This is a genomic window from Sphingobium sp. B7D2B (assembly GCF_025961895.1).
Taxonomy (GTDB): Bacteria; Pseudomonadota; Alphaproteobacteria; order Sphingomonadales; family Sphingomonadaceae; genus Sphingobium.
In genome coordinates, this window is the sequence record NZ_JAOQOM010000001.1 from 170945 (window position 1) to 632317 (window position 461373).

The window sequence follows — 461373 nt, forward strand, 5'->3', positions numbered from 1 at the left end:
CCGATCGGATCGCCAACGACGGCCCAGAGGTTGGGGCCGATACCATTGGCGCCGCCCTGATTGACCGTGTGGCAGGCCACGCACTTGGCGAAGACCTTCTCACCGGCTGCCACGTCCGCCGAGGCGAGCAGCGTGTTCAGCGAAGGACCGGATGCACCGCCCTCACCTTCCGCCTCAACGCCCTCGATCGCGTAGCCCATCGGCTCGGGACGCTCGGCGTGAAACAGCTTGCTGCTCACAATGCCGCTGCCAAGCGCAATGATGCCGCCAAACAGTGCCCAGCCTGCAATGGTATTGAAACGATCGCTCATGCGCCCTCAATCTCCAGAAATCTACCCGACGCGCGACCTCCTCAATCGCGGCGCTGCCGGTGCCCGTCGGCGCTCCCCTTAATGACTGCATTGCGCGGGTGCAAGCCTGTCGGAAGGCCTGTGTCGCGACACATGTGCCGGCGCCTTGCGCGGCAAGGCCCAAAGCCCTAAGCGCAGCGGCCATCATGGACACTTACCCGCTCCCCGCGCAGCGCCTTGTCGCCGAGATGACGGACGCCGCCGCGCGCGCGCCTGAGCGTGCGATCAGCTTTCAGGGCGCGCCGGGCGCCAATTCGCATCTGGCGGTGATGGATTTTGCGCCGGACGGCCTGCCCCTGCCCTGCTTCAGCTTCGAAGACGCGCTGGATGCCGTGCGCGATGGCCGTGCCGACCGCGCGATGATTCCCATCGAGAATTCGCTGCATGGGCGGGTTGCGGACATGCACTTTCTGCTGCCCGAATCCGGCCTGTCGATCATCGACGAATATTTCCTCCCAATCCACCACAGCCTGATGAGCGCCGACGATACGCCGCCGGTCAGCGCACTCAGTCATGTGCAGGCGCTGGGGCAGTGCCGGAAATATCTGCGCAGACGTGGCATACGCCCGATCGTCTATGCCGACACCGCCGGCGCGGCCGCGCTGGTCGCCGAGGTCCGCGAGCCCGGCGCAGCGGCGATCGCGCCCTCGCTCGCCGCGCGACTCTATGGTCTCACGATCCATGATGAGAAGATCGAGGACAGCAGCGACAACATGACGCGCTTCGTCGTGCTGGGCCGCGATGCGATCATGCCCTCGCGCGACGGGCCGGTGATGACGAGCTTCCTCTTCGAGGTGAAGAACATCCCCGCCGCACTTTACAAGGCAATGGGCGGGTTTGCGACCAACGGGGTGAATATGACCAAGCTGGAGAGCTATCAGCGCGGCGCCAGCTTCTCGGCGACGGAGTTCTACGCCGATATCGAGGGGATGCCCGGCGATCCCGCCGTCGACCGCGCGCTGGAAGAACTGGCGTTCCACAGCAAATGGGTCCGTCTGCTGGGCAGTTATCCGCAGGGCCGCTCCCGCTCGATCTGACGTCGCGGGGCGTCGGGGCCCTATCTAGCTTTTAATCGCGAACGCTCTGTGCGTACTTTTTAAGCAGTGGCCACACATGCCGCCTCAATTTGAGGCAATCGCCTCAACGAGGCCCGACTGCCGACCGCTTTAACGCCTCGTTTATGATTTGGCACAGCTCTTGCATGGCATTCCGCTGCAACCAATGGGGGCGCAAGAGATGAAACTCATTATGGCAATCATCAAGCCGTTCAAGCTGGACGAGGTGCGTGAAGCTCTCTCTGCGCTGGGCGTGGCTGGTATGACAGTAAGTGAAGTGAAGGGTTTTGGCCGCCAGAAGGGCCAGACCGAAATCTACCGCGGTGCGGAATATTCCACCAACATGGTCCCGAAGATCAAGGTCGAGGTCGTCTGTGACGATGCCCTCGCGCCGCGTGTCGTGGAAGCCGTGCAGCAGGCCGCCAACAGCGGCGCCATCGGCGATGGCAAGATCTTCGTCCTCGACGTGGGACAAGCCATCCGCATCCGCACCGGCGAAACCGGCGAAACCGCGCTGTAAGTTAAAGGGGGTAACGCATGACACCTTTCAAGACATTCTGCGGCGCGGCGGGGGCTCTGGGCCTTTCGCTCTTCGCCGCCTTGCCCGCATGGGCGCAGGAGGCCGCAGCGGAAGCTGCGCCTGCCGTTCCCAATCCGGGTAACAACGCATGGATGATGACGGCCACCGTCCTCGTTCTCCTCATGATCCTGCCTGGCCTTGCCCTGTTCTACGGCGGCCTGACACGTTCCAAAAACATGATCGCCACCATGACTCAGATCGGCGCCGTTGCGGCGCTCGCGATGCTCATCTGGGTGATGTACGGCTACGGCCTCGCCTTCGGCCCCGAAGGCAATCAGTTCATCAGCTGGGGCAAGTTCTTCCTTGCTGGCATCACGCCGGATTCGACGGCCGCGACCTTCACGTCTGAAGTGATCTCGGAATATGTGTTCGTCAGCTTCCAGATGACCTTCGCCGCGATCACCATCGCCCTCGTGCTTGGCGGCATCGTCGAGCGCATGAAGTTCTCGGCCATCATGGTCTTTGCCATCGTCTGGCTGACCATCGTCTACTTCCCGGTCGCCCACATGGTCTGGGAAGCGCGCGGCGTATTCTTCGCCATGGGTGCTCTGGACTTCGCCGGCGGTACGGTGGTGCACATCAATGCGGGCGTGTCCGCGCTGGTCGCCGCCCTGATCCTCGGCAAGCGCAAGGGCTTCCCCAGCGAGCCGATGCCCCCGCACAGCCTGACGCTGACCATGGTCGGCACCGGCCTGCTGTGGGTCGGCTGGTTCGGCTTCAACGCCGGTTCGGCGCTTGAGGCCAATGGCTCGGCGGCTCTCGCCATGATCAACACCTTCGTCGCCACCGCCTCGGCCGGTCTCTTCTGGATGCTCACCGAGCGCGTGATGGGTCACAAGGGTTCGGCACTCGGCTTCTGCTCGGGCATCATCGCCGGCCTCGTCGCCGTGACACCCGCTGCGGGCAACTCCGGTCCGTTCGGTGCCATCGTTCTCGGTGCCGTTGCCTCCATCGTCTGCTACTTCTTCGTCGCGAAGGTGAAGCCGGCGCTGGGTTATGACGACTCGCTGGACGCCTTCGGCATCCACGGCGTGGGCGGCATCATCGGCGCCATCGGCACCGCAGTGGTCTATTCGCCCTCGCTCGGCGGCCCTGGTGGCGCCGACTATGCGATGGGCGACCAGCTGGTCACCCAGATCACGGCCGTGCTTGCCACGATCGTCATCGCCGCCGTCGGCACCGTCATCGCCATGTTCATCGCCAAGGCCCTCACTGGCCTGCGGGTGAGCACCGAAGTCGAGCAGGAAGGCCTCGACCTCGGCGAGCACGGCGAGCGCGCCTACAACTGATCCGAATTCGGCGGGGGCGAAAGGTCCCCGCCGTCCGTTGTTCCTCCTGCGAACATCCCTGGGCCGGCGTGAAAGCGCCGGCCTTTTTTTGGGCGGCCGCAGCTGACGATTTGCAGTCCCGGACACGGCAATTTCATTTCGCGCCTGACCGTCCTATTCCTCGTCCGGCGAAAGACGCCCGATGAGGAGACTGAACGATGCCGATTGAACTGATCATTCTGGCCTGGGGCTGCCTGCTTGCCCTCGTTCACATCTTCGCTGCCGTGCGGGCGAAGACCGCGCAATATGGCACCGCGTGGAATGTGGGGGCGCGCGATCAGTCGCTGCCCGAGCCCAGACCGCTCGTCGGGCGGCTGGCGCGGGCGCAGGCAAATTATTTCGAGACCTTTCCGATCGTCGCCATCGCCATCCTCATCGATGCGCAGCTTGGCCTGTTCGATCGATGGACGGCCATCGGCGCCGCGCTCTGGCTCGGTGCGCGCATCGTCTATCTGCCGCTTTATGCTGCAGGGGTTCCGGTGGTGCGGACGATGGTGTTCGGCATCAGCATGATCGGCGTGCTGATGCTGCTCTGGCCGGCGCTGCGCCTCGCGTTCTGAACAGGAGCGCTGGCGGGGTCAGTCACCCCTTCTCGCTGGCCAGTGCGTGCATCATCTCGCGAATCGGCGAGAGATCATAGCCCGCCGCCGCCGCCTGCTCGGCCAGGACATGGGGCGAGTCGCCGGCCCGTGCCCTTGCCAAAGCCCAAAGCAGCGTGCTGCGGGTGCCGGAGCGGCAATAACAGAGCGCCTTGCCCTCGCCATTCTTCGCGAGTGCCTCATCCAGCGCATCGAGCTGCCAGGGCGCAAAGCCGCTATGCGAGACGGGAATGGCGACATAATCGAGCCCCGCCGCCCGCGCCGCCGCCTCGATCGTGTCGCCGGAGGTCTGGTCTGCGGACTCACCCTCGGGTCGGTTGTTCACGATGAGCGAGATGCCCATCGCCGCAGCCTGCGCCACGACATCCGCATCGATCTGCGGGGCGACGAATAGGGATGGGGTCAGTTGCCGCAACATGGCGCGTCTCCGATAAGGGCCTTGCCCGTCCCTAGGCCCGGCAGTCCCCTGCGCGCAAGAGAGGGGTTGCCGGTACCGATTTGCGAAGCGGTCAAAGCGGCTTCTGGTAGATCACATAGCTGCGGTTGATGCGGCTCTCGATCGCCTCGGCAATGGCTTTCATGCCCTGATTATCATCGAGGATCCAGCCGATCTCCCCACGCGTCGCGCCATAATGGGTGATGGCATCGCGGCGGATATATTCGATCATCATGAACGCCAGCTGGCTCGCCATGCGCGAGGATTGGAGCCGCTGGACCACGCCCATCAGCGGCACGCGCATGGTGCGGACCTTGGGCTTGCGCAGCCACCAGAGCAGCTTTGCCCAGCCGAAGGGGAAGAGCGTGCCGTTGAGGCGGGCAAGCGCTTCGTTCATGTCCGGCAGCGTCATCATGAAGGCCACCGGCTCGCCATCCAGCTCGGCAATGCGAATCAGGTCCTCGAACACCAGCGGCTTGAGCGCCTTGCCGAAATGCGCGACCTCATGATCGGTGATCGGCACGAAACCCCAGTTGCGGCCCCAGGCATCGTTGAGAATATGCAGGATGATCGCTGCATCCCGGTCGAACTCGCTCTTGTCGACATGGCGAATGCGAATGCGCTCGTTGCGCTCGCCGGATTGGACGATCCGTTGGATCAGCGGCGGAAATTCCTGCGTGATGTCGAGCTCGTAAGTATCGAGCTGCTTGGCATGGGCATAGCCGGCCGATTCGATCCACGCGCGATATTCCGGCCTGTTATGGCCCATCATCACCGTAGGTGAATGGTCGAAGCCCTTCACGAGAAGGCCTGGCTCCTCCCAGATGGAGAGCGAGATCGGGCCGAGCACCCGGGTCATCCCCCGCTCGCCCAGCCAGCCTTCCGCCGTCGCGATCAGCGCGTGCGCGGTCGCTTCATCCATAGCCTCGAACATGCCGAAATTGCCCGTTCCCGGCCCCATGCCCTGCTCGGCGGGCATGGAAATGGCGAGATGATCGATATGCGCGCTGACGCGTCCCACGACCTTGCCGCCGCGCCGGGCGAGGAAATATTGATGCTCGGCATGTTCGTGAAACGGGTTCTTCCCCGGTGTCAGCAGGCTCCGCACTTCGCTCTTCAGCGGCGGCACCCAATGGGGATCATCGGCATAGATGGTCCATGCCAAATCGATGAACGCCGCCATGTCGGCCTTGCCGGAGACGGGAGTGATCACTAAATCGGCTGACGTCACGGCGATACCCCTGTCCCGCGCTTCGACGATGAGGCGCTGCTGAGAGGGCACAGCACTGCGGAACTGGCGGCGGATTTGTCAAGCCGCGCGCCGTGGCGGCAGAACAAAATCACATTGCTGCCATGATCTGTGCTCATTCGACCGATAGGACCCCTCTGCATGACCGCAATCGACCAGAGACTGGACGCCGCGCCGTCCGCGCCAGCCGGCAAGGCCCCCGCCGCAGCGGGCCCTCCGCTGGCAACCACGCCCGATGACATGGCGATGCTCCGTGCCGCCGTGGATTTGACGCGCGATCTGGCAACCGCGCGGCCGGGCATTTACTGGCCTGATTTTCTGGTCTCCGCGCTGGTCGGCTATGCTGCCATGGCGCTGGCCATGCTGGCCTCGCAGGGTTGGGTGGTGGCCCTCGCTGGCTTGATTTCCGCTCTGGCACTGTATCGCGCGACGAGCTTCATTCACGAACTGACGCATATCCGGGCGGGTGCGCTGCCGGGCTTTCGTTTCACGTGGAACCTGCTGATCGGCATTCCCTTGCTGTTCCCCTCCTTCCTCTATGAAGGCGTGCACACCCAGCATCATGCCAAGACGCGCTATGGCACCATTGATGATCCCGAATATCTGCCGCTTGCGCTGATGAAGCCGTGGAGCCTGCCGCTGTTCATCCTCGTGGCCGCTCTAGCCCCGGTGGCGTTCATCGTCCGCTTCGGCGTGCTGGCACCGCTCAGCCTCGTCATCCCGCCGCTGCGCCGGTTCATCGTGGAGCGCTACTCGGCCCTCTCCATCAATCCCGATTATCGGCGCCGCGCGCCGGAGGGTGACTTTGCGCGGATGTGGGCTTGGCAGGAAGCCGGGACCAGCCTCTGGTCGATGGCACTCATCGCCAGCGTGCCGCTGCTCGGCTGGCGTCCGCTGCTCACCTATCTTGCAATCCTCTCGGTAGCGATGGTCGCCAATCAGCTTCGCACGCTGGTCGCCCATCTCTGGGAGAATGAAGGCGAGACGATGACGGTGACCGGCCAGTTCCTCGATTCCGTCAATGTGCCGCCACCCGCCCCACTGGCCGCGCTCTGGGCACCGGTCGGTCTGCGCTATCACGCGCTTCACCATTTGCTGCCGAGCATGCCCTATCATGCGCTGGGCGAGGCCCATCGCCGGATCGCGCAGCATCTGGGCGCGGGGTCGACCTATGATCGGGCCAACTATCCCGGCATGGTCCCACTGGTCGTTCGGATCGCGCGGAGCACGATGGTCGCGCGATAGTCACCACCGGTGAAAATCACGCTCCCGAGCGGCGTATTTTCCCCATCGCCTTCCCACGGCGAACCTGCCATTTGGGCTTCATGCCCACGATCGCGCTGCTGCTCGCCTCCAACATCCTGATGACCACGGCCTGGTACTGGCATCTCAAGGGCGGCATGAGCAAACCGCTCGCACTGGTCATCCTGATCAGCTGGGGCATCGCCTTTTTCGAATATTGCTTTGCGGTGCCGGCCAATCGCATCGGCTATGCCAGCGGCTGGAGCGCCGGCCAGCTCAAGATCACGCAGGAAGTCATCGCGCTAACCGTTTTCGGCGTCTTCATGGTCACCTTTCTGGGTGAACCGCTCCACTGGCGCCATTTCGGTGCCCTGGCCTGCCTCATCGGCGCGGTGGCGTTCCTCTTCTGGGGCAAGGCCTGACGCTGGCAGCAGCGAGGCGCGCGTCAGAAATCGTAGACCAGCGTCGCGCGCGTAATCGTATCCGTCATCTCCGAGCCTGCGGGCGGCGACGTCTCATGGCGCACCGCATAGGAGAGGCGCGCGGAGAGCGAACCGTTGAGCTTGCCGGTGAGGCCAGTGGTGTTCGCATAGCTGCTATTGCCGGAGCTCCACACCGCCTGGGCATTGTTCTTGAGCTCGAAGGCGCGTGAAATCTGCCAGCGCAGATCGGCGGCGGCGAGCGTGTTCAGTTCAGTCGTATCGGGCTCGTCGATCCCGACGGTGTGCCGCCAAGCCGGTCCGCCCTTGATGTCCAGACTGAAATCGGCCTGCCGCACCAGCCGCACACCGACGCCGCCCGAGGCCGTGGTGCGGTCCGAAAAACCCTGGAACCGGTCTTTCTCGTATGTCGCGAGCCCATAAGCGTAGATCGCGTCGTTCAGGGTGAAGTTGGGCTCATAACTTGCCAGCCACTGGTTGCGCGTCGTGACGCCATCGCTGCGCTGATAGTCGACATTGGCGCGGAACTTGTGCAGCCAATCGATCCCACGCCGTTCAAGCGAGAGACCTGCGCTGATGCCGGAGCTTTCGGTATTGCCGGTGGTGATAAAGCCACCCAGTTCGCCACTGCCTGACCAGGCGTGAAAGAAGCTCGCCTGCCTCAGCCGGGCTTCCCGCTCGGCATCAATGGCGGCCTTGTGCGCCTGCATCTTCTCGTCGATCTCCGCGGCATTGTCGGGATGCGTCTGCTTGGCAAAGCGCGCGACGGTGGCGAGCGCCCCGGCATCCCCGCTTGCGATGGCGGCATCCAGCATGGCCTTGACCGATGGCGGCAGTTCGGCCGCTGCGGGTGCAGCCACAACGCCGCTCGCGATCATCGCCATTGCGCCAAGCCTGAGGGCCGACTTCATGCCCAACTCCTTCTAAAACGACCGGACGACCATCCCGCACGGGGACCGCTTCCTGACCTCACTCGCCTCGCTCGAGCCGCCGACTGGCGCGAAGATGCGCATGGGTGATGGCGACGGCAAGTGCATCTGCTGCATCAGGGCCGACCACGCTCGTTCCCGGCAGCAATCGCATCACCATGGCGTGGATCTGATCCTTGCTCGCATTACCCACGCCCACAATGGCTTTTTTGACGAGCCGGGCTGCATATTCGCCGACCGGTATGCCGGTGCGCGCGGCGCCGAGCAAAATGACGCCCCGCGCCTGCCCCAGCTTGAGAGTGGATTGCGGGTTGGTGTTGATGAACACCTCTTCGACCGCCGCTTCCGCCGGCCGATGTTCCGCGATCAGTGTCGCCAGCGCCGCATCGAGCGCCACCAGCCGGGCGGGCAAGGCATCGCTCGCTGCCGTGCGGATCTGGCCATTGGCAATATGAGACAGGCGATTGCCCTGCGCACGGATCAGGCCCCAGCCCGTGGTGCCGAGGCCCGGGTCGAGACCCAGAATGATCATGGCCGCAAGATGCGGGCGATCACCCCAGCTTTTCCATCACGTCGTCGGGAACCTCGTAATTGCCCCAGACGGTCTGCACGTCGTCGTCATCGTCCAGCGCGTCGACCAGCTTGAGCAGCGTGCCGGCATTGCTCTCGTCCAGTTCCACGGTGGTCTGCGGCTTCCACGCGAGGTTGGCGCTTGCTGCGGCGCCGAGCTTGTCTTCCAGTGCCTTGGCAACCTCGTGCAGGGCATCCATGGCCGTCCAGATCTCATGTTCATCGTCGTTCGACGATACATCGTCCGCGCCCGCTTCCAGCGCAGCCTCGAAGATCGCGTCCGGATCGCCGACGGAGGCCGGATAGGTGATCAGGCCCATGCGATCGAACCCGTGGCTCACCGCGCCGGACGCGCCCAGATTGCCACCATTTTTGGAGAAAGCCGTGCGGACGTTGGTCGCGGTGCGATTGCGGTTGTCGGTCAGCGCCTCGACGATGATCGCCACGCCACCCGGGCCGTAGCCCTCATAGCGCACTTCTTCATAATTCTCCGCGTCACCCTTGCTCGCCTTGTCGATCGCGCGCTGGATGTTGTCCTTGGGCATGGACTGCGCCTTGGCCGCGTTGATCGCCAGCCGCAGACGCGGATTCATGTCCGGGTCCGGCGCGCCCATCTTGGCCGCGACGGTGATCTCGCGCGAGAGCTTAGAGAACATGGCCGAGCGCTTCTTGTCCTGCGCGCCCTTGCGGTGCATGATGTTCTTGAATTTGCTATGGCCTGCCACGGCCGGCTCCTTCGATTATGTGATCCGGATTTTTCTTGGGGGCCTCCTATCGCGGCAAGTCCAATCAGGCAACGGGCGCGAGGGCAGGAGGCAAAATGAGCGCCATCGTCCTGTCACGAAGATGCGCCAGCACGACGCGTAGGCTCGTGCCCGTCCTGACTCTCGCGATGGAGGTGGAATGTTGACCCGAAGGGATGCGATCGGCTTGGGCGTCGCGGCGTTGGCGACACCCGCTATCGGCAGGGAAGCCGGCCGCGCTCAGACGCTCGACGGCAAGGCGCCCCTCGTGTTCGCCCACCGTGGTGCGAGCGCCATGCGGCCCGAGCATACGCTGGAATCTTATGGCCGGGCGATTGCGGACGGCGCGGATTTCATCGAGCCGGACCTGGTGATGACCCGCGACGGCGTGCTCGTTGCGCGACATGAAAACGAGATCGGCGGCACCACTGATGTGGCAAAGCGCCCAGAATTTGCAGACCGCCGGACCACGAAGCAAATCGATGGCGAGGCGGTCACCGGCTGGTTCACCGAGGATTTTTCGCTCGCGGAACTCAAGACCCTGCGTGCCTTCGAGCGATTGGGTGCCATCCGCCCGGAAAGCCAAAGCTACGACGGCCAGTTCCCCATCCCGACGCTGGACGAGATCATCGCCTTCGTCGCGGCGCAAGCGGAAATGCAAGGCAGAACGATCGGCCTGATTCCGGAAATCAAGCACTCCACATACTTCGCCAGCATCGGCCTGCCGCCTGAAGACGTCCTGCTCAGTGCGCTGGCCGGCCACGATTATACGCGCCGCTGCCCGATCGTGATTCAGTCCTTCGAAACCACCAATCTGCGCGCCATTCGGCAGAAAATCGGCCGGGCGGCGAATATCCAGCTGCTCCAGTTGTTTGAAACCTTTGACCGCCAGCCCGCCGATGCCGCCCTCGCCGGGCTGAAGACGACCTATGGCGACATGGCATCCCCAGCCGGGCTCGCAGCCATTGCCGACTATGCCGACGCCATCGGCCCCTCCTCGCGCTCGGTCATGCCGCTGGACACCAATGGCCACCTCGGCAAGCCGACCACCCTTGTGGCCGATGCCCATGCCGCCGGCGTGCGCGTCTATCTGTACACCTTCCGCCCCGAGAACCACTTCTTGCCCAGCGAGCTGCGTGGTCCCGGTGGCGAGAATGCCCGGCATGAGGCGGGCTCGGTGGCAGAGATCCGGCGCTATCTGTCGCTTGGGGTGGATGGCTTCTTCACCGATGACCCGGCTCTGGGGCGCCTCGCCGTGGATGGAGCCTGATCGGCGCTGGCCTCCCGCCCGTGGCCGCGCTATCCCGCTTCACATGGCTTCCCGCAATCATCTCTATCTCGTCGATGGCTCGAGTTACATCTTTCGCGCCTATCACCAGCTTCCACCGCTCACCAACCGTCATGGCACGCCCGCCGGCGCGGTATATGGTTATACGGCGATGCTCTGGAAGCTCGCCGACGCGCTGGACAAGGAGGAGGGGCCGACCCATCTCGCGGTGATCCTGGACAAGGGCTCGCACACTTTCCGCAACGATCTCTACGATCAGTACAAGGCCCACCGGCCGCCCCCCCCGGAAGACCTGATCCCGCAGTTTCCGCTGATCCGCGAGGCGACCCGCGCCTTTTCGCTGCCCTGCATCGAGGAAGCCGGATTCGAGGCCGACGATATCATCGCCACCTACACCTGCCAGGCGGTGGCGCAGGGCTGGGACGTGACGATCGTCTCCTCCGACAAGGATCTGGCCCAGCTCATCCAGCCGGGCGTGGACATGCTCGACACGATGAAGAACGAGCGACGCGGGCCGGATTATGTGCAGGACAAGTTCGGCGTCGCGCCCGAGCAGTTGCGCGATGTGCTGGCCCTGATGGGCGACAGCGTCGACAATGTCCCCGGCGTGCCCGGCGTCGGCGCGAAGACCGCTGCGAAGCTCATCGGGGAATATGGCGACCTGGATGCGGTGCTGGCCGCAGCGCCGGATATGAAGCCATCCAAGCTCAAGGAGCGGCTGATCGAGCATGCAGAGCTCGCCCGCCTCTCGCGCGAGCTGGTGACGCTCCATTGCGAAGTCCCGCTGCCGCACGCGCTTGATGATCTCAAGCTGGATGGCATCCCCGCCGAGCCGCTGCGCGCCTTTCTTGAGGATCAGGGCTTCAAGGCGCTGCTGGCCCGCATGGCCAGCCATGCGCCGGGGAGGCAGACGGCCGATCCCGTCGCCGAGGCGGTCGTGGACGCCGCGCTCGACCCGACGACGCCGGATTTCGTCCCCCTGCCCCCGATCAACTGCGAGAGCTACGAAACGGTGACGACGCTGGAGCGGCTGGATGCGTGGATCGCGCAGTCCTACGCCAGCGGCATCATCGCCATCGATACGGAGACGGATTCCCTCGACAGCATGGCTGCCAATCTGGGGGGCATCTGCCTCGCCACCGCCCCCGGCACGGCCTGTTATATCCCTCTAGGCCACCGCAGCGGCGACGACATGTTCGCCGAAGCGCCGCCACAGATTCCCATTGCGGACGCCATCGCCCGCCTCCGCCCGTTGTTTGCCGATGCGAGCGTGCTGAAGATCGGCCACAACATCAAATATGATCTCAACGTGCTGGCCCGGCATGGGCTGTCTGTCACGCCCTTCGATGACACGCTGGTGATGAGCTTCGATCTCGATGCCGGGCAGTCCCTTGCCGGCCACGGCATGGATGAGGTTGCGCACGCGGTGCTTGAGCATACGTGCATCAGCTTCAAGGACGTCACCGGCACCGGCAAGAAGGCGATCAGCTTTGCGCAGGTGCCGCTCGATGCCGCCACACGCTATGGCGGCGAGGATGCAGACGTGACCTGGCGGCTGTGGACGCGGTTCAAGCCCCGCCTCGCCCAAGAAGGCGCGACCCGGGTCTATGAGCTGGTGGACCGCCCACTCATTCCGGTGGTCGCCGGCATGGAGCGTAGAGGCATCAAGGTGGACCGCGATCATCTCTCCCGGCTCTCCGGCCGGTTCGCGCAGGAAATGGCGCGACTGGAAGAAGAGATTCACGCTGAGGCCGGCCAGCCCTTTGCCATCGGATCGACCCAGCAGCTGGGTGCGATCCTATTCGAGAAAATGGGTCTTAAGGGCGGCAAAAAGGGCAAGTCCGGCGCTTATTCCACGGATGTGACCGTGCTCGAGCGGATGAAGGCGGATGGCGTCAAGATCGCCGGCCTGGTGCTGGACTGGCGCCAGCTTTCGAAGCTCAAATCGACGTACACCGACGCCCTGCAGGCCCAGATCAACCGCGATACCGGTCGCGTCCACACCAGCTACTCGCTGACCGGCGCGCAGACCGGCCGCCTCTCCTCGACCGACCCAAACCTGCAAAACATCCCCATCCGCACCGAAACCGGTCGCCAGATTCGCGATGCCTTCATTGCCGAACAGGGCAATGTGATCCTGGCTGCGGACTATAGCCAGATCGAGCTTCGCCTCGCGGCCCACATGGCCGATGTGCCGCAGTTGCGGGACGCCTTCCTGCGCGGCGAGGATATTCACGCGGCGACTGCCCAGGAGCTGTTCGGCGAGATGAACCGCGAGACGCGTGCGCGGGCCAAGACCATCAACTTCGCCATTCTCTATGGCATCTCTCGCTGGGGGTTGGCGGCCCGTCTGGAGATCGACGCGGACGAAGCGCAGGCCATGATCAGCCGCTATTTCGACCGCTTCCCCGGCATCTCGGCCTATATCAACGAGACGCTGGAGAAGGTGCGTTCCACGGGGCACACGACCACGCTGTTCGGCCGCAAGACCTGGTTCAACCAGATCAAGTCGCCGGTGCAGCACGTCCGTCAGGGTGCGGAGCGCGCCGCGATCAACGCCCCTATTCAGGGAACCAGCGCGGACATCATCAAGCGCGCAATGGTGCGGATGGGTCCGGCTCTTCGCGATGCCGGGCTGGACCGGGTGAAGATGTTGCTGCAGGTCCATGACGAGCTGGTGTTTGAGCTGCCGGAAGACGATGTGGCGGCCGCCACGCCGATCATCCGTTCTGTCATGGCCAGCGCCGCAGAGCCACTCGTTACGCTCACCGTGCCGCTTGGCGTGGAAATTGGGACCGGATCGAGCTGGGGGGCTGCCCATTAGGGGCATCCATATGCGGAAATCGACCTGATGCCCCACATGCTGATCTTTGGACTGGGTTACACCGCCACACGGCTCGCCGAGGCGCTCCGATCGCGCGGTTGGACGGTCGAGGCGACCGGGCGTGCCGGCACGATCGCATTCGATGACGACTCGGCGGTCACGAACGCCATGCGCCGGGCGACCCACATCCTGTCCTCTGTTCCTCCGACGGATGAAGGCGATCCAGTGCTGCAGCGCTACGGTGCCTTGCTGGAAGAAGCGCCTGCCGGTTGGATCGGCTATCTGTCCTCGACCGGAGTCTACGGGGATACCGGCGGCGCATGGGTGGATGAAAGTGCAACCGTCGGCAAAGGCCGGCGCAATGCTCGAGCCGCTGCTGATCTAGCCTGGCAGAATCTTGGCGCGCGCCTTCGGGTGTTTCGGTTGCCCGGGATTTATGGCCCGGGGCGCAGTGCCCTGGATCGGATTCGCGAAGGCCGGGCCCGCAACATCGATCTACCGGACCAGATATTTAGTCGAATCCACGTGGAGGATATCGTCTCAGGCGTGCTGGCGGGTATGGCTGGGCCTTCCGGCATCTATAATCTCGCCGACGACATGCCCTGTTCTCAGAATGACGTCATCGCGTTCGGTTGCGCACTTCTCGACCGGCCGGCGCCGCCCCTTCAATCCATAGAAGCCGCAGGCCTGTCTCCGGCCGCACGGGCTTTCTACAGCGAGAACCGGCGTGTCGCGAATGGCAAGGCCAAACGGCTTCTCGGATGGCAGCCCCGGTTTCCAGATTATCGCAGTGGCCTCGCCGCCTGTCTGGCGGAAGAATAAGCGAGCGGCGCCGACAACGCCGGCCGCCCCCGCTGCTCGGGCTTTGCGGGACCGCTTCGGGCGGCTATGCGGGGTCCATGACAGAGATTGCCCCTCACAGCGTCACCATCGGCCCGCTGCGCATCGCCAATGGCCGCCCGCTTGCCCTGATTGCCGGCCCCTGCGCGATGGAATCACGCGCGCATGCGCTGGAGACGGCGCAGGCCCTTGTCGAGATAACCAGCGCAATCGGGATGCCGCTCATCTACAAGAGCAGCTTCGATAAGGCGAACCGCACCTCTGTCGATGCGTCGCGCGGCATTGGCCTCGCGCAGGCGCTGGATGTCTTTGCAGATGTGAAAGCGCAGTTCGGCTGCCCGGTGATCACTGATGTGCATGACGCAGCCCAATGCGCGCCGGTCGCTGAGGTCGTGGACGTCCTGCAGATTCCGGCCTTCCTCTGCCGCCAGACCGATCTCTTGCTGGCTGCTGCCGCAACAGGCCGCGTCGTCAACGTCAAGAAAGGGCAGTTTCTGGCCCCTTGGGACATGGCGAATGTCGTGCGCAAGCTGCGCAGCGCCGGGAACGATCAGGTCATGCTGACCGAACGCGGCGCGAGCTTTGGCTATAACACATTGGTCAGCGACATGCGGGCCCTCCCGATTCTGGCGGAGACGGGCTGCCCGGTCGTTTTCGACGCCACCCACAGCGTCCAGCAGCCGGGCGGACGTGGAGAAAGCTCAGGCGGCGAACGGCGGTTCGTGCCCGTGCTGGCCCGCGCTGCAGTCGCGATCGGCGTCGCGGCCATATTCATCGAGACGCATGAAGACCCTGACCGCGCACCGAGCGACGGACCGAACATGGTGCCGTTGCGCGACCTGCCAGCGCTTCTGCGCGACCTTCAGGCTTTCGACGCGCTGGCCAAGCGGCGCTGACGCCCGAAGGAAGCGATTAGAAGCCGCCGCCGGTCAGCTTCTGGCAGATCATGTCCAGCTGTTCGAGGCTGGAATATTGCAGGGTCAGCGAGCCTTTCCCGCCCTCATGATTGATGCCGACGCGAAGGCCGAGCAGATCCGACAGGTGCTGTTCCATGGCGATCAGATCGGGATCGCGGCCCAATGCGGGTCGCGCCTCAGCACGTGCCGTGGATTTTCCTTCACGTGCCAAGCGAACCAAACGCTCTGTTTCGCGAACAGACAGGCCCTTGGAGGCGACATCTTTCGCCAGTTCCGCGCAATCGGCGGAGCCGATAAGGGCGCGCCCGTGACCCATGGATAGGGCCCCTGTCATCACCAGCTCCTGAACAGGCTCCGGCAAATCCAGCAGCCTGATCAGGTTCGCAATATGACTGCGTGATTTGCCGACGATCCGGGCCAGCGCTTCCTGCGTGTGGTGAAACTGATTGATCAGGCGCTGATAGGCTTGCGCCTCCTCAATCGGGTTCAGCTCCTCCCGCTGGATGTTCTCAACCAGCGCAATCTCGAGCGTCTCCGCCTCGGTGAAGTCGCGGACGATCGCGGGGATCTGGTGAAGCTGCGCCTTCTGCGCGGCCCGCCAGCGCCGCTCACCCGCGACGATCTGATAGCGATCATTCCCAAGCGGTCGCACAACGATGGGCTGGATGATTCCCCGCTCGCGGATGCTGTCTGCGAGTTCAGAGAGCGCACCTTCATCAAAATGTCGCCGCGGCTGATCGGGATGAGGCGACACGCGCACGATTTCAAGGAAGCGCACGGCCTTGGGCCGGTCCGCATCGCCTGCCCCGCTTTCCGCCCCAGCCCGGCCCTCTTCGGACACCGATACGTCGCGTTCGACTTCACCGAGCAGGGCAGAAAGACCGCGCCCCAAACGGCGCGGCTTGCCGGATACATCTGCGTCGCTCATGCCGCTACGGTCTCCTCGGGAAGCTTCTCGATCAGTTCGCGCGCGAGCGCCATATAGGCTTCCGATCCAGCGCAGCGCATGTCGTAGATGAGGGCGGGCAGCCCGTGGCTGGGGGCCTCCGAGAGGCGGACGTTGCGCGGGATGACCGTCTTGAACACGAGGTCACCGAGACAAGCCCGCACATCGTCCGCGACCTGATCGGTCAGCCGATTTCGGCGATCATACATCGTCAGCGCCACGCCGAGGATTGACAGGTCCGGATTGAACCGCGCCCGAATGCGCTCGAAGGTCTGCAGCAGCTGCGACAGGCCCTCAAGGGCAAAGAACTCGCATTGCAGCGGCACAAGGATCGATTGCACCGCGACCATGGCATTGACCGTTAGCAACCCGAGCGACGGCGGGCAGTCGATCAGGCAGACTTCCCAACGACCGGCTTCCGCATTGTTCAGAGCGTTGGCGAGACGATGGGTCCTTTGCTCGACATCGATCAGTTCGATCTCAGCCCCGGAGAGATCCTGCGTGGCAGGAATGAGGTCTAGGCCCGGCACGACCGTACGAATCACCGCATCGTCAAGCTCACAGTCCCCCATCAGCAAATCGTAGCTCGACCGCGCGCGATCCTTCGTCGTGACCCCCATCCCCGTGGAGGCATTTCCCTGCGGATCAAGATCGATCAGCAGGGTGCGGTGACCAGTGGCAGCCAAGCCAGTAGCGAGATTGATCGCCGTGGTGGTTTTGCCAACGCCGCCTTTCTGGTTCGCGATTGCAATGCTGATCATGACTGTCCTTTCGGCCCCGCAGACGTCGCCGCTTTGCGCCTATTGCCATTCCGTCTCGAACTGCTCGGCTTTTTATCGGTCGCTCTGATCGTGACACGTTTTTTCAGCTGGCGGACTGTTAGAATGGCGCTTTCGGCGTCCGTGACGCTTTGTTCCACGTGAAACATAGCTTGCCAGCGCGGCCGGACAATTTCCAGTTCCTTCTCACTGCTCCGGCCCTTGGGGAGCAGCCAGATGGTGTTTTCGTCCGCCAAATGATGCGCTGTGGTGAGCAGTCGATCCAAAGGCGCATAAGCACGGGCGCTGATAATGGCAGCGGGCCGATCGAATCGGGCCGATTCCACCCTGGATTGGACGACCTCCACGTGATCGAGGCCGAGAGAGTCGCCGCAGCGTTTGAGGAAAGCGACTCGTAACGGACGGACCTCTACGAGCCGAATCGGCGCCTCGCGCAAGCAGCCGATGACCAGGCCCGGAAACCCAGCGCCGGTTCCGAGGTCCAGCCACAATCCATCGGCGGGCGTTTGAGCGGATACCGCATGAGTTAGCAACTGGGCGGAGTCTACAACATGCCGCGCCCAAATGGATGCCTTGGTCCCAACTGAAATGAGGTTCTGCCGGTCGGCCTCTTCCAGTACGAGGGCCACAAAAGTCCGCAGCCTATCCCCGGTTGGACCATCCCACCAGCCTTGATCGGAGAGCCACGCTTGCGCCTCTTCCTCCGTCATGCGGCGCGGCCCGTCCGCGCTGCGACGAGCAGCGCGGCCAAAGCTGCCGGCGTAATTCCCCTGATCCGGGCGGCACCACCAAGCGTCTCGGGGCGCGCAAGGGTCAACCGTTCGACCATCTCTGTGCTCAAACCGCCGACCGCAGAAAAATCGAGGTCGGCGGGCAGCGCGATGGCATCATTGGCGCGGAGGGCCCTCACTTCCGCGTCCTGCCTTTCGACGTAAGGCGCATAGATCGCGTCCTGCAAAAGCTCTTCGACAAGGCCGTCTTCCGCCGTTTCGAGGGCCGGCGCATATTTGGCAAGATGCCCGCGCGCCACTGCCGGGAAACGAGCCCACTCGGCGAGAGATCTGCGGACACCGTCGTCGCGAACATCTGCCCCAGCTGCGCGTAAATCAGTGCCGGACACCAGCTTCTCCAACACGACAGCGAGCGCCACGCGTGCTTCTTCTCGCTCGTGCCACCAGGTCGTTCGGGCTGAGCTTGCCAAGCCAAGCCGAACAGCCGTCGGCGTCAGTCGCGTTGCAGCGTTGTCCGCACGCAATCGCAGCCGGAATTCGGCGCGCGCGGTCAGCATTCGGTAGGGTTCGGTGATCCCCTGCAGGCAGAGATCGTCGATAAGAACGCCAATATAGCTTTCTGCCCGGTCGAGCAGCAAAGGATCAAGACCCAAGGCATGAGCGGCAGCGTTCGCTCCAGCCACAAGCCCCTGTGCCGCAGCCTCCTCATAGCCGGTGGTGCCATTGATCTGACCGGCCAGAAAGAGCGCAGGCATGGCACGGAGCGAAAGGGTCCGGTCCAAGGCGCGCGGGTCGATATGGTCATACTCGACTGCGTAGCCGGGAACGGCGACCTCGACTTGCTCCAACCCTTCCATGGACCGGAGGAACGCCACTTGCACGTCCGTCGGGAGGGACGAACTCAGGCCATTGGGATAGACAAGATGATCATCCAGACCCTCGGGCTCGAGGAAGACCTGATGGCCCTCCCGGTCTCCGAAGCGGACAATCTTGTCCTCGATTGAGGGACAATAGCGTGGTCCCCTCCCCTCAATATCGCCAGAGAACAAGGGTGAGAGGCCGAGGTTATCGCGAATGATGCGATGCGTTTCGCCGTTGGTCCGGGTGATGGCGCAGCGAAGTTGCGGCAGCTGTTCGCGTTCAACCAGACCTAAATAGGACATCGACCAGGCGTCGAGATCTGACGGCTGCTCCTCCAAACGGGCCCAATCTATGGTGCGTCCATCCAGACGGGCCGGTGTGCCCGTCTTGAGGCGGCCCATTGGTAGATCGAGGTCTCGCAACTGCTGAGCCAAGGCACTCGCGGCATGCTCACCGATTCGCCCACCCACAGCTCGCTCCGCGCCCCTAAACATCAGGCCGCCCAGAAATGTTCCGGTCGTGAGGACAACGGCCTGTCCGCCCAGCTTCTGTCCATCCGCGAGCACAACCCCGCTCAAAGCCCCGGCAGGACCGACCTCCAAAGCCGCCACTTCACCGCCAATGACCGAGAGGGCCGGTTGCGCCGCGATCATACTCTGAATGGCTGCGCGGTATTTCCGGCGGTCGGCCTGGACACGCGGGCCGCGAACAGCGGCGCCCTTGCTGGCATTGAGCATTCGGCGATGGATCGCGGCGCTGTCTGCGGCGCGCGCCATCAACCCATCCAATGCATCCACTTCACGTACGAGGTGGCCCTTGCCCAACCCGCCGATGGAAGGATTACAGGACATTTCCCCGATGCGGATCGGATCGGCCGTTACCAAAGCGACACGCGCGCTGCGGCGCGCGGCAGCGGCCGCAGCTTCCGTGCCGGCATGGCCGCCGCCGACAACGATGACATCGAACGTGGCTTGCGCGTGCTTGCTCATGTCCCAGCCCCTAGCGGCCACATCAAAGAGCGTCAAAGCATTGCGGGGCAGGCCGACGTTCCACGTGGAACAAACCCGCTCTATTTGCCGATGCAGAAGCCGCGAAACACCTCGTCCAAGACCAGCTCAGTCGTGGTACGTCCGGTCAATTCATCCAAAGCGGCCAGCGCCTGACGAAGATTTTCTGCAACCAGGATTTCGTCTGACTCACCAGTGCAGGCATCCAAAGAATCACCCGCTCGTTGTATGACAGATCGTTGGCGCTGTGACAGTGCATAGTCGCCGGGAGCCGGCAACATGCTGCCGGCCAGCGCGCACAGTTCCTCAATGAGAGAATCAATCCCCTCACCCGTTACACTCGACACGTGCAGGCGCGACGCCTCGCGATCCGCGAGAGCGAGATCGGCTTTCGCGGTGACCTGCACCAACGCCCCCTGACCTGAGGGCGCGTCTTCAGGCCGCCCTAGCCACAGCACGATGTCAGCCTCGGCCAAAAGAGCTTCCGCGCGTCCGATGCCGATCTGCTCGATCTCGTCACCGGCTTCGCGCAGTCCCGCCGAGTCAGATAACACGAATGCAATGCCATTGAGGGCGACTGACGCCTCGATCACATCTCGGGTCGTTCCCGCATGCGGAGAGACAATCGCAGCATCGCGTCCCACCAGCTGGTTGAACAGGGACGACTTGCCCGCATTGGGCGGACCGCCGATGGCGACGCGAATGCCATCGCGTAATCGGTCCGCCGGGGGACGCTGCAGTTCCTTACGCATCTCTGCGCTGATCTCAATCGCTGTTTTTGTGATGCGCGCGAGGTCCGCGCCCGAGACGTCCCCTTCATCGGAAAAATCGAGCTGAGCCTCGATCTGTGCCGCGAGCAGTCGAAGGTCTGTCGTCCATGATTCGATCTTGCGGGAGAACGCTCCGCCCATCATCGCCATGGCAGCGCGACGTTGCAGCGCCGTCTCTGCCGCGATCAAATCGCCTAAGCCTTCGATCCCGGCGAGATCCATCTTGCCGCTCAGAAAGGCGCGCCGGGTAAACTCGCCCGCCTCTGCCCGCCGAAAGCCCGGCATGGCGACCAGAGCGGCTTCCAACGCCCGCACCACCGCATGGGAGCCATGGCATTGGAATTCGGCCATGTCTTCGCCGGTCTCTGTATTTGGCCCGGGAAAGCAAATCAGCAAACCCTCATCGATCAAGTCGCCATTCGCCGGATCGAAAAACCGCCGCAACGCCGCTTGCCGAGCCGCTGGGGCATCCCGACCTGTTATGACGCGAGCAGCCTCAAGCGCGAGAGGTCCAGATACCCGGAGGATCGCAATGGCGGCGGGCAGTTGCCCGCTGGAGAGCGCAAAAATCGTATCCCGATCCGTCATCGATCGTCAAACCACGTGGAAAACTCAGCCGTCATTCTTGGATTTTGCAGGAGAGCCCCCGCCCGCCGCGCCCATGCCAATATCCATGAGGCTGGAAAACAGCTTCATGCCTGCATCACCCAGCGGCGACATGCTGCGGAACATCCGCTCCATCTGCTCAAGATTGGTCTGGCCGCTCATCGTATCGAGCACCGCCTGAATATAAAGATCATGGATCGGCTTCAGATCAGGCAGACCGAGAAACGACCGTGCCTCTTCCGGGGTGCACTCAACATCGACCTTGAACTTCATGATGGCAGGGCTCCGCGCGAGATAGGGTGGGTCTGACATGCCGCATCGGAGCTCATTTCGCTAGCAAATTGCCCTCGGCCGGCGATATCTCCCGGCAACGGTCAGCCAGAAACAAGGAAACCGGCAGCGCTCCTTTCCTGAGCGCTGCCGGTTCCTGCTTAGTGATTTGCCTCTCGGCTCAGGTGAAGAGCTGGAGCAGCCCGATATCCTTGTCAGTAATGCCGGTGTAGATCATGGTCGCGGCCACGTAGAGAATGACCAGCAAGCCGATCCAGGCAATCCAGCGATAGCGCTCGATATATTTGGCGATGATATTCGCAGCGATGCCCATCAGAGCGACCGCAAAGACCAGGCCGATCATCAGAATGCCGGGATGCTCGCGGGCTGCACCGGCCACCGCCAGCACATTGTCGAGGCTCATGGAGACGTCTGCCACCGCCACAGCCCAGGCCGCGCCGATGAAGCTCTTCGCGGGACGAAGCCCGGAATGCTCGTCACCCTCCACCTCAGGCGAGCCGGCATTGTGCCCTGCCCCCTGCACGATCTCGCGGTACATTTTCCAGGAGACCCACAGGAGCAGGATGCCGCCGGCAAAAATCAGCCCGATGATCTGCATGAGCTGCGTGACCACGAGCGCAAAAGCGATGCGCAGCACCAGCGCGGCAATGATGCCGATGAAGATGACCATCCGGCGCTGGTGCGCCGGCAATCCCGCCGCGAGCGCGCCGATGACAATGGCGTTGTCCCCGGCCAGGACGACGTCGATCAACAGAACTTTGACGAACGCGGACCAGGCGCTGATATCGCCCGAGAACAGCGTGGAGACGTCCGAGACGATATGAGACCAGATTTCAGCCATGGCAGCGCGTAACCTCTGTTGAAATGCGTTACTGGTTCATCGTGGCGAAGAAATCTTCGTTGGTCTTGGAATCCTTCATCTTGTCGAGCAGGAATTCCATCGCGTCGATCGTGCCCATCTGCATGAGAATACGACGCAGCACCCACATCTTGGAGAGCTTGTCCTTCTCGACCAGCAGCTCTTCCTTACGGGTGCCGGATTTGCCGACATCCAGCGCCGGGAAGATGCGCTTGTCCGAGACCTTGCGATCCAGGACGATTTCCGAGTTACCGGTGCCCTTGAACTCCTCGAAGATCACTTCGTCCATGCGGCTCCCCGTATCGATGAGCGCCGTGGCGATGATCGACAACGAGCCACCCTCCTCGATGTTCCGCGCCGCGCCGAAAAAGCGCTTCGGGCGCTGCAGGGCGTTGGCATCGACACCGCCGGTCAGCACCTTGCCGGAGCTGGGCACGACGGTGTTGTAGGCGCGGCCCAATCGCGTGATGGAATCAAGCAGGATGACGACATCCTTCTTGTGCTCGACAAGGCGCTTGGCCTTTTCGATCACCATTTCGGCGACCTGGACGTGGCGCGTCGCGGGCTCGTCGAAAGTGGAGGAAACCACCTCGCCCTTCACGCTGCGCTGCATGTCCGTGACTTCCTCCGGTCGCTCGTCGATGAGCAGCACCAGCAGGAAGACCTCGGGATGATTGTCGGTGATCGCCTTGGCGATGTTCTGCAGCAGCACGGTCTTGCCGGTCCGCGGCGGCGCCACGATGAGCGCGCGCTGGCCCTTGCCCTGCGGCGCGATAATGTCGATGACACGGGCCGACTTGTCCTTGATCGTGGGATCGAGCGTGTCGAGCCGCAGCTTCTCGTCGGGATAAAGCGGCGTCAGATTGTCGAAATTGACGCGGTGACGGACCACATCGGGATCGTCGAAATTGACCGAGACGAGCTTGGTCAGCGCGAAATAGCGCTCGCCATCCTTGGGTGCGCGGATCTCGCCTTCCACCGTGTCACCGGTGCGCAGACCGAATTTGCGGACCTGATTGGGCGAGACGTAGATGTCGTCCGGGCCGGCCAGATAGTTCGCCTCAGGGCTGCGCAGGAAGCCGAAGCCATCGGCCAGCACCTCGATCGTACCCAGACCCATGATCTGCTCGCCATTTTCCGCCTGCTCCTTGAGGATGGCGAACATAAGGTCCTGCTTGCGCAGCGTCGACGCGCCCTCGACGCCGAGTTCCTCGGCCATGGCGACCAGCTCGGCCGGGGCTTTGCGCTTCAAATCTTTAAGATGCATGGATTGGGTCCGACGGCGGGAGTGAAAATAAAGGGAATGTGACTGTGCCGGAATGCCTGGAGAGGGCAATCAGGCGCATAGGTCAGCGCCTGTAAAGGGAACGCCCCGAATTACGCACTGGCCGATTCCAAGTCAAGCGCAGAGCGATGGCGCCCTACCGCTCAGAAACGCACGGCTCAGAACGGACGGGCGATCACCAGAATGACGATCAGGGTCACGAGCAGCGCCGGCACCTCGTTGATCATGCGCAGGCGCTTTTCCGGCCAGGGGCGCAGGCCGCGCGCGAGCTTCTTGGAATAGCCCACGATCCAGCCGTGAAAGCCCGACAGGATGATCACCAGCAGCAGCTTGGCGTGGAACCAGCCCTCGCTCCAGGCCCCGGTCTGAAAGGCCAGCAGCAGGCCCAGCACCCAGACCAGCACGATCGAGGGGTTCATGATGATGCGCTTCATCCGCGTCTCACGCTCGATCCACGCCTGATCCTCGGCCGAGCCGGGCTCGGTCTGATGATGGTAGATGAAGTAGCGCGGAATCATGAACAGGCTGGCCATCAGGAAGATGACGAAGATCACATGTGCGGCAAGAACCCACGGATAAGCAGCGCCGAGAAAGCCGATGCCGGGCAGGATGGACATGGAGACTGAACCTCTTCGTCGTGCTTCAACAACCGCGCGCGATCGCCAAGCCTTCTAGGCCAGCCGACCAGGAATTGAAACGGGGTGCGAGGCGCTGGCTTGCGTTTTCCAAGAGCCGCCGATCACCCGCGAACGCGCGCCACCAGTTGCTCGACATGGGCAATCGGCGTGTCTGGCAAGATGCCATGACCCAGGTTGAAGATGTGCGGCCGGCCGTACAGAGCCTCGAGAATGGCGTCCACCGCCCGATCCAGCGTCTCCCCGCCCGCGATCAGCGCCAGCGGATCGAGATTGCCTTGCAGCGGCAGATGGGCGGGCAATTCACGCGCCGCCCAGGCCGGATCGAGCGTCTCATCGAGACCCAGCGCATCGACGCCGGTTTCCTGGGCATAGGCGACGAGTTTGGCCCCTGCCCCCTTTGGAAAGCCGATGATCGGCGTATCGGGATGGCGCAGCTTCAAGGCTTTGACGATGCGCGCGTTGGGCGCGATCACCCATTGGCGGAACTGTGCCGGGCTAAGCGAACCGGCCCAGCTATCGAAAAGCTGCACGGCATCCACGCCGGCCGCGATCTGGGCCGAGAGATAATCGACCGTCGTTTCGATAATGGCATCGATGATCGCGCCGAACTTCGCCGGCTGCTGATAGGCCATGCGACGGGCGGCCGCGTGATCCTTGCTGCCCTGCCCGGCGACCATATAGGTCGCCACCGTCCAGGGACTGCCGGCAAAGCCCAGAAACGTCGTTTGCGGGGCCAGCGCGGCCCTCACGCGCCGGACCGTGTCGATCACCGGCGCCAGCCGCTGTGGCGCTGGCACGAGGCTTGTCAGCTCGCCCTCGACCAGCGGCGGGGCAAGGCGCGGTCCTTCGCCGGCCTCAAACCAGAGATCCTGACCCAGAGCATGGGGGACCACCAGAATATCGGAAAACAGGATCGCGCCATCGAACCCGAAGCGGCGAATGGGCTGCAAGGTGACCTCTGCCGCGGACTCACTATCATAGCAAAGATCGAGGAAACCGCCCTTCTCGGCGCGCAAAGCCCGATATTCCGGCAGATATCGCCCGGCCTGACGCATCAGCCACAGGGGCGGACGCGCCGGAACAGCGCCGCGCAGGACGCTCAGCAGCGGTGCCGTCACACCGGTATCGATCACGGACGAGTCATGCACAGACCAATATCCTATTTATATAAAAGAGAAGGTTGTTGGATTCTGTTGGGGAGTGGACAACGGGCATTATTCGCTCATCACCCTTTTGCCAACAGCTTGACCTGAAGGGATCCATGAAGGTGCGACGAGTCACCAGGCTCATCCCCATGATTCACAGCCTGTGGGCAAGCCGGTGGGCCTGTGGATAGATGATCGGGTTCCGACAGGGTGAGTGCGCATGAAATGAGGAGGGGCGGTTATCCACAGTTCTGTCCCTTGTGTTATCCCGCAATGTTCCACATGAACGGTGGATATGGACCGCCTGAACCTGCATCTGCTTTCGGATTCCACCGGCGAAACGCTCGAGCATATCGGCAAGGCGGCACTCGCCCAGTTCGAGAATGTCGAGACGATCCGCCATTTCTGGCCGATGGTGCGCTCCGAGCAGCATCTTGAGCGCATCTTGGAAGAAGTGGCGCGCAATCCGGGCATGGTGCTGTTCACCCTGGCCAACCCCACCTTGCGTCGCCGACTGGAAAATGGCTGCCGGGCCATCGGCATTCCCTATGTCGCGCCGCTCGATCCGGTGACCGATGCCATGTCCAATCTGCTGGGCCAAGAAATGCGCAATCGTCCCGGTCGCAAGCATGTGCTGGACGAAGCCTATTTCGCGCGAATTGACGCCATCCAGTTCACCATCGCCCATGATGATGGGGTCGGCTGGGAGAATTGGGAAGAGGCGGATATCGTCCTTGCCGGCGTCTCCCGCACGTCGAAGACGCCGACCAGCATTTATCTCGCCAATCGCGGCTACAAGACGGCCAATATCCCGCTGGTGCTGGAATCCCCGCCTCCCCCAAGCCTGTTCAAATTGCGGCATCCGATGGTCGTCGGCCTGACCGCCGGCGCCGAGCGGTTGGTGCAGGTGCGGCGCAATCGGCTGCTCTCGCTCAATCAGGCGCCGGAAACCGCCTATGTGGATCTCGAACGCGTGAATGGCGAGGTGGCGCACGCCCGCCGCATGTTTGCCGATCAGGGTTGGCCGGTCATCGATGTCACGCGCCGTTCCATCGAAGAAACCGCCGCAGCCATCGTCAACCTGTATCAGGAACGACTGAAAAGCAGCAGCGGCTTGCCGGGGCTTGGGCCGGTATGAGCACACCGCCTCTTCTGCTCGCCTCGCAGAGCGAAAGCCGCCGGCGCTTGCTCGCCGACGCTGCCGTGCCCTTTGAGACGGTTCCAGCCGGTGTCGACGAGGATGCGATCAAGGCCAGTCTGGTCGCCGAGGGCCTGAACGCCCGCGATCTGGCCGACGCGCTGGCGGAATGGAAATGCCGTCGCCCGTCGATGCGGCACCCGGACGCGTTCGTGCTGGGCTGCGACCAGACGCTGGAGCTGGATGACGGCAGCCTGATCGACAAGGTGGAGACACGGGAAGCCGCGGCCGATCTGCTCGCGCGAATGAGTGGCCGGGCGCACAAGCTCCATAGCGCGGCCGTGATCGCGCAGGCCGGGCAGGCGCAATGGCGCCAGATCGAGAGCGTCACGCTCCAGATGCGTCCGCTCAGCACGGCCTTCATCGACCATTATCTGGATCTCGACTGGGAGCAGTGCCGCTGGTGCGTTGGCTGCTACCGGATCGAGGGACCGGGCGCCCAGCTGTTTTCGCGCGTTTCCGGCAGCCTCTTTGCCGTGCAGGGCCTGCCCCTGCTTCCTTTGCTCGACTATTTGCGCGTGCGCTCTATCTTGCCGGCATGAGTCAGGGAAAACCATATGCCGAAGTGATCGGCGACCCCATCGCGCACAGCAAGTCGCCGGTCATCCACAATTTCTGGCTGGAAGAGCTCGGTATCGATGCGGAGTATCGCAAGACCCGCGTCGCGCCGGAGGACCTGGCCGGCTATTTCCTCAGGCGCCGGGCCGATCCGGACTGGCTGGGCTGCAATATCACCATTCCGCACAAGATCGCGGCGCTGGATTATGTCGATGATCCCGGCGGGGTGCGTGATCGCATCGGCGCCATCAACACGGTGGCCTGCGAAACCGGCGGGCCGCTGATCGGCACCAACACCGACGCCGGCGGCTTTCTCCAACCGCTGCTGGCACGGGGCTGGAGCGGCACCAGCGCGATTCTCGCCGGCACCGGCGGTGCGGCGCAGGCAATCGGGTTCGCCTTGAGATCCGTGGGTGTGACCGACCTGACGATCGTCGCGCGTGATGCCGCCAAGGGGCAGGCTTTGCTGGACCGGCTGGGTCTGGCCGGCCGGGTGCAGGGCTTCGATGCGGCACTGCCGGCAGCTGATCTGCTGGCCAATTCCACCTCGCTCGGCATGGTCGGGCAGCCGGCATGGACGCCCGATCTGTCACCGTTGCCGGACAAGGCTATGGTCTACGACATCGTCTATGCCCCGTTGGAAACACCGCTGCTGGCGGCGGCGCGCAAGCGCGACCTCATGTGCATTGACGGGCTGGAGATGCTGATCGGCCAGGCCGCGCTCGCCTTTGACATCTTCTTCGATGCCCAGCCGCCGCGCGAGCTGGATGCGCAGTTGCGCGAACGCCTGCTCGTGCCTGCCTGACCGCCGCTTGTCGGGTCTGCGCGTGAGACATCGTCCATTCCGCATCGGACTGACCGGATCGATCGGCATGGGCAAATCGACCGCAGCCGCCATGTTTCGCGCAGCGGGCGTGCCGGTGTTCGATGCCGATGCCGCAGTCCATCATTTGCAGGGGCCCGGCGGCGCCTTGCTCGGCGCGATTGAAGCGCGCTTTCCCGGCACCACCAGCGCTGCCGGCGTCGATCGCCGGATGCTTGGTGCCCGGGTGATCGGCCAGCCAGAGGAAATGCGGGCGTTGGAGCGGATCGTGCATCCCGCCGTTGCCGGGTCGCGCGCAGCGTTTCTGCGTCGTCACCGCAGCCGGCCGATGGTCGTTCTCGATATCCCGCTGCTGTTCGAAACGCGGGGCGAGCGGCACATGGACTTGGTCGTCGTCGTTTCCGCTGCGCCGTCTCTCCAGCGGCGGCGCGTGCTTCGCCGGCCCGGCATGACCGCAAAGCGGTTTGAAGCCATCAAGGCCAGTCAGCTTCCCGATCACCTCAAGCGACGCCATGCCGACCTGGTGCTGGATACAGCACAGCCAAAATGGCGGATGAGAGCGCGGATTTTTCGTCTCGTTGCTTGCCTTCGCACGGCGCTGGTCCGATAATGCCTCCCCAACGAGTGAAATGCCACGATGCGTGAAATCGTCTTCGATACTGAAACCACCGGCTTTGATCCGCTCAGCGGTGACCGTCTTGTCGAAATCGGCTGTGTCGAGCTGATCAATCGCATCCCGACCGGCGAAACCTACCACGCCTATTTCAATCCCCAGCGCGATATGCCCGCCTCGGCCGAGGCGGTTCACGGGCTGTCCGCGCGCTTTCTCTCCGACAAGCCTTTGTTCGGCAGCAAGGCCGCAGAGTTGCTCGAGTTTCTCGGCGATTCCATGCTGGTCGCGCACAATGCGCGGTTCGATTTCGGCTTTCTCAACGCCGAGCTGGAGCGGTGCGGCCATCCCACCGTCGACATGGGGCGGATGATCGACAGCCTGACGATTGCGCGGACCCTTCACCCCGGTGCCAAGCACAGTCTTGATGCCCTGTGCAGTCGCTACGGGATCGACCGCAGCCACCGCATCAAGCATGGCGCGTTGCTGGACGCGGAATTGCTCGCGCAGCTCTATATCGAACTGACCGGCGGGCGTCAGATCGGCCTCACCTTGATGGCGGAAGAACAGATCACCGTCACCGTGACGACCACACAATCCATGGCCATTCCGGCTGCCCGCCCGTTCCGCCCGGCCCGTCTGTTTTCGCCGAGCGCGCAGGAACTGGCGCGTCATGCCGCGTTTCTGGAAAAGATCGATCACCCTTTGTGGCTCGATCGCCCGGCCTGAGGATTATCCTCACTAGGCGGCGCGCCACGTTCATAGACCATCAGGTCCAACAAGAAGGAGAAATCAGATGGAAATCCGCGTATCGGGTCATCAGGTCGACACCGGCGAGGCGCTTCAGGCGCATGTTGCCGAGCGGATGCAGGCGATCGCCGACAAGTATTTCTCGCGCACCATCTCCTCCAGCGTGACGTTCAGCAACGCGCCTCATGGCGCCTTTCGCTGCGACATCGTCTGCCATGTGATGGCAGGGCTGATCCTCAAGGGCGCGGGCGAGGCCCATGATGCCCATGTCTGCTTCGATCAGGCCGCGGAACGCATCGAAAAGCAGCTGCGCCGCTACATGCGGCGGCTGAAAGATCGCCACAGCCAGGCGCTCGCCGCCGAAGCCCAACGCGATGCGCCCGGCATCGACGATGCCAATTATGTCGTCTTCCAGTCCAGCGAAGCGGAAGAGGAAGTGGACGTCGATGCACCGGTGGTGATCGCGGAGATGCGCGTGGATATTCCGCGCGCCAGCGTATCCGATGCGGTGATGATGCTCGATCTGCGCAATACCAATGCGCTCATGTTCCTCAACAGCAGCACGGCCACCTTCAACATGGTCTATCGTCGCACTGACGGAACCATCGGCTGGGTGGAGCCGCCCCGCGCCTGAACGCGCTCGAGGGCTGCGCGCGATGCGCAGCCCTCCCTCCCCTGACCCCGTCCCCGGCAACCGGTTGACCCGAATGGCCTTTGCGCCTATCAGCCGGCCAAGTTTTCTCCAGGCGGCCATGATGGGTGGACTTCACCCCGGCGCAGAAATCCCCAGGTCGGCCGCAGGACACGGGTTGAACATGGATAATTTCAGCGACTTGCTCGCGGCGAACGCTGTTTCGTCCGCGGTGGCCCTTCCTAACAAGAAACAGCTTTTCCTGAAGCTGGGTCAGTTGGCGGCCGATGCCTATGGGCTCGATGCTGCCGAGGTTGTCGAGCGCATCACCGAGCGGGAACGCCTTGGCTCGACGGGCTTTGGTGGCGGAATCGCGATTCCCCACGCCAAGCTGGAAGGCCTTGAGAGCGTCCATGGCGCCGTGGTGCTGCTGGCCGAGCCGATCCCGTTCGATGCGATCGATGATGTGCCGGTGGATGTCGTGTTCATGCTGCTCTCCCCGCAGGATAGCGGCGCCGAGCATCTCAAGACGCTGGCCCGCGTCTCGCGCCTGCTGCGTAACGAGCGCCATCTTGCGCGCATTCGTGGCGTTGGCTCGGACGCCGCGCTCTATGCCCTGCTCGCCGGCGGCGAGTCGCGTGACGCAGCCTGACGGCACGCCGCCATCCGGCGAGGCCGCGCATTTCCGGGCGCTTGAGCGGCTCTATGCCTCGGCGCCGATCAACGGATTATTCCCCTCAAGGCTGGATATCTCGGCCCCCGGCGAGGCGCGCATCGTCATCGACGTGACGCCGGACTATTTCCATGCCGCCGGCGCCACCCATGGCACGCTGTATTTCAAGATGCTGGACGATGCGGCTTTTTATGCCGCCAACAGCCTCGTCACGGATCGCTTCCTCCTCACCACCGCATTCAACCTGCTGTTCACCCGCCCGCTCAAGGCTGGGCCGATCGTGGCGGAAGGGAAATGGTTGAGCGGCAAGCGGCGCGTTTTTGTCGCCGAGGCGCGCCTTGTCGATGCCGAGGGTGAGGAAGTCGGTCGCGGTACTGGCACGTTCATGCGCTCCACCATCCCGCTGGTTGGCCTGCCGGGTTATGTGCGCCCGGAAGCAGGAGACCGGTGACCGCGCGCCTGACGAGTCAGATCCTCATCGGGGTTCTGTTGCGCCGTGTCCAAGCGCAGGGGGGGCATGGCACCGTGCTTCACAAAGGGGAGCCGTTGAGTGGAACCATCGTCGTGCAGGCAGTGGATCGCGGCCGGACAATCGGGCTTTTTGAGCGTGTTACGTCCCTTGACGGGACTCTTTCTTTCACGCCCTGCGGGCCTCGGGATTTAACCCAAGACTCTGAAATATCACAATATATAGACAGAAGAACCCGAGTGGACCCCGATATCTGGTTCGTGGAACTGGATGTCGCAGACGCGGAACGGCTCGCCGCCGAGATACTGTGCACGAGTTGACAGTTCCCGGCTGAGCGGCCAAAGGCCCCACCAACTCGCGCAGGTTGCGTGTGGCCGTCATGGGGACAGGTCATCGCAAACACGCAGACGGGGGGCGGACCGGAGCGCTGAGCGTTGCACGATAGATGCGACCTGCATTCCGATCTCCGACCCACCGCACAGTACTGAGAATGAATGCCCAATCGTGTCGTGGTCGCCATCGTGGCGACCGTTGGACTTCTCTCGTCCACAATCGCTCTGGCTGCTGCTCCTGAGGGGACAGCCCGCCAAGGTTTCTCGACCATGCTCGAGGTTCCCGCCGTCGTCGCTGCAAGCCTGACGACTCCCGCAACGGTTGAACCCGATGCCGAGACGGCTCCGAACGAAGCCGCTTCTGCCGACTCTGTCGATTCGCTGGCCGAGTTGGTCCAGCAGGCCAATGTCGAAGAGATTTCCGACGCTGACGCGAAATGTCTCGCCACCACCATTTATTATGAAGCGCGCAGCGAGAGCCTGACCGGCCAGCTCGCCGTCGCCAATGTCGTGCTCGAGCGGGCGCGGTCCGGGCGTTTCCCCACCAGCCTGTGCGGCGTCGTTACGCAGCCGGGTCAGTTCAGTTTCGTTCGTCAGGGCCAGTTGCCCACGCCGACCCATGCCGGTCAGTGGCGCACGGCGCGCGCAATCGCCCAGATCGCTCTTGATGGAAGCTGGGACAATCCGGTGGAAGGCGCCCTGTTCTTCCATTCCGCGCGCGTCTCGCCGAACTGGAAGCATGATCGCCTCACGCGCATTGGCGGTCACATCTTCTACCGCTGAACCAACCAATCATCACAAGCCGGGCCGGGTCAGCAGAGCGCTGGGCCGGCCCGTCTCGTTTGAGCTTGGCTTGCAGTTGTTCTTATTGTGTTCTAATCCCTCCCCATGGCCTCACATCCTGAACCTGCGCCTGAACCTGTGATCGCCTGCGATCCTGCATTGACCGATGGAACGGCGCTGGCCGTCACGCGCGGAGTGCTGCGTCTCTTTGCGCGCCACGATATTTTCGGCATTTCCGAAGTGCCGCTCCCCAATGGTCGCCGGCTGGACATCATGGCCGTGGATGCCCGCGGCCAGATCATTGCCGTGGAAATCAAATGCAGCCGCGCCGATCTGCTCGGAGACGGCAAATGGCCGGACTATTTCGATTATTGCGATCGCTACTTCTGGGCCGTGCCTGCAGGCTTTGATCTGACCCTGTTCGAGTCCGAGGCGCTGTGGCCGGGCCGCACGGGACTTATCGTTGCCGACCAATATGATGCCGAGATCCTTCGCCCCGCGCCCAGCGAGCCTCTGGCGCCCGCGCGGCGCAAGGTCGAAGTGCAGCGGCTTGCGCGGCGGGCAGCGCGCCGGCTGACCCAGATCACCGATCCGGACGGCCAGTTGCTGTGGAGCAACGACGCCTGAGACTGGGCGCCTGCTTCTTGGACCGGCATTCCGTGCCACCCGCGATGGACTTGGCATGGCCGGCAAAACGGCTAAGGTTGGCGCATAACAGTCTTTGGAGAAGTGCGTGAGTCAGCCCCTCTACCCTGTGCCTGCGAATTGGCGCGAGCGCGCCTATGTGACCGGTGATGATTATTCACGCCTTTATACGCAATCGATTGCAGAGCCGGACAGCTTCTGGCGCAAGGAGGCGGCGCGGCTCGACTGGATCAAGGACTTCACCCAGGTCAAGGACGCCAGCTTCCATGAAGCCGATTTTGGTACCAAATGGTTTGCGGACGGCACGCTCAACATCGCGGCCAATTGCCTCGACCGGCATCTGACGGAGCGTGGCGATGTCCCGGCGATCCTCTGGGCTGGTGACAATCCCGATGAGAGCCGCACGATCACCTATCGCGAATTGCACGGGGAAGTTTGCCGCTTTGCAAATGTGCTGAAGGCGCAAGGCGTCCGCAAGGGCGACCGGGTCACCATCTACATGCCGATGATCCCGGAAGCGGCGATGGCGATGCTCGCCTGTGCCCGCATCGGCGCCATCCACTCGGTGGTGTTCGGTGGCTTCTCACCCGACAGTCTGGCCGGGCGTATCACCGATTGCGATTCCACGGTTGTGATCACGGCCGACGAGGGCGTGCGGGGGGGCAAGACCATCCCGCTCAAGGCCAATGTGGATGAAGCGCTGGACGACTGCACCTGCGTGGAATCCGTGATTGTGGTGCGCCGGACCGGCAATGCCGTTGCGATGACAGACGGCCGCGATCATTGGTATGACGTGCTGCGCGACAGCGTCTCGGACGATTGCCCGGCCGAGGAAATCGGTGCCGAGGATCCGCTGTTCATCCTCTACACCTCAGGCTCCACCGGCAAGCCTAAGGGCGTGCTGCATACCAGCGCAGGCTATCTGCTCTGGGCGGCGATGACGCATCATTATGTGTTCGATTACCGCCCCGGCGATATCTATTGGTGCGCCGCCGATATCGGCTGGGTCACCGGCCACAGCTATATCGTCTACGGCCCGCTCGCCAACGGCGCGACGACGGTGATGTTCGAGGGCGTGCCGCATTATCCCGATTTCAGCCGGTTCTGGCAGGTGGTCGATCAGTTCAACGTCAGCACCTTCTATGCCGCGCCGACCGCGATCCGCGCCCTGATGCGCGAGGGCGATACCTGGGTGGAGAAGACCAGCCGCAAGAGCCTGCGCATTCTCGGTTCGGTCGGCGAGCCGATCAATCCCGAGGCGTGGGACTGGTATCACCGCGTCGTGGGTGACGGGCGCTGCCCGATCATGGACACCTGGTGGCAGACCGAAACCGGCGGCCACATGATCACGCCCCTTCCCGGCGCGATCGATCTCAAGCCCGGCAGTGCCACCAAGCCGTTCTTCGGCGTGGTGCCGCAGATCGTCGATACCGAAGGCAAGGTCCTCGAAGGCCCGTGCGAGGGCAATCTGGTGATTGCCGAGAGCTGGCCGGGCCAGATGCGCACCGTGTGGGGCGATCATGAGCGCTTCTTCCAAACCTATTTCAGCACCTATCCCGGCAAATATTTCACCGGCGATGGCTGCCGGCGCGATGAGGATGGCTATTACTGGATCACCGGCCGGGTCGATGACGTCATCAACGTCTCCGGCCACCGCATGGGCACGGCCGAGGTCGAATCGGCACTGGTTGCGCATGCCAAGGTGGCCGAGGCGGCCGTGGTAGGCATGCCGCATGACATCAAGGGACAGGGCATCTACGCCTATGTCACGCTGAATGTCGGCATTGAGGGCGATGACGACCTGCGCAAGGCGCTGGTGCAATGGGTGCGCCACGAGATCGGCCCGATCGCCACGCCCGATGCGATCCAGTTCGCCCCTGCCCTACCTAAGACCCGCTCGGGCAAGATCATGCGCCGGATTCTTCGCAAGATCGCCGAGGACGCGGTGGATCAGCTTGGCGACACCTCCACGCTAGCGGACCCCGCCGTCGTGGATCATCTCGTCGCCAACCGGCAGCGACCGGCGCGCTAAGGCACGCAGCGGCGTGGATTAATGGAATATTAGGCAAGATCCTTCACTCCCGGAGTCGACCTGTTCGGTTCCGGGGGACCTGCCTGAATGTCGAATTCCGCCCATTCCGTTGATGTGGCCATCATTGGTGCTGGCCCGGCCGGGCTGACCGCCGCTTATCTGCTGACCAAGGCCGGGCTGCGCGTGACGGTGATCGAGAAGGATTCCGCGCAGGTCGGTGGCATCAGCCGCACGGTCGAGCACGAGGGGTTCCGCTTCGATATCGGCGGCCACCGCTTCTTCTCGAAGTCGCAGGAAGTGGTCGATCTGTGGAACGAGATCCTGCCCCATGATTTCATCGAGCGGCCAAGAATGAGTCGCATCTATTATCAGGGCCGATTCTACAGCTATCCGCTGCGTGCCTTCGAGGCGCTGCGCAATCTCGGCATCATCCGCTCGACCCTGTGCATGCTGAGCTACGCCAAGGCCAAGATCGCGCCGATCAAGCCGGTGCGCAGCTTCGAGGACTGGGTGGTCAACCAGTTCGGCCGCAAGCTCTATTCCATCTTCTTCAAGACCTACACCGAGAAGGTGTGGGGGATACCGTGCGATACCATGTCCGCCGACTGGGCGGCCCAGCGCATCAAGGGCTTGAGCCTGGGCAAGGCGGTGCTGGATGGCCTCAAGCGCAGCCTTGGCCTCAACAAAAAGCCAAACAACGGTATGGGCGCCAAGACCCTGCTCGAGAATTTCCGCTACCCGCGCCTCGGGCCGGGGATGATGTGGGATGCCGCGCGCGACCGCGTGGTCGAAGGTGGCAATCATGTGCTGATGGGCCACGCCCTCAAGCAGATTCACCGCGATCAGGTGACAGGCCGGTGGCGCGTTACCGCGACGCGGGCGGCCGGCGATACGGTCGCGATCAGTGCTGACCATGTGATCAGCTCCGCGCCGATGCGGGAGCTGGCCAGCCGTATCCATCCGGTGCCCAAGACGCTCGGGCACGCGCTGGCGCTCAACTATCGCGATTTTCTGACAGTCGCGCTGATGATCCGCTCCGAAGACCTGTTTCCGGACAATTGGATCTACATCCACGATCCGCGCGTGAAGGTGGGCCGGGTGCAGAATTTCCGCAGCTGGTCACCCGAAATGGTGCCCGATCCCGACATCGCCTGCGTGGGCCTCGAATATTTCTGCTTTGAGGGCGACGGGCTCTGGTCATCCAGCGATGAGGAACTGATCGCGCTGGCGACCGAGGAGATGGTGCTGATGGGCCTCATCCGCGCGGATCAGGTGGTCGGCGGCGCCGTGGTGCGTCAGGAGAAAGCCTACCCCGTCTATGATGAGGCTTATGCGGCGAATGTCGCGGCCATTCGCGCCGAGCTGGAAAACAAATATCCCACACTGCATCTGATCGGGCGGAACGGCATGCACCGCTACAACAATCAGGATCATGCAATGATGACGGCCATGCTGACTGTGCGCAACATCATTGCCGGCAAGCGGGTGTTCGATATTTGGGGCGTCAACGAGGATGCCGAATATCATGAAGCGGGCCATGAGGGCGCCCTGAGCGCGGGAGAGCGTGCGGCGCTGGAGAGCCAGCGCGCCGTGCCCGCCGGGCGCCGCATGGTGGCATGATCGGGTTATGGGCGCGTTCCTGGCCGGGCTGCTCGGCCACACCTATCTGCGTTATGGTCTTGCCAGCCTCGTGGCGCTGGCTGGCGACGTGGGGCTGTTCATGGCTGGCCTGCACCTGGGCATGGCCCCTGCCGCCGCAGCGGCTTTTGGCTATATGGCCGGCATCCTCATGCACTGGCTGATCTCCTCGCGTCTGGTCTTCGCGCAAGGCGTCGCTGCGAGCGGCGCGGATCGCGTTCGTCAGAAGGCGCTGTTCGTGGGGTCTGCGCTGATCGGTCTGGCGCTGACGACCGGCATCGTCGCGCTTGGCGCGATGCTCGGGGTGATGCCCCTGCTCGCTAAGGCGCTGGCGGTCGCTGTCAGTTTCCAGGCAACCTATATGCTGCGCAAGGCGATCGTTTTCGTATGACTGCCGGGGATGTTTCGGGCCAGCGCCTCGGGCACACTGAGCCCTTTTACCGCTACGTGCCGCTCATCTGGCTCTTCGCCATGGCCCTTCTCGCCATACCCAATTGGACCGAGACGAGGGCGGGTTCGCTCGGCGATCCGGACAATTACATGCGCATGGTCCAGGTCCGCGACTGGCTGAATGGCCAGGCGTGGAGTGACGTCACGCAATATCGCATGAATCTGCCGACCGGTGGGGACCTGCACTGGTCCCGGCTGGTGGACCTGCCGATCGCTTTTATGATCGTGCTGCTTCGGCCCCTTGTCGGCCAGCCCATGGCCGAAGTCGTCGCATTGGTGGCGGTGCCGGCCCTGCTCTGTCTCGCCCTGATGCTCGTCATGGGCCGGCTGCTCCGGGATATCGCCGGGCGGGAGGTCGCGTTGCTGATGCTCGCCCTGTTGCCCGCCTGCCTCATGGTCGGGCTGCAGTTCGCGCCGATGCGGGTCGATCATCATGGCTGGCAATTGCTGATGGCGGCGTGCGCCCTGCTGGCGTGGACCCGGCCCGGCCGCTGGCCTGCGGTCGGATGCGCGCTGGCTTGTGCGGTCTGGATGCATGTGTCGATCGAGGGCCTGCCTTATGCGGCGCTGTTCGCCGGCCTCTATGCCCTGGCGTTCGTGCGCACCGGCGATCGGCGCATCCAACTCTTCATGGCGACGCTGATTGGCGCGAGCCTGTTGCTGATTCTCGGCACGCGCGGCGCTGGCCTGATTGTGAAGAGCCATTGCGACGCGATCTCCGCGCCCTACATCGCCGCGCTGTTCATTGCGGGCGCAATGCTCTTCCTAGTCGACCGCCTGCTTCGTCCTGCCAATCCAACGATGCGCCTCGCCCCGCTCATTGTCGGTGGGGCCGGGGCTGCCGCTGCGGTCGCGCTGATCGCGCCCGCTTGTCTCGCGGGGCCATTTGCCGGGCTGGACCCTCTGGTGCGCGATTACTGGTATTATAGCGTCCGCGAGGGCCTGCCCTTTTGGCGACAGGGCGGCGCGTTCGCGACCTTGATGATTCTGGCCCCTCTCCCCGGCGTCATCGCCGCTATGTGGCGAGCCTGGGTTTGTCGCAGGTCGTCCGATGCGATGATGTGGCTGGGCTTGGCGTTGGCGGCCGCCTTTGCCTGGCTGCTCGGCATGGCCGTGATGCGGGCGACAGCGGTGGCAGAGCTCTATGCCCTGCCCGGCATGGCCGCCGCCATTATGCTGCTCGCCGGCCAGCGCCATCGTTTTCGGCCGCGAATCGGCTGGAGCCTCACGATGGCGGGCACCCTCCTCCTCTCGACGGCACTCCCGGCCTATGGGCTCGGCCAGATGCTGTTCCCGCCGGATAAAGGCAGCACCGACGCGCGGACGGATGGCGACTGCCCGACCGCCATCGCCAGCCCCAAGTTCAAGTCTCTGGGATCCGGCCAGATCTTCGCGCCGATCGATATGGGGCCGTTGATTCTCTATCGCACCGATCTCTCGATCGTCGCAGCGGGCTATCATCGGAACAGTGCCGCGATGGCGACGGTCATTCGCGCCTTCACGGCCAAGCCGGACGAGGCGCGCGCGATCGTCCTGGCGACTCCCGCCCAATATCTGCTGCTCTGCCCGACCGCACCGGAAGCGCGCAATTATCTCAAGGCCGCGCCTCACGGTCTTGCTGCCAGTCTGACGGATGGACAGGTGCCGCCTTGGCTGGTCTCCGATGACCGCCTGCAGCAGCCGGGCGCGCGTTTGTACCGCATTTTGCACTGACGCCACGCCTTCCGGCGCATCCGGGCCCGGCCTGTCCCTCCCGACTTGCATCGCAGGGCGACCCCTGCTAACCGCCCCCCCGTGTCAAGGGGGGTGCAGCCGTACCTCCCCTTTTCTGGCGCGATTCAATTCGGACAAGAGGCAAGGCGCGCGTGGAGCATTCCAGCGGTATTCAGGCTAGCTTGGCGGGGCGTTATGCGCTCGCGCTTTTTGAGCTGGCGCGGGACAAGGGGGCGCTCGATTCGGTGGCGGCAAGCCTTGAGACTCTCAAGGCCGCGCTGGCCGAATCGAACGATCTCAAAGCGTTGACGCAGAGCCCGTTGGTCGGCCGCGACAATGCCGCCAAGGCGATCAAGGCCGTGGCGCAGAGCCTCGGGCTCGATTCGCTGACGGAGCGGACGCTGGGCGTACTGGCGCAGAATCGCCGCCTCTCGCAGATTCCTGCCGTGATTCGGGCATTCTCCACGCTGCTCTCTGCCCATCGTGGCGAGACGCGTGCAGAAGTGACCTCCGCCTTCCCGCTGACCCAGGACCAGCAGAACGCGCTGGCCAGGCAGCTCAAGGCGCGCACGGGCCGCGACATGGCTCTTGATCTTACCGTCGATCCCGAAATCATGGGTGGCCTCGTCGTCAAGATGGGCAGCCAGATGATCGACAGCTCGCTCCGTACCCGACTGAACAAGCTCGCCCAGGCGATGCGCGGCTAACGCGCCAAAGAATCCGATGAAAGGCTGAACATGGATATCAACGCCGCAGAAATCTCCAAGGTCATCAAGGACCAGATCGCCAACTTCGGCGCCGAAGCGGAAGTCAGCGAAGTCGGCACCGTGCTCAGCGTCGGTGACGGCATCGCGCGCATCCACGGCCTCGACAAGGTTCAGGCCGGTGAGATGGTCGAGTTCTCCAACGGCGTGCAGGGCATGGCCCTCAACCTGGAAGCCGACAATGTCGGCGTCGTGATCTTCGGTTCGGACGCCGAGATCAAGGAAGGTGACGTCGTCAAGCGGACCGGCACCATCGTGGACGTTCCGGTCGGCAAGGGTCTGCTCGGCCGCGTGGTCGACGGCCTCGGCAACCCCATTGACGGCAAGGGCCCGATCCAGTCGGACCTGCGTTCGCGCGTCGAGGTGAAGGCGCCGGGCATCATTCCCCGCAAGTCGGTGCATGAGCCGGTGCAGACCGGCCTCAAGGCCATTGACGCGCTGGTGCCGATCGGCCGTGGTCAGCGCGAGCTGATCATTGGTGACCGTCAGACCGGCAAGACCGCCGTCGCGATCGATACCTTCATCAATCAGAAGGGCCCGAACGCCGGCACCGACGAGAGCAAGAAGCTCTACTGCATCTACGTCGCCGTCGGCCAGAAGCGCTCGACCGTTGCGCAGATCGTCCGTCAGCTCGAAGAGAATGGCGCGATGGAATATTCCATCGTCATCGCGGCGACCGCTTCCGAGCCGGCGCCGCTGCAGTTCCTCGCGCCCTATACCGGCGCTGCGATGGGCGAGTATTTCCGCGACAATGGCATGCACGCCGTGATCGTGTTCGACGACCTTTCCAAGCAGGCCGTCGCCTATCGCCAGATGTCGCTGCTGCTGCGTCGTCCTCCGGGCCGTGAAGCCTATCCGGGCGACGTGTTCTATCTGCACAGCCGTCTGCTCGAGCGCGCCGCCAAGATGAACGACGCCAATGGCGCCGGTTCGCTGACCGCGCTGCCGATCATCGAGACGCAGGCCGGCGACGTGTCCGCCTACATTCCGACCAACGTGATCTCGATCACTGACGGTCAGATCTTCCTCGAAACGAACCTGTTCTATCAGGGCATCCGTCCCGCCATTAACGTGGGTCTCTCGGTGTCCCGCGTGGGTTCGGCGGCGCAGACCAAGGCGATGAAGAAGGTGTCCGGCTCGATCAAGCTGGAGCTGGCCCAGTATCGCGAAATGGCGGCGTTCGCCCAGTTCGGCTCGGACCTCGACGCCTCGACGCAGAAGCTGCTGAATCGCGGCGCGCGCCTGACGGAGCTGCTCAAGCAGCCGCAGTTCTCGCCGCTGCCTTTCGAGGAGCAGACCGTGTCGATCTTCGCCGGCACCAATGGCTATCTCGATGGCATCGCGACCAGCGACGTCACCCGCTACGAAGCAGCGATGCTGGCCCATATGCGCGCCCACCATGCCGATATCCTGACCGCGATTCGCGACAGCCGTGACCTCGGCGACGATGTGAAGGCCAAGGTCAAGGACGTGCTGGACGCGTTCGGCAAGACGTTCGCCTGAGATGGTTCGCATCCCCATCGGCCTAGCCGGTGGGGACCTGATGCCGGCATGACCGGCACGACGATGAAAAGGTAGGTTGAGCCAGTGGCTTCGCTCAAGGAACTCAAGGGTCGGATCGCCTCGGTCAAGTCGACCCAGAAGATCACCAAGGCCAAGCAGATGGTCGCTGCGGCCAAGCTGCGCAAGGCGCAGGCGGCGGCCGAAGCCGGGCGCCCCTATGCCCAGCGGCTCGAGAAGGTCGTTGCCAGTCTTGCTGGCAAGGTGACCGGCGACAGCGCACCGCGCCTGCTTGCGGGCACGGGCAAGGACGACGTGCATCTGCTCATCGTGGCCAATGGCGACAAGGGTCTGGCGGGTGCTTTCAACGCCAACATCGTCAAGGCGGCTGTCGCCAAGGCGCGGGTGCTGATCGCACAGGGCAAGACGGTGAAGTTCTACCTCATCGGCCGCAAAGGTCGCGCGGTGATCGCGCGCACCTTCCCCGGCCTCATCGCCGGTCAGTTCGATACGACGGACGTGCGCACGCCCGGTTTCGACGAGGCCCAGGCCGTCGCGCAGGACATCTCCGAGCGCTTCTTCGCCGGCGAGTTCGACGTGGCCCATCTCTTCTATGCCGCGTTCCGCTCGCCGCTGGTGCAGACGCCGACCGAGCAGCAGATCATTCCGGTCGCTGTGCCGGCGGACGCGCCTGCCTCTTCGGGCGCCGCAGTCGAATATGAGCCGGATGAGGAAGCGATTCTTGCGGATCTTCTGCCGCGCAATATTACCATCCAGATCTTCAAGGCGTTGCTGGAGAATATGGCCAGCGAGCAGGGCGCATCGATGACCGCGATGGACAATGCGACGCGGAACGCTGGCGATCTCATCAATCGTCTGACGATCGAGTACAACCGCAGCCGTCAGGCCGCGATCACCACCGAGCTGGTGGAAATCATTTCGGGCGCAGAAGCGCTTTAACGGACAAGCAGGCAAGGAAGCAGAGACATGGCAGCCACCAACAATGTCGGCAAGATCAGCCAGGTGATCGGCGCCGTCGTCGACGTGATCTTCGAGGATCGGCTCCCGGCGATTCTCTCGGCGCTCGAGACGGACAATAACGGCCAGCGGCTGGTGCTCGAAGTGGCGCAGCATCTTGGTGAGAACACCGTGCGCACCATTGCCATGGACGCGACCGACGGTCTGACCCGCGGTCAGGACGTGAGGGATACCGGCGCGCAGATCTCGGTGCCGGTCGGCCCGATGACGCTCGGCCGCATTCTCAACGTGATCGGCGAGCCGATCGACGAGCGTGGTCCGGTCAATGCCGCGACCACCGCGCCGATCCACGCCAAGGCACCGGACTTTATCGATCAGTCGACCGAGACCAGCATTCTGGCGACGGGCATCAAGGTCATCGATCTGCTCGCACCTTATGCCAAGGGCGGCAAGATCGGCCTGTTTGGCGGCGCCGGCGTGGGCAAGACCGTGCTCATCCAGGAGCTGATCAACAACATCGCCAAGGGCCATGGCGGCACCTCGGTGTTCGCCGGCGTTGGCGAGCGCACGCGCGAAGGCAACGATCTCTATCACGAGTTCCTCGATGCCGGCGTTATCGCCAAGGATGCCGACGGCAACCCGACGCCGGAAGGTTCCAAGGTGGCGCTGGTGTTCGGCCAGATGAACGAGCCGCCGGGCGCCCGTGCGCGCGTCGCGCTCTCGGGCCTGACGATCGCCGAATATTTCCGCGACCAGGAAGGGCAGGACGTGCTCTTCTTCGTCGACAACATCTTCCGCTTCACGCAGGCTGGTTCGGAAGTGTCCGCTCTGCTCGGACGTATTCCTTCGGCCGTGGGCTATCAGCCGACGCTCGCGACCGACATGGGCGCGCTGCAGGAGCGGATCACCTCCACCAACAAGGGATCGATCACCTCGGTGCAGGCCATTTACGTGCCGGCAGACGACTTGACCGACCCGGCGCCGGCCACCAGCTTCGCGCACCTTGACGCCACGACCGTGCTCAACCGCGCGATCTCGGAGCTCGGCATCTACCCGGCCGTCGACCCGCTGGACTCCACCAGCCGCGTGCTGACCGCCGCCGTCGTGGGCCAGGAGCATTACGACACGGCCCGCCGCGTTCAGGAGACGCTGCAGAAGTACAAGTCGCTGCAGGACATCATCGCGATTCTGGGCATGGACGAGCTGTCCGAAGAGGATAAGCTCACCGTCGCCCGTGCGCGCAAGATCCAGCGCTTCCTCTCGCAGCCGTTCCACGTCGCCGAGGTTTTCACCGGCATTCCGGGCAAGTTCGTCCAGATCGAAGACACGGTGAAGAGTTTCAAGGCCGTCGTCGATGGTGAATACGACCATCTGCCCGAGGCTGCCTTCTACATGGTCGGCGGCATCGACGAAGCCATCGAGAAGGGCAAGAAGCTGGCAGCGGAAGCAGCCTGATCTGACGGCTTGAAGCGCCTTTCGCCGATGGCGGGAGGCGCCGACGCCCTTTCGCGGGGCGCAATCGAAACAGGGTCGGCGCCGGGCATGTTCAGCCGGCGCGACCATTCCACCCTTTACCCCTCCGATGTGAGGGGGGAGAGAAGACCATGGCACTGCACTTCGAACTCGTGACCCCTGAGAAGCTCGTCCTCTCGCAGGACGTCCACATGGTCGTCGTGCCCGGCACCGAGGGCGAATTCGGCGTGCTGGAAGGCCACGCGCCCTTCATGTCCACCGTCAAGGACGGCGCCCTGAAAGTCTACGACCGCGACGGCGCCGAGCCGCGCGTGATCATGGTCGAAGGCGGCTTTGCTGAGGTGAGCGAGGCTGGGTTGACGGTGCTGGCTGAGAAGGCTGGTTGAGGGCCGAGGAGCCTTCGGAAAATAGCCTTTATAGAATCTCAACGCCTGGCCTTTATGTGCGGCTCCAGATTGGAAGGGGCAGCAGATGGTTGGCGAACACGCGATCGAGATAGGGTCAGTCGCTCTATCGGTAGTCGTACCCTGCTACAATGAGGAAGGCGGAATAGAGGAGCTGGTCCGGCGGGTGGCGGTTGTCTGCGAGGCCGCGTTTGAGACTAGCTATGAGATCATCCTAGTTAACGACGGATCGACCGACGCCACGTGGTCACAAATCATGAAAGCGGTCAATGTGGGACGGGGTGTCACCGGTGTGAATTTGGCGCGAAACCACGGCCATCAACTTGCGCTAACAGCCGGGTTACACCAGAGTCGAGGTGAGTTGATCTTCATTCTGGACGCAGACCTACAGGATCCGCCTGAACTCCTCCCAGATATGCTCAAACGGATAAGGGATGGTTATGATGTCGTCTACGGCCAGCGGGTGGCGCGTCATGGTGAGGGCGTATTCAAAAGGGCAACGGCCAGCATTTTCTACCGTTTGATGGGTAAAATCGTTGAAGTTGACATCCCGGCCGACACTGGCGATTTCAGGTTGATGACACGGCGGGTACTTGCCCACCTCAATGCAATGCCAGAACGCTATAGGTTTGTTCGCGGAATGGTGAGCTGGCTTGGCTACAATCAATGTGCGCTCCCATATGAACGTGACCCGCGATTCGCTGGGTCTACCCACTACCCCCTGCGAAAGATGATTGCGTTTGCCCTTGACGCTGCGACGAGCTTCTCCGTGTTGCCCCTCCGTTTTGCTTCGTACTTGGGCCTGTTATTTGCTCTCGCCGGCGTGCTTGCGCTCGGCTGGGTGGGTTATGCTTATGTTGTGTCAGGAACGGTCGCGGGCTGGACAAGTCTCGCCGCTCTGATCCTAGTGCTCGGAAGCATTCAGCTCCTTATTTTAGGAGTGTTCGGAGAATATCTGGGCAGAATGTACATGGAAACCAAGCGCCGTCCCCTCTTTCTTATCAAAGAGATAGTCGCTTTGCCGGTGCAGTCGGCTAATCCGGTGCACAATCTTGACCAAGGTTTGCGGGCCCGCCTCTCGGACGTAGCATGAGTGAACTCCTTTCGTCCGCTGCTCGGTTTGGAACCGTGGGCGCCGTTAACACTGCGCTCAGTCTCCTGATTATCGCGGCTATGCTCGCGGCAGGTTATAGCGACCTGACAGCGAACGTCGTGGGTTATGCAGGCGGCCTTTCATTCTCGTTTTTTGCTAACCGTGTTTGGACGTTTCGTCGGACGGGGGAAGCTGCGCTGCAGGAGGGGCTTCGCTTCCTATTCGCGTTCGCAGTCGCATACAGCACGAACGTCTGCGTTCTACTATCCCTGCGCGCGGCTGGCCAGTATAATGGCATTATACTGCAAATACCTGGCATGGTGTTATACACGACGGTATTTTTCATCATGTCACGCTTATACGTATTCCGCGAAAAATTTGATTTCTCGGCAGTAAAATATACGATGCGCTCTTGGTGGCCGGAAATCACCATTTTCTTTGCAGGTGCCATAACTGCAATTGTCCTCACAACAATTCCCCTGACCCATGACGTTGTGTGGCAGATCTGGATCGCCCGGCGAATTATCCAAGGGGCGGTGCTTTACAAGGATATCTGGGAGCTAAATCCCCCGATTTGGTTCTGGTCTGCCATCCCCATCGTACAGTTCGCAGATATAATTGGCGTTGCCCCACGCTACCTGCTCGTGGCCACCGTTATTGCTATGGGAACGGCATCTGCGCTTGCGATCGGTGCTCTCGGCGACTTCGGAACCGCCGCGCGACGCTGTGCGGTAATGCTTTTTTGCTACTGGTTCATGGTCGCGTTGCCGCTGTTCGATTTCGGACAACGCGAGCAACTCGCTTTGATCTGCGCGCTGCCCTATGCTGCTCTGATATCTAGACGACGGTCGGGGCACGAAGTTGTGCCATGTTTGGCGGTCGCTATTGGGTTGGCGGCCTCCTACGGCTTCGCGTTAAAGCACTATTTCCTGGCTATTCCAGTTCTTTTGGAGGCTTGGCTCTTCCTTTCATTGCGCCGCCGGTGGTCACCCGTGCGACCCGAAACGGCAGTGCTAGCGGTCATGGCAGGGCTCTACGCTGCGGCGGTCATCGTGCTGGCGCCTGACTTCCTGACGCGCATGGTGCCAATGGTACGGGCTGCCTATCACGGCTACGAAGTTCCATTCTTGCTAATGATAGATGAGCCTGCGCAAATCGTGTGGCTGATCGGTGGGCTGGCTTTCGTGATGAACAGAAGGCTTGTCGACCCCGATAAACCAATAGACACAGCATTTGCTCTCGTTGCCATAGGATTCGGTTTCGCCTATTTCGCACAACTCAAAGGATGGCAGTATCATGCTCTGCCGGTTACTGGCGCTTTGCTTGCTGCAGTAGCCGTTCGCATTACGTCTCAAGGCATTCGGGCAGTCCCTCGTTATCCACTCGGCGCGGCTGTTATCGGGTTTGCTGTCTATATCGGGATTGCGCAGGGGCCTTATCAAAACTGGTTGGAACGAGAGACGGGCGCGCTGCTTGGCAGTGTTCCAAAAGGACAACCAGTGGCGGTTTTGGCCGCCGACCCAATGTTCCAATGGCCTGCAATTGAGCGGCTAGGGTTGGAGTGGCCGCTTCACCTCTATTCTTATTGGATGCTCCCTGCGATCGGGAATGTCGCGGTACATCCGTCTGATCCTGGGCTGATCCGTTCTTTGGCCGCCACGATATTGCTTCAAACCGATCGCGATTTGCGCTGTCGTCCGCCAGCGTTAATCCTCGTCGAGCGAATGGAACACAGCTACGGGGTTCCCAGACGGTACTTCAACGTCCAGTCCTTCTTTGCATCTGACCAATCCATCGCCGCCTTTCTCAGGGCTCATTATCGAGAGGAGGCAGGCACCCGCCTGTTTGCTGCTTACCGTCGGATAGGCGAAGTGCCTCGGCGATGTTCCGACTTTAATCTTTCGCAACCTATGGCGGCTAAGTGGTTGCGGTGATTCTACGCAATTCTGTGGTTCGATGATGAACGCATTTGGACGAAAGAACGGTTTGGGCGGCAAGCCATCCTTCGGGGTGGCGCGGCCGATGCATGGACCGGGAGCAGCCCCGACAAGTCCATCTCCAGCAGCGGAGCCTATTGCCCCCGATCTTCCGGCCAACCCCACCCCCGATCGTCACGCCGATGCGCTCGGGCGCCTCAATGAGCGGATGAATTCCGAGCATGCGCAGACCGATCATTCGCAGGGGTTCGAGGCCAACGTCCATCGCATTAAGGAGCAGGTGCTGCCGCGCTTGCTGGAGCGGGTGGACCCGGAGGCGGCCGCGACGCTGACCAAGGATGAGCTGGCCGAGGAATTCCGGCCGATCATCATGGAAGTGCTGGCGCAGCTCAAGCTCACCCTCAACCGGCGCGAGCAGTTTGCACTGGAGAAGGTGCTGGTTGATGAGCTGCTCGGGTTCGGGCCGCTCGAGGAGTTGCTGGCCGACCCGGATATCAGCGACATCATGGTCAACGGCCCGGCCCAGACCTACATCGAGAAGAAGGGCAAGCTGCAGCTCGCGCAGATTCATTTCCGCGATGAGGAGCATCTGTTCCAGATCGCCCAGCGCATCGTGAATCAGGTCGGCCGCCGGGTCGATCAGACCACGCCGCTGGCCGACGCCCGCCTGCCGGATGGCAGCCGCGTCAACGTGATCGTGCCGCCGCTCTCGTTGCGCGGCACGGCGATCTCGATTCGTAAGTTCGCCGCCAAGCCGATCACGCTGGACATCATGGCGCGGGGCGACTCGATGTCCGACAAGATGGCGACGGCGCTCAAGATCGCCGGGGCCTGCCGGTTCAACATCGTGATCTCGGGCGGTACCGGCTCGGGCAAGACGACGATGCTGAATGCCCTTTCCAAGATGATCGATCCGGGCGAGCGCGTGATCACCATCGAGGACGCGGCGGAACTGCGTCTCCAGCAGCCGCATTGGCTGCCACTGGAAACCCGCCCGCCGAACCTGGAAGGGCAGGGGGCGATCACCATCGGCGATCTCGTCAAGAACGCCCTGCGTATGCGGCCGGACCGCATCATCCTGGGCGAAATTCGTGGCGCGGAATGCTTCGATCTGCTCGCGGCCATGAATACCGGCCATGACGGCTCCATGTGTACGCTCCACTCCAACAGCCCACGCGAATGCCTGGGCCGTATGGAGAACATGATCCTTATGGGCGACATCAAAATCCCCAAGGAAGCCATTTCCAAGCAGATCGCCGATTCGGTGGACCTGATCGTGCAGGTGAAGCGCCTGCGCGATGGCTCGCGGCGCGTCACGAACGTCACCGAGGTGATCGGCATGGAGGGCGACGTGATCGTCACCCAGGAGCTGTTCAAGTTCGAATATCTGGATGAAGATGCGGACGGGCGGATCATCGGTGAGTATCGCTCGATGGGCCTGCGCCCCTATACGCTGGAGAAGGCGCGCGGCTTCGGCTTCGATCAGGCGCTGCTGGAAGCCTGCCTCTAAGGGCAGCGCGTTCGTCCCTCATTGGGTTGCGCTCCGTCGGGGCTTGCGACATCTTGCCACATAACGCCCCCTCACGGAGAGACACGCCATGCCTTTCAGGACATCCCTCATGCTCGCCCGTGCGTTTCTGCTCGCTGGTGGTGCCGTCGCCACTGCTCCGGCTCTAGCGGCCACTGAAGCAGCCGTCACCATCAAGCCGGACATCGCCGCAGCCGTGGCTGCGCCGACCCGCACGGCCAGCAATGTTGCACGCGACACATATCGCCACCCGGCCGAGACGCTGAGCTTCTTCGGCGTGAGCGGTAATCAGACCGTCGTTGAATATTTCCCCTCCGGTGGCTGGTATCTTGAGATTCTTGTGCCTCTGGCGGCCAAGGGCGGCGGCACCTATTATGGCGTCCAGCCCGGCGGGCAGGGGCGCCAGTCCACAGAGAAGCTGATCGAGTCCAACCCCGCGCTCTATGGCGGAGTGAAGTTGGTCGAACTGGCCGAAGTGCCGGATGGCGCGGCGGATACTGTGCTCACCTTCCGCAACGTCCACAATATGGTCATGCGCGGCAATGGCGGCGAGATTTTCGGCCAGTTCTTCCGGATGCTCAAGCCCGGTGGCGTGCTTGGGGTGGTCGATCATCGCCTGCCCGAAGACCGCGACACCGCGGCCGAAAAGACGAGCGGCTATCTGAAAGTCTCGACGGTGCGCAAGCTGGCGGAGGATGCCGGCTTCGTGCTGGAGGCAAGCTCTGACGTGAACGCCAACCCGCGTGACACGGCGGACTGGGCCACCGGCGTCTGGACGCTGCCGCCGACCCTGCGCAATGGCGCGGTCGATCGGGACAAATATCTGGCGGTGGGCGAAAGCGACCGCATGACGTTGCGGTTCCGCAAGCCCGGCTAAGCGGCGCGGCCCCGCGCAGCCCCATCTTTTACGCGGGGGCGGGCGGGTTGCCGTCTGATGGGGCCTGTGCGGCGATCTGCCGCAACGCCTGCTCATAGGCTTCCGCGGGCTGCGCGCCGGAGATCAGGTAGCGACCGTCGATGATCGCTGCCGGCACGCCTGTCACGCCGCGGGTCTGCCAGAGATATGCGGCCTGACGCACGTCATTGGCATATTCATCCGAGTCGAGCACCGCACTTGCTGAATCCCGGTCCAGCCCGGCTTGCTCGGCGGCGTCGAGGAGCACGTCAGCGGTCGCGATATTCTCGTTGCGGCTGTGATAAGCCTCGAACAAGGCGCGCGCGAGGGCCGGCTGCCGGCCCTGCAGCCCTGCCCAATGCATCAGGCGATGGGCATTGAAGCTGTTGTAGACGCGCGTCTCCAGCGAGGTCTTCATGTCGAAGCCCAAAGCGGCGGCGCGATCGCTCACCATGGCGCGGCGCTGGAGGATCTCGTCGGGCGTCGATCCATAAGCCTGCGCAAGATGATCGACGACAGTGCGTCCCTCCGGCGCCATATCTGGGCTGAGCTCGAACGGTTGGAAATGCAGGTCGACATCCACGTCACCCGCCAGGCGATCGATCGCCTCTTCAAGCCCGAGCAGGCCCAGCACGCACCAGGGACAGGCGATATCGGATATGAAGTCTATTCTGAGCGTGCGGGTCATGGTCTCTCCTGATCGCGACGAGTGTAGCGGAGGGGAGGGGGAGCACAACCCCGGCGAAGGCCGTCCAACAGTCGCCGGTCGGACATGAAGAAGGGGCGACAGACCATCGTCCATCGCCCCTTTCTCGATGTCGATCGGGTCAGCGTGCCCGGTCCCTTGAACCTCAGGCCGCCAGCTTGCGCAGCACGTAGGGCAGGATGCCACCGTTGAGGAAGTAATCCAGCTCGTTCACCGTATCGATGCGGCACAGCGCCTCGAAGGTGAAGCTGGTGCCGTCCGCGCGACGCGCTTCCACCGTCACCGTCTGGCGCGGCTTGAGGCCGGCGACGTTGCGGATGGTGAAGCTCTCGTCGCCCGTGAGGCCCAGCGTCTCGCGGTTCGTGCCCTCGGGGAACTGCAGCGGCAGCACGCCCATGCCGACGAGGTTGGAGCGGTGGATGCGCTCGAAGCTCTCGGCCACGACCGCACGCACGCCGAGCAGGCGCGTACCCTTGGCCGCCCAGTCGCGCGAGGAGCCGGTGCCATATTCCTTGCCGGCGATGACGACGAGCGGCGTGCCGTCGGCCTCATGCTTCATGGCTGCGTCATAGATCGGCATTACTTCGCCGGCATAGCTGGTCATGCCGCCTTCCACGCCGTCCAGCATCAGGTTCTTGATGCGGATGTTGGCGAAGGTGCCGCGCATCATCACTTCATGATGGCCGCGACGCGAGCCGTAGCTGTTGAAATCGGCGGGCGCGACCTGCCGCTCCTGCAGCCACTGGCCGGCCGGGCTGGCCGCCTTGATCGAGCCGGCCGGAGAGATGTGGTCGGTGGTGATCGAATCGCCGAAGATGGCGAGCGGCTTGGCGTCGATGATGTCGGCGACCGGCGCGGGCGTCATCTCCATGCCCTCGAAATAGGGCGGGTTGGCGACATAGGTGCTGCCGGCGCGCCACGCATAGGTATCCGAGCCGGTCACGTCGATCGCCTGCCAGCGCTCATCGCCGGTGAAGACGGCGGCATAGCGGCTCTGGAACATGTCGCGCGTGAGCGCGCCTTCCATCACCGAGCGGACTTCCTCGTTCGAGGGCCAGATGTCCTTGAGATAGACGTCTGTGCCATCGCTGCCCTGGCCGATCGGCGTCTCGACGAAATCGGTCGTGACCGTGCCCTTGAGCGCATAGGCAACCACGAGGGGCGGGGAGGCGAGGAAGTTGGCGCGCACATCCGGGCTCACGCGGCCTTCGAAGTTGCGGTTGCCCGAGAGGACTGACGCCGCGACGATGTCGTTGCCGTTGATCGCCTTGCTGATCGGATCGGCGAGCGGGCCGCTGTTGCCGATGCAGGTCGTGCAGCCATAGCCGACGAGATTGAAGCCGACGGCATCCAGATAGGTCTGGAGGCCCGCCTTCTCGAGATAGTCGGTGACCACCTGCGAGCCGGGTGCGAGGCTGGTCTTCACCCACGGCTTGGGCTTGAGGCCCTTTTCGGTGGCCTTCTTGGCGACCAGACCGGCGGCGACGAGGACGCTCGGGTTGGAGGTGTTGGTGCAACTGGTGATCGCGGCGATCACAACGTCGCCGTCACCAATGTCATGCGCCGCGCCCTCGACGGGCACGCGCACGGCGGCATCCTTCTTGTAGACCTTGGCGAGGTCGGCGTTGAAGACCTCGTCCACCTGCGTGAGGATCACCTTGTCCTGCGGGCGCTTGGGGCCGGCGAGGCTGGGCACGACCGAGCCCATGTCCAGCTCCAGCGTGTCGGTGAAGATGGGGTCGGCAGCTTCGGGGTCGAGCCAGAAGCCCTGCACCTTGGCATAGGCCTCGACCAGCGCGATCTGGTCCTCGTCACGGCCGGTGAGGCGCATGTAATCGAGCGTCTTGCCGTCGATCGGGAAGAAGCCGCAGGTCGCGCCATATTCCGGCGCCATGTTGGCGATGGTCGCACGGTCGGCGAGACTGAGCGCCGAAACGCCGGGACCGTAGAACTCGACGAAGCGGCCCACCACGCCCTTGGCGCGAAGCATCTGCGTAACCGTGAGCACGAGGTCGGTGGCGGTGATGCCCTCGGCCAGCGTGCCGGTCAGCTTGAAGCCGACGACCTCGGGAATGAGCATGGAAACCGGCTGGCCGAGCATCGCTGCTTCGGCCTCAATGCCGCCGACGCCCCAGCCGAGCACGCCAAGGCCATTGATCATCGTCGTATGGCTGTCCGTGCCGACGCAGGTGTCCGGATAGGCCACCGTTTCGCCATTGGCGTCGACCGAGGTCCACACGGCCTGTGCGACATGCTCCAGATTGACCTGGTGGCAGATGCCGGTGCCGGGAGGAACGACCTTGAAGTTGTCGAGGCTCTTCGAGCCCCATTTGAGGAAGTCATAGCGCTCGGCGTTGCGCTGATATTCCAGCGCGACATTGTCCTCGAACGCCTTGGGCGTGCCGAACTCGTCGACCATCACCGAGTGATCGATGACGAGGTGGACAGGCACCTGCGGGTTGATCTTGCTGGCGTCCGCGCCGAGCGCGTTCATCGCGTCGCGCATCGCGGCGAGGTCGACCACGCAGGGCACGCCGGTGAAATCCTGCATCAGCACGCGCGCGGGGCGATACTGGATCTCGTTGCTGGAGGCCGTGGGGTTCTTGAGCCAGTCGATGACCGCCTGCGCATCGCTGTTGGTGACGGTGACGCCATCCTCGAAGCGGAGCATGTTCTCCAACAGGACCTTCATCGAGAAGGGAAGGCGCGAGCAATCGCCGAGCTTCGCGGCGGCCTTCGCCAGCGAGTAATAGCCATAGCGCTTGCCACCGACATCCAGTGTGTCGCGCGTGCCAAGCGTATCCTGTCCGATCGCGGTCATCAGCGGGTCTCCTCGAAAAATATCAGTGGCTGGCACTCCGCATGGTTCTAGCCGTTCAGTGCGGTCGCAGCGCAGGGCGTTTTGATCGGTTGGGCCATAACGGTTCAATGCGACCTGTCAACGGGAGCGCGAGCGCGGGCCGGGCCAATCAGAGCGCGGACGTGGCGCCCCGGCTCGGTGCCGATATGACTGGATTGGTGGCGGGACAGCCAATTCATCCAAAATGGAACAAAACTGGTTCAAAAGGTTAATCGAATGGCGCATATTGGCGCCAGATCATGCAATTGAGGCTCCAAATGTTAACAGGCTTCGATGACAACCCGCGTTATGATGCAAGCTTTGCCCCCCGGCTCGACCAGATGCTGTCCGAAGCGTTGGAGCAGCCCACGATTCTGGTGGGAGGGGATCGCCCGGCAAGTAACTTTTTTGCGCGGGCTGCGGAGCGCGCGGGACTGCAATGCATCGGGTCTACAAGCCTCACGGCCCTTCTTTGGTCGGCGGTCTCGACCGTGCCTGACCTGCTCCTGCTCGATCTAAGGGGTGAGGAGGCCCACGACTGGCTGGAGCATCCCTTGGCGCCACAAGTCATGCTGAAGGGGCGCCGGGTCTGTGTGCTCGTCGATCTGGCTTCCCTCGAGCGCGCTTTTGCGCTTCTCGAAGGCGTCGAGGCCGAGGTCTTGTGCGATCCCAGCCTTGCGGACATCGTCACGATGCTCGTCTCCGCCGGGCTGCGCCCGATGACGTCCGGGCCTGCGACGATGCGCGATATCGCCGGGGACGGGGAGGGCGTTCGGCTGGAGAGACTGAGCGAGGAAGTCCGCCGGCTCGCCCAGACGCTCGAGCGACTGTCCGGCAGCGCCAAGCCTGCCTCGTCGCTGGCGGGGTCGACATCGCAAAGCGGACAGGCGCTTTCCCCGCCGCCCTCCACACAAAAGTCTCAGGCGGCAGCGGTCCCGGCCCAGCCGGCCATGGCGGAGCGGTCGCCGATCGAAAGCCGCGCCAGTGCCGCGGAGATCCGCGCCCTCATTCGGGCGCGGCGGCTCCGCGACGAGTTTCTGCCCGCGGACCTGTTCGCCGATCCCGCCTGGGACATGCTGTTGGACCTGCTGGCGGCCCGCCTTGCCGGCCAGCGCGTTTCGGTTTCGAGCCTCTGCATTGCCGCTGCCGTTCCGCCGACCACGGCGCTGCGCTGGATCACGCAGCTGACCGAACGCAAAATCCTGGTCCGGCTTGCTGATCCCACCGATGGACGGCGGGTATTCATCGACCTGACCGATGAGACGGCGGACGCGGCCCTGCAATGGGTCGACAAGGTGCGCCGCAGGGGCGGGCTTTTGGCGCCGCAGCGTTGAAGCACAGCTTGACCCGCCCCCATAGCGACCGATAAGGGGCGCCTGTGACGGGCGAACCGTCACGATGCTGCTGGGGCGATTAGCTCAGTTGGTAGAGCGTCTCGTTTACACCGAGAATGTCGGCGGTTCGAGCCCGTCATCGCCCACCAGCATCCTGTCCGGTGATCACACGGGCGTGCCAAAGCGCCCGCTGTTGAAATCATCGATCGCCGCGTGGATTTCCGCTTCGCTGTTCATCACGAAGGGCCCGTAGCCGACAATCGGTTCGTCGATCGGTTCGCCGGTGAGGACGAGCAGGCTCGACTCGCCCGCGGCCTGGATTTGAACATCCTTGCCGTCTTGGCTCAGCAGCAGAACCTCGGCCTCCTCAAGCGGCTGGGTGCCATTGATCGTGAGCCGGCCAGTCAGCGCGACGATCAGGGCAATGTGTCCCTCAGGCAGAGCGAGCGTCGTGTCCGCGCCTACGGTCAGCCGTACATCCCACACGTTGATGGGCGTGAAGGTACGGGCCGGCCCCTGAGCGTCGCCAAGGGCGCCCGCGATGATGCGTGCGATACCCGTAGCAGCACCGAGGTCGACGGTGGGAATGTCTTCGGCCGAAATCGCCTGATAACCCGCCGGCCCCATCTTGTCCTTGCCGGGCAGGTTCACCCAGAGCTGCACGATCCGGAACGGACCACCGGCGCGCGCGAAGGCGGGCGAATGGAACTCCTCGTGCAGAATGCCGCCGGCGGCCGTCATCCATTGCACGTCGCCAGGGCCGATGATGCCACCGTTGCCTGTGGAATCGCGATGCTCCACTTCGCCGTCATACACGATGGTGACCGTCTCGAATCCACGATGGGGATGCTGTCCCACACCCCGCCGGGCCTGCGTCGGTTCGAACGCGTGCGGCCCGGCATAATCGAGCAGCAGGAACGGGCTGATCTGTTGCCCAAGGTCATGATAGGAAAAGAGCGAGCGAACCGGGAAGCCATCGCCGACCCAGTGGCCCTGATTGTTGCCGTAACGGCCGAGAATTGCCTTGCGCACGAACGATCTCCGCAGGCGGGCACGCGCCAGCCTTTCCCCTCAGATAGGGTGAGAGACTCAGGAAATGAAGGACGGCGCAGCTCGCCGAGCGCCCGCCCGCCGCCACTTAGCGCGGTGGCAGCGGGGGCCGCATGGCGTTGCGACGCGGGCGGGTGAAGAGGCGTCCGCGCTCGGCCAGCAGGATGAAGACGAGCGCGACCAGCCCGGTGGCCATGAAGCCTTCCGCCAGTGGCTGGGTGGTGCCATCGAACCGTTGTCCGGTCGCCGCCCCGATCAGCGTGGCAATCGCCATGCGCGCAAAGCTCTGGAAGCTGGCGGCCGATCCGGCGATGTGACCGAAGGGCTCCATGGCGATCGAGCCGAAGTTCGATCCGGTAAAACCGACCATGCCCATGTTGAGCGCGATCAGCACCATGAACAGTAGCAGCGGCTCGGGATGCATCTGGCTGGCCAGCAGCTGCGCGACGCTGACGACGATGAAGAAGATGAGCGCGAGGTGCGAGACCCTACGGGCGCCGAAGCGCTCGACAATGCGGCTGTTCGAAAAGTTCGCCACCGCCATCGACCCCGCCACGCAGGCGAAGGCGAGCGGGAAGAAAGCCCCGGCATCGAACACGTCGAAGAAGATTTGCTGCGCGCTGTTCAGGAAGCCGAACATGCCGCCCATCATGATCCCCGCGCCGAGCATATAGCCCAGGCCCTGACGATCCTTGACGACCGCCGCCCAGTTGCGGGCGATGACCGGCAGGGAAATGCGCTGGCGCTGATCTTCATCGAGCGTCTCCGGCAGCCGGCGCCATGTCCAGACCAGTACGATGCTGGCATAAGCTGCGAGGACGAGGAAGATCTCGCGCCAGGATGCCACGGTCAGCACCAGTTGACCCACGGAGGGAGCGATGACCGGCACCAGCATGAAGATGATGAAGATCACGCTCATCAGCCGCGCCATGGTGTCGCCCGAGTAGCGATCGCGGATCACGGATACGGCGAGCACGCCCAGGCCAGCGGCAAAGAAGCCGTGCACCGCGCGCATCGTGAGTAGCATCTCGTAGGTCGGCGCCAGTGCGCTCGCGAGGCCGCCTAGGGCCGAAAAGGTAATGCTGAGCAGCAGCATTGGCCGGCGACCGAACCGGTCGGCCAGCGGACCGGCGACCAGCGATCCGACGGCGTTGGCCAGCATATAGGCCGTGATCATATATTGCAGCGAATTGGGGTCGGCCACGTTCAGCGACGCGCGAATCGCGGGGAAGGCCGGCAGCATCGCGTCGATGGCGAGCGCATTGAGCGCCATGATCGACGCCATCAGGCCGACAAATTCACGTTCGTTCATGGGAAAGGGCTTGGCCGCAGCAGTCATGTCGTCGTTTCGCTGTTCTGTTCGTGGCACGCCCTATGCACCGCCTGTTGCCATCTGGCCACCCCGTTGTTGCACTGCAGCATAATTCGGAAGGGTGGTGTGGCGCCCATCAGGCATGCAGCAGGAAGACGGCGTGTTCGGCGAACAGATTGGCATTGGCTGATCCCGTCGTGCGGCCATGGTTAAGGAACCATTGGGCATCGATGGTCCAGCCGCGCTCACGCACCAGCGCCCGAAAATCGTCGATGGTGAGGTGATGGATGTTGGGCGTGTCGTACCAGCGCTCGGGCAACAGCGGCGTCACCGGCATCCGCCCGCCCCACATCAGAGAGAGGCGCCCGCGCCAATGCGCGAAATTGGGAAAGGAGACAAAGGCCTGTTTGCCGATGCGCAGCAGTTGCTCGATCACCTTGTCCGGCCGCCGCGTCGTCTGGAGCGTCTGACTGAGGATCGCGAAATCGAAGCTCTTGTCGGGATAATAGCCAAGGTCGGTGTCGGCATCGCCCTGAACGACCGGCAGGCCGCGCCCGACGGCCGCGGCAACATTGGCCGGATCGATCTCCAGCCCGCGCACATCCGCGTGTGCTCCGTCGCGCATCGCCGCCATGAGCGCGCCATCGCCGCACCCCACGTCCAGCACCCGAGAGCCCGTGGTGACGTGGCGCGCGATCAGCGCAAGATCCGGACGCAGGCCGTCAGTCATGTGGCGAAGTCTCTTCGCCATTCAGCAGTGTGTCGAAGGCGGGGTCGAGCCGTTCCATGTAGCGGTCCGGCTTTCGCGGGCTGCGGAAACCGAGTGGGGCATAGACGCCATGCGCATCGAGCGTGGTGAGTCCGATACGCCGGATGCCCTGGAAATCAGGATGATCGAGAAACCACTGGACCATGCGGCGTGCCAGCCCGGCCCCGCGCGCGGCCTCGTCGACCCACACGTCGCTCAGCCAGGCAAAGGTGGCATGGTCGGTGATCATGCGGGCGAAGCCGACTTGGGTGCCGTTGCGATAGGCGCCGAGGCAGTGCGATCCATCAATGGCCCGGTCCACCAGCGCGCGGGCGATGCCGGGCGACCAGTAGCTCGAGGCTAGCCAGCCATGAATGCGCGCGCGGTCCAACCGGACCGGATCGTCGCTCAAAGTGATATCAGCGTGCATCCCGGTCACGCGCCGCCTCTCAGGAAGCCGTCGAGCACGCGATTCATCTCCGGCGCATCGAGCAGGAAGCTGTCATGCCCGAAGGGGCTCGAAAGCTCGACGAAGGTTGCGGCCCGACCGGCGGCATGGAGCGCGTGGACGATGTTGCGCGACTCTGTCGTCGGGTAGAGCCAGTCGGTATCGAAGCTGATGATGCAGAACCGCGCCTGCGTCCGCGCGAACGCATTGGCCAGACTGCCGCCATGATCCTCCGCCAGATCGAAATAATCCGTCGCCCGGGTGATATAGAGATAGCTGTTGGCGTCGAACCGCTCGACGAAGCTGATGCCCTGGTGGCGCAAATAGCTCTCGACCTGGAAGTCGGCATCGAAGCCGAAGGTCTTCGCCTCCCGCGCCTGCAGCTTGCGGCCGAACTTTTCGGTCAGCCCGGCTTCGGAGAGATAGGTGATGTGCGCGGCCATGCGCGCCACCGCCAGACCCGCCGCCGGGGGCTCGCCGCTGGCATAATAGTCGCCGCCGCGCCAGCGCGGGTCGGCCATGATCGCCTGGCGCCCAACTTCGTGAAAGGCGATGTTTTGCGCGCTGTGACGGGCGGTGGTGGCAATCGCCAGCACGGCGCGCACGCGCTCGGGATAGAGGGTCGGCCACGCCAGCGCCTGCATCCCGCCCATCGAGCCGCCGACCACGGCGGCAAGCTGGGCCACGCCCAGATGATCGAGCAGCATCGCCTGGGCGCGGACCATGTCGGCGATGGTGATGACGGGAAAGCGCATCGCAAAAGGCGCACCGGTGGCAGGATCGATGCTGGCCGGGCCGGAAGAGCCGAGGCAACTGCCCAACACATTGGCGCAGATGACGAAATGTCGCTCGGGGTCGATCGGCTTGCCGGGCCCCACGGCGCGCGTCCACCAGCCGGGCTTGCCGGTCACCGGATGCTCCGACGCCACGAACTGATCGCCGGTCAGCGCATGGCAGATCAGCACGGCATTGCTGCCCTGCGCGTTCAATGTGCCATAGGTTTCGTAAGCGATCTCAACGGGCGTCAGGCTAGCGCCGCTATCGAGCCGGAGCGGCCCTGCCAGCCGGATGGACCGCCGCAGGCCGAAGCGCTGGTCTGTGGAAGCGATGGCACTCTCCATGGACATGATCCAGCGCTTGAGCCGAAGAACGGGCATTGTCAATCGGGCCGGCGGGGCGGGGCGGTGGAGCGCATCATCGCGGAGCTTTGGGCGAATCGCACAGGCCTTTGCCAATTGCGCACAGCGGGGCTAAAGCGCCACGCCATGACAGACGATCTGCAAAAGCCCGCCGCGCCCGTCGCCAAAGACTGGATCATGGCCATCGCGCCTTATGTGCCGGGCAAGTCGAAGGCGGATGATGGCCGCGAGGTCGTGAAGCTTTCGTCCAATGAAAATCCCTTCGGCACAGCCGAGCCGGTGCGCGCGGCATTCCGCTCCGCTGCCGACTGCCTGGAGCGCTATCCCGACTCCGCTGCGGTGGAACTGCGCGAGGCGATTGCGCAGCGGCATGGGCTCGATCCGGCCCGGATCATCTACGGCACCGGGTCGGATGAAGTGCTGCACATGGCTGCCGGCACCTTTGCAGGCGCGGGCGACGAGATCATTTTCATGCGCTATGGCTTCTCCGTATACCCGATCGCGACGCGTCGCGTCGGCGCGGTGCCCGTCGAGGTGGCGGACAAGGATTATGCGACGGATGTCGATGCCATCCTGGCCCATGTCACGGACCGCACCCGGCTGGTGTTCCTCGCCAATCCGAACAACCCGACCGGCACGTTCACGCCTCGCGCGGAGATCGCCCGCCTGCATGCCGGACTGCCGCCACATGTTCTGCTGGTGCTGGATCAGGCCTATAGCGAATATCTCGACGCCGAGGATGACGATGGCGGGCTGGAGCTCGCCCGCACCGCACCCAATGTGCTGGTCACGCGCACCTTCTCCAAGATCTTCGGCCTTGCTGCCGGCCGGGTCGGCTGGGGCTATGCCAGTGCGGAGGTGATCGACGCGATGCATCGTATCCGCCAGCCCTTCTCCTTCCCGATCGCCTCGTCCCGCGCGGCGGTCGCGGCGCTGGAGGCGCAGGACTTTGTGGAGAAGAGCCGCGCGCACAACAGCGAATGGCGCGCCTGGTTCGAGACGGAGATCGGGGCGCTTAGCAACAAGGGGCTGCGCGCCGTGCCGTCCAAGGCCAATTTCAGCCTCGTACTGTTCGAGGGCGAGACGAGCGCCGAGACGGCCTATAAGGACCTGATGGACGCGGGCTATATCGTGCGCTGGCTGCCGGGTCAGGATCTGCCCAATGCCCTGCGCATCACCATCGGCACGCCGGAAGACATGAAGGGGCTCGTCGCTGCACTCCGTCGGATCGTCGGCGCCTGATGCTGCCCTTTTCGCGCGTTGCCATCATCGGGCTGGGCCTGATCGGCTCGTCGCTGGCGCGCGCCCTGCGGGCCTATGCGCCGACCGTGCGGGTGGTCGGGCATGATGCCAATCCGGACGTGCGAGAGACCGCGCGGCGGATCGACCTATGCGATGATGTGACGGACACGCCCGGCGCGGCGGTGATCGATGCCGATCTGGTGGTGCTGTGCGTGCCGCCGGGTGCGATGGCGCCGGTTGCCGAGGCGATCCGCGACGATCTGGCGGCCGATGTCATCCTCTCGGAGGTGGCCTCCTCCCAAGCCAGCATCATCGCCGAAATCCACAGGGTCCTGCCCGATGTGACGCTGGTGCCGGCACATCCGGTTGCCGGCACGGAGAATAGCGGCCCGGAGGCAGGCTTTGCGACGCTGTTCCGCAACCGCTGGTGCATCCTGACGCCGCCGGCCGGGACCGATCCGGTCGCGGTCACGCGGGTCGAGGCGCTGTGGCAGCGACTGGGCGCCAATGTCGAGATCATGGATGCCGCGCATCATGATCTGGTGCTGGCCGTCACAAGCCATTTGCCGCACCTCATCGCCTATACGATCGTCGGCACGGCCAATGATCTGGAGAGCGTGACGCGCAGCGAAGTCATCAAATATTCGGCCGGCGGCTTTCGCGACTTCACCCGCATCGCCGCGTCCGATCCCACCATGTGGCGCGATGTCTTCCTCACCAACAAGGACGCGGTGCTGGAGATGCTTCAGCGCTTCTCGGAGGATCTCTCGCAACTGCAACGGGCCATTCGCTGGGGCGATGGCGACGCGCTGTTCGAGCATTTCAGCAAGACGCGGGCGATCCGTCGCTCGATCATCGAGCAAGGGCAGGACGACGCCGCGCCTGACTTCGGCCGGCAGCACGAATAATCGGCCGCCGAAACACAGCGATCGCTTCCGCGGCGTATATCCCTGACAGGATATGACGCCTGTACCCGGCTCGGGCATGAGCGCGCCCTCATGACATTTGGGGGGAAAGCAAAATGCCTATCAAGATGAAGACCTGTCTCGCACTGAGCACCGCCACGCTTCTGGCGGTGTCGCCCGCCTTCGCAGAAGATGCGCGCTACTCGGTTGGCGTCACCGCCGGCACGCTCGGCGCCGGGCCGGAAGTGGGGATGAGGATCAATGAGACGTTTGGCGTACGAGCCAGCGCGTCCTTCTTCGATTTCAGCCACGACATCGACGTCAACGACCTGACCTATGAGGGCAAGCTGAAGCTCGAATCCTATGGCGCCGTCGCGGACGTCTATCCGTTCGGCGGCGGGTTCCGGCTTTCCGGTGGTTTCCGCATCGCCAAGAACCGGGTCAGCGCTACGGCGACGCCGACCGAGCCTGTCACCATCGGCGATGTTACTTATATCCCGAGCGAGATCGGCACGCTCTCCGGCACGATTCGCGCCAAGGACTTCGCCCCGCTGCTGACCGTGGGTTATGGGGGTGGCCTGACGCGCGGCATCAAGTTCGGCGTGGACGCCGGCGCCATGTTCCAAGGCACGCCGCGCGTGGATGCGCTACGCGCCACCGGCAGCCTCGCCACCAACGCGGCTTTCCAGGAGCAGTTGCTCAAGGAACAGGCGGACGTCGACGACGAGGTCAACAAGTACAAGGTTTACCCTGTGCTGCAGTTTTCGTTGTTCTACGCCTTTTGACCTGACAGCGCAGGAATGAACGACGGGGCGCGCCTAGATGGAGCGCCCCTTTATCCAATGTCCCGCGCGATCAGCGGCGTTTGACCGGCCCCTTGCGGCGCGCGGTGTGCCGGATGTTCGGCGGGCGTCCGGTGCGGCGGACGGGCGCACTGCCGGGACGGCGACGGTCCTTGCGTTCGGGCATGTGGCTGGCGCCGTGCGGAATCTCGAAGCGCAGCGCGCCGCTCACCGGGTCGGATTCGGCGATGCGCAGGTCGATGCGGTCGCCCATGGCATAGCGGTCGCCGCTATCCTCGCCGATCAGCGCCTGATGCACCTCGTCATAGCGAAAATATTCGCCACCGAGCGTTGAGACGGGCACGAGTCCATCGCCGCCCAGCTCGACGACGGTGGCAAAGAAGCCGAAGCTCTGCACGCCGGTGATGCGGCAGGCCATGATTTCGCCGACATGCTGCGCCAGAAACGCGGCGACATAGCGGTCGACCGTTTCGCGTTCCGCTTCCATCGCCCGACGCTCATATTGGCTGATCCGCTCGCCGATGGGTGCGAGATCGGCCACGTCTTCCGAAGAGAGCCGCGTGTCGCGCGGGAGCGACTTGTCCGCCGGGGCGGGCATTTCCAGCCCATAGGCGCCGACCAGCGAGCGATGCACCAAAAGGTCCGAATAGCGCCGGATCGGTGAGGTGAAGTGCGCATAGGAGCCGAGCGACAGGCCGAAATGGCCGAGATTGCGCGGGCCGTAATAGGCCTGCGTCTGGCTGCGCAGGATCTGCTCCATGATCTGCGGGCGCGCGGCGGCATCATCCGGAATCTGCTCGATCAGCCGGTTGAAGGTCTTGGTGGTGATCACCTGCCCGAGCGCCAGGCTGATGCCGTAGGTTTCAAGATACTCCTTAAGCGTCGTCAGCTTCTCCCGGCTGGGCGGCTCATGGACGCGGTACATGACCGGCGCCTTCTTGGCTTCCAGCGCCTTGGCGGCAGCGACATTGGCGGTGACCATGAAATCTTCGATCAGCCGGTGCGCATCCAGCCGTTCGCGGATGGCGATGCTGACGATGCGGCCTTCCTCGTCGAGCACGACCCGGCGCTCGGGCAGGTCGAGATCGAGCGGACCACGGGCATCGCGCGCCTTGGCGAGCGCCCGCCAGCAAGCCCAGAGCGGCACCAGCGCCTCGTCGATCAGCCCATCGCCTTTGAGGCGATCGATCAGGCCCGTGTCGAGCCGGGTGTCGGAGAAGGTTCGCTCGGGCTTGCCTTCGACGCGGTCGATGGCGGCCTGCGCCATCTCATAGGGAATGTTGGCGGCGACACGGATGATCGCGCGGGTAAAGCGCCAGGATTTGAGCGCACCGCCCGGTCCGATGACGAGGTGGCAGGCCAGTACGGCGCGATCCTCGCCGGCCTTGAGCGAGCACATGTCCGACGAGAGCGCGTGCGGCAGCATCGGCACGACACGGTCGGGGAAATAGACGCTGTTGCCGCGCTTGCGCGCCGAGCGATCCAGCGCCGAGCCGGGGCGCACATAATAAGAGACGTCTGCAATGGCGACGATGGCCTTGAAGCCGCCTTCATTGGCCGGATCATCGTCGGGCGCGGCCCACACGGCATCGTCGAAATCGCGGGCATCGACCGGATCGATCGCCACGATGGGCAGGGCGCGCAGGTCCTCGCGCGCATCGGCGTGGAGGGGCAGGTCGTGGACCTTCGCGGCTTCGGCCTCGGCCTCCTCGGGAAACACGTCGGGGATGCCATATTTGTGAATGGCGATGAGGCTGAAGCTGCGCGGCTGGAAGGGGTCGCCGAGCACATCCGTCACCCGCGCGGTGATGCGCGGGGGTCGGCCACTTTTCTCGGCCAGCACGAGATCGCCCGGCTGCGCATCGCCCTGGTCGCTGATCGGCGTCTCATAGCGGATGCGCTTGTCAACGGGACGCAGGATCAGCTTGCCGCGCTCGTCCTTGGCCACCACGCCGAGCATCTGCTCGGTCGCGCCGGCCAGCTTCTTCATGGGATGGGCGACCCAGCCATGACCGGCCTGCTCGGTGCGTGCCAGAATCCGGTCGCCAACGCCCAGTGCACCGCGCTTGCCGCGCTCGATGACGCGCAGCTTGGGAATAGGGTGGCCCTCGGCTTCCCAGCGCTCCGGTACGGCGATGACCTGACCGCCATCGGACTCGACCACGCGCAGCACGGTGACCTTGGGGACGCCGCCCATCAGGTTGAAGGCCCGCGCCTTGCCGGTTTCGAGCAGGCCTTCATCGGCCATGTCGCGCAGCAGGGCCTTGAGCGCGATCTTCTCGTTGCCGCGCAGGCCAAAGGCCTTGGCGATCTCGCGCTTGCCTGCCGGCTGATCGGCATTGCTGATGAAATCGAGGATCTGTTCGCGCGTCGGCAGGCCGGCGGGCTGGGGAAGGGTGGGCTTTCTGGGTGGTGCCATAGCGTCGATATAGGCACGTGCCGGCGCCGGCGCTAATCAATTGCAACGCGGCCCGTTCGGCGCATTTCGGGACTCGGCGAGGAGCGCGAGTCGACGGATGGGATTTGCGCCGGCAAGCGAGCCTGCTATTTGCGGGGAGATTTCCTCAGCCCCGCAGACGTCCGGGAGGTCGGACGGACGCCGGGCCGAGCGACGGATCTAGAGAATGTTTTTTGGATAGGAAGCCGATTGTGCCGATGCCGGCAGACCAGTCCAACCCAGCGGCCGCTCGGCCTTCCCGCACGAATCTGCTCCTGTCCGCGACTATTGAGGCGGAGGGGATCGCCGCTCCGGTGCGCATCCGCAATCTCTCCGAGCACGGCGCGTTGCTGGAAGGCGCCGCGCTGCCGCCGGTCGGCGCGGGCCTCGTCTTGCGGCGCTTGCAGCTGGAGATGGGCGCCACGGTCATCTGGGTGGACAAGAATCGCTGCGGCGTGCGCTTTGAGGGCACGATTTCGGTGTCCGGCTGGCGGGAGGGCAATTGGATCGCTGCCGCAAGTCAGATCGGGCTGCCCCGCGCCGATGCGCCTCTGCCGTCATCACGGCCCGCTGCGGCTGGGACGGCGCCCCGCGCCTCGGCCCCGACTGCGGAGCTGGATCGGCGAATCGCCGAGGAACTGGATGTGCTGCGGCATCTGATCGAAGACCTCGGCACGCAACTGGTCGAAACGGTGGATGTCACGAGCCGGGCGACCGCCTTGCAGCAGTTCGATCTTGCCGCGCAGACGCTTGGCTATCTGGCCGAGGTGCTCAAGGCGCCCGACCGGGCAGCCGCCATTGACGCCATCGGCATGGAACGCCTCCGCCAGCGCCTGCTCGGCGGCGGCTGAGGGCTTGATCGACTTAGGGCCTAAGTGCCCTTGATCGCACGCGGTGTGGCGCCTAAATTTTCCTTGCGGCGACCACGTTCCCGCCTCTGACGTCAAGACCGGGACGGCCCGGCGCTTTCAGGAGGCTGTCATGGCGTGGATTGCGCTTTTTATCGCGGGTTTGTTCGAGGTCGTCTGGGCAACGGCCATGAAGCAGTCGGATGGCTTCACCCGGCTATGGCCCACCCTCGTCATGATCGCGGCGATGCTGCTCAGCTTTGCCTGCCTGGCCTGGTCGCTGAAGGTTTTGCCACTCGGCACGGCCTATACGATCTGGACGGGCATCGGCGCGCTCGGCGCATTCGCTGTCGGCATCGCGTTTTTTGGGGAGGCGCTTACAGTGCTGCGGCTGACCGCTGCTGCGCTGATCGTTTCGGGCCTCGTCCTCATGAAGATTTCAACGCCGGTCTAGATCGTCTGGCGCAGCCAGCGGCCCGCACAATCCGGCCGCTGGTTTGACTTCATGCCTAAAGGCAGGCAGGTTGGCCGCCCAATTTGAGATAAAACAGGAGCTTATCGCCGGCCCCCTCGCGGTCGCGCCCATTGTCATGATTGATTCTATTCCCTCGGCAACCGACCCTTCCTTTTCCATTCCCCTTTTCGATCGGTGGTTCGCCGGTCTGCCGGCCTGGGCTGAAAGCCTCGCCGGGCTGGCAATCCTGATCGCGGTCGCGGCGCTCGCGAACTTCATCTTCAAGTCGATCCTGCTGCGCATGGCGCTGCGCGTCCTGCCGCACGATACGCCTGCACTTGGCCGCGCGGTGGCCCGGCTGACCAATATCGTCCCGGCTATGGTCGTCGCGCGCGGGATCGCCGCCGTACCTCATCTGCCGCCATCGCTGGTGACGGTGGTGCAGAATGTGGCCGGCGCGTTCGTGATCCTCACCATCGTGCTGGCGCTCAGCCATGCACTGACCTTCGTCAACGATCTCTACCAGCGGCGGCCGCACGCCGTGAACCGGCCGATCAAGGGCTATATCCAGGTTCTCAAGATCGTGCTGTTCGCGGCGGCGGCGATCCTGATGATCGCCCAGCTGATGGATAAGTCGCCGCTGCTGCTGCTTTCGGGCCTTGGCGCCATGGCGGCAGTCGTCATGCTGGTGTTCAAGGATACGATCCTGTCGCTGGTGGCGTCCGTCCAGCTGACCTCCAACGACATGCTGCGCGTGGGTGACTGGATCGAGATGCCGCAGCTCAATGCTGATGGCGACGTGATCGACATCGCGCTGCACACGGTGAAGGTGCAGAACTGGGACAAGACGATCACCACCATCCCGACTCACCGGCTGATCGAGGAGAGCTTCAAGAACTGGCGCGGCATGTCCGAATCCGGCGGGCGGCGGATCAAGCGCTCGCTGATGATCGACCAGACCAGCGTGCGGTTTCTGTCCGATCAGGAAGAGCAGAGCCTGCGCCGCTTTGCGCTGCTGGGCGACTATTTGGTGGAAAAGCAGGCGGAGCTGGAGCGATGGAACAGCCGCATCGCCCATGACGGCCTCGATCCGGTGAACAGCCGGCGGGTCACCAATTTCGGGACATTCCGGGCTTATATGGCCGCCTATCTGCGGGCCAATGCGCGCATCTCGAAGGAGATGACGCTGCTGGTGCGGCAATTGGACCCGACGCCGCAGGGCATTCCGCTGGAAATCTACTGCTTCACTACCACCACGGCTTGGGCGGCCTATGAGGCGATCCAGGCCGACATCTTCGACCATATGCTGGCCGTGCTAGACTCTTTCGATCTGCGGGTGTTCCAGGAGCCGAGCGGACGGGATCTGCGCCAACTCAAAGCCGCCTGAGATGGGAAAAGGCGGGGCGAGGTCGGGCCCCGCCCCCTTTCCCGATCAGTCGCGCAGCAGGTCGTTGATGCCCGTCTTGGAGCGGGTCTGTGCGTCGACGGTCTTGACGATGACAGCGCAATAGAGGCTCGGGCCGGGCGTGCCGTCCGGCAGCGGCTTGCCGGGGAGCGAGCCGGGCACAACCACCGAATAGGGCGGCACCTCGCCCATATAGACCTTGCCGGTGGCGCGATCGACGATCTTGGTCGACTGGCCAATGAAGACGCCCATCGACAGTACCGAGCCCTGGCCGATGCGCACGCCCTCGACGACTTCCGAGCGCGCGCCGATGAAGCAATCATCCTCGATGATCACCGGGTCGGCCTGCAGCGGCTCCAGCACGCCGCCAATGCCGACGCCGCCAGAGAGGTGGACGTTCTTGCCGATCTGCGCGCAGCTGCCGACCGTCACCCAGGTGTCGACCATCGTGCCGTCACCCACGAACGCACCGATATTGGTGAAGCTGGGCATCAGGATGACGTTCTTGCCGACATAGCTACCGGCGCGAACGATGGAACCGGGTACAGCGCGGAAGCCGGCGGCGCGGAATTCCGCTTCACCCCAGTTTGCGAATTTGGAGGGCACCTTGTCCCACCAGTGGCCGGCGCCGGGGCCATTGTCGATCAACGCATTGTCGTTGAGGCGGAAGGAGAGCAGCACGGCCTTCTTGAGCCATTGGTTGACCTGCCAGCCATTAACGCTGGGCTCGGCCACCCGCGCTTCGCCGCTATCCAGCAGCGCCAGCGCCTTCTCCACCGCCGCACGGACGTCACCCGTGGTGGACAGGCCGATATTGGCGCGGTCCTCCCACGCGGCATCGATGGTGGCGATCAGCTTGGTATCGGTCATGACGTCCCTCGTATTTCATCGCGAGTGCGGAGTGTGGGCCGCCCCTTAATGCGTTTTGGCGCGATGCTGAACCGCTTTGTGACCGGGGCGTTGGCATTTCGGCAGTTGCTGTGACCGATGTCCTGTCGCCAGCAAGGCGTTGCGCTTCGCGGCTGATTCGACGCGGACTTTGCTGGTCTCGACTGAACGGGCCGGCTATGTCCCCGCACAGCCAAATCCCGATGATCGCACGTGAGCGGAAGGAACAGATTTATGAGCCGGATCAGTTTGCAACAGGCCAATGCGGTTATCGAGGGCGTCTTCGCGCAAGGGCAGGCCGCAGGGTTCAAGCCGCTGAGCGCCGCCGTCGTGGATGCTGGCGGGCATTTGATCGCCTTTCAGCGCGGCGATGGCGCTTCTTTCGCGCGCGCGCAGGTGGCGACGGGCAAGGCGGCCGGGGCGCTCGCCATGGGCGTTTCGTCACGCAAGCTGGGGGATATGGCGCAGGAGCGCCCCTGGTTCATCGGGGCTTTTGCGGCCTCCGCGCCGCATGCGGTGATCCCGGCGGCCGGTGGCGTCATCATCGTCGACGATGAGGGCGTGGCGATCGGCGCGGTCGGGGTGACCGGCGACACATCGGACAATGACGAAGCGGCCGCGCTGGCCGGGCTGGCAGCGGCTGGCCTCAAGGCGCAGGGCTGAACGGCGGGGATGCAAGGCATGACGAACAAGGTGGACCGCGCCGGGCTCTCGGTGGCGCAGGAACTGGCCGACTTCATCGAGCAGCGCGCGCTGCCGGGTACGGGGCTGACTGCGCAAGACTTTTGGGCCAGGACGGCAGCGATCTTTGCCGATTTTGCGCCGCGCAATCGTGCGCTGCTGACGAAGCGCGACGATCTTCAGGCGCAGATCGACGCCTGGCATGAGGCGCGGGCCGGCCAGCCGATCGATCAGCAGGCCTATGAGGCTTTCCTACGCGAGATTGGCTATCTGGTTCCAGAGCCGGCGCCCTTCACCATCGATCCGCAAAAGGTCGATGCCGAGCTCGCAACGCTGGCCGGGCCGCAACTGGTGGTGCCGGTGCTCAACGCCCGCTTCCTGCTCAACGCGGCCAATGCGCGCTGGGGTAGCCTGTACGATGCGCTCTACGGCACGGATGCCTTGCCGGGAACGGCCAAGCCGGGCGGCTACGATTCCGAGCGCGGCGCGCAGGTCATCGCCTGGGCCAAGGCCTTTCTCGACAGGGCCGTGCCGCTGGTGTCCGGGAGCTGGGCGGACATGGGCGATCCCGCCAAGGGCTTCGCCATCGCGGACGGCACCCAATATGTCGGCCAGACGCCCAAGGGCCGCCTGTTCCGCAAGAATGGCCTGCATATCGAGGTGGTGTTCGACCGCAATCACCCCATCGGCAAGAATGACCCCTCGGGCATCGCTGACGTGGTGATCGAATCGGCGCTCTCGACCATTGTCGATCTGGAGGATTCGGTCGCGGCCGTGGATGCGCAGGACAAGGTGGCGGCCTATGCCAACTGGCTCGGGCTGATGCAGGGTGACCTCTCCGCGACGTTCGAGAAAGGCGGTAAGACGCAGACGCGCAGGCTCAATCAGGACCGGGTTTTCAAGGATCGCGAGGGGTCGGAATGGTCGCTCAAGGGACGCAGCCTCCTGCTCGTCCGCAATGTCGGCCATCTGATGACCACGCCGGCGATTGTGCTGCCCGATGGCGCCGAGGCGCCCGAGGGCATTCTCGATGGTATCGTGACCAGCCTGATCGGCCTGCACGATCTCAATGGCGCCGGGCCGGTGCGCAACAGTCTCGCCGGCAGCGTCTACATCGTGAAGCCCAAGATGCACGGGCCGGAGGAATGCGCCTTCACCAACGATCTGTTCGATGCGATCGAGGATATGCTGGGCATGGACCGGCACACCATCAAGGTCGGCGTAATGGACGAGGAGCGGAGGACGTCTGCCAACCTCATGGCCTGCATCGCGGCGGTCAAGGATCGGGTGGTGTTCATCAACACCGGCTTCCTCGACCGGACGGGCGATGAGATTCACACATCGATGCGAGCCGGGGCGATGATCCGCAAGGGCGACATGAAGAGCGCCGCCTGGATCAAGGCCTATGAGGATCGCAACGTGCAGATCGGTCTGGCCTGCGGATTCTCTGGCCGGGCGCAGATCGGCAAGGGCATGTGGGCGGCGCCGGACCGGATGGCCGACATGCTTGAGCAGAAGATCGCGCATCCCATGAGCGGGGCGAACACGGCCTGGGTACCCTCACCGACGGCGGCGACGCTGCACGCGACGCACTATCACACCGTCGATGTGGCGGCGCGCCAGCAAGAGCGCGGGCGCGAGCTGGTGGCGCCGCTTTCGGGCCTGCTCACCGTGCCGCTCTCACCTGGCACCAACTGGTCCGAGCAGGAGATCGTCGAGGAGCTGGAGAATAATGCGCAGGGGATTCTCGGCTATGTCGTCCGCTGGATCGATCAGGGGGTTGGCTGTTCCAAGGTGCCGGACATCAACGACATCGGCCTGATGGAAGATCGCGCGACGCTGCGCATTTCTTCCCAGCATATCGCCAACTGGCTGCTTCATGGCGTGTGTACGCCGGCGCAGGTCGATTCGGCCTTCGAGAAGATGGCGGCCAAGGTCGACGCACAGAATGCCGGCGATCCGCTCTATCGACCGATGGCAGGCCATCCGGAGAGCCTTGCGCTGAAAGCCGCACGGGCCTTGGTGTTCGAGGGCGTCGCGCAACCAAACGGCTATACCGAGCCCCTGCTTCATGCGTGGCGATTGCGGGTGAAGGCGCAGGACAACCGGGCATGAAAATGGGCGGCTCCGCAGGGAGCCGCCCAAGTCGTTTCAGCGTTGTGCGCGCCGCGTCTTAGGGATTCGCGGTGGCCGGCTGCTGTGTCGCCATGTCGGCCGAGGCCAGTTCCTGAATCTTCTTTACGAGATCCGGATTGGTCCGGGTCGCCTGGGCAATCTCGTTGTAGCGCGCCGGCGTCAGGCCATTGGACTGCACTGCGGCGAGCATCTGCTCCTGCTTGGCGTCGGCAGCGACCGTTGCGTCCTTCTGGATCTTGTCCGCCTGGATAGCGGCCTTTGCAAAGCCGACCAGCTCCGCGTCCGTAAAGCTCGTGGGAGCCGCTGCCGTGGCCGGTGCGGCCGGCGTGGCAGGAGAAGCCGGCGCTGCGGGCGAGGCGGGCGACGCGGGCTGTGCAGTGGCTGGCGCTGCGGTGTCCTGCGCCATGGCTGGCACAGCAATGCCGCCGCTCAGCAGCAACGCAGCGGTGTAAAGCAGTGATGACTTCATGACGGATACCTTTCAGATGTTTTGAACCGTGCTTGAAAGGTAGGGAGCGATGGGGAGGGGGCAAATAAACGTCGATTACACGTTTGCTCACCGGGGTGAGGTGTGTCTGCAGCGCCACTCATGCACCGTAAGTCGATGATTTCTCGTGGCCCGCAACCAGCCGTTACAGGCTGGCTCTGCGTTCTTCACAGCAAATGGGGGAAAATGGTGCTGCCGGCGAGGATTGAACTCGCGACCTCAGCCTTACCAAGGATGCGCTCTACCACTGAGCTACGGCAGCACTGCCGTTCGCAGGGGTACCCCGCGTCAGCAAGGCCGCGCCTATGGCCTTACCGTCTGGCCTTGTCAAGGCGACTTGCAGCGCAAAAGCCGGATTCGTAAAGCAAGAGGATGAGCACCCCGCCCTCCGACCGCCAACGCCGGCTCGCCGAAGCGTTGCGGGCCAATCTGCGCCGCCGCAAGGGGCAGGCCCGTGCCAAGAGGGATGCGCCGGATTCAAAGGCCAAGCTGGATCAACCTGTCGAGGGGCGCGAAGAGGAGGCTCCTACGGATCGCTAGGGCGTCGCAGCGGTTCAACCTAGCCTTCCCGACGGTTACTCTCGCCATTTGACATTGTTCGTTCGATCGAACAAATATCCTTCATGCGGTCTCCATCGTCATTGTGCTGCTCATCGTTGAACGCCGCTCGACGAAGGATCTCGAGATCGAGCGGTTCAGGGACGTGCCACCAGCACGTCCGCCACGCCACGACGGGCAAAGAAAATGCATGAGGCCGTAACCCGCATGCGCAAGAAAGCGCTCGCAACGGATATCGAGGCCGCATCCGTGGACACAGAAAGCCCGGCGCGAAGCGATCTTCCGTTGCAGATTATCGAGGCGGCTCTCGAGCAATTCGGCCGCTTCGGCTTCGATGGGGCCAGCACGCGAGAGATTGCCCGCGCCAGCGGGACGGCGATGTCCTCGATCACCTATCATTTCGGCTCCAAGGAAGGGCTCTACCTCGCCTGCGCCGACCATATCGCCTCGGTCGTCGGCAGTATCTACGCGCCGCTGATCGCCATCATCGAGAAGCAGCCACCGCAGACGCCCGCGCAGGCCCGCACACAGATGCTGGCGCTGCTGGAGACGCTGGCGCGCTTCCTGCTCTCGTCGCGCTCGGCGACCTTTGCGCAGTTCGTGGCCCGCGAGCAGCAGCACCCGACCGAGGCCTTCGCGCGCCTCTACGATGGATTGATAGGGCCACTGGTGGAGACCGCGATTCTTCTCTCCGCGGTCGCACGGCCCTCGCTCGCCGAAGCGGAGCGCCGCCCGCTGATCCTCCATATCATGGGCATGGCGCTGATTTTGCGCCTCGGCCGCGCCTGCGTGGTGCGGACCATGCAAGTGCCCGATCTCGATTCCGCCACGGGCGAGGCGCTGGTCGCCAGCCTGCTCAAGTCCGCCGAAACCCTGCTCACCGAGGAATGACGCCATGACCCGCCAGCGCCTGATCGTGCTCATCATCGTCGCCGTGCTGCTGATCGCTGCCGTGAGCACGCGCGGCTTCGGGCTGCTGGGGCGGGATGACGGGCCTCTGACGCTCTATGGCAATGTCGACATTCGGGAAGTGGATCTCGGCTTCCGGGTCGGCGGGCGGATCGCGCAGATCCCGGTGGAGGAAGGCCAGCGGGTCAAGCAGGGCATGCTGCTGGCCGAGCTGGACCGAGCCTCCATCGATAGCGCCGTCGCCCAGTCCGATGCACGCGTGGCGCAGGCGCGCGCGGAACTGCTCAAGCTTCAGCGCGGCAGTCGGCCGGAAGATGTCACTCAGGCGCAGGCCCGCCTTGCGGCAGCGCAGGCGGCGGCGCGCGATGCCCAGCGCGACTATGAACGTCGGCAGCCGCTGGTCGCCCCGGGCGCAATCAGCCGCGATGTGTGGGAAGCCACCGTCGCCATGCGCGATCGCGCTAATGCCCAGCTCGCCGAGGCGCAGGCGGCGCTGACCCTGGTGCGCACCGGCGCGCGGCGCGAAGACGTCGAGGCGGCGCGCGCGGCGCTGCAGGCCGCAGAGGCTGCGCGCAAGGGCGTTGGCACCGATCTCGACGACGCCCGCCTGCTCGCGAGCGTGGATGGTGTGGTGGTGACGCGCGCGCGCGAACCCGGCGCAATCGTGGCGCCGGGCGAAACCGTCTTCACGCTGGCCATCGATCGCCCGGTGCGCGTGCGAGCCTATGTGGCGGAGAACCAGCTCGGCCGGATCGCGCCGGGTATGACAGTGACGATCACGGCGGACGGCAACCCCAAATCTTATTCAGGCATCATCGGCTATATTTCGCCGCGCGCGGAATTCACCCCCAAGACGGTGGAGACGAGCGATCTGCGCACCGACTTGGTCTATCGCTTGCGGATCGTCGTGGATCATCCGGACGGCAAGCTGCGGCAGGGCCAGCCGGTGAGCGTCTCCATCGCCGATGCCGCTCCTGTAGCGAAGCGCTGACCATGCGCGGGACGTCGCCATCGCGACGGAATAACGGCGGTAGGCCGATATGAGTGACCTCGCGCCAGTCGCTGGCGATGGCCAGCCGGTTGCGACGGCCACGGGGATCGTGAAAGCGTTCGGCGACACGCGCGCGCTCGGCGGGGTCGATTTGGTTGTGGTGCCGGGCAAGGTTACCGGGCTGGTGGGGCCGGATGGTGCCGGCAAGACAACGTTGATTCGCGTGCTGGCCGGGTTGATGCGGGCGGATGAAGGCACCGTTTCCATTCTCGGCGCGCCGCCTGCCGATCGCCTTGATTCGATCGGCTACATGCCGCAGCGCTTCGGCCTCTATGAAGACCTGACCGTGCGCGAGAATCTCGTCCTTTATGCCGAGATGCGGGGTCTGCCGCGCGATGCGCAGGAGAGCGTCTTCAAGCGCCTCCTCGAATTCACCGACCTTGCCCGCTTTCAGGCGCGCCCGGCCGGCAAGCTCTCGGGTGGCATGAAGCAGAAGCTGGGCTTGGCCTGCGCGCTGGTGAGCACGCCGCCATTGTTGTTGCTCGACGAGCCGGGCGTGGGCGTCGATCCGATCAGCCGCCGCGAGTTGTGGGCCATGGTTGCCGAGCTGACCAAGGAGGGCATCGGCGTGCTCTGGTCCACCGCCTATCTCGATGAGGCCGAGCTGTGCGACACGGTGTACCTGCTGAGCGAGGGACGGACGCTGTTCACCGGCCCGCCGGCCACGCTGACCGATGCGATCAGCGACCGCGTGATTCGGGTCACCGGCTTTGCGGAGCGTCGGCGGCAGGCGCTCACCCGCGCACTCGACCGGCTGGACGTGATCGACGGCACCTTGCAGGGCCGCGCGATCCGCCTGCTCATCGGCGAAGGCCATGCGGTGCCTGATGCCGATGCACTCGATATGGGGCCGGAAACGCAGGTGTCTCGGGCACCCGCGCGCTTCGAGGATGGGTTCATCGAGCGGCTGGGGGGCGGGCCGGAAGGGACCAGCGCGCTGGCGGCGGCCTATCGCGAGATTCCCGCCAGCGATGCACCGGCCATCGAAGCCAGGGGGCTGACCAAAAGATTCGGCGACTTCACGGCGGCGCGCGATGTGAGCTTCACTGTTCCGCGTGGCCGAATTTTCGGCCTGCTGGGGCCAAATGGTGCTGGCAAATCGACCACGTTCAAGATGCTGTGTGGCCTGCTCACGCCGAGTGAGGGCAGCGGATCGGTCGCCGGGCACGATTTGCGCCGGGCCGCCGCACAGGCCCGCGGATCGCTGGGCTATATGGCCCAGAAATTCTCGCTCTATGGCGATCTGTCGGTCGCCCAGAATCTCGATTTCTTCGCCGGCGCTTATGATCTGTCCGGCGGGCAGGCGCGCGCGGCGATCGAGCGGGTGACGGACATTTTCGAGCTCGGCGGTAACCTCAAGCGCAATGCCGGGACGCTGCCGCTCGGCTTCAAGCAGCGCCTCGCTCTGGCCTGCGCGGTGATGCACGAGCCGCCGGTGCTGTTCCTGGATGAGCCGACATCCGGTGTCGATCCGGTGATGCGTCGCGAGTTCTGGACGCATATCAACGGACTCGTCCGGCGCGGCGTCACGGTACTGGTCACCACCCATTTCATGGACGAGGCCGAATATTGCGACGATGTGACGCTCATCTATCGCGCGCAGCAGATCGCTAGCGGTCCGCCGGATTCGCTCAAGGCGAAAGCTGGCGAACTGACCGGCAAGGATGATCCGACGATGGAGGATGCGTTCATCGCCCTCATTGAGGCGTCCGACGCCGACAGGGACGCGGAGGCAGCGGCATGAGCAGGGCCGATCCCGATCCGACGCTGGCGCAGGTGGAGGCAAGTGCCGGCGCCATGGGAGGCGCTTCGCGCCGCCGGCTGCTGGCGCTGATCGTCAAGGAATATGCCCAGATCCGGCGCGATCCTTCGACCTTCCTCATCGCCTTTGCGATGCCGCTGCTGCTGCTCTTCCTCTTCGGCTATGCGATTTCTCTCGATCCGCGCGACACCAAGATCGCTTTGGTCGTGCAGGATGACAGCGCGCCGGCCGCGCGGCTGGCGCAGGCCTATGCCCATTCGCCCTATTTCCAGGTCACCCCGCTCAATGCCGTGCTGCCTGCCCGCGCGCTGATGCAGCAGGGGGCTATTCGCGGCTTCGTCGTCATTCCGCCCGATTTCGGCCGAGCCATGGCGCAGGGCACGCCGCAACCAATCCAGATCGTCACCGATGGCACTCAGCCCAATCAGGCGAACTTCGTCGCCAGCTATGCCGAGGGGGTGCGCCAGACATGGATGGCCGACGAGCAGGGGATGCGCCTCGGGCGCCGGGCTGCGCCGCCCATCGATGTCTCCCAGCGCATGTGGTTCAATCCGGGCCTGCAGAGCCGCTATTTCCTCGTGCCCGGCGCCATCGCCATCGTGATGACGATGATCGGGACGCTGCTCACTGCACTGGTCGTCGCGCGTGAATGGGAGCGCGGCACCATGGAGGCGCTGCTGGCCACGCCGATGCGGATGACCGAGTTCATCCTCTCCAAGGTGCTGCCCTATTTCCTGCTCGGCATGGTCTCCATGGCGCTGTGCACGGTGATTGCCGTGACCGCCTTCGGGCTGCCCTTCCACGGGTCGATCTTTGCCCTGTTCGCCATCGCTGCCGCCTTTCTGCTGCCGGCGCTGGGGCTGGGGCTGTTCATCTCGGCAACGACGCGCAACCAGTTCGTGGCCAGCCAGGTGGCGTTGCTCGCCTCCTTCCTCCCGACCTTCCTGCTCTCCGGCTTTATCTTCGAGATCGGGTCGATGCCCTGGCCGATCCAGGCGCTGACCTATGCCGTGCCGGCGCGCTACCTCATTCCCGCGCTGCAAACCGTGTTCATGGCCGGCGACATCTGGGCGATCATCCTGCCCAACATCCTCATCATGCTGGGCTTTGGCCTGCTGTTCTTCATCCTCTGCTTCCGCGCGACGCGGCGGAGCCTTGACTGATGGCCGCCCGCTTCACCCGCCTGCGCGCGATGATCGTCAAGGAAATCTGGGCGCTGCTGCGCGATCCCAAGTCGCGCATCGTGCTCGTGCTGCCGCCGCTGATTCAGTTGCTGATCTTCACCTTCGCCACCACGCTGGACGTCAAGAATGTCGACATCGGCCTCGTCGATCGCTCCGGCGGCGCCCATGCGCAGGAATTGCTCCAGCGCATTGAGGGCAGTCCGCGCTTTCGGGACGTCATCCTACTGCCCTCCATGGCGGCGATGGAAGAGGCGATCGACGAGCAGAAGGTGCTGGCGGCGCTCGTCATCCAGGAGGATTTCGATCAGCGCCTTGCGCGTGGGCAAAGCGCGACGCTGGGCCTGGTGCTGGATGGCCGCCGGTCCAATGCTGCGCAGATCGTCGCGGGCTATGTGAGCCAGATCGCGGCGGGCTATGGGGCGGAACTGGCGCCGATCAGTGCGCGCATGGCCAGCGGCAGCGCGGTGACGCATTGGTATAATCCCAGCCTCGATTATATGTGGTTCACCCTGCCGGGGCTGGTGGCGCTGATCATCTCCATCGCCGGCATTGCCATCACCTCGCAGGCTGTGGCGCGGGAGCGGGAACTTGGGACGTTCGATCAGCTGATGGTCTCGCCCATGCGGGTGCATGAGATTCTCATCGGCATGATGGTGCCGCCGCTCTTGGTCGGCATGGTCAATGGCGTGTTGTTTCTGGTGGTGGCGCAGGTTGCCTTCGGGGTGCCTTTCACCGGCTCCTTCCTGCTCTTCCTCATCGCGATGCTCTTTTACCAGCTTGCCCTCATCGGCCTGGGTCTGCTCGTCTCGGCTATGTCGATGACGCAGCAGCAGGCGTTTCTCGGCTCGTTCATCGTCACCGTGCCGCTCATCCTGCTCTCCGGCTATGCCGCGCCGATCGAGAATATGCCGGACTGGTTGCAGATCATTACGCACGCCGATCCGGTCCGCTATTTCCTCATCATCGTGCAGGGCCTGTTCTTGAAGGCCATGCCCGCCGCCGTCGTGTTCCATCAGCTCTGGCCGCTTGGCGTCATAGCCCTCGTCTCTCTGAGTGCGGCGGCCTGGCTGTTCCGTGCCCGAATGGAGTGAAGTCCATGCGTGTTACCCCTCTCCCTCCGCTCGCCGGCGCTGCGCTGGCACCGCTGCTGCTCTCCGCCTGTGCGCTCGGTCCCGCCTATGCGCCGCCGCAGACCCAACTGGCGGATCGCTGGCTGGGCGAGGCTGGGACAGGCGCCGTGAAGGCCGAGCGGTGGTGGGAGCAGTTGCACGATCCCATGCTAAACGGACTGGTCGAGCAGATGCTGGCCGGCAATCCCGATCTGCGCGAGGCACAGGCGCGGGTCGCGGAGGCGCGGGCGAATCGTGATGCCGCGCGCGGCGGGCGCCTGCCGCAGGTGACGACGAGTGCGAGCGGCAATCAGGTGGTGCTGAGCGAGAATGGCCAGATGCCGCTGGGCCAGATTCCCGGTTTCGCGCGGGACTTCCCGCTGTTCGATGTCGGCTTCGACGCCAGCTGGGAGCTTGATCTGTGGGGCAGGCAGGCGCGCCAGAGTGAGGCCGCGCAGGCGCGTAGCGAGGCGGCGGCGCTTTCGGCGCAGGCGGTGCGGATGCAATTGATCGCCGAACTGGCGCGGGCTTATGTTGGTCTGCGGCAGGCGCAGGCGGATCTTGCGGTCGGGCAGGAGATGCTTGCCGCGCGCACGCAGCTCGCCGATCTGGCAGGGCTGCTGGAGCGTGCTGGCGAAACCAATGCCATCGATGCCGGCCGCGCGCGGGGCGAGGCCGAGACTGCCCGGCTCGCGGTGACGCAGGCGCAAGCCGGCGTGCGGAGCGCAGCGGTGCAGGTGGCGCGGCTGGTCGGCAAGGAACCCGCCGCGCTGGTCCCGCAACTGGAGCGGCCGGGCGCCATTCCTGCGCCGCCGCCGGCCATTGCGGCGGGCCTGCCGTCCGAGCTGTTGCGGCGTCGGCCGGATATTCTCGGCGCCGAGCGGGAGCTGGCGGCAGCCACGGCCGACATCGGCGCGGCGCGGGCCGATCTGTTCCCGCGCCTGTCGCTCAGCCTGGCTGTCGGCCAGCAGGCCCGCGCGATCGGCGATCTGGTGAGCGGGGACAGCACCCGGCTGCAGGGCGGGGGCGGTCTGTTCTGGCCGCTGTTTAACGGCGGGCGGGCGCGGGCGATGGTGCGTGCGGCCGATGCGCGCGCGCAGGCAGCGGCGGCCCGCTATGATGGCGCCGTGGTCGGCGCGCTGGCGGACAGTGAAGACGCGATCAATCGATTCGACCGCAGCGTGGAGGGGCTCACCGCTGCACGCGAGACGCTGGCGCGGGAAGAGGCTGCCTATGCGCTGGTGTCCCGCCGCCAGGCCGCTGGCGAGGACGACCGGCTCGCCCTGGCGCGGGCCGATCTGGCGCGTCAGTCCGCGATGCAGCAGCTGAACCGTGCGCAGGCGGGTGCGGTTCAGGCGGCGATTGCACTCCACAAGGCATTGGGCGGTGGCTGGACGTCCGAGTCGCAGGCCTCGATGCAACCCGACGGAGCGCGCTGAGCGAGCCGTGTGAGAACAAGAAGAGGACAAGCGCAAATGGTGTCCGAACGGTTAAACTTTCGGGGCGCAGGAGCGCCGTGACCTGATCTTCGGAATCCCAACGATTCGCAGCGGGCGCAGCAAATTCCGGCCTCTCAAGGCTGGAAAAACGTGCTATATATCAGTGCCTTATCTGTTTAACCGTCCTTCCGGTCGGGATTCCGTGGTCAAGCATTTTATTTCAGATTTTTGACAGAGGGCGTGCTTGATCGGGGGGGCGAGCACTGCCACAACTTGCCCTCGGCGGGGCTCGAATCGTAGCCTCGTCATACAGCGGTCTGAGTTGAACACTGGACGTGGGAGGGGCACTCCCGCGAGGGATTTTCGCGTCCAGCGTCTGACAGCAGATCACCTGCGAGGAGTAGGACGATCGGGGATCGGGAAGACATGGGGCAACACGTGAATCAGCAACATTTCAGCAGCGTTGCCGACGACATCGGGCCAGCCGACATCGGCGAGCAGCCCGAGCGCGCGGCGCTGGAACAGGCATGGATGGAGATCCGCGCGGGGCTGCGCAGGGCCGTCGGGGTTCGCCTGTTCGATCAATGGATTCGGCCGTTGCGGCTGGGCAGCTTCTGCGCCCAGTCCGGCACGCTCGATATCGAGGCGCCGTCGGAATTCGCGGCGAGCTACGTCTCCAGCAATTTCGCCACGCGCATCGCACTGGCCTGGCGCACGACGCCCGTCGGCGTGCATGATCTGCGCATCGTTCGCGCCAGCGAGGCGCCTGAAACGGTGCCGGTCACCCCGCGCGGCTTCCGCCCACAGGAGAGCGCGGCGCGTCCGAGCCAGTCGACGCGGGCGCTTGCCTCCTCGCAAGACGCATCGACCAACCGGGAGTCGGCCGGGCGGCGCGCTGCGCAACGCTTCGAGCCGCGTCACGATTTCGCCGGCTTCATGACGGACGAGAGCAATGTGCTGGCGGCGTCGGCTGCCAAGGCCATGGCCGGCGCGACCCGCCCGGCCTTCAATCCGCTGTTCATCCACGGCCCGACCGGCTTTGGCAAAACGCACCTCCTCCACGCCATTGCGCAGGCCTATGGCGAGACGCTTGGCGGCAGCACCGGTGCGCCGCCGAGGGAGGGGGCGATCCTCTATATGTCGGCCGAGCGGTTCATGAACGAGTTCGTGGCGGCGATTCGCGCCAACGACACCTTCTCGTTCAAGGCCCGGCTGCGCGAAGCACGGATGCTGCTGGTCGACGACATCCAGTTCATCGCCGGCAAGGGGCCGACACAGGAGGAATTCCTCCATACGCTCAACGATCTCATCGATGCCGGTGCGCGGATCGCGATCGCCGCCGATCGGCCGCCCCAGCAGCTTGGCTCGGTCGATCCGCGCATCCTGTCCCGCCTCGCCGGCGGGCTGGTCGCCGACATCCAGCCTGCAGGCCTCGAGCTGCGCATGAAAATTCTGGAAGCGCGGCGCGAAGCAGTGGCGGACATTGCGGTGCCGGACGACGTCATCGCCCTGCTCGCCGGGGCCATCCGCACCAGCATTCGGGAGCTGGAGGGCGCCTTTAATAAGCTGGTGGCTTATGCCCAGCTCGTCGACAAGGCGATCACCACCGAACTGGCACAGTCGATGTTGGCCGAATCGCTGCGAGCCAGCCACCGGCGCATCACCATCGACGAGATCCAGAAGCTGTGCGCGGCTCATTACCGGATCGACCAGTCCGAAATGCGCTCACAGCGTCGCGCGCGTGCGGTTGCACGTCCGCGTCAGGTGGCGATGTATCTGGCCAAGAAGCTCACGCCGCGCTCGCTGCCGGAAATCGGCCGCGTGTTCGGTGGACGGGACCACAGCACGGTGATCCACGCCGTGAAGACCATCGAGGCGATGCGTCTCGATAATCCCGAGATGGATGCGGATATCCGCACGCTGCAGAAGCAGCTCGAGGGATGAAGGGGTGAAGAGGCGGGCTGGGTGCGGTGTACATCCGGCTCGGCTGGTCACGGGCCGCCGCCAGCCGAGATAATCATGTCCCGCGTCGGCCCGTTTGAGGCGATCAAATGCTCTCCACCCACCCACTACATGCTCCTGCGAAGGCAGGAGCCCAGGGCGGTTTAGGCGGTCCCATGCGCCCTAGGCTCCTGCCTTCGCAGGAGCACGGGGTGGTCAGGTCGTGGGGTTTTCTTCCCCAACGTGCGGCCATCGAAAGGCACGATGCACCGCACGGGACTTGGCAAATGAGGGCTCTTCCCCTATTTTCCGATCTATCGAAGCCTCCGTGGGGACGGGATGCGGGGCGCGTTGCAATCATCGATTGATCGAAAAGAGCCGTCATGTCCGTTGTGCATCGCCGTCAGTTTCTTACGCTCGCTGGAGCCGCCGCATCGGCTGCTCTGGTGCCTGCCAGTGTGCGCGCCGCCGTGCGCACGCCACCGCAATGGGCCAAGCTCGTTGCCAAGGCGGAAGCGGCCATGGACCAGTATAGCATCAAGTTGCGCGACCGGTTCGTCGTGGTGGACTTCTCGCTGCCCTCGGCCGCCGCGCGGATGTTGCTGGTCGATCGCGAGAGCGGCCTCCACCGGCTGCTGACCGTCGCGCACGGGCGTGGGTCCGATCCGGCGCATAGCGGCTTCCTGCACAGCTTCAGCAATGCGCCCGGCTCCAACGCCAGCTCGCGCGGGGCCTATCTCACCGGCGCTCATTATACTGGCCAGCATGGACGCTCGCAGCGGCTGATCGGGCTGGAGACGAGCAACGACAATGCCGAATCGCGCGCCATCGTGATTCACGGCGCCTGGTACAGCAATGACGACATGGTGAAGCGCCTCGGCAAGCTGGGGCGCAGCGAGGGCTGCTTTGCCGTGAGCGAAACGCAGATCAACCCTCTGCTCGACTGGCTCGGCCCCGGACGGATGCTCTACGCCGACAAGGTGTAAGGCGCCGCCACTGACGAGCGTGTTACGGGGCGCCTAGCCAGCCAGACATCCCATGCTGGAGAGTTGCCGGGTCGCTGCGAGGTTGCCGGCGCCGAGGGCTGCGGCAATGTCGCCATCCAGCCCGTAGACATCATCGAACCTGTTGAGCCGGCCTTTCGCATCGGCACGCGCGGTCATGTAGACGATGTAGACCGGAATCGGTGCGGACAGCTTGGCCGTCACGGTGGTGCCGGCGGCGACTGCAGCGTCGATCCGCGCTCGCGTCCAGTCCGTACCGGTGAGCATCGCCACGGCGAGGTCGAACGGTTGGTCCGTGCGCACACAGCCGTGGCTGAAGGTGCGCTCTTCCTTCTCGAACAGGCTCTTGCTCGGCGTATCGTGCAGGAAGATGGCGAGCGGATTGGGCATGTCGATCTTCATCTGCCCGAGTGCATTGCCGGGGCCTGGTTGCTGCACGACCTGCAGGCTGCCGCCCTGCTGGGTCCAGCTATAGCCCCGCGCGCGGGCCGTGGCCGGGCGCGTGCGGATCAACGCGCCGACGCTCTCGCGCACGATCGACTGTGGCACGGTCCACGTCGGGTTGAGGATGACCCCTGTAGCGGTGGTGGCGAATTGCAGCGTCGGCGTGCCGGGTTTGCCCACGATCACCCGGTGGGTGGCTAGCACCGCACCGCGATCGACCAGTTGCGCCACATATTCCGGCACGTTCACGATCAGATAGCGCGGCCCCATGTTGCGGGGCAGCCAGCGCCAGCGTTCGAGATTGGCGCGCAGCCGGGCGCGGTCCGCCACGGCATCGGCCGGCAGGCTCAGCAGCGCGGCCCGAAGCCTGCGATAATCGGCATGGGCGGGGGCCAGCCGGTCCAGCTCGGCAGCGATATCGCCGCTGCTCAGCGCGCGGTCGATCAGGGCGAGCACCGCGTCCGGGCTGAGATTGGGGGTGCGGAAATAGGAGAGGCGGCGCTGGTCGACAGGCACCCGGCCGTTGGCGAGGTCGCGGGCCATCAGGGCAAAGCTGCGGGTGGCGGCGATGTCCAGGCCGCGCTGGTCTCCAGCGCCAAGTGCAGTGGTGAGCCGGTCCAGCTCATAATCGCGCGGATCGAGGCCGTGCGAGTCGATCTTCCGGCCATAATCGAGCAGCGTGGTTGCCGCCGGTCGGGACCAGGGCGTGCTGGCCTGCGCGGGCATCGCGATGAGAAAACATAGAAGAGCGAGCAAGATACGAGGCATGGGCCGTCCTCCCAAGATGATCGGTCCCTCCTAGGCCGGCACCGCAACCCCGCCATGATATGCATCAATCTCCGTCGTCAGGCTGCGCATGGCGGGATGGATCGGCCGTCCGTTCGGGATGTTCAGCCACAGGCGCAACAGCAGGCGGCGCGCATCGGGCGTGTCGTGGAATTGCTGGCGCGAGTGCAGCACGAGGAAATTGTGCCAGAAGAACATCTCGCCGGGCTGCAGCACGAAATCGGCGCGGACATCGGGCCGCAGCGCGATCTCGTCGAACAGGGCGAGCGCCTCGCGGAATGCAGCAGGCAGCTTCTCCGGCTCGCGGCCATGGCGCAGGAACACGCGGTTGTTGAACCCACTGGTCTTGCCATCCAGTGTCCAGAAGAAGGGCAGCGCCTCTTCATGAGGCTGCGGCCGCTGGGGCCAGTCGATATAATGGCCCTCGTAGAGACGGGCGAGAAGATCGGGTCGCTCGCGGGCCATGATGTTGTGGATGGCGAGCAGGCTGACAGCACCACTCTCGCCGCCCTGCGCCGAGGCACGAAGGCCGTAGAGCGAGAGCACTTCGTGAAAATCGGTATGGGAGCGCAGTTCCAGATCGGACGTGTAGCCGCGCGGCGGCCCGCCCTCTTCCTTCTGGACATGGGCGATATGGTCGCCACGCGGGCTTTGCACGACGCCGGCGCCGATATGGGTGCCGAGCCCCCAATAGAGCCGCTCGTGATCTGCCAGATCATAACGGCCCGCATCGATCCCGGAGAGAATGACCGCGCCGCAGCCATGGAAAAGCTGCCAGCGTGCTGCCTTCATGAGCGCGTCGATTTCAGGGCAGGAGAAATCCTCGCGCCGGAGGTCATGCGCGACTCGGCCGCGCACGCGGAGCACGGCGCGATCGATAGCGTCGCGTTGCGCAGGGGAAAGCCGATGGGTGAAGCCTTCGCGTCCACCGATTTCGGCACTGGTCCAGACAGCGGGATCGTCGACCGGCACGGGATGCAATGGCATGGGCGGTCGATCCTCTCCGTTGATGGCCCGGTCTTCGCCGGTTGGGTCGTCAGCCGTTCAGAGGCTGGCGCCGGACGAAATGTCTGGCTTGTTCACGATGTCCGGGGTGTCGGCCGGGCCGCCGGCAAGGACGAAGCGCCGGTCGCAATAGCCGCAGTCGACATAGCCATGCTCGTCGATCTCCAGGAAGATGCGCGGATGCCCCAGCGCAGCGGGGATGCCGTGGCCCGAGCCATCGCAGGAGACTCGGCGAGCATGAACGTGAATGATTTCAGGCGGCGTGTGCATGAGGTTGGCGGTTAGCACCCCCGCCGCCAGCGGGCAATATGGAGGATGCTGTTGATCCCGCGCAAAGCCCGGCGACGATGGCTAACCTATCCTGCGCACATGTTGAAAGACGAGCGGCAGACGATGGGCAACCCATCAGAGCAACAGGACCGCGCGATCGCCGCACGGCTCGCTTATGCCGCTGCACTGGCCTGCGCGTCGCTCGCCCTTGCCTATGTCTGTGGGCAACTCCTCGAATGGCTTGGCCTACTGGGCTCTGCCGGCGGCCCGAATGCTGCCAGCGCCCCGCGCGGGCTGGCGCTGCTGCTCACGCCGTCGCTGTTGCTCGGCCCAGCCTTCGTGATCCTCATGGCCGCCCTGCATCGGCTCGCGCCGCCGGGGCGTCGGGCCTTCAGTCAAAGCGCGTTTGGCTTCGCGATCATGTATGCCACGCTCACGGGCCTCGTCTATTTCGTTCAGCTCACCTTCGTCGCGCCGAGACTGGCCAGCGGCGATACGGCAGGCATCGAGCCTTTTCTCTTCCTGCCCTATCGTAGCTTCCTCTTCGCGGTGGATCTGCTGGGCTACGCTCTGATGAGTCTCGCTACCTTGCTGGCTGCCTTCGCGCTGCCGGGTGGGCGTGGCGGTCGCGCGGCCCATGCAGCCTTGCTCGCCAACGGCCTCCTCATGCCGGCGCTGGCGCTGCAGATGTTCTGGCCGTGGCTGATCTGGGTGGGCGCCTTGTGGGCGCTCAGCTTTCCCGCCGCGATGCTTCTCGTCGCGCGCTTGGTGCGGCGGATTTGATTCCGCGCACGATCGCGCCTACATCGCCCCTTCAACGCCAGCAGGAGCACATCATCATGGACAAGGCACCGGACATCCGCCCGATTGTTCCTTCGTCACAGGTGTTCCATGCCCGGCCCAAATCCCGCTCTTCTCACCCTCGATCACGTCACGCTCGCCCGGCCTGACGGGACGGCGCTTTTCTCTGACCTGACTCTGGCCATCGGGCGGGAGCGGGTCGGCCTTGTCGGGCGCAACGGCGCCGGCAAGTCGAGCCTGCTCGCCATGATCGCCGAGGGCGGCGCGCCGCAGGCGGGGACGATCCACCGGACCGGGCGCATCGGCACCTTACGACAGATCCAGCCGGATGCCGGCAGCGTTGCACAAGCGCTCGGCCTTTCCGATGCGCTGGAGAGACTCGCGCGCCTGGACGGGGGCGAGGGATCGCCGGAGGATGCGGCAGAAGCGGACTGGACTCTGCCCGAGCGCCTTGAGCGAGCGCTGGCCGATGTCGGGTTGACCGGCACGGCTTTGGATCGCGATTGCGCGACGCTGTCGGGCGGGGAACGCACCCGCGTCGGGCTGGCGGCGATGCTGCTTGCCGAGCCCGAACTGCTGCTGCTCGATGAACCCACCAACAATCTCGACGACGCCGGCCGGGCCGCGGTGGGGGAGTTGCTGGCCTGCTGGCCGGGCGGCGCACTCGTCGCCAGCCATGATCGCGCGCTGCTGGAAGGCATGGACCGGATCGTCCAGCTCTCGCCGGTCGGGGCCTTCAGCGTCGGCGGGGGTTGGAGCGCCTTTGTGGCGAGTCGTGACGCGATGCGCGCACGGGCCGAGGACGAGCTGGATCGCAGCCAGCGCACACTCGCCCGGCAGCAGCGGGATGCCCAGGCTCAGGCCGAGCGAAAGGCCCGGCGGGACAAGGCCGGGCGCACTGCCCGGGCGCGGGGGGATCGGCCGCGCATTCTGCTCGGCAAGCGGGCGGAGCAAGCCGAGCAAAGCGGGGCGCGCGAGCGTCATCAGGCTGAGCGCCAGATCGACGCGGCAAGCGAGTCGCTGGAGGCTGCCCGCGCGCAGGTTGAGGTTCTGACGCCGCTGGAAATTCGTCTGCCAGCGGCCCGTCTCCCGCATAATCGCACGGTGTTGCGGTTTGAGGATGTGGTGCTGGCACGGGGCGGGCGCCGGCTGTTCGGCCCGCTGTCCTTTGCTATGACCGGGCCGGAGCGCGTCGCGATCACGGGCCCGAACGGCAGTGGCAAGACCAGCCTTCTGGCCCTGGCGGTCGGCCTGGCCGAGCCGAGCGCGGGGACCATCCATCGCGGGCCGGGCCGGATCGCGCTGCTCGACCAGCATGCCGACCTTCTGAGGCCCGGCCAGACCCTGCAAGCAGCGATGCTGGCCGCGCATCCCGGTATGACCCCGCACATGGCGCATGAGGCGCTGGCTCGCTTCGCCTTTCGCAACCGCGATGCCCTGAAGGATGTCGCGGTGCTGAGCGGCGGCGAGCGGCTGCGCGCCGCCCTGTGCGTGGTCACAAGCGGGCCGGTGCCGCCGCAGCTTTTAATCCTCGATGAGCCGACCAATCATTTCGACATTGAGAGTATTGAGCTGCTCGAGCAGGCACTCGCCGACTATGATGGCGCCTTGCTCGTCGTGAGCCACGATGCTGCGTTTCTGGACCGGATCGGCATCGCGCGGCGGCTCGCACTGGGCGTGGACGGCGCTGGCACGCGACGCTGAATGCCGCCGATCAGTCGAACAGCTCTTCGAGGAACGACTTCTTCCGCTTGGGATAGCCTTTATGCGAGCGGTAGCCGCCGTCTCGATAGCCCTGCTCGCGATATCGCTCGTCGCGGTACGGCTGCTGGATCTGAGGTTGGGGCGGATAAGGCTCGGCGCGGGTCTGCGGCGGGGCGGCAGGCGCCAATTCGGCACTGGCGCGCTCGATAATCTTGTCCAGCTCGCCCCGGTCCAGCCACACGCCACGGCATTGGGGGCAATAATCGATTTCGACGCCTTGGCGCTCGCTCATCACGAGCGGCACGTGGCAAACCGGGCAGGGCATGGATTGGGCTGATGTCATGAAAAACCTCCGATGGAACGATTGTCGATCGGGTGGCTGATGCAGGTGTTCAATAAGTCTGGACCCGGCACCGAGCGCACTCGATGCGGTCCGACATCACGATCCATAGGGGATCGCCAGAGGGGCCCGGCCCGCAGACCCAAAGTAGGTGAGCCCTGTCGTAGGTCAAGCCTTCGCGCGTGAAGCTATGCGCGCTGCGCCCATAATGCGCCTAAAAGAAAAGGGCCGCCCTGAAGAGCAGCCCTTGTTCCGGTCCCGGACGGGATATTCTGAACCTTCTGCGCGTCCGCGGAGCCGGACCATGGTCTGCTCCGCGAAACGACGTCGACGTTCTTAGCGCTTCGAGAACTGGAAGCTGCGGCGAGCCTTGGCGCGGCCGTACTTCTTGCGCTCGACGACGCGCGGATCGCGCGTGAGGAAGCCTTCTGTCTTCACGGCGGCGCGCAGCGTGGGCTCATACTTGCTGAGCGCCTGCGCGATGCCATGCTTCACGGCGCCGGCCTGACCGGAGAGACCGCCACCCTTCACGGTGCAGATCACGTCATACTGGCCGGTGCGGTCGGTGACCGTGAAGGGCTGGTTGATGACGAGACGCAGCGTGGGACGTGCGAAATAGGTTTCCTGATCGCGGCCGTTGACCGTGATCTTGCCGGTGCCGGGCTTCACCCACACGCGGGCGACGGCATCCTTACGACGGCCGGTGGCGTAGGCGCGGCCCTGCTTGTCCAGCTCCTGCTGGCGCAGCGGCGCGTTCGACACCTTCACCGGTGCCTGCACGGCGTCGGTGGCGGCGGGCGCATCGGCGTTACCCTGGGTGAGGTCCTGCAGATCGGACAGCGAGTTGACGGTATCGGACATCAGGCACCAACCTTGTTCTTGCGGTTCATCGCCGCAACATCGAGCACTTCGGGGTTCTGGGCTTCATGCGGATGTTCGCTGCCCGCGAAGACGCGCAGGTTGCGCATCTGCTGACGACCGAGGGGACCGCGCGGAATCATGCGCTCCACGGCCTTCTCCAGCACGCGCTCAGGGAAACGACCCTCGAGCAGCTTCTGCGGAGAGGTCTCCTTGATGCCGCCGGCATAGCCGGTGTGCTTGTAATAGCGCTTGTCGGTCAGCTTGTTGCCGGTGAACTTCACCTTGTCGGCATTGATCACGATGACATTGTCACCGCAGTCGACATGCGGGGTGAAGCTGGGCTTGTGCTTGCCGCGCAGGATGTTCGCGATGATGCTCGCGACGCGACCAACGACGAGACCCTCGGCGTCGATCAGCAACCATTTCTTCTCGACCGTGGCCGGGGTTGCCGGCTTGGTGGTCTTCATGAGCGCCTTCATGGCCTCTTGCCTCCAGGAATGAGTATCCAGAAAATAACAACAGCGGCGCCCCGGAAAAGGCACCGCCCGCGCGGCCCCAATGGCGATGAGGGGGCGGAGAGTCAAGAAAAAGCACGCCCTTGCTGACGGGTATCAGGATACCCTATCAGTCCAGACGGGCGTCGGGCCGGGTTTTTTCGTGCACCCAGGCCGCATAGGCCGGGGTGGTCTGCGCGGGCCAGGTGAGGATCGCGGGGAGATCATAGGCATGGGCCTGCGCAATGGCGGTCATGAGCGCCGCGCAGCGGTCCGGCGCGGCCTTGAACAGCACCACCGTTTCGGCGCTCTGCTCGATGACGCCATCCCACGGATAGATCGAGCAGCCTTCGCCGAGCACATTGGCGCAGGCGGCCAGTCGCTCTTGCACCATCTGGTGGCCCGCCGCTTCAGCCTCCGCGCGCGAACCATAAGGCACGTAGACCAGAGCGATCTCGCTCATGCGCGTGCGGGCGTGAGATCCGATTCGCGATCCCGCTGGCCGAGTCGATGCGCGCCGGCCACGGCGATGGCGAGGAGCAGCGCGCCGATAACCTGATGCGTGACGGCAATGTGCAGCGACACACCGGTCAGCACCGTGCCGATGCCGAGCATCACCTGCACCAGCGTGGCGCCGGTCAGCGCAAAAGAGAGGCGAAGCGCGCCCTGGGCGTGAAGGCGCCCGGCCATCCACAGCATGGCGCCCGCCGCGACCATGGCCCACCAGCGGTGGAGGAAATGGACGAGGAACGGGTCACTGGTCAGCGTCATCCACAAAGATCCCCACCACGCGATGCCGTCAGGCACGAAACGGTCGTTCATCATCGGCCATGTGTTGGAGACATAGCCGGCGCGCAGGCCGGCGGTGAGCGCACCGAGAAGCAACTGGATGAAGAGGATGAGCACGGGGATGGCGCCCGCCCATGTCGGCACGGCCCGTCGCGGCGCGGGGACCGCGGACGTGGTGGGGCTGGCGGGATTGGCGGCATCGTGCCGGGCGAGCCGCAGGAAGTCGCAGGCGGTCCACACCACCGCGCCGAGCAGGATCAGCGCCATGCCCAAATGCGCGGCGAGCATCGCCGGCTGCACGTTCACCCGGTCGACAAGGCCGCTCTTCACCATCAGCCAGCCGACGGCGCCCTGCGCGCCGCCGAGCGCCAGCAGCACCAGCAAGCGGACACCGAAGCCGCGCGGCACGGCGCGACGGAGCGCGAACCAGGCCAGCGGCACGGCATAGGCAAGGCCGATGATGCGGCCGACCAGACGGTGGAAATATTCCCAGAAATAGATGTGTTTGAACGCTTCGAGCGTCATGCCCTTGTTCATCAGCGCATATTGCGAACTGGTGCGATACTGGTCGAACTCTTCCTGCCACTGCGCCTCGTTCATGGGCGGCAGGGTGCCGGTCACCGGCTTCCACTCGGTGATGGAGAGGCCCGATTCGGTCAGGCGGGTGATGCCACCCACCGCCACCATGAAGAGAATCAGGCCCGCGACGACGAACAGCCAGCGTGCCAGCGTGGCGGGACGGCCAAGATGGCGCCCGCCGACCGCGGGCGCACTGGGCGAGGACGAGTGCGCAAGTTCAGCCATCCGGTCCCCATGCGCCGCGGGATCGGCGGAAGCAAGCCCCCCGCATAAAGGCCTCACCCGGAGGCAAAGGATATGTTGTATCTTCCCGCGAGGGGGCGTATGGCCCTTGCAATGAGAACGCTCACCGCACCCCGGATGTGGACAATGCCACAGCTCGACCGGCTGGCCATCGGCCTGTCCGGCCTGTGCGCCGTGCATTGCCTGACGACGGCCATTGCCGTGGGCGTGCTGTCTTCGGTTGCGGGCATTTTCGAGGCGGAGATCATCCATGAGGCCGGCCTGATGATCGCCATGGTGCTGGGCGCGGTGGCGCTCGGCCACGGCGCGCTCAAGCATGGCATGGCGCTGCCGGTCGCAGTCGGCGCGCTCGGCCTCGGCATCATGGCCGGGGCGCTCAGCCTGCCGCATGGCTGGGCCGGCGAGACGCCCTATACGCTGCTCGGCGTCGCCCTGCTTGCCTTCGGTCACGAGCTTAATCGCCGCGCCTTCTGGTGACCCCCTAGCGCCAGGGGCGCTGCGATGACGACCCCCCGCGCGATCAACATCCCCTGCTTGATCAAGGTCAATGTCTGCCCGGCGCGGCGAGCGCAGTGACGGATCCAGTCCTGAAGCAGGAGCATGGATCAATGGGTGCGATCGAAACGATCGAGGCGGGAACGACCGCCAAACGAATCATTCCCGGTACGCCGGTCTTCGACGGTGATGCGGCGGCGCGCGGTTTCGCGCTGAACGCCATGTGCTTTTCGTTCAACGATGCTGCCAATCGCGCCGCCTATCAGGCGGACGAGGAAGCCTATTTCGAGCGCTTCCATCTGAGCGAGGAGCAGCGCGAGGCGGTCCGCGCCCGCAACGTCCTCCAGATGATCGAGGCGGGCGGCAACATCTATTATCTCGCCAAGCTGGCCGGCATCTACGGCCTCAACGTGCAGGATGTGGGGGCGCAGCAGACCGGCATGAGTGTCGAGGCTTTCCGTCAAATGCTGCTTGACGCAGCCCATCAGCAAGAGGAGGCCTGAGCCATGGCGCATATTCTCGGCGGTATCTTTACCAGCCACGTGCCGGCAATCGGCGGCGCCATTGCGCGCGGTCAGGAGCAGGACCCTTATTGGAGCCCGTTCTTCGACGGGTTCAAGCCGATCCATCGCTGGCTTGCGACAGCCAGACCGGACGTTGCGGTGGTCTTCTACAATGACCACGGGCTCAACTTCTTCCTCGACAAGATGCCGACCTTCGCGGTGGGCGCGGCGGACAGCTACCACAATGCCGATGAGGGCTGGGGCCTGCCGGTGCAGAACGGATTCAAGGGCGACGCTGCCCTCTCCTGGCACATCATCGAGGGACTGGTGGAGGACGAATTCGACGTCACGACCTGCCAGTCGATGCTCGTGGATCACGCGCTGGTCGTGCCGTTCCAGCTGTCCTGGCCCGGCGGCGGCCAGTGGCCGGTGCGCATCGTGCCCATCGCCATCAACACCGTGCAGCATCCGCTGCCGAGCCCCAAGCGCTGCCTTGCGCTCGGTCGCGCGGTCGGCAAGGCGCTGCGCAGCTGGCAGGGCGACGAGCGGATCGTGGTGTTCGGCACCGGCGGGCTCTCCCACCAGCTGGATGGGGAACGCGCCGGCTTCATCAACCAGCGCTACGATCAGTTCTGCATGGACAATCTGGGCCCCGATCCGGATGCGCTGACGAAAATCAGCGCGCTGGATATCGTTGAGGAAGCCGGCAGCCAGGGCATCGAAATCGTTAACTGGATCGCGGCGCGCGGGGCCTTGGGCGAGGATGTGGCCGAGGTCAGCCGGAATTATCACATCCCCATTTCCAACACGGCGGCGGCGACGATGTTGCTCGAAAGCGGTTCGACCGCCCTTGAACAGGCGGCCTGACGGGGAGGCTGAATCTCCCCTCCTGTTGAGAGGAGGGGCTGGGGGTGGTGGCGATGCGCCAGCATCGCATAGCCGGCGAATGACTGCGCGGGGGTAACACCACCCCAACCCCTCCTCTGGGCCGCAGGCGAGCGAAGCTCAACAGGAGGGGCTAAGGTTGTTCGCTTACGCCCGCTTGTCGAGCAAATGCGGCCCGGCGTCCGCTACGCGGGCGCAGCCGGTTAGCGCGAGGCCGGAGCGCAGTTCGAGCGCATATTGCGCGAGCATGCGGGAGACGGCGGCTTGTCCCCCGGCGGCGAGGGCGAAGGCCCAGGGGCGGCCGATCATGACGCCCTTGGCACCCAGCGCCAGCATGCGCAGCACATCGAGGCCGTTGCGGATGCCGCCATCGATCAGCACGGTCAGGCGATCACCCACCGCTGCCACGATATCCGGCAGCGCCTGCGCGGTGCCGACCGTGGCATCGAGCTGGCGGCCGCCATGGTTGGAGACGACGATGCCATCGGCACCGATCTCCGCCGCGCGGACTGCGTCGGCCGGGTCCATGATGCCCTTGAGCACCAGCGTGCCGGACCAATGCTCGCGGATGAAGGCCAGATCCTTCCAGGTGACGGACGGATCGAAGTTCTGGCCGCTCCAGCGCAGAAAATCGCCCATGCGCACCTTGCCGTTCATGATCGGCACCAGATTGCCGAGCGTATGCGGGCGGCCATGGAGCCCCACATCCCAGGCCCAGCCGGGATGGGCGAGGATCTCACGCCAGCGCCGGGCCTGACCGCGCAGGCCGGGCGGTCCCGAGAGGCCCGAGCGCTGGTCGCGCCAGCGCGGGCCGGGCAGGGGCAGGTCGACGGTCATGAACAGCGTGTTGCAGCCCAGAGCCTTCACCCGGGCCAGCAGATCGGCGATGAACGCGCGATCCTTCGCCATGTAGAGCTGGAACCAGAAGGGCAGGCCGGTGCCGGCGATTTCTTCGGCTGAGCAGACCGTCACGGTCGAGGCGACCATCGGCACGCCGTTGGCATGGGCGGCGCGGATGGCCTGCGCCTCGCCGCGCCGCGCCAGCAATCCACCCATGCCGATCGGCGCGAGCATCAGGGGCATGGCGAGCTTTTGCCCGAACAGCGTGGTCGAAAGATCGGATGCCGAGACGTCGTTCAGCACTTGCTGCCGCAAGGTGACAGCGCGGACGGCGGCGCTGTTCCGCGCCAAGGCCAGCTCATCGATGCTCCCGCCATCGACATAATCGAACAGGAAGCGCGGTAACCGGCGGCGGGCGGCGTCACGAAGATCGGTGAAGCTGTGCGGCCAGACCATTCAGCGCCGTGCCTCGCGGGCCTTGGCGGGCGCGTTCGACGCCGCCTTCGTCATCCTCATCATCCGGCTCTCCTCACGGGGTGTGCCCCCATTCTATTCGCGCCGGGGAGCGTAGAGCGGATGGCGCGCAAACAAAATAGCGTGCTCTCGATATGGCTGGCGGTGCGCGATGGTGAATTTCGCCAACTATCTGAACGAATAACCAACCAGTGGGAGAGGACTTTTGAAGGCGCTGAGCCTCATGATTTCCAAATTACTGAAAAGACGTGTTTTTATTATTTGGCACGCAAAGTGCAATGCCTTGTGTGTCAGTCACTCGGGACTGAAAAAATTCAGTAGGGAGAACCAACATGTCGAGCAAATTTCATCTGATCGCCGCCGCTGCCGCTATCGCCATCCTGCCGCTGGCCCAGCCGGCGCTGGCCGCGCCTGCCGCGGAGACCACCTATCAGATCCCGGCGAAGGTGCTGAAGCGCGGTGGCCAGACCTTTTATTGCTTCAAGCAGCAGGCGACGACCGGCACGCGCATGTCCCGCCGGGTTTGCGTGACCGAGAAGGAGCTGAGCTATGCCGGCGCGCGGATCGAAGGCGCGGGTGACTCGGTGCAGATCAGCAAGGGCGGCGAAACCCGGATCGCGAGCCAGCGCTGATCGTTCCAGGGCTACAGGCCGGGGGGAGCGTGGGAGCGTGACCCCTCGGCAGCCGGCCGATGGTTAGAAGATTTCAATCCCGGTCCGGCGCGCCAAGCGGGAAATAGTGTCGATAGGGCCTTGCGCCCTCGATGCAGCGGGCAACCGACGGGCGTGCGTTCAGCCGCCCGCGATAGGCACGCAATTCCAGATAGCGCTCGCCGATCGGGTGGACCCAATCGGCATAGAACAGAGCCGGCGCGGCGGCGCAATCCGCCATGCTGAACCCTTGCGGCGAGGCCCAGAGATGCCCGGTCAGCCGCGTTTCCAGCCAGCCATAAATGGTCTCGAGCGCATCGCGCGCGCGCTGGGTGCGCACCGGATCGCTCGCGCCGATGAGGTGGGGCAGGGCCTCGGTCACCGCCGCCTGAACCGGCGTCATCACATGATTGTCGAACACGCGGTCCATGAAGCGCACATCCAGCGCATCATGGGCAGTGGCGGGAATCAAGGGCGCGCGCTCATAGTGGCGCAGGTCGAGATATTCGATGATCGTCGTCGCCTCGATCACCGGTGTGTCCTCATCCACCAGCACCGGGAACTTGCCGAGCGGCCACTGGTCGCGCAGCGCGTCCATCACGCCTTCGTCTTCGACATTGCGCAGCGTGTAGGGCAGTTCCTTCTCGTGCAGTGCGATCATCGCCTTCCAGCTGTAGCTGGAAAAGGGATGGGCGTAGAGGATGTAACTCACGGGGTCAGTCTCCGGAAAAGGCGGTTTCGAGCGTGGCGATGTCGATCTTGTGCATGGTCATGAGCGCGCTGCTCATGCGGCGGACGGCGTCTGCGTCATCGCTGGCCTGCATCTCCAGCGCCCGGCGCGGCACGACCTGCCAGGAGACGCCGAAGCGATCCTTGCACCAGCCGCACATGCTTTCCGCGCCGCCATCCGCGATGAGTGCGGCCCAGACGCGGTCCAGCTCGGCCTGATCATCCACGGGGATGACGAACGACACGGCTTCGGTCTGCGGAAACATCGGCCCGCCGTTCAATGCGGAGAAGGGACGGCCGCTCAGCGTGAACAGCACGAGCATGGCCGTGCCGGCCGGGAAATTGGGCGGGAAGGGCGAGTCATCGACATAGCGGACGATCCGGTCGATCCGGGAATCCGGGAAGAGCGAGACGTAGAAGGTCGCGGCCTCCTCGGCGGTGCCGTCCATCCAGATGCAGGGCGTGATTGCGCTGGTCATGCTCGCTCCTCCTTATCGACCGCCCACAAGCGCAAAACGCGCGCCCTGTGGATCGGTGCCCATGACGACCCAGTCACCGCCGGGAACCTCATGGGGGCCTGTGGTGATGGTGCCGCCATACGCCGCCACCGCCTCCACCGCGGCGCGGATGGACGGCACGCGGAAATAGAAGCGCCATTCGGCCGGCTGGTCCTTCTGTTCTACACTGGCGCCGATGGGCAGATCGCCGACGGACAGGAAGCGATAGTCGCCCATCGGCCCCATCGGCATGGCGGAGGGATTGGTCCAGCCGAACAGGCTTGTATAGAAGGCGAGCGCTGCCGATTGGTCCGGCGAGGATAGTTCGTTCCAGCTGCAATGGCCCACCGCCTGCGGGGAGAAGGCGCGGCTGACGCCGCCCTCGACGCTGCCGCGCATGATGTAGAAGGGCGCGCCGTGCGGGTCGACGGCCATGGCGAAGCGGCCGACACCGGGGATGTCCTGCGGCTGTACGTAGAGGCGACCGCCCATGGCCGGGATCGCCGCCGCTGTCGCATCGACATCATCGACGCCGATATAGCCGAGCCAGATCGGGCGCCCGCCGCCGGCGATCATCTCGGCATCCAGCGCCATCATGCCCCCGACCTCGCCATCGGCGGCGCGGATCATGCGATAGTCCATGCCCGGCATGTCGCTGCGGTCCGCGATGCGCCAGCCGACCACCGCCCCGTAGAAGGCGCGGGCGGCCTCCAGATCGGTGGTCATCAGCTCGTACCAGATGAATTCGCCATGCCTGTTGGTCATGGGACCGCCTCCTCCCGCCAATGTTATTTTCGCTCGTCCAGAATCACGGTGAAGCCGCCGTAGATCATGCGCGGGCCGGCCATTGGATTGTCCTCCGGGGCGTGCGCCATGCGCTCGTCGGCCATCAGCTTCTGCCAGCCGGAATCGCGGGTCGCCTTGTCCGGCCACTCGATCCAGGAGAAGACGACATCCTCGCCCTCTTCCGCCAGGACGGCGGTGCGCAGATCGTTGGTCTTGCCGGGCTGCACATCGTCATTCCAGCCCTCCACCACGCGCAGCGCGCCATATTCGATGAAGAGTGGATCGACCCGGCGGGCGATCTCCAGATAGTCTGCCTTGCGGCCGGGTTTCACCGGCACGAGGATGCCATCGATATAGGTCATGCGGATACTCCTTCTGATTGGACCGCATCATCGGAGATGAAGTCGGCCATTTGCGCCGCCATGGCGGCCTTGAATGCGGGACGCGCCTCGCCGCGCGCGACATAGGCGGTCAGCACGTCCGGTATGGCGAGGCGATCCGGCGAGAGATTGCGCAGCGCCTCGACCATCAGAAGGTCGCCGACCGTGAAGCGCTCTTCCAGCCAGGGTTTGTCGCCCAGCGCTGCGGCAAGCCGGTCGAGGCGGCCTTCCACCTGCTTGACGGCATCCGGGCGGCGCAGCCTCGCCCACTCCTGCCCGGCGCAGAACAGGTCGATATCGGCCAGATGCATGATGCCCGGCTCGATGCTGTTGAGTGCGGCGACGGCCCATGTGATCGCCCGCGCCCGCCCGACGGGATCGCGCGGCATCAGCCGCTCGTCCTTCTCGGCGATGTGGAGGACGATGGCGCCACTCTCGAACAGGGCGACATCCCCTTCCCGATAATGCGGCACCTGGCCGAAGGGCTGCTCGCGATAATAGTCCGCCGGCCGGTCGATGGCGCTGATCAGGCGGGTGCGATAATCGAGGCCTGCCTCCTCCAGCGCCCAGCGCACCCGCAGATCGCGGACATGGCCGCGCGCGAACGGCGGCACCCATGAAAATGCAGTGACCTCGATGGAGGCGCTATCCCTCTGAGACATGTATCACTCCTCTCTATGCGGTCTGAATGCCGCAGGGGCTCAGTCGCCTTCCTTGCGCGTACCCTTGAGCAGGGCGTAGACTGCCATCGCGTGACCCTGACCGAGATCGAAATCGCGCTTGAGACTGGCGACCAGCGTCGCCGCCTTCACCTCCGGGCGCAGCTTCTTCTCGTCGTCGAGAAAGCCTTGAAAGGCGGCGTAAGCGCGCAAGTCGTCCGGCGACTGGCCGGTTTTTGCCTTGATCGTGTCCAGATAGGCCTGGAAGGACATGGTCGCATCTCCTGCCGAAGCGCTCAGGCCGGTTGCGGGACGGCGCTCATGTCCATCCACGCGGTTTCCCAGATGTGGCCATCGGGATCGGCGAAGCTGCGGCCATACATGAAGCCGTGGTCCTGCAGCGGATTGGGATCGGGCGTGCCGCCCGCGGCAGCCGCGCGCTCCGTGATCGCATCCACGGACGCACGGCTCTCCTCGCTGAGTGCGAGCAGCACTTGCGCACATTCATGCGCATCGGGAATTTTTCGCGGCGTGAAACTGGCAAAGCGCTCGCGGGTGAGCAGCATAACGCAGATCGTCTCGGAAAAGCGCATCATCGCGGCGCTCTCGTCGGTGAATTGCGGATCGTTGACTGCTCCGATCGCCTCATAGAAGCGCATCGACTGTGCCAGATCCGTGACTGGCAAATTGACGAAAATCATCCGTTCCATGGCAGCTACCCGTCCTCTCCCAAACCCTCTCGCCGTATCGACCCATCCGAATCACCGACCTTGACGATCCTGACGGAAGAAATTAGATGTTGCAACTATGGAGTTAGAAAAAATAACTCGCGAGCCGAAGCCGCCGCAGAAGCGCCGGTTTGACGATGCCTGCGGCCTTGCGCACGGGCTCGATCTGGTCGGGGAGCGCTGGGCGCTGCTTGTCGTCCGAGAATTGCTGCTTGGGCCGCGTCGCTTTTCCGATCTGCGCGCCGCCTTGCCGGGGCTGAGCGCCAATGTGCTCACCCAGCGCCTGACCGAGCTGGAGGAGCGCCACATTGTCGAGCGTCTGCGCCTGCCGCCGCCCGCCAATGTGCAGGTCTATGGCCTGACGCCGTGGGGCAAGGAGGCCGAGCCGATGGTGCTGGCGATGGCACAATGGGCCTATCGCTCGCCGACGCATGACCGGATGCTGCCGCTCAACGGCACGGCGATGATGCTCTCCTTCAAGATCAATCTGGATCGCGCAGCGGCGGCGGACATGGTGCTGCGGATCGGCTTTCGCATCGACGGAACGCCCTATCGGGCCAGTCTGGATCGCGGCGTTTATCATGTCGAAGCCGGCGAGGTTTCGGCGCCGGACCTCGCCTATGAGGGCAGCGCGCGCGGCCTTGCCAAGCGCTTCTATGGCAAGATGCCCGTAGACCAGCTTGCCGAGACGGGCGAACTCAGCGTGCACGGCGATGCGGCGCTGGAGGCGCACTTCGCGGCGCTGTTCAACTTGCCGGCTCGATACCAGCCCAACGAAAGCGGCTCGACTTTGCCCCTCTGACCCGACATAGACAGGGAGGGGAACAAAGAGGGGGCAAGCTTGGTGGCGACGGTGGAAACGGTGGCGTTTCTCGGGCTGGAGGCCCGGCCTGTCGAGGTGCAGTGCCAGCTTGTCTCCGGCTTGCCGAACTTCATCGTTGTCGGGCTGGCCGACAAGGCCGTGGCGGAAAGCCGCGAGCGCGTGCGCAATGCCATCGCCGCCATTGGCCTCTCGCTGCCGCCCAAGCGCATCACGGTCAATCTCTCGCCCGCGGACCTGCCCAAGGAAGGCTCGCATTACGATCTGCCGATTGCGCTCGCCTTGCTGGGGGCGATGGGCGTCGTCGATGCCGAGCAACTGGCCGATCATCTCGTCGTCGGTGAGCTGGGGTTGGACGGGCGCATCGCGCCGGTGCCGGGTGTGCTGCTGGCCGCGCTCCATGCGGCGCAGGCGGACAAGACGCTGATCTGCCCGGCGGCGCAGGGGTCGGAGGCTGCCTGGGCAGGTTCGGAAGGCGTGCTGGCTGCGCCGGATCTGCTCGGTCTCATCAATCATCTCAAGGGCGCGACGGTGCTGCCGCGCCCGGCACCCGGCACTGTCGAACCGCCTGTGCCGGGGCCGGATCTGCGGCAAGTGAAGGGCCAGGAGGTCGCCAAGCGGGCGCTGGAGATTGCGGCGGCTGGCGGGCATAATCTGGTGATGGTCGGGCCGCCGGGCGCGGGCAAATCCCTGATGGCGAGTTGCCTGCCCGGCATATTGCCGCCGCTCACGCCGGCCGAAGCGCTGGAAGTCTCCATGGTCGCCTCCGTGGCCGGTACGCTCTCGGGCGGGCGGATCAGCCAGAACCGGCCCTATCGCGCGCCGCATCACAGCGCGTCCATGGCGGCGCTGGTCGGCGGCGGGCTGCGGGTGAAGCCGGGGGAAGTCAGCCTCGCGCATCTGGGGGTGCTGTTTCTGGACGAACTGCCTGAATTTCAGCGCGCGGTGCTGGATAGTCTGCGGCAGCCGCTGGAGACGGGCGAGGTCAGCGTGGCGCGCGCCAATGCGCATGTGACCTTCCCGGCGCGGGTTCAGCTGATTGCCGCGATGAACCCCTGCCGCTGCGGGCATCTCGCCGATCCCGCTTTGGCCTGCTCGCGGGCGCCACGCTGTGCGGGCGATTATCAGGCGAAGGTTTCGGGGCCGCTGCTGGACCGGATCGATCTGCATGTGGAGGTCGGCGCAGTTTCCGCGGCGGATGTCAAACACGCAAGTATACCAGAATATCGGAAGTTAGCTGGAATGAAACGGGCTCGCTCACGAGCCCGAGTTCTATCCAAGAATCTAATTAATAACGATAAATTTCAGAATGTGCGAGCTGAGGTGCTGGTTTCCGCGGGAGTGCTAAGGGGGCGGTTTAGCGCCCTTTGAGTTGCCGATTTTGTCATATGATCCTGGCGGCGATCGCCGCGGGTCGCGAAGGTTCCATTCGAAGCGGCAGCTGGCCGCCTTCCATCAGAATACGCGATCACACCGGCCGAGCCGTCCGACTGCATTCGCTGCGAAGAGCATTTAGGTTTGCCTCGTCAGCCATCACTGGCTTTTTCCCAACCGCCGATGCTTCGATAAATTCGATCCCGGAGATCCTTAACTTCCGAGTTCAGACTCGTGAGAGCGACGGGTGAAAGGCCGGTCGTCTCAAACATTCGCTCGGCAAGGCACCCGGTTCTCGGACACAACGCTGCGCCGTCGCCGGTCAACGTGCTGCCACAAGCGCGGCCGTCGTTTTGCAGTTGGGATAGCCAGAGCACGCCAAGAACGGTTGATATGCGCCGCTTGAGCGAACGACCATGGTCCCCGCACTACAGGTTGGGCAGATGTCCCCGGCTGCGATCGGCTGAGTAACTCTCACGCGATTCGATACTGGTTTGCCGTCCCCGCGTTCACCCGGCAGGTTGCGTTTGAAATCGCAGCGTGGATGCGTGCTACAAACTTCAAACGGACCATATTGCCCGTCTTGCCGCCTCATCGTCCCCTCGCGGCATTTCGGGCAGGCGGTCAGCACCCCGTCCTGGGTCTCAACCTCGATCGCGCCTGACCGGGCAAGTTCGCTCAAAAAGCGAGAGGGCGAATCGGTCTGGGTGTAGATGCGGACTTGGCGGCGAGCACGGGTAAGCCCGACATAGAACAGGCGCCTCTCCTCGGCCAAAGGATATGGGTCGGGTTCGGGCATGGCGATTTGAAGTACGGGATCGTCCGTGATCTGACTGGGAAAGCCCATCATGCCCTCGACCACATTCAGCAGCATTACATAGTCGGCCTCCAGGCCCTTGGAGGAATGGACCGTGCGATATTCGATGTGGAGGAAATCGGCGAAGCGACGTTGCCACAGCCGCCAGCCTCGGGGTTCATCGTTGTTATAGCGCCCGAGCATCATCACGCTGATACGGTCGCCACCGTCCGCGCTGAGCTTTCCCTCGCGCGCGAAATCATACATGCTCTGCAGATCCTGCTCCAAACGCTCCAACGCCAGAGGCTGAGTTTCGGCAGCGAAGGCGTGCAGCGCTTTCTTCGCGTACAGGTTGGTCGTCTCAACCGTCTTCTTGATCTGCCGGGGATTGGCCTGAATAAAGGCGCTGGACGCCTCGCAGAGCTGGGTCGGGCAGCGAAAGGTCGTATTGAGCATGAGCCGCGTCGAGTGATCGAATACCGTTTCAAACTCGGTCATGACCGAGATATCGGCCCCGGCAAATCGGTTGATGCCTTGCCAGTCGTCGCCGACCACGCACAGATGGGCTTCGTCCCCGGCGTTCTTCAGCAACGCCTTGAGCAGGCGGACCTTTGCTCGAGAGGTGTCCTGAAACTCGTCTGCTAGGATCATGCGATAGGGGCTAGTGAAGCGCCCGCTCTCAATGTGATCGGTCGCCATCAGGAGCATATCGTCGAAGTCGATGCAGTCGGCCTCGCGCAGGCGCCGTTCCCATTCGTTCGCGATTCGCTCAAAAAGGGCCAGGAAACGAGCCAGTCGGTCCGCATGGCCACGCGCGTCCTTCGCCGCGGTTTCCAGGAGTTGCGACTGTGATAGCCCGTTGCTTTTGACGTGCTGCTGAAAAATGCGAATGGTTGCTGCGAGCTGCTCGGTGGTGACTGGCCGCTGCCCCTTGGTCGGGCGATCGGGATCATATTGGAGTTCGATCCCGCGACGTTTCAATTCTCCAGCCAGGCTCGCAAAGCCATCAGCGTGCCTGATGCAATGGGAGGTAGTCTCAAAGAACTGGGTGCCTTTTTCGGCGTGGAGCGCGCGCTTCCAACGCACGCCGCTGACATAATCCCCCTCGAAGTGAGCGGGCGCTTGCCCCTTGTCATCCAGCGCGAAATGCTCGTGATAAAGATCGATATCGGGGTAGTAGAAATCTGGCCGATACTGGCTGTGATGCTCAGTGGCGGTATCGTGTTCATAGGGTCGTTCGTACCGATAGCGGACGCCATGATAGAACAGCCAATCTGCGATCATTCGCTCCTCTTCGCTTTTGACGATCTCGCCATTGGCGGTGAGGATGCCCCGTCGGCCATCACGATAGGCATTTGGCTGGGCAGGTTCGTTCCATGAACCGATGTCCCGGCCGAAAACGGTACGGAAGATATCCCAGTCGTGCCGAAACCTGTCATCTCTCGTGCGCAGATCGCCGATGATCTCTACGATCATCGCGCCATCGCGGCCAGGCTCGGCCCATTCCGCCAAGGTCGGTTTACGCCCGGTCGCCTTGCCGATCACGCTGAGACCAAAGGCATTGAAGGTTTTGACGGTAACAGTGTCGATTCCCTCGACCCCGTCAAGTCGAGCGTCGATCCTGGTTCGCAGTTCAGCGGCAACCGCCCGATTGAAGGCGAGGACGAGGATCTGCTCGGGTGCCACCAGCCCTTCGTGAAGGGCGTAGCCAACGCGCGCTACCATTGTCGAGGTTTTGCCCGATCCGGCGGCCGCGACGATCTGCACCGCATCGTCCATGCAGATGCAGCCATCCATCTGATCGTCGGTGAGCGGGTTTTTCTCGACCGTATCGAAGAAGGGCTTCAGCCGCTCTTTCTGGTTGGCCAGATAGGCGACGTTGTGAGCGGCAAACTCGGCGAGCAACTCCTTCTCGAGACGATCTCCTCCCATCCAGGAAAATGACATCCCCGATCGCTTGGGTGGCGGAAAGCGCGCAACGATGCGCGACGCCATGCTCTTGGGTATCCAGCGGGAGCGGTCCACCACTGGCTCCCAGTCTGCGCGCCATTTCGCGACCTCCGCTGGAAAGTCTTGTCTTTTGGCCGGCGTCGAAGTGCTGGCGCGCTTAGCTGTGCCAGCACCGAAGAGACCGACAAGCGCGGCGCCGATGATCCATTCGATCATGCCGGCCCCCTCGTGTGTTGCGCGAAGGTGGGAAAGCGCGCGGCCGTCTCATCGCACGCTACGGTCGAGACGGCCGGAGCGGCGATTCGGTTAGGGTCCATGTCAGTCAAAGCTCGCACAAACTCATATAATCATAGCAGACTTCCAAAGTCCTTATGTCCCACCGCTTCCTTCATCATGGGAGGCTTGGGCGGCATCACCCATGGGTAGCCCGTCGATCGCAGCGACCGCATCCATGAGCTGTCGCCTGAGCCCCGCCAATCCCACTGCCACGACGAGATCATGGCGATCAGCGAGGGTGAGAACCGTGCGCAGGATGAGATCCGAATTGCGCATCAGAATGACCAGATTCTCGGCGCTTGGGCTGTTCTTTCCGTCAAACCAGTTACGCACTGCGCGCTCGTTCGAGCGGGTCAGGCGCGCGATCGTTTTGACCGCCGATGGGGTGTTGCCAAACTCCTCTTTCAGTGCCGCTGCGATGGCGATCGCCAGAGGCTCGGTCGTGATCGGGACCGGAAAAGTTTTTCCGTTTTTGGACTGAAGTTTTCGGTCTTTCTTGGAAAACGACATTCGCTCGCACTCCCAATAGAATTGGTGGGAAGTCGAACCTGTCCGCTTGAGGTCAACGAAAGCAGCAGATGCAATGAACTTGTCGGAGCCGACCCCTGCTGAGACTGTGCCGCGCGATCCAATCCGCGCCGCGCAATATGTCCGCATGTCGACCGAGCATCAGAAATACTCGACCGAGAACCAGGCGGAGATCATTGCCCAATACGCCGCGCGTCGCGGGTTTCAGATCGTCAAAACCTATGAGGACTCGGGCAAAAGCGGTTTGCGCCTCGATGGCCGGCTCTCGCTCCAGCAACTGATCGCCGACGTGCGCAGCGGCCAGACCGACTTCAAGGCAATCCTCGTCTATGACGTCAGCCGCTGGGGTCGCTTTCAGGATGCCGATGAGAGCGCCTATTATGAGTTTATCTGCCGCGAGGCCGGGATCACCGTTCAGTATTGCGCGGAGCAATTCGAGAATGATGGCAGCCTGAGCGCCACGATCATCAAGAGCATGAAGCGGGCGATGGCGGGCGAATATAGCCGCGAGCTATCGGTCAAGGTCTTCACCGGGCAGTGTCGACTGATCCGGCTCGGCTTCCGCCAGGGCGGCGCTGCGGGGTTCGGCTTGCGGCGCTATCTCGTCGACGAGCATCGACAGACCAAGGCGGTGCTCAATCATGGCGAGCAGAAGAGCCTGCAGACCGACCGGGTCATCTTGAAGCCCGGGCCGCCTGAAGAGGTCGAGGTGGTTCGCCGGCTCTACCGGATGTTCGTGGTACAGCAACGGACCGAAACCGAAATCGCCAAGGTGCTGAACGAGGAAGGCATCCTCACCGACCTTGGTCGCCCCTGGACGCGCGGGACCGTCCATCAGGTGCTGACCAACGAGAAGTATATCGGGAACAACGTCTATAACCGCGCCTCCTTCAAGCTGAAGGCCAAGCGTGTCGTGAACACGCCCGATATGTGGGTGCGTGGCGATGGTGCGTTCGAAGCGATCGTCGAGCGCGACTTCTTCGAAGCCGCCCAGCGCATCATCCAGGAGCGCAGCCGGCGTTTTACCGATGAGGAGTTGCTGAGCCGCCTGTCTGCCTTGCTGGCCGACAAGGGATGGCTGTCAGGGCTCGTCATCGACGAGATCGAGGACATGCCCTCCAGCTCTACGTTCCGGCATCGCTTCGGGAGCCTCGTGCGAGCCTATCAGCTCGTCGGATATGCGCCGTCGCGAGACTATCGCTACATCGAGACCAACCGCGCCTTGCGGGCGCTTCACCCCGATGTCGTGGCCCAGGTGGTCGAAGACATTGGCGAGGCTGGCGGATCGGTGCGCCGCGATCCTGTCAGCGACCTTTTGCATATCAATGAGGAGTTCACGGCCTCGCTCGTGATTGCCCGCTGCCATTTGACCGCCGCTGGTGGGTCGCGCTGGAAGGTTCGCTTCGACAGCGGCCTGCGCCCCAGCATCACGATCGTTGCGCGCATGAGCGAAGACAACCGCGCCATCCGGGACTATTATCTGCTGCCCTGGCTCGATTTCGGGGCCGCTGCCAATCTGAAGCTCGCGCCAGAAAATGGCATCCTGCTTGACGCCTATCGGTTCGATACCCTGGAGGCGCTTTTTGATCTGACGCGCCGCGCGCCGCTCAAGGTGGCGGCATGAGCGAGCAGCCCCCTGAAATCCGCTCGGTTCCAATCGACCTGATCACGATCCTGAACCCGCGCGTCCGCAACAAGCGCATCTTTCAGGAGCTGGTGAACAGCATCGCCCATTTGGGCCTGAAGAAGCCTATCACGGTAAGTCAGCGCCCGGGCAAGGCGCGGTTCGATCTGGTCTGCGGTCAGGGCCGGCTCGAAGCCTTCATCGCACTTGGCCAGGCCGAGATCCCGGCGATCGTGATCGATGCGGTCGAGGAAGACTGTTTCGTGATGAGCCTGGTCGAGAATCTGGCGCGGCGTCAGCACAGCCCGCTCGAACTCGTCCATGCGATCGGCGCGCTGCACGCGCGCGGCTACTCCTATTCCGAGATCGCCGGGAAGGTCGATTTCTCGGTCGAGTATGTGAGCGCCATCTGTCTGCTGCTCGACAATGGCGAGGAGAAGCTCATCGCCGCCGTCGAGCGCGGGGTGATCCCCCACACGATCGCGATGGAGATCGCCCGCGCAAAGGACGGCGAGGTCCAGCGTGCGCTTGCCGAGGCCTATGAGGAGAAGACTATCCCCGGCAATCAGGTGTTGGCGATCCGCAAGATCATCGACCAGCGCAACACAAGCGGCAAGCAACTGCACAAGCGAGGATCACGCCACGGCCGCGTCCAAAAGCCCGTCACCTCGGAAGGCCTGATCCGCGCCTATCAGCGCGAGACCGAACGGCAGAAGCTGCTCATCAAGCGCGCCTCGCTCGCCCGCAGTCGGCTGCTGTTTGTCGCCAATGCGATGCGCCGGCTTCTGACCGATGAGCATTTCGTGACGCTGCTGCGCGCCGAAGGGCTCAGCACACTCCCGCGTGCGCTCGCCGAGCGCATCGAGCCAGCGTAGGTGTCTCATGGCTGATCTCGTCAAGATCGCTTTCGAACGCAAGGTCGTCATGCAGCCGATCGCTGACCTGCTGCCCACCAAAGCCTTGCCGGCAGGCGTGCGCGAAACGGTCAAATATCGGCGGATCGCGGCCTCGGTGGCGGAGGTCGGTTTGATCGAGCCCCTGTCGATCGCCCGCCAGAAGGGCGGCGGCTATTTGCTGCTCGACGGGCATATGCGGCTCGATGCGCTTCGTTTTCTGGACGCGACCGAAGCGCCCTGTGTCGTGGCCGACGATGATGAATCCTTCACCTACAATAAGCGGGTGAACCGTCTCGCCACGATCCAGGAGCATTATATGATCGTGAGGGCACTCGATCGCGGAGTGCCCGAAGAGAAGCTCGCACGCGCACTCAATGTCGATGTGAAGGTGATCCGGCAGCGACGGCACCTCCTGGCAGGGATCAGCCCGGACGTCGCCGAACTGCTCAAGGACAAGCCGGTCGGGCACCACGCCTTCCAGAAGCTGCGCAAGATGAAGCCAATCCGGCAGCTCGAGGTGGCCGAGCTCATGGTTTCGGCGAACAATTACACGGTCAGCTATGCCAAGGCGCTGCTCGCCACATCGAAGCCCGGCGATCTCCACAAGCCCGATGAGCTGAAGAAGGCGACCGGGCTGTCGGCCGAGCAGATGGCCCGGCTCGAGCGCGAGATGGCATCGGTGAGCGAGGACTATAAGGAACTCGAAGCCTCCTATGGTGACGACATGCTCGTCCTGGTGGTCGCCTCTGGCTTCATCGAGCGGCTCCTCTCCAAGCCAGAGATCGAGGGCTTTCTGGAGCGCCGTCACCCTGAGTTTCTGGAGAATTTCCATTCCATCGTGCAGGCGACATCGCTCGATCAGTCAATGTCGACCTGACACCGCACTTGGGGACCGGGACCCAAAAGCGCCGGGACCGTCGGAGAAGCCGTCGTGTCGGGCGGATCAAGGGCGGTGGCGGGGATGGCGGCGAACCCGCTCGGAGCCCGCTAGGCCAGCCGTCATAGGGCTGGCTGCATGCCGTCTATCGGCATGATGGTCCAAGGAGCGCGCCGGTCCAAGGCGTCGATCGGCGCGCTCCACTCTCCTTCGCCTGGAATTATCGCGCATGTGAAATGCGAGATAATCCTTGCCTTCCGCATGAGAACAAGGGAATTATCACGCATCTGAGATGCGGGATAATCCTATGGCGATCCATCTGGTGGGCGAGACAATCGATGCAAAACGCGCGCATCAACGTGCGCAGGCAGGCGAGCTCATCCAGCTCGTGCGGGGCATTTACGTCGACCAGGACGTCGATGCCGAGGCCGCCATCCTCAGCCATGCAGTCCGCATAGCACATTATCTCTATCCCAAGGCCTATCTCTCGTCTGCGAGCGCAGCGCTGCTTGCACCCACGCCGGACGGTCGGCTGTTCATCAGCGGGCGCCGGAACCAGCGAACCCGGCTGCGTGGCCTGGAGATCGTCCAGAACGAAGCACCGCCACATCCCTCCACGGCGGCGGCGGTGGTCGGCGATGACCTGGGCGAACTGCGGATCGACGCCTCTTCGCCGCGACAGCGTTTCCTCGAAGCCTTTCGGCTGCGCAGCGAGCATGCCAGCGCGATCACAGCGGAGATGCGCGTGCAGATGGCTGCACGTCTCGTCGAGGAGCATGGCACGCCCAAAGAGGCCGCCGATGCAGTCTGGGCACTGGCGCGCGAGAATGGCTGGTATCGTGAAGGTGAAGGCGCCGAGCGCTTCCTTCTTACACAACCGGGAACAGCCAAGGCTCCCGCCAACAAGGCGGCACTCGATCTGCTGGTCGCGTGGCATGGCGAACCACTCGGGCGGCTGAGCCATGATGGTTTTGAATGGCGCTGGAAGCCTGCGAGGCGCTCGGGGCCGGCGCTGGTTCGCGAGACCACACCAGGCAAACTCCCGGCCTTCGTCGAATCGCTTTTACCGGAAGGTTGGCTGGCCCAGGTGCTCCACGAGCGCGATGATCGCGAGGCGCTCAAGCGTGGGCGGCGCTATATGTCCAATGTTACCGTGGTCGAGGCCCGCGATGAGCTGGCGGCCCTCCCGGCGGATATACTGACAACGCAGTTGAAAGGATTCACGGAAGGCGGTCGCTTCACGGGCCGTTATGACGGGCCGACACGCGGCGCGATCGAAGAAAGTTTCGAGCAGAATCTCGCGCGGATCTTCGCCCGCGCCGAGACGCCGCGCCTGTCAGGCGTCCAGATCAAAGCACCGATGCACCTAACAGCGGACGGCGCTCTTCTACCGGCCATCGACCTGCCGTTCACCCATATCCTGAAGCCTGCCGGGACGGCGGGCTTCGAGATGCTGCCGATCGTCGAATGGCTCTGCCTGGAGCTCGGCTGTGCCGCCGGCTTTGCCGCGCCTGATATCGCGCTGACCCCGATGCCGGACGGCATGTCGCCCGCCCTCATCGTCGAGCGTTTCGATATTCGCCATGGCACAGACGATCAGCGCAGGCTCGCGCTGGAGGACTTCTGTTCGGTCCTCGATCTCCCGGCATCGGCGAAATATGAGGGCACGATTGAACGCATGGCGCGCGGGCTGCGGCCGCTTTCTACAGATCCCGCAGCAGACCTCGACATTCTGTTTCGCCGCGCGGTGTTCGCCTGGCTGATTGCCGATGGCGATATGCACCTCAAGAATCTCGCGCTCCTGAAGATCGCCGAACCGGAGGCCAAGGCCTTCACGTCGGTTCGGTTCGCGCCCCTCTACGATGCGGTCACGACACGGGTCTTCCCAGGCCTTGGCGGCGACCGCATGGCGCTCAAGCTCAACGGCAAGGATGATCGGTTGGCGCGGAGCGATTTCCAGGCAGCGGCGCGCACCATTGGCCTGACGGAGGGAGAGGCAGATAGGGCAATGGCCGAGCTCGCTGAGCGTGTCGCGGCAGCTGCCCCAATTCTGCGCCTTCCGGCATTTGCAGCCGAACTGAAAGGCGCTCGGGCCGTCCAGGACAAGATGGTGCCTCTCATTGCAGAACGCTGCGCTGCGCTGGCGGCAGCGCGATAGGCTAATTCCTTTTTCCGTAATGGCGACGCTGCGCCATTACGGAAAAGCGCTTCTCCTGCGAGACGTAGACGAGGGTCGGCGCATCTACTCAAAAACGGCCATCTCCTCCTCGAAGTCGTCGCTGCGCTGGGCCTGTCCGCGTGCATCGACGGCCCGCTCGATCAGACGCTTCTTGAGCTGCGCGCTGATCGCGGCCGCTCGGGCATAAAGAAACTTCTCGAAATCATTGTCCGTGATGCCGAAGCGATCGAGATCGCCGATCAAGTGCGATTTCATCGATTTTTCGAGGTTCGGATTGGCTTTCCTAAAGGCCTTCATGTAAACTGATGGCGCCTTCGCGCCAATCTCGCGCTTGTTCAGATAATCATCAACGATCGTGATATTGACGATATTGTTGATGCGCCACTCTTCCTCTTTCTTTTTGGCGAGATAAGCCCTCGGGAAAAAATGGTGGTAGTTTTTGCTGTTCGCCTGCTTCAGCCAGTAATTGCTGATGTTTACGACGGCGTCGTCGCTGAACGATTTGGGCTGCTGATAAGCATAAAGACAGAGAATCGCTTTGATCGAACTGCGGCCGGCGTTGAACCAGCCGTTCTCGATCAGAAACTCCGGCGAAATGTCGATGCTCCAATCATAGTCGGGGGAGCGGCCCTTCAGAATCCGATCGATGCGACGGATATCCTGCGCGAGCTTGCTCTCGACGGATGAGGAATAGCGTGCGCCTAATCCGCAGCGCCAGAAAAAGTCCTCGAGTTGGCCGCGCTGTTCTGCATCAGGCTTGTCGGGATGGTGGTAGAAAAAATACGCGAACGGTACGAGCAGCGTGTTGTAGGGCAGAAGCTTGGAGACCGGAATCCGGTAGGTGTGACGGAAATATTCCACCGCTCGCTCGAAGGCATCAATCACCTTCGGCCATTTTTCGATAAACTCGCTCTTTTTCAGCTTCAGGATCGTCTGCTTTTTGCAATCCTTGGCGATGATCAGGGAGATGAGCTGGAGCAGGATCGCGTCGGATACCGTCTCATAGTTGACCGTTGTGAGGCGCTCGATCAGCCCTTCATACTCGGCGGAAAGATCAAAATCCTTCTCTTCATCGAACGTCTTTGCGACCATGATCTCAAAGACGCTCAGCGCCTTTCCGCCGACGTTGATCCGCGTGAAAATCTCCGTGGCGACATCGATCGCGACGTCCCGGACCTGAATGATCGAGAAATCGTAGCTCTCGATGCGACGACGATAATCCGAAATCTTGCTGTGGTACTGCGCCGGGAAGGCTGCCAGCTCGGCGAAAGAACCGTGTAGAAGGTCTTTCAGGCGGATGAAGGTGTTGGCTGCCAAGCCTTCAATGTCAGTCGTGACAATCTGATCGTCCTCGCCCGCTTCAAGGTTCACAAACATATCGGAGAAATCGTCGCTGTGCCCCGAGCTGCGCATGACCGTGATGCCGCGGATGGCGGCGTACAGGCTCGTCAAGCGCTGCTGGCCGTCTAGGACGAAGGCCACAGTTTCGCCCTGCTTTGGGCTAGGCAATGGGGCATTGCCCAGCTCGCGCACGCTCCTCAAGCGATCCTTCGTCGACCAGAAAATGAAGGTGCCGACCGGATATCCCTTGATGACACTATCTAGCAGCGCGGCGGACTTTTGGAGCGTCCAAACGAACTCGCGCTGGAACTGGGGGATTTTGACCTGCCCGCGTTCGATATCGGTCAGCAACGAGGAATAATTGGCATGGGTAGGACTGGGAAGCGACATGGATTATCCAATCTGTGCGGCTGGTTCTTCTACCATTGCTCAGCAAAATGGCCGGAAAGGCGGTCGATGGAGGAAGGTTTGTCACCTATCGCGCACAAGCCCAGATAGGTGGCTGCGCGCGTTGCCCCCACATAGAGATATCGCTCGAACAAGGTGGGCTCGCTTTCAGCGAGCTTGTCGATGCCAACGAAGAACACCGCTTCAAACTCGAGCCCCTTGATGTGCCGCACATCGAAGACCCTGATCTCATCGTCTCGACCGATGATCTTGCCATCGACACAGGCGACGGCATGGAGATTCTGCTCCTCGATAACCTCATTTAGCGCATCGGTGAGAGGGCGAACGGCTGCCTCGTCATGAACGAGGATCGCGATAGACGGCAATGCGCGTGGGGAGACGGAACGCTCGATCTCCGACAGCCGCTTTGCCAGCCAGTGGGCGATCTCGCCGTAATCATGCAGGCCTGCAACAATCACCGGCGGAACCGCATCATTATTGACGTCGTCGGGCAAGCCGGCGTCCGCCGTCGATCCAGAAGCGGGATCAGCCAGTGCCTTGGCCAGGTCATGTAACTGTCGGCTTTGCCTGTAGGCGATCGAAACCCGTTCGATCGACAGGCCGGGTTCGACCCATTTGAGGCTGTCCTCGGTACGGCTGCCCCATTCCGTGATGCGCTGATTGAAATCGCCGCAGGCGAAGAACGATCCGATCGGCTCGACTGCCAAGGCGCGCATGCAAGCAAGCTGCACAGGCGAAAAGTCGGGGGCCTCGTCCACGAGAATTTGATTGCGCTGGATATCGTGCAGAGCACGCAGTGGCTCATAGGCAGCCTGCTCAATGTTCCGACGCACGCGGTTATCCGCAAGCAAGGCATTGCCAGCGCGCAGCATCGCCAAAATCACGAGATCCGCTTCCAGCGGGTGCAGATCGCGGCCCGGGTTCGTATCGGGATACCAGCGCTCTCCGCGCTCACCTCTCCTGAACTGCCTGTATCGGGCGGGGATCTTGCTCAGATAGTGCCGAACAGGCGCGCTGAAGCGATTGAGGGACAACTGCCATCCCAACCGCTCGGCCAGCCCGCTCGCCTCGGCTTCGGTCAGGCCTCGATCCGCGACCCAGTCGAGCACGAGAGCGCTTCGGGAGCTCGTTGAACGGCGACGTGTCTTGGCGCGCGCCTGAAGCCGCAGGGCAGCATAATAGGCGCGTTGGGCAGCGGCCGGCTTGTTCGTCGGCCGGTCTTCTTCTTCGTCCTCTTCGTCATCGAGATCATCGTCGCCGTGATCGGCCTGATCATCCAAGGTGTCGAGATAGGCGATCAGCTGCTCGAAAAAGTTCTGACCTTGGGTTCGTGCGCCAGCCTGAGCGCGCGCAAGTGCGGCTTTGAGCACGCTGTCGACATCAGCTCGTACACGCCCGAGAATGCGGCGGACGTCTTCACTTAGCGAGACAAGGGCGTAGATGCCGCTTGCCGGAGTGGACGTCCGTGCGCTTTGAATAGCTGTGCTGAGGCGTCCACCCAGCTTTGCGATTTCCGCGTCCGTGGCGGCCGTAAGGATGGCTGCAGCGCTCTCGAGACCCGACCAGAAATCGCTGTCTTGCTTGGCTTGAAACTGCTCGAACCAGTCGATCGGCGTTTCTACGGCCTCGGCGGTTATGGTGGCCGCAGCATCCTTCAGAACGAACGGCCCACCGCCGTTTGCGGTGCGCAAGATCGAAAGGTGGTTCCGCGCGAGTTCCTTGCGATGCCCGATCCACGTTTTGATCCGCAGATCGGACGCTGGCACATTGTTTCTATTGAATGCCTCTTTCAGATACTGCCCGAGTAGATCGGTCGGCGTGAACATGATCCAGCTCTGGCCGTGTGCCAGCGACGAGGGGGAAGCATCGACCAGGCTTTGCTCATCCTCGCTCAAGCCATGGGGATCGAGCTTTTGCCCCAGACGGCGAATGAGCGTCGTTGTCTTGCCCGTTCCTGGCGGACCCAGGATCAGAAGCTGCGAATCCAGCGACAATCGGAAGATGGCATCTTGATACTCGTCCAGCACCGCCTGATCGCGCAGCTGCATCTTGTCGATGATACCGCGCTTGCGCCCGATGGTGACATTGTCATCCACCTCGGCCGCTTTCAGCATGCGCTCGATCTCATCCAGCGCATCTGCAGGGGCATCACGCTTGGAAAGCAAGCGCAGCAATGAGGCGATGGTGAGGGTTTTCTGCCCTTCCGCCTCGAAAATAGTATCCCGCGAATCCCAGCCGTCGGGGAGAGCCTCGGCGTGAAATAGGGTTCGCTCCACGACCTCAAGCGAGCCGCCCGGCACATCAATGTATCCACCCGGGCGCAACGATGCCAACCGACCGACAGGCGCGTTGTAACTGGCGAACCGAACCCCGGCATCGAGCAACCCGGAAGGCGCGAACCGCGAGATGTAGAAGGTGGTATGCTTGTCCGCCTCGTCCGCCGCGATCACCCTGGCAATAGCGGGTTCGCGGGACAGGATTTGGTGGCCATTGAGCATTTCCCGGCCGATCTCGTTGAGCTTCGCGACGGCTTTTTCGGTCGTCAGCGTATTCAGCGGAGCGAGGCTCTCCGCCGACGGCCCCTTGAAACGGGCGAGTTCTGCCCTGGCGCCGGCCGCTACGCGATCGAAGATGGTCAATGCTTCTCGTGCAATATCACCGTTATGTTCGTCGCGATTCAGGCTCAAAGCTGTTCCCCCCATGAGCCCCCATACTTGCAAGGAGGCAGCTCAAAATCCACCACAACTCTCTCAGGACGCGCTATTAATTCTCGCGTCTGCGTATGTCGCGCGCCGCTTCAAGGCAGCGGGACTCAAGCACTGGCTTGAACCTCGATTGTCTGCCCAGAAGTCACCATGACAATCAGCCCGCGTTCGGTGCTGGTCATATCGAGATAGGCGCGAACCTGCGCACGATAGTGCTCGATCGTCGCCGCAGTCGGCTGCACGTCGCTTTTCCAGTCGATCACGACAGCAGGCTTGCCGTCACTGTCGAAACTGGTCGCATCGGCAATGCCAACCGTCGCCTGCTCAACCCCTTCTACGTCTACCGCCGCATAGACGGTCAGTTCAGGCACGAGACTGGGCCGCAGTTCGACGATTTCCGGCAGGTTGAGGGTCCGCACCACGCAGCCGGCGAGTTCGCCGGGGCTCAGGCCTTGGGCAGGATCGTCCATCACCGGCTTGCCGATTTCCAGGATCAGTGCGCGAGCCCGATCGGCCAACGCCGCCTCACCAGGATCGGTCTCGCCGGTCAGCACCTCTTCAAGCAGCTTATGGAGGATGAGCCCGCGCTCGCGCCCACCCTGAACGCTCAGCGCCGGCCCTTCGTTATCGGGCTGCCCGTCATCGCCAGCCGCCCAGACCTCCACGGCTTCAGGCGTCAGTACCGGGCCGGCATGGCTTTCATCGCGGCTCGGCGCGAGCCAGACCAGACGCTGGCGCTTATCGAGGATCGCGGCGGCTTCGGCGGCAAAGCTATCGCGGGTCTGGGCGTTGACTGCTTGTGCCGCTGCTGCGCCCATCCCTTCGGGCAGATGCGAAAGATCGAGCGCCGGCAGTTCGGCCAGCGACAGATCGACCAGCGAAATCCAGGCGGACTTGGACTGTGCCGCATCAAGGCGCGGCAGCACCAGCAATTCGCGGGCACGGGTCGCCGCGACATACCAGAGACGGATGCGTTCGCGGTCGAGTTCCGCTTTTTCGGCGTCGAGCACCGCTTCATAGCCGGCCGGTTTCACGCCGAAGACCGGGCAATAGAAGGTGTCGCTGTCGCGGTCGGTTACGGCGCTATCGGGCGCCTTGATCCCCGTCATCGTGTTGATGGGGACGACGATCGGCCATTCGAGCCCTTTGGCAGCGTGCATGGTGTAAAGCGCAACCGCTTCTTCCTGCGCGTCCGGCCGCCCTTCGACGGCGCGTGCCTCGTCGGTCCAGGCGGCCGTCATCGTCTCGGCGAAGGCGCGCAGTCCGCGCACCGCAAAAGCCGAGGTCAAGCTCAGATAGAGATCGACATTGGAAAGCGCGCGCTCGGCCTGACCGCGGTGACGCGCCAAGAGGATTGGCCGCACCCGCAACGCATCGATCGCCTGAGACAGGAGCTCATGCGGCGTAGTGCTGTTGCACTGACGCTGGAGCGCCTGGAGTTTCTCGATCGTCGCCCGAGCCAGCGGATGTGCGATGTCGGCCGGATCGACGCCAAGGTCGAAACGCGGAAGTTTGTCGGGTGCGTCCTCAGCGCGCGGGAGCGCCCAGATGATGTCGAGGAGTTGCTCTTCGGTCAGGCCGACGAGCGGCCCACGCAACAGCGCGCCCAGCGCGAGTGTATCGCGGCGATCGGCCAAGACGCGGGTGAGCGCGATCAGGTCCTGAACTTCCTGACGGCGGAACAGCCCTTTGCCGGCCTGCGTCGCGACCGGGATACCATAGCGTTCCAGGGCTTCCTCATAGCGCCACAGGTCGCTGCCGGTGGGCGCGAGCAAAGCGATGTCGCCCGGGCGACACAAGCGTCCCGTGCCAGTGCGCCGATCGAGGATCATTTCGCTGCCGATGAGCCGGGCGCACATTTGCGCGACGGCTTCGGCCTCGCCATCGCGCTGTTGCTCGGCCGACGCTTTGCCGTCCTCGCCTGCGACCACGACATCAAGTGCGGCAATACATAGCGCTTCCCCGCGATCGGCATGAAAGGGGGCGAGCGCGGTGAAGCCGGGTTGACCGTCGCTAGAGAGCGGCCCCTCGAACCGTTCGTTCACAAAGGTCAGAATCGGCGCGCAGGACCGGAAGTTGGTCGAGATCGACAGGACGCTGTCCTCGTCCTGGGCGACGAAGGCATCGCGGGCACGGACATAGGCCGACACATCGGCGCCTCGAAAACGGTAGATCGCCTGCTTGGGATCCCCCACCAGGAAAAGGGCACCGGGGCGGATGACGAAGCTGGCCCAATCACTCGCATCTCCAGCCTCCGCAGGCTCACCGCACAGGCGCCAGAAGATTTCGGTCTGGAGCGGATCGGTGTCTTGGAACTCGTCGACCAGTACTTTGGAGAAGCGGCCGGCGAGCGCGCGGCGGACATCGTCATGATCGCGCAGGAGATCGCGCGCAGCGAAGATCAGGTCGTCGAAATCGAGCAGCGCGGCGGACCGCTTATAGTCGCGGAAATGATCGAGCACGGGGCGCACTTCGCTGATCAGGTCGGCGAGGACGCAGCTCGCAACATTCTGGGTGAGCGTTTGCCATGCCGCACCGCATGCCGAATAGGCCGCTTCCGCTGCGAGATTGAGCCGCTCGCCATCTGCTTTGGCGAGACCTTCGCGTTTGGCCGCCTCAACCCATTTGCCCTTCTTCTTGAAGGCCAGGAACGTGCCGGCCTTGGTGCAGAGGTCGGGATGCGGCGGGAAGGTCAGCAGCCGCACGAGCCCGGCAGGCGTATCGATGGCGGGTCCGCCCTCAAGGCCATCCGCCATCTCCGCGAAGCGCTCGGCAGAGACCGCTGTCTCTTCCTCGACGGCCGGCGCGGTGCGGATGAACTCCGCGAAAGCCGCTGCCGCCGCTCGAAACGCGGCGAGATGCGGAGCAAGCGGGTCTGCGGCGGGAGCGGCAACGGTACGCCGCTTGCGCAGATTATCGACGATCCGGTGGATGAGGCCGACTGTCTCGCTTGGGCTGTAGAGCACCATCTCGGCGATGAGGCCACCCTCTGCACCGGAGAGCCGTTCGCGCAGCCACGCATCGACGATCTCGATGAAGGCGAGGTCGGCCTGGTTGCGATCCATGACACTCGCGCCGGGATCGATATCGGCCTCGACCGGATAGGGTTTGATCAAGCGCTGGCAAAAGCCGTGAATGGTCGAGCAGGTGATCTCATCGATATGCGCGGCAGCCTCAGCCAGATGCGCCTTGTGCTGTTCGGAGAGCCCATCGGGGAACGCGATCTTGAGTTCGGTCGGGATCGTTCCGGCAACAAGCTCGCTGACGAAATCGCGGACGCGCACAAGAAGCTCGCTCGCGGCCAGTTCGGTGAACGTCACCGCCGCGATCGATTTGGGCACAGCGCCTTGCGCCAGCATGGCCGCGATCCGGCCTGCCATGACGGCGGTCTTGCCCGATCCGGCGCCGGCTTCCACGAGGAGCGACTGGTCATGGCTGCTGATCGCAGTGCGGCGCGCAGCGTCGTCGCGCAGGATTTTCAGAGCGGCGGTCATCACTGGGCCTCCCAGACCAGAGCAGCGTCACCGAGGAGCTCGGTGGCGGTGGGCGATTTGCGTTTGCAGTAGGTCGCGCCGGCATTGGCAGGCAGCGCGAAGGCGAGATCGTCATATGTCCCGCCGGTGTCCGGCCCGATCAGCGCGTGGCCAGCGCTCAGGCTTGCGCTCGCGGACTGGAGATAGCCGGTGAGCTCGCCGAGCGTCGCTTCGGGGTCGGCGAGCTGAAGGTCGGTCTCGGTACGCGGATACAGCAGCGAGGCGCTGATCGATACGTCGGTTCCCAGTAGGGCCTTCACCGCGAACGCATAGAGGCAGCGCTGCAACTCGCGGCCACCATCGATGCTGATATCGTCCTTGGGCGGTCGGCCGGTCTTATAGTCCCGGACGAGCGCGCGCGTGCCATCACCCGAAAGATCGAGCCGGTCGATATAGCCTTTGATGGCAAAGCCGGTTTCGGGGATCGCGACCGGGGTCGCCGAATCCCATGGGCTGCCGGCGCCGGTCTTGGGCGGGGCGCCACCAAAGGCCACCTCCCCGTAGGAACGAGCCTCATCGAGATGTTCGCCCCGATAGGTGAGAGCGCGTTCTGCAAGGGCGCGGGCATCGTCGAGCGTGCGCCGCCAGATGACCGGTGGCGGGACTGCCCGCTCGCTTTCCCAGACGCCAGCGACGCTTCCTGCCGCAGCTTCGATCGCAGCGGATATCTGGGCATCGTCTGCATTGGCGAGGCCACCATTCGCTTCGAGATCCTGAAGCGCGAGGTCGAGGGTCATGTGGACGAGATCGCCCATCGCCAGTGCGTCAAGCACCAGCGGGTCGGTGCCGCTTTCAGGCAGCCTCAGGCGCATGCCATAGCGCCAGACGAAGCCCAGTGGACTACGCAGGAGCAGCTTCAACGAGCTGGCCGATTGGACCTGCGCGAGGATATCGAGCAGCAGCGGATGGTCCGCACGAACCAATCCGTCGTGCGGGGTAATCTCCTTGCGATGCCAATTGCGCCAGGTGGTGAGCGCGCTGGCGGCTTGAGTGTCGCCGGCGAACTCATCCGGCCGCGCCATCAAGCGGTCAGTCTCGCTGAAAGCATGAGGGGGTACGGCGTTACGACCGATGTAGATTTCGTCCGTAACCGGGCCGAGCAGCGCGCTCCGGCCAAGGAGCCGCCCCTCGCTGTCGCGCCGCGCCCGCGACAGTGTGACCTCGATCTCGGTCGTCGCCAGGATGGTCTCGAAATCGCGCCTGTCCGCAGCGCCGATCGGCAGCGGGTCGAGTTCGGCAGTGGGGATGATATGGTCGGAGACGAGCCGGTCCTCGGAAATTCCGCGCGGCCAGCGCGAGGAATTGAGACCGATGAGGCGCACATGGCGGCGCGGCGATGCCGCAAGCGCGCTGGCGGGCATCCATGCCGGCGACACGCAGGCCTCAAGGCCGTCATCCTGCTTCAGGTTCTCGAGCGTCGTATCGAGCGACACGGACGAGCCAGCAAGGAGTGCTTTGCGCCAGATCGCGAGCGCACGACCGGTCAGGAAGGCAGCGCCGACCTCGTCGGCTGCCGCATGCCCCTTGGCAAGCAGATCGACAATCGCGCGCAAGGTCGCCGTGTGATCCTGCTCATCGGGCCAGTCCGCAGCCGTAAGACGAGAGAGCAACCGATCCCAGGCGCTGAGAGATGCAAGCGGGGCGTCGGCGGGCAGAACGCGCAGCCAGCCTTGCGGCAATGTCTGGAACGGGCCGGTCTCCGATCCGCAAAGCGCCGCGAGACGGCGCATGCGCGTCTGTGAGAACCCGCGAATCAGAATATCGGCAAGCGCTGCAGCAGCCTGCCCCTCGCGGGTGGTGGTGACTTTGATGCCGTGGACGAAATGAAGGTCGAGGTTGGCGTCCGCACGCAAGGCGAGGAAGTGATCGTCATAGTCGGCAGTCGAAGCGGCGGCGATGGCGATGTCGGAGGGATCGACGCCGTCTGACACCATGAGCGCTCGCACCCAGCGGATCGCCTCGACCGCTTCGTGATAGCCAGTTGCCGCGCTGACCATGTGCTGCTCTGGAGTCCGTGCGTCCGAGCGACGTACCTCGATGTCGATCGCGGCGAGCCATTCCGGGACGGGACGCGGTCCTGCAATCCATGCGACAGGCACATGCGCCGCAAGCGCCGCGAGAAGCGGACGCCAGCTTGGCGAAAGCTCGGTGATGCCGACGATCTCCACGGAGCCGAGCACCGCCGGAGCGTTGGCCAGGCGCTTCAGCGCCGCCGATACGAGATCGGCGGGCCGCATCATTCCAGGCGGCAGCTGATCCTGAACGGCCGCTTCGAGGCGGGCAATCGACTCGAGGCGTGGATGTTCATGGGCGCGCGCGGTCAAATCGATCCCCGAGCGCCAGACCTTGTGGAGCGTATCAGCAGCGGCATCGACCATGCCCGGCAAGAGCTTGATGCCATCCAGCTCGCCCAAAGGCGTCTCCGGCAAGACCGTTTGGATCGCGCTGCGCAGGCTTTCGTCGTCGATGGGCCGCATGAAACCTCCGGCCAGGCGGACGGCGAGCTGCTCGAACGAGAGAATCTGCAAACCGTGAAGCCGCCGCCGGGCAGCATCAAGGCGCAACTCGCGCATCGCCAAACGGCCGTGCGCGACGATCGTGCGCCGATTAGGATTGGTGCTCATCGCCAACTTCCTCCTACTGTCTCGCCGGTTCCGCTTGACGCGACTCCACCGCATGGATAAAAACTATACGGGCATTGCAGATATGTCCATATAGTTTTTATACCCTCGCGACGTAAAGGAACCAAACCAGATGACCAGCGAGGGGCCAGCGTTGAAATGGGGCGTCGAACGCCGCCTCGAATTCATCGAGTTCCGGCTATTCTGGGAAGGCGGCGTCAACCGATCGGACATCATCGATACGTTTGATGTGTCCGTGCCACAGGCATCGAAGGATTTGACGCTCTATCAGGAGCGCGCTCCGCACAATGCGCTCTATGACAAGAGTGCCCGTCGCTATGTGGCAGGCCCGGATTTCGAGCCGATTTTCCTGAAGCCTGACCCTTACGGCTATTTGTCACGCCTGCGGTCAGTCGCGGAGGGACTGATCGAACTGGGCGAGTCCTGGATCACTCAAGTACCCGATACTGATATCGCGCTGACACCCCGCCGCGACATTAATGCCGAGGTGCTGCGCACCATATTGGGCGCAGTGCGAGACGTGCGATCAGTCGATATCCACTATCAGTCGATGAGCAAGGATCGGCCCGATCCGATCTGGCGCCGCATTACGCCGCATGCCTTCGGCTATGATGGCTTTCGCTGGCATGTGCGTGGCTACTGCCACATCACCGACAAGTTCAAAGACTTTCTGCTGCCACGTATCCTCCATGTAGGCGAGCTTGGAGACGCTGGTGCTTCGGCCGATCAGGATGCCCTGTGGCAGGAGCGCTTTGCCATTGAGGTAGGTCCGCACCCTGACCTCACCGAGAGCCAGAAGGCGGTGGTCGCCAAAGACTATGGGATGGCGGACGGGTCGGCCGTGCTGATCGTTCGCTACGCGATGCTGTTCTATGTGCTCAAGCGCCTCGGGCTCTTGGGCGACGCCGCCCAGCTACCCGCTCGCAGTCAACATATCGTCGTCGTCAACAGAGCCGATACCGTCGCGGCGCTCGAGAAGGCGGAGTTCGCGCTGTGAATTCTGGCGATAGCGTAAAGCATCCAAAATACCGGATGTCGTTCAGTGTGGGCGGGTTGATGCTCAATGAGAGCCTGGCGATCGCCCAGGCCTACCAGCCCGGTGAAGCCTGGGCTTGCGCTCGCGAGCGCTTGCTCGCGCAAAGCGCATCTTCCTTGCCCAAATTGGCCTCGCAAACCCGCGCGCTGCGCGAGGTGTACGACCGTATAGGCCATCTCTCCGACGCTGAACGCCATTACCTGTCGGCGGAGGCGGATCGCGCCGGGCAGCAGGCCGTGATGTGGGTGGCGATCTGTCGGACCTATCGCTTCGTTCGCGAATTCGCGGTCGAGGTGATCAACGAGCGCTACCAATCCTGGCGGCTTGATCTCGGCCATGAGGTGTTTGATCGCTTTCTCGCGGATAAAGCGGAATGTGATCCGAGCCTCGCTGCACTCTCCTCATCAACGGTCGCCAAATTGCGCCAGGTCCTGTTCCGGATCTTGCGTGAAGCGGGATTGAGGAGCGCGGAAGGCAGAATCCAGCCGATCTGGCTGTCAGGACACATGAAGCGGCTGATCGAGGAGAGTAATCCGGCGGATTTGCGGATCTTTCCCGGGAATGGGGGATAAGTGTGGGTACGAGACCTGATCGGCGCTTTCGTGCCGAGCATCTGTTCAGGGTAATCTCCAGCGAAAGATTCTTGCACAAGCAAGGGTTGGGCAACGAGGTTCCCTTCTTCATCTGCGCTTTCGATGCCGAAGATGGCCTAAGCCTGGGTAAGGATCGCGAAGATCTGATCGCCCGGCTGGGGCATGCCGGTGTGCGCGTCCTTGATATCGACCTCTATGACCTTTCGATCAAAATCCTCGAGGACCGAGGGATCTTTGCGCAAATCCTTGAGGTCGAGGCCGAGACGGACAAGGCCGAGCTCAAGGAGCTGCTACAAGGGGTGCTCGACCCGCAGAGCCATCTCATTCCGGCGATTGCGCGGTGCATGGAAGAAACCCCGCACGATGTGATCTTCCTTTCAGGCATAGGCGAGGTCTACCCATATCTGAGATCGCACAACGTGCTCAACAACCTGCAGAGCACTGCGAAAGATCGTCCTACGGTCATGTTTTTTCCAGGGAAATATACCCATGCATTGGCGACCGGCGCCTCGCTGGAATTGTTCGGCTTGCTGCATGACGACAAATACTACCGCGCCTTCAATATCATGAATTACGAGGTCTGATCGATGGCTACTGTGCTACGTGATATCTTCGCCAAGCCGGTCGACCGCTCGATCGATGGGGTGATTAAGGCTGATGACAAGGCCAGCCTTCTGACCGAGCTCGATGAGTATGTCATCACCAACGAGATCGGCGCCCGGCTCGAGCAATTCCTCGACGCTTATAACAACTATGAAACCGCGAACGGGGTGTGGATTTCCGGCTTCTTTGGTTCGGGTAAATCTCACCTTCTGAAGATGCTCGCTCTTCTGCTAGAAAACGACGAGGTTGAAGGGCAGCGCGCTTTTGAAATCTTCGAGCGCAAGCTGGCCGGCAACCCGATGCTGGCAGGCGCCTTCCGCAAAGCGGTGTCGATCCCGTCCCGGTCGGTATTGTTCAATATCGATCAGAAAGCGGATGTGATCGCGAAGACCGATGTCGACGCCCTTCTGGCCGTCTTCCAGAAAGTCTTTGACGAGATGTGCGGCTATTATGGCAAGCTTCCGCACATCGCGCAGTTCGAGCGTGATCTGGATAGTCGCGGCAAACTCGAGGCCTACACGGCGGCCTTCATGCAGTCGTCCGGCAAGGCCTGGGAGCGAGGGCGTGAGCAGGCGCTGATGGAGGGCAGGCATATTGCCGCAGCCTTCGCGGAGGTCACGGGCGACGAGGTCAAGGATGTTCTTGGCCAGTATCGCAAGGATACTAAGATCTCGATCGAGGATTTTGCCAACAATGTGAAATCGTGGATCGATGCGCAGGGGCCGAAGTTCCGGCTGAACTTTTTTGTCGATGAGGTAGGGCAATATATCGCTGACAACGTCAAACTGATGACGAACCTGCAGACCATTGCCGAAAGCCTGAATACGAAGTGCAAGGGCCAAGCCTGGATAGTGGTCACGGCCCAGCAGGATATGGGCTCGGTCATCGGCGATCTGACGGCACAGCAAGAGAATGATTTCTCGAAGATCCAGGCACGCTTTGCCAACCGGATGCCGCTGAACTCCCAAGACGTCGCGGAAGTCATTCAACGCCGCCTCCTGGCCAAGACCGAGGCTGGCCAGATCACCCTTGGCAATCTTTACGATGCCGAGGAAAACAATCTGCGCACTCTGTTCGATTTCGGCGACAATTCCTTCAAGTTCAGGAATTTTTCCGGAAAAGAACAGTTCGTCGCAAGCTATCCATTCCCAAATTATCAGTATGATCTGTTCCAACGCGCGATCATGGGGCTCTCCCAGCATAATGCGTTCGAGGGCAAGCACAGCTCGGTCGGCGAGCGCTCAATGCTTGGGGTGTTTCAGGAGGTGGCCAAGAAGCTGGCGGATACGCCGGTCGGCGGGCTAGCGACCTTCGATCTGATGTTTGAGGGAATCCGGACCGCGCTCAAATCATCCGTCCAGCAATCGATCCAGCTGGCCGAAAAGAACCTCGGCGACGATTTCGCGGTGCGAGTGCTGAAGGTCCTTTTTCTTGTCAAATACGTGAAGGAGTTCAAACCAACCGCTCGCAATATCGCCATCCTCCTACTGTCCCGGTTCGAGGCGGATCAGACCGAGCAGCGGCGCAATATCGAAGAAGCTCTATCGCTTCTCGAGCGTCAGACGCTGATCCAGCGCAATGGCGAGATCTACGAATTCCTCACCAATGAGGAGAAGGATGTCGAAGCTGAGATCAAGGCGATTGCGGTCGATCCCGCCGAAATCGAGCGTCAGCTCGACGAATTGGCCTTCGGTGCGATCCTGCGTCACGGCAAGATCAAGCATGCCGGCACAAGTGTCGACTATGCTTTCACCCGCAAGCTGGACGGGCACAACCTGAACCGGGAGCAAGAGCTTTCGGTGAATATCATCTCGCCCTTCAGCGACGATTCCGATGAACCGGATGTTGTGCGTTCGAACAGCATGGCCAGCGATGAGATGGTCGTCCTGTTGGGGCGGGATGTGCGCTTTACGCGCGATCTGGTCCTTTGGCTCCAGACGGTAAAATTTGCCCGGCAAGTGACGAGCGGTGAGGTCCAGCCTGGTCGCGATCGTATCATCGCGGAAAAACGCGATCAGAACACGCGCCGTGAAAAGGAACTGGTCCAGCGGCTGCGCAGCCTGATCGCTGACGCGCGGCTCTTCGTGCGAGGCACTGAGCTGGAAATTGGCGGGGAGGATCCGCAAGAGCGACTGATCAGAGGCTTCCAGGTTCTGGTGGACAAGGTCTACACGAGCTTGCCGGTCCTGCGCGGCGCGACCTACACGGAAGCCGAGCTTGGCCGCGCAGGCCGCGTCGATGGCGGGCTGTTTGGTGGCGAAGGGAGCGGACTGACCGAAGCCGAACAGGACGTACTGAACCATGCTCAGGCACAGATGCGTCTCGGTACTCGGGTCTCGGCCAAGGCTTTGGTCGAGAAGTTCGGGGCCAAGCCTTATGGCTGGCCCACCATCGCGGTCCTGTGCCTGACCGCGAGCCTTGTCGCACGCGGCAAGCTAGAGGCCCGCGCGGACAGCACTGTGCTGGAAGGCGACGCCCTGATTCAGGGGCTGCGCAATAGCCATGCGCTTGGCAACATTCTCCTTTCGCCGCAGATCGAATTCACTGCCGCCCAGATCCGTAAATCGCGCGAGCTGTTTCAGGCGCTGTTCGATCTGCCTGCCTCGGGCAATGACGCCCGCAGTCTGGGGACGGAGTGGCAGGCCCAGTTGCGCAAGCTGACCGGCGAACTGGAGGGTCTTGCCAGGCAATTGACGGGCTACCCCTTCATTGCGGCTCTAGATCCCCTGCGGACCCAGCTCGACACTATGCGCGATCAGCCGGCCACCTGGTTCATTACCGGCCCGGTCGGCCAGGAAGATCAGCTGCTAGATGCGAAGGAGGACATCCTCGACAAGGTCCGCCGCTTTATGTCCGGGCCGCAGAAGGGCATCTATGATGAGGTGCGCTCCTTCCTGACCGTGCAGGACCAGAACTTGACGTTTGCCGAAGATTCTGCCGCCGAAATGCTGCGCCAAGTTCTTGGCGATCCGCAGTGCTTCAAGGGCTCGGCGATTCAAGAACTGAAGGCGGATTTCTACGCCGTGAAGGAGCGCATCGAACAAACGGTTCTGGCCGAGCGCAACGCGGTCATCGCGGCGATCGACGAGGTGGCGGAGAAGATCGCCCTGACCTCGGAGTTCCGTGCACTGCCCCCAGAGCAGCAGACGCGTATCCGTGACGAGCTTGCCGCGCAGAAAGCCGGCCTTGCTCCGCAAACCCTGATCCCGGCCTTGCGCCATCGGGCAACGGAGGTCCGATCAAACCTTCTGGCAGATACGCTCACCCGGATCGCTGAACTGACGCCAACACCCGCGCCGGCTCCCACGCCCCAGCCACAACCTGCCGGGGGCGGCGCCGCAGTCCCGCCGGCACCACCTGTGCCGCCTGCACCGGCAAGGCCCCAATATGTCAAGGCGCAGTCGATCACCGTCCCCTTCGCGAAAACCTATCTTGAAGATGAAGACGATGTGACCCGGTACCTTGATGAGATGAAAAAGACCCTGCTGGCCGAGATCGGCGCGGGCAAGAAAGTGATTGTCTGATGGATACCAACGCCCTGAAGAAATTTGCGCAAAGCGCACGCAACCTGCTGATCGCTCAGGTCACCGCCCGACTGGACATGGTGCTGGCCGAAGGCGCCGCCGCGCGCCGCGAACATCCCGCGGCCATTGCAAGGCTAGAAGCCGCCGCAAGCGGCAACCGTGGTCAGGTGATCGAGCAGGCCGCTTACACATGGTTCAATCGCTTTACCGCGCTGCGCTTCATGGATGTGACGGGCCTGACAAATTCGCGCGTCGTATCGCCTGCCGATGGCGCCACCCGGCCCGAGATACTGGCCGAGGCGATGGCCGGCAATCTTCCGGATCGCGCCCGACCCGAGATCGCCGAATATCTGAACGGCACCCGCCCGGCCCATGACGGGCAGGCGGAGGCCTATCGGTTGCTGCTGATCCATGCCTGCAACGAATGGCATCACGCGATGCCTTATATGTTCGAGCGCGCCGATATGCTCGACCGGGCGGAGGATTATACCGAACTTCTTATACCCGACGATCTCCTGTCTCCGGACAGCATACTTGCCCGCCTGCGCGAGGTGATGACTGACGAGGCCTGCCAGGATGTCGAGATCATCGGCTGGCTCTACCAGTTCTATATCTCGGAAAAGAAGGACCAGGTTTTTGCGGGCTTGAAGAAGAACCAGAAGATCACGGCGGAGAATATCCCGGCGGCGACGCAGCTGTTCACGCCGCATTGGATCGTCCGCTATCTGGTTGAAAACTCGCTGGGGCGGCTGTGGCTCTTAAACCGCCCGCAATCTGGCCTGGCTGCGAAGATGGACTACTACATCGCGCCGGAAGAGCCCGAGACGGATTTTCTACGCATTCAACGGGCAGAGGAGATTCGCATCTGTGATCCCGCCTGCGGGTCGGGCCATATGCTAACTTATGCGTTTGATCTGCTGTATGAAATTTATGCAGAGGAAGGTCATGACGCGGACGAAATCCCCGGCCTGATCCTGCAGCATAACCTGACCGGTATCGAAATTGACGATCGTGCCGGCGCCTTGGCGGCCTTTGCGCTGTCGATGAAGGCGGCGGCAAAGCTGGGGCGGCGGCGGTTTCTGCGAATGGAGGCAAAGCCCGACATCGTGGTGCTGCAAAATGTCTGTTTCACACCTGCCGAGATGCAGGACGTATCCGCAGTAGTGGGCAAGGATCTTTTCACCGACGAACTGCGCGAGACGCTCGGGCAGTTCGAGCAGGCCAAGAACTTCGGTTCGCTGATCGTGCCGAAGCTGCGCGACCCGGCCGAGGCGCTGCGGGTGGTCGATGCGCGGGATTTCGGGTCTGATCTGATGCTGCACGAAGTGCGGGAGCGGGTCGTAGCTGTGCTGCGCATGGCCGAACTGCTGGCGCCGAAGTATCACGTTGTCGTGGCCAATCCGCCGTATATGGGCGGGAAGGGAATGCATGAAAGCACCTCCTCATTCCTCCGCAAAAACTACGAAGAATACAAAGCTGATTTGTTCTCGGCCTTTATGGTCCGTATCCAGAAGCTCGCGCGACGCGATGCCTGCATCGGCCTGATGACGCCATTCGTTTGGATGTTCATATCAACGTTCGAGAAACTTAGGGATTTTCTGCTGACAAATCAGACGATGTCTTCACTTGTCCGGCCGGAATACCACGCATTTTTTGACTCTGCTTATGTGCCGATATGTGCGTTTGTCCTAACGAACGGAAGGCATCCTGAACGAAGAGCCGATTTTTTTGATTTAAGCGAATTCTATGGCGCAGAATTACAGCCTAAGAAACTCTTAGAGGCTATTAATAACGGCACCGCCTCATGGCGACATCGCTTAAAAGCCTCAGCGCTTGAGAACGTTCCTGGTGAGCCATTTTGTTTCTGGCTATCGGAGGCCCATCTTGCGGGATTTGCTGACACCAAATTTCTTGGTGATGTTTCTGTAGCGAAGAAAGGTCTCACCACGGGCGATAATAGTCGCTTCCTGCGTCTTTTTTGGGAGGTCGCTTCAGCCAGCGTGTCCTTCATCAATGCGGATCGGAGGCGCTTCGTCCCTCACCTCAAAGGCGGAGACTCTAGAAAGTGGTACGGCAATAAGGAATTCCTTCTCGCGTACGGGGAGGCCGATCTTGCCGCCATGGCCGAAGCAAAAGGACATCGTCGTGATGGCGTTGATTTTTTCTTCCGGGCCGGCATCACTTGGTCGGATGTATCTTCGAGCCATACAGTCTTCCGGACATCAGATGATAACTCATCTTTTAACAACGTTGCGCCAACGGCATTTTTCGAGAGTGAACAAGAGCGGCTTTTTGCTTTTCGAGCCCTGAACTCGGTCGCAATGCGTGACTTCGTGCATGCGCTCAATCCAACCCTTCACTTTAATCCTGGTGATTTCCGTAATCTGCCATTTCCCAAGGCTGCCCGCCCCTCGGATGCAGATGAGCAGTTTGCTGCAGAGGTGATCTTTCTCGCTAAATCCGACTGGGATGCCTACGAAACCTCTTGGGATTTCACATCGCTCCCACTGCTCTTGCCCGACCACCGCGCCGGTACGATGGAGGACTCCTACGTCAACCTCCGCGCCCATTGGCAGGGCATGACGGACGGGATGCAAGCGCTGGAGGAAGAGAATAACCGTATCTTCATCGACGCCTATGGCTTGGCGGACGAACTGACCCCCGACGTGCCGATTGAGGAGATCACCCTCACCTGCAACCCGGCCTATCGCTATGGTGTGAAGGGCTCCGAAGAGGACCGCGAGACGCGTTTGCGCGAGGATACGGTGGCCGAATTCCTCCACTATGCCGTGGGCTGCATGTTCGGGCGCTACAGCCTCGACGCGCCCGGGCTGATCCTCGCCAATCAGGGCGAGGGGATCGAGGACTATCTGGCCCGCGTGTCGGAACCCAGCTTTGCTCCCGACCGGGATAACGTCATTCCGGTGCTGGACACCGACTGGTTTGCTGATGACATCGTCACCCGCGCACGCGATTTCCTGCGAGTCACCTTTGGCGAGGCAAAGTTCCGCGAGAACCTCGCTTTTGTGGAAGCTGCCCTCGGCAAGGATCTGCGCAAGTGGTTCACGAAGGATTTCTTCGACTATCACGTCCGCCGCTACAAGAAACGACCGATCTACTGGATGTTCTCAAGCCCCAAAGGCAGCTTCAACGCATTGATCTATATGCACCGCTATCGGCCGGATACGGTCTCGGTGGTGCTGAACCAATATGTGCGCGAGTTCATCCATAAGCTGGAGGTTGAGCGTGCGCGGCTGGAGAAGCTGGCTCTCGATCCTACGGCTACACCCGCCCAGCAAACAAAGGCGCAGAAGGAAACTGCCACGGTCATCAAGCAGATCGCCGAGCTGACCGAATGGGAGCGCGATGTTGTCTATCCCATGGCGCAGCAGAAGATCGCCATCGATTTGGATGACGGCGTAAAGCGCAACTATCCGCTGTTCGCAGGCGCGCTGAAGCCGATCAAAGGGTTGGAGGCTACGGATGACTGACCGCATCACCGCCGGGCTGATGCGACTCTATGACGACCAAGGGCACCGCATCGTCTTCTGGTACGACGCGGCTCGCGATCTGCGCGAGGCGTACGATGCTGTGGAACTGCCTGGCGTGACCAAGGTGGAGATCGCCAATAACGAGTTCGGGCTGAAATATCGCTTGCTGCGGCAGGAACCGGCGGCGCGGTTCCTGCTGTACAAGGATGGTCCCGAACCGCCGATGGTTGAAAACTGGCTTCTGGATGTGCAATTGGCCGCGGCGGTGTTTCGCGCCGATCAGGCAGCGATCTGGGTGGCCGATCTGGGCATCCCAGCGAAATATGAAGCCGCCGTGCGCGACCACCCCGAATTCTACCGCTCGAGTAAGCGCTTGGAATCGCTGCGCGCTGTTGAGCGCGAGCGCCCATCGCAGAGCGCCAACGATGTCCGCCGCAAGATGTTGGCGGTCTGCGCCGGTGCGGATGGCGATCTCGATACGGTGATCGAAGCGTTGTTAGCTGAGCTCGCCGAAGACCGCGACGATGGGATACGAATGCTGGATCGGGTTGGGCTCTCCGCGTTTTTCTGGAGGGAAGTTTCGGCACGCTATGGCTATGCGGTTGCCGATCCGGATTTTCAGGATTTCGCCATCACGCTGTTTTCAAGCGCCTGGGCACGGGCGATGGGGGAGGCGGCAACCCTCAATACTGATGCCGCTCTGATGTTCCGCCGTTGGAGCGCCTCGCGCCGATGGGGCGAGGTATTCGAGAAGCTCTCGGGCGACTATCAGAACGTGCTCAAGATCAGGGATGATCTGGCGTCACGCGATTTTAGAGGCCTGATCCAGCATGACCATTTCGAGGAAGTGGACCGGCGGATCGTCATCGCCATCGTCGAGGGGCTGGCTCAGCAGAGCCTGGCGGCCACAGATGTGCTCAAATGGGTGCGCGTTCGCCGTCAGAGTCATTGGTATGACCGATATGCTGACGTCTATCAGGCTATCGGCTATGCGACAGAATTCCAGCAGGCTCTGGCCGAGGCCGACCTCGTCATGACCAGCCTGTCCGATGGCGTGACGCGCTATTCCGCAAGCTGGTTTCGGCTGGATCAGCTATACCGCAAGTTCATCTATCATCTGCAGAAAAGCGGGCAGTCTGGGTTGCTCTCCGCACTCTATGAGGCGGTCGAGAACCGCTACACTACCAATTTCGTGCTGAAGCTGAACGACGCCTGGCAGGATCAGGTCGCGCGCCTGACCGACTGGTCGATTTCGGGCATTCCGCGTCAGGTCGATTTCTATCAGGAACAGGCCGCTGAGTACCGGCGCAAAGATCAGAAGGTCGTCGTCATCATCTCGGACGCTCTGCGCTATGAGGTGGCCGAAGAGGCGCTGCGCGAGATTCGCAAGCTCAACCGGTTCGATGCTGAACTGACACCGATGGTTGGCGTCTTGCCGAGCTATACCCAGCTCGGCATGGCCGCGCTCTTGCCGCACCGACAACTGGCGATCCGCGATGACAATGATCTGGTGATGCTGGACGGCGAAAGCACCATGGGCGCGGCCGCCCGCGAAAAGGCGTTGGCGGCAGGTAGGGCAGGGGACCGGGTAAAGGCACTGGCGGCAAAGGACTTTATGAATCTGGGATCGTCCGAGGGCAGGGATCTCTTCCGGGATCACGATGTCCTTTACCTGTACCACAACCAGATTGATGCGATTGGCGACAAACTTGCCACCGAAGAAAATGTGCCAGCGGCGGCGGAGGCGGCCATTGAGGATCTGGTGAAGCTGGTCCGCAAGCTAACCTCGGCCAACTTCTCGAACATTCTGATCACCGCAGATCATGGGTTTCTGTGGCAGCACAGAGCTTTGGAAGAAAGCGGCTTTGCTCTCAGCGAACCGGAAGGCGAGGTGGTGACACGCAATCGTCGCTTCGTGATCGGACGTGGCCTCAGCAGCACGGGCGGCATGAAGAAATTTACGGCCGCCGAGCTTGGCTTGGGCGGAGATCAGGACATCCTGATTCCCAATTCCATCAACCGACTACGCGTGAAAGGTTCAGGTAGCCGCTTTGTCCATGGCGGAGCAAGCTTGCAGGAAATCGTCCTGCCGGTCCTGCGCGTTGGCAAGCAGCGTAAGGAAGATGTCGGGCAGGTGTCGGTGCAAATCATCCCGCCGGCCCGTGCCCAGATCACTACAGGGCAGATCCAGATGACATTTTATCAAGCGGAGCCGGTAACCGATAAGCAGCAACCCCGGCAGGTCCATGCGGCGATCTTTGCCGGGGATGGCACCCTCATCTCGGACGAAGTTGAGTTGGATTTCGATTTTGTGTTCGAGAACCCGCGCGAGCGGGAGCTTTCACGCAATTTCCTGCTATCCCGGGCGGCGGACGCCCATAACAATCAGACTGTCTTCCTGAAGTTGCGCACGCGCATCGGCAAGACCAGCCGTTTTGAAGATCACGCCTCCCAGCCCTTGCTGCTGAAACGCGGGATCAGCACAGATTTCGATTTCTGAGGTGCCGATGTCGATTCTTGATGACAAGATTAACGAGCATTTTGCCGGATTCGTGGTCCGCAAGGACCTGGTGAAGGCCGTGAAGGGGAACGCCATCGTTCCCACCTATGTGCTCGAATATCTGCTGGGCCAATATTGCGCGACCGACGACGAAGCCTCGATCGCGACAGGTATCGAGACGGTCAAGGACATCCTGCGCAAGCATTACGTCCATCGTTCGGAAGCGGGCCTAGTCCAGTCGACGATCAAGGAGCGCGGCCGTTACAAGGTCATCGATCAGGTCAGCGTGGCGCTGAACGAAAAGACTGATGCCTATGAGGCGGTTTTCGAGAATCTCGGGATCAAGCGAGTCGCGATCGACAGCGCCACGGTCAAGGCGCATCCAAAGCTGCTGGTGACGGGCATCTGGTGCATCGCCGATGTGCAATATGAGTTCTCGGAAGACAGCCGGATTTCCCCCTGGATCATCGACACGCTGAAACCGATCCAGATCGCCCGCGTCGATTATGCTGGTTATCGCGAAACGCGCGGCAAATTCACCACCGAGGAGTGGATCGACCTGCTGATGCAGAGCATCGGCTTTGATCCGTCCATGTTCGGGCGCAGGTCAAAGCTTTTGCAGCTGTTGCGTCTGATTCCGTTTGTCGAACGAAACTACAACCTCATCGAGCTTGGGCCGAAAGGTACGGGCAAGTCGCATATCTATTCCGAATTCTCACCCCATGGCCAGCTGATCTCGGGCGGCGAAGTCACGGTTCCCAAGCTCTTCGTGAACAACTCCAACGGGCGAATTGGTCTGGTTGGTTATTGGGATGTCGTCGCCTTTGACGAATTCGCTGGACGCGAGAAAACGGCCAACAAGGCGCTTGTCGACATTATGAAGAATTACATGGCGAACAGGCAGTTCTCGCGCGGGGTGAACCCGATGGGAGCCGAAGCCAGCTTCGCCTTCGTCGGCAACACCGACCATAATGTCCCGTGGATGCTGAAGAATACCGACTTGTTCGAAGCCCTGCCGCCGCAGTTCCACGACAGCGCCTTCATCGATCGATTGCATGCCTATCTACCTGGATGGGAGATCGATATCATCCGCGGTCAGATGTTCACATCCGGCTACGGGTTCATCGTCGACTACCTCGCCGAGATCCTGCGCCACTTGCGGGCTGAGGACTTCTCGCATCGGCCGGATCGCTTCTTTACCGTTCCGGTCCAGACCCATATCCGGGACCGCGCAGCAATCAACAAGACCATGTCGGGCCTGCTCAAACTGATCTTCCCGAATGGCGACGAGACCGAAGCCGAAGTCGAAGAGTTGCTGCGGTTTGCAATTGAATGCCGCAAACGGGTGAAAGACCAGCTGTTGCGGATCGACAGCACCTTCGAGGCGGCTGATTTCCACTATGTGGCGCCGGACGGATCGAAGCGTGCTGTTACGACCCTTGAGGAAGAGGAGTTTCCTCAGTTCTATCATCGCCGCTCCACCGGCGATGTAGATGAAGATGTGCGTCAATCCGAGACCGCGCCAATTCCAGCACCGCAGGCATCAACGCCTGCCGCTTCTGCTGCGTGTGACGTTGACCATGCCGTTGTTCCGCAGCCGGGACATGTCGTGTTCACTGAAAACCGCAAGGGTATCAGTTTCGACAAGATTTTCGGCCCTTGGACTGATGGAGCGGCACGGATCATCGTCACCGATCCCTACATCCGGAAGTTCCATCAGGCTCGCAATGTGATGGAACTGGTTGAGATGCTGATCCGGCGCAAGCAGCCCGAAGATCAGGTGGCGGTGCATCTCGTCACGGCTCCGGACGATGGGAACATTCAGGAGCAGCGAGAATGCCTGGACGGAATTGCCGAGGCCTGCACGGGTACGGGCGTAGATTTCACCTGGGCCTTTGATGGTTCCGGAACACTTCATGCACGCGACATTACCACGGACACGGGCTGGAAGATGGTTTTGGATCGCGGGTTGGATATCTTCCAACCGACGCCTCGCAAGATGAACGGTTTCTCATTGGGAGAGCGAATGCAGGAGCATCGTATGCTCCGGAGCTTTTATGTCACTTACGTGGAGTTCCCCTCATCCTGACGCGGTTGCAGGGTAGTCACAGCGTCCTTCAGCAATCCCTGCACTGTTCTCCTAGAACTGCCCGGCTGCGATCTTGCCGCATCGCATATCAAATCGCGCGAGAAAATCGCTGTCCGCTAGAGCTAACACTCTTGCTTTGGCCTCTTGGCGACGATCCTGCGGCAGCTTAGCGATGAGGCCATCCGGCTTTTGGCCGAAGCTATGTGCGGGCGCGTCCATCATCCGATCTGCATACGCACTTGCGGCCCGAGTGGCATCGCTCAAAAGTCTCTTCATACCCTCCCAGAAACTGGCCTGAGCATAGAATTCTCCGGAATGACGACGATCGTGTCGAGCTGCCCATGCGTGGAGCGCGCAAGATATTCATGCCAATCGCCCCTTTCACCTCCGTAGAACTGAAAGTCGCCGTGAAATTCCAGATCGCGCCAGCGGTTAATGGCTTTGAATGAGCCCAGCATCGGAAATTTGGAAATGGGCCTCTCCTCCAACGGCAGCTCTTCCCAATCGTGATCTTCTATCATCAAGCGTCCATCGGCCCGGATTAGGATGGCGCCCTCAAACTGTCGAAATCCTTGGTCTGGAATTCTCCGACAAAGCCGTCCGGTAGCTGCACCTCACAGCGGACATAATCGAACATTCCCATTGCACCTAAACCACGAAATTCAGCGGTGTTGTGGAAGGACGAACGGAGAGCGATTTTCCCCAATCGAACGTGAGAAAATCCTGTTCAATGCCATCAGCGAAGATCACGCCGCCATCATTCATATGGGATGTGATCTGGAGGGCTCTGTCAGCTAGCGTCCCCCACCGCATGCTGGTGCCCGTTGAGACGCTTGGAAAGGGCTCGCGCACGAAAAAGGCGAGCGCACGTTCATCTGGCCTAATTTTTATCGGGTGGTTGATCGCTTCCATGATCGACCGGGCCCAACCGGTCGCACCAGTGCCTGTCGCAACGATGATTCCGCTAGAGCTCTGCTCCTCTTCGGCCTCGCCGTTCGTAATAAAGTAGCGGGCCGATTGGTGACTGCGATGGCCCACAAATAGCTCATTGAGCGCGCAGAGCTTTTCTCCGGTGTCCAACACGCCCTCGACCATTGTTCGGGCTTCGATCGAGACGTCCCGCTTCACGACCTGCTCAAGAAGGCCAGGAAGCTGCTTGACCTGATGACGCACTAACACGCCGTCATAACGATCGGGCGCCGGGTTGATCCCGACAACCGGCTGGCCTGAGAGATATTTGGCGACATTGGGGATGAGCCCATCCTGGCCCACCGCAACGACGATATCTTCTGCGGCGAACGTGAATCGATCGAGATCGGCCCGGCGAACGAGAGTCTGGCGCCAGTCCGTCGGCACCGCGCTTCTCGCTGCGGCAATCACATTGCCGAAAGACGCGTGCCGTGCCTCCAGTTCGGCGAGATCCTGCCCCCGTGTCTTGAGGTAGAAGCGCGCCTGTTCGAGCGTAGCATGGCGAGCGAGCAGCAGCTCGAGTTCGGTTTCCCGTGTGACGAAGACCACGCGTGGTGCCAGCGTCGCCATGCCTTGCTCCTTACTTCGCTTCGATTGCAGCGACAGGTTTCGCTGCGAACTCTCGCATCACCGCAGCCAGGATATCGGGTGTGATATTGAGATGCTCGATGGTGTCGAGCTTCCCGGCCAGCTCTCGCGCCGCCAGCCCCATCAGCACGCCGGCGGGCAAATCGCGATAGACCGCGATATGCGCTTGCTCGGCTTCCGCCTTGGCGCTCTCGACAGTCCGAATGCGATTGGCTTCGGCTTCCGCCTCGACCTTCTCCGCTTCGGCAAGGCCGGTCGCACGGTTGCGCGCATTCTCGGCTTCTTCCGAGATCAGCTGCTTTTCGCGCTTGGCAAGCTCGACCTTGTTGGCGAGTTCGTTCTCGGCAATGGCACGTTCCTTATCGACGGCGAGGGCACGGCGCTCGAACATCGCCTCGTCCGCCTTCTGCTGCAGCGCTTCGAAAGTTGGGGTTTGCAGAGCCCGTTCGAGCTCGCTGCTCGGCGCCAGATTGTTGAGGCGCACAGAGACAATTGCCAGACCCAGATCCGCCAGCGCGGGTTCGGCCGCCAGCGTCTTTTCGAGACGCTGGCGCAAAGGCTCGATGCCCGCGTCCAGCAGTTCGCGGACAGGTGCCGCGGCCAGATAGTCGAGCGCGGCCTGGTTCACGAGGCCAGTGAGGCGTGCCTCGATCCGCTCAACGGGCTGGCGGACATGCTGGCCGTTCAGCAGATCGATCGTGAAGTCGATGCGCTCGGCCAGCTTCTCCGGCTCGGCCACGCGCCAGCCCAGCGCGCCCTGGACGTTCACGTCCTGGAAGTCGGCGCTCCGGCCCTTCACGAACAACGTCATCTCACGGTCGTCCATGGGCAGCTCAGCAATGCTCGCGACGTCCGGGCGGAACCAGAAGACGAGACCGCGGCCGCTCTGGCGGAGCTGACCATTCTTGTAGCGTATGATGTGGTGGCTCGCGTCGGCCCGGAGGCGCGCTACGACGGGGAATTTGCTGATGACAGCCATGGTCTTCTCCTCCTTCAATTCTTGAGTTTGTAGAGTTCAGCCGGTCGGAACGAGGCGCCGGTCTCGCGTTCGCCCGTTCCTTCGATCCAGCCCTTGTCCAGGATGCGCCGGCGGAAAGCCGGCTTGTGAAAGCGCGTGCCGAGGACCGCTTCATGAACGCCCTGAAGCTCTCGCAGAGTGAACAGCTCATCGAGCAGCGCAAAGCCGATCGGCGTATAGTCGAGCTTTCCGCGCAGGCGTTTCACCGCTTGGCCAAGGATTTCAGCATGATCGAACGCAAGAGGCAGCTCTGTGCCATCTTCGCTGCAGGCCATGACCGGTCCGCCGGTTTCGCCTTCCCAGGGAACATTGAGTTCGGCGAGAACCAGGCCGTCGGCATGCTTCAAGGCCGGCGAGAAATACAGCATCGGCATCAACGAAATGTAGGCGACCGAGATAACGCGGGTGCGCGGATCGCGGTTGAGGCTGCCGAAGGTATAGAGCTGTTCGAGATAGCCCATATCCAGGTGGGCCTTCGCCGACCGGACCCGGCTTGCAGCCTCATCAAGATCTTCGTCTATGCCGACGAAGCCGCCCGGCAAGGCCCAGCAATCCTTGAACGGATGTTCCCGGCGCTGCTGGAGGAGAACCGCCAGCTGCCCTTCGACAACCGTCAGCAGTACGAGATCGACCGTAACCGACGGGCGCTCGTAGTCGCTCGGATCATAGCTTTCCAGAAACTCCGACTCACTCATTGCAACCTCTTATGCTCGATATGAGCATTACTTATGATCTATATAGTTATATGTCAATCGAGAATAAGGGCCGATCCTGTTGCGGCTTTGCCCCCCTTGTCATGCGACCCATGTGATCGGAGCGGGATGGCTGCCGAGTTATGGGGCTCACAGATCAGAGCAATTGGGGGACATGATCGCGAGGCAAAGCTGCTCGCTATCAGCATAGGCGAGCGCTTCTGTCGGTGGGTCGATGACCTCGAGGATTAGCAGCGCCTCTTCGACCAGATCGATCGGATAGAAGCCTTCTGCCAGGCCCTGAATGTGGTGGTTGCAGTCCAGGCCGACCCGATCGAGCAGTTTTCGGTATTCGATCAATTGATCGAAGGACGCGAAATCCGATGCGCAATTGCTGTGCGCCATGGCTCTGGCGATGGCGTGGATGATTTTCGCCCCACGCTCGCCAGTCTCGAGCTTCTTCGCGATAATGCGTTTTCGCTCTTGCCACATACCGCCCGTCTCATGGAGCGTGTAGGTCCAGCCCTCATTGGCTTCAATTGGGTGAACCACGCGGGGAAAGGTCAGTACGAGGCAACAATCGTTGGGCATCAATGGCGCCGGCACAGCACTGCTGGTCCAGTCCGCCAGTAGACTCGGGCCGAAGTCCGGCCAGCCTTGCACTTCGAGTTCCTCCGATGGCGTGAACCAGTGAAGTGGGATGTCTCGGAGATGAAGTTGTTGAGTGGGCAGCGCTTGCGGCTTGCTCGGCGTGGCTCCGCCAATGATCTGGTTCATCCTTGTTCCTTTCGCTATCGAATCGGAACATAAAGAGAACAAAATAAACATTTTGAGTCAATATAAAGCATATATCCCATTTTGGAACGATGAGTTTCAGGATAGGAATTTCTCATCCTGAAACTCATCGTGAGAAGATCATGACTGCAAATTCATATGATTATGTATTGAGTATGGAAACATAATATCAATTATATATTGATTCGGTGAATGGTGATGATCGTGAAGCTAATCACGCAACTAACTTAGAATGTCAGCACAACAACATGTATCTTCACTTGCAGGCGATCCTTCCACGCCTATCTGTAGATGTGACCCATTTACCAGAATGGAACTATGGCTGGGCATGAGGAGGCATGACTTCCCGTTCCTATATGATCGAGGCTTTCGCCAGTTCGCAGGATACACTCGAGATTGTTGGTGTCGGAGGTGTGCGCAGGCCCTTTGGGAATGCGCAGGAAGCAGAGGTGGCAGTTGTTGTTGCCCGGTACATCGAGTCGCCTGATTTTGACCCACAGGAAGATACGAAGGTTGTTTGGATAGGCTGCGGACAACTTGATCTGCTTCAGGTCGGATCTCGTTGGGAGCGAGGAGAGTCCCGTGGCTTCGCTCCATCCCAAATTGTGCGAGCTGGATTTGTGTTTTTTCGTGGCGAGGATCTGGGCGTCGGCGAGTTCCCTCCGCCTGTCGGTTTACGTCCCTTCCCGAGCGAGGTCATAGGGGGGACCAACGGCTTCTTGTTGAAGCGGATAGCATCCTCAGGGAAATCTGACGCGAAAGCAGGCGCGGCCGATCCAGAGCTGCTTCTCCTGCCTCAAATTGAGCTGTTACGCGCCCTTTTCGGCGTAGGAAGTGATATCCTCCTCGAGCTGTTCGATGGTATCAGAAGCCCGATTGTCTCAGTCGACCGTGGGCTGATCGATCGAGCTCGGTCGTATTTCCGCGATGATGGAACGGCTGTTCTGTGGCTTCGAAGGAAGGTGCCTGAGGTGCAGGCATTGATTGCGGCGGCGATAGCGGTCGACCCAGCCGTGCGGTGGTTGCATGATTCTGTTTTCCAGCAGCTAAGCTCGCAACGTGAATGGGTGGCCGGCCATCCGGTGCCAATCAATATAGACTGGCCGTGGCGAACGCCTGTGCAAATGGAACTCGAAGGGCGATGGATCGAGCGGATCGGTGGTCATCGTCGTTTCATTGTCACGCGTTTGCTTTCCATCGAGTTGCCTGTGACCTTCGACAAGGTCGAAGTTCATTATCCGGGGGCAGAGACATCCGAAGACGAGTATCTGCCCCCACGGGAAGGGCGTGTCAGGCGAGCCAATGCGAGGGTGATCGTCTTGACGACGGGCCGAGCAGGCTCAATTTCGCGCCGTCCGGCAGAAATTGGATCAAGTGAAACCGGCGTTTCCAACCGGAAACAGTTTAAGTTTAGCTGGGTCGCTCACGGGAACAACGCACGGGGCCACATAGGCACCATTGGCGAGGATCCCCGCGATGCGGGGCCGTTTTCCACAGGCAGCCGGCAAGCGGGTGCAGATCCAGCCGTAGGCTTTGCTCGGATCAGGCGCGGGGAAACGAACTCACTTCACGAGCCACAGCGAGAGCAGAAAGAGGCCTTGGATCGAACGTGGAAGGCGCTGTTCCGTGCCTGTAGAGACGAGGGCTGGTCTCTCGACGCACTACCAATTGATGGCATCGCCGCTCGTCAGCATCTGCATGGGGGCTTGAACTTCAACAAGGAGCCCTTGGTCGCGTGCGTGTCGGTGGGAGCACGGCGTGCCATAATCATCGATATGGGTTCGCCAGCGGGGGATGAACGCACGCTGGGAATCCTGGTGTCTCGAAATCCGGAGAAGAGCGATCGGGCCCTTGCGGCCGAAGCCCGCAAACTTTGTCGCAGCGTCGAAGGCCGATGGCGATCAAGGCACCTGAAGGTCCCACCAGGCATTGAAATTTTTGCAGTTAACCGCGCGCCTCAGGTTTGGACGAATTCCGACATCTATGCCGCCATGTTGCGTCGTAAAATCAGGTCGGCGTTAAAGTTGTAAGGATGCCATCGCCTCGATCCGCCATCGGGAGGGTTGTTTCTGTTTTCGCTCATAGTCCATATGTCGGTAGATGGCGGCGCGGCTTTCGCCGCAGATCGAGCGCAGATCGCGATAGGTCGCCTTGCCTCTTGTGCGTCTTAGCCAGTCGGCTGCCGCAGCGACCTCTTCCTCTGAAGACCGATAAGGGGCTGCGTCCAGAAATGTTCTCACCACCTTTTCATAGGCGAACGGTGGGTTCGGCATATCCTTGATCGCATGAGAACGGCATATGCCAGCTTCAAGGCATGAGTGAACGAAGCGAAATGGCCAACCGCGCATGACGTGCTCGATCATGTCGAACAAGCGGTGCCGATCGGATATTTCAAGATACTCGAACGGCTGCCGGCTCGTTGATTTTGGGTATGGTGCTGGATCTCCGCCCCAGTCGCGCGCGATGACGGCACGAAAAGCACCCGCGCGTTTGCCGTTCACCAGAAGCGTCGCAATCTGACGAATGATTGCAAATGCGCTGGTAGAAGGCAGATCATCGTCGCCCAATGGCGTCCATCCTCGCATCAGCGAAAATTCCAGCAGACGCTGCCATTCGCGATGAGCATGTTCTGTGTGGCCGGTCGTTTGTTCGCAAATGCTCTTCCCGCATTTGAAGCAATGTCGCGCGGAGAGAGCAACATGCGGATGCACCGGTGAGGAGCAATGCGGGCAGCGATCGCGAAGCATTGTTCCATGCTCAGTGCATGAGGTCACGAAAGCCAATCGCCATCGACGCCTGAAATATGGTGTAGTGTCGGTGATAAGGCACGTAGGGCAAAATTGTAGCCCGGCGCGGTGGCGCAGATTGTTGTCGATCGTAGTCGGCAGAAGCCAAGGATTGCGTCCCGCCTTGTTGTGGGAAGGGATCAACAGCCCCGCATAGGCTCTCAGGGTGCAGGCCGAAATCTCTTCGGGAGAACGGGAAACCCCAAAAGCGATCCGATCGATAAAATGCTCGGGCGCGAAATTGTCCAGATCTTGGCTGAGCAGATTCTTCGTCGATCCAAAGACAGCATTGAGAAAGCTGATGGGCTTGAGGCCCATGCCGGTTGCCAGGCGCCGGACATAGGACGACAGAAGCTCGTCTGGCATCGGGCGTGGCTGATACGGCCATGGCTGCCTGATGGCTTGGGTCGCGGGCGAGGCCCCAGCATTTCAGTCTGCATCTACTGAAGCCTCCGCCCTACCGACATGATGCTGCGGCCCTGGATGCGCTCAAGCGTGGCGGCGGTTATTCTCTCTTCACCGCTTTCAATTGCGAGCTGACATGCGTCGTGAAGCAGGACGTTGAGGCGTCCGATATAGCCCTGAGTGAGCGTGAAAGCGGCTTGGATCAGTGCCTCATCATATCGAAAATCCGACTTCAGGCGCAGGGGCAGGACGCGTTCGAAGCTCAGCAGCACTTTCACAAACTCTGCCAGCGTGAACGGCTTGAGCTTGAGAACTTTATCCAGGCGCCCGGCCATCTGATCATCGCTCGCGATCATGTCGAGAGCAGTTTCGGTGCCACCCACAACGAACGGTCGGCCCACTTCGTTGATCAGGTTCTTGAGAAATAGCAGGAAATCACTGATCTTCGCGTTCATTCGGCCATCACGCTGAATGTCGCTAATTTCGTCGATGATAACTGTTCCGACGCGGCAGGCTTTCAGCATCATCGCTGTGTGATTGCGGAGATCTCCGAAGGTCGGATTATAAGTGAGGGGATGACCGAGTTCGTTCAGTATTTTCTTCAGGACGAGAGTCGGGTCGGGATCGTTGGGTGCAATCAGATAGATGACGGGGCGTACAGCATACTCGCTCTCTGGATTCCGTTGCGGCGGGTGCAGATCCCGAAACGCCTCCATCGTTCGGCTTTTGCCAGTGTCGGCAGCGCCGGTGATGATCAGTCCGCGAGGCTTGGTGGAAGGCGCTGCCCTCATGCAGTCCTTCAACTCCAGGAACGTGCTCTTGGTGGAAGGGGTCGGCACCCATACGCGGTCCCAGCAGCTGTAAAGGCGGTCTCGTCCTTCGATGCCCAGAAATTCCTGTAGCTCTGGGCGCAGACTGGTATTTTCGAGGTGGTGGTTCATTCGAAAGTGGCCTCCACATCGTCATCCGTGATGCTGGCAAGAATCGCCGTCAGGTTCGTTGCATCCGTCAGGGACGCCTGATTATCGGCCGCATCTAATTTGGCGGTCGGAGATGCAGCGGGCTTTGGCGGCTGAACGGGATCAGCCGGCCCTTCGGCTCTCATCCTGTCATGATGTGCCTTGCGTGCAGCCGCACGCCGAGCTCGCTTGGTCTTTTCGGTGGCCTCGTCGATGCTCCGGTATTGTTCGCTGATGATCTTGGCCAGATTTTCAGGTGTCGGTTTGCGTTTACGTTGCAGAACCTCGCGCCTTGCCGCTTGCAGCTCGAAGATGCTCGCAATCGGGAAGTTAAGCTGTCTTACGTGGACCGGCATCCAGGCATCTTCGGTGGATGCCGGATCCTCAGCCTTTCTGTTTGGGTGTTTGACATAGATTACGCGGACATCAAAAGGATGCCGTCGCACCTCGACAGATCCATAATTTTTTCGATTCCGCACCAGCCATTTCAGAGACTCGCTGTAGTAATCGAGAAAGTCGATCCGAATGCCGTATCGTTGGATTGTCCTCGTCTCCAAGGGAAACCAGTGAAGCCGAAAGTTCAGACTATCCACGTAAAGCGGCGGGAGATGGCGCTTCGGACCTTTGGGCCCGAAATAGTAACTGTTATGCCTCTCTAGGGGCGTCATGCCGATGCCGGTATGAGGGTCATTATGATACTCATCGACCATGAGCCAGACATGACGAGTAATGTCCTCGAGTGTGAAGGCAGCCGTCAATTCGGGACGTAGTTGCTTTTTCTCGTCCGACGTTGAACCCGTTGCGCCGGGCAAGTCTTTGAAGCGTTGCGCGAGATTGCCATTCAGTCGTTCGATATGCCCGCCATATTGAGGCTGGCCCAGCGGTCGCCATTTGAGGACAATGGCGAAATGTTCGCATGAGGCTTGGGCGGAGTTACCTCTGAACTCTCCGGCGTTATCGGCTTCGATGCGCTCGGGTTTGCCTGCGATCGGGTTGTCCCAGGTAAAGCCGTATTTTTCAGCGATATAATCCTTGCGGGTCATGCCGTTGATCATGGCCAAGCCGAATGTCGTCGTGCTCGGCGGGTCGATGCCGACGTGCATGCCGAAGATCATGCGTGAGTAGATGTCGATTGCCAGTGTGATCCAGACGCGGCCGATCACTTGCAGACGGTCATCGGAGACAATTTCGATGTCCGCTTTCCAGTGATCGATCTGGATCGCCTCGAGTGGGCGATGCACGACGGGATAATGGTCTTTGAGTGGATCGTGCGTCTTACGCGTCTCGTTGTACCCCTTGCGGCTCTTGGTCCAACGATGCTCAGGTATGTTTGTGAGCCTGTCCGCCAGGGTGCTTTGACTGACATGAAAGCCAGCTTGCTGGAGCTTGTGTCGCGCCTTGCGATAGAATGTGCGGGGCTTGGTCCCACCACGCTTGAGCACAGTCTGCTCCAGGACATCCTGGATAATTTTCTCGGCCTTTGGATCTAGCCGAGATTTTCCGCGCCCACCTGGTCGAGTCCGGGGCGGCAGTTCATCGACAGAGCCCGTCTCTCTGAAGCGCTTGAGGGCTTCATATACAGCAGATACGCGGATCCCGAGTTTGCGCCCTGCTTGTTCGACTTCAGCCTTTGTATGTCGTTCTCTCGTTAGAAGGTGACCCAACGCATCGCGATACGGGCCTACTTTGGCGGCCCGAATGGCGTCATCAACTATGAGTGGACCGGGCTGACCTGCTGCTTCAGCCTCGAGGTCTTTAATCGAAGCATAAAAATATTCCCCATCAGGGCTTATAAGAAGCAGCGTGTTCAAATCGCTCGATGCAACGACGCGCATAGCCACACCGCCATATGTGACTTTGCTTCCCTTCTTTCTTTCGATCAGCTTCATCCGCCCTCACTAGGGAGGAGGTGGTTAATGCATAGCTACAGGCTCTACTCTGATTCCAGACTAGCCTCTCGAAGCGAGCGAAGTATTGGGTCTTCTTCGATGGTCGGGAAAGCGCCTGGCGGTCGAACGTGGAGCAGCGAGTTGTCATCGAACGGAAGAGTAAGGTCGCAGTTCAAGAATCGACAGGCCACTGCTTCTTCTATTCCGGCCCGGGCATCGGGTTCAGCCAACCCTTCCTTGGCCAGGAATGAAAGCGCCTGATCGACAGTGAGGTGCTGCTCGGGAAGCTTTTTTTGGAGAATATCTACCACGTTGGAGGTCGGATCCTGCTCGGTGTAGCGACGGAGCAGTCGCGTGTTTTGGAGGTAGGGTGTGCGGATGCGCTTCTCGTCCATGACGCAAAAGACGCCGCCCATATGATCAGCCGCAGCTCGTGCGGCTCCGAATTTGATCGCATATTTCGAAGCATTTGCGCGGAGATCAGCACGACGTTTGACTTCGATGAGAAAGCGGAAAGGTCTCTCTGGCCGGAGCGCGCAGTTAAGCTGAACCGCTATATCCGACGCATACTGTCTCGGCTTGTCTCCCACTGCGTAATGGATGATCGGCTGAGTGATCAGGTCATAGACCCACAAGGAGAATGCGAGTTGCTCCAACAACTCAGCTTCTAATGCGGATTCGACCCATTGTGGCCCGGAAGGAGTGGAGAGAGGCACTTTGCCCCGAAAAGAGCTCGACCTTGTCCCGATCGTACGCTGTGAAAAATGCTCTCTAAGGATCATACGACCGAACTTACTGTAGGTTATCGCGGCCTGGCTATGCGGAAGGGTTCTCATAAACTTTCTCGTTTTAGATAACTGGTCGTTCTAGCTTCCAAGAGAATCCGGTTAACTTAGGCGGATACCGTGGGAGGCGTTGCGGAGAGTCTGGCATGCTTGAGTGTTTGACACCGGACCTGCTGCTCCCGCCCCCGGTCGAGGGATCGGCGGAGGTCGCCGCCCGCGTTGCGCAGGCCCGCGCTCGCCAGACGGCGCGCGCGGCATCAAGCGGCGGCGCGCGGACCAATGCGGAACTCACTGGCGATGCGCTGGATGCCTACGCCGCGCCGGATGCGCCGGGCCGCGATCTTCTCGCGCAGGCTGCCGCTGTGATGAAGCTCAGCGCGCGGGGCTATACCCGCGTGCTCAGGGTCGCCCGCACCATTGCCGATCTGGCAGGCGCGGAGACCGTGGGGCGGGCGCATGTGGCGGAAGCGCTGAGTTACAGGCGGCGCGCGCCTGTGAATTGAGGGGGTGAATTGAGGGGATGGCTTAGCCCTTCGGCGCGGCGTCCATCGCCTCGCGCGTGCCGGTGGCGGGTGGTTCGTCCTTCAGGGAGGCGGCGACCTTCTCGGCCTGTTCCATGACGCGCAGGATGTTGCCGCCGGCCAGCTTGGCGATATTGGCATCGCTCCAGCCGCGTTTCATCAGCTCCAGCAGCAGTGGCGGATAGCTTTCCACGCCGGTCATGCCGTCCGGCAGGGCCGGCAGCCCATCATAATCGCCCCCAAGGCCGACATGATCATAGCCGGCGACCTTGGCGATATGATCGATATGGTCGGCGACCATCTGCACCGTCACGCGCGGCTCGGGATTGGCGGCGAGCCAGGCCTCCATGGCGGCCTTCGCGCGGTCCGGCTGGCCGATATAGAGGCCGTTGAGCGGCGGCTGGTTGTAGAGCGCGCGCTGGGCGCCCTGCTGCACCCCCCACACCCGGCGCGGCTCGGAGATATAATTGGGCGCGAAGGCGACCATGACGATGCCGCCGGTGCGCGCGACTTCCTTGAGCACCTTGTCCGAGACGTTGCGGGGATGATCGCACAGCGCCCGTGCGCTGGAATGGGAGAAGATGACCGGCGCGCGGCTGGCGGCGATCGCGTCCAGCATCGTATCCTCATTCACATGGCTGAGATCGACCAGCATGTTCAGCCGGTTCATCTCGCGCACCACCGCCACGCCGAACGGAGTGAGCCCGCCATGGGCCGGGTCGTCGGTGGCGCTGTCCGCCCAGGCGATGGTGCGGCTGTGCGTCAGGGTGAGATAGCCCACGCCCAGCTCGGCATAAGCGCGCAGGACCGAGAAGCTCTCGTCGATCTGGCCGCCGCCTTCCGCCCCGATCAGCGAGGCGATGCGCCCGGCCTTGTGCGCGGCCCGGACCTGCGCGGCGGTGCGCGCGAGCGTGAACTCGGCCGGGTAGCGGCGTACGATGGATTTCACGAGGTCGATCTGTTCCAGCGTCTTCTTGACCTGTTCCAGCGGCGGCAGCGTCGCGGGGACATAGACGGACCAGAATTGTCCGCCGACCATGCCCTGCCGCAGCCGGGTGATGTCGGTATCGAAATCCTCTGTGTTCAGCCGGGTGAGGTCCACCGACCAGCGCGCATCGCCATCATGGCCGGCGATGGCGCCGGGCCAGTCATTATGCCCGTCGATCAGCGGCGTGGCGGCGAGCACTTTCTTGAGGCGCGGCAGATTGGGATCGGCGGGGTCGGCCGGTTCGGCCAGCGCGGTTGTCGCGGAGAAAGCCAGAGCGGCGGTGAGCAGGCGCGTGAGCATCGACATGGCTGCATTTCAGCATGTCCGCGGGCTGGTGGGAAGAGCCCGGCGCGGGGCTTGAGGGGGGAGAAATGTCGTACGGCGGGCGGCGGCGCTATGGCTCAGCGCCAGCCTGCGTCCCCCTGTGCGGCGAAGAAGCGCACGCCTGATTGGGCGCTGCGGAGGTTGAAGGGCGCCTTGGTGGTCGCCTTCTCGCCATCGACGAGCAGGTCCAGCGTCTTGCCGGCGCTTTCTATCTCCAGATGATCGGCGGCGGCGAGCGATTCGGAGGGCCCATTGCGGAAATCGCCCGAGAGCCAGGCCCAGCCATGCGCGAACAGCTCGCCGGCATTGCGGGCGAGGACGCCATAGGCATGCAAGCCCTGCTTGGCCGGCTCGACGAAGATCGCCGGATAATCGCGCGGATCGCCGGCGAGGGAGACGGCCGGGGCCTCGAAGGTGGCTGTGATGGCCTCCGGCACCTTTTCCGCCAGCGCAGCGAGATCATGATTGCGCAGCGCCTCGCGCACATTGCCCCATGCGGCCGTGGGGCCGACGATGATGCCGGTATAGGCGGTGATCTCGTCTGCCTCGATCACCGGCACGGCCATCACGGTCCCCTTGTTCGCCAGATAGGCCTTGGCGATGGCGAGCGGATCGAGATTGCCGTGGAGCCGGTGAGCCAGCAGGTTCATCGTGCCGCCGGGCAGCGCGAGCAGGGTGCCATCCCAGCCGGCGAGCGCCTGCGCGGTGGAGGCAAGAGAGCCATCCCCGCCGAGAATGATGACGAGGCCAATGCCGCGCTCGACTGCCTGCGCGGCGTCTGGCAGCGGGCCGTCGTCGATGGGCCGGGAGGTGCCGATGGGGCGGCCCGCCTGCGCGAACGCGGCCTGGATCGCGGACACCAGCGCAGGATCGCATGTGCCGCTGCGCTCATTATAGATGAAGAGGGAGTCGCTCATTGTGACCGTCATGCTCGCCGGAAACGTCTGGCGGGGTGTTTGGATGCAGGATGGCGGCGGTTACAAGCAATTTCGCTTGGCCTCCGCTCGGTGCTTGAGCCGCGCGGACACACGCGCTAGGACGCCGCATTGCTTTTATTGCGGCGCGGCATCAAGCGCCCGATCAGCCAGCAGGCGGCAGGAAACAGACGATGGCCGAATTCTCCCTCCCCGCAAACAGCGTCGTTCGCAAGAACGGGACCGTGCACAAGGCGCAGGACGGCGCCACGAACGTCAAGAAGTTCAAGGTCTATCGCTACGATCCGGATAGCGGCGAGAACCCCCGCTACGACACGTTCGAGATCGATCTCGATAAATGCGGGCCGATGGTGCTCGACGCGCTCATCAAGATGAAGGGCGAGCAGGATTCGTCGCTGACTTTCCGCCGCTCCTGCCGCGAGGGCATTTGCGGCTCCTGCTCGATGAACATCAACGGCAAGAACGGCCTCGCCTGCACGACCGCGATCGAGGACTGCAAGGGCGAGGTCCGCATCACGCCGCTGCCGCATATGGACGTGATCAAGGACCTGGTGCCGGACTTCACGCATTTCTATGCGCAATACAGCTCGATCAAGCCCTGGCTGCAGACCGTCACCCCGCCGCCGAGCGGCAAGGAGCGGCTGCAGAGCCCTGAGGATCGCGAGAAGCTGGATGGGCTCTACGAGTGCATCCTGTGCGCCTGCTGCTCCTCCAGCTGCCCGAGCTATTGGTGGAATTCCGATCGCTTCCTTGGCCCGGCGATCCTGCTCCAAGCCTATCGCTGGCTGGCCGACTCGCGCGACGAGATGACCGGTGAGCGCCTCGATGATCTGGAAGATCCCTTCCGCCTCTATCGCTGCCACACCATCATGAACTGCGCCAATGTGTGCCCCAAGGGGCTGTCGCCCGCCAAGGCCATTGCCGAGACGCGAAAGATGATGGTCGAACGCGCGATTTGACGTCACAGTCGACCGAGACAACGACAATTCGGAGATCGGCGATGGTGAAGGAAGGCGAGGTTCTCGACGGTGGCTGCTTGTGCGGAGAACTGCGCTATAAGCTGACTGGCCCCACACTCTGGGTCTCCCAATGCTGCTGCAAGGATTGCCAGAAGGCGACCGGCACCGGCCACACCACGATCATCGGCATCCATAACAGCCAGCTCGCCATCGAGGGCACGCCCAAGACCTATACCAACCATGGCGATACCGGCGGGGATGTGACGCGGCATTTCTGCGGAACATGCGGCGGACGGATTTTCACCTCCGGCACGCTGCCGGGCGAGTTCATCATGGTGCAGGCCGGGTCTCTCGACGAGCCCGACCGCGTCTCGCCGCAAAGCGTCATCTACATGAAGGATGCCGTGGCCTGGGACTATTTTGACCCGGCGCTGCCCAAATATGAGATCATGCAACCGCGCGTGCAGCACAGCGCCCCGGCGGAGGCCTCCCCGCGCGACGCATGAGTGGCTTGCTCTCCTGTTATGACGACCTTATCGCCGCTGGAGAGCTGAAACCCGATCCGGATCAGCGGGCTGCCGCGATCCGGCTCGACCGGCTGCAGCAGGAGCTGGAAGCCGCGCCGAAGAAAGGCTCGGTGCTCTGGCGGATGCTCCGCAAGGCGCCCGAGCCGATCCGCGGCGTGTACCTCTGGGGTGGCGTCGGGCGCGGCAAGTCCATGCTGATGGACCTGATGCGCGATTGCCTGGATGGCCCGGCCAAGCGCCGCATCCACTTCCACGAGTTCATGCTCGATGTGCATGCGCGGCTGCGGGCGGTGCGCGAGAGCGAGAGCGGCGACCCGATTGCGCCCGTCGCCGCGCAACTCGCGGCCGAGGCCAAGGTGCTGCTGTTCGATGAAATGGTGGTCAACAATATGGCGGATGCCGCCATCATGTCCCGCTTGTTTACCGCCCTGTTCGATGCTGGGGTGACGCTGGTCGCCACCTCCAACCGCGCGCCGGACGATCTCTACAAGGATGGGCTCAACCGCGAGCTGTTCCTGCCCTTTATCGATCTGCTCAAGGCGCGGCTCGACGTGGTGCCGCTCAACGGGCCAACCGATTATCGGCTGGATCGGCTGGGCGGCATGGACATCTGGCATGTCCCCAATGGCGATGAGACCACTGCCAAGCTGCGCGAAATCTTCTTCCGCCTGACGGACTATCCGCCTGAAGACAGCGCCAATGTGCCGAGCGAGGAACTGAGCGTGGGCGGCGGGCGCAGCCTGCATGTGCCCAAGAGCCTCAAGGGCGTGGCGGTGTTTTCCTTCAAGCGCCTGTGCGGAGAAGCGCGGGGCGCGGCGGATTATCTCGCCATTGCGCGGCGCTTCCACAGCGTCATCATCGTCGGCATTCCGGTTCTCGGGCCGGAAAATCGCAACGAGGCCGCGCGTTTCGTCACGCTGATCGACGCCCTGTACGAGCATAAGGTCAAGCTGATCGGCGGTGCGGACGCCCTGCCACAGCATCTCTATCCGCAGGGGGATGGCAAGTTCGAGTTCGAGCGGACGGTCTCCCGCCTGATGGAAATGCAGTCGCTGGAGTATCTCGCGCTCGGCCATGGCGCGCACGCCAGTTGACGTAAAATTAGGCTGCCGGTGCTAGCGGCTGGCTGAGTGATGATCTGATATGCGGGCCGGTGGGCCTGTGGGACGTGGGGAATCAATGAGGCAGGGGTCCAGCGGTGCAGGACGGCTTTGGCTTGCGGCCACGCCCGTCCTCGTGATTTTTGCCATCGCGGCAGTCCTCTTCGCGCGCCTCCAGAATATCTGGATCGACGAGACGACCCAGCTTTCCGGCGTCACCCTCGCGCCGGGCACGCTGCTCTGCTGGTTGGCCGGCGGATATGATGCGGGGTTCGGCGTGCCGGACGACCGGATGCCGCCGCTCAGCTACTTCATCGATATGATCGGCTGGCACCTGTGGGGCGCCAATGAGCTGGCGTTTCGGCTTTATCATGCCGCGATCACCGCCGGCGGCATCCTGATCCTGATGCGCGCGCTGGCGTCTCGCTATAGCCTGCGTGCGGCCCTGATTGCCGGGCTGCTGCTGGTGCTTTCCCCCCGGCTGGTCTCCATGGCCGTCGAAATCCGCGCCTATCCCATCCTTCTCGCGATCAGCTGTGCGCAGGCGGCGATGGTGATTCGCGGCGATGTGGCGCAAAGCGTGCGGCGGCTGGGCCTGTTCGTGCTGCTCGGTGTGCTGAGCGGCTACACGCATTTCTTCGGCATCGTTGCGACATCGGCCTATACGCTGGCCATCTTCATCGATGCGCGGACTGTGCGCGCCGCCGTGCGGGTGGTGCTGGCCTATGCGCTGCTGTTGCTGCTGTGGGCAGGACTGGCGCCCTTCATTCTGGGAGCGGCCAATCTGAGTTCGCCGGCACCCGGCTCCGCCGCGCCGGCCGGCGGGGTCGGTCTGGGCGACATCGCGGCCTTTCTGGCGCAGATGCTGGTGAGTGGCGCGACCTTGGTGGATCTGCCGGTGGCTGCCTTGTGCTTTGCGGGGGGCGCCATCCTTCTGCTCGTCGCGGCAGTCGGCCTTGGCGGACAGGCCGCGAGACGCGGAACAGCCATTCGGCATGATCCGGTCATCGGCCTGATCCTGGCGCTGGCCGCGGGCATGATCGTGACCATCGCGGCCGCGCTGTTGGTCTCGCAATTCGATGCGCTCGCGCCGCGCTATAATATCTGGATGCTGGCGCCGCTCGCGGTGATCCTCGCGCTCGCCGCTGATGGGGCCATCGCGAGGCGCGGCCGGATCGCCGACTGGGTTCGCCACGCGGGCACCGCCCTGCTGGTCATTGGCAGTGCGGCGGCGCTGGTCATGTTCCTCGTGCGGGCCGACTGGTTCATCCACGGGCCTTCGCGCACGCTGGAGGCCATGGTGGCCAAGGCGGAGAAGCCGCTCGCTGTGCTGCATGTTGGCGATGCCTGGGCATGGGCCTATTTCCCGCTCTATCGCACCCATCGCGACGATCTGCCGCAATGGCTGCTGACGGCGGGCGGGCAATCCGCGATTCGGATCACGCGCGGCGGCGATCCGGGTGGGCCGCCGCAGCCGCTGACCGCGCTGGCCGACCGCGCCACGTTGCTGGTCAGCCATGTCGAACTCAAAAGCCACAACGATCTGCGCGCCTTGGCGCGGGGTGAGACGCCCGCGCCGGCGAGGGATCTGGTCCCCGCCCTGACGGCGGCCGGATGGCGCCCGGCGGAAACAATCGATCGTCCCGGTAATTTCGCCTTCACCGGTACGCTGTACCATCATCCCGACCCTGCATCAGCGCCGACCCGTCAGCCCGCCGCGCCAGCCATTGAGGACCTTTCCGAGTGACCATCCAGACCATGACAGACGCTCCGGTCGCGACGCAGATGCTTCCGGCCGAGCTTGCGATCGTTGTTCCGACCTTCAACGAGGCGCAGAATGTGGCCTTGCTCGCCGATCTGGTCGACAAGGCCCTGCCCGGCGTCGCCTGGGAACTGGTGTTCGTGGATGATAATTCGCCCGACGATACCTCCGGCAAGGTGCGGGCGCTGGCTCAGCGCGATCCGCGTGTGCGCATTCTCCATCGCTTCGGGCGGCGTGGCCTGTCGAGCGCCTGTGTCGAGGGCATTCTTGCGACGTCCGCCCCTTATGTGGCGATCATGGACGCCGATCTTCAGCATGACGAATCCGTGCTCAAGACCATGTTCGAACGGATCAGGGCGGACGATGTCGATCTGGTGGTCGGCAGCCGCTATGTCGAGGGTGGCGGCATGGGCGACTGGAGCGAGAGCCGCCAGCGGATGAGCCAGTTCGCCACCAAGCTGGCGCTCAAGCTCACCAAGACGCCGATTTCCGATCCGATGAGCGGCTTCATGATGATGCGGCGCGATGCCTTCATGCGCTCGCTGCCCAATCTCTCCACGGTGGGCTTCAAGATCCTGTTGGATATCGCGGCCAGCGCGCCGACGCCGCTGCGCGTCGCGGAAGTGCCCTACACCTTCCGCACGCGCCAGTTCGGCGAGAGCAAGCTCGATAGCCTGGTGCTGTGGGAATATGTGCAGCTGCTCATGGACAAGGCGGTGGGCCATATCGTGCCCGTCCGCTTCCTGAGCTTCGCCATGGTCGGCGGCACGGGTGTGGTCGTCCACTTTGCGGTGCTGACGCTGCTGTTCGTGGCGCTGGGCATGAGCTTCGCGGTGGCGCAGACCGCAGCGACGCTCGTCGCCATCACCAGCAACTTCCTGCTCAACAACATGTTCACCTACCGCGACCAGCGCCTGCAGGGCTGGGGATTGCTGCGCGGCTGGATCACCTTCAACCTCGTCTGTGCCTTTGGCGCGGCGGCGAATGTCGGCGTGGCGGACTGGCTGTTCGTGAACAATGGCTATTGGGCCCTGTCCGCTCTGGCAGGCATTCTGGTCAGCGTGGTGTGGAACTACGTGATGTCCGCCTTCTTCACCTGGAAGAAGAAGGGCTGAACGCAGCAGGTCATTCGAACCTAACGAAGCGGTGGTAAGCCTCGGTCCGGTCGTCCCGGACCGGGCTAATTCGCGCTAACCGGGGAACCATGGCGCTCCAAGCCTCGCCCAAATCGGAATCGAACGGCGGACGCTGTTCAAAAACCAGGATCGTTGGCGGACACTTGTTGATGGCATCGGCACACAGCCTAAGCTGACTGGCAATTGCGACTTCATCTGCCTCCGGGCTTCTCCGGCTAAGCACATGCCAAGTCGAGGCAGGGAGTCGGTAAGCGGCGAGCTCGCGCGTGAGCTGCTCATCATAATAGACGGTCGCGCCGCGCCAGCCTGAAGCCTTAGCGGCAATCGCCTCTCCGGGGTTGGGCAGGCGCTGTGCAGGGTAGTCAGGCAGAAGCGCCCAGATATGAGCGATCGCGAGGAGGAGAAGCACGAGCGGGCGCAAGCTGCGCGGCAGGCTCATCACGGAAAAAGCGAGCAAAATCGGCAACGTCACAAGAGCGCCCATGAACGATCGTGCGAGGTAGATAGGCTTGAAGACGCCGACAAAGGCGAAGAGAAGTGGCCCCAGCACCAGAAAGGTCATCATGACGATGAACAGCCGCGGGGATTGCTTCCACAGTTGCAGGGCCCCGAAGACATACAGACTTACAACAACGATCTTGGCGAGCGCCGGAAAGGCGATGGCCGTCATCGTCTGTTCGTAGAAAACCTTCACGTCTGTGGGTGCGATCCAGCTGTTGCGGACCGCACCTTCCGTCATCGCGTAGCCCAGAAAATGGACCGACTGTGGAATGCACAGCAAGGCCGCGACGGCGATGCAGGCACTCAGCAGCCAAAACAGTCGCCAGTCGCGATCGTAAAGCAGCAGCAGAAGCGTTGCTGCGCCAAAGAGGACCATGAAGAGCAGCGAGACATATTGGAGGTAAAATGTAAGGGCGAGGAAGAGTGTAAAGCCAATGGCGCATCGCCACTGTCTCTTCCTCGGCATGTCGCGCTGTCGGAGCAACTCGAGATAGAAGTAGGTCGCCCACAGCATTGCGAAGGCGATGACGCCGTAAAAGCGGATTTCCCGAGTGTAATGAACATTCAGCGGGTGAAAAACGAAAAACAGTCCGGCGAGGATCGCTACCGGCAGGCCGAGCCAGTTCCGCGCAATCAGGAAGAGTGCGGGCACAGAAAGAGCACCGATGAACGCTGGTAGCGCCCGCATCGCAGTGCGGCTGTCACCGAATACGGATATCCAGGCCTTGAGCAGGACGGTAAAGGTCGGCGGATGTACATCGGTGGTGCGATGAAGCGAGAAGTGGTGGGCGTAAGTTTCGCGGGTATAGAGCCAGGTGAAGATCTCATCCTGCCAAAGAACCGGATGCTCTATCCAGAACAGCCGGACCACGGCCGCGAGAGAAACCAGAAAGGCCAGAAGACCCGCCTGTCGATAGGTCCGATCCCCAATCCATGCAGCAAAACTTGACATATCGTCCCCCCACCCGGCTGCTGCATATCCACATTCCAGCAAGCCGCAAAGAATAACCCTTGTTCAGTGAGCGCCCTGTGAGCGTGTTCGCCGGGGCCTTATGTATCTGACGGGAACGTGCATCGGGCAGGAAGATGCGCTAGCGAAGCGGCAAAGGAGCCGCCAACGTGCTGAGTCTTGTGAAAACTGTCTGGAAAATCATGATGGGGGTGAAGGACGCGCTGGTCCTGCTCTTCCTCATCCTCTTCTTCGCGCTGCTCTACGCCGGCCTCAAGGCCGCGCGGATGGAAGAGAGCTTTCCGGCAAGCGGCGCGCTCTATCTGGCGCTGGACAGGCCGATCGTCGAGCAGCCGCGGCCGATCGATCAATATGCGATGGTCGCGGGCACCGGCGGGTCGGGCGAGTATCGCCTGCGCGACGTGGTGCGCGCCATCGAGGCAGCGGCGGGCGACAGCGCGATCAAGGCCGTGGTGCTCGATCTCGATGGCTTTGGCGGCGGCGGTCAGGTCGCCATGCAGCGTGTGGGCGAGGCGCTCGACAAGGTGCGCGCCGCGGGCAAACCGGTGCTCACCCGCGCCTCTTATTATGACGATGCCAGCTACGTGCTGGCCGCCCATGCCAGCGAGGTGTGGCTCGATCCGCTCGGCATGGTCGGGGTGACCGGGCCGGGCGGGAGCAATCTCTACTTCAAGGGCCTGATCGACCGGCTGGGGGTGAAGGCGCATGTCTACCGTGTCGGCAGCTTCAAGAGCGCGGTGGAGCCCTATACGCAGGCCGAACAGTCGCCCGAGGCGCGCGCCGCCAATGAGGCGCTGGTGACGGCGATCTGGTCCGACTGGCTGGAGCATGTCGGCAAGGCGCGTCCGGCGGCGCGGGTGCGCGATTATCTGGCCGATCCGCTGGCGCTGCTGCGCGCCAATGGCGGCGATACCGCCAAGGCGGCGCAGGCGGCGGGGCTGGTCGACAAGCTCGGCGATCCGGTCACGTTCGGCAATCATGTTGCCGAAATCGTCGGGGAGGCGAGCGATCCGCGGCCGGGCGATTATGCCGCCATCCCGTTCGAGGGCTATTTGCGCAAGCATAAGGAAGGCAGCGGCGGACAGGTCGGCGTCGTCACCGTCGCGGGAGAAATCGTGGATGGCGAAGCGGCGCCTGGGCAAGCCGGCGGGACCAGCGTCGCCAGCCTCATCAACGATGCGGTGGCCGAGGATTCGGTGAAGGCGCTGGTGCTGCGCGTCGATTCGCCGGGCGGATCGGCGGCGGCGGCCGAGGAAATCCGCCTCGCCCTGGCGCAGGCGCGGGCCAAGGGCCTGCCAATCGTCGTCTCCATGGGCAATGTCGCGGCCAGCGGCGGCTATTGGGTCAGCACGGCCAGCGACATGATCTTCGCCGAGCCGGCGACGATCACCGGGTCGATCGGCGTGTTCGGCATATTGCCGAGCTTCGAGGATGCGCTCGCCAAGGTCGGCATCACCAGCGACGCCGTGAAGGCGACGCCGCTCTCCGGCGAGCCGGACGTCATCGGTGGGGTGAGCCCGGAGTTCAACGCGCTGGCGCAAGCGAGCGTGGAGGACATCTACGGCAAGTTCATCGGTCTGGTTGCCAGCAACCGCAAGATGACGCCGCAGCGCGTCGACGAGATCGCGCAGGGCCGGGTGTGGGCCGGCGGCATGGCGCATCAGCTCAAGCTGGTCGACCGCTTCGGCGGGCTGGAAGAGGCCGTGGCGGAAGCCGCGCGGCGCGCCAAGCTGAGCGGTGACGCCGCAAGCGCGCGCTATTTCGACCCCGAGCCGGATTCGCTGGCGCAGTTTCTCGGCATGTTCATGAGCGGGGAAGCTAGAGCGCCCGCCATCACCGCGCCGCGCGATCTGCTGAGCTATGCGGCGCGGCAGCAGCGGCAGATTGCCGTGCGCATCATGCGTGATCTGAAGGGGCTGGTCGAGGGGCCGTCCATCCGCGCGGACTGCCTGGAATGCCGCGCCTTTACGCCCGCCAGCGCCATGACGTCGGGCGAGCAGGCAGGCTGGCTCGGCATCCTGCTTGGTGCTGCCCAGCGGCCGCTCTGAGAATGGCGGACGCGATCACCGGCGGTTGCCTGTGCGGTGCCTGCCGCTATGCGACCGATGCGGCGCCGATCAACATTCGCGCCTGCCATTGCCGGCTCTGCCAAAAGGCGACGGGCGCGCCGCTCTATGCACGGGTGCTGGTGCCGCTCGATGCCGTCCGCATCGAAGGTCCGGTGGGGTGGCATCACAGCTCGGCGGCGTTGCGGCGGGGCTTCTGCACCGCGTGCGGCACCACCTTGTTCTCGGAGCGCGCCTCAGCCAATGTGATCGGTCTTGCCATTGGCAGTCTGGATGAACCGGAGCGCTACCCGCCGACCGAGCATATCTGGACCTCAAGCGCGCTGAGCTGGCTGACATCGGCCGATGATCTGCCGCATTATCCCGAGGGCCCACCTGCCTGATCCGGGCTGATGCCGGTGCGATAATGCGGGAGCGCGAGGCCGCGCACGATGGCGACGGCGCGCAGGATGAAGCCGGCGATCACCGCCAGCACGGCGGCCCAAGGGGCTGCCATGCCGATGCTGGCGAGCAGCGCATAGAGGCCTGCCGACAGGGCGGCGGCGGTCACATAGATTTCCGGGCGCAGCACGATGGAGGGGTGGCCGGCCAGCAGATCGCGGATGATGCCGCCGACGCAGGCCGTGATGATGCCCATCAGCGCGCTGATGAAGGGCGGGATGTCCAGGCTCATGGCCTTGGCGGTGCCGAACACGGCGAAGGCGACCAGCCCCACGGCGTCCAGCCAGTCGAGCGCGCGCTCGCTCCACCAGCGCTCGGGCGTCATCCACACCACCAGCGATGCGCCGAGGCAGATGAGCGCCGGGCGCACATCGTGAATCCAGAAGACCGGCGCGCCGATCAGCAGATCGCGCACCGTGCCGCCGCCAACGCCGGTAGCGATGGCGAAGAAGGCGAAGGTGACGAGGGTCTGGCCGAGGCGCGCCGCCGCCAGCGCGCCCGAGGCCGCAAAGACGAAGATGCCCACCAGCCCCATGGCGGAGAGCAGCGCGTCGACGGGCACGGGCAGATCCTGCGGTGTCATGCGCCTTCCTTAGCGCAGATCGGCGGGCTTTCCATCTCTGCTGCCCCCTCTGCTGATACGGCGTTTCGCCAGTCGCGCAGGATGGGACAGGCTGCTAGGCTCGCGCCGACATTGCCACGGAGCCTGACAATATGAGCCTTTCGCTTCTCGTCTTCTATGGATCCTATCGGGAGGCGCGCGCCGGCATCAGGCTTGCGGACTATTGCGTGCGCACGCTCTCCGAACGGGGCCATAAAGTGGAACTGATCGATGCGCGGGCGGTCGGCCTGCCGATGCTGGACAAGCGCCTCTCCGATTATGCGCCCGGTACTGCCCCTGCCGAGATGACGGCGCTGGCCGACAAGATCGGCGCGGCCGATGGCTTCGTGTTCGTCACCGGCGAGTATAATTCCGGTCTGCAGCCGGGCCTCAAGAACCTCATCGACCATTATTATCAGGAATGGCGGCGGCGGCCGGCCGGCATCGTCAGCTATTCGGCGGGGCGGATGGCCGGCGCGCGCTCCAGCTATGCCTGGCATCCGACGCTGACGACGCTGGGGATCGCCGTGATTCCCGCCAGCGTGGCGGTCGGCGCAATCACGGACAGTCTCGATGCGGCCGGTGAACCCAGCGGGGAGGGTGGCGCGGCGCTGGTGCGCAGCTTCACCGGCTTTGCGGACGAGCTGGAATGGTGGGCCGGCGCGGTGAAGGCGCAGCGCAGGCCCGGCTGACGTCAGATGGCGTCGCGGGTGCCGAACAACGCGGTGCCCACGCGCACATGGGTGGCGCCAAGCATCACCGCCGTCTCATAATCGCCGGACATGCCCATGGAGCGGCCCGGCAATCCATGATCGCGGGCCAGCTTGTCGAGCAGCGCGAAATAGGGGGCCGCTTCCACCTCGGCGGGGGGCACGCACATCAGCCCGACGACCGGCAGGTCCGCCGCGCGCGCCTGCTCTAGCAAGGCAGGCACATCGGCGATGGCGCAGCCGCCCTTTTGCTCTTCCTCGCCGATATTGACCTGCAGGAAGCAGTCCGGCCGGCGGCCCGCCTTGTCCATGGCCTTGGCCAGCGCCGCGATCAGCGAGGCGCGGTCGACGCCATGAATGGCATCGAACAGGGCCACGGCATCCTCCGCCTTGTTGGACTGAAGCTGGCCGACAAGGTGGAGGCGGATATCGGGATAAGCCTCGCGCAGCGCCGGCCATTTGGCCAGCGCTTCCTGCACGCGGTTTTCGCCGAACACGCACTGCCCGGCCTCGATGAGCGGGCGCACCGCCTCAGCCGGATGCGTCTTGCTGACGGCGATCAGCGTCACCGAACCCGCGGGACGACTTGCGACACGCTCGACCCTGCTGATCGCATCCCGCACATGTGCCAACCGGCTCTCGGCCGTGCCGTCGACGCTCGTCTGATTATTTTGCCCATTCATCGGCGCCGCTATAAAAGGCGCGATGCACGCAGGCCAAGGCAAATCGCGCACTCCGCTCCCGACCGTGTGGCTGATGAGCGACGAGCGCGTGGCGACGGACGATCTGGTGCGCGCGGTCGCACGGCTGCCGCGACAGTCGGCCGTCATCTTGCGCCATTATCGCCTCGACCCCATCGCACGGCGGGCCTTGTTCAATCGCGTGCGGCGGGCGGCGCGCAAGCGCCATTGCCGCATTCTGCTGGCGGGCGATGCGAGGACGGCCATGCAATGGGGGGCAGATGGCCATCATGGTCCGGCGCGGGGGCCGCGCGACTCGTGCTGGCTGCATAGCGCGCCGGCGCACAGCCATAGGGAAGCGTTGGCCGCGCAGGGCGCCGGTGCGGACGTTGTGCTGCTCTCGCCGCTGTTTCGCACGCGTTCGCACCCCGGCGCGCGACCACTCGGCCCTGCACGCTTTGCGGCGCTCGCGCGGCTTGCGACCCTGCCGGTGATCGCGCTTGGTGGGGTCCACCCGCGCCATACCGCCTTGGTGCGGCGCCTTGGGGCTGTGGGTTATGCGGCCATCGACGGGTTGACGCCCGGACGTGGCCCGCGCGGTGGCGCTATTTGAACAGCGAGAGGTCGATGGACGCGGCCAGCGCCTCATAACCCGCATCGGTGCCGTGCAGGAAGTCGCCCATATGATAGCCGGGCCGCATCTGTTGCGGATTGGCGGGGTCCGCAAAGGCGGCGTCGAAATCCAGCCAGGCATCGAAGATCGTGCCGGAGCGGATGGCGGCATTGATGCCCTGCCGCACGGTCTCGGCCTCCGGCGTCCAATAGGTCGCGCCTTTATAGGGGGCGATTGTCGCGCCGACCGCCGTGATACCGCGCGCCCGCGCCCGCGCGGCGATCTGGCGATAGCCCGCCAGCATCGTCTCCAGCGTTACCTTGGTGCCATCTGCAAGGACATTGGGCCGGCCGGCCTGCTGGGCCATGCGCTCGGCGCCAAAGGCGATGCCAAGATCGTTCACGCCCTCGAACACGATCAGATAGCGGATGCCGGGCAGGGCGAGGATGTCGCGGTCCAGCCGGGCCAGGGCGCTATCGCCAAAGCCATCGCTGAGCACGCGATTGCCGCTGATGCCCTGATTGGCGATGCCCCACTTGCCGGGATTCGCCGCCAGCAGACGGGCGGCGAGGAAGTCCGGCCAGCGCCGGTTCGCGCCGGGCGTGGAGCCGATGCCGTCGGTGATCGAATCGGCTAGCATGGCAATCGTCCCGGCACCGTCCTGCGCATCGACCTCCACGGCGGCGAGGAAGGGGCGATGCGGACCTTGCTGCACAGGCTCGAAGGGCTTGCCGAGATAATTGCCGGGGGGTGAGACGCGCAGTGTATCCAGCCCGCTTTCATGGCAGGTGCAGGGGCCGGTATCGCCCGGCACATAGATCTGCACGGAGAGGCGGGCGAGGTCCGGCACGGGCATGTCGACCGTGTCGCTCAGCAATGGCGCGCGCGCCGGGATGCGGGCTGTCGCCGCGCCGCCGAAGCGCAGCATCCGGGCCGAGCCCGGTACTTCGGCGCCTTGCGGATCGAGCAGGGCGATGCGCACCCCGCCGATCTCCAGCGGCTTCTCGCCATAGGCATTGGTGAGGCGCAGCCGCAGTGCCTTGCCACCGGCCGCGATGCGGAGCGTCTGCACCAGCGTCTGATTATTATAGCTTCTCGGCGCCATGAGCGGGCCAAGGTCCGTGCGGGGGCGGACCGGCGCGGCGGACCAGCTGGTGATCCAGTCCGCCCGCGCGGGGGCTGCCGAGAGAAGCAGGCCCAGCGCTATCGCGGCGATGCCCGTCGTGCGTCCGATCCGGCTTTTCCCGGCGTGATCGCGACGATGATGGGCGATCTGATTTATGCGCATAGTCCCTCTCCCCGTTGCGGCGCCGTTCGGCGGCCCGCATTGCGGTGCTGCCTTGTGGGGCGCTGCTGTGTCAATCATCGAGGCGGAAGAACGCAGCGCTTGGGGGCGCGACTCAGCGCGCTCGCAAACCAAAGGTCAGCGCACAAGCGGGCTTAGAACTTGAAGGTGGTCCCGACGTAGACGGCCTGGCTGTCCTGCGCCTGATCCGTGACGGTCGGCGCAAGCCGGTTGTTCGGCCCGGCATAGCGCACGCCAGCCTTCAGGTTCAGGTTGCGGGTCAGCGAGTAGCTGCTCGACAGATCGACGGCATAGCTGGGCTCGGCGCCGAGCGTGGCCGGCGTATCTTCCGCCGGGGAGGCGGCAGCGACTTCGCGATGCTCAAGCTGGACATTCGCCGAGAAGCGATCCTGCTTCGGGCGCAGCGTGAAGCTGGCAACCGGCTCGCTGATCGACTTCTCGATGATCGGGTCGAGCCTGGAGGATTCGATGCGGGTGCCCGGCGTGAACCGCGCGAGACCCTTGGTCACGCCCAGCCGGTATGCGACAGGCGCGACGCCGAGATTGGGCAGAACCCGCTCGGACCGGCCATCCAGCGCGGAGGCCATGGCGTTGGGCGTGCGGACGAGAATGGTCAGCGAGCGATTGCCGGCCGCCGAACCACTGGTCGGCGTGAAGCGGAAGCCCTTGCTCTGCGATTCGCGTGCGGCCTGGGCATAGGCCTTGGCCAGCTTCTCATCATGGGTGACCGGCGTGAACGAACCGATGCTTCCTAGCATCTTCAGCGACACGCCGCTTTGATCCAGGCCCTTCGATTCTGCACCGAGAACAGCGGAAAGCGCCGGGGTGAGGGCGAGCGAAAGGGCGGCTGTCAAAGCCCCCGCCAACGCGATCTTTCCCGTCTTCACCGTCACCGTTCGCTCCCTGCGCCGACTCCATTTTGAGGGCCGGTCTGTGTTCTTATATCATGAGGGGATAGCGCGGACCAGAAGCAGAGACGATTCGCTGGAAAGCGTGACCGATTCTCCACAGTGGCCACCGGCGAGCCGGTTATCCCCTTATAATCCCTTTGTGAAACGACCATTGTTCAACACGGTTGCAAAAATCAACCCATCGCAACTGAAATTGCGCCGGGCCGATGCCGGCAGCGGCGCGAGCGGCAGAGCCCGCGCAATCCGCCACTTGTGCCGCCGCCCTGCCTCACTATAGAGGCTGATCGACAGGGAGCCCGGTCACCACCGGACATCACGGGATAGGCAACGCATGGTTCTGAGCGGACACAAGACTTTGAAGGGCGGCCTGCTGCTGGCGCTTTCCTGCGGGCTGCTGGCAGGCTGCGGTGGCGGGAAGGATCGCCCCAAGGCCGATCTGGCCGCCTCGCGCGTGACCAGCATCGGCATCAACGGCTATCTCTGGCGCGCCAGCCTCGAGACGCTGTCCTTCATGCCCCTGCTCCAGACCGATTCCAACGGCGGCGTGATCCTGACCGACTGGTACATCAATCCCGCCGCGACGAACGAGCGCATGAAGCTGACGGTGACGATCCTCGACCAGGATCTGCGCGCCGATGCCCTGCGCGTGGCGGCCAGCCGCCAGATGCTGCAGAACGGCCAGTGGATCGACGCCCCCGTGCAGGCGGCGACGACCCAGAAGCTTGAAGAAATCATCCTGACGCGTGCCCGCGACCTGCGGCGCCGCGCGATCAGCGGCTGACAAAGCCCGGCCTCGGCGCCCGTCACGGGGCCGGACCGGCCCTATTGATGAACGAGGCGAGAGTGAGCGACAGACGCTTCAACCCTGCGCAGGCTGACGCCCGCTGGCAGGCCGTGTGGGACGACAGGGAGAGCTTCAAGGCCGGCACCCGCCAGGGCGCGCCGAGAAGCTATGTGCTGGAGATGTTCCCCTACCCCTCCGGGCGCATCCACATCGGCCATGTGCGCAACTATTCCATGGGTGACGTGCTGGCCCGCTTCCGCCGGATGCAGGGCCATGATGTGCTGCACCCGATGGGCTGGGACGCCTTCGGCATGCCCGCCGAAAATGCCGCGATGGAAAAGAAGATCCATCCGGGCAGCTGGACGCGCGACAACATCGCCTCGATGAAGGCCCAATTGAAGCGCCTCGGCTTCGCGCTCGACTGGAGCCGCGAGCTGGCGACCTGCGAGCCGGATTATTACGGCCAGGAACAGGCGCTGTTCATCGACCTGTATGAAGCCGGCCTCGTCTACCGCAAGGAAAGCGCGGTGAACTGGGACCCGGTCGATATGACCGTGCTCGCCAATGAGCAGGTGATCGACGGACGCGGCTGGCGCTCGGGCGCGCTGGTCGAGAAGCGCAAGCTCAACCAGTGGTTCCTGCGCATCACCGACTTCGCCGACGATCTGCTCGCCGGCCTCGGCACGCTGGACAAGTGGCCCGAGAAGGTTCGCCTGATGCAGGAGAACTGGATCGGCAAGTCGCAGGGTATGCAGTTCCGGTTCCGGCTGGCGACGCCGGTTGGCGGGATTGAGGAGCTGGAGGTCTTCTCCACCCGGCCGGACACGCTGTTCGGCGCGAGCTTCGCAGCGATTGCCGCCGATCATCCGATTGCGCTGGCGCTGGCTCAGGACAATGCCGATCTCGCGGCGTTCGCCGAGGAATGCCGCCGGTCGGGCACCGCCGCGGCTGACCTGGAGACGCAGGAGAAGAAGGGCTTCGATACGGGCCTGAGCGTCGTCCATCCGCTCGATCCGGACTGGAAGCTGCCCCTGTTCGTCGCCAATTTCGTGCTGATGGATTATGGCACCGGCGCCGTCTTCGGCTGCCCGGCGCATGACCAGCGCGACCTCGACTTCGCGCGCAAATATATGCTGCCGGTGGAGCGCGTCGTCGCGCCGCAGGGCGAGGAGCAGGCGCCGATCCACGACGAGGCCTATACCGGCCCCGGTCGCCTCGTGAACTCGCGCTTCCTCGACGGCATGGCGGTGGAAGAGGCCAAGGCCGAAGTCATCCGCCGCGCCGAGGCCGAGGGCTGGGGCAAGGGCACGACCGTGTGGCGCCTGCGCGACTGGGGCGTCTCGCGCCAGCGCTACTGGGGCACGCCGATCCCGTTCATCCACTGCTCGGATTGCGGCGTCGTGCCCGTCCCCAAGGCGCAGTTGCCGGTGGTGCTGCCCGAGGATGTGAGCTTCGACGTGCCCGGCAATCCGCTCGACCGGCACCCGACGTGGAAGCACGTCGATTGCCCCAAATGCGGCAAGGCTGCCGTGCGCGAGACCGACACGCTCGATACCTTCGTGGACTCGAGCTGGTACTTCATCCGCTTCGCCAGCCAGCCCGATGACCAGCCGTTCGACCGCGCCGAGGCCGAGAGCTGGCTGCCGGTCGGCCAGTATATCGGCGGTATCGAACATGCGATCCTGCATCTGCTCTATGCCCGCTTCTGGACGCGGGCGCTGGCCCATATCGGCAAGATCAGCGTCGCCGAGCCGTTCGAGAGCCTGTTCACGCAGGGCATGGTCACGCATGAGACCTATGCCCGCAAGCAGGGCGAAGGCCTGCCACCGCTCTACTACGCACCGAGCGAAGTGACGCGCACCGCCGAGGGCGCGACGCTGCTGGCCGATGGCGCGCCGGTCGAAATCGGCCGCGTCATCAAGATGTCCAAGTCCAAGAAGAATGTCGTGGACCCGGACGAGATCATCGAGCGCTATGGCGCGGATGCGGTGCGCTGGTTCATGCTCTCGGACTCGCCGCCAGAACGCGACCTGCCGTGGAGCGAGGCTGGCATCGAGGGCTCATGGCGCTTCGTCAATCGCTTGTGGCGGATTTTCGGGCAGGTCGGCGAAACCGGCGACGGCAGCGAGGACTTGGGCCTCAAGCGCAAGCTGCACCAGACTGTCGATGGCGTCGCCAGGGACATCGAGGCGCTGGCGTTCAACAAGGGCGTCGCCAAGATCTACGAGTTGGCCAATGCCATCGAGAAGGCGGCGCCGTCCGCCACCCGCGCCGAGGCGATTCGCGCGCTGACGCTGCTTGTGGCGCCGATGACGCCCCACATCGCCGAGGAAGCCTGGGCCGAGATGGGCCATGAGGGCCTGATCGCCGACGCCATGTGGCCGTCTGTCGATCCGGCCTTGCTGGTCGATGACGAAGTGACCATCGCCATTCAGGTGATGGGCAAGCTGCGCGATACGATCACCGTTGCCAAGGGCACGGACAAGGCCACGCTGGAGAGCCTTGCGCTCGCGGCGCCCAATGTCGCGCGGCAGCTGGAAGGCCGGGCGCCGAAGAAAGTGATTGTGGTTCCGGATCGTCTGGTCAATCTGGTCATCTGATGACCAGCGCTTTCTCCCGCCTCGTTCTGGGCCGCCTCGTTTTGGGCCTCGCCCTTGCCGCCAGCCTCTCGGCCTGCGGATTGAAGCCCATGTATGCCGGCGGGCGCAGCGGGGCTGCGGCGCAGGCGCTGGCGAGCGTGCAGGTGGAACCGATCCCCGGCAAGAGCGGCTGGCTGATGCGCAATGCGCTCAACGACCGGCTGGCGGCGATGGGCGATGCTGCCCCGCGTTTTCTGCTCAAGGTGCAGCTCGATGATCGCATCGAGGGTCTGGGTGTGCGCGCGGATGACACGGTGACGCGCGAACGCCGGACCCTGCGCGCGCGCTACCAGCTGGTTGACACGCAGAGCGGCAAGACCGTGCTGGACGAGACATCGAGCTGGGATGCCGGCATCGATGTCGCCTCCAGCGAATATGCCACGGTTGCGGCCGAGGATAGCGCGCTGGAGCGGCTGACCGAGATCGTCGCCGACCGCGTGCTGGCCAGCGTGGCGCTCGCCGCGCGCGAATGAGCCTGCGGGCGGACAATCAGGCCGCGCTCAAGGCGCTGGACGATCCCGCGCCGAACATCCGCCTCTATCTGCTGTACGGGCCGGATGAAGCCGGCAGCGAAGCGCTGTCGGCGCGCGTCGGCAAGGCCATGGGGGCGGGCGCCGAGCGGATCGACCTGGATGGGGCGGTGCTGCGCAGTGACCCGGCCCGCCTACCGGACGAGGCCGCCGCCATCTCCATGTTCGGCGACAAGCGCTGGGTGCGCGTGCAACCGGCGGGCGAGGAAGTCGTGCCGGCGGTCGAAGCGCTGTTGCAGGCCCCGGCGACCGGCAATCCGGTGGTGATGATCGCGGGTAATCTGCGCAAGACGAGCAAGCTGCTCAAGCTGTGCGAAGGCGATAAGGCGGTGATGGCCATCGTCAGCTATGCGCCGGAGGGTCGCAATGCCGATGCGCTGGCGGTCAGCATGGCGCGCGAACTCGGGCTGGAACTGCCGGGCGATCTGGCCCGTCGGCTAGTTGCGCTGACCGGCGCGGAGCGCGGGCTGCTGGCCGGCGAGATCGAAAAGCTGGCGCTGTATCTGGATGCCTCGCCCGAGGAGCCCAAGGCCGCCACGCCTGAGGCGCTGGATGCGCTGGGCGCCGAGGGGGGCGACCAGCAGCTCTTCAAGGCGGCGATGGTCGTGCTCTCGGGCAATGTCCGCGCCACCGAGCATGAGATGGCCCGGCTGCGTCAGAGTGGCGGCTCGCTGGCCGGGCTTGCCCGCCTCACCCTGCAACGCGCGATCGGCTTTGCGCAGGCGCAGGGCGGACAGGCGCCGCGCTTTGGCGGGCGTGGCGACGAGGAGGTGGCGCGCCGCTGGAGTGCCGAGGCGCTCGACAAGGCCATCCACCGGTTGGCCGAAGCGGAGCGGACCAGCCGCCTCTCGCATCAGATCGGCGAGACGGTGCTGGCGCAGGAGTTGATCAACGTCGCACGGCTCGGCGCACGCGGGCGCTAGGGCCAATCGACATTCAGCCCTGACGGCCTGCACATGGCGGCCTTCCGTGCTTCCGGTGCTCACGTACCTGCAGTACGCTGCGCTCCGGGTCACGGAAAACCGCCATTTCGTCACGTCATCATCTGAATGTCGGTTGGCCCCAGGGGGCGTAGACAGTTCCGAGGCGATGGCGGCGGACCCTATCTCGTCATTAGCGACGTCATCCCGGACTTGATCCGGAATCCCGCTTCTTCCGGTCTCTAAGTCTCTCTGACCGGCGGTTTCCAAGGTAGCGGGATCCCGGATCAAGTCCGGGATGACGAAAAAGAAGGGCTCAAAGGGGGCCTTCTGCTTTCCGCAAATTCGGCGATTTTGTCCGCGCCTCCCGAACGGCCGCCATTGACGCGCTGGGTCAGGCACCCGATATTCTCGCCATGGACAAGATGAACCTCAGCGATGCCGAGTGGCGCGAGCGCCTGACCCCCGAGCAATATCATGTGCTGCGCGAGCATGGCACCGAGCGCGCCTTTGCGGGTGCCTATGACAAGCTCAAGGATGCCGGCATCTATCATTGCGCCGGTTGTGGCCTGCCGCTGTTCGACAGTGGCCATAAATATGACAGCGGCTCGGGCTGGCCGAGCTTCACCGCGCCGCTGGAAGACGAGGCAGTCAGCGAATATACCGACACGAGCCACGGCATGCGCCGGGTCGAGGTGCGCTGCGCGCGCTGCGACGGGCATCTGGGCCATGTCTTTCCGGACGGGCCGGGGCCGGAAGGCCTGCGCTACTGCATGAACAGCGTCGCGCTGGACTTCGAGCCGCAGGGCACCGCACAGGACGATTGATATCCTATTCAGCGCTTGTAAAGGCGCTGGACGCTTGTAGCGTCCTGCACAGTAGCAGCACGCAGCGGTTCGGAGCGGTACAAGGCAAGGCATGGCCAAGGCAAAATCGGGGAGCTCGATCAGGCTCTGGACCATCCGGCTGATCAAGGTCGGCATCGCACTCGCCATCGGCGGACTGATCGCGCTGGTGATTGCGGTCGTCATCGCGATGCAGTCACTGCCGAGCTTCGACTCGCTCAAAAGCTCGCCCAATGGGCAGATGATCCGCGTCCATGCCGCGGATGGCTCCGTGCTCGTCTCGCTCGGCCCGAGCTATGGGCGCTGGCTCAACCATTCACAGATTCCCGAGGTGATGACCCGCGCTTTGGTCTCGGTGGAAGACAAGCGCTTCTACATGCACCCCGGTGTCGATCCGATCGGCGTCGCCCGTGCGGCCTGGGTGGGCTATGTCCGCCGTGGCGAGGGCCGGCGGTTGCAGGGCGCGTCGACCATCACCCAGCAGCTGGCGCGCAACATCTTCCTCAACAACAGCTATTCCGCCGGCCGAAAGCTGCGCGAGATGATCCTGGCGCTGGCGATGGAGCGCAAGTTCAGCAAGTCCCAGATTCTGGAGCTTTACCTCAACAAGGTCTATTTCGGCGGTGGCGCCTATGGCGTGGATGCCGCGAGCCGCAAATTCTTCAATCACCCGGCGACGACGCTCAGCCTCGAGGAAGCGGCGATCATCGCCGGGCTGGTGAAGGCGCCCTCGCATTATTCGCCGACGGCCGACGCCGATGCTGCCGCAGGCCGCGCCAGCGTGGTGCTGGACGTGATGGCGGCCAATGGCGACCTTACCAGCGCCGAGCGGGCCGCTGCCGATCTCGACAGCGTGCGGTTGGTGCCCGAGAAGGCGCAGGACAGCGTGCGCTACTTCACCGACTGGGTGCTGCCGCAGCTCGATACGCTGATCGACGAGCGCGAGCAGCCACTCGACGTCTACACCACGCTCGATCCCCGGATGCAGCGGGCCGCCGTCGCGGCGCTCAAGGGCAATGTGCCGGGCGGCGCGCAGGGTGCGCTGGTCAGCCTCGACCGCGATGGCGCGGTGCGGGCGCTGGTCGGCGGGCTGGATTATGTCAGCTCCAACTATAACCGCGCGACCGTCGCCCAGCGGCAGCCGGGCTCGGCCTTCAAGCTGTTCGTCTATCTCTCGGCGCTGGAAGCCGGCTACACGCCCGAGACGCGGGTGGTGGACAGTCCGGTGACGATCAACGGCTGGTCGCCGCGCAATGACAATCGTCGCAATGTCGGCGAGATCGACGTGCGCACCGCCTTTGCCTATTCGATCAACACCATTGCCGCCAAGCTGGGCATGGAAGTGGGCTTCTCGACTGTCGCCGACATGGCGCGGCGGTTCGGCATTTCCACCACGATCAACACGCACCCCTCGATGGTGCTCGGCACGTCCGAGGTTCACCTCATCGACATGACGCAGGCCTTTGCCTCCGTTGCCCGCAAGGGCGTGGCGGTGCGGCCCTATGGCATCCTCAAGGTGACCACGGCCGATGGCACCACGCTGTATGAGCATGAGGATGATACCAGCCGCGTGCTGGTGGCGCCCTGGGTCGCGGCGGGGATGACCGACCTGATGCAGACGGCGGTGAACACCGGCACGGGCCGCGCGGCCCAGATCGGCCGGCCGGTGGCGGGCAAGACCGGCACGACCACCAGCAACAAGGATGGCTGGTTCGTCGGCTTCTCCAGCGGCATCACCACCGGCGTGTGGATGGGCCGCGACGATAGTCGTAGAGTGGGTGGCTTGGCCGGCGGTCGCGCGCCAGCGCGGGCCTTTGCGGCCTTTATGCGCACCGCCGTGGCCAATCGCCCGGTCGAGAATTTCGAGACTGAGGTGGTGCTGCCCGAATGGCAGCTCGAACCGGACGAAGAGGCCTATGGCTCGCCCGACAATGGCATGATGGTCGACGAGAACGGCTTGCCGCTGCCGCCTGCCGAGGGCCAGAGCAGCGGTGCCGAAGGCGCAACGCCGGGCGACACCAGCGGCACCGAAGCGCCGCGCCGGATCGACCAGCGCTGGATCGACGAAGTGCTCGGCCGTGACGAACGTCCCGCGCGCCCCGCACCCGCCCAGCCGGGCCAGCAACGGCCGCCGCAGCAGCAGCGTCAGGCACCGCCCGCGCAGCCCCAGCCGCAGCGGGAATCGCCGTCGATCCTGCCATCGGGGATGCAGTAGGGGGCTGGTTCAGCCGCGGAAGGCTCGTCAGCGCAGCGCCAGACGTGCGCGAATCTTCCGCCAGCATTCAGCCTCGCTGGCGAACAAGCTTACACGCGGGCAAAGGGGAAGCTCCTGACCGGACAAGCCGGTCAGGACGCCAATTCACATGTGGATGGGCTTACCGAGTACCGCCATCGCGGCTTCCTTCACCGACTCATTGTGCGTCGGGTGGGCGTGGCAGGTGTAGGCGATGTCCTCTGACGTCGCGCCGAACTCCATGGCCTGCGCGGCCTGGGCGATCATCGTGCCGGCGGGATCGGCGACGATCCACACGCCGAGCACCCGGTCGGTCTCGGCATCGGCGATGACCTTTACGAACCCGTCGGTGGCGCTGATCGCCTTGGCGCGGCTGTTCGCCATCATCGGGAACTTGCCGACCTTGACCTCGCCCTTCTCGCGGGCGGCTTCCTCGGTGAGGCCGACACCGGCGATCTCCGGGCTGGTATAGACGACGCTGGGGATGACGTCATGATTGACGATGCCGGTCATGCCGGCGATGTTCTCGGCGACGGCAATGCCTTCATCCTCGGCCTTGTGCGCGAGCATGGGGCCGGGAATCACGTCGCCCACGGCCCACACGCCATCGACCTTGGTGGAGAAATCGGGACCGGTCTCGATCTGGCCGCGGTGGTTCAGCTCCAGCCCGATCTTGTCGAGGCCGAGGCCCTGCGTATTCGGGCGGCGGCCGATGGCGACCAGCACCGTATCGGCCTCGATCGTCTCGGCGGTGCCACCGGCAGCCGGCTCGACCGTCACGCTGGCCTTGCCGCCCTTGACGGCGACGCCGGTCACCTTGGTGCCGGTACGGATATCGAAACCCTGCTTGGCGAACAGCTTGGCGGCTTCCTTGCGCACCTCGCCATCCATGCCGGGCAGGATCTGGTCGAGATATTCAATCACGGTGACCTTGGCGCCCAGGCGACCCCAGACCGACCCCAGTTCGAGGCCGATGACGCCGCCGCCGATCACCACCAGATGATCCGGCACCTGCTTGAGCGCCAGCGCGCCGGTGGAATCGACCACCACGCCCTTGTCATTGTCGATCTCGACACCGGGCAGCGGCGTCACGCTGGAGCCGGTGGCGATGACGATGTTCTTGGCGGTCACGGTCTTGCCGGCCACCTCGACGCTGTGCGCGTCCTTGAAGCTGGCGAGCCCCTTGAGCCATTCAACCTTGTTCTTCTTGAACAGGAACTCGATGCCGCCGGTGAGGCCCTTCACCGCCGCGTCCTTGTCCGCCAGCATCGCGGGCAGATCGAGCGACACGGAGCCCAGCTTGATGCCGTGCTTGGCCAGCACGCCGTCCTTGGCTTCATGGAACAGGTGCGAGGCGTGCAGCAGCGTCTTGGAAGGAATGCAGCCGACATTGAGGCAGGTGCCGCCCAGCGTCTCCCGGCTTTCCGCGCAGGCGGTCTTCAGCCCAAGCTGCGCGGCGCGGATCGCCGCCACATAACCGCCCGGCCCGGCGCCGATTACGAGAACGTCATAGTCGAACTGGTCTGCCATTACTCGCTCCATTGACCGGTCACCGCTTTGTGTTCCTGCGAAGGCAGGAACCCATGGCTAGGTCGCAATCACCGACCACAGATCGCGCCATTCGGGATTGTTCTCCCTGATCAGGCGGACTTTCCAGGCCCGTTTCCATTTCTTCATTTGCAGTTCGCGCAGCCGCGCTTCCTGCAGATCGTCATATACTGCGTACCAAACAAGGAGCCGGCAACCATAGCGTTTGCTGAACCCTTCGACATGGCCCTCGCGATGTTGATGGCATCGCGCGACAAGGTCGCTCGTGACTCCGAGGTACAGCGTTCCGTTCGGCTTGCTGGCCATCAGATACACGAAGCCAGATTTCGTCGTTTCTTCTCCGTCGATGGGCTCCTGCCTTCGCAGGAGCACGCGTCAATCTGCTATTTTTCCCTGCCTCACAAATCGATCAGCAGCCGGGTCGGGTCCTCGATGGCGTTTTTGAGGGCGACGAGGAAGGTCACGGCCTCGCGGCCATCGACCATGCGGTGATCGTAGCTGAGGGCCAGATACATCATCGGGCGCGCGACGATCTGGCCGTCGACCACCACGGCGCGCTCCTCGATGCGGTGCAGGCCGAGCACGCCGGACTGGGGCGGGTTGATGATCGGCGTCGACATGAGCGAGCCGAACACGCCGCCGTTGGAGATGGTGAAGGTGCCGCCGGCCATGTCCGCCATCGACAGCGTGCCTTCCTTGGCGCGCTTGCCGAAATCGGCGATGGTCTTTTCGATCTCGGCGATGCTCATCGTCTCGGCATTGCGGATGACCGGCACCACGAGGCCATTGGGCGCCGACACCGCGACCGAGATGTCGCAGAAATCATTGTAGACGATCTCGTCGCCCTCGATCTGCGCATTGACGCCCGGAATATCCTTGAGCGCCATGCATGCGGCCTTCACGAAGAAGCCCATGAAGCCCAGACGCACGCCGTGCTTCTTCTCGAACAGATCTTTGTACTTGGCGCGCGCCGCGATGACGGCGCTCATGTCCACATCGTTGAACGTGGTCAGGATGGCGGCGTTGTTCTGCGCTTCCTTGAGGCGCCGCGCGACAGTCTGACGCAGGCGCGTCATCTTCACGCGCTCCTGATGGCGCGACGGGCCGGAGCTGCCGGTCGCCGGTGCCGGCGCGGCGGTGGTCACGGCAGACTCGCTCGCGACGGCGCTGCCATCGGCGATGGCGGCCATCACGTCGTCCTTGGTCAGGCGCCCGTCCTTGCCCGTGCCCTTGATCTTGCTGGGGTCGAGGCCATGCTCGAGCACCAGCCGGCGTACGGCAGGCGAGAGGGTGATGGCGCCGAGGGTGCTGTCCCCCTCATGCGCGGCCTGCGCGGGCGCGGGGGTGGGCGTCGGCGTCGGTGCAGGGACTGCCTCGGTCTTGGCCGGGGCCGGCGCAGCGGCTTCCGCCTTGGCCGGTGCGGGCTTGCTGGCCGCAGCCGCACCTTCCTGCACGGTGGCGATGACGGCGCCGACATTCACGGTGTCGCCTTCCTTCACCAGCAGCTCGCCCAGCACGCCGGCAACCGGCGCGGGGACTTCCACCGCAACCTTGTCGGTCTCCAGGCTGGCGATCGGCTCATCGGCCTTCACCGCGTCGCCGGGCTTCTTCAGCCACTGGCCCACCGTCGCTTCCGTGACGGATTCACCCAGAGTCGGCACTTTCACTTCAGTGGCCATGTCTTTCCTCCTGCCCGGCGCGGCCTGCGCGGACTATGCTTTCTTCTGGCGCTTGATCTCGGTGCGCACATTGTGACCGAGCGCGTCCGCAATGAGCGCACCCTGCTCGGCCTGGTGACGGCGGGCAAGGCCGGTGGCAGGCGAGGCCGAAGCCTTGCGACCTGCGTAGCGGGCGCGCATCGGCGCCTTGCCGGCCTGATCGAGCGCCTCCTCGATATAGGGCTCCACGAAGAACCACGCACCATTGTTGCGCGGCTCCTCCTGACACCACACCACTTCCTCCAGCGCGGTCATGCGCTTGAGGCGCGTGGCGAGCGCCTCGGTCGGGAAGGGATAGAGCTGCTCGATGCGGACGATCTGCACGTCCTTGTCTCCGGCTGCGTCGCGCGCTTCCATGAGGTCGTAGGCGACCTTGCCAGAGCACAGCACCAGGCGGCGCGTCTGCTCGTCCGCCGCCGGTGTGGGGTCGGAGAGGATGCGCATGAAGTGGCGATCGCCCTGGAAATCCTCGGCCTTGCTGACCGCCAGCTTGTGCCGCAGCAGCGACTTGGGCGTGAAGATGATGAGCGGCTTGCGGAACGGGCGCAGCATCTGCCGGCGCAGGATGTGGAAATAGTTGGCCGGCGTGGTGCAGTTGGCGATCTGGATATTGCCTTCCGCGCAGAGCTGCAGGAAGCGCTCGAGCCGTGCGGAGCTGTGCTCGGGCCCTTGCCCCTCATAGCCATGCGGCAGCAGCAGCACGAGGCCATTGGCCCGCAGCCACTTGGACTCGGACGAGGCGATATACTGATCGATGATGATCTGCGCGCCATTGGCGAAATCGCCGAACTGCGCTTCCCACAGCACCAGGCTCTTGGGGTCCGCCATGGCATAGCCATATTCGAAGCCCAGCACGCCATATTCGGAGAGCGGGCTGTCATAGACCTCGAAATGGCCGTGCGGCACGGTGGAGAGCGGGATGTACTTCTTCTCGCTGTCCTGATCGACCCAGACGGCGTGACGCTGGCTGAACGTGCCGCGTCCCGAATCCTGGCCCGACAGGCGCACGCCATAGCCTTCCGACAGCAGCGAGCCGAAGGCCAGCGCCTCGCCCGTCGCCCAGTCGAAATTCTCGCCGGTCTTGAACATCTCCGCCTTGGCATCGAGCACGCGGCGCAGGGTGCGGTGGACGTTCACGCCCTCGGGCACCGTCGTCAGCGTGCGGCCCAGGCTCTCGAACAGCTTGGGCGACACCGCAGTTTCGACATTCTTGCGCGCGGTTTCGATGTCGGCGGGCTGATGCAGGCCCGACCAGCGACCGGCGAACCAGTCGGCATGATTGGCCTTGTAGGTCTTGGCCGATTCAAACTCTTCCTCGAGATGATCGACAAAGCCCTCGACCTGCGCTGACAGGAACGAATCGTCCACCACGCCCTCTTCGCGCAGGCGCGAGGCATAGACCTCGCTCACCGGCGGATGCTGCTTGATGCGCGCATACATGAGCGGCTGGGTGAAGCTCGGCTCGTCGCCCTCATTGTGGCCGAAGCGGCGATAGCACCACATATCGATCACGATGTCGCGATGGAAGGTCTGGCGATATTCGATCGCCAGCTTGCAGGCGAAGGTCACCGCCTCGGGATCATCGCCGTTCACATGGATGATCGGCGCCTGCACGCCCTTGGCGACATCGCTCGGATAGGGCGAGCCGCGCGAGAATTGCGGGCTGGTGGTGAAGCCGATCTGGTTGTTGACGACGAAGTGGATGCAGCCGCCGGTATTGTAGCCGCGCACGCCGGAAAAGCCGAAGCATTCCCAGACGATGCCCTGACCGGCAAAGGCCGCGTCGCCATGGATGAGCACGGGCAGCACCTGCTTGTGCTTGCCGGGGCCGATATCGTCGCGGAACAGCTGCTGCGCGCGCACCTTGCCGAGCACGATCGGGTCGACCGTCTCCAGGTGCGACGGGTTGGGCACCAGCGACATGTGGACATTAATGCCGTCGAAATCGCGGTCGGTCGATGTGCCGAGATGGTATTTCACATCGCCGGAGCCGCCGACATCCTCGGGATTGGCGGTGCCGCCCGAGAACTCGTGGAAGATCACGCGGAAGCCCTTGGCCATCACATTGGCCAGCACATTGAGGCGGCCACGATGCGCCATGCCGTACACGATCTCGCGCACGCCCAATTGGCCGCCATATTTGATCACGGCTTCAAGCGCCGGAATCATGGACTCGCCGCCATCGAGGCCGAAGCGCTTGGTGCCGACATATTTGCGGCCCAGGAACTTCTCATATTGCTCGGCCTGGATGACCTTGGCGAGGATCGCCTTCTTGCCCTCGGGCGTGAAGATGATTTCCTTGTCCTTGCCTTCCATGCGGTCCTGCAGGAAGCGGCGCTCCTCCACATCGGAGATGTGCATATATTCGAGGCCGACATTGCCGCAGTAATTGGCGCGCAGAATGTCCACCAGCTCGCGGATCGTCGTCCACTCAAGACCGAGCGCGCCGCCGACATAGACCTTGCGGTCCTGCTCCGCGCCGGAGAAGCCATGATATTCCGGCGTGAGATCGGCCGGCAGGTCGCGCTGGCTCAGGCCGAGCGGATCGAGATTGGCGGCGAGATGGCCGCGCACCCGATAGGTGCGGATGAGCATCATCGCGCGGATCGAATCGGCGGCCGCCTTGGCGACATCGGCCTGCGAGGCGGGCGCACCGCTCTTGGCTGCGGCGGCCTTGATCGCCACCTGCATCTGCGTGGGGTCGAGCGCGGCGGTCAGGTCGTCCGTGCTGTCGAGTGGCCAGCCCTTGCGCGCCCAGCTCGGCCCTTGTTCGGCCTCTTGCGCGCCGCTGAATTCCTGATTCTCGTAACCCATCGGTTCGATCCTTGCCTCTCTCCGCCGGGCGGAAGACGCCTGTGCCGCCATCCCGGACCGGCCTTTTAAGCCGTCCCGGGTGAAGCGGCTGTTAACCACCTACGCCTTGAGCACCTCAAGCAGCGTCGTGCCCAGCTCCGAAGGGCTGGCCGCGACCTTGATGCCCGCTGCTTCCATCGCCGCGATCTTGCTTTCCGCATCGCCCTTGCCGCCGGAGACGATCGCACCGGCATGGCCCATGCGACGGCCCGGAGGCGCCGTGCGGCCCGCGATGAAGCCGGCCATCGGCTTCTTGCGGCCCTTCTTGGCCTCGTCGATCAGGAACTGCGCGGCCTGCTCCTCGGCATCGCCGCCGATTTCGCCGATCATGATGATGCTCTGCGTTGCCTCGTCGGCGAGGAACAGCTCCAGCACGTCGATGAAGTTGGTGCCGTTGACCGGGTCGCCGCCGATGCCGACGGCAGTCGTCTGGCCAAGGCCGGCATTGGAGGTCTGGAACACCGCCTCATAGGTGAGCGTGCCCGAGCGCGAGACCACGCCGACGCTACCCTTGCGGAAGATGGAGCCGGGCATGATGCCGATCTTGCACTCGTCCGGCGTCAGCACGCCGGGGCAGTTCGGGCCGATGAGGCGCGACTTGCTGCCCGAGAGCGCGCGCTTCACGCGCACCATGTCGAGCACCGGAATGCCTTCCGTGATCGTGACGATCAGCGGCACTTCCGCATCGATCGCTTCCAGGATCGAGTCTGCGGCGAATGGCGGTGGCACGTAGATGACGCTCGCGGTGGCGCCGGTCTTGGCCACGGCTTCTTCCACCGTGTCGAACACCGGCAGGCCGATGTGGCTGGTGCCGCCCTTGCCCGGCGTCACGCCACCGACCATCTGCGTGCCATAGGCCAGCGCCTGTTCGGTGTGGAAGGTGCCGGTCGCGCCGGTCATGCCCTGCGTGATGACCTTGGTGTTCTTGTCGACGAGGATGCTCATGGGCTCGCTTCGCTTCCTTGTTCCCCGGCGAAGGCCGGGGTCCAGTTCTGACAGATGGACTCGAACAGATCGTTCCAGTCCGGGTTTATCTCTTCAATGAGGCGCAGTTTCCACTGACGCTTCCATTCCTTGATCCGCAGTTCGCGCTGCCGCGCGTTCTGAAGATCGTCATGGGCTTCGTACCAAACCAGCAGCTTGCAGCCATATTTGGTGGTGAAGCCCTTGATCTCTCCTGTCCGATGCTGCGTGACCCGTCTCACCAGATCACTCGTCACACCGGTATAAATCGTCCCGTTCCGCCGACTTGCCATGATGTAGACATAGCCGGCGCAGGTCATTGCATCACGGCCGCTGCTGGGCCCCGGCAGTCGCCGGGGAACAGGAAGAGCAAGCGATGCGCTTCATCGCTTATGCCAGGCTCGGATCGATGCCCTTGCAGGCCACCAGCAGTTCCTTGACTGCATCGACGCTGACCTGGAGATTGCCCTTGGCTTCGTCATCCAGCGCGATCTCGACGATCTGCTCGACGCCGTCCTTGCCGATGATCACCGGCACGCCGACATACAGGCCGTCGACGCCGTACTTGCCCTCGACATAGGCGGCGCAGGGCAGCAGGCGCTTCTGATCGCCCAGATAGGCCTCCGCCATGGCGATGCCGCTGGTTGCGGGCGCATAATAAGCCGAGCCGGTCTTGAGCAGGCCGACGATCTCGCCGCCGCCCGAACGGGTGCGCTGCACGATGGCATCGACGCGCTCCTTGGTGGAGCGGCCCTGCTTGATGAGGTCCGGCACGGGAATGCCGGCGACGGTCGAATATTGCACGACCGGCACCATGGTATCGCCATGGCCGCCGAGCACGAAGGTCGTGACGTCCTTGGCGGACACTTCGAACTCTTCGGCGATGAAGTGGCTGAACCGGGCCGAATCGAGCACGCCGGCCATGCCGACGACCTTGTTGTGCGGCAGGCCGGAGAATTCTCGCAGCGCCCAGACCATCGCGTCGAGCGGGTTGGTGATGCAGATCACGAACGCGTCGGGCGCATTGTCGCGAATGCCCTCGCCGACGGCCTTCATGACCTTGAGGTTGATGCCGAGCAGATCGTCACGGCTCATGCCCGGCTTGCGGGCGACGCCGGCGGTGACGATGATGACGTCGGCCCCGGCAATGTCCGCATAGTCGTTGGTGCCGGTGATCTTGGCGTCGAAGCCTTCGACCGGACCGCACTGCGAGAGATCGAGCGCCTTGCCCTGGGGAATCCCTTCGACCACGTCGAACAGGACGATATCGCCAAGCCCTTTGAGAGCCGCGAGGTGAGCAAGCGTGCCGCCGATATTGCCGGCACCAATAAGCGCGATCTTCTTCCGGGCCATGCGCGTCTCCTTCTTTGCGCGGTGGTCGATGAGGCGCCCATAGGCCCAATTTCCTTACCGTTCAATGACGATCGGGCCAGATTTCGGCTTTTCTTTGAGATTAGTTCGCAATATCATTTAGGGGCGTTCAGCCGGTCCTTGGGGCGGATGAGTGACCGTCATCGATGGATCGCGACGCCTTCGACGCGATACCGTCCAACGGCCGAGAACGCCGAACGGTCCACCGCGCGGGCGAAAGATCGAATAGTTTTTTGGTGCACCGCGCCTTGACGCGGCGTTGAACCGAACCATATGGCGGCCGTTAGCACTCACTCGCTGACAGTGCTAACACAGTGTTTCACAGGCGGGGTGCCGGAGTCGGTATCCGGGGGGCGCACAGGCTTCGGCGAGGGCCGGCCGGGCGATCCATCGGAGAGCGACAGCGCCCGCCGCTATGGAAAGGACTTGGATAATGGGATTTCGTCCGCTGCACGATCGCGTGCTCGTTCGCCGCATCGAAGCCGATGAGAAGACTGCCGGTGGCATCATCATTCCCGACAGCGCCAAGGAAAAGCCGCAGGAAGGCGAGATCGTCTCCGTGGGCACGGGCGCCAAGGCGGAAGACGGCAAGGTGACGCCGCTCGACGTCAAGGCCGGTGACCGCGTGCTGTTCGGCAAGTGGTCCGGCACCGAGGTCAAGGTCGACGGTGAAGACCTGCTCATCATGAAGGAAAGCGACATTCTGGGCGTCATCGCCTGATTTTCGCACTCCGTTGAATTCAAGGAAGGACTAGCAACATGGCAGCCAAGGACGTCAAATTTTCCCGCGATGCCCGTGAGCGCATCCTGCGCGGCGTGGACATTCTCGCCGATGCAGTGAAGGTCACCCTCGGTCCCAAGGGCCGTAACGTCGTGATCGACAAGAGCTTCGGCGCCCCCCGCATCACCAAGGACGGTGTGTCGGTCGCCAAGGAAATCGAGCTCAAGGACAAGTTCGAGAACATGGGCGCCCAGATGGTGCGCGAAGTGGCCTCGAAGACCAACGACATTGCCGGTGACGGCACCACCACCGCGACCGTTCTCGCCCAGGCGATCGTGCGCGAGGGCATGAAGTCGGTTGCGGCCGGCATGAACCCGATGGACCTCAAGCGCGGCATCGACCTCGCGGTGACCAAGGTGGTCGAGGACCTCAAGGCCCGCTCCAAGGCCGTTTCCGGCAACAAGGAAATCGCCCAGGTCGGCATCATCTCGGCCAATGGCGACACCGAAGTCGGCGAGAAGATCGCCGAGGCCATGGAAAAGGTCGGCAAGGAAGGCGTGATCACGGTCGAGGAAGCCAAGGGCCTCGATTTCGAGCTGGACGTCGTGGAAGGCATGCAGTTCGACCGCGGCTACCTCTCGCCCTACTTCATCACGAACCCCGAGAAGATGCAGGTCGAGCTGGCTGACCCCTACATCCTCATCCACGAGAAGAAGCTCTCCTCGCTGCAGGCGCTGCTTCCTATCCTGGAGGCCGTGGTGCAGTCGGGCCGTCCGCTGCTCATCATCGCCGAGGACATCGAGGGTGAGGCTCTGGCCACGCTCGTCGTCAACAAGCTGCGTGGTGGCCTGAAGGTCGCTGCCGTGAAGGCACCGGGCTTCGGTGACCGTCGCAAGGCCATGCTGGAAGACATCGCCGTCCTCACCAAGGGCGAGGTGATCTCCGAAGATCTCGGCATCAAGCTCGAGAACGTCACGGTTGGCATGCTCGGCACCGCCAAGCGCGTCACCATCGACAAGGACAACACCACCATCGTCGATGGTGCTGGCGATGCGGATGCCATCAAGGGCCGCACCGAGCAGATCCGCGCGCAGATCGAGACGACCACGTCCGACTACGACCGCGAGAAGCTGCAGGAGCGTCTGGCCAAGCTGGCTGGCGGCGTGGCCGTCATCAAGGTTGGCGGTGCGTCCGAGGTCGAGGTGAAGGAGCGCAAGGATCGCGTTGACGATGCGCTGCACGCCACCCGTGCAGCTGTCGAGGAAGGCATTGTCCCCGGCGGTGGTACGGCTCTGCTGTACGCCACCAAGGCGCTGGCCGGCCTCAAGGGCGTCAATGACGATCAGACCCGCGGCATCGACATCATCCGCAAGGCCATCGAAGCGCCGCTGCGTCAGATCGCTCAGAATGCGGGCTTCGACGGTGCCGTCGTCGCTGGCAACCTGCTGCGCGAAAATGACGAGACCCGGGGCTTCAACGCTTCGACCGACGTCTATGAGAACCTGGTGGAAGCCGGCGTGATCGACCCGACCAAGGTTGTGCGCGCGGCTCTGCAGGACGCAGCTTCGGTTGCCGGTCTGCTCATCACCACCGAGGCGACCATTGCCGAGCTGCCCGAGGACAAGTCCTCGGCTCCGGCTGGCATGCCCGGCGGCATGGGTGGCATGGGCGGCATGGACTTCTAAGAAGTTCACCGTTTTGGTATCAGGGAAGGCCGTCGGGAAACCGGCGGCCTTTTCCTTTGGGCAACGGCGGGCCGTGCGGGCGCCGCCCGTTTCGCACAAGCATCTTCCCATCGGCGCGCAATGCCGACACAGTAGGGCATCGCAACCTGGCGCTGCCTGTTCCGCGGCGCCCGATCAGGATGACCGCATGACCGACCTTTCCCGCCGCGAAGCCGTGGCCGCCGCCGCCATTGCCGGCCTCGCGCTGGCGCCCGCGTCGCTTGCCGCGCAAACCGCCTCCAACCGGGATCTCACCTGGGATCTCAGCGCGCTTTATGCCGATGATGCCGCGTGGGACACCGCCCGCCGGTCCGCGCTCGAGGCGGTCAAGGGCATGGCGGCCTATCAGGGGCGGCTTGGCGAAAGTGCCGAGACGCTCGCCGCGGCCTTCACCATGCAGTCCGACCTCTACCGGCAGATCCTGCGCGTCTATGTCTATGCCAGCCTGCGTGCCGACGAGGATGTGCGCGTCTCTGCGAACCAGGAGAAGCAGGGGCAGGCGGTTGACCTGTTCACCGCGTTCAGCGAGGCCAGCGCCTGGATCGCGCCGGAAGTGCTCAGCATTGGCGAGGCGAAGATCAAGCAGTTCATTGCCGGAAATGCCGTGTTGCGCGATCGGTTCGATCATGCACTGGCCGACATGCTGCGTCGCGCGCCGCACACCCTCTCGCCGGAAGGGGAAGGGCTGTTGGCGAGCGCCACATCCGTGCTTTCGGCGCCGGGCGACATTTCCGACCAGCTGCGCAGCTCGGACATTCCCTGGCCCAGCATCACCCTGTCCACCGGCGAGAAAGTGAAGCTCGACAATCAGGGCTATACCGTCCACCGCGCGGCACCCGAGCGGGCGGATCGCAAGGCGGTGTTCGATGCCTTCTGGAAGACCTATGGGGAGTTCCGCAACAGCTTCGGTGCGACCTATCTGGCGCAGGTCCGCGGCAATATCTTCGATGCAAAGGCGCGCAAATATCCCACCGCGCTGGCGTCGGCCCTCGCCGGATCGAATGTGCCGGAGGGTGTGTATCGCACCCTGGTGGCGGAAACCAACAAGGGCCTGCCCCAGCTTCACCGCTATTTCGAGCTGCGCCGCCGGATGCTCAAGCTGCCGGACCTCTATTATTACGATATCTACCCGCCGCTGGTGGAAACGGGGCGCCGCTTTTCGCTCGATGAGATGCGGCGACTGACGCTCGCGGCGGTGCAGCCGCTGGGGCGCGATTATGCCGCCTCCCTCTCACGCGCGACGGCCGCGCGGTGGATGGACCCGTGGCCACGGACCGGCAAACGGCCGGGCGCCTATATGCAGTCCAGCGCCTATGATGTGCATCCCTATCTGCTGCTCAACCTGAGCGACGAATATGAGAGCCTGAGCACCTATGCGCATGAGTGGGGCCATGCCATGCACAGTCTGCTCGCCAATGCCGCGCAGCCCTTTGAGAAAGCGGATTATCCGATCTTCACCGCCGAGATCGCCTCGACGCTGAACGAGCTGCTGCTGCTCGATTATATGGAGTCGCAGGCCAAGACGCGCGAGGAGAAGCTCTTCTATCTCGGCCAGCGGATGGAGAATATTCGCGGCACCTTCTTCCGCCAGACGATGTTCGCCGAGTTCGAACTGGTGGCGCATGACCGGGCCGAGGCGGGCGATGGTCTGTCGGGTGGCGCCTTCACCACGCTCTACACCGATCTGCTGGCGCGCTACCATGGGCCGAAGGTCGGCATGGAGCCGGCCTATGGCAATGAATGGGCCTATATTCCGCACTTCTACAACAGCTTCTACGTCTACCAATATGCCACCTGCTTCTCCGCCGCTGTCTATTTCGCGGGTGAGATCAAGCGCGGCGGGGCGAAGGCGCGGGACAATTATCTGGCCGTGCTCAAGGCCGGCGGCTCGGATTATCCGGTTGAGATTCTCAAGCGCGCGGGGCTGAACATGGCGGGGCCGGAGCCCTATCGCGCCGTCGTCCAGCTCCTGTCGGATACGCTGGATGAGGCCGAGGCGCTGATGGCCTGAGCGAAGGCCGGGGCGCGGGGTTTTCACCGCGCGCGACTCATGAAAATGGGGGCCGGCATCGCTACCGGCCCCCACGATGCCATCGCCTTCCAGCCCGTCTCCGGGACATCCAGCGTCTGGCACGACGCTCTCGATCGTCAGATCGTGCGCCTCACGTCCTGTTCCTTGCGGAAGTCCGACGTGCTGATCCGGCTGCGGCAGGCCGCCTTCGGATCGACCGCGCGAGGCTCGCCCGAAGGGCAAGCCGTGCCGGCCTTTGCGGATGTGGGATCATGCCTAGACGGCAGAGCCTGCATCCTTCCCGCTGCCTCGCGATCCTGTTCCCGGGGGAAGCGTGATCCTGCGGTTGGCGGCGGGCCGAACCAATCCGCCGAGCACGTTGCCGCGCGCAGGTCTTGGTCCGTAAGATCGACTCAACATCCTGATTTAACAGAACATTTCTGTCTCTCTATGGCTTGATGGTCTCACGAGAATCGAGTCGTGCAAAGCATTATCCGCCGCTGCAATGCGGGGAGCGAGATCAAAACTGTGGATGAGTGTGGATAAGTCCGGGGATAATCCGCGCCGGACCGATCATTGTTCCGCGCTGTAGGGAAGCGGCCGCAGATTCGCCAGCAAAATGGCGCACAAAAAAGGCGACGCCTTGCAGCGTCGCCTTTTTGATTTGCAGCTGGGCGACCTCAGTGGGTCGCGCCGTGCCTCAGCTGCTTACAGACCGCCGAACGGAACGCTCATGGCAGCGGCAGAGATGTAGGCAGCAAAAATCTTCTTGAGAATGGTCATGTCGTGGCTCCCGGAATTGATCGGGCGTAGCGCCCGGGTCTCTGGAGGCCATTTGTGTTGCAACGCAGCAAAGTTCAATTGCAAAGGCCGGGCCGCGAATGCAAAAACTGCAATCGTTGTGGCCTGCGCATTCAATCGGGAATGATTATTGCTCCGATAAATCAACGATCCTCTGGAATTCCTCGTCGCTCACCGCCGACACGGACAGGCGCGATTGTCGCACCAAAGCCATGTTCGCAAATGCAGGATCGGCCTTGATCTGCTTGAGCGTGACCGGCTTGGCGAGTTTGCGCACCGGCGCGACTTCCACCGCGAACCACTTGCCGGTCTCGTCCGTGCTGTCCTGCTCGGCCCCGCGCACGATCTCCATGATGCCGACGCATTCGACGCCGATATTGCTGTGATAAAACAGCGCCTGGTCACCGACCTCCATCGCCTTCATGTTCAGCTTGGCGGCATGGTTGCGCACCCCGTCCCACTCGGCGCGACCCTTCTCGACCAGATCGTCCCAGGAGAACACATCGGGCTCCGATTTCATCAGCCAGTAGCGCATGGGCGATCGATCCTCCTTTGCCAGCCTGCCCGGGCGCCATTCCATGCCGGTACGCGGCGTGCAAGGGCCTTCCGCCTGCCAGGCCCGGCGTGACAGCCGCGCCGCGAACGCCTAGTCAGGCATCATCATTTCACGTTCGAGTGAGACCGTCATGACGTCATCCGATCCGCTGGGGCATGTCCCCACTCTCTCGCTCGCGCGCCTCTCGCCGCAGGATTTCGCCGACGCGATCGGCAGCAGCTTCCGCGAATATGGCTTCGCCATCGTCACCGATCATGGGATGGACCCGGACCTCGTGGCGCGGGGCTGGACGCTGGCAAAGGCGTTCTTCGCGCTGCCCGATCCGGTCAAGCGCGCCTATCTGGTGCCCGGCGGCGCGGGACAGCGGGGCTATACGGCGTTCGGGACAGAGGTCGCCAAGGGTGCCAGCGAGAATGACCTCAAGGAATTCTGGCATGTCGGCCGCGCCCTGCCGGCCGGTCATCCCCTCGCCGAGGATATGCCGCCCAACATCTGGCCTGACGAGATCGCGGGGTTCGAGGAGACTTTTACAGCGCTGTTCGCGGCGTTCGATGCCGTGGGTGCGCGCATCCTCTCCGGCGTCGCGCGCCATCTCGGCCTCGCGCCCGACTGGTTCGACGCCAAGATCGACGAGGGCAATTCCATCCTGCGGCTGCTGCATTATCCGCCCGTCTCCGCGCAGGCGCCCGGCATTCGCGCGGGCGCACATGAGGACATCAACCTCATCACCCTGCTGCTCGGCGCCGAGGAAGGCGGGCTGCAGCTGCTGACGCGCGAGGGTGAGTGGATTCCGGCCACACCGCCCGCCGGCGCGCTGGTCATCAATGTCGGCGATATGCTGCAGCGGCTGACCAATCATGTGCTGCCCTCGACCAGCCACCGCGTCGTCAATCCGCAGCCCGAGCGCCGCCACATTCCGCGCTATTCCATGCCCTTCTTCTTGCACCTGGAGCCGGACGTGATGATCGAGGCGCTGCCGCAATGCGTGAGCGCGGAAAATCCGCTGCGTGAACCGCCGATCAGCGCGCATGATTATCTGCACGAGCGGCTGCGGGAGATTGGGCTGAAGAAGGGTTAGACGTCAGAGACTGACATTCCCGTTCGTGTCGAGCGAAGTCGAGACACGCCAGCGCGGTGCGAAGTGTCTCGACTTCGCTCGACACGAACGGATGGCTGGGATTTACGATACGCCAGCGTTTTGCGGACCCTATTTCCGCCAGCGGGAGAGGGTGATGCCGATCTTTTCGTTCCGCTCGGAGAGGGCCAGCTTGACGATCTTCACCGTCACGTGGCGCGCCTTGCGGTCCTGCAGGAAGATGGTGTCGATGATGTGATCGGCCACGGCCTCGACCAGCATGAAGTGCTGGCCGCGCGTGATCGCCGTGGTCGCCGCATGCTTGAGGTCCATATAGTTTTTGGACGTGCTGAGCGGCGTATTCGGCTCGTAATGGCTGCGATGCTCGAGCAGGGCGCGAATGCTGATTCGCAGCGGCTGCGGCAGATGGGTTTCCTCGGAATAGATGCCGGTCAGCACATCCACCTCAAGATCCTCGATCTCGAGCAGCAGCATGTCATCCATGGGATTCACGCCGTTTGCCGGATTGGCGCTGTGCCCTCCCGTTCCTGGCATTCCCGCCTCGCGTCCCGCCATCATAGCCTCGAATAACCCTTTTCATTTGGGCGTGAAGCGCTAAAGGCCGCCGCCTCGGGCGCTATTGCCCGCTTGGAAGGCGGACGGCAAGCGGTGACACGGATCGGCGAGCTGGCAGGAACCGGAGACGCGGCCATCACCGCGCTGCTCGATGCGGCATTTGGCCCGGCGCGCCACGGCCGCACGGCCTATCGCATCCGCCTGGGCATGGCCTGGTTCACGGACCTCTCCTTCGCCGCCTTCGATTCGGACGGGCAATTGATCGGCACGCTGCAGAGCTGGCCAGTGGCGCTGCACGGCCCGGACGGTCGCGAGACACCGCTGATCATGGTCGGGCCGGTCGCGGTGGTCCCCGCGATGCAGCGCCATGGCACCGGCCGTGCGCTTATGGACCGGCTGATCGAAACCGTCGATCTGCATCCGGGCGATCCGCTGGTGATGATCGGCGATCCTGAATATTACGGCCGCTTCTGGGGCTTTACGGCCGATGTAACGGGGGATTGGGCGGTGCCCGGTCCGGTCGAGCGGCACCGCTTGCTGACCCGCGCGGCGCCCGGCGTGGCGCTGCCCTCCGCTGGCAGTCTTGGCCCGCGCGGCACTGCCCTGGTGGCGGGGGCGACGGCCACGCCGGCGGTCTGAGCGCGCTGATCCGGGCCGACGCCGCGTGGCACCGGTGCGAGACGCCCTTTGCCAAGCCGGCTGGCCTTGCCTATCTGCAGCGCATGGTTGCGCCTCTCGATCCCGGTTCCGATCTGCCCATTGCCGGCGTCCCGCAGGATGCCGATCCGGCGCGGCCCTATCCGGTCATGGACTGGTCGCCCACGCGCTGCGGGCCCAGCGCTATGCGAATCGATGCGCAGGGCCGCTGGTTTCATGAAGAGCGCGAAATCCGCCGCCCCGAACTGGTGAGCCTGTTCGCGCGCCTGTTGCGGCGCGAGCCGGACGGGCGGCATGTGCTGGTGACCCCGGTCGAGATGCTCGACATCGAGGTCGAGGACGCGCCTTTGTTCGCGGTGGAAATGGCGAGCGACGGGGAAGGGCAGGCGCGCACGCTGCGGTTCCGCATTGGGGCGACCGGGCAGTGGATCACGGCTGACGGCGCCCATCCGCTGGGGATGGAAGAGAATGCGGCGGGGCCGCGTCCTGCGCTCGGGCTGGAGGCAGGGCTGCGGGCCCGGCTGATCCGCCCGGTCTATTATGCGCTGGCCGATCTTGCCATTGCGGAGGGGCACGATCCTCTGGGCCTGTGGAGCGGCGGCATCTTTCACGCGCTGGAGACGACGGCATGAGCTGGCGGGACCGGCTGACCGCCTCGCTGCGGCCGGAATTCGACTCGGCGCATACGCATGATTTCTTCCTGTATCGCAACCGGCCCGAGCCGGAGGGGCCGTTCACGCCGGCAGCGGTGCTGATCGCGGTCACGGACCGTCCCGATCCGGGCATGATCTTCACCCTGCGCCACGCGGGGCTGCGCGCCCATGCCGGGCAGGTCGCCTTTCCCGGTGGCCGGCTGGACCCGGGTGATCGCGACGCGGTGGAGGCGGCGCTGCGCGAGGCGCATGAGGAAATCGCGCTGCCGCCCGAGGCGGTGGAGGTGATGGGCCGCTCGGATCGCTTCCGCACCGGCACGGGGTTCGAGATCGAGCCGATTGTCGGCATCGTCCCGCCCGATCTGGCGTTGCGGCCTTCCGAGGCGGAGGTTGACGCCATCTTCGAGGTGCCGCTCGATTTTCTGCTCGATCCGACCAACCGGGCGTTGCGCACCGTGGACTGGGAAGGCGGCACGCGCAGCTATTACGAGTTTCTGTGGCAGGAGCACCGCATCTGGGGCGTGACGGCAGCGATGCTGGTCAACCTTGCCCGGCGCATCGAGGCGGCCGCATGAGCGCGCCCCTCCCCGAGCGGCTCCCCGATGCCGAATGGCGGGCCTGGCCGGGCCTGCTGGCGCTCTGCGAGGCGCTGGGCGCAGACCAAGGCGAAGCCCGCTTCGTCGGCGGCGCGGTGCGGGACGCGCTGCTGGGCATCGCGGTCAAGGATATCGACATCGCGACCGTCCATCTGCCGGAGGAGGTGGTCCGCCGGGTGAAGGCCGCTGGCCTGCGCGCCGTGCCGACCGGCATTGTGCATGGCACGATCACTGCCATTCTCGATCATCGCCCGATTGAGATCACCACATTGCGCCGGGATGTTTCCACCGACGGGCGCCGGGCCACGGTCGCCTTCGGCACGGATTGGCGAGATGACGCGGCCCGCCGCGACTTCACGATGAACGCGCTTTATGCCGATCCCGCCAGTGGCGCCTTGTCCGATTATTTCGACGGGCGCGCCGATCTGCTGGCTCGCCGCGTGCGCTTCATCGGCGATCCCAATCAGCGAATCGCCGAGGATCATCTGCGCATCCTGCGCTATTTCCGCTTTACGGCCCGGTTCGGCACGCTGGATCGCGACACGCCGGATTATCGCGCCTGCGTGGCGCACGCGACCAGCCTCATGGCGCTCTCTCGCGAGCGCGTCGCGGACGAGATGCTCAAGCTGCTCGGTCTGCCCGACCCGGCGGACGTGATCGCGGCGATGGTGGGCGATGGGGTGTTGGCATCCGTGCTGCCGGAGATCGATGCCCATGGCGTAGCCGCCTTGCGCGCGCTGATCGCCGCCGAGCAGGCGACGGGCATCGCGCCGGCTGGCTTGCGTCGTCTGGCGGCGCTGCTTCCGCCCGATGGCGCGCTGGCCGATCAGGTCGGCGCGCGTCTGCGCCTCTCCAACAAGGCGCGGCAGCGTTTGCGTGCGGCGGCCACGCCGACCTCGGCGGCCACTCCGCACGCGCTGGCCTATGCGCTGGGCGAGGACAGCGCGGTCGATCACATCCTGCTGGGCCGGGCCTTTTCGCCCGACTGCGCGCCCGCGCTGATCGGCTGGCAGGCGCCGCGCCTGCCGCTTTCGGGCGGCGATCTGATTGCGATGGGGCTGACGGCCGGCCCGCTGGTGGCGCGGACGCTTCAGGCGCTGGAGAGAGCGTGGATCGACCGGGGCTTTCCCGCGCCGGATGAGACGCGCGAGATGGCGCGTCAGATGGTGGGGGCGGCGCTGCGCTCCAGCCAGTAGTGGAAGGCCTCCTGCGGCGGCAGGGGGCGCGCGAAGTGATAGCCCTGGCCGAAATGGCAGCCGAGCTTGCGCAGGGCATCGGCCATGTCCGGCGTCTCGATGCCTTCCGCCGTGGTTTCCATGCCGAGCGCGCCGGCGAGGCTGACGATGGCGCGGACGATGGCGATCTTGTCGGCGTCGCCGATCATGTCTGTCACGAAGCTGCGGTCGATCTTGAGCACGTCAATGGGGAGCGACTGGAGGCTGGCGAGGTTGGAAAAGCCGGTGCCGAAATCGTCCATCGCCACCGTGACGTCCATCGCCTGCAGCGCGCCCAGCAACTGCCGGGTCTTATCCGGGTCGGCGATGAGCGCGCTTTCGGTCAGCTCGATGATCAGGCGGTTGCCGGCAATGCCGGCATAGCGCAGCGCTTCCTCCACCGCGCGGGGCACATTGTCGCGCACCATCTGCACCGGTGAGAGGTTGACGTTCATGGTGATCGGCAGGGTTTCCCCGAACCGCCTGTCCCAGTCCGCGAGGGTCTGCACGCATTCGCACATCGCCCAGCGCCCGAGCGGCACGATCAGCCCCGATTCCTCGGCGACCGGGATGAACTCATTGGGAGAGACCTGCCCCAGCACCGAATCTTCCCAGCGCGTGAGTGCCTCGAAGCCCTTCACCGCGCCGGTCTGCAGGTTGATGAGCGGCTGGAACACCATGGTCAGCTCGCCATTGTCGATCGCCTCGCGCAGGCGGTTCTCCAGCGTGAAGCGCTTGAGCGCCTCGCGGAGGACGTTGGCGCGGTAGACCTCCAGCGCGCCGGATTTCTTGGCGCGCTTCACCGCCGCCTGCGCCTGGCGGAGCAGCCGCTCGATATCGTCGCTGTCTTCCTGCGCCAGCGCGCAGCCCAACGCGACCTCGACGTTGATGAGATAGGTGGAGAGGCGGATTGGTGCCTCGAATGCCTTGCGCACCCGCTCGGCGATCTGGAGCACTTCGGACAGGCCGTGGCCGACATGGGCGAAGATGGCGAACTCGTTGCCGCCGATTCGGGCCAGCACGTCGCCCGCCCGCAGCACGGATTTGACGCGCCGCGCGACGGTGATGATCAGCTCGTCACCTGCCATGGCGCCCAGCGATTCGTTGATGCGGCTGAACCGCACGAGATCGAAGCCGATGATCGCATAGGTCGCCTTGCTCGCGGCCGGGCGGCCGTTTTCGGCGAGGCCTTCGATCTGCTCCACAAAGCCGATGCGGTTGGGCAGCGAGGTCAGGCTGTCCGTCATCAGCTCCTTGCGCAATGTGCTTTCCGCGTTGCGCTCGCTGGTGCGGTCCGTGGCGGTGAAGAGCACCAGCCGGGCGGGCTGCGCATCGTCTTCCTCCACCCAGGTCAGCGAGCAGCTGTAGGCGCGCAGCCCGAGCCGGTCATGAAATTCCAGCTCGAAGCGGTCGGAGCGGCGCTGCGAATCGAACATCGCCTGCGCGCGGTGCCGCCAGTTGCGCTGCCTGCGCTGGCTGTCCTCGCAGTCGAGCAATTCGTTGGCGGCCTGATCCTCGACGAAGCTGAAAAACTCCGCATTGCCGACCAGAACGTGCAGGCCTGAGGGGGACTGGGTCAACAGTGCGGCCGGGTAGGGCAGCGCCTTGAGGAAGGCGGTATAGCCGCGCAGGTCCTCAACCGCCGGCAAGGGCGCTGTCATGGAGGCGTCAAAGGGCGAAGGCCGCGGGCGTGCCGCTTCCTCTACATGGTCCGCCTCGCGTTTTGCGCTTGCCGTCATGGATCGCCGGCTTAACGGCCCATGGTAAATTAAGGCTGAAAGTCTGGCGCAAGCCGCTATTTTTGTTGATGCTGCAACAGTCCCCCTCGTCCCGTGACGGGAAAAGGAGGATTTGTGCGCTGATGGGTCAGTCGAATCGGTTGTCGCGGGGGAAGCCGTTGGGCGGCATGCGCCCGGCAGCGCCGCGGGCCGCGCGCCAGGAGAGCAGGTCGGTTTCGGTGCGAGTCCGGCCGCTGTCCCCGCCCATCGTCCAGCAGAGGCCCTGCGCCAGCGTAAGCGTCATCGCGTCGGAGAGGCCGCCATCCTTGTAGCGCTGCAGGGTGACGCCCTGTCCGCGCGCCATTTCCGGCAGTTCGGCGAGCGAGAAGATGACCAGCTTGCGATTCTCGCCGATGACGGCGACCGAATCGGCCCCCGGTGCCACCGGCCGCACGACCTTGAGCTGGGCGCCGGCCTTGAGGTTCACCACCTGCCGGCCCTTGCGGGTCTCAGCGATGATCTCGCTCATCGCGGCGATGAAGCCGCGCCCGTCGCTGGCGGCGAGCAGCAGTTTGCCGTCCGCCTTGGCCGGCAACAGCGCGACGATGTCGGTCTCGTTGGCGAGGTCGATCATCAGCCGCACCGGCTCGCCAAACCCGCGCCCGCCCGGCAGCTTGTCAGCGCCCAGCGTGTAGAAGCGCCCATCCGATCCGGCGAGCAGCAGCTTGTCGGTGGTCTGCGCGTGGAAGGCATAGGCCGGGCCGTCGCCTTCCTTGAACTTGAGCGCATCGGTGGCGGTGAGATCGGCATGGCCCTTCATCGCGCGAATCCATCCGCGTTGGGACATGATGACGGTGATCGGCTCGCGCTCGATCATCGCCTCCAGCGGAATTTCGCGCGCCGGCCCGGCCTGCTCCAGCCCGGTTCGTCGTGCGCCGATGCCCTTTTCCGGCGTGTAGCGCTTGCGCAGATCGGCAAGGTCGCGCTTGAGGCGGGTGCGCTGGCGGGCGGGCGATTCGACGAGCTTGTGCAGATCTTCGCGTTCGGCGGCGAGGTCGTCGCGCTCGCGCCGCAGCTCCATCTCCTCCAGCTTGCGCAGCGAGCGCAGCCGCATGTTGAGGATCGCCTCGGCCTGCCGGTCGGTCAGCTGGAACTCCGCCATCATCACCGGCTTGGGCTCATCCTCGCTGCGGATGATCTCGATCACCCGGTCGAGGTTGAGATAGGCGATGATATAGCCGTCGAGCAGCTCCAGCCGGTTGTCGATCTGCTCGATGCGGTGCCGGGCGCGGCGGACCAGCACCTCGATCTGGTGCTTGAGCCATTCGGTCAGCAGATCGCGCAGGCCCATGACGCGCGGCGTGTGGCTGGCATCCAGCACGTTCATGTTGAGCGGGAAGCGGCTTTCCAGATCGGTGAGACGGAACAGGCTGTCCATCAGCACGTCCTGGTCCACCGTGCGGGCGCGGGGCTCCAGCACGATGCGCAGAACCTCATCCGACTCGTCGCGCACGTCGGCGAGGATCGGCAGCTTCTTGTCGGCGATGAGCTGGGCGATCTGCTCGATCAGCTTGCCCTTGGCGACGCCATAGGGAATCTCGTCGATCACCGCGATCCAGGTGCCGCGCCCTTCATCCTCGCGGTGCCAGCGGGCGCGCAGGCGCATGCTGCCCCGGCCGGTCGCATAGGCGTCCGAAATCACCGAGGGCGGATCGACGAGCACGCCGCCGGTCGGGAAATCCGGCCCTCTCATATACTGCATGAGCTGGGCGTGATCGGCCTCCGGCTGGTCGATCAGCAGGGTGGCCGCATCGATCACCTCGGCGACGTTGTGCGGCGGAATGCTGGTCGCCATGCCCACCGCGATGCCGCTGGCGCCATTGGCGAGCAGATTGGGGAACAGGCCGGGGAAGACCTCGGGCTCTTCCTCCTCGCCATTATAGGTCGGGCGGAAATCGACGGTGCCATGGTCGAGGCCGGCCATCAGATCGGCAGCGGCCTGCGTCAGCCGCGCCTCGGTGTAGCGCATGGCGGCGGCGTTATCGCCATCGATATTGCCGAAATTGCCCTGCCCGTCGACCAGCGGGGTGCGCAGGGAGAAGTCCTGCGCCAGCCGGACCATCGCGTCATAGACAGAGGCGTCGCCATGCGGGTGATATTTGCCGATGACGTCGCCCACGACGCGGGCGCATTTCTTGTAGCTGGTGGTGTTCCGCTCGGGATTGGCGACCAGAATATCCGGCGCCGGCCCGCTCGGTTCGAGCCGCAAGAGGCGCATTGCCCACAGCAGGCGGCGGTGGACCGGCTTCAAGCCGTCGCGCAGATCGGGCAGCGAGCGCGCGGTGATCGTGGAGAGCGCATAGACCAGATATCGCTCGGACAGGGCTGAATCGAAGGGGTGGTCCTTGATGCTGTCCAGCGGATCGCGAAAATCTGTCATGCCGCGCGATTAGCAAGCGCAGCGGCGCTTGGGTAGGGGAGCTATGCGCCTTCGGTGGCGTCGCCTGCATTCTCCGAACCATTGGCCTCCATGATCGCGGAGGCGGCGTCGGCCAATCGGCGAGCGGCGAGGATATCGTTGGCCATGTTGGCGCGCAGCAGCGGCGCCAGTCGCTCGGCTTCCGACATGAGTTGCGCGCAGAGCCAGGTGAAGCGGTCGGCCAGCGCCACGAGATCGTCCGCCGCCTGCGCTTTCTCGCCATCCGGGCGGGCGCGGACGAGGCGTGGAAAGCCGACGGCGTCCGCCTTGGCGGCGGCCAGCGCGCGATCCTGGAGGGCGCACAGCCGCGCCGCCGAATCGTGCAGGGCGGGGTCGACGGGGGGATGGTGGAGGCTCACCGCGATCGCCTTGCGCAGGCAGGCAATGCCCATCGCCAGCGCACAGGCTGCAGCCGTGCCGGAGCCGGACGAGAGGTCGCCCGAGGCGATCTCCTCCAGAACATCCTCAAATGGTGCGCGCGCCAGCATGCGCCTTAAGCGGGCCTGCGCGGATTCGGTTCCCGTGGCTCGATCCGCTCAGGCCGGCAGCGGGACGGGGCGCCCGGCGGGCGGCATATGCTGGTCGACAATGAAGGAGGCTGCCGAGACGAGAATGGCGCCGACCGCCAGAACTGCGAAGAAGGGGATGACGCTGCCATTGCCCAGCTCCAGCAGCGCGCCGCCGAATGCACTGGCCGACACCGCGCCAACCCGGCTCATGAAGATGCCGAAGCCGATTCCCGACGAGCGGCAGGAGGGCGGATAGCCATGGGTCATGATGACATACATGGTCGCGATGCCGCCGCTGAACGCCGCCGCCGAGGCGCCGATCAGGCTGACCACGATCAGCCGCTCGGTCTCGGTCGGCACGGGCGAGAGCGTCTCGACGAAAAAGCCGAGCGCGACGATGCAGAGGAACAGCGCGATGCTGATGCCGCTCATCACCGTGCGGGTGCCCAGCCGCCGGCTGAGGAAACCGGCGGCAATCGCTGCGATCATGGAGGTGATGCCTGCCACCGAGACGGCATTGCCCGCCTGGGGCAGGGTGAAGCCGGCGGCGGTCAGGAATGTGGTGGACCAGTTGAGGATGCCATAGGCGACGAGGGCGCAGGCGGTGAAGGAGGTGCAGACGCCGATGTTCATCCGCAGGTTGCTGCGATGGAGCACACCGATGGCAACGCCGGCGCCATCATCCGCGCGATGGCGCTCCGGCATGAGGTCGATGTCTTCATCCAGCACGCGGCGGGCAACGGCCTGCGCCTCCGCCTTGCGGCCGCGCGCGATGAGGAAGGAGGGGCTGTCGCGCAGCACGGCGATAATCAGCACGATGAGGAAAAGCGTCGCGATGCCGAAGACCATGAAGGTCCAGCGCCAGCTATAAAGATCCGACAGGGCCGGGGCGACCCAGCCGACCACGGCGCCGCCAATCGGGGTGCCGACCGAGAGCGAGCTGACCGTAATCGGCCGCAGCCGGTCCGGCAGCCACTCGCTGGCCATGGTCAGCGCGTTGGAATAGGCCGCGCCAAAGCCGATGCCGCTGACCAGCCGCCACAGGGCCATGCTGGTCACGCTGCCGGCCTGGCCTGCCGCGATGGTGCCGAGGCCGAAGATGATCGCGGCGAAGGCGAGGGCGTAGCGCCGCCCGATCCTGTCGCCCAGCATCCCGCCCAGCCAGCCGCCGAGACCGAAGCCGATCAGCGCCGCGCTCATCGCAATGCCGAATGTGCCGCGATCCACGCCGAAATCGGCGATCACCAGGGGTGCGACGATGCCGAGCAGCTGCATGTCGATGCCATCGCTGACGAGGATGAGCAGGCAGATGCCGACCGTGATCCACTGAAACCTGCGCACGGGCCTGCTGGCCAGCGCGGCGCTGAATGTGGTGGCGGCGGTGGATGCCATGCCTGCCTCTCCCTTGGATCTGTTGTTGGCCGGATATCGGCCGTTTGCGACGGCGTAACGGATTGAATATCATTTGTCGAAGGAATGAACGTGGATGGGCGCGCCCCACCGTCTCTCAAGGGCGAGCGGCGCCGCAGCCATTGATCGGGGCGCGCGAGAGGCCTATTCCGCCGGCATGACGCACGCTGCCTATCCCGAGCTTCGCCTTCGCCGCACTCGCGCTGCCGCCTGGAGCCGCCGCCTTCATGCCGAGCATCGCCTGACGCCGGCCGATTTCATCTGGCCGCTGTTCATCACGGCGGGGCGCGGGGTCGAGGAGCCGGTCGGCTCGCTGCCGGGCGTCTCGCGCTGGTCGGTCGATCTGGCCGTGGCGCGCGCGCGGGAGGCTGCGGCGGCGGGCATTCCCTGCCTCGCCCTGTTCCCCAACACCCCGCATGATTTGCGCAGTGACGATGGCACGGAGGCGCTCAATCCAGATAATCTGATGTGCGAGGCGATCCGCGCGATCAAGGATGCCGTGCCACAGATCGGCCTGCTGACCGACGTGGCGCTCGACCCCTATACCGCGCACGGCCAGGACGGCCTGCTCGATGAAGCCGGCTATGTCGTGAACGACGCTACGGTGGAGATGCTGATCGGCCAGGCGCTCAATCAGGCCGCTGCCGGGGCGGACATCATCGCGCCGAGCGACATGATGGACGGGCGCATCGGCGCGATCCGCGAGGCGCTGGAAGCCGATGGCCACGCCAATGTGCAGATCATGGCCTATGCCGCCAAATATGCGAGCGCCTTCTACGGCCCGTTCCGCGATGCGGTGGGCTCGGGCGGGCTGCTCAAGGGCGACAAGAAGAGCTACCAGATGGACCCGGCCAATGGCGCCGAGGCGCTGCGCGAAGTGGCGATGGACATTGCCGAGGGCGCGGACAGCGTGATGGTCAAGCCCGGTCTGCCCTATCTCGATATCGTCGCGCGGGTGAAGGATGCCTTCAACATCCCGGTGTTCGCCTATCAGGTGAGCGGCGAATATGCGATGATCGAGGCTGCCGTGACCGTCGGCGCAGGCGAGCGCGACGCGCTGGTGATGGAAACGCTGATGAGCTTCAAGCGCGCCGGCTGTACGGGCGTGCTGACCTATCATGCGCTGCACGCCGCCCGGCTGCTCGGCGGCTGAGCGGGCCGGTGAGGGAACGCCATGGCCAGAATGATCGCTGAAACCGAGCGGCTGATCCTGCGGACCGAGCGGCCAGGCGATCAGGCGGTCTGGCTTGCCCATATGAACACGCCGGAAGTGCGGGCCTATCTGGGCGGCCCCAGACCGGCGGAGGCCATTGCGGACAATTTCGCGCGGATCGCGGCCGATTGGGAAATCAAGGGCATCTCGCTGGCGATGATCGAGCGCAAGGCCGACGGGCTGCTGCTCGGCGATTGCGGGCTTGGCGTCATCGATTCGCCGGAAGCCCCGGCCGCGCTGGCCGGGCAGTGGGAGATCGGCTGGATCATCCGGCACGATTGCTGGCGCAACGGCTATGCGCAGGAGGCTGCGCGCGCGATGTTGGCGCGGGCGTTCGGGTCGTGGGATCTGCCGGCGGTCTTCGCGCAGACCTCGCTCAGCAATCCGCCCTCCTGGGGCCTGATGGAAAAGCTTGGGATGCGGCGCCGTGCCGATCTGGACTATGTCGACAGCCGTTATCCGGCGGCCGACAACCCCACGATCATCTATGAGATGCGGCGCGCGGACTGGACGGCGCTGAGCGAGGACAAGTCATGACCAGGCCTCTTATTCTTCCCTTCAACGGCAAGGCGCCGAAGATTCACGAGACCGCCTTTGTGGCGCCGGGCTGCGTCATCATCGGCGACGTCGAGATCGGCCCGCAGGCCAGCGTTTGGTATAATTGCGTGCTGCGGGCGGACATCAACGCCATTCGGGTCGGCGCGCGCTCGAACATTCAGGATGGCAGCACCGTGCATGTCGAGAGCGATTTCGGCGATGGCGGCCATCCGGCGATCATCGGCGACGATGTGCTGATCGGGCATATGGCGATCATCCATGGCTGCACGCTGGAGAACCGCGCTTTCGTCGGCATGGGGGCCATCGTGATGGACGGCTGCGTGGTCGAGGGGGATGCGATGCTCGCGGCGGGCGCGATGCTCACGCCCGGCAAGCGCATGCCCTCAGGCCAGCTGTGGAGCGGGCGACCGGCCAAATATATGCGCGATCTCGGCGAGGCCGACCTGCACGGAATGCGGCGCGGCGTGGAGGCCTATGTCGAGGAGGCGGCGCTGCACACCGCCGCACTCAAGGCTGCGGAAGCTGGCGCCTGAGGGCATCGAGCGCATCATTCTGCGCGTCGACCATCGCGAGCACGCGCAGGCGGGCCGGATCGATGACGGCAAGGTCTGCGGCGACGCGGGCGGCATCCTCCGCGTCCTGCCGCTCGACAAACAGCGTATCGAGCGCGGCGAGCGCGGCGACGCTTTCATAACGGGCACTGTCGAGCGCGCTGATCGCCGTCTGGGCGGTCACCCAGGACTCGCTGTTGGGCGCAGCGCCTGCGCCTGTTGCCACGCTGGCGCGACTGCCGGCGAGCAGGCTCTGAAAGGCCGTGTCGGCGCTGCCCGCATCGCGGGTGAAGCGATCCACCTGCGTGGCGAGCGCCGGGTCCGTCGCGGCGGGCTTGATCGCCGGGGCCGGCGGCACCGTCCGGTCGCGGCTTTCGACCGGACGCTTGGCCAGCGACGGGAAGGCGCGCGGATCGGCCTGCGCGTTGACGGCAGAGCCCAGGATCATCAGGGCGAAAAAGGCGGTGAGTCGGCGCAGCATGATGCCTTTCATTTAGGGTGGCGGGAGAAGCGCTTCAACCATGGCGCGCAGGCGGTGCCTGTTGTCGGTTTGACGGCGCTGCGCGTGAGGTTGCGCGGCGAAAATCCGAGTCTTTCCGTTGACAGGTCCGGCGACCCTCACTAAGGGGCCACATTCCCGCGCGGACAGCTCCAAATGGCTGTGCCATGCCGTTCGCGCCAAGCATTTGATTGATGGAAGTTAAGCCCATGTTCGCTGTCGTGCGTACGGGCGGCAAGCAATATCGCGTCGCCGCCGGAGACAAGATCGTCGTCGAGAAGATCGCTGGTGAAGCCGGCGAAACCGTCACGCTGGACGATGTCCTGCTCGCGGGTGACGGCTCGGAAATCAAGGACAGCAAGGGCCTCACGGTCTCGGCTGAGATCATTGCCCAAGCCAAGGGCGAGAAGGTGATCGTCTTCAAGAAGCGTCGCCGGCACAATTACCGTCGTCGCAACGGCCATCGCCAGCAGCACACGATCCTCAAGATCGTGGCGATCGGCGGCGAAGCGCCGAAGAAGAAGGCCGCCGCCAAGAAGGCCGACGCCGCTCCGGCAGCCGCCGAAGCCTGAGCCTGAATTTGGTTGATTGAGCATTTTCGGACGCAAAACCGGTTTCCACTTTTGCTGAAAATGCTCTGAAAGTTTCGAGGAGTTTAGACCATGGCACATAAAAAAGCTGGCGGTTCATCGCGCAACGGTCGCGATTCAGAATCGAAGCGCCTTGGCGTGAAGAAGTTCGGCGGCCAGAGCGTGCTCGGCGGCAATATTCTCGTCCGTCAGCGCGGCACGAAGTTCTACCCGGGCCGCAATGTCGGCATCGGCAAGGACCACACCCTGTTTGCGCTCACCGAAGGTCGCGTGGTGTTCCACGACGGCAAGCTCGGTCGCAAATTTGTGTCCGTGGACGTGATGGCGGAAGCCGCCGAATAATCGGACGATTCATAACGGGGATCGTCCAGCGGGACGATCCCTTGGTGAGCCGGTGCCGGTTCATCTGAAACCAAGGGAGAAGGGATCGCCCCTCCTCCCTTTTTTCTTGTTCTCCCTGGACCCTCGATAGACCTCGGCGCGTCAGGAGCACGGTTGCTCGCAGCGTTCGCAAGGCTGTCTCACAGGCGTCATCTGTCTGCGGCAGAGCGCCCCGGAACCGGAGACAAGACCATGTTTGCACGTACCCCCCGTTTTCTGCTGCGGCCCGGCTGGCCGGAAGATGCGCAGGCGCTCTATGCCGCCATCGCGGATGAAGCGATCGTGCGGAATCTTGCCCGCGCACCCTGGCCCTATACGCTGGACGATGCGGTCGATTTCCTCGCCGGCGATCACGATCCGCTGCAGCCCAAGTTCCTGGTGATGAAGCGCACGCAGGGAGTACCGCGTCTCATCGGCTCCTGCGGCATCCATACGCAAGACGATGGCGCGCTGGAACTGGGCTACTGGATCGCGCGCCCTTACTGGGGCCTGGGTTTCGCGACCGAAGCGGCTTCGGCCGTGATGCAGATCGCCCGCGCGACGGGCGTGCGCAACATTCGCGCCAGCCATTTCACCGACAATCCGGCGTCCGGCCGGGTGTTGCGCAAGCTCGGATTCCGGCCGGCGGGCCGCCCCGAGCCGCGCCACAGCCGTGGCCGCAATCGCGCCGATCTGTGCCAATTCTATGAAGAGGGCGGCGAAGGCGACATGCGCGAGGACGTGGCGGTGGAAATTTATGCGGATCGCGAGCCCGTCGCGGCCTAGGCCAATCGACATTCAGTCCTGACGGCCTGCAAATGGCGGCTTCCCGCGCTTCCGGTGCTCACGTACTAGAAGTACGCTGCGTCCGGGGCGCAGAAATCCACCATTTTGCCCTCCGGTCGTCTTCGACTCCGCCACGTCATCTTCTGAATATCGATCGGCCGGCTGGTCGCGCGACGGCGATGGGTTTGGCGGTCCGTGACCGTGCTCATCCCGAGTGCGGCCACGGGCCGATCACAGCCAGCCCAGCTTGCGGAAGCGCCGATATAGGAGTGCGCAGATGATCGCGATGCCGCCCAGCACGATGAAATAGCCGTAGCGCCACTGCAATTCGGGCATGTTGCTGAAGTTCATGCCGTAGATGCCGGCAATGGCAGTGGGCACGGCCAGGATCGCGGCCCAGGCGGCGAGCATCCGGGTGATGTCGCCCTGTCGGCGCTGTTCGAGCAGGCTGCTCGTTTCCGCGACGGAGGTCAGATAGTCGCGCAGCCCGGCGACGCGATATTCGACCCGCCGGACATGATCCAGCACGTCGCGGAAATAGGGCAGCATGTTCTCGTCGATATTCGGCTGGACATGATTGACCATGCGCCCGGCAACATCGCTCATCACCCCGAGGATGCGCTGGAAGCGGACGATCTCCCGGCGGGTCGCGAAAATCTGGCGGATCTGGTCTGAGTCGAGGAAGGCCTCGCCGGCGGCGGCTTCCATCGCCAGCACCTGCTCCTCCAGCGCATCGACGACCGGGAAATAGCCATCCACGATGAAGTCCATGATCGCGTGCAACACATAATCCGGGCCGTGGGCCAGGGCGGCTGGTGCGCTTTCCAGCCGCGCGCGCAGCTCCGAATGCGCCCGCGCCGAACCGTGGCGCACGGTGACGATGAAGTCCGCGCCGAGGAAGACGGAGGTCTCCCCATAGCCGATGAGATCGCCTTCCAGATGCGCCGTGCGCAGGATCAGGAAGAGCTGGTCGCCATACAGCTCCAGCTTGGGCAATTGCTTGCCCTTGCGCGCGTCTTCCTGCGCGAGCGGGTGCAGGCCGAAACAGGTGCCGACCTGAGCCAGTTCTTCGGCATCCGGCTCATGCAGGCCGATCCAGACGAACTCGCCCGCCGGCAGCCGGTCATGGCGGGGGCAGTGGATGTCGACATCCCCCACAACCTCGCCATTGCGATATCGCCGTGCTGCTATGACGGTCACGCGCGTGCCTTTCACCAGTCGAACCCGGCTGAGGTAACGCCTCGCCGGAGAAATGGAAGCATGGGAAGGCGGGCCCGTATGAGGCTGCGCTTCACCTTTGCGGGCAAAGGCCTTATGGGCGGCCGATGCATTTCCTAGATCAGGCCAAGATTTTCATTCGCTCGGGTGCGGGCGGGCCGGGAGCGGTCAGCTTCCGGCGCGAGAAATATATTCAATATGGCGGCCCCAATGGCGGCAATGGCGGCAAGGGCGGCGACATCATCTTCGAGGCGGTGCCCGGCCTCAACACGCTCATCGACTTCCGCTACACCCAGCATTTCAAGGCGCCGCGCGGCGGCCATGGCGAGGGTGGCGACCGCACCGGCGCGGGTGGGGACGATCTCGTCATCAAGGTGCCAGTGGGCACGCAGGTCATCTCCGAGCCAGATGAGGAAGGCTATAGCGAAGTGCTGGCCGACTTTACCGAGCCCGGCCAGCGCATCGTCCTGCTGCGCGGCGGCGATGGTGGCCGCGGCAATGCCAGCTTCAAGACCAGCACGAATCGCGCGCCGCGCCAGCATGGCACTGGCTGGCCGGGCGAGGAGCGCTGGGTGTGGCTGCGCCTCAAGCTGCTGGCCGATGTGGGGCTGGTCGGACTGCCCAATGCCGGCAAGTCGACCTTCATCAATCAGGTGACGAATACCAAGGCCAAGGTCGGCGCCTATCCGTTCACGACGACCAAGCCGCAGCTCGGCGTGGTGCTGCACAAGGGGCGCGAATTCGTGCTGGCCGATATTCCGGGGCTGATCGAGGGCGCCTCGGAAGGCGCAGGCATCGGCGACCGGTTCCTCGGGCATATCGAGCGCTGCCGGGTGCTCATCCACCTCATCGACGCGACCGGGGACGATCCGGTCGAGGCCTGGCGCATCGTGCAGACCGAGCTGGAGAATTATGGCGAGGGGCTGGAGGACAAGCCGCAGCTTCTCGCGCTCAACAAGGGCGATCTGCTTGGGCAGGAGCTGATGGAAGATGTCGCCAAGGACCTGAAGAAGGCCGGCGCAGGCAAGGCGTTCATCATCTCCGGCGCGACCGGCGAGGGCATGGAGGCGCTGCTCGACGCCGTGCTGCCCATGCTGGGCGAGGTGCATCGCGCCGAGGCCGAGGAGAAAGCCGCGCAGGAAGGTGAGGTGGAGGACAAGCCATGGTCCCCCATTTGAGGATGTATCTCCCCTCCTCTTTAGAGGAGGGGGCGGGGGTGGTGATGCGCCGGTGTCGTGTGCGCGGCGCTCACGCCCCATCGTTCAGCACCACCCCAACCCCTCCTCTGAAGAGGAGGGGCTTTTCCCCTGTCCCCCGCGCCGTTCGTGTCGAGCGAAGTCGAGACACGGCTGGCACTGTCCTCGCGTGTCTCGACTTCGCTCGACACGAACGGTGGGTTTGTTCTGGGCATGAGAGAAGAGTGCGTGGGGGATGCCGCTCATCATGACTGACGCCCTCACCGGTTTCCCGCCCGCCGCCATTCGGCGCATCGTCATCAAGGTCGGCTCGGCGCTGCTCGTCGCCCCGGACGGCTCCGTGCGGCGCGACTGGCTCACCAGCCTTGTCGACGAGATCGCGGCCCGCCGCGCGGATGGGCAGGAGATCATCGTGGTCTCCTCCGGCGCCATCGCGCTCGGCGCGCGCCGTCTGGGCCTCGCCAAGGGCGGTCGTGCGACGCTGGAGGATGCGCAGGCTGCGGCCGCCGTCGGCCAGATCGCGCTCAGTCAGGTCTGGGCCGACCTGCTTGCCGGGCACGATATTCCCGCCGCGCAGATGCTGGTGACGCTGGGCGACCTTGAGGATCGCCGCCGCTATCTCAATGCCTCAGCCACGCTGGACCGGCTCGCGGGCCTCGGCGTGGTGCCGGTGGTCAATGAGAATGACAGCGTCGCCACCGAGGAAATCCGCTTTGGCGACAATGACCGGCTGGCCGCGCGCATCGGCCAGGCGGCAGGCGCGGATGCGGTGGTGTTGCTCTCCGATATCGACGGGCTCTACACGGCGAACCCCCACAGCAATCCCGATGCCACATTGATCCCGCTGGTGGAGAAGATCGACGCCGCCGTGCTGGCCATGGGCGATGGCAACAGCGCCTCGGGCATGGGATCGGGCGGCATGATTTCCAAGCTGCAGGCCGCGCAGATCGCGACCGGCGCGGGTGCGCATCTGGCGATCATCTCCGGCCGCGTCGATGCGCCGCTCGGCCATTGGCAGAGCAGCGGACGCGGCACATTGTTCCGGGCCTCGGCCAAACGCGGCGGGCGCAAGGGCTGGCTGGCCGGGCGCCTCACCGTCAAGGGCAAGCTCAGCGTCGATGCCGGCGCGACCGAAGCCCTGCGCAAGGGCCGCAGCCTGCTGCCGGCCGGTGTCACCGGGACGAGCGGCGTCTATGCGCGCGGCGACGTGATCGACATCGCCGGGCCGGATGGCGCGGTAATCGCGCGCGGCCTCGCGCAATATGACAGCCAGGATGCCGAGCGGATCATCGGCAAGCGCAGCGCTGAGGTCGCCGGCCTGCTCGGCGGCACCCCGCGCGCCGCGATGGTCCATCGCAGCTATATGGTGCTGCTCTGAGCACGCTGGCCCTCACCGGCGCCACCGGCTTTGTCGGCAAGGCGACGGTGGAGAAGGCGCTGGCCGCCGGCCATGCCGTGCGCGCGCTGACTCGCCGTCCCCAACCGCCGCGCGAGGGCGTAAGCTGGATTTCCGGCTCGCTGGAGGATGCCGCCGCGCTCGATGCGCTGGTCGCCGGCGCGGATGCCGTCATGCACATTGCCGGCGTAGTCAATGCACCGACCCGTGCCGGGTTCGAGGCGGGCAATGCCACCGGCACCGCTGCCGTTATCGCCGCTATGCAGCGTGCGGGCGTGGTGCGGCTCGTGCATGTCTCCAGCCTCGCGGCGCGCGAGCCGGGGCTCTCCGATTACGGATGGTCGAAGGCGGAAGCGGAGCGGCATGTGCAGGCAAGCGGGCTCCACTGGACGATGATCCGCCCGCCCGCGATCTACGGCCCGGGTGATGCCGAACTGCTGGAGCTGTTCCAGATGGCGACGCGTGGCTTTGTGCTGCTCCCGCCCGGTGGGCGCCTCTCAGCCATCCATGTCGATGATCTGGCCAATCTGCTGGTGCGGCTGGGCACGCGGCAGGGCGGCGAGACGCAGGGCAAGATCTATGAGGTGGACGATGGCACGCCCGAGGGCTGGAGCCATGTCGATTTCGCTCGTGCCATTGGCCGCGCCGTGGGGCGTGCCTCGGTGCGGACCATTTCCATGCCGTCCGCCCTGGTTCGCCTCGGCGCCTGCATCGACCGGCTGCTGCGCGGCGACAAGGCGCGGCTGACGCCCGACCGCGCCGCTTATTTCTGCCATGCCGACTGGGTGTCGAAGGCAGCACTGCATCCGCCAGCGGATCTCTGGCGCCCGGCCATTGCGACCGAGGCGGGTCTTGCCATGACCGCGCAGGCCTATCGCGACAAGGGCCTGCTGCCGCGCTGATGCCCGAATCCCGCCTTATTCGCTTGCCATAGGCAGGGCGAAGCGGGCATTCGGCTCGCAACAGGGCCTTATTGGGCTATTACGGAAAGAAAGTCGCAGCCATGTCGGACCGTCAGGACGTCTACGCGCAGATTGCAGCGCAGATCGAACCCTTCAACAAGAAGGGCGTCGCCTTGAGCGACAGCACCACCTTCGCCGGCGACCTGGAGTGGGACAGCCTCACCGTCATGGATTTCGTCGCCGCCATCGAGGACGAGTTCGAGATCATCATCACCATGAACATGCAGGCGGAGATCGAGACGGTCGGCCAGCTCGTCGATGCGGTGATGAAGCTAAAGGCGGAGGGCTGAAGCCATGGCGAGCGTGATCGACGGGGCGGAAACCACCATGCGCGTGGCGGAGGCCGACAAGGACCTGTTCTCCAAGTTCGATCCCCTGATCGCCGAGCGCGAGGCGCTGCTGGCGACCGGCGTGCGCGATCCCTTCGCCATCGTGATGGACGAAGTGAAGTCGCCCACGCTTGCGGTGATCAAGGGCAAGGAGACGATCCTGCTCGGCACCTATAATTATATGGGCATGACCTTCGACCCGGACGTGGTCGCGGCGGGCAAGAAGGCGCTGGACGAGTTCGGATCGGGCACCACCGGCAGCCGCGTGCTCAACGGGACCTACCAGACCCACAAGGCCTGCGAGGATGCGCTCAAGGACTTCTATGGCACCAAGCATGCCATGGTGTTCTCGACCGGCTATCAGGCCAATCTCGGCATGATCTCCACGCTGGCGGGCAAGGGCGATTACATCGTGCTCGATGCCGACAGCCATGCCAGCATCTATGATGGCTGCGCGCTCGGCAATGCCGAGATCGTGCGCTTCCGCCACAACAGCGTGGAGGATCTGGACAAGCGCCTCGGGCGCCTGCCGGCCGATGCGCTCAAGCTGGTCGTGCTGGAGGGCGTCTATTCGATGCTCGGCGACGTGGCGCCGCTGCCGGACATGGTCGCCGCGATCCGCAAGCACCCCAATTGCATGATCCTCGTCGATGAGGCGCATGGCATGGGCTTCTTCGGCCCCAATGGCCGTGGCGTCTATGAGGAGCAGGGCGTCGAGAAGGAGATCGATTTCGTCGTCGGCACCTTCTCCAAGTCGGTCGGCACGGTCGGCGGCTTTTGCGTCTCGGACCATCCCAAGTTCGATGTGATGCGCCTCGTTTGCCGGCCTTATGTGTTCACCGCTTCGCTGCCGCCGAGCGTCGTCGCCACCGCCGCGACCTCGATCCGGAAGCTGATGCACGCCGGCGAGAAGCGCGCGCATCTGTGGGAGAACAGCCGCCGCCTGCACAAGGGGCTCATCGATCTCGGCTTCACGCTCGGCACCAAGACGCCGCAGTCCGCCATTATTGCGGTGATCCTTACGGACCAGACGCAGGCCGTGGCGATGTGGCAGGCGCTGCTGGAGCTGGGGCTCTATGTGAACATGGCCCGTCCGCCCGCGACACCGGCCGGCACCTTCCTGCTGCGCTGTTCGCTCTGTGCCGAGCATTCGAGCGAGCAGGTCGGCCAGATTCTCGAGATGTTCGCCACGGCGGGCCGGATGACGGGCACCATCGCTGGCTGATCGACCGGCCGGGCCTGTCACAGCCCGGTCAAGCCGCCCGTTGGTCGCACGACCGGGCGCCTTCCCGGCTCCGGCTGACGCGCGGCGCTATGATCTTGCGGGGGTTCACACACTCTAAGGTTGCGGCGCGGGCGCATCCCGCTTACGGCCTTGCCGTGTCCGGACCTTCCGGCCGGGCCACCTGAACCGGCTCAAGGAACCTGCGGACTCTCATGCTGACCGCTCTGGACCGCTACATGGCGAGGCTGATCGCGGTCCCGCTTTTCGCAAGCCTCATCGTTGCGGCGATGCTTCTGGTGCTGGACCGGATGCAGCGGCTGTTCGTCTTCGTCGCGACCGAGGGCGGTCCGGTGAGCGTGGTGTGGCGGATGCTCGCCAATCTCCTGCCCGAATATCTCGGCCTTGGCATTCCCATCGGCCTCATGCTCGGCATCCTGCTCGCCTTCCGCAAGCTGGCTCTGTCCTCGGAGCTCGATATTCTGCGCGGCGTCGGCCTCTCCTATACGAAACTGCTCAAAGTGCCGTATATGTATGCCATTGCGCTGGCGATCTTGAACCTGACCATTGTCGGCTTCATCCAGCCGGACAGCAAATATGCCTATGAGCGGCTGAGGTTCGAGTTGCGCTCGGGCGCGCTGGGCGCATCTATCAAGGTCGGCGAGTTCACCAAGCTGGGCGATGGCATCACCATCCGCATCGAGGAGAGCGAGGACGAAGGCAAGAAGCTGAGCGGCATCTTCGCGCGCATGGACAGTGACGGCGGCCAGTCGCTGGCGGTCACGGCGGCGCGCGGGCAGTTCCTGGCGACCGACGATCCCGATACGATCATCATGCGCCTTACCGATGGCGTGCTGGTGCATAATTCGCCCAGCTTCACCGAGCCGCGCATCCTCTCCTTCTCCAACCATGATCTGCCGATCTCGCTACCGAAGATCGAGGAGTTCCGTACGCGCGGCGATGGCGATGTGGAGCTGAGCCTGCCGGAGCTGTTCCGCGCCGGCCTCACCCGCGATACGGCGCTCGGCCGGGCGCAGGCTTGGTCGAACTTCAATTTCCGCGTGGTGGAAGTGGCGATGATGATGTTGCTGCCGCTCGCGGCGATTGCCTTCGCCATCCCGCCGAAACGCTCGACGTCCGCGCTCGGCGTCTTCTTGTCGATCGTCTTCATCGTCACCTATCACAAGATCAACCAGACGATGCAGTCGCTGGGCGCACTGGGCCGGATCGATCCGTTCCTCGGCCTGTGGGGACCGTTTCTCATTTTCGCCGGGATCATCGCCTGGCTCTATTATCAGACCGCCTATGTGCCCGGCGGCCAGCCCATCGGCGCGCTGGATCGTCAGTTCGCCAAGCTGCTCGGCCTGTTCAAGTCGCTGCTCAAATGGTTTGGCGACCGGCGTTACCGCAAGGCACATCGGGGATAGGCCATGCTGCTCAACTTCTTCCCTTCCCGCGCGCTGGCGCTGTATCTGGGCAAGACCTTCCTGCTGCGTTGCCTGGCGATGCTGGCGATGCTGGTGCTGATCCTGCAGATGCTCGATCTGCTGAGCGAGGCCGGCAAGGTGCTGGCCTATCCCGGCAATGGCGATGCGCAGCTATGGCAATATGTCAGCCTGCGCGCGCCGCAGATCATCTCCCGCTTTCTGCCCTTTTCGGTGCTGCTCGGCACGCTGATCACGCTGGCGACGCTCAATGCCAATAGCGAGGTGGTGGCGATGAAGTCCGGCGGGCTCTCGGCCCACCAGATTCTCGCGCCGCTCATATTGGCCAGTCTTGCTGTCGCGGCGATCAGCTATGTGTTCAACGAACGCGTGGTCGTGCGCGCCACCGCGACGCTCACTGCCTGGGAGGCCGCCAAGTTCGGCCCCATTCCCTCCGATCCCGGCGTGAAGGGCAATGTCTGGGTTCGGCACGAGGATGACCTCATCCGGGCCGGGACGATCACCGGCCGGGGCAATGCCGTGCGGCTGCAGGACGTGAACGTCTATGACCGGCATAACAATGCCCTGATCTCCATCGTCTACGCCAAGCATGGGCGCTTTACCCCGGATGGCTGGCTGCTTGAGGATATCCGCGTGTTCGATGTCGTGCGCGGGGTCAGCCGTCATGTCGACCGGATGATGGTCGGCAAGGGGGTCACGCCGGACCAGTTCACGCTGTCTTCGGTGGACCCGGATGCCATGTCCTTCTCCGACCTAAGCGAGGCGATCGATACCTTGCGCGAGGCGGGGCGCCCGGTGGCATCGCTCGAAGGGTCGCTCTGGCACAAGATCAGCGGGCCTTTGTCGGCATTGCTCATGCCGTTGCTGGGCTCCGTCGCCGCCTTCGGCATCGCGCGATCGGGCAAGCTGTTCGTGCGCGCGGTGATCGGCATGGCGTTGGGCTTCGCCTTCTTCGTGGCCGATAATTTTGCGCTCTCCATGGGCAATCTGGGGGTGTACCCCCCGATGCTGGCGGCCTGGGCGCCGTTCCTGCTCTTTCTGGTGGTCGGCGAAGCGGTGTTGATTACCACGGAGGAATAGCGCTCTGCCCGGGTGGGCGGGGCGGTCCTTCGATACGCCGCTTCGACAGCTCAGCAGCTACTCAGGACGAACGGAAGTGGATCCTTGGCACTCCACGTGCTGGATCGGAGCGGAACCGCCACTGTTTTCCCAAGCTCGGAATTTTGTCCACGCCGCCTAACCTTCCGACGTCGTGCGTAACGCTTCTCGACTTCGCTCGAAGCGAACGGAGGGGTAGTGCAATGGAAGGGATCATGGCTGGCCGCTCTCCTTCTGGCCTGCCCCTTACACCTCCGCATACGCATCTGCCTGACGGCTCACTCAGGTGGCTGTTCGATCAGGCCCCTGGATCATCCGCCAGGGGCCGGCGTCCCGCTCCCCACATTAGAAGAAACCCTCCGCCCGGGGGAGCGAAGGGTTTCCATATTCCCTGTTGGGGATGCTGACCCCCGGCACGATGGGGACTCTATGGTGCCGGGGGTCAACCGGGCCGGCGAGTGTGGACCAGTACCCTCGCCGTCCGATCTTAGGTGCTGCCCTTAGCGGAGCAGGCTGAGCACGCCCTGCTGGCTCTGGTTCGCCTGAGCGAGCATCGCCGTGGAGGCCTGGCTGAGGATCTGGTTCTTGGCGAGCGCCGTCGATTCCTCGGAGAAGTCGGCGTCTTCGATCCGCGAACGGGCGTCGGACAGGTTGGTGATCGTGGTGGTCAGGTTGCTGGCAGCCGATTCGAGACGGCTCTGCGTGGCACCGAGATTGGCACGGCCGGTAGCAACCGCTTCGATCGCCGTGTCGATGGCGGTCATCGCTGCACCGATCGTCGTGCCGGCGCCGCCGATGTTCGGTGCGGCGGTGGCGAGCGCGGTGAGCGCGGTCGTCACGGTCGAGGTGTCAACCGAGACAGTGTCGGTCGAGCCGGTGCCGACCTGGATCGAGGTGGCCGTCGCGCTGAACAGCGCCACGCCGTTGAACTCCTGGCCCTGCACCTTGGCGATCTGGTCGGTCAGTGCCGTGACTTCCGCCTGCAGATTGTCACGAGCGGCCGTGTCGTTGGTGCCGTTCTTCGCCTGCACAGCCAGTTCCTTCATGCGGACCAGCATGTTGGAGATGTCGCCCAGCGCGCCTTCAGCGGTCTGCGCGAGCGAGAGGCCATCATTGGCGTTGCGGCGTGCGGCAGCGAGGCCACGGACTTCGGCGGTCATCTTGGTGGCGATGGCGAGGCCGGCGGCGTCGTCCTTCGCGGTGTTGATGCGCTTGCCGGAGGACAGGCGCTCCATGGCCTGCGACAGGCCCTGATTCGCAGCGGCCGAGGCATTCTGGGCCCGAATCGCGGACACGTTGGATGCAATAACAGTCATGTGGTTTCCTTTCCCGCTTCACTGAGGGTCGCTGCCCTTTGGCGGTGGCGGCCTCGAAACCACAGAACGGATAAGGCCTCAGGAGCTTTAGGTGACCGTCTCAAATTTCCCGAAATCACCAATTAATATAATGAAATAAAACGATATATTTTGCAACAAAGCGCGGCTGGCCGGGTTCGTCAAGGGGGGAGCGGAGGCTCTACATGTCATGCGCGGCATGTTTTTCGCGCCTTCAGACGGTCGGCAAAATCCTGCCGCACTGCGGCAATGGCTCGCCGTCGTTAACCGAATGCTAAGCATTTTTTATCACTTTTAACGGGCAAGACGGGGGTGGCTCGCAAGAGCCCGGACTGGACCAAAACGGGGGCTTACGCATGTTGCATGTCGACATGAGTCAGCGCGTACAGCGGCTGTTGCCGGATCTGGACGTGTGGCTCGATACTGCCTGCTTTTCTGTACGAACGGTGGGCGCGGACACGCCGCGTGGTAAATCGATCCAGCGCATTCTCCTCGCCGAGGAAATTGCCGATGCCACGTGTCGCGACCTGCTGATCGAGTGGCGCGAGGGTGCGCCGCGCTTCATGCCGGCCTCCAATGGCTTCCCCGCCCGCATTGCCTTCGGTGCGCAGGACAAGGCGATGGCCTTTGCCCTGATCGCCGAACTGCTCCGCCCCGCGCGGATGCCGGCAGTGGGAGACGAGAGCAGCGCCATGCTGATGCGCCTCGCCCAGCGGATCGCCGCCAGCGATGCGACGGTGCTCGTCCAGGGCGAGACCGGCACGGGCAAGGAAGGTATTGCACGCTTCCTTCATGATATGAGCCCGCGCGCCGACAAGGATTTCATCGCCGTCAATTGCGCGGCGCTGCCGGAAACCATGATGGAAGCCATGCTCTTCGGTCACAAGAAGGGCAGCTTTACCGGTGCTGGCGCGTCGTCCGACGGCCTGTTCCTCGCCGCCAATGGCGGCACGCTGTTCCTCGACGAGATCGCCGAACTGCCGCTGGCTTTGCAGGCCAAGCTGCTGCGCGCGCTGCAGGAAGGCGAAGTGCTTCCCGTCGGCGCGACGCATCCGGTGCCGGTCGATGTGCGCGTCGTCGCCGCCTGCAACCGCGATCTTTCGGCGGAGGCCGATGCCGGTCGGTTCCGTGCGGACCTTTACTGGCGGCTCAATGTGATGCCGCTGCACCTGAGCGCGCTCGCAAGCCGTCCGGGTGACATTCCGGCGATCACCGCTTCGTTTCTGCTGCGCCATCAGAGCGGCCAGTCCGGCTTTGCCTGGCCGACGCCCGCTGCCCTGGCGCATCTTGGCGCGCACAGCTGGCCGGGCAATGCCCGTGAGCTGGGCAATGTCCTGCAGCGGGCCATCGTGCTGCGGGAAGGCGACCAGATCGACGTGAGCGATCTCAGCCTTGCCGGCAACGCCATGCCCGTGCCCGTTCCGGCCGAGCCCGCACCGCTGCCGGCCCGCGCTCGTCTTCAGGATGTTGCCCGCGCCTCCGCCATGGACGCCATTCGCCTCGCTCTGCGCGATACCGGCGGGCATCGCGCCCGCGCGGCGCGCATCCTTGGCATTTCCGAACGTACCCTGCGCTACCGTCTCGCTGAAATGCGTGACCTCGCGCTGGCCAGCTAAGCGCAGGAGGCATCATCATGTCGGGACTTTCCGTCGATAGCGTGCTGGCGCTGCGCCAGAGCATTCTCCAGCGTAACTCCGCGATCCAGGACGCCGCGAAAAGCGCCGCCGGTGCCGCGACCGGCGGCGCGCCCGCCAGCAGCCCTGCGGGTGGCGCCGATTTCGCGGACGCCATGCGCAGCGCCATCGAGGGCGTGAACAAGCTGCAGACCCAGTCGAGCGACGCGACCGCTGCCTATGAGCGCGGTGAGACCACGGACATCGCGGCCGTGATGCTGACCCGCCAGCAGGCGTCGGTGGGCTTCGAGACGACCCTGCAGGTCCGCAACAAACTCCTGTCCGCCTACAAGGACATCATGAGCATGCCGGTGTAATGAGATGAGCGACGCGAACATCACCACCACCACTGGCAACCAGGCAGCGATGCAGCCCGGCTTGCCTGCCCTCTCCGGGTCTGGCGCGGGCTTTGCTGCCGGCGCGCAGGGCATGAAGCTGCGCCTCACCGGCCTGCTTCAGCAACCCGCCGTGCAGCGCAGCCTGCCGATGATCGGGCTCATCACCGTTGCCGCGCTCGCCGCGCTGGCCTGGCTGGCACTGCGCGAGCCGCCGCAGCGCGACCTGTTCCGGGGCTTGCCGGAGGCCGATCAGGCCGCCGTGGCCGAGGCACTGGGCAAGAGCGGCATCGCCTATAATTTCGATCAGACGAGCGGTGCGATCACCGTCGCCGAGACCGATTATTTCAACGCCAAGATGAAGCTCGCCGCCGAGGGCCTGCCCCGCAGCGCGCCGACCGGCGACACTTTGATCGACTCCATGCCGATGGGCGCGAGTCGCGCCGTCGAGGGCGAGAAGCTGCGCAGCGCGCGCGAGATGGATCTGGCCCGCACCATCGAGGCGATCGACGCGGTCACCAAGGCGCGGGTCCACCTCGCGGTCGAGGCGCCGAGCATCTTCCTGCGCGAACGCTCGCGCCCGACGGCATCCGTGATGCTGCAGCTGGCTAATGGTCGCTCGCTGTCCGAAGGGCAGGTCGAGGCCATCGTGCATCTGGTCGCCTCCTCCGTGGGCGATATGGCGCCGGAATCGGTGTCGGTCGTCGATCAGAATGGCCGCCTGCTCAGTAATGCGACCGGGGCGGGCGCGGAGACGGATCGGCAGATCCAGATCCAGAGCCGCATCGAAGATCGCTACCGTCAGGCTGTGACCGCGCTGCTCACACCGATCATCGGTGCCGGCAAGTTCTCGACCGAGGTGCATGCCGAGGTGAACTTCGCCGAGCGGCAGGCCACGCGCGAAACCTATCCGCAGGACGAAGCCCGTCTGCGCGCCGAAACCGGCAGCTGGAACACGGATGCGCAGGGCAATGCCAATGCCACGCCGGGCGGCATCCCCGGCGCGCTGCAGCCCAATCCGCCGGTCAATCCCGCCGATCCGGGCGGCCCGCCGCCGACGCAGGCCCAGGCCAACGCCATGCAAACGCCGCCCGCACCCGGCATGCCGCCGTTCAAGACGACCGAGACCTTCAACCGCAGCTTCGAACTGGGCCGCGAAGTCTCCGTGACGCGGGACGCCGTGGGCACCGTGCAGCGCTTGTCGATCGCCGTCGCGCTGGATCAGGGCACCGATGGCAAGCCGCGCACGCCGCAGGAGATTGCCGCGCTCGAGGCGCTGGTCAAAGGCGCAATCGGCTTCGATCAGGCCCGCGGCGACGTGGTGGCGATTTCCTCCCGCAAGTTCGCCGAAGCCGCCGGGGACGCCGCCACCGATGCGACGCCCTGGTATCAGGAAGCCTGGGTGGCAATGCTCGCCCGTAACGTCTCGGCCCTGCTCGTCGCGCTGCTGCTGCTGGTCGGCATCGGCCGTCCGCTGCTCAAGCGCTGGTCCGCCGCGCAGGCCGAGCGCCAAGTGCTCGATGCACAAATCGGCCAGCAGATCGGCACGGAAATCCAGGCCGAGATCGGCCGGGCCTCGGCGGCGGTGCATGATCCCGCTCAGCCGGTGACCCTCGATATGATCAGCGCCACGCATGACTATAGCGACCGTGCCACGCTGATCCGCAACTTTGTGAAGCAGGACCCTGATCGCGCGGCGCTCGTCGTCCGCGATCTCCTCAAGGATGGAGTGAAGGCCGATGGCTGAGGTCGAAGCCGCCCGCCCGCTCACCGGCAGCGCCGCTGCCGCCGTGCTGCTGATGCTCTTCGAGGAAGACGAAGCCGCGCAGATCCTCTCCCGGCTGGAGCCGGACGAGGTGCGCCAGCTCGGCTACGCCATGTATGACGTCGCCGATGTCGAGGTGGACGAGGTGAATGCCGCGCTCGACCAGTTCGTCTCCAAGGCGCGCGGTCGCACCACCATCGGCTACGGGGCGACGCAGCATATCCGCGGCGCCATGCACAAGGCGCTCGGGCCCGACCGCGCGGACAATATGCTCGCGCGGATCACGCCGCCGACGCGCTCGACCAAGCTCTCGATGCTCAAATGGATGGAGCCGGCTGAGATCGCCGCGATCATCGAGCCCGAGCATCCGCAGATCATGGCCATCGTGCTGGCCCATCTGGACCCGGCCGTGGCCGCCGCGACGCTGCAGCTGCTGCCCGCCGAGGCGCAGGACGATGTCGTCTATCGCGTCGCCACGCTCGGCCCGGTAAGCACCGAGGCGCTGGACGAGTTGGAGCAGCTCATCGCATCGCGCCCGGCGCAGGGCCGCTCGTCCGCCGGTACCACCAAGCGCGGTGGCACCAGCGAGGCCGCCGCGATCATGAACAACATCCGCAAGGATCATGAGCAGCGCATCATCAAGGCGCTGAACAAGCGCGACCGCAATGTCGCCCAGCTCATCGAGGATGAGATGTTCGTCTTCGAGAATCTGCAGGTCCTGTCGGACAAGGATTTGGGCACGCTCATGCGGGCAGTGGACAACGCCATTCTCGTCGTCGCGCTCAAGGGGGCGAGCGACACGCTGCGCACCCGCATCCTGGGCTGCATGTCGCAGCGCGCCGCCCAGTCCATTCAGGACGAGATGGACGAGCGCGGCCCGATGCGCCTTGCCGAAGTGATGGAAGCGCAGAAGGCGATCATCGCCGAGGCGCGCCGCATGGGCGAGGAAGGGGCGATCATGCTGGGCGGAAAGGGCGACGACTATGTCTAGGATCTGGTCGGCCGACTCCGTCAGTGGCGCCGCGCCGCTGGAGAGCTGGGGCAATTTCGGCAGCGTCGGGCGCGATGGCAGGGGCTTTCGCCACCTCTATACCGAGGAGCAGGGCCATCGGGCCTGGAACGTCACCTTCCCCGGCGGAAGCGGGCCCGGCGGCGGCTATGATGAGACGCTGGCCGCTCAGGCGCCGATCGACCCCATCGAGGAAGCCGCGCGCGATGCCTTCGTGCAGGGCTTTCAGGAAGGCGAGCGCATCACACGCGAAGCCGCCGAGCAGGACGATGCGGCGCGGCGGGAGCTGGCTGCCGCTGTTCTGGCGCTCGGAAAAGTGGATGAAGGCGCCTTCGCCACGCTGCTCTCCCAGGCGGTCATCCGTCTGGTCGGGCAGATTGTGGGTGAAGTGCCGATCGATGCCGATGTGCTCCGGGCGCGCTGCGAGGCAGTCGCCGCCTGCATCGACACCGAGGATGCCAAGGCCCGGCTGGAGGTCAACCCCGAGGATCTGCCGCTGTTGCAGGCCGAGCCGCTGCGCTTCTCGCTGGCGGCCAGCGCCGATGTGCCGCGCGGATCGGTCCGTCTCGCTACGGCGGATGGCTGGATCGAGGATGGCCCGGACGTGCGCCTCGCGCGCCTCAAGGCGCTGATGGACGATATGGAGGGCCGGCTGTGATCCAGGCGGAACTCGCCCGCGCTACGCGGCTGCTCGATCATATGCAGGTGCCCAATCAGGCGCCGCGCCATGTCGGCCGGCTGGTCGGCCATGATGGCGGGATGCTCGAAGTGACCGGCTTTTCGCGCCCCATCGGGGCCGGCGCGCGCATTCGTGCGGCCGATGGCACGTCGGTGCGGGCCGAGGTCGTCGGCTTCCGGGGCAGTCGCGCCGTACTGGTGCCGCTCGATCAGGATGCGCCGCTGGAAAATGGCGCGCGCGTCGAGCCGGACAGCGCCGCCAACATGGTGCAGGTCGGCGAGGGGCTGATCGGCCGCGTCATCGATGCCATGGGACAGCCGCTCGATCGCAAGGGGCCGGTGCTTGCCAATGGCCAGTGGCCGCTCGCCGGCGTGCGCGGCAATGTGCTGGATCGCGGCAGGGTGCTGGAACGCTTCGATCTCGGTGTGCGCGCGGTGAATGCGTTGCTGACCGCCGGGCGCGGCCAGCGTATCGCCATCATGGCCGGTTCGGGCGTCGGTAAATCGGTGCTGATGGGCCAGATGATTGCTGGCGCCGAGGCGGACGTGATCGTCACCGGCCTGATCGGCGAGCGCGGGCGTGAGGTCAGCGACTTTCTCGAGACCAAGATCGGCGGCGCGCTGATGCAGAAGAGCGTTGTGGTTGCCGTGCCGGCCGATCATCCGCCGGTGCTGCGCCTGCGCGCGGCTGCCCGCGCGACCGCCATCGCCGAATATTTCCGCGCGCGGGGCAAGCAGGTGCTGCTGCTCATCGACAGTCTCACCCGCTGCGCCCATGCCCAGCGCGAGATCGGCCTGTCGCTGGGCGAGCCGCCGGCGATGAAGGGCTATCCGCCCTCGGCGCTGTCGCTCATCCCCCGCCTTGTCGAGCGGGCCGGCGTGGACAGCCGCTCGGGCGGGTCGATCACCGCGATCTACACTGTGCTGGCCGATGGCGACGATACCGACGATCCCATCGTCGATACCGCCCGCGCCATTGTCGACGGGCATATCGTGCTCTCGCGGCATCTTTCAGAGCAGAGCATCTTCCCGGCCATCGACGTGGGGCGCTCGCTCTCGCGCGTGATGGCGGACATCGTCGATGACGAGCATCTGCGCGCCGCCGCCAATTATCGGCGGCTGTGGGCGGCCTATGAGGAAAATCGCGACCTCATCCTGATGGGCGCCTATCGCCCCGGCAACGATCCGACCATCGATGAGGCCGTGGAACGCCGGCAGCAGTTGTTGGGCTTCCTGCGCCAGAGCAGCAAGTCCACGATTGACGTCGATACTAGCGCCGCGGCGCTGATCGCGGAGTTCGGCGCGTGAGCCGCATGGTCGCCGCGCGCAAGCGCCTCGTCCGGGTGCGGGACGTGCAGCACAATCAGGCCGTCGCCGCGCTCACGCTTGCGCAGGATGAGGCGAGCCAGATCGCCAGCAATGCCCGCCGCATCGCGCAGGTGCGCGAAGAGCTGTGCGGCCAGAGCGGGCAGCAGATCGGCGGACTCTTCGCTGCGCGGCGCGAACTCGCCAGCCGCCTGGAGCGCGCCGGGCGACAGCTCGATGGCGCGCTGTTCGATGCCAATCGGCGGATCGACGCGCGCGATGCGGAACGGGTGGTGGCGGATCGTGAACGCGAAATTGCCGAGCGCCTCAAGGACAAGGCCAAAGCGGCACGGGAAGCGCAGCGCGACGCCCGGCTGGCCGCGCAGCCGCGCGTCCGGCGAATGCAGAACAGGGGACTGGAAGAATGATCAACATCACGTCGCTCTTCAGCATGATGACCGGGCGCACGCCTGCTGCCGATGCGAAGGCCGGGGAACCGGGTCTCGCCACCGGCGGGCAGTTCGCTGCCCTTGTCGAGTTGGCTGCGCTGAATGGCAACGCTCCGGTGGCCGGGGGCGCGGACCTCAGCCTTGTCGTCGACAATGACGGGACCGCGACGACCGGCCCGGCCGGGGCACCCGACGAAGGCTCCAGCGCCGACATCCTCGCGCTGGTCGGCGGTGAAAAGCTGGCTCTGACGGCGCCCGATCGGTTCGCGAGCCAGCCCCAGCAGGCTGTTACCGTCGCGGCTCAGCTGCAGGCGCAGCAGGCCCAGCAGGGCGCTGCGACAGCGCAGGCCCCTCAGGATGCCGCCCTGGCGTTGAGGGAGGGCGAGCCGAATGCAGACGCCGAGGCCGGTGACACGGCCGCAACGGATGATGGCGCCACCAACGCTGTGGCGCCCGCGCAGCCCCTGCAGGCGCAGGTCATTCCCTTCCCGCTCCCGCCCGGGATGCCGGCCATGGCTGCCCATGTTGCCGCCGGCACCGGGTCCAAAGGAGGTCGCGCCGCCGCTGTAGCGCAGGATGGCGCGGCGGCAGCCGCCGGCGTGGCAGCGCTCGCTGCCCCCAAGGCCGATGGCGCGGACTCTCCAAAGGCGGAGAGTGCCAGCCTGGCAGGTGCTCTGGCGGCGCAGGGCGCGACGACCGGTAAGGCCGCGGCGCCGGCTCCAGACACGGCCCAGCGCTTCGTCATCGACTTGCCCGTCGGCATCTCGACCGAGAGCGGCGCTATCAGCAGCACTGGCGGCGCAGGCCAGGCGGCGCCTTCGGCAGCCTCGGCGCTGGGCGCGCAGGTTATCGACATGGGCGTCTCGGGCCAGTGGATCGATCGGCTGGCGCGGGAAATCGCCGGGCTGGCGGAAGGCGGCGGGCATAGCCGCTTCTCGCTCAATCCGCCGCATCTGGGCCGGCTTGAGGTCGATGTGTTCCAGGGCGCCGGCGCCATGGACATCCGCCTGACGGCCGAAACGGATGAGGCCGCACGGCGCCTCAACGAAGGGCGCGGCACGCTGCAGGCCGATGCACGTCTTGCCACCCTGCACCTCGGGCAGATCACGGTCGAGAAGGCCGGCGCCTCCTCGGATGCCGCGCGCGATCAGGGGCAGGCGCAAAGCCAGGCCCAAAATCAGGCGCAAAATCAGGCCCAGGGCCAGGCCCAGCGCGATCTGGCGAGCCAGATGCAGCAGCAGGGTCGCGGACAGGATGGCGATCGCGGGACATCGTTCCCGCGCGTCGCCGGGGAACAATCTCGCCAGCCCGATGAGAGCAGGGTCGCCGCGCGCGACAGTGCCGACGGGCATGTGCGCTTTGCTTAAGGGGATCGATCGATGAGTGACGCACCGGACGCCGGCGCCGCCAAGAAAAAGGGCGGCGGCAAGAAGAAGCTAATCATCATCCTGGGCGCCGTGGCGCTGCTGGGTGGCGGTGGCGCGGCGGCGGGGTTCTTCGCCGCTGGCTCCATGCACAAGGAAAGCGGGCCGGCGGAAGATGCCTTTCGCCCGCAGCTGGTGCTGACCGGCGAGAAGCCCGAGGAGGTCGCCAAGACCTGGGCCGCCAAGGCCGCCGAGCAGCACGCGCCGGAGCGCGAGGGCAAGGGCGTGGATCTGCCCCGCCCGGCCAATGCCTCGGCCTATCAGGCGACCTATTTCCAGATCCCGGCGCCGTTCACCTCCAACCTCGCGGACAGTGACTCCTTCGCGCAGGTCTCGATCGCCGTGTCGACCTATTACGACCAGCGCGTGATCGAGGCGGTGCAGGCGCATGAGCTGCCGATCCGCTCGGCCATCCTGATGATGATGGCTCAAGAGCAGGAGCTCGACCTCTCAACCCCGCAGGGCAAGGAGAAGCTCCAGGCGAAACTTCTGACTGTTATTAACGATGTTTTGAAGGAAAAGACGGGCTACGGCGGCATTGATAACGTTTATTTTACCAATTTCGTTATTCAGTAGCGCCGTGTCCGACGGGGGTCGGACGGGGACAATGAACGATGAATGACGTGCAGCCTTTCGCGCTCGGGCGACAGACCAGTGAGCCGGTCGCCGCGATCAGCGGACTGGAAAAACTCGGCGAGCGGGTGAGCCGCCGGTTGCGCGCGATCATCGAGCCCTATGGGGGCGCGCGTCCGCTGGTCACCGCGCTGCCGCTCGAAGAAACCATGTTCATGATGTGGGATGCGAGCGCGCCGGAGTTCGCCAGCCTCTCGCTCTATCGCCTGCACCCCATCAAGGGGCCGGTGGTGCTGCGCATCGACGCGCCGCTGGTCTCGCTGCTGGTCGATCGCTTCTATGGCGGCAAGGGCGACCGCGCGAGCAGCGACAAGCGCGAGTTCACGCCCACGGAAACCCGGCTCGGTGCCCGGCTTGCCGATGGCATCATCGCGGCGCTGGTCGAATGCTGGGCCGAGATCGCCCCACTGGAACCAGTGCTCATCAACCGCGAGACCAATCCGGCCCATGCCCAGCTGATGTCCGGCGAGACGGCCATCGTGGTGCAGGGGTTCGAGGTCGACATGGGCGATCATCGCCCGCGCATCATCGAGTTCATTTATCCCAAGGCCGGCTTTGGCGGGCTGGAGATCGTCGGATCGCCCAAGGCGGGGGACGAGGCCCGGCCGGCCGACCCGGTCTGGCGGACCCGTCTCGCCACCCGGCTGGACGATGTGCGCTTCCCCGTCCGCACGGTGCTTGCGCGGCCCAATCTCAAAATGGCGGAGCTGATGTCGCTGAAGCCTGGCGACGTCATCCCCATCCACATCGCGCGGCAATTGCCGCTGCTCGTCGGGGACCGCGTGTTCGCGCAGGGCACCGTGGGCGAACAGGACGGCAGCGCCGCCTTCATGATCGAAAAACTGGCCTGAGGACCAACATAATGAGCGAGATGAGCGAAACACTCCGGGCTGAGGCCGCCGCACCGGTGGACATGGGTCTGGGCCGCAACATGGCCCTGCTGGCCGATATCCCCGTCCGCATGTCCGTCGAGGTCGGCGCCACCCAGCTGCGTCTGGCCGAGATCATGAATCTGGGCGAGGGCAGCGTCGTGCAGCTCGATCGTCAGGCCGACGATCTGCTGGACATCATGGTCAACGGCACGCTGGTCGCCCGGGGCGAGGTGGTGACGGTGAACGGCCGCTATGGCGTGCGCATCGTCGAGATCGCCTCCACCGAGGCGCGCCTCGCCGGGCTCGAGCGCCGCGCATGAGCGCGCTCGCCTGGTATTTCCTCAAGCTGCTCATCATGCTGCCGCTGGTCGGCGGCATGGCTTATGGCGCGCTGTGGCTGTGGCGCAAATATCAGCCCGGCATGCTGGGCGCCGGCCAGCGCGACCGGATGGTCAAGCTGGTCGATGTGCTGCCCATGGGGACGCTCGGCAAGCTCGCGGTCGTGGAGTTCGAGGGCAAGCGCCTCCTGCTCTCCGTTTCGCGCGGCAAGGTCGAGAAGATCGCGGAGAGCGAAACCCGTCATGGTTGACCCTATTCTGGCGCCCACCCAAATGCTCCTGCGCAGGCAGGAGCCCAGGGCGCAGTCGCCGTTCCTCGCCGCCCTGGGCTCCTGCCTGCGCAGGAGCACGGGTTTGCTGATCCTCCTTTGCGCTCTGCTCTTTGGCGCGCTGAGCCTCACGCAGCCCGCCTTCGCGCAGACTGCCCCGGCTGCACCCGCCGCAGCGTCCGCGCCGCAAGTGCAGGCGCCGGCGACCGGTGCGCTGCCGCAAGGTGCCGCCGCCGCCTCAGGCGGGCTGACCCGCGCGCTCGACGATGTTTCGGGCGATGGCCGCCCGCTCTCCATCTCGTTGCAGATCCTCGTCCTCATGAGCCTGCTGACGGTGCTGCCGTCGCTGGTGCTGATGATGACCAGCTTCACGCGCATCATCATCGTGCTGTCGCTGCTCCGTCAGGCGCTCGGCCTCGCGCAGACGCCGCCGAACCAGGTGCTTGTCGGCCTCGCGCTGTTCCTCTCGCTGTTCGTGATGCGCCCGGCGATCGACCAGATCACCGCCAGCGCCTACACGCCTTATGGTGAGGGTCAGATCAGCATCGAGGAAGCGGTGAGCCGCTCAGGCAAGGTGCTCCATGGCTTCATGGCCAAGCAGACGCGCCAGAACGACCTCGCTCTGTTCCAGAACCTCGCCAACGTGCCGGCCTTCCGCTCGCCCGAGGAGATTCCCTTCTCGATCATGCTGCCGGCCTTCATCACCAGCGAGTTGAAGACCGCGTTCCAGATCGGCTTCATGATCTTCCTGCCCTTCCTCATCATCGATCTCGTTGTCGCCTCCACGCTGATGGCGCTCGGTATGATGATGCTCTCGCCGACCATCATCTCCATGCCGTTCAAGCTGCTGTTATTCGTGCTGGTGGATGGCTGGGCGCTGACCATGGGCTCCCTCGCCGGCTCGTTCGCGACCTGAGCGGGCAGGAAAGGGACGCATCATGGAAAATGGCGATTTCTTCGTCGGCCTCGCCCAGCAGGCGCTCTGGGTTGCCGCGCTCGCGACCGGGCCGATCCTGATCCCGGCCCTGCTGGCGGGCGTCATCATCGGCATGATCCAGGCCGCGACCTCGATCAACGAGGCGACGCTTTCCTTCGTGCCCAAGCTCATCATCGTCGCGGTGACGCTGGCGCTGTTCGGCGGGGCGATCCTGATGCTCATCGCCGATTTCACGCGCGAGATCTTCGAGCGGATTCCGGACCTGCTCAGATGATCGCACCGGCATTTGCGGGCCTTGAGGCGCAACTGTGGCTGTGGATGCTGGCGATGATCCGGCCCGGCGCCGCGCTGCTGGCCGCGCCGATCTTCGGTGCCGCCGCCGTGCCGGTGCAGCTGCGCATCATCCTCAGCCTCGCGATCGGCATAGCCGCGCTCAACAGCGCGCCCTTTGCGCTGCCCGAACAAGGGCTGGCGAGCATCGCCGGCATCGCGCTCGTGGCAGCGGAAGTGATCGCCGGCCTCAGTCTCGGCTTCGCCTTGCAGATCGGCTATTCGGCGGCGTTCATCGCCGGCGAGACGATCGCCAATGCCATGGGCCTCGGCTTTGCCTCCATGGTCGATCCGCTCTCCGGCCAGCCGACGCCGGTCGTCGGCCGTTTTCTCTCGATCATTGCCACCTTCCTGCTGCTCGCCATGGATGGGCATCTGCTGCTAATCCAATATGTGGTGATGAGCTACAAGGCGCTCCCCCCGGGCAATCTCATGCCGGCGAGCGCGTTCGAGAGCATCGCGCAGTTCGGCGGCACCATGTTTGCCTCGGGCGTCATCATCGCCCTGCCGGTCACCTTCACGCTCATTCTCGTCCAGCTTGTCATGGGGATGCTCGCGCGCACCGCGCCGTCGCTCAATCTCTTCGCGGTCGGCCTGCCGGCGACGCTGCTCGCCGGCCTCGTGCTGCTCGCCATCGCCGCGCCGGTCATGGGGGAAGCGATCAGCGACGCCTTGCGCCAAGGGCTCGACATGAGCCGCTTGCTGGCGGGCGGCTGAACCATGGCGCAGGAGGCCTCCGGCGGCGGCGAAAAGACCGAGAAGCCAACAGCCAAGCGTCTGACGGACGCGGCCAGCAAGGGCGACATTCTCCAGTCCCGCGAACTCTCCACCGCCATGGTGGTGATGGCTGGCGTCGGCTGGCTCGCGATCGCCGGGCCGGCGTTGATCGACGCCATCCGCCTGATGCTCGCCGAAGCCCTGCGGTTCGATCAGGGTGATATTGCGGGCTTCGCGCCGGAGCAGCGCGCCTATCATCTGCTCGCCATCATCGCGCTGCCGCTGGCCGGCGTGCTGCTGGCAACGGTCGTCGCGGCGATTGCCGCGCCTGCCGTGCTTGGCTCGCTCGGCTTCCGCACCGGCGCGCTCGTGCCCAAGCCGGAGCGGATGAACCCGATCAACGGGCTCAAGCGCATCTTCGGCATGCAGGGCATCATCGAGCTGATCAAATCGCTCGCCAAGGTGGTGCTGCTCGGCAGCATCGGCGGCGTGCTGCTGTGGCGGCAGTTCGATGCGATTCACGGCATGGCCAAGACCGGGGTGATGCCGGCGATGAGCGAGATGGGCCACATCTTCGTGGTCGTCACGCTCGCGCTCGCGGCGGCCCTGTTCCTCATCGCGGGCATCGACGTGCCGGCGCAGATCTTCCAGCGCATGAAGCGGCTCAACATGAGCAAGCAGGAAGTGAAACAGGAGCACAAGGAGACGGAAGGCTCGCCCGAGCTCAAGGGCGCGATCCGCCGGCGGCAATATGAGACGCTTAACGGCTCTGTGCGCAAGGCGGTGGAAGAGGCCACGGTGGTGCTCACCAACCCGACGCACTTCGCCGTCGCGCTGCGCTATCATCCGGGGCGTGATGCCGCGCCTGTCGTGGTGGCGCGCGGTTCCGATGAAATCGCCGCGGCGATCCGCACGCTCGCGGCCGATCAGGGCCGGCCGGTGCTGCAATATCCCGAGCTTGCCCGCGCCATCTACTTCACCTCGCGCGCGGGGCAGGAAGTGGACGAGCGGCTGTTCATGGCCGTCGCTGCCATCCTGGCTTTCGTCTACCGGATCGAGCACGCCATGGCGACCGAGATGGACCGTCCGCACATCGATCTGCCCGATGCGATGCGATTCGATGCGGACGGGCGCAATATCGTGAATTAAAGCTTAGCCGAACTCGTCCGTCTTTTGTTGATGGGGACACATTAGAAGGCAATGTGTCATGAACGAGTTCTTGCCCCGCGCCGGGGCTGTCACCCCGGCGACCAGCGCAACGGAGCGCAGCCCCTTGGCCGTGCCTGCCGTTTCCCAATCCCGCGCCATGCATGGCGGGGCGGAGGGCGAGACCTCCCGCGCCGCCTTGCTGCGGGATCGCGAACGCTCCGCCGCCGCTGCCGATTATGCCCGCATCCATGCTGAGATCGCCGATGTGCTGGCGCATATCCAGCCTTCCGCGCGCAATGCTGAATCCAGCGTCGAACTGGCCGACCGGGCCATCGTCGCATTGATGCCGAGCCCCGTCGTCATGCTCCCCATGCCGCCGACCGACGAGCAGATGGTCACCTTCGTCGCCAATGTGGCGCAGGCGGTGGCGCGGCAGGCCGGGCTGGCCCAGGCGGCGCAGGCATCGGTCACCTCGCTCATGGTGGAAGCCGCCTCGCACTGAGGGTTCCGGCGCCAAGCGCGCCGCTGTTCGACGACTGAATGCGCCTGCCCTGATTCTTTGCCCATGGCACTAAAGCCGCGCGCGCCGCTGCCGTTCTGAAGCCTTGAAAGGACGACGGATATGGCGACGGATATTGCGAGCGCACTGGGCATCGGCTCCGGGATCAACATCACCCAGATGGTGTCCGATCTCACCAATGCCTCGTTCCAGCCGCGCCAGAGTGCCGTCCAGTCCCGCCTGGATACCGCCAGCGCCCGCGTGTCGGCGCTGGCCTCCGCCAAAAGCTCGCTCGAGACCTTCTCCAAGGCCCTGACCGACCTGCTGCAGGGCACCGGCTATCGTGGCAATCCGGTCTCCAATGATCCGACCATCGCGGCGGTCTCGCTCATTCCGGGCGGCGTGCCCAAGGGCCTGCCGGCGCAGCTTGAGGTGCGCCAGCTTGCCGCCGGACAGGTGCTGCAGTCCGCCGCGCTGGCCGACAGCGCCGCCGTCGCCGGCACCGGCACGCTCAAGCTCACCGTGGGCAGCACCGAGACGATGATCACCGTCGGCGGCACCGGCACGCTGGCTGACCTTGCCTCGGCCATCAATGCCGCGAATGCCGGCGTGACGGCTTCGATCGTCACCGATCAGTCCGGCGCGCGCCTCGTGCTCAAGGGCGAGACCGGCACCGCCAAGGCCTTCACGCTCACTGCCGAGGCCGATGCGGATGCCAATCTCCAGCGCTTCGTCTGGGATGGCGCCGCCGGGACGCTGACGCAGAGCCAGGTCGCCGCGAATGCGCTGATCCGCATCGACAATGTCGATATGGAATTCGGCTCGAACAAGATCACCACCGCCATCCCCAACATCCAGATCGATCTCAACAAGGCGGAGCCGGGCAAGACGATCACCCTCGCCACGGACCAGCCGACCAGCACCATGAGCGATCTCGTTCGCGAGTTCGTCACCGCCTATAATCAGCTCAAGGGCGCCCTCAACGATGCGACGGTCGCGCAGGGCGATACGGCCGGCCTGCTCTCGGGCGACTTTGGCGTGCGGGATCTGTCGCGTCGTCTCGCCGGCCTGGTCTCCCAACCGCTGACCGACAGCGGCACCTATCGCACGCTGAGCGATCTGGGCGTGCGCACCGAACGCAACGGCACGCTCACGCTGGATACCAAGCGGCTCGAAGCGGCGCTGGCGGCTGACCCCGAAGGCGTCACCCAGATGCTCAATCCCGCCGTGCCCAGCGCGACGCAGCCGGGCATTGCCGGCGCGCTCAAGGATATTACCGATTATGTGAACGGCAGCGAAGGTCCGCTCGCCAGTTCCGCAGCCATTTACGGGAAGCAGAAAGCGGCCTTGGAGAAGGAGCTGGAAAAGCTGGACGATCAGCGCAGCACCTACAGCACCCAGCTCACCGCGACCTATTCGAAGATGCAGACGCGCCTGCTGCAGTTCCAGGCGACGCAATCCTATCTTGAGCAGCAGGTCAAGATCTGGAGCCAGAACAACGACTAACAGTCCGGGCATAGACGCTGGACACACCAAATAAGGGACATGCTGTATGTACATGGGTTCGCATCCGATGAGGCCGATGGCCGCGCTCCGCCATTATGCAGCGGTGGATAGCGGCAGCCGGGTCGAGGGCGCCACGCCGCACCAGCTCGTGCGCATCCTGTTCGACGAGCTGCTGCTCGCGCTGGATACTGCCGCGCTGGCGCTCAAGGCCGGCGACCGCCACAAATGCCTCGACCGGCAGACGCGCGCGCTCGCCATTCTACATGCGCTGGAGACGAGCCTCGATTTCGATCAGGGCGGGGAGATCGCCATCAGCCTCGCCACCATCTACCGCGAGACGCGCCGCCGGACGCTGGAGGCGACCGTCGCCAATGATCCCAGCCTGATGGAGAGCGCTCACGGCTTCATCGCGGAAATCGCGTCGGCCTGGAAGCAGATCGGCTGACGGCCTACCCGGCCCGTCCGACGCTCCTTTCAACTCGTCCGCTTTTCCGGCATTCGTCGCAAAGCGGGGCACCGGCCGCTCTTCCATCCGTTTCTCTCCCATGCCCATCGAGGGCGAAAAGAGAGGATGGACCATGGCAAACCAGAACCAGCAGAACGATCAGCAGCGCCAGCCCGGCCAAGGCGGCCAGCAGGACCAGTCCAACACGGACAAGTCCGGTCGCCAGCAGGGCGGACAGGACGATCAGAACCAGCAGGGCGGCGGTCAACGCCAGAACCAGCGCTGATCGGATCAGACATGCGAAGGCCGCCGGTGTTCCGGCGGCCTTTGTTGTGTCCACGCATTCCCCAGCATCTTCACGCCCGCGCCGGCTCACATTTCACCGCCTTGTCCTTGACTTAGCGCCATATTGCCGATCTCCTCGCATCTGAAGGAACAGGCGGGAGCGAGTGATGCGATCAGTTATCCTGTCGTGCATGATCCTCGCGCTGGCCGGATGCGGTGGCGATGACTCCGCAACGCCCACGCCGACGCCAACCCCCACACCGTCATCCAATCGCGCGCCCGCTTTCACGTCGTCCGCCGCCGTCTCGGTCGTCGAGAACGTCACGGCTGCTTATGCCGCCCGCGCCAGCGATCCGGACAATGATCCCGTCACGATCAGCATCGCCGGCGGTGCCGATGCAGCGCTGTTCTCGATCAACGTCACCGGAGATCTGGCCTTTCGCACGCCGCCCAACTTCGACGCGCCGGGCGATGCCAATGGCGACAATGTGTATGAGGTGGCGCTCAGCGCCAGTGACGGGCGCACGAGCGCCCAGCAGGATGTCCGGATCACCCTTACCAATGATCGGGAGGGCATAGCCGTCCGCCGCGTCGCGCAGGGCTTCAGTCAGCCCATTGCGCTGTATCGCAGCCCGGTCAGTTCCGCCCTTGTCTACGTCGCCGAGCGTGGCGGACGCGTCTACCGGCTGGACACCACGAACGGCTCGCGCACGCTGGCGTTGACCCTTTCCAATCTCTCGACCGATGGCGAACGTGGCCTCATCGGCATGGCGGTGGGGCGGAGCGGTCTCGGCAATGCGAGCGATCCGCACGCGCTCTTGCTACTCTGGACCGACTCAGTCGGCACCATTTGGCTTACCAGCCATGCCGCTCAATCCGATGGCACATTCTCGGCGGGAAGCGCGGTCTTTTCAGCCCCCCATCCCAATTTCAGCAATCACAATGGCGGCTGGGTCGATTTTGGCCCCGGCGGAGATAGTCCCGCCGGCGTGCTATATGTCGGCCTCGGCGATGGTGGCGGAGCGGGGGATCCCAATAACAACGCCCAGAACAACGCTTCGAGCCTCGGGAAGATCATGCGCGTGGCGCGCAGCCCGGACCCCTATGGCGGTGCCTCAGTTCAGTTTTGGTCGCCTGCCACCGTCTTTGCCTCGGGCCTGCGCAATCCCTTCCGTGGCGCTCTTGAGGATTCGACCATCATCATCGGCGATGTCGGTCAGGATCAGCGCGAGGAGATCAATGTGCTGCCGATTGCAGAGGGGCCGTACAATCTCGGCTGGCCCTATCTGGAAGGCACGCTCCCCTATAAGGGCGCGGTCCCGTCGAACGTCAGTCTGACCGCGCCCAAATTGCAATATGGCCACGGGACGGGGCTGTTTCAGGGCCGGTCAGTGATCGGCGGCGTGGTCTATCGGCAGTCGATTCCCGCGCTCAATGGTCATTATCTGTTCGCCGATTTCGTCAGCGGCAATCTCTGGTCGGTCCCGTTCGACCGGCTGCGGAACGGGCCGTTGCTGGACGGGACGGGTTTCGAGAACCGCAATGCCGATTTTGTGCCGGACGTGGGCACGATTGATCAGCCCGTCGCCTTCGGCAAGGATTCCCTCGGAAACGTCTTCATCATCGATTTTGACGGCGAGATTTTCCAGATCGTCCCGGCCAGTTGATTCGCATCCGGAGGCCACCGTCTCGCCGGCAGCCTCCGTCACCGCGTCAGATTACCCCAAGCGCGTCCATCGCCTCGGCCACGCGGACGAAGCCGGCGATGTTGGCGCCCAGCACATAATCGGCGGGGGCGCCATATTCCTCGGCGGTTTCCGCGCAGCGGTCGTGGATGTCGTGCATGATCGAGGCGAGGCGGCTTTCCGTCTTCTCGAAGGACCAGCTGTCGCGCGAGGCGTTTTGCTGCATTTCCAGCGCGGAGGTGGCGACGCCGCCGGCGTTGGCGGCCTTGCCGGGCGCAAAGAGGATGCCGGCTTCCTGGAACAGCCGCACCGCATCCGGGGTGGAGGGCATGTTGGCGCCTTCGCCCACCGCGATGACGCCATTTTTGAGCAGCGTCTTGGCGTCGTTGCCGGTCAGCTCGTTCTGGGTGGCGGACGGCATGGCGATGTCGCAGGGCACGTCCCAGACCGAGCCGCCCTCGACATAGTGACTCTTGCCGCCCTTGAGGCGCACATAGTCGCTGATCCGGTCGCGGCGGACGAGCTTCACTTCCTTGACCAGTTCGAGGTCGATGCCGTCCTCGTCCATCACATAGCCGTTCGAGTCCGAGCAGGCCGCGATGATGCCGCCGAACTCGATGACCTTTTCCATGGTGTAGATGGCGACATTGCCCGAGCCGGACACGGTCACGCGCTTGCCATCGAAGCTCTGCTTGCGGGTCGCCAGCATCCGCTGGACGAAATAGGTCGCGCCATAGCCGGTGGCCTCCGTGCGGGCGCGCGAGCCGCCATGGAACAGCGCCTTGCCGGTCAGCACGCCAGCCTCATAGCGGTTGGTGAGCCGCTTATACTGGCCGAACATATAGCCGACCTCGCGCCCGCCCACGCCGATATCCCCGGCCGGCACGTCGGTATATTCGCCCAGATGCCGGAACAACTCAGTCATGAACGACTGGCAGAAGCGCATGATCTCGCCCTGCGAGCGCCCGCGGGGGTTGAAGTCCGATCCGCCCTTGCCGCCGCCGATCGGCATGCCGGTGAGGGCATTTTTGAAGGTCTGCTCGAAGCCGAGAAACTTGATGATGCCGACATTGACCGAGGGATGGAAGCGGATGCCGCCCTTGTACGGCCCGAGTGCCGAGTTGAACTGGACGCGAAAGCCGCGGTTGATCTGCACCTGGCCATTATCGTCCACCCACGGCACGCGGAAGATGATCTGCCGCTCTGGCTCGCACAGCCGCTCGATCAGGGCATTGTCCAGATAATGGGGCCGTTTCGCGACGACGCGGCCGAGGCTTTCCAGCACCTCCGTCACTGCCTGATGAAATTCCGGCTCACCGCCATTGCGGCGGATGACGTCATGCAGGACTGGGCGAAGCTTATCGTCAATTCTCAGCAATGTTTGGTCTTTCTTCTCTGGACTTAAATTTGATGGCCGGGGCTGGACGGCGCCGACAGGGGGCGCGTGGGGCAGGCAGAGACGAAGCGACCGAACATTGCCGGGCCGAGCAGGACTCAGCGCGCGGCGAAGGCCGGTGGTCGTGCTCTGGTCAGGCCCCGGAAGGGTGGCGGAATGTGATGGAGTGGCGTGGCATCATGCGGACTTTCCGGCGGGGGGCGTGCGCGTCTGGAACGTCGCACCGCGGTTCGGCGAAAGGGCCCCGAGCCCGGCGCGCACGGCACCGGGTCCCGGGGCTAGATGCCCGCGAGAAGCTGCCCCGCATGATGGCGGATGGAAAAATGCCTGATGCATATCCGCATGAAAATCCCATGCGTTTCATCGCCTTGCGTGTCAACCGGCAGGGGCTGTCTGCCGTTCGTGGGTATGCGGACCGATTTGCCGGGCGCCGCAAATGCTCTAAGCCGGGCGGATGACTGCCGATGCCGACACCGCCATAACCCCGCCCTCCATCCCTGCCTCGCTCGATGAAAGCTGGCGGGTGGCACTGGCCGATGCGTTCGCCGCGCCCTCCATGGCGCAGCTCAAGGCCTTTCTTCAGGCCCGCAAGGCGGCGGGGGCGCAAATCTTCCCGCGCGGCAGCGACTGGTTCAACGCGCTCGCCCTCACGCCCCTGCCGGATGTCCGGGTGGTGATCCTCGGGCAGGATCCCTATCATGGGCCGGGGCAGGCGCATGGCCTGTGCTTCTCGGTGAAGCCGGGCGTGCGGCCGCCGCCGAGCCTCGTCAACATCTTCAAGGAACTGCGGACGGATGTGGACTTTACCCCGCCCGGCCATGGTCACCTCGTCCATTGGGCGGAGCAGGGCGTGCTGCTGCTCAACAGCGTGCTCACCGTCGAGATGGGGCAGGCCGGCGCCCATGCCAATCAGGGCTGGGAGCGGTTCACGGATGCGGTGATCGCTGCCGTCGCCGCGCAGGACAAGCCCGTCGCCTTCCTGCTCTGGGGGGCATACGCCCAGAAGAAAGCGGCGTTCGTGCAGGATGTGAGCGCCGGGGGGCGGCATCTGGTGCTGAAGGCGCCGCATCCCTCGCCGCTCTCGGCCCATAATGGATTTTTCGGCTGCCGGCACTTCTCGCGGGCCAATGCGTTTCTCACCGCGCAGGGGCGGGGGGCGATCGACTGGTCGTTGCCGCCCGAGCCTGCTGCCTGACCTGTTGCCCGATCTTTCCGCCCGCCGGGAAATCAGGCAGGGTGGCTGCAATATCCTGACGAGGAGCATCCCTTATGGCCTCCGGCCTCGCCGCCCTGCTTGACGACGTCGCCGCCATCGCCCGCCTTGCCGCGGCATCCGTCGACGATGTGACGGCCGCTGCCGGCCGGGCGAGCGTGAAGACAGCCGGCGTGGTCGTCGACGATGCCGCCGTGACGCCGACCTACGTCACCGGCTTTTCGCCGCAACGCGAGCTGCCGATGATCTGGCGCATCGCGCTCGGGTCCATCCGCAACAAGCTCCTCATCCTTTTGCCGCTCGCGCTCCTGCTCAGCGCGTTCCTACCGCAAGCGATCACGCCACTGCTGATGGTCGGCGGCACCTTCCTCGCCTTCGAGGGGGCCGAGAAGATCATCGAGATGCTGCGGGGCGGCCATGCGCAGGAAGAGGACATGGTCCCCGCCGATGGCGACGCCAAGGCGCTGGAAAAGGCGAAAGTCTCAGGCGCGATCCGCACCGACCTCATCCTCTCCGCCGAAATCATGGCGATTGCCCTGGCGGACGTGGCAAGCCGCCCGCTGCTCACGCAGGCGCTGGTCCTCGCCGTCGTCGGCCTGCTCGTCACCGTGGGCGTCTATGGCGTGGTCGGGTTGATCGTGAAGCTCGACGATATCGGTCTGCATCTGGCCAAGACCGGTGGCCCCTTGGTCCAGCGGGTCGGTCGCGGGCTGGTGCGGATGATGCCGGGCGTGCTGAGCCTGCTCGAATCGATCGGCATGGTGGCGATGCTGTGGGTCGGCGGCGGGATCATTCTGCACGGGCTGGAAGGCACGCCGCTGGCGGCGCTGCCCCATGGCCAACACGCCATTGCCGAAGCGGTGAGCCACGCGCCGGCGATCGTCTGGACGATCAGCGCGATGCTGGCGGCGCTGTTCGGCTTTCTGGTCGGCGCGGTGGTGGCGGCGGTGGTGCACCTCGTTCAGCGGATGCGCGGCAGGCACTGATCCATCTTAGCCCCTCCTCGTTAAAGAGGGGCTGGGGTGCTGTTGCACCCTCGCGATTACTCTTAGCTATACGATGCTGGCGCATCGCCACCACCCCCGGCCCCTCCTCTGAAGGGGAGGGGAGACGTGTCGGTCCACCCCACCCTCAGCGCTCGGGCATGCAGCCGAAGCCGGGCTTGAGCCGCGCGGATCGCGTGGCCAGCATGGGTATCTTGGCGGTCAGGCGCCGGGCCTCGGGTGCATCCTCATAGCGCACCAGCGCCATCCACGGCACGCCGGCGAGATCGCTCTGGCAGCTTTCGAGCGGGCGATTCTCGACATAGCGGCACGAGCAGCCCAGGCGCGCGGCGAGGCCGGCGGCCTGGTCGGCCTCCCGCTGCCAGCCGGGCCAGCTCACCGCGACCCAGAAGGCGACCAGAACCACCGGTAGCAGGGCGAGCCAGCCGCTCGCGCGCTTCATCATGGCCTTGCGCTTGAGAGGATCGCGCTGCCCCCACATCTGATTATCCCCTTTCATCGCGCTGCGTGATAAGGCCGCGCGCGATGAAGATCAAAAGCCTTTCCCGCTGGCTGTGCGTCACCGCCGCCAGCCTGATGCTCGCCGGGGCGGGTGCGTCGCAGGACGTGCCGGCCAGCCGCTATGCCGTGCTGAAGGATAGCCCCGGCCTCTCCGCCATGGCGCTGCGCGAGGCGGTGGACCCGCTGTTCGATCCCGGCGATGGCGCAGACGTGGGCGAAACACGCGCGCTCATCGTGATGCGCGGGGGTGAGATCGTTGCCGAGCGCTATGCCGATGGATTCACGCCGCAGAGCCGCTTCCTGAGCTGGTCGATTGCCCGCACCGTCACCGGCCTCATCGCCGGCATGATGGTCTCCGACGGTCTGCTGGCGCTGGACGATCCGGCGCCCGTCGCCGCCTGGCGACAAACCGGCGATCCGCGCGCCGCGATCAGCTTGCGGCACCTGCTGCAGATGAGCAGTGGCCTGCAATATCGCGAGGATTGGCAACCGGGCGAGCCGAGCGACACGCTCGCCATGCTCGCCGGCGAGGGCAGCACGGATCAGGCGGCGTTCGCAGCGGCCAAGCCACTGGTGCAGGCCCCGGGCGCGACTTTCGCCCCGAGCGCGGGCAGCACCATGATCCTCACCGGCATCATGACGGACCGGCTGACCGCGAATCGGGACCCGCTCGCCCGGCGCGCCGCCATGGCGCGGTTTCTCGATGCCCGCTTCGCGAAACCGCTCGGGCTCAAGGACTTCGTGCCGGAATTCGATGCGCGCGGGACGCTCGAGGGCGCGCTGATGATGCATATGACGGCGCGCGACTATGCGACGATCGGCGAACTCATCCGCCAGCGCGGCCATGTCGCGGGGCGCCAGCTCATCGCCGACCCCTGGTTCGATTTCATGACCGCGCCGTCGCCAGCTCATGCCGCATTTGGTGGACATCTCTGGCTCAACCGGGGCGGCGACCCCTCGCCGCTCTTTCCGGGCCAGGCCAGCGCCGGCGTGATGGCGGCGGTGGGCGAGCGCGGCCAGTTCGTGCTGGTTTCGCCCGAGCAGCGACTGGTCATCGTCCGCCTCGGCATCACCCGCGAGGAAGACATGGACGCCCTGCGCGAAGCCATGGCGCGGCTGGTCCGGCGGTTTTCGTGACTGGTCAGGAGTGTGGCGCTGCCAGTTTAACGGACCAACCGTAGCACGAGGCGTTGGCGTGGATGACGCTCGCGCGCGGTGCGTCGGTCGCGACGACCAGCGTTGCCTGCGCCCACTCCAGACGAACAGCTGGTTGACCATCGATCGCTACGGCTCGACAGGCGAAGAGCCGATCCGTTGGAAGCCAGCGGGGCTGTATCCAGACGACTCTGGAGAAGCCGGACAAAGCGCCGCAGTCCGTCATTTGAACGCGCGCTTCGGTCCAACCGTCGGGCGAGAGACTTTCATAAAAAGTCGTTGTGTCGCACATTGCGCTGCCGGCTGACCGCACAAGTCCGAACGCCAGAAGGAGGAGCAAGGCGGCGCAGCCCAAGTGGAACTGCCGACGTTCGTTTTGCGTCAGTTCTCTCTTGCTCATGACGGCTTACCACCCTGAAAGCAAAAACTGCCCCTCGATCACCGTGCGGCAGCGGCCGGTGAGGATGACGCGGTCGCCGGCGCGTTCGCAGTCGAGATAGCCGCCGCGCGCGCTGGCCTGATAGGCGGTGAAGCGGTCGCGGCCGAGCCGGTCGCTCCAATAGGGCGTGAGCAGGCAATGGGCCGAGCCGGTCACCGGGTCTTCGTCGATCCCTGCGCCCGGCACGAAGGCGCGGCTGACGATATCGGTCTCGGCGCCCGGCGCAGTCGCGATGATGAGCAGATTGCCGAGTTTGCCGAGCGCCGCGAAATCGGGGCGCAGCGCGCGCACTTGCGCGTCGTCCGCATAGACGAGCAGGCGATAGCCGCCGTCGCGGGCGTGCGTCTCCTGCGGCGCGGGGCCACCGAGCAGGGCGGCGATTTCTGCCAGATCGGCTGGCGCGGTGGTCATGCCCGGCAGATCGAGCCGGTAGGTATCGCCTTCACCGCCCGCCACGCGTTCGACCACCAGATCCCCGGCCTGCTGTGTGCGTAAGCGCAGGCTCTGTCGCGCGGCGCCCATCAGGGCATGACCGCTCGCCAGCGTGGCGTGGCCGCACAGCGCGACTTCCACGGTCGGCGTGAACCAGCGCAAGTCATAGTCCGCCCCGGCGCCGGGCGGCAGCGGCACGGTGAAGGCCGTCTCCGCGAGGTTATTCTCCTGCGCGATCGCCTGCAGCACATCGTCCGCCAGCCAGTGATCCAGCGGCATGACGGCAGCGGGGTTGCCGGTGAACGGCGCATGCGCAAAGGCATCGACCTGGACGAAAGGGAGGATCATCGGCGCTGCCGTCATGGGGCGGGCGTCTCCGGCCCGGGCGTCTTGTCGCTCGCGGCGGCTTCGTTGACGAGCACCGTGCGGGCATCCTGCTGGGTGAGCAGGTCGCTTTCCGGCTGGTCGGCGGGGTCGGGGTGGATGATCAGCTCCAGGCCGGGGAAGTCGGCGGTCAGGTCGCGGGTGATGTCCTCCATCACGTCATGCGCCTGTTTCAGCGACATATGCGGGTCGAGCCAGATGTGGAACTGGGCGATGTCATGCGATCCGCTGCTGCGGGTCCGCAGATCATGGATGCCGTGCAGGGCGGGGTGCCGCTCGGCAATGTCGAGGAAGCGCTGGCGCTTTTCCAGCGGCCATTCCTTGTCCATCAGCTCCCCAATGGCGTGCATCGCCGTCCGGCCGGCATTGAGCGCCAGCCACAGGCCGATGCCGAGGCCGAAGAGCGCATCCGCGCCGCGCAGGTGCAGCGCCGTTTCCAGCACCAGCGCGAGGATGACCGAGCCGTTGAGCAGCAGATCGCTGCGATAATGCAGGCTGTCTGCGCTGATCGCGACCGATCCCGTCGCCCGGATCGCGCGTGCCTGATAGCTGACGAGCAGGATGGTCAGCACGATGGCGAGGATGGAGACGCCGATGCCATATTCGATTGCCGTGGGCGTGCCGGCGCTGCCGAACCGCTCGACCGAGCGTAGGATGATGAGCACCGCCGCAACGCTGATCAGCGAGACCTGAAACAATGCGGCCAGAGCTTCCGCCTTGCCATGGCCGAACCGGTGGTCGTAATCCGCCGGGCGCGCGGCGAGGCGGACGGCGAAGAGCGTGACGAGGCTGGCGACCAGGTCTAGTCCGGTGTCGGCCAGCGAGCCCAGCATGGCGATGGACTCGGTGCGCAGCACGGCCCAGCTCTTCGCGGCCGCGAGAATGAGCGCCACGGCGACGCTGGCGAGCGCGGCCTTGCGATTGATCGCGCCGGTCGTGGCGAGATGATCCTCGCGCGCCGCAGGCGTCGCCGCACTCACCGTCCATGCCTCATGGATAGAGCATCTGCGCGGCCCAGCGACCTGCGCCGTCGGCCTCGTAGCGGCGACGCTCGTGGAGGCGGAAAGCCCGGTCCAGCCAGAACTCGATTGCGCGCGGGGCAAGGCGGAAGCCCGACCAATGCGGCGGGCGGGGCACGTCGACGCCGGCGAAGCGCGCCTCGACCTCCCTGATGCGATCCTCGAAGGTCTCGCGGGCATCCAGCGGCCGGGACTGATCGGATGCCCAGGCGCCGATTTGCGACACGCGCGGGCGCGAGGCGAAATAGGCGTCGGCCGTTGCGGCATCCACCGGGCCGACCGGTCCCTCGATCCGGATCTGGCGCCGCAGCGACTTCCAGTGGAACAGCAAGGCGGCCTCCGGATGGGCGAGCAGTTCCCCGGCCTTGCGGCTCTCGAAATTGGTGTAGAAGGTGAAGCCTTCCGGCCCATAGCCCTTGAGCAAGACCATGCGGGTGGAGGGTCGGCCCTGCGCATCGACGGTCGAGAGCGCCATGGCCTCGGGATCATTGGGCTCGCTGGCCCGGGCGTCGGCCATCCATTGGGCGAAGAGGGCGAAGGGATCGTCCGTCAGCGTGGTCGGCTCGGATGAGGTCGCGGTCTGTGTCATCATGCGCTTCACCTAGCCTGTGCGGCCGCGCGTGGAAACTCTCCTGTCGCTTCGTGCCCCGGAGGCGCGATGCCCATTCATATGGGGGCAAGGCGTGGGTCGATAGACTATGCGCGCCGATGCTGGACCAGTTGGGTGGGCTGGCGCGGAAACAAGCTCTGCGCAAGAGGACCACCATGAACGCCTCCGTCCCTGTCAGCTTCATCGCTGCCCTCTCCCTCCTCGCGATGGCCGCGCCGGGCGTCGCCCAATGGGGTCGCGGCCCGGATCGCTGGGGCGGCTCGCGCATCGATTCGCCGCGTGCACCTCTGGTGAGCAGCGGCCGTGACTCGCGCGAAGGGCAGGTCGATGCCGCACAGTTCACCGCCGAGGGCGGGGCCGCGCGGCTCGGCAGCGGGCCGGTTCAGGTTTCGACGCTGACCGGCGCGGTCGATGACGTCGCGGGCACCGCGCCCTTTGAAGCGGCGGTGATCGATCAGTTGGTGAAGGCCGGCTATAATACGTTGGCGCATGGCGAAGGCGAGAGCGGGCAGGTGACCGAACTGCGCATCCGCCGCGAGGTGCTGGTGCCCGAGGAGACCAAGCGCAAGCCGGTGAGCGGCGAAATGATGGTCGGAACCGGCACCTATGGATCGACGATGGGCATGGCGCTCGCGGTCGATCTCTCCAAACCGCGCAAGGCGCTGGTGTCGACCCGCATGGAAGCGCGCATCCTCGACAAGGCCACCGGCGCCCCCTTGTGGGAAGGCCGGGCCGAGATCGCGACGCGCGAGGGCGATTCGCGCTGGGGTGACCAGGCAATCGCCACGCGCCTCGCCGAGGCGATGTTCGAGCGCTTTCCGAACGGACCGGCGCGCGTCGCCGCGCGCTAGCCACACGCGCATCCCCACTTGCGGCGCCGCGCCGCAATCGCCAGATGAATGCCATGAGGCATGATATCTTCGTGAACGGGTGGGTAGAACGACATGGCTGATCCCTATTCGCTGCTGGGCGTCCCCCGCAGCGCGGACGAGGCGGCGATCAAGTCCGCCTATCGCAAGCTCGCCAAGGAGCTGCATCCGGACCGGAACAAGGACAATCCCAAGGCCGCGGAGAAATTCTCCGAGGTCACGCGCGCCTATGATCTGCTGTCCGACAAGGACAAGCGCGCCCGGTTCGACCGGGGCGAGATCGATGCCGACGGCAACCCCACGCATCCCTTCGGCTTTGGCGGACAGGGCGGGGGCCGCTCGCAGGGCGGCGGGCCGGAAGGCTTCGAGTTCGGAGCCGGCGGCGCTGACTTTTCGGACATTTTCGAGGGGCTGTTCAGCGGCGGCCGTGGCCGATCGGGCGGCGGCTTCGGCTTTGGCGGGCGCGGCGCGCCACCGCCGCAGCGTGGCGCCAACATGGCCTATCGCCTGTCCGTGCCGTTCGTCGATGCCGCGACACTGGCGCCGCAGCGCATCACGCTCGCCGATGGCAAGACCATCGATCTCAAGCTCCCTGCCGGTGTCGAGAACGGCACCCAGATGAAGCTGGGCGGCAAGGGCCAGCCGGGACCGGCGGGCGCGGGCGATGCCATCGTCACCATCGAGATCGGCGATCACGCTTTCTACAAGCGCGATGGCGACAATGTGCGGCTGGACCTGCCGATCAGCCTTAACGAGGCCGTTGCCGGCGCGCGTGTCAAGGTGCCCACGGTCGATGGGCCGGTGATGCTCGCTGTTCCGGCGGGCGCGCATTCCGGGCAGACGCTGCGGCTCAAGGGCAAGGGTTTCCATCGCAAAAGCGGTGGTCGCGGTGACCAGCTCGTCACGCTGATGATCGACGTGCCGGGCCATGATGCCGCGCTCAAGGCTTTCGTGGAGAGCTGGAGCGACACGCGGCCGTTGCGGACGCATCTGGGCGTGTGATCCCGGCGCGGGCGAGCCCTGCGCTATGGCCGGGGGGCGAGGGGTGCATGTGCGCGATTCCCTCGCCTGCCGCTTTGTTCTAGAGATCGGGCGTGCTGACCAATCCCTCTCCGCAATCGCCTGAAGCGCGCCGTCGCCGGTTGCGCGATCGGGGCGAGCGCCTGCGCGCGGAAATCGAGCGGAGCCGCTGGGCGAGCCGCGCCCTGGCGGTGGTCAAGCGCGTTGCGGTCGGCGTCTATAATGACGGCTTCATCCATGCCGGCAATCTCGCTTATCTGACGCTGGTCGCGGTTTTTCCCTTCTTCATCCTTGCTGCGGCAATCGCGCAGATTCTCGGGCGCACCCGCGCCGGCCTCGAAACGGTGAACGGCTTTTTGCTCACGGTGCCGCCCAGCGTCGCGCAGGTGCTGCGGCCGGCCATCGTCGATGTGCTGGAGGCGCGCACCGGCCCCTTGCTCTGGCTGGGTGCCATCATCGGCCTGTGGACCGTGGGCAGCTTGATCGAGACGATCCGCGACATTCTCCGCCGGGCCTATGGCACGCGCTCGACATCGCCCTTCTGGCATTACCGGTTGCGGGCCATGGGCATCATCGTGCTCAGTGTCTTCGGCGCGCTGCTGGCGCTTTCCCTGCAGGTTCTGCTGGTGGCGGCGGAGACGATCGTCGAGCAATTGCTGCCCGGCAGCGACCAGGCTTTCGCCATTCTCACCGCCACCCGCTTCGTGCCGGCGATCATCCTTTATCTCGCGCTTTACTTCATCTTCGCAGCGCTGACGCCGAGCCGTTATCGCGCCAAGCGCTTCCCGAAATGGCCCGGCGCGGCGTTCACGGCGGGCTGGTGGTATGTCACCTCGTTGCTGCTGCCGCTCTTCTTCTCGAACATCACCAGCTACAGCCTGACCTATGGCGGTCTGGCGGGCGCGATGATCACGCTCATTTTTTTCTTCATCATTGGGCTTGGCGTGGTAATTGGCGCCGAACTCAACGCCGCGCTGGCTGATTTCCCGGACGGGGAAGAACCGGCGGAAGAGACGGAGGATCCAACATCATGACAGGCCTTATGGCCGGCAAACGCGGCCTCATCATGGGGTTGGCCAACGACAAGTCGCTGGCCTGGGGTATTGCCAAGGCACTTCACGCGCAGGGCGCACAAATGGCCTTCTCCTATCTGGGCGAGGCGCTGGAGCGGCGCGTGCGCCCGCTGGCGGCGGAAGTCGGCTCTGATTTTCTGTTGCCCTGCGACGTGTCGGACATGGCGTCTGTCGATGCCTGCTTCGAGGGGCTGGCCGCGCGCTGGCCGACCATCGACTTCGTGGTCCACGCCATCGGCTTCTCGGACAAGAACGAGTTGCGCGGCGGCTATGTCGACACCAGCCTGGAAAACTTCCTGCTGACGATGAACGTCTCGGCCTACAGCCTCGTCGCCGTGACGAAGCGCGCGGTGCCGATGATGAGCGAAGGCGGGTCGATCGTCACGCTGACCTATTATGGCGCCGAGAAGGTGATCCCGCATTATAATGTGATGGGCGTCGCCAAGGCTGCGCTGGAGACCAGCGTCAAATATCTCGCCATGGATCTGGGTCCGCAGAACATCCGCGTGAACGCGATTTCGGCCGGGCCGATCAAGACGCTCGCGGCATCGGGCATCGGCGACTTCCGCTACATCCTCAAGTGGAACGAGCTGAACTCGCCGCTGCGCCGCAACGTCACCATCGAGGATGTCGGCGGGGCCGGGCTGTATCTGCTGTCCGATCTCGCCTCCGGTGTGACCGGCGAGATCCATCATGTCGATGCAGGCTATAACGTCATCGGCATGAAGGCCGAGGACGCGCCGGATATCGCGCTCGACAAGGGATGAGCGGCAGCGCAGCCGTCTGCGCTGCCCTGGCGGCTGAGCTGGAAAGAATGGCATGAGCTTCAATAGTTTCGGGCGGGTCTTCCGCTTCACCACCTGGGGCGAGAGCCATGGCCCGGCCATCGGCGCCGTGGTGGATGGCTGCCCGCCGGGACTGGCGCTGAGCGAGACCGATGTGCAGCCCTGGCTGGACAAGCGCCGCCCGGGCACATCGCGCTTCACCACCCAGCGGCAGGAGCCCGATCAGGTGCGCATCCTCTCCGGTGTGTTCGAGGGGAAGACGACCGGAACGCCGATCAGCCTGATGATCGAGAATGTTGACCAGCGCTCCAAGGACTATTCCGAGGTCGCGCAGGCCTATCGGCCCGGCCATGCCGATTATGCCTATGACGCCAAATATGGCCTGCGCGATTATCGCGGCGGCGGGCGCTCATCCGCGCGCGAAACGGCGAGCCGGGTTGCGGCGGGCGCCGTGGCACGGCTGGTGGTGCCGCAGGTCCAGATCCTCGGCTATGTCAGCGAAATCGGCGGGGACGCCATCGATCCTGCGGCATTCGATGCCAGCGAGATCGGCAACAATCCCTTCTTCTGCCCGGACCCGGCTGCGGCCGCGCGCTGGGAAGCGCTTGTCGATGCGGCCCGCAAGGATGGCTCCTCGCTCGGCGCCGTGGTCGAATGCGTCGCCATGGGCGTGCCTGCCGGCTGGGGCGCGCCGCTCTATGCCAAGCTGGACAGCGAACTGGCGGCGGCGATGATGAGCATCAACGCGGTGAAGGGCGTGGAGATTGGTGACGGCTTTGCGGCTGCGCGGCTGCGCGGCGAGGAGAATGCCGACCCGATGCGCCCGGGTAATGACGGGCGCCCCGTGTTCCTCGCCAATCATGCCGGCGGCATCGCCGGTGGCATCGCCACCGGTCAGCCGATCCGGGTGCGGGTGGCGTTCAAGCCGACCAGCTCGATCCTTATTCCGCAGGAAACGGTGACGCGCGAGGGGACGGCAGCGGACATCCGCACCAAGGGTCGCCATGATCCCTGCGTCGGCATTCGCGGGGTACCGGTCGTTGAGGCGATGATGGCGTTGGTGCTGGCCGATCAGGCGCTGCTCCACCGGGCGCAATGCGGATGAGGACGGCCCTCGCCATCCTCGCTCTGGCAAGCCTTGCCGCCTGCCAGTCCCAGCCTGCCGATCCGGACAATGGCGCGCAGGCGGGTCGCAACATGGCTGTGCCGGCCAATGACATCGCCGACGCGGCGAATGCGGCTGAGGAGCCGGCGGAGGCAGAGACGCTCGACCAGGTCGGGCCGATCCGCATTGGCGCCACCCTCGCCGAACTGGCCGCTGAAGGACTCGCGGTCGCCGGGCGGGATGATCCCATGCCGGGCTCGACCTGCACCTATGCGCATTTCAAGGGCTGGCCGGACGCGGCGGTGATGCTGGATGGCGACCATGTCGTGCGGGTCGATGTCTCCGATGCGCAGCATGAGGGACCATTTGGCGTGCGCGTGGGCCAGAGCGAAGCCGAGGCGATCAAGCGGCTCGGTTCAGCCGAGGTGCAGCCACATCCCTATACCGGCCCGACCGGCCATTATCTGGTGTTCCATCGAGCCAATGCGCCGACGGGGCTGATCGCGGAAACGGACGGCAAGACCGTGCAGAGCTGGCGCATCGGTCAGTGGGAGCAGGTCCAGTGGGTCGAAGGCTGCTCGTGATCTTAGCGCCCGCCGGTCATGGCTGATCTGCGGCAGGCCAGCACGGTCCTGCGCATTGCGACGCCGGGGCAGGCCATGGTGGAGATCAGCCGCGAGGTTTCGCACTGGGCTTTGGCGCAGGGCATGGACGAAGGCCTGCTTACCGTTTTCTGTCGTCACACCTCCGCCTCGCTCACCATTCAGGAAAATGCCGCGCCGGCGGTGCAGAAAGATCTGCTCGCCTGGCTGGCGCGGATGGCGCCTGAGGACCAGCGCTACCTGCATGACGATGAAGGGCCGGACGACATGCCGGCGCATCTCAAGGCCGTACTGACCGGCGTTTCGCTCAGCGTGCCGCTGATCGGCGGGCGGCTGGCGCTTGGCACCTGGCAGGGCATCTATCTGGTCGAGCATCGCCGTGCCCCGCATCAGCGCGAGGTGGCGTTGCATCTTCTGGGATGCTGAGTGGCTTTTTGCGTATTTGCGATGCGCTCCCCGCACTGTTAGCCTGCTTCGCAACACCACAAGGGGATCGAGCATGACCGAAGCCAGCGCGGGCGAAGACCGCAAGGAAACGCGCCTGCAATACTGGATGCTCGGCGGGTTCCTTGCGGGGCTGGTGCTGGGGCTGATCGTCCACAGCGTCGCGGCAGACGCGGCCTGGGTGGCGATCGTCACCACCTATGTCACGCAGCCCATTGGCCAGATCTTCCTGCGCCTGCTGTTCATGCTCATCATTCCGCTGCTGGTCTCGGCGCTGATCGTGGGCGTCGCGGATATGGGGGAGGCGCGGCATCTCAAGACCGTGGGCCTGCGCACCTTGCTCTACACGGTCGTCGTTTCCAGCATTTCGGTTGCCATCGCTCTGGCGCTCGTCAATCTGCTCCAGCCGGGCGGCGGCATCAATCCGACGCTGGCCCGCAGTATGATCGCGCAATCGGCGGAAGGGGCTGCCTCCATCGTGGCGCAGGCTGGCGAGTCCAAGACCGGCGTCGACGCTGTGCTGTCGATCGTGCCGACCAATATCGTCGGGGCAATGGGCGCGAATGACATTCTGGCGGTGATGTTCTTCGCACTGTTCTTCGGCGTCGGCTTCTTGCTGGTCGATCCGGCGAAGACCGCCACGCTCAAGGCCGGGTTCGAAGGCATTTTCGAGGTCTCGATGCGGCTTATCGGCCTTGTCATCAAGCTCGCGCCCATCGCCATCTTCTGCTTCATGTTCAATCTGGCGGCGCTGTTTGGCTGGGAACTGATCGGGCGTCTTTCCGCCTTCGTCTTTGTCGTGCTGCTGGCGCTCGGCCTGCAGATGTTCGGCGTGTTTCCGCTCATCCTCAAGTTCATCGCGGGTAAAAGCCCCATCGCCTTCTTCCGCGAGACGCAGGAAGCCAGCGTGATGGCTTTCGCCACAGCCTCTTCCAATGCAACCCTGCCCACGTCACTGCGCGTCGCCGAGGAGGGCCTGAAGCTCCCGCGCCCTATCTCCCGCTTCGTGCTCACAATCGGCGCCACTGCCAACCAGAATGGCTCAGCCATGTTCGAGGGCGTGACGGTGCTGTTTCTCGCGCAGTTTTTCGGCGTTGATCTGACGCTGGGCCAGCAGCTCGTCGTGATGCTCATCTGCATCATGGGCGGGATCGGCACGGCGGGCGTTCCGGCCGGTACGCTGCCGGTGATCGCGCTCATCCTCGCCAGCGTGGGCGTGCCCCCGGCGGGCATCGGGCTCGTGCTGGGTGTGGACCGCTTCCTCGATATGTGTCGCACCACGGTGAATGTGGTTGGCGATCTTGTCGCGGCGCAGGTGATCGCCAGCACCTCACGCGATGAGCTGCCGCAGGAGCCGGCCGATATCGTCATCCATTGATCGCTCCGATGGCTGGCGACCTGCAGACAATCGTCGACGAGATCGTCGCGGCCATGGCGGCCGAACGGGATCGCGGCGCCGTCGCGACCTATATCCCCGGCCTTGCCAACGTGTCCCCGGACCAGTTCGGCATGGCCATTGTCGGCGCGGATGGGACCATCGCCATGGGTGGGGATGCGCGCACGAGCTTTTCGATCCAGTCCATCTCCAAGGTGTTCGCGCTCACCATGGCGCTCGGCAAGGTGGGGGACCAGCTCTGGAAGCGCGTTGGCCGCGAGCCTTCCGGCAATGCCTTCAACTCCATCGTCCAGCTTGAGGCCGAACAGGGCATTCCGCGCAATCCGTTCATCAACGCCGGCGCGCTGGTGGTGGCGGACGTCAATCTCTCCGGCCATCAACCGCGCGAGTCCATCGGCGCGCTGCTGCGCTTCGTGCGCTATCTGGCCGATGACGAGAGCATCGCCATCGATGAAAGCGTGGCGCGGGGCGAGGCGGAGACCGGCTACCGCAACATTGCGCTGGCCAATTACATGCGGGCGTTCGGGAACATCCACAATCCCGTCGATCTGGTGACGGGCTGCTATTTCCACCAATGCGCCATCGCGATGGATTGCGTACAGCTGGCGCAGGCCGGCCGCTTCCTCATGCTGGATGGCCGCCAGCCGGCAGGCGGGCGCGTAGTCTCGCCCCGCCGCGCCCGCCGCATCAACGCACTGATGCTGACCTGCGGCCATTATGATGCCAGCGGCGACTTCGCCTTTCGGGTCGGGATGCCGGGCAAATCGGGCGTCGGCGGTGGCATTCTAGCCGTCGTGCCCGGCAAGGCGAGCATCGCCGTCTGGTCGCCGGGCCTCAACGAAAGCGGCAACTCCCACCTCGGCACACGTGCCCTCGAACGGCTGGCCGAAGCGACCGGCTGGAGCGTCTTCAGCGCGCGGGCGTGACCGGGGCAGGGCCGCTCTTGCGCATTCGGGTGATCACCGCCCTTGGCAAGCGGTTGCCGCGCGCCTAACTGGCATCCATGCCACCGGACAATCAGGATAAGGATCTGCCCACGCCGCCTGCATGGGCGACGTTGCGGCGTTTTCTGCCCTATCTCTGGCCGGCGGGTGAGCCCAATCTCAAGGCGCGGATCATCGTCGCGCTGGTGCTGGTGTTGCTGGGCAAGGCGATCATCCTCGTCATGCCCTTCGCCTACAAGGGCATCATCGACCGGATGGGGCCGGGGATGCAGGCGGGGGTGGCCGTCGCATTGGGGCTGGTGCTGGCTTATGCGGGCGCACGCTTTGGCGGCGTCGTCTCTGACAATCTGCGCAATGTCGCCTTCGAGCGGGTCGGGCGCAATGCCCAGCGGCTGATGGCCGAGCAGACGCTGCGCCACCTGCACAATCTCTCGTTGCGCTTCCACCTCAACCGCAAGACCGGCGGCGTCACCAAGGTCATCGAGCGGGGCACCACGTCCATCGAGACGATGCTGCACTTCCTGCTCTTCAACATTGCCCCGACGGCGATCGAGCTGATCGCGGTGTGCATCATCTTCCAGGTCAAGTTCGGCTTCGGGCTGGTGGCGGGCACGCTGGTGATGATCGCGCTCTACACGGCCTTCACGCAGAAGATCACCGAATGGCGCAACGCGCTGCGGCGGGAGATGGTCGATCTCGATACCGGGGCGACGGCCCATGCCGTGGACAGCCTGCTCAACTTCGAGACGGTCAAATATTTCACGGCGGAGGACCGCGAGGCCGCGCGCTACGGGGCTGCGCAGCGCAGCTACATGAACGCGGCGACCAAGAGCAACAACAGCCTTGCGATGCTCAACATCGGCCAGGCGCTCATCACCAATGTGATGATGGGCGGCGCGATGGCGTTCACGGTGTGGGGCTGGGCGCAGGGCCGGTTCACGCCGGGCGATGTCGTGCTGGTGAATGCGCTGCTGATGCAGCTTTTCCGCCCGCTCGATCTGCTCGGCATGGTGTATCGCACGATCCGCCAAGGCCTCATCGACATGGAGGCGATGTTCAGGCTGATCGATACCGAGACCGAAATAAAGGACGTGCCCGATGCGCCGCCGCTTACGGTGACGGCCGGCGATATCCGCTTCGAGGACGTGGTATTCGGCTATGATCCCGACCGGACGATCCTCAAGGGCGTGAGCTTCCATGTCGCGGCGGGTACGACGCTGGCGGTGGTCGGCCATTCCGGCGCCGGCAAGTCGACCATCGCGCGGCTGCTCTTCCGCTTCTACGATATTCAAGGCGGCCGCATCCTCATCGACGGGCAGGACATCGCCCGCGTGCAACAGACCTCGCTGCGCGCCGCCATCGGTATCGTGCCGCAGGACATGGTGCTGTTCAACGATACCATCGGCTACAACATCGCTTATGGCCGCGACGGCGCGACGCAGGCGGATATCGAGGCCGGCGCGCGCGGGGCGGCGATCGACCGCTTCATCGACTCCCTGCCCAAGGGCTATGACACGCGGGTGGGTGAGCGTGGCCTCAAGCTCTCCGGTGGTGAGAAGCAGCGCGTCGCCATCGCGCGCACGCTGGTCAAGGACCCACCGATTCTGGTCCTTGATGAGGCGACCAGTGCGCTCGACAGCCGCACGGAAGCAGCGATCCAGACCGTGCTCGATGACGTGGCGGCGCGGCGCACGACGATCATCGTCGCGCACCGGCTCTCGACCATCGTCCATGCCGACAGCATCATCGTGATGGATGACGGCCGCGTGGTCGAGCAGGGCACGCATGCGCAATTGCTCGCGCTCGGCGGCCATTATGCGCAGATGTGGATGCGCCAGCAGGCCGAGCGGATGAACCCGGAGGCGGGATTGGCAGCATCCGAACCCAGCGCCTCGCTGGAGGATGCGGCGGAGTAGCTCAGGCGGCGATATCCGGCGCGATGCTGTGCTTCATCATGTCCACCGCGCGGGAGGTCGCGAGGCGGGTGTCCCCGGCCAGCTTCTTCACCTCATTGGCGACGACCGCGAAACCCTGACCGGCCTCGCCGGCGCGGGCGGCTTCGATGCGCGCGTTGAGCGCCAGCAGGTTGGTCTGGTTGGCGATGGCGCCGATCGTGGTCACGATGGCCGCCAGTTCGGCCATGGTGGACTGGAGCCGCGCATTGCCGCGCTGCAACTCACCCTGCAGGCGCTGGCTTTCCTCATAGCGGGCCTGCACTTCCTGTTCGAGCTGGACCTGCCGGGTGACGTCGGATGCGATCTTGAGGATGCGCACCGGTCTGCCCTGACAATCGACAACGGGATTGTAGGTGGCCTGAAGATAGACGGGGGCGCCGCCGCGTGAGCGCCGCTCATAGCGGCCGGCGTGGAACGCGCCGGAGGTCAGTGTCCGCCAGAAGGCCGCATAGTCAGTGGAGCGCACGAAGGATGGCGCGCAGAAGATGCGATGATGCTCGCCGACCACCTCATCGAGGCGGTAGCCCAATGTCTCGAGCAGGACGTCATTGGCCCACAAGATGGTGCCTTCGGGGCTGAATTCGATGACGCCCTGGGACCGGCAAATGGCTTGCCAGGCTGCGTCGGTCCGCCCGTCTTCGAGATATGCGTTCATGAATCACCTTGTGGTCGTCCCGGCAGGTGAGGCCCCTGTGGTTAAGCGCTGCTTACCATAAGGTGGTTTCGCGACGAGCCGTTGAACGCGGCAGGAGGGGTTATCGCAACCGGAGCATCATGCCGGGGCGAAGCAGCCCAAGGACGGCGCGCATATCCTCCGGGGCGATGGCGACACAGCCTTCCGTCGCCTTGGGCTGGCCATTCTCACCGATCACCCATTGGTGGAAGAAGATCGCGCTGCCCATGCCGGGCGTTGGCGGCGCATCATTATGGCCAAGGACGATGATGACGTCATAGGCCTGATCCGCGCGTGCAAGTCGCTCGTGGCTGGTGTGGCGCGGCAGGTGGACGGGCCGGTTATAGGCCGGGTCGGCGGGATCGTCGCTCCAGCCATCGTCCGGCCGGACCCAGCGCCACGGGATTGCGGGCGCCTGAGCGGCATCGATGCGACCGGGGCGGAGCAGCGCGGCGCGCACTGGCCAATCACCGATGGGCGAGGCGCCGTCGCCTTCGCGCTTGTCCGCCGCAGCAATGAGCCCGCTCTTGCCGATGACGCAGGCGCAGGACCAGTCGCCGATGGTCAGGCGCCCCGCCTCGCCATCGACCAGAATGGCTGGCGCTTCGCTCACAACTGATGGCCGGTGCGGTCCCGCTTGGTGGCGAGATAGCGCTCATTATGGGGATTGGAGGGCAAAGCCAGCGGCAGCCGTTCGGCCACGCGGATGCCCTGCGATTCCAGGCCGGCGACCTTCTCCGGATTGTTGGTGAGCAGCCGGATTTCGTCGATGCCGAGCAGATCGAGCATGCGTGCCGCGACGCCGAAATCGCGCGCATCGATGGCGAAGCCCAGGCGGACATTGGCGTCCACCGTGTCGAAGCCCTGATCCTGCAGCTGATAGGCACGCAGCTTATTGATGAGGCCGATCCCGCGCCCCTCCTGCCGGAGGTAGAGCAGCACGCCCCAGCGCGCATGGGCGATCTCGTGCAGAGCGCCGTGCAATTGCGGGCCGCAATCGCATTTGAGCGAGCCGAGCACGTCGCCGGTCAGGCACTCGCTGTGCAGGCGGACGACCGGGGCGCTGCCGTCACGCTCGCCGATGACCAGGGCGATGTGCTCGCGCGGATCTTCCGGCGAGCGGAAGGCGATGATCTGCGCATCCACGCTGGCTTCGACGGGCAGACGCGCGCGGGCGGCGATGGCGAGCCGGGTCGGGTCTGCATAAGTGGCGATATCGTCCGCGCTCAGCTGCACCTCGGCTTCGGCATCCTCGGAGCCGATGAAGAAGGCGGGCAACATGCCGGCGAGGCGCGCAAGGGTGAGGGCTGCGGCGGCCAGGGCCGGGTGCGGCACCGGCAGGGCGCGGAACGGGCCTTTGAGCGGCGTCGCGAGATCGCGCACCGGATCGGCAATGGCCATGGCGGCGGCGGGCGAATCGATCCAGCGCTCGCGGGCGATGAGCGCCGGCGCTTGTGGGTCCGCCGCCTCCCGCTGGTTGGCGAGCTTGAGCGTGACGGCGCGCGCGGCGGAGAGCAGCAGGGGCGCCTCTGCCGCCGGGTCGAACGAGGAGAGGCTCGTCGGCGTCGCGCCTTCCACAGGCAGCAGCGTCAGTGCGCCGCCTGCATCGACCAGCCGGATAGGCCAGCCGCGCCGAAGGGCATCGATGGCGCGAGCCGCAGCGCGCCCGTCCATTATCGCGCGCCCATCAGAAGGCGAATTCCGTGATCAGCGGGGCGTGGTCCGAGGGGCGCGTCCAGCTGCGGCAGCCCTCGGCGACCTGATGCGAGACCGCCGTCTCCGCGAGGTCGGGGCTCAGCCACATATGGTCGAGCCGGCGGCCGCGATCCGACTTCGCCCAATCCTGCGCGCGGTAGCTCCACCAGGTGTAGAGCCGCTCGGGCGCGGGCACGAAGCGCCGGCCAAGGTCGATCCAGTTGTGCGAGCTTTGGAGATGGCCGAGCAGGTCGCGCTCGATCTGCGTGTGGCTGACGACGTTGATGAGCTGCTTGTGGCTCCACACGTCGCACTCCAGCGGCGCGACGTTGAAGTCGCCGAGCAGCAGGGTCGATCCGCCGAGCTTGCCGGACCAATCGATCATGCGTTGCAGAAAATCGAGCTTCTGGCCGAACTTGCGATTGATCGTGCGGTCCGGCTCTTCGCCGCCGGCGGGCACGTAGACATTCTCGATGCGCAGGCCGTTTTCCAACCGCACGCCGATGTGGCGCGCCTCGCCATTGGCCTGCCAATCGAGTCGCTCGTCCTCACGCACCGGAATGCGGCTGACGATGGCCACGCCATGGTGCATCGGCTGGCCGTTCAGCACCTGATGATTATAGCCGAGCCGGCGGAACAGGCCCTCCGGAAAGGAGCCGTCCACGACCTTCGTCTCCTGCATGCACAGAACGTCCGGCTGATACTCGGTAAGGAAGCGCTCGACGATTTCGAGGCGGGCGCGGACGCTGTTGATATTCCAGGAGGCGATCTTGAGAGTCTGCTTGGTCGACATGGCCAAAGTCCCTAGCCGCCCTCGGCGCCGAACCCAAGCCGCGAAGCGATTATTTTGACTCGAGCGGCTGCGTGCCGCGGCATCAGACCGGGCGGATCGCGCGGACATCGAAAACCCCCGCTCCGGGGGGCATGGAGCGGGGGCTCGAAGAAAGCGCCTGAATTTTTGCGCATGTGGTGCGGGGCGAAGCCCGGGCAACAGGGGGGAATCCCGAGGTCAGTCCCCGCGCCACATCGCTTTTCTAAGTCACCCCAGATGACCGCCCGATGAATGGACCTGTCAGACTTGGGCAAGATTGTCGGTTTTTGCGCACGGGAAAATGCCGCGCGGGGATCACCCGTGAAAAAAATTCCGCCCGGATGGGGCGGGCGCGGGTTTGATGCCGATCAATGTCGGCGGCGCCGTTCGGTGAAAAGAGGGCTCATCACATGGTTTGCAGGAGCATTCGCGATGAACCTTCTTATGCAGTGGCCGGTCCTGACCTTCATCGGCATGGTTGCGGTCTTTGGCGTCATTCTGGCGGCGGTTTCGGTTCTCGATCTCAAGAGCGAGTGACGGCCGGCGGGCATGCGCCGGGACGGACGGGCCTTGCCGGTGAGGCAGGGGCGCCTATCTCGGCTGCATGGCCGTCCCACCCCCGCACGTTGCCGTCGTCGATCGACCGCTGTCGCAGCCGGAGTGCGCGCTGGTCGAGCGGGTGTTCGGCGATGCGATCGCCCTGGACGAGGTGCGGATTCGCAACCGCAAATGGTGGCCCTTTCAGCCGCGTGCCATCGTCATGGCGCCGCGGGGGCATATTCATTTCCATCCGCAGGGGCACAGCTACTGCGATTGCTTCGGCGCCGGCGATCTCTCGGCACAAGGGCTTTTCATTCACGAAATGACGCATGTCTGGCAGCACCAGACCGGCATCAACCTGCTGCTGCGACGGCACCCGTTCTGCCGCTATGATTACGACTTCCAGCCGGGCAAGCCGTTCGCGCGCTATGGGATCGAGCAGCAGGCGGAGATTGTCCGCCATGTCTTCCTGATGCGCAGCGGCCGGCAGGTGCCGGGCAAGCCGTCCTTGCCGGAGCTGGAGGCGATCCTGCCGTTCGGCAAGGCGTGAGCCGCTCAGGCGGTGGCGTCTTCCAGATCGACCAGCCGGTGATAGCCACCGCGATAGAAGATCAGCGGCGATCCCTCGGGCGCACGCTCCATGGCCTGCACCGCGCCGACGACGAGAAGATGGTCGCCCAGTTCCACAACCTTTTCGATCGCGCATTCGATCCATGCGAGCGTACCATCGAGAATCGGCAGGCCGCCGGGGCTGGTGCCATGGGCCATGCCCTCGAACTTGTCATCATGCCGCGAGGCGAATCGCCGGCAGGTCTCCAACTGGGCATTGCCCAGCACATTCACGCAGAAGCGGCCGGTGGTGGCGATATTGGCCCAGCTGCCCGAGCGCTTGTCGGGCAGGAAGCCGACCAGCGGCGGGTCTAGCGAGATCGAAGAAAAAGTGCCGACCGCCAGACCCCAGCGCTGACCGTCCGCATTATTTGAGGTGATGACGCATACGCCGGTGGGATAACTGCCGAGAACGTCGCGGAAATGCTTGGGATCAATCAATGCGCCACCTGTTTCTTTTGGCGCCCGCCTGTTCGTGACGGAGGCCGCATTCCAATACACTGCGGTGAAAACCGCTCACCGGTATGGCGCCCAACCTGCAAGCTGTGACGTGAGCCTGTCAACCGCCCCCTTTTCAACCCGCAGCATCCTCCGCCTGCAGGCGAGTCGCCGTTTCCCGGATCAGCGCGATCATGTTCGGCAGCCCTTGGGTGCGGTTGGACGAGAGCTGGCGCTTGAGGTCGAAGGGTGCCAGCGCCTGTTCGATATCGAACGTCGCGACCTCCGCCGGCATCCGGTCCTGCACGGTGAGGAGGACCAAGGCGATGATGCCCTTGGTGATGGCAGCGTTGCTGTCCGCCAGGAAATGCAGCGCGCCATTGTCCAGCCGTGTCGGGTAGACCCAGACGGAGGCGGAGCAGCCCCGCACGAGCGTCGCGTCCGTCTTCAGCGCGTCCGGCATCGGCTCCAGTTCGCGGCCCAGGTCGATCAGCAGCCGGTAGCGCTCATCGCCTTCGAGCAGTTCGTAATCGTCCTGGATGGTCTGCAATGTCGTCATGCCGCCCATATAGGTCGCGGCGCGCGGGAGGCCAGTGAAACTCTGCGGATCAGACGTCGATGCCGGCGGCGATGGCCTCCAGCTTGCGGATGCGCTCCTTGAGGTCGGCCATCTCGATCAGCCCGCCCGCCATGGGTGCATCTGGCGTCGGCGCGCGCGGGGCGGCGCGGCTGGCGGCCATGTCCAGCTCCGCCCGCTTGAGCGCCAGCCATCCGTTCCAGCCCTTGAGCGAGGCCAGGGCGACAAGTGCAAACGACAAAGTTAGCGCTATCACGGTCATGGCGTGCTTCACGAGGTCAAGTTCGGTCATGACTCTATCTCCTCCTGTCGATGTCTTAGTGGTCGGTCCGCGTGGGCATTTCGTGAGAGACGGATTCAGCGCCGCCGAGCTGGTCGATTTCGTGGGCGAGGGCGGCGCCGCGATCGGTCACGATCCGCTCCAGCACCCGCACCCGCTGCTCCAGCCGCTCGACCCGCGCGGCATATTGTGCGGCCTTTTCTGCGGTCTGTGTGCCGAGCACGTCCAACTCGCGCTCGCGGAGCTTCATCTTCTGCCGCATATATTTGCTCCAGATGCCCCCGATGACCGGGATGCCGACGACAATCATGAAGAATAACAGCATTGAAGCGGGCATGATGGGGCTCCCGGCCAGTTGGATGGCGATCAGTTGGAGGGGGTGCGCAGGCTCTCGATCTCGTTGGTCAGATGCAGGGCGCTGTCGGTTACGATGCGCTCGACATTGGCCAGCCGATCCTTGACCGCGCCAAGCTCGGCACGCAGCTGCGCATTCTCCTGGCTGAGCAGCTTGATCCGCTCGCTCAGCTCCTCATTCTTTTGCGGATAGACGGCCTTGCCCCAGCTGTTCTCGAGCGGATAGCCGTGCCGGACGCGCAGCCACGTGTTGAAGACCCATCCGGCGATGGCCAGCAGGCCGATCAGTGAACTGGCGCCGACGATGAGCGGCATCGATTCGACGACGGCGTCTGCGGTGATAGGATCCATGGTTCAAATTTCCCTGTAATCGAGCGCTGTTGCGCCTCTCATTCGCATCGCGCGTCCTGTCAGCGCAGGCTGTCGATCTCGTCGGCAAGCCGGGTGTTGCGGCTGGTGTAGAAGGTCTCGATGTCGGACAGGCGCCGGTCGATGTCGCGGAACTTGCTGCGCACATCGCGGGTGGAGCGCGCCGGATTGGTGCGCACGCCCTGCCAGAAGCGCTCGTCTTCCCGGTCGGCGTAGAGGCCGGTCGGCTTGGGCTCGGCCATCCATGCGGCGAGCAGATAGGCGATCACCGTCCAGGGGAAGCCGCCAGCCAGCGTCACGAGCACGGCGCCAATGCGGACCCAGAGCACGTCGATGCCCATATAGTCGGCAATGCCGGCGCACACGCCCATGGCTTTGGCATTTTTCTTGTCGAGGTAGAATTTGGTGCGGCGGGCGGACATCTCAGTTCCTCCTGTCGAAATAGGGATCGTCGCTCGCGCTCGGGCGGGCTGGACGGAAATCGGGATTATCGGCGGCGATGATCCGCTCGACCGTCTGGAGGCGCTCCTCCAGGCGACGGGCGAGCATGTGCATCTCATCGAGCAGCCGTTCGTCCTCATCGGTGATCTTGGGCGCCTGCTTCCACTTGGTGACATAGTGGAAGATCAGCCACGGCATGCCGATGAACAGCATGCCGCAGATGACGATGGGCAGAAAGACGTCCTCCATGGATCAATCCTTCCTGGCTTGCGCGGCCTTGAGCGCCGCGAGTTCGGCTTCCACCTTGTCGGCGGACTGAAGTTCGGCGATCTCCTGCTCCAGCGTCTTGGGCTGACCGCCCAGACCCATGGCATCGGCCTCGCCTTCGGCCAGATCGACCCGGCGCTCCAGCAGTTCGAAGCGGGAAAAGGCATCCTGCACGCGCTCGCCATTGTACATCTCGCGCGCACGCCGGCGCGTCTGTGCACTCTCCATGCGGGCGACGAGGCTGTTCTGCCGGACACGCGCCTCGCGCAGCTTGGCCTGCAGCTTGGCGATGTCTTCTTCGGATGCGGCCAGCGCCTCATCCAGCATGGCAATCTGCCCGCGCAGCTGCTCGGCCATGTCGCCGGCCTTCTGCTTCTCGACCAGCGCGGCCTTGGCAAGGTCTTCGCGATCCTTGGAGAGGGCGAGCTGCGCCTTCTCGACCCAGCTTTCCTGCAGGGCATCGAGCTTGGCGATGTGGCGGCGCATCTCCTTCTGGTCGGCGATGGTCCGCGCTGCCGATGCACGCACCTCGACCAGCGTCTCCTCCATTTCGAGGATGATCATGCGGATCATCTTGGCCGGGTCCTCGGCGCGATCGAGCAGATCGGTCACGTTGGCGGCAATGATGTCCCGGGTGCGAGAGAAAATACTCATGTACATACTCCAACTGAGGCGGTTCGGTCGGGGCAGCGGGGGTGTGCTGCCCCGACCTTGAAGCCGTCACACAAGGGATTGTGACGGCTTGTCCGGTGTGTTGTCCAGAGCCGCTGCAGTCGTGGCGGCAGGGTTGCCGGTGACAGCAGGGCCGACAGCGCCGATCACCATGATGGCGCTGAAAATAAGGGTAAGACATGCTGCGGCGGTCTGAGCACCGAAGCGGTCGATTGTGTTCAACATGGCGGTCTCTTCCTGATCCTGGTTAGGCCTTCAAATCCCGCTCATTGGCGGATTGCCCAATGCAATGCAGGGGGCGTGCCAATTTCTGAGAAGCCCGGATTTTCGCCAATTTCTTCTTGATCGAGGTGGGCGCGAAGCATTGTTTGTTGCAATGAGTTGGGAAATATCCCTAAAAGTTGGGAATGGAAAAGACGACGCATTTTGTCGGGGAATCCCTCGCCTTTCTGGATGCGGTCGAGCAGGCCGGCCGTGCGGCTGACCTCAACCGCCCGGTGCTGGTCATCGGCGAGCGGGGTACTGGCAAGGAGCTGATCGCCGAGCGCATCCATCGCCTTTCCCAGCGCTGGGATGGGCCGCTCATCATCATGAACTGCGCCGCCTTGCCCGAGACGCTGATCGAGGCCGAGCTGTTCGGCCATGAGGCCGGCGCCTTCACCGGCGCGACACGGGCGCGGGCCGGTCGCTTCGAGGAGGCCGATGGCGGCACATTGTTCCTCGATGAACTGGGCACGCTCTCCATGGCGGCGCAGGAGCGGCTGCTGCGCGCCGTGGAATATGGCGAAGTGACGCGCATCGGCAGTTCGCGGCCGCTCAATGTTGATGTGCGGATCGTCGGGGCGACCAACGAGCATCTGCCCGATGCCGTGGAAGCCGGGCGGTTCCGGGCCGACCTGCTCGACCGGCTGAGCTTCGAGGTGATTACCCTGCCGCCTCTGCGCGGGCGCGAGGGCGATGTCGACGTTCTGGTCGAGCATTTCGGGCGCAAGATGGCATCGGAATGCGGCTGGTCGTCATGGCCGGGCTTTTCCAAGCGGATGATGACGGCGCTCAACGCCTATCGCTGGCCCGGCAATGTGCGCGAGCTGCGCAATGTGGTCGAGCGCGCCGTGTATCGCTGGCCCGATCCGGATCGGCCGATCGACGAGATCCAGCTCGATCCGTTCGCCTCGCCATGGAAGCCGCAGCCGATGCCGGGAAAACCCGCTGCCGCCAGCGCGGCGCCTGCCGCCGGTCCTTCCGAGGGTGGCGCGGTCGAGGACGGGCGATTGCTGATCGCGCTGGACGATGTCGCCGACTTTCGCGGCGCTGTCGACGCGCATGAGGCTGCGATCCTGCGCCATGCCCTCCAGCGCCACCGCTTCAACCAGCGCGCCACGGCCAAGGCGATCGGGCTCTCCTACGACCAGTTGCGGCACTGCCTGAAGAAACACGCCCTGCTTTGAGGCACTTGCGCCTCGCGCAGGGCGCCGGCCGGTCAACCGCCGTTGAAGTTGACCATGCAGTAGAGCATCGGGATCGACAGCAGCGTGTTGGTGCGGCTGAAGATCATCGCGCGGGTGGCGGCGCTGGCTTTGGTCGCATCGTCGGCGGCCACCAGCCCCAGCGCCTTCTTCTGCGCCGGCCAGATCACGAACCACACGTTGATCGCCATGATCACGGCGAGCCACATGCCCAGACCGATCAGTTGATAGGGCGCCTTGAACGCGAACGCCTCGTGCAGATAGCCGGTGCGCCATGCCACCAGCAGACCGGTCAGCACGGTCAGCGCCGCGGCCCAGCGGAAGAAAAACAGCGCGGAGGGCGCGATGAACTTGGAGACGCCCGGTTTCAGCTCTGCCGGGACCTTGGGCATGGTCGGGATCTGCACGAAGTTGAAGTAATAGAGCAGGCCGATCCACAAAATGCCGAAGAAGGTGTGCAGCCAGCGCAAGGCGGCGGAGACGGATTCGCCATTCGGGCCAATGCCGTAAATGACAGCCAGGGTCAGAATAACCCCGATCAGCAGGACGAGATGCAGATTGCCGAACAGTTTCGTCATGATGCTCCCCCAGTCGTTTGCCGGGTGCTTTGACTGCACCCTCCCCTAAAGCCGGTTATCGGCCATCGCACAGGCTATGCCAAAGTCGCGCCGCTGTCATATCGAAATTATATTTGGCGCTGATCGGGAGAGATGACTGGAAAGCTGCCGGTCTACGCGCCATCTGCTGCGGGCAACCGACACGAATCGCGCGCCTGCGCGTTTCGCCTGCAGAACGACTTTAATGCACCAAGAGGAGATTAGCGCCATGGCATTCACACTGCCCGACCTTCCCTATGCCAAGACCGCCTTTGGCGATGACATGTCGGCCGAGACCTTCGACTATCACCACGGCAAGCACCACAATGCCTATGTGACGAAGGCCAATGAGCTGGTTGCCGCTGATCCGGCCCTGCAGGGCAAGTCGCTGGTCGAGCTGATCAAGTCCTCCAAGGGCGGGCTGTTCAACCAGGTCGGCCAGATCTGGAACCACAGCTTCTTCTGGCAGTGCCTCTCGCCCGAGAGGCAGGAGCCCAGCGGCAAGCTGGCCGATCTCATCAACGAAGGCTTCGGCTCGACCGACGCGCTGATCGAGAAGCTGAAGGCGGAAGCCGTCGGCCACTTCGCCAGCGGCTGGGCCGCCCTCATCCTCAAGGATGGTAAGCTGGAAGTGACCAGCTATCACGACGCCGATTGCCCGGTGGCGCATGGCGATACGCCGCTGTTCATCCTCGATGTGTGGGAACACGCCTATTACATCGATTATCGCAACGCGCGCCCCAACTTCGCGGACACGATCCTCAAGAAGCACGTCAACTGGGCGTTCGTCGCCGAGAATCTGGACGGCAATGGCGCCGAGCGGGCCAACCAGCCGGGCTGAACCCGCCGCGTTGGATTTTGAAGGAGGGGCTGGCGAAAGTCGGCCCCTTTTTCATTGTCGTAATGAAATTAACAGTGCTCCTGCGAAGGCAGGAGCCTAGGGCGGTAAGATCTGTCAGTTGCGCCCTGGGTTCCTGCTTTCGCAGGAACACGCCGTAGGGCCACAATGGCCGACCTAACTCAGCCGCTCGATATCCTCGCGGCTCAGCGATCCGGGGATGATCATCACCGGGCAGGGGAGGGTGCCGGCATCATTGCCGGCAAAGTGCGCCACCAGCGGGCCGGGCGCGCCCTTGGGTGCCGCGCCGAGCACGAGCGCGGCGACCGTTTCGCCCGAGGCCAGCATCTCTTTCACCGATGCCACGGGATCGCCGACCTTCACCGTGATCGCGGGCTGGATGCCGGCTTCTGCCATCAGCGTGCCGGCGGCACTGGCCGCGAGAGCCTCGGCGCGGGCGCGCGCTTCCTCCTCCATCGTCGCCTGCACGGCGCCCCATTGGACGAACTCGGTCTTGGGCACGAGCGCCAGCATATGCACGCCGCCGCCCGTCTTGGCAGCGCGGCGCGCGGCGAACAGCAGGGCCGATTCCGCCTCGCTGCTTTCGTCCACCACGACGAGATAAGTCCGCATCATCGCCTGCTCCCCCGAAGAAACCGGCTCGGTAGGTGCGGGAAATTCGGTCTGGATGCAAGGGATGGCCTTGACCCCGACGGGCAAAGCGTGAAGGTGGCCGGTGATTGTCCAACCCGAAAAACAGGAAAGCCTGGCCCCCATGGCGATCAATATCCAGATGCCCGCCCTCTCGCCGACCATGGAGGAAGGCACGCTTTCGAAATGGCTCGTGAAGGAAGGCGACACCGTCTCGTCCGGCGATCTGCTCGCCGAAATCGAGACCGACAAGGCCACCATGGAATTTGAAGCCGTGGACGAAGGGGTCGTCGGCAAGATCCTCGTCGCCGAAGGGACCGACAATGTGAAGGTCGGCACCGTCATCGCGGTTCTGGTCGAGGAAGGCGAGGAGGTGCCGAGCGGCGATGCCCCCGCTGCAGCCAAGCCCGCACCCAAGGCCGACGCCGCTCCGGAGAAGAAGCCGGAAGCCGCCAGCGCCCCCAAGCCGGAGCCGGAAGTCGCGAAATCGACTGCCGCGCCGGTCGCTGCCTCCTCTGGCGATCGCGTCAAGGCCAGCCCGCTTGCCCGCCGCATCGCCACGAACAGCGGCATCGATCTGGCCGCGGTTTCCGGTACTGGTCCCAATGGCCGTATCGTGAAGGCCGATCTGGAGGGCGTGAAGCCCGGCAGCACCGCGCCAAAGCCCGCCGCGAGCCCCTCAGCGGCGCCCGCAGCGTCGGCTCCGGCCGCGCCTGCGCCTGTGGCCGCGACCGCGCAGGATTTCGGGATTCCGCACGAGGTCGAGAAGCTCTCCAACATGCGCAAGACCATTGCGCGCCGCCTCACCGAATCGAAGCAGCAGGTGCCGCACATCTACCTCACCGTGGATGTGCGCCTTGATGCGCTGCTCAAGCTGCGTGGCGAGTTGAACAAGGCGCTCGAATCGCAGGGCGTGAAGCTCTCGGTCAACGATCTGCTCATCAAGGCGCTGGCCAAGGCGCTGATCGCCGTGCCCAAGTGCAATGTGCAGTTCGCCGGCGACCAGTTGCTCAAGTTCAGCCGAGCCGACATCTCGGTGGCCGTGTCCATCGAGGGCGGACTGATCACGCCGATCATCACCGATGCCGGCGCCAAGTCCGTCTCGGCCATCTCGACCGCGATGAAAGACCTCGCCACCCGCGCCAAGGAAGGCAAGCTCAAGCCGGAAGAGTTCACCGGCGGCACCGCCAGCCTCTCCAACATGGGCATGATGGGCATCAAGCAGTTCGAGGCAGTGATCAATCCGCCGCAGGCGATGATCATGGCGATCGGCGCTGGCGAGAAGCGGCCCTATGTGATCGACGATGCGCTTGGCATCGCGACCGTCATGTCCGCCACCGGCAGCTTCGATCATCGCGCGATCGATGGTGCGGACGGCGCGGAGCTCATGAAGGTGTTCAAGGAACTGGTAGAGGCGCCGCTGGGTCTGGTGGCGTAAGCGCACCATGGCCGCTGACGAGGATGTCCTGCCGGAAGGTGCGCCCGCCACGCGGATCACCGCGATGCCGGCGGATGCCAATCCCTATGGGGACATTTTCGGCGGCTGGCTGATGGGCCAGATGGATATGGCGGCGGCGCTTGTCGCCTCGCGGCACAGCAAGGGCCGGGCTGTCACCATCGCCGTGGAAGGCATGCAGTTCCACCGCCCGGTGCTGGTGGGGGACGAGGTCTCCGTCTTCGCGACGCTCGTAAAGGTGGGCAGCACGTCGATGACCATTGAGGTCGAAGCCTGGCGCCGCGCGCGGCACAGCGAGGAAACCTACAAGGTCACGCAGGCCCGGTTCATCTTCGTCGCCATCGACGAAGTGCGCCGCCCTCGCAGGGTGCCGCCGATGGTTGCGGAGGCGTGATGGTTCCAGGCGCTTCGTTTTTCCCCTCTCCCCTTGAGGGAGAGGGAGGGACCCGCCGCAAAGCGGTGGGAGGGTGAGGGGTGCCAGGCTACAGCACAAGCACTCTGATCCAAGCGAAGCGTTTGCGTCGCGATCTGACCGACGCGGAACGCCTGCTCTGGAAAGCGCTCCGGAGGGGCCAGCTAGGTCTCAAATTTCGAAGGCAGCAACCGATCGGCCCCTTCATCGCCGATTTTGTCTGCCCGGAGCGGCGGCTAATTCTCGAGGTCGATGGCGGTCAGCACGCGGAAAGCCCGTCCGATGCCGCTCGCACGGCTTGGCTCAATGAGCGCGGCTACATTGTGCTGCGGTTTTGGAATCATGATATTCAAACCAACTTGCAGGGAACGCTCGAAGCGATATCTGCGGCGTTGAAAACCCCTCACCCTCCCACCGCTGCGCGGCGGGCCCCTCCCTCTCCCTCAAGGGGAGAGGGCATCATGGATGGAGCATTTCGTGTCTGAATCCTATGACGTCATCGTTCTCGGTTCCGGCCCCGGCGGCTATGTCGCGGCGATCCGCGCGAGCCAGCTTGGCCTCAAGACGGCCATTGTGGAGCGCGAGCTGCTCGGCGGTATCTGCCTTAACTGGGGCTGCATCCCGACCAAGGCGCTGCTGCGCTCGGCCGAGATCTTCCATTATATGAGCCACGCCAAGGATTATGGCCTGGCCGCCGAGAAGATCAGCGCGGACATTGAGGCGGTGGTGAAGCGCTCGCGCGGTGTTGCCAAGCAGCTCAATGCCGGCGTCACGCACTTGATGAAGAAGAACAAGGTCGCCGTGCACATGGGCACGGGTACGATCACCGGCAAGGGCAAGCTCTCGGTCACGGACAAGGACGGCAAGAAGACCGATCTGGCGGCCAAGCACATTATCGTGGCGACCGGTGCGCGGGCACGCGACCTTCCGTTCGCGCCGGCCGACGGCAAGCGCATCTGGACCTATCGCACCGCGATGACCCCGCCGGAAATGCCGGGCAAGCTGCTGGTCATCGGCTCGGGCGCCATCGGCATCGAGTTCGCGAGCTTCTATAACGACATGGGCGCGGATGTGACCGTGGTCGAGATGATGGATCGCATCGTACCCGTCGAGGACAAGGACGTTTCGGCGTTCCTTGAAAAGCAGCTGGTGAAGCGTGGCATGAAGATCGTCACCGGCGCCTCGCTGGAGAGCCTCAAGGCCAGCGACAAGGGCGTCACCGCCGCCATCAAGGGCAAGGATGGCAAGAGCGAGACCAGCGAGTTCAGCCATTGCATCGTCGCCATCGGCATCGTGCCGAACACCGAGAATATCGGGCTGGAGGCGCTGGGCGTCACGCTGGAGCGCGGCCATATCAAGACCGATGGCCTGTGCCGCACCGGCGTGGATGGCATCTGGGCGATCGGCGATGTCACCGCGCCGCCATGGCTGGCGCACAAGGCCAGCCATGAGGGCGTGACCGCCGCCGAGGCGATTGCGCAGGCGCTGGGCAACAAGGATGTCCACCCGCATGAGATGGACCCGCTCAACATTCCGGGCTGCACCTATTGCCAGCCGCAGGTCGCCTCCGTGGGTCTGACCGAGGCGAAGGCCAAGGACGCGGGCTATACCGTCAAGGTCGGCACCTTCCCGTTCATCGGCAATGGCAAGGCGATCGCGCTCGGCGAGGCGGAAGGCTTCGTGAAGACTGTGTTCGACGCCAAGACCGGCGAGCTGCTCGGCGCGCATATGGTCGGCGCTGAGGTGACCGAGATGATCCAGGGCTACACCATCGGCAAGACCGCCGAGCTGGTGGAGCAGGACTTCATGCAGACGGTCTTCCCGCACCCGACTATCAGCGAATCCATGCACGAGAGCGTGCTGGCCGCTTATGGGCGGGCGCTCCACATCTGATCCAAAGGCGGATGCGGCAACTGCCAACTCCGGGCGTCGCGCTCAGTTTTGCGCTCGGCCTGGCGTTGCTGGTCGCGGCCATCGGATTCCTCCAGCCCACCGGCCTGTTCGCGCCCATTGATGAGCGGCTGATGGGACTGGCGGGCAAGCTGCACGGCGTGCGCGGTGCGGGGCTGGTGACGCATGGCGCGGTGGCGCTGGACCGGCTGGGCGCGGTGGGCGGTCGCACGTTGATCGTGCTGGCGGTGGGGCTGGTCTTCATCAAGCTGGGGCATCCCGAACGCTTGATCCCGCTGCTGGTCGCGGGCGTGGGGACCGCGCTCGTCATCGGGGTGGTGAAGCTCGGCTTCAACGCGCCGCGCCCGATGATGATGATCCCCTATATGCCGACGAGCGTGATCGAGACCGTGGGCACCAGCTTCCCCAGCGGCCATGCGGCAGGTACGATGGCGCTCTATGGTGCGATCGCGCTGCTGGCGCGAAGCCGGGTGGTGACATGGATCTGCGCCGCGATGATCCTCGCCACGGGGGCCAGCCGGGTGTGGCTCGGCGTGCACTGGCCGAGCGATGTGGCGGGCGGCTGGGCGGTCGGCCTGATCTGGCTGCTGCTCGTGCTTTTCATCCTGCCCTGGTGGGGTCCGCTTCTGCAGCGGCCGGTCATCTCGCGCGACTGAGCCCCGCCGGCAGCCCAGACGGTCGATCGGGCCGGCGATCCGTTCATCTTATGGCAAGATTCTGCGCGAGCGTTGCATGGATGCCGCACTGCACAATATGTCATTGATATCGCGCGATTTTATTGCCGAATTAGGAGCGGCTTCGAGAATTTTCCTCCTTTTTCCGGATACATACCGCTCATTTCGCAATGGCGAGACTGGGCAGGTCGCCAGTATGAACCCGCCATCGTCATAATTGAGTCACGTCCGACAGACACGGGCGATGACATAAAGATCGCAGACCAGGCGAGAGGATGTGTCCGAGCCCAGAGGGGTGAAGGCAGCCGTGATCAGGACGGCTCAAGACCAGTTTTCGTGATGATCTAAAGGGGATCTTCGATGCGCAACTTCCGCTTCTTCCTCGCTGCCTCGGCCGCGAGCATCGCCACCTGCGTGGCGCTCAGCCCTGCCCATGCGCAGGAAACCACCTCGTCCGTGCGCGGTACGGTCACGGCGGAAGGCGCGCCGGTCGCCGGCGCCGCCGTCACCGTGACGCACGTCCCCTCGGGCACCGTCTCGCGCACCACGACGGGCGCCGACGGCAGCTTTTCGACCAGCGGCCTGCGCATTGGTGGGCCTTACACGGTTGAGGTCGCCGCATCGGGCTTCGAAGATGTCCGCGTGACGGACGTGTACACGGTCGTTGGCCAGTCCTTCACGCTGCCGATCGAGATGGCCTCGGGCGACGCCATCGTCGTGACCGCATCGGCCATCCGCGGCGCGGGCAACGTGTCACAGGGCCCCGCCATGGTCATGACCGCTGAGCAGATCGGCAAGATCGCTTCGGTCAATCGCGATATCCGCGACATTGCCGCGCGCGACCCGTTTGCGACGCTCGACACCAGCCAGACGACGGGCCGCCAGGTTTCGTTCGCCGGACAGAATCCCCGCTTCAACCGCTTCACCGTGGACGGCGTTCCGGTCACCGACAGCTTCGGCCTCAACCCGGATGCGCTGCCGTCACGTCGTGGCCCGGTTCCGCTCGATTCCATCGGGCAGTTCGAAACCAAGGTTGCGCCGTACGATATCCGCGAAGGCTTCTTCCAGGGCGGCGTCTCGAACGCGATCCTCAAGTCGGGCACCAACGAATTCCATGGGACGGCCTTCTTCACCTTCAGCTCGGACGAGCTGACCGGGAAGCGGACCAAGCCCTACATCCTCAACACCGCGGGTCGGGTCACGCAGCCCGATTTCACCAGCAAGGACTTTGGCGCCACCCTCTCGGGGCCGATCATCAAGGACAAGCTGTTCTTCATGGTCTCCGCCGAGCGCGTGCGCGCTGCCCGCCCGGTGGCCTTCGGTACGCAGGAAGACAATGCTGGCACGCCGGTCATCGGCGCGACGAATGCAGCCCTGCAGCAGATCGTGGGCATCGCGCAGAGCCGTTACAACTACGACGCCGGCGGCCTCCTCCGCACGGATGGCGACAAGGACGACCGGATCGTCGGCAAGCTGGACGCTAACCTTTCCGAAACGCAGCGCGTCTCGCTCACCGGCCTCTATACTAAGGACGAGCTGAACGTCAGCACGACCACCGGCACCCGTGATCTGGGGCTGGAATCCAACGCCTATCGCAAGCCCAACGAGCTGAAGGCCGGCATCCTCGCGTGGAATGCCGACTGGTCCGAGACCTTCTCAACCGAAACCCGCGCGCTCTACAAGACCTATGACAGCGGCCAGTTTCCGTTGATGGGCCGTAGCGCCCAGATGTCGGTCTGCGCGGCGCCGACCTCGGATCGCACGACGAATGGCGCTACCACGACCGCGGCCAGCATCGTCTGCCCCACCGGGACACCGCAGTTCGTCCTGGGTGCCGGTGGCCCCAGCCAGTCGAATGTGCTGAACATCAAGAGCTGGGGCGGGTCCGTTTCCGCCAAGCTGAAGGCGGGTGACCACAACCTCCGCGCTCTTGCGGAATGGAATCACACCAAGTCCTTCAACATGTTCGTCAATCCGTCGGCGGGCACCTATTATTTCGACTCGATCGCCGACTTCCAGGCCGGCACGGCGCAGAGCTTCAGCTACAACAACGCGGCTTCGCTCAATCCCGCGGATGCCGCCGCCAGCTTCTCCTACAATGTGTACACCTTCGGTCTGCAGGACGATTGGCGCGTGAACGAGACGCTCTCGGTCGGCGTCGGTCTGCGCTGGGATGTGTTCGGGATGAAGAGCACTGCGGCGGTAAACCCCAACTTCTACCCGCGCTACGGCTTCTCGAATAACAGCAACATCAGTGGCATCGACCTGCTGCAGCCCCGCCTTGGCTTCACCTACAAGGCAACGCCGCGCCTCACCATTCGCGGTGGTGGCGGCATCTTTGGTGGCGGATCGCCGGACGTTTATATCGGCAACTCTTTCTCCAACACCGGGGTGATCAACACGTCGATCACGGCGCGCCAGACGGACGGCGGCATATACCAGCTTAACGGTTCCGCGAGCGGCGCCAACAGCGCAAACGCGTCCTCCATCCTCAACAACCCGTCGTTCACAAACATTCCCGCTGCTGCCAACACTGCGGTGGTCGCCGCAGCCAACGGTCTGTCTGCGAATCCGAACGCGACCACGTCGATCAATGCGATCGATCCGAACTTCAAGGCGCCCAACCAATTCCGCGCGACCTTGTCGGCGGACTATGAGGCCGATCTGGGTCCGCTCGGCGACGGCTGGCGCTTCGGCGCCGATGTGCTGTATTCGAAAGTGCGTTCGCAGGTGAAGGTCATCGATCTGCGGTCGATCCCCGTTGCAGGCTCGCTCACGCCGGACGGCCGTCAGCGCTACACCAGCAAGATCGGCAACGCGAACGATACCGGCCAGGACCTGCTCCTGACCAACACCGATTATGGTCGCGGCTGGATCGGCGTCCTGCGCGCCGAGAAGAGCTGGGACTGGGGCCTGACGCTCGGCGGTGCCTATACCCGGCAGGACGTGCGTGACGACACCTCGCTCACGTCATCTCAGGCAAGCTCGATCTACGGCAACACCGCCGCTTATGACGCCAATCTGAGCGGGCCTGGCCATTCGAACGACGAAGTGACTTGGGCCTTCCGCTACAATGCGTCGTTCGAGCGCGCGTTCTTCGGGGATTACAAGACGCGCATCGACCTGTTCGGCTCGACCCGTGCCGGTGCCCGGTACAGCTACACAATGCAGGATCTCTCGGGCGGCCGCTCGGGTGTGTTCGGCACGGCCGGCAGTGCACAGCGCTATCTGTTCTACGTGCCGACCGGCGTGAACGACCCGAAGGTCATCTATGATAGTGCGGCGACGGCAACGCGGATCGACAGCATCATCCAGTCCTCTGGGCTGGCAGGCTATCGCGGGCAGGTTGCGCCGCGCAATGCCTTCCGCTCGAAGGCGTTCACGCGCATCGACCTTCATGTGGAGCAGGAACTGCCGCTGCCGCTGGGCACGCGCTTCGCGCTCTTCGCGGACATCGAGAACTTCACGAACCTGCTCAACCACAAATGGGGCCAGCAGCTTCGGTCGAGCTTCCCCTTCCGCAAGACCGTTGCGAAGGTGAGCTGCGTGGCAGTGGGCGCCAACAGCTGTGCTCAGTATAAGTATGAGCAGCCGAGCAGCGACACGGTGCTGGCGGACGAGCTGGTGACGACCAACGGATCGTCGCTGTACGCGATCCGCCTGGGTGCGCGCTTCAGCTTCTGATCGGAGTGGGATAAAGATCGAAAAGGGCGGGGGCAGCGATGCCTCTGCCCTTTTTGTTGTCCGACTTGTTTGCAAAATCTCCTGACCCCGCAAACGGGCTCTGCTTGTGCCCGCTCAGTTCAGACCCAGACAGGCATCCAGTCCATCGGCTTTCACATGGCCGATCCAGCGGGCGATGTTGTTGCCGTGGCGGCGGGTGAAGCCGGTCGGGGCCACCGCGCCGCGCTTTTTGGGCAGGGGGAGGACCGCCGCGATGCGGGCGGCCTCGGTGCGGCTCATCCTGTCTGCGCCATGGTTGAAGTAGCGGATTGCGCCGGCCTGCACGCCGTAGGTGCCGATGCCCGTCTCGGCGACGTTGAGATAGACTTCCATGATCCGGCGCTTGCCCCAGATCGCCTCGATCAGCACTGTGTACCAGGCCTCCAGCCCCTTGCGGAAGAAGCCGCCGCCCTGCCAGAGAAACACATTCTTGGCGGTCTGCTGGCTGATCGTGGAGCCGCCGCGAATGCGCCCGCCGCGTGCGTTCTGTTGCATGGCCTGCCGGATGGCATCGGTGTCGAAGCCGTGATGCTGGCAGAATTTGGCGTCCTCGCCCGCAATGGCGGCACGCGGCATGTCCGGATCGATGTCCGACAGCGGCGTCCAGTCCTTGGTGATGCCGTTCTTGTCCATCAGCATGGTGATCGTCACCGGCACCGGCACGACTTTATAGACCAGCACCTGCAGCAACGAGATGCCGATGAAGGCGAGGATGAGCATCAGCAGCCAGCGGAACAGCTTGCCCGGCAGGCTGGTGGGATTGCCGGGAAAGCGCAGGCCCTTGCGCCGCGGCGCCTTGCGTCTCGTGGTGCTGCGCGTTGTCGCCATCGCCCCGCCTTCCCCCTTTTGCCTTCGCCTCAGTGGCCGGGGAACTCGGTCGCCTCGAAGCGCACCGGTTCGCCCACCGCCTCATTGGCGAGCTGGTTGTCCCACATCACCCGATGGCCGCGCACGATGGTGCCGACCGGTCGGCCGGTCACGCTCATGCCCTCAAACGGCGACCAGCCGCAGCGCGAGGCCATCCAGTCCGCGCCCATCGTCCAGCGCGCCTTGAGGTCGACGACGGTGAAGTCGGCGTCATAGCCGGTCGCGATGCGGCCCTTACCGACCAGACCGAAAATGCGCTGCGGCCCGGCGCTGGTCAGATCGATAAAGCGCTGGAGCGTCAGGCGACCGTTCGCGACATGATCGAGCAGTAGCGGCACCAAAGTCTGCACGCCGGGCATACCGCTCGGGCTCGCCGGGTAGGTCTTGGCTTTTTCTTCCTTGGTATGCGGCGCGTGGTCGGAGCCGAGCACGTCGGGCACGCCCTGGCCGACCCAGTGCCACAGTCCGTCACGGTGCGCGGCGCTGCGGATCGGCGGGTTCATCTGCGCATAGGTGCCGAGGCGCGGATAGGCGTCCTCGCCCGCCAGCGTGAGGTGCTGCGGCGTCACCTCGCAGGTCGCGACATCCTTGTGCTGGCTCAGAAATTCCAGCTCGGCGGGTGTGGTGACGTGCAGCACGTGGATGCGGCGCCCGGCCTCGCGCGCCAGCTTCACGATGCGGCGGGTGGCCATCATCGCGCTTTCATCGTCGCGCCAGACCGGGTGGCTGGCCGGATCGCCCTCGATCCGCTCATCCAGCCTCGCGTTCATCCGCGCCTCGTCCTCGCAATGGACGGCGACACGGCGGCGGCCATGGGCGAGCACCCGCGCGAGGGCCTCGTCCTCGGCGACCAGCAGGCTGCCGGTCGAGGCGCCCATGAAGATCTTCACGCCCGCCGTGCCGGGAATGCGCTCCAGCTCGCCGAGCTGCTCGGCATTGTCGCCGGTGGCGCCCACATAAAAGGCATGGTCGCACCACATGCGGTGATGGGCGCGCTTGAGCTTGTCGGCCACGCGCTCGGCAGTGTCTGTGTTCGGATTGGTGTTCGGCATCTCGAACACGGCGGTGACGCCGCCCAGCACCGCGGCCCGGCTGCCCGATTCGAGATCTTCCTTATGCTCCAGCCCGGGCTCGCGGAAATGGACCTGGCTGTCGATCACGCCCGGCAGCACGTCGAGGCCGGCGCAGTCGATCGTTTCGCCCGCATCGCCAAGGCTGGTGCCGATCGCCGCGATCCTGCCGGCATTGACGCCCACGTCCACGGGTGCCGGGCCGCTCGGGAGGTGGACGGTGCCGCCTTTCAGCAGCAGGTCGAATGTCTGGGCCATCGCGCGAACCTCTCTTGGCTTGGTGCTCCTCTCCCCCTACCTAAAGCGCATGTCCGCCACCACCCCCCTTGCCACGCCGCCCCTCGCAACCACGCTGCGCGATCGGGCCATCCTTCGTGTCGGCGGGGCGGAGGCGCGGCCGTTCCTCCAGGGTCTGCTCACCCAGGATGTGCTGAGCCTCCAGCCGGGCGCGCCGCGTTATGCCGGACTGCTCACGCCGCAGGGCAAGGCACTCTACGATATGCTGCTCTGGGCCGATGCGGCGAGCGGCGAGGATGTGCTGATCGATTGCGAGGCATCGTGGGCCGAGGCTCTGGCCCGCAGGCTGACGCTGTACCGGCTGCGCCGCCCCGTCACCATCGGCATCGAGGAGGGGCTTGCTGCCCACTGGTCTGCCGATCCGGTCGAGGGGGCATCCGCCGACCCCCGGCTCGCCGCGCTGGGGTGGCGGTGGCTGGCCCCAGCGAGGGAGGGCGACGCTTCGGACTTCTGTCGCGCGCATCGGCTGGCTCAGGGCGTGCCGGAGGGTGTGGCGGAGTTGGGCGAGGACAAGACGCTCTGGCTGGAGTGCAACGCGGAAGAGCTGCACGGCGTGGATTATGGCAAGGGCTGCTATGTCGGGCAGGAGAATACCGCGCGGATGCACTATCGGAACAAGGTGAACCGGCGGCTCGTGGTGGTGCCGCTTGACCGGTCCGACCCGGCCCGGCTGCGCATCGCCTATCCGGCTTTGGGGCTCGCGGTGGATCATCGCCCGGTCGATTCGCTTGAGGGACTCACGCTGCCGGACTGGCAGGCCGACGCGCTCGCGGAAGACGCCGAATGAAGCGGCTGCTGGTCTCGCTCTTCGTCCTCGTCTTCAGCGCGGGGCCAGCGCAGGCGGAGATCAAATGGGAGATCGTGCGCGAACTGCCGCATGATACCAAAGCCTTCACCCAAGGCCTCACCATCCATGGCGAGCTGATCTACGAAACCACCGGCCAGGTCGGCGAGTCTGACTTGCGGATCATGCGGCTGAGTGACGGCAAGATCCTGCAGCGGCGGCCCATGCGCGCCGATGTCTTTGGCGAGGGCAGCACGATCTGGGGTGACCGGATCGTCAGCATCACCTGGAAGGACGAGACCGGCTTCGTCTGGAACCGCAAGGATTTGAAGCCGATCGGCTCGTTCCGCTACACGGGCGAGGGCTGGGGCCTCACCCATGATGGCCACGCGCTGATCATGAGCGACGGCACGCCGGACCTGCGCTTTCTCGATCCCGAGAGCTACAAGGAGCAGCGCCGCGTCACCGTCACATGGGAAGGCGAGCCCATGCGCTTTCTCAACGAGCTGGAGCAGGTCGACGATGTTCTCTACGCCAACATCTGGTTCTCGCCGCTCATTGCCCGCATCGATCCGGCCACCGGCAAGATCGACGACTGGATCAACCTGCAACCGCTGGTGGCGAAGAATATGAGCGCGAGCGGGGAAGGGGTGCTGAACGGCATCGCGTGGGATGCCAAGGCGCAGCTTCTCTACGTCACCGGCAAGAACTGGCCCAAAATCTACGCGCTGCGCCTGCAGGACTGAGCCTGAAGGACTGAGATCGCGCCTGTTTGATCTTCATCAAGGTGAGGCGCCCGCGACCCGCCTAGCATCACCATCAGATGAAATGGTGAGAGGGCTGTGGCCATGGCTGCGAACATCGGACGACTGGACCGGACCATCCGGATCCTGATTGGCCTCGGGCTGATCGCGCTCGTCTTTGTCGGCCCGCGAACGCCGTGGGGTTGGATCGGCCTGGTGCCGCTGCTCACCGCGTTCGTCAGCTTCTGCCCGCTCTACGCACTGATCGGAATCGGGACCAAGTCCTGACCGTCACTTTGCGCGCCTCTCGTCCCACCGTCCGGGCATTGGAGGCCAGTGCAAAGGGAGGCCCCCTCTTGGCAGCGGAGGGGGCCTCCAATGTTCGGCCGGGAATGTTCAACGGCGCCGACTGAGCCGTTCCGGTCAATCAGCCCTTGGTGCGCGCCTTGTCCACGGCAGCCTGTAGCGTCTCGGTGCCGACCAGGCCGTTGAACACCTGATCGCCCACCACGAATAAAGGCGTGCCCTCGGCGCCGAGGGCCTGGGCGAGGCGGATGTTGCTCATGAACTCATCGTCGCCGCCCTTGGCCGCGATGGCTGCCTTCGCCTTGTCGGCATCCAGCCCCGCCGTGCGCGCGGCCTTGAGAATGGCATCCGAGGAGACGCCGCCGGCCGCGTACATCGCCTTGTGAAAAGCCATGAACTTGTTCTCGCTGGCGGCCAGCAGGCTGACCTTCGCCGCATTGGCACTGCCATCGGCAATGATCGGCAGTTCGCGATAGACGACGCGCAGATCGGGATTGGCCTTCACCAGTTCCTCGATATGCGGCAGCGCGGCGCGGCAATAGCCGCAGGCATAGTCCATGAACGCAACAAGGGTGACCTTGGGCTGGGCCGCGCCTTCCCATGCGCCCGGATAGGGCGTTTCCAGCGCGGACCGGTTCTGATCGACGGTGCCGGCGGTCTGCTTGGCCTTCAGCCGTTCCATCGCCTGCGGGATGATCTCGGGATGCTCGAGGATATAGTCGCGCACCACCGATTCGATGGCGGCGCGGTCCGCCGTCGGCAGGGCCGGGCTTTGATTGGTCGCAGCATAGGTTACCGCCGCGCCGCCGGCGAGCAGCGCAACGGCCAAAGCCGGCATCACCATCCGCCCGCGCTTGCGCTCGCCGGTGCGGGTGCCTAGCGCGGACATGATCACCCCGGCTGCGCGGAACAGCGCGCCCGCGCCTGCCTTGTTCGTCATTTCTTTCGTGTCCTTTCCATGGCGGCGCGGCTGGCCATCGCAATGTCCTGCGCCCGCAGATAATCGGGTGAATTGGGCTGGATGCCGGCCAGTGCCACATCGGCATGGCGCAGGGCGAGCGCGTCCTGCCCTTCCATCGAGTAGCGCTCGGCCGTGGCGAGCGCGGCGCGGGCGGTGTCGCCCTTGCGCTGGTAGACGACGCCGAGCGAATACCAGGCGAACGGATTCTGCCGATCCCGCGCGACCGTGTTGCGCAGCACGCGCTCGGCCTCATCGAGATGGCTGTCATCCTCGGTCGCAACGAGGGCATGGCCGAGCATCGCGGCGATCAGCGGCTCGCCATTGGTGCGCTGCACGGCCTCGCGCAGCGGCGGGATGGCATCGGCGGGCTTGCCGGATTCGAGCATGACCTGCCCTTGCAGCTCCAGAAAATAGGGGTCGTGCGGCGCGGCCTTGAGCAGGGTATCGACTTCCGCCAGCGCTTTCTCGGTAAAGGCGCTCTTATGATAGGCATAGGCCCGCGCATAATGGGCGGGCAGGCTCTGGTCCGAGGGCGGATAAAGCTTGAGGGTCTTTTCCGGCTCGCTGACGAAGCCGATCAGCTTGGCGCGCACACGCTGGAAGCGGGCTTCCAGCGCCGGATCGGTGGGCTTGTTCCAGGCCGGATCATTCTCATACAGCGCCGTCAGGGCCGAGATGCGGTCGCGCGAGAGCGGGTGGGTGCGGACATAGGTGTCCTGCGGCACGTAGAGCCGATATTCCAGATTCTGCAGCTTCTGGAAGAAGGCGATGCTGCCCTTGCCGCTGATGCCGGCGGCCTTGAGATAGCGCGCGCCGGCGGCGTCCGCGCTCGATTCCTGCGTGCGCGTGAAGGTGAGGAAGCGACCCATCGCGGCCTGTTGACCCGCCGCCATGATGCCCATGCCGGCCTCGCCCCCGCCCGCTGCCATCGCCGCCGCACCGAGCAGCAGCGAGACGAGCTGGATGCCGGTGGCTTCCCGCGCGCCATCTGCAAAGCGCACGATGTGGCCGCCCTCGATATGGCCGAGCTCGTGGGCCATCACGCCCTGCACCTGATTGAGATCGTCAGCCTCCGCGATCAGGCCGCTGTGGAACCAGACGATCTGCCCACCCGCGACGAAGGCGTTGAGGCTGGGATCGTTGATCACCAGCATCTGCACATTGCGCTCATCGAGCCCGGCGGCCCGGATGATCGGGACGGAGGCATCGCGCATCAGCGCTTCGGTTTCGGCATCGCGCAGGACGGACTGGGCCAGCGCGGGCTGCGCGGCGAGCAGGCTCAGCAGCGCAAGAACGGCGAGAAGGCGGCCGATCAGCCAGGGCGCGACAGCCGCCTCACGGGCATGATGGGGTTTGAGCTGGCCGGCAAGCTGCCGGGGAGGGGAGAGCGGCCGATCCATGACCGGCCCCTTAGCCCGGCGAGCCTGAACCCGGCATGACGGATCGGACGATCCATCATGCCGGTTCTCAGACCGCAGGGCGGTGTGCGTCACGCGCCGAACGTGCGCTGCCACCAGCCGCGACGGGGCGTTTCGCCGCTGTCGCCATCGGCTTGCGCCGGCGCGTCAGAGTCCGTTGCCGTGTCGGCGGCATCCGCGACCAGCGTCTCACGCGCCTCGGTAGCGGCCTCGACGGTCTTGGGCTTGCGACGCGCGCGCGGCTTGGCGGCGGCCTTGGGCGCCTCTTCTGCCGCCTCGGTGCTTGCCTCAGCTTCGGGCTGGGCTTCACCCTCGGTCGCGGCGGGCGTTTCCGCAGCCTTGGTCGTCTTGCGACGCGTGCGGCGCTTGGGTACCGGTGCCTCGTCGGCGGCCTCGGTCGGTGCTTCAGCAGCAGGCGCTTCGGCGGTCGGGGTCTCGGCCAGTTCCGGCGAGACTTCGACCGTCACGGCTTCGTCCGTGGTTTCGGCAGCCTTGCGGGTGCGACGACGGCGCTTGGGCGCAGGCGCTTCTTCCGCGTCGGCAGCAGGCTCGGGCGATGCGGGCTCGGCCGTCTCCTGCACTGCCTCGGCAGCGTCCACCGATGCGACCGGCGCGGCGTCTGCTGCGTCGCCCGTCTCGCCTTCGCTGGCTTCGGCGCCATTGTCTGCACCGTCGCTCTGTCCGCCCCGCCGGCGACGACCACCACGGCGACCACGGCGACCGCGACGCGGTGCCTCGTCAGACCCTTCGGCCTCGCTCGATTCGGACGGACCGGCTTCGGCCTGCTCGTCATCGCGCTCATCGGCATCGGCCTGCGCGTCGTCATCCTCGTCGGACGCAGCGCCATCGCTGTCCTGCGGCGACTGGTCGTCCCGGTCACGCCGGCCACGGCGACCACGACGGCGACGCTTGCGCTTGCGTCCCTCGCCACCTTCGTCGTCTGCGCGAGGCTGGCGCTCTTCAGCGACCTCTTCCTCTTCCTCGATGTCGTCGATCTCGTCCTCTTCGTCCTCCACCTCTTCGGTGATGACGGGGGCATAGCTGACCTGCATGGTCGGGCGCGGGCCACTGGCCTCGACCGACATGCGGGCGCCCTCGATCTCGCCATCGGGCAGGATGAGGATGGTCACGCCATAGCGGTTCTCGATTTCATCGAGTTCGCGGCGCTTGTTGTTGAGCACGTAGAAAGCCGCTTCCTGGCTGGCGCGCAGGGTGATCTGGCTGCCACGACCGCGCGCGGCTTCCTCTTCCAGCATGCGCAGGGCCGAGAGGCCGGCCGACGATGCCGTGCGGACGAGACCGGTGCCTTCGCAATGCGGGCAGGGCCGGGTCGAGGCTTCCAGCACGCCGGTGCGCAGGCGCTGGCGGCTCATTTCCATGAGGCCGAAGCCGGAAATGCGGCCGACCTGGATGCGGGCGCGATCGTCCTTGAGCGCCTCCTTCATCGCCTTCTCGACCTTACGGATGTTGGAGTTGTGCTCCATGTCGATGAAGTCGATGACGACGAGGCCGGCCATGTCGCGCAGGCGCAACTGGCGGGCGATCTCGCGCGCAGCTTCCAGATTAGTGGCCGTGGCGGTCTGCTCGATACTGTGCTCGCGCGTCGAGCGGCCCGAGTTGATATCGATGGAGACTAGCGCCTCGGTCGGGTTGATCACCAGATAGCCGCCGGACTTGAGCTGCACGACCGGATTATACATCGCGGCGAGCTGGTCCTCGACCCCGAAGCGCTGGAACAGCGAGACCGGATCGGCATATTGCTTCACGCGCCGGGCATGGCTCGGCATCAGCAGCTTCATGAAGTCCTTCGCCTGGCGATAGCCTTCATCGCCCTCGACGATCACTTCCTCGATATCGCGGTGATAGATGTCGCGGATGGCGCGCTTGATGAGATCGCTGTCATTGTGGATCAGCTCCGGCGCGGCGGCCCTGAGCGTGTTCTCGCGAATCTCGTCCCACAGGCGGGCGAGATAGTCGAAGTCGCGCTTGATCTCGGTCTTGGTGCGCGAGAGGCCCGCCGTGCGCACGATGCAGCCCATGGTGTTGGGCAGCTTCATTTCGGCGATGATGGACTTCAACCGCTTGCGATCCGCACCGTTGCTGATCTTGCGCGAGATGCCGCCGCCGTGGCTGGTGTTGGGCATCAGCACGCAATAGCGGCCGGCGAGGCTGAGATAGGTGGTCAGCGCCGCACCCTTGTTGCCGCGCTCTTCCTTCACGATCTGGACGAGCAGCACCTGGCGGCGCTTGATGACGTCCTGAATCTTGTAGCGACGGCGCAGGGCCATGCGCTTGCGGCGCACTTCCTCGGCGGCCTGCTCATTGCCCTTGCCGTTCTGCTTGCGGGCCGGCGCTTCGCCTTCGCTCTCTTCGTCTTCGTCGAGATTGGGGCGCTCGACGACTTCTACGCCGTCCTCGCCATGATCATCCTCGTCGTCGACATCGCCGCGCAGGGCGGCTTCTTCGGCGGCGTGCGCGGCTTCTTCAGCCAGCAGCGCCTCACGGTCCTCGCGGGGGATCTGGTAATAATCCGGGTGGATTTCCGAGAAGGCGAGGAAGCCGTGGCGATTGCCACCGTAATCGACGAACGCCGCCTGCAGCGAGGGTTCGACTCTGGTAACCTTGGCGAGATAGATATTGCCCTTGAGCTGCTTGTGTTCAGCGCTCTCGAAATCAAACTCCTCGATCCGGTTCCCCGTTACGACCGCGACCCGGGTCTCTTCCCGGTGGCGCGCATCGATCAGCATACGCATTGTCATTAAAGTCTCTCCAGCCGGTCATCGCCATGCGCCGCAAGCGGGGATGGCGACCCGGTGTCATGTAGGGGGGCGCGCTCTTGCGTGTCGTGTCGACACGGCAGCGGCGCTGAAAACCCCGGTTTTCAAAAAAGGATTGCGTGTCTGTCGCCTGGGCATGTCCGCGTCCTGCGGATACCGGCTTGAACAGTGCTCGCGGCTGAAGGCCCGCTTTCGCGCGCTCCAAGCTCATCAAGCCATGCCCCATGCAACATCAACCTGTCGGATCGCCCAGAAGGCGATGATTAACCGGAAAAATCCCCACCGCGCGCCAGTCGGGCACAGCGGGTTGTCCGGGAGAACGAAGCGCTAGCAGGGCTTGCTCCGCAGAGCAACGTGGAAAAGCAGAAGGCCCCGCGCTGCCAGACCAAGCCAGGCCGCTTGCCAGCGCGGCGGCACCCTGCACGCAAGAGCCTTGCCGGCCGGTTAACTTTTGGCTGGCGCTGGCGGCGCGTGGGCGGCAAAAGTCGCCTTCCATGGCCCTGTTGACCGCATTTTCTGCTCTTGTGCTGATCCTTGCCGCGCCGTCGGACGGGGGGCAGGTGCCTGTGGCTTGGGCGCCTGCGTCCGGCGCTGGCGACCTCACAAACCATATGAGCCGCCCGCCCAAGGGGCCGCGCCTTGTCGTGCGCATTCCGGATGCTGCGCCGGCCGTGCCCCTGCCGACGATCGAAGGGCCGAAAGACCCACGCCGTCCGCTGGTGGTGATTGACGCCGGCCATGGCGGGCACGATCCCGGCGCCTATAATGCCAGCCTCGATATTCGCGAGAAAGATCTGACTCTGGCCATCGCGCAGGCCGTGCGGGATGAACTGCTCAAGACCGGCCGCATCCGCGTTGCGCTGACCCGGTCGGACGATCGCTTCCTCATCCTGCAGGAGCGCTACAGCATCGCCAGCAAGCTGGGCGCCGGACTGTTTATTTCGATTCACGCGGACGCCGCGCAAGACGGGGAGGCGCGGGGCGCCACCGTGTATACGCTGTCCGATGTCGCGTCCGACCGCGAGGCGGCGCGGCTGGCGGCGCGCGAGAACCGCACGGATATCATCAATGGCGTGGACCTCTCGGGCGCCAGCACGGCGGTCAGCTCGATCCTGATCGATCTGACCCGGCGGGACACGATGGAATCCTCGGCGCGCTTTGCCGAGATTCTGCATCGCGAGGGGCTGCCGCATTTCCGCTTCCGCACGCCCTATCACCGGCAGGCCTCGCTGGTCGTGCTCAAATCGGCCGATACGCCCTCGGTGCTGCTGGAAACCGGCTATGTCAGCAACAATGCCGAGGCCGGCTGGATGGCGACGCGCGATGGGCGGTTGCAACTGGCCAAGGGCGTTGCCGCCGCCGTCTCGGTCTATTTCGCGCGGCAATCGGTGCAGCGCTGAATTCCAGATTTGCGCGCACCCTGCCGCAAAATCGGTTCCCTCACGCGGCAGAATTGGTCTAGGTGGCGCGCATGGAAGAAGCGACAAACGAAGCGACGAGCTTCCGGTTGCAGCGGGGCGGGCGTCTTGACGCCGTGCGCGCGCGCCTGCGCGACATGATGAAGCGGCGGCGCTGGCGCTGGCTGGCTTATGCGCTGCTGGCCTTCGTTGGCGCGATTTTCCTCTTCTGGCTGCTGTTTGCGCGCGATCTGCCCGATGCGCGCACGCTGCTCGATTACCAGCCGCCGCTGCCGACGGTGGTGCGCGATATCGATGGCCAGCCCGTCTACAGCTTCGCCCGCGAGCGCCGCGTCCAGCTGCAATATTCCGATTTCCCGCCGATGCTGGTGAATGCCTATCTGGCTGCGGAAGACCGGACGTTCTTCAGCCATCACGGCCTGGATTATCCGGGGCTCGCCCGCGCCGCATTCCAAGGCCTGATGAGCGGGCAGACGCCGCGCGGCACCTCCACGATCACCCAGCAGGTCGCCAAGAACCTGCTGGTCGGCAATGAGGTGAGCTATACGCGCAAGCTCAAGGAAGCGATCCTCGCCTGGCGCATGGAAAGCGTGCTGACCAAGCAGCAAATCCTCGAACTTTACCTCAACCAGATCTTCCTCGGCCGCAACGCTTATGGCGTGCAGGCTGCGGCGCGCGCCTATTTCGACAAGGATGTGGGCGATCTCAAGCTGCACGAGGCGGCCTATCTCGCGATCCTGCCCAAAGGGCCGGCGAACTATCGCCCGGAAGTGCACATGGATCGCGCGCTCGAACGGCGAAACTGGGTGCTGGGCGAGATGCTGCGCAACCGCTTCATCACGCAGGGCCAATATGAGGAAGCGCGTGCGCAGCCGCTGGGCGCAGTGCGGCAGCGCGGCAGCGGCTACAGTGCTGTCGGCGGCTATTATATCGAGGAAATCCGCCGGCGCCTGATCGCCGAGTTTGGCGAAGCTGCCGAGCATGGCCCCAACAGCGTCTATGCAGGCGGCCTGTGGGTGCGTTCGCCGCTCTCGCCTTTCATGCAGGAGCAGGCGGCGCGGGCCCTGCGCGAGGGCCTGCTGCGCTATGATTCGGGCAAGGGCTGGTCCGGGCCGATCGCGAAGATCGACAATCTGGATCGCTGGGAAAGCGAGCTCGCCGCGTCCAATCTCGGCATCGATTATGCGGACTGGACCGTCGCGGTGGTGCTGGGCAAGTCCGGCAGCAGCGCCTCGCTCGGCCTGCCCGGTGGCCAGACCGGCACATTGCCGCGCTCGTCGGCCCTGCTCGCGGACCGGCGCAATGGCCGGCCGACCTTCGATTCGCTCAAGCCCGGCGATGTCATCGCGGTGAAGCCCGAAGGCAATGCCTATGCGCTGCGCAATGTTCCGGGGGTTTCCGGCGGCTTCATGATCGAGGGCGTCCACACCGGCCGCGTCTTCGCCATGCAGGGCGGGTTCGATGCGCGCCTGTCTTCCTACAACCGGGTGACGCAGGCGATGCGGCAGCCCGGCTCGACCATCAAGCCGTTCGTCTATGCCGCCGCGCTCGACAATGGCATGACGCCCGCCTCGATCATCGTCGATGGCCCCTTCTGCGTGTGGCAGGGCGCCAATCTTGGGCAGAAGTGCTTCCGCAACTTCTCCGGCGGGGGCGGTGGCGCGCAGACGATGCGCTGGGGCATCGAGCAATCGCGCAACCTGATGACGGTGCGCACGGCGGCGCAGACCGGCATGGATCGCGTCGTCCGCACCATCAAGGCGATGGGCATTGGCGATTACCAGCCCTATCTCGCCTTCGCGCTCGGCGCCGGCGAGACGACCGTCGAGAAGATGGTCAATGCCTATGCGATGCTCGCCAATCACGGCCGCCAGCTCACCCCCAAGGTGATGGATTATGTGCAGGACCGCAACGGCCAGGTGATCTGGCCGCGCAACTGGAAACCCTGCCAGGGCTGCAATGCCGATGACTGGAACGGCAAGGCCATGCCGCGCTTCGCCCATGGCGGTCGGCAGGCGATGAACCCGATGACCGCCTATCAGATGGTGCACATCACCGAAGGTGTGATCCAGCGCGGCACCGCGACTAGCCTGCGCGATCTCGATCGGCCGCTGTTCGGCAAGACCGGCACGACCAATGGCCCGACCAACGTCTGGTTCGTGGGCGGATCGCCGGACATCGTCGCGGGCGTCTATGTCGGCTTCGACCAGCCCCGCAACATGGGCGGCTATGCCCAGGGCGGCACGCTGGCGGCGCCGATCTGGAAATCGGCCATGGCGCCCATTCTCAAGGATATGCCCAAGACGCCGTTCGTGGCGCCGGCAGGCGTCCGCATGGTGCGGGTCGACCGGCGCAGCGGCAAGCGCGTCTACGGCGGCTGGCCGTCGGACGATCCGCGCACCGCGATCATCTGGGAAGCGTTCAAGCCGGAAACCGAGCCGCGCATTTCCATGCGGCGCGATGAGCTGGAAGAGCGCGCGCGCGAGGACAAGCCCGCCGCGGCCCGCCGCGATGTGAGCCGTGATTTCGCCGGGGAGCAGGGCGGCATCTATTGAGCCGTGGGCGCGGCGACCTATATCGCTTGTCTGGCCCGTTACTTGTCCCGTCCTCGTGCGCCGCGTTCACGCGATGCTCAGCCTTGATGGGATAGACAGGTCGCCTGTCATGGAGGACCCGTCTTGAAGCGCTGGTTGATCGGCCGCCTGCCGACCCGCGAAAGCCTGCTATCGAATCGGTGGATGAAGCCGTTCGCGCACCGCATCGCGCACCCGCTGCTCTGGCATTTCAACCGGCGGTCGACAGCACGCGGGGTCGCGCTGGGTCTGTTCGCGGGCTTCCTGATTCCCTTCGGGCAGACGCCAGTTGCGGCCATGCTCGCCATTTCCGCACGGGCCAATGTGCTGACTGCCGCATGCGCGACTTTGGTCACCAATCCTCTGACCTTCCCGCCGATCTACTTCGCTGCATACAAGCTGGGGAACGGCATGTTGGGCGACCGTCTTAACGCGAACAGCGATGCGGTGATTCGGTCTTTAGGCGCCCAGGCGATGGATTTTGCGGTGCCCACGGCGCTGGGGCTTCTCCTGTTCGCCATCGTCGGAGCTATCCTCGGCTTCTTCCTCGTCCACCTCGGCTGGCGGGGCTGGGTGGCCCATCGTTGGCGGCAGCGCAGCCGCGCGCGGCAGGGCGATTCTGCCGCATCCGATCCGCGCGATCAGTCGTTGATCTGAGAGCAACTTTCCGCCCGCTGTGCCAAGGCCGGCCTTCTCGCCCCTTGACCGGGGGGAAGCGGCGTCGCATCGGGCTGCATTCGGCCCACCATCTGGCCACGGACTTGACGGAGATTTCTCATGCGTGCCGAAGCGCAGGCCCATGTCGACCACATTCAGGCAGCGCTGGATTTGCTGCGCCGGTTCCTCGACTGGGATCGCGCGCTGCGCCGCCTGGATGAGCTGAACGCGCGCGTGGAGGATCCGACGCTGTGGGATGATCCCAAGGCAGCGCAGGATGTCATGCGCGAGCGCCAGCGGCTCGACGCAGCCATCAACGCCACCCGGGCCATCGAATCCGAGATGAATGATACCGTCGAGCTGATCGACATGGCGGATGCCGAGGGCGACGAGGAGATGGCCAATGAGGGCGTCGCCGGCCTCGCCGCGCTGGCTGAGCGGGCCGACCGCGACAAGGTGACGGCGCTGCTCTCCGGCGAGGCCGACGGCAACGACACCTATCTGGAAATCCACGCCGGCGCCGGGGGCACCGAGAGCCAGGACTGGGCGGAGATGCTGCTGCGCATGTACCAGCGCTGGGCGGAGAAGCGCGGCTACAAGGTCGAGATGATCGAATATCAGGCGGGCGAACAGGCCGGCATCAAGTCCGCCACGCTGCTGCTCAAGGGCGAGAATGCCTATGGCTATGCCAAGACCGAGAGCGGCGTGCACCGGCTGGTGCGGATCAGTCCCTATGACAGCTCCGCCCGGCGCCACACCTCGTTCAGCTCGGTGTGGGTCTATCCGGTGATCGACGACAATATCGAGATCGAGATCAAGGAAAGCGACCTCAAGATCGATACCTATCGCGCGTCCGGCGCTGGCGGTCAGCACGTCAACACCACCGATTCCGCGGTCCGCATCACCCACGTGCCGTCCGGCATCATCGTGGCGAGCCAGAACGACCGCTCCCAGCACAAGAACCGCGCCACCGCGATGAACATGCTCAAGGCGCGCCTCTATGAGGCGGAGCTGCAGAAGCGCGAGGCAGAAGCCAACACCGATTATCAGGCCAAGACCGAGATCGGCTGGGGCCACCAGATCCGCTCCTATGTGCTGCAGCCCTATCAGCTGGTGAAGGATCTGCGCACCGGCGTCACCTCCACCGCGCCCGATGACGTGCTGGACGGCGCGCTCGATCCGTTCATGGCGGCCGCGCTCAGCCAGAAGGTGACCGGGGAGAAGGTCGACGTCGAGGATGTCGACTGATGCTGCGCGGGCGGGATGCGCGGCGCTCAGCCGCGCTGGTCCTGCTGCTTGGCACTGCCTTGCTTTCGGGCTGCGATTCGCTCGCGCCGGCGTCCAGTGGCCGGCCTGACACGGCCGAAGCCTTCCCCCGCGCCGACCGGCCTGTGGCGCCGATCATCTCGACGCGCTGGTCCACGGAGGAGGCGCGCGACCGGGTCAACGAGGCCGAGGAAATCATGGACCGCGCCGGCATCGCGCCGGGCATGACCGTGGCCGACATCGGCGCGGGTGAGGGATACTACACCGTGCGGCTCGCCACACGCGTGGGGCCGAGGGGCCGCGTGCTCGGGCAGGACATCATCGCCGAGGTGATCGACCAGCTCGGCCAGCGGGTGACCCGCGAGAATCGGGACAATGTCAGCGTCAAGCTCGGCACGCCGGACGATCCGCGCCTGCCGGAGCACAGCTTCGACCGGGTGCTGATGGTGCACATGTATCATGAGATTGCCGAGCCCTACGCCTTTCTCTGGCGGCTCTATCCTGCGCTCAAGCCCGGCGGGCAGGTGGTGGTGGTCGATATCGATCGCCCGACCGAGCATCATGGCACGCCGCCGGCACTGCTGCGCTGCGAGTTCGAGGCGATCGGCTTCCGCTTCGTCGGCATGGAAGGCCGGACGGCGGCGGGCGGCTATCTGGCGCGTTTCGAGCCCGGCGAACGCCGTGTCGAGCCGAGCGAAATCAGGCCGTGCCGCTTGGCGCGCCGCGGTCGACCCGGATAGCGGGCGAGGCGATCAGCCCACCCGGCGCCCGGCCCAGATCACGCGACCGACGATATTGACGAGGGCGGGGTCGACATCCTCCCATGTGGGGTAGAGCGGATTGTCGCTGCGGATCGAGAAGAGCCCGCGGCGGGGCGCGAGCGCGACGCGCTTGACCATCAGCACATCATCCATGCGCAGCACGTAAATGCCATCGCGCAGCCGATCGATGCCGTCGGCCCGATCGACCATGATGTCGTCGCCATCGCTGAGCGTGGGAGCCATCGACTCGCCATCGACGCGGATGATGGAGAGCTGATCGGGCTGGCCGCCCAAGGCCCTCAGCCAGCGCATGTCGAAGGCCAGCGCGCCGGCCGCCGCCTCATCCTCGACCAGCGCGCCAAGGCCGGCAGAGGCGCCGAGAGCGAGTCGGGGAACTGCGATGAGCCCGCGCGGCAGGGGTGCGCTGTGTCTCATCGGGTTGGGCGTCAGTGCTGAAGAGCCGCCGAGCAGCGCCTCCTCGACGCCAAAGAAGCGGGCGAGCAGCTGGCGATCGGCCTCGTCCAGCTTGCGGGGCGAGCCGCGCTTCACGAACTGCTGAATATAGGCCGGATTGCGACCGAGCAGGCGGGAAATGCTGCCATAGCTTTCCCCGCGCTCCTGAATCAGCCGTTCCAGATTGGCTCTCGCATCGACGCTGTCCATTGCGGAACACTACACATAGGAATTTTCCTAGACAAGTAGGAAATAACTTTAGAACCTAGGGGTCTTCCTATTGTCGAGTCCAGTGAGGAGGTTCGGTTGGCGATGACGGTTCTGAGATCCATAGAGTTGTTCCTGCGCCGCACAGGCATGGCGGCAACCCGTTTCGGTCGCGAATGCGTGCGCGATCCCCGTTTCGTGCATGATCTGCGTCGGGGGCGTGAACCCTCCGAACGCACGCGGCGCCGTGTAGAACATTTCATGAACATTTATGAAGAAGGTGCGCAATGAGAGCGCTGTTGAGATCCAGGCCGGCTCGTTCGTCTGCCATGGCCAGCTCGTTGCCTCGCAAGGCCGCCCCAGCTCGCAGCACGCGGCGCGATTGTCACGGCCGTCTGCTGGCTGCTTTGCAGGCGCTGGCAGGCCAAGATTGTGCTGTGGAGGATGGCGGACAGCGCCCCTGGTGCAGCGCGACGTTCATCGGCGCGCAGCATCGGATCGTGCTGCACCTCGCAGGTCCGGATGCGTGGGACAGGGCGACGGTGCTGACCAAGACGTTGCCGGACGCAGAGATCGCCCTCGTCCATCATATCGTCGTCGATCTGGCGGTCGATTCCGTGATGGATGGGCAGCATGGCCGGGTGGAGATGGTGCTGGCGGTCCTCACGATTGAGGACTGGTGACTGGCGTGCGGTGCGGCTTTGTCAGTGGCGGGACTGGATGGTCAGTGCGCGCAGGCGGGCGAGCGCCTCGCTCAGCGCAGCCTGCATCGCGGCGGAGTCCTCCTCCGTCGCATCGCTGGCGACGCGGATGGCTGCATCATCGCTTATCGGGCGGGCGCGGGGCCAGTGCGCGGCGGCCAGCGCGCTGACCACCAGATCGCTGAGCGGCGCTGGCATGACCGCGCTGAACGACGCCCATGCGGGCAGCGCGTTGGTCTCGGTGACGAGCATGAGGGCCGGGCGGCGCGGCGTCGGCGCTGTCTCCGCAACATCCGGAGTGGCGGGTAGGTCGTCGTTCTTACGAAGGCGAGGCGCCGGCCTTGGGCTCCATGCGGAGGGTGCAGCCTGACCCTGAGCCGATACCTGCGCGCGACTCGTGCGGCCGAACAACCGCGCCAGCAAGCTCGTCACATCCGGCGCGGCCCATGTCAGGCCTGCCCGCATCGTTCTTGTCTGTCCCATGCCGCTTACCCCCTTGGCCTCGATTGGCCCTGCCGTAGCGGTAGCGTGCAGATGGTAAATGAAACGGTAACGATGTGATTTTCGCCGGCATTGACGGGTGCAGGCCGCCATGTCAGGCCGGGCGGGAGAGGAGAAACTGGTGTCCGTTCCCGAGAGCCTTCGCCGTGGTTTGCGTCTGCCCGTCATCGGCGCGCCGCTGTTCATCATCTCCAATCCCGATCTGGTGATCGCGCAGTGCAAGGCGGGCATCATCGGTGCCATGCCGTCGCTGAATGCGCGCGCGCCAGACCGGCTCGAGGACTGGCTGGAGCGCATCGTCACCGAACTCGCGGCGCATGATGCCGCCCATCCCGAGGCGCCGGCCGCACCCTTTGCCGTCAATCTCATCGTTCATCGCTCCAACCCGCGCCTGATGGAGGATCTTGCGATCTGCGCCCGCTTCAAGGTGCCGCTGATCATCACCTCGCTGGGCGCCAATGAGGAGGTGAATGCGGCGGTGAAGGCCTGGGGCGGCCTCGTCTTCCATGACGTCATCAATCAGCGCTTCGCTCACAAGGCGGTCGAAAAGGGCGCGGATGGCCTGATCCTGGTGGCGGCGGGCGCAGGCGGCCATGCCGGCAGCCAGTCGCCTTTCGCGCTGGTGGCAGAGACGCGGGCGTGGTTCGACGGGCCGATCGCCCTGTCCGGCGCCATCGCCACGGGCAGCGGCATCGCTGCCGCGCAGGCGATGGGCGCGGACTTTGCCTATATCGGCTCGGCCTTCATCGCCACGGCGGAAGCGCGGGCCAGCGCCGCCTACAAGCAGGGCATCGTGGACGGGCAGGCGGCGGACATCGTCTATTCGGATTACTTCACGGGAGTCTCCGGCAATTATCTGCGCGCGTCCATCGTCGCACAGGGGCTCGACCCCGACGCGCTGCCCGCCAGCGATCCCTCGGCGATGGACTTCGCTGCAGCGACAGGCGCCAAGGCGTGGAAGGACATTTGGGGCGCAGGCCAGGGCATTGGCGCGGTCACCGGCGTGGTGCCGGCCGCTACACTCATCGCGCGATTCGCCGCGGAATATGAGGATGCGCGACGCCGCCTTTGCGCATCGTGAAGGCGCGCACGGTGCGCGGGCTGTACGGCGCGCCACGCGCCCGCCGGGCAAAACACGCCATGGGCCTTGATAATCGGCGACAAACCGGCCAATGGCCCGGCCATGGACAATAGTCGCATCTTTGAAGCGATCGCGCTGCGTCGCTGTCTTTCCGCCCGCTACAACAAGCTGGCGCTCGTGCTCGCGCCGCATGTGCTCTACAAGCGCAACGACAGCTACTTCATCGATGCCATCACCATCACCCGCGACGGCGCCGAGCCGCGCGAACCCAAGGTCGGCAGCTATAATCTGGCGGGCCTGAGCGAACTGGACGTTCTTGAGACCACGTTCGATGTCCACCCGCTGTTCGACCGCATGGACCCGAAATATCGGGAAAACACGCTTTTCATGATCGACGCGGACTGAGTCTGGGCGAACCCGCAACGGGCGTGCGCCGTAAGGACTTCGTCCCGTCTACGCTCATCTGAGTCGGATACCGCTGCAGAGCCCGCGATTTCTGGCGCCTCTTCATTGCAGGGTGCTGTCAGATTTCTCTCTGTTTCCAGACCGATGCGGGCACAGGCTTGCCGTCTGTTAAAGCGCTGGGCAGACTCTGTACAAAATGGCATTTCGCGACCGTAGGTGGTGAGATAAACCGTCAGACCTTGGCGTATCGGCGCAGATGGCAAAATCTCGCGGGCGGCCCTCGATAGGATCTCGATACGAATGCTCCAGAATATGCCTGCGCGCGCTCAACATCTGGCCTCTGCCGATCTGGCCTTCCTGGCTGGCGGGGGCGAGTGCGCTGCGTTGATCAGGGACAGGGACTGGAGCGCCACGCCACTCGGTCCGATCGAAGACTGGGCGCCCTGCCTCAAATGCGCCGTTTCGCTGCTGCTTCGCTCGCAGGTGCCGATCGTGATGTTGTGGGGCGAGGAAGGCGTCATGCTGTATAACGACGCCTATTCCGGCTTCGCGGGCGGGCGCCACCCCGAGCTTCTGGGTTCCAATGTTCGGGAAGGATGGGGCGAGGTCGCCGACTTCAACGACAATGTCATGAAGGTCGGGCTGGCCGGCAAGACGCTCCATTATCGCGATCAGGAATTGACGCTGCACCGCCACGGCCGGCCCGAGCAGGTGTGGATGGACCTCGATTATTCGCCGGTGCTCGATGAGCAGGGCCAACCGGCGGGCGTCATCTGCATTCTCGCCGAAACGACCGAACGCGTTGCGGCTGAGCGCAAGACCGAATTCCTGATGTCGCTGTCCGACGCGTTGCGCCCTTTGACCACGCCGGCCGACGTCATTGCCCTGACGGCGGAACGCCTTGGGGCGTATCTCTCGGCCAGCCGGGTGTTCTACGCGGAAATCACCGACGGCCGCATGACCGTCGAGCGCGATCATCATCGCGGTGTCGGATCGATCGTCGGCGAACATTCGCTCGAAGCCTTCGGCCCGGATCTGCTGAACGCGTATCGCGTCGGCACGCCCGTGGTGGTGCGCGATGTGCAGGCCGACGCGCGCCTGAGCGCCGAGGCAAAGGCCGGCCTTGGCGCGCGCGAGGTCGGCGCCTTTGTGGATGTGGTGCTGTTCGAGGAAAAGCAGTGGGTGGGCTTGCTCGCGGTCCAGAACGCCACGCCGCGCGTCTGGACGGCGGAGGAAGAAACGCTCGTCCAGGAGGTGGGTGAACGCGTCAAGGTTGCCGTGGAACGCGCGCGCTCGGAGCGGGACCGTCTGTGGACCTTGTCGCAGGATATGCTCGCGCGCGCCGATTTCACCGGTATGATGTCGGCCGTGAGCCCCGCCTGGACGCAGGTTCTCGGCTGGACGGAAGCCGAACTGCTCACCCGCGGTTACGCGACCTTCATGCATCCCGAAGACATGCCACCGACGCTGGAAGCCATTGAGCGCATGGCCCAAACCGGGGAGCCGACGCGGTTCGAGAACCGCATCGCGACGCGGGATGGGGGATGGAAGCACATCGAGTGGACCGTCGCGCCCGAGCCCGATGGCGTGAACTTCGTCGCCGTCGGCCGTGACCTGAGCGAAACCAAGGCTCGTAATGCGGAACTCGAAGCGGCGCGGGAGGCGCTGCGGCAGAGCCAGAAGATGGAAGCCATCGGCCAGCTGACCGGCGGCGTCGCGCATGATTTCAACAATCTGCTGATGGCCATCACGAGCAGCCTCTCGCTGCTCGGCAAGCGGATCCCCGATGACCCCATGTCGAAGCGGCTCCTCGACAATGCCCAGCAGGGCGCCGAGCGCGGCGCCGCACTGACCCAGCGCATGCTGGCCTTTGCGCGGCGGCAGGACCTTTCGCCCGAACCGGTCAACGTCTCCTCGCTGCTCGACGGGCTCAAGGAACTGGCGCAGCGGACGCTGGGGCCGCTCTGGCCGCTCGAATTTCATGGCGTTGCGGACGGCCCGTTCATCGTCGCCGATCCCAACCAGATCGAGATGGCGCTGCTCAACCTGCTGGTGAATGCGCGCGATGCCTCACCCGATGGCGGCGCGATCAGGATCGAGACAGATACCAAGCGGATCGCGCCGGGCGAATCGGCCGAACTCGCGCCGGGCAGCTATGTGCGCATTCTGGTCATAGACCAGGGCACGGGGATGGATGCCGAGACGCTGGCGCGGGCGACCGAGCCATTCTTCACCACCAAGGGTGTCGGCAAGGGGACGGGCCTTGGCCTGTCGATGATCCATGGCCTCGTGCGCCAGCTCGGGGGCACCTTTACCCTGACGAGCGCGCCCGGCATCGGGACGACGGCGGCGCTCTGGTTCCCTGTTTCCAGCGACGATGCCAACCGGCCGGCATGGGAGGCGGAGCCGGCGCTGTCTGCGGACAGCACGGTTCGCCCGCTCAAAATTCTCGCCGTGGACGATGATCCGCTCATCCTGATGAACACGGCAGCGTTCCTGGAAGACCTCGGCCATCAGGTGTGGGAGGCCGATTGCGCGGCCGATGCTCTCAAGATCTTGCGGGACAATCCGGGCATCGACCTGCTCGTCACCGATCAGGCCATGCCGAACATGACCGGCGTGCAGCTTGCCATGCAGCTCATGGCCGAGGACATCCGCCTGCCGATCATCCTCGCCACTGGCTATGGCGAGGTGCCGACGGATAGCGGCCTTAACGTCCTCAAGCTGGGCAAGCCTTTCTCGCAGGGTGAACTGAAGGCGGCCATCGCCCGTGCAATGGCGGAAGTCCGGCAGGCTCTGTAAGCGCCGGGATCAGCGCTCAGGACGAATGCGGCCGCGCCCGGTCGATCGGGCCGCTGTCGAGCAAAGGCGCTGCGTCGATATGTTCGGCGTCCATCAACATGGCGAGGCGCTCGGTCGCGGCGAGGACCATCGCCTGTTCCCAGACGGGCAGAGCTGAAAAGCGCTCGGTAAAGGTCGCCTGGACGGGATCGGGCGCTTCTGCGAGAGCGGTTTCTCCCGCCGCCAGAACATGCAGATGGAACTGCCGCTTGTCGCGTTCGCTGCGCTCCCGCTGGACAAATCCCAAGGCGACAAGGCGGTCGACGATCGCCGTGATGGTGGCCTGGCTGAACTGCAGCGATTGGGCAATCGCGCTTGGCGTGGCGGAGGGGGCGGCGGCGATTTCCCGCAGCACCAGCAGTTGCGAGGGGGTGAGGCCCGTGGCCGTGGCGAGCTGGCGGCTGCCGATCTCCGTGGCGCGCAGAATCCGTCGCAAGGCGCGCAAAGTGGATGAAGCAATATCGAGGTTCATGCCGTGTCGATAGCGCAAGGCGCGCCCCACGCCAATTCGCCGGAACGACGGGAGTGGGTGGGCATATACTTTATCAGATGAACTAAAATTTGCCTCTTCCGGTTGAAGTGAGCGAGATAAGTGCCATATATGGCGCTGAACGACGCTCTGCACAGCGTCGCGTCTCAGAAAAGATAATTCGGGAGATAAACAATCTTTGATCGACAAGCTACAGCGGCTCTTGAGCCGCCAAGGGCTTCTGCGCACTTTTTAGATCGCGAGGGGCGATCTATCTCGCTTCGAAAGCCCGCCGCCACGGACGGGCCTGCCGTCAGTGCCCTGATTGCCGCATCACCGCCGTTGGATGCGAACTCCGCCTATTGCAACCTCCTGCAATGCACCGATTTCGCCGACAGCTGTGCCGTCGCGGAATGCGATGGCGCCCTGGTGGGCTGGGTGTCTGGCTATCGCGTGCCGCAATCGCCCGAGACGTTGTTCGTCTGGCAGGTGGCCATCGCCGCCGCCATGCGGGGCCATGGCCTCGCAGGCCGGATGATCGAGGCCTTGCTGGCGCGCCCGCAGCAGCATGGTGTGACCCACATCACGACCACGATCACGCAGGATAACCGCGCATCCTGGGCGCTGTTCGAAGGACTGGCGCGGCGGTGGAACGTCCCCATCGAGAAGACCGCGCGCTTTGAGCGCGAGCCACATTTTGCCGGAGCGCACGCCACCGAGTGGCAGGCGCGCCTCGGCCCGCTGCCTCATCTGGCAGCCGCAACAGAAGAAGGAACGCTGACAGCATGACCGCCAACATCTTGCCCCACCCCACGGCCCGCAAGCCCGACACCGCCATTTACGAGCGGCGGGAATCCGGCGTGCGCAGCTATGCGCGCTCCATGCCGCGCCAGTTCAACCGGGCGCAGGGCGTCTGGATGCACGACAATCAGGGGGGGCGCTATCTCGACTTCCTCTCGGGCTGCTCGACGCTCAACTACGGCCATAATCATCCGGTGCTCAAAAGCGCTCTGGTCGATTATGTCGCCAGCGACGGCATCACCCACGGCCTCGACCTCCACACTGATGCGAAAGCGGATTTTCTCGCTGCGCTGGAGGAGATCATTCTGCGCCCGCGCGGGCTGGATTATCGGGCCATGTTCACCGGGCCGACCGGTACCAATGCGGTCGAGGCGGCGATCAAGCTGGCCCGCAAGATCACCGGTCGCGAGATGGTGATCGCGTTCACCAACGGCTTCCATGGCATGACGCTGGGCGCGCTGGCCTGCACCGGCAATGCCGCCAAGCGCGGTGGCGCCGGCGTGCCGCTGAGCCATGTCGCGCATGAGCCCTATGATGGCTATCATGGGCCGGACGTCGACACGGCCGAGCTGCTGGAACGCCGTCTGTCCGATCCGTCCAGCGGTCTCGATGCGCCGGCCGCCATTCTGGTCGAGACGGTGCAGGGCGAGGGCGGGCTCAATGTCGCGTCGGCGGAATGGCTGCGCAAGATCGCGGCGATCGCCAAGCGCCACGGCGCGCTGCTGATTATCGACGATATTCAGGCGGGCTGCGGGCGCACCGGCAACTTCTTCAGCTTCGAAGGCATGGGCTTCACGCCGGACATCGTGACGATGGCGAAATCGCTCTCCGGCATGGGCCTGCCCTTTGCGCTCACTCTGTTCAGCCCCGCGCTCGATCAATGGTCGCCGGGCGAGCATAATGGCACCTTCCGGGGCAACAACCATGCCTTCGTGACCGCCACGGCCGCGCTTCGCCATTTCTGGAGCGACGACACATTCCAGCAGGACATTGCCCGGCGCGGCGCACTGCTGGAGCGGCGGCTGGAGGCGATGGCCGCCGAACATGGCCTTTCCACCCGCGGTCGCGGCATGATGCGCGGCATCGATGTCGGCTCGGGCGAGGTCGCCGAAACCATCACCGCCGCCTGCTTTGCGCAGGGGCTCATCATCGAAACCAGCGGTGCACATGACGAGATCGTGAAGGTGCTCGCGCCTCTCGTGATTGAGGACGACGTGCTGTCGGCCGGCCTCGACATTCTCGAGGAGAGCATCCGGTCCGCGCTCAGCGTCCCTTATGGCGTCGCCGCAGAGTAAGAGGAGATACGCAATATGATCGTTCGCAAGCTGCAGGACATCCGCAAGACGGACCGCAACGTGAAGTCCAAGGGGTGGGAGAGCGCACGCCTCCTGCTCAAGGATGACGATATGGGCTTTTCCTTCCACGTCACCACCATGCACGCGGGCGAGGAACTGCACATGCATTACCAGAACCATCTGGAGGCGGTGCTGGTCCTCAAGGGCACCGGCACCATCGAGGATCTGGGCACAGGCATCACGCACAAGCTCTCGCCCGGCGTCATGTACGCCCTCAACGACCATGACCGGCACATCGTGCGCCCGGAGACGGACATATTGTGCGCCTGCACCTTCAATCCGCCGGTGACCGGCAAGGAAGTCCATGACGAACATGGTGCCTATCCCGCCGACACCAGCGCCCCGCGCGAGCCCGCGCTCGCCGACTGAACTACCTTTCAACCATTAGAAGGGGGAGAAGCATGCAAGACCTCTACCCATCCCGCCACGATAGCGTGGCGGCCTTTTCGCCGCGCCTCGACCCCGTCGTTCATAGCGACTGGAACGAGGACGCACCCATCAGCCGTGCACAGGCCGAGCGCTTCGACCGCGACGGCTATCTGGTGCTGGAAGACCTGTTTTCCGACGAGGAAGTCGCGTTCCTCCAGCGCCACGCCGGCAAGCTGCTGGCCGATCCTGATGCGCTGGAAGACGAAACGGTGATCAGCGAGCCGGGCAGCCGCGAGATCCGCTCCATCTTCCGCATCCACGCGCAAAGCCCGGTGCTCGGGCGGCTGGCCGCCGATGCGCGCCTGGCCGAGGTCGCCCGCTTCCTGCTAGGGGATGAGGTGTACATCCACCAGTCCCGGCTCAATTATAAGCCCGGCTTTCGCGGCAAGGAATTCTACTGGCACAGCGATTTCGAAACCTGGCATGTGGAAGACGGGATGCCGCGCATGCGGGCGTTGTCCATGTCCGTGCTGCTGGCCGAAAACACGCCGCATAATGGCCCGCTAATGCTGATCCCCGGATCGCATCGCCAGTTCCTCACCTGCGTCGGTGAAACGCCGAAGGACCATTATCGCCAGTCTCTCAAACGCCAGGAATATGGCGTGCCGGACGAGGACAATCTCGCCGAGCTGGCTGACACGTTCGGCATCGTGGCGCCGACCGGCAAGCCCGGATCCGTGGTGATCTTCGACTGCAACATCATGCACGGATCGAACGGCAACATCACGCCATTCCCGCGCGCCAATGCCTTTCTCGTCTACAATGCCGTCTGCAACCGGCTGGTCGCGCCCTTCGGCGTCGAGACGCCGCGCCCGGCCTTCATCGCCGCGCGGGGCGAGCCGCAGGCGATCACGCCTGTGAAGGGACCGTTGATGGAGGAGGCGCTGGCATGAGCCATAGTGTGGAAAAGATCGGCGGCACATCCATGGCCGCCACAACGACTTTGTTCGACAATGTGCTGATCGCCGGCCGCAAGGGCGCCGATCTCTACAACCGCATCTTCGTCGTCTCGGCCTATGCCGGCATGACCGACCTGCTGCTGGAGCACAAGAAGAGCGGCGAGCCGGGGGTCTATGCCCGCTTCGTCGCGGATGACGATGCCGATGGCTGTCGCCACGCCATGGATGCGGTGCGCGACGCGATGAAGACGCGAAACGCCGGGATGTTCGTGCGCGAAGAAAGCCTCGCCGAAGCGGACGCCTTTGTCGAGATGCGGATCGCCACCGTCGCCGCCTGCCTCGATGATCTGGCGCGGCTGCGCAGTCACGGCCGCTTCTGCCTCAAGGAGCAGCTGGTGACGGTGCGCGAGCTGCTCGCTGGCCTCGGCGAGGCGCACAGCGCGCATTCGACGGCGCTGCTGCTGCGCGACCGGGGCGTCAACGCCGCGTTCGTCGATCTCACCTTGTGGGACCAGCAGGACATGCGCGAACTGGATGAGCGCATCCTGCAGGCCTTCGCGTCCATCGATCTCAGCAACACGCTGCCGATCGTGACCGGCTATGCCGGATGCAGCGAGGGCATGGTGCGGCTCTATGCCCGTGGCTATTCGGAAATGACCTTCTCGCGCATCGCGGTGCTGACCGGCGCACGCGAAGCGGTCATCCATAAGGAATTCCACCTTTCGAGCGCCGACCCGCGCCTCGTCGGGACGGACAAGGCCCGCAAGATCGGCCGCACCAATTATGACGTGGCCGATCAGCTCGCCAATCTGGGCATGGAGGCCATTCACCCCGGCGCCGGGCGGGGCTTGCGTCAGACGGAGATCCCGCTGCGCGTGCGCAATACCTTCGACCGGGAGGATGGCGGCACGCTCATCTGCGGCAAATATGTCTCCGATACGCCGCGCGTTGAAATCGTGACCGGCGTGCGCCAGGCGCAGGCCCTGCAGTTCTTCGAGCAGGATATGGTCGGGGTGAAGGGCTATGACGCCGCGATCCTCGAGGCGTTGACTCGCCATGGCGCGTGGATCGTCAGCAAGGCCTCTAATGCCAACACCATCACCCATTATCTCTCGACGGACGCCCCGACGGTGAAGCGCGTGATCGCGGATCTGCAGGGACGCTACCCCGATGCCGCGATCTCCGCCCAGCCGGTGGCGATCGTCTCGGTGATTGGCAGCGACATCTCGCGGGCGGGGCTGCTGGCCGATGCCTTGCGCGCGCTCGCGGATGAAGGCGTGCCGATCATCGCGATGCAGCACCAGATCCGCAATGTCGACGTGCAGTTCATCGTCGCTGTCGAGGATTATGAGACCGCCGTCGGCGCTCTCCACCGCGCCTTGGTGGAGGATGACGCGGCCATGACGGAGGACCGGCGCGCGGCTTGAACCCGCGCGCTGCTCCACCCCTGATGCTCGCCGCGATCCAGCCCGTCCGCAGCCTCCTGCTCGCCATCTTCATGCTGATGGCGGGCAGTGGCTTTTTGTCGACGCTGATCAGCCTGCGACTGGAGCGGGCCGGGGCGGGAACGATCGTGATCGGCGTGGTCGCCACGGCCTATTTCGCCGGGCTGGTGGTCGGCGCGCTTCGGGCCGGCGAGATCGTCCGGCGGGTGGGGCATATCCGCGCCTTTGCGGTGTTCGTCTCGCTGCTCTCGGCGAGCACGCTCTCTTATGCCCTGATCCAGTCCGCGCCGTTCTGGGCAGGCCTGCGCCTGATCGATGGCCTGTGCGTCGCCGGGGTCTTCATCTGCCTCGAAAGCTGGCTCAACGATCGGGCGGAGATGGAGACGCGCGGCAGCATCCTCGCTGCCTATATGGTCGCGCTCTATCTCGGGCAGGCAGTAGGCCAGCTGCTGCTCGGTGCCAGTGGCACGCTGCCGGCCGCGCCGTTTCTGCTCGCGTCCATTCTCATCTCGCTGGCGATCATTCCGCTCTGCCTCACCCGCAGCAGCGCGCCGGCGCCGGTCGATGCGGAAGCGTTCACGATACGAGGACTCTACGCCGCCTCGCCGCTGGGCACGGTCGGTGCAGTGGCGACGGGCCTGATGCTTGGCGCCTTTTACGGCATGGCGGCAGTCCATGTACGGCGGCTGGGGCTGGACCTGAGCGCGACGGCCACCTTCATGATGATTGTCATCCTCGGCGGCGTGGCGCTGCAATGGCCGCTGGGCCGCCTGTCCGACCGGCTGGATCGGCGGCGCGTGATCGTCGGCTGCTTCACCGCCACGCTGGTCGTCAGCCTGATGCTCGCCATGCTGGCATCGCGAGGGCTCGACCTGTTGGTGCTCGGCGCCTTGTTCGGTGGGCTGAGCTTTGCGCTGTATCCGCTCTGCGTCGCGCACTGCAACGACCGGTTGCTGGCCGCCGAGCGCGTCGCGGCGAGCGGGCGGTTGGTGCTGCTCTACTCGGCCGGTGCTGCCGCCGGTCCGCTGGGTGCGGCGCTGCTGATGAGCGCGGCGCCCGTGGGCGGCCTGTTCTTCTTCATCGCGCTGTGCGCGGGCCTGACGCTCGCTTTCGGCCTCTGGCGGCAGGCCTCGACGCCGCCTGTGCCGGCGCCCGACCAGCAGGATTTCCAGATCGTCCCGCGCACCACCCCCATGGCCTCGCTGCTGGACCCCAACACTGTCGACGGACACACCGAATGACCGCTCCCTCGCTATCAGCCTCCCCCGACCAGCCGGTCGAGACTGCCACGCTGCGCCGCGCGATCGCGGCCTCGGCATTGGGCAACGCCACCGAATGGTTCGATTACGGCATCTACGCCTATGGGGTGACCTATATCTCGGCTGCGCTCTTCCCGGGCGATCTGGATGATGCGGTGCTGTTCGCGCTCGCGACCTTCGCCATCTCCTTTCTGGTGCGTCCGCTCGGCGGGCTGTTCTGGGGACCGCTGGGTGACCGGCTGGGGCGCAAGTCGGTGCTCGCATTCACCATTCTGCTGATGTCGGGCGCCACGCTCGCGGTCGGGCTCATCCCGTCCTATGCCAGCATCGGCCTCTGGGCGCCCGCGCTGCTCATCCTGCTGCGGATGGTGCAGGGTTTCTCGACCGGCGGCGAATATGGCGGCGCGGCGACCTTCATGGCCGAATATGCGCCGGACAAAAGGCGCGGCTTTTACGGCAGCTTTCTCGAATTCGGCACGCTGGCGGGCTTCTCCTTCGGCGCGATCCTCATGCTCAGCTTCTCGATGCTGCTCGGGGAGGCGCAAATGTATGAATGGGGCTGGCGCATTCCGTTCCTTGTGGCGGGGCCGATGGGGCTGGTCGGCATGTATTTGCGCTCGCGCATGGAGGACACGCCGGTTTTCCGCGCTCATGAGAGCGAAGCGCGGCCTTCGGTTTCGCTCCGCCAGCTCATGCACAGCCACTGGCGCCCGATGCTGGTCGTGGGCGGACTGGTCGTGGCGCTCAATGTCGTCAACTATACGCTGCTCAGCTACATGCCGACCTATCTCGAGCGGCGCATCGGCCTCACCGCGCAACATGCGCTGATCGTCCCGATTGTCGGCATGCTGTTCATGATGCTGTTCCTGCCCTTTGCCGGGTCGCTCTCGGACCGGATCGGGCGCAAGCCGATGTGGCGCTTCTCGCTCATCGGCCTGCTGGTCTGTGTTGTGCCGCTTTATCTGCTCATGGGCACAGGCTTCCTCGGCGCCACGATTGCATTCGTGCTCCTCGGCCTCCTCTATGTGCCCCAGCTGGCGACGATTTCGGCGACATTCCCCGCGCTTTTCCCGACCGCCGCGCGCTTTGCCGGCTTCGCCATCGCCTATAATGTGTCCACCTCCATCTTCGGTGGCACGGCGCCGGCCATCGGCAGCGGCCTGATCACGCTGACCGGGAACGAGCTGATGCCGGCCTTCTATATGATGCTGGCCTGTCTGGTCGGGCTGGTTGCCTTGCGCTTCATGCCGGAAACGGCGGGCCGCTCGCTTCACGAAGATGTTTTTGCTCGCGGTGACCGCGCCGGGACGCCGACGCGCCTTTGAGCATTCTCGAATCGAGAATGCACCGCCAAAGCTACATGGCCTTCTGATCTGGCCCTCTCGCGCGTACCGCAGATCCTATCGCGCTCAGCCCCGACGGGAATCGTGTCGAACCCAGCTCCGCTGGTTCGGGTCTTCGTTCTGGCGATGCGCAATAAGAGCTTGAGCAGGGAGAGGATCAGATGAAAGCTATCAGCGCAGCCCGTTCGCGGTTCCATTTGGGCGTTTGCATTGCGGCAATGCTGTGCCCCCTCAGCGGCGCCTTGGCGCAGGTGAGCGACGATGCCGCCGAGCCGGCGACAGCCCAGGTTACAAGCGCGCAGCCGGAAGTCGCCGGCGCGGCGTCTTCTGCCGGCGCAGCGGCCGATCAGGACATCGTCGTCACCGGCTCACGCATTCAGGCGAGCGGCTTCACGGCGCCGACGCCGACCTCGGTCATCAGCACCGCGCAGATTCAGTCCGTGGCACCGACGCGGGTCGATGACGCGCTCCGCCTCATCCCGGCCTTTTCGACGACCGGCAACGGCGTTGCGCGGGCCTTGTCATCCGCGACGGTGGTTGCCGATCTGCGCAATGTCGGCGCGCAGCGCACGCTGGTGCTGGTCGATGGCCGCCGCCATGTCGCGACTGCGCCGGAGGGCACGGTCGACCTCGGCGTCATCCCGGCCATCCTCATTGAACGCACGGAAGTTGTCACCGGCGGTGCTTCGGCATCCTGGGGATCGGACGCCGTGTCCGGCGTGATCAACCTCATTCTCAAGTCCAAACTCCAAGGCGTCGAGGGCACGGTTCAGAGCGGCATTTCGCAATATGGCGATGCCCAGAACGTGCTGGCTGGCCTAGCGGCTGGAACCAGCTTTGGCGGCGGGCGCGGCCATATTCTGATCGGCGGCGAATATTCCAAGAATGAGGGCATTGGCCAGACGCCTTATCGCCCGCGCCCCTGGGTGAGCCGTGGCGTCGCCGGCAACTCGGCTTATGCGCAAAATGGCCTGCCTGCGACCATCTACGCGGACGATGTGCGCCGCACCGACCTGTGGGAAGGTGGCCTGATCACCAGCGGCCCGCTGCGTGGCACGACCTTCCTGCCGGGGCAGCAGACCGGCCAGTTCGGCTATGGCGAAGTCTTCGGCAACCGGATGATCGGCGGCACGAGCAACTACACCGAGATCATCAATCCGGGCGGCAACCTCCAGCAGCCGGTCGAGCGCTATTCGGCGATGGCCCGCGTCTCCTATGAGGTGGTCGACAACCTCACTCTGTTTGCGGAAGGCAGCTTCGCGCGGTCGATCACCAATGGCTATTTCGCCGAGCCGCGCCAGCAGGGCTCCGTCACCGGCAATCCCACCTGTTCGGCGACCACCATTCCCGGCGGGCAGACCGGCAATGTGCTGGTGCCGATCACCAACCCCTATCTGAGCGACGACTTCCGCACGCGTGCGCTTGCCGCCGGTGTGACCTGCTTCAACTTCGGCCGCTCCCTGCGCGAGCAGGGCCTGGGCGCCGTGCGCGGACATGTCGGCTCGCCGTCGGTCTATCGCGGTGTCGTCGGCGTGGAAGGCACGCTCGGGGACTGGTCGTTCGATGCGTATTACCAATATGGCCGCAATCACTTCGTCCAGGAGTATGTCGGCCAGATCAACATGATCAATTATCGCAAGGCGATTGACGCCGTGCGCTCCGGCAGCAACATCGTCTGCCGCGTGAATGCCGATGCCAATCCGCTCAATGACGACCCGGCGTGCGCACCGCTCAATCTCTTCGGCTTTGGATCGCCCTCGCAGGAAGCCATTGCCTACATCACCGGCACGTCGCGTTTCGACCTCATCACCAAGCAGCAAGTGGCGGCGTTCAGCGCCAATGGCGCGCTGTTCGAGGGCTGGGCCGGCCCGATCAACGCCGCGTTCGGCGCGGAGTATCGCGAAGAGTCGATCGATGCGACGGTGGACGCCATTTCGCAGGCCGGCCAGTGGCAAAGCGGCGCGCGCCAGCCGATCTCCGGCAGCTATAATGTGAAGGAAGTGTTCGGCGAACTGGCGATCCCGCTATTGAAGGATCTGCCGTTCATTCGCTCGTTCGATCTCAACCTCGCCGCGCGTTACACGGACTACAGCACATCGGGCGGCGTCACGACCTGGAAGGTCGGCGGCACGTGGGAATTGTCGAGCGAACTGCGGCTTCGCGCCACGCGGTCCCGCGACATCCGGGCCGGCAATTTTGCCGAGCTGTTCGCGCCGACGACGGTGGCGCGCCAGAACATTCGCGATCCGCGCCGGTCGACCAACTACACCGTCGAGGTCGCATCTCTGGGCAACCCCAATCTCGATCCCGAAAAGGCCGATACGCTCACGGCGGGCATCGTCTATCAGCCCCGCTGGCTGGACGGCCTGCGTCTCTCGGTCGATTATTACGATATCGACATCAAGGGCGTGATCGGGACGATCTCGGCGAACGAGGTGCTCGAGCGCTGTTATGTGGACGGCATTTCCGACTTCTGCGGCCTCGTCACGACTTCTGGCGGCGCCCCGGCCGGCGACATCACCGGTGTGACGGTCCGCTTCGAGAATCTGGATCGCCTGAAGACCAAGGGCGTCGACTTCGAAGCCGCCTATCGCTCCTCGCTGGAGAATATCTTCGGTCAGGGTGCCGGCTCGCTCTCCATTCGCCTGCTGGGGACATATCTGGACACATTGGCCACCACGGCCGTGTCCACCGCCAGCACGGAAGAACGGGCGGGCGAATATGTGACGCCGCACTGGCGCGTGTCCGGCCTCGTTACGCATGAACTGGGCCGCCTGACGAGCACGCTGGACCTGCGCTGGCTGCAGGGCGGCAAGATCGACAATGATTTCGTTGTCGGCACCGGCACGCTGAACAGCATCAACTTCAACGATACGAAGAACACCTTCTACACCAACGCGACGTTCACGGTCGATGTCTCGCGGGACGCCGATCGGAGCCGGGAGATGTTCATTCGCCTGAACAACATCTTCAACGTCGCACCGCCCTTCCCGGACCAGGCATCGCCCTTGTTCGATCAGGTCGGGCGCGCATTCCGCGTCGGTCTGCGGTTCAAGATGTAAGGGCGCCCGCGCTTCACCAACACTCATGGGATGGCGCCCGCAGCGCCATCCCTCCCCAGAAAGGATATGGTTCGCCGATTATGGACAGACCTAAAGTTCAGGAAGTTCGCCAGTCGGAGGATCGTTTTCTGGCCTCTGACGTGTTCGAGACGGGTGGTCGGGTGCTGCCGCGGGCCAATGGCACGGGGACCTGGGTCGAGCCCGCGCGCGAGATCCCGGTGTATCATAGCTGCGACGTGCTGGTGGTCGGCGGCGGGCCTTCGGGCACGGCGGCGGCCTGGGCGGCAGCGCAGGCCGGGGCCGATGTGGTGCTGATGGAGCGCTATAATCACCTCGGCGGCCTTTCCACGGGCGGCCTCGTCATCTGGATCGACCGGATGACCGACTGGACCGGCCGCCAGGTCATCCAGGGCTTTGCCAATGATGTGCTCGGGCGCCTGCCCGCAGCGGGCCTTGCCGGGCCGCCGCGCGCCGACTGGGGCTCGCGCGATCCCAAGAAGGCGAGCTATTGGGGCCAGCGCACTGCCGCGTTCCACGGCACGGTCTGCTGGTCGCCCACGCTCGATCCCGAGCGGTTGAAGCTGATCAGTCAGGAGATGCTGCTGGCAGCCGGCGTGCGGCTGGTGTTCCACAGCTGGGCGGCGGTGCCGATGGTCGCCGACGGCAAGGTCGAGGGCGTGGTGTTCGAATCCAAGGCCGGGCGTCAGGCGCTGCGGGCCAAGGTGGTGGTCGATACCACCGGCGATGGCGACATCTTCGCGCGCGCCGGCGCCGAGTTCGACACCGATATCGAGGAAGGCGACGTCCACCACAGCGCCAACACCGGCTTCATGCTGGGCGGTGTGGACATGGACCGCTGGCTGGCGTTCCGCGCCAATGAGCCCGAGCAATATGCCGAGTTCGCCAAGCTCGGCCGTGAGCGGCTCGGCTTCTTCCAGCCGCCTTATGTCTCCTGGCGCAACGACATCGCGCTGTTCCTCGGCCCACGCCAGTCCGGCCTGTCGGCGCTGGATGTCGACGACCAGACCGAGCTGGAGATCCGCTCGCACCGGTTCATGCAGACGCATTGCGAATTCTTCCTCGCCCATGCGCCGGGGTTCGAGCAATGCTATATGCTGCAGAGCGGCTCGCAGCTTGGCGTGCGGCACACAAGGCGTCTGGCCGGCATGGGCAAGATCCTGCGCAGCCAGTGGGCCGATGGCATTGCGCTGCCTGACGAGGTCGGGGTCAGCCCCTCGGTCAGCCTCAAATATCCGGTGATCTCGGTGCCCTACGGCGCGCTCGTGCCGCGCAAGCTGGATGGCTTGCTGGCTGGCGGCAAGCACATCAGCTGCGATGCCAACTCGCATGGCTTCATGCGCGAAATCCCGCAATGCTGGCTGACCGGACAGGCCGCTGGCGCCGCAGCGGCGCTTTCCGTGAACGCCGGCGTCCAGCCGCGCGTGCTCGATGTGACCAGCCTGCAGGCAGAGTTGCGCAGGCAGGGCGTGTTCCTGCATGACCAGCCCGGTGAGATGAGCCAGACAGCGCAGGCGGCCAGCCGGCCGGCCTGACGCGCCCATAGAGACAATGGAGAGGATCAGAGAGATGCGCAGCGGTAACAGGACGAAGCGAACATATGCCGGGTTGCTGGCCGGTCTCCTGATCTCTTCGATCCTCGCCGGCGCCTCTCCCGCGACGGCTCAGGCGCCGACATCGCGCTCGACCGAGAGTGTCAAAGTCTCGGCTGTGGTGGCTGAGCGCATTGGCTCAGGCCCCGTCATCTATCCAGACATGCCGGGGCTGGAAGGCGATCTAGGCAACAATATCAACGGCCCGTCGGTGATCCGGGTGCCGAGCTGGATCAAGAATCCGCTCGGCAAATATTATATGTATTTCGGCCATCACCGCGGCGGCTATATCCGCCTGGCTTATGCCGATCGGCCCGAAGGCCCCTGGACCGTCTATAAGGATGGCACATTGCGGCTGGAGCAGACCTCGGCACTGCACCACATCTCGTCTCCCGATGCCGTCGTGGATGAAGAGAATAAGCGGATCGTGCTCTATTATCATGGCGCCACCGAGATGCCCGGTGGCGACTATGGCGGCCGGCCCTATGCCCAGCGCAGCTTCGTTGCGACCTCGCCCGATGGTCTGAGCTTTACTGCTGCGTCCGGCGCGTTCGGGGCGCCCTATATTCGCGTGTTCAGCTACAAGGGCAGCAGCTACGGCCTGGGCATGGCCGACAAGGCGAGCGCCTATCCGGTCTGGCTGCGCAGTGGCCAGTTCTTCCGGTCCGCATCGCTCCTGCCGCCGTTCGAAGCCGGCCCGCGCATTCTCGATGAGATGCGTCATGCCGGCGTGACCCGCATCGGCGACACGCTGCATGTCTTCTACACCAATGTAGGGGACTCGCCCGAGCGCATCCTCCATGCCAGCGTCGATCTGCGGCCCGACTGGTCGGAGTGGACAGCCTCGACGCCAACGGAAGTGATGCGCCCGGAAAAGGCCTTTGAAGGCGCCAATCTGCCTTTGGTCTCCTCGCGCGGGGGCATGGCGACGGGCGCGGAGCATGCCTTGCGCGATCCCGGCCTTCTCAACGACGATGGCCGCATCTATCTCTATTATGCCGTCTCCGGCGAGAAGGGGATTGCGGTGGCGCGGGTGACTTTCAAATGATCACGCGCGGGCGGCCGTTCGTGAGCGCGCCCTGATGGATACGCTGCTCAACATGCGCGCCTTTCTGGCCGTGGTTGAATGCGGCAGCCTCGCTGCTGCCGCGCGCAAGCTCAATATCGCCCCGTCGGTCATGTCCAAGCGGATCGGGAGGCTGGAGGATGAACTGGGCGCGGTGCTGTTCGTCAGGACGCCGCGCAAGGCCGAGCTGACGGCCTTTGGCGAGCGCCAATTGCCGCGCATCCGCGCGCTGGTGCGCCAGACCGACGATGTCGTGGCCGGCGCGCGTCGATCCCGCCAGGCGCTGGATGGGCACCTGCGGATCAAATGCCCAACCACGGTGGCCAGCAGCTATTTCGGCCGCTTCTTCGCGGATTTCGTGCAGAGCCATGTCGGCGTCAGCATCGACCTCATGCTGGTCGATCGGTCCGTGAACCCCATCGAGGAAGGCTTCGATCTGGCGATCGGCGCCATGGCCGCTTCTTATGCCGGGGTGATGGATGTTCCCCTGTGCGAGCATCCGATGGTGATCTGCGCCGCGCCGTCCTATCTGGCCCGGCGGGGGCACCCCAAGCATCCGCGCGAGCTGGTCGAGCATGATTGCCTCAACTCGCAGTCGATCGGCGGGACCTGGGTCTTCGAGAGCGAGTCAGGCGATCTGGCGGTGGACGTCAGTTCGCGCTTTGCGGTCAACACCGCCATCGTCCTGCGCGATGCCGCTTTGAGGGGCGCGGGGATCGTTATGCTGAGCGAGTTCGTCTCGCGCGAGGCCGTGCGCGCTGGCCGGCTCGTGCAGTTGCTGCCGGACTTTCCAGTCAAATCTCTCTGGCTCAAAGCCCTGGTTCCCAATGTCAAAATGAGCCTGCCGCTGGTGCAGGCGCTGATCGAAGATCTCCTCGCCTTCACCCAGCCCGTGGCGCCCTGGGACCGGGCGGACCCGGCCAACTGAACCAGCGCCTGCGGGCGACCCATAGAAGGAACACATCGATGCAGAGCAGGCGTGATATGCTTCAGGCTTCTGTCGGGCTGGCGGGCGTTGCCGTCTGGGCTGGCGGAGCGCCGGCCTCGGCTGCATCCGCTCCGGCACCCGCCGGCGCCGCGCCCTTCGTGTCTCCGCTGCAAAAGCAGCTGCGTGAAGACATGGAGACCTACGCCTCGTTCGGCAGCAAGGTCTCGGGCTCTGCGGGCGATCTTGCCGCCGCAGCGTGGATCGGCAAGCGCCTCGCGACGGTCGGCTTCAAGGTCGATGAGGTCAAGTTCCCGATTCCCACATTCGCGCCGGCGGTGACCGAGTTGCGCGCCGGGGACAAGCGCATCGCGGTGGCCGCGCAGCCGGTCGTCGTCCCCACGCCTGCGAAGGGCATTACCGCACCGGCCGTTCTGGTCCGCGATGGGTTCGAGGCGCAGGGCGTCGCCGGGAAGATCGCCATCGTCGTCCTGCCTTATGGTCGTCACGCGGCGATTTTCTCGGGCGAGGTCAAGCCGATGCTGGATCGGGTCATCCCCAATAAGCCGGCTGCCATTGTCATCGTGACGACCGGGCCGACCGGCAGCATCGTGGCGCTCAACACCCGGTTGAAGCCCATCGCCGACGTGCCCATCGCGCTCATGGCGCCGCGCGACCTGCCGATCATCGCCGAGGCCGTTGCCGCGCGCCGACCCCTGACCCTCATTCTCACGGGAAAAAGCGCGACCGGCCACAGCAGTAATATCATCGCGCGGCGCGCGGCAGGCCCCAAGTGGCTGGCTTTCTCCACGCCTCGCTCGGGCTGGGGCGTCAGCGTCGGCGAGCGGGCGCCCGGGACTGCCGCCTTTCTGGAGCTGTGTGGCTGGGCGGCGATCCGCTACCCGGATCATTCGCTCTTCGCCATCAACGCCGGTGGGCATGAGCTCGATTTCGCGGGCACGCACCACTCCCTCTCCGAAGGGCCACCCGCGGCCCAGACACAGATCTGGACCCATCTGGGCGCCGGGCTCGCTACCCGCGATGCCTATGAGGTGCTGAGCCGCAATCACCAGCTTCTCTCCTGCGCCGATCCGCAGCGCGTCCTGATGACGTCGCCGGGCTTGATGGCAGAGACCACTGAGGCGTTTCGCGGGCTTGCGGGTTATGAGCGGCCGATTGAAGTCGTCGGCGGCGCCGGTGAGCTGTCTTCGATCATCGACCGGGGCTATGTGAACGCCTTTGCCGGCCTTGGCATCCATCGCTGGTGCCATGTTGAGGACGATACCATCGACAAGGTGGATGCCGCGCTGCTCGAACCGGTTGTGGAAGCTCATCGCGCCGTGGTCGAAGCGGCCGTCGCGCGGGCAGTGAGGGGTTAGGCGCCATCTTGAGCCCCTCTTCGGAAGAGGAGGGGAGCCAACCCCACGAACCTCCTGCGCTGCGCCTTATTCCGTCGTGGCGCTTTCGGGCATTGCGTTGACGACCTCGACATTGTGCTCGGCGCAGACTGCGGCGAGTTCCGGGCTGTCGAGATAGTCGGTCACGAGAATATCGACGGCGCTGATGTGGCCGATGCGGACCGGGGCGCTGCGGGTAAGCTTGCTGCTGTCCGCGACGAGAATCACGGAGCGCGAATTTTCGACGATGGCGTGCGAGACCTGCACCTCGTTCAGGTCGAAATCCAGCAACGAGCCATCCTCATCGATGGCGGACGCGCCGATGACCGCGAAATCGACCTTGAAGTTTCGAATGAAATCGACCGCAGTGGGGCCGACCGCGGCCCGATCGGCATGACGCACTCGCCCGCCGACGACGATCAGGTCGATCGCGCTGTTACGGCAGAGGATATCGACCACGTTCAGATTGTTGGTGAGGACCATCAGATTGCTGCGGCCGGCGAGCGCCCGCGCGACTTCCTCGGTCGTCGTGCCGATATTGATGAACAGGGAGGCGCCGTCGGGAATGCGGGCCGCAGCCTCCTTGCCGATCGCCTTTTTTTCGGCCACGGACAGGCGGCGGCGGGCCTCATATTCCAGATTCTCGACGCCCGAGCCGAGAATGGCGCCGCCATGAACGCGCGACAGATAACCGCGCTCGCACAGATCGTTGAGATCCTTGCGAATGGTCTGGGGCGTCACATTCATGCGGCCGACGAGATCCTCCACCGTCACCTTGCCGTTGCGGCGCGCCAGATCCAGGATCTGGCGGTGGCGGGTGTTGGATGCGCTCGTCATGCCGGCGTTCTGACGCTTCGATCCTTGAGTTGCAAGCGTCCTTGTAGCCCGGCGCGCGGCATCATCGGGCGGGCCGTAATGGCTGCGCGGCCGGCCCTTCGTGGCATGGAACAGCGGTGCGAAAGCGCCGCTCAGGAAATGGCCCGTTCGACCGCCTTGCGCCAACCATCGACCGCGGCCGATCGGGTCGCTTCCGGCATCTTCGGCTCGAAGCGCCGCTCGCGGGTCCAGATCCGGTCGAGGTCATCGAGACCGCTCCAGACGCCGGTCGCCAGCCCGGCCATGAACGCCGCGCCCAATGCCGTCGTCTCGACAATGGCGGGCCGCTCGACCGGCGCGACCAGCACGTCGGAGAGGAACTGGCAGAGCCAGTCATTGACCGCCATGCCGCCATCGACGCGCAAGGCGGTTTCGCCTTCGCCGACATCGGCCTTCATGGCGTCGATCAGGTCCATGGTCTGATAGGCGACGGATTCCAGCGCGGCGCGGGCCAGGTGCGCGTCCGTCGCATCGAGCGTGAGGCCGCAGATCAGTCCGCGCGCGTGCGGATCCCAATAAGGCGCGCCCAAGCCGACAAAGGCGGGCACCATATAGACGCCATGACTGTCCGGCACGCGGGTGGCCATGCCGTCCGTTTCCGAGGCATGGGTGATGATCTTGAGCCCGTCGCGCAGCCATTTGACCGCCGCGCCGGCGACGAAGATCGAGCCTTCCAGCGCATAGGTCGTCGTTCCGGCCAAGCGATAGGCCGGGGTGGTGAGCATGCGCGTTTTCGAGAGCACCGGCTCCGTGCCGATGTTCATGAGCGCGAAGCAGCCCGTGCCATAGGTCGATTTCGCCATGCCGGTGCGAAAGCAGCCCTGCCCGAAGAGCGCGGACTGCTGATCGCCGATCATCCCCGCGACCGGGATGGCCTTGCCGAGAATGTCGACATCGCATTGGCCGAAGATGCAGCTATTGTCCCGAACCTCCGGCAGCATCGCGGCAGGCACGCGGAAGAGGCTAAGCAACTCATCGTCCCAGGCCTGGTCCATGATGTTGAACAGCAGGGTGCGGCCTGCATTGGTGGGGTCGGTTGCGTGGACCGCGCCGCCCGTCAGCCGCCAGAGCAGGAAGCTGTCGATCGTACCGAACGCCAGTTCGCTGCGCTCGGCGGCAGCGCGGGCGCCCGCGACATTGTCCAATATCCACGCGGCCTTGGTCGCCGAGAAATAGGGGTCGATCAGCAGCCCGGTCTTGGCGGTGACCATTTCTTCGGCGCCGCTGTCCTTCAGCCGCGCGCATTCATCGGCGGTCCGCCGGTCCTGCCAGACGATCGCGTTGTGGATGGGCTTGCCGGTCGCCCGGTCCCACACCACAACGGTCTCCCGCTGGTTGGTGATGCCGATCGCGGCGACATCCGCGACATCGACGCCGGCCTTGGCCACCACATCCCGCATCATGGCGACGGTGTCGGTCCAGATGTCCTCGGGATCATGCTCCACCCAGCCGAGATTGGGATAATGCTGCTTGAATTCGCGCTGCGTCGTAGCGACCGGATTGGCGGCGGCATCGAACAGGATGCACCGCGTCGAGGTCGTGCCCTGGTCGATCGCGAGAATATAAGGTGGCTGGGCCATGATTGCTCTCCTGTGGTCGCCGGCTGCGCGGCGCGATTGTCAGTTGGCCGCGTCTGCCTCGGCGGGGATCGTCTCCTGCAAGGCGCGCCTGTGGCGTGCGGGAAGGAACGGCCGGATCAGCCAATGATAGACGCTGGCGCCCAGCACGCCGCCGCAGAACGGGCCGGCGATGGGCACCCACCAATAATTGCCCGGCCCCGGGAAAGCGGATTCGCCCCAGCCAGCCAGATAGCCGAAAATGCGGGGGCCAAGGTCGCGCGCGGGGTTGATCGGCCACCCTTCCAGATATCCCGCGCCGCCGCCGATCATGGCGACCAGCAGGCCGATGATGAGCGCGCTCGAATTGGCCTCGGGCGCCTGCGTGTTATATTCCTCGGTGATCGCGAAGATGCCGAGCAGCAGGAAGCCGGTCAGAACGATCTCGTTGAAGAACGCTCGGATCGGCGTGATGTGCGCCCCCGGTGCGGTGAAGAATACACCGGCACCGCCACCGGCCGCCCGCTCCACGCCCTGCGTCGCGTTGAACGCGTCGATCACCGGTGAGAACATCATGTAGACCACGACAGCCCCCAGAAATGCGCCGAAGATCTGCGCCAGCCAGAATGGCACGACCTTGCGCGCGGGGAAGCCGCGATAGATCATGAGCGCGAGGGTCACCGCTGGGTTGGCGTGCGTGCCGGAGACCGCGCCCGTCACATAGATGGCGATGGTGACGGCAAGGCCCCAAGTGATGCACACCCCGAAATAGGCTGTGCTGTAAGGGCTTGGATCATAGAGAAAATACATCGCGGCGGCAGAACAGCCGATGGTGATGATGATGAACACTGCAATGCATTCGGAGATCAGCTCTCCAATAAATGCCTTCCCCGGTGACATTGGCCCCTCCACGTTTATCGTTGTCATTTATCCGACGGCGTTGACGTCCAACCTCGCATGATCCGCGAGATAGGCTTCCAGCGCCGCCACCTCTTCCTCGCGCATATGCAGCCCAAGTTTCGATCGACGCCAGACAATATCGTCGACCGAGCGTGCCCACTCATGCGCGAGAAGATAATCCACTTCGGCTTGCGTGAGCCCGGCGCCGAAATGCTGCCCGAGCTCCTCCGCCGTCTTCACGTCCGCGAGCAGCTTGAAGATGCGTGAGCCGTAGCTCTCCGCCAGGCGGCGGATGGTGGTTTCGCCGAGAAAACCAAACTTTTCCCGCAGGTCGGCAATGAGGCCATCCAGCCCTCCCGTACCCAGATCGCCGCCGGGCAGCGGAGCGGCGGCTGTCCAGGCCGGTCGCAGGCTCGGAAGGTGCCGGGCGAGCTTGTCCATCACCTCCTCCGCCAGCGCGCGGTGCGTGGTGATCTTGCCGCCGAAAACGCTCATCACCGGCGCCGCGCCCCCGGCATGATCCAGCGAGAGGACGTAGTCGCGACTGATCTCCGAGGCGTTAGTCGTCGCGTCGTCATAGAGCGGGCGCACGCCGGCGAAACTCCACATCACATCCTGCGGCGTGATCTGCGTTGCGAACCAGCGGTTGACGGAGTTGCAGAGATAATCCGTTTCGGCCGCATCGATCGTCACGACGTCCGGCGCGCCCTGCCACTCCACATCCGTCGTGCCGATCAGCGTGAAGTCGTTTTCATAGGGAATGGCAAAGACGATGCGCTTGTCCGGATTCTGCAGGATATAGGCGTGGTCGCCCTCATACAGCTTGCGGGTGACGATGTGGCTGCCTTTGATCAGCCGCAATGTGCCCGCGCCCGCAACGCCGGCCCGCTCGGGCAGGAAATCAGCAGCCCAGGAACCGGTGGCGTTAATGAGCACATCCGCCGTCACGGAGAACGGCGTGCCGCCAGTGCCCTGCAAGGACACACGCCAGCCATGCTGATCCCTTTGTGCGGCGAGGCATTTTGTGTGGGTGAGGATCGTCGCGCCATGCTCGGCGGCATCCTGCGCGTTGGCGACGACGAGGCGGCTGTCGTCGCCCCAGCAATCGGCATAGACATAGCCGCGGCCAAACCGAGATTGAATGGCGCTGCCATAGCCATCCCCGGCCAGCCTGATCGCCCGAGAGTGAGGGAGGCTGCTGCGCCCGCCCAGCCGATCATAAAGGAACAGGCCGATGCGCATCATCCACATGGGGCGCATGCCGCGATCATGGGGCAAAACGAACTCGAGGGGACGGATGAGGTGCGACGCCGCACGCATGAGCCGTTCCCGCTCTGCCAGAGCCTTGGCGACCAGCCGGAACTCATATTGCTCGAGATAGCGCAGCCCGCCATGAATGAGCTTGGTGCTGGCCGAGGAGGTGTGCGCGGCGAGATCGTCCTGCTCGACGAGCATGACACGCGCGCCACGACCCGCCGCATCGCGCGCAATCGCAGCGCCGTTTATGCCTCCCCCAACGACCAGAACATCATACTCGATAGCCATGAAGCGACTTTCGCAGCGCCTGACAACGAAAGTCAATTACTTTCGTATCTTTCGTATTTTGAAATGGGTAGATGGTCGGCCCCCGGCGCCAGCGAATTTCGCTCGCAAGACTATATTGGCGAGCGAGTTTCCCGTTAGCTTGGCCGGACGACGGGGTCGGCGCGAGATACGGGACCTATCAGCGCACCGGAAAAGCGAAATTTCAAACGAACCCGTCGGATGTACCCGCGCGGCGTCGGCAGGCTATCAATATCGCTGGACCGCAGCACGCCATGGTGGCTATCGGCTGGGCCATGAGTGTCATCGCAACCATCATGAATTCGGCCACGGGCCAACCCGTTCAGAAAATGACCTTCGGTCGCATGCCCAAGCCCTGGGCCAGCTTTAATCTGGAGAGCGGCGAGCTGGTGACGATCGATCGCGTGCAGGTCGGCAAACCGGCGCCCGGCAAGTTCGTTGCGCCTGTAGAGGTCTGGGTGACGCCGAAAAGCTGATGTCAGCGAGCCCGGAGAGGATGAGCGACATTCTGATCGTCGGCGGCTCGCTCGCCGGCCTCATGACCGGCCTCGCACTGTCGCGGCATGGCTTCTCGATCACGCTGCTGGAGCGCTCGACCGATACCGACCGGACCGGGGCAGCGCTGCAGGTCGGCTATGGCTTGCTCGAGCAGTTGACCGGGCGTCCTCACGCTACGGGCGCGCTCGCCACGGGTGTCCAGGCATGGCAATCGGTCTATCGCGGTCTGCGCGCAGCGGCGGACGAGGCGGGCATTGTGGTCCTGCAGAACGCCCGCGTCGAAGCGACGGGAGAGGCGGAGGATCGGGCCTGGGCGATGACCGCCGATGGTCGGCAGTTCGACGGCAAGGTGCTGGTCGGCGCGGACGGCTATCAGAGCGTCGTGCGGCGGCAGATCAGTCCGGAGCGCCCCGATGCGGTCTTCGCGGAGTATCTGGCCTGGGTCGGCTTTGCCGAAGAGTCGGCCCTGTCTGTCCGCTATCCGCCCAATCTGGAGTTCCTCGAGTCCGGGCCCTATGTGCTTCTCGGCTTTCCGCTGACCGCCGCCGATGGCAGTCCGGAGCGCGGCCGCCGCCGGGTCGGCTGGGGCTGGTACGACGCCGGGCATAACGCAATCCTCCGCAGCACAGGGGCGGTCGAGGGCGCGCTGGTGCGGCATTCGCTACGCCCGAACGACATGTCGGATGCGCTGTTCGACGAGCTGGCCGCACTGGCGCGCCGGCACTGGCCATCGCCCTGGCGCGACGCGATCCTGGAATGTATCGCCCGCAAAGCGGTGCTCGGCACACCGGTCGTGGAATATTGTCCCGACCGACTCGTCGCCGGCCGGATGTGTCTGGTTGGCGACGCCGCCCATGTCTGCACGCCGATGACGGGCAATGGCTTTGCAACCGCCGCGCAAGATGCTCTCACCCTCGCGCGCTGCCTCGACCCGGCGGCCTTGCGGACCGACCCGAATGCCGCGCTCGCGCGATATGAAGCGTCTCGGCTGCCCGAGGTGCGTAGACTGGCGCGGTCCGGCCAGCAGATCAGCCAGAACTTCGTGCGCTCTGCCGGTTGAGGCAGCTCGGAGAAGTTGCGCGACTGGTTGAGCTTTCAACGGTTCCAACGCGTCATTGAGCCATTGAGCACCATGGCGACTGCGGTTGCAGCCGGGCCGCTGCGAACAAAGGCCCAAAGCTCGTCCGAGCGGCATCCATCCGTCGGCGCACGATTGAAGACATGCAGTTGGGAGCGAAGCCGGATCAGTCCACCCGGCCTCGTGAAGAGCGAGATCGCTTTGGCTCTCGACACCAATACAGATGATAGGACGGCACGTTGAGCCAACGCCGGCGCCGTTTCGCTCGTGTGAAGACTTTGCGGAGTGACGGTTCGATCGTCCGACGCACCTGATAATCGAGGAACTCACCGTCGTCGGTCAGAAGGTGCGCGGCATCCTCCACAATTCTTGCCCTGTCGGCCTTCTCCAACGCCGCCCGGCTACGTCCTCCCCTAGGATAGCTTGAGCTTTGAGGGCTGATTCTGTGTGGACGATCAGACGAGGATCATCGATGGTTTGGCGAAGATGGTCTGCAAGACCGTCCTCGCTTTCGATCGCGATCAGCTTGGCGTCGCGTGGCAGGTGCGCAAGAATATAGCGGGTAAACTCACCTGTGCCGGGACCATATTCGACGAACAGGCGCGTTTTGGCCCAATCGACCCCTTCTAGCTGGCGCTCGATGGTGCCCGTCGAGGTGGCAATGGGCGAGCCGACGGAAAGGGGCGCCTTGGCGAACTCCTTGAGGAATGTCGTCCAATGCGTTGAACCACCATTCCCGCCCTGCGGCGTGCTCGCCATGGTATATATCCTCCGAGATCTCCCAGAACAATGTGATCGAGCGCTGTCCGTTCCGGGCTTGGCATTTTATCGGGCACGCGTGTTTGGAAAGGCCATCGTCTGCATTGCGGCGGATAAGGTGGAGGGTGCTGATCATGATCCGGATGATCAGCCAGGCTCAGGATTTATTAATTTGCTTTCGGGGTGGGATTGGGTTGATTCAATGGCGGGGCGAAGAGGCCCTGCCACGAGTGATCTGATCTGGTTGTCGCAAGCGCAGATGCGCCGAATAGACCGGCATTTTCCATTGTCGCACGGGGTGCCGCGCGTCGATGATCGTCGGATCATCAGCGGCATTATCTTCGTGATCCGCAATGGCCTGCGCTGGCGGATGCGCCAGCAGCCTACGGACCTCCGAAGACGATCTACAACCGGTGCATCTGCTCGGGCCGCATGGGCGTGTTCAACAGGATCTTCGTGGCGCTCGCTGCAAAGGGCGGCAAGCCGGACCAGTTGATGATCGACGCGACGCACCTCAAAGCGCACCGATCCTAAGAGAGAAGCCTAAATTACGGCAAAGCACACTGCGACGTCGATGAACGAGCGGCCGCTATTGAACAGGACGTTTGAGTTAAAAGACGGCCGCTATTATTATGGCATCATTAGCCAGAGACGGTCTTCCTAGAGAACGAACGAAGGTCCGCTTTCAAGATGCTCCGATCATTTGTCCAATGTCCGTTATTAGGGGTACCGCCACCCTTCGGAAGGTCTTCAACAACCGGTGTGGTTGCGGAGCGGTGCAGCAAGTCGGTGTTCCGAAAGTCACGCGGCGAAGAGCCGAAGCAGCCTTGAATGCCCGGCTGAAATGGTGGGAATCCTTAAAGCCGCAGCTGTAGGCAATTTCCGTCATCGACCTCACACGCGATTTCACGAAAACCGCAGTTTTCTAAAGTGCTGGGGGTTCGCATTAGGTTGAGGGTGATCGCTGAGGTTCAGGATCTGGCGGAGACGGAGGGATTCGAACCCTCGGTAGCCCCTTAAGGCTACGACGGTTTAGCAAACCGCTGGTTTCAGCCACTCACCCACGTCTCCGCGCTCACCGGGGGAAGTGGCGTCCCGTACCGGCTGAGAGCGGCCTATAAACAGGCTGTTCGTGCATGGCAACGCCCGGCGTCGCCTGTTTCTAGAAAGGCTGCAATTTATCGCGCCAACAAGCTCTGGTAGGTAGGCGTGACGGGGATCGCAAAATGATGCGACTCGACGCAGTGCCCGGCGGCGGTTTGGTGGCAACCGGACGCGAACTAACGCGGAACACGCGCCGCCGTTCCACCATCATTCATCGACTCGTCGTGTCCACTTTTCGACTCATCGCAGGGCTTGGTGCCGCGATTCGCTTGCGATGGGTCGCTCTGGTAGCCGCCGTGGCACTTCAAACGATATAGAACAGAGCAATCCTTGTCCGCTGACAAAACCAATTCCGGGGGTGTGATCGCACGTCTGCTGTCTCTCGCGCCCGAGCGGGAGATTTTTCTCCGCACCGGCGGACGCGTGCGCTTCATCCGTATCTCCACGCGCTTCCAGATCGTCGCCGCCAGCGCGCTGGCGGTGCTGGCTTTGCTCTGGGCCATCGGCACATTCGCGATCCTGTGGAATCAGGCCAGCCTGCTCCTTGAGCGCGGCCATGTCGCGCGGGATCGGGCCGAGGTTCTCTCGCAGCAGGCCAAGGTGAAGGCCTATCGCGAGTCGGTAAACGACATTGCTCAGGATATCGAGCAGCGGCAGAAGGCCCTCGATGAACTGCTGCGCTCCAGCCTCGGCACGGGGATCGAAGAGGGCGGCGCAGGTGCGCCCGCTGACGGTCCGGAGGTCAGCAAGCCGCTGAGCGCGGCGTCCCCCGAGGCCTCGCGGCTGGAGGCGCTACGGCGTCATCAGGAAGTGCTCGAGACGCGCCTGGCTGGCGCGGTCGAACATCGCCTCGCGGCGGTCGAAAAGGCGATCCGCAGTTTCGGCCTCGATCCGGCCCGCATGGCGGTGCGCGAGCGGGGGCAGGGCGGTCCGTTCATTCCCGTCGCATCGATTGTCGCCGACCAGCCGGAGCTGCGAGATATCGCGCTGCTGCTGACCCGTCTCAACACCATGGAAGCCGCGCTGGCGGCGATCCCCTCCGGCAAGCCGACGGCGGCGCCGATGACCACCAGTTCCTATGGCTATCGGCGTGACCCCTTCAACGGCAGCCTCGCGTTCCACGGCGGCATCGATTTCCGGGGACGCATGGGCCAGCCCATCCTTGCCGCCGCGCCCGGCACGGTGACGTTCGTCGGCACCAAGCATGGCTATGGCAATGTCGTGGAAGTCGACCATGGCAAGGGCCTCTCGACGCTCTATGCGCACCTCTCCGGCTTCAATGCCAAGCCGGGCCAGAAGGTCGCGCGCGGCACCCAGATCGCGCGCATGGGATCCACGGGCCGCTCGACCGGCACGCATTTGCATTTCGAAGTCCATGTCCATGGCGCGGCCGTCAATCCGCGTCCCTTTCTGGAGGCACGCAGGGATGTTCTCGAAGTCCAGCAAACGGCCAAGCGGCGCGTCGCCGACAGTGGCCACCGGGGCTAAGCACACGCCGTTCTCGATCCTCGGCAGCGATGTCAGGATCACGGGCAATCTGGAAGCCAGCGTGGATCTGCACATCGATGGCGCCATCGAGGGCGACATTGCCTGCGCGGCGCTGGTGCAAGGCGCCGAAAGTCGCATCGCCGGCCATGTTAAGGCCAAGAGGGCCCGGATCGGCGGCCTGATTGAGGGATCGATCACGGCAGAGGAGCTGGTGGTGGAGGCGACTGCCCGGATCACCGGTGATGTGAGCTATGAGCGCATCACCATTGCCACCGGCGGCCAGATCGACGGGCGCATGACGCACAGCGGCCAGCCGACCGAACTCAAGCTGATCAAGAGCGATGTCGGGTAGGCGAGCCGGGGAGGCCCGGGCTAACCCCTCCGATCAGCGCTCGCGTGTGGCGCTGAAACTGATGTCCGGGTTGCGCTCGGCCTGATAGCCCACATCCCAGGCCGATCTGGCGAGGAAGACGGGGTTCTCGTCGCGATCCTTGGCCATGCTTGTCCGATTGATGCTGGCGAAGTCCTCCAGCTTCTTGGCCTCGCCGGTCAGCCAGCGGGCCGTGTCGAACGGCGCCGGTTCCAGCACCGCGCCGACCTTATACTCCGCCTCCAGCCGGCTGATCAGCACATCGAGCTGCAACTGGCCGACCACGCCGATGATCCACTGGCTGCCGATCTCCGGGTAGAAGACCTGGATCACGCCCTCCTCGGAGAGGTCGTCCAGCGCCTTGCGCAATTGCTTGGTCTTGGTCGGATCCTTGAGCGCGATGCGGCGCAGGATTTCCGGCGCGAAATTGGGCAGGCCGGTGAAGCGCACGTCCGCTTTCTCACTCAGCGTGTCGCCCACCCGCAGCGTGCCGTGATTGGGGATGCCGATGATGTCGCCGGGGAAAGCCTCGTCGGCAATCTCGCGGTCCTGCGCGAAGAACAGGATCGGCGAGTGGACGGCGATGGGCTTGCCGCTGCCCGAGGGTGTGAGCTTCATGCCGCGGCGGAACTTGCCCGAGCACAGGCGCATGAAGGCGATGCGGTCGCGGTGCTGCGGGTCCATATTCGCCTGCACCTTGAAGATGAAGCCGGTCACATCGCCGCGCTCCGGTTCGACCGGCGCGGGCTCGGCCGGCTGGGTGCGGGGCGGCGGTGCGTGGGCAGCGAGGGCGTCGATCAACTCGCCGACACCAAAGCGCTTGAGGGCCGAGCCGAAATAGACCGGCGTCAGGTCGCCATGGCGATAGGCGGTCAGGTCGAACGCGGCATAACCCGCCTGCGCCAGTTCGGCCTCTTCCCGCAGGCGCGCAAGACCTGCGGCGGAGAGCACGGTGGCGAGCTTTTCGTCGTCCAGGCCGGTTAGCTGAGTGAAGCTGCCGTCGAATTCCTTGCTCGGGCCGACCGGCTGGTAGAGCCGGTTGGTGGCAAAATCGTAGATGCCCTCAAACTCGCCGCCCATGCCGACCGGCCAGCTCATCGGGCAGACATCCAGCGCGAGCGCGTCGGCCACTTCGTCCAGCAGCGAGAAGCTGTCGCGCCCCTCGCGGTCCACCTTGTTGACGAAGGTGATGATCGGCACGTTGCGCAGGCGGCAGACCTCGAAGAGCTTGCGCGTCTGCGGCTCGATGCCCTTGGCAGCGTCGATGACCATCACGGCGCTGTCGACGGCGGTCAGGGTACGGTAGGTGTCTTCCGAGAAGTCCTCGTGCCCAGGCGTGTCGAGCAGGTTGAAGGTGATCACGCTGCCATTGGGCTGGGTGCGCTCGAAGGTCATGACCGAGCTGGTCACCGAGATGCCGCGCTGCTGCTCGATCTTCATCCAGTCCGAGCGCGCGCGACGATTGGCCCCGCGCGCCTTCACTTCGCCGGCGAGGTGAATGGCGCCGCCGGCGAGCAGCAGCTTTTCGGTGAGGGTCGTCTTGCCCGCGTCCGGGTGGGAGATGATCGCGAACGTGCGGCGGGAAGGGATCGTCATAGCAAGCGTCTTAATCCAGGGAGCGAGCGCGCCGGGCGTGGTCGGGCCGGCGCAAATGTGGCGCTGCTATAGGGGCTGCGGCGGCGATCCTGCAAGGCACGGCTTTGCACAGGGCGAGCGTGGCGTGGGGGCATCGATAAGGCGCGCTCTCTTCCTGTCCGCGCACGGCGGCTTGCGCAGAGGTTTGAAGCGCCGAATGCACCAAGGGGGTTGACGTGCTGCCGGTAATCGATTGTACTGAAAGCCGGTTGATAGACGTAGATCGGGACGCCACGCGTCACCGATGACCGTAGCATTTCGGTAACACTTCGCCATAAACCGGTCTGCGCGCGCATCGTGCGTTGGACATTGTCGTGCATTTCTCTATGCAATCGATTGCTCGATTTCAGTTTTTGCAGGAGATGGATGATGAAGCGGCTTCACGCCGGTGTTGCGGTTTTGGCACTGATGGCTGTCATGGGTGCAGCGCCAGTTCGCGCACAGCAGACCACCACAAACAGTGTTGATACCGCGCCTGACGAAATCATCGTCACCGCTCAGAAGTCCGGTGTGCAGGCGCTGCAGGAAGTGCCGCTCGCCATCCAGGCGTTCAGCGGTGAAGACCTCAAGGAGCGCAACATCAACAATATCGCGGATCTCGCCACGGCGATTCCGGGTATTTCCGAGAGCCAGCGCCAGTCGGTCGCGTCGCGTTCGTTCAGCATCCGCGGCGCCGGCGCCGGCGCTGCCAATGGCGACTCGGCCATCGGCTATTATGTCGACGACGTGCCGTTCGTGGTCACCAACTTCGGCATTGCGCCGCCGATCCGCTTCCTCGACCTCGACCGCGTCGAGGTTTTGCGCGGTCCGCAGGGCACGCTCTATGGCCAGGGTTCGGCCGGCGGTGTGTTCATCTTCCACACCCGGGATCCTGACCTGACCGAGATCAAGTTCGCTGCCGAGGCGCAGGCCTCCCAGACGCGCGGGGCCGGTGGCCTCAACTATGGCGTCGCAGGCGTCGTCTCCGTCCCGATCATCAAGGATGTGCTTGCTGTCCGCGTCAGCGGTGGCCACTCCTATAATCCGGGTTGGGCGGACGAATATTACGGTGCGTTCGACGGCACGCCGGACCGCAAGGGCGTGAACGAGGTTCGCGACGACGACATTCGCGTGGTCGCGCTGTTCCGTCCGGTCGACAACCTCAATATCCGCGCGCAGTACTGGCATTTCCGTCCGCGCCAGCAGTTCCTGGGCGGTCTCGCCTCGACCCAGCCGCCTTATTACGCGAACACGGCGGCGCAGCCGAGCTTCGGCAATGGCGACTTCAAGCTTTACAGCCTGTCGGCCGGTCTGGACTTCGATACCTTCTCGATCTCCAGTGCGACCACGTACCTCAAGGGCAATTTCGGCATTTACGTGCCGATCGCGCCGGCGGGTGCCTTCTCGAGCCAGTTCTTCCCGGACATGTTCAGCCAGGAAGTGCGGATCAACTCCACGACCGACGGCCCGTTCCACTGGCTGCTCGGCGGCGCCTATCAGGACGGCAGCGGCCCGCAGGAAAACTATCTGCGCATTCCCGTTGCGGGCATCGACACCAATGCCGACAACAACACCATCACCAAGAACTGGGCGGTGTATGGCGAACTGGGTTACGACCTGTTCGATGGCAAGCTGCGTCCCCGGGTTGGCCTGCGCTATTATCATGACAAGCGCACGTTCGAAGACGCCAACACGACGAACACGAACAAGAAGAACGTGACGACCTGGCGCGTCAACCTCTCCTATGTGCCCAATGATGATCTGACGGTGTTCGCCACGGCGGCGACCGGCTTCCGTCCGGGCATCGTCCAGTCGCAGATCCAGGCGGACCTGCTTGCGGACGTCGGCATCCCTGCCGGCACCCAGACCCGTCCCGAAAGCTCGACCAACTATGAGGCCGGCATCAAGTGGCGCTCGCCCGATCGCACGCTCAACGTCGGGTTGAACTTCTACATCAACAAGCTCGAGGACATGCTGACGCCGACGCCGACGCTGGACGCGAACGTCTCTGGCTTCTCGAACTTCGGTGACGGCACCAGCAAGGGCGTCGATATCGAGATGCGCTGGCGGACGCCTCTGGACGGGCTGACGCTGAGCGCAGTTGCGAACATCAACCAGGGCAAGTATGACACGGTCGATCCCGCTGTGCAGGCGCGCCTGCCCTACCTGCGTCCCGGTACGCGGCTGGTTAACACGCTCGAGGAAAATGCCCGCGTGGATGCGACCTATGAGACATCGCTTGGCGGTGACCTCAACGGTCTGTTCAACGTCGCATGGACTTACAACGGCAACCGCCTGCAGACCAATGGCGAGTATGTGAAGGCCTATAGCGTATACAGCGCCAATATCGGTCTGCGGTACAAGGCCTATGATCTGACGCTGTTCGGCGAAAATCTCGGCGATTATGATGGTGCTGTGCTCACGCTCAACACCTCCAGCATCCGGGTGACGCCGCGCACGATCGGCCTGCGCCTGCGCGTCAACTATCAGTGATCCTGCCACGGGCGTGGTGACACGCCCGGCAGTCAGATGAAAAGGGCGGGCGCGGCGAAGGCTGCGCCCGCCTTGTTTTTGGGGCTATCCGCCGGCAGAGATCGTGCAAAGCGGCGGGAACCAGATGGTAGGGAGCGCAATTCTGCAAGCACCGCAGCAGTTGCGGTCGGAGACACGGTCATCATGAACAGGCTTATCCGCGCCGCCCTTCTCAGCGCCGTCCTCGCGGCAGCTCCTGCCCTTGCGCAGGAGGAGCCCGAGAAGGAGGACAAGACAGCGCAGAAAGCGGGCGAGATCGTGACGCAGCCCGCGCGGGACGTGGGCATCGAGAAAACGAAAATCCCCGAGGTGCTGGCCCGCGCTGTCGAGCAGCCCTATGCGCCGGCGGGCAAGGGTTGCCGCGCGGTGATCGACCAGATCGCCGAGCTGAATGCGGTGCTGGGCACGGACTTTGATGCCAACAGCAAGGCCAATGAGAACAAGTTCGGCAACCTCGCGGCCGCCGGTGGCGCGGCGATCGTCAATTCGATCATTCCGTTCCGGGGCCTCGTTCGTGAAGTGAGCGGCGCGGCAGGGGCCGAGCGTCGCCTGCAGGCTGCCATCAACGGTGGCGTCGCGCGCCGGGGCTATCTGCGCGGGCTGGCGGTCAGCCGAGGCTGCAAGCTGCCCGTGCCGCCGGCGCCCGCTCCAGCCGAGGAGGAGAAGCGGAAAGCGGACTGATCGCCCGGACTTCCGCCGCTCCTCTGGTTCCTATCCGCGCGGGCCGTTATCCGCGCAGTCCCTTATCCGCGCAGCGTGGCGCCCTGCTTGGTCGCCGCCGCCACCACGCGGTCGGCGATGGCCTTCAGTTCTTCATCCGTGAAGCTCTTTTCACCGGGTTGCAGCGTCACTTCCACGGCGAGGCTCTTCTGCCCTTCCGGCACGCCTTGCCCGGCGAACAGATCGAACAGGCGCGCGTCGACGATGGCGTTTTTGTCCGCCCCTCGCACGGCGCGCACCAGTGCGTCGGCTTCCAGATCGGCTGGCACGAGGAAGGCGAAGTCGCGGGTAACGGCCTGCAAGGCCGGCGGCGCGTAGGCCGTGCGCATGAAGCTGCTCTTCTTGGGCACCGGGATCGCATCGAGCTGGATCTCCGCCGCAACGACCGTGCCATCGAGATCGAAGGCGCGGGCGAGGCGGGGGTGCAACACGCCATAAGCGGCAAGCACATTTTTGGGGCCGAGGCGCAGCGTGCCGGACTGGCCGGGATGATAGGCATCGCCAGCCTCGCCCATCATCTGCAGGCGTCCGGCAGGCGCACCGGCGGCCGCCAGCAGCGCAATGACCTCCGCCTTGATGTCGAAGGCATCGAACGGGCGGGCCTTGCCGCCCTGCCAGCCGCGCGGGCTTTTTTCGCCGGCCATCAGGATGCCGAGGGTCAGCTTCTCGTCGCTGCTGCCATCATCGGCGCGGAAATAGCGCCGGCCGATCTCGAACAGGCGGATCGAGGATGCGCCACGATCGGCATTGCGCCGCGCGGCGGAGAGCAATCCGGCGAGCAGCGTTGGCCTCATCACCTTCATGTCTTCGCTGATCGGGTTGGCGAGCGTCCAGTCGCCGCCACCAAAGGGCGCGGCTTCGCTTTCAGAAATGAAGGACCAGTTGATCGCCTCGTTAAGGCCGCGAGCGGCAGCCGCGCGACGGGCGCGGCGCTCGATGAGCTGCAGCGGCGTTGCGGTCGGGCGGGCGACGCCCGGTGTGCGGGGCAGGGGGACGGACGGGACGTTGTCCAGCCCTTCGATCCGCACGGCTTCCTCGACGATGTCGGCGGTGCCGTGGATATCGCGGCGCCATGTCGGGATGGTGATCCGCCAGCTCGCGCCAGCCTCCACGGTGAAGCCGAGCGCCGCGAGGATCGCTTGCTGGCGCTCCGCGCGCACCGTCATGCCGGCCAGCGCATCGACCATGTCGGGCCGATAGCCCTCGATGACGCGCGGCTCTGCCGGTGGGGTGCCGGCGCGCGTCGCCTGGGTGGGCGTGCCGCCACACAAAGCGAGAACCAGCCGCGTCGCGATGTCCAGCCCCTCATCCAGGAACGCCGGGTCCACACCGCGCTCGAAGCGCTGGCGGGCATCGGAGGTGAGGCTGAGCGCCTGCCCCGTCCGCGCGATGCTCTCGGGCGTGAAATAGGCGCATTCGATCAGCACATCGGTGGTGCTCTCCTGCGCGCCGCTATGCTCGCCACCCATGATGCCGCCGATATCGTGAACGGCGGAGGCGTCCGCGATCACCGTCATGCCCTCGGCCAGCGTATAGGTCTTGCCGTTGAGCGCCAGCACCTGCTCGCCAGCCTTCGCCTTGCGGGCGACGAGGCCGCCATCGAGGCGGGCCATGTCATAGACATGCAGCGGGCGGCCAAGGCCGATCATGACGAAGTTGGTGATGTCCACCAGCGCGCTGATCGGCTTCTGGCCGATGGCCTTGAGGCGCCGCTGCAGCCATTCCGGTGAGGCGCCGTTGCGCACGCCTCGCACCGCGCGGGCGTAGAAGGCCGGGCAGCCGTCCACATCGTCCGTGCGCACGTCCGGGCCTGCGCCCTGCGCGTCGATTGCCGGGAGCTGGCCGATGATATCATCGAGCGGTCGCAGCGTGCCAAGGCCCTTGGCGGCGAGATCGCGCGCGATGCCGCGCACGCCCATGCAATCCTGCCGGTTGGGCGTGACCGAGACCTCGATGACCGGATCGTCAAGCTGCGCATAGTCGGCAAAGCGCGTGCCGATGGGCGCGTCGGCGGGCAGCTCGATGATGCCCTCATGATCCTCGCCCAGCTCCAGCTCGCGCGTGGAGCACATCATGCCGTTGGATTCGACGCCGCGAATGGCCGCGACCCGCAGCACCATGCCATTGGCGGGCACCGTGGCGCCGGGCAGGCCGAACACGCCGACCAGGCCGGCGCGGGCATTGGGGGCGCCGCAGACGACCTGCAGCGGGCCGTCGCCGGCATCAACGCTCAGCACCTGCAGCTTGTCGGCCTGCGGATGCGGCGCGGCCGTGAGAACCTTTGCGACGCGGAAGCCATCGAGCTTCTCGGCGGGGTTTTCGACACCCTCGACCTCAAGGCCGATATCGTTGAGTGCGCGCAGGATTTCCTCCAGCGAGGCGCTGGTATCGAGATGGTCCTTGAGCCAGGAGAGGGTGAACTTCATGCGCGGGCTCCGGGATTGCCGGTAAGATCAAACCCGTGCTCCTGCGAAGGCAGGAGCCCAGGGCGGTGAAGGACGGCGGCTGCGCCCTGGGTTCCTGCTTTCGCAGGAACACGAACTCGCAAGAAATGGCTCATGCGCCCACTCCTCCGCTCAGCGTAGGCACATCCAGCGCCGAGAAGCCGTAATGGCGCAGCCAGCGCAGATCGCCGTCGAAGAAGGCGCGCAGGTCGTTCATGCCATATTTGAGCATGGCGAGCCGGTCGACGCCGGTGCCGAAGGCAAAGCCCTGCCACTCGGCGGGATCGAGCCCACAATTGCGGATGACATTGGGGTGGACCATGCCGCTGCCGAGCACTTCCATCCAGCCGCCATTTTCCGCATCGCCGCTGCCGCCGATGACCCGCTGGCCCTTCTCGATGGTGTAGCCGACGTCCACTTCCACCGAAGGCTCGGTGAAGGGGAAGTAGCTGGGGCGCAGGCGCAGGACGATGTCCTCACGCTCGAAGAACGCCTTGAGGAAGGTCTCCAGCGTCCATTTGAGATGGCCGAGGTGGATGCCCTTGTCGATCACCAGACCTTCGATCTGGTGGAACATCGGGGTGTGGGTCGCGTCGCTGTCCGAGCGGTACACGCGGCCGGGCGCGATGATGCGGATCGGCGGTGGCGTGCTCGTCATGGTGCGGATCTGCACCGGCGAGGTGTGGGTGCGCAGCAACATCGCGGCAGGATTGCCGTCTCCGCCGGTCGCGCGCGCATTGTCGCCGAAGTAGAAGGTGTCGTGCATCGCGCGCGCGGGGTGCGTCTCGGGGATGTTGAGCGCGGTGAAGTTGCGCCAGTCATCCTCGATCTCCGGGCCGGTAGCGACCGCGAAGCCGAGGTCGGCGAAGATCTCGGCCAGCTCGTCCATCACCTGGCTGACGGGATGAATGCTGCCCGGCGGCGGCAGGTCCACCGGCAGCGTCATGTCCAGCGTCTCGGAGGCGAGGCGGGCATCGAGCGCTGCCGTTTCAAGCGCGGTCTTGCGGGCGGCGATGGCAGCCGTCACGCTTTCGCGCAGGTCATGGATCGCGGGGCCTTGCTGCTGGCGCTCTTCCGGACTCATCCGCCCCAATGTCTTGAGCAGGGCAGTGATGGCGCCGCTCTTGCCCAGCGCGCTGACGCGCAGCGCTTCCACGGCATCGAGGGTGTCGGCGGCGGCGATGTCGGCGATGAGGCCGTCCTTGAGGGATGTGACGTCGGTCATGGCCGCGTCCGCTAGCCTAATTCACCGCAAACGAAAAGGGCGCCGGCATGCCGACGCCCTTTCCTTTCATGGTTGTGACCCGGTTTCGATCAGGAGAACTGAACGACCGACTGACGACGACGCAGCGTGCTGCCGATCAGCGCGAAACCGCCGAGCATCAACGCCCAAGTCGTCGGCTCAGGCACCGGCACCGCGCTCATCGCGGTAACCGTCACGCCATCCAGCGCCGGGCCGGTCCAGGGCGAGTCGGTCATCGACGCAAAGCTGAGCGTCGTGAGATTGCCCGAGGCCGTGAAGGTGTAGGTGTAGTTGGTCCAGCCCATATTGGTCTTCGAGAAGCCCGTATTGTCGAAGCTGAACAGCTGGCCGTCATTGCCCGTCGCGGCGACTTCCAACGTCTTGACCGCCGGCCCGCCTTCGGGATTGCCGGCCATCAGGAAGTCGACATTGTAGGTCATGCCTTCGATGGTATCGAACGTCTGTGCGATCGCGCCCTGGGCGCTGCCGTTCAGATCGATACTGCGGCTGCCGCTACCCGACTGCCAATAACCACCGATCAGCTCCACATTGCCGGATGTGATAGTCCAACCCGTCAGGGCCGTGCTGTCGGTGCCCAGGCGAAGGAAATAGGTGCCTGGATCGTTACCGGTCTCGAAATCGCCGTTGATGAACGTTGCTGCCTGCGCAGCGGACGGGAGGGCGAGCGTCGCCGCGACCCCCAATAGCAGTCCCTTCATTTGGTTCTCCACTTATAGTCCCACGCACTCGCAATGCTGCAGTGCGGAAAAGGTTTCCGAAGCGTTAACCAAAATTCCAGAGAGTCCCGAAATGATACAAAAAGGGCGCCGGAAGCATCCGACGCCCTTTCTCATTGATTGTGCAGATGCTCAGGCTGCGGGCAGGGCCGCGCGCGCCTGGGCAATGATGCCCTTGAACACATCGCCTTCATGCATGGCGATGTCGGCCAGAACCTTCCGGTCCAGTTCGACGCCCGCCAGCTTGAGGCCGTGCATGAACTGGCCATAGGTCAGGCCTTCCATGCGGACAGCTGCGTTGATGCGCTGGATCCACAGGGCGCGGAAGCTCCGCTTCTTCACCTTGCGGTCGCGATATGCGTACTGGCCAGCCTTCTCGACGGCCTGACGCGCGATGCGGATCGTGTTCTTGCGACGGCCATAATAGCCCTTCGCCTGATCCAAAATCCTCTTGTGCTTCGCCTTGGTGGTTACACCGCGTTTGACACGTGCCATGTCGCCTGCTCCTTACTTGAGGCCGTAGGGCGCCCAGAGGCGCACGTGAGCGACATCCGCGTCGGAGAGAACTTCCGTACCGCGATTCTGGCGAATATACTTCGCGTTGTGGCTGATCAGGCGGTGGCGCTTGCCGGCGACACCATGCTTGACCTTGCCGGTGGCGGTGAATTTGAAGCGCTTCTTCACACCGCTCTTGGTCTTGAGCTTGGGCATTTTCGTCTCCTTTGTCTTAGCGCAAGCACCCCGGAGGATGCTCGCAGACGATTACGGACGAACACGGCAGCCCTTACTGGCCGGCCCGTCCTTGCGGTCTTCCATAGGACATGGAAGCGCGGGCGTATAAGCGCGGCCGCGCGCCGACGCAAGCCCCTTAGGTGCGGGCCGGATTTGACGCCGGTCAACGACTCCTCGCCCCCATCGCATTAATATGGCACCAGTTTCGCACGATCCCGATGCGGTGAACAAGGAGGCTGCCATGAAGACGGTGATGGTTCTGATCCATGATGACCCGAGTCAGGAAGCGCGCCTGCAAACCGCGCTCGACATTGTGCGCGCGGTGGAGGGGCATCTGCTGTGTCTCGATGTCGTCCAGATTCCCATGATCGCCGACGGCTTTGGCGCGGGCGGCGGCACCGGCGTGCTGATGATGGATGAGCGCGACCGGGAGGATAAGAATATCGAGGCGCTCGAGCCCCGGCTCGCCAATGAAGGCGTGAGCTATGAGTGGGCACGGGTGCAGAGCCAGTCCGACGAGGGCATTACGGACAATGTGCGGCTGGTCGACATGATCGTCGTGGGCAAGCAGGCCTTCGGCGCGGTGAACGAGACCGGCGACACGGCCTCCCGTCTCGCGGCGCTGACCTCCGCGCCGGTCCTGCTGGTGCCGACGGAGCAGAAGCGCCTGGATCTATTCGGCAGGGCGCTGGTCGCCTGGGATGGATCACGCGCGGCCGATGCCGCGCTGAGGGCGGCGATCCCTCTGCTGCGCATGGCCGGCGAGGTCGAGGTGGTGACGATCGGCGAAGGGGAAGGCGACCCGGACGAGGCGGCCGCCTATCTCGATCGGCATGGCTGCAAGGTCGTCAGCCGGCGCCTGCCCAAGGCTGGCGCGGTGAGCGACCAACTGATCGAGGCCATGCGGTCCTCCGGCGCGAGCTGGGCGGTGATGGGCTGCTATGGCCGCAGCCGCCTGCGCGAGCAGCTGTTCGGCGGCACGACCCGGACGCTGCTGGCCAAGGCGCCGATCCCGATCCTGCTCTCTCACTGATGCGCCATCGAGGCGCGCATCCCGCAATGGGGCGCGCCTCAGTTGGCCATGGCAAAGCTGTTGGTGTCGATCAGTTCGCCGGCCTGATTGCCGGCCGCTTCGATCAGCCGCCGTTCGAGCGTGGCGAGGCGGGTCTTGCTCTCCAGCTTTCCGCCCAGAAGATCGGTCAGATAGAAGGTATCGACGGCGCGCTCGCCGAAGGTGGCGACATGCGCGCTGTGGACCATGGTCTTTGACTGGAACAGCGCGAAGGCGAGGCTGAGCAGCAGGGCAGGGCGGTCGCGAGCCATGACTTCCACCACCGTGAAGCGGTTGGAGGCCTTGTTGTCGATCAGCACCTGCGGCACGATCTGGAAGGCTTCGGCGCGCCGGCGGGCCAGCGGGCGCTCGTCCAGCTTGTGCATCAGCTTGTGGCGGTTGAGCAGCGCGTCCTCGATGTAGGTCTTCACCCGCTGCAACTGCTCGGGCGCATCGAAGCGGCCGCCAAGCGGATCCTGCACCAGGAAATTGTCCAGCGCCGTGCCATCCTTGAGGGTGTGGATGCGGGCGTCGATGATGTTGCCGCCGGCCAGATGGATCGCCCCGGCGATCCGGTAGAAGAGCCCGGGATGGTCCGAGGCATAGACGGTCACAAGCGTCGCGCCCCGCTCTGGATAGGAACGGGCATCGATGGAGAGATCGGACTGCCCGGCGTCCAGCAGATGCCGCGCATTGCGCTCCAAGATGTCCTGCGATTCGGCGATCCAGTAGGATTGCGGGAAGCGCTTCACCAGCCGGTCGAAGGCCTTGTCGTCCAGGGCCAGGCTCGCGCGCAGCGCGTCGCGCTTCTCCTCGATGCGTTCCTGACGGCCCCGCTGCTTGTGGCCGGGGCGGATGACCTCCTCGGCGGAGTCGTACAGCTCGGCGAGGAGCTGGCGCTTCCAGCTGTTCCACACGCCCGGTCCGACCGCGCGGATGTCGACGATGGTCAGGATCACCAGCAGCCGCAGCCGCTCCGGGCTCTGCACCACTTCGGCGAAGTCGAGGATGGTCTTGAAGTCCGAAAGGTCGCGCTTGAAGGCGGTGGCGGACATCAGCAGATGGTAACGCACCAGCCAGGCGACGGTCTCCGTTTCGGCATCGCTCAGGCCCAGGCGCGGGCAGAGCTTGGTCGCCACCTCCGCGCCCAGAATGCTGTGGTCGCCGCCGCGCCCCTTGGCGATATCGTGCAGCAGCACCGCGACATAGAGCACGCGGCGGGAGATGATCTTCTCGATGATCGCGCTCGCCAGCGGATGATCGACCTTGAACTCGCCCTTTTCGATCTGGGAGAGCAGGCCGATGGCGCGGATGGTGTGCTCATCCACCGTATAATGGTGGTACATGTCGAACTGCATCTGCGCGACCACGCGGCCGAAGTCCGGCACGAAGCGCCCGAACACCCCGGCCTCGTTCATCCAGCGCAGCACCTTCTCCGGGTCGCGGGGCGAGGTAAGCACGTTCATGAACAGCGCATTGGCCTGCGGGTCTTCCCGCTCCTTGCGAGTAATCAGCACCGAATCGCGGTTGAGCGCGCGCATTGCATCCGGGTGGATCTCCAGCCCGTGCTTGTCCGCCAGCGAGAAGATCTCGATCATCCGCACCGGCTGCTCGCGGAAGAAATCATCCTCGGGAATGGTGATCCGCCCCCGCTCCAGCACGAAGCCATCCAGCTTGCGCGGGCGGTTGAACATCGCCGGGATGTAGCGCCGGCCGCGGCTGGCCATCTTGTCATCGAGGTGGGCGAGGAACACGCCGGTGAGGTCGCCCACCGTCTTGGCCATCAGGAAGTAGAGGTGCATGAACCGCTCGACGGCGGAGCGGCCGCGCTTGGGCGAGAAGCCCATGCGCTCGGCGACTTCGATCTGCAGATCGAAGGTCAGGCGGTCCTCCGCGCGGCGGGAGATTTCGTGCATGTGGCAGCGCACGGCCCAGAGGAAATTCTCGGCCCGCTGGAACTGGGACAGCTCGGCGCGGGTCAGCAGGCCCACATCCACCAGCTCCGCGACGGTGCGCACCCGGTTCACATATTTGCCGATCCAGAACAGCGTGTGCAGATCGCGCAGGCCGCCCTTGCCCTCCTTGATATTGGGTTCGACGACATAGCGGCTGTCGCCCATCTGCTTGTGTCGGGCATCCCGCTCCGCCAGCTTCTCGGTGACGAAGGTCTTGGCGGTGCCCTGCATCACATCCTTGTCGAAGCGGGCGACGCACTCATCATAGATGCCCCGGTCGCCCCACACGAAGCGCGATTCCAGCAGGGCGGTGCGGATGGTGAGGTCCGACTTCGCCATACGCACCGTCTCGTCAATCGAGCGGCTGCTGTGCCCGACCTTGAGGCCCAGATCCCACAGCGCATAGAGCATGCTCTCGATGACCTGCTCGGTCCATTCGGTGGGCTTGTAGGGCGTGAGGAAGCCGATATCGACATCGCTATAGGGCGCCATTTCACCGCGCCCATAGCCGCCCACCGCAACCACGGTCAGCCGCTCGGAGGCGGTGCGGTTGCTGATCGGGTAGAGGTGCTTGACCGTCGCATCGAAGAGCAGGCGGATGATCTGGTCCATCAGGAAGGCCTGCGCCGTCACGGCGTCGCGCCCGCGTGTCGGGTTGCGGGCAAGCCGGCGGGAGACTTCCTCCCGGCCGATGGCAAGCGCCTCGCGCAACGCCGCGACGATCACTTGCCTACGCGCGGCGGTATCGCTCAGTTCCGTCAATTGGGCAGTGAGCGCATCGGCAATCTGGCGGCGATCAATGATCGCACGGCGGCCGGGCAGCGAATCGGGCACCTTGTTCATGGGTGCCATATAAGCGCGCTTTGCCGCAGTTGCAGGTGCAACCTCGGCATGGCGCGCAAATCGACGGGCTCAGGCGGTGGGCGCGGTGGCGATCTGCTTGAGCTGGTAGATGAGGTCGAGCGCCTCGCGCGGACTGAGTGTATCGGCGTCGATGGCGTCCAGCTGGTCGCGCAGTGGGTCGGTGGCGACCTCCGGCGCGGCGGACAGCGTGGCGGCGAACAGCGGCAGGTCATCGAGCCCCGCCGCGATGCCGCCGGTCTGCGCCTTGCCGGCCTCCAGCTTGCCGAGCACGGCCTTGGCGCGGGCCAGCACCGGGGCGGGCAAGCCTGCAAGCCGCGCCACCGCGATGCCGTAGCTGCGGTCGGCTGGGCCTTCGGACAGCTCGTGCAGCAGCACCAGATCGCCATTCCATTCCCGCGCGCGAACATGGTGGAGCGAAAGGGCGCCGAGGCGCTCGGCCAGGCGCGTCAGCTCGTGATAATGGGTGGCGAACAGGCAGCGGCAGGCATTGCTGTCATGGATCGCTTCCACCACCGCCCAAGCGATGGCGAGGCCATCATAAGTCGACGTGCCGCGCCCCACTTCATCGAGGATCACGAAACTGCGCTCGGTCGCCTGCGCAAGGATCGCGGCGGTCTCGATCATCTCGACCATGAAGGTCGAGCGCCCGCGTGCCAGATTGTCCGAGGCGCCGACGCGGCTGAACAGGCGGTCGACCAGCCCGAGCCGGGCGGCGCGTGCGGGCACGAAGCTGCCGGCCTGCGCGAGAATGACGATGAGCGCGTTCTGCCGCAGGAAGGTCGATTTACCGCCCATATTGGGGCCGGTCACCAGCCACAGCCGGTTGTCCGGCGTGAGCGTGCAGTCATTGGCGACGAAGCTGGTGCCGTCCTTCGCCAGCGCGGCTTCCACCACCGGATGGCGCCCGCCCTCGATGGCGATGCACGGTTCTTCGACGAAGCCCGGCCGGCTCCAGCCGCCTTCGACAGCGCGCTCGGCCAGAGCCGCCGCCACGTCGATGCGGGCGAGGGCGTCCGCCGTGCGGGCGATGGCGGTGCGGCTGTCCATCACCAGCGTCACCAGTTCCTCGAAATGCGCCGCTTCGGCCGCAAGCGCATGGGCGCCGGCCTGCGTGACGCGACTGGCCTGCTCGTGCAGGTCCACCGAGTTGAACCGCACGACTCCCGCCAGCGTCTGGCGATGGGTAAAGCCGCTGTCATTGGCCATGAGCTGGTCGGCGTGACGGGCGGGTACCTCGACATGATAGCCGAGCACGCCATTGTGGCGGATCTTCAGCGCGGAGATACCGGTCTGCTCGCGATAGCGCGCTTCGAGCGCGGCAATGGCGCGGCGGCCGTCGCCGGCCATGCGGCGCAGCTCGTCCAGCGCGGCATCATAACCATCGGCGATATAGCCGCCATGCGCCGCTTCCGTCGGCGGGGCGGGTACGAGGGCGCGCGTCAGTTGATCGACGAGAGCGCCATGACCATCGAGCGATGGCAGCAGATCGTCGAGCAGGGTCGGTCGGTCGGGCAGCGCGCCCAGCCGCTCGCGCAGCGCACGGCCGCCGTCGAGGCCATCGCGCAATTGCCCCAGATCGCGCGGACTGCCCCGGCCGATGGCGACGCGGCCGAGCGCGCGGCTGAGGTCTGGCAAGGCGCGCAGGCGGGTGCGGACCAGCTCGCGCAGCGGCCCGTCATCGTGGAACCAGCGCACCAGATCGAGTCGCGCTTCCACCGTGGCGCGGTCCATCAAAGGCGCTGAGAGGTCCGCTGCGAGCAGGCGCGCGCCCGCGCCCGTCACGGTGCGGTCCACGGTGGCGAGCAGGCTGCCGGCGCGCTGACCGTTGGCGGTGGTGACGATCTCCAGGCTCTCGCGCGTCGCCGGGTCGATGGCGAGGTGATCCTGCGCGCCGGCCCGTATCGGCGCGGCGAGGAAAGGCATCCGCCCCTTGCCGACATGTTCGAGATAGCCCAGCAGGCCGCCCAGCGCGGAGAGCTCCGCGCGCGAGAAGCTGCCGAAGCTTTCCACCGTCTTCACGCCGAAATGCCGGCAGATGTCCGCTTCCGCCCGGGCGCTGTCGAAGCCGCGATTCTCGAAGGGGAGGGCGCCGGTCAGCCGATCGGCGAGACCCGGCCGCGCAATGACTTCGCTCGCGTTGATCCGCGCGAGTTCCGCCTCGATGCCGCCGGCATCCACAGCCACCACGTCCAGCCGGCCGGTGGAGATGTCGGCGGCGGCGACGGCATAATGGCCGGCGGCTTCCCCCACGGCCGCGAGCAGATTGGCGCGGCGGCTGTCCAGCAGCGCATCCTCGGTCAGCGTGCCGGCGGTGACGAAGCGCACGATGGCGCGGCCGACCAGCGCCTTCGATCCGCGCGCCTTGGCCTGCTCGGGCGTCTCGGTCTGCTCGGCGATGGCAACGCGCAGCCCGGCCTTGATGAGTCGCGCCAGATAGCCCTCGGCACTGTGCACCGGCACCCCGCACATCGGGATCGGCTCGCCCTCATGTTCGCCGCGCGTGGTGAGCGCGATGTCGAGCACGGCGGCCGCGGTCCTGGCGTCCTCGAAGAACAGCTCGAAGAAGTCGCCCATGCGGTAGAAGAGCAGATCGCCCCCGGCTTCCGCCTTGAGCGCCAGATATTGCGCCATCATCGGCGTGGGGCCGCCGGATGCGGCGCTGGCTTTGGAGGATTTGGCTGGCAGACTGGTCACGCGGTTGCGTTAGCAGGGGCTTTCGATCTCGAAAAGCCGGCGGTGGCGTTTCATCCACGGGGTTGTTCGTACCTCGCCTCTTGTGGAGCCGGGCGGAAAGTCGCTAGGGCGTTCCCAATTGCCGAGGAACCCTGCTGATGACCGATAAAGCCGCCATCGAATTCTCCGAGCGCGAGGCGCTGCTGTTCCATTCCTTCGGGCGGCCCGGCAAGATCGAGATCATCGCCTCCAAGCCGATGGCGACGCAGCGCGATCTGGCGCTGGCTTATTCGCCCGGTGTGGCCGTGCCCGTGCAGGCCATCGCTGATGATGCTGCCAAGGCCTATGACTATACCGCCAAGGGCAATCTGGTCGCGGTCATCTCCAACGGCACGGCGATCCTCGGCATGGGAAATCTCGGCGCGCTCGCCTCCAAGCCGGTGATGGAAGGCAAGGCAGTGCTGTTCAAGCGCTTCGCCGATGTGGACGCCATCGATCTGGAGCTGAACACCGAAGACCCGCAGGCCTTCATCGATGCGGTGGCGCTGCTGGAGCCGAGTTTCGGCGGCATCAACCTTGAGGACATCAAGGCACCCGAATGCTTCATGATCGAGGCAGCGCTCAAGGAGCGCATGAACATCCCGGTCATGCATGACGACCAGCATGGCACCGCGATCATTTGCGCCGCCGGCCTGATCAACGCCTGTTTCCTGACCGGGCGCGACATTCGCGAGACCAAGGTCGTCGTGAATGGTGCCGGCGCGGCGGCCATCGCCTGCACCGAACTGATCAAGGCGATGGGCGTGGCGCATGACAATGTGATCATGTGCGACCGCGAGGGCGTGATCTATCAGGGCCGCACTCATGGCATGGACCAGTTCAAGTCCGCCCATGCCGCCCGCACCGAGGCGCGGACCCTGCACGAGGCGCTGAAGGATGCCGATATCTTCCTCGGTCTTTCAGCCAAGGATGCGCTGAAGCCCGAATGGATCAACGAGATGAAGCCGCGGCCGATCCTCTTCGCCATGGCCAATCCCGATCCGGAGATCCTGCCGCCCGTGGCCAAGGCCGCGCGCCCGGATGCGATCATCGCCACGGGCCGCTCGGACTATCCCAATCAGGTCAACAATGTGCTGGGCTTCCCCTTCATCTTCCGGGGCGCGCTGGACGTGCGCGCGACGGCGATTAACGAGGCGATGAAGATCGCGGCGGCGCAGGCCATTGCCGAACTGGCCCGTCAGCAGGTGCCCGAGGAAGTCGCGCTGGCTTATGGCACCAAGCACAGCTTCGGCGCGGATTACATCATTCCCGCCCCCTTCGATCCGCGTCTGATGGAAGTGGTGCCGGCAGCGGTGGCGCAGGCGGCGATGGAGTCGGGCGTCGCCCAGCGGCCCATCGAGGATATGGACGCCTATCGCCAGTCGCTGCGGGCGCGCCTTAATCCCACCACCTCCGTGCTGACCCTCGCTTATGAGGGCGCCAAGGCCAGCCCCAAGCGGGTCGTCTTTGCCGAGGCGGAAGAGGAAGTCGTGCTGCGCGCCGCGATCCAGTTCCGCGATGGCGGCTACGGCACCCCGGTGCTGGTCGGCCGGCAGGATGTCTATGATCGCCTGCGCGATCTTGGCGTGCGCGATCCCGAGAGCTACGAGCTCTACAACAGCGTCAATTCGCCGCTCGTGCCGCGCATGGTCGACATGCTGTACGAGCGCCTGCAACGCCGCGGCTATCTCCGCCGCGATTGCGAGCGCATGGTCAACCGGGACCGCAACATCTTCGGCGCGCTGCTGCTGCAGATGGGTGAGGCGGACGCGATGATCACCGGCGTCACGCGCACCTATGCGCAGACGATGCGCGAACTGCGCCGCGTGCTCGACCCCGCCGAGGACCGCACGCTGTTCGGCATGCACATCCTCGTCGGGCGCAGCCACACCGTGTTCATGGCGGATACCACTGTCAACGAGCGGCCGAATTCCGCCGAACTGGCGCATATCGCCATCGAATCCGCCGCGCTTGCCCGGCGTATGGGGCATGAGCCGCGCGTGGCTTTTCTCTCCTACTCCACCTTCGGCAATCCGCACGGCAACTGGCTCGATAATATTCGCGGCGCGGTCCAGATCCTCGACGGCATGGAGGTGGACTTCGAATATGAAGGCGAGATGGCGCCCGACGTAGCGCTCAACCGGCGCGTCATGGCGAATTATCCGTTCTGCCGCCTGTCCGGCCCGGCCAATGTGCTGATCATGCCCGGCCTGCAGTCGGCCAATCTCTCGGCCAAGCTGCTGCGGGAACTGGGCGGCGACTCAGTCATCGGGCCGGTGCTGCTCGGGCTGAACCAGCCGGTGCAGGTGGCGACGATGGCCTCGACCGCCTCGGAGCTGGTGACGTTGGCCGTGCTCGCCGCTGGCGGGATCGCGCGCTGATCGTGATCGGGATCGGGTGAGCGCCGCCGGCTGAACTGGCCGCGCAGCGCTCCCTGGGCCTTACAGGCAGCGCTGGAAGGTCTGGGTGCGGCCCTTGATGGTGCCGTCGCGCAGCAGGATCGTGCCGTCCCGGCAGGATTTGCCATCGTGCGCCACGGCGTCGCCGACCACCACGATGCCGTGATAGGAGCCGGCCATCCAGTTCTGCGCATCGCCGCTCTTGACGGCGAGGCCCACAGCGCGATCGACGGCCGGGATCAGCAGGAAGTTGCCGGACTGGACGATCGCCTCATCCGGGGTCGCGCTCGGGAGCGTCGGCGCCTCATCAGACTTGGGCGCAATCGCCTGGCCCTGCGCGATGGGCACGGCGGCCTGTTTCGCCGGCGCAAAAGCGGGTGCTGTCGCGCGCTTTTCAATCACGGCGGAGAGAAACGGCGCGGGGCGTTCGGCGGGGATCAGGGTCGGCTGCTGGCCGGCGGGCGCTGCATCCTCGCTTTCGGTCGCGCGGGGCGGATGATCGATGATCGCGGCCGATACCGTCTCGCCACCCCAGATCGGCCCGCGTGCCGACCATAGCCAGCCGGCCAGGGCAATCACCAGCAATGAGATGCTGACCATGCCTGCCGCGATCAGGAGCTTTTGGGCAATGCCGGGCCGGGCATCCACACCGCTTCGCGCGTGAAGCTGCTCGCTCGCGCGGTCGAAGCCGATCTCCAGAGATCCGATAGCGAATCGCCAGCGGCTCCGGCTGGCCTTGTAATGGCCGACTGTCTCAGTCCGTCGCGCGTAAGTCCGCTCGAGCGGCTGCAGATCGCCAATATGCTGCATGACCACGCTCCCGCTATAGAACGATTTGAAGCGATGGCGCGGTTAATGCAAGCTAAACCAGTCCGCCGGGCGCGCGAACCGGCGCCGACTGATGGCAGGCCTGCAGCGCTGAATTACTGAGACGGACCTGCCGCTCCGGCCCCGCCGGCGCCAACCGCGCCGATATTGCCGAAGATTTCATCAAACAGGCTGCGCTTGCGGCCGAGCGTCGGCGTCGTGGCGCCGGTCGGCGAGATATTGGCGACCTGATCGAGCGTCGCGTTGCGATCGATCGTCGCGACATTGCCATTGGCATCGAACTGCACGGTCACCAACGTCTGCGCGGTCGGACGCGGGGAGGCGAACGCCAGCGCGCGGGTGTCGCGCGCCACATAATACCAGCGCTCCGGGCCGAACTGGGAGACGAAGGTCGGACGACCCAGCGCGCCTTCCACGGACGCCTTGTTGTCCACGCCGGGCAGCACCGAACTCACGATCAGATCGTCGATCATGAAGCCCTGATGCGCGCGGATGCGGGTGCAGCCGCCCGCCAGCAGAAGGATGGCCGCTGCGCCCACGACCAGAAACGGCCGCCTCAAGCCACGCTGCATTCTCGTCTCCTGCCAATCATGCGGTCAAAAACCGGACATCCAATCAAAAAAGCGTCGCATCGCCTAACCCGCCCATTGCATTGCCAGCCGCTGCAATCAATATGCAAGTGCTGGCGCGGGCCAATGGTTGATCGGTCCCGTCCGCGCTTTCCTGTGCCGCCGCAAAGCTGAACCGAGCATGAGCCTCTTATCCAATCTGTTTTCCCGCAAGGATGATCGCGCCTATCTGCGCCCGCTGTACGAGGCCGTCGTCGCGACGGCGCGGGAGCCGCATTGGTATATGGAAGGCGAGGTGGCGGACACGCTGGATGGCCGATTCGACATGGTGGCGCTGGTGCTCTCGCTGGTGTTGCTGCGACTCGAGGCGCTGGAGGCCACCAACGATTCGGCGCGGCTGACCGAGCTGTTCATTGACGATATGGATGGGCAGATCCGCCAGATCGGCTTTGGCGATGTGGTGGTGGGCAAGCAGATCGGCCGCATGGTCGGTGCGCTCGGCGGCCGGCTTGCCGCCTATCGTGCGAGCTTGCAGGGCGAGGCTTCGCTGAGCGAGGCGCTGGTGCGCAACCTCTATCGCGGCGAGGCGCCGGCGGCGGATGCGCTGGCCTATGTCGAAGCACAGGTACGCATGCTGGCCGCGACGATCAACGCATGCAGCCGCGACGCGCTGCTGGCCGGCCAGTTGCGGGGGTGATGCCGTGAGCGAAGCGACGTCAGGCGCCGCGCCGGAATTTTCCCGCATTCTGCGCCTTAATGAGCTGGGCGACGGACGGCGGGACCGCACCGTCGAGGCCGATGCCGCAGAGCGGGCCGCGCTCGCGCGCCGCTTTGGCCTGCGCAGCCTCGATCGGCTGGAGGCGCAGGCGCATGTGGCGCCGGATGCCGGTGGCTGTCGGGTGACCGGGCGCGTGCGCGCGTCGCTGGTGCAGGCCTGCGTCGCGACCGACGAGGATGTCCCCGCAGAGCTCGACGTGCCGATGGACGTGCGATTCGTGCGCGGTCTCGACGAGAACGGCGAGAGCGACGCCGAAGAGATCGAACTGCGCGAGGAGGATTGCGATATCCTCCCGCTGGAGGACGAGCGAATCGATCTCGGCGAAACGGTTGCGCAGACGCTGTTCCTGAACCTCGATCCCTATCCCCGCGTCGCGGATGCCGACGCCAAGCTGCGCGCGCTGGGCGTGCTGAGCGAGGAAGACGCCGGACCTTTCGCGGCGCTGAAGGGACTTAAGCTTGGTGGCGGCGCCTAAGTGTTCGGATGAACGCCGGCCGTAAGGAAGGATCGTCCGCACATGACTGAGTTCGTAATTATCTGCCAATGCCCTCGCCAGTAAAAGCTAGGCGATCGAGCCAAGCCTGCGCCTGCTTGGGTTCGCCGACAGCCTGTGGGTCGACCGGCCCGCGTGAAGCGAGGAATTGCTGTTGGAGCTCGAACGGTGGCATGGAGAGTTGTCCTCTCACCTTGTCTATCGCCTGACCGATTTCATTCAGACGATCGATTGTGGGAGCAATGGCTGAGCGTGTCCAGCGATCGCCATGATGGTCAAATAGGCCCCATTTGCCCGAGGCCGCTACGCGAAGTGCTTCAATGAGCGCAGCAATATATTCCCCTTCAAGGTCTGAACGGCGGGCATCTAGGCGTTCAAGTCTATTAGCTTTGGCCATGCCCGAGCTCCTACATCGTCGGATTCATGTGGGCAATCAGGAGCACACTCGTAATACGCAAACAGCGGCTGTGTCGGGGGGAGCGGACGTCACTGGCGGCGAAAGAAGACGAGCCAAGTGAGCAAAATATATGCTAGCAACTCGCCGACAAGCAGAGCGCTTGAAAATGCTTCGCGATGTGAGCGGCAAGCGGCCCCATCAGCACCTTGCAGGCAGTCGCCCATGGCCGAGAACGCAAACAGTGCTCCTGCTAGCAGGAGATACACGAACGTCCACCAACTTACACTGATGAGCTTCTTGCCGGTCATTTCGTGAAGTTGCCACAGCTCCCAAACGCCCGCAATGTTGTCGTGTCTGGACAGGCCGCTTCCGGAAAAAAGAGCGCAATAACTGCCGTTCTGAACCCTGGACCTCGCGCACGCGAGCTAGGCCCCGTCCGCCGGGATGAACCGCAACACACCCGCGATCCGCGCGACGCCAGTGTCGGAGGGATGCGACACCCCGTCGTTCACGATCACCTCGGCAAAGTCGAACGGGCTGATGCCCGACAGGCAGGCGACATTGACGCCATATTCATGGGGGTTCGAGCGGCGTCGGTGGTGGGTGTAGATGCCGCAGGTTCCGCAGAAATGGTGCTGTGCGGTTCCGCTGTTGAAGGTGTAGGAGCGCAGCGACTCTTCGCCCGCCGTCACTTGCAGGTCTTCGATCCGGGCTGAGACCGCGATGGCGCCGCGCATCCGGCAATATGAGCAGGTGCATCGGCGCGCCGAGCGCAGGCCGTCCTTCAGGCGCACATGAAAGCGCACCGTGCCGCAATGGCAGGCGCCATCGATCTCAGTGACATTCAGGTCCATGCTTCGTTCCTCTTTCGTTCGCGCGGTTGCCATGGCATAACAGGGAGCATGGCGCAGACGCCCGAGCAGGATCGCAAGATCATCCATATCGATATGGACGCCTTTTACGCGTCGGTCGAGCAGCGCGACGATCCGGCGCTGCGCGGCTTGCCGGTGGCTGTCGGCGGCGGCGGGCCGCGCGGCGTGGTGGCGGCGGCGAGTTATGAGGCGCGCGTGTTCGGCGTGCGCTCGGCTATGCCAGGGGGCAAGGCGCGCCGGCTCTGCCCGGAGCTCATCTTCGTGCGGCCGCGCTTCGAGGCCTATCGCGCCGTCTCGCAGCAAATCCGCGCGATCTTCGAGCGTTTTACCGACATCATCCAGCCGCTCTCGCTGGACGAGGCCTATCTCGATGTGACGCGCAACAAGCCGGGCGTCGCCTCCGCCACTTATGTCGCGCAGGAAATCCGGCGGATGATTCGCGAGGAGACGGGGCTGACCGCCTCGGCCGGCGTTTCGTGTAACAAGCTGATCGCCAAGCTCGCATCGGACCAGAACAAGCCCGATGGCTTGTGCGTCGTGCGGCCCGATGAGGCCGAGGCGTTCATGGCGGCGATGCCGGTGTCGCGCATCCACGGCGTCGGCCCGGTGACGGCGCGGCGCATGGCCGCGCTGGGCATCCATAGCGGCGCGGACCTCAAAGAGTGGCCGCTGCCGGCGCTGCAACGCCATTTCGGTAAGGCGGCGGCCTTCTACTTCGGCGCGGCGCGCGGTCTGGACGAGCGCCCGGTGCGCGACCGGGAGTCGCGCAAGTCGATCAGCGTGGAAGATACCTTCGCCAGCGATATCGGCGCGGAAGGCCTGTTGCTGGCCGAGCTTGAGAAGATCGCCGCGCGCCTGTGGGGCCGGGTCACCGCGAGCCGGGCCTTGGGGCGCACCGTTACGCTCAAGATCAAGCTGGGCGATTTCCGCATCCTCACCCGCTCGCGCTCGCTGCCCGCGCCGCCGGGCGATGCCGAGGATCTGTTCGCGATCGGCGCCGACCTGCTCCGCGCGCAACTGCCGCTGCCGGTCGGCGCGCGGCTGCTGGGGCTCGGGCTCTCAAACCTCATCGATCCCGAACGTGAAGAGCCGGACGAGACGCCCCAGCTCAGCCTCGCCTTCGGCTAGAAGCGCAGGCCGAGCGCGACCCCGCCGAGCAGCCAGCAGAAGAAGGTGATGAGCACGATCCCGACGAGGTTCAGGATGAACCCGCCGCGGACCATCTGTCCCATGGTGACGGCCCCGGTGCCGAAGACGATGGCATTTGGTGGGGTGCCGACCGGCAGCATGAAAGCGAGCGTGGCGGCGAAGGCCGCGGGGATGAGCAAGGTCATCTGATCGGCCCCGATGCCGAGCGCGACGGCGCCGAGGACGGGGATGAAGGTGGCAGCGGTGGCGGTGTTGCTGGTCACCTCGCTGAGGAAGACGATGAGGGTCACGACGGCGATGACGAGGAGCAGGATCGGCAGCGTACCAAGCCCGCTCACTTGCGCACCCAGCCAGCCATCGAGCCCGCTGGCGACAACCTCCCCCGCAAGGCTCAGGCCGCCGCCGAACAGCACCAGCACGCCCCAGGGCACGCCGCTTTCGGCATCCTTCCAGTCGAGCAGCATCTGCCCTCGGCCCTCGCCGGGCAGCAGGAAAAGTGCCAAGCCGGCGGCGAGTGCAATGGCGTTGTCATCAAGGCGCCCGAACCAGCCAAGATCGGCCTTGCTGCCGAGAATGGCGCCGACCACGCCGGGCACGACCCAGAAGAAGACCGCACAGCAAAAGACGAGGGTCACCAGCAATTCGCTGCGGCTGAACCGGCCGAGGCCGGCCAGCTCCCGGTCAATGAGCGCGCGGCCGCCCGGCACCTCGCCGAAGGTGAACCGATAGAAGACCCGCGTCATCAGCAGCCACGCAATGAGAATGAAGCTGAAGGCAATCGGCACGCCGACCAGCATCCAGTTCAGAAAATCGACCTGCCGGCCCAGTTCCTTCTCGATATAGCCGGCCACGATGGCATTGGGCGGGCTGCCGAGCAGCGTGCCCACGCCGCCCATGCTGGATGACCAGGCAATGGCGAGCATCAGGCACGCGCCGAAATTTGCGAGCTCCCTGGGTGCCACGGCGGATGCGCCATCGCAGGCGAGTGCCCCGGTTTCGTCGCGGCGATCACAGACCAGCGTGAGAACGGAGAACGCAATCGGCAGCATCATGAGGGTCGCCGCCGTGTTGGAGACCCACATGGAGACAAAGCCGGTCGTCAACATCAGGCCCAGCACGATCTGGCGCGGGCTGGTGCCGACCCGGCGGAGCGTGAGCAACGCGACGCGGCGGTGAAGCTGCCATTTCTGCATGGCGATGGCGAGCAGAAAACCACCGAGAAACAAGAAGATGATCGGGCTGGCATAAGGCGCCGCAACCTGCGCCACGCTGCGGTCGCTTGCCATAGGGAAGAGCAGGATCGGCAGCAGCGCGGTAATGGCGATCGGCGCGGCTTCGGTGATCCACCAGAGCGCCATCAAGGTCGCGACGGCGGCGACCCCGCGGCCCTCCGGCGACAGACCCTGCGCATCGCCCAGCGCGAGCCAGACCAGCGCTGCGCCGGCCAGGCCGAGCGCGCGCAATGCCCAGATCTTGAGAGGCGAGCGCCCGGTCGTGGCGGGGTCGCCATCTCCCTGCTGTCCGGTTGGTTCACTCTCTTGCGATGATGTTGCCACCTTGCCCCCGCTCCCTGTCCCGCGCGAATGTGCGGCAGGAGCGGCGGCGTGGCAAGCCGCTCGCGGCTGGAATGCCGGCTGGGCTGGCGGCTGGCGTCCGGCCTGTCAGCCGGGGTCGTGGTCAGCCGGGGTAGGGGCTGTCCTTGAGGAGACCCGCGAGGTGCGCGGCATTGGATGCCACCATGCCGGCGGTCTTGCTCACCGGTTTGGGTGTCGACTTGAGGTCCTTGAAATCCGTGCTCCCCATCGCCTCGCCCACCCAATAGCAGGCGGCGACGGCGGGGATCGTCCAGCCGACATCGTTCATCGCCTGGAAGAGCTGCGCGCTGGAGAAATGGGCTCCATCCTCATTGCCGACAATGGCGGCGACGGCGACTTTGCCATAGCTCGGCATCCGGCCCGCATCGTCCGTTTCGCTCAGAAACGCGTCCATCCGCTCCAGCACGCGCTTGGCGATGCTGGAGATCTGACCCATCCAGATTGGCCCGCCGAAGATCAGGATGTCGTGTGCCAGGATTTTCTCGCGCAGGGCCGGCCAGTCATCGCCCTTGCCTTCATCGGAGGTGACGCCGGGCAGGATGTTGAGCGCGGCCACGCGCACGGTTTCACTCAGTGTCACATCATGTTCGGCGAAGGCGTCGGCCAGAACCGCGATCATCGCGTCCGTTGATGAGGGTTCGCTGGTATCGGCTTTCAGGGTGCAGTTGAGGGCGAGGGCCTTCAGGATCATGTTGGTGCTCCGTGTCCATCCCCCTTGCACACAACACCCCAGCCCCCAGAGAGTTCACCGCCCTGTCCTGCGCCATTGCACGCGGGCGGCCGCAGGGCTATCGCGCGCCGCAAGCCCGTTTTCCCAAGGGCATAGAGGATGTTGGCCGTTTCCTTTCGCCTGCCTGTTGCCGCCCTGCTGCTGGCTTTCCTGGCGCTGCCTGCGCAGGCGCAGCCGGGCGCTGCTGCGGCCGAGGACGCCGCCGTCGTCATCACGACGGAAGCAGCCGCGGGTCGGGCCGTGGATTCCGCTGCCAAGCCGGGTGCGCTGCGGGTCGGCCCGGCGCCCCGCCTGCCAGCGCTTCGCTACCCGCAAGCCCGCCGCCTCGACCTGACCGAGACGCATTTTGGCGTGCCCGTCGCCGATCCCTATCGCTGGTTGGAGGGCGACCCGCGCCACGATGCCGATGTGCAGGCGTGGATTGCGGCGGAGAATGAGACCACCTTCCGCTACCTCAAATCCTTGCCGGGCCGGGAGGCGTTGCGCGCCCGCATGGCGACGCTGCATGGCTATGAGCGCTTCGGGAATCCGCGCAAGGCCGGCGAGCGCTATTTCTACACGCGCAGCAAGGGCGAGAATTTCTCGCCCATCTATGTGCGCGAGGGCGTGAATGGGGCGGAGCGTCTGCTGATCGATCCCAACAGGCTCTCCACCGACGGCTCGGTGGCGCTCGCCGAGTGGCTGCCTTCGCGGGACGGGCGCGCGCTGCTGCTGGCGCTTCAGAAGCGGGGCAGCGACTGGCGGACCGTGCGGGTGCTGGATGTCGAGAGCGGCGCCCTGATGCCTGACCAGGTGGCCTGGGTGCGCTATTCGGCGCTGGCCTGGAATCACGAGGGCACCGGCTTTTATTATGCGCGCTTTGCCGCGCCGACCGAGGGCGGGCGTGATCCCTCGTTCGAGAACCAGCAGGTCTGGTTTCACGCGCTGGGCACCGAGCAGGCGCAGGACCGGCTGGTCTATGCCACGCCGGATCGGCCCCGGCTGCTTCACCGCGCCGAGGTGACGGCGGACGGCCGCTGGCTGCTGATCAGCTCGAAAATGGGCACCGAGCAGACCGCCGAACTGGTGCTGATCCCGCTGACCGTGCCGGACGCCCGGCCCGTGACGCTGGTGCGGGGATTGCGCAATGCGTGGCAGATGATCGGCCAGCTAGGCGATCGGCTCTATTTCCGCACGGACGCAAGGGCGCCCAACGGACGGATCGTGACCATCGACGCCGGCCATCCGCGCCGCCGCCCGGTCGAGGTCGTCGCGGAGCGGCCGCAGACGCTGGCCGGTGGATCGATGATCGGCAGCCGGCTTGTGCTGGCTTATATCGTCGATGGGCGGATCGTCGCCGAAATCACGGATCTCGCCGGCAAGCGTCAGGGCGATGTGCCGCTGCCTGGGCTGGGCGCGGCCGCCGGCTTCAGCGGCCGGCCCGGCGATCCGGAAACCTTCTACGCCTTCTCCAGCTTTACCCAGCCGCCGACGATCTACCGCTTCAATGTCGAGACCGGCGAAACCAGCATCTTCGCGCGCTCCGCACTCGGCTTCGATCCGGCGGATTATGTGACGGAGCAGGTCTTCTACCCCGCGCGCGATGGCATAGCGGTGCCGATGTTCATCGTGCGCCGGCGCGACATTGCCAACTCGGGCACGCCTGCGCCGACCCTGCTCTATGGCTATGGTGGCTTCAACGTCGCGCAAACGCCCAGCTTCTCGCCCACCCGCTTTGCCTGGGTCGAGCAGGGCGGCGTGCTCGCCATTGCCGGCGTGCGGGGCGGCGGGGAGTTCGGCAAGGCCTGGTACGACGCCGGGCGGGGCGCCAACAAGCAGACGACCTTCGATGATTTCATCGCGGCGGCCGAATATCTCAAAGGCCAGGGCTATACCGGCGCCAACCAGCTGGCCATTGAGGGACGCTCCAATGGCGGCCTGCTGGTGGGGGCCGTGGTGAATCAGCGGCCCGACCTGTTCGCCGCAGCCCTGCCCGGTGTCGGCGTGATGGACATGCTGCGGTTCGACCAGTTCACGGCTGGCGCCTTTTGGGTGGACGATTATGGCCGGCCCGACCGGGAGGCGGATTTCCGCACGCTGCTTGCTTACTCGCCCTATCACAATATCCGCAGTGAGGCGGACTATCCCGCCATTCTCGTGACCACGGCGGATAGCGACGACCGCGTGGTGCCCGGCCACAGCTTCAAATATGCCGCAGCCCTGCAGGCGGCGGCGCTCGGCGGGAGGCCAAGGCTGATTCGCGTGGACACCGGCACAGGCCACGGCATCAATCGCCCGACCGACAAAATCGTCGACGAATATGCGGATATGTACAGCTTTGCGGCTTATTGGACCGGCCTGACGCTACGGCAGCGGTTTGGCCGCTCCAGCGCACCGACAGATGATGCCAATGCGGGCTCGGCCGCTATTCAGCCCGCGCTCATCGACCCGGTGCGATAACGCTCTGGCCGGCGATGCTGTTGCCGGTGTTGCCAGGAAGCGATCCGCCGATGAACGTTCACTCCAAACTTGCCTTGGCCGCTGCGGCCGGGGCGATGGTCATGGGCTCTGCGACGCCCGCCTCTGCGCGCGGCTATGATGGCCGCTGGGATCGGTATCCGCGCCATCATCGCGGCCATGACAATAGCGGCGCCGTCATCGGCGCGATCATCGGTGTCGGGCTGATCGCAGCGATCGCGACGGCGGCTGCCAGGCAGCGCGATGCGGACCGTTATCCCACGCGCCGGCCGGGCGATCGCGGCTATGATCCGCGCTATGATGATCGCGCCGGCGACTATGGCAATGACCGCTATGACGACGGCTATGATGGGCGCCCCACGGGTAAGGCGCTGGACGATGAAGACGCGGCGGTCGACGCCTGCGCCATCGCGGCGCGCGATCAGGCCTCGCGCGATGGCAATTATGCCGAGGTGCGGGACATCACGGGCGCGCGGCCCTTCGGTTCCGGCTGGGATGTGACCGGCACGCTGAGCATGCGGTCGAACTTCAAGGCCGGCGAAGGCCGCCTGCGCAGTTTCCGCTGCATCTGGGACGATGGCCGGGTGGACGGCGTCACCTTCGGCTGACGAGGCTTGCGGACAGGCTGGACAGGCCAGCCTGCCCGTCTTATCCGCTGCCCATGTCAGCACATTCCTCAGCTCACCCCGATTCCATCCTCATCGTCGACTTCGGCAGCCAGGTGACGCAGCTCATTGCGCGTCGTGTGCGCGAAGCCGGGGTCTATTCCGAGATCGCTCCGTTCACGCAGGCGCTGGCCGCCTTCCAGCGGATGAAGCCGCGCGGCATCATTCTCTCCGGCTCGCCCGCCAGCGTGTGCGACGAGGGCAGCCCGCGCGCGCCACAGGAGCTGTTCGAGAGCGGCCTGCCGATCCTCGGCATCTGCTACGGCCAGCAGGTGATGAGCCACCAGCTCGGTGGTGAAGTGCGGCCCGGCCATGAGACGGGGGAGGGCGGCGAATTCGGCCGCGCCTTCCTCACCGTCACCGAGCCCTGCGTGCTGTTCGACGGGCTGTGGGAGACGGGCGAGCGCCATCAGGTGTGGATGAGCCATGGCGACAAGGTGACCAAGTTCGCGCCGGGCTTCCGCATCGTGGCGACATCGGACGGCGCGCCCTTTGCGCTCATCGCCAATGACGAGAAGCGCTATTATGGCACGCAGTTCCACCCCGAGGTGGTGCATACGCCCGACGGCGGCAAGCTGATCGCCAATTTCGTGCGCCATGTCTGCGGCTGCGCCGGCGACTGGACGATGGCGGAATTCCGCGCGACCAAGATCAAGGAAATCCGCGAGCAGGTCGGCTCCGGCCGGGTGATCTGCGGCCTGTCCGGCGGTGTGGATTCGGCGGTTGCCGCGGTGCTGATCCACGAGGCGATCGGCGAGCAGCTCACCTGCGTATTCGTCGATCATGGCCTGATGCGCCATGCGGAGGCCGAGCAGGTCGTCAGCCTGTTCCGGGGGCATTACAACATCCCGCTGGTCCATGTGGATGCCAGTGAGACCTTCCTCGGCGGCCTCGCCGGCGTCACCGACCCGGAGGCCAAGCGCAAGTTCATCGGCAAGGCCTTCATCGACCTGTTCGAGGAGGAAGCCCGCAAGATCGGCGGCGCGGATTTCCTGGCGCAGGGCACGCTCTACCCGGACGTGATCGAGAGCGTCTCGTTCACCGGCGGGCCGAGCGTGACGATCAAGAGCCACCACAATGTCGGCGGCCTGCCTGAGCGCATGAACATGAAGCTGGTCGAGCCGCTGCGCGAACTGTTCAAAGACGAGGTGCGCGATCTGGGCCGCGAGCTGGGGCTGCCGGACATCTTCGTCGGTCGCCATCCCTTCCCCGGCCCGGGTCTCGCAATCCGCATCCCCGGCGAGGTGACCAAGGAGCGCTGCGACGTGCTGCGCAAGGCGGACGCCATCTACCTCGAGGAAATCCGCAACGCCGGGCTTTATGACGCGATCTGGCAGGCCTTCGCCGTGTTGCTGCCGGTGCGCAGCGTGGGCGTGATGGGCGACGGGCGGACCTATGACAATGTCCTCGCCCTGCGCGCGGTGACCTCCACCGACGGCATGACGGCCGACATCTACCCCTTCGACGCCGCCTTCCTCAGCCGCGTCGCCACGCGGATCATCAACGAGGTGCAGGGCATCAACCGGGTGGTGTACGACTATACCAGCAAGCCGCCGGGCACGATCGAGTGGGAATGAAATCGGCATAAGCTACGCACGGGTATCTTGCTAACTCCCGGAGGCCGCGAGCCTCCGGGTTGACTTTTATCTACGCGCGAATTGGCGATCCCGGCGGCTCGGTGGTGATCGTGACAGCTTGATGCCGTCCCGCCCATACCGGGGTAAAGGCGATCCTCTCCATTACCCCGACAAATGATATCCGATGACCGAAAATTGCGGCGCAGAAAATTGGCGTGATTTCAACGGAAAGCACCAAAATCTGCCGCCAGTGCCCACGCTATTTGTTGAAGTTTCTACATCATATATTGACATCTCAACAACATTTGACAGATAATGGTCTGCAATCGATTGAATCGAGCATGCTCGCCAGGGAGGCGGGCGCAATTGTCCGAAAGAGGGGATGTTATGAACGAGCGAGTGTCAGCCAAAACGCGTGGATTGCGCGATTCTCTGCTGATCACGGCAGCAATCTGCGCGGTGGCGGCAAGTGTGCCGGCAATGGCGCAGGACGCGCCTCAGGCCGATGAGGCCGACGCCGAAAGCATTGTGGTCACCGGCACGCGCCTGAGCGCTACCGGCTTTACCGCGCCGACGCCGGTCACGGTGATGGATGCGGACCGGATCGCAAAGATCGCGTCGCCCACCGTCGGCGAAGCGCTGGCCCAGCTGCCGTCCTTCCGGCCGTCCAGCACGCCGAACACGCAGAACATCTTCCCGGCCAATGCCGGCGCCCGCATCTCGGATCTGCGCGGTCTCGGTGCCTCCCGCACGCTGGTGCTGCTCGATGGCCGGCGCTTCACGCCCAGCACCTCGACCGGCAGCATCGACCTCAACATGATGCCGACCCTGCTGATCCGCAGCACGGAAATTGTCACGGGCGGCGCGTCGGCGGCTTATGGTTCGGACGCTGTCTCGGGCGTGATCAACCTGCGCCTCGACACCCGTCTCGATGGCCTCAAGGCGACGGCCGGCTACGGCGTGACCGATCGTGGCGATGGCGACCAGTATTTCTGGCAGATCGGCGCGGGCAAGCGCTTCGCCGATGATCGCGGCCGCTTCATCTTCGGCGCCGAGTACAACAAGGACGAAGGCACCGGCGGCTGCTACACCCGCGATTTCTGCGGCAATGAAGTGGGCGACCTGACCAACGTGCCGGGCCTCGGCGGTCGTCCCGCTCACAACATCATAACCGGCATGCGCACCGCGACGCTGACCCCGGGCGGCCTTATCACCGCGACCATCAACGGCGCAGGCACGTCCACGCCGGCGCGCGGCGGCGTGCTGGACGGCATTCAGTTCGGCCCCAATGGCTCGCCCACGCAGTTCGTCTACGGCCAGAACGCCAGCGGCCTCTTCCAGCAGGGCGGCTCGGGCGAAGGCCTCAACGCCTTCTTCGACGATCCGCTCCTCTCCATCCCGGTGACGCGCTACAACACCTTCGCGCATCTGGAATATGAGTTCTCGCCAGCCTTCACCGCCTTCCTCGAAGGCAGCTACGGCCATGTCGATGGCTTCACGCGGGGCCCGGAAATTCGCGCGGCTTCCAACATTGCCGTCGACAATCCCTTCCTGCCCGCCTCCATCCGTACCACGATGCAGAACAACGGCATCGCCGCGATCAGCGTCGGCAAGCTCGGCGTCGATTTCGGCCGCATGGACAGCACGTCGATCCGTGACACCTATCGCATCGTCGGCGGCGCACAGGGCGATCTGGGCGGCGGCTGGTCGTGGGATGCTCATGCGCAATATGGTGAGACGGCTTACAAGCAGAACACCATCAACAATCGCATCAATGCGCGCTACGCCAATGCCGTCGACGCGGTGGCCGGCCCCAATGGCCCGATCTGCCGGATCAATGCGGACAGCAACCCGAACAATAACGATCCGTCATGCGTCGCGCTCAACATCCTGGGTCAGGGCCAATATTCGCAGGCCGCGAAGAACTACGCCTTCGGCACAACCTGGCAGGACAACAAGTACACCCAGCTCGCTGGTGCTGTGAACATCAACGGCACGCCGTTCGAGACCTGGGCCGGCCCGGTCGCCTTCGCGGTCGGTGTGGAAGGGCGTCGCAACACGCTCGACATCCGGGTCGATCCGATTTCGGCCGCCAACGGCTTCTATGTGTTCAACCAGACGCCGTCGGCCGGTAACACCAGCGTCGTCGAAGGCTATGTCGAGCTGGGCGTGCCCCTGCTGCGCGAGAGCGCTGTCGGGTCGCTGGACCTGAACGGTGCCATCCGCCAGGCCCATTACAAGAACGAAGGCGCCGCAGGCAGCAACACGTTCAACGCCACCACGTGGAAGGTCGGTGCGACCTACAAGCCGGTCAACTGGGCGATGCTGCGGACGACCTACTCGCGCGACTTCCGTGCGCCCAACACGTCCGAGCTGTTCACGACGCCCGTCAGCGGGGTCGGCGTGTTCTATGATACGGTCAAGGGCGCCGAGAAGTTCATGAACGTGCTCACCGGCGGCAATGTCCGGCTGCGTCCGGAAACGGCCAACACGTTCACCGCTGGCTTTACCTTGCAGCCGCAGGGCGCATTGCAGGGCCTGCGCTTCTCCGCGGACTATTATAACATCCGCATCAACGATGCGATTGCTACGCTGTCGGCGCAGGTCATCCTCAACACCTGCAACACGACCGGTGCTGCCGATGTCTGCTCGCTGGTCCAGCGCGACGCCAACAACTTCGTGGACACGATTTCGGTTCTCTTCCTGAACCTCAATCGTCAGCAGCTGCGCGGCGTCGACTTCGAGGCTGGGTACAACCTGCCGTTCGGCGGTGAGCGTTCGGTCGATTTCCGGCTGCTCGCCACCCACACGATCGACTTCACCAACAGCGCCCTGCCGGGCATCGATCGCGCCGGGGACAACAGCGCGTCCGGTATCCCGTCCTGGATCCTTGATGGCATGGTGAGCCTCGATATGGGTCGCCTGGGTGTGAACCTGCAGGGCCGCTATCTCTCGAGCGGTAAATATGATGCGACGCTGATCGGCCCGGAAGATGCCGGTTACAGCATCACCCTGCCCAACAGCATCAACACCAACCGCGTGCCGTCGCGCTTCTACACGAACGTCGGCGTGACGTTCGATCTGATGAGCGAAGGCAGCAAGAAGGTTGAGCTGTTCGCCAACGTCTACAACCTGTTCGACGTGATGCCGCCGCCCTACTGGAACGGCAACAACAACGCCGTCTACTATGACAATGTCGGGCGTCGTTACCGCATGGGCGCACGGGTCGTCTTCTGATCAAATCCTGAAAGCCCCGACCTCGGCCGGGGCTTTCGCTTTTCTGGAGAGGGCGCAATGCGCGAGGATGCTTTTCCGGCCAAAGGCATCAGCCGCCGGGCTTTTTCGATAAGCTGTGCGGCGGGGCTGGGCGGACTGCTTGCCCGTCCCGCGCTGGCCGCAGCGGCACCGATCGCAACGACCACGCACGGGCAGGTCCGCGGGCGGTGCGAATATGGCGTCAATGTATTCCGCGGCATTCCCTATGGCGCCTCGACGGCGGGCCGGAACCGATTTGCCGCCCCGCAGCCGCCGGCGCCGTGGAGCGGCGTGCGCGATGCGCTCGACTATGGCCTGCGCAGCCCGCAATTGCCCGATGGGCCGGACGGGCCGGGCTTCTCCTCCTGGCGCGAACCGAAGGCCTCGGGCGAGGATTGCCTCGCGCTCAATGTCTGGACTCCCGGCCTTGCGGACGGGAAGAAGCGCCCGGTGATGGTATGGCTGCATGGTGGCGGTCTGGCGGTCGGCTCCGGGGCGACGCCGGTTACCGACGGGCGTAATCTGGCGGCGCGGCAGGATGTCGTCGTCGTGGCCGTCAATCACCGGCTCAACCTGTTCGGCTATCTCTATTTCGGCGATCTCACCCGCGGTCGCAGCGTCGCCGCCAATCCGGGGCAGCTCGATATGGTCGCCGCCCTGCAGTGGGTGCGCGACAATATCGCCGCGTTCGGTGGCGATCCGCAGAATGTGACGATTTTCGGCCACTCCGGCGGCGGCCTGAAGGTTGCGGGGCTGATGGCGATGCCGGCGGCCAAGGGGCTGTTCCATCGCGCGATCCTGCAGAGCGGCTTTGGCACTACCACTGTCGCGCGCGACGAGGCGGAGCGCATCACTGCCTCTCTGTGCAAGGCCGTGGGCGTGCGGGCAGGGGACGTCGACGCGCTGCGCGCCATCCCCATCGAGCGCCTGCTTGCCGGCCTGCAGGAGATCACCGGCGGCAATCCCGTGCGCGGGCCGGGGCTGGTCGCTGATGGCACCGTCGTGGCGCGGACACCGTTTGCGCCCGATCTTCCGGCGGTCTCGCCCGACATTCCGGTGATGGTCGGCCATACCAGTGCGGAGACGACCGTGCTGTTTCCGCCGCCCGGCGCCTTCGATCTCGACTGGACAAGTCTGCCGGCGGCGCTGGAAGGCCGCGTGGCATCGCCTGCGCCGCTGATCGAAGGGTTCCGCAAGCTGCACCCCAAGGCCACGGCGAGCGACATCTTCTTCGCCATCACGACCGAGGCCGGCATGGGCCGCAATGCCCGCATCGTCGCGGAAACCCGCGCGGCGGGCGCGACGAAGCCGGCCTATGCCTATCTCGTCAACTGGCAGTCCCCGGCGCAGGGCGGGCGGATGCGCAGCCCGCACGGCATCGAGGTGCCGATGGTGTTCGATATGGTAACGGAAAGCTATGGCAGCGTCGGTGAGCGCATGGCCAATGCCCAGCATCTGGCCGACGGCATGAGCCGCTATTGGGCCAATTTCGCGCGGACCGGCGATCCGAATGGCGATTGCCTGCCGCTCTGGCCGGCTTATGGACAGGACCAGCGGATGACGATGGTGTTCGACACTGAGTATGCCGCCAGCGCCGATCCGCTCGGTGCCGAGCAGTGGCTGATTGCCCGCTATGCCTGAGGCCTTCCCCATCCGGGCTGTAACGTCCGCTCGGTCTGCCACGCGGGCCGTGCTTGCTGTCCTCCTGCTCATGCTGGTGGCCCTTGTCGCCGCGCCGCACGCTATGGCCGCGCCGAAGAGCGAGGCCACGCCGTTCACGCTCCCGGCTCGCCCGGCCAGCGCGCCGCAAATGCCCTGCGGCGACCTCGTCAAGCCGGTCTCCCAGCAAGCGGAGGACATTGTCTATCGCGTGCGCTCGGCCACGGTAGAAGGGGCCAGCGCGGCGACACCGGGCGTCTGCCTCGTCAAGGCCTATACGGCGCCGCAGACCGAGTTTGAGCTCCGACTGCCGATGGCCGGCTATGCGGGGCGGTTCCTGCAAGGGGGCTGCGGGGGCATGTGCGGAGTCATCGGCCGCGAGGTGACGCCGCTCTGCAGCAACGCCCATATCGCCGATGGCAGCTTTGCCGTCGCCTTCAACAATGGCGGCCATCACAGTGCCGGCATCGGCGATGGCACATGGGCGGTCGGCGCGCCGGAATTGCGGGAGCACTTCGCGCACAAGGCCGCTCACGCCGTCGCCGTTGCCTCCAAGGCGATCGTCGCGCAATTTTACGGCGCGCCCCCGGCTTACAGCTATTTCGTCGGCTGCTCGGGCGGCGGGCGGGAAGCCTTGATGGAGGTCCAGCGTTATCCGGATGACTTCGATGGCGTTGTGGCCGGCTCGTCGGTCGCCATGCCGGCGGCGATGCAGCTCTTCCTGTGGGAAGCGCAGCAGGGGCTCTATCCCGATGGGCGCGAGATTTTCACGCCGCAGGCCGTCGAACTGCTGCATGCTGCCGTCATTAAGGCCTGCGACGGGCTGGATGGCATCACCGACGGCCAGATCGACGATCCGCGCCGTTGCCGATATAATCCGGCAAAGCTCGCCTGCCGTCCGGGCGCGGCGGGGCAGGCCAACTGCCTCAATGCCGATCAGGTCGTGGCGGCCCGCGCTTATTATCGCGGCCCGACCGATGCCGATGGGCAGTCCCTCTTCCCCGGTGGCGCGCCTTATGGCGCCGAACTGGGCTGGGTTGGCCGCGGCGCGCCGACGCAGACGGGCAAGTTCGCGGCACAATCCTTCCTACAATATCTGCTGCTGCAAGGCGAACTCCCGGCCGACTTCACCTGGCGCGACTGGACCTTCTCGCGTGAAAGCCTGCAGCGGCTGCTCAAGGGGGGCGAACTCTACGATGCCGGCAACCCGGACCTCTCAGCCTTCCGCGACGCCGGCGGCAAGCTGCTGATGTGGCAGGGCGTGGCGGACAATGCCGCCGGCGCTTTTGGCATGCTGGACTATTATCAGGCCGTGCGCGACCATGCCGGCGGGCTGGACGCGGCCCGCGCCTTTGCCCGCATGTTCCTCGTGCCGGGCGGTTATCACTGCGCGGGCGGCTATATCCCCTATGATCAGGATTTCCTGGGCGCAGTGGTGCTCTGGGTGGAAGAAGGCAAGGCGCCGGATGCCGTGGTGGCCAGCGCCCGCCTCGACACGGGCGTGGTGCGCCATCGGCCGCTTTATGCCTATCCCATGCTCACCCACTACCGGGGCGGCGACGTGAATGCCGCGACCTCCTTCGAGCCCGTCACGCCCAAGACGGAGCCGCAAGACGGCTTCGACTGGCCCGGCTCCCACGCCAGGGCGCGCCCGCTGACGGGGCGTTGATCCGCTCTCTCCTGACCGGCGCGGGGCGGGCCAAGGGTGGATGGTATCACAACGCGTGATACCGCCGCGATCTCGTAAGCTGCCGGCCTGCGCGAGCAGACGCTGGTCGCGGTCGCCATGAGCGTCACCCGCCCCGACGAACGCCTGCTCCTGATCGGCGATGCGCTGCTGTGCCCTTGGAGTGAGCGCAAGCGAGCCGCAGCTCTGGCGCAGATCGGGAAGGCTGCCGCGAGGATTGATCCGACGGCGGTTCGCCCGCTCCTTATCCGCCGGACGTCGCCGCTGTGTCTCCTGCGGCGAACTCTTCCGTCTCGCCTTCGACATTGAAGCGCAGGCGATAGCCGATGCCAAGCTCGTTGCCGATGATCCGGGGACGCTGGGGATCGGCTTCCAGCTTCTGGCGCAGCGTGCGGACGAGCACGCGCAGATACTCCACATGATGCGCCTTTTCGTGCGGCCAGGCATGGGCCATGATCTGCTGATGCGTGATCACGCGGCCGGGGAATTTGGCGAGCTGGGCGAGCACGGTATATTCCTTGGGCGTCAGGTGCACTTCTTTCCCCGCCTTCAGCACGACCCTGTTGAGAAGGTCGATTTCCACGTCGCCCGCCCGCACCATGGAGACGCCGCCCTCCTTGGCCATGCGATTGCGCAGCGCCACGCGCACGCGCGCCAGCAATTCGTCGGTATCGAACGGCTTGGTCAGATAATCGTCGGCACCCAGATCGAGCGCGGCGACCTTCTGGTCCGTCGCGTCGCGGGCTGACACGATAATCAGCGTCGTGTCCGACTGCTGCTTGAACAGCGGCACCAGTTCGAGGCCGTCGCGGTCGGGCAGTCCCAGATCGAGGAGGCTGATATCCGGTTGCTCCGCCTTCAGCCGCTCCATCGCTTCGCGCGCATTCTCCGCTTCGACGATGGCGTAATCGGCCCGGGCCAGCGCGGTGTGGATCAGCTTGCGGATATGCGGCTCGTCATCGACGATCAGCACCTTGTGGCGGAAGTTCATAGCAGATCCTCATGGGGGACGTCGGAGATGATCAGCGCCTGCGGGATCATGATCGTGAAGGCGGCGCCGCGCGGCTCGACATTGTTGGCGGCGGACACCGTCAGGCCCATGGCTTCGGCAAAGCCTTTCACGATGGCGAGGCCAAGGCCGGTGCCATGCTTCGCCCGGTCGGAGCCTTCCAGCCGAGTAAAGGTGTCGAACACCCGCGCTTCTGCACCCGCCGGAATGCCCGGCCCTTCATCGACCACCGACAGGGCGATCGCATCAGGCAGGCGCTGGCTGCGCACGATCACGGGCGTTCCGGGATGAGCGTAGCGGCCGGCATTATCCAGCAGGTTGATGAGGCAGTGATGCAGCAGCGTCGGGTCGACACGGACCAGCGGAATGTCGGGCGCGATCTCCACCTCGACCGCGTGGCCCTGCAAGGACTGGCGCGTATCATGCACGGCGCCCGCGACAGCATCAAAGAGGTCGGTCGGCTCGACCTTGAGCGGCAAGGCGCCGGCTTCCACCCGCGCCATGTCCAGCAGGTTGGCGACGAAGCGGTTGAGCCTTTGCGCCTCGGCATCGACGGTATCGAGCAGATCGGAGGGATGCTGGCGTTTCAGCTCGTGGACGGCGGAGAGGATGGTCGTCAGCGGCGTCCGCAAATCGTGGCTGACCGAAGAGAGCAGCGCCGCGCGCAGCCGGTCGCGCTCCTTGATCTGCCGCGCATCCAGCATCTCCTGCTCCAGCGCCATGCGATCGAAGGCGATGGAGGCCTGATCGAGCAGGCTCATCAGAAGCGGAACCTGATCGGAGCGCAGCGGCGGCCCGGCATCCTCCCGCGCCAGACCCAGCACGCCGAGCACCCCCCGCTGGGTCCGCAGCGGATGGAACAGCCAGTCCGACGCGGTGAGCGTGGACGATCCGCGCCCGGCCGGCTGCTCATTGTCCATCGCCCATTGCGCGGCCGCCTTCTCGATCTGTTCGAGCCGATCCTCCGGCGGCACCGCCGCGCGCAATTGCGGCCCGTTCGGCGATGGCAGCAGCAGAACGGTCCGCAGCTGGAGCAGACGGCCGACTTCCGCGCAGATGGCGTGCATCAGCTCTTCCTGGCTCGCCGAGGCGGTGAGCTGGCGCGAAAACCCTGCAAGAGCCGCGTTCTGGCGCGCGCTGGACTGAGCAAGGTCGGCCTGGGCGCGGACGCGCGCGGCGAACTGGCTGGTCACGATGGCCACACCCAGCAGCACAAGGATGCTGACAACATTCTCGGGATTATTGACCGTCAGCGTGCCGGTCGGCGGCAGGAAGAAGAAGTTATAGGCGAGGCTCGAAAGCAGGCCCGAGACCAGCCCCGCCCGCAGGCCATAGCTGGCGGCGGCGAACATGACGGGCACGAGGTACATGAGCGCGATATTGCTCAGGTCGATCGCCTCGATGAGCAGCCTGCCGAGCGCCGTCATCGCGGCGATCATCACCGCCGACCAGAGATAGTGGGACGGCTTTCCCCATCCCTGGCGAAAACGCTGGCGCACCGCCTGCGGGCCGGGCGTGGCGGCGTCGCCGGGCAGGACATGCACGGCGACATCCCCGATCTCGCGCACCAGCTTGTCGACCACGGAGCCATGGCGCAGCTCGAACCACCAGGGTCGCGCCGATTTGCCGATCACGATCTGGGTCGCGCGGGCGTCGGCCACATAATCTTTCAGCCCCTCGACGACGGACGTCGCAGGGATCGTCGCAGTCGTGGCGCCGAGGCGGGATGCGAGCGCCATGGTATCGGCCAGCTGCTCCCGCTCTTTGGGCGTAAAGGAGAGGCTGCGCTGCGTCTCAATATGGACGGCGGACCAGGGCGCCTTGAGCGCATCGGCGAGCCGCTTGGCCGCGCGGACGAGCCCCTGCGCGCTGGTGACTTCACTGATCGCGACCAGGACGCGTTCGCCCGCCGCGAAGCTGCCGGCCAGGGCATGGGCGCGCACATAATCGAGCATCTGGGCATCGACGGCCTGTGCGGCGCGGCGCAGTGCCATCTCGCGCAGGGCGGCGAGGTTGGACTTCGAGAAGAAATGGTTGAGCGCGCGGCTCGCTTCCTGCGGAATGTAGACCTTGCCCTCTTTCAGGCGCTCGATCAGTTCGTCCGGCGGAATATCGACCACCTCGATCTCGGCCATTTCGAGGATGGAATCGGGCACGGTCTCGCGCACATGGACGCGGGTGAAGGAGGCGACGACGTCGTTGAGGCTCTCGACATGTTGGATATTGACCGTGGAATAGACGTCGATGCCCGCGTCCAGCAGTTCCTCGACATCCTGATAGCGTTTGGGATGCCTGCTGCCCGGCGCATTGCTGTGCGCCAGCTCATCCACCAGCACGAGCTGGGGGCGGCGCGCGAGGATGGCGTCGATGTCCATCTCGCCGAGCCGGTGCCCCTTATGCTCGACGGCGCGGCGGGAGATGACCTCATGCCCGATCAGCAGCGCCTCGGTCTCCTTGCGGCCATGGGTCTCGACGATGCCGACCACGACGTCGATCCCGGCCCTGAGCCGCTGCATGCCGTCGGTCAGCATCTCGTAGGTTTTGCCGACGCCCGGAGCAGCCCCGAGGAAGATCTTGAGACGGCCGCGACCTTCCTGCGTCGCCTGACGCAGAAAGGCTTCCGGATCGCGGCGGTCTGGATGGCTCATGACGGCGTGGTAGCGCCGATTCCGTCCAGACGTCGATTGATTTCCAGCACATTGACGCGCGGCTCACCCAGAACACCGAGCAGCGGTTGTTCGATGCTCTGGTCGACAAGGGACCGGACCCTGGCTGCGTCCCAGCCGCGCGCACGGGCAATCCGGTCCACCTGATAGTAGGCCGCCTGCGGGGTGATGTGCGGATCGAGGCCTGAGCCGGATGCCGTGACCAGATCGGCCGGCACCCGCTTGCCGGGATTGGTCCGTTCCAGCGTGGCTATGTCCGCCTGCACACGGTCGATGAGCGCGCGGCTGGTCGGGCCGAGGTTCGAGCCGGAGGATGCCATGCCATCATAGCCGTCGCCCGCCGCCGAGGGGCGGGGATGGAAATAGCGATCCGCCGTGAACGCCTGCCCGATCAGGCGCGAGCCGACCGGCTTGCCATAATGTTCGATCAGGCTGCCATTGGCCTGTGATGGAAAGATCAGCTGGCCGATGCCGGTGAGGGCAAGCGGATAGGCGAGCCCCAGCAGGAGGGCGAAGAGCGCTGTCATGACCAAAGCCGGTCTGAGCGCGGTGAGAATGTCCTTGTTCATGCGTCTGTTCCTCAGGCGAGGCCAAGGCCGTTGACGGCCAGGTCGATGAGCTTGATGCCGGCGAAGGGCGCGATCAGGCCGCCCAAGCCGTAGATGGCGAGATTGCGCGCCAGCAGCGGACCGGCGCCGATCGGCTTGTAGGTCACGCCCTTGAGCGCGAGGGGCACCAGCAGCGGGATGATCAGCGCGTTGAAGATGATCGCGGACAGGATGGCGCTCTGCGGCGTCGCGAGACCCATGACGTTGAGCACGCCAAGGCCGGGATAAAGCACCACGAACATGGCCGGGATGATCGCGAAATATTTGGCGACATCATTGGCGACGGAGAAGGTGGTGAGCGCACCCCGGGTCATCAGCAGCTGCTTGCCGAGGCCGACGATCTCGATCAGCTTGGTGGGGTCGCTGTCGAGATCGACCATGTTCCCCGCCTCGCGCGCAGCCTGCGTGCCGGTGTTCATGGCGACGCCGACATCGGCCTGCGCCAACGCGGGCGCATCGTTGGTGCCGTCTCCACACATGGCGACGAGGCGGCCGCCTTGCTGCTCCTTGCGGATCAGCGCCAGCTTGTCCTCCGGTGTCGCCTGAGCCAGGAAATCGTCGACACCAGCCTCGGCGGCGATCGACGCGGCGGTCAGCGGATTATCGCCGGTAATCATCACCGTGCGGATGCCCATATTGCGCAGTTCGCCGAAACGCTCGCGGATGCCCGCCTTGACGACATCCTTGAGGAAGATCGCCCCCAGAAGCTGGCCATCCTTGGCGACCGCCAGCGGCGTGCCGCCGGCGCGGGCAATCTCGTCGGTGATGCGCCGCAGTTCCGCCGCCGCGGGGCTTTTGTCCGGGCCTGCCATGGCATTCAGGACCGCATCGACAGCGCCCTTGATGACCGTGGTGCCGCCCGTGACCACGCCGGAAATCCGGGTTTGCGCGGTGAAGGGGATCACCTGTGCATCGGCCGGCAGGGCTTGGGCTGCCTGACCGAAATTCTCGCGCGCAAGCGCCACGATCGAGCGGCCTTCCGGCGTCTCATCGGCCAGACTGGCCAGCAGGGCGGCTTGTGCCAACTGGGCCGGCGTCGCCCCGCCGACCGGCCGGAATGACGTCGCCTGCCGGTCGCCGACGGTGATCGTGCCGGTCTTGTCGAGCAGCAACACGTCGATATCGCCGGCCGCCTCAACAGCCCGGCCGGACTTGGCCAGCACATTGAAGCGAACGAGGCGGTCCATGCCGGCGATGCCGATGGCCGAGAGCAAAGCGGCGATGGTCGTCGGAATGAGCGTGATGAGAAGGGACGCGAGGATCGACACCGGAATGGCGCCGCCGGCATAGCTGGCGAAACCGGGAATGGTGCCGACCGCGATCAGGAAGATGATGGTGAGGCCAACCAGCAGCAGCGTCAGCGCGATTTCGTTGGGCGTCTTCTGCCGTTCGGCGCCTTCCACCAGCGCGATCATGCGATCGAGAAATCCCTGGCCGGGATTGACGGTGACGCGCACCTGGATTTCGTCCGAGATGACGCGCGTGCCCGCCGTCACCGCCGACCGGTCTCCGCCCGCCTCGCGGATCACCGGCGCGGACTCGCCGGTGATCGCGGCCTCGTTGACCGAGGCGACGCCCGCGACGACCTCGCCATCCGATGGGATGAGATCGCCGGTCCCGACCAGCACGATGTCGCCGACCCGCAGCGCGCTGGCGGGCACGGTCTTGGGCTCCTGACCGTTCTCCAGGCGGCGGGCGGTGAGGTCCGCCTTGGTCGCGCGCAGGGATGCCGCCTGCGCCTTGCCGCGCCCTTCGGCCAGCGCTTCGGCAAAGGTGCCGAACATGACGGTCAGCCACAGCCAGATGACGAGCTGGAGCTTGAAGCTGGCGGCAAGGCCATCCTGACCGACGACGAGCAGCGCCGTCAGGAGCACTGCTACGACCGCGGTCGTGAACATCACCGGATTACGGATCAGCTGGCGCGGGTTCAGTTTGCGGACCGAGTCTGTGATCGCCGGGACGATCAGATCGGCCGTGAAGAGCGATGGGGACGATTGGCGTGCCATGGAGAGGCTCCGATCAGAAAAGCTGGCCGCGGATCATCGCAAGATGATCGGCGATGGGACCAAGGGCGAGGCTGGGCAAGAAGGTGAGGCCGCCGACGATCAGCACGATTCCCACCAGCAGGCCGGTCCAAAGCGGCCCGGTGGTCGGAAAGCTGCCCGCCGTCTCCGGCGTGTAGGTCTTCGCCGCTAGCCCGCCGGCAATCGCCAGCATGGGCACGATGACGAAGAAGCGGCCGACCCAGATGGCGACGCCCAGCATGCCACTGTAGAAAGGCGTGTTGGCCGAGAGGCCGGCAAAGGCCGATCCATTGTTCGCGACCGCGCTGGTGAAGGCGTAGAGAATCTCGGAAAAGCCGTGCGGTCCCTTGTTGAGCGGGCCGGCCAGCCCGGCCGCGGTGACCGAAGCGATGGCCGTGAAACCCAGGATCATAAGCGGCAGTACGGCGATGGCGAGGACGGCGAGCTTGACCTCGCGGGTCTCGATCTTCTTGCCGACATATTCCGGGGTTCGCCCGACCATCAGGCCTGCGACGAACACCGCGAGGATCGCGAACAGCAGGAAGCCGTAGATGCCGGCGCCGACGCCACCGACGACGACCTCACCCAATTGCATGTTGAAGAGCGGGATCAGGCCACCAAGGGCGGTGAAGCTGTCATGCATCGCATTGACCGCGCCGCAGGAGGCCGCAGTGGTGACGACGGAAAAGAGCGCGGAGGCGGCGATGCCGAAGCGGACTTCCTTGCCCTCCATATTGCCGCCGGCGATGCCGAGGCTGTGCAGGATGGGGTTGCCCGCAGCCTCCTGCCAGTAGGTGATCATGGTCCCGGCCAGGAAGAGCAGCATCATGGCAGCAAGGATCGCCCAGCCCTGGCGACTGTTCCCGACAGCCTTGCCGAAGGTATAGGTGAGGCCCACCCCGATCACGAAGATCGAGAGCATCTGGACGAAGTTGACGAGCGCCGTCGGGTTCTCGAACGGATGCGCGGAGTTGGTGTTGAAGAAGCCGCCGCCATTGGTGCCGAGCATCTTGATCGCCTCCTGCGAGGCGACCGGCCCCAGCGCGAGCGTCTGCCTCGCACCTTCCAGCGTCGTTACATCGACCGACCCCGCCAGCGTTTGCGGCACGCCGCTCGCGATATAGAAGAGCGCGATGACGCAGCAGAGCGGCAGCAGCAGATAGAGCGTCACCCGCGTCACATCGGCCCAGAAATTGCCGATGCCCTTGGCTTCCCGCCGCGCGAACCCGCGGAACAGCGCAAAGGCCAGCGCGATCCCGGTCGCTGCCGACAGGAAATTGTGGATCGTCAGGCCCAGCATCTGGCTGAGGGCCGACATGGTCGACTCACCGCCATAATTTTGCCAGTTGGTGTTGGTCGCAAAGCTGATCGCCGTATTGAAGGCGAGCGGCTGGCTCACCCCCGGATGGCCCAGCGGGTTGAGGGGCAGCAGGCCCTGCAAGCGCAGGATCGCATAAGTGAAGACCAGTAGCGCCGTGTTGAACAGGAGCATGTGCACGGCATAGCGGCGCCAGCTTTGTTCCTCCTGCGGGTCAATGCCCGCCAGCCGGTAGAAGCCGCGCTCCAGTGGTCCGAGCAGGCCATGGAGCGGCGTCCGCCGCCCTTCATAGAGCGCGAAGAGCCACAGGCCGACGGGCTTGGCCAGTGCCAGCAATATGCCGACAAAGGCGAGGATCAAGATCCATCCCTGAACTGTCATGATGTCGCTCCCCGATCAGAAGCGTTCGGGGCGTGCGAGCACGGCCACCAGATAGAAGAGCAGGCCGATCGCGGTCGCAGCGGCCAGCCAATGGTCGATGGTCATGGCCGCCTCCCTACGCCTTGTCGCACAGCGCCGCGTAACCGAGCGTTGTGGCCAGCAAGCCGAGGGTGAGCCCCAACCAGAGCATGTCCTGCATGATCGTTCTCCTGCACGACGTCGGAGACCGCAGGAGATGCGGCGCCGAATCATGTGCCGCAGGTCAAATAAGGCAGAGCCGCATTTGAATTCGAGAGACAGGAAAGGCGATCCGCATAGTATTTGCATATGAATCGCGCAGGTCTGGGGGCCGCAGCGCGCTGGACTGGACGACGGACCGCCCATCCCTGGAACGATCCGCGCGCTGAACACTTTGCATTGCAGTCTTCAGATATCCGTCCGAGGATAGAGGCTGGCATGGAAAGGCCCGTGGTTGAGCAGACGGTCTGAAGAGTCGGAATATCAGTTCGAGCCGCACGAGCGGCCGATGATGCCGGGGTCTCCGGCGACGCCCTACCACCCAGGCCGGCGCCGTCTGGGATATTTGCTGATCGGCGTGCTGCTCGGCCTCACGGGCGGCTTCATCAACGGCCTGCTGGTGGCGAACCTGCCCCAGATCCAGGGGGCGCTCGGGCTGACCAGTGTGGAGGCCGGCTGGCTGACCGCCGCCTATACGATGACCAATGTCTGCATGAGCCTGCTGCTCATCAAGTTCCGCCAGCAATTCGGCATCCAGCGCTTTGTGCGGATCGTGCTGATCGGCTTTCTCGTCCTCAACACGCTGCAACTCTTCGTGCACAGCTATGGTCTGGAACTCTTCGTGCGCGCGGGCAGCGGCATCGTCGCAAGCGGCCTGTCCACGATGGCGCTGTTCTACATCATGCAGTCGATGAAGGCGGAGGCGCGGCTGGGCGGGCTGGTGCTGGGCGTGGGTGTCTCGCAGATCGCGACCCCGCTCGCTCGGGTGATCTCCCCGGCATTGCTCATCCATGGCGATGTGCAGAACCTGTATCTGTTCGAGTTCGGCCTCACATTGCTCTGCCTCGCCGGGGTGTGGCTGCTGCGCCTGCCGCCCAGCGAGCGCATCGACGCCTTCGAGCCGCTGGATTTCCTGACCTTCGCTTTGTTCGCCCCCGGCATAGCCCTGCTCTCCGCCGTGCTCGTGCAGGGCCGCATCGTCTGGTGGTCGACCCAGTGGCTGGGCTTTGCGCTGGCTGGCGCGATCCTGCTGATCGGCGCGGCGGTGATCGTAGAGCACAACCGCGCCAATCCGCTGCTCAACACCCGCTGGATGGGCAGTGCGGCGATTATCCGGTTCGCCGTCATCGCCGCCAGCATGCGCGTGTTGCTCGGCGAGCAGAATGTCGGCGCCAGCGGCCTGCTGACCGTGCTCGGCATGGGGCAGGACCAGCTGATCGGTTTCTACACGGTGGTCACGCTGGCGACCATATTCGGGCTGGCCGTGAGCCTGAAAACGCTCAGGCCGACGGACCTGCTTAAACCCGTGATCATCTCCTGCGCGCTCATCGCCATCGCCGCGTTCTTCGACACCCAGTCCAGCAACCTCACGCGCCCGGCGCAGCTTTATGTGACCCAGGCGATGATTTCCTTCGCCGCGATCTACTTCATGGGGCCGACGCTCATGGCCGGCATCCTGCAGGCACTGGCCAAGGGGCCGAGCCATATCGTCAGCTTTTCGGCCGTGTTCGGTATTTCGCAGCAATTGGGCGGCATCGGCGGGGCGGCCCTGCTGGGCAGCTTCCAGATCATTCGCGAGCGCTTCCATTCCGAAATGCTCGTCCAGTCGCTCGTCGCCACCGATCCGCAGGTGGCGCAGCGCATCCAGCAGCTCGGCGGCGCCTATGCACGGACGCTGGGCGATCCGGCCCTGCGTCAGGCGGAGGGCAGCATCCTCCTCTCCCAGCAGGTCGCGCGGGAAGCCAATATCCTGGCGTTCAACGATGTGTTCATGCTGGTCGGTGCGCTGGCCACGCTCGCCTTTGTGTACCTTGGCGCGCGGTGGATCTATTATCGCCGCAAAGGCATTACCCCCCTGGCCGAAGAGCTTGCGGCCTTGGCGGCAATGAGGACCAGGGCCCAATCATGAGTGACACATCCGCCGAACATCCGCGCCCATCGAACCGGACCGACCGTCTGGAAGATCCGGTGGAAGTGCCCAATGACACCACCCCCGTGGCCAGCGCGCCGAAACGCGGCTGGGCGCCCCCGCAAGCCGGCCGAAGGGTGACGCTGCTGGCCGTCCTGTTCATCGTCGTCGGCATTCTCATCGTGCTTTACGCCTGGGGCCTGCCGCCTTTTTCCTCGGATGTTCAGACGACGGACAATGCCTATGTGCGCGGCCAGACCACGGTCATCGCGCCACAGGTGAACGGCTATGTAGTGGAGGTGCAGGTTCAGGATTATGAGCAGGTCCGCAAGGGGCAGGTCCTCGCGCGGATCGACGACCGGGTCTATCGCCAGAGAGTGGCGCAGGCGCAGGCCCAACTCGCCACGCAGAGCGCCAACCTCGCCAACAGCAGCCAGAGCGAAGCGTCGAGCCAGGCCCAGCTTGCTGGACAAGCCGCCAGCGTGGCGAACGCCAAGGCGCAACTGGCCCGCGCGCAGGCCGACATGCGCCGGGTGAACGATCTCGTCAGCCAGGGATCGGTCTCCCTGCGCGAGCGGGACCAGACTCTGGCGGCGTTGCGGCAGGCGGAAGCGGCCGTGCTGCAGGCGCAGGCGCAGCAGCAGGTGGCGAGCGAGCAGGTCCGCACGGTGACGGTCGGGCGCGGTGGCCTGCGCGCCAATGTCGATGCGGCGCAAGCGGCGCTGCGCCTCGCGGAGATCGATCTCGCCAACACGATCATTCGCGCCCCGCAGGATGGGCGGCTGGGTGAGGTCGGCGTGCGGCTGGGGCAATATGTCACGGCCGGCTCGCAGCTGACATTCCTCGTGCCGCCCTTCGTCTGGGTGGCTGCGAACTTCAAGGAAGCGCAGACGGCGCATATGGCGCCGGGCCAAAGCGTGCAGCTGCGGGTCGATGCGCTCGATGGCGCGGTGATCCACGGCAGGGTCGAGCGGCTGGCCCCCGCGGCCGGCAATGAGTTTCAGGTCATCCGATCCGACAATGCCACCGGCAATTTTGTGAAGGTGCCGCAACGGATCACGGTGCGGATCGCGCCGGATGCCAAGGACCCCCTCTATGCGCGGCTGAGGCCGGGCATGTCCGTCCAGGCCAGGGTCGATACGGCAGGGCACAGGTGATGCGGCCGGCCATCGCCTTGCTGGGCGTCGCGTGCCTGTCCGGCTGCATGGCGCCCCCGACGCCGCTGCCCTCCTCGGCCACCGTGGCGCCGCCTGCCGGCTGGCAAAACGCCGTGGCGGGGGAGGGAGCGGTCAATGCCGGCTGGTGGCGGGCATTCAATGATCCCGCGCTGACGCAGCTGGTTGAGACCGCGATCGCCAACAATGTCGACATTGCTATCGCCACCGCGCGGGTCCGCGAAGCGCGGGCGCAGGAGCGGCTGGCGCGCGCCCAGCTTTTCCCCACGCTGGATGCGACCGCCGCCGGCTCCCACGGCCGATCGCTCAACCCGTTCGGCCAGGCGACAGAGGGCACCAGCGCCCAGCCTGCGCTGCAGGTGGCTTATGAACTCGATCTGTTCGGCAGGATCGACGATCAGACATCGGCGGCGAGATCGGCCTGGCTGGCCAGTCAGGCGGCGCGCGACGCGACGGCGCTTTCGGTCAGCGCGGCCACGGCATCGGGCTACATCACGCTGCTGGCCCTCGATGCGCGTCGCGACGTGGTTCGCCGGACGATCACGGCGCGGGCCGAAAGCCTTCGCATTGCCCGCTCCCGCGCCGAGGCCGGCTACACCTCCCAGCTGGAGCTGCGCCAGGCCGAGGCGGAATATCAGGCCGCAGCCATCATCCTCCCGCAGGTCGATCTGGCGATCCTGCGGCAGGAGAATGCCCTGCGCTTGTTGACCGGGGATGGGCCGGGCGTGATCCAGCGCGGCGGATCGCTCGACGCCCTCGTCGCGCCGCCCGTGCCCGATCAGGGGCTGCCGTCCGAGCTGCTGCGCCGCCGGCCCGACATCGCGCAGGCAGAGTTCGCTCTGGCCGCATCGGATTCCACCCTGTCAGCCGCGCGCAAGCAGTTCTTGCCGAGCCTTCGCCTGTCTGCTGCGGCGGGCGCGATCTTCAGCAGCGCGTTGGCGCGCCCGGTGACGATCTGGTCCGTCGGCGGCAGCGTGCTGGCGCCCTTGTTCGAGGGCGGGCGCTTGCGCGCCGGCGTGGAAACGGCCGCCGCCCGCCGCGATCAGGCCGCCTTTGCCTATCGCAAGACGGCCCTGACGGCGTTCGGCGAGGTGGAGAATGCGCTGGGCAATGTCGCCAGCCTCCGCCAGCAGCGCGCGAGCGCCGAGGCGCAAAGGGCAGCCATTGCCGACGCGTTGCGCCACGCCACCAACCGCTATCGCGCCGGCTACAGCAGTTATCTGGAAGAACTCGATGCACAGCGCGCCCTGCTCTCCGCCGACCTCGCGCTGGTTCAACTGCGCTCCGATCAGCTCAACGCCCTGGTCACTCTGTATCAGGTGCTGGGCGGCGGCTGGGAGAGCGACGCGCGTTGACCTGCATTAGCTTTGGGAGGCCGGCTCAGCCCCTACGCCCTTTGTCGGATAGGCTGCGGAAGGTGACCGACCAGCGCGGCTGGGTCATCGGCGCGATGCTGTGTTCCCAGTCGTGGCGGACCTCGCCGGACAGATGGTAGACCGACCGCGGGGCCAGTTCGAGCTTCGCGCGTTCGAAGCCGCCCGAATGGCGCCGGCGCAGCCGCAGCACCGCATCGCTGCCGAGCGAGATGCCCACGACATGCTCGAACACCGGCCGATCCCTGTGCCAGCCGATGCCGGCCCCCGCGTCATAACGGGTCAGCAGCGACTGGACGAGATCGTCAGCAGCGAGCCCCGCGAAGCGGGCGGCGCGGGCTCTGAGCGGGAGCAGCCAGTCGGGTATGGGGTCGGTCGTCCCGAAGCTGCCGGTCTCGAAATCGTAGCGCCATCCAAAGGAGTGGGTGAGGCGCTTGCCGGTCCACTGCTGGAACCGGAAAGGCGCCAGGCCCAGTGCGTCGATCCGCTCGATCAGCGCGGCTTCCTCCCGGCCATCGATGATGTCGGCGTGTGCGTTGAGGCCGGGCACAAGGGGCGTATCGAACAGGTCGAGCATCGTCATGCAGGCGGCCTCACCGCAACTGGCTGTCCTTGCTGCCGCGCCGGTTGATGGCGGAAAACGACGGGCGCTTGTCGCGTGCCGACTGGCAGGCGACGCAGGTCCGCGCGCCGGGCAGCGCCTTTCTGCGCGCCTCGGGGATTTCCTCGCCGCATTCCTCGCACGCCAGGGTACCGGGGCCCGATGGCATCCGGGCCCGGGCGGTTGCTAGAGCGTCTTTCACGCTGTCGTCAATCTGATCCTGAACGGCGCCGTCGGGCGCCCAGCCATTGGCCATGCTCGCCTGCTCCCGCATCTGTGTCTGCGATAAGTCCTATATGGGGTCGCTATCCTCCAATTTCATCAGGTCGACATGGGGACATCGACGGACGCGTCCGCCTTGCGCCCGCAAAGATCGCTTAGCATCTTTGTGCGGCGCGCGACCTCCGGTCGCCGCAGCAGGGCGCCGATCGGGGCGGGCAGGCGGCGGCGCCAATTGGGGTGCTCGTCGAGCGTGCCGGGGAGGTTGGGCTGTTCCTCAAGGCCCAGCAGATCCTCGATCGAGATGATCTTCACCCGCGTTGGCGCCTGGGCGATGTGGGCGAGGGCTGCGTCGACCACGCTGTCGGTCGAGACGCTGGCAAGCGCCTCGGGCGCGCCCGCCAGCAGGTTCCATAAATGCTCGCGCTCCTCCGCGCGCCGGTCATGGTCTGCGGGCGTCTCGGACTGCAGGCTCTGCCGCCATTCCAGATCGCGCGCGCGCCACCAGCCGGCAACGGTGGGCGTGTCGTGGGTGCCGGTCATCGCGACGCTGTGCGGACGATAGGCCGAGGCGGCGGCGAATTTGCCGTGGGCGTCCCGCTCGAACCACAGCACGCTCATGCCCAATATGCCCCGCGCGGCCATGATTTCCATGAAGCCCTCGGGCGCGGTCCCAAGATCTTCGGCAATGATGAGCGCCTGACTGCGATGACTTTCGATGGCCAGGATCCGCAGCAGATCGGCGAACGGATAGTCGAGATAGACGCCCTCCGTGCTGGGCGCGCCCTCGGGGATGACCCACAAGCGGCGTAGTCCGAACGCATGATCGATGCGGAGGCCGCCGGCATGGCGCAGGGCCGCCCGGATCATCCGAATCCACGGGCGGAACCCCTGCGCGCGCAGGGCGTGCGGCGAATAGGTGGTAAGGCCCCAATTCTGCCCGTCGGGACCGAGCGGATCGGGCGGGGCGCCGATGGTCAAGCCGCGGAGAAAGCCATCCGGATCGCGCCAGACGTCGCTCCCTCCGGGATCGACCCCCACGGCGAGGTCGGCGATCAGGCCGATGCGCATCCCCGCCTGGCGCGCCGAGGCCTGCACTTTGCCCAGCATCCGGTCGGTCTGGGTCTGCGCCAGAATGTGAACCGCAACCTGTTGCCAGTGGCTCCGGGCGAAATGGTCGACGGCCGGGCTTTGCGGGTTTTGGAACGCGGCCGGCCAGCGCTGCCAGGGGTGGCCGCGAAACTCGATGGAGAGCGCGTCGAACAGCGCGTGGCGGATCAGGGCGGGGTCGGATTGCGCCTCGTCCCAGACGGCGCGCTGGGTCTCCTCGTCGAGCGCCGCGAAGGTGGCGCGCTGCTTGAGAAGCGCCGCGTCCCGGGCTGCGGTCCAGTCGATCAGTTCATCATTGGCATGATCGGGCGGCGAAACAGGCGCATCGGCCTGCAGGGTGTTGAGATAGGTACGGCTGGACGGCGCATAGGGGCTGAAATGGCGAGCGGAACCCGGCACCAGCGCATGGACTGGACTGATCGCCAGCAGATCGGCACCTTGCTCTGCAAAGCCGAGGCCCGCCACGCGCAGGTCTTCGAAGGTGCCATACATCCCCTCGCTGCGCAGCGAAGGGATCTGGATCGCCGGCCCCCAAATGGCTGGGTCTGCGAGCTCGCAGCATCGGGGCGGCGCCACCGCCAAGGTAAAGACATGGCCTGCGATGTCGACCCGATGATAGCCGATTGCGGTGAAGGCCGGCAGTTGACCATCGTGGATGGCGAGACGGCCTGCGCTGCCGTCCTCATAGGTGACCTCTGCAGAGGCTTCAGCCGCCAGCCCATCCGGCAAAGGGACGGGCTGGCCGGCATCCGCACTCAGAAAGTCGGGATTCCGCGCGGCCTCTTCGGTCAGCTTGACCCAAGCCTGCGCCCGCTGCGCGTCCGTCTCGGCGGCATAGCCCAGTGCCTGCAGGACCGCTCGAAGCGTGTCCTGCGACACGCTATGCGCTAGGCCGTCGGCATCCTTCCAATGGATCGCGAGCCCTGCCGCGTGCGCCAGGGCTAGAATTTCATCGTCAGGCACAGCGCCCGGCCTCAGGGCGTTTTGGCTTTCTTCGCGCGGCCAGCTGCCGATGCCTTTTTGGCCGGCAGCGCCGTCGAAGCGGGGGAACTGGCGGCAGCCATCGTTTCGCTCTGCTCCTGCGGCAAGGATAGGTCAGCATCATCGGCAGGGGAGGCAGCCTGCTGTTGCTGCTGGCTCAGGACTTCCTGTTCCACCTGCTCCCAATGCTCGCGGTCACGCCCATGGGGTCGGCCTTCGGCTTCCCACAGCTCATAGGCCCGCTTGCTGATCGTCTGATACTGGTCATCGTCCATATTGGGTTCCTTGCGTTTCGTGGGGTCGATCATGCTCGCCTTGCGCAGCATGGGGGCCGGCAATCCGGTCGGGCAGGGGAATGTCGATGGTCACCGCGCGGTTTTGCCATGTCCGGGTGACGCGCAGCCCTTCCGGCGTTCGCTCCAGCCGATAGCTGCCCATAGCGAACAGTTCCGCATCCTCCCGGCGGCGCGCCAGCAAGTCCTGTGTCAGCTTTAGCTTGCGGGCATCGCGCCCGGCTGGGCCGGAGGCGATCGCGTCCCAGTCCACGGCTCGGCGATTGTCCGGGTCGGTCAGGGCAATCGCGACGATTTCCGTGCCCTGATAGATGTCCGGCACCCCGGGCGCGGTGATCTGGAGGGCGGTCTGCGTAAGCATGAGCGCTTCCCATGTCTGCATGAACGCTGCTCGCTCGTCGGCCGACCACAGCGCACCGTCTTCGAGCGAGGCCATCAGGGACAGCGCAAGCTCGGTCACGCCGTTTTCAATCTCAAGCGCCGGCGCCTCATAGCTGGATTCGAGCTTCGCCTCACGCATGGCCTTGGCGATGTGGTCTGCAATGCGTTGCGCGGCATCCGGCTGATCGAGCATCATCAGCGCGCATTGGATGGCATAGATGCCCCAGCGCGGCGGTAATGCCCGATCCTGTGCCCGTGCCAGCGCCTCCCCGTAGAGGCGCACGCCCAGTTCCGGGAAGACGGCCAAAGCGATGATGGCGGCCCGGGCATCGGCCGAGCGCTTGGTGTCATGGGTGGAGAGGGCATTGAGCGCACAGGGCGTCTCGGATGCACGCTCGTTCATGCGCGCCGCAAAGCGCTCAAGGTCGATCGGCTGGAGGTCCGGAGCGGCGCCCACCTCGCAAAATGGCAGATAAGCGATGGACCGATAGAAGACGGTATCCTCCTCGGACTTGGCGGTGAGCGCGCCGGTCAGCTGCTCGAACCGGGCCGCAAAGGCGCGCGCCAGCGGATCGTCCGGGGCGGATAGCAGGCTGAACACCGGCCCCAGCATCCCGCTTGGGTGCGGATCGCCACGCGCACCGGCGAGAGCCTGCGCGCAAAGGTCGCCCGGCGGCATCACGTCGGCGGCGTAGGAGCGATAGACCGGCCAGTGCATCGCAAGCTGCACGATGGCCGCGCGCACCTCCGGCGCTGCGACGGGCGATCCGGCCAGCGCCATGATGGCCGCATCGGTCACCCGGTCGAGCTCGGGCGTAAAGACGGTGTACAGCATCGTCCGGCGGACGCCGCGCACCTCAAGGGCATAGTCCGTCGGCACATGCGCGCGCGCTGCGGCTGCCAAGGCATCCAGCCCTTCCGGCGGGGTCAGCAATTGGGTGACCGGCGCCATGAACTCATAGCCGCTCATGCCCTCGACCGGCCAGCCCGGCGCCAGCGGCTCGCCTTCCTTGACGATCTTCTCCACCCAGATGGGAATGAAGCCCAGCGCCTCGCGTAGCCGGCGGAGGTAGCTGAGCGGGCGGGCCAGCCCATCGATATGGTCGACGCGGACGCCCTGGACGCGCCCGGCCCGAACTTGCTCCACAATCCAGCGATGGGTGAACTCAAAGACCTCGGGGTCCTCCTGTCGCACCCCGATCAGATCGGTGACGTTGAAGAAGCGCCGGTGGACGATGTCGCCGCCATCATCCTGCCAATGGCCGATCTGCCAATGCTGTTCGTCGAGCAACTGCGCCAGCAGGCCTTCGTCCAACGTCTCCCCGCCCGCTAGCCGCTCGGTCAGCGGTGTCGCGCGCAGGGGGTAATGCTTGTCGTAGACGCGCAGGGTCGGATCATTGCCGATGAGCGAGAAGGCCAGCTGCGCTGCGTCAAGAAGATCGCCCGGCGTCCCGTCCAGAACCGGGAACTGCAGCGGGCCACGGTCCCAGTCGATATCGAACAGGGGCGCAAAGCGGCTCTCCTGCCCATGCCGCATGATGTCGGCGATGAAGGGGTTTTCCGGCGTAAACGCCATATGATTGGGCACGATGTCCAATATGATGCCCAGCCCCGCGGCGCGCGCCGCGTCGCTCAGCGCGCGAAAGGCCTCGTCACCGCCGAGCACCGGATCGACCCGATTGGGATCGGTCACGTCATAGCCATGGGTTGAGCCCGTCGCGGCGCTGAACAGCGGCGAGAGGTAGATGTGGCTGATGCCCAGCGCCTGCAGCCAGGGAATGCGCGCGCGCACCGCCTCGAGATCGACGCCGTTCCGCAGCTGGATCCTGTACGTCGCGACGAGGCCGGGGGCGCTGGGATGGCGCATGGTCATTGGTCCTTTCGAACGGCGGCGGCGAAAGCGAAGCCGCTTCCTTGCGCAGCCTCCACGAAGAAGGGGTCAGTGGGTGTGGAAAAATCCTCGCCGCCAAGCAGCAAGCGGACGTGCAGGGCCGCAGTGGTAAATTCCCATCGCGCATCGAACGCCGCGCCCTCGCGCTGGACGACTGCCTTGGGCCGTTCCGTCTGCGCGAGGAGCGGCGTGATATGGAAGGCCCGCAGCGCGAGAAGATCGCGCACAAAGGCTTCATGCTCGCGCTGCGCATCGGTGGCCGCGTGGCCGATCATCGAGCGGGCGGCCGTTTGCGGGTCATTGGGGTCCGGCACGGTACCGGCGAAGGATGTGAACTTCGCGAACTCCCGTGCCCGGCCGGTGCGCACCGCTTCAGCCAGATCGCCCGTGAAATCCGTGAAGAACAGGAACGGCGCTTCGGTGAGAAACTCATCGCCCATGAACAACATCGGCGTGAAGGGCGTCAGCAGCGTCAGGGCCGTCACCACCCGCAGCGCGGCGCGATCCGCCACCAGATGATGCAACCGCTCTCCCTGCGCGCGATTGCCGACCTGATCGTGATTGCCCAGGAAATTGATGAACGCCGTCCGGGGCAGCAGGGCGGATGGCTCGCCGCGCAAATGCTCATGCGGGGGCCGCTTCTGCCCCTGCTCGACATATCCATCGCGCAGCGCTAGCTCGATGTCCGCCAGCGGATCGACGGCGAAGGGGACATAATAACTCTCGTCTTCCCCGGTCAGCAGGCAGTGGATCGCGTGGTGCCAGTCATCGTTCCAGCTGGCATTGAAGGGCGCATCCGGCTCGAGATAGTCGACGAGGTTGCGCTCATCCTCGGTCACCAGATGGATCGGGCGTCCCCAGTCGCGCGCGCGAACAGCCTTGCCGAGATCCGCCAGAAAGTCCTCGGTGGTCTGGTCGGCAATGGCGTGAACGGCGTCCAGGCGCAGCCCGTCGAGCTGATATTCCTCCAGCCAGAACAATGCGTTGTCGAGAAAGAAGGCGCGAACGGCGGGCACATCGAAGGCAATGCCGTCCCCCCAGGGGGTGCGGGCCGAGGCGTGGAAGAAGGACGGGCACCAGACGGGCAGATAATTGCCCGAGGGACCGAAATGGTTATAGACCACATCGAGCATCACCGCGATGCCGAGCTTGTGCGCCGCATCCACGAACTGCTTGAGGCCGTCCGCACCGCCATAGCAAGGATGGGGCGCATAGAGCAGCACGCCATCATATCCCCAGCCGCGCGCGCCTTCGAACTGGGCGACCGGCATCAGCTCGACGACCGTCACGCCGAGGCTTTTCAGGCGTGGCAATGCCCGTTGCGCGGCGGCAAATGTGCCCTCGGGCGTGAAGGTCCCGACATGAAGCTCATAGATGACCGCCTGATGCCAGGGGAGACCCGCCCAGTCGGCGGACCATTGGAAGGTGCGAGGGTCGACCAGGCGCGAGGGGCCGTGAACATCGCCCATCTGTGCCCGCGCTGCCGGGTCGGCATAGAGCCTGTCCCCGATGCGAAAGCCGTAGGAGGCTCCCGGTCGAGCCGCAGCGGTGCCGGAGAACCAGCCATCTTCGCCCTGCGCCAAAGCGGTCGACACGCCGTCGATCTCGACTGCCACCGCTTCGCGATCCGGCGACCAGAGCGAGAAGCGCCATTGCCCGTCTTCCTCGGGCTCTGCGCCCCAGCCCTTGCAGAAATGATGGCCGGTCATCGTGCGGTCGGCGCGTAGACGCATACACTGTTGGCCGGGATGGCGAGGACATCGCCCTCGCACGGGTCTTCGCTGAAGGGATCGGCGCTGGCGGTATCCAGGATGCGCGTCCAGTGCGCGATGCCGTTGGGGTGGGGCAGGGTGAAGTCGAGCGCGTCGCCTGCGTTCACGATGATGAAGAGCGCACCGATATTCTCATCATCAAGGAAGGCCGCTCGCGCGGAGTGGTCGATGAACAGACCAAGGACGCGTAACTCCGTTTCTGCCCACACCGCCTCATCCATCTCGCGCCCGTCCGGCTGATACCAGGCCACTTCCGTCCGCCCATCGTCCCCCGCATCGCCGAGCAGGAATGTCTCCTGTGCAAGGACCGGATGATCGAGGCGGAAGCGGACCATTCGCTGCACGAAATCGAGAAACGAATCGTCGCGCTCGGCCCATGAGATCCACGCCGTCTCATTGTCCTGGCAGTAGACGTTATTATTGCCCTGCTGGCTGTTGCCGATTTCGTCCCCGCTCAGGATCATCGGCACGCCTTGACTGAGCAGCATCGTCGCGATCATGTTCCGGCGGCGCTGGCTGCGTGCCGCGCGGATATCGTCGTCGTCGGTTGCGCCTTCGGTGCCCATATTGGCGGACAGATTATGATCGTGGCCGTCCGCGCCATTCTCGCCATTGGCCTCGTTATGCTTGTCGTTGAAGGACACGCAGTCCTTCAACGTGAAGCCATCATGAGCGGCGAGGAAATTCACCGAGGAGGTGGGGCTCCGGTCCGAATGGTTGAACTGTTCGGGCGAGCCCAGCAGGCTCCCCGCCAGATCGCCGACCAGCCCGCCATCCCCCCGCCAGAACCCGCGCACGGTATCGCGGAACTTGTCGTTCCATTCGCGGAACGGCGCAGGGAAGCCGCCGACCTGATAGCCGCCCTCGCCGACATCCCAGGGCTCGGCGATCAACTTTACACCGGCGAGGATGGGGTCCTGCCGGATCGCGCCGAAGAACGTCCCCTCGCGATCGAACCCGGCCGCCTGCCGTCCCAATGTCGAGGCGAGATCGAAGCGGAACCCGTCGACATGCATGACCTGCACCCAGTAGCGCAGTGAATCGAGCACCATTCGCAGCACCATGGGGTGCGCCACGGAGAGCGTGTTCCCCGTGCCGGTCTGGTCGAACGAGTAGCGCGGATGGTCCGGCGACAGCACATAATAAGCCGCATTGTCGAGGCCGCGGAAGCAGAGCGTCGGGCCGCGTTCCGATCCTTCGGCGGTGTGGTTGTAGACCACATCCATGATCACTTCGATGCCGACCCGGTGGAAGCGCTTCACCATCTCCTTGAACTGGCGAATGGCGCCGGGGACGCCCTCGCCCTGCTGGAGGAAGCGGGTTTCCGGGGCGAAATAGCCGAGCGTCTGATAGCCCCAATAATTGGAGAGCCCGCGCTCCAGCAGGCTGCGATCATCGAGGAAGAACTGGCAGGGCAACAGCTCGATGGCGGAGACGCCAAGCTTGCGAAGATGGTCGAGAATCGGCTCGCACACCATGCCGGCATAGGTGCCGCGCAGTTCCTCCGGTACATCGGGGTGCGTCATGGTGAGGCCGCGCACATGCGCTTCGTAGATGATCGTCTCGGTCCATGGGAGACGCAGCGCCGCGTCTCCCTCCCAATCGAAATCGGGGTTCTGCACCACGCTCTTGACCATGAACGGAGCCGAATCCCGCGTGTCGAACGTCAGATCGTCGCCACTCAGGAGATCATAGCCCCACAGCGCATCGTCCCATTTGAGCGTGCCGGATACCTCCCGCGCATAAGGGTCGAGCAGCAGCTTGTGGGGGTTGAAGCGATGGCCCTGCTCAGGCTCATAGGGGCCGTGCGCCCGATAGCCATAGAGTTGACCGGGCTTGAGGCCGGGGAGAAAGCCGGAGTGGATCGAGCCTTCTCGTCGGGGCAGTTCGAGCCGCTGAACCTCTTCTTCCCCATCGTCCGAGAAGAGCGAGAGTTCGATGGCCTCGGCGTTTTCGGAAAAGACGGCAAAATGAACGCCGTCGCCGGTATATTCGGCGCCCAGTTCATGGTGCAGCCTGTCCGGCTTTGCGAAGGCCAAAGGCGTCGCGTCTGGCTCCAGGCCGATATCGTCTGCCTGGGTCAAAGTCCGGGCGCCAGCATTCTCCGGGGGCTCTCATCTGCCGAGGCATAATGGGGCTTGGCGGATCGTTTCGCGCCGGCGAGCCGGCTCATCGCCTGCGCGGACAGGAGGCGAATGCCGCCTTCCGAGACAAGACAGCTGTCGCCGCACTGCCTGAGCGCTGCGGAGAGATCGAAGCCGTCGGGAATGACGGCATCGCCGGTCACGATCGCATTGTCGATGCGCACATCCGAGCCGACGCGCGCGCCGGGCATCACCACGACGTTGCGAAGCTGGGCTCGCTCGCCGACGCTGGCACCCTGGCCGATCATATGGCCCGGCCAGGCCGGACGGTCGGAAACCGGGGCCGACCGCACCGGCAGGCCAATGGCGCGCCGCCCGGCGACCGGCCACGAGGGATCGAGCGCGACCCGGCCGCTGGCGATATCGGCATGAATGCCATGATAGGCATCCACCGTGCCGAGATCGCGCCACAGGGGCGCGGCCTGCCCACGCCCGGGCAGCGCGTAGACATAGGCGCTTCGCTCCGCCACCAGCCGGGGCAGGACGTGCTTGCCGAAATCCAGATCCTCATGGAGCGGGGCCAGTTCGGCCAGCACCTGCCGCAGCAACTGCCAGGTGAAGACATAGATGCCCATTGATGCAAAGGCATGACCGGGACGGTCCGGCGCTTCCGCAGGCGAGGCCGGCTTCTCCGCGAAATCGGTGATCAGGCCATCCGCGCCTGCCGTCATGACACCAAATTGGTCGGCGTCGGCCAGCGGGACGTGCACCGCGCCGACCGTCACTTTCGCGTTGCTCAGCATGTGGCGTTCGATGAACGGCCGGTAGTCCATCTGGTAAAGGTGATCGCCCGCGAGGACCACGACATGATCGGGCGCTTCCTGGTCGATCTGGTCGCTGATCTTGACGACCGCGTCCGCCGTTCCGTTGAAGGGGCCGCATTCATTGCCGTCGAGCACGTCTAGCTCGATGCCGCCAAAGCGCTGCCATGTCTGGTTCAAATGGCGATGCAGCGCGTCGGGCTCATATTGGGTGAGCACCAATGCGCGGGGGATGCCGGAATTGGCGACATTCGCCAGCGTGAAATCGATGAGCCTGCCCACATCGCCGACCGGCAGAGCAGGTTTGGCGAGCGCGCTGGTCAGATCATGAAGGCGACTGCCCCGACCGCCTGCCAAGACAAGCGCCAGCGCCGCAGAAGTCGCATGCCGGGCATTCGATTGGCTCATATCTACCTCAGGTCAAAGGAAATCTTCGCCTGATTAACCAACGGCAACGCGCACTGTTCCCTGTCTTTACATATGTTAAGCGATTTTTGTTGCGCCCATCGGAGGGGCGCGAAGGGGCATGGAGCGTGCGGCGGACGAAGCCGCGCCGATACCGGCATAGAGGCGCCACTGTGCCAGCCGCCAAGCTGGCCGCAACGTCGGTGTTTGGCTAGTCCCTCTCGACGGCCGCAAGATCAGAACAGCCGGGCCAGAAAATAGAAGGCTGCGCCGACGACCGCTGACGCCGGGATGGTGATGATCCAGGCGATCATGACGCTCTGCGCCACGCCCCACCGCACGGCGGAGGCCCGTCGCGCGGTGCCCGCCCCGATCACGCAGCCGGTAATCGTGTGGGTGGTCGAGACGGGGATGCCCATCAGCGAGGCCGTGAACACCATGATCGAGCCGCCAAGCGAGGCGCTGAATCCCTGGTGCTGCGAGAGCTTGGTGATCCGCGAGCCCATCGTCTCGATGATCTTCCAGCCGCCCGTCAGCGTGCCCAGCGCGATCGCGATATAGCAGGCAATCGCCACCCAGTGCGGCACCGCGAATTCGCCGGTGAGATAGCCGGTCGAATAGAGCAGCACCGTGATGATGCCCATGGTCTTCTGCGCGTCATTGAGGCCGTGGCTGACGGAATAGGCGGCCGAGGACAACAAGTGCAGATAGCGAAATGCATGCTCGGCGCCGCGAGCGGTGGCCCGGCGGAACACCCAGCTCGTCGCCAGCATGATCAGCATGGAGAGCAGCATGCCCAGCGTGGGCGAGAGCACGATGGCGATCAGCGTCTTGTTGAGGCCGCTCCACTGGATGCCGGAGATGCCGGCATGGGCCATCCCCGCGCCAATGAGGCCGCCGATCAGGGCATGGCTGCTGGAGGAGGGAATGCCCTTGAGCCACGTCACCACATTCCAGAACATGGCGCCGATCAGCGCGCCGAAGATCACGGCCGGCGTGATCAGATCCTGGCTGACGAGGCCCGCGCCGATCGTTTCGGCGACCTTGTGCAGGCTGGGGAAGGCCAGCATGAGAAAATAGGCCGCGAAATTGAAGAAGGCCGCGAAAACCACCGCCGCGACCGGGCCGAGCAGGCGGGTCGCCACCACGGTCGCAATCGAGTTGGCGGCATCGTGCAAGCCATTGAGATAATCGAATGCGAGCGCGATGACGATCAGGCCGACCAGCAGCGGAAAAGCGAGGTTGTGCATGACCCTGTGCGCTCAGCTATGGTCGATCACGATGCCGTCAATCGCATTCGCGACATCCTCGAGCGCGTCGACGATCCGCTCCAGATGCTTGTAGATCTCGCGCCGGACGATGAACGCCATGGGATCGGCCGTCCGGAACTTGCGATAGGCCTGCTTCAGCCCCTCGCTGTGGATGGCGTCGGCATGGCCTTCCATCCGCACCAACCGCTCGGTCAGTTCATGCAGGCGCTTGCCGTTCTGGGCGACATTGCGCAGCAGCGGCATGGCTTCCGCCAGCACGCGCGTGCTGTCGACGATGATCGCCGCCATGTCCTTCATTTCCTGATCGAAGTCGTGCACGTCATAGATGTCGATGGCCGCCACGGCCGACTGCATCTCATCGATCGCATCGTCCGTCGAACTCACAAGGCTGATGATCGCGCTGCGGTCGAACGGCGTGAGGAACGTCTTACGGACAAGGTGAAGCACCTCGCGGATGATCTCGTCGGCATCGGTTTCCCGCTCGATCACCTCGCGAATATGGTCATCGCGGCTGTCCCCGTCATGCAGCAGTCGGGTCAGCGCGTCGGCGCCGGCGACCACGGTCTGGACATGCGCTTCGAACAGATCGAAGAAATTGCCCTGCTTGGGCAAAAGGCGCTGAAACCAACCAAACATCCTGCTTATCCCTGAAGTATGCGCAACGGTGTCCATCACCGATTGGCGCCGTGTCGCCGCCTTGAACTCGGATGCTGCGAAAGATCGGATCAGATCGCTTAGATCCGGCTCGTCGACGGCATCGGCTGCCTCGCTGAGGCTGAACCACCGCCGCTCGCGCTCGTGCTGCTCTTTCCAGTCGGTCAGTTCCCGATTGACGGCCAGCGGGAACACCTCGACGTCCACCATCAAGTTGGCGCCGTTACGCCGCCTTTTGCGATAGCGATAGGTCCCCAATGGTGTCGGGCAGACGGCCCCGACGATGCCGGCCTCTTCCTCGGCCTCGGCAGCTGCTGCCTGATGCGGGAGCTTGCCCGCCGATCCATTGCCCTTGGGAATCACCCAGCGCTTCGTCTCGCGCGAGGTGATGAGCAGAATCCGGATCGGTGCATCCAGCGCATCGCCTTCAGCCCGATAGGGTAGTGCCGCAATCTGTTTGATTGTTTGTCCCCTCAGCAGAGCGCGTGGCGCCCATTGTGACAGTTTTATGTCAGTTGCAACAGTCAACCGCGCGCGATGTCCCCTGAAGAGCAGCGGGTCATTCGACATTCATGCCGTTACCGCTAGAGCGAGAGCTGTTTGATCTTCAAGGCCCTCTGCCGCACTATGTTCAGCACGCTGCTTCCGACCCTCTACTCCGCCCATGTTCCCCGGCCTTCGCCAGACCTCAGCAATCCCGGCGCTGGCCCGCAAGGCCGAGCCCTGCGTTTCATGCGCCCGGGCAGAGGCCTCAAGCTCATCGCGGCGGCGCTCAGCCTCACCGCTGCCCATGCCAGGGCAGAGACCTATCATGTGAACGCGATCACGGGCGACGATCGTTTCGACGGGCGCGTCGCGACGCAGCCATTTCGCTCGCTCGCCCGCCTAGGCAGCGTGAAGCTCAAGCCGGGCGACAGGATTCTGCTGGCGGCGGGGTCGGTCTGGAAAGAACCGCTCACCATCACCCAATCGGGCAGTAGGGGGGCGCCCATTGTCGTCGGCCCAACCGGCTCGGGCGCGCGCCCCCGCATCGACGCGGGCGGCGTCTCTCCCCATGCGGTGGCGATCCTCAACGCAAGCTATGTGACGGTGAGCGGCCTTGAACTGACCAATGACGGCCCGCCTGCCGGCTCGCGCTATGGCGTGCTCGTGTCGGCCGAAAATGTCGGCGTCGTCCGCGGCATCCGCATCAGCGACATGTACATCCATGATGTGCGCGGCACGAATGACCGCAAGGACAATGGCGGCATCGTCTTTCAGGCGCTCGGCCCGCGCTTTCCGACCCGTTTCGATGACCTTGCGATCGAGCGCAACATCATCTGGCGGGTGGACCGCTCCGGCATTGCCGGGATCAGCGATCAGGTCACCGCCGCGCGCTGGTATCCAAGCTATGACATCGTGATCCGGGACAATTATCTGGAGGACATCGGCGGGGATGGCATCGTGCCGCGTGGCACCGATGGCGCGCTGATCGAGCACAATATCGTTCGCTATGCCGCCGGCCGGGCGCCCGGATACAGCGCCGGGATCTGGCAGTGGAGCACGGATCACAGCCTCATCCAGCTCAATGAAGCTGCCTACACCCGCACGCGCTATGACGGTCAGGGTTTCGATTCCGACTTCAACTCGCGCCGGACGACCATCGCGTACAATTACAGTCACGATAATGCCGGCGGCTTCCTGCTGATCTGCTCGCCCAAAGCCAATGACAAGGACAATATCGGCAATCGCGGCACCGTGGTGCGTCACAATGTCAGCCAGAATGACGGGACGCGGATCTTTCAGCTGTCAGGCACGATTTCGGACGCGTTGATCGAAAAGAATGTGATCCACGTCGCCAAGGGCATGGATGTCCAGATGGTCGTCGCCACCGAGTGGCAGGGCTGGGCGAGCGACGTGCGCTTCCGCAACAATCGCTTCGCGGTCGCCGGCACGGCGCGTTATGGCAGCGAGATCGGCCGCCAGGGGCCTGATTATCTGATCTCGGCTGGCTTTTCGCCGGCTCAGTTCATCCGCTTCACGGGCAACGACTATCTCGGCGCTCATGTCGATCCGCCCCGCGACGAGGTCGGCCTAATGAAGGCTGACTATAAAGCCCCCTCGCTCGATTGGGCGGTGCCCACATTCGACCCGGCCAAGCCGGACGGTTTTGCGGATTATCTCGCGCGCCACCGCCAGTGGATGCTCGCCATGCTGGAGCGAGAACTGGGCGCGCCGGTAAAGCTGCTCACGCCCCGCCGCGCGTCGGTCTTCGAGGCGCGACGGTAGGGGCTTCAGCTTTCGGGTTCCTCGCGCGTTCCCAGCGGGCAGGGCCAACATCGCAACTTCAAATTAAAGCGTTGCGCCCGCGCAATCCTGAGAGACGGAGGGATCGCAATCCTCTATCGAGGGTTTTTAGCTTGCTCTCTTCGGGAGCGGTGGACGTGCGGAGACGGTCCGGCGTTTGCGAAGGGAGATATGCGGATGGATCGGACGGCGAAGGCGTCGAGTGGGATTGAGGGGCTTGATGATGTAACGGCGGGCGGCTTTGCCAGCGGCAGGCTTTTCCTCGTCGAGGGCGATCCGGGCACCGGCAAGACGACCATCGCAAGCCAGTTCCTCCTGAACGGTGCAGAGGCCGGGGAGCGGGGGCTGTACATCACCCTGTCGGAAACCGAGGAGGAACTGCGTGAGACCGCTGCCTCGCACGGCTGGGCACTGAACGAGCATTTCCACATTTTCGAACTCGTACCGCCCGAGACGCTGCTGGACGAGAATCAGCAGCAGAGCCTGCTCTACTCCTCCGACCTCGAACTGGGCGAAACCACCAAGCGCATCCTCGAGGCGATCGAGCGGGTCAAGCCGCAGCGGTTAGTGATCGACAGTCTCTCGGAAATCCGGCTGCTCGCGCAAAGCTCGCTGCGCTACCGCCGCCAGATTCTGGCGCTGAAGCACTATTTCGCCAAGCATAATGCAACCGTGCTGATGCTCGACGATCTGACCTCCGACACCAATGACAAGACGGTGCACAGCGTCGCTCATGGCGTGCTGCGGCTTGAGGAGCTGGCACCGCTTTACGGTTCGGAACGCCGCCGGTTGCGGATGCTCAAATATCGCGGCCAGCGCTATCGCGGGGGCTATCATGATTTCGTGATCGATACCGGCGGTGTGCGGGTTTTCCCCAGACTGGTATCGCTGGAGCATAAATCCGATTTCGTGCGGACCACCGCGCCGACGGAAAGCGCCGAACTCAATGCCCTGCTCGGCGGGGGCTTTGACTCCGGCACTAGCACGCTGATCCTCGGCCCGACGGGGACGGGCAAATCCCTCCTGGCGCTCAATCTCGTAAAAGGGTGCATCGCGCGCGGTGAGACGGCGGCCATGTTCGTCTTCGATGAGGAACTTGGCCTGCTGGCCGATCGGGCCAAGGGGCTTGGCATCGATGTGAGCCGGCTGGTCGCGGACGGCAAGCTCGTCATCGAGCAGGTCGATGCGGCCGAAATGTCGCCCGGCGAGTTTGCTCATCGGGTGCGCGCGACCGTCGAGGAGCATGGCATCCGCACCGTCGTGATCGACAGCCTGAACGGATATCGCGCGGCGATGCCCGAGGAGAGCGCGCTTGTCCTCCACATTCATGAGCTGTTGCAATATCTCAATCGGCGCGGCGCGAGCACGTTCCTCACCGTCACGCAGCATGGCGTGGTGGGAGACATGCAGGCCCCGGTGGACATCACCTATCTGGCCGATACGGTCGTGCTGCTGCGCTATTTCGAGGCGGTGGGCCATGTCCGGCGGGCCATCTCGATCGTCAAGAAACGCTCGGGCGTCCATGAGAATACGATCCGCGAATATCGTATCGACGCACAAGGCATCACCATCGGCGAGCCGCTGACGCATTTTCAGGGTGTATTGCGTGGCATCCCCACGATGGTCGGTGCCGGCAATCTGATGGACCTCGGCCAGGACAAGCGCGGCTGATGAACCGCACTTTTTCGGAGCGTGCCGTCATCCTCGCCCCTCACGGTCGGGATGCAGAGATCGCCGCCGCCATCCTCAACCAAGCCGGTATCGAAACCGAGATTGTCCCGTCGCTCGATGCGCTGGTCGCGCGCCTCGCACAGGGTCTTGGGTTCGTGATGATGACCGATGAAGCGGTCAAGGCGGCCGATCTGAGGCCGCTGGTGGAGCTCATCGCCGCGCAACAGGAATGGTCCGATCTGCCCTTCGTCCTGCTCACCCAGCGCGGCGGCGGCGTCGAGCGCAATCCTGCCGCCGGCCGCCATCTCGAATTGCTCGGCAACGTGACCTTTCTCGAACGCCCCTTTCACCCGACCACATTGGTCAGCGTCGCCACGGCTGCGCTGCGGGCGCGCCGGCGGCAATATGAAGCGCGAACCCGGCTTGAGGATATTCGCGCGGTCGAGGAACGCTACCGCCTGGCGAGCAAGGCGACGAACGACGCCATCTGGGATTGGGATTTCGTCACCGACTATGTGACCTGGAACGACGCGCTCTCCATCGCTTATGGCCACCCGGCCGACCAGATCGAGAATAGCGGAGAATGGTGGATCGCGCAGATCCACCCTGACGACCGGGACGAGGTCGACAGGACCATCCACGCAGCGATTGACGGCTCGTCGGACAGCTGGAGCGGGGAATATCGGTTCAGGCGTGGAGACGGGAGCTACGCCCACGTCTTCGATCGCGGCCACATCATCCGGGATGCGCAGGGGCGGGCCTTGCGCATGATCGGGGCGATGCTCGATCTATCCGAGCGGATGCGCGTCCGGGCCGAGCTTGCGATTAGCGAGGAGCGGCTGCGGCTCGCGACGGATGCCGCCGAGGTCGGCTTCTGGGACGTCGACGTGGTCAACGATGTTCTGATCTGGCCACCCATCGTGAAAGGGGTGTTCGGCATCTCGCCCGATGTCGAAGTGTCGATGCAGGATTTTTACGAAGGCCTCCATCCCGACGATCGCGCGCATACCACCGAAGCCTATCTGGCGGCCGCCGACCCGAATGTCCGCGCGATCTATGATGTCGAATATCGAACGATCGGCAAGGAAGATGGTCTGGTGCGCTGGGTCGCCGCCAAGGGACGCGGCGTCTTCGATGAGGCCGGGCGATGCCTGCGCGTCGTCGGCACGGCGATTGACGTGACGGCGCGCAAGCGGGCCGAGGCGGAACTGCGGGAGCTCAACGAGCATCTCGAGCGTCGCGTGACCGAGGAGGTCGCGGTGCGCGAGCAAGCGCAGGCGGCCTTGCGTCAGGCACAGAAAATGGAAGCTGTCGGCCAATTGACCGGCGGCATCGCGCATGATTTCAACAATATGCTGGCCGTGGTGATCGGCTCACTCGACCTGTTGAGCCGGCGCGTCATGCCCGATGACGAGCGCGCGAAACGCTATATCGACGCCGCGATCGACGGCGCGGAACGCGCTGCCACCCTGACCCATCGCCTCCTGGCATTCTCGCGCCAGCAGCCGCTCAATCCCGAGGTGCTCGATCCCAACAAGCTCGTCTCGGGCATGTCCGAGCTTCTGCTGCATTCGCTGGGCGGCGATGTCCGGCTGGAGACGGTTCTGGCGGCGGGGGTCTGGCGTACCCATGCCGACCGCAATCAGCTTGAAAACGCGATCGTCAATCTGGCGGTCAATGCCCGCGATGCCATGCCAGATGGCGGACACCTGACGATCGAAACGCAGAACACGCACGCCGATGATCGCTATGCCGCGGAGAATTTCGGTGTTCCGGCGGGCCAATATGTGATGATCGCCGTGACCGATACCGGCACGGGCATGCCGGACGACGTCATCGCCAAGGCGTTCGATCCCTTCTTCACCACCAAGGCGGTGGGCAAGGGCACCGGTCTGGGGCTGAGCCAGGTGTACGGATTTGTCCGGCAGTCGGGCGGGCATATCAAAATCTATTCCGAGCCGGGCGAAGGGACGACGATCAAGATCTACCTTCCGCGCTTCTATGGCGAGGCCGCCGGAGAGATCGAACAGGTGCGGGCCGACCTGCCCAGGGGCGATGAGCAGGAGGTCATTCTGGTGGTCGAGGACGAGGCCGCCGTCCGCCGGTTCAGCGTCGATGCGCTCGTGGAACTGGGCTATCGTGTGCTGGAAGCGGATGGCGGACATGCGGCGCTGCGCGTGCTCGACGAGCATCCGGAGATCACGCTCTTGTTCACGGACATCATCATGCCGGACATCAATGGCCGGAAACTTGCCGATGAAGCATGCCGCCGCCGGCCGGACCTGAAGGTGCTCTATACCAGCGGCTACACGCGTAACGCGGTCGTCCATAACGGTGTTGTCGATCCCGGTGTGGAGCTTCTCGGCAAGCCCTTCACAGTCGAGCAGCTCGCGGCCAAGATCCGGGCCGTTCTCGAAAAGGCCTAGGCCGGGGCGGCAAACCCGGGCTCAGCCAAGGTGCAGGGCAAAGCGGTCGATTGCCGAAGCCAGGCTGGGCATGATCAGGCCGCGCTCGCTGCTCATCGGCGCATGGCGGGGCCGCCGCGCCGGCCAGTTCATCGCGTCGATGGAGACCGTTTCGATCAGATCGGTCGGCAGGTCCATCCTTTCGCCGACGGCATGCGCAAACTGCGCCCAGGAAAAAGCGCCGTCGCTGGTGAGGTGCCAGATGCCGCACTCGTCATCGATCACGAGGTCGAGCGTGGCGCGGACGAGATCGGGCACATAAGTGGGCGAGGTGATGCAATCCCCCACGGCGTGAAATACGCGTTCGGTCCGCAGCGCCGCCACCAGATGCATGGCGAAATTGTGCGGATCATAGGGTGAGAAGAAGGATGCGGTTCTGATAACCAGGGCGCGCCCGCCAGCCGCCAGAACACCCGCCTCGGCCCGCGCCTTGCTCTCTCCGTAGACGTTGAGCGGCGCTGGCGCGTCGCTTTCCACATAAGCGCGCCGACCATGGCCATCGAAGACGAGGTCGCTGGAGAAGCAGCTATAATGGATGTCGCGTTGCGCGCAGGCGGCTGCAAGGGCGACGCAGCCTGTGAAATTGGTTGCAAGGCAGGCATCGGCGCTGCCCTCTGCTTCATCCACCCGCACCCAGCCTGCGCAGTTGATGACGGCCCAGGGCCGCAACCGATCCAGCGCGTCGGCAATCGTGGCGGCATCGTGCAGGTCGATGACGTCTCGTCCGACCAGCCGATGATCGATATCACGGAGCGAACAGGCCCCCGCAAAGGCCTGGCCCAAGGTTCCGGTTGCACCCAAGATCAAGAGCGGGCGCGCTTCTGGAGCCGGCGGTACATCGATCGCGCGTGGCTCTGTCGCAGCCCCGGTGAGGCGCCCGGGTCGACGCCACCATCCCTGTCCATGCAGGACGGGATGAGCCGGCCTTGCGCCTCCTGCCAGTGCGCGCATCATCGGCGCCAAAGCGGTCTCTCGCGGCTGGGCGCCCCGCACGTCGAACACGCCGCTCTCATAATGGCCGGCCTTTTGGGTGAGCAGGCTGTCCCAGTCGAACGCGCCGAACAGGCTCCAGACCGTCACCGCGTCGATGCAGAGGCCGTCCGCGCGGAGCGCCGTGGCCGTTGTCCAGGCTTCGTCGAGCCAGCGCATCTGCTCCTCGCGCGTGCAGCCATTGTGCACCTCGGTGAGCACGATTGGCACCTCATAGCGTTCCCAGGCAGCGCGAATGGCGCCTTCAAGCCCCGGCGGGTGAGGTATGGCTCTGACCGCTTCGACATCGGCAACCGGCCCGATGGCACAAGCGCCATGGCTGGCCGGGGGGTGGCGCTCCAGCCGGTGGTCGAGGAAGCGGTCGCTGGTGAGGTAGTGATTGAGGCCGATGATGGCTGGCGGGCATGGCGCGGAAGCGATGTCGCGCAGACGATCCGACAGTCCCAGACCCTCGAGATGATCCCAAAGCGCGTGCCCCGCTATCAGGCGGCCGGTCAGCAAATCCCAGGTCGCCCAGCGGCGATGATTGTCGAAGCCTGCCTGAGCGGCCCGCTGCGGTGTCGCGTCCGTGTGCCCCAGATCCTCTGTTTGAACGAGGCGCGCCGCGGGAATGATTTTGCGGATCGCGTCCATCGCCCCGCGGATGGCATCGACCTGGTTGAGGAGCGCGGTCCAGAAAGCCGTCTCGTCGCGAAGATGGGGATACCAATGACCATAAAGGGCGGAAAAGCGCGCGGTGGTGAGCGGCTCGTTGACCGGCGTCCAATCCTGGACCCAGGGGAACCGCTCCGCCGCCTCCCGCGCGTGATCGGCAAGACCCGCCGCAAATGCCGGATCCAGCAAGTGGGTGGGGGCGGGACCGCTGCCATGATGGATCAGGCCAAGGATCGGGCGGATGCCAAGCGCGCGCAGGCGCCCCAGCCGGTCGGCGTGCCACGCCCAAAGCGCCTCGCGCTGGTCGCTTTGGGCAAAGCTCTCCCAAAGCAAGGGGTAGCGAAGCGCCGTCACGCCCAGTCCGGCCAAGCGATCCAGATCTTCGGGTCGATTGCTGTGCCCGCTCCGCGTCGACTGATCGAGATAATCATCCCCGACGCGATTGATCGTGCATTCGCACCCGCCCCACAGGGCGAGAGGGGCAAGCTGGGTCGATACGGCGTCCAAGGGAACCTCATACGGCGATGGCCGTGCACCGAGCATATACCAACCCGGCCCCCCGTTCGCCTCCAATCAAAGTCGTGCTGGCACTATCGTATTGATATCGATCAATCGTGGTAAATAAGCGGGAGCAAGGATGCTGTGCGCGCATTGTTGCCCATACAGGTTCATTCCGCTCTAGCCTCGAAAGCCACAAATAATGACGCTGATGTGCTTCTCGCATCTGCGCTGGGACTTCGTGTTCCAGCGCCCGCAACATCTTATGTCGCGTTTCGCATATCGTCAGCCGGTCACCTTCTGGGAGGAACCGCTCGTCAGCGGCGAGGTCTCCGATGCGTGGCTGGAGCTGAGGACACCCGCGCCGCACATCACGGTCGCGACACCACACCTCCCGGAAGGCTTGACGGACGCGGAAAGCCTAGCAACCCTGCGGCACCTGCTCGACGCCTATCTGGGCGATCATGCCGAGCCGCTGGTGACATGGTACTACACGCCGATGATGCTGCCCTTCTCGCGGCATCTCCGGGCGGTCTGCACGATCTATGACTGTATGGACGAGCTGGCGAATTTCCGGTTTGCGCCCCCGCAGCTGGCGGAACTGGAAGCCGAGCTGTTCGAGAGAGCCGATCTGGTTTTCACTGGCGGCTACAGTCTCTACGAGGCGAAGCGCGCGCGCCACCCTGCGGTCCATGCTTTCCCCTCCAGCGTCGACGCCGCGCATTTTGCCGCGGCGCGTCTGCCGGGGGAGGATCCTTCCGACCAGGCCGATCTCGCGCGGCCGCGGTTCGGGTTCTATGGCGTCATTGACGAACGGATGGACCTCGCCCTGCTCGCCGCCGTCGCCGATGCGCATCCCGACTGGTCGCTGGTGCTCGTGGGGCCCGTGGTCAAGATCGATCCCGCCGATCTGCCGCAGCGGCCCAACATCGCCTATCTGGGAAGCAAAGCCTATGGCGAGCTCCCGCACTATGCGCGGGGCTGGGACGTCGCGTTGATGCCCTTTGCCATCAATCCGTCCACGCAGTTCATTTCTCCCACCAAGACCCCGGAATATCTTGCAGCGGGCCTGCCGGTGGTCTCCACCCCGATCATAGATGTCGTGCGCCATTATGGCATGCTCGACGCGGTAGAGATCGCCGGCAATCCCGAGGCATTCGTGGCTGCGTGCGAGCAGGCGCTCTCTCGCGCCCGTGCGCCTGCCGATGCCCCGTGGCGGGCGAGCGCAGATGCGTGTCTCGCCGACCTCTCGTGGGACAAGGTGGTCGACGCGATGTCGGCGCTCATCGAGGAGGTGATGACGCCGCTCCTCACCCGCCATTACGATTATCTGGTCGTCGGCGCCGGTTTTGCGGGTGCGGTGATGGCGGAGCGCCTCGCGGCGGACGGCGGCAAGCGCGTCCTGGTCATCGATCGGCGCGACCATATCGCCGGCAATGCCTATGACCATTATGACGAGGCCGGCATTCTCGTCCATCGCTACGGTCCGCATATTTTCCACACGAACAGTCAGGACATCGTCGACTATCTCTCACGCTTCACGCGCTGGCGCCCTTACGAGCATCGCGTTCTGGCGGACGTCGATGGGCTGCAGGTGCCGATGCCGATCAACCGCGACACATTGAACAGCCTCTACGGCCTGGCATTGGCGGACGAGGCAGAGGCGGAGGCCTTTCTTGAGAGCCAGGCGGAGCCGGTCGAGACGATCCGCACATCGGCCGACGTGGTCATCTCCAAGGTGGGGCGCCATCTCTATGAGACTTTCTTCCAAGGCTATACCCGCAAGCAATGGGGCATGGACCCGTCCGAACTCGACAAATCGGTGACGGCCCGCGTGCCGACGCGGACAAACACGGATGACCGCTATTTCACCGACAGCTTCCAGGCGATGCCGGCCGAGGGCTATACGGCGATGTTCGCGGCCATGCTCGACCATCCGCTGATTGACGTGGAGCTTGGCGTCACCTTCGAGGAGGTTGCTGCCCGCGTGCGGTATGACCGCCTCGTCTTTACCGGGCCGATCGATGAATATTTCGGCCATCGCTACGGAAAGCTGCCCTATCGCTCGCTTGAGTTTCGGCACGAGACCCGCGCCACCGAATGGCTGCAGCCGGTCGCCGTCATCAACTATCCGTCCGAAGCGGTGCCCTATACGCGGATTACCGAGTATAAGCATCTGACCGGCCAGAGTGCGGCCCGCACGAGCATCACTTACGAATATCCCAGTGCGGAGGGTGACCCCTATTACCCCATCCCGCGCCCGGAAAATGCCGCTCTGTTCAAACGCTATGAAGCGCTCGCTTTGGGCACGCCCGATGTCCTGTTCGTCGGACGGCTCGCCACCTACCGCTATTATAATATGGATCAGGTGGTCGGCCAGGCGCTCGCGACCTACCGGCGGCACATGATGCAACTGAGGACGGCAAAGCCGGCCCATGATATCGACGCGATCGCTGCTGAATAGGGCGTCCCGCGCAAGCGCGATCATGGAGTATCTGATGGCCCGCTGCGGGGCGATAGGACAGGGGACTTCAGTGAGATAGATGCTGCGGCCTTGGCCATTGCACAGCCAGACCCGAGCGCCCTCACGCTGAGATCCAACAATTGTGGTGGGGAGCGACGCCGGATCAATCCACCCGGTTCGAAGGGCGAGATCGCTTCGGCTCTCGACACCAATAGAGATGATAAGGCGGCATGTTGAGCCAACGCCGGCGTCGTTTCACTCGTGTGAAGACTTTGCGGAGTGACGGTTCGATCGCCCGACGCACCTGATAAGCGAGGAACTCACCGTCTTCGGTCAGAAGGTGCGCGGCATCCTCCACAATTCTTGCCCTGTCGGACTTCTCCAACGCGGAGAAGGGGAGCCCAGAGAGAATATAGTCTACCCGTCCGACCACGTCGTGCCCGAGGATAGTCTGAGCTTTGAGGGCTGAACCAGTATGTACCGTAAAGCGAGGATCATCGATCGTCTGGCGAAGATGGTCGGCAAGCCCGTCCTCGCTTTCGATCGCGACCAGCTGAGCGTCGCGTGGGAGGTGCGCAAGAATATAGCGGGTAAATTCACCTGTGCCGGGGCCATATTCAACGAACAGGCGCGTTTTGGCCCAGTCGACCCCTTCCAGCTGACGCTCGATGGTGCCCGTCGAGGTGGCAATGGGCGATCCCACGGAAAGGGGCGCCTTGGCGAACTCCTTGAGGAATGTCGTCCAATGCGGTGAGCCACCATTCCCGCCCTGCGACGTGCTCGCCATGGCATATATCCTCCCGAAATCTTCAAGAACAATGTGATCGAGCGCTGTCCGTTCCGGGCTTAGCGTTTAATTGGATACGAGCAGTCGGTTAGGCCGTGTCAGCATTGAGGCGGATAAGATAGAGATGTCCCCCTCGGGCACGGGCCTCGGCGAGAGACGAAAGGGCATATTTGTGAAAGCCGTTATCTTCCAGGCGCTCCACACGCCGCTGGCGTTCGAGGATGTTCCTGATCCGACGCCGGGCGAGGGTGAACTGGTGGTCCAGGTCGGGCGCTGCGGCATTTGCGGCAGTGATCTGCATATGACGCAGGATGCCGCTTATGGATGCAAGCATGGCGATGTGCTGGGCCATGAGTTCGCCGGCGAAGTGGTGGCGCTAGGTCGGAACACGCAGGGGCGCAAGGTCGGCGAGCTCGTCTCGGTCATCCCGCTCAAAAGCTGCGGCGACTGCGAACATTGCCGTAAGGGCGAAGTGCAGTGGTGCGCATCATTCGGGCTGCAGGGCGGCGGCTATGCCGATTACGCCGTCACCCGCCCGAACCAGTGCGTGCCCCTGCCTGCGGGGCTGACGCTGGCGGATGGCGCGATTATCGAGCCGCTGGCCGTGGCCTTGCACGGCGTGAACCTCTCGGGCCTGAAAACCGGTGACAAAGTGCTGGTTCTGGGCGCTGGGCCGATCGGGCTTGCGGTGGCCTTCTGGGCCAAGCGGCTCGGGGCCGCCAAGGTGGCCGTGCAGGATATCTCCACCGCGCAGCAGCAGCGCGCGCACGATATGGGCGCGGACGTGTTCGTGGTGGACCCGCAGAACCCGGTCGAAAGTGCCGTGCAGGGTCTAGGCGGCATGGCCGACATCGTCTTCGAATGCGTGGGTGTGCCCGGCCTGATCGCGCAAGCCGTGGACCAGGTGCGTCCGCGCGGCACGATCCTGCTGCTGGGCCTGTGCACCAAGCCGGACACGTTCAATTCCTTCGCCATGCTGGGCAAGGAAGTGCGCCTCGTTACCTCAGCCTTCTTCACTGTGCAGGAATATGAGGCCGCCCTTGCCGCGCTGGAACAGGGCGCCATCGCGCCCCGGCTGATGGTCACCAGCACCATTGCGCTCGCCGATACGCCCACCATCTTCGAGGCGCTCAAACAGCGCGGCGAGCAGTGCAAGGTGCTGATCGCGCCGGACGTCTAGGCCCTCGGCGCCCTAACCCAGCGTCAACGGTCAGCCGTGAGGATGGGGTGGTTCTGGCGCAGTTCATCGAGCAGGCTCTCGACCTTTGCGATATCGGAGGTCGAACCGGTCGCATCGACCATCCAGTTGCAATGGGGATGGGTCCTGAGATCGTAAATCCGGATCGGACCGACGACCTTGCGCCAGCGTTGGCGAGTGCCGCCATGGTCACGGACCAGTCGTGCGATGAGAATATCGGCCAGCTGAGATTGGGTCATGGCGCTGCCTATCTCTTGCGGCGCGGCCCGCGCAAGGGAGGAGTGAGCGCCTGATCCGCGGCGCTGTCCCGCGTCATGGGCGCCATTCGGCGACCAGCCTCCCGGGCCATGAGCGCGAGCACGGCGGTCGTCTCGGCCACGACGGCGACAGGTGCAACCTAACGCATGTGCTCGATCAGAAAGTCGACAAAGACGCGCACGCGGGCCGGAAGATTGGCGCCGCCGACGAACACCGCATTGATCTGCTCGACGTCACCGGGGTTATAATCCTCCAGCAGCGGCACAAGCGTGCCGTTGGCGATCTCCTGCGCGACGCTGAAGGCGCCAACCCGCGCGATGCCGACGCCCTGTGCGGCGAGTTGGCCGAGCGTTTCGCCATTATTGGCTTCAATGCTCCCCTTCATCGCCAGGGAGAACGCCTCCCCGTCGCGCATGAAGGGCCAGACTGGCTCACTGCGGCGAAAGTTGAAGTTCAGGCAATTGTGGCCATGCAGATCCTCCGGCACGCGCGGGGTCCCGGCCCCTGCCAGATAATCGGGTGAGGCGATGATGACGCGGCGGCTTTCACCCAGCCTGCGCGCAGTCAGGCCGCTGTCGGCGAGCGGACCGAAGCGGATCGCAACATCGGCCTGCCCCGCCGCGACATCGACCAGCGCATCAGTCAGCGCGATGTCGACCAGAATATGGGGATAAGCCTGCGCGAAGCGGCCGAGCAGCGGCACCACGCACAACCGCCCGTGCGACAGCGCTGCGCTGATCCGCAGGCGTCCGCGCGGCAGGCCCTGATCGGCGATCTGCTGCTCGCTATCGTCGAGATCGGCAAGGATGCGCCGTGCGGCCTGGAGATAGGCGAGGCCTTCCGCCGTCGGGGTCAGCGCCCGGGTCGAGCGGAGCAGGAGCCTGACGCCCAGTCGCGCTTCGATCCTGTCGACCGCGCGGCTCACCGCCGAGGGTGTCAAACCCACCGCGCGGCCGGCGGCGGAAAAACTGCCCCGATCGATCGCCGCGACGAATATCTCCATGGCACGCGCACGATCGCCACTCTCAATAACTTTTGCGTCCATAGCAAAGATCCTTGGCTCGAATGCGCACTACAACAGTGGGGCGCTGCGGTCCATTTATGAGTGGAACTCGCAATCGAAGGATCGAGCATGGATTATCGGCAACTAGGGCGCTTGGGTTTGCGCGTGTCGGCCCTGAGTTTCGGCGCCGGGACGTTCGGCGGCAAGGGGCCGTTGTTCAGCGCCTGGGGACAGAGCGACGCTGCCGAAGCGCGGCGGCTGGTCGATATCTGTCTCGATGCGGGCGTGACCCTGTTCGACACCGCCGACGTCTATTCGAACGGCGCGTCGGAAGAGGTGCTGGGGTCTGCAATCAAGGGGCGGCGCGATGCCGTGATGATCTCCACCAAGACCGGCCTGCCGATGGGCGAAGGGCCGCAGGATTGGGGCGCCTCACGGGCACGGCTGATCCGCGCGGTGGAGGATGCGTTGCGGCGCCTGGACACGGATTATATCGACTTGCTGCAACTCCATGCGCTCGATGCGTCCACCCCGGCGCAAGAGGTCATGGGCACGCTCGATATGCTGATTGCGGCGGGCAAGCTGCGCTATGCCGGTGTCTCCAACTATCCTGGCTGGCAGGTGATGAAGGCGCAGGCCGCGGCGGATCGCCATGGCTGGCCGCGCCTCGTCGCCCATCAGGTCTATTATTCGTTGATCGGGCGCGCCTATGAGTGGGATCTGATGCCGCTCGCCGCCGATCAGGGCATCGGCGCGCTGGTGTGGAGCCCGCTCGGCTGGGGACGGCTGACCGGGAAGATCGGGCGCGGCCGGCCGATCCCTCCGGGCAGTCGCCTGAATGAGACAGAGCAATTCGCGCCGCCGGTTGCGGAGGACCATCTCTATCGCGTGATCAACGTGCTGGAGGCGGTTGCAGCCGAAACCGGCAGATCAGTACCGCAGGTCGCGATCAATTGGCTGCTCGGGCGGCCGACCGTGTCCTCCGTCATCATCGGCGCCCGGAATGAGGCCCAGTTGCGTGAAAATCTGGGCGCGGTCGGGTGGGCTCTGACGCCGGAACAGATTGCCGCGCTGGATGCGGCCAGCGCCGTCATGCCGCCCTATCCGCATACGCCCTACCGCCAGCAGGACGGCTTTGCCCTGCTCAATCCCCCCATGGTCTGACGGGAGTGAATCCTTTGAAACTGAATCCCGGCATCATCGCACTGGCGATCGGTGCGTTCGGCATCGGCGTGACCGAGTTCGCACCCATGGGTCTGCTCCCGGTCATCGCCGGCGATCTTGGCGTGTCGATCCCGACCGCCGGCCTGCTCATCAGCGCCTATGCGTTTGGCGTGATGTTGGGTGCGCCTTTGATGACCCTGACCACTGGCCGGGTGCCGCGCCGCACGCTGCTCATTGCGCTCGCCGGCATCTTCACGCTCGGCAACCTGTTGGCTGCGATCTCGACCGGATACGGGATGCTGCTGGCGGCGCGGCTCGTCACCGCGCTCAACCACGGCGCGTTCTTCGGTGTCGGGGCGATCGTGGCCGCGGGCCTGGTTCCGCCAGAGCGCAAGGCTGGCGCGGTCGCGGCAATGTTCATGGGGCTGACCATCGCCAATGTCGTCGGCGTCCCGCTCGCGACCTGGGCGGGCGAGCATCTGGGTTGGCGGATGTCGTTCTGGGGGATCGCCGGACTGGGCGTCGCCACCATCGCCGCGCTGCGGCTGACCCTGCCGATCTTGCCTGCACCCCAAGGCGGCAATGCCGTTGCCGAGTTGCGCGTGCTGAAGCGCGGCCCGGTGCTCGCCGCCTTGGCGCTGACCGTGATCGGATCGAGCGCCATGTTCACCGTATTCACCTATATCGCGCCCATCCTGCGTGCAGAAACGCATGCGTCGCTCGGCTTCGTGACGGCGATGCTGGTGACCTATGGCGTCGGGCTCACGGTGGGCAACTGGCTGGGCGGCATCTTCGCGGATCGCTCGGTCGATCGCACATTGATGGTGACGCTCGCCGGGCTGGCGCTGGTGCTGGTTGCGTTCGCGGTCCTGATGCCGTTCGACGCGCCAACCGCGGTCCTGATCTTTCTCTGGGGCGTTGCAAGTTTCGCGCTCGTTCCGCCGCTTCAGGTGCGGGTGATGGCTGCCGCAGCGGATGCGCCCAATCTGGCGTCGGCCGTCAATATCGGCGCCTTCAATCTCGGCAACGCGATCGGCGCCGCCATCGGTGGCGCTGTCATCGCCGCGGGACTTGGCTATCGCGCTGTCGCCCTGGCAGGGGCCGGCGCCGCAGTCATCGGCCTGATCGCCGTCGTGGCCGCGGTCTGGACATCGCAGGCCTCTCAACGCCAGGAACCGAAAATTTGCGATGCTTGAACGGTGTTGAGACGCAACCACCTCTCTGCCACGGAACGGTCATTCCGGCAGAGCACTTGCTTATCGCCGGTCCTCTATTCATGCTTCGAGGACGATCATGTGATGGAGCGGCCGATGGCAGGGCATCGTATCTATTCAGTCAGTGTCGCGAGCGTCTACCCCCTCTATGTCGCCAAGGCAGCCAAGAAGGGGCGCACAAAGGAAGAGGTGGACGAGATCTTGCGCTGGCTGACGGGACACAGCCAAGAGTCCCTCGATAGCGTGCTGGCCGCCGGCACCTCATTCGAGGACTTCTTTGCAACCGCCCCCTGCATGAATCCCGCGCGTTCCCTGATCACCGGCGTTGTCTGCGGGGTGCGCGTCGAGACGATCGAGGAAGGCACCATGCGCGAAATCCGCTATCTCGATAAACTGATCGACGAACTCGCGAAGGGCAGGGGGATGGAAAAGATCCTGCGCGGATAACACTATCGCGACTGCGGCTTAGCCAGCAGCGCGCCGATATAGTCGCACTTCGCCTGACAGAAGCCAACCATCTCACGAGGCAAGCGTTAGTCCGAGCTGGATCGAGCGCCGGGCGTAAGAACTCTCGCCACAATAGGTGGCCCGCACGGACGCCGACCGCGATCGGAGAGAGAAGTTACGCCATTCTGAAAGCTTTGGTCTCCAAATCGGGACTGTGCGCCAGCATCTGGCGCAATGTGCGCGCACCGACTGGCTTGCTCAATAAATAGCCCTGCAGGTGCGTACAACCGCTTTCAATCAGGAGACGCACTTGTTCTTCAGTCTCGATGCCCTCCGCCACGATGCCCATGTCCAGCGCACGGCCAAGGCCAACCACCGCCTGCACGATTGCCTTTGCCGCGCGGGACGTGGCGATCTCATCCACGAATGACTTATCGATCTTGACCTTGTCGAATGTGAAGCGCTGAAAATAGCTGAGGGAAGAGTATCCCACTCCAAAATCGTCGATCAGGATTTGAATACCGAGTGCGCGCAGCTCCTCCAGCTGCTTGAAGGTTCGTTCAACGTCCCGGATGACGAGGCCTTCTGTGACTTCGAGCTGGACGCGGTCGGCACGAATGCGGGAATCATCCATGGCGCGCCGCACTGTTTCGACAAGCCGCCCCGAAATAAACTGCATGGGGGAAAGGTTGATGGCGACACGCACATGTTCGGGCCAGTCTTGCGCGTCACGACAAGCGCGGCGCAGCAGTTGTTCGCCCAAGCGATCGATCAACCCACATTCCTCCGCGAGGGATATGAAGATGTCAGGGCGGATCGGCCCGCGCTCGGGATGTGTCCAGCGTGCCAGCGCTTCGGCACTGGTGATCTGGCCGGAGTTTGCGGAGAGGACGGGTTGATAGGCGAGTTCGATCCTGTCTTTCTCAATGGCTTCGCGTAATTCGGTCTCCAGCTTCCGGCGATCCTGCGCTGCGGCGTCCATCTCGGCATTGAAGAAGCAGGCTTTGCCCCTTCCCATCTGCTTCGCGCGGTAAAGCGCCAGATCGACATTCTCCCGAAGCTGCTCGGTTGTCAGACCATCTTCAGGCATGAGCACAATGCCGATGGAGGCGCCGACATGTGCGACCACACGATCGGTCAGGAACGGCTTGCAGATACTCATCAGAACAGCCGAAGCGACGTCGTCGGCACGTTCGCGCAATCGCGTGCCGGTAAGGACGGCGATGAATTCGTCTCCGCCGATACGCGCCACCCACCCTTGGGCGGGAACCGCGCTCCGGAGCCTGTCACCGACCTGTGAGAGAACCACGTCGCCTACCGGGTGCCCGAACTGGTCGTTGACCGCCTTGAACCGGTCAAGATCGATGCTGAGCATCGCAAAAGGCTCGCCTGCCCGGACGAGACGGTGAAGTTTGTCGGTGAAGCTCGCCCGATTGAGCAGTCCGGTGAGGGCGTCATAATGTGCCAGGCGGAGAACTTCCGCCTCCGCCAGTCGCGTTGCGGTCACGTCTTCAGATATACCAAGGAGATATTGCCCCGGCCGGTCCGGACCGTCGATCAGGGTGCGGGTCGTCCGCAAATGGACAGACTCGCCATCTTCGCGGACAAACTCGCTTTCGAAGATCGTGGCCGAAGGCGACGCGATCGACTCATTGTCGCGTCGCTCGTAATCTTCCCCATAATCGGGAAAAAGATCCTTGTCGGTTTGTCCGATGATGTCGCGGGCGGGACGACCGATAGCAACCTCACCGGCGCGATTGATCATCAGATATTGGCGTGTTTGCGTGTCCTTCACGAACAGCATCGCAGGCAGGTTCGTCACGACTGTATCCAGAAACGCCTGGGTCTGCTCGCGCTCCCGTTCCAAAACCTTGCGCGCGCTGATGTCTCGAATGATTGCTGCGAAGCCGCCCTCCGGCGGTCCTGCGCCCCATCGGGCTAAGGACAGTTCTACCGGGAACTCGCTGCCATCTGCCCGCCCGCCTACGAGCTCAACGAACGTTCCAACAATTCTGGTGGCACCGCCCGCGGCGGCCCGCGCGAAAATGTCCCGATGACCTTCTGCAAGGCGCTGCGGGATAATGATCTCGACATTCCTGCCGAGAGCCTCGTCGCGCGCATGACCAAACATGCGTTCGGCGGCCGGATTCCAGTAGACAATCGTTCCGTGGCGATCGGCCGCGAGCACCGCGTCCGAAGTCGCGTCAACCACCCTCGCGGCGATCTCTCCCATGTTCCGGAAGCGTCGGGACTCGATCAGGTCGGTCGCAAGCTTGGCTAAATCCCGGAGCACAGCTTCCTGCGGCGCGGTCAGCCCATCACGAGCGGTGGGATCGAACACACATAAAGTGCCGAGACAGTGCCCCGAATTCACGATCAGGGGGATGCCGGCATAAAAGCGTATTCCGCTCTCCTGCGTTACGAGCGGGTTAGAGCTGAACCGATCATCCTGCGTAGCATCGGGAACCACGAGGAGGCCGCGCGAAGCGACGGCGTGAGTGCAGAAAGCGATGTTCCGGGGTGTTTCAGAAAATGGGATACCGTGCCGCGATTTGAACCATTGCCTCTCTTCGTCGATGAGGCTGATCGCGGAGCTCGCAACACCCAGCGCGGCGGCAGCCAGCCGGGTAATCTCGTCAAAGTCGCGCTCGGGCGGGGTATCGAGAATCTCCAGTGTGTGGAGAGCAGACAGTCGGTCAACCTCGCTGAAAGCGGGAGGTGGCGTGTGGGAGCGGTCCATCGAACTGGTATGGCGAAATGGGTTTACAGAGTCGTAAATTACAGTTGTCGAGCCGACTGACGAAGGTGGCGGGCGTGATCGCAGCCAGTCACGGCAAGAGCGATGGAGAAAGCCGCACCGTTGAACGCGCGCGCGGAACTGGCTCCTGCGGCCTCCGTTTCCAAAGCAGAAACGGAGAAGACACATGGAAGAACACAACCCTCGACAAAAGCCGGAACGGGATCGGTCCATGCCGGACGGCCGGCCCGAGCCGTCCAACCCCTCGGTCGCCCCGAACACCGATAAGCCACAAGGTCGCGAGCGCGATTATATTGAGGATGGCCAGCGAAAGGCCGAGCGCGACGAAAAGCAGATGCGGGATGCAGGTTTTGGTTCCGAGATAGGCGCCGAATAACCTAGCAGCACTTGCCTCCGCCAGCGCCCCCATAGCGCGCCTGCTCACGGTTACGGAAAAACTCGGTCCGCGTCATCGGTTTGGCCTGCGGATGGTGACGCGCCATATGGGCCAGATAGGCCTCATAAGGCGGTTGCCCGACCATCAGGCGCGCGGTGGCGCGCAGCCGGTGCCACAGGCCGCTCATTCCGCCGGCACCATCTGGGCCGGGGCTTCATGCGCCGTCGGCTCGGGATCGCGCAGGCTCGCCAGACAGGTCCGGATGGTGAAGAAGAGCAGCGAGAGCACGACGGCGACGAACAGCGCGCAAAGGCCGGCATCGATCCGATCATTGAAGATGATAGCATTCATCTCCGCCATGGATTTTGCCGGGGCCAGAACTTCGCCCCGCGCGGCGGCGTCCGAGAAGCGCCGGGCATGCGCGAGGAAGCCGACGGCCGGATCGCTCGACAGGAGCTTGAGCGCGCCGGCGCTCAGCGTGCAGACCAGCAGCCAGAGGGTGGGCACCACGGTCACCCAGGCGAACCGGTGCTGCTTCATGCGGAACAGGACCACGGTGGAAAGCATCAGCGCGACGGCCGCGAGCATCTGGTTGGAGATGCCGAACACCGGCCAGAGCGTGTTCACGCCGCCCAGCGGATCCGTGACGCCCTGATAGAGGAAGAAGCCCCAGCTCGCCACACAAAGACCCGTCGCGATCACCCCCGGCAGCAGGGCGTTGCCCGCGCGGAATGAGGGGACGGCAAGGCCGATCAAATCCTGCAGCATGAAGCGGCCGGCGCGGGTTCCTGCATCGACGGCCGTCAGGATGAACAGCGCCTCGAACAGGATGGCGAAATGATACCAGAAGGCCTTCATCGCTGGCCCGCCGACGACATGGCTGAAAATCTCGGCCATGGCGACGGCGAGGGTCGGCGCGCCACCGGTTCGCGAGACGATGCTGTGCTCACCGACATCGCGGGCGGTCTGGGCCAATGTGTCGGCTGACACGGGGAAGCCCATGGCGGTGACTGCGGCCGCTGCGCTCACGGGATCGCCGCCGGTGATTGCGGCCGGACTGTTCATCGCGAAATAGATGCCGGGATCGAGGATCGAGGCGCCCACCAGCGCCATGATCGCCACGAACGCTTCCATCAGCATCGCGCCATAGCCGATGAAGGGCGCATCGGTTTCGGCCGCGATGAGCTTGGGCGTCGTGCCGCTGGAGATGAGCGCATGGAAGCCCGAGACGGCGCCGCAGGCGATAGTGATGAACAGGAAGGGGAAGAGGCCACCCGACCAGACCGGACCGCCCCCGCCGACGAACTGGGTCAGCGCCGGCATCCGCAGCGGCGGGGCCATGACGACGATGCCGATCGCCAGCGCCGCGATCGCGCCGATCTTGAGGAAGGTCGACAGATAATCGCGCGGCGCCAGCAGCAGCCACACCGGCAGGATGGAGGCGACGGCGCCATAGCCGATGAGGATCCAGCAGAGCTGCGTGGGCGTGAAGGTGAAGATCGGCCCCCAGACGGGGGAAGCGGCGACCGATTGCCCGTACAGGATGGCGAGCATCAGCCCTACGAAGCCGAGCAGCGAAACCTCGCCAATGCGGCCCGGGCGGATCCAGCGTGTGTAGATGCCCATCAGGAGGGCGAGGGGGATCGTGGCGGCGACGGTGAACATGCCCCAGGGGCTCTCCGCCAGTGCGCGCACGACGATGAGGGCGAGCACCGCGAGGATGATGACCATGATCAGAAAGGCGCCAGCCAGCGCGATCGTGCCGGCGACCGGCCCCATCTCCATGCGGACCAGTTCACCGAGCGATTTTCCGTCGCGCCGCATCGAGATGAACAGCACCATGAAATCCTGGACCGCGCCGGCCAGCACGACGCCGAAGATGATCCAAAGCGTGCCGGGCAGATAGCCCATCTGCGCCGCGAGCACCGGGCCGACCAGCGGGCCGGCGCCGGCAATGGCCGCAAAATGATGGCCAAAGAGGACGCGGCGATCCGTGGGGACATAATCCAGCCCGTCGCCCCGATACTGGGCGGGCGTGGCGCGAGCAGGATCGAGCCGCATGACGTGCCGGGCGATGTAGAGCGCATAATAACGATAGGCGACGAGGAAGATACTGACCGCGGCGATCACAATCCAGAGCGCATTGACTGCCTCGCCGCGTGCCGTGGCGACGATGCCGAGACAGACGGCGCCGATGATCGCGAGGATGATCCAGAAAATATGCTTCACCATGTCCGCCCCTAACATTCCATCCTGGATTCGCCGCAATGCCCCGTTGCCACCATGAGCTGTCGTAAGCGTGACATGCACGCTTTCCAAGCCGATCCCGCAAGCTTGCGCGAGGGTGACCGCGTAAAGCCTGGCGCGTGATGCGAAAACCTCCGCCGCTGCTCACGTCGGCGAGCACGGTATGCCTGCTGCCCATCTCGATAACGGGGTATCGCTCTCGCCACCTCCGGCGGCGCGCAAATCATCCTTACGGATAAGGAGCTTATTTCAAAAAACACCGGTTACGTCGTGGCGGCGGAGTGATAAGGGACGGATGATGCGCAAGCTTCTCCCTTTGCTCGCCTGCCTGATGCTGGTGCTTTCCGGCTTCGCGGGCATGGCGCACGCTGCTGAAGCGGTGGGCGGGAGCGTGCTTGGCGCCGAACTTGCGGTTCACGCACCGGGTGATGGCGACGAGGTGCCCGCGGACAGCGATAATGGACTGCCGCACCATCATAATCCATGTCACGGACATCATGTTGGAACGCCTGCAACGATCGTCGGGTCACAGGCGAGCCTGGTGACGGACGATCCCGAGCGGCGCCATTTGCGCGCGCCGCTGCCGGATGGCCGCGGCGGCGTCTTGCCAAGGCCGCCCCAAGCCTGACGGTTTCGCCGGCCGGCGCATGCCGGCCTGACGATCAGCTGTCAGGAAGAATGACTCATGAAGAAATTGCTCGCGGCGATGCTCGCCGCAGCGTCCTGTACCTCGGCGGCGCAGGCGCAACAGGGGCGCGTATCGGCCGATGCTGCGGCGTCGATACTCACGCTTGAACAGGCCATAGCCGCGGCGGGCGGCGCAGCACCGTCAACCGACGCTGCCAAAGCCGCAATCGAAGCCGCGCGCGCTAACCAAATGGTTGCGGGCCTGCGTCCCAACCCGGTGGCGCAGGCGCAGGTCGAGAATGTCGTCGGCACCGGACTGTATAGGGGGCTCCAGAGCGCGGAGACAACGATGGGCGTGACATTGCCCATCGAACTCGGCGGCAAGCGCAACGCGCGCGTTGCTGTCGCCACCGCGCAACTTTCACGTGCGGAATTGGAGGCAGCAGTCGTCGCGGCCGATGTTCGCCTTCAGGTCACGTCGCTTTACGTCGAGGCGATCGCGGGGGAAAGACGGCTCGCAACCGCCCGAGACCAGCTCAGGATCGCGAAGGATGCCCTGCAAGCGGCACGGGTGCGCGTGCAAGCCGGCCGTGCTTCACCGCTTGAAGAGCAGCGTGCGGATCTCGCCAGAATCAACGCGGCGGCGAGCCTGGAACGCGCGGCCCGGCTTGCGGATGTCGCCCGGCTGAACCTCGCACGACGGCTTGGCGGTTCGATTGATGGTGCGCTGGACATCGGGCTGCTGGACCAAATTCCGACAGCATCCTATGGCCCGACGATCGCGCCGTCAGCGTCCGGCACGCTCACCTTTGCGGCAGCCGACGCCGATCTTGCCGTCGCCGATGCCGGCATCCGTCTGGCGCGCGCCAATCGTGTGCCCGACCTCAATATCGGTCCGGCGCTCCGGCGTCTGGAAGCGACCAACGACACCGCCGCGGCTTTCGCCATCTCGATTGCAATCCCGCTGTTCAACAACGGGCGGGCGGCGGTGGCGCAGGCTAGTGCCGAGCGCACAAGGGCTGAGGCGCGGCGGCGCATGACGGCACTCGATGTCGATCAGGCGATTGCCGAAGCGCAAGCTGAAGCAGCCAATGCCGAAACGACCGCACGCGCGGCCGCCGGTCCGGCGCTCGCGGCCGCGCAGGAGGCGGCCCGTATCGCACGGATCGGCTATCGCGAGGGCAAGTTCAGCCAGCTCGACTTGCTCGACGCCGAGCGCACGCTCGCGGACACCCGCGTCGCTGCGATCGATGCCCTCGCCAATTATCACAATGCCCGTGCGCGGCTGGAGCGGCTGACCGCTCCCGCGCCTCAAGGGGGAAACCAGTCATGAAGAAAATCCAGCTTGCGGGCGCATTGTCGCTCGCGCTCATATTGGCTGCCTGCGGTGACGGCGCTTCGACAAACGAGACCGCGCCCGAGCAGCCCAAGGAAGCCGGCCATGCGGATGAAGGCGTCATCACGCTCTCGGTCGAACAGATCGCGGCGGCAGGCGTGCAGGTTGCCGTTCCGTTGATCGGCGGCGCCGGCACGATCGAACTGCCCGCGACGATCGATGGCGATCCGCAGGCGACACAGGTCGTCTCGGCGGCGATCGCGGGTCGTGTCGTCGCGCTTAACCGCAATCTCGGCGAAAGCGTTTCCCGCGGGCAGACGCTTGCGGTGATCGAGAGCCGCGAGGCGGCGCAGCTCAAGGGGGAGGTCGAGGCGGCCCGGGCACGACTTGCCCTCGCCAATTCCAATCGCGCGCGCGAGCAACGGCTGTTCTCTCAGCGCGTTTCACCTGAGCAGGATCTGATCGCGGCGCGAACCGCGGCAACCGAGGCGCGGATCGCACTCACCCAGGCGCAAAGCCAGGTTTCGGCAACTGGTGGCGGTGGGGGCGGGCTCAATCGCCTCGGCATCGTTGCCCCCCTCTCGGGCCAGGTGATCGCGAGACCGGTCGTGCTCGGTCAAACAGTTGCGGCTGACGCCGAGCTGTTCCGGGTCGCCAATCTGTCGAAGGTGTCGCTAACGCTCAGCCTCAAGCCCGAGGATGCGGGCCGCGTCCGACCTGGGGCGCCCGTGACGGTCACCGCAGCAGGACGCTCGGCGATCGGGCAGATCAGCTTCGTGTCGCCAGCGCTCGATCCACAGACGAAACTGGTGCCGGCGATCGCATCGCTCGACAATGGCGGCGGCGTCTGGCGCGTTGGCGAGGCGGTTACCGCGTCGGTGCAACTGGCTGGCGGTGGCGACGGTCCCGCCTCTGTACGCGTGCCCTTGACGGCCGTGCAAACGGTCGAGGGGAAAACGGTCGTGTTCGCGCGGACGGCGACAGGCTTCAGGGTCACGCCGGTGCAGCTTGGCGATCCCGCCGGCGACACCGTGCTCGTCCGCTCCGGGCTTTCAGGCCGTGAGCGGATCGCCACCACCGGAAGTTTCACGCTCAAGGCCGAACTCGGCAAGGGCGAAGCAAGCCACGAGGACTGAACCATGATCGCCCGCATCGTCACATGGGCGGTGGAGCAGCGCTGGCTTGTCCTCGCTCTCACCGCCGTTGCCGCCGTTATCGGCGCCTATTCCTTGTCTCGCCTGCCGATCGACGCCGTGCCGGACATCACCAACAATCAGGTGCAGATCAACGTCCGTGCGCCCGCGCTCTCGCCTGAACTGGTCGAGAAGCAGGTGTCGTTTCCGATCGAAACGGCGCTCGCCGGTATTCCGGGTCTTGAGTACACCCGCTCGCTGAGCCGCAATGGCTTTGCCCAGGTCACGGCCGTGTTCACCGACGCAACCGACATCTACTTCGCGCGTCAGCAGGTCGGCGAACGCCTTGAAAGCGTGAAAGAGAGCCTGCCCAGCGGCGTCAGCCCTGAAATGGGGCCGATCGCGACGGGGCTTGGCGAGGTCTATATGTGGACCGTTCGGCTCGACCATCGGGCGGACGACAAGCATCGGCCCGGCGAGCCTGGCCAGCAGCCAGACGGCAGCTACATCACGCCCGAAGGGCAACGGCTGATGAGCGAGGCCGATAAGGCCACCTATCTGCGCACCACGCAGGACTGGATCGTCACACCGCTCCTCAAGAACGTGCCCGGCGTCGCCGGGATCGATTCGATCGGCGGCCACGCCAAACAATATCTCGTCGTGCCCAATGTCCAGAAACTGGCATCAATGGGGCTAACCCTGACCGAGCTCGGCACGGCGCTCGAGCGCAACAACTCCAGCGTCGGGGGCGGGTTCGTCAATCGCGGGGGCGAAGGTCTCGCGGTCATATCGGACGCGCTGATCCGCAACGAAGCGGAATTGGCGCGGACAGTCATCGCCACCCGCGAAGGCGTGCCGATCACGCTTGATCAGGTCGCCACGGTGCAGACCGGACAGGCGGTTCGGATGGGATCAGCCTCGGAGAACGGCACCGAAGTGGTGGTTGGCACGGCGATCATGCGGATCGGTGAAAACAGTCGCACCGTGGCGACCGCGGTTGCCGACAGGCTGCAGGAGATCAACGCATCCCTGCCCCCCGACGTCGTCATTCAGCCGGTGCTGGATCGGACGGTCCTCGTGAACTCGACGATCAAGACGGTCGCAAAGAATCTCAGCGAAGGCGCGCTTCTGGTCATCGTCGTCCTGTTCCTGCTGCTCGGCAACTTCCGGGCGGCCCTGATCGCGGCGCTGGTCATCCCGATCACGATGGTGCTGACCGGCTTCGGAATGCTGCGCGTCGGCGTCTCAGCCAATCTGATGAGCCTTGGCGCGCTCGACTTTGGCCTTATCGTCGATGGCGCCGTCATCATCGTTGAGAATGCGCTCAGGCGTATCGCCGAACAGCAGCATCATGAGGCGCGCCTGCTCACGGTGCAGGAACGGCTCGGCAATGTTGCGAGCGCCGCGCGCGAAATGATCCGTCCCTCTGTCTACGGTCAGGCGATCATCATTCTGGTCTATGTGCCGCTGCTCACGCTCACCGGGGTGGAAGGCAAGACCTTCGTGCCGATGGCGCTCACGGTCATCATCGCGCTCGCCTTCGCCTTCATCCTGTCGTTGACCTTCGTGCCAGCGATGATCGCGATCTGGCTTTCCAAGAAGGTTGAGGAAAAGGATGGCCGGATCATCTCCTGGTTGAAGGCGCGGTACGAACCGGGCCTCGATCGGGCGATGAAGATGCCTTCGTTCACCATCGGCGCGGCGCTTGGAAGCCTTGCGATCGCGTCGGCGGCGTTCCTCTCGCTGGGGCAGGTGTTCCTGCCGCAGCTCGATGAAGGCGACATCCTGATCCAAGCCCTGCGCATCCCGGCGACATCGGTCCAGCAAAGCCAGGCGATGCAGGTGCCGCTCGAGCAGATGATGTCGCGTCAAAAGGAGGTGAAGTTCGTCTTCTCCAAGACAGGCACGGCGGAACTGGCATCCGACCCGATGCCGCCCAATGCAACGGACATGTTCGTGATCCTCAAGCCACGGGATGAGTGGCCCGATCCGCGCCTGACCAAGGCAGAACTCGTGGAGCGTCTGGAAGGCGAGTTGGGGAAGATCCCCGGAAACGCCTATGAGATCACTCAGCCGATCCAGATGCGCTTTAACGAGCTGATTGCCGGCGTCCGCGGCGATGTCGCGGTCAAGGTTTTCGGTGACGATTTCGCATCGATGAACCGGGTGGCCGAGCAGATCGCTTCGGTTCTGCGGAGGACGGAAGGCGCGACCGACGTGAAGGTCGAGCAGACCACCGGTCTGCCGATGCTCGACATCCGCGTCAACCGCGATGCGATGGCGCGGCTCGGCGTGACGGCGCAGGACGTGCAGGATACCATCACCGCCACGATCGGCGGGCGGACGTCAGGCATGATCTTCGAGGGCGATCGGAGCTTCCCGGTGGTCATCCGCCTTTCCGAGGCCCAACGTGCCGACCTCGGCGCGCTGGCCCAAATCCAGGTGCCGGTCGCTGGGGGCGCCTATGTTCCGCTGTCGAGCGTGGCGACGATTGCGGTGGTCGACGGGCCAAACCAGATCAGCCGCGAGAACGGCAAACGCCGCGTCGTTGTCCAGGCCAACGTCCGCGGCCGCGATGTCGGAAGTGTTGTTGCAGACGCTCAGGCAGCGATTGCGAACGAGGTGCGCTTGCCTGCGGGCAGTTATCTCGAATGGGGCGGGCAGTTCGAGAATCTCGCTTCGGCAAGCGAGCGGCTGAAACTTGTCGTGCCGGGCTGCTTCGTCATCATCCTGTTGCTGCTCTACGGTGCGCTCGGCAATGTTCGGGACGCGGCGATCGTTTTCACCGGCGTGCCCTTCGCGCTCGTCGGCGGCGTATTGCTGCTGTCCCTGCGCGGGATGGACTTCTCGATCTCGGCGGCGGTGGGGTTCATCGCCCTGTCGGGGATTGCGGTGTTGAACGGGCTGGTCATGGTCAGCTCCATTCAGGATCTGATCGGCAAGGGCATGAGCCGCGCCGAGGCGGCACGAACAGGCGCGATCCAACGCTTGCGGCCCGTCGCCATGACTGCGCTGGTCGCAAGCCTGGGCTTTGTGCCCATGGCGTTTGCCAGCGGCTCCGGAGCCGAGGTCCAGAAGCCGCTGGCTACCGTGGTGATCGGCGGCCTGATATCCGCAACGCTGCTGACGCTGTTCGTTCTTCCGACACTCTATGCCCGCTTTGGACAACGCGCTGTCGGGCGGCGCAGTCATCCGGCGACCTCGGACAAGCGTCACCCGCTCTTGTCAAAGCCGGTTAGTCAGACGCGCGAATGATGCGCATTTGAGGTGGTCCGAATGGTCATGTGACGCGCCGCAAGGAAGAAATGCCAGGCGGGCCATACCATCGCTGCGAGGCATCCCATGATCACCCATTGCGTGGCCTGGGATGTCGCGGAGCGGCATGCGCTGGCCACTTCCGGGGCGCTCCCGGCGGCGGCCGCGCCGCCGGGGCACGCGCTCGAAAAACCACCTTGCTCAAGGGCGCTGAAGAGATGAGCCGCCAGCAGATCGATCCCCATGCCGGCAAGCAGCGGACCAAAACCCATCGCGATCAGACTGAGGCAGAAGCTCGCGATGACCGATGCGGTCGCACGTCCGTTTGGCCCGACCGTGCTGTGCAGCATGGCGTAGGAAGGCGCGAGATAGGTCGAGTTGACGACGGATGCGAGAAACAGGATCGCCGCGAGGCCCTGCCAGCTGCTTTGCGCATAAGCCGCGACATATAATGGCGCGCTGAGCGCAACGCCGATGGCAGGCACCCACATGATCCAGCGGTCGTCAAAGCGGGATGCCCAATGGACGATGAGCCCGCCTCCCAGCGTCGATATGGCCGATCCGAGCATGAAGGTCAGCGCGATGATCACGCCCAGTTCCGTGTAGCCCAGGTCGAAGCGGCGGATCATGTAGGGGCCCATGAAGGTGACATTGGGCGCGCCCACCAGGCCCGCAGCCGTCAGAGCAATGATCACATTCCGGGCAATGGGCGATTTCCATAACGTCATCGCAACTTCGATCAGGGACCCGGCGCTGGGCAACGTCCGTGCGGATGCCCGCTCAAAACAGCCCCGCTCGGGCTCCTTGATAACCATCCAGGTCAGCAGGGCTAACAGCAGGCCGGGCAGACCCACGACCAGCATCGCGCTGCGCCATCCCCAATGGTCCATGACGAAGCCACCGATCACGACGCCGGCAAACCCGCCCAGCGGCAGGCCCAGCCCGAAGATCGACATCGCGCGCGTTCGCGCCTCCGGCGGAAAGAGGTCACTGATCAACGAGTGTGAAGCGGGCAGGCAAGCCGCTTCACCGACACCGACACCGGCTCTGAACAGGCAAAGCTGCACGAAACTTGTCGCCAGCCCGCACAGCGCGGTCATGATCGACCAGAAGGCCACGCAGAGGGACAGGATCAACGTCCGGTTTCCCCGGTCGGACAGGCGCGCCATCGGAAATCCGACGACGACATACAGGAGACTGAAGGCAAAGCCGGTGAGCAGGCCAAGCTGCCAGTCCGCGAGGCGCAACTCTTCCTTGATCGGCTGGGCGAGGATCGAGAGGATGAACCGATCGAGATTGTTGAGCAGATAGACGAGCAGCAGGATGGAGAGCGCGATCCATGAGGCACGCGTGGCATCCGGGCGGCTGGTCGCCCCCTTCAGATCGACCGCCTCATCCACCGCTAATTCGGCTGGCCTGCCAGAGCTCATTGCCTCGTCCCAACTCTTATCCTGATATCTGCCATACCGATGTGTCGCTCAGGCCTTTGGGGGCACGCCCTCCATATGGTCCGTTTCCCCGTCGAGCTTACCAAGCGCTTTGCGGGAAAAGGCGATGATGTCACCATAACGCTGCTCCCGCACCTTGTTGACCCATTCGGGATCGCTAATCTGCCCGCGCCCGACAGCGACGAGGTCGAAGTCGCCCCGCTGCAGACCCTGGTCGAGAAGAGCGATGCTCGCCTGTGCATCGGAGTGCGATTCCAGGCCTTGAGCCGTTTCCATGATGTCCGTGCTCAGGCCGACGCTGCCCACGGCGATGACCGGGAGTCCGCTCAGTTGCCTGACCCACGCGGCCAGCGTCTTGTCGCTCTCCGGCCAGGCGGCCTCCCAGAAACGTCGCGTCGACACGTGGAGAATATCGACCCCTGAGTCCCGCAGCAGCGAGACGAATAGCGCCAGCTCCTCTGGCGTCTCGGCGATCCGCGCCTTGAGATCGATCTCCTTCCACTGGGAAAAGCGAAAGGAAATGATGAAATCTTCCCCGCAGGCTGCACGTACGCTTCGCGCAATTTCGCCAGGATAGCGCGCCCGCTCGGGCAGCGACCGGCCACCATAGCGATCCGAGCGGCGGTTGGTTTGCTCCCACAAAAACTGATCGAGAAAATAGCCGTGCGCGCCGTGCAGTTCTATGCCGTCTGCCCCGGCCTTTTGCGCGAGAAGCGCGGAGCGAACGAAGGCCTGTTTGATTTCCTCCAGGTCCTCAAGCGTCGCCGCCCGACCACGCGGTCGGTCCGCCGCCATCAATCCGGATGGGCTGAGTGTCGGCGTGACGACCACCCCGTCTCCCAGATCCTCATCCTTGCGCACTGCGCCCTCATGCCAGAGTTGCAGGAGAATGTGCCCGCCTGCAGCGCGCACTGCCCCAACGCACTGTCGCCAGGCCTCGAACGTGCCTTCGTCCAACCGGCTGAAAACAGCCGACCGTGTCGCGCTGGGGTGATCGACCGCGACCGACTCCGTGATGATGAGGCCCGCGCCACCCTTCACGCGCCGCACGTAGTAATCGGTGAGCGTATCGGTCGGCGCGCCGTCGACGCTCCATCCGCGTTGCATGCCGGGGAGGACGAAGCGATTGGCGAGTTGCCGCCCTTTCAAAGTGAACTGGTCGAATAGGAGGGAGGACTGATCCGTCATGCGGTTGCGCCTCGCATCGATGATAGCTGGCCTGCCACGATCAGTAGCGCCATTTGACCGTCGCGCCGAAGGTGCGCGGCGGATTGAGCAACACCAAGTCGCCATTTGCGGACGGCTGGAAGGCCGCGATCTGCGCCTTGTCCTCGATGTTCCTGACGAACGCCGAGATCTGCCACGCGCGATTGGGGGTTTCGAAGGTCAAGCTCGCATTGGAGCGCAAATAGCCATCCTGATAGGAGCCGGGGGCGTTGCTGTTGGCCACGAAATGGCCCGTCACATATTTGCTGTCGATGCCGAAGGTCAGGCGGGCGCCGCTGTCGAAATCGAACCGGTGCTCGTAGGCGCCACCTAGCGTGAAATCGGGCGCGGCCTGGATCTGCTTGCCCGACAGGTTGGTCGCGCCGATGATATAGGTATCAAAACGGGCATGGAGCCAGGTGGCCGCCAGCGACAGGCGACCCGCGGAGGAAACGGCGACCTCGGCCTCCAGCTCGCCGCCGTACATCGATGATTTCTGCGAATTGGTCGTCTGGATGAAGAAGCCGGGAATGGCGGCGTCGCGGATCACCTGCAGCGCCTGGAAATCCTTGTAATCATAATAGAAGACTTCGCCGTTGATCTGGAGGCGGTTGCCGAGCAGGCGGTTCTTCGACCCCAGTTGATAGGCAGTAATCGTCTCCGGTCGGTAGGAGCCGGTGAAGCCGGGCAATTGCGGAACCTGATTGATGCCGCCCGATTTGAAGCCGGTGCTGACCGTCGCGTAGACCAGCGACGTCTCGGCCAGATCGAGCTCTGCCCCGGCTTTCCAGGTCCATTTGCGGGTCCGGAAATTCTGCAGGATCGGCAGTTCGGTGGCGGAGGTCGGCGAGATGGTGCGCACCACACCCGTCGCGGACTTCTCCTCGTCGGTATAACGCAGCCCTCCGATGAGCCGCAGTATGGAGGCAAGGGGCACGGTGACTTCGCCGAACACCGCTTTCGAGGTCGTCACCAGATGCGGATCGCTGGAGAAGTAGGGGATCTCGTCCTGATTGAAGGTCTGTGAGGCCGGCCCGGTCTCGCGCGCGTAAAAGCCGCCGAGGAGCCATTTGAAAGGCGACTGGGCAGGCGATGCGAGGCGTAGCTCCTGCGTGAACAATTTGCTGCGCACACCCTGGATAAAGCCTGAGGACGACGTGCCCAGCACCTGCGTCTGCCGGGCGAGGAAGTCGTTGTCGCGGTAGCCAGTGAGCGAGGTGAGCGTGGCCCAGGGGAGCGTGAGATCAATCTGATTATAGACCGACCAGCTATCGCTATGATTGAAATCCGCGAGGTTGCGTCCGCTCAGCCCGGTATAGGGGCGGAAAGGGCGGCCGGCGCACAAAGCGCTGGTGGTGTTGGGCGGGCAATAGTCCCAACCCGCGCCATCGTTGCTCAGCTTGGAGCGGTCGGCACTCAGGACGATCCTTAGTTGATCGCTGGGCTGGACCAGTAGACGCGCGCGCCCGACCCAATCAGCGGCATTGCTGTATCCATCGGGATAGAAGCCATCGCGCCTGTTTGAGCCGAACGCGAAACGGATCGCGGCCTTTTCACCCACGGACACGTTCAGCATCGCCTCGGAACCGAAGGTCGCATAATTGCCCGCAGTCAGCGCGATATTTGCCTGCACTTGCCCCAGCACCGGTTCGTTGGTCAGGAAGTTGATCGCGCCGCCATTTGAGTTGCGGCCGTAGAGCGTGCCCTGCGGTCCACGCAGAGACTCCACGCGCGCGATGTCGACCAGAACCGGGGGATAGGCCTGGGGATGGGCCAGAAAGATGCCATCGACCGTATAGGCTATGGCGGAATCGACACCGGCCTGCGTGCTGAACGTGCCGACACCGCGCACGGTGACGATCGGCGTGCTCGTCGCTGTCTGGAATTCCACAGCGGGCAGCCGGCTCTGCAGGTCCGTCAACCCGGTGATGCCGGCCCGCTCGAGGGCGCCACCGCCGATCACCGACACGGCAACAGGTGCGTTCTGCAACGTCTCTGCCGTCCGACGCGCGGTGACGACAATGTCCTCGATCGTTGCCGATGGTTCGCTCGGTCCCGTCTGCGCCATCCCCGGCGTCGCCACCAAGGCCGTCAGCACGCAAAAACCGGACAGACTGTCAGAGCCCTTCCACATATCCTCGCCCTCTTCATTTCGTTGTTTTGTGGCGAGCAGACTTACATTGGCCGCAGCCAGGCCGTCTTTCCGATTTCCGCAGTGGATTTTTGAAATTTGGAAGTGCGGGTCGGTTCTGAGTCTAAGCAGTGCGACCATATCGCAATTGCCGTGGCGAAACCCCGGCATAGGACCGAAAGCTGGTGCTGAACTGACTGCTGCTGTTGAAGCCACACTCCAGCGCAATGTCCGTGATCGATCTATCCTGCCAGGCTGGCGATTTGAGGAGCGCCTCTGCTTGTTGGAGCCGGAAATTCCGGATCATCCGGGCGGGTGACTCTTCGACCTGGCAGATGAGGTGCAGGTAACGCGTGGATATCCCGAGTGCGCGCGCAATATCCGCCGCTGAAAAGTCGGGATCGCTGAAGTTTCTTGCGATGATCTCGCGAACGCGCAGCACATCGGCGCTGCGCTTGTGCAAGCCAGGGCTATGGTCGTCGGCTTTGACGGGACGCAGAGTATCAAGGAAGCCGTCCACCAGCTTCGTGCTGATCGAAGGAAACTGCGCCAACCCAATGCATGATCGAAGCGCAAACATGATGTCGCGCGCTGCGAGCCCATTGGCATCGGGCAAGACAGTCGCTGCTGTGCTCAGATGAACCGGCTCCGGAACATGGCGCGCGACCATCCAGTGAGGCAGAACGAGCGTAAGATGCCGCGTGTCGCCAAGGCTGATCGTCCTGATTGGATCGTTCGTATTGATGACGACGAGTTTATGTTCCGGGATTTCCTGTATTTGGCCATCGCCTCGGCCGATCCAGGTGGGACGGTTCGCGATGTAGAAGCAGAATTTCGCAGCGCGATTGTCGGAACCGCCCCCGCTTATGACCTCGAAGCGCTCGGGTACCAGCCAGTCAAAGAGCTGGATTTCGCTCTGACTGTTCGTGGTCGCGGCCACGATGACAGGCCGATGTGGCGTCCCGACGTATGTCGCCGCCTGATACAAGGCAAAGCCACTGTTCCACGACCCATTGATTGGCGAAACTGAAATGTTCTGTGCCATGATGGTATCAAGATGTCATGCGATGCGCATTCCGCATAGTGTCAATGCGCGGGTTCGCTCTTTGCGTGACCTACCCGGCTTGACTGGTGCCCGGTACACGTGACACCCAGTGGGCCGGTCATAGGAGAACCCTTGGACAGCGCGCCCGCGGGTTGTCCTCAGTTTTAACAGTTCAACATAGCCGACATTTCACCGCGCGAAACGGCCCGCGAGAACCCGCGTTTCGTTCATGAAGCTGGCTTGCGCCATGAGCCCGAGATCGGCGGCGGTTAAGATCGAAGCGCACGCTGTCGGGTGCGGTTGCGGCTTCGAGGCGATCCAGCTGAGATCGTTTAGGAAGGATTCTTGGGGCGAGGCAGGCTGAATTAGTCGCGGTATGACACCGGCTTCGGCAGACAGATCGCATTCTGCTCGCGCCCCTTGCCTTATCCTTCTGTCTGACGACGCCAGCTGTTCTCTCTAAGGGGAGCCGCTCATCAGAATTACACGCAATCGGCGTAAAACCGTGCTGCTACATCAGGGTGGGATCTCAAGCGCGCCTTGAGGTGGTTCATGCCGACATCGCGAAAAAGCGGGTTGCTGGGGTCTGAACTCACCCCGCGTTCGACTGCGCGGAGTTCGGGAGGAAGGTCGATTAGGGGGATGCTGCCCTCGTGGCTCGCGCCGAGGAAGAACGGAATGGAATAGCGCGCCCTGCCGGGCTCTGGCGAGGTCGCGCAATGGACGTCCGCGTGGACGAAGCCGTTGGTGGCCAGTTCAAGCAGTTCTCCGGTGTTCACGACGAATGTACCCGGCACGGGCGGCGCATCGATCCACGATCCGTCCTCAAGCTGGACCTGCAGCCCCGGCAACACGTCTTGCAGCAAGATGGTGATCAGCCCGCCATCCTTATGGGCGCCGACGCCCTGTTTCGACGTGGTTTGATCGCGACCGGGATAGCGCACGATTTTGAGATGCTGGCGTGGGCCCGACTTGTACATGGGCGCAAAGGCATCTTCGTCTTGGCCGAGCGCTAGGGCGATCGCGCGGAGGACTTCGATCCCGACCCGCGTCACCTCAGCCTGATAGGCCAGAATGATGCCTCGCATCTCCGGCAGGGCATCGGGCCACTGATTGGGCCCGATGGCGCGATGCCACGCGGGTGTGTCGGGGCCAGTCGGCAGCGGGGCTTCCTCGCGGTCGAAATCCACCTGCTCGCGCCAGTCGGGCTTACCGCCTGTCAGTTCCATGCCGGCCCGGCAATAGCCCCGGAAATGCGGCGATCTGATCATTTCAATGGCGAGCTTGTTTTCCTCCGGCAATGCGAAGAACTGCTTGGAGACGGCGAGGGCTGCGGCGCACAGCGCGGGGTCGACGCCATGACCCTTAAGGTAGAAGAAGCCGAAACGGTGCAGCACACTCCTCAGATGTGCGATCAGCGTCTCACGGTCTCGCGCGCTGCCTTGTAGTCTGGAGATGTCCACGACCGGCAGGGTGTCAGGCAGATCGGCACCCTGTTCGGGTTGATCGCCAACGCCGGCTTTTCCGGCCACAAGATCTGAAAGAACGTCCAACATCATACTCTCCATTTTGTGTCGCCAAGCGTGCAGTCATTGTCCAGGCGGGCAATGATCGCGCTGGCTGATCCATGGTGTTGATTTTGAACGACCGTGTCGGTGGGTAAACCACATTCGTTCCCACCGTCGTTGGGATAAATCCCATCTTTCGAAACTATGAATCTATATTTCCTGTGATGGAAATATATTCAGAAATAGAAAAGATTTACATCGGATTTGAGCTGCGTCTGAATCTCTTCAATATGGGTACCTATGAGATTCGGCGCGAGGTAGATCGCCTTCCCACAAGTCGCGCAGCACAGGTCGCGTTTGGGCGTCTCCAATGGCTGGTGGGCCACAAGGTCTGGCGTCAGGCTGCAACAGGCGCAGCCGCCGGCGCTCGAAAATCTTTCGAGCTGGTCAATCATCTCCTGTGTCCAGCGCGCGTGGCAGAATGGGCAGGTCGCGTGATTATCCATATGTCTTCTTTCCATGGCTATCCCAGGTCTGCGCGACGGGAGATGATGTAGGCTTCGTTCTGGAACCACAGCCCGCCATATTTGCGCAGCGTCTGGCGGGTGGCCTCGAGATAGCGATCGCTGTTCATCGCCACGGACAGCCGGTCGTCTTCGATCTGCGCCACGTAGCTGGCGGCATTCCAGGCCGCGAGCAGCGTGGAGGAGCCGATCGACTGATCGATTTCGGTATCCAGCGTCTGGATACCATAGCGGAACACCGAGCGCTCATCGGATAGATCGTGAAGCTGGAATTTGCGCGCGTCACGGCCGAGTTCGGCCTGGACAGCGGCCATCAGTATCTGCCGCTTGTGGACGAAGGGGGCTTCGTCCGGCCAAATGGTCTGAATCAACTCCATGCCCGGATCGTCACCAAAGGAATGCACGCCCATCAGCTGCCCGCTCAGGCGCAACGCGCGGGCGAGCGGCGCGACGATCTTCTCCGCCTTGAAGGATAGCTCTGCCCGCGCGCTATAGGGTTGGGACAGTAGTACGAAGTCGAAATCGGCACTGGCCCGGCCCCGACGTGGAATGACCGCGTCGAGCGCGAACCGATGGTCGCGGCGGTACAGGATGAGGACGGCGGGGACTTCATGCAGCGGGCGCCCTGTGGCGGCACTGCGGCGCACGCGCCAGTTGCGTTCCAGAAATGGCTGAAGCTCGGCGATCGCCTCCTCGAAATCGCCGGCCGTGGTCCCATCGAGCGGCACTTCTTCCCAGACCATCCGGCTGGCGTCCACAGGATTGCGCGGGTTGAGCCAAGGGGCCTCGGTATAGGGCAGGTTGGTGACGACCAGCACCGTCGCCGGATGCTCCTGAAACCTGTCGGGCATTTTCTCCAGCATCAGTCGCACGTTTTCGAGGCTGATTTCCTTCGCGACGATGTAGAAAGGTAGCCAAGCGTAACGGCGGTGCGCGCCGCGCAGAAGCCGGGTAAGTGCGGTTCCATCGCCGGCGCCCCCATCAAACAAGCGGATCGCGGGCGGACGGGGCTGGGCGAGGGCCAATTGCTGCAACGCGCGGTCGGCGATCACCTGCTTTTCCGATGAGGTGTTCACGAACATCAGATATTTCTGGCGGTTGTCGTAGAAGCGGAAGCTGTGCTCGACGCTCATCTCGGCGCGACCGATAATGGCCGATCGCAACGTCGCTGCCGATGGCCCGCCCTGCTCGGCGATGAAGCGGTGGACCCGTTCTACCGTCTGGAGCGTCACGCGGCCGCCCTGCTGCAGGCGGCTGACGAACTTGCCGTCGTTGACAGCCTGCCGCCCGAATGTCGTCTGGGCGATCTTCAGCCGCTTGCAGGCTTCTTCGACCTGAGCCAGCAGGGTCTCGGCATCGGTCATGCCGCTACCATCGCATCTCGGGCACTGGCCAGTCCGTGCCGATGGGCGGCAGGCGCAGCAGGCGGGTCGCAGTGCCGCCGAAAATCAGGCGCTTGTCCGCAAGGCTCAGCCGGTCGCTCCGCAGCAGAAAGTTGAGGCTTTCGGCATAGGTCAGTCCGCGGCGCCGTGGGCGGGCACCGCGGGGAAGATCGGCCGTGCGCAAGCGCGTATAATCGCTGGCCCACATGATCCGCTCCGCTCCGAACGCGGCAATCAACTGGTCGAGCCGCGGCCACAGATCCTCGAACGGGTAAGACTCTTCCGACAGGAGCGGGGCGCCGCAGAGCTTCACGGCAATGTTGGAGTAGCGGGCAAGGTCGAGCAGGTCGGGGAAGGTCGCCCAGGACATCGTCTCGGGCGGCGACACGGGGTGCTGCGCGACGCCGATATGGTCGATGATCAGCGTCAAGGTGGGATGCCGTTCGGCAATCTCCGCCATGCGCGCGCATCCGCCGTGGGTGGAGTTGAAGATGGGCAGGCCGACCTCTTCTGCCGCCGCATAAAGGGTATCGAACTTTCCGGTATCGAACTCTGGGCGCATTTCCGCTGTCGCGAAGTTTCCGACCAATGCGCGCCCTGCCACCATGGCGGGATTGGCTGCGACCTTGCGGACAGCAGGGCCGAAGTCGTCGACGATCGGGAAGAAGGTATGGACCCCCGGAAAGCGCCCCGGGAAGAGGGTGCTGGCGAGTTCGATAAACGCGTCGTCGGTGACCGCGAGCGCCCGGTCGACGCCGATCGCGTCCATCGCTTCGCGTGCGAGTTCGATCTGCATCCTTGTCAACAGGTGCATGTCTGCCCCGTCCAGCCGAACTGCAGGAAAAGGCTCATGGATTTGCGCGTCGATGATTTCGAGCGTGTCGATCGGGGCCATGCAGTCGGGGTCTCCTCCGTGGGTCTGACCTTGCGCGCTCATTGCCCGGCCTCCAGCGCCATCCGGTCGACGCTGCGGGCGAATGGCTTGAGGCCCTGCCAGGTGATCAAAAGTGTCAATGGGCCAAGCAGGGCAGTGCTGAGCGAGATGGAGTAGTTGAGCAGTTGCGGATCGCGGAAGAGATAGTCCGTCAGGATCGCGACGAGGAGCGGGCCTACCGCAAAGGCCAGAACATTGGTGCAGAACTGGCTCACCGAACTGACCTGCGCGCGCATGCTGTTGGGCGTGACAAGCTGGAAGGCGGCGATGGCAGGGCCGGCGCCCATAGCGGAAACGAACACGGCCACCGATTGAAGCGTCAGCACTATCCAGGGATTGGGCAGCAACGGCGCGACGATGTAGCAGGGCACGGACACGCACAGGCCGTAAAAGACGATGCGCAGATTAGCGTCGGAGCGCCCCTGCTTCATCCAGCGTTCCGAGACGCGCGCGCCGAGCAGCAGGGCGATGGGCGAGAGGACCATGGCGATCCCGCCCGTGATCATGCCGACATCGGACAGCTCCCAGCCGAATTCGCGGTGGTAGAGCGTTGGCATCCATTGCGAGATGCCCATAACCATCAGCAGCTTCATGGCGAGGCCGCCGATCGCAGCGAGATAGACGCGCCAGTCATCGCGCATGAAGCGGGCGACATCCTTCACCGGGACGCTTTTCAGCTTACGGCCTTTTAGTCCACGCCGCGCCGGCTCCTTGGTGGTCAGCACGACGAGCGCCCAGATGAGGCCCGGCGCGCCGACGATGATGAAGGCCCACTGCCAGGGGCGGATCGTGCCGCCGAAGGGCAGGCTGACGGTCGGGAAGTGTTCGACCATCGCGAGCACCGCGCCGCCCATGAAGAGGGCAAGGCCCGTGCCCACCGTCGCGCCGATGGAAAGCACTCCGGTTCCAAAGGCCACCTTTTCCCGTGGGTAGGAGTCCGTCACGATCGACCAGGTCGCCGGGCCATAGCCCGACTCGCCGGCGCCGATGCCCATGCGCGCGAGGAAGAGATGCGTGTAGTTTTGAGCCAGACCGCACAGCATCGTGGCACCGCTCCAGAAAGCGATGCAGGCGGCGACGATGTTGCGGCGGTTGCGGGTGTCCGCGATGCGGGCGATGGGCAGGCCGGCGATTGCATAGGTCAGCGAAAAGGCCGCGCCCAGCAACAGAGCCGCCTGCGTATCGGAAATACCGAAATCGCGCTGCACGGGCAGGATCAGCAGAGCGAGAACCTGGCGATCCACCACCGTGAACAGCACGACGACTGTCAGCACGAACAGTGAGTAATGCGCTTGGGCCCGGGTCGGCATATCCGCGTCATCTGCCGGCGTGCCGGGCGTGGAGGCAGCGGTCGCTTGAGAGACACCGGGATCATGCGCATCGTGATGGACAGTCAAAAATCGTCTCCCAAAACCGGTTGTTCTTTATCTTCTATCCGCATGTCGATTTAGAACGCAGCTTCGTAAATCTGGCGGGCATCGCGCCATTCGACGGTGCGCACATTACGGTCCAGCAATCGGGTGACGGTCATCGCGCCATCCGTCATCCGGTCCAGCGCATCGGGCGGCACGCCATGGTCGGAGAGGCGCATGGGCACGCCGCAATCACGGCACAACCCTTCGATCAAACGCAGCCCTGCGCGCGCAATCTCTGCCGTCGTCCCGCTACCAGCAGCGCCGGCCGCCATAGCGATGTCGGCATAGCGTGCCTCTGCTGCGGGCAAATTGAAGGCAAGGACGTGTGGCAGAAGAATGGCGTTCGAAACACCGTGAGCGACGTGAAACTCACCACCGAGCGGATAAGCCAGCGCATGAACCGCGGCTGTGTTCACCGGGCCAAGGCACAGGCCGCCATAGAAGCTGGCCCGCGCCATGTCCGTCCGCGCTTGCACATCGTTGCCATTGCGCACGGCGTTCAGCAAACTGCGAAAGACCAGCCGTACGCCTTCCAAAGCGAAGGTATCGATCACCGGATGGGCAAAGCGGTTCGCATAGGCTTCGATGCAATGAGTCAGCGCGTCCAGCCCGGTCGCTGCGGTGACGGCGGGCGGCATCGAGATCGTCAGCATCGGGTCGATGTAGGCGGCATCCGGCACCAGATGCTCACTGACCACGCCCTTCTTGAGCAGGTCATTCTCATCCAGCAGGATGGCAATGGGCGAAACCTCGCTGCCGGTGCCGGCGGTGGTCGGGACGCACGCGAGCCAGCATCTGCGTGGGCCGGACAGGCCGTCGCGCTGAACATCCGCGATCGTCTGGCGGCCATCCAGCAGGGCGGCGGCGAGTTTCGCAAGATCCATCGAGCTGCCGCCGCCGATGCCGATGACGGCATCTGCGGCCCGACTTTGGGCCATGGCCAGCAAGGCCTCGAAGTCGCTTACGGATGGCTCGCTGCCGCTGTCGCACCAGATTTCGGTGCGCAGGCCTTGCGACCGCAAGGGGCCGGCGACGCGCTCCGCGGCGTCGCGTACCGGTGGCGTCGTCACGATAAGGGCAGACTTCGAGCCGATCTTAAGAAGATCATCGACCAACCGCGCCGACGCATCCGGCCCGAAATGGAGGAGCGCCACCTGTTTCATGCTGATCTGCTGGGGACTCATGGTCGGCGCGTTCCTGACGGTGATTTTTGCAGGATCGGGATGACATGACCCGCCGGGCGGCACTTACCCTGGCCGGAAGTTGCAGATGCCCGTCGCGGTATGTCTGGCACCCCGCCTGTAGGCCTCCTGCAAACCAGGCGTCGGGCGTAGAAAGGCACAGCGAACTTCCGCGACGGATAAGCGCGGGCCGGTGGCCATGGGCAGTCATGGCCGCTGGCAGCAACGTCGACAGAGAAGATCATGATCACCGAAATCGCACATCTCACCATCGATCCGGCGAAGGCGGAGGCTTTCGAGCTGGCCGTGGCGCAGGCGGCGGCTATTTTGCGGGCCGCCAAGGGCTCACACAGCATGACTCTTGAGCGGGTGATCGAAGACCCGGCCCGTTATCGCCTGCGCGTGGAATGGGACAGCGTCGAAGACCATATGGTCGGCTTCCGGGAGTCCGACGGCTTCCTCCAGTGGCGGGCGCTCGCCGGCCCTTATTTCGTCGAACCGCCCTTTGTGGAGCATAGCCAGACGGTCGGCCGCTTTTTCTGATCTCGCCGCCGCATACCGCGAGGGGCAGCATCATTTTCCGGCCCGGGCAAGTGGCTCCGGGGAGGGCTTCCTAGGTTGCGGTCCTGTCCTCCCCCTTTCAGGCCGCCTTGTTCCGTGCGGACGGCCCACACAGGAAGAAACCATGTCCACTGGCTCAATCACATTCGAAGTCGTGCCCAATTGGGAAAAATGTCCTGCCGGCGATGAATTCAGCCATGAGGACGTAGCCGGCGTCGCTTGCGATTCCCGGGACAGGGTCTTCCTCCACACCCGCAAGGGAGAGCGGGTGATGGTGTATGATTCAGACGGCAACTTCCTCTACAAATGGGGCGATGGCGTGTTCAATCGCGCCCATGGCATCACCATCCATGACGACCTGGTCTACTGTACCGACGATCAGGACAGCGTGGTGCGGGTGTTCGACCTGGAGGGGAATTTCCAGTGGATGCTGGGTGAACCACGCAAGGTCAGCGATACCGGCTATGGCTCGATCAAAGGCCGGAAGCCGCAGATCCATCACAATGAGTATGTGGAGCGCTCTGCGGATGGCTTCAACTGCTGCTGCAATGTGTGCATCGCGCAGAACAAGGACATGTTCGTCGCGGACGGATATGGCAATGCGCGCATCCATCATTTCTCGCCCAAAGGCGAACTGCTCAACAGTTGGGGCGAGGTGGGGACCGGCCCGGGCGAATTTCATGTCCCCCACGGCATCGCGCTCGATCGTCAGGAAAATGTGATCGTCTGCGACCGCGAGAACGACCGCCTGCAGTTCTTCGACCGCTCCGGCAAGTTCATCGCCATCTGGGATGACGTGCTGCGCCCGACGGACGTCGTGGTGGACGACGAGGGGCTGATTTACGTCTCCGAACTCTGGCGGCCGATGGAAGCCGGCCAAGGGTCTTTTACGCATGGCTTTGCGGACAGGGATCTGCCCGGCCGCGTGACGGTGTTTGCGCCGCAGGGCAATATCGTCGCGCGATGGGGCGCCGATTCCAACGCCCGCTCGGCCCCGGGCAACTTTATCGCGCCGCACGCCCTGGCGCTGGATTCGCAAGGCAGCCTCTATGTGGCCGAGGTTTCGGTCTCCTTTGGCTCCGGCTTCAATCGCATCGCGCGCGAGGCGTGCATCGATCACCAGATCCAGAAGTTCCGCAGGGTCGATCGCTGATGGCGCTGCCGCTGCTCGCAAACCTGGTTTGCGGAAGCCCCCATCGCAATCACGACTTTGATTACGCCCGGATCAACCTGGCGCAGGCGCTGTATGATGCCGGCGGCATTCGCACAGATTGCTTCATCGATTATGAGAATGTGGATGCATGGGCGCGCTGCGACATGGTTGTCAGCTACACCTCGCAAGTGCCGGTCTCGGAAGCGGCGTCGAGCGCCATGCGGGCCTTTCTGGAGCGCGGTGGACGCTGGTTCGCGCTCCATGCCAGCAATTCGGTGGGGGACAATCAGATTGTGCCGCAGATCATGGGCACGCGGTTCATAACGCACCCGCTCTATCAGCGTTTTCGCGTGGACATCGCCCATCCGGATGACCCACTGTTGGAGGGAATTGCGCCGTTCCAGATCGACGACGAGCTCTACTGCGTCGAGACAGTGCGCGATGATATCGAGGTTTTGCTGCAATGCCACTGGGGCGGCGAGGCCTTTGGCGGGCGCATGATGGAAACCAAGAATTGGCCGTTGATGTATCGGCGCCATGTCGGCGAGGGTGGCCTGCTGTATCTGGCTCTGGGGCACGCCAATCGCCCCTATGACAAACCCTTTGCGGATCGGCCCGACCAGCCCGATCATCGCGGCCCTTGGCAGGACCCCGTGTTCAAGACGTTGATCCAGCGCGGCGTGGCGTGGGCCGCGCGGCGGCGTCCTTTCGCCTAGAGCAGAGCCGGTGCTTCAGGCGCCGGGGCCGTTCCGCTCCAGTACATCCTCATCCAAGCTTAGCCCGAGGCCGGGCCGATTGGACAGGATCAGATCGCCATCCTCGATCTGTAGTTTCTCGCGGAACAGCGGTTGCGCCCAAGGGACAAGACCTACGATCAATCCATTTGGGACGGCGGCGATTGCATGGCTGAGTGTTTCAGGCGCGAGGTGGTTCACCACGGGCAGTCCGTAGGCCTGCGCCATATGGGCGACCTTGAGGAAGCCCGTGAGCCCGAGGTCCTGGTCGATCATCACATAATCGCTGCCGCGCTTCTCCATCAGGGCGCGAAATTCGTGGGGGTGCTGGAACACTTCGCCGGCGCAGATCGCCTGCCTCGTGTTGGCCCGCACGAAGGCCATGCCGTCATAATCATAATAGGCGACGGGGTCTTCGATCCAATAGAGATCGTCCGCCTCCGTCTCGCGCGCGAAATGCAGCGCCTGCTTGGCTGTCCACTGAAAATTGCCATCGACGATGATGCGTACGTCCCGCCCGGCGCATGACCGCACGAAGTGGACATGCTCGATTGCCGTCGCCAGCGGGGCGAAGCCGACCGGACATTTGATCGCCCGAAACCCCCGGCCAAGGAGGTCGGCGATGTGGGCGGCGAGCGCGTCCTTGGGCGGCCCGGGCATCAGTCCCCAATTGGCGGACACGGGCAACCGGTTGCGAAACCCGCCCATCAGTTTCCAGACCGGCTGACCGACCGCCTTTCCCTTGATGTCCCAAAGGGCGACATCGATTGCGCTGGCGGCGCGCAACTCCAGCCCGCTGACCGGCGCGCCGAGGAGGGGGCGTGTGAGCCGGTCGTGAATGGGTTCGACCTCCGCCTCATGCCCTATGAGGCTCTCGACCATCGCTTCGATCAGCAGAATGAGGGGCTTGAGCGTGCGCGGGTTCACCCGGCTGACAGAGCCGATGCCCTCGATGCCTTGGTCGGTCATCAGGCGCACCACGATGTGCGTTCCCGCCATCACGCCTTCGAAATTGACCGTCGCACCCATCACCTTGCCGCCGGTGATCTTCATGCCCGCTCTCCCGATCGACCCCGGCACCCTGCCCAGAGTTCGGGCGCCTGTCTGCATCGCCGATGAGGCGCGGGCAATAAAGAGCCGACTGTCCCAGCCAATCCGCAAGGCAAACTTCCGAAACGGATAAGTGCGCGCAGGCCCACCTCATATGGTTTAGGTCCCGAGGCAAAGAAAAGCGGGGTTCAGGAGGGTGAAATGCGGAAGGCTATTAGCAAGAAGGCGGGGATGATGTTGACCGGCATGTTGCTTGCGACGGTGAGCGCCGGCGCAGCGGCGCAGGCGCAGCAGACGCAAGGCACAACCGATCGGGCCAGCACGGCGGGGAATGGCCTTTCCGATATCGTCGTGACCGCCACCCGGCAGCAGACCAATGTGCAGGATACGCCGATTGCGATCACCGCCGTCACGGGCGACACGCTCGCCACGCGCGGTATCCAGTCGGCAGCGGAGATTTCGCAGGTCGTGCCCAACGCCACCTTCTCGCGGGCGCAGGGTGCCTTCGGCCCGGGGGTAACGACCTATATTCGCGGCATCGGTTCGCGCGATACGAGCCTCGCTGGTGAGGCCGCCGTCGCTTTCTATATCGACGACATCTACTATCCGCTTCTGCTCGGCGCCAATTTCGACTTGCTCGATCTGGAGCATGTCGAGGTGTTGCGCGGCCCGCAGGGCACGCTGTTCGGGCGCAACGCGCTCGCCGGTGGCGTCGTTCTCGTCAGCAAGCAGCCCAGCCTCACCGAGGCCTCCGGCTTCGTGGACGTCACGGTCGGCGCTTACAAGCGCCGCGATTTCCGCGCCGGGATCAACCTGCCGATCGTGGCGGACAAGCTCGGCATGTCGCTCTCCGTTCTCTCCAAGAAGCGCGACGGATTTGTGAAGCGGCTTGATTTCCGGTGTCAGATGGAGGCCAATGGCACGCCGCAGCTGGCGGGACGCATCCCCTATATCGACCAGACGCTGGCCTCTTCTCCCAACAACCGGCCCGATGATTGTCAGGTCGGGACGCTGGGTGGCGAAGATGTGCGCGCGGTGCGGGGCGCGTTGAAATTCCAGCCGAGCGACGGCATCCGCTTCACTTTGTCCGCCGATTATATCCAGGATCAGTCGGAGAATGTCGCCGACACCCTGATCGCGACCAATGCCTCTCGCGCCGCAACGCGCGCGTCCTGGGTCGGGCAGGCCAACCTGCTGGGCGTGGCCTATGATAACAGGTTTCTGACCGGCAACCGCTTCTCCACTTATGCGACCTATTGCGATCCGGTTGGCGCCGGTACGGTGGTTGCCGGCAGCACTTTCTACAACGGCAATCCCAATCATGGCGGGGTCTGCTACAGCCCGCGCGTGGATGTCGTGAACTGGGGCGTCTCCGGCAAGCTGTCCGTCGACCTGACGAGCGATATCGAATTCACCGGCATCCTTGGCTATCGCAATTTCAGCGACACGCATGCGTTCGATACCGATGGCTCGCCGTTGGTGCAGGAACACACGCTGGCGACGATCACCTCCCGATATATCAGTGCGGAAGCCCGGCTTTCCGGGCGCCACCAGTGGCTGGATTGGGTTGCTGGTGTCTTCCTGTTCGATGCCGATGGCCGCAATCGGGCCGTCACCTACTCACCGTGGAACGGTTTCCTCAAATATCAGAACACGACCTACGAGCCCACCAGCAAGGCGGTGTTCGCAAATGTCACTGTGCGTCCGTTCGAGCGCCTGTCCGTCGTGTTGGGCGGCCGCTACTCGAAGGATGCGAAGGACGTGCATTATTCCAATCTGGACGATCGGGATCCGGGCAATCCGAACTTCTCCCAGAACCTGACGTTTAATGTCAAACCCGAGGAGAGCCGCTTCGACTGGAAGGCCGGGCTGACCTATGAACTCAATGCCCAGACCATCGCGTATGTGTCGGCGGCCACCGGCTCGCAAGCCCCTGGCTTCAATGGGCGGCCGCTGCAGCCTTCGCAGAATCAGCAATATCCCGGCGATCGCACGCAGGCCTATGAACTCGGCATCAAGACCGAGTTTTTCGACCGACGGGTGCGCCTGAACGCGGTGGCCTTCTACACCGATTACAAGACGCGCATCTTCGGCCTGAGCGGGCAGGAAGCGCAGATCGGCACCAACGGTGGCCCACTGCCGGGCACACAGATCGTCATTCCTGATGTCGCTAATGGCAATGGCATTACCACCTGTCGCGCCCGCACCCCTGCGGAGGCTGCAGCCGGTCAGGGTGTGCAGTGCATCGGCCGGACGTTCTTCGTGAACCTGCCGGGCAAGGCCAAAGGCTTCGAGCTGGAGCTCGAGGCGAGGCCTGTCGAGGGGCTGCTGATCAATGGGTCGCTGGGCTATTCGCAATTCACCTCGCCCGACCTCAACGCGCCGGGGCGGATAACCAACCGGCTGACCGCCGTTGGCATCGGCATTCCAGAATGGACGGCCAATGCAGGGATCGAATATCGCGTCCCGGTTCCGTCGCTGGCAGGCTCGGTCACGCCGCGGCTGGACTGGTTCTACACAGGCAGCATTCCGTTTGATGCGGTCGATCCCGCCTATTTCCAGAAGGCCTATTCGACCTTCAACGGACGCCTGACGTACCAGAATGACGATCTTGGCCTGTCCGTCTCGCTGGGTGCGACGAACCTCACCAACAAGGCCTATTATCGCAACTACTTCATCTACAGCAGCATCGGTTTCGCCAGCAGCCAAGGCCAGCCTGCCGCGCCGCGGGAGTGGTACCTCAAGGTCAGCAAGACTTTCTAATTCAACGCGCAGTCCTCGCCGGCAGCGCTGGCGAGGACCGCCATGGAGATTGATTTGATATGAGACGTTCTACCGACCACATTCTGAGCAGCCACGGCGGCAACTTGCCCCGGCCCGCCAAGCTGGACGTGCTGCTGGCGAAGGCCGACGATCATCGCGCCGAGATCGACGAGCAACTGCCGCTGGCGGTGCAGTGGGTGGTGGACAAGCAGATCGCGTGCGGTGTCGATATCGTCAACGATGGCGAATATGTCAAAGCCGCCAATATGGGCCATTATGTGGGCTATATTCAGGCCCGCATCACCGGCTTTGGGCAACGCGAACGGCCCGAAGGCCTCGCACCCAAACGCGCATTTGTGGCCGAGCGGGATCGCCGCGATTTCCCCGGCTTCTATGAGTCCGGCCTGTGGTTCGCCGGCTCGGGCGGCCCGGTGCGTCCCGGATTTTCAAAGCCCGGCGTCGTGCCCCAGCCCTCGAAGACGGAAGCGATCTGCGATGGGCCGGTCACCTATATCGGTCAGGAAGCAATCCAGAAGGATATTGCGGCGCTCAAAAAGGCGCTGGTCGGCAAGGATGGCGCGGACGGCTTCATCGCGGCGCTCGGCCCGCTCAGCCTCGGCGCCGGCACCCGCAACCTGCATTATCGGGACGAGCGCGACTATATGATGGCGGTCGCGGCGACCATGCGCGAGGAATATAAGGCGATCACCGACGCGGGCCTGATCGTTCAGATCGACGAGCCGGAGTTCGCGACGGCGTGGATGTTCCACCCCGACTGGAGCGTCGAGGAATATCGCGATTATCTGCGCTTCTGCGTGGAGGTCATCAATCACGCGCTGGAAGGATTGCCCGAGGAGCAGGTCCGTTTCCACATGTGCTGGGGCAGTGGCCACCGTCCGCATGTGCACGATATCGGCTTTGAGCACATCGCCGACCTGATGCTGATGATCAACGCGCAGACCTATACGTTCGAGGCGAGCAATCCGCGACACGCTCATGAGTATCGCGTGTTCGAGACGCTCAAGCTGCCCGATGGCAAGATCCTCGCGCCGGGAGTGGTCGGGCATTACACCGATCTGGTCGAGCATCCGGAACTGGTCGCGGAGCGGCTGGTCAACTTCGCCAAGTTGGTGGGCATGGAGAATCTCCACGCCGGCACCGATTGTGGCATCGGGTCGCGCGTGGGGCATGAGGAGATTGTCTGGGCCAAGCTGTCGGCCATGGCGGAAGGCTGCCGCATCGCCAGCAAGCGTCTGAAATCCTGATTTGCGTATGGATGCCGAGCCAAGAGGATCAATCATGGTGGATCAAGGCGATCGCGGCGTATTTCTGGTGACTGGCGGAAGCCGGGGCATTGGAGCTGCCATCGCACGAGACGCCGCCAAGGCGGGCTACCATGTGTTGCTCACCTATGCCGGCCGAGCGAACATGGCGGCGGCCGTGGTGGATGCCATTCGGGCGGAAGGCGGAAGGGCGCAGGCGGTCCAGGCGGATACTGGTGTTGCCGGCGACATCACCACGCTCTTTGCGGCCGTCGATCAGGTCGGCCCGCTGGCGGCGCTGGTCTATAATGGCGGCATTGTCGGCGAATCCTCAACACTTGTGGACGCGAGCGACGACCTCCTGGCCAAGGTGGTGGATGTCAATCTCACCGGCGCCTTACTGTGTGCGCGCGAGGCCGTGCGCCGCATGTCCACCGCGAACGGCGGGGGAGGAGGCTCGATCGTGCTGATCTCGTCGCGCGCTGCGCTCTATGGCGCGCCCGGCGAGCATGTCTGGTACGCGGCCACCAAGGGCGGAGTGGACAGCCTCGTACTTGGCCTCGCGCGCGAAGTCGCTCCGCAGGGCATTCGTGTCAACGCGGTGTCGCCCGGGCCGATCGACACCGAAATTCATGTCCCGGGGAAACTGGACCGGATCGCCTCGGCCTTGCCGATGCGCCGGGCCGGTCAGCCCGAGGAAGTCTCCGCCGCCGTCATGTTCCTGGTTTCCGACGCGGCCTCTTATGTGGCCGGGGCCAATATCGCCGTGGCCGGCGCGCGATAACGAGCGCGTAAATCCGTCATTCCGGAGTGGGGCTTATGCGCTCTCCTCCGGATGCCGCTGTTCCAAGATTTACTGCAACAGGGCCGGTTCTGCGCGCTCCGTCGCGTGTTTTAGGCGATACTGGCTGGGCGCCATGCCAAAATGCTGGCGAAACGTGCGCGTGAAATGCGGGGCGCTGTTGAATCCCCAGCTGAACGCAATCTCCGTAATGGATCGGCCCCGCCAGCGCTCGTCGCTGAACTGCCGCGCGCATTCCTCCAACCGCCGCCGCAGGATATAGGCCGATGGGGACTCGTCGCTTACCGCGAAGATCATGCGGAGGTAGCGGTCGGACAGCTTAAGCCGTTCCGCCACGAGCGAGGGAGAGAGCGACGGGTCGCGCAGATTTTCCTCGATGAAAAGGCGGACTTTCCAGAAGCGCCGTTCCATCAGCGACGTCGCGGATGATGGTTCGTCCATGACTTCCGCGTAGGCGGTGGCCAGAACATCCAGCAAATGCGTGGCCACACGCTCGTTGAAGTGGAGACCGGGCCTTGTTTCGAGCTTGGCGGAGAGATCCTTCGCCATTGCCAGCGCGGTGGATGTCAGCCCCACATCGCCAGGAATGCGCTGGCCATAGAAGCTGTCGGGCACCGGAAAAATCTGCCGGATAGCGGTTGAGTTCACCCGGATCATGATCACTTGAGTCGGCTGCCCGAAGTGCAGGGTGTATTCGGCGCTGTGGTCGTACATGGTGATGTCACCGGGATATAGTTCGATCTGCCGGCCATAATGGCGCAGGCTGGCCCCGCCGGACAGGACGAGGATGAAGGTCGATTGACGATCGGCGGGGGTCAATGCGCCTTCCGGCCGGGAAATTGTCACGGAGCCGCACCGCATCTGGATCAGCAACAGCGGCCCGAGCTGTTCGGCCAAAAGCATGGAGTTTGGGATGCGGCTGTGCACCGTCACCTGCGCCCGCCCGCCTTTCCAGACCACGGGCGGTGCCTGACTGGGCTCGATGGCTCTTGCTCGACGCATAAAAGACGGTCCTCTCCACCGTTTTTTCGTATTTCCTATACGATATCCTAGTTGCGCTGGCAGTCAATGGACCTGCGCAAGACGGTCCGCCACAAGCCTAGCTTTGCTGCGGCTCTCCGATAAGCCGTTCATAGGAGTTGCCGATGTGCAACCGCATGGCGGCTTCGGCGCCGTCCGCGTCCCGACGGCTCAGCGCTTGCGCGATGAGCCCATGCTCGCGGCTGGCTTCGATCGCGACCTCGGTATTCGATTTCAGGCGAAAAATGTGGAGGTGCGCGTGCAGCCGTCCCAGCGTCTCCTGAATGATCGTATTGCCGCTGCCGCGCGCAATCATCTCGTGCAATTCTGCATCGCGATCGGCGTAGTCATCATAGCCGAAAACATGGGTCTGCGAGTCCATCAGCGCGACATGGCGTGTCAACGCGCGCATATCCCCGTCGGTCATGTTTAGCGCCGCATGTCGGGCGGCGTGCGGCTCCAGCAGCAATCGGACGGCGAAGAGATCGTCGATCTGCGTCCTGGAAAGCTGCGGCGCGCACCAATACCCGGCATAGAGGCGCCGCACGACCAGGCCGATCGCTTCCAGCATGCTCAAGGCCTCGCGGATCGGCGTTTGCGAAATGCCGAGTTCGCGGGCCAACTTGTCGATCGAGATCCGCGAGTCTGGCGGAATGCGCAGAGCCATGATGTCCGCGCGAATGATCTGGAACACGTCTTCGACCAGGCCGTGCCTGCGCTGGAGTTTGCGCCGGGCACGCACGGACGAGCGGGACGGTCGGGTGTCGGCGGCGCCTTCATCGGCAGGGAAGTCAGGGGGCGGGGTCATCGTCGGGCGTTTATAGCGTGCCGGGCCGGCGCTGTCCGGCAGAACGGCACGCCGCAGATGCTATCGCGCGTCCATGCCGGATTGGCGAAGCGGAAGTTCCGCCTGAGGCAGGTTGGAAAGGCCCGCAAACCGCGCTTCTCGGACGAGTGGGATGCAATGTGGTTTACCCGGCCATCCGTGGATGGACAATTCGCTCCGCCTGCGAACGGCAGGCAAAGGTCGCGAGGCGATAGGGGAGCGGATATGCAACTGACGAATAGAAACCGGCCCGACCGCGTGCCGGAGGATGAAGCGCCCCAACCCTCCGGGCCGAAGCCACGCTTCTACGACAGTCGCCAGAATTACCTGATGTTCGTGCACAGTTGTACCGAGAAGCTGGTGATCGCCGACCGCGTCGCGCAGGAGCTTGAGCATCTCGATCCGCAGCAGCCCGCACTGAGGTTCTTCGATGCCGGCGTTGGCGACGGCACCGTGATGTCGCGCCTACTGCGCGCCATGCACCGGCGCTTCCCGCACTTGCCCTTCTATGTGGTCGGCAAGGAGATTAGTCTTGAGGATTTGCGCCTCGCGCTCGACAAGCTGCCGGATCGCTTCGTCGAGCATCCCGAAACGGTCGTGGCACTCACCAACATTTCCTATGCCGAGGCGCCCTGGCTGCGCCGGACCCGTCCGCAGGCGCAGAAGGCGCTGGTCTGGAAGGACGTCGCATTGCACGGCGAGACCTCTGCCGACATGGAGCAGCAGATCCAGTCTCTCATGCCGTTTCTCGCGGACCATTGGCGGATGAAGGCCAACCCCGCGACGGGCGCATTGTCGCCAGAAACGCCGACTGTGCTGTTGCTCTATCGTGAAGCCTATCGGTTCATCCTCGACCGGGTCATTCCTCGCCCGGCCGCGACACGCGCCGATTTCGATCTGGTCATGGCGAGCCAGCCCTTTCGCCTCAAGGCCGATGTACAGTTCAAGGCTGAGCGCGTGCTGGCGCCATTGGCGCGGGCCTTGCGCCCCGGCGGCCGACTGATCGTGGTGCAATCCGCCGGCGAGGATCCGGCCATGGAGATCATTCGCAAGGTCTGGCCGGAAGAGCAGCCCTTCCCCTACAGCCGGCAGGACCTGATCCGGGCCACGCAAGCAGCCTTGTCCGGCGGCGCCGCGCGTTACGCCTTCGACACGCTTTCCGATGAAGCCGCGTCGATTCGCTTCGAAATGCACGTGCTGGGCAGCGAAGGCGACCGGGATGCCACGCTCATCGGTACGTCGGCGCTTTATTCCGCCTGGATCGCCGCAACCTATGTGGCGCAGATCGAGAACGAGCGCGTGGCCGAGCAAATGACAAGACCTGGCTATCTTACGGCCACCCGGGAGGTTCTGGCAAAGCACGGGCGCCTGTGGTTCCGGGACGAGTGCCTGGTCATCGAACGGGTGGCGTGACGGGGGATGATGCTTGTCGCTGCGGTGTCGCGGGTTGACCCTGCCGTTTTCGTCAGAAATGCAGACGCACGGATAGGGCCAAATCGCAACCAATCACGTCTGACAGGACAGCTGGCTGATCACTATAGAACGTCAGATCTCCTGCCCTGAGCACTGGCATCTCGCTCTGACGATCTCAACGCTGAGCAACCCGACGCCGGGCGGTCGCCCTCTCCTGACCGGACTTGATCTGCCACAGTGAAACGCCATTTGAGTGGCGCCGGATAGGGAGTCGGTGAACCACATGCCGAAGAACCGCTACTATAACGGCCCCGTCACCGATCATTTCGACGGTCTCCGCTTTCACAATTTGCGCGACGAACCAGAGACGGACCGCTCACTGCGGGACGTGATGCGTTGGAAGCGCAACGTCCCCGATAATCCCTGGCCCAACTCGGTCGCGGTGAAGCCTGTCGTGCCGGACGAAAGAGTCGACGGCCTGCGTGTGACGATGGTTGGCCATGCCACCCTGTTGATCCAGATCGGGGGCTACAATCTCGTCACAGACCCCGTCTGGTCCGATCGCGCCAGCCCGCTCTCGTTCGCCGGGCCTCGACGCATCTGCGCGCCCGGCGTTGCGCTGGCGGACCTTCCCCCGCTCGACGCCGTGTTGCTCTCCCACAATCACTACGATCATCTCGACATCGCGACGCTCAAGGCGCTTCACAGTCGTCACCATCCGCTGATCGTCACGCCGCTGGGCAACGACCATATCGTCCGCAAGCACATTCCAGCCGCCCGCTTTGGCGTGGGAGACTGGGGCGACAGCATCGAGGTTGCGCCGGGCCTCGAGGTGCATATCGTGCCCGCACTCCACTGGTCGTCGCGCGGATGGCGCGACCGGCGCATGGCCTTGTGGGCGGGCTTCGTGATCGAGGCGGCCGGCAGGCTCGTCTACTTCGCCGGGGATACCGGCTATGGCACCGGCGGCATCTTTCGGCGGATGCGCGACCGTTTCGGCGCCATGGACCTCGCGATCATCCCGATCGGGGCCTATGATCCGCGCTGGTTCATGGCCACCCAGCACACCGATCCGGAGGAAGCGATCCAGATCATGCTGGATCTTGAAGCACGAGCCGCCATCGGCATGCACTGGGGCGCCTTCAAGCTCACCGACGAGCCATGGGACGAACCCCGGACGCGCCTGCAGGCCGGCCTGGTCGCGAGAGGGATCGATCCCACCTGCTTTCCGGCGCTCCGGGCGGGAGAAACTCGAGACCTGTCATTCATCGGCCTAGAATCCAGCGTAATGTGATTGACATAGGGACAAAGATCAAGCGCCCTCGAGCTGAACTCAGGTACATTGCCTACCTGATATTCTGCGCTCGACCAGAAGTCGATCGATGGCATGGACGGATTGCTGTCCCTCGGTGCCCTCATCCACATCGATCACCAGGACAGGTCAAAGACCGTTATTTCCTTTTCTTGACGCGAAGGATCAATATGCGGCTACGAGATCTAACCACTCGGTGGATGTGACAGTTAAACCATTAATTCGATAATGTTCGGCAGCGCCTCGGCATAGCGTGCAACGTCGTGAAGATGACCGACGGAGACGCGGGAGTACTGCGTCCACTCACCGAACGCGCCCCGGATGACGATGTTGCGCTCGCGCATGGCGCGGTCGAGGGCGTCGGCATCCGGGACTTTGACGAAGACGAAATTGGTCTGGCTGGGCAGGGCGGTCAGACCGGCGCGGGCGACGGCATCCAGGATCATTTCGCGCCCCTCGCGGATCGAGGCCAGGGATGCGGCGAGAAAAGCCTCGTCATTATAGCAGGCGATCGCGGCAGAGATGCCTGCGACGTTGCCGCCAAAACTCGTCATGTAGCTGCGGATGCGCGCGGCATTCTCTTCGCTGGTCAGCGCATAGCCGACGCGCAGCCCAGCCATGCCGTAGATTTTCGAGAAGGTCCGGGTGACGATCACATCTTCACCAGCGCGGACCAGATCGACCAGCGAGCTTTCCTCCGGCTGATCCGAGAGTTCGTTATAGGCTTCGTCCACCAGCAAGGTGGTGCCATTTTGAGAGACGGTGCGCGCGAAGGCGCGCAAGGCGGCGTTGTCCAGCGCCATGCCGGTCGGGTTGTTCGGGTTGACGAGGTGGACGAGCGCAACGTCCTCGCTGAGGTGGCCCGCCATGCCATCGAGATCGAAGTTCATGTCCGCGGCCAGCGGGACATAGATGCACTCGACGCCCTTGCGTTCCGCGAAGAGGATTGGCGCGTCCCAGAACAGGCTGGGGCAGATGATCGATCCCTTCTGCCCCCAGGCCAGCGCGGTTGCGCACAGGATTTCGGTCGATCCGGCGCCGAGCACGACCTGCGCGGGCGTCACGCCATGGCGCTCGGCGATCATCGAGGTGAGATGGAAGACGCCCCGGTCGGCATAATAGCAGCCGGACCCGGCCGTTTCAGCGAGTGCCTTGAGCGCGCTGGGGGCGGGGCCGAACGGATTTTCGTTCCCCACGAGCCGCGCCTGGCCGGGGAGCGGCCCAAACAGGCTGGCGACTGGCGCATCGCGATCGGTCTGCAGGAAAGGAACATTCACGGCCCCGCCTTGAACCAGGCCAGGTGCCCGGGCCGGCGCGCGCTTCTTATCCTGCATCATCTCGATATCTCCTAAGGTCTTTATTGTGCGATGGGGGCCCGCTGATGGGGACGGCCATCAGGCGCTAAGCCTGCCGCAGAGGCGCGGCTGGGCGAACCTGCCGCGCGCCCCTAAACAATGGCCATAAATTAGAAATTGCGTTGATATTGAATGGTTTGATCGAAATCTTATTCGGCGGGAATCTATGGCCCTGCCGTGGGACCGTCAAGAAAACGGCCATGAACCGGGCGCATAACCAATATCAGAATTCATCATTGGTGTTGGCCGAGGCAGCATCTCAATTTGAGGTGGATTATAAGGCGATGGGCCGGCGTGATGTTCGCGCGGTTCAGGCAAGCCTGCGCGCGTGTGACGGACGCTGAACGAAGCATTGTCATACGCCGCGTCGGGGCCGTGGCTGAGGATGTGCTGTGACTTTCATCGAAAAGACCGACCGCATTACCATTGACGATCTGCGCCGCACCGGTGCGACGAAATGGGCGGTGCAGGATGATCTGATCGGCGCCTTCGTCGCGGAGATGGACTTTGGTATCGCGCCCGTGATCACCAAGGCGCTGCATGAAATCGTCGATCAGGGGGCCTTCGGATATCTGCCGACCCGCTTCACTGCCGAGTTGCGGGCCGCAACGGCGCAGATGCTTCAGTCGCGTCACGGCTGGACGGTCGAGCCTGCCGATGTGCGCGTGGTGCCGGATGTCATCAAGGCGCTGGAACTGGCGATCGAGCATCATTCGCGGGCCGGATCGAAAATCATCGTGCCGACCCCATCCTACATGCCCTTCCTCTCCATCCCGCCGATGATGGGACGCGAGGTCATCGAAGTGCCGATGCGGTATGAGGATGGGCATTATGCGCTCGATATGGCCGGCATCCAGGAGGCGTTCGATCAGGGCGGCAATCTGCTGATCCTGTGCAACCCCTATAATCCCGTGGGCCGTGTGTTCAGCCGCGCGGAGCTGGAAGCCGTTGCGGAACTGGTTGAGCGCAATGGTGGCCGGGTGTTCTCCGATGAGATTTGGGCGCCGCTGACCTATGCCGGCAACCGGCACTTGCCTTATGCCTCGGTCAACGAGGTTGCGGCGGGCCATGCCATTACCGCGCTCTCCGCATCAAAGGCGTGGAACTTGCCGGGCCTGAAATGCGCGCAGGTGATCACGAGTAACGATGCGGATCGGGCGATCTGGAACAAGATCGGCTTTTTCGCGGCCCATGGCACCGCCAATCTCGGCGTCGTGGCCAATGCCGTGGCCTATCGCGAGGGCTTCCCCTGGCTGGAAGACGTGGTGGCCTATCTCGACCGGAACCGCAGGGCTATGGCGGACCTCGTCCACGATCTGCTGCCCGGCGTGCGCTACCATATACCAGAGGGCACCTATGTCGGCTGGCTGGACTTTCGCGGGTCCGCTGTCGCCGACAATCCGGGTGCCTTCTTCAAGGAGAAGGCCGGCGTCTATCTTACCGAGGGCGTGACGTGTGGCAAGGACTTCGCAGGGTTCGCCCGCTTCATTTTCGCCACGCCCCTACCCATCATGCAAGAGGCAATGGACCGGATGAGCAAGGCGATGAAGGCGCTGTGATTGCGGCCGCCGGGATGGGTCTTCAGCCTCACCCGCCCCGGTTCTTCGTCGCGTCGTTGAACATGCCGAACATCGACTTGCGCAGCCATGAGACGAGCGGATCATTGTTATAGCGGCGGTGCCAATATTGCAGCACCTCGATGGTGCCGGTATCGAAATCCAGCTCCAATATCTTGATATCGTGGATCTTCTTCATGAAGGTGGCGAGCGATCGCGGGTAAAGCGCGATCAGCGTCTTGTCATTCGAGACGATGAAGGGCGTCGCGCTTGCATTGGGCGTGATGATCCGGGAGTTGCGGCGCAGGCCCCGACTGTCGAGCATATGATCAACCCGTGTCTTGGCGGCGGACCGAATCTGGTGGATGACATGATCGGCAGCGGCATAGTCCGCGATCGTCATCACGCCGTCATAGGGATAGTCGGTCGCGCAGATGACGACCATGTCGTCGTCGTAGAGCTTCTGGCACATCAAATCGAGCGAGGGCGAGGCGATGAAGCCCACATAGAGATCGAGCTTGCCGTCCAGCAATTCCTGCTCGGCTTCATGGGCAAGGCTCATGACTGTCTGAATCTTGCAGCTCGGCGCCGTGTTGCGGACGAACTCGAGCAGGGTCGGCATCAGCATGATCTCGCCGACATCGCCGAGCGCAAGATGCAGGGTCCGCTCGGCCAGTTCCGGCTGGAAGGATGCGGTCGAGAGCAGGATATTCCCTGCCGATTGAAGAATCTCGTTGATCGGCCCCGCCAGTTCCAGCGCTTTTGGGGTTGGCATCATGCGGTTGCGCGTCTTGACGAACAGCTCGTCCCCCAGCAGGCGGCGCAACCGGGTGAGCGCGTGACTGGCCGAGCTTTGCGACATGGACAGCTCGTCGGCGGCGGCGCTGACGCTCTGATGCTCCAGGACCGCACCCAGCACGACCAGCAGGTTCAGATCGAAATTGCGAAGCTTGCCATATTCCATATCCGCTCCTTATTCCGTCGCAGTCGCTTGCGCGAGGCTTCAGCGTTATCGTCTTTGCCGGCAAAGGCCAGTGCCCACGATGCGACAGCCTCAGCCGCGCAAAGGGGATGTTCTTGTTTAGCCGATTGGCCTGCTCATCGAAGGCCCGGTGCTATGCAGCAGGTCGATGACCAATATGGATCAGGCGCCATGGTGAGCGCCGCGGCGCCATGTTAGCCATCGGGGAAATATCATCCGGGCGAACGCACATCCCACCCGATTGCCTTCGCCGTGCATGATGGACAATGAGGGGCTGCAGCCCGACCTGAGAGGATGACGACCGTATGAGCGGAGTTGGATTTAGCGGCGTATCTGCGCATCGCATCGCCCCCGTTTCATATCGAGTTTGAAGGCCGTTCTATGTCATCGATCCCTTCTTCAGCCGCCGCACCGGCCGCTCTTGACGCCTCAGTATCGCGCGACGGCGGGTGGACCCCCCGGTCGATCTATATGCTCGCCTTGCTCACCCTGGCTTATGCCTTCAACTATTTCGACCGGCTGCTGATCTCGCTGCTCTTCCCGCTCATTCAGGCGGACCTCAAGCTGACCGACACAGAGCTGGGTCTGATCACCGGCGTTGCCTTCGTGCTGATCTATGCGGTGATGGGCATTCCCATTGCGCGACTGGCGGACCGGTGGAACCGCAAGATGATCATCGGCATCGGCTTCTCCTTCTGGAGCGTGATGACGCTGGCGACGGGCTTCGTCACCAATGTGTGGCAGATGGCGGCGGCGCGCTTTTTGATGGGCGCCGGCGAGGCTGCGGGCACGCCGCCCTCCACCTCGCTGCTCTCCGACATTTTCGACAAGAAGCATCGGCCGCTGGCCTTCTCCATTATGGCATCCGGCACCGCCATATCCGGGCTGGTGTTCACGCCCATCGCGGGGTGGATGGGGCATCTTTATGGATGGCGCGTCGTCTATTGGGTGGCCGGTTGCGTGGGTCTAGGGCTGGGTCTGCTGATGATGCTGACGGTGCGCGAGCCGCAGCGTGGCCGCTTTGATGACAAGGCGCCGGATGGCGAGGCCGCCAAGCCGACATTCAAGAGTTCGCTGGCCTTCCTGCTCAAGCGCCGCACTTATGTGTTCGCGACGCTCGGCGCCGCCTTGGTGACGATCTCCTTCTATGCGCACATCGTTTGGAGCACGACCTTCATGCTGCGCGTGCACGGCATGAGCGTGGCGGAGAGCGCCAGCCTGCTCGGCCCCATTCGGGGTATTTCCGGCCTTGTCGGGGCGATCGGTGGCGGCATCCTGCTCGCACGCCTGCTGCGCTATGACGAGCGCTGGCGGATTTGGCTCCCGGCCCTGTGCTTCACCGCCGTGGGCCTTTCGCAATATGTCTTTCTCTTTTCGACGAATATCCTTTTCGTGGCGATCGGGGCGGCCATCGACAGCGTCGCCGCGAGCATGATGGTGCCATTGCTGTCCCTGTTGCTGATTCAGGTGATGCCGGTGCCGATCCGCTCCTTCGGCATGGCGCTCTACGTCCTCTCCATCGCCATTCTCGGCCAAATCATCGGCCCGCTGGGCGTCGGCATCCTCAACGACCAGCTGGCGACGATCTGGCAGGATGAGGCGATCCGCTATTCCATGGCGATCACGGCGTTTGTGGGGGTGATTGCAGGCCCGATCATGCTGCGGGCCGGGCGCCATCTCTCCAGTGACACAGCCGAAGCGCGGACATGGGCCGGTGCGTGAGGGCAGAACCATGAGCCGAACAGATCTCGTCCGGATATGGGCTGTGTCCCTCGCGGCTGTGGTTCTCTCAGCCTCCACGATTGCTGCCAGCGAACCGGCCGTGACCGTGTTCACGGCCGAGCAGGCGAGCGCGGGCGAGAAGGCCTATAACAGCCAGTGCGCGATGTGCCACGGCGCGGAACTGCGCGGTCCCAATGCGCCCGGCCTTGTCGGCACGGATGTGATGCAGAATTTCGACACGGTGGCAGGGCTATATACCTACATCAGCACAGCAATGCCGCCGCAGGCGCCCGGGCGACTTGCCGAGCAGGATTATCTGAACATCGTCGCCTATATCCTGAAGGCGAACGGGGCCCGCGCCGGCACAGCGCCGCTGGTCGGGGATCCGCAAGCGATGAAGGGCATGTCCCTTGCAGCCATTGCCGGCGCGCATGGCAGCGCGGCGCCCTCTGCATCCAGCGCGCCGCACGAGGCGCTTGAGGCCGTGCCGCAAGCCTACACCTGGGGCAAGACACTGCCGAGCGTGAAGTGATCCTGCCGCACCCGGTTGCTCAGATATGGAGTTTATAATGAGCAAGCCTTCCCTTGCTGCAATGACCTGTGCCGCTTTTGCCTTGGCAGGCCTTTCAGTGCCGTCCCACGCGCAAGGCGTGAGGGAGCGCTACGAGCCGGTCACTGACCAGATGCTGCGCGATCCGCCCGCAGCCGAGTGGCTCTCCTGGCGTCGCACGATCGACAATCAGGGATATAGTCCGCTCGCGCAGATCGACCGCGAGACGGTCGGCCAGTTGCAGCTCGTCTGGGCGTGGCCGATGGCTGATGTGGGCGTGCAGGAAACGGCGCCGCTGATGCACGATGGCATCCTCTTCCTGCAGACCAACAACAATATCGTCCAGGCGCTGGATGCCCGGACCGGCGACCTGATCTGGGAATATCGCCCGGCCCTCGCCAAGATTCCCGCCGACTGGAGCTATCAGGCCTATCAAAGCCGCCGCCAGAAGAACTCCATCGCGCTCTATGAGGATAGCGTGGTGCTCACCACGGTCGATGCGCGCATCATCATATTGGACGCGCGGACGGGCGAGCTCCGTCGCGAGGTGCAAGCTCTCGATTACCGCAAGGGCTATAGCTACACGGTCGGTCCGCTCGTCGTGAACGGCAAGATCATCTCGGCGATTTCGGGCTGCTCGACCGCCGGTTCGGCCGGCGGCTGCTACATCATGGCGCACGACTTCAAGACGCTCAAGGAGTTGTGGCGCGTCAACACTATCGACGATCCCGCCAATCCGGCGCAGGGCCGGAGCTGGGGGGAGGCGCCGCCGGCCAATCGCTGGGGCGGCACGCCCTGGGCAACTGGTTCTTACGATCCCCGGACGAACACCACCTTCTGGGGCACCGGCGGCCCCGGCCCTTATTCGGAGCTGATCCGCGGCACCGGCAAGGGCAACGTCCTCTACACCAATTCGACGCTGGCAATCGATGCCGATACCGGCAAGATCAAATGGTATTACCAGCATCTCCCCCGCGACAACTGGGATCTGGACAGCCCCTTCGAGCGCGTGCTGGTCGATGTGCCGGAGGGCGGCAAGATGCGCCGCCTGATGATCTCCGTGGCGGGCAAGAACGGCATCTTCTTCGCGCTGGATCGCGACACGGGGAAATATCTCTGGTCGAAGGACACGGTGTTCCAGAATTCCGTCTCGCGCATCGATCCGGACGGGACGGTTCATCCCAATGAGGCGATGATCATCAAGGCGCTGGGCGAGGAAGTGAATATCTGCACCTCCATTTCCGGCGGCAAATTGTGGCAGGCCGGTGCCTACAGTCCGCTCACCGGGCAATTCTATGTGCCGCTGACGGAGGCGTGCAACACCATCTCGGCGACGCAGACCAAGTTCACCACCGGCAACATCATCGCATCCATGAAGTTCGGGCCGCGCACCTTGCCGGAAGGGGTGACGGATGCGGGACTGGTCGAGGCAATCAATATCGGCGCGCGCAAGCCGAGCGTTGAAGGCTGGAAGGCGCGGCAGCGCACCGTCCCGACATCCTCGCTGCTGGCGACCGGGGGCGGGCTGGTGATCGGCGGCGATGCGGGCCGCTTCGTCAAGGCCTGGGACCAGAAGACCGGCGTGGTCCTCTGGCAGCAGCGGCTCAATGCGCCGGTCGGCGGCTCGCCGATGACCTATGAGCTGGACGGCGAGCAATATCTCGTCGTCCCCACCGGCTATAGTGTTTCGGCAAGCTCCATCGCGGCGGCGTTCCCGGAGACACCGCTGCCCTCCGGCGCGGGCAACTCGATCTTCGTGTTCAAGCTGCCGGCGAAGAAATGACCTGCCTGAACGACGTCCTCAAAAGGCGTCGATGGGAATCTTGAGGTAGCGCACGCCATTGCTTTCCGGCGCTGGCAGATGGCCACCCTGCATGTTCACCTGTATGGACGGCATCAGGAGCTGAGGAATGGCAAGCGACCTGTCGCGGGCCTCGCGCATCGCGACGAAACTGTCCTCATCGATGCCGTCCCGCACATGGACATTCGCCGCGCGCTGGGCGGCCACGGTCGTTTCCCAGCAAAAGCTGTCCCGGCCGGGTGCCTTGTAATCATGGCAGAGGAACAGCCGCGTCTCGGCGGGCAGGGCGAGGAGGCGGCGGATCGAGCGGAACAGGGTCCGCGCATCGCCGCCGGGAAAGTCCGCGCGGGCCGTGCCGTAATCCGGCATGAACAGCGTGTCGCCGACAAAGGCGGCGTCGCCGATGAGAAAGGCGAGATCAGCTGGGGTGTGCCCGGGCACATGGAGAACCTCGCAGTCGAGATTCCCTAGGGGCAGGCTGTCACCATCGTCCAGCAGCCGGTCGAACTGCGATCCATCCCGCACGAAATCGCTACCGGCATTGAACAGCCGCCCGAACAGCGCCTGCACGGTGATGATCGCGCGGCTGACCGCCAATTGGCCGCCGAGCCTCGCCTGCAGATAGGGCGCTGCGGAGAGATGATCGGCATGGATATGGGTTTCCAGGTGCCAGGCGACGCTCAGTTCCGCCTCAAGCACGTGAGCCGTGATGGCATCGGCCGAGGTGAACGCGGTGCGCCCGGAGGCCGGATCGAAATCCAGCACGCTGTCAATGATCGCCGCCTGCCGGGACAGCGGATCATGCACGACATAGCTGACGGTAAAGCTCGGCTCATGGAAAAAGGCGGCGATCCGGGGACCGCCGCGCGTCTGGCCTATCGTCATCGGTTTGATCTCGAATGGGCGCGGACAGCCGGCGAACCGGCCGTACACGGTCCGGATTTGTTCAGGCGGCCGGCATCTTCAGGCCGAAGATCGAATGCAGGCCGGGATGGCGACCGATGCCGCCGAACAGATCGCAGCCGCGCTCATACCAGTCGCGCAGGAAGTCATCCTCGGGGAGGGGCGGCGTCTTCGCGACCGAGGCAGCCCACAGGAAGATGGAGAGCGCGGAATAATCGGCAAAGTCGGGCGCCTCACCGCCGAGCCAGCTGCGCTCGCGCAGCACTTCGCGCAGCGGCTCGAGCTGCGGCACGACCAGCGGCAGGCGCTCTTCCCGTCCGGCCTGCGCGTCCTCCAGCGTGCGTCCGCCGAGGAAATCCCGCTCGCGGCTTTCGCGCACATAGGGGCGATCTTCCGGCAGGGAAAGATCGTGATAGTCGAGGATGTAGCATTGGAACCAGGGCTTGATCGCGGTAGCCCACAGCCAGGTGTCGAGGAACTTCACATAATCATGATGGTCCGGATTGCGGAACAGCATCGGGCGGTCGGGGTAAGTGCGGTCGAGATAATCCGCGACGACGAAATCGCCGCTGCGCAGGCTTTCGAACACCCATGTGTCGCCATCGCTGATGCCGGGATGAAAATCCGTGCGGCCGCCCGTGCGCCGCGAGAGCGAGGTAAAGCCACCCTCGCTCATCTCGGCCTCCAGCCCCTTGTGGGCCACGGCATATTTGGCCTGCCAGCAGAACGGGCTGATCGTGGCGCCGGTGACCAGATTGAGGTCGTAGATGCGAATGGGATGGGTCTGGGTCATGGCACTCTCTTTCGCCGGCCGAGGGGCGTGGTGGGGTTTGTTCGAAAAGAAGTCTGCTGCCGTCCGCTCAGGCGGAAGCAGGTTTAGCGGGGCCTTTGGCCTTGGGCAGGGACGGGTCGGCACCCCATTCCGTCCAGCTTCCGTCATAAAGCGCGACATCCTCCTTGCCGATCCGCTCCAGCGCGAGGGCAAGCGCGCAGGCGACGACACCGCCGCCGCAACTGGTGATGATCGGCTTGGAGAGGTCGACGCCGGCGTTCGCGAACACGCCCCTGAGCGTTTCGTCGCTCTTGAATGTCCCGTCCGCCTCGAACAGATCCCAGAAGGGCACGTTGATCGAGCCGGGCACATGTCCGGACGCAACGGCGGGATTGGGGTCTTCATCCGCGCCGCTGAAGTGGGCAGCGCCGCGGCCGTCGATATGCTGGGCGGTCTTGTCCTCGATGTTGCGCAGAACGTTGGCCTTGTCGCGCAGGCGCGCCGCATCGAACGACGCCGTGAAGGTGCTCGGCGTCCGCGTCTCGATTCCGCTCGCGAGTGGCCGCCCCTCGGCCTTCCATTTCGCCAGACCGCCATCGAGCATTGCCACGTTCGGCAGGCCGTACATGCGGAACATGAACCAGGCCCGCGCCGCCGTCTTCACCACGCTGTCATCATAGATGACGATGCGCTGGTCGGCAGAAATGCCCAGCTCGCGCATCCGGGCCGAAAACTGCTCCGCCTGCGGCATCGTGTTATCGATGGGGGAGGCGGCATCGACCAGATGGAGCAGATCGAGAAACACCGCGCCCGGAATGTGCCCGGCTTCATATTCGCTGGCGGACTGCCGCTCCGGCTCGAAATGATGCCGCGTCGCATCGACGATGCAGAGATCGGGAGCGCCAAGCTGCTCGGCGAGCCATTGAGTGGAAACGAGATTGTCCATAGCGGTCCTCATCGATGCCGGGCGACCCGTGTTTCGCGATGCGTCGCCATGCTGTTGTGCCGGTCAGGCAAAATCCGGGGCCTGGGACGGCCCCGGACCTGAACTTTCATTGTCTGCTCAGAACTCGTAGCGGGCAGTGACGGCCCACTCGCGCGGTCTAGACGGGGTGGCCTGGATGCCGGCCGTCGAGGTCGGGCCAATGCCGGTATAATAGAAGGTATCGGTCAGGTTGCTGACCGACGCCGAGAGCGTCAGCCCGCTCGCATCCGGCTGCCAGCTTACTCGCGCCCCAAGCAGGCCATAGCCCGGCTGGGACTGGCTGAGCGTGTTGCGCAGATCGTACCAGATGCGGCTGCGCCAGTTCCAGTCGGCCCGCAGGCTCACATCGCCGGCGGAACCCAGGTCGATGTCATACTGCGCCGCGACGGCATAGTTGAACGCCGGGGCACCGACCGGCTCGCACGTCGCGCAGGGCCCATTGGGAACGGCGGCCGCCGCGCCAAGATCGGTATAGTCGAACTTGTTATAGCCCAACATGCCATTCAGGGTCAGGCCCTGCGCAGGGCGCGCCGTTACCTCCGCCTCCACGCCACGAATGCGGGCGCTGCCGGCATTGGTGCGCAGCGAGTTGGGGACACCGTTGAGGTCCGGCACGATGGCGGTGACCTGGCGATTGGTGAAGTCCGTCTGGAAGACCGCGAAATTGGCCTGCAGCATCCGGTCGAACAGATTGAGCTTCGCACCCAGCTCGTAGGACGTCACCGTTTCCGGCAACACCGCAGTAACCTGCGCCGCGCTGAGCGGACGCGGATTGAAGCCGCCCGAGCGGAAGCCGCTGGAAACCGCGCCGTAAAGGAACACGTCTTCGCTGGCCTTGAAGTCCAGACCGACGCGATAGTCGACACGATCATAGGCGACATCGGCCGTGGTGTAAGCGAAGGGCCGCGTGCCGGTCTCGTAATAGAGACGGTCGAACACATAGTCCTTCTTCTCGTTGCTGTAGCGCAGGCCACCGTTCAGCTTGAGCTGATCGGTGAGCGCAAAGGCGACATGCGCGAAGGCCGAGTAGTTCTTGCTCTTCGAGATATCCTTGGTGAACTGGGTCAGGTTGAGCGTAGCGAAGTAGACCCAGCTGTCATAATTGCCGGTGGCGGTGTAATAATAGCCGCCCAGCGTCCAATCCAGCCGGTCATCGATCATCAGGCCCGACAGGCGGACTTCCTGGCTGAACTGGTGGTGGCCCAAAGTCTCCGCGCTGCCGCCCAGGTCCATCGGCGAGCCATCGCCATCGCGCCCGAAGAAACCGTCATATTTTCGCCACGCCGTGATCGAGGTGAGGCTGATATTCTCGCCGAGTTTCCAGTCGATCTTGCCGGTGATGCCCCACTGATCGAGATTGCTCTCATTGGGCAGGGCCAGACCGTTGCGGCCGGGCTGATAGGCGGCATAGGTCGTGTAGGGCGAGTTGGTGATGAAGCGGCTGTCGTAGGTAGTCCCGTACAGCGGCACGCCGATGGTGGCATTGTATGACGTCAGCGTCGGGCTGATGGTGAGCAGCTTGTAAGCGCTCTGCGCCGTATGATCACGGGAATAATCGCCCGTCACGGTCACTTCGAGATCATCGCTCACCAGCGCGCGCAGAGAGGCCCGCGCCGCCTTGGTGTTGATGTTGCCGAGCTTGCCGACCTCACATCCGGATTCCGTCGTTCTCTGGCGCAGCAGGTAGGACAGCGGCGCCGTGCCCGCGCCGGTGCTGCCGGGGTTGGCGCAGGCGAAGTCCAGCACGGACATATAGCCCTCGCGGCTCAGCGACGCACCGGAAACGCGCAGGAAGACGCGATCCTTGATGAGCGACGCATCGAAGGCGCCGCGCACGTCCATGCGGTCGTAGCTGCCTGCGGTCGCTTCGACATAGCCGGTGTTGCTGCCGGTCGCCTGCTTGGAAACGAGCCGAAGCGCGCCGCCGAGCGAGTTCTTGCCGAACAGCGTGCCCTGCGGACCGCGCAGAACCTCAGCGCGCTCCAGGTCCAGCAGGCCGAGCACGCCGCCGAACACCGTGCCGTGATACACGTCGTCAACATAGACGCCGATCGCAGGCTCGATGGTGAACTGATAGTCGGACTCGCCGATGCCACGGATGGTCGACTGGAGCGACTTGCCAAAGGCAGCGCTGCCTTCCCGCAGATAGATGTTCGGCGTGGTGTTGGACAATGCGGTCACGTCCCGCGCATCGCGCGCCACTAGTTCGTCGCCGGTGACGGCGGTGATGGCGATCGGCACGGTCTGCAGGCGTTCCTCGCGGAAGCGCGCCGTCACCACGATGTCACCGTCGGTTCTGGCCGTCTCGGCCGCATCCTGCGCGATGGCAGGCGCCGTGACGCACAGGCTTGCCAGCACGGCTGCCGATGCAGAACAACCAAAAATCGTCTTGAGCCCCATATCACTCTCCCTTGAAATCGCTGCTACTCTAAGCGCCGCTCTTTGGGCGGTAGCTTGGCTGGCGCGTGGGCCGCGGCTGACGAGCCGGCGGCGTGTCGATCCAACGATGGGCGGATATCATCGCTCATGAACAGCGGCCATGAGGGCGCGGCGATAACCGTTATTCAGCTTGTGCATATCGACCCCCCACGGCGGCGCTGATCAGGTCCGCCGCGCCTCGATCGCTGACATTTCCTCGCCATATTCACAAATGGTCGAGCGACGCAGGTCGCGCTTCACACCGAAGTAATCGAACGGGCGGGCGCGATGCAGGGTGCACCGATTGTCCCAGATGAGCAGGTCTCCCTGCTGCCACCGGTGGCTGTAGATAAATTGCGGCTGGGATGCGAAGGCGACGAGGGCGTCCAGCAAGGCGCGACCCTCGGCTTCATCCATGCCGATGATATGGTCCGCATGCGAGCCGATCACGAGGCACTTTCGGCCGGACGCGGACAGGCCAACAATGTCATGGGTGACCGCCGGATACATCTCCTTGAGCGCCAGCGTGCCCTCAAAGCCGATGCGCTGGCGCGAGATCCAGACATTATGCTCGGCAATGCGCCCGTCGATACGGCTCCGTAGATCCTCGGGCAGCGCGTCGTACACGGCACGGGTGTCGACCAGCTCCGTCTCACCGCCCTCGCTGGTGACGCTGTGGCCGAGCAGGAGTGACCATTTGGTTGGCATGGCGTGGAAGGAACTGTCCATGTGGAACAGCTCATTGCCCTTGTTGTTGGCGACCGCCTTGTCGTCCGGCGCCATGATCTCTCCGTCCAGCCGAAGATTGGAGGCATCGTACAGCAATGGGCTGATCCGCTTGCGGGGAGCGGCGCCATCAGAGCGCGTGCCATGCGGCAATTCCAGCGGGCCGAACGCCCGGCTGAAGCGAATGTGATCCGCGTCATCGATGTGCGATTGCCCGCGGATGACGAGCACGGCATGTTGCGCCATCGCCTCTTCGACGAAGTCGACCAGCGCCTGATCCGGCTCGCTGGAAAGGTCAGCGCCGATAAGTTCCGCTGCAAACAGCGGATGAAGCGGATTGATCTCCATGCATCGTCTCCCGATATTTTTATCGAGACTTATGGCGTGGCCTGACGAGGGCAACGGTGTGGTGGCGCATGGGGCTTATCGGCTCCGTGCATAACGCCATCACGAAGTGGAGCTTGAGCCCGCCCCATTAGCCACTCGCCGTTACAGGCCGCGCCGCGGCTTTATGTTTGACTACAGCCCTTCGCTTGGCGCAGTTGCGCTGCGGGTGCGAAGAGAGATCTCATGAGAATCGTCATCGTCGATGATAGCGGCGCGCGCGCGACGGTCCTTGAGGAAGGGCTGCATGATGCCGGCTATGACGACATCCATGTCGTTCCCCCACGCGGCGCCTTCGTCGCGCGGCTCGAGCGCATGGCGCCGGACGTGGTGCTGATGGACCTCGGCAACCCCAGCCGCGATACACTGGAAGAAATGCTCACCGTCAGCCGTGCGCTGGCCAAGCCGATCGCGATGTTCGTCGACCAGTCGGATGACAGCATGATCGAGGCCGCGATCGATGCCGGCATCTCGGCCTATGTGGTGGACGGGCTGCGCAAGGAGCGGATCAAGCCGATCCTCGATCTGGCGATCCGTCGCTTCAATGCCTTCGCCCGGATGCAGGCTGAGCTGGACGATGCCCGCACGCAACTGGCCGACCGCAAGACGATCGACCGCGCCAAGGCCATCCTTATGGCCCAGCGCGGCCTCGGCGAGCCGGAGGCCTATGCGCTGCTCCGCTCCAGCGCGATGAACCAGGGGAAGAAGATGGTCGATATCGCCGCGGCCCTGATTACCGCGCATGACCTGCTGGGAGGCACGCCGTGACGCCGATCCGCATTGCTTTTTTGGGCCTGACCGATGCCGCCGTGCTCGTCGCCGCGCGCGAAAAGGGATTCGCGCAGGCCGAGGGCGTCGCGCTCGATCTGATGCGCGATACCAGTTGGGCGACGCTGCGCGACCGGCTCGTCTACGGCCAGGTGCAGGCCGCGCACATGCTGGCCCCGCTCGCGGTGGCGGTCACGCTGGGCTTGAGCCAGCAGCCTTGCGCGCTTTCCGCGCCCTACAAGCTCAACGTCAATGGCAATCTCATCGTCATGGCGCCCGGCTTTTCCGCCGCGCTGGAGCCGGGCACGTCCGCGCGCCTCAACGATCCGCTGGCGACCGCGCATGATTTCGCCACCGCCATCGGTCTGCATCATCGCAAGCCGATCATCGGCGTCGTCCATCGCTTTTCCAGCCATGCTCTTGTGCTGCGCTACTTCCTCGCCAGTGCCGGGATCGACCCGGACCGCGACGTGGTGATGCGCGTCCTGCCGCCTTCCTTGATGGTCGAGGCGATGCGCGCGGGCGAGATCGACGGGTTCACGGCGGGAGAGCCATGGGGCAGTGCGGCCATCGAGGCTGGGCTTGCCGAAGCCGTCGCCGCGAGCGAGCGTCTCTGGCAGCGCGGCGTCGAAAAGGTGCTCACCTTCCGCACCGACTGGATGGAAGCCAATCCGGATGCCGTCGATGCGCTGCTGCGCGCCATGGCCAAGGCGGCGCTCTGGTGCGACGATCCCGCCAATCGCGCGGAACTGGCCTTCCTGCTCGCCGGGCCGGCCTATCTTGATCAGCCAATCGCGCTGGTGGAGCGTGGGCTGGCCGGGCGCATCGTTGCGCGGCAGGGCGAGCCGCCGGTCGACCTGCCCGACTTCCTGCTCTTCGCCCGTGAGGCCACGCCCTTTCCCTGGCAGAGCCAGGCGCTGTGGATCTACTCCCAGTTCGTGCGCTGGCGCATGGTGAAGCCGAGCGAGGCGAGCCGCGCCAAGGCCGCGTCCGTCTTCCGCCCGGACATCTACCGCCGCGCGCTGGCCGACAGCGACGCGCCGATGCCGGGCGCCAGCAGCAAGGTGGAAGGCGCCCTCACCAGCCCACTCCCCATCGGCGCCCCGCGCGGCGCGATAACGCTGGGGCCGGATCGCTTCTTCGATGGCCGCAAGTTCGATCCGGATCAGATCGAGGCTTATCTGGCGGGGTTCGAGCGGGGATGAGGGCGGCTTGATCGAAGTCGGAACGCACACGGGGGCTTTGCGGAACACACCTCCGTTCGGCCTGAGTAGCTGCTGAGCCTGTCGAAGCAGCGTATCAAAGGACTGTCCCGCGCGCTGCTATGCTTCGATACGGCTCTTCGATACGCGCCGTGCGGCGCTACTCAGACCCTACTCAGCACGAACGGGAAAGATCGGCAAAGCCCGCGTCCGACGTCAAAGCGAACACGCTCGCCTGAAACTGCTCCGAGCCGCGCATAAAATTGGCCCACAATCGCCCTCCAACTCTGCCCAAAATTGTGCCTTGCAACATGAGCCGAATCGCGAGATAGTAGCCCCGTTACGCGACGAGGCGTGACCGCTTGGACAGGCGCTCCATTGAGGGAGCGGGCCGCGTCCTCCCAAATTTTGCAGCAAAGCCGCTGGCCAGACATGTGCATTTTTTGTGCGCATCGTCTGCCGAGCGGCTTTTTTCGTTTCACCGCCCATCAAGGGGCTTCGTCACTAAGGGGACGTGACATGGCAACGATAATCCGTGACGTACAGGGCATGAGCGCCACACCGGCATCATCCGAGAAAAGCAATTTCTGGCGCGTGGGCCACAAGCCGACGCTGATCGCCTCGTTTCTCTATTTCGATCTCGCCTTCATGGTCTGGGTGATGCTCGGCCCGCTTGCGCCGGACATCTCCGCTACGCTGGGCCTGTCCGCTGCGCAGAAAGGCCTGATGGTTGCAACACCCACGCTGATGGGCGCCATCCTGCGCGTCGTGAACGGGCTGCTGGTGGACCGGATCGGTCCCAAGCTCTCCGGCGCGATCAGCCAGGTCATCGTCATCTTCGGACTGATGACGGCGTGGATGATGGGCGTGGACAGCTTCGGCGGCACGCTGGCGCTGGGCGTGATCCTCGGCTTTGCGGGCGCCAGCTTTGCCATCGCGTTGCCGCTCGCCAGTCGCTGGTATCCGCCCGAGCATCAGGGCAAGGCGATGGGTCTTGCCGGCATGGGCAATTCCGGCACGGTCCTCGCCGCGCTGTTCGCGCCGACGCTGGCCAAGCTCTTTGGCTGGAACGCGGTGTTGGGCCTCGCCTGCATTCCGCTCGCGATCGTCTTCGTGATCTACATGGTGATGGCCAAGGACGCGCCGAATCAGCCCGCGCCCAAGAATGTCCTCGAATATTTCAAACCGCTCCAGACGGCGGACGCCTGGTGGCTGATGGGCTTTTATGCCGTCACGTTCGGCGGTTTCTCGGGACTGTCCGCCTCGCTCAGCATCTACTTTACCGACCAGTTCCTGCTCAGCCCGATCATGGCCGGTTATTGCACGGCGGCCTGCGTGTTCGCCGGATCACTGGTACGGCCGATGGGCGGGGCGCTGGCGGATCGGGTCGGCGGCATCAACACGCTTGTGCTGGTGTTCCTCGTCGCCGCGCTGGCCCTTGCCGGGGTGAGCATGGCGACCACGCTCCCCGCCGCTCTCGGTCTTTTCGTGCTGGCCATGCTGGCGCTGGGGACGGGCAATGGTGCGGTGTTCCAGCTCGTGCCGCAGCGCTTCCAGGCGGAAATCGGCATCATGACCGGGCTGGTCGGCATGGCTGGCGGCGTGGGCGGCTTCTACTTGGCCTCCTCGCTCGGGTTTGCCAAGCAACTCACCGGCAGCTTCTCTTCGGGCTTCCTGATCTTCGCCGGCCTCGCGGTTCTGGCGCTCGCGGGGATGCTGGCGGTCAAGAGCAAGTGGCGCGCGACCTGGACGACCGGCGCGCGCATCTGATGACGTGACGATGGGGCGGGGCCGGTGGCTCCGCCCGTCTCATCAGGGGGAAAATCATGAAATACTTTTCTATCACGGCGGCCCTGCTGGTCGCCGCCGGGCCGGCTTGCGCCCAGGATCTGACGGTCAAGCCGCTCGCCGAACTGCGCCTGCGCTATGAGAGCGTCGATCAGGACGGGCTGGCCCAGCCGCAAGCCGATGCGGCAACGGCCCGGCTCCGCGCCGGCGCGCAAGCCAGCCTCGGGCCACTCTCCGCGCTGGTGGAAGGGCAGGGCACGCTCCGCCTCGCAGGGGATGCCTTTGACGGGTTGAACGGCGCAGCCAACCGGCCGCTTATCGCCGACCCGCAAAATGTGGCTCTGTCCCGCGCGCAGATTGCCTATCGCGCGCCCGCCTTCGCGCTGACGGCCGGGCGGCAGCGCATCATGCTGGATGACGAACGCTTCGTGGGTGCTGTGGGCTTCCGGCAGAACGGCCAGAGCTTCGATGCCGTGCGGGCCGAATGGACCGGCCTCCCCGGCCTGCGCGCGGATGTCGCCTATGTCTGGCAGGTGCGCACACTCTGGGGCGTGGATGGCGCCGGTGCCCGGCCGCGCAGCATCGACGGCGACAGCATGCTGACCAACGTCTCCGCAAAGACGCCGCTCGGCACCGTCACCGGCTTTGCCTATCTGATCGATCAGGACGAGGCGGCGGTGCAGGGCTATCGGCTCTCCAGCCAGACCTATGGCGTCCGGCTCGCCGGGGCGCGCAAGCTCTCGGCCTCCACGAAGCTCGGCTATGCGTTCAGCTACGCGCGGCAGAGCGATTATCGCCGCAATCCCAATGATTATGCGGCGGACTATTGGCTGGCGGACGTGACGCTGGATGTGGCCGCCCTCAAGCTCAATGCCGGCTATGAAGTGCTCGGCGCGTCCGGCGGCGCCGCGTTCACCAGCTTCCAGACGCCGATCGGCACCAATTTCAAGTTTCAGGGCTGGGCGGACAAGTTCCTCACCACCCCGCCCGATGGCCTGCGCGATCTTTACGCCGGCGCAAGCTACGGCCGGCGGGGTGTAACGGTGCAGGCCATTTATCACCGCTTCGAGAGTGACCGGCTGGAGCGGCATTATGGCGACGAGATCAATCTCCTCGCCAGTGTGAAGCGTGATAAGGCCACGGTATCTGCGCGTTTTGCACGCTATGAGGCGGACAGCTTCGGGACCGACACCAGCAAGCTGTGGCTGCAACTGGATTGGGCGCTGTGACGATGACGCGCCGGAATCGCTTGCGCGGTTTGGCGAATCGCGTCATGTTGCAGTGCGAAGGGCAAGGACGCCCGACGGATTTCATAGCTGAGACTGGCCCGCGGATGGGCCGTCAAGGCGCGATGTGATGGCAAAGCCGCCATCCAGGCTTCGGTTCAAACACCGGAGCCCGGATGGCGGCTTTTTTCGTTTTGGAGCAAGGCACATGGACTTCCAGGATTATCGGGGCGGAGGGGCAGCACCGGAGGCGGGACCATCGGAAGGGGCATCGGGCGGCAGCGCCGCGCCCCGCGAACATCTGGTGGTAATCGGCAATGGCATGGCCGGTTGCCGCGCCGTCGAGGAGCTGCTGGCGCGCGATGCCGGGCGCTACCGCGTCACCATCTTCGGCGCCGAGCCGCATGTGAACTATAACCGCATCATGCTCTCCCCCGTGCTGGCCGGGGAAAAGAGCTTTGACGAGATCGTCATCAATACGGCCGACTGGTATCGGGAGAACGGCATCGATCTGATCATGAGCGATCCGGTCATCGCTATCGATCGTGCCGCGCGCACCGTCACCAGCCGTTCGGGCCGGATCGTCGCTTATGACCGCCTGCTCATCGCCACCGGATCGGACCCGTTCATCATCCCCGTACCCGGGTATGACTTGCCCGGCGTCATCAGCTTCCGCGACATGAAGGATGTCGACACGATGGTCGCCGCAGCCGATGCCAAAAATAACGGGGGTGGCGGCGAGGCGATCGTGATCGGTGGCGGGTTGCTCGGGCTGGAGGCGGCGCACGGACTCTCCCTGCGCGGCATGAAGGTGACGGTGCTGCACCTGCCCGGCACGCTCATGGAGCGCCAGCTTGATGAAGCCGCGGGCTGGCTGCTCAAGACGGCGCTGGAGGCGCGTGGCCAGACCATCCTCACCGGTGCCGATACCGCTGAAATCTTTGGGCAGGGCAAGGTCGAGGGCGTGCGCCTGAAAGATGGCCGCGAGATCCCCGCCAGCCTCGTCGTCATGGCCGTCGGCATCCGCCCTTCTGTCGCGTTGGCGCGCGAGGCGGGGCTCGAGGTCGGTCGCGGCATCAAGGTCGACGATCATATGGTTACCTCGGACCCCGCGATTCTGGCCGTCGGCGAATGCGTCGAGCATGACGGGCAGGTCTACGGCCTCGTCGCGCCCTTGTGGGACATGTGCCGCAGCCTGGCGGACGGCCTCACCGGCAAGGTCAACCCCTATCGCGGTTCGGTTACCTCCACCAAGCTCAAGGTCTCGGGCATCGACGTCTTCTCCGCGGGCGATTTCTCCGGCGCGGGCGCAGGCTGCGAGGACATCGTGCTGCGCGATGCCAGCCGGGGCGTCTACAAGCGCCTCGTGCTGCAGGATGACCGTATCGTCGGCGCGGTGCTTTATGGCGATACGGCGGATGGCAGCTGGTATTTCGACCTTCTCAAGAAGGGGGAGAGCATCGCGGACCTGCGCGATCTGCTGATCTTCGGCCAGGCCTTCGCCTCCGGGGGTGGGCAGGCGGACCCTAAGGCGGCCGTTGCGGCGCTCTCGGACGATGCCGAGATTTGCGGCTGCAACGGCGTTTCCAAGGGGCAGGTCGTCTCCTGCATCGCCAAGGGCGCCCACAGCCTCGATGCGGTGCGCGCGACCTGCAAGGCCTCGGCCAGCTGCGGCTCCTGCACGGGCCTCGTCGAGACATTGCTGGCGATCACGCTGGGCGATGATGTCCAGTCCGGTCCCAAGACGATGTGCAAATGCACCAGCTTCACCCATGACGATGTGCGCCGGGAGATCGTCGCGCAGGGCATGCGGTCGATCCCCGAGGTGATGCAGAAGCTGCACTGGACCACGCCGGATGGCTGCGCCTCCTGCCGTCCCGCGCTCAATTATTATCTGCTCTGCGCCCTGCCGGGTGACTATGTGGACGACCAGCAGAGCCGCTTCGTCAACGAACGCCTCCATGCCAACATCCAGAAGGACGGCACTTATTCGGTCGTGCCGCGCATGTGGGGCGGCCTCACCAATCCGCGCGAGCTGCGCGCCATCGCCGATGTGGTCGAGAAATATGAGGCGCCGATGGTCAAGGTCACCGGCGGCCAGCGGCTCGACATCTTCGGCATCAAGAAGGAGGATCTGCCCGCCGTCTGGGCGGATCTCAATGCCGCCGGCATGGTCTCGGGCCATGCCTATGGCAAAGCGCTGCGCACGGTGAAGACCTGCGTGGGCAGCGATTGGTGCCGCTTCGGCACGCAGGATTCCACCGGGCTTGGCGTGCGGCTGGAGAAGATGAGCTGGGGCTCGTGGATGCCCCACAAGTTCAAGATCGCTGTCTCCGGCTGCCCCCGCAATTGCGCGGAAGCGACGATCAAGGATTTCGGCGTGGTCTGCGTGGACTCGGGCTATGAGCTGCATGTGGCGGGCAATGGCGGAATCCATGTGCGCGCCACGGACCTCCTCTGCCGCGTCTTCACCGAGCAGCAGGTGCTCGATTATTGCGCGGCTTACATCCAGCTCTACCGCGAAGAAGCCCGCTATCTGGAGCGCACCGCCCCCTGGGTCGAGCGGGTCGGCATCGATTATGTGAAGCAGCGCATCGTCGAGGACGAAGTGGGGCGCGAGGCCCTGTGCGCCCGCTTCCTTTATTCGCAGAGCTTCAGTCAGGACGACCCCTGGGCGTCGCGCGCGGAAGGCGGAGAGCGCGAGCAGCACGCACATATGGCGCAGTTCAAACCCGTCAAAGCGGAGGAAATGGCATGATCGGCGATTGGCTCGACATCGGCTGGGTGAACGAGATTCCCGTGCGCGGCAGCCGCACCGTCACCGTGGATGGCGCCGGGGAGATCGCCGTGTTCCGCACCGGGGACGACAAGGTCTTTGCCCTGCGCAACCGCTGCCCGCACAAGGGCGGCCCGCTGAGCCAGGGCATCGTCCATGGCCACAGTGTCGCCTGCCCGCTGCACAACTGGAACATCGCGCTGGCGACCGGAGAGGCGCAGGGTGAGGACAAGGGCTGCACGCCGACGATTCCCGTGAAGGTCGATGGCGGTCGGGTGCTGATCTGCCGCACCGGCACGCTGCAGGCGGCGGCGTGATGGGGGCTCACAAGCAGAAGCCCTTCCTCTTCAGAGGAGGGGTTGGGGTGGTGGCGATGCTTCAGCATCGCGCGCTCAGCGCATCATCGGAACTGTCCAGCACCACCCCCTGCCCCTCCTCTGAAGAGGAGGGGAGATGACTGCAATCCGCACCACCTGCGCTTATTGCGGCGTCGGCTGCGGCATTCTCGCGATGCCCACCGGCCCGCGCAGCATGGCGATCAAGGGCGATCCCGATCACCCGGCCAATCGCGGGCGGCTGTGTTCCAAGGGCACGCATCTGGGCGAGACGGTCGGGCTGGAGGGCCGTCTGCTCCACCCGATGATCGGCAACAAGCAGGCCGGCTGGGACAAAGCGCTCGATCTCGTGGCCCGCCGCTTCCGCGAAACGATAGCGCGCCACGGGCCGGACAGCGTCGCCTTCTACGTATCGGGCCAGTTACTGACCGAGGACTATTACGTCGCCAACAAACTGATGAAGGGGTTCATTGGCTCGGCGAACATCGACACCAATTCGCGCCTGTGCATGTCCAGCGCGGTGGCGGGCCATCAGCGCGCGTTCGGCGAGGATATCGTGCCCGCCAGCTATGACGATCTCGATGCGGCCGACCTGATTGTGCTCGTCGGCTCGAATACCGCATGGTGCCACCCCATCGTCTATCAGCGGATCATGGCTGCGAGGGCCGAGCGCGGCACGAAAATCATCGTCATCGATCCGCGCCGCACCGAGACGTGCGAGGATGCCGACCTGCATCTTGCGCTCAAGCCGGGCACGGATGTGGCGCTGATGAACGGGCTGCTCGCGCACTGCCGTCGCGAAGGGCTGGTGGATGCAACGTTTCTCGCCGATCACGTCGCCGCGCCGGAGGCTTTCTGGGAAGCGCTTGAGCGCGACCATGATTTGTGGAGCATCGCAAAGACCTGCGACCTTCCCCCTGCCGATCTCCAGCGCTTCTACGACCTTTTTGCGGCCACGCCGCGCACCGTCACCCTGTTCAGCCAGGGCATCAACCAGTCGATCCGCGGCACCGATCAGGTGAATGCGATCGTCAATGTCCATCTCGCCACCGGCCGCATCGGCAAGCCGGGCGCGGCCCCCTTCTCGATCACCGGCCAGCCCAATGCCATGGGCGGGCGCGAGGTGGGCGGGCTGGCGACGACGCTGGCCGCGCATCGCGGTTTTGGCGAGGAGGACGTGGCCGAGGTCGGACGCTTCTGGGCCGCCGAGCGCATGGCGACCAAGCCGGGCCTCAAGGCAGTGGACATGTTCCGCGCCATTGCGGAAGGGCGCATCAAGGCACTGTGGGTGATGGCGACCAATCCCGCCGTCTCGCTGCCGGATGCCGCCCGCGTGCGCGAGGCGCTGGAGACTTGCCCGTTCGTCGTCGTCTCGGACGTGATGGCCGATACCGATACCACCCGCTTCGCCCATGTGCGCCTGCCCGCCGCTGCGTGGGGGGAGAAGGATGGCACCGTCACCAACAGCGAGCGGCGCGTCAGCCGCCAGCGCGCGGTGCTACCGCTGCCCGGCGAGGCGAAGCCGGACTGGTGGATCATCAAGGAAGTCGGCCGCCGCATGGGCTGGCGCACGGCCTTTGGCTATGCGCATCCGGCGGAAATCTGGCGCGAACATGCCCGCTTGACCACCTATTGCAATGAGGGCGCCCGCCTGCTCGACCTGCGCGACAAGGTGGCGCTGGGCAATGCGGATTATGACGCGCTCGAACCTTTCCAATGGGGCGGCACGCCCTTTGCCGATGGGCGCTTCTCCACCCCGGACGGCAAGGCGCGGCTGGTGCCGGTCGTCCAGCGCGAGGCCGAGGCGCAGTTGCGCGACTGGCCGATGACGCTCAACACCGGGCGTTATCGCGATCAGTGGCATACGATGACACGCACGGGCCTCAGCCCCAAACTCGCCCGCCATCGCGAGGAGCCGCTGGTCGAGGTGCATCCCGCCGATGCCGCTGAACTGGGGCTGGAAGACCGCGCACTGGCGCGCGTGGTGACGCCGCAGGGCGAGAGCCTGTTCCGCGTCGCGCATATGCCCGGCCAGCGCCGGGGCGAGGCGTTCACGCCGATCCACTGGGCCGATTGCCAGTCCACCGGCGGGCGCACCGGCCTGCTCGCGCGCCCGCTGGTTGATCCGCACAGTGGTCAGCCCGGCTTCAAGATGACGCCCGCGCGCGTCGAGCCGGTCGCGGTCGACTGGCGCGGCTTCCTCATCCTCCACGGCTCGGCACTGGGCGCCCCCAAGGCACCGCATTGCCTCTGGGCGACGCGCATCGCCGTGCCCAATGGCGCGCTCTATGAGCTGGCCGGGGAGGGCGATCCCGCCGCGCTTGATGCGGCCCTGCCCCGCGGTCAGCGCATCGAGGCGAGCGATCCCTCACGCGGCACGCGGCGCGTCGCGATCCTGCAGGACGGGCGCCTCGCTGCCGTGCTGTTCGTCACCCGCGACGGCGACCTGCCGGCGCGCGACTGGCTCATCGGCCAGCTTGCCCAGCCGCAGGGGCCGCAGGTGCTCGCTGGTCGCGCACCGGGCGCGCAGGTCGATGTTGGCCCGATCATCTGCGCCTGCTTCGGCGTGGGTCTCCACGCCATCGTCGCGGCCATTCGCGCGCAGGATCGCGTCGATGTCGCCGCCATTGGCGCGGCGCTCGGCGCCGGCACCAATTGCGGCTCCTGCCGCCCCGCCATTGCGCAGCTCATCGCTGCCGAAAAGAAGGAGGCCGTTCATGGCTGAAGCATTTGTACCCGGCACTATCTGGCTCGTCGGTGCCGGGCCGGGCGATCCCGATCTGCTTACCCGCAAGGCCCTGCGCCTGCTCGAACAGGCCGATGTGGTGTTCTACGATGCGCTGGCCGGGCGAGACATTCTCGATCTTGCCCCGCAGGCCGAGCATGTCAGCGTCGGCAAGCGCTCGGGCCGCCACAGCAAGGATCAGGCGACGATCGACCAGCTGATCGTCGCGGCGGCGCTGGCCGGACGGCGAGTGGTGCGCCTGAAGGGCGGGGATCCCTCGATCTTCGGCCGCTCGACGGAGGAACTGACGGCCTGTGCCGCGCATGGCATCCCTGTCTACATCTGCCCCGGCATCACGGCTGCCAGCGCCGCGGCCGCCAGCGGTCTCGTCTCGCTCACCTTGCGCGGTGCGGCACGGCAACTCACCTTCCTCACCGCCCATGCGCGGGGCAAGGAGCCGCTCGATGTGGATTGGACGCGCCTCGCGGCGGGCGAAGCGACGCTCGCCATCTATATGGGCCGCGACGCCGCGCCGGAAATTGCCCGCAACCTGATTGCCGCCGGACTGCCCCCGGAGACACCGGTCATGGTCGCCGTCAATGTCTCCCGCCCGGATGAGCGCCTGCTGCGCGGCCGGCTCGATGCGCTGGCCTTTCTCGTGCGCACCATCGGGCGCGACGATCCCACCCTGCTGCTGATCGGCGATGCGCTGCTGTGCCCGGGGAGCGAGCGCAAGCGCGCCGCGGCGTTGGCGCAGATAGGACAGGCTACCACGCAGGATTGATCTATCGCTCAGATAACAGGGTCGAAATGGCAGCGTCCTTTCGCAACAGGACGCTGTGTCAGGCAATTTTTCCTGATCTGAACTTAAACGATTGTGTAGCGTAACCAATGTCCAGACGCTTGATTTCTCAGGTGTCTGAGGGCGCAGTATCTTCAAAGTTTATGCGCTGCTGAATTTTGGTAGCGATGCAATCACGACGCCCGCCTTGCTTTCACCTTGCAATTGCAGAAAATGGGTTCCAACGAACTCCCGCATGCCAGTGGATCGAATAGCTGGCAGGCGGCTAAATCCTCCATAAGGACTGCATCAGATGTTTAGAAGACTGTCGCTTGAGACGGGTCTGAAATCGATCGGTACCCGCGTTGAGGAGTATGCCATCATCGCAATAGTCGTGGTCGGCCTTAGCTGGCCGGCTTCACTTTTGGCGGCTCCAACTCCGACTCCGGCGGCACCTGTTGAATCGGTCAGGCTTTTGCCGCGTACCGGGCCGTTCACGGTGACGATGGAGACGGTGCCGAGCTTGCCCAACCACGTCGTTTATCGCCCTGAGGGCGTCAAAGGCCGTATGCCGATCGTCGCCTGGGGGAATGGCGGCTGCGCGGCGGTGGGCAATCGCTACCGCAGGTTCCTGACGGATATCGCATCGCGGGGCTTTTTGGTGATTGCGGTCGGGCAGATCGGCGATGCGCGATACGAGACGGATCATGACGCCGAGCCCTACATGCCGACGGGCCCGATCGATTTCAACGCGCCTGGCCCTTCCGAATCCGTGGAACTGAGCAGGGCGATCGATTGGGCTGCGGCGGAGAGCCAGCGTCGCGGTAGCGCCTATTTCAAACGGGTCGACACGCGCCATGTTGCCGTGATGGGCCATTCCTGTGGCGGGCTGCAGGCGCTGGCGGTGACGGTGGCCGATCCTCGGGTGACGACAGCGGTCATCCTCAACAGCGGGGTTTGGTCCACCGGTCCGGGCGGTCTGCCGGGTGCGCGCGTGACCAAAGCCGATCTGGCGCGAGTCAAAGTGCCCATCGCCTATTTCAGCGGCGATCCGTCCGATGGCGCCCATGCGAACAGCAAGGATGATTTCAGCCGGTTGGGCTCTGTGCCGGCGGTCTGGGCCTATCGTGCCGGCGCGGGCCATACCGCGCAATATTGGGGGCCGCCGGATGAAGACGAATATAGCCGGGTGACCGGCGCTTGGCTGCAATGGCAATTACAAGGCGACAAGAAGGCGGCCCAGGTGTTCCGGGGCGCGGATTGTTCGCTTTGCAGTGACAGCAAGTGGACGCTGGCGCGACATGATATTCCCTAGGCGGGACGGATCATCAGTCAGCGCTGATGGCTGCTATAGCGGCTTCTCGTATATGACGAGGAGCCGCTATTTTTTTATCCCGGTTCCACCTGGAAGGAGATCGATCCCGAGCATCCCGACCATCTGGCGTGATGGCTAAGAATGGCCGTCCCCGGGGGGGCGCGACGGCATCAGCCGAGCACACAGCCCCCGGGGCAGCCGGACTTGTTACACCATCGCCCAGTAAGTGAAGATGGATTGAGACTCGCGGCGGTCTGCCTTGCCGACGAAAATCGTGCGGCTCAGCCAGTCGTGCGGGCCAACCGGCGCATCGAAGCGCGGGGTGAGGCCCATATAATATTCGGAAGGATCGACCGGCTCATATTTGCGCATCCGTTCCAGCACCTCTTTGCTGCCATAGCGAACGCCGGTGTTGTGCAGCTCAATAATGGTGCCGTCATCGGCCTCGATCAGGTAGCGGGCGTCGAACCGCACCGTGTCGTCCGGCTTCACCGTCGGCCAATCGCCACCGCTGTGCGGGATGATCTTGCCGTTCAGCTTGGGGCCTTTCACGGTGCCGCCGAGAACACCAACATAGCCGCGATCCATGCCCCAGAAGGTCGGGCCGTAACGCAGGCGCTTGCCCAGCTCGATCTTGATTTCGAATGCGAATTCGAAGCTCGGCGGCGTCAGCGCCTTTCCGGTCATGTCGGAGATCTGCTGCTGCCGCGCGGCCGCTGCGCTCGTTTGGGCAGCGGCCATGGCCGGGAGTGCAGTGGCGACACCAGCAGCGCCGATGCCGGCAGACAACAAGCTGCGGCGCGAAAATGACTCATTACTCATATAGACTTCCTCTCTATCGCCCGAAGGCTCTCGCAGGCTGACGATGGGGATGCAGAAACATGGGTACCGCAGAATTGTCAGACCATAAACACCAGTCGAGGACCGGTGAGGCGGAGCTTGGTCGCAAAAAAACAGATCATTGGCAAGATTGGCGGTCTTGCTGATGGCATGATGGCTCCAATTTCGTACCCCATTCCTGCATGGACAGCCGCGCACATCGGAAAACGGCTGTTGAGCGCCCCGTATTCCGATCTTCTTAGAGCGTCACGAACGCGGGGACGCCCGGTTCCGACCCCGCCGCGCCATCGCAAATCGGCTGAGAGTTCGTCGCGCCAGCGCTCTCTGCACGAGCGGCAAAGGCATAAATTCGCTGCATAATCTGACAGCTTGTGCGCGCCGTGCTGGCTTTAAGGCCGCAATCCGGCTAGCTGACGCTGCAAAACTCGGCGCAACCATGGGTGGGCAATGACAAAATCCGCAACGAACAAGGCGAGCCGCCGGCCGGTGCAGCTGAAGCGGCAGAAAACGAGCCTGCACCGTCGGATCGCGCACGATCTCGGCGTGGCGATCGTAACGGGCAAGCATCATCCCGGCGATATCCTCGCGACTGAGCTCAATGCCAGCGATGAGCTGAGCGTTTCCCGCAGCGCCTACCGTGAGGCGATCCGTGTGCTTGCCGCCAAGGGCCTGGTTGAGTCCCGCCAGCGCACCGGCACCGTTGTCATGCCCATCACGCGCTGGGCGTTGCTTGACCCGGACGTGATGGAGTGGATGTTCGAGGGCGGCGCCTCCACATCCGTGCTCGAGGGATTGGTCGAGATGCGGCTGATCATTGAGCCCGCAATTGCGAGCCTTGCAGCGCAGCGGCGCACGCTCCAGCAGATCGCGAGAATGCGCGAGGCTTTGCAGGACATGGAACGTTTTGGCCTGACAAGCGAGAAGGGACAGGCGGCGAACCGCCAGTTCTATGAAGTGCTGTTACAGGCGACGGCCAATCCCCCGCTGGTCAATCTGGGCAACAGCCTTGGCACTTTTGTGCTGTGGTATACCGAATTTCAGGGCGGCAGCAGCACGCCGCGCGAAACCGTGCGCGAACATTGGGCGCTGTTTGATGCCGTCGCCGCGGGCGCAGCCGAGGAAGCATCCGCTGCCATGGAAGGCCTGATCCGCAGCACCTGACCTGCGACGCGGGCTACCGGGCTCTGCCAATCATAAAGCGCCCTGCCCCGTAGCACTCGCTATTGCGCAGTATATGCCATGAGCATTCTGTGTGGTTTTCCTCAAATTGTCTGTTTTTTTGTGGCCCCGTCCGCGCGATGTTGGTATCGGCGCCGGCGCGTCATGGCCAGACGATCGGCCGGACGGTGAATATTTATAGGGCTGAAGCATCTTAAGATGCTGAAAAGAGATAGATGTGAGGGGCTTGGGATGGCGGGCGGTCAGATAATCGGCGATTCGCTAGATGCGGACCAACTGCGGCGGATTAGCTCTGCCGGAGTCCTGTCATGACCGCTTTTCCTCAGACCATTCATTTCACGGGCCTTAATACGCCTGTTCGCACCGAAGCGTCTGTCCGCAACCTGCTGGTGGAAGGCGAGATCCCGTCCGAGATTGAAGGCGCCTTCTTTCGCGCGGTCCCGGATCCGGCCCACCCGCCCATGTTCGATGACGATCATATCCTGTCGGGAGACGGGATGATCGCGCGTTTCAAGTTCGAACACGGCGCTGTGGATTATGACATTCGCTATGTCGAAACCGCGCGTTATGCGGCCGAGCGCGAAGCCCGGCGCGCGCTGTTCGGCCAGTATCGCAATCCCTTTACCGATGACCCCAGCGTTGCGGGGGTTGATCGCACGGTCGCGAACACGACGCCGCTTTGGCATGCAGGTCGGCTGTTCATGACGAAGGAGGATGGCCGCGCCTATCGCGTGGACCCGACGACCCTGGACACGCTCGGTGCCTGGGATTTCGGCGGCGCCCTCAAATCGGAGACGATGACGGCCCATTCGCGGATCGATCCCGAGACCGGCGAATTGTTTTTCTTCGGCTATGAGGCCGATGGCGAATGTTCGCGGGCGATCGCCTATGGGATTGCCGATCGCGACGGCAACCT

The 461373-nt window shown here is 64.5% G+C and carries 405 protein-coding genes, 3 tRNA genes and 3 pseudogenes (2 of these 411 only partly in view); 236 read left to right on the forward strand and 175 right to left on the reverse strand.

Annotated features, from left to right (window positions below; genetic code table 11):
• Positions 1-311: the start of a c-type cytochrome gene (locus M2341_RS00780; protein WP_264583866.1), read on the reverse strand. 328 nt of this gene lie to the left of the window's left edge; the window shows 311 of its 639 coding nt (coding positions 1-311); the start codon lies at positions 309-311; its stop codon lies off the left edge, out of view.
• Positions 312-496: 185 nt separating this feature from the next.
• On the opposite strand from M2341_RS00780, the gene M2341_RS00785 reads away from it, so the two are divergent.
• From M2341_RS00785 to M2341_RS00800, 4 genes are all read left to right on the forward strand, one after another.
• Positions 497-1387, forward strand: coding sequence for a prephenate dehydratase (locus M2341_RS00785; protein ID WP_264583867.1), 891 nt, complete (start codon positions 497-499; stop codon positions 1385-1387).
• 199 nt (positions 1388-1586) lie between these two features.
• A complete protein-coding gene (locus tag M2341_RS00790; protein ID WP_181561093.1) occupies positions 1587-1925 on the forward strand; it encodes a P-II family nitrogen regulator in 339 nt (112 codons plus the stop codon).
• Positions 1926-1942: 17 nt separating this feature from the next.
• Positions 1943-3274: an ammonium transporter gene (locus M2341_RS00795; protein WP_264583868.1), complete on the forward strand. Its 1332-nt coding sequence runs from the start codon at positions 1943-1945 to the stop codon at positions 3272-3274.
• A gap of 197 nt (positions 3275-3471) precedes the next feature.
• Entirely contained in the window at positions 3472-3873 is a 402-nt protein-coding gene (locus tag M2341_RS00800) for an MAPEG family protein (RefSeq protein WP_264583869.1), read from the forward strand.
• A 22-nt stretch (positions 3874-3895) separates the two neighbouring features.
• Here M2341_RS00800 and M2341_RS00805 read toward each other — a convergent pair whose 3' ends face one another.
• Positions 3896-4330 (reverse strand): TIGR01244 family sulfur transferase, encoded by a 435-nt coding sequence (locus tag M2341_RS00805; RefSeq protein WP_264583870.1) that lies wholly within the window; start codon positions 4328-4330, stop codon positions 3896-3898.
• 91 nt (positions 4331-4421) lie between these two features.
• Positions 4422-5531, reverse strand: a complete 1110-nt coding sequence (locus tag M2341_RS00810; RefSeq protein WP_413715674.1) for an N-acetyltransferase — start codon at positions 5529-5531, stop codon at positions 4422-4424.
• Between the two features lie 207 nt (positions 5532-5738).
• Here M2341_RS00810 and M2341_RS00815 point away from each other — a divergent pair, with 207 nt between their 5' ends.
• Positions 5739-6842, forward strand: a complete 1104-nt coding sequence (locus M2341_RS00815; RefSeq protein ID WP_413715176.1) for a fatty acid desaturase family protein — start codon at positions 5739-5741, stop codon at positions 6840-6842.
• Between the two features lie 80 nt (positions 6843-6922).
• On the forward strand, positions 6923-7261 hold the full coding sequence (locus M2341_RS00820) for a DMT family protein (RefSeq protein WP_264577726.1): 339 nt from the start codon (positions 6923-6925) through the stop codon (positions 7259-7261).
• 23 nt (positions 7262-7284) lie between these two features.
• Here the strand turns inward: M2341_RS00820 and M2341_RS00825 are convergent, their stop codons facing one another.
• The 3 genes from M2341_RS00825 to M2341_RS00835 are packed head-to-tail and all read right to left on the reverse strand — an operon-like array spanning position 7285 to position 9503.
• A complete protein-coding gene (locus tag M2341_RS00825; protein ID WP_264583872.1) occupies positions 7285-8190 on the reverse strand; it encodes a YdiY family protein in 906 nt (301 codons plus the stop codon).
• Between the two features lie 58 nt (positions 8191-8248).
• A complete protein-coding gene (gene ruvC, locus M2341_RS00830) occupies positions 8249-8740 on the reverse strand; it encodes a crossover junction endodeoxyribonuclease RuvC (protein WP_264583873.1) in 492 nt (163 codons plus the stop codon).
• A gap of 19 nt (positions 8741-8759) precedes the next feature.
• Entirely contained in the window at positions 8760-9503 is a 744-nt protein-coding gene (locus tag M2341_RS00835) for a YebC/PmpR family DNA-binding transcriptional regulator (RefSeq protein ID WP_181561084.1), read from the reverse strand.
• A 205-nt stretch (positions 9504-9708) separates the two neighbouring features.
• Between M2341_RS00835 and M2341_RS00840 the strand changes: the two genes are divergently transcribed.
• The 4 genes from M2341_RS00840 (at position 9709) to kdsA (ending at position 15369) form a co-directional block, all read left to right on the forward strand.
• Positions 9709-10791 (forward strand): glycerophosphodiester phosphodiesterase, encoded by a 1083-nt coding sequence (locus tag M2341_RS00840; protein WP_319801035.1) that lies wholly within the window; start codon positions 9709-9711, stop codon positions 10789-10791.
• A 43-nt stretch (positions 10792-10834) separates the two neighbouring features.
• Positions 10835-13633, forward strand: coding sequence for a DNA polymerase I (gene polA / locus M2341_RS00845; protein ID WP_264583875.1), 2799 nt, complete (start codon positions 10835-10837; stop codon positions 13631-13633).
• 27 nt (positions 13634-13660) lie between these two features.
• Positions 13661-14455 carry an SDR family NAD(P)-dependent oxidoreductase gene (locus M2341_RS00850; protein WP_264583876.1) on the forward strand — a complete coding sequence of 265 codons (795 nt, stop codon included), beginning with the start codon at positions 13661-13663 and terminating at the stop codon, positions 14453-14455.
• Between the two features lie 77 nt (positions 14456-14532).
• The gene (gene kdsA, locus M2341_RS00855; protein WP_264583877.1) at positions 14533-15369 is read left to right on the forward strand and encodes a 3-deoxy-8-phosphooctulonate synthase; all 837 of its coding nucleotides are present in this window, start codon (positions 14533-14535) and stop codon (positions 15367-15369) included.
• 16 nt (positions 15370-15385) lie between these two features.
• Here kdsA and M2341_RS00860 read toward each other — a convergent pair whose 3' ends face one another.
• The 10 genes from M2341_RS00860 to hemE all read right to left on the reverse strand — a co-directional run bounded on the left by M2341_RS00860 (position 15386) and on the right by hemE (position 25311).
• The gene (locus M2341_RS00860; RefSeq protein ID WP_264583878.1) at positions 15386-16318 is read right to left on the reverse strand and encodes a ParB/RepB/Spo0J family partition protein; all 933 of its coding nucleotides are present in this window, start codon (positions 16316-16318) and stop codon (positions 15386-15388) included.
• Positions 16315-17097: a ParA family protein gene (locus tag M2341_RS00865; RefSeq protein ID WP_264583879.1), complete on the reverse strand. Its 783-nt coding sequence runs from the start codon at positions 17095-17097 to the stop codon at positions 16315-16317. Before M2341_RS00865 ends, M2341_RS00860 begins: the two co-directional genes overlap by 4 nt.
• Complete coding sequence (rsmG, locus tag M2341_RS00870) at positions 17094-17825, reverse strand: 16S rRNA (guanine(527)-N(7))-methyltransferase RsmG (protein WP_264583880.1); 732 nt, start codon at positions 17823-17825, stop codon at positions 17094-17096. The genes M2341_RS00865 and rsmG overlap by 4 nt, the downstream gene beginning before the upstream one ends.
• Positions 17822-19696, reverse strand: coding sequence for a tRNA uridine-5-carboxymethylaminomethyl(34) synthesis enzyme MnmG (mnmG, locus tag M2341_RS00875; protein WP_264583881.1), 1875 nt, complete (start codon positions 19694-19696; stop codon positions 17822-17824). The genes rsmG and mnmG overlap by 4 nt, the downstream gene beginning before the upstream one ends.
• Before the next feature lie 80 nt (positions 19697-19776).
• Positions 19777-21072, reverse strand: a complete 1296-nt coding sequence (mnmE, locus tag M2341_RS00880) for a tRNA uridine-5-carboxymethylaminomethyl(34) synthesis GTPase MnmE (protein WP_264583882.1) — start codon at positions 21070-21072, stop codon at positions 19777-19779.
• 24 nt (positions 21073-21096) lie between these two features.
• Entirely contained in the window at positions 21097-21363 is a 267-nt protein-coding gene (locus tag M2341_RS00885; RefSeq protein WP_264583883.1) for a DUF6489 family protein, read from the reverse strand.
• 178 nt (positions 21364-21541) lie between these two features.
• Positions 21542-22222: a YjbE family putative metal transport protein gene (locus M2341_RS00890; protein WP_264583884.1), complete on the reverse strand. Its 681-nt coding sequence runs from the start codon at positions 22220-22222 to the stop codon at positions 21542-21544.
• A gap of 28 nt (positions 22223-22250) precedes the next feature.
• Positions 22251-23507, reverse strand: coding sequence for a transcription termination factor Rho (gene rho / locus M2341_RS00895; protein ID WP_181561074.1), 1257 nt, complete (start codon positions 23505-23507; stop codon positions 22251-22253).
• 176 nt (positions 23508-23683) lie between these two features.
• Positions 23684-24124 (reverse strand): CopD family protein, encoded by a 441-nt coding sequence (locus tag M2341_RS00900; RefSeq protein ID WP_264585956.1) that lies wholly within the window; start codon positions 24122-24124, stop codon positions 23684-23686.
• 140 nt (positions 24125-24264) lie between these two features.
• Positions 24265-25311 (reverse strand): uroporphyrinogen decarboxylase, encoded by a 1047-nt coding sequence (hemE, locus tag M2341_RS00905; protein ID WP_413715177.1) that lies wholly within the window; start codon positions 25309-25311, stop codon positions 24265-24267.
• 292 nt (positions 25312-25603) lie between these two features.
• On the opposite strand from hemE, the gene M2341_RS00910 reads away from it, so the two are divergent.
• The 24 genes from M2341_RS00910 (at position 25604) to M2341_RS01025 (ending at position 49167) form a co-directional block, all read left to right on the forward strand.
• Positions 25604-26446 (forward strand): pyruvate, water dikinase regulatory protein, encoded by an 843-nt coding sequence (locus M2341_RS00910; RefSeq protein ID WP_181561073.1) that lies wholly within the window; start codon positions 25604-25606, stop codon positions 26444-26446.
• Positions 26443-27048, forward strand: coding sequence for a Maf family protein (locus M2341_RS00915; RefSeq protein WP_264583885.1), 606 nt, complete (start codon positions 26443-26445; stop codon positions 27046-27048). Before M2341_RS00910 ends, M2341_RS00915 begins: the two co-directional genes overlap by 4 nt.
• Positions 27045-27869 carry a shikimate dehydrogenase family protein gene (locus M2341_RS00920; RefSeq protein WP_264583886.1) on the forward strand — a complete coding sequence of 275 codons (825 nt, stop codon included), beginning with the start codon at positions 27045-27047 and terminating at the stop codon, positions 27867-27869. Before M2341_RS00915 ends, M2341_RS00920 begins: the two co-directional genes overlap by 4 nt.
• 22 nt (positions 27870-27891) lie before the next feature.
• The gene (gene coaE, locus M2341_RS00925) at positions 27892-28497 is read left to right on the forward strand and encodes a dephospho-CoA kinase (protein WP_264583887.1); all 606 of its coding nucleotides are present in this window, start codon (positions 27892-27894) and stop codon (positions 28495-28497) included.
• A 27-nt stretch (positions 28498-28524) separates the two neighbouring features.
• Positions 28525-29226: a DNA polymerase III subunit epsilon gene (gene dnaQ, locus M2341_RS00930; RefSeq protein ID WP_264571633.1), complete on the forward strand. Its 702-nt coding sequence runs from the start codon at positions 28525-28527 to the stop codon at positions 29224-29226.
• Positions 29227-29293: 67 nt separating this feature from the next.
• Complete coding sequence (hpf, locus tag M2341_RS00935; RefSeq protein WP_181561069.1) at positions 29294-29881, forward strand: ribosome hibernation-promoting factor, HPF/YfiA family; 588 nt, start codon at positions 29294-29296, stop codon at positions 29879-29881.
• Between the two features lie 181 nt (positions 29882-30062).
• Entirely contained in the window at positions 30063-30530 is a 468-nt protein-coding gene (locus M2341_RS00940; protein ID WP_181561068.1) for a PTS sugar transporter subunit IIA, read from the forward strand.
• Entirely contained in the window at positions 30490-31002 is a 513-nt protein-coding gene (locus tag M2341_RS00945) for a PaaI family thioesterase (RefSeq protein ID WP_264574011.1), read from the forward strand. Before M2341_RS00940 ends, M2341_RS00945 begins: the two co-directional genes overlap by 41 nt.
• Positions 30999-31340 (forward strand): DUF1491 family protein, encoded by a 342-nt coding sequence (locus M2341_RS00950; RefSeq protein ID WP_264583888.1) that lies wholly within the window; start codon positions 30999-31001, stop codon positions 31338-31340. Before M2341_RS00945 ends, M2341_RS00950 begins: the two co-directional genes overlap by 4 nt.
• Before the next feature lie 174 nt (positions 31341-31514).
• Positions 31515-32135, forward strand: coding sequence for a cell wall hydrolase (locus tag M2341_RS00955; RefSeq protein WP_181561065.1), 621 nt, complete (start codon positions 31515-31517; stop codon positions 32133-32135).
• A gap of 105 nt (positions 32136-32240) precedes the next feature.
• Positions 32241-32762 carry an MmcB family DNA repair protein gene (locus tag M2341_RS00960; RefSeq protein ID WP_181561064.1) on the forward strand — a complete coding sequence of 174 codons (522 nt, stop codon included), beginning with the start codon at positions 32241-32243 and terminating at the stop codon, positions 32760-32762.
• 106 nt (positions 32763-32868) lie between these two features.
• Entirely contained in the window at positions 32869-34812 is a 1944-nt protein-coding gene (acs, locus tag M2341_RS00965; protein ID WP_264583889.1) for an acetate--CoA ligase, read from the forward strand.
• A gap of 87 nt (positions 34813-34899) precedes the next feature.
• The gene (locus tag M2341_RS00970) at positions 34900-36432 is read left to right on the forward strand and encodes an NAD(P)/FAD-dependent oxidoreductase (protein ID WP_264583890.1); all 1533 of its coding nucleotides are present in this window, start codon (positions 34900-34902) and stop codon (positions 36430-36432) included.
• 7 nt (positions 36433-36439) lie between these two features.
• Positions 36440-36841: a GtrA family protein gene (locus M2341_RS00975; RefSeq protein ID WP_264583891.1), complete on the forward strand. Its 402-nt coding sequence runs from the start codon at positions 36440-36442 to the stop codon at positions 36839-36841.
• Complete coding sequence (locus M2341_RS00980; RefSeq protein ID WP_264583892.1) at positions 36838-38613, forward strand: hypothetical protein; 1776 nt, start codon at positions 36838-36840, stop codon at positions 38611-38613. The genes M2341_RS00975 and M2341_RS00980 overlap by 4 nt, the downstream gene beginning before the upstream one ends.
• Positions 38614-38765: 152 nt before the next feature.
• Positions 38766-39320, forward strand: coding sequence for a F0F1 ATP synthase subunit delta (locus tag M2341_RS00985; protein WP_264577021.1), 555 nt, complete (start codon positions 38766-38768; stop codon positions 39318-39320).
• Positions 39321-39350: 30 nt separating this feature from the next.
• Positions 39351-40880: a F0F1 ATP synthase subunit alpha gene (gene atpA, locus M2341_RS00990; RefSeq protein WP_264574019.1), complete on the forward strand. Its 1530-nt coding sequence runs from the start codon at positions 39351-39353 to the stop codon at positions 40878-40880.
• Between the two features lie 84 nt (positions 40881-40964).
• Positions 40965-41837 carry a F0F1 ATP synthase subunit gamma gene (locus tag M2341_RS00995; protein ID WP_264583893.1) on the forward strand — a complete coding sequence of 291 codons (873 nt, stop codon included), beginning with the start codon at positions 40965-40967 and terminating at the stop codon, positions 41835-41837.
• 27 nt (positions 41838-41864) lie between these two features.
• Complete coding sequence (atpD, locus tag M2341_RS01000) at positions 41865-43310, forward strand: F0F1 ATP synthase subunit beta (RefSeq protein WP_264583894.1); 1446 nt, start codon at positions 41865-41867, stop codon at positions 43308-43310.
• 149 nt (positions 43311-43459) lie between these two features.
• Positions 43460-43714 carry an ATP synthase F1 subunit epsilon gene (locus tag M2341_RS01005; RefSeq protein ID WP_181561055.1) on the forward strand — a complete coding sequence of 85 codons (255 nt, stop codon included), beginning with the start codon at positions 43460-43462 and terminating at the stop codon, positions 43712-43714.
• A gap of 85 nt (positions 43715-43799) precedes the next feature.
• A complete protein-coding gene (locus M2341_RS01010; protein WP_264583895.1) occupies positions 43800-44825 on the forward strand; it encodes a glycosyltransferase in 1026 nt (341 codons plus the stop codon).
• Entirely contained in the window at positions 44822-46759 is a 1938-nt protein-coding gene (locus M2341_RS01015; RefSeq protein ID WP_264583896.1) for a GtrA family protein, read from the forward strand. Before M2341_RS01010 ends, M2341_RS01015 begins: the two co-directional genes overlap by 4 nt.
• Positions 46760-46784: 25 nt before the next feature.
• Complete coding sequence (locus M2341_RS01020) at positions 46785-48272, forward strand: CpaF family protein (RefSeq protein WP_181561570.1); 1488 nt, start codon at positions 46785-46787, stop codon at positions 48270-48272.
• An 88-nt stretch (positions 48273-48360) separates the two neighbouring features.
• A complete protein-coding gene (locus M2341_RS01025; RefSeq protein WP_264583897.1) occupies positions 48361-49167 on the forward strand; it encodes a class I SAM-dependent methyltransferase in 807 nt (268 codons plus the stop codon).
• A 28-nt stretch (positions 49168-49195) separates the two neighbouring features.
• Here M2341_RS01025 and M2341_RS01030 read toward each other — a convergent pair whose 3' ends face one another.
• Positions 49196-49873, reverse strand: a complete 678-nt coding sequence (locus M2341_RS01030; RefSeq protein ID WP_264583898.1) for a DsbA family oxidoreductase — start codon at positions 49871-49873, stop codon at positions 49196-49198.
• Positions 49874-50036: 163 nt separating this feature from the next.
• Positions 50037-52712, reverse strand: coding sequence for an aconitate hydratase AcnA (acnA, locus tag M2341_RS01035; protein ID WP_264583899.1), 2676 nt, complete (start codon positions 52710-52712; stop codon positions 50037-50039).
• 296 nt (positions 52713-53008) lie between these two features.
• On the opposite strand from acnA, the gene M2341_RS01040 reads away from it, so the two are divergent.
• On the forward strand, positions 53009-54064 hold the full coding sequence (locus M2341_RS01040) for a MarR family transcriptional regulator (protein ID WP_264583900.1): 1056 nt from the start codon (positions 53009-53011) through the stop codon (positions 54062-54064).
• Positions 54065-54137: 73 nt separating this feature from the next.
• A tRNA-Val gene (locus tag M2341_RS01045) sits at positions 54138-54213 on the forward strand.
• A gap of 16 nt (positions 54214-54229) precedes the next feature.
• On the opposite strand, the gene M2341_RS01050 is transcribed toward M2341_RS01045, so the two are convergent.
• From M2341_RS01050 to metX, 5 genes are all read right to left on the reverse strand, one after another.
• On the reverse strand, positions 54230-55096 hold the full coding sequence (locus M2341_RS01050) for a pirin family protein (protein ID WP_264583901.1): 867 nt from the start codon (positions 55094-55096) through the stop codon (positions 54230-54232).
• A 106-nt stretch (positions 55097-55202) separates the two neighbouring features.
• Positions 55203-56426: a multidrug effflux MFS transporter gene (locus M2341_RS01055; protein WP_264577776.1), complete on the reverse strand. Its 1224-nt coding sequence runs from the start codon at positions 56424-56426 to the stop codon at positions 55203-55205.
• A gap of 136 nt (positions 56427-56562) precedes the next feature.
• A complete protein-coding gene (gene metW, locus M2341_RS01060) occupies positions 56563-57156 on the reverse strand; it encodes a methionine biosynthesis protein MetW (RefSeq protein ID WP_181561002.1) in 594 nt (197 codons plus the stop codon).
• Positions 57149-57604: a GNAT family N-acetyltransferase gene (locus M2341_RS01065; RefSeq protein ID WP_264585958.1), complete on the reverse strand. Its 456-nt coding sequence runs from the start codon at positions 57602-57604 to the stop codon at positions 57149-57151. Before M2341_RS01065 ends, metW begins: the two co-directional genes overlap by 8 nt.
• A 5-nt stretch (positions 57605-57609) precedes the next feature.
• A complete protein-coding gene (gene metX, locus M2341_RS01070) occupies positions 57610-58749 on the reverse strand; it encodes a homoserine O-acetyltransferase MetX (RefSeq protein WP_264583902.1) in 1140 nt (379 codons plus the stop codon).
• A 138-nt stretch (positions 58750-58887) separates the two neighbouring features.
• Between metX and hisC the strand changes: the two genes are divergently transcribed.
• The 3 genes from hisC (at position 58888) to M2341_RS01085 (ending at position 61693) form a co-directional block, all read left to right on the forward strand.
• A complete protein-coding gene (gene hisC, locus M2341_RS01075; protein ID WP_181561000.1) occupies positions 58888-60003 on the forward strand; it encodes a histidinol-phosphate transaminase in 1116 nt (371 codons plus the stop codon).
• A complete protein-coding gene (locus M2341_RS01080) occupies positions 60003-60911 on the forward strand; it encodes a prephenate/arogenate dehydrogenase family protein (protein WP_264583903.1) in 909 nt (302 codons plus the stop codon). Before hisC ends, M2341_RS01080 begins: the two co-directional genes overlap by 1 nt.
• Before the next feature lie 113 nt (positions 60912-61024).
• Positions 61025-61693, forward strand: a complete 669-nt coding sequence (locus tag M2341_RS01085) for a hypothetical protein (protein ID WP_264583904.1) — start codon at positions 61025-61027, stop codon at positions 61691-61693.
• Positions 61694-61763: 70 nt separating this feature from the next.
• On the opposite strand, the gene M2341_RS01090 is transcribed toward M2341_RS01085, so the two are convergent.
• The gene (locus M2341_RS01090) at positions 61764-64130 is read right to left on the reverse strand and encodes a ribonuclease R family protein (RefSeq protein ID WP_264583905.1); all 2367 of its coding nucleotides are present in this window, start codon (positions 64128-64130) and stop codon (positions 61764-61766) included.
• A gap of 236 nt (positions 64131-64366) precedes the next feature.
• On the opposite strand from M2341_RS01090, the gene M2341_RS01095 reads away from it, so the two are divergent.
• The 3 genes from M2341_RS01095 to M2341_RS01105 all read left to right on the forward strand — a co-directional run bounded on the left by M2341_RS01095 (position 64367) and on the right by M2341_RS01105 (position 66837).
• Positions 64367-64999, forward strand: a complete 633-nt coding sequence (locus M2341_RS01095) for a PilZ domain-containing protein (RefSeq protein WP_264585959.1) — start codon at positions 64367-64369, stop codon at positions 64997-64999.
• Positions 65000-65129: 130 nt separating this feature from the next.
• Positions 65130-65450: a DMT family transporter gene (locus tag M2341_RS01100; RefSeq protein ID WP_264574049.1), complete on the forward strand. Its 321-nt coding sequence runs from the start codon at positions 65130-65132 to the stop codon at positions 65448-65450.
• 136 nt (positions 65451-65586) lie between these two features.
• Complete coding sequence (locus M2341_RS01105) at positions 65587-66837, forward strand: mechanosensitive ion channel family protein (RefSeq protein ID WP_264583906.1); 1251 nt, start codon at positions 65587-65589, stop codon at positions 66835-66837.
• Positions 66838-66882: 45 nt separating this feature from the next.
• Here the strand turns inward: M2341_RS01105 and dapD are convergent, their stop codons facing one another.
• Entirely contained in the window at positions 66883-67725 is an 843-nt protein-coding gene (gene dapD, locus M2341_RS01110) for a 2,3,4,5-tetrahydropyridine-2,6-dicarboxylate N-succinyltransferase (RefSeq protein ID WP_264577783.1), read from the reverse strand.
• 252 nt (positions 67726-67977) lie between these two features.
• Here dapD and M2341_RS01115 point away from each other — a divergent pair, with 252 nt between their 5' ends.
• Together M2341_RS01115 and M2341_RS01120 are read left to right on the forward strand one after the other, a co-directional pair.
• Entirely contained in the window at positions 67978-68406 is a 429-nt protein-coding gene (locus M2341_RS01115) for a GlcG/HbpS family heme-binding protein (protein ID WP_264577784.1), read from the forward strand.
• Between the two features lie 18 nt (positions 68407-68424).
• The gene (locus tag M2341_RS01120; protein WP_264577785.1) at positions 68425-70539 is read left to right on the forward strand and encodes a malate synthase G; all 2115 of its coding nucleotides are present in this window, start codon (positions 68425-68427) and stop codon (positions 70537-70539) included.
• 58 nt (positions 70540-70597) lie between these two features.
• Here M2341_RS01120 and M2341_RS01125 read toward each other — a convergent pair whose 3' ends face one another.
• Positions 70598-71029, reverse strand: a complete 432-nt coding sequence (locus M2341_RS01125) for a DUF4168 domain-containing protein (protein WP_264583907.1) — start codon at positions 71027-71029, stop codon at positions 70598-70600.
• Between the two features lie 205 nt (positions 71030-71234).
• Positions 71235-71309 (reverse strand) — tRNA-Thr (locus tag M2341_RS01130).
• Positions 71310-71419: 110 nt separating this feature from the next.
• On the opposite strand from M2341_RS01130, the gene M2341_RS01135 reads away from it, so the two are divergent.
• From M2341_RS01135 to M2341_RS01175, 9 genes are all read left to right on the forward strand, one after another.
• Positions 71420-71587: a hypothetical protein gene (locus M2341_RS01135; protein ID WP_264583908.1), complete on the forward strand. Its 168-nt coding sequence runs from the start codon at positions 71420-71422 to the stop codon at positions 71585-71587.
• 225 nt (positions 71588-71812) lie between these two features.
• Entirely contained in the window at positions 71813-72496 is a 684-nt protein-coding gene (locus tag M2341_RS01140; protein WP_264583909.1) for a CerR family C-terminal domain-containing protein, read from the forward strand.
• 4 nt (positions 72497-72500) lie between these two features.
• Positions 72501-73505 carry an HlyD family efflux transporter periplasmic adaptor subunit gene (locus M2341_RS01145; protein WP_264583910.1) on the forward strand — a complete coding sequence of 335 codons (1005 nt, stop codon included), beginning with the start codon at positions 72501-72503 and terminating at the stop codon, positions 73503-73505.
• Positions 73506-73554: 49 nt separating this feature from the next.
• The gene (locus M2341_RS01150) at positions 73555-75309 is read left to right on the forward strand and encodes an ATP-binding cassette domain-containing protein (protein ID WP_264583911.1); all 1755 of its coding nucleotides are present in this window, start codon (positions 73555-73557) and stop codon (positions 75307-75309) included.
• Complete coding sequence (locus tag M2341_RS01155; RefSeq protein WP_264583912.1) at positions 75306-76490, forward strand: ABC transporter permease; 1185 nt, start codon at positions 75306-75308, stop codon at positions 76488-76490. The genes M2341_RS01150 and M2341_RS01155 overlap by 4 nt, the downstream gene beginning before the upstream one ends.
• The gene (locus M2341_RS01160; protein ID WP_264583913.1) at positions 76490-77602 is read left to right on the forward strand and encodes an ABC transporter permease; all 1113 of its coding nucleotides are present in this window, start codon (positions 76490-76492) and stop codon (positions 77600-77602) included. Before M2341_RS01155 ends, M2341_RS01160 begins: the two co-directional genes overlap by 1 nt.
• 5 nt (positions 77603-77607) lie before the next feature.
• On the forward strand, positions 77608-79059 hold the full coding sequence (locus tag M2341_RS01165) for an efflux transporter outer membrane subunit (RefSeq protein ID WP_264583914.1): 1452 nt from the start codon (positions 77608-77610) through the stop codon (positions 79057-79059).
• Between the two features lie 531 nt (positions 79060-79590).
• Positions 79591-81003 (forward strand): chromosomal replication initiator protein DnaA, encoded by a 1413-nt coding sequence (dnaA, locus tag M2341_RS01170; RefSeq protein ID WP_264585960.1) that lies wholly within the window; start codon positions 79591-79593, stop codon positions 81001-81003.
• Between the two features lie 380 nt (positions 81004-81383).
• Positions 81384-81986 carry a murein L,D-transpeptidase catalytic domain family protein gene (locus tag M2341_RS01175; RefSeq protein WP_264574062.1) on the forward strand — a complete coding sequence of 201 codons (603 nt, stop codon included), beginning with the start codon at positions 81384-81386 and terminating at the stop codon, positions 81984-81986.
• A gap of 33 nt (positions 81987-82019) precedes the next feature.
• On the opposite strand, the gene M2341_RS01180 is transcribed toward M2341_RS01175, so the two are convergent.
• From M2341_RS01180 to M2341_RS01190, 3 genes are read right to left on the reverse strand one after another with little or no spacing between them, the layout of a single operon-like run.
• Positions 82020-83216, reverse strand: coding sequence for a L,D-transpeptidase family protein (locus M2341_RS01180; protein ID WP_264583915.1), 1197 nt, complete (start codon positions 83214-83216; stop codon positions 82020-82022).
• 30 nt (positions 83217-83246) lie between these two features.
• Entirely contained in the window at positions 83247-84221 is a 975-nt protein-coding gene (locus tag M2341_RS01185; RefSeq protein WP_264583916.1) for a TauD/TfdA family dioxygenase, read from the reverse strand.
• Positions 84222-84278: 57 nt separating this feature from the next.
• Positions 84279-84509, reverse strand: coding sequence for a zinc-finger domain-containing protein (locus M2341_RS01190; RefSeq protein ID WP_181561563.1), 231 nt, complete (start codon positions 84507-84509; stop codon positions 84279-84281).
• A gap of 123 nt (positions 84510-84632) precedes the next feature.
• On the opposite strand from M2341_RS01190, the gene M2341_RS01195 reads away from it, so the two are divergent.
• A complete protein-coding gene (locus M2341_RS01195) occupies positions 84633-85292 on the forward strand; it encodes a hypothetical protein (RefSeq protein ID WP_264583917.1) in 660 nt (219 codons plus the stop codon).
• 108 nt (positions 85293-85400) lie between these two features.
• Entirely contained in the window at positions 85401-87014 is a 1614-nt protein-coding gene (locus M2341_RS01200) for an ABC-F family ATP-binding cassette domain-containing protein (protein ID WP_264583918.1), read from the forward strand.
• 10 nt (positions 87015-87024) lie between these two features.
• On the opposite strand, the gene M2341_RS01205 is transcribed toward M2341_RS01200, so the two are convergent.
• The 5 genes from M2341_RS01205 to M2341_RS01225 form a co-directional block, all read right to left on the reverse strand.
• Positions 87025-87357 (reverse strand): zf-TFIIB domain-containing protein, encoded by a 333-nt coding sequence (locus M2341_RS01205; protein ID WP_264583919.1) that lies wholly within the window; start codon positions 87355-87357, stop codon positions 87025-87027.
• A gap of 333 nt (positions 87358-87690) precedes the next feature.
• Positions 87691-88215, reverse strand: a complete 525-nt coding sequence (rpsI, locus tag M2341_RS01210; protein ID WP_264583920.1) for a 30S ribosomal protein S9 — start codon at positions 88213-88215, stop codon at positions 87691-87693.
• Positions 88215-88694: a 50S ribosomal protein L13 gene (gene rplM, locus M2341_RS01215; protein WP_264583921.1), complete on the reverse strand. Its 480-nt coding sequence runs from the start codon at positions 88692-88694 to the stop codon at positions 88215-88217. Before rplM ends, rpsI begins: the two co-directional genes overlap by 1 nt.
• 145 nt (positions 88695-88839) lie before the next feature.
• Positions 88840-89172: a divalent-cation tolerance protein CutA gene (gene cutA, locus M2341_RS01220; protein WP_264583922.1), complete on the reverse strand. Its 333-nt coding sequence runs from the start codon at positions 89170-89172 to the stop codon at positions 88840-88842.
• Positions 89169-90302 carry a COX15/CtaA family protein gene (locus M2341_RS01225; protein WP_264583923.1) on the reverse strand — a complete coding sequence of 378 codons (1134 nt, stop codon included), beginning with the start codon at positions 90300-90302 and terminating at the stop codon, positions 89169-89171. Before M2341_RS01225 ends, cutA begins: the two co-directional genes overlap by 4 nt.
• A gap of 111 nt (positions 90303-90413) precedes the next feature.
• Here M2341_RS01225 and M2341_RS01230 point away from each other — a divergent pair, with 111 nt between their 5' ends.
• From M2341_RS01230 to M2341_RS01240, 3 genes are all read left to right on the forward strand, one after another.
• Positions 90414-90797: a MerC domain-containing protein gene (locus M2341_RS01230; protein ID WP_264583924.1), complete on the forward strand. Its 384-nt coding sequence runs from the start codon at positions 90414-90416 to the stop codon at positions 90795-90797.
• 131 nt (positions 90798-90928) lie between these two features.
• Positions 90929-91318 carry a protocatechuate 4,5-dioxygenase subunit alpha gene (locus M2341_RS01235; protein ID WP_264577803.1) on the forward strand — a complete coding sequence of 130 codons (390 nt, stop codon included), beginning with the start codon at positions 90929-90931 and terminating at the stop codon, positions 91316-91318.
• Between the two features lie 3 nt (positions 91319-91321).
• Positions 91322-92185, forward strand: a complete 864-nt coding sequence (locus tag M2341_RS01240) for a class III extradiol dioxygenase family protein (RefSeq protein WP_264571590.1) — start codon at positions 91322-91324, stop codon at positions 92183-92185.
• A gap of 165 nt (positions 92186-92350) precedes the next feature.
• Here M2341_RS01240 and M2341_RS01245 read toward each other — a convergent pair whose 3' ends face one another.
• Positions 92351-93499 (reverse strand): L-lactate dehydrogenase, encoded by a 1149-nt coding sequence (locus M2341_RS01245; protein ID WP_264583925.1) that lies wholly within the window; start codon positions 93497-93499, stop codon positions 92351-92353.
• Between the two features lie 350 nt (positions 93500-93849).
• Here M2341_RS01245 and M2341_RS01250 point away from each other — a divergent pair, with 350 nt between their 5' ends.
• Entirely contained in the window at positions 93850-94149 is a 300-nt protein-coding gene (locus tag M2341_RS01250) for a hypothetical protein (protein WP_264574073.1), read from the forward strand.
• A 73-nt stretch (positions 94150-94222) separates the two neighbouring features.
• Here the strand turns inward: M2341_RS01250 and M2341_RS01255 are convergent, their stop codons facing one another.
• Genes M2341_RS01255 through M2341_RS01285 form a run of 7 tightly spaced genes read right to left on the reverse strand, consistent with a single transcriptional unit; the run spans position 94223 to position 97928 of the window.
• Positions 94223-94879, reverse strand: a complete 657-nt coding sequence (locus M2341_RS01255; protein WP_264583926.1) for a glutathione S-transferase family protein — start codon at positions 94877-94879, stop codon at positions 94223-94225.
• A gap of 4 nt (positions 94880-94883) precedes the next feature.
• Positions 94884-95375 carry a VOC family protein gene (locus M2341_RS01260; RefSeq protein WP_264583927.1) on the reverse strand — a complete coding sequence of 164 codons (492 nt, stop codon included), beginning with the start codon at positions 95373-95375 and terminating at the stop codon, positions 94884-94886.
• Between the two features lie 12 nt (positions 95376-95387).
• Positions 95388-96158, reverse strand: a complete 771-nt coding sequence (locus tag M2341_RS01265) for a VOC family protein (protein ID WP_264583928.1) — start codon at positions 96156-96158, stop codon at positions 95388-95390.
• Between the two features lie 23 nt (positions 96159-96181).
• Positions 96182-96541, reverse strand: a complete 360-nt coding sequence (locus M2341_RS01270; protein ID WP_264583929.1) for a DUF1428 domain-containing protein — start codon at positions 96539-96541, stop codon at positions 96182-96184.
• Positions 96538-97221 (reverse strand): glutathione S-transferase family protein, encoded by a 684-nt coding sequence (locus M2341_RS01275; RefSeq protein ID WP_264583930.1) that lies wholly within the window; start codon positions 97219-97221, stop codon positions 96538-96540. Before M2341_RS01275 ends, M2341_RS01270 begins: the two co-directional genes overlap by 4 nt.
• Before the next feature lie 39 nt (positions 97222-97260).
• A complete protein-coding gene (locus M2341_RS01280; RefSeq protein WP_181560962.1) occupies positions 97261-97491 on the reverse strand; it encodes a DUF4287 domain-containing protein in 231 nt (76 codons plus the stop codon).
• A gap of 23 nt (positions 97492-97514) precedes the next feature.
• Positions 97515-97928, reverse strand: a complete 414-nt coding sequence (locus M2341_RS01285) for a VOC family protein (protein WP_264583931.1) — start codon at positions 97926-97928, stop codon at positions 97515-97517.
• Between the two features lie 97 nt (positions 97929-98025).
• On the opposite strand from M2341_RS01285, the gene M2341_RS01290 reads away from it, so the two are divergent.
• Both M2341_RS01290 and M2341_RS01295 read left to right on the forward strand, forming a co-directional pair.
• Positions 98026-98748 carry a winged helix-turn-helix transcriptional regulator gene (locus M2341_RS01290; RefSeq protein ID WP_264583932.1) on the forward strand — a complete coding sequence of 241 codons (723 nt, stop codon included), beginning with the start codon at positions 98026-98028 and terminating at the stop codon, positions 98746-98748.
• A gap of 39 nt (positions 98749-98787) precedes the next feature.
• Positions 98788-99969, forward strand: a pseudogene (locus tag M2341_RS01295) (YifB family Mg chelatase-like AAA ATPase); the annotation flags it as partial.
• A gap of 493 nt (positions 99970-100462) precedes the next feature.
• Here M2341_RS01295 and M2341_RS01300 read toward each other — a convergent pair.
• Both M2341_RS01300 and M2341_RS01305 read right to left on the reverse strand, forming a co-directional pair.
• On the reverse strand, positions 100463-103102 hold the full coding sequence (locus M2341_RS01300; protein WP_264583933.1) for a UvrD-helicase domain-containing protein: 2640 nt from the start codon (positions 103100-103102) through the stop codon (positions 100463-100465).
• A gap of 153 nt (positions 103103-103255) precedes the next feature.
• Positions 103256-103672, reverse strand: a complete 417-nt coding sequence (locus M2341_RS01305; RefSeq protein WP_264583934.1) for a hypothetical protein — start codon at positions 103670-103672, stop codon at positions 103256-103258.
• A 73-nt stretch (positions 103673-103745) separates the two neighbouring features.
• Here M2341_RS01305 and M2341_RS01310 point away from each other — a divergent pair, with 73 nt between their 5' ends.
• From M2341_RS01310 to M2341_RS01325, 4 genes are all read left to right on the forward strand, one after another.
• The gene (locus tag M2341_RS01310) at positions 103746-105314 is read left to right on the forward strand and encodes a recombinase family protein (protein ID WP_264583935.1); all 1569 of its coding nucleotides are present in this window, start codon (positions 103746-103748) and stop codon (positions 105312-105314) included.
• The gene (locus M2341_RS01315) at positions 105311-106189 is read left to right on the forward strand and encodes a plasmid partitioning protein RepB C-terminal domain-containing protein (RefSeq protein ID WP_264583936.1); all 879 of its coding nucleotides are present in this window, start codon (positions 105311-105313) and stop codon (positions 106187-106189) included. Before M2341_RS01310 ends, M2341_RS01315 begins: the two co-directional genes overlap by 4 nt.
• Positions 106190-106196: 7 nt before the next feature.
• A complete protein-coding gene (locus M2341_RS01320) occupies positions 106197-107087 on the forward strand; it encodes a plasmid partitioning protein RepB C-terminal domain-containing protein (RefSeq protein ID WP_264583937.1) in 891 nt (296 codons plus the stop codon).
• Positions 107088-107394: 307 nt separating this feature from the next.
• Positions 107395-109245: a HipA domain-containing protein gene (locus tag M2341_RS01325; RefSeq protein ID WP_264583938.1), complete on the forward strand. Its 1851-nt coding sequence runs from the start codon at positions 107395-107397 to the stop codon at positions 109243-109245.
• Positions 109246-109329: 84 nt separating this feature from the next.
• On the opposite strand, the gene M2341_RS01330 is transcribed toward M2341_RS01325, so the two are convergent.
• The 4 genes from M2341_RS01330 to M2341_RS01345 form a co-directional block, all read right to left on the reverse strand.
• A complete protein-coding gene (locus M2341_RS01330) occupies positions 109330-110997 on the reverse strand; it encodes a DUF262 domain-containing protein (protein ID WP_264583939.1) in 1668 nt (555 codons plus the stop codon).
• Between the two features lie 29 nt (positions 110998-111026).
• Entirely contained in the window at positions 111027-113702 is a 2676-nt protein-coding gene (locus tag M2341_RS01335; RefSeq protein WP_264583940.1) for an ATP-binding domain-containing protein, read from the reverse strand.
• Between the two features lie 125 nt (positions 113703-113827).
• Positions 113828-117214 carry a UvrD-helicase domain-containing protein gene (locus M2341_RS01340; RefSeq protein WP_264583941.1) on the reverse strand — a complete coding sequence of 1129 codons (3387 nt, stop codon included), beginning with the start codon at positions 117212-117214 and terminating at the stop codon, positions 113828-113830.
• The gene (locus tag M2341_RS01345) at positions 117214-119877 is read right to left on the reverse strand and encodes a PD-(D/E)XK nuclease family protein (RefSeq protein WP_264583942.1); all 2664 of its coding nucleotides are present in this window, start codon (positions 119875-119877) and stop codon (positions 117214-117216) included. Before M2341_RS01345 ends, M2341_RS01340 begins: the two co-directional genes overlap by 1 nt.
• A 130-nt stretch (positions 119878-120007) precedes the next feature.
• Between M2341_RS01345 and M2341_RS01350 the strand changes: the two genes are divergently transcribed.
• Genes M2341_RS01350 through brxL form a run of 7 tightly spaced genes read left to right on the forward strand, consistent with a single transcriptional unit; the run spans position 120008 to position 133731 of the window.
• Positions 120008-120892 carry a WYL domain-containing protein gene (locus M2341_RS01350; protein WP_264583943.1) on the forward strand — a complete coding sequence of 295 codons (885 nt, stop codon included), beginning with the start codon at positions 120008-120010 and terminating at the stop codon, positions 120890-120892.
• Positions 120893-120927: 35 nt separating this feature from the next.
• Positions 120928-121503, forward strand: a complete 576-nt coding sequence (locus M2341_RS01355) for a DUF1819 family protein (RefSeq protein WP_264583944.1) — start codon at positions 120928-120930, stop codon at positions 121501-121503.
• A 2-nt stretch (positions 121504-121505) separates the two neighbouring features.
• The gene (locus tag M2341_RS01360) at positions 121506-122108 is read left to right on the forward strand and encodes a DUF1788 domain-containing protein (RefSeq protein ID WP_264583945.1); all 603 of its coding nucleotides are present in this window, start codon (positions 121506-121508) and stop codon (positions 122106-122108) included.
• 3 nt (positions 122109-122111) lie between these two features.
• Complete coding sequence (brxC, locus tag M2341_RS01365; protein ID WP_264583946.1) at positions 122112-125651, forward strand: BREX system P-loop protein BrxC; 3540 nt, start codon at positions 122112-122114, stop codon at positions 125649-125651.
• A complete protein-coding gene (gene pglX, locus M2341_RS01370) occupies positions 125651-129142 on the forward strand; it encodes a BREX-1 system adenine-specific DNA-methyltransferase PglX (protein WP_264583947.1) in 3492 nt (1163 codons plus the stop codon). The genes brxC and pglX overlap by 1 nt, the downstream gene beginning before the upstream one ends.
• On the forward strand, positions 129135-131642 hold the full coding sequence (gene pglZ, locus M2341_RS01375; RefSeq protein ID WP_264583948.1) for a BREX-1 system phosphatase PglZ type A: 2508 nt from the start codon (positions 129135-129137) through the stop codon (positions 131640-131642). The genes pglX and pglZ overlap by 8 nt, the downstream gene beginning before the upstream one ends.
• A gap of 7 nt (positions 131643-131649) precedes the next feature.
• The gene (brxL, locus tag M2341_RS01380) at positions 131650-133731 is read left to right on the forward strand and encodes a BREX system Lon protease-like protein BrxL (protein WP_264583949.1); all 2082 of its coding nucleotides are present in this window, start codon (positions 131650-131652) and stop codon (positions 133729-133731) included.
• Positions 133732-134003: 272 nt separating this feature from the next.
• On the opposite strand, the gene M2341_RS01385 is transcribed toward brxL, so the two are convergent.
• From M2341_RS01385 to M2341_RS01405, 5 genes are all read right to left on the reverse strand, one after another.
• A complete protein-coding gene (locus M2341_RS01385; protein ID WP_264583950.1) occupies positions 134004-134255 on the reverse strand; it encodes a hypothetical protein in 252 nt (83 codons plus the stop codon).
• Between the two features lie 124 nt (positions 134256-134379).
• Positions 134380-135270, reverse strand: coding sequence for a hypothetical protein (locus M2341_RS01390; RefSeq protein WP_264583951.1), 891 nt, complete (start codon positions 135268-135270; stop codon positions 134380-134382).
• A 10-nt stretch (positions 135271-135280) separates the two neighbouring features.
• Positions 135281-136267 carry an SPFH domain-containing protein gene (locus M2341_RS01395; RefSeq protein ID WP_264583952.1) on the reverse strand — a complete coding sequence of 329 codons (987 nt, stop codon included), beginning with the start codon at positions 136265-136267 and terminating at the stop codon, positions 135281-135283.
• Positions 136268-136281: 14 nt separating this feature from the next.
• Positions 136282-137001 carry an NUDIX hydrolase gene (locus M2341_RS01400; RefSeq protein WP_264583953.1) on the reverse strand — a complete coding sequence of 240 codons (720 nt, stop codon included), beginning with the start codon at positions 136999-137001 and terminating at the stop codon, positions 136282-136284.
• A gap of 147 nt (positions 137002-137148) precedes the next feature.
• Complete coding sequence (locus tag M2341_RS01405) at positions 137149-137775, reverse strand: hypothetical protein (RefSeq protein ID WP_264583954.1); 627 nt, start codon at positions 137773-137775, stop codon at positions 137149-137151.
• A gap of 356 nt (positions 137776-138131) precedes the next feature.
• Between M2341_RS01405 and M2341_RS01410 the strand changes: the two genes are divergently transcribed.
• Positions 138132-139823 (forward strand): hypothetical protein, encoded by a 1692-nt coding sequence (locus M2341_RS01410; RefSeq protein ID WP_264583955.1) that lies wholly within the window; start codon positions 138132-138134, stop codon positions 139821-139823.
• On the opposite strand, the gene M2341_RS01415 is transcribed toward M2341_RS01410, so the two are convergent.
• Genes M2341_RS01415 through M2341_RS01430 form a run of 4 tightly spaced genes read right to left on the reverse strand, consistent with a single transcriptional unit; the run spans position 139812 to position 144488 of the window.
• Positions 139812-140978: a TniQ family protein gene (locus M2341_RS01415; protein WP_264585961.1), complete on the reverse strand. Its 1167-nt coding sequence runs from the start codon at positions 140976-140978 to the stop codon at positions 139812-139814. The genes M2341_RS01410 and M2341_RS01415 overlap by 12 nt on opposite strands.
• 41 nt (positions 140979-141019) lie before the next feature.
• On the reverse strand, positions 141020-141925 hold the full coding sequence (locus tag M2341_RS01420; RefSeq protein ID WP_264583956.1) for a TniB family NTP-binding protein: 906 nt from the start codon (positions 141923-141925) through the stop codon (positions 141020-141022).
• On the reverse strand, positions 141922-143832 hold the full coding sequence (locus M2341_RS01425; RefSeq protein ID WP_264583957.1) for a Mu transposase C-terminal domain-containing protein: 1911 nt from the start codon (positions 143830-143832) through the stop codon (positions 141922-141924). The genes M2341_RS01420 and M2341_RS01425 overlap by 4 nt, the downstream gene beginning before the upstream one ends.
• Before the next feature lie 44 nt (positions 143833-143876).
• Positions 143877-144488, reverse strand: coding sequence for a Tn7 transposase TnsA N-terminal domain-containing protein (locus M2341_RS01430; RefSeq protein WP_264583958.1), 612 nt, complete (start codon positions 144486-144488; stop codon positions 143877-143879).
• 296 nt (positions 144489-144784) lie between these two features.
• Between M2341_RS01430 and M2341_RS01435 the strand changes: the two are divergent.
• Positions 144785-145120, forward strand: a pseudogene (locus M2341_RS01435) (ATP-binding protein); the annotation flags it as partial.
• A 22-nt stretch (positions 145121-145142) separates the two neighbouring features.
• Here the strand turns inward: M2341_RS01435 and M2341_RS01440 are convergent.
• Complete coding sequence (locus M2341_RS01440; protein WP_264583959.1) at positions 145143-146432, reverse strand: dipeptidase; 1290 nt, start codon at positions 146430-146432, stop codon at positions 145143-145145.
• A 95-nt stretch (positions 146433-146527) separates the two neighbouring features.
• Entirely contained in the window at positions 146528-147367 is an 840-nt protein-coding gene (locus M2341_RS01445; RefSeq protein WP_264583960.1) for a diacylglycerol/lipid kinase family protein, read from the reverse strand.
• A 191-nt stretch (positions 147368-147558) separates the two neighbouring features.
• Here M2341_RS01445 and M2341_RS01450 point away from each other — a divergent pair, with 191 nt between their 5' ends.
• The 5 genes from M2341_RS01450 to M2341_RS01470 all read left to right on the forward strand — a co-directional run bounded on the left by M2341_RS01450 (position 147559) and on the right by M2341_RS01470 (position 152848).
• Complete coding sequence (locus M2341_RS01450; RefSeq protein WP_264571563.1) at positions 147559-148344, forward strand: succinate dehydrogenase iron-sulfur subunit; 786 nt, start codon at positions 147559-147561, stop codon at positions 148342-148344.
• A 41-nt stretch (positions 148345-148385) separates the two neighbouring features.
• Complete coding sequence (locus M2341_RS01455; protein ID WP_181560956.1) at positions 148386-148850, forward strand: GFA family protein; 465 nt, start codon at positions 148386-148388, stop codon at positions 148848-148850.
• Entirely contained in the window at positions 148847-149965 is a 1119-nt protein-coding gene (gene zapE / locus M2341_RS01460) for a cell division protein ZapE (RefSeq protein WP_181560955.1), read from the forward strand. Before M2341_RS01455 ends, zapE begins: the two co-directional genes overlap by 4 nt.
• Positions 149966-150050: 85 nt before the next feature.
• Positions 150051-151718, forward strand: coding sequence for a hypothetical protein (locus M2341_RS01465; RefSeq protein ID WP_264583961.1), 1668 nt, complete (start codon positions 150051-150053; stop codon positions 151716-151718).
• Between the two features lie 38 nt (positions 151719-151756).
• Entirely contained in the window at positions 151757-152848 is a 1092-nt protein-coding gene (locus M2341_RS01470) for a glycosyltransferase (protein WP_264577560.1), read from the forward strand.
• A 10-nt stretch (positions 152849-152858) separates the two neighbouring features.
• Here the strand turns inward: M2341_RS01470 and M2341_RS01475 are convergent, their stop codons facing one another.
• Entirely contained in the window at positions 152859-154322 is a 1464-nt protein-coding gene (locus M2341_RS01475; RefSeq protein WP_264583962.1) for a glycosyltransferase family 39 protein, read from the reverse strand.
• Between the two features lie 170 nt (positions 154323-154492).
• Between M2341_RS01475 and sppA the strand changes: the two genes are divergently transcribed.
• Positions 154493-156388, forward strand: coding sequence for a signal peptide peptidase SppA (sppA, locus tag M2341_RS01480; protein WP_413715678.1), 1896 nt, complete (start codon positions 154493-154495; stop codon positions 156386-156388).
• Between the two features lie 2 nt (positions 156389-156390).
• A complete protein-coding gene (locus M2341_RS01485; RefSeq protein ID WP_264576930.1) occupies positions 156391-156789 on the forward strand; it encodes a GFA family protein in 399 nt (132 codons plus the stop codon).
• On the opposite strand, the gene M2341_RS01490 is transcribed toward M2341_RS01485, so the two are convergent.
• Entirely contained in the window at positions 156765-157430 is a 666-nt protein-coding gene (locus tag M2341_RS01490; RefSeq protein WP_264583964.1) for a trimeric intracellular cation channel family protein, read from the reverse strand. The two genes, M2341_RS01485 and M2341_RS01490, sit on opposite strands and share 25 nt — an antisense overlap.
• Positions 157431-157561: 131 nt before the next feature.
• Here M2341_RS01490 and M2341_RS01495 point away from each other — a divergent pair, with 131 nt between their 5' ends.
• Complete coding sequence (locus M2341_RS01495) at positions 157562-158140, forward strand: NADPH-dependent FMN reductase (RefSeq protein WP_264583965.1); 579 nt, start codon at positions 157562-157564, stop codon at positions 158138-158140.
• A 2-nt stretch (positions 158141-158142) separates the two neighbouring features.
• Here M2341_RS01495 and M2341_RS01500 read toward each other — a convergent pair whose 3' ends face one another.
• Positions 158143-158841, reverse strand: coding sequence for a YggS family pyridoxal phosphate-dependent enzyme (locus M2341_RS01500; protein WP_264583966.1), 699 nt, complete (start codon positions 158839-158841; stop codon positions 158143-158145).
• Between the two features lie 22 nt (positions 158842-158863).
• Here M2341_RS01500 and M2341_RS01505 point away from each other — a divergent pair, with 22 nt between their 5' ends.
• Positions 158864-159451: a thiamine phosphate synthase gene (locus tag M2341_RS01505; protein WP_264583967.1), complete on the forward strand. Its 588-nt coding sequence runs from the start codon at positions 158864-158866 to the stop codon at positions 159449-159451.
• Here the strand turns inward: M2341_RS01505 and M2341_RS01510 are convergent.
• A complete protein-coding gene (locus M2341_RS01510) occupies positions 159444-160739 on the reverse strand; it encodes an SGNH/GDSL hydrolase family protein (RefSeq protein ID WP_264583968.1) in 1296 nt (431 codons plus the stop codon). The two genes, M2341_RS01505 and M2341_RS01510, sit on opposite strands and share 8 nt — an antisense overlap.
• 152 nt (positions 160740-160891) lie before the next feature.
• Positions 160892-161650, reverse strand: coding sequence for a hypothetical protein (locus M2341_RS01515; protein WP_181560946.1), 759 nt, complete (start codon positions 161648-161650; stop codon positions 160892-160894).
• A gap of 349 nt (positions 161651-161999) precedes the next feature.
• On the opposite strand from M2341_RS01515, the gene M2341_RS01520 reads away from it, so the two are divergent.
• The 6 genes from M2341_RS01520 to M2341_RS01545 all read left to right on the forward strand — a co-directional run bounded on the left by M2341_RS01520 (position 162000) and on the right by M2341_RS01545 (position 169601).
• A complete protein-coding gene (locus M2341_RS01520; protein WP_264574095.1) occupies positions 162000-162449 on the forward strand; it encodes a DUF3576 domain-containing protein in 450 nt (149 codons plus the stop codon).
• A 47-nt stretch (positions 162450-162496) separates the two neighbouring features.
• Positions 162497-165052: a leucine--tRNA ligase gene (gene leuS / locus M2341_RS01525; protein ID WP_264583969.1), complete on the forward strand. Its 2556-nt coding sequence runs from the start codon at positions 162497-162499 to the stop codon at positions 165050-165052.
• The gene (lptE, locus tag M2341_RS01530) at positions 165052-165564 is read left to right on the forward strand and encodes an LPS assembly lipoprotein LptE (RefSeq protein ID WP_264577825.1); all 513 of its coding nucleotides are present in this window, start codon (positions 165052-165054) and stop codon (positions 165562-165564) included. The genes leuS and lptE overlap by 1 nt, the downstream gene beginning before the upstream one ends.
• Positions 165561-166544 carry a DNA polymerase III subunit delta gene (locus M2341_RS01535; RefSeq protein WP_264583970.1) on the forward strand — a complete coding sequence of 328 codons (984 nt, stop codon included), beginning with the start codon at positions 165561-165563 and terminating at the stop codon, positions 166542-166544. Before lptE ends, M2341_RS01535 begins: the two co-directional genes overlap by 4 nt.
• Positions 166545-166957: 413 nt before the next feature.
• A complete protein-coding gene (gene msrB, locus M2341_RS01540; RefSeq protein ID WP_264572327.1) occupies positions 166958-167368 on the forward strand; it encodes a peptide-methionine (R)-S-oxide reductase MsrB in 411 nt (136 codons plus the stop codon).
• A 91-nt stretch (positions 167369-167459) separates the two neighbouring features.
• A complete protein-coding gene (locus M2341_RS01545; RefSeq protein WP_264583971.1) occupies positions 167460-169601 on the forward strand; it encodes a transglycosylase domain-containing protein in 2142 nt (713 codons plus the stop codon).
• Between the two features lie 144 nt (positions 169602-169745).
• On the opposite strand, the gene lpdA (M2341_RS01550) is transcribed toward M2341_RS01545, so the two are convergent.
• The 7 genes from lpdA (M2341_RS01550) to mdh form a co-directional block, all read right to left on the reverse strand.
• Complete coding sequence (lpdA, locus tag M2341_RS01550) at positions 169746-171149, reverse strand: dihydrolipoyl dehydrogenase (protein WP_264583972.1); 1404 nt, start codon at positions 171147-171149, stop codon at positions 169746-169748.
• A 57-nt stretch (positions 171150-171206) separates the two neighbouring features.
• The gene (locus tag M2341_RS01555; protein WP_413715679.1) at positions 171207-171515 is read right to left on the reverse strand and encodes a GIY-YIG nuclease family protein; all 309 of its coding nucleotides are present in this window, start codon (positions 171513-171515) and stop codon (positions 171207-171209) included.
• 50 nt (positions 171516-171565) lie between these two features.
• Positions 171566-172846: a 2-oxoglutarate dehydrogenase complex dihydrolipoyllysine-residue succinyltransferase gene (odhB, locus tag M2341_RS01560; RefSeq protein ID WP_264583973.1), complete on the reverse strand. Its 1281-nt coding sequence runs from the start codon at positions 172844-172846 to the stop codon at positions 171566-171568.
• Positions 172847-172879: 33 nt separating this feature from the next.
• Positions 172880-175699, reverse strand: coding sequence for a 2-oxoglutarate dehydrogenase E1 component (locus M2341_RS01565; RefSeq protein ID WP_264576918.1), 2820 nt, complete (start codon positions 175697-175699; stop codon positions 172880-172882).
• 99 nt (positions 175700-175798) lie between these two features.
• Positions 175799-176683: a succinate--CoA ligase subunit alpha gene (sucD, locus tag M2341_RS01570; RefSeq protein ID WP_181560935.1), complete on the reverse strand. Its 885-nt coding sequence runs from the start codon at positions 176681-176683 to the stop codon at positions 175799-175801.
• Positions 176680-177021: a GIY-YIG nuclease family protein gene (locus tag M2341_RS01575; RefSeq protein ID WP_264583974.1), complete on the reverse strand. Its 342-nt coding sequence runs from the start codon at positions 177019-177021 to the stop codon at positions 176680-176682. The genes sucD and M2341_RS01575 overlap by 4 nt, the downstream gene beginning before the upstream one ends.
• Before the next feature lie 70 nt (positions 177022-177091).
• A complete protein-coding gene (gene mdh, locus M2341_RS01580) occupies positions 177092-178054 on the reverse strand; it encodes a malate dehydrogenase (RefSeq protein ID WP_264583975.1) in 963 nt (320 codons plus the stop codon).
• A 451-nt stretch (positions 178055-178505) separates the two neighbouring features.
• On the opposite strand from mdh, the gene groES reads away from it, so the two are divergent.
• From groES to pepF, 3 genes are all read left to right on the forward strand, one after another.
• A complete protein-coding gene (gene groES, locus M2341_RS01585) occupies positions 178506-178793 on the forward strand; it encodes a co-chaperone GroES (protein WP_181560932.1) in 288 nt (95 codons plus the stop codon).
• Between the two features lie 38 nt (positions 178794-178831).
• Positions 178832-180478 carry a chaperonin GroEL gene (gene groL / locus M2341_RS01590; protein WP_181560931.1) on the forward strand — a complete coding sequence of 549 codons (1647 nt, stop codon included), beginning with the start codon at positions 178832-178834 and terminating at the stop codon, positions 180476-180478.
• Positions 180479-180665: 187 nt separating this feature from the next.
• Positions 180666-182528, forward strand: coding sequence for an oligoendopeptidase F (gene pepF, locus M2341_RS01595; protein WP_264583976.1), 1863 nt, complete (start codon positions 180666-180668; stop codon positions 182526-182528).
• A 708-nt stretch (positions 182529-183236) separates the two neighbouring features.
• Here pepF and M2341_RS01600 read toward each other — a convergent pair.
• Both M2341_RS01600 and M2341_RS01605 read right to left on the reverse strand, forming a co-directional pair.
• Positions 183237-183446: a hypothetical protein gene (locus M2341_RS01600; RefSeq protein WP_264583977.1), complete on the reverse strand. Its 210-nt coding sequence runs from the start codon at positions 183444-183446 to the stop codon at positions 183237-183239.
• A gap of 10 nt (positions 183447-183456) precedes the next feature.
• A complete protein-coding gene (locus M2341_RS01605) occupies positions 183457-183864 on the reverse strand; it encodes an EVE domain-containing protein (RefSeq protein WP_264583978.1) in 408 nt (135 codons plus the stop codon).
• A 151-nt stretch (positions 183865-184015) separates the two neighbouring features.
• Between M2341_RS01605 and M2341_RS01610 the strand changes: the two genes are divergently transcribed.
• Positions 184016-184963 carry an isopenicillin N synthase family dioxygenase gene (locus M2341_RS01610; RefSeq protein WP_264583979.1) on the forward strand — a complete coding sequence of 316 codons (948 nt, stop codon included), beginning with the start codon at positions 184016-184018 and terminating at the stop codon, positions 184961-184963.
• A 129-nt stretch (positions 184964-185092) separates the two neighbouring features.
• On the opposite strand, the gene M2341_RS01615 is transcribed toward M2341_RS01610, so the two are convergent.
• Positions 185093-185464 (reverse strand): dihydroneopterin aldolase, encoded by a 372-nt coding sequence (locus tag M2341_RS01615; protein WP_181560925.1) that lies wholly within the window; start codon positions 185462-185464, stop codon positions 185093-185095.
• Between the two features lie 165 nt (positions 185465-185629).
• Here M2341_RS01615 and M2341_RS01620 point away from each other — a divergent pair, with 165 nt between their 5' ends.
• The 4 genes from M2341_RS01620 (at position 185630) to M2341_RS01635 (ending at position 188638) form a co-directional block, all read left to right on the forward strand.
• Positions 185630-186175 carry a GNAT family N-acetyltransferase gene (locus M2341_RS01620; protein ID WP_264583980.1) on the forward strand — a complete coding sequence of 182 codons (546 nt, stop codon included), beginning with the start codon at positions 185630-185632 and terminating at the stop codon, positions 186173-186175.
• Between the two features lie 83 nt (positions 186176-186258).
• Positions 186259-186825 carry a DUF1285 domain-containing protein gene (locus M2341_RS01625; RefSeq protein ID WP_264583981.1) on the forward strand — a complete coding sequence of 189 codons (567 nt, stop codon included), beginning with the start codon at positions 186259-186261 and terminating at the stop codon, positions 186823-186825.
• Complete coding sequence (locus M2341_RS01630) at positions 186822-187421, forward strand: CoA pyrophosphatase (RefSeq protein WP_264574110.1); 600 nt, start codon at positions 186822-186824, stop codon at positions 187419-187421. The genes M2341_RS01625 and M2341_RS01630 overlap by 4 nt, the downstream gene beginning before the upstream one ends.
• Positions 187418-188638, forward strand: coding sequence for a CCA tRNA nucleotidyltransferase (locus tag M2341_RS01635; protein WP_264583982.1), 1221 nt, complete (start codon positions 187418-187420; stop codon positions 188636-188638). Before M2341_RS01630 ends, M2341_RS01635 begins: the two co-directional genes overlap by 4 nt.
• Here the strand turns inward: M2341_RS01635 and M2341_RS01640 are convergent.
• The 4 genes from M2341_RS01640 to M2341_RS01655 all read right to left on the reverse strand — a co-directional run bounded on the left by M2341_RS01640 (position 188602) and on the right by M2341_RS01655 (position 194754).
• Positions 188602-190317 carry a putative bifunctional diguanylate cyclase/phosphodiesterase gene (locus M2341_RS01640; protein WP_264583983.1) on the reverse strand — a complete coding sequence of 572 codons (1716 nt, stop codon included), beginning with the start codon at positions 190315-190317 and terminating at the stop codon, positions 188602-188604. The genes M2341_RS01635 and M2341_RS01640 overlap by 37 nt on opposite strands.
• A 205-nt stretch (positions 190318-190522) precedes the next feature.
• Complete coding sequence (gene parC, locus M2341_RS01645) at positions 190523-192814, reverse strand: DNA topoisomerase IV subunit A (RefSeq protein ID WP_264583984.1); 2292 nt, start codon at positions 192812-192814, stop codon at positions 190523-190525.
• A 41-nt stretch (positions 192815-192855) separates the two neighbouring features.
• Positions 192856-193341 (reverse strand): cyclodeaminase/cyclohydrolase family protein, encoded by a 486-nt coding sequence (locus tag M2341_RS01650; protein WP_264583985.1) that lies wholly within the window; start codon positions 193339-193341, stop codon positions 192856-192858.
• A 48-nt stretch (positions 193342-193389) separates the two neighbouring features.
• A complete protein-coding gene (locus M2341_RS01655) occupies positions 193390-194754 on the reverse strand; it encodes an MFS transporter (RefSeq protein WP_264583986.1) in 1365 nt (454 codons plus the stop codon).
• A 175-nt stretch (positions 194755-194929) separates the two neighbouring features.
• Between M2341_RS01655 and hemB the strand changes: the two genes are divergently transcribed.
• From hemB to M2341_RS01670, 3 genes are read left to right on the forward strand one after another with little or no spacing between them, the layout of a single operon-like run.
• On the forward strand, positions 194930-195925 hold the full coding sequence (gene hemB, locus M2341_RS01660) for a porphobilinogen synthase (protein ID WP_181561559.1): 996 nt from the start codon (positions 194930-194932) through the stop codon (positions 195923-195925).
• 21 nt (positions 195926-195946) lie between these two features.
• A complete protein-coding gene (locus M2341_RS01665; protein WP_264583987.1) occupies positions 195947-196522 on the forward strand; it encodes a GNAT family N-acetyltransferase in 576 nt (191 codons plus the stop codon).
• Positions 196519-197076, forward strand: a complete 558-nt coding sequence (locus tag M2341_RS01670) for a gamma carbonic anhydrase family protein (RefSeq protein ID WP_264583988.1) — start codon at positions 196519-196521, stop codon at positions 197074-197076. The genes M2341_RS01665 and M2341_RS01670 overlap by 4 nt, the downstream gene beginning before the upstream one ends.
• On the opposite strand, the gene M2341_RS01675 is transcribed toward M2341_RS01670, so the two are convergent.
• The gene (locus tag M2341_RS01675; protein WP_264583989.1) at positions 197051-197575 is read right to left on the reverse strand and encodes a hypothetical protein; all 525 of its coding nucleotides are present in this window, start codon (positions 197573-197575) and stop codon (positions 197051-197053) included. The two genes, M2341_RS01670 and M2341_RS01675, sit on opposite strands and share 26 nt — an antisense overlap.
• A gap of 227 nt (positions 197576-197802) precedes the next feature.
• Here M2341_RS01675 and rplU point away from each other — a divergent pair, with 227 nt between their 5' ends.
• From rplU to M2341_RS01690, 3 genes are all read left to right on the forward strand, one after another.
• A complete protein-coding gene (rplU, locus tag M2341_RS01680) occupies positions 197803-198165 on the forward strand; it encodes a 50S ribosomal protein L21 (protein WP_181561558.1) in 363 nt (120 codons plus the stop codon).
• A 90-nt stretch (positions 198166-198255) separates the two neighbouring features.
• Positions 198256-198525 (forward strand): 50S ribosomal protein L27, encoded by a 270-nt coding sequence (gene rpmA / locus M2341_RS01685; protein ID WP_181560913.1) that lies wholly within the window; start codon positions 198256-198258, stop codon positions 198523-198525.
• Between the two features lie 231 nt (positions 198526-198756).
• Complete coding sequence (locus tag M2341_RS01690) at positions 198757-199329, forward strand: GNAT family N-acetyltransferase (RefSeq protein ID WP_264583990.1); 573 nt, start codon at positions 198757-198759, stop codon at positions 199327-199329.
• A gap of 231 nt (positions 199330-199560) precedes the next feature.
• Here the strand turns inward: M2341_RS01690 and M2341_RS01695 are convergent, their stop codons facing one another.
• Positions 199561-200529 (reverse strand): magnesium and cobalt transport protein CorA, encoded by a 969-nt coding sequence (locus M2341_RS01695; protein ID WP_181560911.1) that lies wholly within the window; start codon positions 200527-200529, stop codon positions 199561-199563.
• Between the two features lie 125 nt (positions 200530-200654).
• On the opposite strand from M2341_RS01695, the gene obgE reads away from it, so the two are divergent.
• The 7 genes from obgE to lptG all read left to right on the forward strand — a co-directional run bounded on the left by obgE (position 200655) and on the right by lptG (position 208177).
• Positions 200655-201725 (forward strand): GTPase ObgE, encoded by a 1071-nt coding sequence (gene obgE, locus M2341_RS01700; protein ID WP_181560910.1) that lies wholly within the window; start codon positions 200655-200657, stop codon positions 201723-201725.
• A gap of 265 nt (positions 201726-201990) precedes the next feature.
• Positions 201991-203121 carry a glutamate 5-kinase gene (gene proB, locus M2341_RS01705; RefSeq protein WP_264583991.1) on the forward strand — a complete coding sequence of 377 codons (1131 nt, stop codon included), beginning with the start codon at positions 201991-201993 and terminating at the stop codon, positions 203119-203121.
• The gene (locus tag M2341_RS01710) at positions 203118-204041 is read left to right on the forward strand and encodes an NAD-dependent epimerase/dehydratase family protein (protein ID WP_264585963.1); all 924 of its coding nucleotides are present in this window, start codon (positions 203118-203120) and stop codon (positions 204039-204041) included. The genes proB and M2341_RS01710 overlap by 4 nt, the downstream gene beginning before the upstream one ends.
• A 101-nt stretch (positions 204042-204142) precedes the next feature.
• The gene (locus tag M2341_RS01715; RefSeq protein WP_181560908.1) at positions 204143-204391 is read left to right on the forward strand and encodes an acyl carrier protein; all 249 of its coding nucleotides are present in this window, start codon (positions 204143-204145) and stop codon (positions 204389-204391) included.
• Between the two features lie 4 nt (positions 204392-204395).
• Positions 204396-205655, forward strand: a complete 1260-nt coding sequence (gene spt, locus M2341_RS01720; protein ID WP_264583992.1) for a serine palmitoyltransferase — start codon at positions 204396-204398, stop codon at positions 205653-205655.
• Positions 205656-205867: 212 nt separating this feature from the next.
• Complete coding sequence (locus tag M2341_RS01725; protein ID WP_181560907.1) at positions 205868-207079, forward strand: LptF/LptG family permease; 1212 nt, start codon at positions 205868-205870, stop codon at positions 207077-207079.
• A gap of 3 nt (positions 207080-207082) precedes the next feature.
• Positions 207083-208177, forward strand: a complete 1095-nt coding sequence (lptG, locus tag M2341_RS01730; RefSeq protein ID WP_264583993.1) for an LPS export ABC transporter permease LptG — start codon at positions 207083-207085, stop codon at positions 208175-208177.
• Between the two features lie 518 nt (positions 208178-208695).
• Here lptG and M2341_RS01735 read toward each other — a convergent pair.
• On the reverse strand, positions 208696-209511 hold the full coding sequence (locus M2341_RS01735; RefSeq protein ID WP_181560905.1) for a flagellin: 816 nt from the start codon (positions 209509-209511) through the stop codon (positions 208696-208698).
• 374 nt (positions 209512-209885) lie between these two features.
• Here M2341_RS01735 and M2341_RS01740 point away from each other — a divergent pair, with 374 nt between their 5' ends.
• From M2341_RS01740 to M2341_RS01840, 21 genes are all read left to right on the forward strand, one after another.
• Positions 209886-211145: a sigma-54 interaction domain-containing protein gene (locus M2341_RS01740; RefSeq protein WP_264583994.1), complete on the forward strand. Its 1260-nt coding sequence runs from the start codon at positions 209886-209888 to the stop codon at positions 211143-211145.
• 17 nt (positions 211146-211162) lie between these two features.
• Positions 211163-211519: a flagellar hook-basal body complex protein FliE gene (gene fliE, locus M2341_RS01745; protein ID WP_181560903.1), complete on the forward strand. Its 357-nt coding sequence runs from the start codon at positions 211163-211165 to the stop codon at positions 211517-211519.
• 4 nt (positions 211520-211523) lie between these two features.
• Positions 211524-213284, forward strand: coding sequence for a flagellar basal-body MS-ring/collar protein FliF (gene fliF, locus M2341_RS01750; protein WP_264583995.1), 1761 nt, complete (start codon positions 211524-211526; stop codon positions 213282-213284).
• Complete coding sequence (gene fliG / locus M2341_RS01755) at positions 213277-214293, forward strand: flagellar motor switch protein FliG (RefSeq protein ID WP_264583996.1); 1017 nt, start codon at positions 213277-213279, stop codon at positions 214291-214293. Before fliF ends, fliG begins: the two co-directional genes overlap by 8 nt.
• Positions 214286-214969: a flagellar biosynthesis protein gene (locus tag M2341_RS01760; RefSeq protein ID WP_264583997.1), complete on the forward strand. Its 684-nt coding sequence runs from the start codon at positions 214286-214288 to the stop codon at positions 214967-214969. The genes fliG and M2341_RS01760 overlap by 8 nt, the downstream gene beginning before the upstream one ends.
• Positions 214966-216297, forward strand: coding sequence for a FliI/YscN family ATPase (locus M2341_RS01765; RefSeq protein WP_264583998.1), 1332 nt, complete (start codon positions 214966-214968; stop codon positions 216295-216297). The genes M2341_RS01760 and M2341_RS01765 overlap by 4 nt, the downstream gene beginning before the upstream one ends.
• 5 nt (positions 216298-216302) lie before the next feature.
• The gene (locus M2341_RS01770; protein ID WP_319801063.1) at positions 216303-216722 is read left to right on the forward strand and encodes a hypothetical protein; all 420 of its coding nucleotides are present in this window, start codon (positions 216303-216305) and stop codon (positions 216720-216722) included.
• Positions 216719-218110, forward strand: coding sequence for a flagellar hook-length control protein FliK (locus M2341_RS01775; protein WP_264584000.1), 1392 nt, complete (start codon positions 216719-216721; stop codon positions 218108-218110). Before M2341_RS01770 ends, M2341_RS01775 begins: the two co-directional genes overlap by 4 nt.
• A gap of 12 nt (positions 218111-218122) precedes the next feature.
• The gene (fliL, locus tag M2341_RS01780) at positions 218123-218743 is read left to right on the forward strand and encodes a flagellar basal body-associated protein FliL (protein WP_264571515.1); all 621 of its coding nucleotides are present in this window, start codon (positions 218123-218125) and stop codon (positions 218741-218743) included.
• A 38-nt stretch (positions 218744-218781) separates the two neighbouring features.
• On the forward strand, positions 218782-219651 hold the full coding sequence (locus M2341_RS01785; RefSeq protein WP_264584001.1) for a flagellar motor switch protein FliM: 870 nt from the start codon (positions 218782-218784) through the stop codon (positions 219649-219651).
• An 11-nt stretch (positions 219652-219662) separates the two neighbouring features.
• Entirely contained in the window at positions 219663-219992 is a 330-nt protein-coding gene (gene fliN, locus M2341_RS01790; RefSeq protein ID WP_181560894.1) for a flagellar motor switch protein FliN, read from the forward strand.
• Positions 219989-220261 carry a flagellar biosynthetic protein FliO gene (locus M2341_RS01795; RefSeq protein ID WP_181560893.1) on the forward strand — a complete coding sequence of 91 codons (273 nt, stop codon included), beginning with the start codon at positions 219989-219991 and terminating at the stop codon, positions 220259-220261. The genes fliN and M2341_RS01795 overlap by 4 nt, the downstream gene beginning before the upstream one ends.
• A 22-nt stretch (positions 220262-220283) precedes the next feature.
• The gene (gene fliP, locus M2341_RS01800) at positions 220284-221195 is read left to right on the forward strand and encodes a flagellar type III secretion system pore protein FliP (protein WP_413715681.1); all 912 of its coding nucleotides are present in this window, start codon (positions 220284-220286) and stop codon (positions 221193-221195) included.
• 22 nt (positions 221196-221217) lie between these two features.
• Complete coding sequence (fliQ, locus tag M2341_RS01805) at positions 221218-221490, forward strand: flagellar biosynthesis protein FliQ (protein ID WP_181560891.1); 273 nt, start codon at positions 221218-221220, stop codon at positions 221488-221490.
• Positions 221487-222263, forward strand: coding sequence for a flagellar biosynthetic protein FliR (fliR, locus tag M2341_RS01810; protein ID WP_181560890.1), 777 nt, complete (start codon positions 221487-221489; stop codon positions 222261-222263). Before fliQ ends, fliR begins: the two co-directional genes overlap by 4 nt.
• A 3-nt stretch (positions 222264-222266) precedes the next feature.
• Entirely contained in the window at positions 222267-223412 is a 1146-nt protein-coding gene (locus M2341_RS01815; protein WP_264584002.1) for a flagellar biosynthesis protein FlhB, read from the forward strand.
• Positions 223413-223470: 58 nt separating this feature from the next.
• The gene (locus M2341_RS01820; protein ID WP_264584003.1) at positions 223471-223914 is read left to right on the forward strand and encodes a hypothetical protein; all 444 of its coding nucleotides are present in this window, start codon (positions 223471-223473) and stop codon (positions 223912-223914) included.
• 120 nt (positions 223915-224034) lie between these two features.
• Positions 224035-225417: a flagellar filament capping protein FliD gene (fliD, locus tag M2341_RS01825; protein ID WP_264584004.1), complete on the forward strand. Its 1383-nt coding sequence runs from the start codon at positions 224035-224037 to the stop codon at positions 225415-225417.
• Positions 225418-225493: 76 nt separating this feature from the next.
• Positions 225494-225862 (forward strand): flagellar export chaperone FliS, encoded by a 369-nt coding sequence (fliS, locus tag M2341_RS01830; protein WP_264576883.1) that lies wholly within the window; start codon positions 225494-225496, stop codon positions 225860-225862.
• 133 nt (positions 225863-225995) lie between these two features.
• Positions 225996-226148 carry a hypothetical protein gene (locus M2341_RS01835; protein ID WP_264571511.1) on the forward strand — a complete coding sequence of 51 codons (153 nt, stop codon included), beginning with the start codon at positions 225996-225998 and terminating at the stop codon, positions 226146-226148.
• Between the two features lie 166 nt (positions 226149-226314).
• Positions 226315-227814 (forward strand): PQQ-dependent sugar dehydrogenase, encoded by a 1500-nt coding sequence (locus tag M2341_RS01840; protein ID WP_264584005.1) that lies wholly within the window; start codon positions 226315-226317, stop codon positions 227812-227814.
• Positions 227815-227860: 46 nt separating this feature from the next.
• Here the strand turns inward: M2341_RS01840 and gdhA are convergent, their stop codons facing one another.
• The gene (gdhA, locus tag M2341_RS01845; protein WP_264576881.1) at positions 227861-229210 is read right to left on the reverse strand and encodes an NADP-specific glutamate dehydrogenase; all 1350 of its coding nucleotides are present in this window, start codon (positions 229208-229210) and stop codon (positions 227861-227863) included.
• A gap of 472 nt (positions 229211-229682) precedes the next feature.
• Here gdhA and ung point away from each other — a divergent pair, with 472 nt between their 5' ends.
• Together ung and M2341_RS01855 are read left to right on the forward strand one after the other, a co-directional pair.
• Positions 229683-230423 (forward strand): uracil-DNA glycosylase, encoded by a 741-nt coding sequence (gene ung, locus M2341_RS01850; RefSeq protein ID WP_264584006.1) that lies wholly within the window; start codon positions 229683-229685, stop codon positions 230421-230423.
• Positions 230424-230497: 74 nt separating this feature from the next.
• Complete coding sequence (locus M2341_RS01855) at positions 230498-231427, forward strand: DUF808 domain-containing protein (protein ID WP_264584007.1); 930 nt, start codon at positions 230498-230500, stop codon at positions 231425-231427.
• Positions 231428-231572: 145 nt separating this feature from the next.
• Here M2341_RS01855 and M2341_RS01860 read toward each other — a convergent pair whose 3' ends face one another.
• Positions 231573-231926, reverse strand: a complete 354-nt coding sequence (locus tag M2341_RS01860; RefSeq protein ID WP_264576878.1) for a hypothetical protein — start codon at positions 231924-231926, stop codon at positions 231573-231575.
• Between the two features lie 44 nt (positions 231927-231970).
• On the opposite strand from M2341_RS01860, the gene M2341_RS01865 reads away from it, so the two are divergent.
• A complete protein-coding gene (locus M2341_RS01865; protein WP_264584008.1) occupies positions 231971-233083 on the forward strand; it encodes a serine hydrolase domain-containing protein in 1113 nt (370 codons plus the stop codon).
• A 424-nt stretch (positions 233084-233507) separates the two neighbouring features.
• Here the strand turns inward: M2341_RS01865 and M2341_RS01870 are convergent, their stop codons facing one another.
• The 3 genes from M2341_RS01870 to pdxH are packed head-to-tail and all read right to left on the reverse strand — an operon-like array spanning position 233508 to position 235964.
• Positions 233508-234335: a PhzF family phenazine biosynthesis protein gene (locus M2341_RS01870; protein ID WP_264584009.1), complete on the reverse strand. Its 828-nt coding sequence runs from the start codon at positions 234333-234335 to the stop codon at positions 233508-233510.
• A complete protein-coding gene (locus tag M2341_RS01875; RefSeq protein WP_181560879.1) occupies positions 234332-235336 on the reverse strand; it encodes a cation diffusion facilitator family transporter in 1005 nt (334 codons plus the stop codon). Before M2341_RS01875 ends, M2341_RS01870 begins: the two co-directional genes overlap by 4 nt.
• Before the next feature lie 10 nt (positions 235337-235346).
• Positions 235347-235964 (reverse strand): pyridoxamine 5'-phosphate oxidase, encoded by a 618-nt coding sequence (pdxH, locus tag M2341_RS01880; protein WP_264585965.1) that lies wholly within the window; start codon positions 235962-235964, stop codon positions 235347-235349.
• A 176-nt stretch (positions 235965-236140) separates the two neighbouring features.
• Between pdxH and M2341_RS01885 the strand changes: the two genes are divergently transcribed.
• The 10 genes from M2341_RS01885 to M2341_RS01930 all read left to right on the forward strand — a co-directional run bounded on the left by M2341_RS01885 (position 236141) and on the right by M2341_RS01930 (position 246139).
• Positions 236141-236836, forward strand: a complete 696-nt coding sequence (locus tag M2341_RS01885) for a DUF4136 domain-containing protein (protein WP_264584010.1) — start codon at positions 236141-236143, stop codon at positions 236834-236836.
• Positions 236837-236929: 93 nt separating this feature from the next.
• A complete protein-coding gene (locus tag M2341_RS01890; RefSeq protein ID WP_264577866.1) occupies positions 236930-237856 on the forward strand; it encodes a DnaJ C-terminal domain-containing protein in 927 nt (308 codons plus the stop codon).
• Positions 237857-237951: 95 nt separating this feature from the next.
• Positions 237952-238908 (forward strand): YihY/virulence factor BrkB family protein, encoded by a 957-nt coding sequence (locus M2341_RS01895; protein ID WP_264572320.1) that lies wholly within the window; start codon positions 237952-237954, stop codon positions 238906-238908.
• Entirely contained in the window at positions 238905-239714 is an 810-nt protein-coding gene (gene fabI / locus M2341_RS01900; RefSeq protein ID WP_181560875.1) for an enoyl-ACP reductase FabI, read from the forward strand. The genes M2341_RS01895 and fabI overlap by 4 nt, the downstream gene beginning before the upstream one ends.
• A gap of 52 nt (positions 239715-239766) precedes the next feature.
• Positions 239767-240837 (forward strand): chorismate synthase, encoded by a 1071-nt coding sequence (gene aroC / locus M2341_RS01905; RefSeq protein WP_264584011.1) that lies wholly within the window; start codon positions 239767-239769, stop codon positions 240835-240837.
• Entirely contained in the window at positions 240834-241421 is a 588-nt protein-coding gene (locus M2341_RS01910; protein WP_264584012.1) for a hypothetical protein, read from the forward strand. Before aroC ends, M2341_RS01910 begins: the two co-directional genes overlap by 4 nt.
• Before the next feature lie 27 nt (positions 241422-241448).
• Positions 241449-241865 carry a secondary thiamine-phosphate synthase enzyme YjbQ gene (locus M2341_RS01915; RefSeq protein ID WP_264585966.1) on the forward strand — a complete coding sequence of 139 codons (417 nt, stop codon included), beginning with the start codon at positions 241449-241451 and terminating at the stop codon, positions 241863-241865.
• A 73-nt stretch (positions 241866-241938) separates the two neighbouring features.
• The gene (locus M2341_RS01920) at positions 241939-243261 is read left to right on the forward strand and encodes a dicarboxylate/amino acid:cation symporter (RefSeq protein WP_264584013.1); all 1323 of its coding nucleotides are present in this window, start codon (positions 241939-241941) and stop codon (positions 243259-243261) included.
• 8 nt (positions 243262-243269) lie between these two features.
• Entirely contained in the window at positions 243270-244205 is a 936-nt protein-coding gene (locus M2341_RS01925; RefSeq protein ID WP_413715178.1) for a glutaminase, read from the forward strand.
• Between the two features lie 77 nt (positions 244206-244282).
• The gene (locus M2341_RS01930; protein ID WP_264577871.1) at positions 244283-246139 is read left to right on the forward strand and encodes an ABCB family ABC transporter ATP-binding protein/permease; all 1857 of its coding nucleotides are present in this window, start codon (positions 244283-244285) and stop codon (positions 246137-246139) included.
• 1 nt (position 246140) lies between these two features.
• On the opposite strand, the gene M2341_RS01935 is transcribed toward M2341_RS01930, so the two are convergent.
• The 4 genes from M2341_RS01935 to M2341_RS01950 all read right to left on the reverse strand — a co-directional run bounded on the left by M2341_RS01935 (position 246141) and on the right by M2341_RS01950 (position 249339).
• The gene (locus M2341_RS01935) at positions 246141-246833 is read right to left on the reverse strand and encodes a methyl-accepting chemotaxis protein (protein WP_264577872.1); all 693 of its coding nucleotides are present in this window, start codon (positions 246831-246833) and stop codon (positions 246141-246143) included.
• Positions 246834-246933: 100 nt separating this feature from the next.
• Positions 246934-247464, reverse strand: coding sequence for a L,D-transpeptidase family protein (locus M2341_RS01940; protein WP_264584015.1), 531 nt, complete (start codon positions 247462-247464; stop codon positions 246934-246936).
• Positions 247461-248525, reverse strand: a complete 1065-nt coding sequence (gene ribA / locus M2341_RS01945) for a GTP cyclohydrolase II (protein ID WP_264584016.1) — start codon at positions 248523-248525, stop codon at positions 247461-247463. Before ribA ends, M2341_RS01940 begins: the two co-directional genes overlap by 4 nt.
• Before the next feature lie 13 nt (positions 248526-248538).
• Positions 248539-249339, reverse strand: a complete 801-nt coding sequence (locus tag M2341_RS01950; RefSeq protein WP_264584017.1) for an exodeoxyribonuclease III — start codon at positions 249337-249339, stop codon at positions 248539-248541.
• 270 nt (positions 249340-249609) lie between these two features.
• Here M2341_RS01950 and M2341_RS01955 point away from each other — a divergent pair, with 270 nt between their 5' ends.
• The gene (locus M2341_RS01955; protein WP_264584018.1) at positions 249610-249894 is read left to right on the forward strand and encodes a hypothetical protein; all 285 of its coding nucleotides are present in this window, start codon (positions 249610-249612) and stop codon (positions 249892-249894) included.
• A gap of 67 nt (positions 249895-249961) precedes the next feature.
• Positions 249962-250447, forward strand: a complete 486-nt coding sequence (locus tag M2341_RS01960; RefSeq protein WP_264584019.1) for a vgr related protein — start codon at positions 249962-249964, stop codon at positions 250445-250447.
• A gap of 5 nt (positions 250448-250452) precedes the next feature.
• Here the strand turns inward: M2341_RS01960 and M2341_RS01965 are convergent, their stop codons facing one another.
• From M2341_RS01965 to M2341_RS02005, 9 genes are all read right to left on the reverse strand, one after another.
• Positions 250453-250947 (reverse strand): flavin reductase family protein, encoded by a 495-nt coding sequence (locus M2341_RS01965; protein WP_264584020.1) that lies wholly within the window; start codon positions 250945-250947, stop codon positions 250453-250455.
• A gap of 133 nt (positions 250948-251080) precedes the next feature.
• Positions 251081-251512, reverse strand: a complete 432-nt coding sequence (locus M2341_RS01970) for a SufE family protein (protein WP_413715179.1) — start codon at positions 251510-251512, stop codon at positions 251081-251083.
• 40 nt (positions 251513-251552) lie between these two features.
• The gene (locus M2341_RS01975; RefSeq protein ID WP_264585967.1) at positions 251553-251783 is read right to left on the reverse strand and encodes a hypothetical protein; all 231 of its coding nucleotides are present in this window, start codon (positions 251781-251783) and stop codon (positions 251553-251555) included.
• Positions 251784-251838: 55 nt separating this feature from the next.
• Positions 251839-252138 (reverse strand): hypothetical protein, encoded by a 300-nt coding sequence (locus M2341_RS01980; protein WP_264584021.1) that lies wholly within the window; start codon positions 252136-252138, stop codon positions 251839-251841.
• A 29-nt stretch (positions 252139-252167) separates the two neighbouring features.
• Positions 252168-252470 carry a cell division protein ZapB gene (locus M2341_RS01985; protein WP_264572317.1) on the reverse strand — a complete coding sequence of 101 codons (303 nt, stop codon included), beginning with the start codon at positions 252468-252470 and terminating at the stop codon, positions 252168-252170.
• Between the two features lie 95 nt (positions 252471-252565).
• Positions 252566-252946 carry an envelope stress response membrane protein PspC gene (gene pspC / locus M2341_RS01990; protein ID WP_181560863.1) on the reverse strand — a complete coding sequence of 127 codons (381 nt, stop codon included), beginning with the start codon at positions 252944-252946 and terminating at the stop codon, positions 252566-252568.
• Position 252947: 1 nt separating this feature from the next.
• Positions 252948-253214 carry an envelope stress response membrane protein PspB gene (gene pspB, locus M2341_RS01995; RefSeq protein ID WP_181560862.1) on the reverse strand — a complete coding sequence of 89 codons (267 nt, stop codon included), beginning with the start codon at positions 253212-253214 and terminating at the stop codon, positions 252948-252950.
• 3 nt (positions 253215-253217) lie between these two features.
• Positions 253218-253886 (reverse strand): phage shock protein PspA, encoded by a 669-nt coding sequence (gene pspA, locus M2341_RS02000; protein WP_181560861.1) that lies wholly within the window; start codon positions 253884-253886, stop codon positions 253218-253220.
• 66 nt (positions 253887-253952) lie between these two features.
• Positions 253953-254129 (reverse strand): hypothetical protein, encoded by a 177-nt coding sequence (locus M2341_RS02005; RefSeq protein WP_181560860.1) that lies wholly within the window; start codon positions 254127-254129, stop codon positions 253953-253955.
• 182 nt (positions 254130-254311) lie between these two features.
• On the opposite strand from M2341_RS02005, the gene pspF reads away from it, so the two are divergent.
• Complete coding sequence (gene pspF, locus M2341_RS02010; protein WP_264584022.1) at positions 254312-255352, forward strand: phage shock protein operon transcriptional activator; 1041 nt, start codon at positions 254312-254314, stop codon at positions 255350-255352.
• 32 nt (positions 255353-255384) lie between these two features.
• Here pspF and M2341_RS02015 read toward each other — a convergent pair whose 3' ends face one another.
• Positions 255385-255948 (reverse strand): urate hydroxylase PuuD, encoded by a 564-nt coding sequence (locus M2341_RS02015; protein WP_264574156.1) that lies wholly within the window; start codon positions 255946-255948, stop codon positions 255385-255387.
• A gap of 247 nt (positions 255949-256195) precedes the next feature.
• Between M2341_RS02015 and M2341_RS02020 the strand changes: the two genes are divergently transcribed.
• Positions 256196-256807, forward strand: a complete 612-nt coding sequence (locus M2341_RS02020; RefSeq protein ID WP_264584023.1) for a superoxide dismutase — start codon at positions 256196-256198, stop codon at positions 256805-256807.
• 174 nt (positions 256808-256981) lie between these two features.
• Here M2341_RS02020 and M2341_RS02025 read toward each other — a convergent pair whose 3' ends face one another.
• Positions 256982-257437 carry a universal stress protein gene (locus M2341_RS02025; RefSeq protein ID WP_181561548.1) on the reverse strand — a complete coding sequence of 152 codons (456 nt, stop codon included), beginning with the start codon at positions 257435-257437 and terminating at the stop codon, positions 256982-256984.
• A gap of 142 nt (positions 257438-257579) precedes the next feature.
• Between M2341_RS02025 and M2341_RS02030 the strand changes: the two genes are divergently transcribed.
• From M2341_RS02030 to M2341_RS02055, 6 genes are all read left to right on the forward strand, one after another.
• Positions 257580-258893, forward strand: a complete 1314-nt coding sequence (locus M2341_RS02030) for a pyruvate dehydrogenase complex dihydrolipoamide acetyltransferase (protein WP_264576854.1) — start codon at positions 257580-257582, stop codon at positions 258891-258893.
• Positions 258894-258900: 7 nt separating this feature from the next.
• Positions 258901-259305, forward strand: coding sequence for an acyl-CoA thioesterase (locus tag M2341_RS02035; protein WP_264584024.1), 405 nt, complete (start codon positions 258901-258903; stop codon positions 259303-259305).
• Positions 259306-259427: 122 nt separating this feature from the next.
• Positions 259428-259808: an endonuclease domain-containing protein gene (locus M2341_RS02040; RefSeq protein WP_264584025.1), complete on the forward strand. Its 381-nt coding sequence runs from the start codon at positions 259428-259430 to the stop codon at positions 259806-259808.
• Positions 259801-261216 (forward strand): dihydrolipoyl dehydrogenase, encoded by a 1416-nt coding sequence (lpdA, locus tag M2341_RS02045; protein WP_264584026.1) that lies wholly within the window; start codon positions 259801-259803, stop codon positions 261214-261216. The genes M2341_RS02040 and lpdA (M2341_RS02045) overlap by 8 nt, the downstream gene beginning before the upstream one ends.
• Before the next feature lie 11 nt (positions 261217-261227).
• Positions 261228-261890, forward strand: coding sequence for a phosphatase PAP2 family protein (locus tag M2341_RS02050; protein WP_264584027.1), 663 nt, complete (start codon positions 261228-261230; stop codon positions 261888-261890).
• A gap of 378 nt (positions 261891-262268) precedes the next feature.
• Positions 262269-265592, forward strand: a complete 3324-nt coding sequence (locus tag M2341_RS02055) for a TonB-dependent receptor (protein ID WP_264584028.1) — start codon at positions 262269-262271, stop codon at positions 265590-265592.
• A 114-nt stretch (positions 265593-265706) separates the two neighbouring features.
• Here M2341_RS02055 and mtgA read toward each other — a convergent pair whose 3' ends face one another.
• Positions 265707-266459, reverse strand: a complete 753-nt coding sequence (mtgA, locus tag M2341_RS02060) for a monofunctional biosynthetic peptidoglycan transglycosylase (protein WP_264584029.1) — start codon at positions 266457-266459, stop codon at positions 265707-265709.
• Between the two features lie 29 nt (positions 266460-266488).
• Complete coding sequence (locus tag M2341_RS02065; protein ID WP_264584030.1) at positions 266489-267826, reverse strand: dihydroorotase; 1338 nt, start codon at positions 267824-267826, stop codon at positions 266489-266491.
• Between the two features lie 49 nt (positions 267827-267875).
• On the opposite strand from M2341_RS02065, the gene M2341_RS02070 reads away from it, so the two are divergent.
• The 3 genes from M2341_RS02070 to M2341_RS02080 all read left to right on the forward strand — a co-directional run bounded on the left by M2341_RS02070 (position 267876) and on the right by M2341_RS02080 (position 269680).
• Positions 267876-268652, forward strand: a complete 777-nt coding sequence (locus M2341_RS02070) for a YgfZ/GcvT domain-containing protein (RefSeq protein ID WP_264584031.1) — start codon at positions 267876-267878, stop codon at positions 268650-268652.
• Positions 268649-269395, forward strand: coding sequence for a glutaminyl-peptide cyclotransferase (locus tag M2341_RS02075; protein WP_264584032.1), 747 nt, complete (start codon positions 268649-268651; stop codon positions 269393-269395). Before M2341_RS02070 ends, M2341_RS02075 begins: the two co-directional genes overlap by 4 nt.
• Before the next feature lie 102 nt (positions 269396-269497).
• Entirely contained in the window at positions 269498-269680 is a 183-nt protein-coding gene (locus M2341_RS02080) for a DUF2892 domain-containing protein (RefSeq protein WP_264584033.1), read from the forward strand.
• A 139-nt stretch (positions 269681-269819) separates the two neighbouring features.
• Here M2341_RS02080 and M2341_RS02085 read toward each other — a convergent pair whose 3' ends face one another.
• From M2341_RS02085 to M2341_RS02095, 3 genes are all read right to left on the reverse strand, one after another.
• Positions 269820-270542 carry a DsbA family protein gene (locus tag M2341_RS02085; RefSeq protein WP_413715684.1) on the reverse strand — a complete coding sequence of 241 codons (723 nt, stop codon included), beginning with the start codon at positions 270540-270542 and terminating at the stop codon, positions 269820-269822.
• 92 nt (positions 270543-270634) lie between these two features.
• Positions 270635-272059 (reverse strand): M48 family metalloprotease, encoded by a 1425-nt coding sequence (locus tag M2341_RS02090; protein WP_264576846.1) that lies wholly within the window; start codon positions 272057-272059, stop codon positions 270635-270637.
• An 89-nt stretch (positions 272060-272148) separates the two neighbouring features.
• A complete protein-coding gene (locus M2341_RS02095) occupies positions 272149-274836 on the reverse strand; it encodes an Rne/Rng family ribonuclease (protein ID WP_264584035.1) in 2688 nt (895 codons plus the stop codon).
• A gap of 512 nt (positions 274837-275348) precedes the next feature.
• Here M2341_RS02095 and M2341_RS02100 point away from each other — a divergent pair.
• From M2341_RS02100 to M2341_RS02120, 5 genes are all read left to right on the forward strand, one after another.
• Positions 275349-276254: an N-acetylmuramoyl-L-alanine amidase gene (locus M2341_RS02100; RefSeq protein ID WP_319801036.1), complete on the forward strand. Its 906-nt coding sequence runs from the start codon at positions 275349-275351 to the stop codon at positions 276252-276254.
• A gap of 71 nt (positions 276255-276325) precedes the next feature.
• Positions 276326-278827 carry a penicillin-binding protein 1A gene (locus M2341_RS02105; RefSeq protein WP_264584036.1) on the forward strand — a complete coding sequence of 834 codons (2502 nt, stop codon included), beginning with the start codon at positions 276326-276328 and terminating at the stop codon, positions 278825-278827.
• Positions 278828-278950: 123 nt separating this feature from the next.
• Positions 278951-279502 carry a DUF2062 domain-containing protein gene (locus tag M2341_RS02110; protein ID WP_264584037.1) on the forward strand — a complete coding sequence of 184 codons (552 nt, stop codon included), beginning with the start codon at positions 278951-278953 and terminating at the stop codon, positions 279500-279502.
• Between the two features lie 120 nt (positions 279503-279622).
• Positions 279623-280750, forward strand: coding sequence for a peptide chain release factor 2 (gene prfB, locus M2341_RS02115; protein WP_264584038.1), 1128 nt, complete (start codon positions 279623-279625; stop codon positions 280748-280750).
• Positions 280750-281508 (forward strand): class I SAM-dependent methyltransferase, encoded by a 759-nt coding sequence (locus tag M2341_RS02120; RefSeq protein WP_264584039.1) that lies wholly within the window; start codon positions 280750-280752, stop codon positions 281506-281508. The genes prfB and M2341_RS02120 overlap by 1 nt, the downstream gene beginning before the upstream one ends.
• A gap of 12 nt (positions 281509-281520) precedes the next feature.
• Here the strand turns inward: M2341_RS02120 and M2341_RS02125 are convergent, their stop codons facing one another.
• Complete coding sequence (locus M2341_RS02125) at positions 281521-282192, reverse strand: helix-turn-helix transcriptional regulator (RefSeq protein ID WP_264584040.1); 672 nt, start codon at positions 282190-282192, stop codon at positions 281521-281523.
• Positions 282193-282294: 102 nt separating this feature from the next.
• Between M2341_RS02125 and M2341_RS02130 the strand changes: the two genes are divergently transcribed.
• The gene (locus M2341_RS02130) at positions 282295-282480 is read left to right on the forward strand and encodes a hypothetical protein (RefSeq protein WP_181561545.1); all 186 of its coding nucleotides are present in this window, start codon (positions 282295-282297) and stop codon (positions 282478-282480) included.
• Positions 282481-282626: 146 nt separating this feature from the next.
• Positions 282627-282872, forward strand: a complete 246-nt coding sequence (locus M2341_RS02135; RefSeq protein WP_264584041.1) for a hypothetical protein — start codon at positions 282627-282629, stop codon at positions 282870-282872.
• 21 nt (positions 282873-282893) lie between these two features.
• On the opposite strand, the gene M2341_RS02140 is transcribed toward M2341_RS02135, so the two are convergent.
• Entirely contained in the window at positions 282894-283373 is a 480-nt protein-coding gene (locus tag M2341_RS02140) for a hypothetical protein (protein WP_264584042.1), read from the reverse strand.
• 139 nt (positions 283374-283512) lie between these two features.
• On the opposite strand from M2341_RS02140, the gene M2341_RS02145 reads away from it, so the two are divergent.
• The 3 genes from M2341_RS02145 to M2341_RS02155 all read left to right on the forward strand — a co-directional run bounded on the left by M2341_RS02145 (position 283513) and on the right by M2341_RS02155 (position 287679).
• Positions 283513-284472 carry an NAD(P)H-dependent flavin oxidoreductase gene (locus tag M2341_RS02145; RefSeq protein ID WP_264584043.1) on the forward strand — a complete coding sequence of 320 codons (960 nt, stop codon included), beginning with the start codon at positions 283513-283515 and terminating at the stop codon, positions 284470-284472.
• A 102-nt stretch (positions 284473-284574) separates the two neighbouring features.
• Positions 284575-284877, forward strand: a complete 303-nt coding sequence (locus M2341_RS02150; protein WP_181560836.1) for a hypothetical protein — start codon at positions 284575-284577, stop codon at positions 284875-284877.
• A 300-nt stretch (positions 284878-285177) separates the two neighbouring features.
• On the forward strand, positions 285178-287679 hold the full coding sequence (locus tag M2341_RS02155; protein ID WP_264584044.1) for a PAS domain S-box protein: 2502 nt from the start codon (positions 285178-285180) through the stop codon (positions 287677-287679).
• A gap of 16 nt (positions 287680-287695) precedes the next feature.
• On the opposite strand, the gene M2341_RS02160 is transcribed toward M2341_RS02155, so the two are convergent.
• Positions 287696-288190 (reverse strand): MarR family winged helix-turn-helix transcriptional regulator, encoded by a 495-nt coding sequence (locus M2341_RS02160; protein WP_264585968.1) that lies wholly within the window; start codon positions 288188-288190, stop codon positions 287696-287698.
• Between the two features lie 270 nt (positions 288191-288460).
• Here M2341_RS02160 and ectA point away from each other — a divergent pair, with 270 nt between their 5' ends.
• The 12 genes from ectA to M2341_RS02220 all read left to right on the forward strand — a co-directional run bounded on the left by ectA (position 288461) and on the right by M2341_RS02220 (position 303760).
• Complete coding sequence (gene ectA / locus M2341_RS02165) at positions 288461-288976, forward strand: diaminobutyrate acetyltransferase (RefSeq protein ID WP_264572314.1); 516 nt, start codon at positions 288461-288463, stop codon at positions 288974-288976.
• Positions 288973-290283 (forward strand): diaminobutyrate--2-oxoglutarate transaminase, encoded by a 1311-nt coding sequence (gene ectB / locus M2341_RS02170; RefSeq protein ID WP_264584045.1) that lies wholly within the window; start codon positions 288973-288975, stop codon positions 290281-290283. The genes ectA and ectB overlap by 4 nt, the downstream gene beginning before the upstream one ends.
• A gap of 15 nt (positions 290284-290298) precedes the next feature.
• On the forward strand, positions 290299-290712 hold the full coding sequence (locus M2341_RS02175; RefSeq protein WP_264584046.1) for an ectoine synthase: 414 nt from the start codon (positions 290299-290301) through the stop codon (positions 290710-290712).
• A gap of 32 nt (positions 290713-290744) precedes the next feature.
• On the forward strand, positions 290745-291665 hold the full coding sequence (gene thpD / locus M2341_RS02180) for an ectoine hydroxylase (RefSeq protein WP_264584047.1): 921 nt from the start codon (positions 290745-290747) through the stop codon (positions 291663-291665).
• Positions 291662-293098, forward strand: a complete 1437-nt coding sequence (locus M2341_RS02185; RefSeq protein ID WP_264584048.1) for an aspartate kinase — start codon at positions 291662-291664, stop codon at positions 293096-293098. Before thpD ends, M2341_RS02185 begins: the two co-directional genes overlap by 4 nt.
• Before the next feature lie 23 nt (positions 293099-293121).
• Complete coding sequence (locus M2341_RS02190; protein ID WP_264585969.1) at positions 293122-294357, forward strand: MFS transporter; 1236 nt, start codon at positions 293122-293124, stop codon at positions 294355-294357.
• Positions 294354-295700, forward strand: a complete 1347-nt coding sequence (locus M2341_RS02195) for an MFS transporter (protein WP_264584049.1) — start codon at positions 294354-294356, stop codon at positions 295698-295700. Before M2341_RS02190 ends, M2341_RS02195 begins: the two co-directional genes overlap by 4 nt.
• A 179-nt stretch (positions 295701-295879) precedes the next feature.
• Positions 295880-298780, forward strand: a complete 2901-nt coding sequence (locus M2341_RS02200; RefSeq protein WP_264584050.1) for a TonB-dependent receptor plug domain-containing protein — start codon at positions 295880-295882, stop codon at positions 298778-298780.
• A gap of 80 nt (positions 298781-298860) precedes the next feature.
• Entirely contained in the window at positions 298861-300333 is a 1473-nt protein-coding gene (locus M2341_RS02205) for an FAD-dependent oxidoreductase (RefSeq protein WP_264584051.1), read from the forward strand.
• Positions 300334-300367: 34 nt separating this feature from the next.
• Complete coding sequence (locus M2341_RS02210) at positions 300368-301438, forward strand: hypothetical protein (RefSeq protein ID WP_264584052.1); 1071 nt, start codon at positions 300368-300370, stop codon at positions 301436-301438.
• Positions 301439-301472: 34 nt separating this feature from the next.
• Entirely contained in the window at positions 301473-302384 is a 912-nt protein-coding gene (locus M2341_RS02215; RefSeq protein WP_181560824.1) for a LysR family transcriptional regulator, read from the forward strand.
• A gap of 56 nt (positions 302385-302440) precedes the next feature.
• Complete coding sequence (locus tag M2341_RS02220) at positions 302441-303760, forward strand: hypothetical protein (protein WP_264584053.1); 1320 nt, start codon at positions 302441-302443, stop codon at positions 303758-303760.
• Between the two features lie 66 nt (positions 303761-303826).
• On the opposite strand, the gene M2341_RS02225 is transcribed toward M2341_RS02220, so the two are convergent.
• From M2341_RS02225 to glpD, 4 genes are all read right to left on the reverse strand, one after another.
• A complete protein-coding gene (locus M2341_RS02225) occupies positions 303827-304615 on the reverse strand; it encodes a DeoR/GlpR family DNA-binding transcription regulator (protein ID WP_181560822.1) in 789 nt (262 codons plus the stop codon).
• Positions 304616-304746: 131 nt separating this feature from the next.
• On the reverse strand, positions 304747-306234 hold the full coding sequence (gene glpK / locus M2341_RS02230; RefSeq protein ID WP_264584054.1) for a glycerol kinase GlpK: 1488 nt from the start codon (positions 306232-306234) through the stop codon (positions 304747-304749).
• Positions 306235-306273: 39 nt separating this feature from the next.
• On the reverse strand, positions 306274-307110 hold the full coding sequence (locus M2341_RS02235; RefSeq protein WP_264584055.1) for an MIP/aquaporin family protein: 837 nt from the start codon (positions 307108-307110) through the stop codon (positions 306274-306276).
• Positions 307111-307137: 27 nt separating this feature from the next.
• Complete coding sequence (gene glpD / locus M2341_RS02240) at positions 307138-308655, reverse strand: glycerol-3-phosphate dehydrogenase (RefSeq protein ID WP_264584056.1); 1518 nt, start codon at positions 308653-308655, stop codon at positions 307138-307140.
• A gap of 293 nt (positions 308656-308948) precedes the next feature.
• Between glpD and M2341_RS02245 the strand changes: the two genes are divergently transcribed.
• Positions 308949-309149 (forward strand): hypothetical protein, encoded by a 201-nt coding sequence (locus M2341_RS02245; RefSeq protein ID WP_181561543.1) that lies wholly within the window; start codon positions 308949-308951, stop codon positions 309147-309149.
• Positions 309150-309169: 20 nt separating this feature from the next.
• The gene (locus tag M2341_RS02250; RefSeq protein ID WP_264584057.1) at positions 309170-310231 is read left to right on the forward strand and encodes an FAD-dependent monooxygenase; all 1062 of its coding nucleotides are present in this window, start codon (positions 309170-309172) and stop codon (positions 310229-310231) included.
• Positions 310232-310588: 357 nt separating this feature from the next.
• On the opposite strand, the gene M2341_RS02255 is transcribed toward M2341_RS02250, so the two are convergent.
• Entirely contained in the window at positions 310589-311008 is a 420-nt protein-coding gene (locus M2341_RS02255; protein ID WP_264584058.1) for a hypothetical protein, read from the reverse strand.
• 202 nt (positions 311009-311210) lie between these two features.
• On the opposite strand from M2341_RS02255, the pseudogene M2341_RS02260 reads away from it, so the two are divergent.
• Positions 311211-311539 (forward strand): annotated as a pseudogene (locus tag M2341_RS02260) (transposase); the annotation flags it as partial.
• A gap of 448 nt (positions 311540-311987) precedes the next feature.
• Here M2341_RS02260 and M2341_RS02265 read toward each other — a convergent pair.
• Positions 311988-312079 (reverse strand) — tRNA-Ser (locus tag M2341_RS02265).
• Positions 312080-312442: 363 nt separating this feature from the next.
• On the opposite strand from M2341_RS02265, the gene M2341_RS02270 reads away from it, so the two are divergent.
• Together M2341_RS02270 and M2341_RS02275 are read left to right on the forward strand one after the other, a co-directional pair.
• Positions 312443-313600 carry a M23 family metallopeptidase gene (locus tag M2341_RS02270; RefSeq protein WP_264584059.1) on the forward strand — a complete coding sequence of 386 codons (1158 nt, stop codon included), beginning with the start codon at positions 312443-312445 and terminating at the stop codon, positions 313598-313600.
• Positions 313539-313952, forward strand: a complete 414-nt coding sequence (locus M2341_RS02275; RefSeq protein WP_264584060.1) for a bactofilin family protein — start codon at positions 313539-313541, stop codon at positions 313950-313952. Before M2341_RS02270 ends, M2341_RS02275 begins: the two co-directional genes overlap by 62 nt.
• Before the next feature lie 33 nt (positions 313953-313985).
• Here the strand turns inward: M2341_RS02275 and M2341_RS02280 are convergent, their stop codons facing one another.
• The gene (locus M2341_RS02280) at positions 313986-315566 is read right to left on the reverse strand and encodes a peptide chain release factor 3 (protein ID WP_264584061.1); all 1581 of its coding nucleotides are present in this window, start codon (positions 315564-315566) and stop codon (positions 313986-313988) included.
• Between the two features lie 408 nt (positions 315567-315974).
• On the opposite strand from M2341_RS02280, the gene M2341_RS02285 reads away from it, so the two are divergent.
• Positions 315975-318077 carry a TonB-dependent receptor gene (locus M2341_RS02285; protein ID WP_264584062.1) on the forward strand — a complete coding sequence of 701 codons (2103 nt, stop codon included), beginning with the start codon at positions 315975-315977 and terminating at the stop codon, positions 318075-318077.
• A gap of 183 nt (positions 318078-318260) precedes the next feature.
• On the forward strand, positions 318261-318797 hold the full coding sequence (locus M2341_RS02290; protein WP_264584063.1) for a hypothetical protein: 537 nt from the start codon (positions 318261-318263) through the stop codon (positions 318795-318797).
• Between the two features lie 62 nt (positions 318798-318859).
• On the opposite strand, the gene pheT is transcribed toward M2341_RS02290, so the two are convergent.
• From pheT to rpmI, 5 genes are all read right to left on the reverse strand, one after another.
• Positions 318860-321262, reverse strand: a complete 2403-nt coding sequence (pheT, locus tag M2341_RS02295) for a phenylalanine--tRNA ligase subunit beta (RefSeq protein ID WP_264584064.1) — start codon at positions 321260-321262, stop codon at positions 318860-318862.
• 130 nt (positions 321263-321392) lie between these two features.
• Complete coding sequence (gene pheS, locus M2341_RS02300) at positions 321393-322505, reverse strand: phenylalanine--tRNA ligase subunit alpha (protein ID WP_264584065.1); 1113 nt, start codon at positions 322503-322505, stop codon at positions 321393-321395.
• An 89-nt stretch (positions 322506-322594) separates the two neighbouring features.
• Positions 322595-323242, reverse strand: coding sequence for a choice-of-anchor C family PEP-CTERM protein (locus M2341_RS02305; protein WP_264571384.1), 648 nt, complete (start codon positions 323240-323242; stop codon positions 322595-322597).
• Positions 323243-323392: 150 nt separating this feature from the next.
• On the reverse strand, positions 323393-323755 hold the full coding sequence (gene rplT / locus M2341_RS02310) for a 50S ribosomal protein L20 (RefSeq protein WP_181560727.1): 363 nt from the start codon (positions 323753-323755) through the stop codon (positions 323393-323395).
• Between the two features lie 12 nt (positions 323756-323767).
• Entirely contained in the window at positions 323768-323971 is a 204-nt protein-coding gene (rpmI, locus tag M2341_RS02315; RefSeq protein ID WP_014078133.1) for a 50S ribosomal protein L35, read from the reverse strand.
• A gap of 214 nt (positions 323972-324185) precedes the next feature.
• Between rpmI and M2341_RS02320 the strand changes: the two genes are divergently transcribed.
• Positions 324186-325025 (forward strand): universal stress protein, encoded by an 840-nt coding sequence (locus M2341_RS02320; RefSeq protein ID WP_264584066.1) that lies wholly within the window; start codon positions 324186-324188, stop codon positions 325023-325025.
• 38 nt (positions 325026-325063) lie between these two features.
• On the opposite strand, the gene M2341_RS02325 is transcribed toward M2341_RS02320, so the two are convergent.
• Both M2341_RS02325 and mutS read right to left on the reverse strand, forming a co-directional pair.
• Positions 325064-327850 (reverse strand): [protein-PII] uridylyltransferase, encoded by a 2787-nt coding sequence (locus tag M2341_RS02325; RefSeq protein ID WP_264571382.1) that lies wholly within the window; start codon positions 327848-327850, stop codon positions 325064-325066.
• Positions 327851-327910: 60 nt separating this feature from the next.
• Positions 327911-330496, reverse strand: coding sequence for a DNA mismatch repair protein MutS (mutS, locus tag M2341_RS02330; RefSeq protein WP_264585970.1), 2586 nt, complete (start codon positions 330494-330496; stop codon positions 327911-327913).
• Between the two features lie 197 nt (positions 330497-330693).
• Here mutS and M2341_RS02335 point away from each other — a divergent pair, with 197 nt between their 5' ends.
• Positions 330694-332955: an NADP-dependent malic enzyme gene (locus M2341_RS02335; protein WP_181560724.1), complete on the forward strand. Its 2262-nt coding sequence runs from the start codon at positions 330694-330696 to the stop codon at positions 332953-332955.
• A 60-nt stretch (positions 332956-333015) separates the two neighbouring features.
• On the opposite strand, the gene M2341_RS02340 is transcribed toward M2341_RS02335, so the two are convergent.
• Positions 333016-333783 carry a hypothetical protein gene (locus M2341_RS02340; protein WP_264576738.1) on the reverse strand — a complete coding sequence of 256 codons (768 nt, stop codon included), beginning with the start codon at positions 333781-333783 and terminating at the stop codon, positions 333016-333018.
• 113 nt (positions 333784-333896) lie between these two features.
• Positions 333897-334373 (reverse strand): outer membrane protein assembly factor BamE, encoded by a 477-nt coding sequence (locus M2341_RS02345; RefSeq protein WP_264576737.1) that lies wholly within the window; start codon positions 334371-334373, stop codon positions 333897-333899.
• Between the two features lie 178 nt (positions 334374-334551).
• Here M2341_RS02345 and M2341_RS02350 point away from each other — a divergent pair, with 178 nt between their 5' ends.
• Both M2341_RS02350 and M2341_RS02355 read left to right on the forward strand, forming a co-directional pair.
• Positions 334552-335067: a ubiquinol-cytochrome C chaperone family protein gene (locus M2341_RS02350; protein WP_264571379.1), complete on the forward strand. Its 516-nt coding sequence runs from the start codon at positions 334552-334554 to the stop codon at positions 335065-335067.
• Positions 335068-335071: 4 nt separating this feature from the next.
• A complete protein-coding gene (locus tag M2341_RS02355) occupies positions 335072-335623 on the forward strand; it encodes a YceD family protein (RefSeq protein ID WP_264576736.1) in 552 nt (183 codons plus the stop codon).
• Between the two features lie 58 nt (positions 335624-335681).
• Here the strand turns inward: M2341_RS02355 and M2341_RS02360 are convergent, their stop codons facing one another.
• From M2341_RS02360 to M2341_RS02370, 3 genes are all read right to left on the reverse strand, one after another.
• A complete protein-coding gene (locus M2341_RS02360) occupies positions 335682-336038 on the reverse strand; it encodes a hypothetical protein (RefSeq protein ID WP_264584067.1) in 357 nt (118 codons plus the stop codon).
• Positions 336039-336127: 89 nt separating this feature from the next.
• On the reverse strand, positions 336128-336346 hold the full coding sequence (locus M2341_RS02365) for a hypothetical protein (RefSeq protein WP_264584068.1): 219 nt from the start codon (positions 336344-336346) through the stop codon (positions 336128-336130).
• Positions 336347-336463: 117 nt separating this feature from the next.
• Entirely contained in the window at positions 336464-336892 is a 429-nt protein-coding gene (locus tag M2341_RS02370; RefSeq protein ID WP_264584069.1) for a GFA family protein, read from the reverse strand.
• Between the two features lie 48 nt (positions 336893-336940).
• On the opposite strand from M2341_RS02370, the gene dinB reads away from it, so the two are divergent.
• Entirely contained in the window at positions 336941-338038 is a 1098-nt protein-coding gene (gene dinB, locus M2341_RS02375) for a DNA polymerase IV (protein ID WP_264584070.1), read from the forward strand.
• Here dinB and M2341_RS02380 read toward each other — a convergent pair.
• Positions 338035-339615, reverse strand: a complete 1581-nt coding sequence (locus M2341_RS02380) for an SLC13 family permease (protein ID WP_264584071.1) — start codon at positions 339613-339615, stop codon at positions 338035-338037. The two genes, dinB and M2341_RS02380, sit on opposite strands and share 4 nt — an antisense overlap.
• Positions 339616-339736: 121 nt before the next feature.
• Entirely contained in the window at positions 339737-340345 is a 609-nt protein-coding gene (locus tag M2341_RS02385) for a flavodoxin family protein (protein WP_264584072.1), read from the reverse strand.
• A 138-nt stretch (positions 340346-340483) separates the two neighbouring features.
• On the opposite strand from M2341_RS02385, the gene M2341_RS02390 reads away from it, so the two are divergent.
• From M2341_RS02390 to M2341_RS02415, 6 genes are all read left to right on the forward strand, one after another.
• Positions 340484-342823 (forward strand): prolyl oligopeptidase family serine peptidase, encoded by a 2340-nt coding sequence (locus tag M2341_RS02390; RefSeq protein WP_264584073.1) that lies wholly within the window; start codon positions 340484-340486, stop codon positions 342821-342823.
• 50 nt (positions 342824-342873) lie between these two features.
• Complete coding sequence (locus M2341_RS02395) at positions 342874-343449, forward strand: hypothetical protein (protein ID WP_264584074.1); 576 nt, start codon at positions 342874-342876, stop codon at positions 343447-343449.
• Positions 343450-343502: 53 nt separating this feature from the next.
• The gene (gene guaA, locus M2341_RS02400) at positions 343503-345083 is read left to right on the forward strand and encodes a glutamine-hydrolyzing GMP synthase (protein WP_264571370.1); all 1581 of its coding nucleotides are present in this window, start codon (positions 343503-343505) and stop codon (positions 345081-345083) included.
• Positions 345084-345482: 399 nt separating this feature from the next.
• Complete coding sequence (locus tag M2341_RS02405; protein WP_264584075.1) at positions 345483-348320, forward strand: TonB-dependent receptor domain-containing protein; 2838 nt, start codon at positions 345483-345485, stop codon at positions 348318-348320.
• Between the two features lie 57 nt (positions 348321-348377).
• A complete protein-coding gene (locus M2341_RS02410; RefSeq protein WP_264584076.1) occupies positions 348378-349979 on the forward strand; it encodes a carboxylesterase/lipase family protein in 1602 nt (533 codons plus the stop codon).
• Complete coding sequence (locus M2341_RS02415; RefSeq protein ID WP_264585971.1) at positions 349972-351666, forward strand: tannase/feruloyl esterase family alpha/beta hydrolase; 1695 nt, start codon at positions 349972-349974, stop codon at positions 351664-351666. Before M2341_RS02410 ends, M2341_RS02415 begins: the two co-directional genes overlap by 8 nt.
• 262 nt (positions 351667-351928) lie before the next feature.
• Here M2341_RS02415 and M2341_RS02420 read toward each other — a convergent pair whose 3' ends face one another.
• Genes M2341_RS02420 through M2341_RS02445 form a run of 6 tightly spaced genes read right to left on the reverse strand, consistent with a single transcriptional unit; the run spans position 351929 to position 359795 of the window.
• A complete protein-coding gene (locus tag M2341_RS02420) occupies positions 351929-352675 on the reverse strand; it encodes a response regulator (RefSeq protein WP_264584077.1) in 747 nt (248 codons plus the stop codon).
• Positions 352672-355341, reverse strand: coding sequence for a sensor histidine kinase (locus M2341_RS02425; RefSeq protein WP_264584078.1), 2670 nt, complete (start codon positions 355339-355341; stop codon positions 352672-352674). The genes M2341_RS02420 and M2341_RS02425 overlap by 4 nt, the downstream gene beginning before the upstream one ends.
• Complete coding sequence (gene kdpC, locus M2341_RS02430; RefSeq protein WP_264584079.1) at positions 355338-355928, reverse strand: potassium-transporting ATPase subunit KdpC; 591 nt, start codon at positions 355926-355928, stop codon at positions 355338-355340. The genes M2341_RS02425 and kdpC overlap by 4 nt, the downstream gene beginning before the upstream one ends.
• 11 nt (positions 355929-355939) lie before the next feature.
• Positions 355940-357973: a potassium-transporting ATPase subunit KdpB gene (gene kdpB / locus M2341_RS02435; protein ID WP_264584080.1), complete on the reverse strand. Its 2034-nt coding sequence runs from the start codon at positions 357971-357973 to the stop codon at positions 355940-355942.
• 13 nt (positions 357974-357986) lie between these two features.
• Positions 357987-359690, reverse strand: a complete 1704-nt coding sequence (gene kdpA / locus M2341_RS02440) for a potassium-transporting ATPase subunit KdpA (RefSeq protein ID WP_264584081.1) — start codon at positions 359688-359690, stop codon at positions 357987-357989.
• A 15-nt stretch (positions 359691-359705) separates the two neighbouring features.
• Positions 359706-359795, reverse strand: a complete 90-nt coding sequence (locus tag M2341_RS02445) for a potassium-transporting ATPase subunit F (RefSeq protein ID WP_264584082.1) — start codon at positions 359793-359795, stop codon at positions 359706-359708.
• A 367-nt stretch (positions 359796-360162) separates the two neighbouring features.
• Here M2341_RS02445 and M2341_RS02450 point away from each other — a divergent pair, with 367 nt between their 5' ends.
• The 3 genes from M2341_RS02450 to M2341_RS02460 are packed head-to-tail and all read left to right on the forward strand — an operon-like array spanning position 360163 to position 364366.
• A complete protein-coding gene (locus M2341_RS02450) occupies positions 360163-361836 on the forward strand; it encodes an MFS transporter (RefSeq protein WP_264584083.1) in 1674 nt (557 codons plus the stop codon).
• On the forward strand, positions 361833-362993 hold the full coding sequence (locus M2341_RS02455) for an HlyD family secretion protein (RefSeq protein WP_264584084.1): 1161 nt from the start codon (positions 361833-361835) through the stop codon (positions 362991-362993). Before M2341_RS02450 ends, M2341_RS02455 begins: the two co-directional genes overlap by 4 nt.
• Complete coding sequence (locus M2341_RS02460; RefSeq protein WP_264584085.1) at positions 362993-364366, forward strand: efflux transporter outer membrane subunit; 1374 nt, start codon at positions 362993-362995, stop codon at positions 364364-364366. The genes M2341_RS02455 and M2341_RS02460 overlap by 1 nt, the downstream gene beginning before the upstream one ends.
• A gap of 25 nt (positions 364367-364391) precedes the next feature.
• Here M2341_RS02460 and M2341_RS02465 read toward each other — a convergent pair whose 3' ends face one another.
• From M2341_RS02465 to M2341_RS02510, 10 genes are all read right to left on the reverse strand, one after another.
• Positions 364392-364967 carry an alpha-ketoglutarate-dependent dioxygenase AlkB gene (locus tag M2341_RS02465; RefSeq protein WP_413715180.1) on the reverse strand — a complete coding sequence of 192 codons (576 nt, stop codon included), beginning with the start codon at positions 364965-364967 and terminating at the stop codon, positions 364392-364394.
• Between the two features lie 10 nt (positions 364968-364977).
• Positions 364978-365241: a DksA/TraR family C4-type zinc finger protein gene (locus M2341_RS02470; RefSeq protein ID WP_181560700.1), complete on the reverse strand. Its 264-nt coding sequence runs from the start codon at positions 365239-365241 to the stop codon at positions 364978-364980.
• Between the two features lie 65 nt (positions 365242-365306).
• On the reverse strand, positions 365307-367277 hold the full coding sequence (gene malQ / locus M2341_RS02475) for a 4-alpha-glucanotransferase (protein ID WP_264584086.1): 1971 nt from the start codon (positions 367275-367277) through the stop codon (positions 365307-365309).
• 11 nt (positions 367278-367288) lie between these two features.
• Positions 367289-367570: a DUF2934 domain-containing protein gene (locus M2341_RS02480; protein WP_264584087.1), complete on the reverse strand. Its 282-nt coding sequence runs from the start codon at positions 367568-367570 to the stop codon at positions 367289-367291.
• A complete protein-coding gene (gene treY, locus M2341_RS02485; RefSeq protein WP_264584088.1) occupies positions 367560-369836 on the reverse strand; it encodes a malto-oligosyltrehalose synthase in 2277 nt (758 codons plus the stop codon). The genes M2341_RS02480 and treY overlap by 11 nt, the downstream gene beginning before the upstream one ends.
• Positions 369837-369838: 2 nt before the next feature.
• Positions 369839-371593, reverse strand: coding sequence for a malto-oligosyltrehalose trehalohydrolase (gene treZ, locus M2341_RS02490; RefSeq protein WP_264584089.1), 1755 nt, complete (start codon positions 371591-371593; stop codon positions 369839-369841).
• Positions 371566-373716 (reverse strand): glycogen debranching protein GlgX, encoded by a 2151-nt coding sequence (glgX, locus tag M2341_RS02495; protein ID WP_264584090.1) that lies wholly within the window; start codon positions 373714-373716, stop codon positions 371566-371568. The genes treZ and glgX overlap by 28 nt, the downstream gene beginning before the upstream one ends.
• Positions 373713-374945, reverse strand: a complete 1233-nt coding sequence (locus tag M2341_RS02500; RefSeq protein WP_264584091.1) for a glucose-1-phosphate adenylyltransferase family protein — start codon at positions 374943-374945, stop codon at positions 373713-373715. Before M2341_RS02500 ends, glgX begins: the two co-directional genes overlap by 4 nt.
• A 233-nt stretch (positions 374946-375178) precedes the next feature.
• Complete coding sequence (locus M2341_RS02505) at positions 375179-376192, reverse strand: inorganic phosphate transporter (RefSeq protein ID WP_181560695.1); 1014 nt, start codon at positions 376190-376192, stop codon at positions 375179-375181.
• Between the two features lie 12 nt (positions 376193-376204).
• Positions 376205-377329, reverse strand: a complete 1125-nt coding sequence (locus M2341_RS02510; RefSeq protein ID WP_264572309.1) for a DUF47 family protein — start codon at positions 377327-377329, stop codon at positions 376205-376207.
• Positions 377330-377599: 270 nt separating this feature from the next.
• On the opposite strand from M2341_RS02510, the gene M2341_RS02515 reads away from it, so the two are divergent.
• The 3 genes from M2341_RS02515 to M2341_RS02525 all read left to right on the forward strand — a co-directional run bounded on the left by M2341_RS02515 (position 377600) and on the right by M2341_RS02525 (position 383250).
• Positions 377600-379135 carry a right-handed parallel beta-helix repeat-containing protein gene (locus M2341_RS02515; protein WP_264584092.1) on the forward strand — a complete coding sequence of 512 codons (1536 nt, stop codon included), beginning with the start codon at positions 377600-377602 and terminating at the stop codon, positions 379133-379135.
• Between the two features lie 195 nt (positions 379136-379330).
• Entirely contained in the window at positions 379331-380824 is a 1494-nt protein-coding gene (locus M2341_RS02520) for an ATPase domain-containing protein (protein WP_264584093.1), read from the forward strand.
• Positions 380824-383250 (forward strand): PAS domain-containing sensor histidine kinase, encoded by a 2427-nt coding sequence (locus M2341_RS02525; protein ID WP_264584094.1) that lies wholly within the window; start codon positions 380824-380826, stop codon positions 383248-383250. The genes M2341_RS02520 and M2341_RS02525 overlap by 1 nt, the downstream gene beginning before the upstream one ends.
• A gap of 21 nt (positions 383251-383271) precedes the next feature.
• Here the strand turns inward: M2341_RS02525 and M2341_RS02530 are convergent, their stop codons facing one another.
• A complete protein-coding gene (locus M2341_RS02530) occupies positions 383272-385440 on the reverse strand; it encodes a sugar nucleotide-binding protein (RefSeq protein ID WP_264584095.1) in 2169 nt (722 codons plus the stop codon).
• 256 nt (positions 385441-385696) lie between these two features.
• On the opposite strand from M2341_RS02530, the gene glf reads away from it, so the two are divergent.
• The gene (gene glf, locus M2341_RS02535) at positions 385697-387895 is read left to right on the forward strand and encodes a UDP-galactopyranose mutase (protein ID WP_264584096.1); all 2199 of its coding nucleotides are present in this window, start codon (positions 385697-385699) and stop codon (positions 387893-387895) included.
• A 163-nt stretch (positions 387896-388058) separates the two neighbouring features.
• Here glf and M2341_RS02540 read toward each other — a convergent pair whose 3' ends face one another.
• Entirely contained in the window at positions 388059-388682 is a 624-nt protein-coding gene (locus M2341_RS02540; protein WP_264584097.1) for a class I SAM-dependent methyltransferase, read from the reverse strand.
• 172 nt (positions 388683-388854) lie between these two features.
• Here M2341_RS02540 and M2341_RS02545 point away from each other — a divergent pair, with 172 nt between their 5' ends.
• Positions 388855-389862, forward strand: a complete 1008-nt coding sequence (locus M2341_RS02545) for an alcohol dehydrogenase catalytic domain-containing protein (RefSeq protein ID WP_264584098.1) — start codon at positions 388855-388857, stop codon at positions 389860-389862.
• 23 nt (positions 389863-389885) lie between these two features.
• On the opposite strand, the gene M2341_RS02550 is transcribed toward M2341_RS02545, so the two are convergent.
• Both M2341_RS02550 and M2341_RS02555 read right to left on the reverse strand, forming a co-directional pair.
• Positions 389886-390119: a hypothetical protein gene (locus tag M2341_RS02550; RefSeq protein WP_181560687.1), complete on the reverse strand. Its 234-nt coding sequence runs from the start codon at positions 390117-390119 to the stop codon at positions 389886-389888.
• A 158-nt stretch (positions 390120-390277) separates the two neighbouring features.
• The gene (locus tag M2341_RS02555; RefSeq protein WP_264584099.1) at positions 390278-391183 is read right to left on the reverse strand and encodes a LysR family transcriptional regulator; all 906 of its coding nucleotides are present in this window, start codon (positions 391181-391183) and stop codon (positions 390278-390280) included.
• A gap of 87 nt (positions 391184-391270) precedes the next feature.
• Here M2341_RS02555 and M2341_RS02560 point away from each other — a divergent pair, with 87 nt between their 5' ends.
• The 3 genes from M2341_RS02560 to M2341_RS02570 all read left to right on the forward strand — a co-directional run bounded on the left by M2341_RS02560 (position 391271) and on the right by M2341_RS02570 (position 393966).
• On the forward strand, positions 391271-392305 hold the full coding sequence (locus tag M2341_RS02560) for an aldo/keto reductase (RefSeq protein WP_264584100.1): 1035 nt from the start codon (positions 391271-391273) through the stop codon (positions 392303-392305).
• A gap of 14 nt (positions 392306-392319) precedes the next feature.
• A complete protein-coding gene (locus M2341_RS02565; protein ID WP_264584101.1) occupies positions 392320-393501 on the forward strand; it encodes an MFS transporter in 1182 nt (393 codons plus the stop codon).
• Between the two features lie 114 nt (positions 393502-393615).
• Positions 393616-393966: a DUF2200 domain-containing protein gene (locus M2341_RS02570; protein ID WP_181560683.1), complete on the forward strand. Its 351-nt coding sequence runs from the start codon at positions 393616-393618 to the stop codon at positions 393964-393966.
• A 175-nt stretch (positions 393967-394141) separates the two neighbouring features.
• On the opposite strand, the gene M2341_RS02575 is transcribed toward M2341_RS02570, so the two are convergent.
• Positions 394142-396706 carry an EAL domain-containing protein gene (locus M2341_RS02575; RefSeq protein ID WP_264584102.1) on the reverse strand — a complete coding sequence of 855 codons (2565 nt, stop codon included), beginning with the start codon at positions 396704-396706 and terminating at the stop codon, positions 394142-394144.
• A 184-nt stretch (positions 396707-396890) separates the two neighbouring features.
• Between M2341_RS02575 and M2341_RS02580 the strand changes: the two genes are divergently transcribed.
• Positions 396891-397100, forward strand: coding sequence for a hypothetical protein (locus tag M2341_RS02580; protein WP_264584103.1), 210 nt, complete (start codon positions 396891-396893; stop codon positions 397098-397100).
• Position 397101: 1 nt separating this feature from the next.
• Here the strand turns inward: M2341_RS02580 and M2341_RS02585 are convergent, their stop codons facing one another.
• Entirely contained in the window at positions 397102-397287 is a 186-nt protein-coding gene (locus tag M2341_RS02585) for a YbdD/YjiX family protein (protein ID WP_264571337.1), read from the reverse strand.
• A complete protein-coding gene (locus M2341_RS02590) occupies positions 397284-399332 on the reverse strand; it encodes a carbon starvation CstA family protein (protein ID WP_264584104.1) in 2049 nt (682 codons plus the stop codon). The genes M2341_RS02585 and M2341_RS02590 overlap by 4 nt, the downstream gene beginning before the upstream one ends.
• A gap of 313 nt (positions 399333-399645) precedes the next feature.
• Here M2341_RS02590 and M2341_RS02595 point away from each other — a divergent pair, with 313 nt between their 5' ends.
• The 4 genes from M2341_RS02595 to M2341_RS02610 are packed head-to-tail and all read left to right on the forward strand — an operon-like array spanning position 399646 to position 405698.
• Positions 399646-399975, forward strand: a complete 330-nt coding sequence (locus M2341_RS02595) for a hypothetical protein (RefSeq protein ID WP_264584105.1) — start codon at positions 399646-399648, stop codon at positions 399973-399975.
• 57 nt (positions 399976-400032) lie between these two features.
• Positions 400033-401307 carry a TolC family protein gene (locus M2341_RS02600; protein ID WP_264584106.1) on the forward strand — a complete coding sequence of 425 codons (1275 nt, stop codon included), beginning with the start codon at positions 400033-400035 and terminating at the stop codon, positions 401305-401307.
• Positions 401304-402446: an efflux RND transporter periplasmic adaptor subunit gene (locus tag M2341_RS02605; protein WP_264584107.1), complete on the forward strand. Its 1143-nt coding sequence runs from the start codon at positions 401304-401306 to the stop codon at positions 402444-402446. Before M2341_RS02600 ends, M2341_RS02605 begins: the two co-directional genes overlap by 4 nt.
• A 3-nt stretch (positions 402447-402449) precedes the next feature.
• Positions 402450-405698: an efflux RND transporter permease subunit gene (locus M2341_RS02610; protein WP_264584108.1), complete on the forward strand. Its 3249-nt coding sequence runs from the start codon at positions 402450-402452 to the stop codon at positions 405696-405698.
• On the opposite strand, the gene M2341_RS02615 is transcribed toward M2341_RS02610, so the two are convergent.
• The 10 genes from M2341_RS02615 to M2341_RS02660 form a co-directional block, all read right to left on the reverse strand.
• Positions 405683-407128 (reverse strand): spinster family MFS transporter, encoded by a 1446-nt coding sequence (locus M2341_RS02615; protein WP_264584109.1) that lies wholly within the window; start codon positions 407126-407128, stop codon positions 405683-405685. The genes M2341_RS02610 and M2341_RS02615 overlap by 16 nt on opposite strands.
• Before the next feature lie 48 nt (positions 407129-407176).
• Entirely contained in the window at positions 407177-408334 is a 1158-nt protein-coding gene (locus M2341_RS02620; RefSeq protein ID WP_264584110.1) for a 12-oxophytodienoate reductase, read from the reverse strand.
• A 40-nt stretch (positions 408335-408374) separates the two neighbouring features.
• Positions 408375-410486 carry a TonB-dependent receptor gene (locus tag M2341_RS02625; RefSeq protein WP_264584111.1) on the reverse strand — a complete coding sequence of 704 codons (2112 nt, stop codon included), beginning with the start codon at positions 410484-410486 and terminating at the stop codon, positions 408375-408377.
• 121 nt (positions 410487-410607) lie between these two features.
• Complete coding sequence (locus tag M2341_RS02630; protein ID WP_264584112.1) at positions 410608-411528, reverse strand: helix-turn-helix transcriptional regulator; 921 nt, start codon at positions 411526-411528, stop codon at positions 410608-410610.
• 482 nt (positions 411529-412010) lie between these two features.
• Positions 412011-413081, reverse strand: a complete 1071-nt coding sequence (locus M2341_RS02635; protein WP_264584113.1) for an isopenicillin N synthase family dioxygenase — start codon at positions 413079-413081, stop codon at positions 412011-412013.
• A gap of 191 nt (positions 413082-413272) precedes the next feature.
• On the reverse strand, positions 413273-413491 hold the full coding sequence (locus M2341_RS02640) for a hypothetical protein (protein WP_264584114.1): 219 nt from the start codon (positions 413489-413491) through the stop codon (positions 413273-413275).
• A gap of 68 nt (positions 413492-413559) precedes the next feature.
• Positions 413560-414924, reverse strand: a complete 1365-nt coding sequence (locus M2341_RS02645; protein WP_264575525.1) for a hypothetical protein — start codon at positions 414922-414924, stop codon at positions 413560-413562.
• A 4-nt stretch (positions 414925-414928) separates the two neighbouring features.
• Positions 414929-415837, reverse strand: a complete 909-nt coding sequence (locus tag M2341_RS02650; RefSeq protein ID WP_181560677.1) for an amidohydrolase family protein — start codon at positions 415835-415837, stop codon at positions 414929-414931.
• Between the two features lie 38 nt (positions 415838-415875).
• Positions 415876-417273 carry a spinster family MFS transporter gene (locus tag M2341_RS02655; RefSeq protein WP_264584115.1) on the reverse strand — a complete coding sequence of 466 codons (1398 nt, stop codon included), beginning with the start codon at positions 417271-417273 and terminating at the stop codon, positions 415876-415878.
• Between the two features lie 50 nt (positions 417274-417323).
• Entirely contained in the window at positions 417324-418454 is a 1131-nt protein-coding gene (locus tag M2341_RS02660) for an iron-containing alcohol dehydrogenase (RefSeq protein WP_264584116.1), read from the reverse strand.
• 261 nt (positions 418455-418715) lie between these two features.
• Here M2341_RS02660 and M2341_RS02665 point away from each other — a divergent pair, with 261 nt between their 5' ends.
• The 3 genes from M2341_RS02665 (at position 418716) to M2341_RS02675 (ending at position 420902) form a co-directional block, all read left to right on the forward strand.
• Positions 418716-419015: an antibiotic biosynthesis monooxygenase family protein gene (locus tag M2341_RS02665; protein WP_181560674.1), complete on the forward strand. Its 300-nt coding sequence runs from the start codon at positions 418716-418718 to the stop codon at positions 419013-419015.
• Between the two features lie 142 nt (positions 419016-419157).
• Positions 419158-420186: a 6-bladed beta-propeller gene (locus M2341_RS02670; RefSeq protein WP_264584117.1), complete on the forward strand. Its 1029-nt coding sequence runs from the start codon at positions 419158-419160 to the stop codon at positions 420184-420186.
• On the forward strand, positions 420186-420902 hold the full coding sequence (locus tag M2341_RS02675) for a ThuA domain-containing protein (protein ID WP_264584118.1): 717 nt from the start codon (positions 420186-420188) through the stop codon (positions 420900-420902). The genes M2341_RS02670 and M2341_RS02675 overlap by 1 nt, the downstream gene beginning before the upstream one ends.
• Before the next feature lie 15 nt (positions 420903-420917).
• On the opposite strand, the gene M2341_RS02680 is transcribed toward M2341_RS02675, so the two are convergent.
• Entirely contained in the window at positions 420918-421973 is a 1056-nt protein-coding gene (locus M2341_RS02680; protein ID WP_264584119.1) for a mandelate racemase/muconate lactonizing enzyme family protein, read from the reverse strand.
• A gap of 198 nt (positions 421974-422171) precedes the next feature.
• On the opposite strand from M2341_RS02680, the gene M2341_RS02685 reads away from it, so the two are divergent.
• From M2341_RS02685 to M2341_RS02695, 3 genes are read left to right on the forward strand one after another with little or no spacing between them, the layout of a single operon-like run.
• On the forward strand, positions 422172-424733 hold the full coding sequence (locus tag M2341_RS02685; RefSeq protein WP_264584120.1) for a TonB-dependent receptor: 2562 nt from the start codon (positions 422172-422174) through the stop codon (positions 424731-424733).
• 59 nt (positions 424734-424792) lie between these two features.
• Positions 424793-425998, forward strand: a complete 1206-nt coding sequence (locus M2341_RS02690) for a cobalamin-independent methionine synthase II family protein (protein WP_264584121.1) — start codon at positions 424793-424795, stop codon at positions 425996-425998.
• 34 nt (positions 425999-426032) lie between these two features.
• Positions 426033-426779 (forward strand): SDR family oxidoreductase, encoded by a 747-nt coding sequence (locus M2341_RS02695; RefSeq protein ID WP_264584122.1) that lies wholly within the window; start codon positions 426033-426035, stop codon positions 426777-426779.
• A 69-nt stretch (positions 426780-426848) separates the two neighbouring features.
• Here the strand turns inward: M2341_RS02695 and M2341_RS02700 are convergent, their stop codons facing one another.
• Entirely contained in the window at positions 426849-427757 is a 909-nt protein-coding gene (locus tag M2341_RS02700; RefSeq protein WP_264577958.1) for a helix-turn-helix domain-containing protein, read from the reverse strand.
• Between the two features lie 139 nt (positions 427758-427896).
• Positions 427897-428625, reverse strand: coding sequence for a GntR family transcriptional regulator (locus M2341_RS02705; RefSeq protein WP_264584123.1), 729 nt, complete (start codon positions 428623-428625; stop codon positions 427897-427899).
• A 243-nt stretch (positions 428626-428868) separates the two neighbouring features.
• Between M2341_RS02705 and M2341_RS02710 the strand changes: the two genes are divergently transcribed.
• A complete protein-coding gene (locus tag M2341_RS02710; protein WP_264584124.1) occupies positions 428869-430056 on the forward strand; it encodes a hypothetical protein in 1188 nt (395 codons plus the stop codon).
• A gap of 283 nt (positions 430057-430339) precedes the next feature.
• Positions 430340-431350, forward strand: coding sequence for an MBL fold metallo-hydrolase (locus M2341_RS02715; RefSeq protein WP_264585973.1), 1011 nt, complete (start codon positions 430340-430342; stop codon positions 431348-431350).
• A gap of 227 nt (positions 431351-431577) precedes the next feature.
• Here the strand turns inward: M2341_RS02715 and M2341_RS02720 are convergent, their stop codons facing one another.
• A complete protein-coding gene (locus M2341_RS02720; RefSeq protein ID WP_264584125.1) occupies positions 431578-432705 on the reverse strand; it encodes a pyridoxal phosphate-dependent aminotransferase in 1128 nt (375 codons plus the stop codon).
• Between the two features lie 410 nt (positions 432706-433115).
• Here M2341_RS02720 and M2341_RS02725 point away from each other — a divergent pair, with 410 nt between their 5' ends.
• A complete protein-coding gene (locus tag M2341_RS02725) occupies positions 433116-434282 on the forward strand; it encodes a MalY/PatB family protein (protein ID WP_264584126.1) in 1167 nt (388 codons plus the stop codon).
• 28 nt (positions 434283-434310) lie between these two features.
• Here M2341_RS02725 and M2341_RS02730 read toward each other — a convergent pair whose 3' ends face one another.
• A complete protein-coding gene (locus M2341_RS02730) occupies positions 434311-435243 on the reverse strand; it encodes a LysR family transcriptional regulator (RefSeq protein WP_264578286.1) in 933 nt (310 codons plus the stop codon).
• 399 nt (positions 435244-435642) lie between these two features.
• Here M2341_RS02730 and M2341_RS02735 point away from each other — a divergent pair, with 399 nt between their 5' ends.
• The 3 genes from M2341_RS02735 to M2341_RS02745 are packed head-to-tail and all read left to right on the forward strand — an operon-like array spanning position 435643 to position 439316.
• A complete protein-coding gene (locus M2341_RS02735) occupies positions 435643-436983 on the forward strand; it encodes a spinster family MFS transporter (RefSeq protein ID WP_264570812.1) in 1341 nt (446 codons plus the stop codon).
• Between the two features lie 10 nt (positions 436984-436993).
• On the forward strand, positions 436994-437515 hold the full coding sequence (locus M2341_RS02740; RefSeq protein ID WP_264570811.1) for a c-type cytochrome: 522 nt from the start codon (positions 436994-436996) through the stop codon (positions 437513-437515).
• A 37-nt stretch (positions 437516-437552) separates the two neighbouring features.
• Entirely contained in the window at positions 437553-439316 is a 1764-nt protein-coding gene (locus M2341_RS02745) for a pyrroloquinoline quinone-dependent dehydrogenase (RefSeq protein WP_264584127.1), read from the forward strand.
• Positions 439317-439334: 18 nt separating this feature from the next.
• On the opposite strand, the gene M2341_RS02750 is transcribed toward M2341_RS02745, so the two are convergent.
• The 5 genes from M2341_RS02750 to M2341_RS02770 form a co-directional block, all read right to left on the reverse strand.
• A complete protein-coding gene (locus tag M2341_RS02750) occupies positions 439335-440219 on the reverse strand; it encodes an MBL fold metallo-hydrolase (protein WP_264584128.1) in 885 nt (294 codons plus the stop codon).
• Between the two features lie 61 nt (positions 440220-440280).
• Complete coding sequence (locus tag M2341_RS02755; protein WP_264584129.1) at positions 440281-441030, reverse strand: glutathione S-transferase family protein; 750 nt, start codon at positions 441028-441030, stop codon at positions 440281-440283.
• A gap of 67 nt (positions 441031-441097) precedes the next feature.
• Positions 441098-441955, reverse strand: a complete 858-nt coding sequence (gene sseA / locus M2341_RS02760) for a 3-mercaptopyruvate sulfurtransferase (protein ID WP_264584130.1) — start codon at positions 441953-441955, stop codon at positions 441098-441100.
• 117 nt (positions 441956-442072) lie between these two features.
• The gene (locus M2341_RS02765; RefSeq protein WP_264584131.1) at positions 442073-444394 is read right to left on the reverse strand and encodes a TonB-dependent receptor; all 2322 of its coding nucleotides are present in this window, start codon (positions 444392-444394) and stop codon (positions 442073-442075) included.
• A 201-nt stretch (positions 444395-444595) separates the two neighbouring features.
• Positions 444596-445486: a TauD/TfdA dioxygenase family protein gene (locus M2341_RS02770; protein ID WP_264584132.1), complete on the reverse strand. Its 891-nt coding sequence runs from the start codon at positions 445484-445486 to the stop codon at positions 444596-444598.
• A gap of 222 nt (positions 445487-445708) precedes the next feature.
• Between M2341_RS02770 and M2341_RS02775 the strand changes: the two genes are divergently transcribed.
• The 9 genes from M2341_RS02775 to M2341_RS02815 all read left to right on the forward strand — a co-directional run bounded on the left by M2341_RS02775 (position 445709) and on the right by M2341_RS02815 (position 458438).
• Positions 445709-446290 carry an ANTAR domain-containing response regulator gene (locus M2341_RS02775; protein ID WP_264578074.1) on the forward strand — a complete coding sequence of 194 codons (582 nt, stop codon included), beginning with the start codon at positions 445709-445711 and terminating at the stop codon, positions 446288-446290.
• A complete protein-coding gene (locus M2341_RS02780; RefSeq protein ID WP_264584133.1) occupies positions 446287-447495 on the forward strand; it encodes a CmpA/NrtA family ABC transporter substrate-binding protein in 1209 nt (402 codons plus the stop codon). Before M2341_RS02775 ends, M2341_RS02780 begins: the two co-directional genes overlap by 4 nt.
• Before the next feature lie 516 nt (positions 447496-448011).
• Complete coding sequence (locus tag M2341_RS02785; RefSeq protein ID WP_264584134.1) at positions 448012-449262, forward strand: nitrate/nitrite transporter; 1251 nt, start codon at positions 448012-448014, stop codon at positions 449260-449262.
• A gap of 56 nt (positions 449263-449318) precedes the next feature.
• Positions 449319-450509 (forward strand): alginate export family protein, encoded by a 1191-nt coding sequence (locus tag M2341_RS02790; RefSeq protein ID WP_264584135.1) that lies wholly within the window; start codon positions 449319-449321, stop codon positions 450507-450509.
• Between the two features lie 205 nt (positions 450510-450714).
• Complete coding sequence (gene nirB / locus M2341_RS02795; RefSeq protein ID WP_264584136.1) at positions 450715-453264, forward strand: nitrite reductase large subunit NirB; 2550 nt, start codon at positions 450715-450717, stop codon at positions 453262-453264.
• Entirely contained in the window at positions 453261-453599 is a 339-nt protein-coding gene (nirD, locus tag M2341_RS02800; protein WP_264574324.1) for a nitrite reductase small subunit NirD, read from the forward strand. The genes nirB and nirD overlap by 4 nt, the downstream gene beginning before the upstream one ends.
• Positions 453600-453735: 136 nt before the next feature.
• Complete coding sequence (locus M2341_RS02805) at positions 453736-456342, forward strand: nitrate reductase (protein ID WP_264584137.1); 2607 nt, start codon at positions 453736-453738, stop codon at positions 456340-456342.
• Positions 456335-457126, forward strand: a complete 792-nt coding sequence (gene cobA, locus M2341_RS02810; protein WP_264584138.1) for a uroporphyrinogen-III C-methyltransferase — start codon at positions 456335-456337, stop codon at positions 457124-457126. The genes M2341_RS02805 and cobA overlap by 8 nt, the downstream gene beginning before the upstream one ends.
• A 472-nt stretch (positions 457127-457598) precedes the next feature.
• The gene (locus M2341_RS02815) at positions 457599-458438 is read left to right on the forward strand and encodes a dienelactone hydrolase family protein (RefSeq protein WP_264584139.1); all 840 of its coding nucleotides are present in this window, start codon (positions 457599-457601) and stop codon (positions 458436-458438) included.
• A gap of 207 nt (positions 458439-458645) precedes the next feature.
• Here M2341_RS02815 and M2341_RS02820 read toward each other — a convergent pair whose 3' ends face one another.
• A complete protein-coding gene (locus M2341_RS02820; protein WP_264574327.1) occupies positions 458646-459260 on the reverse strand; it encodes a DUF3237 family protein in 615 nt (204 codons plus the stop codon).
• 465 nt (positions 459261-459725) lie between these two features.
• Here M2341_RS02820 and M2341_RS02825 point away from each other — a divergent pair, with 465 nt between their 5' ends.
• Both M2341_RS02825 and M2341_RS02830 read left to right on the forward strand, forming a co-directional pair.
• The gene (locus tag M2341_RS02825) at positions 459726-460439 is read left to right on the forward strand and encodes a FadR/GntR family transcriptional regulator (protein WP_181560778.1); all 714 of its coding nucleotides are present in this window, start codon (positions 459726-459728) and stop codon (positions 460437-460439) included.
• Positions 460440-460765: 326 nt separating this feature from the next.
• Positions 460766-461373, forward strand: partial view of a carotenoid oxygenase family protein gene (locus M2341_RS02830; protein ID WP_264584140.1) — the 5' end (the start) only. 856 nt of this gene lie beyond the right edge of the window; only the first 608 of its 1464 coding nucleotides appear in the window; it begins with the start codon at positions 460766-460768; its stop codon lies off the right edge, out of view.

What these genes read in the sequence shown, in the direction of transcription:
- M2341_RS00785 (WP_264583867.1), top strand. Translation starts at nt 497, where the DNA reads ATGGACACTTACCCGCTCCCCGCGCAGCGCCTTGTCGCCGAGATGACG.
- M2341_RS00790 (WP_181561093.1), top strand. Translation starts at nt 1,587, where the DNA reads ATGAAACTCATTATGGCAATCATCAAGCCGTTCAAGCTGGACGAGGTG.
- M2341_RS00795 (WP_264583868.1), top strand. Translation starts at nt 1,943, where the DNA reads ATGACACCTTTCAAGACATTCTGCGGCGCGGCGGGGGCTCTGGGCCTT.
- M2341_RS00800 (WP_264583869.1), top strand. Translation starts at nt 3,472, where the DNA reads ATGCCGATTGAACTGATCATTCTGGCCTGGGGCTGCCTGCTTGCCCTC.
- M2341_RS00805 (WP_264583870.1), bottom strand. Translation starts at nt 4,330, where the DNA reads ATGTTGCGGCAACTGACCCCATCCCTATTCGTCGCCCCGCAGATCGAT.
- M2341_RS00810 (WP_413715674.1), bottom strand. Translation starts at nt 5,531, where the DNA reads ATGGCGGCGTTCATCGATTTGGCATGGACCATCTATGCCGATGATCCC.
- M2341_RS00815 (WP_413715176.1), top strand. Translation starts at nt 5,739, where the DNA reads ATGACCGCAATCGACCAGAGACTGGACGCCGCGCCGTCCGCGCCAGCC.
- M2341_RS00820 (WP_264577726.1), top strand. Translation starts at nt 6,923, where the DNA reads ATGCCCACGATCGCGCTGCTGCTCGCCTCCAACATCCTGATGACCACG.
- M2341_RS00825 (WP_264583872.1), bottom strand. Translation starts at nt 8,190, where the DNA reads ATGAAGTCGGCCCTCAGGCTTGGCGCAATGGCGATGATCGCGAGCGGC.
- ruvC (WP_264583873.1), bottom strand. Translation starts at nt 8,740, where the DNA reads ATGATCATTCTGGGTCTCGACCCGGGCCTCGGCACCACGGGCTGGGGC.
- polA (WP_264583875.1), top strand. Translation starts at nt 10,835, where the DNA reads ATGGCTTCCCGCAATCATCTCTATCTCGTCGATGGCTCGAGTTACATC.
- M2341_RS00850 (WP_264583876.1), top strand. Translation starts at nt 13,661, where the DNA reads ATGCCCCACATGCTGATCTTTGGACTGGGTTACACCGCCACACGGCTC.
- kdsA (WP_264583877.1), top strand. Translation starts at nt 14,533, where the DNA reads ATGACAGAGATTGCCCCTCACAGCGTCACCATCGGCCCGCTGCGCATC.
- M2341_RS00860 (WP_264583878.1), bottom strand. Translation starts at nt 16,318, where the DNA reads ATGAGCGACGCAGATGTATCCGGCAAGCCGCGCCGTTTGGGGCGCGGT.
- M2341_RS00865 (WP_264583879.1), bottom strand. Translation starts at nt 17,097, where the DNA reads ATGATCAGCATTGCAATCGCGAACCAGAAAGGCGGCGTTGGCAAAACC.
- rsmG (WP_264583880.1), bottom strand. Translation starts at nt 17,825, where the DNA reads ATGACGGAGGAAGAGGCGCAAGCGTGGCTCTCCGATCAAGGCTGGTGG.
- mnmG (WP_264583881.1), bottom strand. Translation starts at nt 19,696, where the DNA reads ATGAGCAAGCACGCGCAAGCCACGTTCGATGTCATCGTTGTCGGCGGC.
- mnmE (WP_264583882.1), bottom strand. Translation starts at nt 21,072, where the DNA reads ATGACGGATCGGGATACGATTTTTGCGCTCTCCAGCGGGCAACTGCCC.
- M2341_RS00885 (WP_264583883.1), bottom strand. Translation starts at nt 21,363, where the DNA reads ATGAAGTTCAAGGTCGATGTTGAGTGCACCCCGGAAGAGGCACGGTCG.
- M2341_RS00890 (WP_264583884.1), bottom strand. Translation starts at nt 22,222, where the DNA reads ATGGCTGAAATCTGGTCTCATATCGTCTCGGACGTCTCCACGCTGTTC.
- rho (WP_181561074.1), bottom strand. Translation starts at nt 23,507, where the DNA reads ATGCATCTTAAAGATTTGAAGCGCAAAGCCCCGGCCGAGCTGGTCGCC.
- M2341_RS00910 (WP_181561073.1), top strand. Translation starts at nt 25,604, where the DNA reads ATGGACCGCCTGAACCTGCATCTGCTTTCGGATTCCACCGGCGAAACG.
- M2341_RS00915 (WP_264583885.1), top strand. Translation starts at nt 26,443, where the DNA reads ATGAGCACACCGCCTCTTCTGCTCGCCTCGCAGAGCGAAAGCCGCCGG.
- M2341_RS00920 (WP_264583886.1), top strand. Translation starts at nt 27,045, where the DNA reads ATGAGTCAGGGAAAACCATATGCCGAAGTGATCGGCGACCCCATCGCG.
- dnaQ (WP_264571633.1), top strand. Translation starts at nt 28,525, where the DNA reads ATGCGTGAAATCGTCTTCGATACTGAAACCACCGGCTTTGATCCGCTC.
- hpf (WP_181561069.1), top strand. Translation starts at nt 29,294, where the DNA reads ATGGAAATCCGCGTATCGGGTCATCAGGTCGACACCGGCGAGGCGCTT.
- M2341_RS00940 (WP_181561068.1), top strand. Translation starts at nt 30,063, where the DNA reads ATGGATAATTTCAGCGACTTGCTCGCGGCGAACGCTGTTTCGTCCGCG.
- M2341_RS00945 (WP_264574011.1), top strand. Translation starts at nt 30,490, where the DNA reads ATGCCCTGCTCGCCGGCGGCGAGTCGCGTGACGCAGCCTGACGGCACG.
- M2341_RS00955 (WP_181561065.1), top strand. Translation starts at nt 31,515, where the DNA reads ATGCCCAATCGTGTCGTGGTCGCCATCGTGGCGACCGTTGGACTTCTC.
- M2341_RS00960 (WP_181561064.1), top strand. Translation starts at nt 32,241, where the DNA reads ATGGCCTCACATCCTGAACCTGCGCCTGAACCTGTGATCGCCTGCGAT.
- M2341_RS00970 (WP_264583890.1), top strand. Translation starts at nt 34,900, where the DNA reads ATGTCGAATTCCGCCCATTCCGTTGATGTGGCCATCATTGGTGCTGGC.
- M2341_RS00975 (WP_264583891.1), top strand. Translation starts at nt 36,440, where the DNA reads ATGGGCGCGTTCCTGGCCGGGCTGCTCGGCCACACCTATCTGCGTTAT.
- M2341_RS00980 (WP_264583892.1), top strand. Translation starts at nt 36,838, where the DNA reads ATGACTGCCGGGGATGTTTCGGGCCAGCGCCTCGGGCACACTGAGCCC.
- atpA (WP_264574019.1), top strand. Translation starts at nt 39,351, where the DNA reads ATGGATATCAACGCCGCAGAAATCTCCAAGGTCATCAAGGACCAGATC.
- atpD (WP_264583894.1), top strand. Translation starts at nt 41,865, where the DNA reads ATGGCAGCCACCAACAATGTCGGCAAGATCAGCCAGGTGATCGGCGCC.
- M2341_RS01005 (WP_181561055.1), top strand. Translation starts at nt 43,460, where the DNA reads ATGGCACTGCACTTCGAACTCGTGACCCCTGAGAAGCTCGTCCTCTCG.
- M2341_RS01010 (WP_264583895.1), top strand. Translation starts at nt 43,800, where the DNA reads ATGGTTGGCGAACACGCGATCGAGATAGGGTCAGTCGCTCTATCGGTA.
- M2341_RS01015 (WP_264583896.1), top strand. Translation starts at nt 44,822, where the DNA reads ATGAGTGAACTCCTTTCGTCCGCTGCTCGGTTTGGAACCGTGGGCGCC.
- M2341_RS01020 (WP_181561570.1), top strand. Translation starts at nt 46,785, where the DNA reads ATGAACGCATTTGGACGAAAGAACGGTTTGGGCGGCAAGCCATCCTTC.
- M2341_RS01025 (WP_264583897.1), top strand. Translation starts at nt 48,361, where the DNA reads ATGCCTTTCAGGACATCCCTCATGCTCGCCCGTGCGTTTCTGCTCGCT.
- M2341_RS01030 (WP_264583898.1), bottom strand. Translation starts at nt 49,873, where the DNA reads ATGACCCGCACGCTCAGAATAGACTTCATATCCGATATCGCCTGTCCC.
- acnA (WP_264583899.1), bottom strand. Translation starts at nt 52,712, where the DNA reads ATGACCGCGATCGGACAGGATACGCTTGGCACGCGCGACACACTGGAT.
- M2341_RS01040 (WP_264583900.1), top strand. Translation starts at nt 53,009, where the DNA reads ATGTTAACAGGCTTCGATGACAACCCGCGTTATGATGCAAGCTTTGCC.
- M2341_RS01055 (WP_264577776.1), bottom strand. Translation starts at nt 56,426, where the DNA reads ATGAACGAACGTGAATTTGTCGGCCTGATGGCGTCGATCATGGCGCTC.
- metW (WP_181561002.1), bottom strand. Translation starts at nt 57,156, where the DNA reads ATGACTGACGGCCTGCGTCCGGATCTTGCGCTGATCGCGCGCCACGTC.
- M2341_RS01065 (WP_264585958.1), bottom strand. Translation starts at nt 57,604, where the DNA reads ATGCACGCTGATATCACTTTGAGCGACGATCCGGTCCGGTTGGACCGC.
- metX (WP_264583902.1), bottom strand. Translation starts at nt 58,749, where the DNA reads ATGTCCATGGAGAGTGCCATCGCTTCCACAGACCAGCGCTTCGGCCTG.
- hisC (WP_181561000.1), top strand. Translation starts at nt 58,888, where the DNA reads ATGACAGACGATCTGCAAAAGCCCGCCGCGCCCGTCGCCAAAGACTGG.
- M2341_RS01080 (WP_264583903.1), top strand. Translation starts at nt 60,003, where the DNA reads ATGCTGCCCTTTTCGCGCGTTGCCATCATCGGGCTGGGCCTGATCGGC.
- M2341_RS01085 (WP_264583904.1), top strand. Translation starts at nt 61,025, where the DNA reads ATGCCTATCAAGATGAAGACCTGTCTCGCACTGAGCACCGCCACGCTT.
- M2341_RS01090 (WP_264583905.1), bottom strand. Translation starts at nt 64,130, where the DNA reads ATGGCACCACCCAGAAAGCCCACCCTTCCCCAGCCCGCCGGCCTGCCG.
- M2341_RS01095 (WP_264585959.1), top strand. Translation starts at nt 64,367, where the DNA reads ATGCCGGCAGACCAGTCCAACCCAGCGGCCGCTCGGCCTTCCCGCACG.
- M2341_RS01100 (WP_264574049.1), top strand. Translation starts at nt 65,130, where the DNA reads ATGGCGTGGATTGCGCTTTTTATCGCGGGTTTGTTCGAGGTCGTCTGG.
- M2341_RS01105 (WP_264583906.1), top strand. Translation starts at nt 65,587, where the DNA reads ATGATTGATTCTATTCCCTCGGCAACCGACCCTTCCTTTTCCATTCCC.
- dapD (WP_264577783.1), bottom strand. Translation starts at nt 67,725, where the DNA reads ATGACCGATACCAAGCTGATCGCCACCATCGATGCCGCGTGGGAGGAC.
- M2341_RS01115 (WP_264577784.1), top strand. Translation starts at nt 67,978, where the DNA reads ATGAGCCGGATCAGTTTGCAACAGGCCAATGCGGTTATCGAGGGCGTC.
- M2341_RS01120 (WP_264577785.1), top strand. Translation starts at nt 68,425, where the DNA reads ATGACGAACAAGGTGGACCGCGCCGGGCTCTCGGTGGCGCAGGAACTG.
- M2341_RS01125 (WP_264583907.1), bottom strand. Translation starts at nt 71,029, where the DNA reads ATGAAGTCATCACTGCTTTACACCGCTGCGTTGCTGCTGAGCGGCGGC.
- M2341_RS01135 (WP_264583908.1), top strand. Translation starts at nt 71,420, where the DNA reads ATGAGCACCCCGCCCTCCGACCGCCAACGCCGGCTCGCCGAAGCGTTG.
- M2341_RS01140 (WP_264583909.1), top strand. Translation starts at nt 71,813, where the DNA reads ATGCGCAAGAAAGCGCTCGCAACGGATATCGAGGCCGCATCCGTGGAC.
- M2341_RS01145 (WP_264583910.1), top strand. Translation starts at nt 72,501, where the DNA reads ATGACCCGCCAGCGCCTGATCGTGCTCATCATCGTCGCCGTGCTGCTG.
- M2341_RS01150 (WP_264583911.1), top strand. Translation starts at nt 73,555, where the DNA reads ATGAGTGACCTCGCGCCAGTCGCTGGCGATGGCCAGCCGGTTGCGACG.
- M2341_RS01155 (WP_264583912.1), top strand. Translation starts at nt 75,306, where the DNA reads ATGAGCAGGGCCGATCCCGATCCGACGCTGGCGCAGGTGGAGGCAAGT.
- M2341_RS01160 (WP_264583913.1), top strand. Translation starts at nt 76,490, where the DNA reads ATGGCCGCCCGCTTCACCCGCCTGCGCGCGATGATCGTCAAGGAAATC.
- M2341_RS01165 (WP_264583914.1), top strand. Translation starts at nt 77,608, where the DNA reads ATGCGTGTTACCCCTCTCCCTCCGCTCGCCGGCGCTGCGCTGGCACCG.
- dnaA (WP_264585960.1), top strand. Translation starts at nt 79,591, where the DNA reads ATGGAGATCCGCGCGGGGCTGCGCAGGGCCGTCGGGGTTCGCCTGTTC.
- M2341_RS01175 (WP_264574062.1), top strand. Translation starts at nt 81,384, where the DNA reads ATGTCCGTTGTGCATCGCCGTCAGTTTCTTACGCTCGCTGGAGCCGCC.
- M2341_RS01180 (WP_264583915.1), bottom strand. Translation starts at nt 83,216, where the DNA reads ATGCCTCGTATCTTGCTCGCTCTTCTATGTTTTCTCATCGCGATGCCC.
- M2341_RS01185 (WP_264583916.1), bottom strand. Translation starts at nt 84,221, where the DNA reads ATGCCATTGCATCCCGTGCCGGTCGACGATCCCGCTGTCTGGACCAGT.
- M2341_RS01190 (WP_181561563.1), bottom strand. Translation starts at nt 84,509, where the DNA reads ATGCACACGCCGCCTGAAATCATTCACGTTCATGCTCGCCGAGTCTCC.
- M2341_RS01195 (WP_264583917.1), top strand. Translation starts at nt 84,633, where the DNA reads ATGGGCAACCCATCAGAGCAACAGGACCGCGCGATCGCCGCACGGCTC.
- M2341_RS01200 (WP_264583918.1), top strand. Translation starts at nt 85,401, where the DNA reads ATGCCCGGCCCAAATCCCGCTCTTCTCACCCTCGATCACGTCACGCTC.
- M2341_RS01205 (WP_264583919.1), bottom strand. Translation starts at nt 87,357, where the DNA reads ATGACATCAGCCCAATCCATGCCCTGCCCGGTTTGCCACGTGCCGCTC.
- rpsI (WP_264583920.1), bottom strand. Translation starts at nt 88,215, where the DNA reads ATGTCCGATACCGTCAACTCGCTGTCCGATCTGCAGGACCTCACCCAG.
- rplM (WP_264583921.1), bottom strand. Translation starts at nt 88,694, where the DNA reads ATGAAGGCGCTCATGAAGACCACCAAGCCGGCAACCCCGGCCACGGTC.
- cutA (WP_264583922.1), bottom strand. Translation starts at nt 89,172, where the DNA reads ATGAGCGAGATCGCTCTGGTCTACGTGCCTTATGGTTCGCGCGCGGAG.
- M2341_RS01225 (WP_264583923.1), bottom strand. Translation starts at nt 90,302, where the DNA reads ATGGCTGAACTTGCGCACTCGTCCTCGCCCAGTGCGCCCGCGGTCGGC.
- M2341_RS01230 (WP_264583924.1), top strand. Translation starts at nt 90,414, where the DNA reads ATGAGAACGCTCACCGCACCCCGGATGTGGACAATGCCACAGCTCGAC.
- M2341_RS01235 (WP_264577803.1), top strand. Translation starts at nt 90,929, where the DNA reads ATGGGTGCGATCGAAACGATCGAGGCGGGAACGACCGCCAAACGAATC.
- M2341_RS01240 (WP_264571590.1), top strand. Translation starts at nt 91,322, where the DNA reads ATGGCGCATATTCTCGGCGGTATCTTTACCAGCCACGTGCCGGCAATC.
- M2341_RS01245 (WP_264583925.1), bottom strand. Translation starts at nt 93,499, where the DNA reads ATGGTCTGGCCGCACAGCTTCACCGATCTTCGTGACGCCGCCCGCCGC.
- M2341_RS01250 (WP_264574073.1), top strand. Translation starts at nt 93,850, where the DNA reads ATGTCGAGCAAATTTCATCTGATCGCCGCCGCTGCCGCTATCGCCATC.
- M2341_RS01260 (WP_264583927.1), bottom strand. Translation starts at nt 95,375, where the DNA reads ATGACCAGCGCAATCACGCCCTGCATCTGGATGGACGGCACCGCCGAG.
- M2341_RS01265 (WP_264583928.1), bottom strand. Translation starts at nt 96,158, where the DNA reads ATGACCAACAGGCATGGCGAATTCATCTGGTACGAGCTGATGACCACC.
- M2341_RS01270 (WP_264583929.1), bottom strand. Translation starts at nt 96,541, where the DNA reads ATGACCTATATCGATGGCATCCTCGTGCCGGTGAAACCCGGCCGCAAG.
- M2341_RS01275 (WP_264583930.1), bottom strand. Translation starts at nt 97,221, where the DNA reads ATGTCTCAGAGGGATAGCGCCTCCATCGAGGTCACTGCATTTTCATGG.
- M2341_RS01280 (WP_181560962.1), bottom strand. Translation starts at nt 97,491, where the DNA reads ATGTCCTTCCAGGCCTATCTGGACACGATCAAGGCAAAAACCGGCCAG.
- M2341_RS01285 (WP_264583931.1), bottom strand. Translation starts at nt 97,928, where the DNA reads ATGGAACGGATGATTTTCGTCAATTTGCCAGTCACGGATCTGGCACAG.
- M2341_RS01290 (WP_264583932.1), top strand. Translation starts at nt 98,026, where the DNA reads ATGGAGTTAGAAAAAATAACTCGCGAGCCGAAGCCGCCGCAGAAGCGC.
- M2341_RS01300 (WP_264583933.1), bottom strand. Translation starts at nt 103,102, where the DNA reads ATGATCGAATGGATCATCGGCGCCGCGCTTGTCGGTCTCTTCGGTGCT.
- M2341_RS01305 (WP_264583934.1), bottom strand. Translation starts at nt 103,672, where the DNA reads ATGTCGTTTTCCAAGAAAGACCGAAAACTTCAGTCCAAAAACGGAAAA.
- M2341_RS01310 (WP_264583935.1), top strand. Translation starts at nt 103,746, where the DNA reads ATGAACTTGTCGGAGCCGACCCCTGCTGAGACTGTGCCGCGCGATCCA.
- M2341_RS01315 (WP_264583936.1), top strand. Translation starts at nt 105,311, where the DNA reads ATGAGCGAGCAGCCCCCTGAAATCCGCTCGGTTCCAATCGACCTGATC.
- M2341_RS01320 (WP_264583937.1), top strand. Translation starts at nt 106,197, where the DNA reads ATGGCTGATCTCGTCAAGATCGCTTTCGAACGCAAGGTCGTCATGCAG.
- M2341_RS01325 (WP_264583938.1), top strand. Translation starts at nt 107,395, where the DNA reads ATGGCGATCCATCTGGTGGGCGAGACAATCGATGCAAAACGCGCGCAT.
- M2341_RS01330 (WP_264583939.1), bottom strand. Translation starts at nt 110,997, where the DNA reads ATGTCGCTTCCCAGTCCTACCCATGCCAATTATTCCTCGTTGCTGACC.
- M2341_RS01340 (WP_264583941.1), bottom strand. Translation starts at nt 117,214, where the DNA reads ATGACCGCCGCTCTGAAAATCCTGCGCGACGACGCTGCGCGCCGCACT.
- M2341_RS01345 (WP_264583942.1), bottom strand. Translation starts at nt 119,877, where the DNA reads ATGAGCACCAATCCTAATCGGCGCACGATCGTCGCGCACGGCCGTTTG.
- M2341_RS01350 (WP_264583943.1), top strand. Translation starts at nt 120,008, where the DNA reads ATGACCAGCGAGGGGCCAGCGTTGAAATGGGGCGTCGAACGCCGCCTC.
- M2341_RS01355 (WP_264583944.1), top strand. Translation starts at nt 120,928, where the DNA reads ATGTCGTTCAGTGTGGGCGGGTTGATGCTCAATGAGAGCCTGGCGATC.
- brxC (WP_264583946.1), top strand. Translation starts at nt 122,112, where the DNA reads ATGGCTACTGTGCTACGTGATATCTTCGCCAAGCCGGTCGACCGCTCG.
- pglX (WP_264583947.1), top strand. Translation starts at nt 125,651, where the DNA reads ATGGATACCAACGCCCTGAAGAAATTTGCGCAAAGCGCACGCAACCTG.
- pglZ (WP_264583948.1), top strand. Translation starts at nt 129,135, where the DNA reads ATGACTGACCGCATCACCGCCGGGCTGATGCGACTCTATGACGACCAA.
- brxL (WP_264583949.1), top strand. Translation starts at nt 131,650, where the DNA reads ATGTCGATTCTTGATGACAAGATTAACGAGCATTTTGCCGGATTCGTG.
- M2341_RS01390 (WP_264583951.1), bottom strand. Translation starts at nt 135,270, where the DNA reads ATGGCGACGCTGGCACCACGCGTGGTCTTCGTCACACGGGAAACCGAA.
- M2341_RS01395 (WP_264583952.1), bottom strand. Translation starts at nt 136,267, where the DNA reads ATGGCTGTCATCAGCAAATTCCCCGTCGTAGCGCGCCTCCGGGCCGAC.
- M2341_RS01400 (WP_264583953.1), bottom strand. Translation starts at nt 137,001, where the DNA reads ATGAGTGAGTCGGAGTTTCTGGAAAGCTATGATCCGAGCGACTACGAG.
- M2341_RS01405 (WP_264583954.1), bottom strand. Translation starts at nt 137,775, where the DNA reads ATGAACCAGATCATTGGCGGAGCCACGCCGAGCAAGCCGCAAGCGCTG.
- M2341_RS01410 (WP_264583955.1), top strand. Translation starts at nt 138,132, where the DNA reads ATGACTTCCCGTTCCTATATGATCGAGGCTTTCGCCAGTTCGCAGGAT.
- M2341_RS01420 (WP_264583956.1), bottom strand. Translation starts at nt 141,925, where the DNA reads ATGAACCACCACCTCGAAAATACCAGTCTGCGCCCAGAGCTACAGGAA.
- M2341_RS01425 (WP_264583957.1), bottom strand. Translation starts at nt 143,832, where the DNA reads ATGAAGCTGATCGAAAGAAAGAAGGGAAGCAAAGTCACATATGGCGGT.
- M2341_RS01440 (WP_264583959.1), bottom strand. Translation starts at nt 146,432, where the DNA reads ATGTCGATGCTCACGCGCCTGCTCACCGCCGCTCTGGCTTTCTCCGCG.
- M2341_RS01445 (WP_264583960.1), bottom strand. Translation starts at nt 147,367, where the DNA reads ATGAGCGACTCCCTCTTCATCTATAATGAGCGCAGCGGCACATGCGAT.
- M2341_RS01450 (WP_264571563.1), top strand. Translation starts at nt 147,559, where the DNA reads ATGGCCGAATTCTCCCTCCCCGCAAACAGCGTCGTTCGCAAGAACGGG.
- M2341_RS01455 (WP_181560956.1), top strand. Translation starts at nt 148,386, where the DNA reads ATGGTGAAGGAAGGCGAGGTTCTCGACGGTGGCTGCTTGTGCGGAGAA.
- zapE (WP_181560955.1), top strand. Translation starts at nt 148,847, where the DNA reads ATGAGTGGCTTGCTCTCCTGTTATGACGACCTTATCGCCGCTGGAGAG.
- M2341_RS01465 (WP_264583961.1), top strand. Translation starts at nt 150,051, where the DNA reads ATGAGGCAGGGGTCCAGCGGTGCAGGACGGCTTTGGCTTGCGGCCACG.
- M2341_RS01470 (WP_264577560.1), top strand. Translation starts at nt 151,757, where the DNA reads ATGCTTCCGGCCGAGCTTGCGATCGTTGTTCCGACCTTCAACGAGGCG.
- M2341_RS01475 (WP_264583962.1), bottom strand. Translation starts at nt 154,322, where the DNA reads ATGTCAAGTTTTGCTGCATGGATTGGGGATCGGACCTATCGACAGGCG.
- M2341_RS01485 (WP_264576930.1), top strand. Translation starts at nt 156,391, where the DNA reads ATGGCGGACGCGATCACCGGCGGTTGCCTGTGCGGTGCCTGCCGCTAT.
- M2341_RS01490 (WP_264583964.1), bottom strand. Translation starts at nt 157,430, where the DNA reads ATGACACCGCAGGATCTGCCCGTGCCCGTCGACGCGCTGCTCTCCGCC.
- M2341_RS01495 (WP_264583965.1), top strand. Translation starts at nt 157,562, where the DNA reads ATGAGCCTTTCGCTTCTCGTCTTCTATGGATCCTATCGGGAGGCGCGC.
- M2341_RS01500 (WP_264583966.1), bottom strand. Translation starts at nt 158,841, where the DNA reads ATGAATGGGCAAAATAATCAGACGAGCGTCGACGGCACGGCCGAGAGC.
- M2341_RS01505 (WP_264583967.1), top strand. Translation starts at nt 158,864, where the DNA reads ATGCACGCAGGCCAAGGCAAATCGCGCACTCCGCTCCCGACCGTGTGG.
- M2341_RS01510 (WP_264583968.1), bottom strand. Translation starts at nt 160,739, where the DNA reads ATGCGCATAAATCAGATCGCCCATCATCGTCGCGATCACGCCGGGAAA.
- M2341_RS01520 (WP_264574095.1), top strand. Translation starts at nt 162,000, where the DNA reads ATGGTTCTGAGCGGACACAAGACTTTGAAGGGCGGCCTGCTGCTGGCG.
- leuS (WP_264583969.1), top strand. Translation starts at nt 162,497, where the DNA reads ATGAACGAGGCGAGAGTGAGCGACAGACGCTTCAACCCTGCGCAGGCT.
- lptE (WP_264577825.1), top strand. Translation starts at nt 165,052, where the DNA reads ATGACCAGCGCTTTCTCCCGCCTCGTTCTGGGCCGCCTCGTTTTGGGC.
- M2341_RS01535 (WP_264583970.1), top strand. Translation starts at nt 165,561, where the DNA reads ATGAGCCTGCGGGCGGACAATCAGGCCGCGCTCAAGGCGCTGGACGAT.
- msrB (WP_264572327.1), top strand. Translation starts at nt 166,958, where the DNA reads ATGGACAAGATGAACCTCAGCGATGCCGAGTGGCGCGAGCGCCTGACC.
- M2341_RS01545 (WP_264583971.1), top strand. Translation starts at nt 167,460, where the DNA reads ATGGCCAAGGCAAAATCGGGGAGCTCGATCAGGCTCTGGACCATCCGG.
- lpdA (WP_264583972.1), bottom strand. Translation starts at nt 171,149, where the DNA reads ATGGCAGACCAGTTCGACTATGACGTTCTCGTAATCGGCGCCGGGCCG.
- odhB (WP_264583973.1), bottom strand. Translation starts at nt 172,846, where the DNA reads ATGGCCACTGAAGTGAAAGTGCCGACTCTGGGTGAATCCGTCACGGAA.
- M2341_RS01565 (WP_264576918.1), bottom strand. Translation starts at nt 175,699, where the DNA reads ATGGGTTACGAGAATCAGGAATTCAGCGGCGCGCAAGAGGCCGAACAA.
- sucD (WP_181560935.1), bottom strand. Translation starts at nt 176,683, where the DNA reads ATGAGCATCCTCGTCGACAAGAACACCAAGGTCATCACGCAGGGCATG.
- M2341_RS01575 (WP_264583974.1), bottom strand. Translation starts at nt 177,021, where the DNA reads ATGACCTGCGCCGGCTATGTCTACATCATGGCAAGTCGGCGGAACGGG.
- mdh (WP_264583975.1), bottom strand. Translation starts at nt 178,054, where the DNA reads ATGGCCCGGAAGAAGATCGCGCTTATTGGTGCCGGCAATATCGGCGGC.
- groES (WP_181560932.1), top strand. Translation starts at nt 178,506, where the DNA reads ATGGGATTTCGTCCGCTGCACGATCGCGTGCTCGTTCGCCGCATCGAA.
- groL (WP_181560931.1), top strand. Translation starts at nt 178,832, where the DNA reads ATGGCAGCCAAGGACGTCAAATTTTCCCGCGATGCCCGTGAGCGCATC.
- pepF (WP_264583976.1), top strand. Translation starts at nt 180,666, where the DNA reads ATGACCGACCTTTCCCGCCGCGAAGCCGTGGCCGCCGCCGCCATTGCC.
- M2341_RS01605 (WP_264583978.1), bottom strand. Translation starts at nt 183,864, where the DNA reads ATGCGCTACTGGCTGATGAAATCGGAGCCCGATGTGTTCTCCTGGGAC.
- M2341_RS01610 (WP_264583979.1), top strand. Translation starts at nt 184,016, where the DNA reads ATGACGTCATCCGATCCGCTGGGGCATGTCCCCACTCTCTCGCTCGCG.
- M2341_RS01615 (WP_181560925.1), bottom strand. Translation starts at nt 185,464, where the DNA reads ATGGATGACATGCTGCTGCTCGAGATCGAGGATCTTGAGGTGGATGTG.
- M2341_RS01625 (WP_264583981.1), top strand. Translation starts at nt 186,259, where the DNA reads ATGGTTGCGCCTCTCGATCCCGGTTCCGATCTGCCCATTGCCGGCGTC.
- M2341_RS01630 (WP_264574110.1), top strand. Translation starts at nt 186,822, where the DNA reads ATGAGCTGGCGGGACCGGCTGACCGCCTCGCTGCGGCCGGAATTCGAC.
- M2341_RS01635 (WP_264583982.1), top strand. Translation starts at nt 187,418, where the DNA reads ATGAGCGCGCCCCTCCCCGAGCGGCTCCCCGATGCCGAATGGCGGGCC.
- M2341_RS01640 (WP_264583983.1), bottom strand. Translation starts at nt 190,317, where the DNA reads ATGACAGCGCCCTTGCCGGCGGTTGAGGACCTGCGCGGCTATACCGCC.
- parC (WP_264583984.1), bottom strand. Translation starts at nt 192,814, where the DNA reads ATGACAGATTTTCGCGATCCGCTGGACAGCATCAAGGACCACCCCTTC.
- M2341_RS01650 (WP_264583985.1), bottom strand. Translation starts at nt 193,341, where the DNA reads ATGCTGGCGCGCGCACCATTTGAGGATGTTCTGGAGGAGATCGCCTCG.
- M2341_RS01655 (WP_264583986.1), bottom strand. Translation starts at nt 194,754, where the DNA reads ATGGCATCCACCGCCGCCACCACATTCAGCGCCGCGCTGGCCAGCAGG.
- hemB (WP_181561559.1), top strand. Translation starts at nt 194,930, where the DNA reads ATGACGCACGCTGCCTATCCCGAGCTTCGCCTTCGCCGCACTCGCGCT.
- M2341_RS01665 (WP_264583987.1), top strand. Translation starts at nt 195,947, where the DNA reads ATGGCCAGAATGATCGCTGAAACCGAGCGGCTGATCCTGCGGACCGAG.
- M2341_RS01670 (WP_264583988.1), top strand. Translation starts at nt 196,519, where the DNA reads ATGACCAGGCCTCTTATTCTTCCCTTCAACGGCAAGGCGCCGAAGATT.
- M2341_RS01675 (WP_264583989.1), bottom strand. Translation starts at nt 197,575, where the DNA reads ATGCTGCGCCGACTCACCGCCTTTTTCGCCCTGATGATCCTGGGCTCT.
- rplU (WP_181561558.1), top strand. Translation starts at nt 197,803, where the DNA reads ATGTTCGCTGTCGTGCGTACGGGCGGCAAGCAATATCGCGTCGCCGCC.
- rpmA (WP_181560913.1), top strand. Translation starts at nt 198,256, where the DNA reads ATGGCACATAAAAAAGCTGGCGGTTCATCGCGCAACGGTCGCGATTCA.
- M2341_RS01690 (WP_264583990.1), top strand. Translation starts at nt 198,757, where the DNA reads ATGTTTGCACGTACCCCCCGTTTTCTGCTGCGGCCCGGCTGGCCGGAA.
- obgE (WP_181560910.1), top strand. Translation starts at nt 200,655, where the DNA reads ATGCATTTCCTAGATCAGGCCAAGATTTTCATTCGCTCGGGTGCGGGC.
- proB (WP_264583991.1), top strand. Translation starts at nt 201,991, where the DNA reads ATGACTGACGCCCTCACCGGTTTCCCGCCCGCCGCCATTCGGCGCATC.
- M2341_RS01715 (WP_181560908.1), top strand. Translation starts at nt 204,143, where the DNA reads ATGTCGGACCGTCAGGACGTCTACGCGCAGATTGCAGCGCAGATCGAA.
- spt (WP_264583992.1), top strand. Translation starts at nt 204,396, where the DNA reads ATGGCGAGCGTGATCGACGGGGCGGAAACCACCATGCGCGTGGCGGAG.
- M2341_RS01725 (WP_181560907.1), top strand. Translation starts at nt 205,868, where the DNA reads ATGCTGACCGCTCTGGACCGCTACATGGCGAGGCTGATCGCGGTCCCG.
- lptG (WP_264583993.1), top strand. Translation starts at nt 207,083, where the DNA reads ATGCTGCTCAACTTCTTCCCTTCCCGCGCGCTGGCGCTGTATCTGGGC.
- M2341_RS01735 (WP_181560905.1), bottom strand. Translation starts at nt 209,511, where the DNA reads ATGACTGTTATTGCATCCAACGTGTCCGCGATTCGGGCCCAGAATGCC.
- M2341_RS01740 (WP_264583994.1), top strand. Translation starts at nt 209,886, where the DNA reads ATGTTGCATGTCGACATGAGTCAGCGCGTACAGCGGCTGTTGCCGGAT.
- fliE (WP_181560903.1), top strand. Translation starts at nt 211,163, where the DNA reads ATGTCGGGACTTTCCGTCGATAGCGTGCTGGCGCTGCGCCAGAGCATT.
- fliF (WP_264583995.1), top strand. Translation starts at nt 211,524, where the DNA reads ATGAGCGACGCGAACATCACCACCACCACTGGCAACCAGGCAGCGATG.
- fliG (WP_264583996.1), top strand. Translation starts at nt 213,277, where the DNA reads ATGGCTGAGGTCGAAGCCGCCCGCCCGCTCACCGGCAGCGCCGCTGCC.
- M2341_RS01760 (WP_264583997.1), top strand. Translation starts at nt 214,286, where the DNA reads ATGTCTAGGATCTGGTCGGCCGACTCCGTCAGTGGCGCCGCGCCGCTG.
- M2341_RS01770 (WP_319801063.1), top strand. Translation starts at nt 216,303, where the DNA reads ATGGTCGCCGCGCGCAAGCGCCTCGTCCGGGTGCGGGACGTGCAGCAC.
- M2341_RS01775 (WP_264584000.1), top strand. Translation starts at nt 216,719, where the DNA reads ATGATCAACATCACGTCGCTCTTCAGCATGATGACCGGGCGCACGCCT.
- fliL (WP_264571515.1), top strand. Translation starts at nt 218,123, where the DNA reads ATGAGTGACGCACCGGACGCCGGCGCCGCCAAGAAAAAGGGCGGCGGC.
- M2341_RS01785 (WP_264584001.1), top strand. Translation starts at nt 218,782, where the DNA reads ATGAATGACGTGCAGCCTTTCGCGCTCGGGCGACAGACCAGTGAGCCG.
- fliN (WP_181560894.1), top strand. Translation starts at nt 219,663, where the DNA reads ATGAGCGAGATGAGCGAAACACTCCGGGCTGAGGCCGCCGCACCGGTG.
- M2341_RS01795 (WP_181560893.1), top strand. Translation starts at nt 219,989, where the DNA reads ATGAGCGCGCTCGCCTGGTATTTCCTCAAGCTGCTCATCATGCTGCCG.
- fliP (WP_413715681.1), top strand. Translation starts at nt 220,284, where the DNA reads ATGCTCCTGCGCAGGCAGGAGCCCAGGGCGCAGTCGCCGTTCCTCGCC.
- fliQ (WP_181560891.1), top strand. Translation starts at nt 221,218, where the DNA reads ATGGAAAATGGCGATTTCTTCGTCGGCCTCGCCCAGCAGGCGCTCTGG.
- fliR (WP_181560890.1), top strand. Translation starts at nt 221,487, where the DNA reads ATGATCGCACCGGCATTTGCGGGCCTTGAGGCGCAACTGTGGCTGTGG.
- M2341_RS01815 (WP_264584002.1), top strand. Translation starts at nt 222,267, where the DNA reads ATGGCGCAGGAGGCCTCCGGCGGCGGCGAAAAGACCGAGAAGCCAACA.
- M2341_RS01820 (WP_264584003.1), top strand. Translation starts at nt 223,471, where the DNA reads ATGAACGAGTTCTTGCCCCGCGCCGGGGCTGTCACCCCGGCGACCAGC.
- fliD (WP_264584004.1), top strand. Translation starts at nt 224,035, where the DNA reads ATGGCGACGGATATTGCGAGCGCACTGGGCATCGGCTCCGGGATCAAC.
- fliS (WP_264576883.1), top strand. Translation starts at nt 225,494, where the DNA reads ATGGCCGCGCTCCGCCATTATGCAGCGGTGGATAGCGGCAGCCGGGTC.
- M2341_RS01835 (WP_264571511.1), top strand. Translation starts at nt 225,996, where the DNA reads ATGGCAAACCAGAACCAGCAGAACGATCAGCAGCGCCAGCCCGGCCAA.
- M2341_RS01840 (WP_264584005.1), top strand. Translation starts at nt 226,315, where the DNA reads ATGCGATCAGTTATCCTGTCGTGCATGATCCTCGCGCTGGCCGGATGC.
- ung (WP_264584006.1), top strand. Translation starts at nt 229,683, where the DNA reads ATGACTGCCGATGCCGACACCGCCATAACCCCGCCCTCCATCCCTGCC.
- M2341_RS01855 (WP_264584007.1), top strand. Translation starts at nt 230,498, where the DNA reads ATGGCCTCCGGCCTCGCCGCCCTGCTTGACGACGTCGCCGCCATCGCC.
- M2341_RS01860 (WP_264576878.1), bottom strand. Translation starts at nt 231,926, where the DNA reads ATGTGGGGGCAGCGCGATCCTCTCAAGCGCAAGGCCATGATGAAGCGC.
- M2341_RS01865 (WP_264584008.1), top strand. Translation starts at nt 231,971, where the DNA reads ATGAAGATCAAAAGCCTTTCCCGCTGGCTGTGCGTCACCGCCGCCAGC.
- M2341_RS01870 (WP_264584009.1), bottom strand. Translation starts at nt 234,335, where the DNA reads ATGACGGCAGCGCCGATGATCCTCCCTTTCGTCCAGGTCGATGCCTTT.
- pdxH (WP_264585965.1), bottom strand. Translation starts at nt 235,964, where the DNA reads ATGACACAGACCGCGACCTCATCCGAGCCGACCACGCTGACGGACGAT.
- M2341_RS01885 (WP_264584010.1), top strand. Translation starts at nt 236,141, where the DNA reads ATGAACGCCTCCGTCCCTGTCAGCTTCATCGCTGCCCTCTCCCTCCTC.
- M2341_RS01890 (WP_264577866.1), top strand. Translation starts at nt 236,930, where the DNA reads ATGGCTGATCCCTATTCGCTGCTGGGCGTCCCCCGCAGCGCGGACGAG.
- fabI (WP_181560875.1), top strand. Translation starts at nt 238,905, where the DNA reads ATGACAGGCCTTATGGCCGGCAAACGCGGCCTCATCATGGGGTTGGCC.
- aroC (WP_264584011.1), top strand. Translation starts at nt 239,767, where the DNA reads ATGAGCTTCAATAGTTTCGGGCGGGTCTTCCGCTTCACCACCTGGGGC.
- M2341_RS01910 (WP_264584012.1), top strand. Translation starts at nt 240,834, where the DNA reads ATGAGGACGGCCCTCGCCATCCTCGCTCTGGCAAGCCTTGCCGCCTGC.
- M2341_RS01920 (WP_264584013.1), top strand. Translation starts at nt 241,939, where the DNA reads ATGACCGAAGCCAGCGCGGGCGAAGACCGCAAGGAAACGCGCCTGCAA.
- M2341_RS01925 (WP_413715178.1), top strand. Translation starts at nt 243,270, where the DNA reads ATGGCTGGCGACCTGCAGACAATCGTCGACGAGATCGTCGCGGCCATG.
- M2341_RS01930 (WP_264577871.1), top strand. Translation starts at nt 244,283, where the DNA reads ATGCCACCGGACAATCAGGATAAGGATCTGCCCACGCCGCCTGCATGG.
- M2341_RS01935 (WP_264577872.1), bottom strand. Translation starts at nt 246,833, where the DNA reads ATGAACGCATATCTCGAAGACGGGCGGACCGACGCAGCCTGGCAAGCC.
- ribA (WP_264584016.1), bottom strand. Translation starts at nt 248,525, where the DNA reads ATGGACGGGCGCGCTGCGGCTCGCGCCATCGATGCCCTTCGGCGCGGC.
- M2341_RS01950 (WP_264584017.1), bottom strand. Translation starts at nt 249,339, where the DNA reads ATGTCGACCAAGCAGACTCTCAAGATCGCCTCCTGGAATATCAACAGC.
- M2341_RS01955 (WP_264584018.1), top strand. Translation starts at nt 249,610, where the DNA reads ATGGACCTGTCAGACTTGGGCAAGATTGTCGGTTTTTGCGCACGGGAA.
- M2341_RS01960 (WP_264584019.1), top strand. Translation starts at nt 249,962, where the DNA reads ATGGCCGTCCCACCCCCGCACGTTGCCGTCGTCGATCGACCGCTGTCG.
- M2341_RS01970 (WP_413715179.1), bottom strand. Translation starts at nt 251,512, where the DNA reads ATGGGCGGCATGACGACATTGCAGACCATCCAGGACGATTACGAACTG.
- M2341_RS01975 (WP_264585967.1), bottom strand. Translation starts at nt 251,783, where the DNA reads ATGACCGTGATAGCGCTAACTTTGTCGTTTGCACTTGTCGCCCTGGCC.
- M2341_RS01980 (WP_264584021.1), bottom strand. Translation starts at nt 252,138, where the DNA reads ATGCCCGCTTCAATGCTGTTATTCTTCATGATTGTCGTCGGCATCCCG.
- M2341_RS01985 (WP_264572317.1), bottom strand. Translation starts at nt 252,470, where the DNA reads ATGCCGCTCATCGTCGGCGCCAGTTCACTGATCGGCCTGCTGGCCATC.
- pspC (WP_181560863.1), bottom strand. Translation starts at nt 252,946, where the DNA reads ATGTCCGCCCGCCGCACCAAATTCTACCTCGACAAGAAAAATGCCAAA.
- pspB (WP_181560862.1), bottom strand. Translation starts at nt 253,214, where the DNA reads ATGGAGGACGTCTTTCTGCCCATCGTCATCTGCGGCATGCTGTTCATC.
- pspA (WP_181560861.1), bottom strand. Translation starts at nt 253,886, where the DNA reads ATGAGTATTTTCTCTCGCACCCGGGACATCATTGCCGCCAACGTGACC.
- M2341_RS02005 (WP_181560860.1), bottom strand. Translation starts at nt 254,129, where the DNA reads ATGTTGAACACAATCGACCGCTTCGGTGCTCAGACCGCCGCAGCATGT.
- pspF (WP_264584022.1), top strand. Translation starts at nt 254,312, where the DNA reads ATGGAAAAGACGACGCATTTTGTCGGGGAATCCCTCGCCTTTCTGGAT.
- M2341_RS02015 (WP_264574156.1), bottom strand. Translation starts at nt 255,948, where the DNA reads ATGACGAAACTGTTCGGCAATCTGCATCTCGTCCTGCTGATCGGGGTT.
- M2341_RS02020 (WP_264584023.1), top strand. Translation starts at nt 256,196, where the DNA reads ATGGCATTCACACTGCCCGACCTTCCCTATGCCAAGACCGCCTTTGGC.
- M2341_RS02025 (WP_181561548.1), bottom strand. Translation starts at nt 257,437, where the DNA reads ATGCGGACTTATCTCGTCGTGGTGGACGAAAGCAGCGAGGCGGAATCG.
- M2341_RS02030 (WP_264576854.1), top strand. Translation starts at nt 257,580, where the DNA reads ATGGCGATCAATATCCAGATGCCCGCCCTCTCGCCGACCATGGAGGAA.
- M2341_RS02035 (WP_264584024.1), top strand. Translation starts at nt 258,901, where the DNA reads ATGGCCGCTGACGAGGATGTCCTGCCGGAAGGTGCGCCCGCCACGCGG.
- M2341_RS02050 (WP_264584027.1), top strand. Translation starts at nt 261,228, where the DNA reads ATGCGGCAACTGCCAACTCCGGGCGTCGCGCTCAGTTTTGCGCTCGGC.
- M2341_RS02055 (WP_264584028.1), top strand. Translation starts at nt 262,269, where the DNA reads ATGCGCAACTTCCGCTTCTTCCTCGCTGCCTCGGCCGCGAGCATCGCC.
- mtgA (WP_264584029.1), bottom strand. Translation starts at nt 266,459, where the DNA reads ATGGCGACAACGCGCAGCACCACGAGACGCAAGGCGCCGCGGCGCAAG.
- M2341_RS02065 (WP_264584030.1), bottom strand. Translation starts at nt 267,826, where the DNA reads ATGGCCCAGACATTCGACCTGCTGCTGAAAGGCGGCACCGTCCACCTC.
- M2341_RS02070 (WP_264584031.1), top strand. Translation starts at nt 267,876, where the DNA reads ATGTCCGCCACCACCCCCCTTGCCACGCCGCCCCTCGCAACCACGCTG.
- M2341_RS02075 (WP_264584032.1), top strand. Translation starts at nt 268,649, where the DNA reads ATGAAGCGGCTGCTGGTCTCGCTCTTCGTCCTCGTCTTCAGCGCGGGG.
- M2341_RS02080 (WP_264584033.1), top strand. Translation starts at nt 269,498, where the DNA reads ATGGCTGCGAACATCGGACGACTGGACCGGACCATCCGGATCCTGATT.
- M2341_RS02085 (WP_413715684.1), bottom strand. Translation starts at nt 270,542, where the DNA reads ATGGTGATGCCGGCTTTGGCCGTTGCGCTGCTCGCCGGCGGCGCGGCG.
- M2341_RS02090 (WP_264576846.1), bottom strand. Translation starts at nt 272,059, where the DNA reads ATGGATCGGCCGCTCTCCCCTCCCCGGCAGCTTGCCGGCCAGCTCAAA.
- M2341_RS02095 (WP_264584035.1), bottom strand. Translation starts at nt 274,836, where the DNA reads ATGACAATGCGTATGCTGATCGATGCGCGCCACCGGGAAGAGACCCGG.
- M2341_RS02100 (WP_319801036.1), top strand. Translation starts at nt 275,349, where the DNA reads ATGGCCCTGTTGACCGCATTTTCTGCTCTTGTGCTGATCCTTGCCGCG.
- M2341_RS02105 (WP_264584036.1), top strand. Translation starts at nt 276,326, where the DNA reads ATGGAAGAAGCGACAAACGAAGCGACGAGCTTCCGGTTGCAGCGGGGC.
- prfB (WP_264584038.1), top strand. Translation starts at nt 279,623, where the DNA reads ATGCGTGCCGAAGCGCAGGCCCATGTCGACCACATTCAGGCAGCGCTG.
- M2341_RS02120 (WP_264584039.1), top strand. Translation starts at nt 280,750, where the DNA reads ATGCTGCGCGGGCGGGATGCGCGGCGCTCAGCCGCGCTGGTCCTGCTG.
- M2341_RS02125 (WP_264584040.1), bottom strand. Translation starts at nt 282,192, where the DNA reads ATGGACAGCGTCGATGCGAGAGCCAATCTGGAACGGCTGATTCAGGAG.
- M2341_RS02130 (WP_181561545.1), top strand. Translation starts at nt 282,295, where the DNA reads ATGACGGTTCTGAGATCCATAGAGTTGTTCCTGCGCCGCACAGGCATG.
- M2341_RS02140 (WP_264584042.1), bottom strand. Translation starts at nt 283,373, where the DNA reads ATGGGACAGACAAGAACGATGCGGGCAGGCCTGACATGGGCCGCGCCG.
- M2341_RS02150 (WP_181560836.1), top strand. Translation starts at nt 284,575, where the DNA reads ATGGACAATAGTCGCATCTTTGAAGCGATCGCGCTGCGTCGCTGTCTT.
- M2341_RS02155 (WP_264584044.1), top strand. Translation starts at nt 285,178, where the DNA reads ATGCTCCAGAATATGCCTGCGCGCGCTCAACATCTGGCCTCTGCCGAT.
- M2341_RS02160 (WP_264585968.1), bottom strand. Translation starts at nt 288,190, where the DNA reads ATGAACCTCGATATTGCTTCATCCACTTTGCGCGCCTTGCGACGGATT.
- ectB (WP_264584045.1), top strand. Translation starts at nt 288,973, where the DNA reads ATGACCGCCAACATCTTGCCCCACCCCACGGCCCGCAAGCCCGACACC.
- M2341_RS02175 (WP_264584046.1), top strand. Translation starts at nt 290,299, where the DNA reads ATGATCGTTCGCAAGCTGCAGGACATCCGCAAGACGGACCGCAACGTG.
- thpD (WP_264584047.1), top strand. Translation starts at nt 290,745, where the DNA reads ATGCAAGACCTCTACCCATCCCGCCACGATAGCGTGGCGGCCTTTTCG.
- M2341_RS02185 (WP_264584048.1), top strand. Translation starts at nt 291,662, where the DNA reads ATGAGCCATAGTGTGGAAAAGATCGGCGGCACATCCATGGCCGCCACA.
- M2341_RS02190 (WP_264585969.1), top strand. Translation starts at nt 293,122, where the DNA reads ATGCTCGCCGCGATCCAGCCCGTCCGCAGCCTCCTGCTCGCCATCTTC.
- M2341_RS02195 (WP_264584049.1), top strand. Translation starts at nt 294,354, where the DNA reads ATGACCGCTCCCTCGCTATCAGCCTCCCCCGACCAGCCGGTCGAGACT.
- M2341_RS02200 (WP_264584050.1), top strand. Translation starts at nt 295,880, where the DNA reads ATGAAAGCTATCAGCGCAGCCCGTTCGCGGTTCCATTTGGGCGTTTGC.
- M2341_RS02205 (WP_264584051.1), top strand. Translation starts at nt 298,861, where the DNA reads ATGGACAGACCTAAAGTTCAGGAAGTTCGCCAGTCGGAGGATCGTTTT.
- M2341_RS02210 (WP_264584052.1), top strand. Translation starts at nt 300,368, where the DNA reads ATGCGCAGCGGTAACAGGACGAAGCGAACATATGCCGGGTTGCTGGCC.
- M2341_RS02215 (WP_181560824.1), top strand. Translation starts at nt 301,473, where the DNA reads ATGGATACGCTGCTCAACATGCGCGCCTTTCTGGCCGTGGTTGAATGC.
- M2341_RS02220 (WP_264584053.1), top strand. Translation starts at nt 302,441, where the DNA reads ATGCTTCAGGCTTCTGTCGGGCTGGCGGGCGTTGCCGTCTGGGCTGGC.
- M2341_RS02225 (WP_181560822.1), bottom strand. Translation starts at nt 304,615, where the DNA reads ATGACGAGCGCATCCAACACCCGCCACCGCCAGATCCTGGATCTGGCG.
- glpK (WP_264584054.1), bottom strand. Translation starts at nt 306,234, where the DNA reads ATGGCCCAGCCACCTTATATTCTCGCGATCGACCAGGGCACGACCTCG.
- M2341_RS02235 (WP_264584055.1), bottom strand. Translation starts at nt 307,110, where the DNA reads ATGTCACCGGGGAAGGCATTTATTGGAGAGCTGATCTCCGAATGCATT.
- glpD (WP_264584056.1), bottom strand. Translation starts at nt 308,655, where the DNA reads ATGGCTATCGAGTATGATGTTCTGGTCGTTGGGGGAGGCATAAACGGC.
- M2341_RS02245 (WP_181561543.1), top strand. Translation starts at nt 308,949, where the DNA reads ATGAGTGTCATCGCAACCATCATGAATTCGGCCACGGGCCAACCCGTT.
- M2341_RS02250 (WP_264584057.1), top strand. Translation starts at nt 309,170, where the DNA reads ATGAGCGACATTCTGATCGTCGGCGGCTCGCTCGCCGGCCTCATGACC.
- M2341_RS02255 (WP_264584058.1), bottom strand. Translation starts at nt 311,008, where the DNA reads ATGGCGAGCACGCCGCAGGGCGGGAATGGTGGTTCAACGCATTGGACG.
- M2341_RS02275 (WP_264584060.1), top strand. Translation starts at nt 313,539, where the DNA reads ATGTTCTCGAAGTCCAGCAAACGGCCAAGCGGCGCGTCGCCGACAGTG.
- M2341_RS02280 (WP_264584061.1), bottom strand. Translation starts at nt 315,566, where the DNA reads ATGACGATCCCTTCCCGCCGCACGTTCGCGATCATCTCCCACCCGGAC.
- M2341_RS02285 (WP_264584062.1), top strand. Translation starts at nt 315,975, where the DNA reads ATGAAGCGGCTTCACGCCGGTGTTGCGGTTTTGGCACTGATGGCTGTC.
- M2341_RS02290 (WP_264584063.1), top strand. Translation starts at nt 318,261, where the DNA reads ATGAACAGGCTTATCCGCGCCGCCCTTCTCAGCGCCGTCCTCGCGGCA.
- pheT (WP_264584064.1), bottom strand. Translation starts at nt 321,262, where the DNA reads ATGAAGTTCACCCTCTCCTGGCTCAAGGACCATCTCGATACCAGCGCC.
- pheS (WP_264584065.1), bottom strand. Translation starts at nt 322,505, where the DNA reads ATGACCGACGTCACATCCCTCAAGGACGGCCTCATCGCCGACATCGCC.
- M2341_RS02305 (WP_264571384.1), bottom strand. Translation starts at nt 323,242, where the DNA reads ATGAAGGGACTGCTATTGGGGGTCGCGGCGACGCTCGCCCTCCCGTCC.
- rplT (WP_181560727.1), bottom strand. Translation starts at nt 323,755, where the DNA reads ATGGCACGTGTCAAACGCGGTGTAACCACCAAGGCGAAGCACAAGAGG.
- rpmI (WP_014078133.1), bottom strand. Translation starts at nt 323,971, where the DNA reads ATGCCCAAGCTCAAGACCAAGAGCGGTGTGAAGAAGCGCTTCAAATTC.
- M2341_RS02320 (WP_264584066.1), top strand. Translation starts at nt 324,186, where the DNA reads ATGGCACCAGTTTCGCACGATCCCGATGCGGTGAACAAGGAGGCTGCC.
- M2341_RS02325 (WP_264571382.1), bottom strand. Translation starts at nt 327,850, where the DNA reads ATGGCACCCATGAACAAGGTGCCCGATTCGCTGCCCGGCCGCCGTGCG.
- mutS (WP_264585970.1), bottom strand. Translation starts at nt 330,496, where the DNA reads ATGATGGCGCAATATCTGGCGCTCAAGGCGGAAGCCGGGGGCGATCTG.
- M2341_RS02335 (WP_181560724.1), top strand. Translation starts at nt 330,694, where the DNA reads ATGACCGATAAAGCCGCCATCGAATTCTCCGAGCGCGAGGCGCTGCTG.
- M2341_RS02340 (WP_264576738.1), bottom strand. Translation starts at nt 333,783, where the DNA reads ATGCAGCATATTGGCGATCTGCAGCCGCTCGAGCGGACTTACGCGCGA.
- M2341_RS02345 (WP_264576737.1), bottom strand. Translation starts at nt 334,373, where the DNA reads ATGCAGCGTGGCTTGAGGCGGCCGTTTCTGGTCGTGGGCGCAGCGGCC.
- M2341_RS02350 (WP_264571379.1), top strand. Translation starts at nt 334,552, where the DNA reads ATGAGCCTCTTATCCAATCTGTTTTCCCGCAAGGATGATCGCGCCTAT.
- M2341_RS02360 (WP_264584067.1), bottom strand. Translation starts at nt 336,038, where the DNA reads ATGGCCAAAGCTAATAGACTTGAACGCCTAGATGCCCGCCGTTCAGAC.
- M2341_RS02365 (WP_264584068.1), bottom strand. Translation starts at nt 336,346, where the DNA reads ATGACCGGCAAGAAGCTCATCAGTGTAAGTTGGTGGACGTTCGTGTAT.
- M2341_RS02370 (WP_264584069.1), bottom strand. Translation starts at nt 336,892, where the DNA reads ATGGACCTGAATGTCACTGAGATCGATGGCGCCTGCCATTGCGGCACG.
- dinB (WP_264584070.1), top strand. Translation starts at nt 336,941, where the DNA reads ATGGCGCAGACGCCCGAGCAGGATCGCAAGATCATCCATATCGATATG.
- M2341_RS02385 (WP_264584072.1), bottom strand. Translation starts at nt 340,345, where the DNA reads ATGATCCTGAAGGCCCTCGCCCTCAACTGCACCCTGAAAGCCGATACC.
- M2341_RS02390 (WP_264584073.1), top strand. Translation starts at nt 340,484, where the DNA reads ATGTTGGCCGTTTCCTTTCGCCTGCCTGTTGCCGCCCTGCTGCTGGCT.
- M2341_RS02395 (WP_264584074.1), top strand. Translation starts at nt 342,874, where the DNA reads ATGAACGTTCACTCCAAACTTGCCTTGGCCGCTGCGGCCGGGGCGATG.
- guaA (WP_264571370.1), top strand. Translation starts at nt 343,503, where the DNA reads ATGTCAGCACATTCCTCAGCTCACCCCGATTCCATCCTCATCGTCGAC.
- M2341_RS02410 (WP_264584076.1), top strand. Translation starts at nt 348,378, where the DNA reads ATGCGCGAGGATGCTTTTCCGGCCAAAGGCATCAGCCGCCGGGCTTTT.
- M2341_RS02415 (WP_264585971.1), top strand. Translation starts at nt 349,972, where the DNA reads ATGCCTGAGGCCTTCCCCATCCGGGCTGTAACGTCCGCTCGGTCTGCC.
- M2341_RS02420 (WP_264584077.1), bottom strand. Translation starts at nt 352,675, where the DNA reads ATGAACTTCCGCCACAAGGTGCTGATCGTCGATGACGAGCCGCATATC.
- M2341_RS02425 (WP_264584078.1), bottom strand. Translation starts at nt 355,341, where the DNA reads ATGAGCCATCCAGACCGCCGCGATCCGGAAGCCTTTCTGCGTCAGGCG.
- kdpC (WP_264584079.1), bottom strand. Translation starts at nt 355,928, where the DNA reads ATGAACAAGGACATTCTCACCGCGCTCAGACCGGCTTTGGTCATGACA.
- kdpB (WP_264584080.1), bottom strand. Translation starts at nt 357,973, where the DNA reads ATGGCACGCCAATCGTCCCCATCGCTCTTCACGGCCGATCTGATCGTC.
- kdpA (WP_264584081.1), bottom strand. Translation starts at nt 359,690, where the DNA reads ATGACAGTTCAGGGATGGATCTTGATCCTCGCCTTTGTCGGCATATTG.
- M2341_RS02445 (WP_264584082.1), bottom strand. Translation starts at nt 359,795, where the DNA reads ATGACCATCGACCATTGGCTGGCCGCTGCGACCGCGATCGGCCTGCTC.
- M2341_RS02455 (WP_264584084.1), top strand. Translation starts at nt 361,833, where the DNA reads ATGAGTGACACATCCGCCGAACATCCGCGCCCATCGAACCGGACCGAC.
- M2341_RS02460 (WP_264584085.1), top strand. Translation starts at nt 362,993, where the DNA reads ATGCGGCCGGCCATCGCCTTGCTGGGCGTCGCGTGCCTGTCCGGCTGC.
- M2341_RS02465 (WP_413715180.1), bottom strand. Translation starts at nt 364,967, where the DNA reads ATGACGATGCTCGACCTGTTCGATACGCCCCTTGTGCCCGGCCTCAAC.
- M2341_RS02470 (WP_181560700.1), bottom strand. Translation starts at nt 365,241, where the DNA reads ATGGCCAATGGCTGGGCGCCCGACGGCGCCGTTCAGGATCAGATTGAC.
- M2341_RS02480 (WP_264584087.1), bottom strand. Translation starts at nt 367,570, where the DNA reads ATGGACGATGACCAGTATCAGACGATCAGCAAGCGGGCCTATGAGCTG.
- treY (WP_264584088.1), bottom strand. Translation starts at nt 369,836, where the DNA reads ATGCGCCATCCCAGCGCCCCCGGCCTCGTCGCGACGTACAGGATCCAG.
- treZ (WP_264584089.1), bottom strand. Translation starts at nt 371,593, where the DNA reads ATGCGTCTACGCGCCGACCGCACGATGACCGGCCATCATTTCTGCAAG.
- M2341_RS02500 (WP_264584091.1), bottom strand. Translation starts at nt 374,945, where the DNA reads ATGAGCCAATCGAATGCCCGGCATGCGACTTCTGCGGCGCTGGCGCTT.
- M2341_RS02505 (WP_181560695.1), bottom strand. Translation starts at nt 376,192, where the DNA reads ATGCACAACCTCGCTTTTCCGCTGCTGGTCGGCCTGATCGTCATCGCG.
- M2341_RS02515 (WP_264584092.1), top strand. Translation starts at nt 377,600, where the DNA reads ATGCGCCCGGGCAGAGGCCTCAAGCTCATCGCGGCGGCGCTCAGCCTC.
- M2341_RS02520 (WP_264584093.1), top strand. Translation starts at nt 379,331, where the DNA reads ATGGATCGGACGGCGAAGGCGTCGAGTGGGATTGAGGGGCTTGATGAT.
- M2341_RS02525 (WP_264584094.1), top strand. Translation starts at nt 380,824, where the DNA reads ATGAACCGCACTTTTTCGGAGCGTGCCGTCATCCTCGCCCCTCACGGT.
- glf (WP_264584096.1), top strand. Translation starts at nt 385,697, where the DNA reads ATGTCGCGTTTCGCATATCGTCAGCCGGTCACCTTCTGGGAGGAACCG.
- M2341_RS02540 (WP_264584097.1), bottom strand. Translation starts at nt 388,682, where the DNA reads ATGGCGAGCACGTCGCAGGGCGGGAATGGTGGCTCACCGCATTGGACG.
- M2341_RS02550 (WP_181560687.1), bottom strand. Translation starts at nt 390,119, where the DNA reads ATGACCCAATCTCAGCTGGCCGATATTCTCATCGCACGACTGGTCCGT.
- M2341_RS02555 (WP_264584099.1), bottom strand. Translation starts at nt 391,183, where the DNA reads ATGGACGCAAAAGTTATTGAGAGTGGCGATCGTGCGCGTGCCATGGAG.
- M2341_RS02560 (WP_264584100.1), top strand. Translation starts at nt 391,271, where the DNA reads ATGGATTATCGGCAACTAGGGCGCTTGGGTTTGCGCGTGTCGGCCCTG.
- M2341_RS02570 (WP_181560683.1), top strand. Translation starts at nt 393,616, where the DNA reads ATGGCAGGGCATCGTATCTATTCAGTCAGTGTCGCGAGCGTCTACCCC.
- M2341_RS02575 (WP_264584102.1), bottom strand. Translation starts at nt 396,706, where the DNA reads ATGGACCGCTCCCACACGCCACCTCCCGCTTTCAGCGAGGTTGACCGA.
- M2341_RS02580 (WP_264584103.1), top strand. Translation starts at nt 396,891, where the DNA reads ATGGAAGAACACAACCCTCGACAAAAGCCGGAACGGGATCGGTCCATG.
- M2341_RS02585 (WP_264571337.1), bottom strand. Translation starts at nt 397,287, where the DNA reads ATGAGCGGCCTGTGGCACCGGCTGCGCGCCACCGCGCGCCTGATGGTC.
- M2341_RS02590 (WP_264584104.1), bottom strand. Translation starts at nt 399,332, where the DNA reads ATGGTGAAGCATATTTTCTGGATCATCCTCGCGATCATCGGCGCCGTC.
- M2341_RS02595 (WP_264584105.1), top strand. Translation starts at nt 399,646, where the DNA reads ATGCGCAAGCTTCTCCCTTTGCTCGCCTGCCTGATGCTGGTGCTTTCC.
- M2341_RS02600 (WP_264584106.1), top strand. Translation starts at nt 400,033, where the DNA reads ATGAAGAAATTGCTCGCGGCGATGCTCGCCGCAGCGTCCTGTACCTCG.
- M2341_RS02605 (WP_264584107.1), top strand. Translation starts at nt 401,304, where the DNA reads ATGAAGAAAATCCAGCTTGCGGGCGCATTGTCGCTCGCGCTCATATTG.
- M2341_RS02610 (WP_264584108.1), top strand. Translation starts at nt 402,450, where the DNA reads ATGATCGCCCGCATCGTCACATGGGCGGTGGAGCAGCGCTGGCTTGTC.
- M2341_RS02615 (WP_264584109.1), bottom strand. Translation starts at nt 407,128, where the DNA reads ATGAGCTCTGGCAGGCCAGCCGAATTAGCGGTGGATGAGGCGGTCGAT.
- M2341_RS02620 (WP_264584110.1), bottom strand. Translation starts at nt 408,334, where the DNA reads ATGACGGATCAGTCCTCCCTCCTATTCGACCAGTTCACTTTGAAAGGG.
- M2341_RS02625 (WP_264584111.1), bottom strand. Translation starts at nt 410,486, where the DNA reads ATGTGGAAGGGCTCTGACAGTCTGTCCGGTTTTTGCGTGCTGACGGCC.
- M2341_RS02630 (WP_264584112.1), bottom strand. Translation starts at nt 411,528, where the DNA reads ATGGCACAGAACATTTCAGTTTCGCCAATCAATGGGTCGTGGAACAGT.
- M2341_RS02640 (WP_264584114.1), bottom strand. Translation starts at nt 413,491, where the DNA reads ATGATTGACCAGCTCGAAAGATTTTCGAGCGCCGGCGGCTGCGCCTGT.
- M2341_RS02645 (WP_264575525.1), bottom strand. Translation starts at nt 414,924, where the DNA reads ATGACCGATGCCGAGACCCTGCTGGCTCAGGTCGAAGAAGCCTGCAAG.
- M2341_RS02650 (WP_181560677.1), bottom strand. Translation starts at nt 415,837, where the DNA reads ATGGCCCCGATCGACACGCTCGAAATCATCGACGCGCAAATCCATGAG.
- M2341_RS02660 (WP_264584116.1), bottom strand. Translation starts at nt 418,454, where the DNA reads ATGAAACAGGTGGCGCTCCTCCATTTCGGGCCGGATGCGTCGGCGCGG.
- M2341_RS02665 (WP_181560674.1), top strand. Translation starts at nt 418,716, where the DNA reads ATGATCACCGAAATCGCACATCTCACCATCGATCCGGCGAAGGCGGAG.
- M2341_RS02670 (WP_264584117.1), top strand. Translation starts at nt 419,158, where the DNA reads ATGTCCACTGGCTCAATCACATTCGAAGTCGTGCCCAATTGGGAAAAA.
- M2341_RS02675 (WP_264584118.1), top strand. Translation starts at nt 420,186, where the DNA reads ATGGCGCTGCCGCTGCTCGCAAACCTGGTTTGCGGAAGCCCCCATCGC.
- M2341_RS02680 (WP_264584119.1), bottom strand. Translation starts at nt 421,973, where the DNA reads ATGAAGATCACCGGCGGCAAGGTGATGGGTGCGACGGTCAATTTCGAA.
- M2341_RS02685 (WP_264584120.1), top strand. Translation starts at nt 422,172, where the DNA reads ATGCGGAAGGCTATTAGCAAGAAGGCGGGGATGATGTTGACCGGCATG.
- M2341_RS02690 (WP_264584121.1), top strand. Translation starts at nt 424,793, where the DNA reads ATGAGACGTTCTACCGACCACATTCTGAGCAGCCACGGCGGCAACTTG.
- M2341_RS02695 (WP_264584122.1), top strand. Translation starts at nt 426,033, where the DNA reads ATGGTGGATCAAGGCGATCGCGGCGTATTTCTGGTGACTGGCGGAAGC.
- M2341_RS02705 (WP_264584123.1), bottom strand. Translation starts at nt 428,625, where the DNA reads ATGACCCCGCCCCCTGACTTCCCTGCCGATGAAGGCGCCGCCGACACC.
- M2341_RS02710 (WP_264584124.1), top strand. Translation starts at nt 428,869, where the DNA reads ATGCAACTGACGAATAGAAACCGGCCCGACCGCGTGCCGGAGGATGAA.
- M2341_RS02715 (WP_264585973.1), top strand. Translation starts at nt 430,340, where the DNA reads ATGCCGAAGAACCGCTACTATAACGGCCCCGTCACCGATCATTTCGAC.
- M2341_RS02720 (WP_264584125.1), bottom strand. Translation starts at nt 432,705, where the DNA reads ATGATGCAGGATAAGAAGCGCGCGCCGGCCCGGGCACCTGGCCTGGTT.
- M2341_RS02730 (WP_264578286.1), bottom strand. Translation starts at nt 435,243, where the DNA reads ATGGAATATGGCAAGCTTCGCAATTTCGATCTGAACCTGCTGGTCGTG.
- M2341_RS02735 (WP_264570812.1), top strand. Translation starts at nt 435,643, where the DNA reads ATGTCATCGATCCCTTCTTCAGCCGCCGCACCGGCCGCTCTTGACGCC.
- M2341_RS02740 (WP_264570811.1), top strand. Translation starts at nt 436,994, where the DNA reads ATGAGCCGAACAGATCTCGTCCGGATATGGGCTGTGTCCCTCGCGGCT.
- M2341_RS02745 (WP_264584127.1), top strand. Translation starts at nt 437,553, where the DNA reads ATGAGCAAGCCTTCCCTTGCTGCAATGACCTGTGCCGCTTTTGCCTTG.
- M2341_RS02750 (WP_264584128.1), bottom strand. Translation starts at nt 440,219, where the DNA reads ATGACGATAGGCCAGACGCGCGGCGGTCCCCGGATCGCCGCCTTTTTC.
- M2341_RS02755 (WP_264584129.1), bottom strand. Translation starts at nt 441,030, where the DNA reads ATGACCCAGACCCATCCCATTCGCATCTACGACCTCAATCTGGTCACC.
- sseA (WP_264584130.1), bottom strand. Translation starts at nt 441,955, where the DNA reads ATGGACAATCTCGTTTCCACTCAATGGCTCGCCGAGCAGCTTGGCGCT.
- M2341_RS02765 (WP_264584131.1), bottom strand. Translation starts at nt 444,394, where the DNA reads ATGGGGCTCAAGACGATTTTTGGTTGTTCTGCATCGGCAGCCGTGCTG.
- M2341_RS02770 (WP_264584132.1), bottom strand. Translation starts at nt 445,486, where the DNA reads ATGGAGATCAATCCGCTTCATCCGCTGTTTGCAGCGGAACTTATCGGC.
- M2341_RS02775 (WP_264578074.1), top strand. Translation starts at nt 445,709, where the DNA reads ATGAGAATCGTCATCGTCGATGATAGCGGCGCGCGCGCGACGGTCCTT.
- M2341_RS02785 (WP_264584134.1), top strand. Translation starts at nt 448,012, where the DNA reads ATGGCAACGATAATCCGTGACGTACAGGGCATGAGCGCCACACCGGCA.
- M2341_RS02790 (WP_264584135.1), top strand. Translation starts at nt 449,319, where the DNA reads ATGAAATACTTTTCTATCACGGCGGCCCTGCTGGTCGCCGCCGGGCCG.
- nirB (WP_264584136.1), top strand. Translation starts at nt 450,715, where the DNA reads ATGGACTTCCAGGATTATCGGGGCGGAGGGGCAGCACCGGAGGCGGGA.
- nirD (WP_264574324.1), top strand. Translation starts at nt 453,261, where the DNA reads ATGATCGGCGATTGGCTCGACATCGGCTGGGTGAACGAGATTCCCGTG.
- M2341_RS02805 (WP_264584137.1), top strand. Translation starts at nt 453,736, where the DNA reads ATGACTGCAATCCGCACCACCTGCGCTTATTGCGGCGTCGGCTGCGGC.
- cobA (WP_264584138.1), top strand. Translation starts at nt 456,335, where the DNA reads ATGGCTGAAGCATTTGTACCCGGCACTATCTGGCTCGTCGGTGCCGGG.
- M2341_RS02820 (WP_264574327.1), bottom strand. Translation starts at nt 459,260, where the DNA reads ATGAGTAATGAGTCATTTTCGCGCCGCAGCTTGTTGTCTGCCGGCATC.
- M2341_RS02825 (WP_181560778.1), top strand. Translation starts at nt 459,726, where the DNA reads ATGACAAAATCCGCAACGAACAAGGCGAGCCGCCGGCCGGTGCAGCTG.